At 69.6% G+C, this 456,637-nt stretch carries 436 protein-coding genes, 5 tRNA genes and 1 riboswitch (2 of these 442 only partly in view); of the genes, 295 read left to right on the top strand and 146 right to left on the bottom strand.

Annotated features, from left to right (window positions below; all coding sequences use genetic code 11):
- Together ASD30_RS02775 and ASD30_RS02780 are read left to right on the top strand one after the other, a co-directional pair.
- On the top strand, positions 1-254 hold the end of the coding sequence (locus tag ASD30_RS02775) for a hypothetical protein (RefSeq protein ID WP_156393494.1). Its footprint begins 934 nt before the window's first position; only the last 254 of its 1,188 coding nucleotides appear in the window; the start codon falls outside the window, past its left edge; its stop codon occupies positions 252-254.
- Positions 251-1,513 carry a M48 family metallopeptidase gene (locus ASD30_RS02780; protein WP_235532483.1) on the top strand — a complete coding sequence of 421 codons (1,263 nt, stop codon included), beginning with the start codon at positions 251-253 and terminating at the stop codon, positions 1,511-1,513. Before ASD30_RS02775 ends, ASD30_RS02780 begins: the two co-directional genes overlap by 4 nt.
- 76 nt (positions 1,514-1,589) lie before the next feature.
- On the opposite strand, the gene ASD30_RS02785 is transcribed toward ASD30_RS02780, so the two are convergent.
- Positions 1,590-3,377 carry an AMP-dependent synthetase/ligase gene (locus ASD30_RS02785; protein WP_056676610.1) on the bottom strand — a complete coding sequence of 596 codons (1,788 nt, stop codon included), beginning with the start codon at positions 3,375-3,377 and terminating at the stop codon, positions 1,590-1,592.
- A gap of 123 nt (positions 3,378-3,500) precedes the next feature.
- Here ASD30_RS02785 and ASD30_RS02790 point away from each other — a divergent pair, with 123 nt between their 5' ends.
- From ASD30_RS02790 to ASD30_RS02810, 5 genes are read left to right on the top strand one after another with little or no spacing between them, the layout of a single operon-like run.
- Entirely contained in the window at positions 3,501-3,938 is a 438-nt protein-coding gene (locus tag ASD30_RS02790; protein ID WP_056676613.1) for an SRPBCC family protein, read from the top strand.
- Between the two features lie 16 nt (positions 3,939-3,954).
- A complete protein-coding gene (locus ASD30_RS02795; protein WP_056676616.1) occupies positions 3,955-5,124 on the top strand; it encodes an ArsA family ATPase in 1,170 nt (389 codons plus the stop codon).
- Positions 5,121-5,534 carry a hypothetical protein gene (locus ASD30_RS02800; protein WP_056676619.1) on the top strand — a complete coding sequence of 138 codons (414 nt, stop codon included), beginning with the start codon at positions 5,121-5,123 and terminating at the stop codon, positions 5,532-5,534. The genes ASD30_RS02795 and ASD30_RS02800 overlap by 4 nt, the downstream gene beginning before the upstream one ends.
- A 4-nt stretch (positions 5,535-5,538) precedes the next feature.
- Positions 5,539-6,480, top strand: coding sequence for an ROK family glucokinase (locus ASD30_RS02805; protein ID WP_056676621.1), 942 nt, complete (start codon positions 5,539-5,541; stop codon positions 6,478-6,480).
- Between the two features lie 4 nt (positions 6,481-6,484).
- Positions 6,485-7,429, top strand: coding sequence for an ROK family protein (locus ASD30_RS02810; RefSeq protein ID WP_056676624.1), 945 nt, complete (start codon positions 6,485-6,487; stop codon positions 7,427-7,429).
- Positions 7,430-7,515: 86 nt separating this feature from the next.
- Here ASD30_RS02810 and ASD30_RS02815 read toward each other — a convergent pair whose 3' ends face one another.
- Both ASD30_RS02815 and ASD30_RS02820 read right to left on the bottom strand, forming a co-directional pair.
- A complete protein-coding gene (locus ASD30_RS02815; RefSeq protein WP_056676627.1) occupies positions 7,516-7,989 on the bottom strand; it encodes a hypothetical protein in 474 nt (157 codons plus the stop codon).
- Positions 7,990-8,023: 34 nt separating this feature from the next.
- On the bottom strand, positions 8,024-8,818 hold the full coding sequence (locus ASD30_RS02820) for an alpha/beta hydrolase (protein WP_235532484.1): 795 nt from the start codon (positions 8,816-8,818) through the stop codon (positions 8,024-8,026).
- A 126-nt stretch (positions 8,819-8,944) separates the two neighbouring features.
- On the opposite strand from ASD30_RS02820, the gene ASD30_RS02825 reads away from it, so the two are divergent.
- Genes ASD30_RS02825 through ASD30_RS02845 form a run of 5 tightly spaced genes read left to right on the top strand, consistent with a single transcriptional unit; the run spans position 8,945 to position 12,592 of the window.
- Positions 8,945-9,709 (top strand): lysophospholipid acyltransferase family protein, encoded by a 765-nt coding sequence (locus ASD30_RS02825; protein ID WP_056676631.1) that lies wholly within the window; start codon positions 8,945-8,947, stop codon positions 9,707-9,709.
- A gap of 14 nt (positions 9,710-9,723) precedes the next feature.
- Positions 9,724-10,887 (top strand): MacS family sensor histidine kinase, encoded by a 1,164-nt coding sequence (gene macS, locus ASD30_RS02830; protein ID WP_268788285.1) that lies wholly within the window; start codon positions 9,724-9,726, stop codon positions 10,885-10,887.
- The gene (locus tag ASD30_RS02835) at positions 10,884-11,408 is read left to right on the top strand and encodes a flavin reductase family protein (RefSeq protein ID WP_056676638.1); all 525 of its coding nucleotides are present in this window, start codon (positions 10,884-10,886) and stop codon (positions 11,406-11,408) included. The genes macS and ASD30_RS02835 overlap by 4 nt, the downstream gene beginning before the upstream one ends.
- A gap of 21 nt (positions 11,409-11,429) precedes the next feature.
- Positions 11,430-12,092 carry a response regulator gene (locus ASD30_RS02840; protein WP_200949977.1) on the top strand — a complete coding sequence of 221 codons (663 nt, stop codon included), beginning with the start codon at positions 11,430-11,432 and terminating at the stop codon, positions 12,090-12,092.
- Positions 12,089-12,592 carry a GNAT family N-acetyltransferase gene (locus ASD30_RS02845; protein WP_056676642.1) on the top strand — a complete coding sequence of 168 codons (504 nt, stop codon included), beginning with the start codon at positions 12,089-12,091 and terminating at the stop codon, positions 12,590-12,592. The genes ASD30_RS02840 and ASD30_RS02845 overlap by 4 nt, the downstream gene beginning before the upstream one ends.
- Before the next feature lie 16 nt (positions 12,593-12,608).
- Here the strand turns inward: ASD30_RS02845 and ASD30_RS02850 are convergent, their stop codons facing one another.
- Complete coding sequence (locus tag ASD30_RS02850; RefSeq protein ID WP_162250908.1) at positions 12,609-13,826, bottom strand: oxygenase MpaB family protein; 1,218 nt, start codon at positions 13,824-13,826, stop codon at positions 12,609-12,611.
- Positions 13,827-13,957: 131 nt separating this feature from the next.
- Between ASD30_RS02850 and ASD30_RS02855 the strand changes: the two genes are divergently transcribed.
- Positions 13,958-14,521 carry a TetR/AcrR family transcriptional regulator gene (locus ASD30_RS02855; protein WP_056676648.1) on the top strand — a complete coding sequence of 188 codons (564 nt, stop codon included), beginning with the start codon at positions 13,958-13,960 and terminating at the stop codon, positions 14,519-14,521.
- A 46-nt stretch (positions 14,522-14,567) separates the two neighbouring features.
- Positions 14,568-15,458, top strand: a complete 891-nt coding sequence (locus ASD30_RS02860) for a hypothetical protein (protein ID WP_056676650.1) — start codon at positions 14,568-14,570, stop codon at positions 15,456-15,458.
- Positions 15,459-15,491: 33 nt separating this feature from the next.
- Here the strand turns inward: ASD30_RS02860 and ASD30_RS02865 are convergent, their stop codons facing one another.
- Complete coding sequence (locus tag ASD30_RS02865; RefSeq protein ID WP_056679174.1) at positions 15,492-16,964, bottom strand: FGGY family carbohydrate kinase; 1,473 nt, start codon at positions 16,962-16,964, stop codon at positions 15,492-15,494.
- A gap of 49 nt (positions 16,965-17,013) precedes the next feature.
- Positions 17,014-17,838, bottom strand: coding sequence for a DUF1028 domain-containing protein (locus ASD30_RS02870; RefSeq protein ID WP_056676653.1), 825 nt, complete (start codon positions 17,836-17,838; stop codon positions 17,014-17,016).
- A gap of 58 nt (positions 17,839-17,896) precedes the next feature.
- Here ASD30_RS02870 and ASD30_RS02875 point away from each other — a divergent pair, with 58 nt between their 5' ends.
- The 7 genes from ASD30_RS02875 (at position 17,897) to ASD30_RS02905 (ending at position 25,399) form a co-directional block, all read left to right on the top strand.
- Positions 17,897-18,559, top strand: coding sequence for a hypothetical protein (locus ASD30_RS02875; protein ID WP_056676656.1), 663 nt, complete (start codon positions 17,897-17,899; stop codon positions 18,557-18,559).
- A gap of 24 nt (positions 18,560-18,583) precedes the next feature.
- Positions 18,584-19,609 (top strand): 6-phosphofructokinase, encoded by a 1,026-nt coding sequence (locus tag ASD30_RS02880; protein WP_056676659.1) that lies wholly within the window; start codon positions 18,584-18,586, stop codon positions 19,607-19,609.
- An 83-nt stretch (positions 19,610-19,692) separates the two neighbouring features.
- Positions 19,693-20,214, top strand: a complete 522-nt coding sequence (locus tag ASD30_RS02885; RefSeq protein ID WP_056676663.1) for a SigE family RNA polymerase sigma factor — start codon at positions 19,693-19,695, stop codon at positions 20,212-20,214.
- Positions 20,211-21,212 carry a hypothetical protein gene (locus ASD30_RS02890; protein ID WP_056676666.1) on the top strand — a complete coding sequence of 334 codons (1,002 nt, stop codon included), beginning with the start codon at positions 20,211-20,213 and terminating at the stop codon, positions 21,210-21,212. Before ASD30_RS02885 ends, ASD30_RS02890 begins: the two co-directional genes overlap by 4 nt.
- 204 nt (positions 21,213-21,416) lie before the next feature.
- Complete coding sequence (locus ASD30_RS02895) at positions 21,417-22,856, top strand: APC family permease (protein ID WP_082563640.1); 1,440 nt, start codon at positions 21,417-21,419, stop codon at positions 22,854-22,856.
- Between the two features lie 47 nt (positions 22,857-22,903).
- Entirely contained in the window at positions 22,904-24,235 is a 1,332-nt protein-coding gene (locus ASD30_RS02900) for a class II 3-deoxy-7-phosphoheptulonate synthase (RefSeq protein ID WP_056676673.1), read from the top strand.
- Positions 24,236-24,397: 162 nt separating this feature from the next.
- Entirely contained in the window at positions 24,398-25,399 is a 1,002-nt protein-coding gene (locus tag ASD30_RS02905; RefSeq protein ID WP_056676676.1) for a threonine aldolase family protein, read from the top strand.
- A gap of 130 nt (positions 25,400-25,529) precedes the next feature.
- Here the strand turns inward: ASD30_RS02905 and ASD30_RS27025 are convergent, their stop codons facing one another.
- The 9 genes from ASD30_RS27025 to ASD30_RS02950 all read right to left on the bottom strand — a co-directional run bounded on the left by ASD30_RS27025 (position 25,530) and on the right by ASD30_RS02950 (position 36,282).
- Positions 25,530-27,449 carry a hypothetical protein gene (locus tag ASD30_RS27025; protein WP_200951063.1) on the bottom strand — a complete coding sequence of 640 codons (1,920 nt, stop codon included), beginning with the start codon at positions 27,447-27,449 and terminating at the stop codon, positions 25,530-25,532.
- Between the two features lie 143 nt (positions 27,450-27,592).
- A complete protein-coding gene (locus ASD30_RS02915; RefSeq protein ID WP_156388621.1) occupies positions 27,593-28,690 on the bottom strand; it encodes a zinc ribbon domain-containing protein in 1,098 nt (365 codons plus the stop codon).
- A 48-nt stretch (positions 28,691-28,738) separates the two neighbouring features.
- The gene (locus ASD30_RS02920; protein ID WP_056676687.1) at positions 28,739-29,560 is read right to left on the bottom strand and encodes a siderophore-interacting protein; all 822 of its coding nucleotides are present in this window, start codon (positions 29,558-29,560) and stop codon (positions 28,739-28,741) included.
- 101 nt (positions 29,561-29,661) lie between these two features.
- A complete protein-coding gene (gene aroF, locus ASD30_RS02925; protein WP_056676690.1) occupies positions 29,662-30,705 on the bottom strand; it encodes a 3-deoxy-7-phosphoheptulonate synthase in 1,044 nt (347 codons plus the stop codon).
- Between the two features lie 42 nt (positions 30,706-30,747).
- Complete coding sequence (locus ASD30_RS02930) at positions 30,748-31,245, bottom strand: SRPBCC family protein (protein ID WP_056676693.1); 498 nt, start codon at positions 31,243-31,245, stop codon at positions 30,748-30,750.
- A gap of 139 nt (positions 31,246-31,384) precedes the next feature.
- Positions 31,385-32,281 carry a DMT family transporter gene (locus ASD30_RS02935; protein ID WP_235532485.1) on the bottom strand — a complete coding sequence of 299 codons (897 nt, stop codon included), beginning with the start codon at positions 32,279-32,281 and terminating at the stop codon, positions 31,385-31,387.
- On the bottom strand, positions 32,278-33,180 hold the full coding sequence (locus ASD30_RS02940) for a deoxyribonuclease IV (protein ID WP_056676695.1): 903 nt from the start codon (positions 33,178-33,180) through the stop codon (positions 32,278-32,280). Before ASD30_RS02940 ends, ASD30_RS02935 begins: the two co-directional genes overlap by 4 nt.
- 76 nt (positions 33,181-33,256) lie before the next feature.
- Positions 33,257-35,311 carry a Stk1 family PASTA domain-containing Ser/Thr kinase gene (pknB, locus tag ASD30_RS02945; protein ID WP_056676698.1) on the bottom strand — a complete coding sequence of 685 codons (2,055 nt, stop codon included), beginning with the start codon at positions 35,309-35,311 and terminating at the stop codon, positions 33,257-33,259.
- 104 nt (positions 35,312-35,415) lie between these two features.
- On the bottom strand, positions 35,416-36,282 hold the full coding sequence (locus ASD30_RS02950; protein ID WP_056676702.1) for a lytic transglycosylase domain-containing protein: 867 nt from the start codon (positions 36,280-36,282) through the stop codon (positions 35,416-35,418).
- Between the two features lie 184 nt (positions 36,283-36,466).
- On the opposite strand from ASD30_RS02950, the gene ASD30_RS02955 reads away from it, so the two are divergent.
- Genes ASD30_RS02955 through ASD30_RS02965 form a run of 3 tightly spaced genes read left to right on the top strand, consistent with a single transcriptional unit; the run spans position 36,467 to position 37,789 of the window.
- A complete protein-coding gene (locus ASD30_RS02955) occupies positions 36,467-36,838 on the top strand; it encodes an Rv2175c family DNA-binding protein (protein ID WP_056676705.1) in 372 nt (123 codons plus the stop codon).
- Positions 36,839-36,849: 11 nt separating this feature from the next.
- Positions 36,850-37,356: a ribonuclease domain-containing protein gene (locus tag ASD30_RS25895; protein ID WP_235532487.1), complete on the top strand. Its 507-nt coding sequence runs from the start codon at positions 36,850-36,852 to the stop codon at positions 37,354-37,356.
- Between the two features lie 13 nt (positions 37,357-37,369).
- Positions 37,370-37,789, top strand: coding sequence for a barstar family protein (locus tag ASD30_RS02965; RefSeq protein WP_082563516.1), 420 nt, complete (start codon positions 37,370-37,372; stop codon positions 37,787-37,789).
- A gap of 119 nt (positions 37,790-37,908) precedes the next feature.
- Here the strand turns inward: ASD30_RS02965 and ASD30_RS02970 are convergent, their stop codons facing one another.
- Positions 37,909-38,982 carry a polyprenyl synthetase family protein gene (locus tag ASD30_RS02970; protein ID WP_056676711.1) on the bottom strand — a complete coding sequence of 358 codons (1,074 nt, stop codon included), beginning with the start codon at positions 38,980-38,982 and terminating at the stop codon, positions 37,909-37,911.
- A 76-nt stretch (positions 38,983-39,058) separates the two neighbouring features.
- Here ASD30_RS02970 and metF point away from each other — a divergent pair, with 76 nt between their 5' ends.
- Together metF and ASD30_RS02980 are read left to right on the top strand one after the other, a co-directional pair.
- Positions 39,059-39,949: a methylenetetrahydrofolate reductase [NAD(P)H] gene (metF, locus tag ASD30_RS02975; protein ID WP_056676714.1), complete on the top strand. Its 891-nt coding sequence runs from the start codon at positions 39,059-39,061 to the stop codon at positions 39,947-39,949.
- 54 nt (positions 39,950-40,003) lie between these two features.
- Positions 40,004-40,609 (top strand): SIMPL domain-containing protein, encoded by a 606-nt coding sequence (locus ASD30_RS02980; RefSeq protein WP_056676717.1) that lies wholly within the window; start codon positions 40,004-40,006, stop codon positions 40,607-40,609.
- Between the two features lie 106 nt (positions 40,610-40,715).
- On the opposite strand, the gene ASD30_RS02985 is transcribed toward ASD30_RS02980, so the two are convergent.
- The 6 genes from ASD30_RS02985 to ASD30_RS03010 form a co-directional block, all read right to left on the bottom strand.
- Positions 40,716-42,017 carry a phytoene desaturase family protein gene (locus ASD30_RS02985; protein WP_056676719.1) on the bottom strand — a complete coding sequence of 434 codons (1,302 nt, stop codon included), beginning with the start codon at positions 42,015-42,017 and terminating at the stop codon, positions 40,716-40,718.
- Positions 42,018-42,218: 201 nt separating this feature from the next.
- Positions 42,219-42,749, bottom strand: coding sequence for a hypothetical protein (locus ASD30_RS02990; RefSeq protein WP_056676722.1), 531 nt, complete (start codon positions 42,747-42,749; stop codon positions 42,219-42,221).
- Between the two features lie 99 nt (positions 42,750-42,848).
- Positions 42,849-43,439 (bottom strand): DUF4126 domain-containing protein, encoded by a 591-nt coding sequence (locus ASD30_RS02995; protein ID WP_056676725.1) that lies wholly within the window; start codon positions 43,437-43,439, stop codon positions 42,849-42,851.
- A gap of 102 nt (positions 43,440-43,541) precedes the next feature.
- Positions 43,542-44,447, bottom strand: coding sequence for a hypothetical protein (locus tag ASD30_RS03000; RefSeq protein ID WP_056676727.1), 906 nt, complete (start codon positions 44,445-44,447; stop codon positions 43,542-43,544).
- Positions 44,444-44,938 carry a SigE family RNA polymerase sigma factor gene (locus ASD30_RS03005; RefSeq protein ID WP_056676731.1) on the bottom strand — a complete coding sequence of 165 codons (495 nt, stop codon included), beginning with the start codon at positions 44,936-44,938 and terminating at the stop codon, positions 44,444-44,446. Before ASD30_RS03005 ends, ASD30_RS03000 begins: the two co-directional genes overlap by 4 nt.
- 85 nt (positions 44,939-45,023) lie before the next feature.
- Complete coding sequence (locus ASD30_RS03010) at positions 45,024-46,454, bottom strand: short-chain fatty acid transporter (protein ID WP_056676732.1); 1,431 nt, start codon at positions 46,452-46,454, stop codon at positions 45,024-45,026.
- Positions 46,455-46,695: 241 nt separating this feature from the next.
- On the opposite strand from ASD30_RS03010, the gene ASD30_RS03015 reads away from it, so the two are divergent.
- Positions 46,696-47,943: a hypothetical protein gene (locus ASD30_RS03015; protein ID WP_056676735.1), complete on the top strand. Its 1,248-nt coding sequence runs from the start codon at positions 46,696-46,698 to the stop codon at positions 47,941-47,943.
- A gap of 59 nt (positions 47,944-48,002) precedes the next feature.
- Here the strand turns inward: ASD30_RS03015 and ASD30_RS03020 are convergent, their stop codons facing one another.
- From ASD30_RS03020 to ASD30_RS03030, 3 genes are read right to left on the bottom strand one after another with little or no spacing between them, the layout of a single operon-like run.
- Entirely contained in the window at positions 48,003-48,362 is a 360-nt protein-coding gene (locus ASD30_RS03020; RefSeq protein WP_056676738.1) for an ArsC/Spx/MgsR family protein, read from the bottom strand.
- A 2-nt stretch (positions 48,363-48,364) separates the two neighbouring features.
- Positions 48,365-48,829, bottom strand: coding sequence for a YbaK/EbsC family protein (locus tag ASD30_RS03025; protein ID WP_056679180.1), 465 nt, complete (start codon positions 48,827-48,829; stop codon positions 48,365-48,367).
- Between the two features lie 14 nt (positions 48,830-48,843).
- Positions 48,844-49,641, bottom strand: a complete 798-nt coding sequence (locus ASD30_RS03030) for a hypothetical protein (RefSeq protein ID WP_056676739.1) — start codon at positions 49,639-49,641, stop codon at positions 48,844-48,846.
- Between the two features lie 107 nt (positions 49,642-49,748).
- On the opposite strand from ASD30_RS03030, the gene ASD30_RS03035 reads away from it, so the two are divergent.
- Positions 49,749-50,078: a HEAT repeat domain-containing protein gene (locus tag ASD30_RS03035; protein ID WP_200951064.1), complete on the top strand. Its 330-nt coding sequence runs from the start codon at positions 49,749-49,751 to the stop codon at positions 50,076-50,078.
- 322 nt (positions 50,079-50,400) lie between these two features.
- Here the strand turns inward: ASD30_RS03035 and ASD30_RS03040 are convergent, their stop codons facing one another.
- A complete protein-coding gene (locus tag ASD30_RS03040; protein WP_156393495.1) occupies positions 50,401-50,748 on the bottom strand; it encodes a hypothetical protein in 348 nt (115 codons plus the stop codon).
- 210 nt (positions 50,749-50,958) lie between these two features.
- Complete coding sequence (locus tag ASD30_RS03045) at positions 50,959-51,501, bottom strand: TetR/AcrR family transcriptional regulator (RefSeq protein WP_056676747.1); 543 nt, start codon at positions 51,499-51,501, stop codon at positions 50,959-50,961.
- 68 nt (positions 51,502-51,569) lie between these two features.
- On the opposite strand from ASD30_RS03045, the gene ASD30_RS03050 reads away from it, so the two are divergent.
- A complete protein-coding gene (locus ASD30_RS03050) occupies positions 51,570-52,511 on the top strand; it encodes an alpha/beta hydrolase (protein ID WP_056676751.1) in 942 nt (313 codons plus the stop codon).
- 82 nt (positions 52,512-52,593) lie between these two features.
- On the opposite strand, the gene ASD30_RS03055 is transcribed toward ASD30_RS03050, so the two are convergent.
- The 3 genes from ASD30_RS03055 to ASD30_RS03070 all read right to left on the bottom strand — a co-directional run bounded on the left by ASD30_RS03055 (position 52,594) and on the right by ASD30_RS03070 (position 55,965).
- Positions 52,594-52,869 carry a hypothetical protein gene (locus tag ASD30_RS03055; protein ID WP_200951065.1) on the bottom strand — a complete coding sequence of 92 codons (276 nt, stop codon included), beginning with the start codon at positions 52,867-52,869 and terminating at the stop codon, positions 52,594-52,596.
- Positions 52,870-53,583: 714 nt separating this feature from the next.
- Positions 53,584-55,026: an AAA family ATPase gene (locus tag ASD30_RS03060; RefSeq protein WP_162250909.1), complete on the bottom strand. Its 1,443-nt coding sequence runs from the start codon at positions 55,024-55,026 to the stop codon at positions 53,584-53,586.
- A 195-nt stretch (positions 55,027-55,221) separates the two neighbouring features.
- Entirely contained in the window at positions 55,222-55,965 is a 744-nt protein-coding gene (locus tag ASD30_RS03070; RefSeq protein WP_156393496.1) for a hypothetical protein, read from the bottom strand.
- A 612-nt stretch (positions 55,966-56,577) separates the two neighbouring features.
- On the opposite strand from ASD30_RS03070, the gene ASD30_RS03075 reads away from it, so the two are divergent.
- From ASD30_RS03075 to ASD30_RS03100, 6 genes are all read left to right on the top strand, one after another.
- Positions 56,578-56,931, top strand: coding sequence for a DUF6504 family protein (locus tag ASD30_RS03075; protein ID WP_082563518.1), 354 nt, complete (start codon positions 56,578-56,580; stop codon positions 56,929-56,931).
- Positions 56,932-56,943: 12 nt separating this feature from the next.
- A complete protein-coding gene (locus tag ASD30_RS03080; protein WP_056676763.1) occupies positions 56,944-57,435 on the top strand; it encodes an SAV_6107 family HEPN domain-containing protein in 492 nt (163 codons plus the stop codon).
- Complete coding sequence (locus ASD30_RS03085) at positions 57,428-61,327, top strand: DNA polymerase III subunit alpha (RefSeq protein WP_056676766.1); 3,900 nt, start codon at positions 57,428-57,430, stop codon at positions 61,325-61,327. Before ASD30_RS03080 ends, ASD30_RS03085 begins: the two co-directional genes overlap by 8 nt.
- An 82-nt stretch (positions 61,328-61,409) precedes the next feature.
- Entirely contained in the window at positions 61,410-62,120 is a 711-nt protein-coding gene (locus tag ASD30_RS03090) for a methyltransferase domain-containing protein (RefSeq protein WP_056676770.1), read from the top strand.
- 69 nt (positions 62,121-62,189) lie between these two features.
- Positions 62,190-63,389 (top strand): DNA polymerase IV, encoded by a 1,200-nt coding sequence (gene dinB, locus ASD30_RS03095; RefSeq protein ID WP_056679189.1) that lies wholly within the window; start codon positions 62,190-62,192, stop codon positions 63,387-63,389.
- A 96-nt stretch (positions 63,390-63,485) separates the two neighbouring features.
- Positions 63,486-63,923 carry a DUF3040 domain-containing protein gene (locus tag ASD30_RS03100; protein WP_056676773.1) on the top strand — a complete coding sequence of 146 codons (438 nt, stop codon included), beginning with the start codon at positions 63,486-63,488 and terminating at the stop codon, positions 63,921-63,923.
- Positions 63,924-64,335: 412 nt separating this feature from the next.
- Here the strand turns inward: ASD30_RS03100 and ASD30_RS03105 are convergent, their stop codons facing one another.
- From ASD30_RS03105 to ASD30_RS03115, 3 genes are read right to left on the bottom strand one after another with little or no spacing between them, the layout of a single operon-like run.
- Positions 64,336-66,711 (bottom strand): transglutaminase family protein, encoded by a 2,376-nt coding sequence (locus tag ASD30_RS03105; protein ID WP_056676777.1) that lies wholly within the window; start codon positions 66,709-66,711, stop codon positions 64,336-64,338.
- Entirely contained in the window at positions 66,708-68,039 is a 1,332-nt protein-coding gene (locus ASD30_RS03110; protein ID WP_082563519.1) for a DUF58 domain-containing protein, read from the bottom strand. The genes ASD30_RS03105 and ASD30_RS03110 overlap by 4 nt, the downstream gene beginning before the upstream one ends.
- Positions 68,040-68,061: 22 nt before the next feature.
- Positions 68,062-69,021: an AAA family ATPase gene (locus ASD30_RS03115; protein WP_056676780.1), complete on the bottom strand. Its 960-nt coding sequence runs from the start codon at positions 69,019-69,021 to the stop codon at positions 68,062-68,064.
- 405 nt (positions 69,022-69,426) lie between these two features.
- Between ASD30_RS03115 and mraZ the strand changes: the two genes are divergently transcribed.
- The 27 genes from mraZ to ASD30_RS03250 all read left to right on the top strand — a co-directional run bounded on the left by mraZ (position 69,427) and on the right by ASD30_RS03250 (position 98,912).
- Complete coding sequence (gene mraZ / locus ASD30_RS03120; RefSeq protein WP_056676783.1) at positions 69,427-69,855, top strand: division/cell wall cluster transcriptional repressor MraZ; 429 nt, start codon at positions 69,427-69,429, stop codon at positions 69,853-69,855.
- A 205-nt stretch (positions 69,856-70,060) separates the two neighbouring features.
- A complete protein-coding gene (locus tag ASD30_RS26365) occupies positions 70,061-70,207 on the top strand; it encodes a hypothetical protein (protein WP_156388623.1) in 147 nt (48 codons plus the stop codon).
- A 12-nt stretch (positions 70,208-70,219) separates the two neighbouring features.
- Positions 70,220-71,182 carry a 16S rRNA (cytosine(1402)-N(4))-methyltransferase RsmH gene (gene rsmH / locus ASD30_RS03125; RefSeq protein ID WP_056676787.1) on the top strand — a complete coding sequence of 321 codons (963 nt, stop codon included), beginning with the start codon at positions 70,220-70,222 and terminating at the stop codon, positions 71,180-71,182.
- Complete coding sequence (locus ASD30_RS03130; RefSeq protein WP_056676789.1) at positions 71,179-71,760, top strand: hypothetical protein; 582 nt, start codon at positions 71,179-71,181, stop codon at positions 71,758-71,760. The genes rsmH and ASD30_RS03130 overlap by 4 nt, the downstream gene beginning before the upstream one ends.
- Positions 71,757-73,520, top strand: coding sequence for a peptidoglycan D,D-transpeptidase FtsI family protein (locus ASD30_RS03135; RefSeq protein WP_235532488.1), 1,764 nt, complete (start codon positions 71,757-71,759; stop codon positions 73,518-73,520). Before ASD30_RS03130 ends, ASD30_RS03135 begins: the two co-directional genes overlap by 4 nt.
- A 121-nt stretch (positions 73,521-73,641) precedes the next feature.
- Positions 73,642-75,081: a UDP-N-acetylmuramoyl-L-alanyl-D-glutamate--2,6-diaminopimelate ligase gene (locus tag ASD30_RS03140; RefSeq protein WP_327152720.1), complete on the top strand. Its 1,440-nt coding sequence runs from the start codon at positions 73,642-73,644 to the stop codon at positions 75,079-75,081.
- On the top strand, positions 75,078-76,535 hold the full coding sequence (locus ASD30_RS03145; RefSeq protein ID WP_082563520.1) for a UDP-N-acetylmuramoyl-tripeptide--D-alanyl-D-alanine ligase: 1,458 nt from the start codon (positions 75,078-75,080) through the stop codon (positions 76,533-76,535). Before ASD30_RS03140 ends, ASD30_RS03145 begins: the two co-directional genes overlap by 4 nt.
- On the top strand, positions 76,532-77,644 hold the full coding sequence (gene mraY, locus ASD30_RS03150; protein ID WP_056676794.1) for a phospho-N-acetylmuramoyl-pentapeptide-transferase: 1,113 nt from the start codon (positions 76,532-76,534) through the stop codon (positions 77,642-77,644). The genes ASD30_RS03145 and mraY overlap by 4 nt, the downstream gene beginning before the upstream one ends.
- Complete coding sequence (gene murD, locus ASD30_RS03155) at positions 77,626-79,104, top strand: UDP-N-acetylmuramoyl-L-alanine--D-glutamate ligase (RefSeq protein ID WP_056676797.1); 1,479 nt, start codon at positions 77,626-77,628, stop codon at positions 79,102-79,104. The genes mraY and murD overlap by 19 nt, the downstream gene beginning before the upstream one ends.
- Positions 79,101-80,429 carry a putative lipid II flippase FtsW gene (ftsW, locus tag ASD30_RS03160; protein ID WP_082563521.1) on the top strand — a complete coding sequence of 443 codons (1,329 nt, stop codon included), beginning with the start codon at positions 79,101-79,103 and terminating at the stop codon, positions 80,427-80,429. The genes murD and ftsW overlap by 4 nt, the downstream gene beginning before the upstream one ends.
- Positions 80,429-81,499 carry an undecaprenyldiphospho-muramoylpentapeptide beta-N-acetylglucosaminyltransferase gene (murG, locus tag ASD30_RS03165; protein ID WP_056676799.1) on the top strand — a complete coding sequence of 357 codons (1,071 nt, stop codon included), beginning with the start codon at positions 80,429-80,431 and terminating at the stop codon, positions 81,497-81,499. The genes ftsW and murG overlap by 1 nt, the downstream gene beginning before the upstream one ends.
- A complete protein-coding gene (gene murC, locus ASD30_RS03170) occupies positions 81,496-82,926 on the top strand; it encodes a UDP-N-acetylmuramate--L-alanine ligase (RefSeq protein ID WP_056676802.1) in 1,431 nt (476 codons plus the stop codon). Before murG ends, murC begins: the two co-directional genes overlap by 4 nt.
- Positions 82,919-83,662, top strand: a complete 744-nt coding sequence (locus ASD30_RS03175) for a cell division protein FtsQ/DivIB (protein ID WP_235530036.1) — start codon at positions 82,919-82,921, stop codon at positions 83,660-83,662. The genes murC and ASD30_RS03175 overlap by 8 nt, the downstream gene beginning before the upstream one ends.
- A gap of 323 nt (positions 83,663-83,985) precedes the next feature.
- Positions 83,986-85,269, top strand: a complete 1,284-nt coding sequence (gene ftsZ / locus ASD30_RS03180; protein ID WP_056676805.1) for a cell division protein FtsZ — start codon at positions 83,986-83,988, stop codon at positions 85,267-85,269.
- Positions 85,266-86,024, top strand: coding sequence for a polyphenol oxidase family protein (locus ASD30_RS03185; protein ID WP_235530037.1), 759 nt, complete (start codon positions 85,266-85,268; stop codon positions 86,022-86,024). Before ftsZ ends, ASD30_RS03185 begins: the two co-directional genes overlap by 4 nt.
- The gene (locus ASD30_RS03190) at positions 86,021-86,728 is read left to right on the top strand and encodes a YggS family pyridoxal phosphate-dependent enzyme (RefSeq protein WP_056676810.1); all 708 of its coding nucleotides are present in this window, start codon (positions 86,021-86,023) and stop codon (positions 86,726-86,728) included. The genes ASD30_RS03185 and ASD30_RS03190 overlap by 4 nt, the downstream gene beginning before the upstream one ends.
- A gap of 55 nt (positions 86,729-86,783) precedes the next feature.
- On the top strand, positions 86,784-87,263 hold the full coding sequence (locus tag ASD30_RS03195; protein ID WP_056676813.1) for a cell division protein SepF: 480 nt from the start codon (positions 86,784-86,786) through the stop codon (positions 87,261-87,263).
- Positions 87,264-87,321: 58 nt separating this feature from the next.
- A complete protein-coding gene (locus tag ASD30_RS03200) occupies positions 87,322-87,618 on the top strand; it encodes a YggT family protein (RefSeq protein WP_056676816.1) in 297 nt (98 codons plus the stop codon).
- Between the two features lie 108 nt (positions 87,619-87,726).
- Positions 87,727-88,491: a DivIVA domain-containing protein gene (locus ASD30_RS03205; protein ID WP_200949990.1), complete on the top strand. Its 765-nt coding sequence runs from the start codon at positions 87,727-87,729 to the stop codon at positions 88,489-88,491.
- Between the two features lie 218 nt (positions 88,492-88,709).
- On the top strand, positions 88,710-89,723 hold the full coding sequence (locus tag ASD30_RS25900) for a TraR/DksA family transcriptional regulator (protein ID WP_082563522.1): 1,014 nt from the start codon (positions 88,710-88,712) through the stop codon (positions 89,721-89,723).
- Positions 89,696-90,250 (top strand): signal peptidase II, encoded by a 555-nt coding sequence (locus ASD30_RS03220; RefSeq protein ID WP_056676822.1) that lies wholly within the window; start codon positions 89,696-89,698, stop codon positions 90,248-90,250. Before ASD30_RS25900 ends, ASD30_RS03220 begins: the two co-directional genes overlap by 28 nt.
- Complete coding sequence (locus tag ASD30_RS03225; protein ID WP_056676825.1) at positions 90,243-91,172, top strand: RluA family pseudouridine synthase; 930 nt, start codon at positions 90,243-90,245, stop codon at positions 91,170-91,172. Before ASD30_RS03220 ends, ASD30_RS03225 begins: the two co-directional genes overlap by 8 nt.
- A 61-nt stretch (positions 91,173-91,233) precedes the next feature.
- The gene (locus ASD30_RS03230; protein WP_082563644.1) at positions 91,234-91,998 is read left to right on the top strand and encodes an SAM-dependent methyltransferase; all 765 of its coding nucleotides are present in this window, start codon (positions 91,234-91,236) and stop codon (positions 91,996-91,998) included.
- 75 nt (positions 91,999-92,073) lie between these two features.
- Positions 92,074-92,790 carry a GNAT family N-acetyltransferase gene (locus ASD30_RS27395; protein ID WP_056676831.1) on the top strand — a complete coding sequence of 239 codons (717 nt, stop codon included), beginning with the start codon at positions 92,074-92,076 and terminating at the stop codon, positions 92,788-92,790.
- A gap of 194 nt (positions 92,791-92,984) precedes the next feature.
- Complete coding sequence (gene dnaE / locus ASD30_RS03240) at positions 92,985-96,536, top strand: DNA polymerase III subunit alpha (protein ID WP_056676834.1); 3,552 nt, start codon at positions 92,985-92,987, stop codon at positions 96,534-96,536.
- Positions 96,526-97,029 carry a hypothetical protein gene (locus ASD30_RS03245; protein ID WP_056676837.1) on the top strand — a complete coding sequence of 168 codons (504 nt, stop codon included), beginning with the start codon at positions 96,526-96,528 and terminating at the stop codon, positions 97,027-97,029. Before dnaE ends, ASD30_RS03245 begins: the two co-directional genes overlap by 11 nt.
- Before the next feature lie 50 nt (positions 97,030-97,079).
- A complete protein-coding gene (locus tag ASD30_RS03250; protein WP_056676840.1) occupies positions 97,080-98,912 on the top strand; it encodes a DUF3352 domain-containing protein in 1,833 nt (610 codons plus the stop codon).
- A 121-nt stretch (positions 98,913-99,033) separates the two neighbouring features.
- On the opposite strand, the gene ybaK is transcribed toward ASD30_RS03250, so the two are convergent.
- Positions 99,034-99,522 (bottom strand): Cys-tRNA(Pro) deacylase, encoded by a 489-nt coding sequence (ybaK, locus tag ASD30_RS03255; RefSeq protein WP_056676842.1) that lies wholly within the window; start codon positions 99,520-99,522, stop codon positions 99,034-99,036.
- Between the two features lie 13 nt (positions 99,523-99,535).
- Positions 99,536-100,213: an LON peptidase substrate-binding domain-containing protein gene (locus ASD30_RS03260; RefSeq protein ID WP_056676845.1), complete on the bottom strand. Its 678-nt coding sequence runs from the start codon at positions 100,211-100,213 to the stop codon at positions 99,536-99,538.
- Between the two features lie 59 nt (positions 100,214-100,272).
- Between ASD30_RS03260 and ASD30_RS03265 the strand changes: the two genes are divergently transcribed.
- From ASD30_RS03265 to hisH, 5 genes are read left to right on the top strand one after another with little or no spacing between them, the layout of a single operon-like run.
- Positions 100,273-102,132 (top strand): endonuclease/exonuclease/phosphatase family protein, encoded by a 1,860-nt coding sequence (locus ASD30_RS03265; protein ID WP_162250910.1) that lies wholly within the window; start codon positions 100,273-100,275, stop codon positions 102,130-102,132.
- 60 nt (positions 102,133-102,192) lie between these two features.
- Positions 102,193-103,515, top strand: coding sequence for a histidinol dehydrogenase (gene hisD / locus ASD30_RS03270; RefSeq protein ID WP_056676851.1), 1,323 nt, complete (start codon positions 102,193-102,195; stop codon positions 103,513-103,515).
- A gap of 5 nt (positions 103,516-103,520) precedes the next feature.
- Positions 103,521-104,657, top strand: a complete 1,137-nt coding sequence (locus ASD30_RS03275; RefSeq protein ID WP_056676855.1) for a histidinol-phosphate transaminase — start codon at positions 103,521-103,523, stop codon at positions 104,655-104,657.
- Complete coding sequence (gene hisB / locus ASD30_RS03280) at positions 104,654-105,265, top strand: imidazoleglycerol-phosphate dehydratase HisB (protein WP_056676858.1); 612 nt, start codon at positions 104,654-104,656, stop codon at positions 105,263-105,265. Before ASD30_RS03275 ends, hisB begins: the two co-directional genes overlap by 4 nt.
- Positions 105,266-105,268: 3 nt before the next feature.
- A complete protein-coding gene (gene hisH / locus ASD30_RS03285; RefSeq protein ID WP_056676861.1) occupies positions 105,269-105,913 on the top strand; it encodes an imidazole glycerol phosphate synthase subunit HisH in 645 nt (214 codons plus the stop codon).
- On the opposite strand, the gene ASD30_RS03290 is transcribed toward hisH, so the two are convergent.
- The gene (locus ASD30_RS03290; RefSeq protein WP_056676865.1) at positions 105,905-106,924 is read right to left on the bottom strand and encodes an Lrp/AsnC family transcriptional regulator; all 1,020 of its coding nucleotides are present in this window, start codon (positions 106,922-106,924) and stop codon (positions 105,905-105,907) included. The genes hisH and ASD30_RS03290 overlap by 9 nt on opposite strands.
- A gap of 112 nt (positions 106,925-107,036) precedes the next feature.
- Between ASD30_RS03290 and ASD30_RS03295 the strand changes: the two genes are divergently transcribed.
- Genes ASD30_RS03295 through hisF form a run of 4 tightly spaced genes read left to right on the top strand, consistent with a single transcriptional unit; the run spans position 107,037 to position 111,097 of the window.
- Positions 107,037-108,260, top strand: coding sequence for a M20 metallopeptidase family protein (locus ASD30_RS03295; protein ID WP_056676867.1), 1,224 nt, complete (start codon positions 107,037-107,039; stop codon positions 108,258-108,260).
- 17 nt (positions 108,261-108,277) lie between these two features.
- A complete protein-coding gene (locus ASD30_RS03300) occupies positions 108,278-109,594 on the top strand; it encodes an MFS transporter (RefSeq protein WP_082563524.1) in 1,317 nt (438 codons plus the stop codon).
- A 10-nt stretch (positions 109,595-109,604) separates the two neighbouring features.
- Positions 109,605-110,339, top strand: coding sequence for a bifunctional 1-(5-phosphoribosyl)-5-((5-phosphoribosylamino)methylideneamino)imidazole-4-carboxamide isomerase/phosphoribosylanthranilate isomerase PriA (priA, locus tag ASD30_RS03305; protein WP_056676871.1), 735 nt, complete (start codon positions 109,605-109,607; stop codon positions 110,337-110,339).
- On the top strand, positions 110,336-111,097 hold the full coding sequence (hisF, locus tag ASD30_RS03310; protein WP_056676874.1) for an imidazole glycerol phosphate synthase subunit HisF: 762 nt from the start codon (positions 110,336-110,338) through the stop codon (positions 111,095-111,097). The genes priA and hisF overlap by 4 nt, the downstream gene beginning before the upstream one ends.
- Before the next feature lie 35 nt (positions 111,098-111,132).
- Here hisF and ASD30_RS03315 read toward each other — a convergent pair whose 3' ends face one another.
- On the bottom strand, positions 111,133-111,759 hold the full coding sequence (locus ASD30_RS03315) for a TIGR03085 family metal-binding protein (protein ID WP_056676876.1): 627 nt from the start codon (positions 111,757-111,759) through the stop codon (positions 111,133-111,135).
- 151 nt (positions 111,760-111,910) lie between these two features.
- On the opposite strand from ASD30_RS03315, the gene ASD30_RS03320 reads away from it, so the two are divergent.
- From ASD30_RS03320 to pyk, 15 genes are all read left to right on the top strand, one after another.
- A complete protein-coding gene (locus ASD30_RS03320; protein ID WP_056679212.1) occupies positions 111,911-113,665 on the top strand; it encodes an ABC transporter ATP-binding protein in 1,755 nt (584 codons plus the stop codon).
- Positions 113,662-115,458, top strand: coding sequence for an ABC transporter ATP-binding protein (locus ASD30_RS03325; RefSeq protein WP_056676879.1), 1,797 nt, complete (start codon positions 113,662-113,664; stop codon positions 115,456-115,458). The genes ASD30_RS03320 and ASD30_RS03325 overlap by 4 nt, the downstream gene beginning before the upstream one ends.
- A 100-nt stretch (positions 115,459-115,558) precedes the next feature.
- Positions 115,559-115,909, top strand: a complete 351-nt coding sequence (gene hisI / locus ASD30_RS03330; RefSeq protein WP_156388625.1) for a phosphoribosyl-AMP cyclohydrolase — start codon at positions 115,559-115,561, stop codon at positions 115,907-115,909.
- Positions 115,902-116,552 carry a Trp biosynthesis-associated membrane protein gene (locus tag ASD30_RS03335; RefSeq protein WP_056676885.1) on the top strand — a complete coding sequence of 217 codons (651 nt, stop codon included), beginning with the start codon at positions 115,902-115,904 and terminating at the stop codon, positions 116,550-116,552. Before hisI ends, ASD30_RS03335 begins: the two co-directional genes overlap by 8 nt.
- A gap of 49 nt (positions 116,553-116,601) precedes the next feature.
- Complete coding sequence (locus tag ASD30_RS03340; RefSeq protein WP_056676888.1) at positions 116,602-116,799, top strand: HGxxPAAW family protein; 198 nt, start codon at positions 116,602-116,604, stop codon at positions 116,797-116,799.
- Entirely contained in the window at positions 116,783-117,214 is a 432-nt protein-coding gene (locus ASD30_RS03345; RefSeq protein WP_056676890.1) for a DUF2752 domain-containing protein, read from the top strand. Before ASD30_RS03340 ends, ASD30_RS03345 begins: the two co-directional genes overlap by 17 nt.
- Positions 117,215-117,333: 119 nt before the next feature.
- Positions 117,334-118,122, top strand: a complete 789-nt coding sequence (trpC, locus tag ASD30_RS03350; protein ID WP_056676894.1) for an indole-3-glycerol phosphate synthase TrpC — start codon at positions 117,334-117,336, stop codon at positions 118,120-118,122.
- Positions 118,119-119,360, top strand: coding sequence for a tryptophan synthase subunit beta (trpB, locus tag ASD30_RS03355; protein ID WP_056676897.1), 1,242 nt, complete (start codon positions 118,119-118,121; stop codon positions 119,358-119,360). The genes trpC and trpB overlap by 4 nt, the downstream gene beginning before the upstream one ends.
- Positions 119,357-120,154, top strand: coding sequence for a tryptophan synthase subunit alpha (gene trpA / locus ASD30_RS03360; protein ID WP_056676899.1), 798 nt, complete (start codon positions 119,357-119,359; stop codon positions 120,152-120,154). The genes trpB and trpA overlap by 4 nt, the downstream gene beginning before the upstream one ends.
- Positions 120,147-120,761, top strand: coding sequence for an SCO family protein (locus tag ASD30_RS03365; protein ID WP_082563525.1), 615 nt, complete (start codon positions 120,147-120,149; stop codon positions 120,759-120,761). Before trpA ends, ASD30_RS03365 begins: the two co-directional genes overlap by 8 nt.
- Complete coding sequence (gene lgt, locus ASD30_RS03370; protein ID WP_082563526.1) at positions 120,758-121,876, top strand: prolipoprotein diacylglyceryl transferase; 1,119 nt, start codon at positions 120,758-120,760, stop codon at positions 121,874-121,876. The genes ASD30_RS03365 and lgt overlap by 4 nt, the downstream gene beginning before the upstream one ends.
- Positions 121,877-121,924: 48 nt before the next feature.
- Positions 121,925-122,647 carry a VIT1/CCC1 transporter family protein gene (locus ASD30_RS03375; protein WP_056676902.1) on the top strand — a complete coding sequence of 241 codons (723 nt, stop codon included), beginning with the start codon at positions 121,925-121,927 and terminating at the stop codon, positions 122,645-122,647.
- A gap of 211 nt (positions 122,648-122,858) precedes the next feature.
- Entirely contained in the window at positions 122,859-127,382 is a 4,524-nt protein-coding gene (gltB, locus tag ASD30_RS03380; protein ID WP_442938211.1) for a glutamate synthase large subunit, read from the top strand.
- A 113-nt stretch (positions 127,383-127,495) separates the two neighbouring features.
- On the top strand, positions 127,496-128,974 hold the full coding sequence (locus ASD30_RS03385) for a glutamate synthase subunit beta (RefSeq protein ID WP_056676910.1): 1,479 nt from the start codon (positions 127,496-127,498) through the stop codon (positions 128,972-128,974).
- 171 nt (positions 128,975-129,145) lie between these two features.
- Entirely contained in the window at positions 129,146-130,594 is a 1,449-nt protein-coding gene (gene pyk, locus ASD30_RS03390; protein WP_056676913.1) for a pyruvate kinase, read from the top strand.
- 180 nt (positions 130,595-130,774) lie between these two features.
- Here the strand turns inward: pyk and ASD30_RS03395 are convergent, their stop codons facing one another.
- Both ASD30_RS03395 and ASD30_RS03400 read right to left on the bottom strand, forming a co-directional pair.
- Positions 130,775-131,554 (bottom strand): hypothetical protein, encoded by a 780-nt coding sequence (locus ASD30_RS03395; protein ID WP_056676915.1) that lies wholly within the window; start codon positions 131,552-131,554, stop codon positions 130,775-130,777.
- 55 nt (positions 131,555-131,609) lie between these two features.
- Positions 131,610-131,683 (bottom strand) — tRNA-Leu (locus ASD30_RS03400).
- Positions 131,684-131,955: 272 nt separating this feature from the next.
- Here ASD30_RS03400 and ASD30_RS03405 point away from each other — a divergent pair.
- Together ASD30_RS03405 and ASD30_RS03410 are read left to right on the top strand one after the other, a co-directional pair.
- Complete coding sequence (locus ASD30_RS03405; RefSeq protein ID WP_268788274.1) at positions 131,956-132,564, top strand: ANTAR domain-containing response regulator; 609 nt, start codon at positions 131,956-131,958, stop codon at positions 132,562-132,564.
- Positions 132,565-132,743: 179 nt separating this feature from the next.
- Positions 132,744-133,976: an ABC transporter substrate-binding protein gene (locus ASD30_RS03410; protein WP_235532490.1), complete on the top strand. Its 1,233-nt coding sequence runs from the start codon at positions 132,744-132,746 to the stop codon at positions 133,974-133,976.
- Between the two features lie 109 nt (positions 133,977-134,085).
- On the opposite strand, the gene ASD30_RS03415 is transcribed toward ASD30_RS03410, so the two are convergent.
- The 5 genes from ASD30_RS03415 to ASD30_RS03435 form a co-directional block, all read right to left on the bottom strand.
- Complete coding sequence (locus ASD30_RS03415; RefSeq protein WP_056676922.1) at positions 134,086-134,859, bottom strand: ABC transporter ATP-binding protein; 774 nt, start codon at positions 134,857-134,859, stop codon at positions 134,086-134,088.
- Complete coding sequence (locus ASD30_RS03420) at positions 134,852-135,811, bottom strand: ABC transporter ATP-binding protein (protein WP_056676925.1); 960 nt, start codon at positions 135,809-135,811, stop codon at positions 134,852-134,854. The genes ASD30_RS03415 and ASD30_RS03420 overlap by 8 nt, the downstream gene beginning before the upstream one ends.
- On the bottom strand, positions 135,801-136,799 hold the full coding sequence (locus tag ASD30_RS03425; RefSeq protein WP_056676928.1) for a branched-chain amino acid ABC transporter permease: 999 nt from the start codon (positions 136,797-136,799) through the stop codon (positions 135,801-135,803). The genes ASD30_RS03420 and ASD30_RS03425 overlap by 11 nt, the downstream gene beginning before the upstream one ends.
- Before the next feature lie 11 nt (positions 136,800-136,810).
- The gene (locus ASD30_RS03430; protein WP_056676931.1) at positions 136,811-138,223 is read right to left on the bottom strand and encodes a branched-chain amino acid ABC transporter permease; all 1,413 of its coding nucleotides are present in this window, start codon (positions 138,221-138,223) and stop codon (positions 136,811-136,813) included.
- Positions 138,224-138,391: 168 nt separating this feature from the next.
- Entirely contained in the window at positions 138,392-139,147 is a 756-nt protein-coding gene (locus ASD30_RS03435; RefSeq protein WP_056676934.1) for a DUF554 domain-containing protein, read from the bottom strand.
- 80 nt (positions 139,148-139,227) lie between these two features.
- On the opposite strand from ASD30_RS03435, the gene ASD30_RS03440 reads away from it, so the two are divergent.
- Positions 139,228-139,800 (top strand): GNAT family N-acetyltransferase, encoded by a 573-nt coding sequence (locus ASD30_RS03440; RefSeq protein WP_056676936.1) that lies wholly within the window; start codon positions 139,228-139,230, stop codon positions 139,798-139,800.
- Positions 139,801-139,806: 6 nt separating this feature from the next.
- On the opposite strand, the gene ASD30_RS03445 is transcribed toward ASD30_RS03440, so the two are convergent.
- The gene (locus tag ASD30_RS03445; protein WP_056676938.1) at positions 139,807-140,256 is read right to left on the bottom strand and encodes a hotdog fold thioesterase; all 450 of its coding nucleotides are present in this window, start codon (positions 140,254-140,256) and stop codon (positions 139,807-139,809) included.
- 54 nt (positions 140,257-140,310) lie between these two features.
- On the opposite strand from ASD30_RS03445, the gene polA reads away from it, so the two are divergent.
- Positions 140,311-143,016 carry a DNA polymerase I gene (gene polA, locus ASD30_RS03450; protein ID WP_056676940.1) on the top strand — a complete coding sequence of 902 codons (2,706 nt, stop codon included), beginning with the start codon at positions 140,311-140,313 and terminating at the stop codon, positions 143,014-143,016.
- 58 nt (positions 143,017-143,074) lie between these two features.
- Here polA and ASD30_RS03455 read toward each other — a convergent pair whose 3' ends face one another.
- Entirely contained in the window at positions 143,075-144,319 is a 1,245-nt protein-coding gene (locus ASD30_RS03455; protein WP_056676943.1) for a lipopolysaccharide biosynthesis protein, read from the bottom strand.
- 80 nt (positions 144,320-144,399) lie between these two features.
- Here ASD30_RS03455 and ASD30_RS03460 point away from each other — a divergent pair, with 80 nt between their 5' ends.
- From ASD30_RS03460 to ASD30_RS03475, 5 genes are read left to right on the top strand one after another with little or no spacing between them, the layout of a single operon-like run.
- Positions 144,400-148,455: an alpha-(1->3)-arabinofuranosyltransferase domain-containing protein gene (locus ASD30_RS03460; RefSeq protein WP_056676946.1), complete on the top strand. Its 4,056-nt coding sequence runs from the start codon at positions 144,400-144,402 to the stop codon at positions 148,453-148,455.
- Positions 148,445-150,214 (top strand): hypothetical protein, encoded by a 1,770-nt coding sequence (locus ASD30_RS03465; protein ID WP_056676949.1) that lies wholly within the window; start codon positions 148,445-148,447, stop codon positions 150,212-150,214. Before ASD30_RS03460 ends, ASD30_RS03465 begins: the two co-directional genes overlap by 11 nt.
- Positions 150,211-150,342, top strand: a complete 132-nt coding sequence (locus ASD30_RS27740) for a hypothetical protein (protein ID WP_268788275.1) — start codon at positions 150,211-150,213, stop codon at positions 150,340-150,342. Before ASD30_RS03465 ends, ASD30_RS27740 begins: the two co-directional genes overlap by 4 nt.
- A 54-nt stretch (positions 150,343-150,396) precedes the next feature.
- Positions 150,397-151,212, top strand: a complete 816-nt coding sequence (locus tag ASD30_RS03470) for a glycosyltransferase (protein WP_056676953.1) — start codon at positions 150,397-150,399, stop codon at positions 151,210-151,212.
- A gap of 1 nt (position 151,213) precedes the next feature.
- Positions 151,214-152,473 carry a glycosyltransferase family 4 protein gene (locus ASD30_RS03475; protein ID WP_056676956.1) on the top strand — a complete coding sequence of 420 codons (1,260 nt, stop codon included), beginning with the start codon at positions 151,214-151,216 and terminating at the stop codon, positions 152,471-152,473.
- Here ASD30_RS03475 and ASD30_RS03480 read toward each other — a convergent pair.
- The gene (locus tag ASD30_RS03480; protein WP_156393497.1) at positions 152,403-153,185 is read right to left on the bottom strand and encodes a class I SAM-dependent methyltransferase; all 783 of its coding nucleotides are present in this window, start codon (positions 153,183-153,185) and stop codon (positions 152,403-152,405) included. The two genes, ASD30_RS03475 and ASD30_RS03480, sit on opposite strands and share 71 nt — an antisense overlap.
- A 150-nt stretch (positions 153,186-153,335) precedes the next feature.
- Between ASD30_RS03480 and ASD30_RS03485 the strand changes: the two genes are divergently transcribed.
- Positions 153,336-154,253: a DUF3068 domain-containing protein gene (locus ASD30_RS03485; RefSeq protein WP_056676963.1), complete on the top strand. Its 918-nt coding sequence runs from the start codon at positions 153,336-153,338 to the stop codon at positions 154,251-154,253.
- Positions 154,254-154,328: 75 nt separating this feature from the next.
- On the opposite strand, the gene ASD30_RS03490 is transcribed toward ASD30_RS03485, so the two are convergent.
- The gene (locus tag ASD30_RS03490) at positions 154,329-155,057 is read right to left on the bottom strand and encodes a class I SAM-dependent methyltransferase (RefSeq protein ID WP_056676966.1); all 729 of its coding nucleotides are present in this window, start codon (positions 155,055-155,057) and stop codon (positions 154,329-154,331) included.
- An 83-nt stretch (positions 155,058-155,140) separates the two neighbouring features.
- Here ASD30_RS03490 and ASD30_RS03495 point away from each other — a divergent pair, with 83 nt between their 5' ends.
- The 3 genes from ASD30_RS03495 to ASD30_RS03505 are packed head-to-tail and all read left to right on the top strand — an operon-like array spanning position 155,141 to position 159,589.
- On the top strand, positions 155,141-156,130 hold the full coding sequence (locus ASD30_RS03495) for an AAA family ATPase (RefSeq protein ID WP_056676969.1): 990 nt from the start codon (positions 155,141-155,143) through the stop codon (positions 156,128-156,130).
- 10 nt (positions 156,131-156,140) lie between these two features.
- Positions 156,141-157,343: a DUF58 domain-containing protein gene (locus tag ASD30_RS03500; protein WP_056676971.1), complete on the top strand. Its 1,203-nt coding sequence runs from the start codon at positions 156,141-156,143 to the stop codon at positions 157,341-157,343.
- A complete protein-coding gene (locus ASD30_RS03505; RefSeq protein ID WP_056676974.1) occupies positions 157,340-159,589 on the top strand; it encodes a DUF3488 and transglutaminase-like domain-containing protein in 2,250 nt (749 codons plus the stop codon). The genes ASD30_RS03500 and ASD30_RS03505 overlap by 4 nt, the downstream gene beginning before the upstream one ends.
- Positions 159,590-159,602: 13 nt before the next feature.
- Here ASD30_RS03505 and ASD30_RS03510 read toward each other — a convergent pair whose 3' ends face one another.
- Entirely contained in the window at positions 159,603-160,664 is a 1,062-nt protein-coding gene (locus tag ASD30_RS03510; RefSeq protein WP_156393498.1) for a hypothetical protein, read from the bottom strand.
- 23 nt (positions 160,665-160,687) lie between these two features.
- On the opposite strand from ASD30_RS03510, the gene ASD30_RS03515 reads away from it, so the two are divergent.
- A complete protein-coding gene (locus ASD30_RS03515; protein WP_056676980.1) occupies positions 160,688-161,533 on the top strand; it encodes a hypothetical protein in 846 nt (281 codons plus the stop codon).
- Here ASD30_RS03515 and ASD30_RS03520 read toward each other — a convergent pair.
- Positions 161,484-162,326, bottom strand: a complete 843-nt coding sequence (locus ASD30_RS03520) for a class I SAM-dependent methyltransferase (RefSeq protein ID WP_056676982.1) — start codon at positions 162,324-162,326, stop codon at positions 161,484-161,486. The genes ASD30_RS03515 and ASD30_RS03520 overlap by 50 nt on opposite strands.
- A gap of 67 nt (positions 162,327-162,393) precedes the next feature.
- A complete protein-coding gene (locus ASD30_RS03525) occupies positions 162,394-165,297 on the bottom strand; it encodes a hypothetical protein (protein ID WP_056676985.1) in 2,904 nt (967 codons plus the stop codon).
- Positions 165,298-165,686: 389 nt separating this feature from the next.
- Here ASD30_RS03525 and rpsA point away from each other — a divergent pair, with 389 nt between their 5' ends.
- Complete coding sequence (gene rpsA, locus ASD30_RS03530) at positions 165,687-167,168, top strand: 30S ribosomal protein S1 (RefSeq protein WP_056676987.1); 1,482 nt, start codon at positions 165,687-165,689, stop codon at positions 167,166-167,168.
- 99 nt (positions 167,169-167,267) lie between these two features.
- On the opposite strand, the gene ASD30_RS26375 is transcribed toward rpsA, so the two are convergent.
- Positions 167,268-167,426, bottom strand: coding sequence for a hypothetical protein (locus ASD30_RS26375; RefSeq protein ID WP_156388632.1), 159 nt, complete (start codon positions 167,424-167,426; stop codon positions 167,268-167,270).
- Positions 167,427-167,519: 93 nt separating this feature from the next.
- Between ASD30_RS26375 and ASD30_RS03535 the strand changes: the two genes are divergently transcribed.
- Complete coding sequence (locus tag ASD30_RS03535; RefSeq protein ID WP_056676992.1) at positions 167,520-168,485, top strand: GlxA family transcriptional regulator; 966 nt, start codon at positions 167,520-167,522, stop codon at positions 168,483-168,485.
- Between the two features lie 95 nt (positions 168,486-168,580).
- On the opposite strand, the gene ASD30_RS03540 is transcribed toward ASD30_RS03535, so the two are convergent.
- Entirely contained in the window at positions 168,581-169,852 is a 1,272-nt protein-coding gene (locus ASD30_RS03540) for a class I adenylate-forming enzyme family protein (RefSeq protein WP_056676995.1), read from the bottom strand.
- Positions 169,853-170,303: 451 nt separating this feature from the next.
- Here ASD30_RS03540 and ASD30_RS03545 point away from each other — a divergent pair, with 451 nt between their 5' ends.
- Positions 170,304-171,782, top strand: a complete 1,479-nt coding sequence (locus ASD30_RS03545) for a GDSL-type esterase/lipase family protein (protein WP_162250911.1) — start codon at positions 170,304-170,306, stop codon at positions 171,780-171,782.
- A 33-nt stretch (positions 171,783-171,815) separates the two neighbouring features.
- Here the strand turns inward: ASD30_RS03545 and ASD30_RS03550 are convergent, their stop codons facing one another.
- Positions 171,816-173,657, bottom strand: coding sequence for an ABC transporter ATP-binding protein (locus ASD30_RS03550; RefSeq protein ID WP_056677001.1), 1,842 nt, complete (start codon positions 173,655-173,657; stop codon positions 171,816-171,818).
- A gap of 83 nt (positions 173,658-173,740) precedes the next feature.
- Between ASD30_RS03550 and ASD30_RS03555 the strand changes: the two genes are divergently transcribed.
- Together ASD30_RS03555 and coaE are read left to right on the top strand one after the other, a co-directional pair.
- On the top strand, positions 173,741-174,154 hold the full coding sequence (locus ASD30_RS03555) for a MarR family winged helix-turn-helix transcriptional regulator (RefSeq protein ID WP_056677003.1): 414 nt from the start codon (positions 173,741-173,743) through the stop codon (positions 174,152-174,154).
- 30 nt (positions 174,155-174,184) lie between these two features.
- On the top strand, positions 174,185-174,778 hold the full coding sequence (gene coaE, locus ASD30_RS03560) for a dephospho-CoA kinase (RefSeq protein WP_056677006.1): 594 nt from the start codon (positions 174,185-174,187) through the stop codon (positions 174,776-174,778).
- Between the two features lie 27 nt (positions 174,779-174,805).
- On the opposite strand, the gene ASD30_RS03565 is transcribed toward coaE, so the two are convergent.
- The 3 genes from ASD30_RS03565 to ASD30_RS03575 all read right to left on the bottom strand — a co-directional run bounded on the left by ASD30_RS03565 (position 174,806) and on the right by ASD30_RS03575 (position 179,587).
- The gene (locus ASD30_RS03565) at positions 174,806-175,753 is read right to left on the bottom strand and encodes a sigma-70 family RNA polymerase sigma factor (RefSeq protein WP_056677009.1); all 948 of its coding nucleotides are present in this window, start codon (positions 175,751-175,753) and stop codon (positions 174,806-174,808) included.
- A 169-nt stretch (positions 175,754-175,922) separates the two neighbouring features.
- Complete coding sequence (locus tag ASD30_RS03570; RefSeq protein ID WP_056677011.1) at positions 175,923-178,082, bottom strand: S9 family peptidase; 2,160 nt, start codon at positions 178,080-178,082, stop codon at positions 175,923-175,925.
- A 200-nt stretch (positions 178,083-178,282) separates the two neighbouring features.
- Positions 178,283-179,587: a DNA polymerase IV gene (locus tag ASD30_RS03575; protein ID WP_056677013.1), complete on the bottom strand. Its 1,305-nt coding sequence runs from the start codon at positions 179,585-179,587 to the stop codon at positions 178,283-178,285.
- Positions 179,588-179,721: 134 nt separating this feature from the next.
- Between ASD30_RS03575 and ASD30_RS03580 the strand changes: the two genes are divergently transcribed.
- Both ASD30_RS03580 and ASD30_RS03585 read left to right on the top strand, forming a co-directional pair.
- A complete protein-coding gene (locus tag ASD30_RS03580) occupies positions 179,722-180,708 on the top strand; it encodes a DUF4192 domain-containing protein (RefSeq protein ID WP_056677016.1) in 987 nt (328 codons plus the stop codon).
- A gap of 76 nt (positions 180,709-180,784) precedes the next feature.
- Entirely contained in the window at positions 180,785-182,254 is a 1,470-nt protein-coding gene (locus ASD30_RS03585; protein WP_056677019.1) for a glutamate-cysteine ligase family protein, read from the top strand.
- 16 nt (positions 182,255-182,270) lie between these two features.
- Here the strand turns inward: ASD30_RS03585 and ASD30_RS03590 are convergent, their stop codons facing one another.
- A complete protein-coding gene (locus ASD30_RS03590; protein ID WP_056677022.1) occupies positions 182,271-182,690 on the bottom strand; it encodes a hypothetical protein in 420 nt (139 codons plus the stop codon).
- A 72-nt stretch (positions 182,691-182,762) separates the two neighbouring features.
- Here ASD30_RS03590 and ASD30_RS03595 point away from each other — a divergent pair, with 72 nt between their 5' ends.
- The 5 genes from ASD30_RS03595 (at position 182,763) to ASD30_RS03615 (ending at position 186,518) form a co-directional block, all read left to right on the top strand.
- On the top strand, positions 182,763-183,326 hold the full coding sequence (locus ASD30_RS03595; protein ID WP_056677025.1) for an HhH-GPD-type base excision DNA repair protein: 564 nt from the start codon (positions 182,763-182,765) through the stop codon (positions 183,324-183,326).
- 290 nt (positions 183,327-183,616) lie between these two features.
- Positions 183,617-184,954, top strand: coding sequence for an RNA polymerase sigma factor (locus tag ASD30_RS03600; protein ID WP_442938227.1), 1,338 nt, complete (start codon positions 183,617-183,619; stop codon positions 184,952-184,954).
- A gap of 145 nt (positions 184,955-185,099) precedes the next feature.
- Positions 185,100-185,549, top strand: a complete 450-nt coding sequence (locus tag ASD30_RS03605; protein ID WP_162250912.1) for an SRPBCC domain-containing protein — start codon at positions 185,100-185,102, stop codon at positions 185,547-185,549.
- A complete protein-coding gene (locus tag ASD30_RS03610) occupies positions 185,546-185,857 on the top strand; it encodes an ArsR/SmtB family transcription factor (protein ID WP_056677030.1) in 312 nt (103 codons plus the stop codon). Before ASD30_RS03605 ends, ASD30_RS03610 begins: the two co-directional genes overlap by 4 nt.
- A gap of 106 nt (positions 185,858-185,963) precedes the next feature.
- The gene (locus ASD30_RS03615) at positions 185,964-186,518 is read left to right on the top strand and encodes a hypothetical protein (protein ID WP_056677033.1); all 555 of its coding nucleotides are present in this window, start codon (positions 185,964-185,966) and stop codon (positions 186,516-186,518) included.
- A gap of 21 nt (positions 186,519-186,539) precedes the next feature.
- Here the strand turns inward: ASD30_RS03615 and ASD30_RS03620 are convergent, their stop codons facing one another.
- The 3 genes from ASD30_RS03620 to ASD30_RS03630 form a co-directional block, all read right to left on the bottom strand.
- The gene (locus ASD30_RS03620) at positions 186,540-187,388 is read right to left on the bottom strand and encodes an EamA family transporter (protein WP_056677035.1); all 849 of its coding nucleotides are present in this window, start codon (positions 187,386-187,388) and stop codon (positions 186,540-186,542) included.
- On the bottom strand, positions 187,385-187,861 hold the full coding sequence (locus ASD30_RS03625) for a DUF456 domain-containing protein (RefSeq protein WP_200951066.1): 477 nt from the start codon (positions 187,859-187,861) through the stop codon (positions 187,385-187,387). Before ASD30_RS03625 ends, ASD30_RS03620 begins: the two co-directional genes overlap by 4 nt.
- 83 nt (positions 187,862-187,944) lie before the next feature.
- Complete coding sequence (locus ASD30_RS03630) at positions 187,945-188,169, bottom strand: DUF7455 domain-containing protein (RefSeq protein WP_056677040.1); 225 nt, start codon at positions 188,167-188,169, stop codon at positions 187,945-187,947.
- 430 nt (positions 188,170-188,599) lie between these two features.
- Between ASD30_RS03630 and ASD30_RS03635 the strand changes: the two genes are divergently transcribed.
- Positions 188,600-190,627 (top strand): DNA gyrase/topoisomerase IV subunit B, encoded by a 2,028-nt coding sequence (locus ASD30_RS03635; protein WP_414858572.1) that lies wholly within the window; start codon positions 188,600-188,602, stop codon positions 190,625-190,627.
- A gap of 216 nt (positions 190,628-190,843) precedes the next feature.
- On the opposite strand, the gene ASD30_RS03640 is transcribed toward ASD30_RS03635, so the two are convergent.
- The 4 genes from ASD30_RS03640 to ASD30_RS03655 form a co-directional block, all read right to left on the bottom strand.
- The gene (locus tag ASD30_RS03640; protein WP_056677044.1) at positions 190,844-191,338 is read right to left on the bottom strand and encodes a beta-class carbonic anhydrase; all 495 of its coding nucleotides are present in this window, start codon (positions 191,336-191,338) and stop codon (positions 190,844-190,846) included.
- A gap of 143 nt (positions 191,339-191,481) precedes the next feature.
- On the bottom strand, positions 191,482-193,245 hold the full coding sequence (locus ASD30_RS03645; protein ID WP_235532491.1) for an MFS transporter: 1,764 nt from the start codon (positions 193,243-193,245) through the stop codon (positions 191,482-191,484).
- Positions 193,246-193,249: 4 nt separating this feature from the next.
- Complete coding sequence (locus ASD30_RS03650) at positions 193,250-193,960, bottom strand: LppX_LprAFG lipoprotein (RefSeq protein ID WP_056677047.1); 711 nt, start codon at positions 193,958-193,960, stop codon at positions 193,250-193,252.
- A 4-nt stretch (positions 193,961-193,964) separates the two neighbouring features.
- Positions 193,965-196,439: a DNA gyrase/topoisomerase IV subunit A gene (locus ASD30_RS03655; RefSeq protein ID WP_056679229.1), complete on the bottom strand. Its 2,475-nt coding sequence runs from the start codon at positions 196,437-196,439 to the stop codon at positions 193,965-193,967.
- A 91-nt stretch (positions 196,440-196,530) separates the two neighbouring features.
- On the opposite strand from ASD30_RS03655, the gene ASD30_RS03660 reads away from it, so the two are divergent.
- From ASD30_RS03660 to ASD30_RS03670, 3 genes are all read left to right on the top strand, one after another.
- A complete protein-coding gene (locus ASD30_RS03660; protein WP_056677050.1) occupies positions 196,531-199,233 on the top strand; it encodes a bifunctional acetate--CoA ligase family protein/GNAT family N-acetyltransferase in 2,703 nt (900 codons plus the stop codon).
- Positions 199,234-199,321: 88 nt separating this feature from the next.
- Complete coding sequence (locus ASD30_RS03665; RefSeq protein ID WP_056677051.1) at positions 199,322-199,921, top strand: DUF5998 family protein; 600 nt, start codon at positions 199,322-199,324, stop codon at positions 199,919-199,921.
- Entirely contained in the window at positions 199,918-201,036 is a 1,119-nt protein-coding gene (locus tag ASD30_RS03670; RefSeq protein WP_056677054.1) for an alkaline phosphatase family protein, read from the top strand. The genes ASD30_RS03665 and ASD30_RS03670 overlap by 4 nt, the downstream gene beginning before the upstream one ends.
- Positions 201,037-201,165: 129 nt before the next feature.
- On the opposite strand, the gene ASD30_RS03675 is transcribed toward ASD30_RS03670, so the two are convergent.
- Positions 201,166-201,834 carry a thymidine kinase gene (locus ASD30_RS03675; protein WP_056677056.1) on the bottom strand — a complete coding sequence of 223 codons (669 nt, stop codon included), beginning with the start codon at positions 201,832-201,834 and terminating at the stop codon, positions 201,166-201,168.
- A gap of 76 nt (positions 201,835-201,910) precedes the next feature.
- Here ASD30_RS03675 and ASD30_RS03680 point away from each other — a divergent pair, with 76 nt between their 5' ends.
- On the top strand, positions 201,911-202,720 hold the full coding sequence (locus ASD30_RS03680) for a sulfurtransferase (protein WP_056677060.1): 810 nt from the start codon (positions 201,911-201,913) through the stop codon (positions 202,718-202,720).
- Between the two features lie 6 nt (positions 202,721-202,726).
- Here the strand turns inward: ASD30_RS03680 and ASD30_RS03685 are convergent, their stop codons facing one another.
- Together ASD30_RS03685 and sepH are read right to left on the bottom strand one after the other, a co-directional pair.
- Positions 202,727-204,730, bottom strand: a complete 2,004-nt coding sequence (locus ASD30_RS03685) for an SDR family oxidoreductase (RefSeq protein WP_056677063.1) — start codon at positions 204,728-204,730, stop codon at positions 202,727-202,729.
- A 76-nt stretch (positions 204,731-204,806) separates the two neighbouring features.
- Positions 204,807-205,856 (bottom strand): septation protein SepH, encoded by a 1,050-nt coding sequence (sepH, locus tag ASD30_RS03690; RefSeq protein ID WP_056677065.1) that lies wholly within the window; start codon positions 205,854-205,856, stop codon positions 204,807-204,809.
- Between the two features lie 178 nt (positions 205,857-206,034).
- Between sepH and ASD30_RS03695 the strand changes: the two genes are divergently transcribed.
- Positions 206,035-206,661, top strand: a complete 627-nt coding sequence (locus tag ASD30_RS03695) for a trimeric intracellular cation channel family protein (protein WP_056677069.1) — start codon at positions 206,035-206,037, stop codon at positions 206,659-206,661.
- 119 nt (positions 206,662-206,780) lie between these two features.
- On the opposite strand, the gene ASD30_RS03700 is transcribed toward ASD30_RS03695, so the two are convergent.
- Positions 206,781-208,085, bottom strand: coding sequence for a D-arabinono-1,4-lactone oxidase (locus ASD30_RS03700; RefSeq protein ID WP_056677072.1), 1,305 nt, complete (start codon positions 208,083-208,085; stop codon positions 206,781-206,783).
- Complete coding sequence (locus tag ASD30_RS03705) at positions 208,082-209,269, bottom strand: MFS transporter (protein ID WP_056677074.1); 1,188 nt, start codon at positions 209,267-209,269, stop codon at positions 208,082-208,084. Before ASD30_RS03705 ends, ASD30_RS03700 begins: the two co-directional genes overlap by 4 nt.
- A gap of 141 nt (positions 209,270-209,410) precedes the next feature.
- Between ASD30_RS03705 and ASD30_RS03710 the strand changes: the two genes are divergently transcribed.
- A complete protein-coding gene (locus tag ASD30_RS03710) occupies positions 209,411-211,225 on the top strand; it encodes a Xaa-Pro dipeptidyl-peptidase (RefSeq protein ID WP_056677077.1) in 1,815 nt (604 codons plus the stop codon).
- A gap of 54 nt (positions 211,226-211,279) precedes the next feature.
- On the opposite strand, the gene ASD30_RS03715 is transcribed toward ASD30_RS03710, so the two are convergent.
- Both ASD30_RS03715 and ASD30_RS03720 read right to left on the bottom strand, forming a co-directional pair.
- Positions 211,280-212,164, bottom strand: coding sequence for a hypothetical protein (locus tag ASD30_RS03715; RefSeq protein ID WP_056677081.1), 885 nt, complete (start codon positions 212,162-212,164; stop codon positions 211,280-211,282).
- Between the two features lie 215 nt (positions 212,165-212,379).
- Positions 212,380-212,775 carry a hypothetical protein gene (locus ASD30_RS03720; protein WP_156393499.1) on the bottom strand — a complete coding sequence of 132 codons (396 nt, stop codon included), beginning with the start codon at positions 212,773-212,775 and terminating at the stop codon, positions 212,380-212,382.
- A gap of 76 nt (positions 212,776-212,851) precedes the next feature.
- Here ASD30_RS03720 and ASD30_RS03725 point away from each other — a divergent pair, with 76 nt between their 5' ends.
- The 5 genes from ASD30_RS03725 (at position 212,852) to ASD30_RS03745 (ending at position 218,325) form a co-directional block, all read left to right on the top strand.
- Positions 212,852-213,358: a helix-turn-helix domain-containing protein gene (locus ASD30_RS03725; RefSeq protein WP_056677084.1), complete on the top strand. Its 507-nt coding sequence runs from the start codon at positions 212,852-212,854 to the stop codon at positions 213,356-213,358.
- 121 nt (positions 213,359-213,479) lie between these two features.
- Positions 213,480-215,858: a M4 family metallopeptidase gene (locus tag ASD30_RS25905; protein ID WP_082563532.1), complete on the top strand. Its 2,379-nt coding sequence runs from the start codon at positions 213,480-213,482 to the stop codon at positions 215,856-215,858.
- A gap of 161 nt (positions 215,859-216,019) precedes the next feature.
- A complete protein-coding gene (locus tag ASD30_RS03735; RefSeq protein ID WP_056679232.1) occupies positions 216,020-217,105 on the top strand; it encodes a ferrochelatase in 1,086 nt (361 codons plus the stop codon).
- Positions 217,102-217,896: an inositol monophosphatase family protein gene (locus ASD30_RS03740; RefSeq protein ID WP_156393500.1), complete on the top strand. Its 795-nt coding sequence runs from the start codon at positions 217,102-217,104 to the stop codon at positions 217,894-217,896. The genes ASD30_RS03735 and ASD30_RS03740 overlap by 4 nt, the downstream gene beginning before the upstream one ends.
- 138 nt (positions 217,897-218,034) lie before the next feature.
- Entirely contained in the window at positions 218,035-218,325 is a 291-nt protein-coding gene (locus ASD30_RS03745) for a DUF4193 domain-containing protein (protein WP_056677086.1), read from the top strand.
- A gap of 74 nt (positions 218,326-218,399) precedes the next feature.
- On the opposite strand, the gene ASD30_RS03750 is transcribed toward ASD30_RS03745, so the two are convergent.
- Entirely contained in the window at positions 218,400-218,744 is a 345-nt protein-coding gene (locus ASD30_RS03750; protein ID WP_056677090.1) for a DUF4235 domain-containing protein, read from the bottom strand.
- A 228-nt stretch (positions 218,745-218,972) separates the two neighbouring features.
- Positions 218,973-219,422, bottom strand: coding sequence for a DUF3093 domain-containing protein (locus tag ASD30_RS03755; protein WP_235530044.1), 450 nt, complete (start codon positions 219,420-219,422; stop codon positions 218,973-218,975).
- A gap of 52 nt (positions 219,423-219,474) precedes the next feature.
- Between ASD30_RS03755 and dut the strand changes: the two genes are divergently transcribed.
- Genes dut through ASD30_RS03775 form a run of 4 tightly spaced genes read left to right on the top strand, consistent with a single transcriptional unit; the run spans position 219,475 to position 221,787 of the window.
- Positions 219,475-219,954 (top strand): dUTP diphosphatase, encoded by a 480-nt coding sequence (gene dut / locus ASD30_RS03760; RefSeq protein WP_056677094.1) that lies wholly within the window; start codon positions 219,475-219,477, stop codon positions 219,952-219,954.
- Positions 219,951-220,664 (top strand): DUF3710 domain-containing protein, encoded by a 714-nt coding sequence (locus tag ASD30_RS03765; RefSeq protein ID WP_056677096.1) that lies wholly within the window; start codon positions 219,951-219,953, stop codon positions 220,662-220,664. Before dut ends, ASD30_RS03765 begins: the two co-directional genes overlap by 4 nt.
- Positions 220,665-220,681: 17 nt before the next feature.
- Positions 220,682-221,053: an OB-fold nucleic acid binding domain-containing protein gene (locus ASD30_RS03770; protein WP_056677098.1), complete on the top strand. Its 372-nt coding sequence runs from the start codon at positions 220,682-220,684 to the stop codon at positions 221,051-221,053.
- Positions 221,050-221,787, top strand: a complete 738-nt coding sequence (locus ASD30_RS03775; RefSeq protein ID WP_056677100.1) for a DUF3159 domain-containing protein — start codon at positions 221,050-221,052, stop codon at positions 221,785-221,787. The genes ASD30_RS03770 and ASD30_RS03775 overlap by 4 nt, the downstream gene beginning before the upstream one ends.
- A 115-nt stretch (positions 221,788-221,902) precedes the next feature.
- Here ASD30_RS03775 and ASD30_RS03780 read toward each other — a convergent pair whose 3' ends face one another.
- Both ASD30_RS03780 and ASD30_RS03785 read right to left on the bottom strand, forming a co-directional pair.
- A complete protein-coding gene (locus ASD30_RS03780; protein WP_056677102.1) occupies positions 221,903-222,568 on the bottom strand; it encodes a potassium channel family protein in 666 nt (221 codons plus the stop codon).
- Complete coding sequence (locus ASD30_RS03785; RefSeq protein ID WP_056677104.1) at positions 222,568-223,233, bottom strand: potassium channel family protein; 666 nt, start codon at positions 223,231-223,233, stop codon at positions 222,568-222,570. The genes ASD30_RS03780 and ASD30_RS03785 overlap by 1 nt, the downstream gene beginning before the upstream one ends.
- Before the next feature lie 80 nt (positions 223,234-223,313).
- On the opposite strand from ASD30_RS03785, the gene ASD30_RS03790 reads away from it, so the two are divergent.
- The 3 genes from ASD30_RS03790 to ASD30_RS03800 all read left to right on the top strand — a co-directional run bounded on the left by ASD30_RS03790 (position 223,314) and on the right by ASD30_RS03800 (position 229,517).
- On the top strand, positions 223,314-225,377 hold the full coding sequence (locus ASD30_RS03790) for an APC family permease (RefSeq protein WP_442938213.1): 2,064 nt from the start codon (positions 223,314-223,316) through the stop codon (positions 225,375-225,377).
- Between the two features lie 2 nt (positions 225,378-225,379).
- On the top strand, positions 225,380-226,534 hold the full coding sequence (locus ASD30_RS03795) for a class I SAM-dependent RNA methyltransferase (protein WP_056677108.1): 1,155 nt from the start codon (positions 225,380-225,382) through the stop codon (positions 226,532-226,534).
- A 166-nt stretch (positions 226,535-226,700) separates the two neighbouring features.
- On the top strand, positions 226,701-229,517 hold the full coding sequence (locus ASD30_RS03800; RefSeq protein WP_056677110.1) for an aconitate hydratase: 2,817 nt from the start codon (positions 226,701-226,703) through the stop codon (positions 229,515-229,517).
- Between the two features lie 76 nt (positions 229,518-229,593).
- Here the strand turns inward: ASD30_RS03800 and ASD30_RS03805 are convergent, their stop codons facing one another.
- From ASD30_RS03805 to ASD30_RS03825, 5 genes are all read right to left on the bottom strand, one after another.
- A complete protein-coding gene (locus tag ASD30_RS03805; RefSeq protein WP_056677112.1) occupies positions 229,594-229,899 on the bottom strand; it encodes a hypothetical protein in 306 nt (101 codons plus the stop codon).
- 70 nt (positions 229,900-229,969) lie between these two features.
- A complete protein-coding gene (locus ASD30_RS03810; RefSeq protein ID WP_056677113.1) occupies positions 229,970-231,004 on the bottom strand; it encodes an S-adenosylmethionine:tRNA ribosyltransferase-isomerase in 1,035 nt (344 codons plus the stop codon).
- Positions 231,001-231,687, bottom strand: a complete 687-nt coding sequence (locus tag ASD30_RS03815; RefSeq protein ID WP_056679238.1) for an SDR family oxidoreductase — start codon at positions 231,685-231,687, stop codon at positions 231,001-231,003. The genes ASD30_RS03810 and ASD30_RS03815 overlap by 4 nt, the downstream gene beginning before the upstream one ends.
- Before the next feature lie 57 nt (positions 231,688-231,744).
- Positions 231,745-232,704: a hypothetical protein gene (locus tag ASD30_RS03820; RefSeq protein WP_056677115.1), complete on the bottom strand. Its 960-nt coding sequence runs from the start codon at positions 232,702-232,704 to the stop codon at positions 231,745-231,747.
- A complete protein-coding gene (locus tag ASD30_RS03825; RefSeq protein WP_056677117.1) occupies positions 232,701-232,937 on the bottom strand; it encodes a hypothetical protein in 237 nt (78 codons plus the stop codon). The genes ASD30_RS03820 and ASD30_RS03825 overlap by 4 nt, the downstream gene beginning before the upstream one ends.
- A gap of 105 nt (positions 232,938-233,042) precedes the next feature.
- On the opposite strand from ASD30_RS03825, the gene ASD30_RS03830 reads away from it, so the two are divergent.
- The 6 genes from ASD30_RS03830 (at position 233,043) to ASD30_RS03855 (ending at position 236,519) form a co-directional block, all read left to right on the top strand.
- Complete coding sequence (locus tag ASD30_RS03830; RefSeq protein WP_200951067.1) at positions 233,043-233,639, top strand: GNAT family N-acetyltransferase; 597 nt, start codon at positions 233,043-233,045, stop codon at positions 233,637-233,639.
- 9 nt (positions 233,640-233,648) lie between these two features.
- Positions 233,649-233,954 carry a thiamine-binding protein gene (locus tag ASD30_RS03835; protein WP_056677119.1) on the top strand — a complete coding sequence of 102 codons (306 nt, stop codon included), beginning with the start codon at positions 233,649-233,651 and terminating at the stop codon, positions 233,952-233,954.
- Complete coding sequence (locus ASD30_RS03840; protein WP_056677120.1) at positions 233,954-234,574, top strand: DUF3105 domain-containing protein; 621 nt, start codon at positions 233,954-233,956, stop codon at positions 234,572-234,574. Before ASD30_RS03835 ends, ASD30_RS03840 begins: the two co-directional genes overlap by 1 nt.
- 76 nt (positions 234,575-234,650) lie before the next feature.
- Entirely contained in the window at positions 234,651-235,022 is a 372-nt protein-coding gene (locus ASD30_RS03845) for a hypothetical protein (protein WP_056677122.1), read from the top strand.
- Between the two features lie 47 nt (positions 235,023-235,069).
- Positions 235,070-235,516 carry an NUDIX domain-containing protein gene (locus tag ASD30_RS03850; RefSeq protein ID WP_056677123.1) on the top strand — a complete coding sequence of 149 codons (447 nt, stop codon included), beginning with the start codon at positions 235,070-235,072 and terminating at the stop codon, positions 235,514-235,516.
- Between the two features lie 67 nt (positions 235,517-235,583).
- The gene (locus ASD30_RS03855) at positions 235,584-236,519 is read left to right on the top strand and encodes an SMP-30/gluconolactonase/LRE family protein (protein WP_056677126.1); all 936 of its coding nucleotides are present in this window, start codon (positions 235,584-235,586) and stop codon (positions 236,517-236,519) included.
- Between the two features lie 30 nt (positions 236,520-236,549).
- Here the strand turns inward: ASD30_RS03855 and ASD30_RS03860 are convergent, their stop codons facing one another.
- Positions 236,550-237,635 carry a hypothetical protein gene (locus ASD30_RS03860; protein WP_056677129.1) on the bottom strand — a complete coding sequence of 362 codons (1,086 nt, stop codon included), beginning with the start codon at positions 237,633-237,635 and terminating at the stop codon, positions 236,550-236,552.
- A gap of 182 nt (positions 237,636-237,817) precedes the next feature.
- Here ASD30_RS03860 and dxs point away from each other — a divergent pair, with 182 nt between their 5' ends.
- Genes dxs through ASD30_RS03875 form a run of 3 tightly spaced genes read left to right on the top strand, consistent with a single transcriptional unit; the run spans position 237,818 to position 242,531 of the window.
- Positions 237,818-239,722: a 1-deoxy-D-xylulose-5-phosphate synthase gene (gene dxs, locus ASD30_RS03865; protein ID WP_056677131.1), complete on the top strand. Its 1,905-nt coding sequence runs from the start codon at positions 237,818-237,820 to the stop codon at positions 239,720-239,722.
- The gene (locus tag ASD30_RS03870) at positions 239,703-240,974 is read left to right on the top strand and encodes a hypothetical protein (RefSeq protein WP_056677132.1); all 1,272 of its coding nucleotides are present in this window, start codon (positions 239,703-239,705) and stop codon (positions 240,972-240,974) included. Before dxs ends, ASD30_RS03870 begins: the two co-directional genes overlap by 20 nt.
- A gap of 54 nt (positions 240,975-241,028) precedes the next feature.
- Entirely contained in the window at positions 241,029-242,531 is a 1,503-nt protein-coding gene (locus ASD30_RS03875; RefSeq protein ID WP_056677134.1) for an amino acid permease, read from the top strand.
- Between the two features lie 77 nt (positions 242,532-242,608).
- On the opposite strand, the gene ASD30_RS03880 is transcribed toward ASD30_RS03875, so the two are convergent.
- From ASD30_RS03880 to ASD30_RS03890, 3 genes are all read right to left on the bottom strand, one after another.
- Positions 242,609-243,304, bottom strand: a complete 696-nt coding sequence (locus ASD30_RS03880) for a L,D-transpeptidase family protein (protein ID WP_056677136.1) — start codon at positions 243,302-243,304, stop codon at positions 242,609-242,611.
- A gap of 88 nt (positions 243,305-243,392) precedes the next feature.
- Complete coding sequence (locus ASD30_RS03885; RefSeq protein ID WP_056677139.1) at positions 243,393-244,547, bottom strand: hypothetical protein; 1,155 nt, start codon at positions 244,545-244,547, stop codon at positions 243,393-243,395.
- Positions 244,544-245,071 carry a SigE family RNA polymerase sigma factor gene (locus ASD30_RS03890; RefSeq protein WP_056677141.1) on the bottom strand — a complete coding sequence of 176 codons (528 nt, stop codon included), beginning with the start codon at positions 245,069-245,071 and terminating at the stop codon, positions 244,544-244,546. Before ASD30_RS03890 ends, ASD30_RS03885 begins: the two co-directional genes overlap by 4 nt.
- A 222-nt stretch (positions 245,072-245,293) precedes the next feature.
- Here ASD30_RS03890 and ASD30_RS03895 point away from each other — a divergent pair, with 222 nt between their 5' ends.
- The 3 genes from ASD30_RS03895 to ASD30_RS03905 all read left to right on the top strand — a co-directional run bounded on the left by ASD30_RS03895 (position 245,294) and on the right by ASD30_RS03905 (position 248,449).
- Complete coding sequence (locus tag ASD30_RS03895; protein ID WP_235530046.1) at positions 245,294-246,205, top strand: PAC2 family protein; 912 nt, start codon at positions 245,294-245,296, stop codon at positions 246,203-246,205.
- A gap of 13 nt (positions 246,206-246,218) precedes the next feature.
- A complete protein-coding gene (locus tag ASD30_RS03900; RefSeq protein ID WP_056677143.1) occupies positions 246,219-247,088 on the top strand; it encodes an acyl-CoA thioesterase in 870 nt (289 codons plus the stop codon).
- A gap of 134 nt (positions 247,089-247,222) precedes the next feature.
- Positions 247,223-248,449 carry a peptidoglycan DD-metalloendopeptidase family protein gene (locus ASD30_RS03905; protein WP_056677145.1) on the top strand — a complete coding sequence of 409 codons (1,227 nt, stop codon included), beginning with the start codon at positions 247,223-247,225 and terminating at the stop codon, positions 248,447-248,449.
- Positions 248,450-248,503: 54 nt separating this feature from the next.
- Here ASD30_RS03905 and ASD30_RS03910 read toward each other — a convergent pair whose 3' ends face one another.
- Both ASD30_RS03910 and ASD30_RS03915 read right to left on the bottom strand, forming a co-directional pair.
- Complete coding sequence (locus tag ASD30_RS03910) at positions 248,504-249,385, bottom strand: MaoC family dehydratase (RefSeq protein ID WP_056677149.1); 882 nt, start codon at positions 249,383-249,385, stop codon at positions 248,504-248,506.
- A 1-nt stretch (position 249,386) separates the two neighbouring features.
- Positions 249,387-250,715, bottom strand: coding sequence for a 3-oxoacyl-ACP reductase (locus tag ASD30_RS03915; RefSeq protein WP_056677151.1), 1,329 nt, complete (start codon positions 250,713-250,715; stop codon positions 249,387-249,389).
- A 179-nt stretch (positions 250,716-250,894) separates the two neighbouring features.
- Here ASD30_RS03915 and ASD30_RS03920 point away from each other — a divergent pair, with 179 nt between their 5' ends.
- Entirely contained in the window at positions 250,895-252,178 is a 1,284-nt protein-coding gene (locus ASD30_RS03920) for an acetyl-CoA C-acetyltransferase (RefSeq protein WP_056677153.1), read from the top strand.
- Between the two features lie 134 nt (positions 252,179-252,312).
- Here ASD30_RS03920 and ASD30_RS03925 read toward each other — a convergent pair whose 3' ends face one another.
- Positions 252,313-253,008: a TetR/AcrR family transcriptional regulator gene (locus ASD30_RS03925; RefSeq protein ID WP_056677157.1), complete on the bottom strand. Its 696-nt coding sequence runs from the start codon at positions 253,006-253,008 to the stop codon at positions 252,313-252,315.
- 113 nt (positions 253,009-253,121) lie between these two features.
- Between ASD30_RS03925 and ASD30_RS03930 the strand changes: the two genes are divergently transcribed.
- The 9 genes from ASD30_RS03930 (at position 253,122) to ASD30_RS03970 (ending at position 261,997) form a co-directional block, all read left to right on the top strand.
- Complete coding sequence (locus ASD30_RS03930) at positions 253,122-254,027, top strand: DNA-3-methyladenine glycosylase family protein (RefSeq protein WP_056677159.1); 906 nt, start codon at positions 253,122-253,124, stop codon at positions 254,025-254,027.
- 135 nt (positions 254,028-254,162) lie between these two features.
- Positions 254,163-254,984, top strand: coding sequence for an MlaE family ABC transporter permease (locus ASD30_RS03935; RefSeq protein WP_235532493.1), 822 nt, complete (start codon positions 254,163-254,165; stop codon positions 254,982-254,984).
- A 10-nt stretch (positions 254,985-254,994) separates the two neighbouring features.
- Entirely contained in the window at positions 254,995-255,801 is an 807-nt protein-coding gene (locus tag ASD30_RS03940; RefSeq protein WP_082563535.1) for an ABC transporter permease, read from the top strand.
- Positions 255,801-256,826: an MCE family protein gene (locus ASD30_RS03945; RefSeq protein ID WP_056677162.1), complete on the top strand. Its 1,026-nt coding sequence runs from the start codon at positions 255,801-255,803 to the stop codon at positions 256,824-256,826. Before ASD30_RS03940 ends, ASD30_RS03945 begins: the two co-directional genes overlap by 1 nt.
- A gap of 12 nt (positions 256,827-256,838) precedes the next feature.
- Positions 256,839-257,846: an MlaD family protein gene (locus ASD30_RS03950; protein WP_056677164.1), complete on the top strand. Its 1,008-nt coding sequence runs from the start codon at positions 256,839-256,841 to the stop codon at positions 257,844-257,846.
- Complete coding sequence (locus tag ASD30_RS03955; RefSeq protein WP_056677166.1) at positions 257,843-258,820, top strand: MCE family protein; 978 nt, start codon at positions 257,843-257,845, stop codon at positions 258,818-258,820. Before ASD30_RS03950 ends, ASD30_RS03955 begins: the two co-directional genes overlap by 4 nt.
- On the top strand, positions 258,820-259,893 hold the full coding sequence (locus ASD30_RS03960; protein ID WP_056677169.1) for an MCE family protein: 1,074 nt from the start codon (positions 258,820-258,822) through the stop codon (positions 259,891-259,893). The genes ASD30_RS03955 and ASD30_RS03960 overlap by 1 nt, the downstream gene beginning before the upstream one ends.
- Positions 259,890-260,894: an MCE family protein gene (locus ASD30_RS03965; RefSeq protein WP_056677171.1), complete on the top strand. Its 1,005-nt coding sequence runs from the start codon at positions 259,890-259,892 to the stop codon at positions 260,892-260,894. The genes ASD30_RS03960 and ASD30_RS03965 overlap by 4 nt, the downstream gene beginning before the upstream one ends.
- Positions 260,891-261,997 (top strand): MlaD family protein, encoded by a 1,107-nt coding sequence (locus ASD30_RS03970; RefSeq protein ID WP_056677174.1) that lies wholly within the window; start codon positions 260,891-260,893, stop codon positions 261,995-261,997. The genes ASD30_RS03965 and ASD30_RS03970 overlap by 4 nt, the downstream gene beginning before the upstream one ends.
- A gap of 29 nt (positions 261,998-262,026) precedes the next feature.
- On the opposite strand, the gene ASD30_RS03975 is transcribed toward ASD30_RS03970, so the two are convergent.
- Genes ASD30_RS03975 through ASD30_RS03985 form a run of 3 tightly spaced genes read right to left on the bottom strand, consistent with a single transcriptional unit; the run spans position 262,027 to position 264,798 of the window.
- Positions 262,027-262,572, bottom strand: coding sequence for a carboxymuconolactone decarboxylase family protein (locus tag ASD30_RS03975; RefSeq protein WP_056677177.1), 546 nt, complete (start codon positions 262,570-262,572; stop codon positions 262,027-262,029).
- A 49-nt stretch (positions 262,573-262,621) separates the two neighbouring features.
- On the bottom strand, positions 262,622-263,518 hold the full coding sequence (locus ASD30_RS03980) for an SDR family oxidoreductase (protein ID WP_056677180.1): 897 nt from the start codon (positions 263,516-263,518) through the stop codon (positions 262,622-262,624).
- Between the two features lie 20 nt (positions 263,519-263,538).
- Positions 263,539-264,798, bottom strand: coding sequence for a phospholipase D-like domain-containing protein (locus tag ASD30_RS03985; protein ID WP_056677183.1), 1,260 nt, complete (start codon positions 264,796-264,798; stop codon positions 263,539-263,541).
- 106 nt (positions 264,799-264,904) lie between these two features.
- Here ASD30_RS03985 and uvrB point away from each other — a divergent pair, with 106 nt between their 5' ends.
- From uvrB to ASD30_RS04000, 3 genes are read left to right on the top strand one after another with little or no spacing between them, the layout of a single operon-like run.
- Positions 264,905-267,013 carry an excinuclease ABC subunit UvrB gene (gene uvrB / locus ASD30_RS03990; protein ID WP_056677185.1) on the top strand — a complete coding sequence of 703 codons (2,109 nt, stop codon included), beginning with the start codon at positions 264,905-264,907 and terminating at the stop codon, positions 267,011-267,013.
- Positions 267,014-267,071: 58 nt separating this feature from the next.
- A complete protein-coding gene (locus ASD30_RS03995; protein ID WP_056677187.1) occupies positions 267,072-267,440 on the top strand; it encodes an MmcQ/YjbR family DNA-binding protein in 369 nt (122 codons plus the stop codon).
- Positions 267,440-267,814 (top strand): DivIVA domain-containing protein, encoded by a 375-nt coding sequence (locus ASD30_RS04000; RefSeq protein ID WP_056677189.1) that lies wholly within the window; start codon positions 267,440-267,442, stop codon positions 267,812-267,814. Before ASD30_RS03995 ends, ASD30_RS04000 begins: the two co-directional genes overlap by 1 nt.
- A 24-nt stretch (positions 267,815-267,838) precedes the next feature.
- Here the strand turns inward: ASD30_RS04000 and ASD30_RS04005 are convergent, their stop codons facing one another.
- Positions 267,839-268,402 carry a DUF1707 SHOCT-like domain-containing protein gene (locus ASD30_RS04005; protein ID WP_056677192.1) on the bottom strand — a complete coding sequence of 188 codons (564 nt, stop codon included), beginning with the start codon at positions 268,400-268,402 and terminating at the stop codon, positions 267,839-267,841.
- 178 nt (positions 268,403-268,580) lie between these two features.
- Between ASD30_RS04005 and ASD30_RS04010 the strand changes: the two genes are divergently transcribed.
- From ASD30_RS04010 to ASD30_RS04080, 15 genes are all read left to right on the top strand, one after another.
- Entirely contained in the window at positions 268,581-269,354 is a 774-nt protein-coding gene (locus ASD30_RS04010) for an MlaE family ABC transporter permease (protein WP_156393501.1), read from the top strand.
- Positions 269,354-270,193, top strand: a complete 840-nt coding sequence (locus tag ASD30_RS04015) for an MlaE family ABC transporter permease (protein WP_056677195.1) — start codon at positions 269,354-269,356, stop codon at positions 270,191-270,193. Before ASD30_RS04010 ends, ASD30_RS04015 begins: the two co-directional genes overlap by 1 nt.
- Before the next feature lie 4 nt (positions 270,194-270,197).
- Complete coding sequence (locus ASD30_RS04020) at positions 270,198-271,547, top strand: MCE family protein (RefSeq protein ID WP_056677198.1); 1,350 nt, start codon at positions 270,198-270,200, stop codon at positions 271,545-271,547.
- Entirely contained in the window at positions 271,544-272,611 is a 1,068-nt protein-coding gene (locus tag ASD30_RS04025) for an MCE family protein (protein ID WP_056677200.1), read from the top strand. Before ASD30_RS04020 ends, ASD30_RS04025 begins: the two co-directional genes overlap by 4 nt.
- Entirely contained in the window at positions 272,611-273,594 is a 984-nt protein-coding gene (locus ASD30_RS04030; protein WP_056677205.1) for an MCE family protein, read from the top strand. The genes ASD30_RS04025 and ASD30_RS04030 overlap by 1 nt, the downstream gene beginning before the upstream one ends.
- A 1-nt stretch (position 273,595) precedes the next feature.
- Positions 273,596-274,786, top strand: coding sequence for an MCE family protein (locus ASD30_RS04035; RefSeq protein WP_056677206.1), 1,191 nt, complete (start codon positions 273,596-273,598; stop codon positions 274,784-274,786).
- Complete coding sequence (locus ASD30_RS04040; RefSeq protein WP_235530048.1) at positions 274,783-276,144, top strand: MCE family protein; 1,362 nt, start codon at positions 274,783-274,785, stop codon at positions 276,142-276,144. Before ASD30_RS04035 ends, ASD30_RS04040 begins: the two co-directional genes overlap by 4 nt.
- Positions 276,141-277,415, top strand: a complete 1,275-nt coding sequence (locus ASD30_RS04045) for an MlaD family protein (RefSeq protein WP_056677210.1) — start codon at positions 276,141-276,143, stop codon at positions 277,413-277,415. The genes ASD30_RS04040 and ASD30_RS04045 overlap by 4 nt, the downstream gene beginning before the upstream one ends.
- Positions 277,412-277,993 (top strand): hypothetical protein, encoded by a 582-nt coding sequence (locus tag ASD30_RS04050; protein ID WP_156393502.1) that lies wholly within the window; start codon positions 277,412-277,414, stop codon positions 277,991-277,993. Before ASD30_RS04045 ends, ASD30_RS04050 begins: the two co-directional genes overlap by 4 nt.
- Positions 277,994-278,100: 107 nt before the next feature.
- On the top strand, positions 278,101-278,841 hold the full coding sequence (locus ASD30_RS04055) for a hypothetical protein (protein ID WP_056677214.1): 741 nt from the start codon (positions 278,101-278,103) through the stop codon (positions 278,839-278,841).
- 133 nt (positions 278,842-278,974) lie between these two features.
- A complete protein-coding gene (locus tag ASD30_RS04060) occupies positions 278,975-279,967 on the top strand; it encodes an NAD(P)/FAD-dependent oxidoreductase (protein ID WP_056677215.1) in 993 nt (330 codons plus the stop codon).
- The gene (locus ASD30_RS04065; protein WP_056677217.1) at positions 279,967-280,461 is read left to right on the top strand and encodes a pyridoxamine 5'-phosphate oxidase family protein; all 495 of its coding nucleotides are present in this window, start codon (positions 279,967-279,969) and stop codon (positions 280,459-280,461) included. Before ASD30_RS04060 ends, ASD30_RS04065 begins: the two co-directional genes overlap by 1 nt.
- Positions 280,462-280,465: 4 nt before the next feature.
- Positions 280,466-280,660, top strand: coding sequence for a ferredoxin (locus tag ASD30_RS04070; protein ID WP_056677220.1), 195 nt, complete (start codon positions 280,466-280,468; stop codon positions 280,658-280,660).
- Between the two features lie 4 nt (positions 280,661-280,664).
- Positions 280,665-281,567: a 3-oxoacyl-ACP reductase gene (locus tag ASD30_RS04075; RefSeq protein ID WP_056677223.1), complete on the top strand. Its 903-nt coding sequence runs from the start codon at positions 280,665-280,667 to the stop codon at positions 281,565-281,567.
- 65 nt (positions 281,568-281,632) lie between these two features.
- Entirely contained in the window at positions 281,633-282,388 is a 756-nt protein-coding gene (locus ASD30_RS04080; protein ID WP_056677224.1) for an SDR family NAD(P)-dependent oxidoreductase, read from the top strand.
- A gap of 117 nt (positions 282,389-282,505) precedes the next feature.
- Here the strand turns inward: ASD30_RS04080 and kstR are convergent, their stop codons facing one another.
- Entirely contained in the window at positions 282,506-283,111 is a 606-nt protein-coding gene (gene kstR, locus ASD30_RS04085) for a cholesterol catabolism transcriptional regulator KstR (RefSeq protein WP_056677228.1), read from the bottom strand.
- A 210-nt stretch (positions 283,112-283,321) separates the two neighbouring features.
- On the opposite strand from kstR, the gene ASD30_RS04090 reads away from it, so the two are divergent.
- Genes ASD30_RS04090 through ASD30_RS04100 form a run of 3 tightly spaced genes read left to right on the top strand, consistent with a single transcriptional unit; the run spans position 283,322 to position 286,398 of the window.
- Positions 283,322-284,575, top strand: coding sequence for a glycosyltransferase family 4 protein (locus ASD30_RS04090; RefSeq protein ID WP_056677230.1), 1,254 nt, complete (start codon positions 283,322-283,324; stop codon positions 284,573-284,575).
- Complete coding sequence (locus ASD30_RS04095) at positions 284,562-285,320, top strand: class I SAM-dependent methyltransferase (RefSeq protein ID WP_056679251.1); 759 nt, start codon at positions 284,562-284,564, stop codon at positions 285,318-285,320. The genes ASD30_RS04090 and ASD30_RS04095 overlap by 14 nt, the downstream gene beginning before the upstream one ends.
- Entirely contained in the window at positions 285,310-286,398 is a 1,089-nt protein-coding gene (locus ASD30_RS04100; RefSeq protein ID WP_056677233.1) for a prenyltransferase, read from the top strand. Before ASD30_RS04095 ends, ASD30_RS04100 begins: the two co-directional genes overlap by 11 nt.
- Here ASD30_RS04100 and ASD30_RS04105 read toward each other — a convergent pair.
- Positions 286,382-287,053, bottom strand: coding sequence for a class I SAM-dependent methyltransferase (locus tag ASD30_RS04105; protein WP_235532494.1), 672 nt, complete (start codon positions 287,051-287,053; stop codon positions 286,382-286,384). The two genes, ASD30_RS04100 and ASD30_RS04105, sit on opposite strands and share 17 nt — an antisense overlap.
- A 93-nt stretch (positions 287,054-287,146) precedes the next feature.
- On the opposite strand from ASD30_RS04105, the gene ASD30_RS04110 reads away from it, so the two are divergent.
- A complete protein-coding gene (locus tag ASD30_RS04110) occupies positions 287,147-289,273 on the top strand; it encodes an acyl-CoA dehydrogenase (RefSeq protein WP_056677238.1) in 2,127 nt (708 codons plus the stop codon).
- Between the two features lie 12 nt (positions 289,274-289,285).
- On the opposite strand, the gene ASD30_RS04115 is transcribed toward ASD30_RS04110, so the two are convergent.
- The 3 genes from ASD30_RS04115 to ASD30_RS04125 form a co-directional block, all read right to left on the bottom strand.
- The gene (locus ASD30_RS04115) at positions 289,286-289,900 is read right to left on the bottom strand and encodes a hypothetical protein (RefSeq protein ID WP_056677241.1); all 615 of its coding nucleotides are present in this window, start codon (positions 289,898-289,900) and stop codon (positions 289,286-289,288) included.
- A gap of 83 nt (positions 289,901-289,983) precedes the next feature.
- Entirely contained in the window at positions 289,984-290,601 is a 618-nt protein-coding gene (locus ASD30_RS04120; RefSeq protein WP_056677244.1) for a hypothetical protein, read from the bottom strand.
- Positions 290,602-290,671: 70 nt separating this feature from the next.
- Entirely contained in the window at positions 290,672-291,952 is a 1,281-nt protein-coding gene (locus tag ASD30_RS04125; protein ID WP_082563536.1) for an alpha/beta hydrolase, read from the bottom strand.
- Between the two features lie 86 nt (positions 291,953-292,038).
- On the opposite strand from ASD30_RS04125, the gene ASD30_RS04130 reads away from it, so the two are divergent.
- Complete coding sequence (locus ASD30_RS04130) at positions 292,039-293,430, top strand: WS/DGAT/MGAT family O-acyltransferase (RefSeq protein WP_056677247.1); 1,392 nt, start codon at positions 292,039-292,041, stop codon at positions 293,428-293,430.
- A gap of 98 nt (positions 293,431-293,528) precedes the next feature.
- Here the strand turns inward: ASD30_RS04130 and ASD30_RS04135 are convergent, their stop codons facing one another.
- Positions 293,529-294,431, bottom strand: a complete 903-nt coding sequence (locus ASD30_RS04135; RefSeq protein ID WP_056677250.1) for an alpha/beta fold hydrolase — start codon at positions 294,429-294,431, stop codon at positions 293,529-293,531.
- Between the two features lie 571 nt (positions 294,432-295,002).
- Positions 295,003-296,784, bottom strand: coding sequence for a glycoside hydrolase family 15 protein (locus ASD30_RS04140; protein ID WP_056677253.1), 1,782 nt, complete (start codon positions 296,782-296,784; stop codon positions 295,003-295,005).
- A gap of 18 nt (positions 296,785-296,802) precedes the next feature.
- Here ASD30_RS04140 and ASD30_RS04145 point away from each other — a divergent pair, with 18 nt between their 5' ends.
- Both ASD30_RS04145 and ASD30_RS04150 read left to right on the top strand, forming a co-directional pair.
- A complete protein-coding gene (locus ASD30_RS04145; RefSeq protein ID WP_056677256.1) occupies positions 296,803-297,291 on the top strand; it encodes a CinA family protein in 489 nt (162 codons plus the stop codon).
- A gap of 64 nt (positions 297,292-297,355) precedes the next feature.
- Complete coding sequence (locus tag ASD30_RS04150; protein ID WP_056677259.1) at positions 297,356-297,664, top strand: helix-turn-helix domain-containing protein; 309 nt, start codon at positions 297,356-297,358, stop codon at positions 297,662-297,664.
- 4 nt (positions 297,665-297,668) lie between these two features.
- Here ASD30_RS04150 and ASD30_RS04155 read toward each other — a convergent pair whose 3' ends face one another.
- The 5 genes from ASD30_RS04155 to ASD30_RS04175 all read right to left on the bottom strand — a co-directional run bounded on the left by ASD30_RS04155 (position 297,669) and on the right by ASD30_RS04175 (position 306,258).
- The gene (locus ASD30_RS04155; RefSeq protein WP_056677264.1) at positions 297,669-298,448 is read right to left on the bottom strand and encodes a DNA-formamidopyrimidine glycosylase family protein; all 780 of its coding nucleotides are present in this window, start codon (positions 298,446-298,448) and stop codon (positions 297,669-297,671) included.
- The gene (locus tag ASD30_RS04160) at positions 298,441-303,006 is read right to left on the bottom strand and encodes an ATP-dependent helicase (protein ID WP_056677267.1); all 4,566 of its coding nucleotides are present in this window, start codon (positions 303,004-303,006) and stop codon (positions 298,441-298,443) included. Before ASD30_RS04160 ends, ASD30_RS04155 begins: the two co-directional genes overlap by 8 nt.
- Positions 303,007-303,125: 119 nt before the next feature.
- Positions 303,126-304,631 carry an amidohydrolase gene (locus tag ASD30_RS04165; protein ID WP_056677271.1) on the bottom strand — a complete coding sequence of 502 codons (1,506 nt, stop codon included), beginning with the start codon at positions 304,629-304,631 and terminating at the stop codon, positions 303,126-303,128.
- A 65-nt stretch (positions 304,632-304,696) separates the two neighbouring features.
- Positions 304,697-305,743: a hypothetical protein gene (locus tag ASD30_RS04170; RefSeq protein WP_056677274.1), complete on the bottom strand. Its 1,047-nt coding sequence runs from the start codon at positions 305,741-305,743 to the stop codon at positions 304,697-304,699.
- Positions 305,740-306,258 (bottom strand): SigE family RNA polymerase sigma factor, encoded by a 519-nt coding sequence (locus tag ASD30_RS04175; protein ID WP_056677277.1) that lies wholly within the window; start codon positions 306,256-306,258, stop codon positions 305,740-305,742. Before ASD30_RS04175 ends, ASD30_RS04170 begins: the two co-directional genes overlap by 4 nt.
- 156 nt (positions 306,259-306,414) lie before the next feature.
- Between ASD30_RS04175 and ASD30_RS04180 the strand changes: the two genes are divergently transcribed.
- Positions 306,415-306,729, top strand: coding sequence for a hypothetical protein (locus ASD30_RS04180; protein ID WP_056677282.1), 315 nt, complete (start codon positions 306,415-306,417; stop codon positions 306,727-306,729).
- A 12-nt stretch (positions 306,730-306,741) separates the two neighbouring features.
- On the opposite strand, the gene ASD30_RS04185 is transcribed toward ASD30_RS04180, so the two are convergent.
- Positions 306,742-307,251 (bottom strand): GNAT family N-acetyltransferase, encoded by a 510-nt coding sequence (locus tag ASD30_RS04185; protein WP_056677285.1) that lies wholly within the window; start codon positions 307,249-307,251, stop codon positions 306,742-306,744.
- A 41-nt stretch (positions 307,252-307,292) separates the two neighbouring features.
- Between ASD30_RS04185 and ASD30_RS26380 the strand changes: the two genes are divergently transcribed.
- The 4 genes from ASD30_RS26380 to ASD30_RS04210 all read left to right on the top strand — a co-directional run bounded on the left by ASD30_RS26380 (position 307,293) and on the right by ASD30_RS04210 (position 310,712).
- A complete protein-coding gene (locus ASD30_RS26380) occupies positions 307,293-308,438 on the top strand; it encodes a class I SAM-dependent methyltransferase (protein ID WP_156393504.1) in 1,146 nt (381 codons plus the stop codon).
- A complete protein-coding gene (locus ASD30_RS04200; RefSeq protein WP_056677288.1) occupies positions 308,435-308,629 on the top strand; it encodes a DUF3046 domain-containing protein in 195 nt (64 codons plus the stop codon). The genes ASD30_RS26380 and ASD30_RS04200 overlap by 4 nt, the downstream gene beginning before the upstream one ends.
- Before the next feature lie 188 nt (positions 308,630-308,817).
- Positions 308,818-309,852, top strand: coding sequence for a recombinase RecA (gene recA, locus ASD30_RS04205; protein WP_056677294.1), 1,035 nt, complete (start codon positions 308,818-308,820; stop codon positions 309,850-309,852).
- Positions 309,852-310,712 (top strand): regulatory protein RecX, encoded by an 861-nt coding sequence (locus ASD30_RS04210; protein ID WP_082563538.1) that lies wholly within the window; start codon positions 309,852-309,854, stop codon positions 310,710-310,712. The genes recA and ASD30_RS04210 overlap by 1 nt, the downstream gene beginning before the upstream one ends.
- A gap of 1 nt (position 310,713) precedes the next feature.
- Here ASD30_RS04210 and ASD30_RS04215 read toward each other — a convergent pair whose 3' ends face one another.
- Entirely contained in the window at positions 310,714-311,514 is an 801-nt protein-coding gene (locus ASD30_RS04215; protein WP_082563539.1) for a C1 family peptidase, read from the bottom strand.
- A 59-nt stretch (positions 311,515-311,573) separates the two neighbouring features.
- On the opposite strand from ASD30_RS04215, the gene ASD30_RS04220 reads away from it, so the two are divergent.
- The 4 genes from ASD30_RS04220 to ASD30_RS04235 all read left to right on the top strand — a co-directional run bounded on the left by ASD30_RS04220 (position 311,574) and on the right by ASD30_RS04235 (position 314,464).
- Positions 311,574-312,284: a GNAT family N-acetyltransferase gene (locus ASD30_RS04220; protein WP_056677296.1), complete on the top strand. Its 711-nt coding sequence runs from the start codon at positions 311,574-311,576 to the stop codon at positions 312,282-312,284.
- Positions 312,285-312,468: 184 nt separating this feature from the next.
- Complete coding sequence (locus tag ASD30_RS04225) at positions 312,469-313,326, top strand: PPK2 family polyphosphate kinase (protein ID WP_056677299.1); 858 nt, start codon at positions 312,469-312,471, stop codon at positions 313,324-313,326.
- Complete coding sequence (locus tag ASD30_RS04230) at positions 313,323-314,087, top strand: HipA family kinase (RefSeq protein ID WP_056677302.1); 765 nt, start codon at positions 313,323-313,325, stop codon at positions 314,085-314,087. Before ASD30_RS04225 ends, ASD30_RS04230 begins: the two co-directional genes overlap by 4 nt.
- A complete protein-coding gene (locus ASD30_RS04235) occupies positions 314,084-314,464 on the top strand; it encodes a DUF3037 domain-containing protein (protein ID WP_056679264.1) in 381 nt (126 codons plus the stop codon). The genes ASD30_RS04230 and ASD30_RS04235 overlap by 4 nt, the downstream gene beginning before the upstream one ends.
- 98 nt (positions 314,465-314,562) lie before the next feature.
- Here ASD30_RS04235 and ASD30_RS04240 read toward each other — a convergent pair whose 3' ends face one another.
- From ASD30_RS04240 to ASD30_RS04250, 3 genes are all read right to left on the bottom strand, one after another.
- Complete coding sequence (locus tag ASD30_RS04240) at positions 314,563-315,306, bottom strand: sirohydrochlorin chelatase (RefSeq protein ID WP_056677305.1); 744 nt, start codon at positions 315,304-315,306, stop codon at positions 314,563-314,565.
- A gap of 78 nt (positions 315,307-315,384) precedes the next feature.
- Entirely contained in the window at positions 315,385-316,131 is a 747-nt protein-coding gene (locus ASD30_RS04245) for a phosphoadenylyl-sulfate reductase (protein WP_056677308.1), read from the bottom strand.
- A 173-nt stretch (positions 316,132-316,304) separates the two neighbouring features.
- A complete protein-coding gene (locus ASD30_RS04250) occupies positions 316,305-318,008 on the bottom strand; it encodes a nitrite/sulfite reductase (RefSeq protein WP_056677310.1) in 1,704 nt (567 codons plus the stop codon).
- Between the two features lie 425 nt (positions 318,009-318,433).
- Between ASD30_RS04250 and ASD30_RS04255 the strand changes: the two genes are divergently transcribed.
- Both ASD30_RS04255 and ASD30_RS04260 read left to right on the top strand, forming a co-directional pair.
- A complete protein-coding gene (locus ASD30_RS04255) occupies positions 318,434-319,876 on the top strand; it encodes a glycine hydroxymethyltransferase (protein ID WP_056677313.1) in 1,443 nt (480 codons plus the stop codon).
- A 188-nt stretch (positions 319,877-320,064) separates the two neighbouring features.
- Positions 320,065-320,370: a GIY-YIG nuclease family protein gene (locus tag ASD30_RS04260; RefSeq protein WP_056677316.1), complete on the top strand. Its 306-nt coding sequence runs from the start codon at positions 320,065-320,067 to the stop codon at positions 320,368-320,370.
- A 102-nt stretch (positions 320,371-320,472) separates the two neighbouring features.
- On the opposite strand, the gene ASD30_RS04265 is transcribed toward ASD30_RS04260, so the two are convergent.
- The 3 genes from ASD30_RS04265 to ASD30_RS04275 form a co-directional block, all read right to left on the bottom strand.
- Positions 320,473-321,153 (bottom strand): response regulator, encoded by a 681-nt coding sequence (locus ASD30_RS04265; RefSeq protein WP_056677319.1) that lies wholly within the window; start codon positions 321,151-321,153, stop codon positions 320,473-320,475.
- Positions 321,150-322,742 (bottom strand): sensor histidine kinase, encoded by a 1,593-nt coding sequence (locus ASD30_RS04270; protein WP_056677322.1) that lies wholly within the window; start codon positions 322,740-322,742, stop codon positions 321,150-321,152. The genes ASD30_RS04265 and ASD30_RS04270 overlap by 4 nt, the downstream gene beginning before the upstream one ends.
- A 91-nt stretch (positions 322,743-322,833) precedes the next feature.
- Positions 322,834-323,397 carry a hypothetical protein gene (locus ASD30_RS04275; protein ID WP_056677324.1) on the bottom strand — a complete coding sequence of 188 codons (564 nt, stop codon included), beginning with the start codon at positions 323,395-323,397 and terminating at the stop codon, positions 322,834-322,836.
- Between the two features lie 168 nt (positions 323,398-323,565).
- On the opposite strand from ASD30_RS04275, the gene ASD30_RS04280 reads away from it, so the two are divergent.
- A complete protein-coding gene (locus ASD30_RS04280; protein ID WP_056677327.1) occupies positions 323,566-324,975 on the top strand; it encodes a cation:dicarboxylate symporter family transporter in 1,410 nt (469 codons plus the stop codon).
- Between the two features lie 90 nt (positions 324,976-325,065).
- Here ASD30_RS04280 and ASD30_RS04285 read toward each other — a convergent pair whose 3' ends face one another.
- The 3 genes from ASD30_RS04285 to ASD30_RS04295 all read right to left on the bottom strand — a co-directional run bounded on the left by ASD30_RS04285 (position 325,066) and on the right by ASD30_RS04295 (position 327,534).
- A complete protein-coding gene (locus ASD30_RS04285) occupies positions 325,066-325,416 on the bottom strand; it encodes a YciI family protein (RefSeq protein WP_056677331.1) in 351 nt (116 codons plus the stop codon).
- Positions 325,417-325,510: 94 nt separating this feature from the next.
- Positions 325,511-325,903: a hypothetical protein gene (locus ASD30_RS04290; protein WP_056677334.1), complete on the bottom strand. Its 393-nt coding sequence runs from the start codon at positions 325,901-325,903 to the stop codon at positions 325,511-325,513.
- Positions 325,900-327,534, bottom strand: coding sequence for an acyl-CoA dehydrogenase family protein (locus ASD30_RS04295; protein WP_056677336.1), 1,635 nt, complete (start codon positions 327,532-327,534; stop codon positions 325,900-325,902). The genes ASD30_RS04290 and ASD30_RS04295 overlap by 4 nt, the downstream gene beginning before the upstream one ends.
- A 17-nt stretch (positions 327,535-327,551) precedes the next feature.
- On the opposite strand from ASD30_RS04295, the gene ASD30_RS04300 reads away from it, so the two are divergent.
- Both ASD30_RS04300 and ASD30_RS04305 read left to right on the top strand, forming a co-directional pair.
- Positions 327,552-328,646 carry a YihY/virulence factor BrkB family protein gene (locus ASD30_RS04300; RefSeq protein ID WP_235532495.1) on the top strand — a complete coding sequence of 365 codons (1,095 nt, stop codon included), beginning with the start codon at positions 327,552-327,554 and terminating at the stop codon, positions 328,644-328,646.
- Positions 328,647-328,737: 91 nt separating this feature from the next.
- Positions 328,738-329,832: a potassium channel family protein gene (locus ASD30_RS04305; protein WP_056679267.1), complete on the top strand. Its 1,095-nt coding sequence runs from the start codon at positions 328,738-328,740 to the stop codon at positions 329,830-329,832.
- 33 nt (positions 329,833-329,865) lie between these two features.
- Here ASD30_RS04305 and ASD30_RS04310 read toward each other — a convergent pair whose 3' ends face one another.
- A complete protein-coding gene (locus ASD30_RS04310) occupies positions 329,866-330,732 on the bottom strand; it encodes an SDR family oxidoreductase (protein ID WP_056677338.1) in 867 nt (288 codons plus the stop codon).
- 96 nt (positions 330,733-330,828) lie between these two features.
- Between ASD30_RS04310 and ASD30_RS04315 the strand changes: the two genes are divergently transcribed.
- Positions 330,829-331,206, top strand: a complete 378-nt coding sequence (locus ASD30_RS04315; protein ID WP_235530051.1) for a winged helix-turn-helix transcriptional regulator — start codon at positions 330,829-330,831, stop codon at positions 331,204-331,206.
- Between the two features lie 24 nt (positions 331,207-331,230).
- Here the strand turns inward: ASD30_RS04315 and ASD30_RS04320 are convergent, their stop codons facing one another.
- Entirely contained in the window at positions 331,231-332,178 is a 948-nt protein-coding gene (locus tag ASD30_RS04320; RefSeq protein WP_056677345.1) for an acyl-ACP desaturase, read from the bottom strand.
- 152 nt (positions 332,179-332,330) lie between these two features.
- Between ASD30_RS04320 and ASD30_RS04325 the strand changes: the two genes are divergently transcribed.
- Together ASD30_RS04325 and ASD30_RS04330 are read left to right on the top strand one after the other, a co-directional pair.
- Positions 332,331-332,762 carry a VOC family protein gene (locus ASD30_RS04325; RefSeq protein ID WP_056677347.1) on the top strand — a complete coding sequence of 144 codons (432 nt, stop codon included), beginning with the start codon at positions 332,331-332,333 and terminating at the stop codon, positions 332,760-332,762.
- 4 nt (positions 332,763-332,766) lie between these two features.
- Positions 332,767-333,381 (top strand): helix-turn-helix domain-containing protein, encoded by a 615-nt coding sequence (locus ASD30_RS04330; RefSeq protein WP_056677350.1) that lies wholly within the window; start codon positions 332,767-332,769, stop codon positions 333,379-333,381.
- A gap of 160 nt (positions 333,382-333,541) precedes the next feature.
- On the opposite strand, the gene ASD30_RS04335 is transcribed toward ASD30_RS04330, so the two are convergent.
- The 4 genes from ASD30_RS04335 to ASD30_RS04350 all read right to left on the bottom strand — a co-directional run bounded on the left by ASD30_RS04335 (position 333,542) and on the right by ASD30_RS04350 (position 334,989).
- Positions 333,542-334,519, bottom strand: a complete 978-nt coding sequence (locus tag ASD30_RS04335) for a hypothetical protein (RefSeq protein ID WP_056677353.1) — start codon at positions 334,517-334,519, stop codon at positions 333,542-333,544.
- Between the two features lie 192 nt (positions 334,520-334,711).
- Positions 334,712-334,783: transfer RNA gene (locus ASD30_RS04340), tRNA-Val, on the bottom strand.
- Between the two features lie 42 nt (positions 334,784-334,825).
- Positions 334,826-334,896, bottom strand: a tRNA-Cys gene (locus tag ASD30_RS04345).
- Positions 334,897-334,916: 20 nt separating this feature from the next.
- Positions 334,917-334,989, bottom strand: a tRNA-Gly gene (locus ASD30_RS04350).
- Positions 334,990-335,117: 128 nt separating this feature from the next.
- Between ASD30_RS04350 and ASD30_RS04355 the strand changes: the two genes are divergently transcribed.
- A complete protein-coding gene (locus ASD30_RS04355; RefSeq protein WP_056677358.1) occupies positions 335,118-335,939 on the top strand; it encodes an aminotransferase class IV in 822 nt (273 codons plus the stop codon).
- Positions 335,940-335,954: 15 nt separating this feature from the next.
- Here the strand turns inward: ASD30_RS04355 and ASD30_RS04360 are convergent, their stop codons facing one another.
- Positions 335,955-336,386 carry an SsgA family sporulation/cell division regulator gene (locus ASD30_RS04360; protein ID WP_162250913.1) on the bottom strand — a complete coding sequence of 144 codons (432 nt, stop codon included), beginning with the start codon at positions 336,384-336,386 and terminating at the stop codon, positions 335,955-335,957.
- Between the two features lie 151 nt (positions 336,387-336,537).
- On the opposite strand from ASD30_RS04360, the gene ASD30_RS04365 reads away from it, so the two are divergent.
- Positions 336,538-336,612, top strand: a tRNA-Val gene (locus tag ASD30_RS04365).
- A gap of 211 nt (positions 336,613-336,823) precedes the next feature.
- Here ASD30_RS04365 and ASD30_RS04370 read toward each other — a convergent pair.
- Entirely contained in the window at positions 336,824-337,396 is a 573-nt protein-coding gene (locus ASD30_RS04370) for a dihydrofolate reductase family protein (RefSeq protein ID WP_056677360.1), read from the bottom strand.
- A 29-nt stretch (positions 337,397-337,425) separates the two neighbouring features.
- Positions 337,426-339,381: a sulfatase family protein gene (locus ASD30_RS04375; protein WP_056677363.1), complete on the bottom strand. Its 1,956-nt coding sequence runs from the start codon at positions 339,379-339,381 to the stop codon at positions 337,426-337,428.
- 224 nt (positions 339,382-339,605) lie between these two features.
- Here ASD30_RS04375 and thrS point away from each other — a divergent pair, with 224 nt between their 5' ends.
- The 3 genes from thrS to ASD30_RS04390 are packed head-to-tail and all read left to right on the top strand — an operon-like array spanning position 339,606 to position 342,901.
- Complete coding sequence (gene thrS / locus ASD30_RS04380) at positions 339,606-341,597, top strand: threonine--tRNA ligase (protein WP_056677366.1); 1,992 nt, start codon at positions 339,606-339,608, stop codon at positions 341,595-341,597.
- A 12-nt stretch (positions 341,598-341,609) separates the two neighbouring features.
- Entirely contained in the window at positions 341,610-342,143 is a 534-nt protein-coding gene (locus ASD30_RS04385) for an HIT family protein (protein ID WP_056677369.1), read from the top strand.
- Positions 342,140-342,901: an inositol monophosphatase family protein gene (locus tag ASD30_RS04390; protein ID WP_056677372.1), complete on the top strand. Its 762-nt coding sequence runs from the start codon at positions 342,140-342,142 to the stop codon at positions 342,899-342,901. The genes ASD30_RS04385 and ASD30_RS04390 overlap by 4 nt, the downstream gene beginning before the upstream one ends.
- A 10-nt stretch (positions 342,902-342,911) precedes the next feature.
- Here ASD30_RS04390 and ASD30_RS04395 read toward each other — a convergent pair whose 3' ends face one another.
- The 4 genes from ASD30_RS04395 to ASD30_RS27745 all read right to left on the bottom strand — a co-directional run bounded on the left by ASD30_RS04395 (position 342,912) and on the right by ASD30_RS27745 (position 345,709).
- Positions 342,912-343,697, bottom strand: a complete 786-nt coding sequence (locus ASD30_RS04395) for a maleylpyruvate isomerase family mycothiol-dependent enzyme (RefSeq protein ID WP_200951068.1) — start codon at positions 343,695-343,697, stop codon at positions 342,912-342,914.
- A complete protein-coding gene (locus tag ASD30_RS04400; RefSeq protein ID WP_056677374.1) occupies positions 343,694-344,326 on the bottom strand; it encodes a TetR/AcrR family transcriptional regulator in 633 nt (210 codons plus the stop codon). The genes ASD30_RS04395 and ASD30_RS04400 overlap by 4 nt, the downstream gene beginning before the upstream one ends.
- 106 nt (positions 344,327-344,432) lie before the next feature.
- On the bottom strand, positions 344,433-345,581 hold the full coding sequence (locus ASD30_RS04405) for a N(5)-(carboxyethyl)ornithine synthase (RefSeq protein ID WP_056677377.1): 1,149 nt from the start codon (positions 345,579-345,581) through the stop codon (positions 344,433-344,435).
- Entirely contained in the window at positions 345,578-345,709 is a 132-nt protein-coding gene (locus tag ASD30_RS27745) for a hypothetical protein (RefSeq protein WP_268788277.1), read from the bottom strand. The genes ASD30_RS04405 and ASD30_RS27745 overlap by 4 nt, the downstream gene beginning before the upstream one ends.
- A gap of 94 nt (positions 345,710-345,803) precedes the next feature.
- Here ASD30_RS27745 and pgsA point away from each other — a divergent pair, with 94 nt between their 5' ends.
- The 8 genes from pgsA to ASD30_RS04445 all read left to right on the top strand — a co-directional run bounded on the left by pgsA (position 345,804) and on the right by ASD30_RS04445 (position 351,532).
- On the top strand, positions 345,804-346,421 hold the full coding sequence (pgsA, locus tag ASD30_RS04410) for a phosphatidylinositol phosphate synthase (RefSeq protein ID WP_056677381.1): 618 nt from the start codon (positions 345,804-345,806) through the stop codon (positions 346,419-346,421).
- A gap of 92 nt (positions 346,422-346,513) precedes the next feature.
- Positions 346,514-347,443 (top strand): pyridoxal 5'-phosphate synthase lyase subunit PdxS, encoded by a 930-nt coding sequence (gene pdxS / locus ASD30_RS04415; protein ID WP_056677384.1) that lies wholly within the window; start codon positions 346,514-346,516, stop codon positions 347,441-347,443.
- Between the two features lie 16 nt (positions 347,444-347,459).
- A complete protein-coding gene (locus ASD30_RS04420; protein ID WP_156393505.1) occupies positions 347,460-348,020 on the top strand; it encodes a DUF6891 domain-containing protein in 561 nt (186 codons plus the stop codon).
- Positions 348,021-348,150: 130 nt separating this feature from the next.
- Positions 348,151-348,705 carry an alternate-type signal peptide domain-containing protein gene (locus ASD30_RS04425; RefSeq protein WP_056677388.1) on the top strand — a complete coding sequence of 185 codons (555 nt, stop codon included), beginning with the start codon at positions 348,151-348,153 and terminating at the stop codon, positions 348,703-348,705.
- Complete coding sequence (locus ASD30_RS04430) at positions 348,705-349,238, top strand: signal peptidase I (protein WP_056677390.1); 534 nt, start codon at positions 348,705-348,707, stop codon at positions 349,236-349,238. Before ASD30_RS04425 ends, ASD30_RS04430 begins: the two co-directional genes overlap by 1 nt.
- A 44-nt stretch (positions 349,239-349,282) precedes the next feature.
- The gene (locus ASD30_RS04435; RefSeq protein ID WP_156393506.1) at positions 349,283-349,885 is read left to right on the top strand and encodes a hypothetical protein; all 603 of its coding nucleotides are present in this window, start codon (positions 349,283-349,285) and stop codon (positions 349,883-349,885) included.
- A 55-nt stretch (positions 349,886-349,940) separates the two neighbouring features.
- The gene (locus ASD30_RS04440) at positions 349,941-350,504 is read left to right on the top strand and encodes a SipW-dependent-type signal peptide-containing protein (protein ID WP_162250914.1); all 564 of its coding nucleotides are present in this window, start codon (positions 349,941-349,943) and stop codon (positions 350,502-350,504) included.
- Positions 350,501-351,532 (top strand): signal peptidase I, encoded by a 1,032-nt coding sequence (locus ASD30_RS04445; RefSeq protein WP_082563544.1) that lies wholly within the window; start codon positions 350,501-350,503, stop codon positions 351,530-351,532. Before ASD30_RS04440 ends, ASD30_RS04445 begins: the two co-directional genes overlap by 4 nt.
- Before the next feature lie 15 nt (positions 351,533-351,547).
- On the opposite strand, the gene ASD30_RS04450 is transcribed toward ASD30_RS04445, so the two are convergent.
- Genes ASD30_RS04450 through ASD30_RS04460 form a run of 3 tightly spaced genes read right to left on the bottom strand, consistent with a single transcriptional unit; the run spans position 351,548 to position 353,914 of the window.
- On the bottom strand, positions 351,548-352,558 hold the full coding sequence (locus ASD30_RS04450) for a nitronate monooxygenase (protein WP_200951069.1): 1,011 nt from the start codon (positions 352,556-352,558) through the stop codon (positions 351,548-351,550).
- The gene (locus ASD30_RS04455) at positions 352,555-353,127 is read right to left on the bottom strand and encodes an AAA family ATPase (protein ID WP_056677400.1); all 573 of its coding nucleotides are present in this window, start codon (positions 353,125-353,127) and stop codon (positions 352,555-352,557) included. Before ASD30_RS04455 ends, ASD30_RS04450 begins: the two co-directional genes overlap by 4 nt.
- Before the next feature lie 49 nt (positions 353,128-353,176).
- Positions 353,177-353,914 carry an SDR family NAD(P)-dependent oxidoreductase gene (locus ASD30_RS04460; RefSeq protein ID WP_056677403.1) on the bottom strand — a complete coding sequence of 246 codons (738 nt, stop codon included), beginning with the start codon at positions 353,912-353,914 and terminating at the stop codon, positions 353,177-353,179.
- A gap of 111 nt (positions 353,915-354,025) precedes the next feature.
- On the opposite strand from ASD30_RS04460, the gene ASD30_RS04465 reads away from it, so the two are divergent.
- The 12 genes from ASD30_RS04465 to ASD30_RS04520 all read left to right on the top strand — a co-directional run bounded on the left by ASD30_RS04465 (position 354,026) and on the right by ASD30_RS04520 (position 365,229).
- On the top strand, positions 354,026-354,874 hold the full coding sequence (locus ASD30_RS04465; RefSeq protein ID WP_056677406.1) for a helix-turn-helix transcriptional regulator: 849 nt from the start codon (positions 354,026-354,028) through the stop codon (positions 354,872-354,874).
- Between the two features lie 25 nt (positions 354,875-354,899).
- Positions 354,900-355,505: a pyridoxal 5'-phosphate synthase glutaminase subunit PdxT gene (gene pdxT / locus ASD30_RS04470; protein WP_056677409.1), complete on the top strand. Its 606-nt coding sequence runs from the start codon at positions 354,900-354,902 to the stop codon at positions 355,503-355,505.
- 21 nt (positions 355,506-355,526) lie between these two features.
- On the top strand, positions 355,527-356,300 hold the full coding sequence (locus ASD30_RS04475; protein ID WP_056677412.1) for a YebC/PmpR family DNA-binding transcriptional regulator: 774 nt from the start codon (positions 355,527-355,529) through the stop codon (positions 356,298-356,300).
- A gap of 4 nt (positions 356,301-356,304) precedes the next feature.
- Positions 356,305-357,438: a sialidase family protein gene (locus ASD30_RS04480; protein WP_156393507.1), complete on the top strand. Its 1,134-nt coding sequence runs from the start codon at positions 356,305-356,307 to the stop codon at positions 357,436-357,438.
- A gap of 92 nt (positions 357,439-357,530) precedes the next feature.
- Entirely contained in the window at positions 357,531-358,052 is a 522-nt protein-coding gene (ruvC, locus tag ASD30_RS04485) for a crossover junction endodeoxyribonuclease RuvC (protein ID WP_056677418.1), read from the top strand.
- Between the two features lie 13 nt (positions 358,053-358,065).
- Complete coding sequence (ruvA, locus tag ASD30_RS04490; protein WP_056677421.1) at positions 358,066-358,671, top strand: Holliday junction branch migration protein RuvA; 606 nt, start codon at positions 358,066-358,068, stop codon at positions 358,669-358,671.
- A 2-nt stretch (positions 358,672-358,673) separates the two neighbouring features.
- On the top strand, positions 358,674-359,735 hold the full coding sequence (gene ruvB, locus ASD30_RS04495) for a Holliday junction branch migration DNA helicase RuvB (RefSeq protein WP_056677424.1): 1,062 nt from the start codon (positions 358,674-358,676) through the stop codon (positions 359,733-359,735).
- 62 nt (positions 359,736-359,797) lie between these two features.
- Positions 359,798-360,196 (top strand): preprotein translocase subunit YajC, encoded by a 399-nt coding sequence (gene yajC, locus ASD30_RS04500; protein WP_056677427.1) that lies wholly within the window; start codon positions 359,798-359,800, stop codon positions 360,194-360,196.
- Positions 360,197-360,199: 3 nt separating this feature from the next.
- The gene (locus ASD30_RS04505; protein ID WP_056677429.1) at positions 360,200-360,751 is read left to right on the top strand and encodes an adenine phosphoribosyltransferase; all 552 of its coding nucleotides are present in this window, start codon (positions 360,200-360,202) and stop codon (positions 360,749-360,751) included.
- 34 nt (positions 360,752-360,785) lie between these two features.
- Positions 360,786-362,219, top strand: a complete 1,434-nt coding sequence (locus ASD30_RS04510) for a glyceraldehyde-3-phosphate dehydrogenase (RefSeq protein WP_082563546.1) — start codon at positions 360,786-360,788, stop codon at positions 362,217-362,219.
- Between the two features lie 113 nt (positions 362,220-362,332).
- Positions 362,333-364,564, top strand: a complete 2,232-nt coding sequence (locus tag ASD30_RS04515) for a RelA/SpoT family protein (RefSeq protein WP_056679283.1) — start codon at positions 362,333-362,335, stop codon at positions 364,562-364,564.
- Positions 364,561-365,229, top strand: coding sequence for a DUF998 domain-containing protein (locus ASD30_RS04520; RefSeq protein WP_056677432.1), 669 nt, complete (start codon positions 364,561-364,563; stop codon positions 365,227-365,229). The genes ASD30_RS04515 and ASD30_RS04520 overlap by 4 nt, the downstream gene beginning before the upstream one ends.
- A gap of 58 nt (positions 365,230-365,287) precedes the next feature.
- Here the strand turns inward: ASD30_RS04520 and ASD30_RS04525 are convergent, their stop codons facing one another.
- On the bottom strand, positions 365,288-366,526 hold the full coding sequence (locus ASD30_RS04525) for a DUF349 domain-containing protein (RefSeq protein ID WP_056677435.1): 1,239 nt from the start codon (positions 366,524-366,526) through the stop codon (positions 365,288-365,290).
- A gap of 113 nt (positions 366,527-366,639) precedes the next feature.
- On the opposite strand from ASD30_RS04525, the gene ASD30_RS04530 reads away from it, so the two are divergent.
- The 16 genes from ASD30_RS04530 (at position 366,640) to ASD30_RS04605 (ending at position 384,804) form a co-directional block, all read left to right on the top strand.
- On the top strand, positions 366,640-367,341 hold the full coding sequence (locus tag ASD30_RS04530) for an MBL fold metallo-hydrolase (RefSeq protein ID WP_056677440.1): 702 nt from the start codon (positions 366,640-366,642) through the stop codon (positions 367,339-367,341).
- Complete coding sequence (gene hisS, locus ASD30_RS04535; RefSeq protein ID WP_056677443.1) at positions 367,338-368,702, top strand: histidine--tRNA ligase; 1,365 nt, start codon at positions 367,338-367,340, stop codon at positions 368,700-368,702. The genes ASD30_RS04530 and hisS overlap by 4 nt, the downstream gene beginning before the upstream one ends.
- A 92-nt stretch (positions 368,703-368,794) precedes the next feature.
- Complete coding sequence (aspS, locus tag ASD30_RS04540) at positions 368,795-370,588, top strand: aspartate--tRNA ligase (RefSeq protein ID WP_056677445.1); 1,794 nt, start codon at positions 368,795-368,797, stop codon at positions 370,586-370,588.
- Positions 370,589-370,764: 176 nt separating this feature from the next.
- Positions 370,765-371,769, top strand: a complete 1,005-nt coding sequence (locus ASD30_RS04545; protein WP_056677447.1) for an ABC transporter permease — start codon at positions 370,765-370,767, stop codon at positions 371,767-371,769.
- A gap of 62 nt (positions 371,770-371,831) precedes the next feature.
- A complete protein-coding gene (locus ASD30_RS04550) occupies positions 371,832-373,616 on the top strand; it encodes an ABC transporter substrate-binding protein (RefSeq protein WP_082563548.1) in 1,785 nt (594 codons plus the stop codon).
- A gap of 110 nt (positions 373,617-373,726) precedes the next feature.
- The gene (locus ASD30_RS04555; RefSeq protein WP_056677452.1) at positions 373,727-374,734 is read left to right on the top strand and encodes an ABC transporter permease; all 1,008 of its coding nucleotides are present in this window, start codon (positions 373,727-373,729) and stop codon (positions 374,732-374,734) included.
- Positions 374,731-375,798, top strand: coding sequence for an ABC transporter ATP-binding protein (locus tag ASD30_RS04560; RefSeq protein ID WP_056677454.1), 1,068 nt, complete (start codon positions 374,731-374,733; stop codon positions 375,796-375,798). Before ASD30_RS04555 ends, ASD30_RS04560 begins: the two co-directional genes overlap by 4 nt.
- A complete protein-coding gene (locus ASD30_RS04565; RefSeq protein WP_082563549.1) occupies positions 375,795-377,036 on the top strand; it encodes an ABC transporter ATP-binding protein in 1,242 nt (413 codons plus the stop codon). The genes ASD30_RS04560 and ASD30_RS04565 overlap by 4 nt, the downstream gene beginning before the upstream one ends.
- 24 nt (positions 377,037-377,060) lie before the next feature.
- On the top strand, positions 377,061-378,452 hold the full coding sequence (locus ASD30_RS04570) for a replication-associated recombination protein A (RefSeq protein ID WP_056677458.1): 1,392 nt from the start codon (positions 377,061-377,063) through the stop codon (positions 378,450-378,452).
- Positions 378,453-378,463: 11 nt separating this feature from the next.
- Positions 378,464-378,961: a hypothetical protein gene (locus ASD30_RS04575; protein ID WP_056677461.1), complete on the top strand. Its 498-nt coding sequence runs from the start codon at positions 378,464-378,466 to the stop codon at positions 378,959-378,961.
- Positions 378,962-378,974: 13 nt separating this feature from the next.
- Complete coding sequence (locus ASD30_RS04580) at positions 378,975-379,286, top strand: DUF6167 family protein (protein WP_056677464.1); 312 nt, start codon at positions 378,975-378,977, stop codon at positions 379,284-379,286.
- Positions 379,286-381,961: an alanine--tRNA ligase gene (gene alaS, locus ASD30_RS04585; protein WP_056677467.1), complete on the top strand. Its 2,676-nt coding sequence runs from the start codon at positions 379,286-379,288 to the stop codon at positions 381,959-381,961. Before ASD30_RS04580 ends, alaS begins: the two co-directional genes overlap by 1 nt.
- On the top strand, positions 381,961-382,440 hold the full coding sequence (ruvX, locus tag ASD30_RS04590) for a Holliday junction resolvase RuvX (protein ID WP_056677470.1): 480 nt from the start codon (positions 381,961-381,963) through the stop codon (positions 382,438-382,440). Before alaS ends, ruvX begins: the two co-directional genes overlap by 1 nt.
- On the top strand, positions 382,437-383,663 hold the full coding sequence (mltG, locus tag ASD30_RS04595) for an endolytic transglycosylase MltG (protein WP_235532496.1): 1,227 nt from the start codon (positions 382,437-382,439) through the stop codon (positions 383,661-383,663). Before ruvX ends, mltG begins: the two co-directional genes overlap by 4 nt.
- Complete coding sequence (locus ASD30_RS04600) at positions 383,663-384,508, top strand: shikimate dehydrogenase (RefSeq protein ID WP_056677473.1); 846 nt, start codon at positions 383,663-383,665, stop codon at positions 384,506-384,508. The genes mltG and ASD30_RS04600 overlap by 1 nt, the downstream gene beginning before the upstream one ends.
- Positions 384,505-384,804, top strand: coding sequence for a hypothetical protein (locus ASD30_RS04605; protein WP_056677475.1), 300 nt, complete (start codon positions 384,505-384,507; stop codon positions 384,802-384,804). The genes ASD30_RS04600 and ASD30_RS04605 overlap by 4 nt, the downstream gene beginning before the upstream one ends.
- Before the next feature lie 26 nt (positions 384,805-384,830).
- On the opposite strand, the gene ASD30_RS04610 is transcribed toward ASD30_RS04605, so the two are convergent.
- Positions 384,831-385,844: a MerR family transcriptional regulator gene (locus tag ASD30_RS04610; RefSeq protein WP_162250915.1), complete on the bottom strand. Its 1,014-nt coding sequence runs from the start codon at positions 385,842-385,844 to the stop codon at positions 384,831-384,833.
- Positions 385,845-385,867: 23 nt separating this feature from the next.
- Positions 385,868-386,155 (bottom strand): hypothetical protein, encoded by a 288-nt coding sequence (locus tag ASD30_RS25910; RefSeq protein WP_082563550.1) that lies wholly within the window; start codon positions 386,153-386,155, stop codon positions 385,868-385,870.
- 309 nt (positions 386,156-386,464) lie between these two features.
- On the opposite strand from ASD30_RS25910, the gene ASD30_RS27750 reads away from it, so the two are divergent.
- The 8 genes from ASD30_RS27750 (at position 386,465) to ASD30_RS04650 (ending at position 392,853) form a co-directional block, all read left to right on the top strand.
- Positions 386,465-387,001: a DUF222 domain-containing protein gene (locus ASD30_RS27750; RefSeq protein ID WP_200951070.1), complete on the top strand. Its 537-nt coding sequence runs from the start codon at positions 386,465-386,467 to the stop codon at positions 386,999-387,001.
- A gap of 13 nt (positions 387,002-387,014) precedes the next feature.
- Positions 387,015-387,866 carry an HNH endonuclease gene (locus ASD30_RS27050; RefSeq protein ID WP_056677483.1) on the top strand — a complete coding sequence of 284 codons (852 nt, stop codon included), beginning with the start codon at positions 387,015-387,017 and terminating at the stop codon, positions 387,864-387,866.
- 76 nt (positions 387,867-387,942) lie between these two features.
- Positions 387,943-388,713: a prepilin peptidase gene (locus ASD30_RS04625; RefSeq protein WP_056677486.1), complete on the top strand. Its 771-nt coding sequence runs from the start codon at positions 387,943-387,945 to the stop codon at positions 388,711-388,713.
- Between the two features lie 34 nt (positions 388,714-388,747).
- Positions 388,748-389,926 (top strand): chorismate synthase, encoded by a 1,179-nt coding sequence (aroC, locus tag ASD30_RS04630; protein WP_200951072.1) that lies wholly within the window; start codon positions 388,748-388,750, stop codon positions 389,924-389,926.
- Complete coding sequence (locus tag ASD30_RS04635) at positions 389,923-390,471, top strand: shikimate kinase (protein WP_414858574.1); 549 nt, start codon at positions 389,923-389,925, stop codon at positions 390,469-390,471. Before aroC ends, ASD30_RS04635 begins: the two co-directional genes overlap by 4 nt.
- The gene (gene aroB / locus ASD30_RS04640) at positions 390,468-391,571 is read left to right on the top strand and encodes a 3-dehydroquinate synthase (protein WP_056677489.1); all 1,104 of its coding nucleotides are present in this window, start codon (positions 390,468-390,470) and stop codon (positions 391,569-391,571) included. The genes ASD30_RS04635 and aroB overlap by 4 nt, the downstream gene beginning before the upstream one ends.
- Positions 391,568-391,999 (top strand): type II 3-dehydroquinate dehydratase, encoded by a 432-nt coding sequence (locus tag ASD30_RS04645; protein WP_056677492.1) that lies wholly within the window; start codon positions 391,568-391,570, stop codon positions 391,997-391,999. Before aroB ends, ASD30_RS04645 begins: the two co-directional genes overlap by 4 nt.
- A gap of 68 nt (positions 392,000-392,067) precedes the next feature.
- Complete coding sequence (locus ASD30_RS04650) at positions 392,068-392,853, top strand: SIMPL domain-containing protein (protein ID WP_056677495.1); 786 nt, start codon at positions 392,068-392,070, stop codon at positions 392,851-392,853.
- Positions 392,854-392,874: 21 nt separating this feature from the next.
- Here ASD30_RS04650 and ASD30_RS04655 read toward each other — a convergent pair whose 3' ends face one another.
- The gene (locus ASD30_RS04655) at positions 392,875-394,380 is read right to left on the bottom strand and encodes an amino acid permease (protein WP_082563551.1); all 1,506 of its coding nucleotides are present in this window, start codon (positions 394,378-394,380) and stop codon (positions 392,875-392,877) included.
- A gap of 253 nt (positions 394,381-394,633) precedes the next feature.
- On the opposite strand from ASD30_RS04655, the gene efp reads away from it, so the two are divergent.
- The 5 genes from efp to ASD30_RS04680 all read left to right on the top strand — a co-directional run bounded on the left by efp (position 394,634) and on the right by ASD30_RS04680 (position 398,892).
- The gene (gene efp, locus ASD30_RS04660; RefSeq protein ID WP_056677498.1) at positions 394,634-395,197 is read left to right on the top strand and encodes an elongation factor P; all 564 of its coding nucleotides are present in this window, start codon (positions 394,634-394,636) and stop codon (positions 395,195-395,197) included.
- Positions 395,194-395,592, top strand: a complete 399-nt coding sequence (gene nusB / locus ASD30_RS04665; RefSeq protein ID WP_056677500.1) for a transcription antitermination factor NusB — start codon at positions 395,194-395,196, stop codon at positions 395,590-395,592. Before efp ends, nusB begins: the two co-directional genes overlap by 4 nt.
- A gap of 94 nt (positions 395,593-395,686) precedes the next feature.
- Complete coding sequence (locus ASD30_RS04670; protein WP_056677502.1) at positions 395,687-396,346, top strand: DUF4956 domain-containing protein; 660 nt, start codon at positions 395,687-395,689, stop codon at positions 396,344-396,346.
- Complete coding sequence (locus ASD30_RS04675; RefSeq protein ID WP_056677505.1) at positions 396,343-397,116, top strand: polyphosphate polymerase domain-containing protein; 774 nt, start codon at positions 396,343-396,345, stop codon at positions 397,114-397,116. Before ASD30_RS04670 ends, ASD30_RS04675 begins: the two co-directional genes overlap by 4 nt.
- 30 nt (positions 397,117-397,146) lie before the next feature.
- On the top strand, positions 397,147-398,892 hold the full coding sequence (locus ASD30_RS04680; protein ID WP_156388643.1) for a TIGR03767 family metallophosphoesterase: 1,746 nt from the start codon (positions 397,147-397,149) through the stop codon (positions 398,890-398,892).
- 17 nt (positions 398,893-398,909) lie between these two features.
- Here the strand turns inward: ASD30_RS04680 and ASD30_RS04685 are convergent, their stop codons facing one another.
- Positions 398,910-399,620, bottom strand: coding sequence for an acetoacetate decarboxylase family protein (locus ASD30_RS04685; RefSeq protein WP_162250916.1), 711 nt, complete (start codon positions 399,618-399,620; stop codon positions 398,910-398,912).
- Between the two features lie 28 nt (positions 399,621-399,648).
- On the opposite strand from ASD30_RS04685, the gene ASD30_RS04690 reads away from it, so the two are divergent.
- From ASD30_RS04690 to ASD30_RS04795, 22 genes are all read left to right on the top strand, one after another.
- Positions 399,649-401,016, top strand: coding sequence for a dihydrolipoyl dehydrogenase family protein (locus tag ASD30_RS04690; RefSeq protein WP_156388644.1), 1,368 nt, complete (start codon positions 399,649-399,651; stop codon positions 401,014-401,016).
- A gap of 45 nt (positions 401,017-401,061) precedes the next feature.
- Entirely contained in the window at positions 401,062-401,892 is an 831-nt protein-coding gene (locus ASD30_RS04695) for a DUF1206 domain-containing protein (RefSeq protein WP_056677514.1), read from the top strand.
- A gap of 118 nt (positions 401,893-402,010) precedes the next feature.
- Complete coding sequence (gene pyrR / locus ASD30_RS04700; protein ID WP_056677516.1) at positions 402,011-402,592, top strand: bifunctional pyr operon transcriptional regulator/uracil phosphoribosyltransferase PyrR; 582 nt, start codon at positions 402,011-402,013, stop codon at positions 402,590-402,592.
- A complete protein-coding gene (locus tag ASD30_RS04705) occupies positions 402,589-403,518 on the top strand; it encodes an aspartate carbamoyltransferase catalytic subunit (RefSeq protein WP_056677519.1) in 930 nt (309 codons plus the stop codon). The genes pyrR and ASD30_RS04705 overlap by 4 nt, the downstream gene beginning before the upstream one ends.
- Entirely contained in the window at positions 403,515-404,822 is a 1,308-nt protein-coding gene (locus ASD30_RS04710) for a dihydroorotase (protein WP_056677522.1), read from the top strand. The genes ASD30_RS04705 and ASD30_RS04710 overlap by 4 nt, the downstream gene beginning before the upstream one ends.
- Positions 404,819-405,937, top strand: coding sequence for a glutamine-hydrolyzing carbamoyl-phosphate synthase small subunit (gene carA, locus ASD30_RS04715; RefSeq protein ID WP_056677524.1), 1,119 nt, complete (start codon positions 404,819-404,821; stop codon positions 405,935-405,937). The genes ASD30_RS04710 and carA overlap by 4 nt, the downstream gene beginning before the upstream one ends.
- Position 405,938: 1 nt before the next feature.
- The gene (gene carB, locus ASD30_RS04720; protein WP_056677527.1) at positions 405,939-409,271 is read left to right on the top strand and encodes a carbamoyl-phosphate synthase large subunit; all 3,333 of its coding nucleotides are present in this window, start codon (positions 405,939-405,941) and stop codon (positions 409,269-409,271) included.
- Complete coding sequence (locus ASD30_RS04725; RefSeq protein WP_056677530.1) at positions 409,268-410,338, top strand: quinone-dependent dihydroorotate dehydrogenase; 1,071 nt, start codon at positions 409,268-409,270, stop codon at positions 410,336-410,338. The genes carB and ASD30_RS04725 overlap by 4 nt, the downstream gene beginning before the upstream one ends.
- Positions 410,338-411,165 carry an iron-sulfur cluster-binding protein gene (locus tag ASD30_RS04730; RefSeq protein ID WP_082563649.1) on the top strand — a complete coding sequence of 276 codons (828 nt, stop codon included), beginning with the start codon at positions 410,338-410,340 and terminating at the stop codon, positions 411,163-411,165. Before ASD30_RS04725 ends, ASD30_RS04730 begins: the two co-directional genes overlap by 1 nt.
- Positions 411,162-411,986, top strand: coding sequence for a nitronate monooxygenase (locus tag ASD30_RS04735; protein WP_056677537.1), 825 nt, complete (start codon positions 411,162-411,164; stop codon positions 411,984-411,986). Before ASD30_RS04730 ends, ASD30_RS04735 begins: the two co-directional genes overlap by 4 nt.
- Positions 411,983-412,816: an orotidine-5'-phosphate decarboxylase gene (pyrF, locus tag ASD30_RS04740; protein ID WP_056677540.1), complete on the top strand. Its 834-nt coding sequence runs from the start codon at positions 411,983-411,985 to the stop codon at positions 412,814-412,816. The genes ASD30_RS04735 and pyrF overlap by 4 nt, the downstream gene beginning before the upstream one ends.
- Complete coding sequence (locus ASD30_RS04745) at positions 412,816-413,259, top strand: hypothetical protein (protein WP_056677543.1); 444 nt, start codon at positions 412,816-412,818, stop codon at positions 413,257-413,259. Before pyrF ends, ASD30_RS04745 begins: the two co-directional genes overlap by 1 nt.
- Positions 413,260-413,354: 95 nt before the next feature.
- On the top strand, positions 413,355-413,675 hold the full coding sequence (gene mihF / locus ASD30_RS04750) for an integration host factor, actinobacterial type (protein ID WP_056677546.1): 321 nt from the start codon (positions 413,355-413,357) through the stop codon (positions 413,673-413,675).
- 4 nt (positions 413,676-413,679) lie between these two features.
- Positions 413,680-414,255, top strand: coding sequence for a guanylate kinase (gene gmk, locus ASD30_RS04755; protein ID WP_056677549.1), 576 nt, complete (start codon positions 413,680-413,682; stop codon positions 414,253-414,255).
- Between the two features lie 53 nt (positions 414,256-414,308).
- Complete coding sequence (gene rpoZ, locus ASD30_RS04760) at positions 414,309-414,635, top strand: DNA-directed RNA polymerase subunit omega (RefSeq protein WP_056679305.1); 327 nt, start codon at positions 414,309-414,311, stop codon at positions 414,633-414,635.
- Positions 414,636-414,650: 15 nt separating this feature from the next.
- On the top strand, positions 414,651-415,907 hold the full coding sequence (coaBC, locus tag ASD30_RS04765; RefSeq protein ID WP_056677553.1) for a bifunctional phosphopantothenoylcysteine decarboxylase/phosphopantothenate--cysteine ligase CoaBC: 1,257 nt from the start codon (positions 414,651-414,653) through the stop codon (positions 415,905-415,907).
- Between the two features lie 96 nt (positions 415,908-416,003).
- On the top strand, positions 416,004-417,206 hold the full coding sequence (metK, locus tag ASD30_RS04770) for a methionine adenosyltransferase (protein WP_056677555.1): 1,203 nt from the start codon (positions 416,004-416,006) through the stop codon (positions 417,204-417,206).
- Between the two features lie 181 nt (positions 417,207-417,387).
- The gene (locus ASD30_RS04775) at positions 417,388-419,448 is read left to right on the top strand and encodes a primosomal protein N' (RefSeq protein ID WP_056677558.1); all 2,061 of its coding nucleotides are present in this window, start codon (positions 417,388-417,390) and stop codon (positions 419,446-419,448) included.
- Between the two features lie 80 nt (positions 419,449-419,528).
- Complete coding sequence (def, locus tag ASD30_RS04780) at positions 419,529-420,074, top strand: peptide deformylase (protein ID WP_056677561.1); 546 nt, start codon at positions 419,529-419,531, stop codon at positions 420,072-420,074.
- Entirely contained in the window at positions 420,074-421,006 is a 933-nt protein-coding gene (gene fmt / locus ASD30_RS04785; RefSeq protein WP_056677565.1) for a methionyl-tRNA formyltransferase, read from the top strand. Before def ends, fmt begins: the two co-directional genes overlap by 1 nt.
- Positions 421,007-421,026: 20 nt before the next feature.
- A complete protein-coding gene (locus tag ASD30_RS04790) occupies positions 421,027-421,455 on the top strand; it encodes an MmcQ/YjbR family DNA-binding protein (protein WP_056677568.1) in 429 nt (142 codons plus the stop codon).
- Complete coding sequence (locus ASD30_RS04795) at positions 421,448-422,893, top strand: RsmB/NOP family class I SAM-dependent RNA methyltransferase (RefSeq protein WP_056677571.1); 1,446 nt, start codon at positions 421,448-421,450, stop codon at positions 422,891-422,893. The genes ASD30_RS04790 and ASD30_RS04795 overlap by 8 nt, the downstream gene beginning before the upstream one ends.
- A gap of 51 nt (positions 422,894-422,944) precedes the next feature.
- On the opposite strand, the gene ASD30_RS04800 is transcribed toward ASD30_RS04795, so the two are convergent.
- Together ASD30_RS04800 and ASD30_RS04805 are read right to left on the bottom strand one after the other, a co-directional pair.
- Positions 422,945-423,838 (bottom strand): hypothetical protein, encoded by an 894-nt coding sequence (locus tag ASD30_RS04800; protein ID WP_056677574.1) that lies wholly within the window; start codon positions 423,836-423,838, stop codon positions 422,945-422,947.
- Positions 423,822-424,334 (bottom strand): SigE family RNA polymerase sigma factor, encoded by a 513-nt coding sequence (locus ASD30_RS04805; RefSeq protein WP_056677577.1) that lies wholly within the window; start codon positions 424,332-424,334, stop codon positions 423,822-423,824. Before ASD30_RS04805 ends, ASD30_RS04800 begins: the two co-directional genes overlap by 17 nt.
- A 93-nt stretch (positions 424,335-424,427) precedes the next feature.
- Between ASD30_RS04805 and ligD the strand changes: the two genes are divergently transcribed.
- The gene (ligD, locus tag ASD30_RS04810) at positions 424,428-425,390 is read left to right on the top strand and encodes a non-homologous end-joining DNA ligase (RefSeq protein ID WP_056677580.1); all 963 of its coding nucleotides are present in this window, start codon (positions 424,428-424,430) and stop codon (positions 425,388-425,390) included.
- 1 nt (position 425,391) lies between these two features.
- Here ligD and ASD30_RS04815 read toward each other — a convergent pair whose 3' ends face one another.
- The 3 genes from ASD30_RS04815 to ASD30_RS04825 form a co-directional block, all read right to left on the bottom strand.
- A complete protein-coding gene (locus ASD30_RS04815) occupies positions 425,392-426,909 on the bottom strand; it encodes an ATP-dependent DNA ligase (protein ID WP_056677584.1) in 1,518 nt (505 codons plus the stop codon).
- Positions 426,910-426,963: 54 nt separating this feature from the next.
- The gene (locus ASD30_RS04820; protein ID WP_056677587.1) at positions 426,964-427,536 is read right to left on the bottom strand and encodes a DUF4232 domain-containing protein; all 573 of its coding nucleotides are present in this window, start codon (positions 427,534-427,536) and stop codon (positions 426,964-426,966) included.
- A gap of 70 nt (positions 427,537-427,606) precedes the next feature.
- Positions 427,607-428,281, bottom strand: a complete 675-nt coding sequence (locus ASD30_RS04825; protein ID WP_235532497.1) for a helix-turn-helix transcriptional regulator — start codon at positions 428,279-428,281, stop codon at positions 427,607-427,609.
- A 93-nt stretch (positions 428,282-428,374) separates the two neighbouring features.
- On the opposite strand from ASD30_RS04825, the gene ASD30_RS04830 reads away from it, so the two are divergent.
- Genes ASD30_RS04830 through ASD30_RS04840 form a run of 3 tightly spaced genes read left to right on the top strand, consistent with a single transcriptional unit; the run spans position 428,375 to position 430,550 of the window.
- The gene (locus ASD30_RS04830; protein ID WP_056677590.1) at positions 428,375-428,800 is read left to right on the top strand and encodes a DoxX family membrane protein; all 426 of its coding nucleotides are present in this window, start codon (positions 428,375-428,377) and stop codon (positions 428,798-428,800) included.
- Positions 428,797-429,405 carry a GTP cyclohydrolase I gene (gene folE, locus ASD30_RS04835; RefSeq protein WP_056677594.1) on the top strand — a complete coding sequence of 203 codons (609 nt, stop codon included), beginning with the start codon at positions 428,797-428,799 and terminating at the stop codon, positions 429,403-429,405. The genes ASD30_RS04830 and folE overlap by 4 nt, the downstream gene beginning before the upstream one ends.
- Positions 429,402-430,550 (top strand): NAD(P)/FAD-dependent oxidoreductase, encoded by a 1,149-nt coding sequence (locus ASD30_RS04840; RefSeq protein WP_056677596.1) that lies wholly within the window; start codon positions 429,402-429,404, stop codon positions 430,548-430,550. Before folE ends, ASD30_RS04840 begins: the two co-directional genes overlap by 4 nt.
- An 8-nt stretch (positions 430,551-430,558) precedes the next feature.
- Here the strand turns inward: ASD30_RS04840 and ASD30_RS04845 are convergent, their stop codons facing one another.
- Entirely contained in the window at positions 430,559-431,821 is a 1,263-nt protein-coding gene (locus ASD30_RS04845; RefSeq protein ID WP_056677598.1) for an SLC13 family permease, read from the bottom strand.
- 37 nt (positions 431,822-431,858) lie between these two features.
- On the opposite strand from ASD30_RS04845, the gene ASD30_RS04850 reads away from it, so the two are divergent.
- The 18 genes from ASD30_RS04850 (at position 431,859) to ASD30_RS04935 (ending at position 450,537) form a co-directional block, all read left to right on the top strand.
- Complete coding sequence (locus tag ASD30_RS04850; RefSeq protein ID WP_056677601.1) at positions 431,859-432,614, top strand: helical backbone metal receptor; 756 nt, start codon at positions 431,859-431,861, stop codon at positions 432,612-432,614.
- A 100-nt stretch (positions 432,615-432,714) separates the two neighbouring features.
- Entirely contained in the window at positions 432,715-435,969 is a 3,255-nt protein-coding gene (gene icmF, locus ASD30_RS04855) for a fused isobutyryl-CoA mutase/GTPase IcmF (RefSeq protein WP_056677604.1), read from the top strand.
- A gap of 47 nt (positions 435,970-436,016) precedes the next feature.
- On the top strand, positions 436,017-436,493 hold the full coding sequence (locus ASD30_RS04860) for a hypothetical protein (RefSeq protein WP_056677607.1): 477 nt from the start codon (positions 436,017-436,019) through the stop codon (positions 436,491-436,493).
- Between the two features lie 3 nt (positions 436,494-436,496).
- Positions 436,497-436,880, top strand: coding sequence for a hypothetical protein (locus ASD30_RS04865; protein ID WP_056677609.1), 384 nt, complete (start codon positions 436,497-436,499; stop codon positions 436,878-436,880).
- A 139-nt stretch (positions 436,881-437,019) separates the two neighbouring features.
- Entirely contained in the window at positions 437,020-438,375 is a 1,356-nt protein-coding gene (locus ASD30_RS04870; protein WP_056677612.1) for a hemolysin family protein, read from the top strand.
- Positions 438,368-439,429, top strand: coding sequence for a hemolysin family protein (locus ASD30_RS04875; RefSeq protein ID WP_056677616.1), 1,062 nt, complete (start codon positions 438,368-438,370; stop codon positions 439,427-439,429). The genes ASD30_RS04870 and ASD30_RS04875 overlap by 8 nt, the downstream gene beginning before the upstream one ends.
- Before the next feature lie 92 nt (positions 439,430-439,521).
- A complete protein-coding gene (locus tag ASD30_RS04880; RefSeq protein ID WP_235530117.1) occupies positions 439,522-440,067 on the top strand; it encodes a CDP-alcohol phosphatidyltransferase family protein in 546 nt (181 codons plus the stop codon).
- A complete protein-coding gene (locus tag ASD30_RS04885) occupies positions 440,060-440,944 on the top strand; it encodes a DUF881 domain-containing protein (protein ID WP_056677624.1) in 885 nt (294 codons plus the stop codon). The genes ASD30_RS04880 and ASD30_RS04885 overlap by 8 nt, the downstream gene beginning before the upstream one ends.
- Positions 440,941-441,273 carry a small basic family protein gene (locus ASD30_RS04890; protein WP_056677626.1) on the top strand — a complete coding sequence of 111 codons (333 nt, stop codon included), beginning with the start codon at positions 440,941-440,943 and terminating at the stop codon, positions 441,271-441,273. The genes ASD30_RS04885 and ASD30_RS04890 overlap by 4 nt, the downstream gene beginning before the upstream one ends.
- Positions 441,266-442,129: a DUF881 domain-containing protein gene (locus tag ASD30_RS04895; protein WP_235532498.1), complete on the top strand. Its 864-nt coding sequence runs from the start codon at positions 441,266-441,268 to the stop codon at positions 442,127-442,129. The genes ASD30_RS04890 and ASD30_RS04895 overlap by 8 nt, the downstream gene beginning before the upstream one ends.
- An 81-nt stretch (positions 442,130-442,210) precedes the next feature.
- On the top strand, positions 442,211-442,597 hold the full coding sequence (gcvH, locus tag ASD30_RS04900) for a glycine cleavage system protein GcvH (RefSeq protein WP_056677629.1): 387 nt from the start codon (positions 442,211-442,213) through the stop codon (positions 442,595-442,597).
- A 68-nt stretch (positions 442,598-442,665) separates the two neighbouring features.
- Positions 442,666-443,190: an FHA domain-containing protein gene (locus ASD30_RS04905; RefSeq protein WP_056677631.1), complete on the top strand. Its 525-nt coding sequence runs from the start codon at positions 442,666-442,668 to the stop codon at positions 443,188-443,190.
- 36 nt (positions 443,191-443,226) lie between these two features.
- Positions 443,227-443,919 carry a transcriptional regulator FtsR gene (gene ftsR, locus ASD30_RS04910; protein WP_056677634.1) on the top strand — a complete coding sequence of 231 codons (693 nt, stop codon included), beginning with the start codon at positions 443,227-443,229 and terminating at the stop codon, positions 443,917-443,919.
- Positions 443,920-443,976: 57 nt separating this feature from the next.
- Positions 443,977-444,459 carry a bifunctional nuclease family protein gene (locus ASD30_RS04915; RefSeq protein WP_056677637.1) on the top strand — a complete coding sequence of 161 codons (483 nt, stop codon included), beginning with the start codon at positions 443,977-443,979 and terminating at the stop codon, positions 444,457-444,459.
- A 261-nt stretch (positions 444,460-444,720) separates the two neighbouring features.
- Complete coding sequence (locus ASD30_RS04920; protein ID WP_056677640.1) at positions 444,721-445,266, top strand: MerR family transcriptional regulator; 546 nt, start codon at positions 444,721-444,723, stop codon at positions 445,264-445,266.
- 140 nt (positions 445,267-445,406) lie between these two features.
- Positions 445,407-445,513: riboswitch (glycine riboswitch) on the top strand.
- 94 nt (positions 445,514-445,607) lie between these two features.
- On the top strand, positions 445,608-448,484 hold the full coding sequence (gene gcvP / locus ASD30_RS04925) for an aminomethyl-transferring glycine dehydrogenase (protein ID WP_056677643.1): 2,877 nt from the start codon (positions 445,608-445,610) through the stop codon (positions 448,482-448,484).
- Positions 448,481-449,818: a serine hydrolase domain-containing protein gene (locus ASD30_RS04930; protein WP_056677646.1), complete on the top strand. Its 1,338-nt coding sequence runs from the start codon at positions 448,481-448,483 to the stop codon at positions 449,816-449,818. Before gcvP ends, ASD30_RS04930 begins: the two co-directional genes overlap by 4 nt.
- A 62-nt stretch (positions 449,819-449,880) precedes the next feature.
- A complete protein-coding gene (locus ASD30_RS04935; RefSeq protein WP_056677649.1) occupies positions 449,881-450,537 on the top strand; it encodes a GNAT family N-acetyltransferase in 657 nt (218 codons plus the stop codon).
- A 21-nt stretch (positions 450,538-450,558) separates the two neighbouring features.
- On the opposite strand, the gene ASD30_RS04940 is transcribed toward ASD30_RS04935, so the two are convergent.
- Complete coding sequence (locus tag ASD30_RS04940; RefSeq protein ID WP_056677653.1) at positions 450,559-451,980, bottom strand: HNH endonuclease; 1,422 nt, start codon at positions 451,978-451,980, stop codon at positions 450,559-450,561.
- A 108-nt stretch (positions 451,981-452,088) separates the two neighbouring features.
- Positions 452,089-452,637: an AAA family ATPase gene (locus ASD30_RS04945; protein ID WP_082563552.1), complete on the bottom strand. Its 549-nt coding sequence runs from the start codon at positions 452,635-452,637 to the stop codon at positions 452,089-452,091.
- Positions 452,638-452,717: 80 nt separating this feature from the next.
- Between ASD30_RS04945 and ASD30_RS04950 the strand changes: the two genes are divergently transcribed.
- Entirely contained in the window at positions 452,718-453,458 is a 741-nt protein-coding gene (locus ASD30_RS04950; protein ID WP_082563553.1) for a class I SAM-dependent methyltransferase, read from the top strand.
- Positions 453,455-454,027, top strand: a complete 573-nt coding sequence (locus tag ASD30_RS04955; RefSeq protein WP_056677661.1) for a TOPRIM nucleotidyl transferase/hydrolase domain-containing protein — start codon at positions 453,455-453,457, stop codon at positions 454,025-454,027. Before ASD30_RS04950 ends, ASD30_RS04955 begins: the two co-directional genes overlap by 4 nt.
- On the opposite strand, the gene ASD30_RS04960 is transcribed toward ASD30_RS04955, so the two are convergent.
- Positions 454,024-454,908, bottom strand: coding sequence for a MaoC/PaaZ C-terminal domain-containing protein (locus ASD30_RS04960; RefSeq protein ID WP_056677664.1), 885 nt, complete (start codon positions 454,906-454,908; stop codon positions 454,024-454,026). The genes ASD30_RS04955 and ASD30_RS04960 overlap by 4 nt on opposite strands.
- A 47-nt stretch (positions 454,909-454,955) precedes the next feature.
- A protein-coding gene (kstD, locus tag ASD30_RS04965) for a 3-oxosteroid 1-dehydrogenase (RefSeq protein ID WP_056677666.1) crosses the window boundary here: on the bottom strand, positions 454,956-456,637 show its 3' portion. 4 nt of this gene lie beyond the right edge of the window; only the last 1,682 of its 1,686 coding nucleotides appear in the window; its start codon lies off the right edge, out of view; its stop codon occupies positions 454,956-454,958.

Below are 456,637 nucleotides of genomic sequence, written 5' to 3' on the forward strand. Positions count from 1 at the left end.
ACGGGGCACCCCGGCACCTGCCGGCGGGCAACGAGTTCGACACGCACACCACCCACCTCGGAGCGTCGTACGAGGCCGCGTGGCTGGCCTGTCGGCTGCTGGCGCAGACTGGTTCCGAGCAGGACCTGCTGAGGCTGTACGACGAGGTGTCGGACGGCGCACCGGTGGGTGCTGCACTCCAGCAGGTCTACGGATTCGGCGAGAAGGAACTGGTGCAACGGTGGCGCAGGGAGCTCGAGAGACTGGCACGGTGATCGCGGGGGAGCAGCGGACCAGCCTCGTGACCCGTCGGCAACTGTGGGTGCTGACCGTGGGCGGAGCGTTGCTCTTCGTGCTGGTCGCGGCCGTGCTCGTGCCGTGGCAGCCGGTCCCGGGAGGCGCTCCCGATCCCGTTCCGGCCACCGACGTGCTCACGAGGGCACAGCTGGAGCGCGGTGAGGAGTTCGCGCGCCTGTCGCGCATCCTGAGCTGGTCGTCGCTCGCCGTCTCGCTCGTGGTCTCGTGCGTGCTCGGCTTCACCCGGCTCGGCACCCGGCTCCTGGGCCGTCGGTCCTGGCCGTGGCCGGTCACGGTCGTCGGGCTCACCGCTGCCGTGCTCGTCATCGGACGGCTGGCGACGCTGCCCTTCGCGGTGGCCCTGCGCGACCACCGTGTGGACTACGGGCTCACCACGCAGGGGCTGGGCGGCTGGGCGCTCGACCAGGTCAAGGGGCTCGGCCTCGCGATCGTGTTCACCTCGATCGCCCTGCTCGTGCTCTTCGGCTGCGTCCGGCGCTGGCGCACCTGGTGGCCCGCCGTCGTGGCCGGCATCTACGTCGTCCTCCTCCTGGGCGGTTCGTTCCTCTACCCCGTGGTGGTCGAGCCTGTGTTCAACGACTTCTCGTCGATGCCCGACGGGCCCATGCGCCAGGAGATCCTGGCCCTGGCCGACCAGGAGGGTGTCGCGGTCGACGACGTGCTGGTCGCCGACGCCTCGCGTCGTACGACGACCCTGAACGCCTATGTCTCCGGCTTCGGCGGCACCCGGCGCGTGGTGGTCTACGACAACCTGGTCGACCACCAGCCCGACGAGCAGGTGCTCTCGGTGGTGGCCCACGAGCTCGCCCACGCCAAGCACGACGACGTGCTGGTCGGCACCGCGCTCGGTGCCTTCGGCGCACTGGTCGGGGTGGGCCTGCTCGGACTGATCATGGGCCGACCGGGCCTTCGCCGACGGGCCGGCATCGAGGGACTGGCCGACCCCCGCGCCGTGGCGACCGTGCTGGCGCTGCTGGCGTTGGCGACCTTCTTCGTCAGCCCGGTCGAGAACACGATCAGTCGCAGGATCGAGATGCGCGCCGACGTGGACGCACTCGCGGTCACCCCGGCCTCGGCCATGGTGGACCTGCAACGCGAGCTGTGCCTGGGCGCGGTGTGCGACCCGACGCCACCGGCGTGGTCGCAGTTCTGGTTCGGCAGCCACCCCACGGCCCTGGAGCGCGTCGCGGTGGCCCGCAAGATCGGCAAGAAGTGACCCGCCTGAAATGACCCGCCTGAAATGAACGCGGTGCCCCCGACCTGTCGGCCGGAGGCACCGCGAAGGGTGTGGATCAGTGGCCGTAGAGCGCGGCCACGTCGGCGCGGTGCTCGCGCATGACGACGTTGCGCTTCAGCTTGAGCGACGGCGTGAGCTGGCCGTCCTCCTCGGTCCAGTCCATCGGCAGGATGGTGAACTTGCGGATCGACTCGGCCTTGGAGACGGCGTTGTTGGCGTCGTCGACCGCTGACTGAACTGCGGCGCGGAGGTCCTCGTCGTCGACCAGGTCGGCGATCGACCCGCTCTTGCCGTTCTCGAGCGCCCAGTGCGGGAAGGACTCCGGGTCGATGGTGACCAGCGCGCCGATGAAGGGCTCCCCGTCGCCGACCACGATGCACTGGCTGATCAGGGCGTGGGCGCGCAGGCGGTCCTCGAGCACGGCCGGGGCGACGTTCTTGCCGCCGGCGGTCACCAGGATCTCCTTCTTGCGGCCGGTGATGCGGACGAAGCCCTCGTCGTCGAGCTCTCCCACGTCACCGGTGTGGAACCAGCCGTCGGTCAGCGCCTCGGAGGTGGCCTGCTCGTTGTCCCAGTAACCGGCGAAGACCTGGCCGCCCTTGAAGAGCAGCTCGCCGTCGTCGGCGATGCGGGCGGACGTGCCACCGAGCGGGCGTCCCACGGTGCCGACCTTCTGGGCGTCGGGCAGGTTCACGGTCAGCGCCGCCGTGGTCTCGGTCAGGCCGTAGCCCTCGAGGATCACCAGGCCGATGCCGCGGTAGAAGTGGCCCAGGCGCTCACCGAGTGGTGCGCCACCGGAGACGGCGTACAGGCATTCGCCGCCGAGGGCGTTGCGGAGCTTGCCGTAGACGAGCCGGTCGAAGAGTGCGTGCTGGGCGCGGATCCGGAGGGGCACCCGACCGCCGTCCTGCGCGCGGGACCAGGCGATCGCCGTGTCGGCGGCACGCTGGAAGATCTTGCCCTTGCCGTCGGCCGACGCCTTCTGCGACGCGGTGTTGAAGACCTTCTCGAACACGCGGGGCACGGCGAGGATGAACGTCGGCTTGAACACGCCGAGGTCGTCCACGAGGTTCTTGATGTCGGCCGAGTGGCCCATGCGGACCCGTGCCTTGACGCAACCGACCTGGATGATCCGGGCGAACACGTGGGCCAGCGGCAGGAACAGCAGCGTCGAGCCGTTCTCGTCCTTGAAGAGCCGGTCGAGCTCGTGCACCGCGGAACCCAGCTCGAACATGAAGTTGCCGTGGGTGAGCATGCAGCCCTTGGGGCGGCCGGTCGTCCCGGACGTGTAGATCAGGGTGGCCAGGTCGAGGGGCGTGGTCGCGCTCCGGCGCTTTTCCAGGGTCTCGTCGTCGATGTCGGCGCCCAGGCTGGTGAGTACGTCGACGGCGTTGTCGTCGATCGTCCACACGTGGTTGAGCTCGGGCAGGTTGCCGCGCAGGGCGGAGACCTTGGCCAGGTGGTCGGCGCCCTCGGCGATGACGGCCTTGGTGCCGGAGTTCTCCAGGATCCAGGCGATCTGGTCGGCGGAGGAGGTCTCGTAGATCGGCACGGTCGCGGCACCGGCGAACCAGATGGCGTAGTCGAGGAGGGTCCACTCGTAGCGGGTCTTGGAGAGGATCGCGACGCGGTCGCCGGCCTCGATGCCGGCGGCGATGAGTCCCTTGGCCACACCGGTGACCTCGGTGTGGAACTGGGCGGCGGTGACGTCGACCCAACCGTCGCCGGTCCGGCGACTGAACACGACCGAGTCGGCGTGGTCACGCGCATTGGTGACGACGTCGTCGGTCACGTTGCCAGTCGCGGGAATCTCCACGGTCAACGGCGTGGCGAACTCTCGCATGCCGGCCTCCTTCTGCACTGCATGGGAACGGTGTACGCCCGCACGTTACCGGCCATCCACGTACCGCGGGTATCCGGTAGGCTCGCGTGACTCGACACCGCCCATCTCCAAGGGGAAACACCGATGGCCGAACAGACCACGTCCTCCATCGTCATCGACGCCGAGGCGGCGTCCGTGATGGAGGTGATCGCCGACTTCCCGGCGTACCCCGCGTGGGCGAAGGGTGTGAAGACCGCCGACGTGCTCGGCACCTTCGACGACGGGCGTGCCACGCAGGTCTTCTTCGAGCTCGACGTCTCGCCGATCAAGGACGAGTACACCCTGGCCTACACCTGGCACGGCGACCGTGAGGTCACCTGGACCCTGGTCGAGGGCAAGATGCTGCGCGCGCTCGACGGCGCCTACGTCCTGCGGCCCCTCGGCGCCGGCTCCACCGAGGTGACCTACCGCCTGTCCCTCGACGTCTCGATCCCGTTGATCGGCATGCTCAAGCGCAAGGGCGAGAAGATCCTCATCGACACCGCGCTCAAGGGACTCAAGAAGCACGTCGAGTCCCTGTGACCGGTCCCGCCTGACCGTGCGCATCCTCCTCTTCACCGGCAAGGGCGGCGTCGGCAAGTCCACCGTCGCAGCCGGTACGTCGGCACTCGCTGCCGCCCGTGGCCTGCGCACCCTCGTGCTGTCAACCGACGCGGCGCACTCGCTGGCCGATGCCTTCGGCATGCCCGTCGGCGCCGAGCCGACCGAGGTGGCCGAGAACCTCTTCGTGCAGCAGGTCGACGCCCAGCGACGGTTCGAGCAGTCGTGGGCCGACATCCAGGGCTACCTGCTCTCGGTGCTCGACGTGGTCGGTGTCGACCCGGTCGCGGCCGAGGAGCTCACCGTCATCCCCGGCGCCGAGGAGGTGCTGGCCCTCCTCGAGCTGCGCCTGCACGCCCTCTCGGGCACGTGGGACGTCATCGTCGTCGACTGTGCGCCGACCGCGGAGACCCTGCGACTGCTCGCCCTGCCGGAGGCGCTCGGGTGGTACATGCAGCGGGTCTTCCCGTTCGAGCGCAAGGTGGTCAAGGCGCTCAAGCCGGTGCTGACCCGCGCGGCCGGCGTACCCATGCCCGGCGACTCCGTCTTCGACGCCGTCGAGCGGCTGCACGCCGAGCTCGACGAGGTGCGCGAACTGCTCTCCGGCCCCGACTCGAGCGTGCGGCTGGTGATGACGCCCGAGACCGTGGTGCTCGCCGAGGCCCGCCGCTCCTTCACGACGCTGTCCCTGTTCGGCTACCGCGTCGACGGCGTCGTCGCGAACCGGGTCTTCCCCGTCGGTGAGGGCGACGCGTGGCGGGCCGGCTGGGTGGAGGCCCAGGCCAAGGTGCTCACCGAGGTCGACCAGTCGTTCCCTGGACTGCCGATCTGGCGGTCGGTCTACCGCACCGGCGAGCCGGTCGGCGTCGAGGCCCTGCGCGGCCTGGCCGACGAGGTGTACGCCGGCACGGACCCGCTGGCACCACCCACCGGCAACGGGCCGATGAAGGTCACCCGCACCGAGACCGGCGCCGTCCTCGAGCTGGCACTGCCCAACGTCGAGAAGGCCGACGTCGATCTCGCGCGGCATGGCGACGAACTCGTGGTGACCGTGGGGTCGTATCGTCGTCTTCTCTCGCTGCCCGCCGGGTTGGCCCGGCACCAGGTCAGCGGCGCCAAGGTCAGCGAGGGCGCACTGCACGTCCGATTCGAGGAGAGAACAACGTGACCGACGGGGACGACACCCGCCCAGGGAGCACACCCGGACCGGACGACGTCGGTTCGGTCGCCGACGAGGCGGCCAAGCTGTTCGGTGCCCTGTCCGGTTGGGCCCGCACCCACGGCGCCGACCTCGGCGCCGGCGTCGGCGACCTCGCGGGCGCCGCGGCCCATGCCGCCCATGATGTGAACGAGCACCTCGCCACCGGCGCTGCCGAGTGCACCTACTGCCCGATCTGCCGGGCGGTCCACGTGGTGCGCGAGCTGAGCCCTGAGGTGAAGAACCACCTGGCCGTCGCGGGCGCGTCGTTGATGCACGCCGCGGCAGCGTTGATGGCCAGTGCGGTGCCCGACGACGCGAAGAAGCGTGACGACGGAGTCGAACACATCGACCTCGACGCGGACTGGCCGGAGGACTGAACACATGAGCCTGACCATCGGTGTGGACGTGGGTGGAACGAAGATCGCAGGCGGCCTGGTCGACGAGTCGGGTCAGGTGCTCGAGCAGGCCAAGGTCGAGTCACCGGCCCAGGACGCGGCGGCGATCGTCGAGTCCATCGCCGAGATGGTGTCCACCCTGCGCGCCGATCGCGATGTCGTGGGTGTGGGCATCTCGGCGGCCGGTTTCATCGACGCGGCCCGGGCGACGGTCTACTTCGCCCCGAACCTGGCCTGGCGTGACGAGGACCTGAAGGGGCGCCTCGAGGAGTCGTGCGGGCTCACCGTGGTCGTCGAGAACGACGGCAACTCCGCCGCATGGGGTGAGTTCACCTACGGTGCCGCGGTCGACGCCGACGACCTGCTGATGGTCGCGGTCGGCACCGGTGTCGGCGGCGGGATCGTGGTCGACGGCCAGCTCTACCGTGGCGGTTTCGGCATCGCCGGCGAGATCGGCCACATCCGCATCGAACGTGAGGGCCGCCAGTGCGGTTGCGGCCAGCGAGGCTGCCTGGAGCAGTACGGCTCGGGCACGTCCCTGGAGACCCAGGCCCGGGCGGCCGCCACGAAGGACGCGCGGGCCGCGTCCGCCGTACTCGAGCTGGCCGGCGGCGACGTGGAGGCCATCGAGGGCCCGATGATCACCGAGGCCGCCAAGGCCGGCGACGCATTCGCGATCGCCCGCCTTGCCGAGCTCGGCGGCTGGCTGGGTGAGGGTGCCGCGCAGCTCGCGGCAGTCATCGACCCCGGCGTGATCGTGCTCGGCGGAGGAGTGGCCGAGGCCGGCGACCTCGTGCTCGAGCCGATGCGCACGACGTACGAAGCGCAGCTGACCGGCAGCGGTCACCGCCCGGTCGCCGAGCTGCGGCTGGCCACCCTGGGCAACACGGCCGGCCTGATCGGCGCCGCCGACCTGGCTCGACGCTGACCCGATGAGCGGCGTCTGGGTCGGCATCGACATCGGGGGCACGAAGGTGCTCGCCGGCGTGGTGGACGCCGAGGGTCGCGTGGTGCGCACGTCGCGGCGCGCCACCCCGGGGCGTCGCGTCGAGGCCGACCAGGTCGAGGCGGCCCTGACCCGTGCGCTGCACGACGTCTCCGGCGACGACGAGGTGTTGGGCGTCGGCCTGGCCGCCGCCGGGTTCGTGGACGCGACCGGCGAGCGCGTGATGTTCGCCCCGCACCTGCCCTGGGTCGACGCACCGGTCCGGGCGATGCTCGAGGAGCGCTGGCAGGTGCCGGTCGCCCTCGAGAACGACGCCACCGCGGCCGCCCACGCCGAGGCGACGTACGGCGCTGCCCGCGACGTCGACGACGCGATCGTGGTGACGATGGGCACGGGCATCGGCGGTGGGGTTGTCCTCGGTCGCCGGCTGCATCGTGGCTGGAACGGCATGGCCGGCGAGTTCGGGCACATGCAGGTGGTGCCCGACGGTGCCGACTGCGAGTGCGGCGGGCGAGGCTGCTGGGAGCAGTACTCCAGCGGCAACGCGCTGGTCCGGTTCGCCCGGGAGCGGCTGGGCAGCGGCCCCTCGATCCTCGAGGACCTGTGCGGCGGGAACCCGGCCGCGATGAACGGCCCGATGGTCACGCAGGCCGCCGAGGAAGGTGACCTCCTCGCCCACGAGGCCTTCGGTCATGTCGGGGACTGGCTCGGTGTCGGGTTGGCCAACCTGGTGGCCGCCTTCGACCCCGCGCGACTCGTGATCGGCGGGGGACTCTCCGCGGCGGGCGACCGGCTCCTCGAACCGGCCCGCACCGCGCTGCTGCGCTCACTGGTGGGTGCGGGTCACCGACGCATTCCGCCGCTGGTGGCCGCGCAGCTCGGCCCCGAGGCCGGGCTCGTCGGTGCCGCCGACCTTGCCCGCCACCGCTGACCTGTCGCTGGTTCGGATCGACCTGTCGTGAGTTGGCGTGCGTGCGAAGAACTGGCGACGGGTCGGCAAGAACTGGCGACGGGTCGCTAGACGCGGGAGCCGTCGTCCCACGGGTCGCGGGGGTCGTCGGGCATGGTGTGCACGAGGTAGAGGAAGCCGCCGACGAACCAGCCCACAAGCAGCAGGGCGAGCAGCCCGCGGAACGGGTGGCCGAGCACGAGGGCGACCAACGCGATCACCGGGGCCAGGAAGACGCCGAGCCAGCCCAGCAACCGGGGTGGCTCGGGCAGGGGGATGCGCTCCGGCGGGGGCGGGACGTAGCGGCCCTCGTCGTTCCAGGAGCGCAGCTCCAGAGGTTCCTCGGGCTCGGGCACGGGGAGGGGAACGGCAAAGAGCTGGGGCTCGGGCTCCACCGTGTCGGAGGGCGGGCCGGACTCGGGCGCCTCGGCGACGTCCTCGGTCTGGAGGCGGCGCTCGGCCTCGGGCAGCTCGCCGTCGTCCGGAGCCGTGTCGTAGTTGTCGACGATCTCCCTCCAGAGAGCGTCCTCGTCCCGTTCCACGCTGCCCAGCCTACGAGGCACCTGGAGAAGGTGCTCAGACCGAGTCCGCACCCTCGGTGGCGCTGACGCCGCGGATGAACTCCAGGGACTCCTCGAAGATCGTCCGGGCATCGTTGTCGAGGGTGGCCACGTGATAGCTGTCGGGCAGGAGGCGCTCCTCGAAGCTGGTCGAGGACACGCCCGAGCGGACCACCTGGACCGACGACGGGTCCACGACGTGGTCCTCCGCCGAGCGGAAGAAGCGGATCGGTGCGGTGACCCGCGACAGGTCTGCACGCAGCGGCTTCCAGGCCCGCACCATCGAGTGCAGCGCGTTGAGCGGAGTGCGGTCGTAGCCGACTTCGTCACCGCCCGGCTTCTTGATGTCGTTGCCGATGCCGGGCATCGACCTCACGAACCGGCGTACGACGGGCACCGCGACCAGCTGCTTGTTGGTGGAGGCCACCGCCGCGTTCACGAGCAGGACGCCGGCCACGTCGTCGGGCCGGTCCGCCGCAAGGCGAAGGACCAGCGCGCCGCCCATCGAGAGTCCGCCGACGACGACCACGTCGTTCTCGCGGACCAGCTTGTCGAAGGACTTGGAGACCTCGGCGTACCAGTCGTCCCAGGTGGTGAGGTTCATGTCCTGCCACGTGGTGCCGTGGCCGGGAAGGCGAGGCACCTCGACGGCGTACCCGTGGTCGGCCAGGAACTGCCCCCAGGGACGCATCGACGCGGGGGAGCCGGTGAACCCGTGGCTGAGGAGGACGCCGACCCGCAGGTCCGGAGTGCTGGTGGCCTCGGGGCGGGCGGACGTGGACAGGGGAGCGACGCGGTCATCGGTGGGCACACCGGGATTGTGCCCCATTCCGGGGCCGACGGGTGGCTCCCCGGACAAATCAAAAGGGGGCTACTCTTCGACGTGGCCGCTGATCACGTGGTGGCCGCGAGGACGTCGACGAGGAGGGACAGCCGGGTGTTCTACTGGTTCCTGAAGTTCATCGCCATCGGGCCGTTGCTCCGGGTCATCTTCCGGCCGCAGGCCGAGGGCCTCGAGAACGTCCCCGAGACGGGACCGGGCATCCTCGCCAGCAACCACCTGTCGTACGCCGACTGGCTCTTCATGCCCTTGACGCTGCCGCGCCGGGTCTCGTTCGTGGCCAAGGCGGAGTACTTCACCAGCCCCGGCCTCAAGGGCTTCTTCCAGAAGCACTTCTTCCGCGGTTCCGGCCAGATCCCGATCGACCGCTCGGGCGCCAACGCCGCCGAGGGTGCCCTGCTCTCGGCCAAGGCCGTCCTCGGCCGCGGAGAGCTCTTCGGCATCTACCCCGAGGGAACCCGCTCCCACGACGGCAAGCTCTACCGCGGCAAGACGGGCGTCGCCCGGCTGGCCCTCGAGACCGGTGTGCCGGTGATCCCGGTGGCGGTCGTCGGCACCGACGTCGTGGCTCCGCCCGGCAAGAAGTTCGGCAAGGTGACCCGCCCGATCGTGCGCTTCGGCAAGCCGCTGGACTTCTCGCGCTACGAGGGCCTCGAGAACGACCGCTACATCCTGCGCTCGATCACCGACGAGATCATGTACGAGATCATGAACCTCTCCGGCCAGGAGTACGTCGACATGTACGCCACGCGCGCGAAGGAAGAGTCCAAGCGACTCGAGAAGGAAGCCGCCGCCGCGAAGGACGCGGGCGACAAGGGCACTGGCGACAAGGGCACCGGCGCGTCGAAGCAGGCGTCCTGAGCCACGCGGGGGCCCTGCCGTCCGGACGCGACGCCGGACCGCGCGACGCTGCCCTCGCGGTCGAGAACCGCATGTTCCGGGCACTGGCCGTGCTGCGCGTCGTCCTCATCGCCAACACGGTCGGGCTGACCGTCTTCCGCTTCGACAACTTCACCCATCGCGGCCTCGGGCTCACCGTGGTTGCGGTGATGGTGCTCTGGACGGCTGTCGCGATCTGGGCGTACGACGACCAGCGTCGGCGGGTCCCCGCGTTGCTGGTGGCCGACCTCGCGATCGCGTTCGGTGCGCTGGTGTCCACACCCCTGGTCAAGGGCGACGGCTTCAACGCGACCGTCCCCGGATTCTGGATCGCCGGAGCCCTGATGGCATGGGCGATCCACTGGCGGTGGGCCGGCGCGCTGGTCGCCGCGACGGTGCTGTCCGCGACCGACCTGCTGATCCGGCCGAACATCACCCAGACCAACTACGGGCACGTGTTCCTGCTGATGATCGCCGGCCCGATCGTGGGCTACATGTGCGGTTCCCTCCAGCGGATGGCCGCCGAGCGTGACCGTGCCGAGCGCGCCGCGGCGATCGCCGAGGAACGCGCCCGCCTGGCTCGCGCCGTGCACGACGGGGTGCTGCAGGTCCTGGCGTTGACCCAGCGCAAGGCCCCCGAGCTCGGCGGTGAGGGTGCCGAGCTCGGCCGGTTGGCGGGGGAGCAGGAGCAGGCGCTGCGGTCACTGATCCGCCAGCAGGACACGTTGCAGACCCCGGAGTCGGCGGTCGCCGATCTCGGCGGCGTGCTCGAACGCCTGGGCAACCGCAAGCCACCGGTGGTCAGCGTGGTCACGCCCGGCGTGGCCGTCGACCTGCCCCAGCCGGAGGTCGCGGAGATCACCGCCGCCGTGGGCGCCTGCCTCGACAACGTCGCGGTCCACGTCGGCGAGGACGCCCGGGCCTGGGTGCTGCTCGAGGACCTCGGCGACCGCATCGTGGTCAGCGTGCGCGACGAGGGGCCGGGCATCCCCGAGGGTCGGCTCGAGGCGGCGGACGCCGACGGCAGGCTCGGGGTCTCCGAGTCGATCCGGGGCCGGATCCGTGACCTGGGCGGCACGGCCGAGCTCTTCTCCACGCCGGGGACCGGCACCGAGTGGGAGTTCACGATCCCGCGACTACCCCTAGGCTCTTCGTCGTGACCATCCACCGTGAGCACCCGTTCCTGGAACCACCCGGGGAGCGTGACCCGATCCGTCGACTCCGCGGTCGTCTCGGCGGGCAGGTGACGCTGTGGACCAGCGGCTCCCCGTCGGAACGCGCCGGCCTGACCGTCTCGTCGTTGATGGTCGCCGCGGGCCAGCCCGGACGGGTCCTGGGCCTGATCGACCCGGACTCCGACCTGATGGACCTGCTGGCGGACTCAGGCACGGCGGCGGTGTCGCTGCTGCACTACCGGCACCACACCCTGGCCGACATCTTCGCCGGGACCGTCCCCGCACCCGGCGGCCAGTTCACGCAGCTCGACGAGGGCGTCACCTGGACGGACACCGAGTGGGGGCCGGTGCTGTCGACGGTCACCACGTGGGTCGGCGTTCACGTCGAGTCGGTCACCGAGGTCGGTTGGTCGAACCTGGTGACGGCCACCGTCGAGCACGCCGTGATCGGTGACGACGGCGAGCCACTCGTGCACCGCCGCGGCCGCTACCAGCACGCACACTAGGGTTCGAGCGACACGAGGAGGATGCGGATGAGCGGGGACGAGCCGATCCGGGTGATGGTGGTCGACGACCACCCGATGTGGCGTGATGCCGTCGAACGCGACCTGGCAGCAGCAGGGCTGAACGTGGTCGCGGTCGCCGCCAACGGGTCCGAGGCATTGGCCCGCTTCCCGGCAGCCCGCCCGCAGGTGCTCGTGCTCGACCTGCAGATCCCCGCGCCCAACGGCGTCGAGGTGACCGCCGAGGTGGTGCGCCAGGACCCGTCCACGCGGGTGCTGATCCTCTCCGCGTCCGGCGAGCAGAGCGACGTGCTCGATGCCGTCAAGGCAGGCGCCACCGGCTACCTGGTGAAGTCGGCCTCGCGCGAGGAGCTGCTCGACGCCGTACGCCGGGTGGCCCTGGGCGACACCGTCTTCACACCGGGACTCGCCGGCCTGGTGCTGGGGGAGTACCGCCGGCTCCTCGACGCACCCACTGACGACGGCACCCCGAAGCTCACCGACCGCGAGACCGAGGTGCTCCGGCTGGTGGCCAAGGGAATGTCCTACAAGCAGATCGCCGAGCGGCTCGTGCTCTCGCACCGCACCGTGCAGAACCACGTGCAGAACACCCTCCGCAAGCTCCAGCTGCACAACCGGGTCGAGTTGACCCGCTACGCCATCGAGCAGGGTCTCGACGAGGAATGACCCAGGCGTCCACTTGGCGCCGTGCGGCTCCTGACGAGGTGCTGGCGCTGATGGAGCTGGAGCGCGACGCCAACCTGGCCGCCCTCGGCCACGTCTTCCCCGGCCCGTTCCCCGAGGACGACGTGATGGCGCGGTGGGCCATCGTGCTCGACGACCCGACCGTCCGGGTCGAGGTGGTCGACGGCCCCGGTCGGCTGCGCGCCGTCACGGCGTACGACGACAGCTCGTTGCGGCACCTCTTCGTGCACCCCGACTCCTGGGGCGAGGGTCTGGGGCGGGAGGGTGCCGTGCGGGCGATGGCGGCCGGTGGGCTCGGGATCCACCTCTGGGTCCTCTCCGCCAACCGGCGCGCCCGGAGGCTCTACGAACACCTCGGCTGGACGCCGACCGGGCAACAGCAGGAGTCGGTGTGGCCGCCGCATCCGACGGAGCTGGAGTATGAGCTCGGGCGTCAAGGTGGAACATCACAGTCACCCCATGACCGGGATGTTCCACGTTGAAGCTCGACCAGCGACCTCAGGGAGTGCGGGCAGGATGAGGTCGGCCGGTGGCGGGGGAGTCGTCGACGAGGTCGTGCCGGACGCCGTAGCGGGAACGCAGCCGGACCTCCTGCTTGTCGCGATAGCGCTCACCCATGCGGGTGCGCATCGGCAGGGTGCCGGGGATCTTGTCGATGACCAGATTGATCATGAGGAACAGCGCGCCGACCAGCCGGATCAACGGGGTGAGTCTCGTCGCCGGCACGCCGAGCTCCGTGGCGATGTCGTTGCCGAGGAAGATGCGCTCGAGGCCGTGCACGACCGGCGGTGCGACGTCGTACAGCCGGCGTGGCAGGAGCTCCTCGATCTCGGGCACGAGGAAGTCCTCGTTGATCGCGGCCACGAGCCGGACGCAGTAGTCGTCGACCGGTGGCCGGGTCAGCAGATAGAGGTCCTCGAGCACCCCCTGCTCGGCCGCGTCGGTGGGCAGCAGCGACGCGTCGATGCCGAGCAGGTGACCGACGTAGCGCCACGTGTCGTAGTAGGCGTCGACCTCGCGGGGAAGGTACGCCGCACCGATGGCGCGCATGCCGCGCAACGGGATCAGGCAGAACTCGATCAACGTGTAGGCCAGATAGGCCTGGCAGATCGGCACGCCCCACGCAGCCGTGTCCCAGTCGGGCGAGGCGAGCAGCTGGCGGCGCACCAACGCGTGGATGATGCGGACCCGCACGGTCAGCTCGAAGCCCGGCTGGTCGCGCTCGAGGCCGTGGTCGGCGTTGATCGCCAGGAGCCACGAGCCGACCTCGATGGTGCGCATGCCCGCGTTCTCGACGTACCGACCGGTGAGCTCGAGTGGACGCGATGCGGCGGAGTTGGCGTAGCCACTGACCAGCGACGCGGCGCCGAGCACGATGCCGGCCTGCCGGGTGTAGCGGGCCAGGTGGCGTGAGTCGCGGTTGATCTTCGCCAGGTCGACCCAGCCCGGGCGGGCGTCCAGCTGCGCGAACAATGCCCGCAGCGAGTCGGGTGCGTCCTCGACCGCATCGACACCGTCGCGGCAGGCCTGCCGGAGCATGCGCATGCCGCGGCCGTGGCCGATGGTCGCGAAGTCGGCGACGAACGCATCGGCCAAGGGGTCGCCCTGCCACATGCCGTCGAAGTACGTCGTGGCGCGGTCACCGAACCGGCGCAACGCCTCGTCGCGGTTGCGCAGGCTGGACGGGGTCTTTCCGTCGACGGGTGTGGCTGCCATGCTCAACAGCATAAAAGTGGGAAAGTCTCACGTTCTATTCACTTTTTTCGGCGCGCTCCGGCAGGCCGCGAAAGGGCTCCGTCATGGCTCAACGACAGCGAATCAGGCCCACGCAGCAGCGGGCCGTCCGGATGCGAAGAGACCTCCTCGACGCGACTGTTCAACTTCTGGAGGAGGTCGGCTCCGAACGCCTGACCACCTCGGCCATCGTCGAGCGCGCCCACGTCAGCAGCGGAACGTTCTACCGCTACTTCGACGACAAGGCCGGAATCCTCGAGGTGCTGCGCCAGGAGGCCGTCACCGAGATCGCCGCAGACCTGATGGCCGGCGTCGCCCGTGCGCTCGACCAGGACCTCCGCGAGGCCGTGCGTGAGGTGGTTGCCACGTTGACCGACGCGTTCGAGCGACACGCGCCGGTGATCCTGGCGATGGTGGACGCAGTTCCCTCGGGAACGCAGTCCAACGTGATGCCCGAGATCGAGGCCGGGTTGGTGAATCTGGCGCGGGTCATCCCGATGCGCCACCTTCCCGGGGTGTCTCCGGAGCGCCTGGAGGCCCTGGTGTTCGTGACGATGGGTGTCACCCAGGCGTCCTGCCTGCGCATTGCGCTGCAGAGGCCCACCGGCAGCTCACGCGAGGAGCTGATCGACATCGCCACCGACATGCTCACCGCAGGGTTGCGGGGCACGGCGTGAGTGATGCCCGAATGGTCCGCCCGTCCGGCATCACTAGGATCAAGGCGTGACCACGCTCCTCGAGGCAGCCGACACCCTCTACGGATTGCCGCTTCCCGAGTTCACTCCCGCGCGCGACGCGCTGGCCAAGGAGCTGCGCGCCACCGACCGTCCGCTCGCCGACCTGGTCAAGGCACTGAAGAAGCCGTCCACGTCGGCGTGGGTGGTCAACCTGCTGGTTCGCCGCGACCCCGACCAGGTCGACCAGGTGCTGGTGGTGGGGGCCGCCCTGCGCGAGGCGCAGGCCTCGCTCGACGCGAGTGAGCTGCGCGCGCTCACGCGGCAGCGCCGCCAGCTGACCTCCGCGATCACCCAGCAGGCAAGGGCATTGGCCGTCGAGCACGGCCAGAAGGTCACCGGTTCGGTGGCCGACCAGGTGGAGGCCACGCTCACTGCGGCCATGGTCGACGAGGCCGCCGGCGCTGCGGTGCGCACGGGGCTGCTGGTCAACGCCATGACCTCCACGGGCATCGAGGCCGTCGACGCGGCGGCGTACGTCGCCGTGCCCGACGCCGCCGGTTTCGCGCCGAGCCAGATCGAGGCTCCGGCGTCGCACCCGCCGGAGCTGCACATCGTGCCCGACCCGGACGAGCAGGCGAAGCGGCTGGACTCGGCACGGCAGCAGCTCGCCGAGGCCGAGCGTGAGGCAGACGCCGCGAACGAGGCACTGACCGCGGCCGCCGACGAGGTGGCCGAGCTCGAGGCGCGCAGCCTCCAGATGCAGGCCGAGATCGACGAGCTTCGTCGCCGGCTCGCCGAGCACGAGGAGGAGCAGGACCAGATCGACGACCAGCTGGGCGATGCGCAGCAGGTGGTGGAGTCGGCGCGCGACGACGTACGCGAGGCCGACCTGGCCCGGCAGCGTGCGGCCGCGAAGGTCGAACGTCTCGAACGCTGAGGCGGGTTCGAGACACTCGCTCCTCGACCACTGTCAGGCGTCGGCCCAGTTCCTCGACCGGTTGACCGCGTCGATCCACTTCGCGTGGGCGGCGTCTGCCTTCTCGCGTACGCCGTCGGTGGGGGAGAAGCTGCGGTCGAGCAGCCAGGTCTCGCGCAGGTCGTCGGTGCTCTCCCAGACGCCGGTGCCGAGCCCGGCCAGGAAGGCCGCCCCCAGGGCAGTGGTGTCGACGATCTTCGGGCGCTCGACCGGTAGGCCGATCTGGTCGGCCTGCACCTGGCAGAGAAGGTCGTTGGCCGAGGCGCCGCCGTCGACCTTGAGTGAGGCCAGCGACGGCATGGTCTCGAGCACGTCGCGCACCTCGAAGGCGATCGCCTCGAGGGTGGCCCGCACGATGTGGCCGCGCGTGGTGCCGCGGGTCAGGCCGATGATGAGGCCGCGGGCCAGTGGGTCCCAGTGAGGTGCCCCGAGCCCGGTCAGAGCCGGCACGAACACGACACCCTCGGAGTCGGGCACGCTCGCCGCGATGGCCGCGGTCTCCGCGGCCGTGCCGACGATCTGGAGTCCGTCGCGCAACCACTGCACGGCCGCGCCGGTCACGAAGATCGCCCCCTCGAGGGCGTAGGTGAGCTCCCCGGACGGCGCGCGCCAGGCCGCCGTGGTCAAGAGCCCCGCGTCGCTGCGGACCAGCTCGGTGCCGGTGTTGGTGAGGATGAACGAACCGGTGCCGTAGGTGCACTTCGAGTCGCCGGGATCGAAGCAGGTCTGGCCGAACAGGGCCGACTGCTGGTCCCCGGCGATGCCGGCGATCGGCAGCGAGAGCCCGCAGAACGTCTTGGGATCGGTCACCGCGACTTCGCCCCAGTTGGGCACGAGGTCGGGCAGCGCCTCACGGGGCACTCCGAACAGCTGGCACAGCTCGTCTGACCAGTCGCCGGTGGTCAGGTCGAAGAGCAGGGTGCGTGACGCGTTCGAGACGTCGGTGACGTGCCAGGTGCCGCGCGTCATGCGGGCGATCAGGTAGGAGTCGACGGTGCCGATCGCGTAGCGCCCCGAGGTGACCAGGGCCCAGGTGTTCGGCTCGTTCTCGGCGAGCCACATCAACTTGGTGCCGGAGAAGTAGGGGTCGAGGCGCAGCCCGGTCAGCTCGGTGACCCGCTCCTCGTGGCCGGCGTCGCGCAACCGCGTGCAGATGTCGGCCGTACGCCGGTCCTGCCAGACGATCGCGCGCCGCGGAGAGCCGAGGGTCTCGCGGTCCCACAGCATGATCGTCTCGCGCTGGTTGGTGATGCCGATGCCGCTGAGCTCTCCGTCGTAGCCCGCGATCGCCGTGCGTGTGGCCTCGAGGGTGGCCTGCCAGATCTCCTCGGGCACGTGCTCCACCCAACCGGGACGGGGGAAGTGCTGACCGAACTCCTGGTAGCCGCGGGAGGCGATGGTGCCCTCGGGCGTGACCACGAGTGCGGTGACACCGGTGGTGCCCGCATCGATGGCGAGGATGCTCATGCGGGGTCCCCGTTCGAAGCGGAACGCAGTGAGCATTCGGATGGGGTGTTCATGCGGGGTCCTCGGTGGCACGCAGGATGGCCAGCACCCGCTGGTCTATCCACGACCCACTGGGCGCCACGCGCATCTCGTAGTTCTCGGTGCCGGCCCACTCGAGAAGGTCGTCGTGGCCCAGAGCCCGCACCAGTGCAGTGATCTCGGCATCGAGCTCGGGCGTGACCTCCACCTTGTCCTCCTCGCTGGTCGCGGTGAGGAAGAGGTCGTTCAGCTCGAGCAGGCGGGCCAGCTCGGTGACCGGAGCGGTGTGGTCGTCCACGCGAAGGTCGACCGCGACGTCGTCGTGGCCGCCGTACCCGGCCTCCTCGCGCACGACGAGCAGGGCCGCCGACTGCCGGCCGCGGCGGTCGCCGCCGGCCTCGTCCCCGGCGCGCAGGGCGGCGAGCAGCCGGTCCGCGAAGGGCCGGTCTGTGCCCGCCAGCCAGGCAGCCTCGATCGCCTCGACCACCTCGGGCCCGGTGAGGATGTTGCCCTGGATCGCGTAGCCCTCGCCGGTCAGCCCGCCGGCCCAGTCGAAGCAGGCCGGTCCGGTGTGGGAGGCCGCGCCGCCGTCGACGTCGACGATGCCGACCTGGCGGTGGTCGCGGTCGGGGTCCTCCTCGAGCAGTCGCTGGAGGGCGACCGAGGCGGTGGCGCCCTCGTCGAGATGGGCCAGGGCCAGGCCCTTGTAGGAGACGTTGGCGTTGGCCTGGGTGGCGATGGCTCCGATGCCCGCGACGGCCGCCGGTACGGCGTTGCCCACGGCGAGGAACTTCGACGCCACGGCGACTCCCCACGACTCGCCGTCGTCGGACCGGGCCACGATCGAGAAGGTCATGGACCAGACCCTAGCCGCGTCGAGGGTTGGGACGTCGCGGTCGGGAGAGAATGCCGGCATGTTGAACGACCTGTCGACCTTCACCCGCGCCACCATCTTCGGACAGCTGGTGCCGCTCGGCATGCTGTGGGGCGCCATTGCGGGCATGGACTCCTCGGACCCCGACGTGAACCGGTTGGTGGTCATCGCCGGCGTCAGCCTCCTGTGGATGGTCGGGTGGGGCGTGTTCGTGGCGTGGGTGCCGGGTCGTGCCGCCCGTCGACTCCACGCCGAGGTCGAGCGCGGGAGTCGCGAGATCATCTCCGGTACGACCACCGCACCGATCGCCCCGGCGCGTGTCGTGCGCGAACGCCGTTGGAAGAAGAACCCCCCGCTGGCCCTCGGTGCCGAGGAAGGGCGAGGCGCTGCGGCGTACAGCGTCGCGTTCACCGTGCTCCCACCGGACGGTCCGCCGCGACGCGTGGCCACGCTGAGCCCGGTCTCGCTGTCGAAGGGCACCTCCGCACTCGTGGCACTGCACCCCGACCTGCGCGAGGTCGGCGTACTCGACATGCGGGTGACGAACGCACAGGTGGAGACGTCGGCCCGGGACCCGCGCTGGCGCACCGATCGACTGCCCACGGACCGCACGGTGGTCGGTGGCTACCTGATGCTGGTAGTGGCGCTCGTGGCCGGGATCGCCGCGGGGTTCGCGATCGGCTGGTTGCTCTGGTTGATCTGACCGAACGATGCAAGGGTGGGGGACATGCGAGTCGGAGTGCTCACCGGTGGTGGCGACTGTCCAGGCCTGAACGCGGTGATCCGGGCCGTCGTGCGCAAGGGCATCACGGTTCACGGGTTCGACTTCGTCGGCTACCGCGACGGATGGAAGGGCCCGCTCGAGGGACACACGATGCCGCTCGGCATCGAGCAGTGCCGCGGGATCCTGCCGCGCGGCGGCACGATCCTGGGCTCCTCGCGGACGAACCCGTTCGCGATCGAGGGCGGTGTCGAACGGATCCGTGAGAACCTCGCCCGTGACGGGATCGACGCCCTGGTGGCGATCGGCGGAGAGGACACCCTCGGCGTGGCCACGCAGTTGGCCGGCTTGGGCGTCGACGTGGTCGGCGTGCCCAAGACGATCGACAACGACCTCTCCGGCACCGACTTCACGTTCGGCTTCGACACCGCGGTCAACATCGCCACCGAGGCCATCGACCGGCTGCACACCACCGCGGAGTCACACCACCGCGTGCTGGTGGTCGAGGTGATGGGACGTCATGCCGGCTGGATCGCGCTGCACTCCGGGTTGGCCGGTGGCGCCAGCATCGTGCTGATCCCCGAGCAGCCCTACGACATCGCCGAGGTCTGCCGGTTGGTGGAGCGCCGGTTCGAGAGCGAGTACGCACCGATCATCGTGGTCTCCGAGGGAGCCACGCCACGTGAGGGCGATGCGTCGCTGCAGGAGGCCGACCTCGATGCGTTCGGGCACGTGCGTCTCGGTGGCATCGGCGACCGACTGGCCCGCCAGATCGAGGAGCGCACCGGCAAGGAGGCGCGTTCCGTGGTGCTGGGCCACATCCAACGCGGTGGCACACCGACCGCCTTCGACCGCTGGTTGGCCACCAGGCTGGGCCTGCAGGCCGCAGACGCCGTGGCGGAGGGTGACTTCGGCACGATGATGGCGCTGCGTGGCACCAGGATCGTGCGCATCCCGTTGGCCGAGGCGACCGGCGAGCTCAAGCTGGTCAGCCCCGAGGAGTACGCCGAGGCGCAGGTCTTCTTCGGCTGAGCCGATCTTTCCTGGCCCCGCACAGAACCCCACAGCCTCCGGATCCGTAATCAGGGGTGACGACAGGGAAGAAGGGGGACCGGATGCGCGGGTCTGACCAGGACCATGAGTTCGACGAGTTCGCGGTGGCGGCGTGGCCGCGACTGCGCTGGGCGGCGTACCTGCTGACCAGTGACCACCACCTCGCCGAGGACCTTGCACAGACTGCTCTGGTGCGCACCTACTCCTCATGGCGCAAGGTGCGCCACGAGGACGCGATGGCCTACACCCGCAGGGTGCTGGTGAACCTCAACATCGACCGCCTGCGACGGCGGCGGGTGCACGAGGTCGGCGACGAGCATCTCGGTGACCGACCGGAGCCCGAGACCGGTGACCCGCTCGGCGACCGCGACGAGCTGGTGCGGTTGCTGGCGACCCTCACCGAGAAGGAACGTCGGGTGCTCCTGCTCCGGCACTACTTCGACCTGTCCGAGGCGGCTGCGGCTGCCGAGCTCGGCATCGCACCCGGCACGGTCAAGAGCACGTTGTCGCGTGCCCTGGCCAAGCTCCGTGCGACCGCCACGGAAGCAACGACGGACACCATCACCACGGGGAGAAACCGATGACCAACGAGATCGAACACCTGGAACAGGGACTGGCGACGCCGCGGAGTGAACTGCTCGGCCGCCCCGACCTCGACACCATCCACGCACTGGGGCGACGACGTCGCACCGGGCGCCGCCTTGCCGTCGGGCTCGGGGGCGCACTCGCGGTCGCCGTACTCACCGCCGCCGCGGTGAACGGCATGCCCGGCGCCGACCAGGACCGGCCTGCCGACGACCAGGTCGCCAACGATGCACAGGCCGACCAGCTGCGCCCGATCGCCCAGCGCGCGCTGGACGAGATCCCCGGCGCGGTGCAGGTCTCCCCGAGCCAGGTCGTGGTGCCGGGTCCCGGCACGGCACCTGGCCCGGGCGAGGAACAGGCGCTCGGACCGGAGCGCTTCGTGGGCGACCCGATCACGATGGGCAGCCACTACTACACGGGTGTGACCAGGTACGCCGCTGACTCGTTCCCCGACTGGCTCTATCGGGGCGTCGAGGAGATCGAGCAGGGCGAGCTCGCCGGCGAGGACGGAAGCTACCCGGTCGGATCCACCGAGATGGGCATCCTGGTCGACGGCGGCAGCGTCGAGCTCGCCTGCATGCGGGCCTGGGACTGGAACGCCGACAAGCCGGTCGACGGTCCCTGCGACCCCGCCCTGATCGCCGACGACGGCGCCCACCGCTACTACATGTGGGGCATGGGCACGGACGACTTCCTGAAGCCCGGCTCGCAGCTGGAGATGTTCAGCTCCGACAACTACTCCACCGGCAGCCCGACGACGCTGTGGGTCGGTGGCGCGGACGGCACCGACGTGGCGCGGGTCGAGTACGTCGCGACCGACGGCACCCGCACCGATGCACAGGTCTCGTCCGATGCGCTGGTCCCGGGAGAGACGATGTTCTGGGCCGACATCACCGGCACCCTGGCCAAGGTGGTCACCTACGACGCCGCAGGCAAGGTCATCGAGGACCACCCGATCCGGCCCTGCGACAGTCCGACCGACTGCGAGGTCCGCTGACCCTGCACAGCAACGGCGCCGTCCATCCCTGACGGGAGGGCGGCGCCGTTCTGCGTGCGACCGGGCGGCGGAACGACGTACCCCGGGAAGGGCGAGGGTTGTTGCCAAAGTTGCACCGTCGGGCCAGAGTGAACAGGGTCAGATCGAGGTCGCCTTGCCGACCGCGGCTCGTCCGGAGTCGTGAACCCGCCAGTGGAGGTCTTCATGAGTACGACGCCCGACGAAATGTCCGAGGTCTCACCCGGTGACGAGGCCACGGAGCTCCACCGGGCGATCGGACCCAGGCTCCTGCTGCTCTTCATCGTCGGAGACATCCTCGGCACCGGTGTCTACGCGCTGACCGGCGACGTCGCCGGCCAGGTCGGTGGCGCCGCCTGGGCGCCGTTCCTGGCCGCCTTCATCGTCGCCACGATCACCGCCTTCTCCTACCTCGAGCTGGTCACGAAGTACCCCCAGGCTGCCGGAGCCGCGCTCTACACGCACAAGGCGTTCGGCATCCACTTCATCACCTTCATCGTGGCCTTCACGGTGATGTGCTCCGGCATCACGTCGGCATCCACCGCGGCCAACGCGTTCGCAGGGTTCCTCAGCGACGGGTTCGAGCTCGGCTACGAAGCCGGCAGCACGCCGATCCTGCTGATCGCCCTCGGCTTCATGGTCCTGATCGCCGCGGTCAACTTCCGCGGGGTCAGCGAGAGCGTGATGACCAATGTGGTGCTCACGATGGTCGAGGTCTCCGGCCTGCTGCTGATCATCTTCGTCGGGTTGTACGCCGTCACGCAGGGTGATGCCGACTTCTCACGTACCGTCGTGTTCGAGTCACCCGAGGACAAGTCGATGTTCATCACCATCTCGACCGGCACCGCGTTGGCGTTCTTCGCGATGGTCGGCTTCGAGGACTCGGTGAACATGGCCGAGGAGTGCAAGAACCCGGAGCGTGACTTCCCGAAGATGATGCTCACCGGGCTCGGCATCACCGGGCTGATCTACGTGCTGGTCGCGATCACCGCGGTGGCACTGGTCCCCGTCGGCGACCTGACCAACGCAGACAAGGGCAGCGCCCTCACCCAGGTCGTCGCCGCGGGCGCGCCCGACGTCCCGTTCGACCGGATCTTCCCGTTCATCGGCATGTTCGCGGTCGCCAACTCGGCACTGATCAACATGCTGATGGCCAGCCGACTGCTCTACGGCATGGCCAACCAGGGCGTCCTGCCCAAGCCGCTCGGACGCGTGCACAAGGTCCGCCGCACGCCGTACGTCTCGATCCTCTTCACCACCTTGATCGCGCTCGGCCTGATCACCTACGTGGTGATCGAGAGCGGCAGTGAGGCCGGGGCGAACACCGTGTCGCTGCTGGGCGGCACGACCGCCCTCCTGTTGCTCGCGGTCTTCACCGTGGTCAACATCGCGCTGATCGTGCTGCGCAAGGACGTGGTCGATCGCCCCCATTTCCGCACTCCGACGGTGATGCCCTACATCGGTGCGATCACGTGTGCCTATCTCGTCGGGCCGTGGGCGCGCACCGAGAAGCAGATGGACCAGTACCAGATCGCCGCGATCCTGATCGGGCTCGGTGTCGTGCTCTGGGCACTCACGTGGGCCGTCACCCGCAGGGGCAAGGAAGTCGAGTTCACGGGGGAGTAGTCCGGAGCGGATGCGGTCGAGGGTCACCCACGTCGTAGTCTTGAACCGTGATTCCCGACCTCGCCGCCCTGCACGCCCAGGGTGCCGCCCAGCAGCCGACGTACCCCGACTCCGAAGCGGTCGACGCCGCTGTCGCGCGGCTGCGTCACTTCCCGCCGTTGGTCTTCGCCGGCGAGTGCGACGAGTTGAAGACCAAGCTGGCCGCGGTCAGCCGGGGCGAGGCGTTCCTGCTCCAGGGCGGTGACTGCGCGGAGACGTTCGCCGGGGTCACGGCCGACAACGTGAAGAACAAGCTGCGGGTGCTCCTGCAGATGGCGGTGGTGCTCACCTACGCGGGCTCAGTGCCCGTGGTGAAGCTCGGTCGCCTCGCCGGTCAGTACGCCAAGCCGCGCTCCTCGGACACGGAGACCCGCGGTGACGTGACCTTGCCGGCGTACCGCGGCGACGCGGTGAACGGCTTCGACTTCACCCCCGAGGCCCGTACGCCGGACCCGCAGCGGCTCGTCGACGTCTACAACGCCTCGGCCGCCACGCTGAACCTGATCCGTGCCTTCGTCAACGGTGGGTACGCCGACCTGCGGCAGGTGCACACCTGGAACAACGACTTCGTCCGCGAGTCGCCCCACGCCCAGCGCTACGAGCTGATGGCCGGCGAGATCGAGCGCGCGCTGACGTTCATGAAGGCGATCGGCGCCGACCCCGACGAGTTCCACCGGGTCGACTTCCACTCCAGCCACGAAGCGTTGGTGCTGGAGTACGAACACGCGATGACCCGTATCGACTCGCGCACCGAGCTGCCCTACGACGTGTCGAGTCACTTCGTGTGGATCGGCGAGCGCACCCGCCAGCTCGACGGCGCCCACGTCGAGCTGCTGAGCCGCATCCAGAACCCGATCGGCGTCAAGCTCGGGCCCACCTCGACCGCGGATGACGCGCTGGCCCTGGCCGCCAAGCTCAACCCCACCAACGAGGCCGGCCGACTCACGTTCATCACCCGCTTCGGCGCCGGCAAGATCCGTGACGGACTGCCCAGCCTGGTCGAGAAGGTCACCGCTGCCGGCGTCAACGTGGCCTGGGTCTGCGACCCGATGCACGGCAACACCTTCGAGGCGTCCTCTGGCTACAAGACCCGCGCCTTCGACGATGTCATCGAGGAGGTGCAGGGATTCTTCGACGTCCACCGCTCCCTCGGCACCTGGCCCGGCGGCGTCCACGTCGAGCTCACGGGTGACGACGTGACCGAGTGCGTCGGCGGTGGCGAGGAGCTTGCCGAGATCGACCTCGGCAACCGCTACGAGTCGGTGTGCGACCCGCGCCTGAACCGGGTGCAGTCGCTCGAGCTGTCCTTCCTCGTCGCCGAGATGCTGCGCAAGGCCTGACTTCCGCTCGCCGGGCCGCCGGGGAGCCTGCTCGGGAACCCGGGGCGGGACGTCCTGCGTCGGGGTTGCCCCGGCGACCGGTGTGCAGGACGTTGTTCGGGACGTCCTGCGTCGGGGTTGCCCTGGCGACCGGTACGCAGGACGTTGCGGCAGGATGGCCGCATGAGTGACGTCGTCGACCTGCGCAGTGACACCCTGACCCGCCCCACGGCGGCGATGCGGGCGGCGATGGCCGACGCCGAGGTGGGCGACGACGTGTACGGCGAGGACCCCACCGTGCGTGAGCTGGAGGAACGGGTCGCCGACCTCTTCGGTCATGAGGCGGCGCTCTTCACCCCCACCGGGTCGATGGCCAACGTGCTCGCCGTACGCACTGTCGCCGGTGTCGGGCAGGAGGTGCTGTGCGACGCACGGGCCCACATCGCCCGCGCCGAGCTCGGTGCCCACGCGGCGTACACCGGCATCACGATGCGCACCTGGAGCCACCCGCTCGGAGGCGTCGACCTGCCCGCGATCAAGGAGCTCTTCGCACCCGACATGGGTCCGTTCTTCGTGCCCACTGCCGCGATCGCCGTCGAGAACACCCACAACTTCGCCGGCGGCACGGTCGTGCCGATCGAGGACCTGCAGGCGCTTCGGGCGTACGCCGACTCGGTCGACGTCCGCATCCACCTCGACGGCGCCCGGATCTGGAACGCGCACGTCGCGACCGGTGTCCCACTGCGCGACTACGGGCAGGTCGCCGACGTGCTGGCCGTCTGTCTCTCCAAGGGACTGGGCGCGCCGGTCGGGTCGCTGGTGGTGGGCAACGCCGCGGCGATCGAGGAGAGCCGGGTGTGGCGCAAGCGCATGGGAGGCGGCATGCGCCAGGTCGGCATCCTGGCCGCGGCCGGTATCCACGCGCTGGACCACCACGTCGAGCGACTGGCCGAGGACCACGACAACGCCAGGTTGCTCGCCGAGGCGCTCGGCGTCGACCCGGCCACCGTGCACACCAACATCGTGGTGGTCGACCGTGAAGACGCCGCGGCGTTCGTGGCCGCAGCGGGGGAGTCCGGTGTACGCATCTCGGCAGTCGGGCCCACGGCCGTGCGCCTGGTCACCCATCTCGACGTGAGCCGCCAGGACGCCGAGCGCGCAGCACTCGTGCTCACACGACTCTGAACATCGACAAGAATGCGATTCACAGGCACCAGGTGACTGCAGATCGCATCCTTGTGCGCGATCAAGCGTGAAACGACGACAGCCGTCGATCCGGAATCCGGACCGACGGCTGTCGGAGTGCAATGCAGACCTACTGCTGGGGCGGCTGCCAGCCACCCTGCGGGTTCTGCGGCGGCTGCTGGCCGTACGGCGGCTGCTGCTGACCCCACTGGTCCTGCTGAGGGGGCTGCCCCTGCGGAGGCTGGCCCTGAGGAGGCTGGCCCTGAGGAGGCTGCGGCTGGCTCCACTGCTGCTGACCGGGCTGGCCGTACTGCTGCGGAGGCGGCTGGGTGCCCCACTGCTGCTGGCCCGGCTGCTGACCGGGTTGGCTCTGGAAGTTCGACGCCTTCGCCTTCAGCGCGTTGACGTCGAGCTTGCCCGTCACCACGAGGATCACGGCTGCCGCCACCAGGGAGAAGACCATGAAGAGCAACAGGGTGGTGCCGCCGGAGAGCCCGCCGGCGATCGTGTAGTTCTCGCTGTCGAACTCGCTGGTCACGTGAACGTTCGAGAGGCGGACGAGCAGCGGAACGACGATCAGCATCGAACCGATGTAGACGCCCACGTTGTAGAGCGGGTTGGCGGTTCCGGTCGAGCGCTTGATGACCATCCACACCGCGGCGGCGAGGGCCGGGATGCCGACCAGAAGCGCGACCCAGAAGATGGCGCCGTGGTCGCCGGCGAAGTCGCCGACCCAGGCGGGAGCGCCGCCGGCGTCGTCGATGGCTTCCTCGAGCTGGTCGGCGATGTCGTCGTCGCTGGACGAGGAATGGAAGCCGAGCTTCGACAGTGAGCCGAGGCCGATCATGTGCAGGCCGATGCCGGGCAGGTTGCCGAGCAGGCCCATTGCGGGCGCGAACCCGCGGGCATCCTTCTCGCCGGCGATGATCGCCACCATGTAGAGGAGCCCGGCCGGGATGGTGGCCAGGATCAGGGTGGTGAAGCCGATGATCGGCGCGGCCACGAAGTCGTGCACCTTGGCCAGCACCTTGTCGCCCAACCAGTCGCGGCGGACCAGGCAGGTCAGGGCCAGGACCAGCGCGAGGATGATCAGCGGCAGAAAGATCGACCCGCCGATGGACAACGTGAACTTGCCGTTCGCGAGGCCCACGGGCGCGCCGAGGAAGTCGAAGTCCTCGCTCTCGCCGCCGGAGCTCTCGTAGCCCTTGAGCTTGGGCTCCCAGATCTTCATCACGATGGCCAGCACCGTGCTGAAGACGGCAAGGATCAGCGCCGCACGAACGGCGTCGATCAGGGCTTCCTTCACGCTGGTGTAGTTGGCCGTCGAACGGCGGAAGAGATAGACCGCCGCACCCAGGGCGAGGAGCGTGGCGAGCAAGGGGTACTGGCCCAATGACGTGGTGGCGTCGCCGTCGTCCTGGATCAGGTCGGCGCCGAACGTGGCACCGGTCAGCAGGAAGGTGGCGCCAATGGCGCTGGCCACATCGAGCTTGTCGGCAGTCGTGAACGCCAGGATCAGGGAGATCACGAACGCGACGCCAAGGGCCGCACCGGCCACCATGGCCATGCCGGCCCAGTTGCCGACGAGCAGCTTGCTGAAGTCGAAGTTCACACCGTTGCCGCCACCCTGGGGGCCGCCGTACTGCGGCTGACCCCACTGCTGCCCGGGCTGCTGACCCTGGGGAGCACCGTACTGCGGCTGCTGCGGGGCGCCGTACTGCTGGCCCTGGGGTGCGCCGTACTGCGGCTGCTGTGGGGCGCCGTACTGCTGCTGGCCCTGGGGTGCGCCGTACTGCGGCTGCTGTGGGGCGCCGTACTGCTGGCCCTGAGGGGCGGGCGGCTGCTGAGGCTGGCTCCACTGCTGCTGCTGGGGCTGCTGGGGCGGCGGCTGCTGAGCCGGGAACTGTGCGGTCGGCTCCTGGCCCCTGATCTGGGTCTGGCCCTCGTCAGGGGTGGGCGCCTCAGCGGCCGGTGCGAGGGTTGCCCCACACGCACCGCAGAAGGGCTGGCCCACCGTCGTCGCCGTACCGCATTGCGGGCACTGGCTCATGGTGATGACTCCGATCGTTGTGTCTCTCGCGACAACTGTTCAGTGACAGCACCCTAATGGTCCCCGGGTGCGGGCGCGCGCAGGCGCTGTCGTCGCGTCCGCGATACCCGGATCCGCGGGATTCAAACAACCAGGAGCAGGAGTCAGTCGGTGCTGCCCCGCAGCACGACCTCGCTGATCGCCGTGACGTCCCACAGCGGCGGACCCTTGTGGCCGCTCACGGACACGATGCGCATGCGGATCGTGCCGGTGACGGCGTCGTCGATGCGCATCACCTGCATGTCCGTGGTGTCGCGCAGCGTCTGCTCGACGGTGGTGCCGTCGTCGAAGAGCCACTCCACCTTGGTGATCTTGCGGTTGCGGTCGTACCAGTTGGCGCCGGGGTCCAACTTGGCGTAGCCGTTGATCATGCCGACCTCCTTGATCGTCGCCTCCTCGGGCAACGAGAAGGTGACGGTTCGGCCGGAGGCGTCCCCGGCGATGCGGTACGCCGTGGTGGGCGAGCCGTCGAACATGTTCGTCAGGGGGTAGGCGACCCGTTTGCCATTGACGTCGGTGCCGGGACGGCGCGGCTTGGGGCCGGAGGCGGTCGCTCCGGCGCCGAGGTCGACCGCGTCGGCGTCCTCGGGCGGCGGAATCGTCGGGGAGGGGTCCGTGCTCTCGGGAGCCGAGGGGGAACCGCCGTCAGTGGCGGCCTGCGACGAGTCGTCGTTGCCGCTCGTGTCGGTCGAGTCGTCGCCGCGGGTGCCGAGCCAGACACCGATGCCGGCCGCGATCACCATGGCCAGCAACAGCGGCACCATCCAGACCAACGGTGAGCGTTTGCGGCGGTCGGTCCCGGAGCGGTGGCTGCCACCCGCGTCGGCAGGCTCGGCGGGCGGTTGCCAGTCAGGAGCGAACGTCTGGTCGGTGTACGCCCGGTCGGCGAAGGGCTGCACCGCTGGGGTCTCGTCGTCGCGGATCCGGGTGGCGTTCTGCTCGGGCGAACGCGTCGGCACCTCGTCGGCGAACAGCGGCGGGGGAGACGGGGCCTGCGGAGGAGGCGGAGGCGTCGAGTACAACGGGAAGCGCGAGCCGGTCGCGGCATCGGGTTGTACGGCGGGCAGGCGCACCGACGTCTTCTCTGCAGGGGACTCGTCGCCGTGTCCGCCGGCCGCCGGTGACGGGGCGACAGGCGCGCCACAATTCGTGCAGAAGCGGCCCGGGCCGAGGCCCGCGCCGCAGTTCTTGCAGAAATTCATGTCTCTCCCTCGGACTGTCGCGCCGAGAATCCTAACCGAGGACGCCGCTCAGGCCTCTTGTCGGGCCAACTCGGACTTCCACTCGCGGAAGCCCTCCTCGGTGCGACCGCGGCGCCAGTAGCCGGAGATCGAGACGTCTGCCCTGGGAATTCCGCGCTCGTTGAGGAGCAGCGGGCGGAGGCCGTGCATGACGGCGGCGGCCTCTCCGTGCACGAAGGCCTGCACCGTCCCGGGCAGCCATTCGAGGTCGCGGACCGCCTCGACCAGGGGTGCCGCCGTGCCGGCACGCTCGTCGGGTACGTCGTGGGACGGCGCGCCACGGAGCACCCACGTCACCTCGACGTTCTCACCCTCACCGAGCTCGATGACGTCGTCCTCGGCGGCGACCTCGACCAGGACCCGGGCCACGGCGTCGGGCGCCAGCGCGTCGAGCGCTGCCGCCACGGCCGGCAGGCCGGCCTCGTCGGCGACCAGCAGGTGCCAGTCGACGTCGGCCCGGGGTGCGTAACCGCCCCCCGGTCCGTTGGCGAGCAGCTCATCGCCCGCGGATGCTGCGGCTGCCCACGGACCGGCCACACCCTCGGTGCCGTGCACGACGAAGTCGATGGACAGCGTTCCGGCCGGTACGTCGAGGGTGCGGACCGTGTAAGTGCGGACGACGGGCTGGTCCTCGGCCGGCATCGACCGGACCACCTGCATGTCGAAGGGTTCGGGGTAGACGACGCCGGGCTTGCGGAAGACCAGCTTCACGTAGCGGTCGGTGTCGGTGCTCTCGGCGAAGTTGGCCAGGTCGCCGGTGAAGTGGACCCGCACCAGGTGCGGGGTCAGCTGCTCGGAGGTGGTGACGGTGAGCAGGGTGGGGGCTGGCAAGGGATCTCCTGGGGCGAGCGTGCGACGCCTCGACGTGACCGGGTCACGGGACGTGGGGACACCCTCGTTCTATCCGACCGGGCGAAATCCGTCGGGCAGCGTCAGCGAATCATCGTGCCGGCGTCGACCCGGCCGACGACCTTCGGCAGCTTGCGCACGGCCTGGGCCAGCTCGCGCAGGTCGTTGCCCAGCAGGGCCTGCGGACCGTCACAGAGCGCGACCTCGGGTTTCGGGTGGACGTCGACGATCACGCCGTCGGCGCCGACCGCGATGCCGGCCCGGGCGAGGGGTACGACGAGGTCCTTGCGCCCGGCGGCGTGGGACGGGTCGATGATGATCGGCAGGTGACTGGTGGCCTGCACCACCGGGACGGCGGAGATGTCGAGGGTGTTGCGGGTCGACGGCTCGAACGTCCGGATGCCGCGCTCGCACAGCACGATGTCGAGGTTGCCGCGCTGGGCGACGTACTCGGCGGCCATCAGCCACTCCTCGATGGTCGCGTTCATGCCGCGCTTGAGGAGCACCGGCTTGCCGGCCTCGCCGACCGCCTGGAGGAGTCCGAAGTTCGCGGCGTTGCGGGTGCCGATCTGCAGCATGTCGGCGTACTCCGCGACCACGGGGACATCGCGGGCGTCGACCACCTCGGTCACCACCGGCATGCCGGTCGCTTCTCGCACACCGGCGAGGATCTCGAGGCCGGCCACGCCCAGGCCCTGGAAGGCGTACGGCGAGGTGCGCGGCTTGAACGCACCGCCCCGCAGGATCGTGGCGCCGGCGGACTGGGCCATGCGGGCCGCCTCGACGGTCTGCTCGGCGGACTCGACGGCGCAGGGGCCGGCCAGGAACGTGAACGAGTCGGGGCCGATCGGGACACGCCTGCCCTCGGGGCCCACCCAGACGGTCGAGCGTTCGGCGTGGTGCTGCCGGCTGACCAGCTTGTAGGGGTCGGAGATGCGGTGCACGTCGGCGACACCCCGGAGGGTGCGCAGGTTGAGGTGGTGGAACGACTCGATGTCGCCGACCAGGCCGATGATGGTGCGCACGACACCCTTGGACACGAAGGCCTCGCCACCGACGCCTTCGACCCGCGAGACGACCCGCGCGATGTCTTCGTCGGTGGCGTCGGGGGACATGACGACAACCATGAACTGAGACTAGTGGCGGGCCCCGGTGCCGTCAGGGAGTATTCAGGATGCGGAACCGAGTCGTGACCTGCCGCCGATGCGCTGCTCGGCCTCGGCCTTGATGTCCTCCAGGTCGTGGGTGAGCATCCGCCGGGTCGCGTCGAAGCTGAAGCCGCCCCAGATGTTCCACATCAGGGACTCGGCCCGGTTGCGCTCGCCGATGTCGATGTTGGCGGTCAGCAGCAGCTTGGTGCGCTCGCCGGTGTGCGACTGCAGCGAATAGGCGGTGCGGATCCGGTCGTGGCCCAGCCTCGTCTCGTGGATCGTGCGGTGTGGCGCCTCGGCCACGGTGACCTCCAGCTCCTCTACGCCGTGGTGGCCGAACATCGTCCGCTTCTCGCGCCACGTGGTGCCAGCGGCGTACGGGCCGTCGCTGGTCAGTTCGACCGAGTCGACGCTGCGGAGGATGTGGTCGGCGTGGACCAGGTCGGTGAGCACTTGCCACACCGTGTCCGGATCGGCCTCGACCTCCGTGTTCAGGTGGATCACGTGTCCAGTCATGATGACCTCCTCGTGACTCCCATGGTCCTCTTCGGGCACCGGGCTGTCGAGGCCGCGACGACCCTGCCGGCCCCTGCAGCCACCGAACAGTCAGCAGGTTCTGGGGCACCGAAACGTGCGGACTGTTCGGTAACGGGGGTCAGACGGCGATGTGGGTGACCTCGGCCTCGATCTTGCGGCGCGGCATCAGCTCCACCACCAGCATCGCCGCGAAGACCAGCAGCCCGCCGGAGAGAAGTCGCGCGGTGAGGTGCTCGCCGCCGGCCAGCACCGCGAAGACCGCGGCAAAGACCGGCTCCATGCTCATGATGATCGCGCTGCGCGTGGGAGGCAGGTGGGCCTGCGCCCAGGTCTGGCCGGCCATCGCGAAGGCGCCCGCGCCGAGCGCCATGTAGACGATGCTGAGCCAGTCACGGCCGTTGTCCGGCAGGGTGATCCCGTTCGGCACCGCGCCGAGGAAGCAGACCACCGAGATCACCGCGAGCTGCACGATCGCCATGCCCATCGCCTCGTCGGCGTTCGACCAGGCACCGAGCCCCACGATGTGCAGCGCGTAGATCAGGGCCGCGATCAACGTGATGCCCTCGCCGTACCCGAAGGCGAGCCCGCCGGGCTGCAGGGTCAGCAGGGCGATGCCGCCGATCGCCATCGCGACCGCCACCCAGGTCAGCTTCCCGATGCGGGTGCGAAGCAGTACGGCGGCCAGCAACGGCGTGCACACGACGTACAGCCCGGTGATGAAGCCGGAGACCGACGCGGCGGTGTGGGCCAGCCCGACGGTCTGCAGCACCTGTGCGCCGGCATAGAGCACACCGAGGACGACGGCCTGCCGGCGTGACTGCGCGGAGAGGCGGCCGAGCGCCTTGGGGAAGATCAGCAACAGTGCGACCGTGGCGATCGGGAAGCGCACCGCCAGGAAGTCGAGGGCACTGATCCGCTCCGAGAGGTCCTTGATCAGGAAGAACGTCGAGCCCCACATGGCCGTCATCGCCAGCAGGACGACGGTGGCCAGCCGGGCGGTTCGGGTCTCGTTCACGCCCCGTCCCCGGCGCGGGCCTGCTCGCGCAGCTTCTTGAGCAGGTCTGCGTCGGGGTTGCCCGGGTCGCGGGAGCCGGGGGTCTCCAGGATGAACGGCACGCCGGAGGTGGCGGGGTGCGCGAACAGGTCGCGGAAGGAGTCCTCGCCGATGTGTCCGGCGCCGATGTTCTGGTGGCGGTCCTTGAAGGCTCCGCGCACGTCCATGGAGTCGTTGGCGTGGATCAGGCGGAGTCGGCCGGGCCCACCGATCTCGACGATGCGGTCGACGGTGGCCGCCGTACCACCCTCTTCGTCGAGCGGTGCCCCGGCCGCGAAGACGTGGCAGGTGTCGAGGCAGATGCCGGCCTTGGGGTGGAAGTCGAGTGCGGCGAGGTAGGGCTGGAGGTCCTCGACGCCGGCACACAGGGAGCGGCCCTGGCCGGCGGTCGGCTCCAGCAGCAGCCACGGGGCGTCGTCGTCCTCGATCGCCTCGAGCAGCGGGAGCAGGCCCTCGCGGACCTGGCGCATCGCCGCGTCGTACTTGTCGCTGCTCTCGGTCGGGTCGACGAACGAACCTGTGTGCACCACGACGCCCTCGGCGCCGATCTCGGCGGCCCGCTTCAGGTTGTGGGCCACGGTGGCCACCGACTTCTCGTACGTCGCGGACGTCGGCGAGCCGAGGTTCACCAGGTAGGGAGCGTGGATGAACGAGCGCGTGCCGCTCTCGGCGCATGCCTCCCGGAACGCCTTGTCCTGTGCCGGATTGCCGGCGCTGGCGGCCCAACCCCGCGGGTTGCCGACGAAGACCTGGAGCGTCTCGTAGCCGAGCTCACGGGCATCGGTCAGGGCTCCCGCGGCGAGGCCCTTGCCGACCGCGACATGGGAACCGACGGGATTGCGAAGCGCGGCGTCAGACATGCGGCCAAGGCTATCCGTGGGCCCACCACGCTGGTTGAGGAGGTTGCGCAGCAACCGTCTCGAAACCACCAGGGCGTCAGACGATGGTGATGGTGACCGTGCTGCCCCTGGGGACCATCTCGCCGCGGCCGGGCGAGGTGCTCAGCACGTAGCCCAGGCCGATGTAGTTCTCGTGGTGCTCGACGTTGACCTTGAACCCGGCGTCCTCGAGGGTGTCGCGGGCCGCGTCCTGGCCCATGCCGACCACGCGAGGGACCTCGATCAGCTCGGGTCCCTTGGAGACCTTCAGCTCGACCGTGTCGTCCTTGAAGAGCTCGCCGGTGCCGGGGCTCTGCGAGATGACGTTGCCCTCGGGCACGTCGTCATCGAACTCCTCGGACCGGTCGACCTTCAGGTCCCTCTTCGAGAACCAGGCCTCGGCCTTGTCGGCGTCCTTGCCGGTCCAGTCGATCAGCTTGATCGGCCGCGGTCCCTGGCTGAGGTAGATGTCGACGGTTGCGCCGGGCTTCTGGGAGGTTCCCGGCTTCGGGTTGCTGCTGATCGCCTGGCCCGCGGGGATGGTCGGGTGGTAGCGCGGGATCGACCGGCCGAACTCGAGATGCGCGTCCTGGATCGCCGCCTGGGCGTCGTCCTCGGACCTGCCGCGCACCTTCGGGACGTCGTACCGCTCCTTGCCCAGCGACAGCACGACCGTGACCGTGCCGTCGTCGAGCACCCGGTCGCCGGGGCCGGGGTCGGTGCTGATCACCGCGCCCTTGGCGACGCTCTCGGAGTATTCGGGGTCGCCCTCGGCGTACTCCAGGCCAGCCTTCTCGATCTTCTGCTGAGCCTCGGCGGCGGTGAGCTCGAGCACCCCGGGCGCCGTCGTGTAGCGGGCGACGCCGAACCAGTACGCGCCTCCGCCGATGACCAGTGCGGCGACCAGGGCGAGCACCAGCAGCAGTGGACCGCGTCGCCGGCGCGGTCGGTCTCCGTCGTCATCCCGCTCGCCCTCGTTCCACGGCGGTACGCCGGACGGGTCGGCCGGTCGTGCGATGGGGGGCTGGCCGCCGGCTTGAGCGGCCATCACCTCGTCGCGGTCGATGTGGCTGGTCATCGGGAACTGCTCGACGGCTTGCGCCGGCCGGATCTGGGTGTCGGTGGCGCTCGGACCGGCCTGCTCCAGCGGGTCCTGGGCGGTGTCCTCGCGGAACTGGTCCTCCTCGAGCGCGCGCGCCGACGGAGGTGCGAGGTCGGCGACCAGCTCCGGGTCGTCGACGACGCCCTCGGCCAGCGCCTGGGCCACCCGGTGCACCTGGTGCAGCAGCACCCGGGCGTCCGCTGGCCGGTGCGAGCGATCGCGTGCGGTGGCGCGGGCCACCAGCGCGTCGACGTACGCCGGGATGCCGGGCACGCTGCGCGACGGTGGAGGGACGTCCTCGTGCACGTGCTTGTAGGCGACCTGGATCGGCGACTCGCCCTCGTGCGGCTTGCGGCCGGTGAGCAGCTCGTAGAGCACGACCCCGGCTGCGTAGACGTCGGCGCGGGTGTCGGCCCGGCCGTCGACGACGAGCTCGGGGGCGAGGTAGGAGACGGTCCCGATCAGCACCCCGCCGGTCGCCGTGTGCTGCGTGTCGGCGCTGATCGCCTTGGCCAGGCCGAAGTCGGCGACCTTCACCCGGCCGTCGTCGGAGATCAGCACGTTCTCGGGCTTGATGTCGCGGTGGATCAGCTGCGCCTGGTGCGCGGCGCTGAGTGCGGAGAGCACCGGCTCGATCAGCGCAAGCGCCTTGCGCGGAGCCATCGGCGCTTCCTTGCGGATCACGTCTCGCAGGGTGTGGCCCGGGACGTACTCCATGGCCAGGTAGATCGTGCCGTGGTCGCGGCCCTGGTCGTAGACGCCGACGACGTGGGGGTGCGAGAGCTTGGCGGCGTGCCTGGCCTCGCGGACGAACCGTGCCGCGAAGTCCTCGTCGTCGCCCATGCCGGGGTGCATCACCTTCAGCGCGACGGTGCGGTCGAGGCGGTCGTCGTGGGCCTCGTAGACCGAGGCCATGCCGCCGCTGGCGATGCGCGGCCCGACGCGGTAGCGGTTGTCGAGGAGTCGCCCGATCAACGGGTCGCTGAGGTCCCGTTCGTTGCGTGGCTCCACTGCTCGACCTCCGTGCACGGCTGGATGGGGAAGGATCCGCCGCACCCAATCCTACGGAACCCGGCGTGATCCGCCCCGCCACCGCTCATTCCGGCGTGGCGATGTCAGGGGTTGCCGGACTTCTCGAGGCGTCGCTGGATGGCCTGCACGTTGTCGACGTACGCCTTGGTCTCGCCGTACAGCCCGTGCTCGCGGACCGCTCCGAGGCCCTGGTAGTAGGCCCCGACCTGCTGCCGCCGGGTCTTCGTCATGTCGTCGAGAAGGTCGAGCAGGAGTACGCCGGCCAGCACGTTGTCGTGGGTGTGGCGCAGCTTGAGCGGGCGCCCGGCGTAGAGCGACATCCACTCGCCGGTGTCGGGGAGGACCTGCATGGCGCCGATCGCGTCCGCGCTCGAGACGTGGTGCATCTGCCAGCCCGACTCCTGCCAGGAGACGGCCAGCGCGAGGTGCGGGTCGACGCCGTGGTTGCGGGCGGTGCGCTCGATGATGTCGCGCACCTTCGCGCGGCTGGGATGCGCGGGCCTCGCGGTGCTCTTCCGGGGAGTGGCCCTGGCGGGCTTCCCGGCCTTCTTCGCGTGCTTCGTCTCGTGGGTGCCGGAGGTGGACTTGCCCGCCTTGGGCCGCTCGCCCTTGGGCAGGGCAGCGAGTACGACGGGGATCCGGATGCGGTCACCGACCTGCAGTGCGGCGGAGGGTCCGAGGTCGTTGAGCGAGATCAGCTCGGCGGTCCAGGCGTGGTACTTCACCGCGAGCTCGGTGGCGGTGTCGCCGGAGCGCACCGTGTGGCTCACGACCTTGCGGCCGGCCGGAAGGTCGTCGTCGGCCAGCGCGGGGGCGGCGGTCGCGACGAGTCCGGCGGTGACGGCTCCGGCGGTCAGGCGGCAGAGCCAGCGCAGGGGATGACGGGAGGTGCGGACGGGGGAACGGAACGTGGGTCGCAGGCGACTTCGGGCGGGGGTGGGGAAGGTCATGACGACTGGTCCCTTCGTCGAGCTGCCCGGTGCCCGGAGCTCCGAGTGCCCCGTGGGTGGCGGTCGGGCAGCCACACGACGGTAACCGCAGGTATCCAAGTTACTCAAGTGACAGGTGTGACTGGTGGGTCGAAATCGCGGAAGGGATTTCCGTCAACCCACCCGGGATGGAAGAGTTGGCGGAATGAACGACGCCGCCGCTTCCGGACCTGAGCTGGACACCCTCGTCGACGCCTGGCTGGACTGGTCGGAGACCGCCACAGCCCTCGGTGTCAGCGTCAACAAGGTCCGCACGATGATCCGCGAGCACGAGCTCGCCGCCGCCGTACCCACGCCGGGTGCCGGCCAGCAGGTGCCCGCCGCCTTCGTGCAGGAGGGCGAGGTCGTCAAGGGCCTGCCCGGCCTGCTCACGATGTTCCACGACGGCGGCTGGGACGACCGCGAGTGCATCGAGTGGATCTACACCGACGCAGACCTGCCCGGGCGCCCGATCGACGCCCTTCGTGAGAACCGCGGCTCCGAGGTCAAGCGCCGCGCCCAGGCCATCGCCCTCTGAGAGGTAGACCCGTGCGGCTGAGCAGGTCCCAACGGCAGATTCTCAGCCTGATCGCGTTCGTCGTGGTCGCCGGGCTGTGGTGGTGGTCGCAGCAGGGTTCGAGCGACACCGACAACGACGGCGGTACGACGACCGGCCGCGACTCCCAGACGTCGAGCTCGCCGCGCAGCACCCCGCGGGCCGACAGCAGCGGGGCCGACAACGGCTCGGGCACCTCGTCGGAGGTTGACCCCGAGTCGGGCCTGCACTGGATCAGCGCGAGCGACCTGCCCGCCGAGGCGCAGCAGACGCTGGACCTGATCGACGACGGCGGTCCCTACCCCTACGACCGTGACGGTGTCGTGTTCGAGAACCGCGAACGGATCCTGCCGCAGCAGCAACAGGGCTACTACCACGAGTACACCGTGCCGACGCCCGGTGAGGACGACCGCGGCGCCAGGCGCATCGTCACCGGTGACGACGACGAGTTCTTCTGGACCGCCGACCACTACGACTCGTTCGAGAGGATCGACCGATGAGCGGACTGCACTCATGAGTGGCTTGGCAGGAATTCTCGCCGGTCACCACGCGACCGGGGTGTTCACCTGGCACGCGGGCTTCGAGGTCGACGACGTCAGGCACGCGGTCGAGCACGCCGGCTGGCAGTTCGGGCACGTCGACGGCTGGGTCGCCACCACGAAGGCCGAGGTGCTCATCGCGCTGGGGGAGTCCCTGGCCTTCCCCGACTACTACGGCCGCAATTTCGACGCGCTGGCCGACTGCCTGGCCGATCTCGACCGCGACGTGGTGTTGCTCTGGGACGGCTGGAGCACCCTGGCCCGCGCGGACTCCACGGCCTTCGACATCACGCTCGACGTACTCACCGAACGTGCGCAGGCGCCTGGGAAGTTCGTCGTCCTGCTGCGCGGCGACGGCCCCGAGCTGCCGGCAGACATCGCGTCGCTCGACTAGCTCTCGCGGTGTCCCTCTGCTGGTTGAGCAGGGCGTTCTGCGCCCGGTGTCTCTCGGTGGTTGGGGAGGGCGTTCTGCGCCCGTCTCGAAACCATCGTGCGCCGATCGCCTCGCGGCGACTAGTGCGCGCGCTGCGTGACCGCCGACGACAGGTCACGCAGGGCGGCCTTCGCCTCGTCGAGCAGGTCGGCCTTCTCGAGCGCCTCGAGTGAGAGGCGCGACAGCTCGTCGATCATCGCCTCGACCTGCTGGTCGGCGCCGGACTCGATGATCAGCGCGCGCAGGTCCTCGACCTGGGCGGGCGAGAGCGCCGTGCCCAAGGCCTCGTCGAGTACGGCGGCGCGTTCGGCAGGCACCCCGTCGAGAGCCAGGGCGACGAGAACGGTGCGCTTCCCCTCGACCAGGTCGTCGCCCGCAGGCTTGCCGGTGACCTCGGGGTCACCGAAGACGCCGAGCTGGTCGTCGCGCAGCTGGAACGCCTCACCGAGCGGGAGGCCGAAGCCGGTCAGCTCGGAGAGCACGTCGTCAGAACCACCGGCCAGCGCCGCACCGACGTGCAGCGGGCGCTCGATGGAGTATTTCGCCGACTTGTAGCGCAACACCGTCATGGCCGTGTCGACGTCGGCGCGGCCGCGGGCCTGCACCGAGACGTCGAGGAACTGGCCGGCCACGACCTCGGAGCGGCAGATGTCGAAGACGTCGAGGGCGGGGGAGACCTTCTCGAGCGGCAGTCCGCAGCGCCGCAACAGCTCGTCGGCCCAGGTCAGCAGCAGGTCGCCGAGCAGGATCGCGGCGGCAGCGCCGTACTGCTCGGGGTCGCCGGTCCAACCGGCCCTGCCGTGCTCGGCCTCGAAGGCCCGGTGCGTGGCTGGGCGTCCGCGGCGGGTGTCGGAGGCGTCCATGAAGTCGTCGTGCACGAGCGCGCTGGCGTGCAGCAGTTCGAGCGCGGCGCAGGCACGCAGCAGTGAGCGTTCCTCGTCGGCGTTCGGCGTGGCCACCGCGCGGTAGCCCCAGTAGCAGAACGCGGCGCGGAACCGCTTGCCTCCGGCGACCGCGAGGCGGGCCTCGGCAAGCAGCCGCGCGGCATCGTCGCCGAGGGGCGCCAGTCGGATCGCCTGTTCGGCGAGGAAGTCGTCGATCACGGCCTGGAGGCCGGCCCTGAAGGCCGCAGGGTCGAGGGGATCCGCAGTCACGCCATGAGACTAGTCATCGGGTTCTGCTGGGTGGACGGCGGCCACCCAGCGCACAGGTGGAACCTAGACTTCCGCCATGGACCAGCAATCGCCGCGTGGCATCGGGCAACTCATCCGTGAGGGTGAGCGGTCGTTCTCGTTCGAGTTCTTCCCGCCGAAGGACGAAGCCGGCGAAGCGCAACTGTGGCAGGCGATCCGCGAGCTCGAGCCCTACCGGCCGACCTTCGTGTCGGTGACGTACGGCGCCGGCGGTACGACGCGCGACACCACCGTGGCGATCACCGCACGCATTGCCCGCGAGACCTCGATGGTCCCGATGGCCCACCTCACCTGCGTCGGCCACACCGTCGACGAGATCCGCGAGGTGCTGAAGTCGCTGACCGAGAGCGGAGTGCGCAACGTGCTCGCGCTGCGCGGCGACCCGCCGGGCGGCCCCGGCACCGCGTGGGAGGCCACCGAAGGCGGCGTCAACTACGCCTCCGAGCTGATCGGCGTGATCAAGGAGATCGCCGACGTGAGCGTCGGTGTCGCGGCGTTCCCCGAGGGTCACGTCGACGCGGCCAGCCTCGATGACGACGTGGCGGTGCTGCGCGCCAAGCAGGACGCCGGTGCCGAGTTCGCGGTCACCGAGATGGTGTTGCGCGCGGCCGACTACTTCGGGCTCGTCGAGCGGGCCCGGGCCACCGGCGTGGAGATCCCGATCATCCCCGGTGTCATGCCGATCCTGAACATCAACTCGATGCGACGCATGGTCGAGCTCTCCCGTCGAGAGCTGCCGACCGAGGTCGTCGACCGTTTGCGCCCCTTCGAGGAGGACCCGGCCGGGCTGCGTGCCGAGGGCATCCGCATCGCCACCGAGCTGTGCGAGGCGATGCTCGACGGAGGCGCCCCGGGGCTGCACTTCTACACGCTCAACCGCTCCAAGGCGACCCGCGAGATCTTCGAAGGCCTGCGCATCACCGTCTGAGCAGCCTGCAGCGTCTCGAAGCCGCGCATCACCAGCGGCCAGTACTGTCGTCGCATGGATCGCACAGTCACCGTCACCGGGCAGGGCACCGCCACCGCCGTGCCCGACAGCGCCGTGGTCCGCGTGGCGATTGCGCAACGTGCAGGCACGGTCGCGGCGGCGTTCCGAGCCGTGGCCGACGGGGTGGCCGTGGTGACCGCACGTGCTGCGGACTTCACCGAGCAGCGCCGCATCGCCTCGCGTGACCTCAACGTCTGGCCGGCCCACGACAACGAGGGACGCCAGTCCGGGTTCGAGGCCCGCCACGCGCTCGAGATCGGGTGCGCCGACCTCGAGTCCGCGAGCGCCCTGCTCGAGGCGCTGGTCGAGGCCGCAGGTGACCGCCTCCTGGTCGAGGGCGTCTCGCTCGAGGTCGCCGACCAGGCGGCGGCCGTGACCGCGGCCCGCGAGCTGGCGTACGCCGACGCGGTGGCACGGGCGACTCACGTAGCCGAGCTGGTCGGTGCCCGTCTCGGGCCGGTCGTGTCCGTGACCGAAGGCGGTGGCTTCCCGGGCCCGGTGGCCGGACTGCGCGCCGCCAAGGCCGACCTGGCGTTCGCGCCGGGGGAGGCCTCGATCGGCGTCACCCTCCAGGTCTCCTGGCAGCTCGAACTCGACTGACGTCCTGCGTTCTGGTCGCCGGGGCCGCCGCACCGCAGGACGTCCCGCACAATGTCCTGCGTTCTGGTCGCCGGGGGTGCCGCACCGCAGGACGTCCCGCACGAGGTCAGGCCGGTCCGACCTCCTGGGCGACCAGGGCGGCGGAGAGCCCGACGAACGGTATGCCCGCACCAGGGTTGGCGTGCGCGCCCGCGGCGTACACCCCGGGCACCGGCGTGGTGGTGGAGAGACGTTCCTTCAAGGTGCCGCGGCCCTGCCAGAGCACGCCCATCGGCGACCCGCCCCACTGTTCCACCTGGGTGCGCGGTGAGCGGTCGACCCGCACCTCGACGTACGGCCGCAGGTTGATGCCCTTGCGCACCAGCCCGAGCACGATGTCCTCGGCGAGGAGTCCGCGTCCGAAGAGCGTCACCGCCTTGCCGCCGTCGGGGGCGGTGCCGCCGGTGCGCACGACGATCATCGGGTCGCCGTGGAAGACGGACTCGGGCGGCAGGTCCGGCACGTCGCCGGTGAGCCCGAGGTGGCACACGACCGGCGGGATGGCCGGCATGGTGCGGCGTACCCGCTCGGCCATTGTGGGCAGGCGACGCGGGTCGGAGGCGCAGACCACCACGTCGGCGTCGATCTCGCCGGCGCTCGTGGACACCGCGACCGCGCGTCCCTCGCGCACGACGATGTCGGTGACCGCGGTGTCGAGCAGCACGGTCACCTTGCGGGTGGCGAGGCGTTGGGCGAGTACGCCGGACAGGCGGCCGAGTCCGCCGTCGATCGTCCAGGCGCCGAACCGCTGCTCGACGTACGACACCATGCCCATCCAGGCCGGCACGTCGCGGGCGTCGTGGCCCTCGAAGACGAAGGGGTGCGCGGCGAGCAGACGGAGCCGGTCGTCCTTGAACGACTTCTTCAACCGCTTGGCCAGCATGTCGCGGGTGAAGATGCGCGACGTGGTCTCCTTGGCGGCGATCTCGGGGATCCACGGCCGCTCGAGGAAGTCGCGGCGGATCATCTCCCAGTCGTCGGCGAACCCCTCGACGTACGCAGCCCACTGGTCGCCGAGGCCGGCCCCGAGACCATCGAGGGCCTCGATCTGCGCGGCCCGCGAACTGCCGGGGAGTGCGACGGTGGTGTCGTCCTCGAAGTGGTGGGTCCGGATGATCGGCTGCTGCACGAGGTCGACCTCGCGCTCGAGCGGGCGGCCGGTCTTGCGGAACAGGTCGCGTACGACGGCCGGCAGCAAGGTTGCCGACGGGCCTGCGTCCCAGGTGAAGCCGTCCTTCTCGACGACGCCCATCGCGCCCCCGAGCTGCGACATCTGCTCCACGAGGGTCACCTCGTGACCGAGCTTGGCCAGCCGAGCGGCCGAGGCCATGCCTGCGAAGCCTCCACCGATCACCACGACGCGCGCCATGTGCCGACCCTAGACGAGACATTCCAAGGGGACGTGCCGGGCTCACGGTGCCCCGCATCCCGACCGGCGGCGTTGTCCTCGACTCGACAGGACTCCGTCCCGCCTTCGCTCATCCGCCTTGCCGGATCGGGCGCGGATGCCCCGCGAGCTGATCCGGCACCCCTTGGAACATCTCGTCCAGTGGTGGAGGCGTCGCGACCCTCAGGCAGTCGGTCCCTGGGTGCGCACGTCGGCGACCTTCGCCATGGCGCCGCGCAGCTCCTCGAGCCAGTCCTGCTCGTGCTGCCCGACCAGGCGGACGCACCAGGCCAGGGCGTCGGCGCGTGAGCGGGCCACGCCGGAGTCGACGAGGGTGTCGAGGACCAGGCGCTGGGGCTGCCGCAACCGGGTCATCACCGGGACCGCGACGTGGGTCCACAGCTCCTCGTGCTCGCCGACGCGGACGCCCCACGCGACCTTGCGCTCGAAGCGGTGCTCGGCCTCGCGGGCAATCTTCATCCGTGCCTTGCGGGTGTCCTCGCGGAACCCGGCGGCTCGGCCGGCGCGCGCCTCGGCGGCCTCGGCCTCCGAAGGTGCGTCGTCGCCGGACGTGGTCTCGATGTCGGGGATCGTGAGAACGACCGTGATCTCCTCGCGGTCGATCGTGGTGCGGGCAGGCTCGGCCTGCCACTCGTCGGGGAGGCGGCCGGCGAACCAGCCGCGGACCCGCTCCCTGTTCTCGTCTGTAATCATGTAATCAAGATTACAACCGTGCGCCAAGGGCGTGGCCGATCGGTTTCGCGGCGGAGTGCGGTCGTGCTGGCGCGCAATGAGGATGTCGAGCAGAACCGGTCAGGCGTACGCCGGCGGCCGGGGCTCCCGACCCTTCCAGCGTCGCCAGAACTTCCGGATCAGCCTGGCCACGAAGTAGAGCATCACCAGTCCCAGCACGAGGAACACTGCGGCGATGATCGCGGCGGCTTCGGGGTTCTCGATCGCGAACCACACCACGCCCAGCACCGCGAAGTCCTCTCCGACGCTGGCGGCGATGTTGGTGACCGGCTCGGGGGAGGAGTTGATCGCCATCCGGCCGCCCATCTTCACCAGGTGCGAGGCCAGGGCGCTGCCGCCACCGACGACGGCCGCGACCGCACCGTTGAGGGAGTCGGCCTCGCCGGCGACCAGGACGCCGAGCACGGCGCCGACGGTCGGCCGGATGCCGGTCGAGATGGTGTCCCAGGTGGAGTCGATGAGCGGGATCTTGTCGGCCACGAACTCCATCGCATACATGAATCCGGCGATGCCGAGCACTTCCCAGCGACCCAGCACATGGGGGATCCCGTCGGCCCCGAGTCGCTCCGAGATGCCGAGCACCAGCACCACCAGGTAGCTGTTGATGCCACTGGCCCAGCCATTCGAGAACACCAGCGCGAGTGATTCCACGAGACGGACTCTAGTGGCCCCGGAGCCTGACGCCGGGTATTCGCGCCCGTACTCCGGGGTGGCACGCGCGGCCACTCGGACGTACGGGCGTCGAGTCGGGAACTACGGCCCCTCGACTGCGTCGGCCTGCGCCATGCACCCGGCCTGGTCCACGCCGTTCGACGTGCCGGTGATCGGGAGGGACCACACGCAGCCGTCCTTGTCGGTGGGCGGCGCGGGGATGTCGAGCTCCGGGTCAGTGACCAGCGAGGTGAGGTCGTCGATCGGCGCGTTCCAGTCGGCCGCCTCGACGGAGGATGCCTTGACGACCTCGGTGGCCGTCACCACCAGCGTCTCGGAGCGGACGTCCTCGACCATGTGCGAGAACCACAGCTTGTCGGGGTCGAAGGTCGCGAGCTTCTTGTTCGGCACGACCGCCCACCCGTCGCCGATCCGTCGCAGGGCCATCGTCTGGCTGATCACCGTGCGCCCGTCGACGTCGAACGTCTCGCAGGCGACGGAGTAGTCACTGGCGAGCTCGGCCTGGCAGTAGGTGTCGCGGTCGCCCTCGGCCTCACTGCGCGCGTGCAGCAGGCTGATCCGGAACTCGCGGCCGGCCATGGTGTAGTCGACGGTCATCTGGGAGGCCTTGTCCCAGAACTTCTCCGGCAGCGCGGTGCCCTGGCTGTCGGTGACGCTGCGCACGCCGTCCGGCAGGCCGGGCGTCGTCTTCGCGAACACGACCCGGGCGTGCTCGTCGATGATGCGCGGCATCTGGCTCGCGTCGTAGTCCGGGCTGCCGGCGACCACCTTGTTGCCGGAGGACCCGTTGCCCGAGTCGATCAGCTGCGGCACGGTCACCGCGCCGATCGTGGCCAGGGCAGCGGCACAGACGCCGCCGGTGATCGCCCGGCGGCGACGGAGAGTACGGCGACCGCGGGTGATCGTGTCGTCGGGAGTGAGCTGGAACGGCGGCTCGTCGCTGTTGACATGGTCGCGGACGAGGGTGTGGAGGTCGTGCTCGGTCATCGGAGCTCCTCGGTCAGGGCGAGTTCGGGAAGGTGGGCGCGCAACGTCTCCAGTGCCCGGGAGGTCTGTGACTTCACGGTTCCCTCGGCAACGCCGAGGGCCTGCGCCACATCGGCGACCGACAGGTCGTCGAGGAAGCGCAGCGCGATGATCGCCCGCTGGCGGTCGGGCAGCAGCCCGAGCGCGTGGCCCACGTCGAGCGGCGTCGAGTGGTCGTCCGAAGCCTTCTCGGGCAACTGGTCGACGACCGACTCGGGCTTGCGCCGCCGCAGGTGCGACAGGCACTCGTTGACGACAGCCTTGCGGGCATAGGCGTCGCGGGTCTCGGGGCGGATCCGCGACCATGCGGCGTACACGTTGACCAGCGCGAGCTGGGTGACGTCCTCGGCGGTGTGCCAGTCGCGCACGACGAGGTACGCCGTACGACGCAACGCGGGACCGCGCGCGATGAAGTAGTCGGTGAACTCGCGTTCCCGGCGGTCACGACGCATGGGGTGCCTTCCGGTGTGGAGAGGTTGACACCCTGACTACGTCACGAGCGGCCGACGAGGTTCGCATGAGGGGCCGAGAATATTCCTAGGGGGCCACCGGTGGCACGAACTCGAACGTCATGCCGAGGAGCCAGAGCAGCAACAGCACCACGGGCAGGTGGAAGAGGAACTGGAGGAACGTGAACCCCACCAGGTCCCGAGCACGCAGGCCGAGCACCGCGAGCAGTGGGAGCATGAAGAACGGGTTGACCAGGTTGGGGAGTGCCTCGGCGGCGTTGTAGATCTGCACCGTCCAGCCGAGGTTCATGTGCACGTCGGTCGCCGACTGCATGACGTACGGCGCCTCCACGAGCCACTTGCCGCCGCCCGACGGGACCAGGAGTCCTAGCAGCGCGGTGTAGAGCGCGATCACCACGGCGAACGCCCCGCCACCGCCGATGTCGGTGAAGAGCTCGGCGAGGTGGCCCGAGACCGAGACGCCGCCGAACCCCTCGGCACGGGTGAGCACGGCAGCCATCGCGGCGTACAACGGGAACTGCACGAGCACGCCGGCCGTGGAGGGGACGGCCTTCATGGTCGCGTCGAGGAACTTGCGTGGCGTGCCCTGGAGGACGAGGCCGAGCACCAGGAAGACCATGAGGTAGCGGTTGAGGCTGCTGACCACCGTGAGCACGGGCAGGTCGACGAACTGGAGCACCAGCCAGCCCAGCGTCAGCAGGCCGATCAGGATCGGCAGGATGCGGGAGTGCTCGAGCCACTCGCCGGGGCGGGTGCGGGCCTCGGTCTCGGCCACCGTGTCGTCGAGGTCGACGCCCATCTCCTCGGCGGTCCTGATGGCCTGGCCCTGGGGCGCGGAGAACCACGAGACGGCGACCGTGAGTGCGATGAGGACGGCGGCCAGGGTGAGCGACTGCCAGGTGAGGATGGTCGCGCCGAAGTCGAGCACGCCGGTGATCTCCAGCAGCTCGGGCGGCAGGGACTCGGGCGTTGCCTGCAGCTGCGCCGCCGAGGACGAGAGGCCCAGGGCCCAGACCGCGCCCAGTCCCATGTACGCGGCGGCGCCGAGTGCGCGGTAGTCGACGCGCAGGTCGGTACGCCGTGCGATGGCGCGGGCGAGCAGTCCGCCGAAGACCATGCTCAGTCCCCAGTTCAGCATCGAGACCAGGCAGGCGAGCAGCGCCACGAAGGCGACCGCCCCGCGTGCCGTCCTGGGCACGGTGGCGATTCGTTCGATCAGCCGGGCGACGGGCGGCGAGGACGCCACGATGTAGCCGGTGAGCACGACCATCGCCATCTGGAGTGTGAACGCGGTCAGGTCCCAGAATCCGTCACCGAACGTGCGGGCCACGTTTGCGGGGCTGGCACCGTTGATCATCGCAGCGGCGCAGATGATCACGACCCCGGCGAGGGCGAAGACGTAGGCGTCGGGGAACCACTTCTCCGTCCACGCGGCGCTTCTCTGGGCGAACCGGGCCAGGCCCTTTTCCTGGGCGGGTGCAGCGGGTGACGTGCTCATGAGGGGAGCCTCCTGGGTCGGGGACGACCCTGAGGCTAGTGGAGCCTGTCCCTGCCGCGGCCGGCAGGCAAGGGCCTGGTTCGAGACGGTGGCCGACACCTGCCAGTGCCGAACCACGCCAGCGGGAACTCCTTCCGGAGCGGGTGCGCTGGCACCCAAACTCCTCGGCAGTACGACGGTTCGATCCGGATCACCTCCGACTCCCGGGCATGCGGCCGTCTCGACACACATGGGGAGAAGCATGAAGAAGCGCCTTGCGGTCACCGCCTCGTTGGCGGCGTCGCTCTGCCTGGTCCTGACGGCCAGCCCGCAGGCCGTCGCCGACGACAAGGACGAGATTCCGCAGTCCACGTTGGTCTCCGCGCCGGACTCGATCGCAGAAGGCGTCACCCTCGGCGAGGCCAGGGCCGCCGTCAAGGGTGACGCGGTGAGGGAGGCGCGGCTCGAGAAGCTGATCGCCACGCTGCCGGCCGACTGGCAGAAGCACCGCAGCAGCGCCCTGCGCCACCTGGGCCTCGACGCCACGCAGTGGACCGACGCGATCTCCGGGGTGATCAACCCCGACGACTACGAGTGCACCGAGAGCCCGTTCAACCAGTGGGTGTCGGCCGAGGTCGGGAAGATCGGCCAGGGCGACCTGATGGTGCTCAGCCTGTTCGGCGTGCTCGACTTCCCGACGTACGACGCGCTGATCTACGAGACCGACGCGACCAAGCAGTACTTCGGCACCCACGGTGAGTACAACAAGGTGCTGCCGCGCGACTTCGGCACGCTGCAGGACTTCTGGGACATCAAGTCGTTCGACATCCAGCTGCTGGCGATGCACGGCGAGATGTTGAAGGACCGTGCCCGCGTGGCCCGCGCGGCCACCCTGCTGCTCGGCGTAGAGGGCGACGAGGCCCTGGAGTTCGCCGACCTGGTCATGGAGATCCTCAGTGCCAATCCCGTCCTCGACAGCGGCGAGCACCCGATCTTCACCCTCAACGCGTTCGCCTTCACCGCCGAGGGCGACCCCGACCCGGTGGTCGACGGCGTGCCCGACAAGATCGTGATGGGCGACGGCGTGCTCACCGCGCTGCACGAGATCGGGATGTCGCAGGTCAGTGGCCGCTCGGTGCTGTCGCACGAGTTCGGCCACCATGTGCAGTACGAGAAGGGCCTCTTCGAGTCCGACCTCACCGGCCCGGAGGCCACCCGGCGTACCGAGCTGATGGCCGACTCGTTCGGCAGCTTCTCGACCTCGCACGAGCGCGGCCTCGCGTTCAGCCACAAGAAGTACCTGGAGGCGCAGCGCGCGTCGTACGAAGTGGGCGACTGCAGCTTCGACTCCGACGGTCACCACGGGACGCCGAACCAGCGCATGCGTGCGGCGAAGTGGGGCTACGAGAAGGTGCAGGCCCTGACCAACCCGATCCGCATCACGCCTTCGGCGAAGCTGGCCAAGCAGTTCGACCGCTTCCTGCCCACCCTGGTCTCACCGGACGCCTGACCCCCGTCGTCCGGTGACGGGTGTGGGTTCGGCCTGCAGGCCGGACCCACACCCCTTCTCTAGTTCTTCAGCACCCGGGCAAGCGTCTCGTCGTCGCGCGCGACCACGGCGGTGCCGTCGTCCAGCGTGATGATCGGGCGCTGGATCAGCTTGGGGTGCGCGGCCAGCGCGGCCACCCAGTCGCCGCGGTGTGCGTCGTCCTTCGGCACGTTCTTGAGCTCGAGCTCCTTGGCGATCGGCTCGTTCATGCGGGCGATGTGCCACGGCTCGAGGCCCAGCTTGGTCAGCACGTCCTCGATCTCGGCGACGGTCGGCGGGTCGTCGAGGTAGCGACGCTGGGTGTATTCACTGCCGGCCTCGTCGAGCGCGCCCACCGCCGTACGGCACTTCGAGCAGGCCGGGTTGATCCAGATCTCCACTGTCACTCCACCTCGATCTCGGTTGCGCCGGTCATCGTGACCAGCTCGTCGTACGTCGTGCTGAACACCGCCGCCGGGTGGCCCGCGGCGGCCCACACCACGTCGTACTTGCGAAGCCAGGGGTCGATGTACGTCGGCACCGGCGCGGGGTGGGCGATGGGGGAGACCCCGCCGATCACCTGCCCCGTGTGGTGCCTGACGAAGTCGGGCTTGGCGCGCTTGAGTGGACCGGTGGTCGCCTCGACCTTGGTCGTGTCGACCCGGTGGGCGCCGCTGGTCAGGATCAGCACCGGGCTGCCCTCGGAGTTGAACAGCAGGCTGTTCGCGATCGCGCCGACCTCGCAGCCGAGCGCCTCGGCGGCCAGAGCCGCGGTGTGCACCGAGTCGGGGAGTACGACGATCTCGCCGGTGCCGCCCTTCTCGGCCAGGACCGCGCGGAACTTCTCGATGGAGGGGTGTTCTGCCATGTCGGAGACCCTACTCAGCGGGCGGGCAGCGCCCGGCACAGTGTCCGGGGGAACGACGGCACGGAGGCGACGTCGGCGCAGCCAGCTGCGGTGCCCGTCGCGACGGCGTTCCAGCGTTCCCCGGTGAAGTGGGCGAAGAACCGGGTGTGCGTGCCCTTCCCGACGCAGCCCGCGGGAGGAGTGGAGCCGTCGACGGACTGGCATCCCGTCATGACGGCGTCGACCTCGGCCACCATCCAGCTGCCCTCGCACGCGAGTACGTCGACCTGCTGTTCGGGCGGGATCTCGACTCCCTGCAGCAGGGTGCCTGTCCACGCGGGGTCGCAACGGTCGTTCGGTGGGTAGCAGCCGACCTGGTCGTCGCAACGCACGTACGACGGCCCGTTGCCCGGTTTCCATTCGACGGAGTTGTCGGTGACCAGCGTGCGGCCGTCCAGCTCCGGGATGTCGACCGACAGCTCATGGGGCTGCATCTTCGGGCAGGCATGGGCGTCGTAGTCGAGTGTCGCGGCGAGCGACTGGAACGTCGCGGTCAGGAAGACCGCGTGCTTCTCGGCCTCGACGGTCGCCTTCGGGTGCCGGGCACATCCCGGTGCCCCGGCAGGCAGGTCGAGGGTGACCGTGACCCTTCCGGGCCCGCTCTGCGTGAGGGCTGTGATGTCGGCTGCGTAGGTCACCGGACCGGAGGGTCGGTCGGTCATCCCCGTAGGGCCACCGGTCGCCGGGTCATCGGCATCGGTCGCGGTGCCACAGGCGACGAGGACGGGAACCAACAGGGCCGAGGCGAGCAGCCCGAGGCGGGACAGGGTCATGGTCGAAGAGCCTAGGTAGTCCCGAGGGTCGGGCGCATGAGTCGACGTACTCACCTGTTGCGCGACTGTCGGTGTCAGCCGTCGGCATCGCACTTAGACTCCGCTTCGTGGTCAACGACTTCACACGTGGCTTGGCGATGATGCGCAAGCGTCCCGCACAAGTGCGGGAGGACGGATTCGGGTTGGTCAGGCGCGTCGCCGCCGATCACGTGGCGGAACTCAGCGGCGCCTACGCCGCCGAGAGCGACCACGGCTTGCGCTGCTGGCTCCTGGAGTTGCTCGGTGACGCCCGCTCACCCGAGGCGCTCTCCGTGTTCGCGGGCGCGCTGACCAGCCCAGACGAGTCCATCCGGTACTGGAGCGAGAAGGGCCTGGAGAAGTTGGATACCAAGGAGGCTCGGCGGTTGCTCTGGGAGCACCGGCATCGCCACGCGTAGTACACGGCTACAGCCGCGATCCGTGGGCAAGTGCCTCGACAGAAGTGAAACGACGGCTCTGTGGACGAGGCCAAGGACACTGCCAAGAGTCGAGAGCATCAGATCGAGATTGTTCAGGGCAGCAGACGACCAAGGATCTCCGCTCGCAGGCGTCCGCTCATGCCGATGAGAGAGCGCCAGCGTCTTACCGCAGAGGGTCACCGAGCCGCCGCCGCGGAGCCGTGACTCAGCTCCCGGGAGCACTCGATCGCCGCCATTGAGTCATCGCTGGCGGTCAGAGGCACACCGCGACGCCGGCGAGGTGGCTGGTGGAAGCTAGCCCTCAACTAATCAGCGGGAGAATGTGGTCCCTGATGAGCGTCCTCGACGCAGGTGTGTCGGACACCCTGGTCAAGGTCTGGCGGTACGACGACGGAAGCGTGACGGGCGCTGATCGAAGGTCACGCACCCAATCCACACCGACCCGGTGGCCGTCAGTTGAAGGCTCGGTCACGACACCGATGGCTTTGACGAGCATGGTGCGGAAGTCGTTGTTCATCTGCTTCGCGACGAGCACGTCGCCGTGCTCCATGAGGTCGAGGTTCGGGGCCTGCTTCTGGTAGCTCGGGTCCGACTCCATGTTGTGCCAGCCCAAGACCCACTCGCCCGCTTCGATCCAGTCGGCGAGCATCTCCCGTGCTCCGTCGCCGTGCCAACCACCGTGAATCGTCCCCACCATGAAGTAGTTGGTCATGCGGGCATCACCTCGACAGTCTCACCGGTCTCTGTGCGGAGTCGATGCTACCGGCCGGAATCGGGCGTACGCGTAGCCTCGCGAACGTCCGCAACTGCCGCATTTCGCGCTGTCTTGCCGATGAGCGAGCGGCGGACTAGAGGCCAGCTAAAGCGCCGCGAGTCGCTGGGTGAGGGAGTGGCACAGGTCCGCGGTCGCGCTGGCGTCGAGGTCGTGGGTGACGGCTCCTTCGATGGCGAAGGTGACGACCGCTACCTCGGCAAGGCGTCGAGTTTCCGAGAGCTCGATGGTCAGCTGGTCCTCGAAGAGGGCTTCCATCTTCCTATGGAACCTGGAGTGCCACTCCGCGATCCGCGGCGACCGTGCCACGCGGGCGTGCACGGTGGCAACCAGGTGACGCACTGGCCGCAGGTTGTCGACGAGCCACGCGAACTGTTCCGCCAGGGGTTGCTCGGCCACGGTTGTGTGCTGCTCGAGGAGCAGGTCCAGGTACAGGTCGGCGACAGCAACGAACAGCTCATCCTTCTCGCCGAAGTACCAATAGAGGGTGTTCGGCGTGAGTCCGGCCGCGGCGGCGATCTTGCCCATCGACGCGCCGTCATAGCCCTCGGAGACGAACAACGAACTCGCCGCGGCGACGATCTCGTCGCGCTTGGCTTCTTTGGTCTGGTCGTGGCGGATACGTGGCACACCTCATCTTGACAGCCATTCAAGAGCGCCGGCAATATCTCTTGTATGCCAATCAAGAGGAGGCTGTCATGAGTGACCGTCGAGAGCTGTTCTTCCCGTCCGGCGAAGATCGGTGCCACGCATGGCTGTACGTACCCGAGGGTGCGACTGAGGCGACCCCAGCACCCGTCCTGGTGATGGGACACGGTCTGGGAGCCATCAAGGAGATGCGCCTGGCCGCGTTCGCCGAGCGCTTCCAGGCCGAGGGGTACGCGTGCCTGGTGTTCGACTACCGCCACTTCGGGCAGAGCGGTGGCGAACCACGGGAACTGCTGAGCATCCCCCGGCAGCGGGAGGACTGGCGGTCTGCGGTGGCGTTCGCGCGCACCCTGCCCGAGGTCGACCCCGACTCCGTGGTGGCCTGGGGAACCTCGTTCGGTGGCGGACACGCCATCGTCACCGCCGCCGCCGACCCCTCCATCGCGGCGTCGATCTCCCAATGCCCCTTCACCGACGGGTTCGCGGCATTGATGAAGATCCCGCCGAAAGTGGCTGCTCGTCTGACCGGCGCAGCGGTCCGCGACCTGTTCGCAACGGCGATCGGACGCGAACCCGTGCGGGTGCCGGTCGCCGCCCGCGCCGGCGAAGTCGGCCTGATGAGCGCAAACGACGTCTCCGAAGGAGTGTTGGAACTGCTCGAAGCCTCCGGCCTCACCGAAGCCGAGTACAGGTCCCAGGTCCCGGCCCGCATCGGGCTCGCCGTGCCACTCGACAGACCCGGACGGCGAGCCAAGGACCTCACCAAGCCAGCACTCTTCTGCGTCTGCGACGGCGACACCGTCGCCCCGGCACCGGCCACACTGCGGCACGCCGCCAACGCACCCAGGGGAGAGGTCCGCCGCTACGACGCCGGACACTTCGACATCTACATCGGCGACGACTTTGACCGCGTCATTGCAGACCAGATCGCGTTCCTGCGGCAGCACGTGCCGTCGCGTCTCAACACGTCAACCCCCGGTAACGACGCCTAGGAGCGCGGGCCGGCTAGCTCCTCCAAAAGAAGCGACCGCACATGCCGCTGATGGTGCACGGGCCTTCCGATCAGCGGGCGGCTTAGCCGCTGCGCAGAACCTGGTAGATCGACTCGGATGACGGGCCAGGGCGAGGAACGTCGTTCCACCGAATTTCAAGCGCCTTCATGGCAATTGCAGCCTTGACCTCGGCAACGTCCACGTCGTCCTGGAAGAACGCGATCGACAGGCCGTTTCCAGTCGCCTCGTCGACCAAGTGGTAGGCGTTCAGTACTCCTGGGACGGTCTTGGCCGCGTCGATCACCCACTGGCGATCATCGTCTGGCATGGGCTCCCAGACTGCGATTCGTGCGAACACGGGTTTCACCTCCGTTGATCTCTGGGACATCAGCATGCCGCGATCACCAAGGCGAGGTCTTGCGTTCTGCCAGATGCGCCCGAGTCTGCCGCGGACAGGGCGCACCCTGTCGATGTGCGGTCGCCTGCTCACCCCTGCGGCTGCCGAAGGCAATCAGCTTCTCCGGCACCTCGGCGCCGAAGCACTGGGTGGATTCCACAACGTCGTGTAGGAACTGCAACCGCTGCTCGTGTTTACCGCAGGTCAGTTGCCTCCAATAGGGACAGAGACCCATAGCGAGTAGAAGACGACAGTTGTGGTCGCTACTCCGAAGGCTCCCGCGATCAAACTCGAACCCAGGAGGCTGTTGTGTTGATGGGTTCTCCAACCTAGGAATGCCATTGCCAGCGCGATACCGAGTTCCAGCAATGTGAGACCGCCGGGTCCGGCGACACCAAAAAAAGGAGTTCGCCAAGGGAGGGCAGTAGCAATCAGGCAGATGCCAAACGCCAGCCCATTGGCAGCGAAGCCTGCGGCTCTCTTCACAGTGCACTTAGTAGGCGACGTGAAGCCAAGACATGTCCCCGGATCCTTCAGATGAGTATCCCGAGTGTGAGGCTTCGATCGAGCGGTTGTCTGGCGAACGGCAAATTGTCATCCGGTGGAGGCCAAGGTCCCGTGTCGCGCCCAACGGTGCTCATCATTCTTGAGGGCAGGATCGGTGACAACGCACTGTTACGTCTCCTCGTTCCGGTACCCCAGCACAGCGCGTGTCATCTGGTTACGGGTGTCCAGGAGTTCGTCCAGCGCAGTATCGAGGTCGTCGGCGGTCACCTTGAGAGCATTCTCGATCGACTCGTCACGGTCGGCCGCCACGACCGCCGAGCGTCGGAGGAGTTCCTTCAGGAAGGATGCGGTCACGCCATCGGTCCGATCAAGGACGGCGTCGACGCGACTCAGATCCACGTCAAGGGTGCTGCGGTACAACTCAACGAGTCGGCGACGCGACTCGCGGTCGGGCACCTCGATGTGAACCGCCTGATCGACACGACCGGGCCGGGATGCCAGAGCGGGCTCAAGGAGGTCGGCGCGATTGGTGGTGAGCAGGAAGACGACGTCGGCGTCTTCGTCGAGGCCGTCCATCTCGTTGAGCAAGGTGAAGAGCAGCGGGGTCTCCCCGCCGTAGCGGCTGCGCTCTTCAGCGATGAGGTCGACGTCCTCGATCACGATCATCGACGGTTGCAAGGCTCGCGCCACCGAGCATGCCTCGCGGATTCCGTGGAGGGACTCGCCGGTGAGCTCAACCACGGTGGTGTCGACCAGTTCGCTGACCAGGTAGCGGACCGAGTGTGTCTTGCCGACCCCCGGAGGTCCATAGAGCAGCAATCCGCGCTTGAGGTGTTGCCCGGCCGCGCGTAACCGTGCGCTGTTGCGTGCGACTCCTACGACTTGACGTCGCAAGTCCTCGAAGGTCTCCGCAGGCAGGATGAGTTCGTCGGACGACATCGTGGGTCGTTCCTGGAACCGCAAGAGTGAGTCGCGCTCCCCGAACATGCTGTGACCGAAGGAGACCACGTGGCCGCGGTACACGTTGTGCTTCAGTGCCAGGTCACGCAAGCGGTGTCCTAGCTGCTCACCGAGGGTTGGGGCAGTCGAGATGATCTCGACGGTCACCTCCATCGAACCGTCCTCAGGGTCCGGGCCCCGGAGAAGCAGTGCGGTCCGTTCCCCGCCGTCCTCGAACAGCACCACAGCGATGCTCAGGCACTCGCGTGTCTGCCCGGCGGGTCCACTGGGGAGGCTCATGCGTGTGACGTTTCCCGGGCGTGGACCGTGTCGTCCGAAGCCGTCGCTGTCACTCAGCAGATCCGCGAGGCCAAACGGTCCGCGGTGCCGATGATCGGCGACTCCGACGACGGTGGCGGCGTCTCCGTGCTCTTCCAGGACTACGTCCAGGGCGCCCTGCACATTGACATGCTCATACGCAGGCCATCTCTCGCGGGTGATGGGCAGGTTCTCGGTGGGGACCTCGAGATGGTCAGCGATCACAGACCGGAAGGTGGGCTGGTCGAAAGCGCGGGCCTGTGCCACGAAGCGGCGTACGAAGTAACGCCCAACGCGAGCGACGTCGGAGAACTGAGGTCCTTGACCGTCACCACCTGGCGCGACGTCGGACATCACGGAGACATGCATCACCGGAGCGTAGACCGAGGTCGAGGGCATTGACCTTCGAATGCAGGAAGAGCGTCACCACAAACTGCGCACATCATGCCGTGATCCGCGCGCGGCGGCGGGCAGCATGCCGACCCACCCGCAGGGTCCGACTCGTCGCGCTTCCACATGTCGCCTCGTGAGTAGCAGCAAGTTGCGCTGCTAGCGGCTCTTCACAACGAAGTGCTCGACCACGATGGTGCGTTGCTTCACGTAGGCCTCACGTCTGAGGTCATCGAGGGTTCGGATGCCGCCCAAGAACTCTTCGTACCCTTGGTCAGTGGCCGGAAATGCGATCGTTTCGTCAGGATGCACCTCGCCGAGCGCAGTTTCGTTGGCGGCCAGCCGGAACGACTCGGGGTTGGATGCCACGCTTCCCTGGCTATCGAGAATGACGAGAGCATCGTCCATTGCCTTGAGGCCCTGGATGTAGTCAGCCGGGTCGGCGTCTGGTGAGATCGTGATGATGAACCGAACCTCGTCCCGGTCGCGCACTGCTGACCCCCATGCCTCGGCCTCGGCCACGGTTGCCGTGAGTTCACGCCAGTCCGCATCCTCCGCGTCGACGTCGACTCGCTCATCGGCCGGAGCTTCCTCGTCGCCGTTCATGGCGTGACGGCCTGCTGCAGTGACCTGGACGTCAACGACGGAGCCCCGAACGATCCCGTCGGCCACAGGTACGGGATCCGCCCCGTCAATGACGATCTCCTGGCCGGGCAGGTAGTCGGTGAGGTCCTCGGCGTAGATGAGGGACTCAGTGCCCTCGCTGGCGCCGGCCATCGAATCTAAGAGGGCGGTGGTCGCGTCTTCGTCTGTCAGTTCAGGCTTGGAGTCGCTGGCACAGCCGGCGGTCCAGGTGAGAGCACAGCCCGCCAGCGTGGTGGCGACGAGTGCTTTCCTGCGCATGGTGTCCCCTTGGATATGGGGTTGAGGCCGGGGGTGGAGCTGGGGATGAGACGTGGCCAGGTCGCCGTCGGTTCCCCGGGCCATCAGCACACCCGCTGACGTGAGCGCGAACGTGGTCTGAGTAGGTGCCCGAAGCCAGTGGATACGTCGCAAGCATGCACCCAAATGTTGCCGGTCCCACGTGAGCCTTGCAGCAGTTCACTTTCTCGTGGCGGCAATGGCATGGCTCTGGGCGTGGCTCGACGCATCGGCGTCGTGAAGCCGCCGGCCGGGGAGCGGGCGGACGCGGGCCTTCCGACGGCGAAATCTCGTGAGTTCAGGTCGGTCTGAGCCGACTGTCGGTGGTCAGTCGTAGGTTCGATCCAGGCCGCTCGACGCGGGTCTCCGGAAACCAGTTCCACACGGTTTCGGACAGAGGTTGACGCGTTGTCGGGGGCCGGGTGTACCTTTGACTTGTTCGAACAAATGTTCGATCAAGCCCGGCGGAGGCGACCTCGACCCCCGCCTTCGCCGGGATCACACAGCGGCACCAGGGGTCGAGAACGAGGGGTCGAGAAGCACACATCAGCAGGGGTCGAAACCGTCACGAAAGCTCTGGGGAAGGAGCAGGACATGCGTCGGTACGACGACCCCGTGGAAGTCCGTAGGGGAATGGTGGGACAGGCCGGCCGCCAGGTGGAGGCTCCCGAGCAGTTCCTCTGGCGAGGCAAGTTGTGGAAGGTGCGCGACGTCGTCGCGCACTGGGTGGAGACCGGGCCGTGGTGGCAGTCGGCCGGCGTCCGCGCCGTCATCGGCAGCGACGACGACGGTGCCGAGGGAGACCTGGCCACTCTCGGGGCCGACCTGCTCGCCGAGCGTGAGATGTGGCGGGTCGAGGCCGGCAACGGCATGACCGGCGGGGGAGTCTTCGACCTCGCCTTCTCATGGGCCGACGGCAACTGGCAGCTTCTCGGCTGCGCGGACTGAAGGAGCGACGACATGAATCCCTACTGCCTCCCCGCCACCACCCACTCCTACCTCGAGCGGGCCGCCGAGTCCCTGCGTGAAGCGATCACCGCGACCGAGGTGCCCACCCGCTATGCCTGTGCGCACGTCGCGGCGTTGCGGGCGGCCGCCGCGCTGATCGCGGCCAAGGCTGTGCCGACACCGACGACCAGCCGCCGCCGTGCCCAGAAGAACGCCTGGGTGCTGCTCACCGAGGTGGCCCCCGAGCTCGGCGAATGGGCGGCGTTCTTCGCCGCCGGTGCCTCCAAGCGGGCCGCTGCCGAAGCCGGTTCGACCCGGGCCGTCACTGAGCGCGAGGCCGACGACCTGGTCCGCGAGTCCGACCGGTTCCTGGCCGTCATCGAGCAGTCGCTGGGCCTCTCCCCGCACGTCCCGGTCGAGCGCCAGCTGCCCTGGCGTGCCGGAAACGCGCATTCGATGGAGCGTGCCGGCACCCTGGACGAGCGAGCTGGGAGAAGTGCCTGACCCGTTCGTCCATCTCCACGTGGCCTCCGGCTACTCGCTCCAGTACGGCGCAAGCCATCCCCACGTGCTGGTCGAGCGCGCCGTCGAACAGGAGATGGACACGCTCGCGTTGACCGATCGCGACGGCACCTACGGCGCCGTCCGGTTCGTGAAGGCCTGCCAGCGGGCGGGCGTCCGTCCGGTGCTGGGAGTGGACCTGGCGTATGCGGCTTCATGGTCGCCTGGTTTCGAGATGGTTCCTGAGGGGGTCGCGCAGCACCCTTCTCGACCAGCGGGTTCGTCACGGACGCCGGTGCGGGGCGGGGCGTTCCGCGAGCAGGGGCTGCCCCGGGCGGTGTTCCTGGCCTCGGGCAAGGCTGGGTGGGGGGCGATCTGCCGGCTCATCTCGGCCACCCATCTGGCCGGCGAACGCGGCCGACCGGTGACCACGCCCGAGCTGATCGCCGAGCACCTCGGCGACGACGTACTGGTGCTGCTCGGACCGTCCTCGACCCTCGGCGATGCGGCCACCCTGCGTCGTGACGACCACGCCCGCGACGTACTCAACCGCTGGCGCGAGATCGTCCCGGCCGGCAACCTCCTCGTCGAGGTCACCTCCCACCGGCTGCCCAGCCACGGTCCGGGCTCCTCGGCCCACGCTGCCCGCATGGCCGGGGTGGCGCGGGCTGCCGGGCTGCCGGTGCTGCTGACCAACGCGGTCCGGTACGCCGACCGGCTCGACGCGCCGACCGTCGACGTGCTCGATGCCGCCCGCACCCTGGTGCCCCTGGGCTCGGCCGGGCTGTCCCGCATCGGACCGGGCGGGTTCCGCGGCAACGCCGAGGGCTTCCTCAAGTCCGGCAAGCAGATGCACGACGTGGCCGACGAGATCTGCCGGCATGCCGGACTGGGTGATCGGGAGGCTCGCGACCTGCTGGCCCGCACCCGGCAGACGGCGGACCGGTGCGTGCTCGACCCGAAGCGGGATCTCGGTCTGGGTGAGGTGCACTTCCCGGAGTTCGAGGTCGTCGGGTCGGGGTCTCGATACGGTCGCAGAGCGACCTACTCGACCAACGAGAGGGAGCGCTCCTCGACCGCCGAAAGGCAGCGCTCCTCGGCTGGCGAAAGGCAGCGGTCCTCGACTGCCGAGATCGCCGACGCGGAGCTGCGGGCGCGGTGCGAGTCCGCGATCGGACGGCGATATGGGAACGCACCACGGCAGCGCATCTGGAAGCGGCTCGACGACGAGCTCGAGATGATCCGCGAGCTCGGCTACGCGTCGTACTTCCTCACCGTCGGCGACGTGGTCGACCTGATCCGCGAGATGGAGGTGCGGGTGGCGGCGCGCGGCTCGGGCGCCGGCAGCTTGGTCAACTACCTGCTCGGCGTCTCCGGTGTCGACCCGATCCGCCACGGCCTGCTGATGGAGCGGTTCCTCTCGCCGCTGCGCCAGGACCTTCCCGACATCGACGTCGACGTGGAGTCGGCGCGACGGCTCGAGGTCTACGACGCGATCCTCGACAAGTACGGCGGCGAGCGGTGTGTGGCGGTCTCGATGATGGACACCTACCGGGTGCGCCATGCGGTGCGCGATGTCGGGGCGGCGCTCGGCATGCCGCCCGGCGAGACCGACGCGATCGCCAAGGCCTTCCCGCACATCCGGGCCAGGGACGCCCGCATGGCGCTGAAGGACCTGCCCGAGCTGCGGGCCAGCGGGTTGGGGGAGGAGCGCCTCGACCTGATGTTCCGACTGGTCGAACGACTCGACGGCCTGCCCCGCCACATCGCGATGCACCCGTGCGGCGTACTCCTCTCCGACGCGACCCTGCTCGACCGCACGCCGGTGGAGGCCAGCTGGTCGGGCTACCCGATGAGCCAGTTCGACAAGGACGACGTCGAAGACCTCGGCCTGCTCAAGCTCGACGTGCTCGGCATCCGCATGCAGTCGGCGATGGCGCACGCCCTCACCGAGATCAAGCGGGTCGACGACGTCGAGATCGACCTCGACAACGAGGCGGAGGTGCCCTTCGACGACGACCAGACCTTCGAGATGATCAGCGAGTCCAAGACGCTGGGGGTCTTCCAGATCGAGTCGCCCGGGCAACGCGAGCTGGTCGGCAAGTCCGGCATCGAGTCCTTCTCCGACATCATCACCGACATCTCGCTGTTCCGCCCCGGGCCGGTCAAGAGCGACATGATCACGCCCTACCTCAATGCCAAGCAGGGCTGGAAGATGCCGTCGTACCTCCACGACGACCTCAAGCCGATCCTGTCCCAGACTCATGGGGTGGTGGTCTTCCACGAGCAGGTCATCGAGATCATCGCGCAGTTCGCCGGGGTGACCCGGGCCGAGGCCGATGAGAAGCGGCGGGCGCTCGGCGACACCGAGGGCATGGCCGAGACGAGGCTCTGGTTCTTCCCGCGGTGCCTGGGGCTGGGCTACACCACCCGGGTCGCCGAGCAGATCTGGAAGATCCTCGAGGCCTTCGCGTCGTTCGGCTTCTGCAAGGCCCACGCGGCGGCGTTCGCGCTGCCGACCTACCAGTCGGCCTGGCTCAAGGCGCACTGGCCGGCGCACTTCCTCTCCGGCGTGCTCACCCACGACCCCGGCATGTATCCCAAGCGGCTGATCCTCGATGACGCCCGCCAGTTCGGCATCACCGTGCTCGGCCTCGACGTCAACCGCAGTGAGAAGGCGTACGTCGTCGAGAAGCTCGACGACGGCTACGGCATCCGGCTCGCACTCGCGGAGGTGAAGGGCATCAACGAGGGCGAGGTCGAGCGCATCATCGCCGCCCGGGGCGGCCAGGGTGGTGAGCTGCCGGTGCCCTACCAGTCGCTGACCGACTTCTGGCACCGCGCCCACGTCTCCCGGCCGGTCTGTGAGCGGCTGGTGCTGGCCGGCGGCTTCGACGACCTCTACGGCATCGGGTCACCCCTCGTCGTACGCCGCCGCGGCACGGTGACCCGTCGTGACCTGTTGCTCCAGGTCGCCGAGCTCGACCGGATCGCCCGGTCGGTGGCCCGTTCGTCGACCCGCGGCCGGGGCCTGTCCTCGAAGGGGCTGAGGCCCGCGGCGCGCACACCCGCGCAGGAGCGGGCCGACCAGGCCGCCGAACGCAGCAGCAGCGACCCGCTGGTCAGGGAGGAGGCTCCGGCCGTCGAGCGCCACGCGCTGGCCTCGGCCGGGGTGTGGGCCAAGGCGGCCGCCCAGTCGAGGGCGACGAAGAGCCCGCGGCCGGTCACCAGCGTCCAGCTCACCCTCGAGCTGGGCGACGAGCCGGGAGAAGAGGCCAGCGGCTTGCCGGAGATGAACGTCGAGGAGCGCATGAAGGCCGAGCTCGAGATCCTCGGCCTCGACGTCAGCGCCCACGTCGTCGACGACTACGCCGCCTTCCTCGACGAGCTCGGTGTGGTCCGCAGCAAGGACCTGCTGTCCCAGCGCAGCCGGTCCGAGCTGCTGGTCGCAGGGGTCAAGGTGGCCACCCAGACGCCGCCGATCCGCTCCGGCCGCCGGGTCATCTTCCTGACCCTCGACGACTCCACCGGCCCGGTCGACGCCACCTTCTTCGAGGACGCCCAGGGCCCCTACGCGGCCACGGTCTTCCACTCCTGGCTGCTGGTCGTGCGCGGCGAGCTGCGACGTACCGGCCGGCGCGGGGTCTCGGTCCGCGCCACCGGTTGCTGGGAGCTCCCCGAGCTGTACGCCGAGTGGCGGGCCGGAGGCGTCGAGGCAGTGCGCGAGACGATGGCGCAGGTGCCCGGCGGGTTCGAGAGCACCGGCCCCAAGCGGGTCCTCGTGCACACCAGCGGGTTCCGGATGTCGCCGTACTCCGACATCAAGCCGGCCGGCGAGCAGACCCGCGACGTGGCCCGCAAGCTGTGGCACCGCAGCCCCGGGAGTGCCGGATGAGAACCTCCGTCGCCAAGACACGCCAACCAGTGCAGGGCTTCCGGCCCCGACCACCAGGACCCCGACCACTAGTCTGGGAGCCATGTCTGCCAGTGAACGCCGAGGCGCCACCCGCACAGCTGTCGTCTGGGAGTCCCTGCGCGACGTACTCGCCACCCCTGGCGACGTGCTCGACATCGGGGGCGGCACCGGCGGCTTCGCGGTGCGCGTCGCCGAGCTCGGCCACCGCGTCTCCGTGGTCGACCCCAGCCCCGACGCCCTCGCCGCGCTCAGCAGGCGGGCCCAGGAGTTCGGCGTCGCCGACCGGGTCACCGGCCAGCAGGGCGAGCTCTCCGGGCTGCTCGACGTGGTCGGCGAGGCCAGTGCCGACGTGGTGCTGTGCCACGGCGTCCTCGAGATCGTCGACGACCCGGCCGCCGCACTCGCCACACTGGCCCGGGTGCTCCGCCCCGGTGGCACCCTCAGCCTCCTGGTCGCCCAGCGCCATGCGGCCGTGGTGGCCCGGGCGATGGCCGGCCACTTCGCCCAGGCCCGCGCCGTGCTGGCCGGCGACTCCACCGGCAAGGCCGGGCACCGGTTCACCAGTGACGAGCTCACCGCGCTGCTCGACGGTGCCGGCTTCGCGACCCGCTCGATCCACGGCATCCGGGTCTTCGCCGACCTGGTCCCGGGGTCGCTGCTCGACCTCGAACCCGGTGCCACCCAGGCGCTGCTCGAGCTCGAGCAGGATGTCGCCACCCGCCCCGAGTACCTCCCGCTGGCCACCCAGGTGCACGTGCTCGCCACGCACTGACTCGAGTCGAGTGCTCAGGTGGTCACCAGAGCGACCATCTGAGCACTCGACCCAGGGAGCGTGGTCGCGATGAGCGACCGCACCGATCTCTCCGCCGGCTGCCACCTGCTGCACGTCGACATGGACGCGTTCTACGCCTCCGTGATGATCCGCGACCGCCCCGACCTGACCGACGTACCCGTCATCGTCGGCGGCGGCCACCGCGGCGTCGTGCTCTCGGCCAACTACCCGGCCCGGGTGCACGGGGTCCGCTCGGCGATGCCGATGACCAGGGCCCGGCGCGCCTGCCCGCAGGCGGTGGTGATCAGCCCCGACTACGACGCGTTCAGCACGGTGTCGTCCTCGGTGATGGAGACGTTCCGCCGGATCACCCCGCTGGTCGAGGCGATGTCGCTGGACGAGGCCTTCCTCGACGTCAGTGGCGCCACCCGGCGACTGGGCTCACCACTGCGGATCGCGGAGATGCTCCGAGCCCGGGTGTACGACGAACAACGCATCACGTGCTCGGTCGGCATCGCCGGCTCGGTGTCGGTGGCCAAGCTGGCCAGCCGGCGCGCCAAGCCCGACGGCGTGGTGGTGGTGCCCGACGACCAGGTCACCACCTTCCTGCACCCGCTCGACGTCGGAGAGCTGTGGGGCGTGGGGGAGAAGACCTCCGAGATGCTCCATCGGCTCGGCCTGAACACCGTTGGCGACCTGGCCCACACTCCGTTGCGCACCCTGCAGCGCGCGGTCGGCACCGGCCTGGGCAGCCAGCTGCACGACCTGGCCTGGGGGAGCGATCGGCGGGCGATCACCCCGCGCCGGCACACCGACGATCCCGACAAGAGCATGGGAGCCGACGAGACGTTCGGTCGCGACACCGACGACCGCGAGCTGATCCTGCGCGAGGTGCTGCGGCTCTCGGCCAAGGTCGCCGGCCGCATGCGCACCGCCAGGGTGGCCGGTCGCACCATCACCCTGCGGGTGCGCTTCGCCGACTTCACCACGATCACCCGGTCGAAGACGCTGCCCGAGGCGACCGACGTCACCCAGGAGATCCACCGCACCGCGACACGGTTGTACGACGCCCTCGGCCTGCAACGTGCCCGGGTGCGGTTGGTCGGCGTACGCGTCGAGGGGTTGGTGCCGCGGCAGAGCGTCCACCGACAGCTGGTGCTGGGGGAGCGGGAGCACGGCTGGGCCGAGGCCGACCGGGCCGTGGACCGGGCCGCGTTGCGCTTCGGATCTGCCGTGGTGCGCCCCGCCAGCCTGATCGGAGGCGCATGAAGAATGAACAATTTTGCCCTCCGGGTACCACCTTTGCGCTGCGCTGCCTAGACTTGGTGCAAAGACCACAGGTCCGTTGCGATCAAGGGAGGAAACGTGCCGCTCTCGGAAGAGGAACTTCGTCTGCTCGAGCAGATGGAGCGCGCCCTTGTCGAGGAGGACCCCAAGTTCGCCTCGACGCTGCGCGGCACCTCGTTCAGGCGTGCGGCGCGACGCCGCGCGATCCTCGCGGGTGTCGTCTTCGCGGTCGGAATCGCCGTGCTGATGTCCGGTGCGATCTTCCAGATGATCCCGGTCGGCGTGCTCGGCTTCGTGATCATGCTGGTCTCGGCCACCTACGGCCTGACCACCCTGCGCGGTCGTGCCGCCCCCGCCTCCGGTGAGGGCGACGTGAAGGAGACCCGCCACGGGTTCGGTGTCGTCGACGGCGGCAGGGTGCACCGGCCGAAGGCTCGTCGTGGTCGTTCCTCGGCTCCGTTCATGGAGCGTCTCGAGGAGCGGTGGCGTCACCGCCGCGACAACGGCGGCCTCTGACCCGTCGCAACTCCGATCGACCCGTCGTGAGAACGTGTCGACGTACGCCCCGAACCTCCAGCGGTTCTTCACCGGCGACCTGCCCTGAGCGCGGCAACCCGGCGGACCGTTCAACATGCAGTTCGCGCCAGGGCGCGCGTCCGTGAGCGTGCGTCGTACGACGGACTGACCGAACTGCATGTTGAACGGTCCGTTCGCCGCGGGGGCGACAGTGTGAAGAACTCGCGAGGGGTGGGTTCGCGCCGACCCGTCGCGAACTCGCTGGAGGACGCCAGCGGGTGCACCTCGGGTCAGAACTGGCGACGGGTCACCATGAACTGGCGACAGGTCACCATGAACTGGCGACGGGTCGCCACGAACTGGCGACGGGTCGCGATGAACTGGCGACGGGTCACCATGAACTGGCGACGGGTCAGGACATCTGGTCGATGGGACCGGTGCGGTGCCGGCGTCCGGCTGCGGCGCGAGCCGAGGCGCTCGACGGGGCCGGGGAGAGCAGCGACGCCGGCAGCCAGTCCGCGCGCCAGCGAGCGCGCTGGGTGACCCCGCCACGCAGGGCGCCGATGCAGTGGTCGAGGTGCGAGCGGGCCTCGTCGACATCCATCAGCGTCGGCGTGGCCGCATAACGGGACTGCTCCAGGGCGGCCACCAGAGCGGTCAGCGACCGCATCGCAGCCGGGTTGGTCTCCGGACCGGTCGGCGGAATCACTTCGCTCGCAGAGCTGACCTCGGCACCGAAGAACTCGGCGATCTCGCGCCCGGTCGCCCGTGGGGAGCGGCCCGACGGCCAGGCACGGCCGACATCGACGACCACGTCACGCAACTCGACCCACGCCACCTCGGCCGGGTCGCCGCCCGCGTGCCAGCGACGGGTGGCACGGGTCCGGCGCAGCATGCGCGGGGCCAGCGCGAGCCCGATCAACAGCAGCAGCCCGCCCCCACCCCAGAGGAACGGGACGACGGAGAGGCCGGTGTCCTTGTCGCCGTCGGACTTCTTGTCCTCCTGCTGCGGGGCGGTCGACGGCTGGTTCCCGGAGGGCCGGCGCGTCGGTGCGGAGGAGCTGGTCTGGTTGCTCGGGTCGTTGTCGGGGTTCTCGCGGTCGATCCGGTCGTTGGTGTACGACGGTACGGAGCCGATGTGGGACGACGGGGTCGGCTCGAACTTCACCCAGCCTGCGTCCTCGAAGTAGAGCTCGGGCCAGGCGTGCAGGTCCTTGGAGCTGAATTCGTACTCGCCCGATGACAACTCGTCGGCCTGGAAGAACCCGACGGCCACCCTCGCCGGAATGTCCACGGACCGCGCCATCACCGCCATCGCGGAGGCGAACTGCTCGCAGTAGCCCACCTTGTCCTGGAGAAACTCCACCAACGCGTCGTTCCCGTTGCCCGGGTCGGGTGTCGTGGAGTAGCGGAAGTCCCCGCCGCGGAAGTAGCGCTGGATCGCCTGCGCCTTCTCGAAGTCTGTGTCGAAGTCCTTGGTGAGGTCGTGGGCCAGCTGCGTGACCTCGTCCGGGATCTGGGGAAGGGCCGTGAAACGGGTCTGGATGCTGGACGGCGGAGCCCCCGCGTCGGCGAGCTCCTGCCCGCTGAAGTCGGGGATCAACTCGGTCAGGGAGTAGTTGAGGCCTCGGGTGTCCTGGTCCTCGTCGGCGGTGTAGAAGTCGAGGATCTCCGCGTCGTAGCGCCATTCCGAGCCGGCCTCGATCGAGGCGACGTACATCGGCGTCGGCAGCCACCACGACTTGAGGTTGTCGGAGATGGAGATCTTCCAGTCGCGGGTCCGCGTCGGATAGACGTTGCTGAGCCCAATCGGGTACGGCATCTCGCCCGTGGCACCCTGGTCGCCCTCGAGGTCGCGGTTGCCGGGCGTCCAGGCCTGGCCGGTGAACGTGGTCAGCACCGACGTGCGGAGGTATTCCGGCGCCGGACCGGGGGAGTCGACCCGGACCAGGGGTACGTCCGCGCCCTGCACGAGGTCGCGCTTCAGGTCGGTCATCGGGTTGGTGATGCGGACCTCGCGGTCGCCGTCGCCGCCGGGACCGTCACCACCGATGAGGTTCAGGTCGAGCGTCGGGATCAGCAACGGCACGAACAGGGCCAGCGCGGTGGCACTCGCACCCAGTGCGACGGGGTGCCGGCGGGCATCGCGTCCGCCGAACACCGACATGCGTTCGGCGTCGACCGGCGCACCGAACTGTCGACCCCAACGCGAGATGCGGCCGCCCTCCTGGAGGGCGAGCATCATCAGGAAGCCGGTGACGGTGAGCACGAAGACCAGCCAGTTGACCGACTTGTCGAGAATGCTGACCGGCAACGTGTAGATGATCAGCAGCGGCAGTCCGGCGACGGGAACGCGGGCCAGGGTCACCGCGCACAGGTCGACCAGGACATGACAGACGAGTCCGCCGAGGACCAGGACCGGCCCCACCTCACGCACGTGCGTGGGCACCGGGGCGGCGTACTGGCGCATCGCCTCCAACGAGTCGGCGAAGGCCTGCGCGGCGGCGGTCACGGATCCTCCGGTGGGGATCACCGACGTGCCGTAGACCGCATTCGCGAAGAGGAGTACGCCGAGCAGCTGGGCAGCCACCACGACGATGATCGGGAACCGCACCCACCGGGTGAGCACACCGATCGCACTGATGAACGGGATGCCGAAGAAGAGCGCCGGCAGGTAGGACGTGGAGGCCTGCACGAACCCGCCCCAGGACCACAGGGCGAACCACGACGTGACGGCGGTGGCCATCACGAGTGGCAGTGAGACAGCGGCGTGCGCGCGCCCGGTCATGACTCGGCCCCGCGGGTGAAGCCGGTGAGTCCGGTCAGCGGACGGGCGGAGGGGTGGCTCTCCAGCGGGATGTCGGCGCCGGTGATGGCGCGGCGGCCGAGCTCCTGCCAGAGGGTCGGCAGTCGGTCGGTGGGTCCGCAGGAGACCGCGCGCCAGCCGAGCGCGTTGAGCCAGTCGGCGGTGGCGGCGGTGCTCTTGCCGACGGTGGAGCGCGGGGCCCGACCCCACGCGTCGACGTCGAGGGCGATCGCCATCGGCGAGGAGCCGTGCAGCCTCATGCGGCGCAGCACGGCCTGGTCGTGGTCGTCGAGACCACCGAGCACGCCGACCAGCAGGCTGGAGTGGGTGGAGTCGCCGAGCCAGTCGGTGGCGAGGTGCGAACGCTGGGTCGGCGCGATCACGGCCAGCGCCTCGAGGAGGGGACCGGTGTTCTGCGCGGAGCCGCGGTCGTGCCAGGCCGTGTTCGGGTCCTCGCCCTCGGCGGTGACCAGGCGGACGGTGAACCCGCGCTGCGTCAGGTGCACGGCGATCGATGCCGCCGCGGAGACCGCAGCCTCGAGTGACGAGGCGACCCCCTGCCCCCGATGGGCGGTCAGCCGGTTGTCGATGAAGACCGTGGCCCGCGACTGCCAGGGCTGTTCCTCGCGACGCACCATCAGCTCGCCGACCCGGGCACTGCTGCGCCAGTGGACCCGGCGCAGGTCGTCGCCGCGGCGGTACTCGCGGACGGTGACGTCCTCGGCGCTGCCGGTGGCGAACGCGCGCGGCCGGTTGTCGCCGGAGCCGGTCCAGGCCCCGGACAGTGGAATCGTCGGCAGCGCGACGGTGCGCGGGGTGACGGTCACCGGCACCGTGGACTGGAAGGCCCGGCCCAGCTCGACCAGGCCGAAGGGGTCACTGACGCGGACCGTCATCGGGCCGATCTCGAACCTGCCGCGCACGTCGGAGCGCACCTGGTAGGTCACCCGACGGTGCACGTCGTGGCGGATCCCGTCGACCACGAACCGTGGCCGGGTGCCGAGCACGAACGGCACCTGGTCCTCGAGGAGCAGCAGGCCGGTCCGCGTGCGGCCCTGGTTGTTGAGCTCGAGGCTGACCTGTGCCGGCTGTCCGGCGGCGACCAGTTGGGGACCGACCGTGCGCACCAGCGACAGCTGGTAGCGACTGCGGCCGATCAGGAAGGCCGCGATCAGCGGCAGGGCCACCAGGAGCACGCCGACCCTGGTCAGGGCCCCCTGTCCGAGCAGTATCGCGCAGACCACGGCTGTCGTGCCCGCGGCCAGGAACGCCCTGCCCCGACTGGTGAGTCCTGCGAGTCCCGTGCGCATCGTGTGGTCTGCTTCGCTCTCGTCAGGCCGTCGGAACCGGTACTGCGGCGACCAGCGAGTCGAGGATGGCGCCGGTCGTGCGGCTGCTCATCGCGGCCTCGACGCTGGGCAGCAGGCGGTGCGCGAGCACCGGCCGGGCCATTGCGTGGACGTCGTCGGGCAGCACGTAGTTGCGTCCGTGCACCGCGGCGTACGCCTTGGCCGCACGGATCAGGTGGAGGGACGCGCGCGGCGAGGCCCCGAGGTTGAGGTCGGGGGTGTTGCGGGTGGCCGTGGTCAGTGCCACCGCGTAGCGCAGCACGGCGTCGGCGCAGTGGATGCCGTTGACGATGCCGATCATCTTGCGGATCTCGCTGGCGTCGGTGACCGGCTCGAGGTCGTCGAGCGGGTTGCGGCTGGTGTGGGAGGCGAGCATCGCGATCTCGGCTGCGTGCACCGGGTAGCCCATGGAGATGCGGGCCATGAACCGGTCGCGCTGCGCCTCGGGGAGCGCGTAGGTGCCCTCCATCTCGATCGGGTTCTGGGTGGCGATCACCATGAACGGCGACTCGAGCTGCCAGGTGTTCCCGTCGACGGTGACCTGGTGCTCCTCCATGCACTCCAGGAGCGCGGACTGCGTCTTGGGGGAGGCCCGGTTGATCTCGTCGCCGACCACGATGTTGGCGAAGATGCCGCCGGGCCGGAACTCGAACTCCCGCGTGTCCTGGTTGAAGATGCTGACCCCGGTCACGTCGGAGGGCAGCAGGTCCGGGGTGAACTGGATGCGGCGCACCGTCGAGTCGATCGACCGGGCCAGCGCCTTGCTCAACATCGTCTTGCCGACACCCGGGATGTCCTCGATCAGGAGGTGGCCCTCGGCAAGCAGCACCGTCACCGCCGTGGTGACCACCTCGGTCTTGCCCTCGATGACCGCGTCGATGTTGTCGCGCACCTTCGCTGCCACCCGCGCGACGTTCTCGACGTCACCTGTTTCCGCCGCCACCGCGTGCCTCCACGTCCCTGTTCGCGGGCGCTCCCGAACCGGCGCCCCGTTCCCCGACCAGTCAAGCGTATGTCTGGTTGTCCATACCTCAGACGACGCGGGATCGGGATCGGTTCGTGACCTGCGCGGTTTTTCTCCACCTTTTCCTCCACTTCGCTCCACCACCGCGCGCCGATCTGCTCCACCGGCGCACCACCGAAGTCGGCTCCCGAGTCGAAAAGTGGCGCTGACCTGCGCAAACGAGATGGCCACCGGTTTCCCGTCGTACGACGACCGCCCGGCCGCCTGGTCGCCGTACGGCCCAAATCGGTGGGAGAAACGCGCGGGGAATGGTTGACGGTGGATGAGAGTGGAGTAATGTGGGGCGAAGTGGAGGACAGTAGGACCTGACAGGGGAGGTGCCGGATGTTTTTCGGCACCTACACGCCCAAGCTCGACGACAAGGGCCGCCTGTTCCTCCCGGCAAAGTTCAGGGACGACCTGGCCGAGGGGCTTGTCGTCACGCGGGGGCAGGAGCGCTGCCTCACCGTGTGGTCGATGGAGGACTTCAGCCGACTGACCGACCGGCTCCGCGAGGCGCCGGTCACCAACAAGGGCACTCGTGACTACGTCCGCATGCTGTTCGCGGCGGCGTCACAGGAGGTTCCTGACAAGCAGGGCCGGATCGGCATTCCGTCGGTGCTGAGGGATTACGCCTCCCTCCGCAAGGACGTGATGGTGATCGGGGCGATGAACCGGATCGAGATCTGGGACCCCGCCTCGTGGCAGGAGTACTCCGAGGAGCAGGAGCAGAAGTTCTCCGAGCTCAGCGACGAAGTGTTCCCCGGCATCTGAGCCAGCAGCACCGGCACGACGACGAACTCAACAGCTGGATCGCAGGACGAGGTCTCGAGCCCGCTCCCTGACTGTCATCTGGGGTCACTTCCCCGATTCCAGACGACAACTTCCCCCTTCGAGGGGAGCGGGCAGGGACCTGGCCCTGCGATCCAGCACCCGCAGCACCAGCACCACACGCAATCAATGAGCCAGGGGTCGAACCATGAGCATGAGTGTCAGCGGCACGCCGCACGCGACACCTCGGGTGCGCGACCGGGCCCGCGACGTGGTCGCGTTGATGGCCTTCTCCGCCGGGGTCTCGGTGACCCTGACCGTCGCGCTCCTACTCCTGATGTCACTCGGTCGGTAGGCCAGGGATTCCATGACCAGCCCCCGCCACGTCCCGGTCCTCCTGGATCGGGTCGTCGCTCTGATGTCGCCTTCCCTCGATCGGCCCGGCGCCACGTTCATCGACGCCACCCTCGGCCTCGGCGGACACAGCGAGGCCGTGCTCGAGGCCTGCCCGCAGGCCCGGTTGCTCGGCATCGACCGCGACCCCAACGCCCTGGCCATGGCCGGTGAGCGACTCGCGCCGTACGGCGACCGGGTGACGCTCGTGCACGCCGTGTACGACGAGATCCCGCGGGTGCTCGACGAGCAGGGACTGGACCATGTCGACGCGGTGCTCTTCGACCTCGGGGTCTCCTCGATGCAGCTCGACGTCCGGGAGCGCGGCTTCGCCTACGCCCAGGACGCGCCGCTCGACATGCGGATGAACGACACCGAGGGCCCCACCGCCGCAGACGTGCTCAACACCTACCCGGTGGAGGAGTTGACCCGCATCCTGCGCGACTACGGCGAGGAGAAGTTCGCCCGCCGGATCGCCCAGCACATCGTGCGCGAGCGCGAGAAGGAGCCGTTCACGACCTCGGCCCGACTCGTCGAGCTGCTGTACACCGCGATTCCGGCACCTGCCCGGCGGACCGGCGGACACCCCGCGAAGCGCACCTTCCAGGGCCTGCGCATCGAGGTCAACGACGAGCTGAACGTGCTGCGCCGTGCCATTCCGGCCGCGATCGACGCGGTGGGAGTGGGCGGTCGCGTGGTCGTCGAGGCCTACCACTCGCTGGAGGACCGGCTGGTCAAGCACGCGTTCACGGCGGCCACCAGCACCGACGTACCGCCGGACATGCCGTTCGTCCCCGCCGGCCACGAGCCCACCTTCCGGACCGTCACCCGCGGCGCCGAGAAGGCCCGTGAGCCCGAGCTCTCCGACAACCCGCGGGCCGCATCGGTCCGCCTTCGTGCCATAGAACGACTTCGAGACACAGGAGCCTCCTCATGAGCAGCCCTCTTCCCCAGAGCCGGGTTCGTGTCCAACGCATTGCCGAGGCCGCGGTCGAGCGCGCCCGTCTCAGCGTCGTACCCCGGCTGCGCACCCGCACCCCGCGGGTGCCGTTCGTCACCCTGGTCAGCCTCCTGCTGGTGGCCGGCGTGGTGGGGCTCCTGATGTTCAACACCAACATGCAGCAGAACTCGTTCGCCGCCACCGACCTCGAGCAGCAGGCCAGCGAGCTCACCGCCCGCGAGCAGGGACTCCAGATGGAGCTGGAGGAGCTGCGCGCGCCCCAGCGCCTGGCCGAGGAGGCCCAGCGCTACGGCATGGTGCCGGCGATGAATCCCGCGTTCATCAAGCTGCAGGACGGCAAGGTGATCGGCAACCCGATCCCGGCCTCGGCCGCCGACGCGTACGACGTGCGCCCGCCCGAGGCCCGCAAGCCGAAGGCGCTCGACCCCGATCCGGTGATCATCAAGGTGAAGCGGAAGACCGCGGCGGAGCGGCGTGCCGAGGCAAAGCGGAACAACGGCTCGGGTAGGAATGACTCGTCGACCACCAGCCAGGGAGACGGGAGCACCCGTTGAGCCTTCGACCCCAGACCACACGGGCACCGGCCCGCGGGTCCGCCCTGTTCCGGCTGCGGTTCGGCTTCGTGGTGATCGCGATGGTGCTCTCCGCGTTCGGTGCCCGGCTGCTCCAGCTCCAGGGCATCGACCCGCACGCGTACGCCGCGATGGCCGCACGCGAGGGTGTCCAGACCGTCGACCTGCCCGCCGCGCGCGGTGCCATCGTCGACCGCAACGGGGTCGAGCTGGCCAGCACGGTCGACGGGTTGCGGATCATCGCCGACCCGCAGATGACCGAGGAGAACGCCGGACCGATCGCGTCCTACCTCTCCCAAGAGCTCGGCATCGACTACTTCGCGACGCTGGGCAGGCTCCGCAAGGACGACACCCGCTACCAGTACATCGCCCGGCGGGTGCCCTCCACCAAGGCCCGCCGGGTCGTCGACGCGCTCGAGGAGAAGGGCTACAAGGGACTCACCACCGAGCGTGACCCGATGCGCGACTATCCGGCCGACGACATCGCCGCGAACCTCATCGGGTTCCTCGGCGAGGACGAGGCCCTGGCCGGTTTCGAGCGCACCTTCGACAAGCAGCTCTCCGGCGTCGACGGCGAGACCACCTACGAGGTGGGTGGCGGCAACCGCATCCCGCTCGGCACCAACAACACGGTCAAGCCGGTCGACGGGCAGGACCTCCAGCTCACCATCGAGCGCGACGTGCAGTTCTTCACCCAGCGGGTGCTGCGTGAGGCGGTCCGCGGCGCCAAGGCCGACTCGGGCACCGCGATCGCGATGAACGTCGAGACCGGCGAGATCCTCGCCGACGCCGACTACCCGTCGTACAACGCGAACGAGCCGCTGGAGTCGCCGAAGCGCAACCTCGGCTCACGGGCCACCAGCGACCCCTACGAGCCCGGTTCGGTGGAGAAGGTGCTCACCTTCGCCTCACTGATCGACGCCGGCAAGATCACCCCGCGCACGCCGATCACCGTGCCCCCGGTCCTCGAGAGCCAGGGCGCGCCGATCCACGACCACTGGGACCACGAGACGATCCACCTGACCGCCGCCGGCGCACTGTCGAAGTCCTCCAACATCGGCACCGCCCTGTCCGCGCGCCAGTTCACCCCGGAGCAGCTGCACGCCTACCTGACCGCGTTCGGCCTCGGCCAGCGCACGAACATCGGGGTGCGTGGCGAGAGCGGCGGCCGGCTCCCCGACCCCTCCACGTGGGGGCAGCTCGGCCAGGACAACATCGCGTTCGGCCAGGGCCTGAGCGTGAACGCCGTCCAGATGGCGGCGGCGGTCAACACCATCGCCAACGGCGGCATCCACGTCGACCCCAACATCATCAAGGGCTCGGCGGTCACCGACGACGGTACGAAGGTCGGCACCTCCACCTCGACCACCCGCCGCGTCGTCAGCGAGGACGCCGCACGGCAGACCTCCGAGATGATGGAGCTGGTCACCGACCCGGTGGACGGCATCGCGCCGACCAGCGCCATCACCGGCTACCGGGTGGCCGGCAAGACCGGAACCGCCCAGCGCGTCGGCAAGGAGTGCGCCTGCTACGACGGCACTTTCACCGTCTCGTTCGGCGGGTTCGCCCCCGCCGACGCCCCGCGCTTCACCGTCTACGTCGTCATCCAGAACCCGCGCAACGGCCAGGGCGGTGGCGCGGCCGCCGGCCCGGTGTTCCGCAAGGTGATGACCTACCTGCTGCGCAAGTACGGCGTCGCACCCACCGGCACCAGCCCCACCACACTCCCGGTCGAGTGGTGACCTGCGACGGTGACGTCGCGGAGGGCCGGCCAGCGCTGCGCGATAGCCTCGCGCCGTGGTGAGCGACAAGGAACTGAGGGCGACGCGGCCCGCTGAACCGCGACAGACCCCGCTGTCGGAGGTGGCCGGCTGGCTCGGCGTCGAGGCGACCGATCAGTCCGCGGTCACCGGCATCTCCCTGAGCTCCCACCGGGTCCTGCCCGGCGACCTCTACGCGGCCCTCCCCGGTGCGCGCGTCCACGGGGCGTCGTACGCCGCCGACGCGGTGGCGGCGGGTGCCGTGGCGGTGCTGACCGACGAGGCAGGGGGAGCGCTCCTGGCCGACCTCGACATCCCGGTGCTGATCGTCGACGAGCCGCGGGCCCGCCTCGGTCGGCTGGCCGCCCGCCTGCACGACGAGCCCGCCCGGAGCATGCGGATGATCGCGGTCACCGGCACCCAGGGCAAGACCACCACCACGCGCCTCGCCGAGGTGGCGCTGCAGGGCGCGGGCGTGCACGCGGCGGTGATCGGCACCGTCGGCACGCGCGTCGACGGTGACGAGATCAAGACCTCGTTGACCACGCCGGAGGCGCCCGACCTGCACGGCCTGTTCGCGATGATGCGCGAACGCGGGGTCGAGGCCTGCGCGATGGAGGTCTCCAGCCACGCCCTCGTGATGGGGCGGGTCGACGGCGTCGTGTTCGACGTCGCGGTCTTCACGAACCTGGGTCGCGACCACCTCGACTTCCACCACGACGTGGAGAGCTACTTCGCCGCCAAGGCGTCGCTGTTCACGCCCGAACGTGCCCGCCTCGGCCTGGTCAACCTCGACGACGAGCACGGCCGACGCCTGCTCGCCGAGGCAACCATCCCGATGCGCTCGTTCAGCCTCGTCGACCCGAAGGCCGACTGGCGGGCCGTCGACATCGACCTGGCCCCCGACGGCTCCTCGTTCACGGTGGTCGGCCCGGGCGACCTACGTGTCCGCACGTCGGTGCCGATCCCCGGCGACTTCAACGTCGCCAACGCGCTCGCCGCGATCGCGGCCACCGCCGAGGTCGGGTACGACGTCACCACGGTCGCCGGCGCGATGGCCCGGGGGAGCGGCGTGCCGGGACGGCTCGAGCAGGTGGCGGTGCCCCACGGCTACAGCGTGGTCGTCGACTACGCGCACAAACCGGACGCCGTCGAGGCCGCACTGCGCACCCTGCGGCCACTGACGGACGGGCAGCTGATCATCGTGATCGGGGCCGGCGGCGACCGCGACACCGGCAAGCGACCCGTGATGGGCGAGATCGCCGCGCGGCTGGCCGACGTCGTGATCGTCACCGACGACAACCCACGCTCCGAGGATCCCGCGGCGATCCGGTCCGAGGTGCTGGCCGGCACGACAGCAGGCCCTGCCGAGGTGCTCGAGATCGGCAACCGCCGCGAGGCCATTCGCGAGGCACTGGCCCGGGCCCGCTTCGGCGACATCGTGCTGGTCGCCGGCAAGGGCCACGAGACCGGCCAGGAGGTCGACGGAGTGGTGCACCCCTTCGACGACCGCGAGGTCGTCCGCGAAGAGGCCACCCGATGATCGCCCTCACGCTGGCCCAGATCGCCGAAGCCGTCGACGGCGAGGTGGCCGGCGACCCCGCCGTGGTCGTCTCCGCCCCCGCCTTCCTCGACAGTCGGCAGGTCGAGCCCGGCGGACTCTTCGTCGCCGTCGTCGGCGAGCGGGTCGACGGCCACGACTACGCCGCCGGTGCGGTGGCGGCCGGTGCCGCTGCGGTCCTCGGCTCCCGGGCCACAGATGTGCCGACGGTCGTCGTCGCCGACCCGGTGGTCGCCCTGGGTCGGCTGGCCCGGCACGTGCTCGACGCGCTGCCCGGCCTCACCGTGCTCGCGATGACCGGCAGCCAGGGCAAGACCGGCACCAAGGACTACCTGGCCCAGGTGCTCGCCGCGGCCGGACCCACCGTGGCCACCCTCGGCAACCTCAACAACGAGCTCGGGGTGCCGCTGACCGCACTGCGGGCCACCACCGACACCCGGTTCCTGGTCGTCGAGATGGGTGCCCGGGGCATCGGCCACATCACCTACCTCTGCGACGTCGCACCGCCCACGATCGCGGCCGTGCTCAACGTCGGGACCGCCCATGTGGGGGAGTTCGGCTCGCGCGAGGCGATCGCGGTGGCCAAGGGCGAGATCCTCGAAGCGCTGCCCGCCGACGGGGTCGCAGTGATCAACGCCGACGACGAGCTGACCTCCGTGATGGGCCCGCGCACGGCCGCCCGGGTGGTCCGCTTCGGGCTCTCCGGTGCCCCCGACGTCACCTGGCACGACACGACGTACGACGACCTCGACCGCGCGTCCGCCGTACTCGAAATCGCCGGTGAGCGGCATCCGGTCACCCTGCGCCAGACCGGGGAGCACCAGCTCCACAACGCAGCCGCCGCGGCGGCCATGGCCCACGCGGCAGGACTTTCGGCGGTCGACATCGCGACCGGGCTGTCCGCGGCGACCAGCCTGTCGCCGTGGCGCATGGAGCTGCACGAGCTGCCCGACGGACCGGTGGTCGTCAACGACGCCTACAACGCCAACCCGGCCTCGATGCGCGCCGCGATCTCCGCACTGCTGGCCATTGCCGGGCGTCGCGGCGGGCGGAGCATCGCCGTGCTGGGGGAGATGCGCGAGCTCGGAGCCGGTGCCGAGGCCGACCACCGCGACCTCGGGGAGCATGCCGCCCGGGCCGGCGTCGACGTACTGCTCGTGGTCGGTGAGGGTGCCCGGGCCGTGCTCGAGGGAGCGGCGAACGTCACACCCGGCCCCTCCGCGGCGTTGTACGTCGCGGACCGGGCTGCCGCTCTGGCATGGTTGCGCGAGAACATGGTCGCCGACGACGTCGTGCTCGTGAAGGCCTCGCGCGGGGCGGCGCTCGAATGGATCGCGCAGCAGTTGGGCCCTAGAGTCACACGCCGGTCCTCACCGGACCAGCCAGGACAGGACACCGGGCCGGAGCCCGAACACGTGGAGGAGAAGCAGGAATGAGAGCGATCCTGCTCAGTGGAGGGCTCGCGCTGCTGCTGTCCCTGATCGGCACCCGCTACGCGATCAAGGTGCTGTCGTCCAAGGGCTACGGCCAGGAGATCCGCGAGGACGGCCCGACCAGCCACCACACCAAGCGGGGCACCCCGACCATGGGTGGCACCGTCATCATCTTCGCCAGCGTCATGGGCTACGCGTTCGCCAAGCTGGTCACCCAGGACCTGCCCTCGGCCTCCGCGCTGCTGCTGCTGTTCCTCTTCGTCGGGCTCGGCCTGGTCGGCTTCCTCGACGACTTCATCAAGATCTACAAGCAGCGCAACCTGGGCCTGCGCAGCAAGGCGAAGATGATCGGGCAGACCCTGATCGCCCTCGTCTTCGGTGTGCTGGCGCTCTCTCCCTGGCTCGAGGACGACCGCGGACGCACGCCCGCCTCGACGCACATCTCGTTCATCCGCGACACCGGCTTCGTGCTGCCCTCGATCCTCGTGATCCTGCTGATCTGGGTGATCGTGACCGGCACCAGCAACGCGGTCAACCTCGCCGACGGGCTCGACGGCCTGGCCGCGGGGGCGTCCGTGATGGTCTTCGGTGCCTACACGCTGGTCAACATCTGGCAGAACAACCAGTGGTGCGGGCAGAACGACATCACCTACGGCCGCTGCTACGAGGTGCGTGACCCGCTCGACCTGGCCGTCATCGCCGCGGCCATCACCGGCGCCTGCTTCGGGTTCCTCTGGTGGAACGCCTCGCCGGCGCAGATCTTCATGGGCGACACCGGCTCCCTGGCCCTCGGCGGCGCCCTCGCCGGCCTGGCCATCCTGACCCGCACGGAGCTGCTGCTGCTGATCGTCGGTGGGCTCTTCGTGGTGGAGACGCTCTCCGTGATCATCCAGGTGAGCGTCTTCAAGGTCAGCCGCGCCAGCGGCCTGTTCCGCTCGGTGTTCCGGGTCAAGGCCGGTCACCGGGTGTTCCGGATCGCGCCGATCCACCACCACTTCGAGATGATCGGCTGGGAGCAGGTCACCGTCGTGATCCGCTTCTGGATCATCACCGGTCTCTGCGTCGCCACCGGCCTCGGCATCTTCTACGCCGAATGGGTGGCCGGCACGTGAACCTCGACACCCTCGGCCGTCACGACTCCTGGCAGGGGGTCCGCGTGGCCGTCGCCGGGTTCGGCGTCTCCGGTTTCGCGGCCGCCGACAACCTGCTCTTCCTCGGTGCCACCGTGATCGCGATGGACGAGAAGCCCGACGGCAAGGAGGAGAAGGCCGAGCTGTTGCGCAGCCTCGGCGCCGACATCCGCCTGGGTGCGGGCACCACGGCCACCCTGCCCGACGACGTCGACCTGCTGGTCACGTCGCCCGGATGGCGTCCGGACGCCCCACTGCTGGCCCAGGCGGGGGAGCGCGGCGTACCCGTCTGGGGCGAGGTCGAGCTGGCCTGGCGGCTGCGCGACCCCGCCCACGCGGCGCCCTGGCTGGCGGTGACCGGCACCAACGGCAAGACCACGACCGTGCAGATGCTCGACTCGATCCTGAAGGCGGCCGGGCTGCGCAGTGTCGCGGTCGGCAACGTCGGTCTGCCGATCGTGGAAGCCGTCATGGACCCTGAGCCGTACGACGTGTTCGCCGTCGAGCTCTCCAGCTTCCAGCTGCACTACACGTCGTCCATGCGGGCCGAGTCGTCGGTGGTGCTCAACCTCGCCGAGGACCACCTCGACTGGTACGACGGCGACGACCCGATGGCCGACTACGCCGCCGACAAGGGTCGCATCTACGAACACGTGCAGAAGGCCTGCGTCTACAACCTCGCCGACCCGGCCACGGAGGAGCTCGTCCGCGAGGCCGACGTCGAAGAAGGCGCCCGCGCGATCGGGTTCACCCTCGGCATGCCTGGCGTCGGGATGCTCGGGGTGGTCGAGGACATGCTGGTCGACCGGGCCTTCATCGAGCAGCGCGGGAGCAGCGCCGCCGAGCTCTGCACGATCGCCGACCTCGCCTCGCCGGCGCCGCACTTCGTGGCCAACGCCCTCGCCGCCGCGGCCCTGGCCCGGGCGCACGGAGTCTCGCAGACCGCCGTCCGTGACGGGTTGCGCGCCTTCCGGCCAGACGGGCACCGCATCGCCCTGGTCGCCTTCCACGACGAGGTCGAATGGGTCGACGACTCGAAGGCGACCAACCCGCACGCCGCCGAGTCCTCGCTGCAGGCCTATGACCACGTGGTCTGGGTGGCTGGAGGGCTGGCCAAGGGGGCCCGGTTCGAGGACCTCGTGAAGAAGGTGCACCCGCGCCTGCGTGGCGTCGTACTCCTCGGAGCCGACCGCCATGTGATCGCCGACGCCCTTTCGCGACACGCACCGGATGTGCCCGTCATCGAGATCGGTGCCGGGGAGACTGGGGCGCAGGATTCACCCATGGACGAGGTGGTGGCTGCCGCCGTGGGCCTGGCTCAGCCGGGCGACACGGTGCTGCTGGCACCGGGCTGTGCCTCCATGGACATGTTCGCCAACTACGGCGAACGCGGAGACAGGTTTGCAGAGGCGGTTCACCGCCACGTCGCACGACAGGAATGACCGGAGGGGCACAGGTGGCCAGTACGACGACCGAGCGTGAGTCGGCTGTCGGGTCGCCGGCCCGCCAGTCCCGTCGTACGCAGTCCCGTCGTCGTTCCGGCCCGGCCCGGTTCATCGAGGCCCTGGCCGACCGGATCAGCCTCATCCGCGGCGCCCTGGACCGGCCGTTGACGTCCTACTACCTGCTGCTCGGTGCGTCCGCACTGCTGCTCACCATCGGGCTGATCATGGTGATGTCGGCCTCGAGCGTCTACTCCTACCGCGAGAACGGCGACTCCTACGCGGTCGTCAAGCGCCAGCTGATGTGGGTGGTGATCGGGCTGCCGGTGGCGTTCGTCGCCTCCCGCATGCCCCAACGGTTCATCCGCAAGATGGTCTGGCCGGCACTGTTGGGCTCGATGCTGCTGCTGGCGCTGACCCGCACGCCGCTGGGCCTGACCCGCAACGGACAGACCAACTGGCTGGCCGTCGGACCGATCGCGATCCAGCCCTCCGAGATCGCCAAGCTCGCGGTGATCCTCTGGGCCGCGCACGTCTACGCCAACAAGCAGCGCCGGCTCCCCGAGCTGCACCACGTGATGATGCCGGTGGTGCCGGGCATGGGCCTGGTCATCGCCCTGGTCCTGCTCCAGCGCGACCTCGGCACGGCACTGGTGCTGATGGCGATCATGCTGTCCATGTTGTGGGTGGTGGGGGCCCCGGCCCGGCTGTTCGCCCTGGCCATCTCGGTGGTCGGCGTGGGCGCGTTCTACCTGGCCACCACCAACGAGGAGCGCCGCGGCCGGCTGCTCAACTTCGTCGACCCGTTCAAGGAGTACCACGACGCGGGCTGGCAACCGGCCCACGGACTCTATGCGCTGGCCACCGGCGGCTGGTTCGGTCAGGGCATCGGAGCCAGCCAGCAGAAGTGGGGCGACCTGCCCGAGGCGCACACCGACTTCATCTTCGCCGTGCTCGGTGAGGAGCTCGGCCTGGTCGGCACGCTCCTGGTGCTCTCCCTCTTCCTCACCATCGCGTACGCCGCGATCCGGGTGGCCACGCACACCCGCGACCCGTTCGTGCGCTACACGTCCTTCGGCATCACCATCTGGCTGCTCGGCCAGATGATCATCAACGTCGGCATGGTGCTGGCCATGCTGCCGGTCGTCGGCATCCCGCTACCGCTGGTCTCCTATGGTGGTTCCGCACTGCTGCCGTCGCTCGTCGCGCTGGGTCTGCTGATCGGGTTCGCCCGGTCCGAGCCCGACGCTGCCAAGGCGCTGGCGGCACGCAAGCGAAACCGCTCGGCCGGGCTGTCGGCCGGTTCAACTCGTCGAGGAAATTGATGCGCGTCCTTCTCGCCGGCGGAGGTTCTGCCGGCCACACCTCACCCCTGCTCGCAACCGCCGATGCGCTGCGCCGCCTCGACCCGGCCACCGAGGTCACCTGCCTCGGCACCCGTGAGGGCCTCGAGGCCCGGTTGATCCCCGAGGCCGGGCTGCCGCTGGAGTTCGTGCCGCGGGTGCCGCTGCCCCGTCGTCCCGGCAAGGCCCTGCTGCGTACCCCGGGCAAGCTGCGCGCCGCACGCGCCGCGGCCCTCGAGGTGATCGACCGGGTCCGTCCCGACGTCGTGGTCGGGTTCGGCGGCTACGTCTCCGTCCCGGCCTACCTCGCCGCACGCAAGCGGCACGTGCCGATCGTGGTCCACGAGGGCAACGCCCTGCCAGGCATCGCGAACCGTCTCGGTGCCCGTCTCACCATCCACGTGGCCACCTCGTTCCCCGACAGCGAGCTGCGCCACGCGACGTACGTCGGCCTGCCGATCCGGCGGATGATCGCCACCCTCGACCGCCAGGCCCTGCGCGCCGAGGGCCGGGCCACCTTCGGCCTCGACCCCGACCTCCCGACGCTGATGGTGACCGGTGGATCGCAGGGCGCGACCAGCCTGAACGACTCCGTCGCCGCGGCCGCCCCGGCCTTCGCCGCGGCCGGCGTCCAGGTGCTCCACATCGTCGGCCCCAAGCACACGCTCGCCCAGCCGCAGACCTCGACGCCGTACGTCGTGGTCAACTACGTCGACCGCATGGACCTCGCGTACGCCGCCTCCGACGCGGTGCTCTGCCGCTCGGGCAGCAACACCGTCACCGAGGTCTCGGGCGTCGGCCTGCCCGCGATCTACGTCCCGCTGCCGATCGGCAACGGCGAGCAGGCACTCAACGCCCGGCCGGTGGTCGACGCCGGAGGTGGGCTGCTGGTCAGCGACGAGGCACTCACGTCCGAGTGGATCTCGGCCACCGTCCCGGCACTGCTCACCGACCCGGAGCGGCTGGCGCAGATGGGCGCCGCCGCGGCACACGTGATCCCGCTGGACGCCGACGAGAAGCTGGCCCGCATGATCCTGGAGGCCGCGCGATGAAGATCCCGGTTCCCGACGTGCTCCTGCCCGCCGACCAGCTCGGCCGGGTCCACTTCATCGGCATCGGCGGCGCTGCCCTGTCCGGCATCGCCAAGATCATGGCCCAGCGCGGCCTCCACGTCACCGGCAGCGACGACAACGACACCCCCTTCCTCCCTGCCCTGCGCGCACTCGGTGTCACCTGCCACCTCGGGTACGCCGCCGAGCACGTCGGTGACGCCGACACCGTGGTGGTCACCACCGCCGCGCGTGAGGACAACCCCGAGGTGCTCGAGGCGACCCGCCGCGGCCTGCGCATGCTGCCCCGGTCGGCCGGACTGGCGTCCGTGATGGCGGCCAAGCAGGTGCTGGCCGTGGCCGGCACCCACGGCAAGACCACCACCACGTCCCTGCTGACCATGGCCCTGCTCGAGGCCGGCGCCGACCCGACGTACGCCATCGGTGCCGTGCTCGTGCAGACCGGCAGCAACGCCCACGACGGCGCCGGACACCTGTTCGTCGCCGAGGCCGACGAGAGCGACGGTGCGTTCCTGGTCTACCGGCCACGTGCCGGCATCGTCACCAACGTCGAGGCCGACCACCTCGACGTGTGGGGCACCGAGGAGGCCTACCGCGCGGCGTTCGTCGAGTTCGTCAACACCCTCGACACCGACGGATTCCTGGTCTGCTGCGTCGACGACGAAGGAGCCGCGTCCCTCGCCGACCTGGCACGCGACAAGGGCCGCGAGGTGATCGGTGTGGGCGAGTCCGCGGCGGCCGACCTGCGGGCCGTCGACCTCGTCTTCGAGGGCAGCAACTCACGCTTCACCGTCGTGCAGGGTGACGAGACGCTCGGCACCGTCGAGCTCCAGATCCCCGGACGCCACTACGTCCTCGACGCACTGGCCGCGCTGGCCCTGGGCCTGAGGCTCGGGTTTGCCTTCGACGCGCTGGCCACGGGGCTGGCCGGCTTCACCGGGTCGCGCCGCCGCATGGAGCGCAAGGGCGAGGTCGCGGGGGTGCGTGTCTACGACAGCTACGCGCACCACCCCGTCGAGATCGCCGGCGACCTCCAGGCCGCGCGCGCTGTCGCGGGCAAGGGCCGGCTGATCGTCTGCTACCAGCCGCACCTGGTCTCCCGCACCCGCATCTTCGGTACGGCGATGGGGGAGGCCCTCGGCGTCGCCGACGAGGTGGTCGTGCTCGACGTCTACGTGGCCCGCGAGGACCCCGACCCCGACGTCACCGGACGGCTCGTGGCCGACGCGGTCCCGCTGCCGGCCGAGTCGGTGCGCTTCATCCCCGACCGGGTCGACGCGGCGGCCGTGCTCGTCGAGATCGCCCGACCCGGCGACATGGTCCTGACCCTGGGCGCCGGTGACGTCACCGAGGTCGGTCCGCAGGTCCTCGAGCTGCTCGCTCCCCGGGAGGGAAACGGCAGTGCTTGAGTCCTTCCGCAGGGACCTGCCGGAGGAAGAGCTGAGCCGCCGGCGGTTCGCGCGCAGGCAGTGGGCTCGGCGATGGCTCCGGCTGCGCCTCGTGGTGATCTCCGCCGTCCTGGCGCTCGCCCTGGTGGTCGGGGTCTGGCTGGTCTACTTCTCCTCCGTCCTCGCCGTGAAGGGCGTCGACGTCGAGGGCAACAAGCTGCTCACCGAGGAGCAGGTACTGGCCGCTGCCGACGTACGCTCCGGTGAGCCGTTGGCCCGCGCCGACATGGGCGCGATCAAGGACCGGCTCGAGGACCTGCCCGCCGTGGCCTCCGCCGACGTCTCACGCGAGTGGCCCGACCGCATCCTGGTGCGGGTGACCGAGCGGGTCGCGGTGGCCGTGGTCGAGCGCGGGGGCACCTACCGGGGCATCGACGCGACCGGGTTCGCGTTCCGCAGCTACCCGAAGATGCCCGGGAACCTGCCGCGGCTCAAGGTCGACGACGACACCGTCGACGAGGCCGTCGCCGAGGGCGCCAACGTCCTGGCCAGCCTGCCGACGACCATCGCTCGCAAGGTCGACTACGTCGAGCTGCACACCGTCGACCAGATCTCCCTGAAGCTGCGCGACGGCCGCACGATCGTGTGGGGGAGCGCGGAGCAGTCCGAGGACAAGGCGAAGGTGATCGCCATCCTGCTGCGCCAGAAGGCCGACGTGTACGACGTCTCCGTGCCCGGTCAGCCCACCACCCGCTGACCCGGTCTCCCTCCCCGCCCGACACGTCCTTGACGTCTCCGTGGCAACCGGATCCCCACGGAAACCTCAGGGAGTCTCGGAAATTTCTGCGTGTCGGGCGTGTCCAGCGTGAATGTCCGCACTGGTCTGCCTACTGTCTTCGACAACGAGAGGTTGACATAACTATAACCCTCCAGTTCAGGGTTAAGGTTTCAGGTCGACTGATCGGAACTTCCCCAACGAGCACCACCGCCAGTCGCAACCCGGCTGGCACAGCACAGACAGGCCCATCGCTCTCACCCGGAGCGGTCGGGCGACACCGATCAGGGAGAGGCACAGCCGCCGTGGCAGCAGCACAGAACTACCTGGCCATCATCAAGGTCGTGGGTATCGGTGGGGGTGGCGTCAACGCCGTCAACCGGATGATCGAGGTCGGCCTCAAGGGCGTCGAGTTCATCGCGATCAACACCGACGCCCAGGCGCTCCTCATGAGCGACGCCGACGTCAAGCTCGACATCGGCCGCGAGCTCACGCGCGGACTCGGAGCCGGCGCGAACCCCGAGGTCGGGGGCAAGGCCGCCGAGGACCACGCCGACGAGATCGAAGAGGTCATCAAGGGCGCCGACATGGTGTTCGTGACCGCTGGCGAAGGTGGTGGCACCGGCACCGGTGGCGCTCCCGTCGTGGCCCGCATCGCGCGCTCACTGGGCGCGCTGACCATCGGTGTCGTGACCCGGCCGTTCTCCTTCGAGGGCCGCCGTCGCGCCAACTCGGCCGAAGAGGGCATCGCGCAGCTGCGCGAAGAGGTCGACACCCTCATCGTCATCCCCAACGACCGGTTGCTCTCCATCAGCGACCGCAACGTCTCCATGCTCGACGCCTTCAAGCAGGCCGACCAGGTGCTGCTGCAGGGTGTCTCGGGCATCACCGACCTGATCACCACGCCCGGCCTGATCAACCTCGACTTCGCCGACGTGAAGTCCGTGATGGCCAACGCCGGCTCCGCCCTGATGGGCATCGGCTCGGCCCGTGGCGAGGACCGCTCGGTCGCCGCTGCCGAGATGGCGGTGTCGAGCCCGCTGCTCGAGGCCAGCATCGACGGCGCCCACGGCGTGCTGCTCTCGATCGCCGGTGGCTCCGACCTCGGCCTCTTCGAGATCAACGAGGCGGCCGCCCTGGTCGCCGAGTCGGTGCACCCCGAGGCCAACATCATCTTCGGTGCCACCATCGACGACGCCCTCGGTGACGAAGTGCGGGTCACGGTGATCGCGGCCGGCTTCGACGGCGGCATGCCGAAGCGCCGTGACGAGGGCACCGTGCTGCGTCGCCAGGAGCCGCCGCAGCAGACCCAGCAGGAGACCCGCAATGCTGCGCAGGCGCTCGCCAACCAGCGCAACGCGCAGCAGGCTCCCCAGCAGCAGTCCCAGCCGAGTCGTCCGGCGGCCCAGCCGGCCGGACAGCCCGCCCAGCGGGCACCCCAGTCCGGTCAGTCGGCGCAGTCCGGTCAGCCTGCCCAGTCGGGTCAGCCCTCGCAGCCGCAGCAGTCGGCTCCGCAGCGCCCGGCCCAGGCTCCGCGCCAGGTGCAGTTCGACGATGACGATCTGGACGTCCCCGACTTCCTGAAGTGATCGAGACAGCACGCGTGTTCGCCTTCCGCGAGTCACGTGGAGGCGAGGCCGGTGGCGCGTCCATCGACCTCGCCTTCACGGACCGCACGCTCGACCTGTCGTTGCCGGCCGCGGGCGACGACGGAGTGGTGGGTGAGGTCGACGAGGCCGCTGCCACGGCACGTCTGGCCACGCTGGCCGGCGAGTTCGCCCCGGGGGAGCACGGCCTGCGCATCGTCGGGCTCCGGCAGGTGCACGGTGCTGAGGTCGCCGTGCTCGATGCGTCGTACGACGGGCGCGAGCTGGTCGCCGACGCAATCGTGACGACCCAGCCAGGCGTCGCACTCCTGGTCCGTGCCGCTGACTGCGTGCCGGTCCTGCTGGCCGACGAGCGTCACACGGTCGTCGGCGCGGTCCACTCCGGCAGGCCCGGACTCGTGGCGGGAGTGGTTCCAGCGGCGGTGCGCGCCATGCGCGACCTGGGCGCCGGGCCGATCGCCGCCTGGATCGGACCCCACGTCTGCGGGAGCTGCTACGAGGTGCCCGGCACGATGCGCGCCGACGTGGCCGCTGTCGTGCCGGAGTCCTGGGCCGAGACCTCGTGGGGCACCCCCGCGCTCGACATCGGGGCCGGTGTCCGGGCCCAGCTCGTCTCCGAGGGTGTGACGATCGTCGACGCCTCGCGCTGCACGCGCGAGGAGGCCGACCTCTGGTCCTACCGCCGCGACGGCGCGGCAGCCGGCCGACTCGGCGGACTGATCAGGATCCGGCCGTGACGGGGGAGCGGGCCGCCGAGCTCGCCGCGAACCTCGCCGCCGTCAACGAGCGCATCGTCGCAGCGTGTCGCACCGCTGGCCGCGACCCCGGCGAGGTCACGCTCACCGTGGTCACCAAGTTCTTCCCGGCCTCCGACGTCGAGCTGCTGGCCGGTCTCGGGGTCACCGACGTCGGCGAGAACCGCCACCAGGAGGCCGAGCAGAAGGTGGCCGACTGTCGTGCCACCGGTCTCCGCTGGCACTACATCGGCGGCCTCCAGTCCAACAAGGCGGCCGCCGTGGCGGCGTACGCCGACGTGGTGGAGTCGGTCGACAGGGCCAAGCTCGTCGGCGGCCTGGCGCGTGGCGCTGCCACCCGCGGACGAGTCCTCGACGTACTGCTCCAGGTCAGCCTCGACCCACCGGGTGAGGCACAGGGCAGGGCGGGTGTCACCGAGGCGGACCTCGGGCCGTTGGCCGACCAGGTGGCCGCCTCCGACGACCTCAACCTGTGCGGCCTGATGGCCGTGGCGCCCCTGGGTGCCGACCCCGAATCGTCCTTCGCCGAACTTGCCGGGATCGCCGAACGATTCCGCCACCAGCACCCGGAGGCCACGCTCCTGTCCGCGGGGATGAGTGGCGACCTGGAAGCAGCGATTCTCCATGGCGCGACACACGTGCGGATTGGCCGCGCGGTGCTCGGTGAGCGCCCGAAGATCAAGTAATGTCCCATCACAACAGCGCTCCTACAGGAGCGCAGGAGTTCCGGAGGAAACACTCATGAGCGGCGCGATGCGCAAGATCGGTGAGTACCTCGGCCTGCTCGAGGACACCGGCCGGTACCCCGACGAAGAAGGCTACGACGAGTACGCCGACGAACCGACCCGTCCCGCGAGGGAAGAGCCCCGCCCGGCCTCGGTGGCCAGCATTTCCGAGCGCCGCCGCCCGCAGGCGGTTCCCACAGCAGGAGTTGTCGCAGAGTTGTCCCGAATCACCACCCTCCACCCGCGCACCTACAACGAGGCGCGCACCATCGGTGAGAACTTCCGCGACGGCGTGCCGGTGATCATGAACCTCTCCGAGATGGACGACACCGACGCCAAGCGCCTGGTCGACTTCGCTGCAGGCCTGGTGTTTGCCACCCGTGGCACCATCGAGCGCGTGACCAGCAAGGTGTTCCTTCTCTCACCGCCCAACGTCACCGTTGCGGCAGAAGACAAGGAACGCATTGCCGAGGGCGGATTCTTCAACCAGAGCTGACCGGGGCTGGAGCCGACCTCACATCCGTGCCGAACTGACACAGAGCTGACCTGAATACATGCGCACCATCGGCTACATCCTCGAGGCGATCCTCTGGTTCTTCCTCGCCCTTCTGTGGATCCGTTTCGTCTTCGACTGGGTGCAGGTCTTCGCTCGTTCCTGGTCTCCGCGAGGGCCCTTGCTGGTCTTCCTCGAGGTCGTCTACAGCATCACTGATCCGCCCATCAAGGCACTGCGGCGCGTCATTCCACCGCTGCGCCTGGGCAGCGTCGCACTCGATCTCAGTTTCCTTCTGGTGCTCGTGGGCACGTACCTTCTTCTACGTCTGAACCAGATGGTGTTCCTCTCGGGTTGAGGTTCCCCAACGGTTCCGACAGGGCTGCCCGTGCAAATTGGGCGCCTAACTGAACTTGCGCCCCAAGCGCTATTGTTCGACAGACAGACTTTCCGTTGACTAGAACGAATGGGTGAGAGCATGCCGCTGACGCCTGAGGACGTGAGCAACAAGCGCTTTACTCCTGTCCGGCTCCGCGAGGGCTACGACATGGGTGAAGTCGACCAGTTCCTCGACGAGGTGGAGGCAGAGCTCGCTCGCCTCACCAAGGAGAACGACGACCTGCGGTCGAAGCTCTCCGCGGCCCAGTCCGGTGCCCCCGTCGCTGTCGCCGCGCCGCCGGCTCCCGTCGAGGAGAAGAAGCCCGAGCCGAAGCCGGAGCCGACCCCGGTTCCCGCAGCTGCTCCGGTTGCTGCCGCTGCCGCGCCCGAGACGATCCGGGTCGAGACGGTTGCGCAGGCTTCCAACGCCGCTGCGCGACTTCTCGAGATCGCCACGCGCAATGCGGACGAGCTCGTCGAGGACGCCAAGAACGAAGCAGACAAGATCGTCGGCGAGGCACGTACCAAGGCCGAGCGCCTCGAGTCGGAGTCGAAGGTCAAGTCCGACCGTCTCGAGTCCGACGCGCGCAGCCGCTCGCAGATGCTCGACTCCGAGACCGCCGAGCGTCGCCAGCAGATGTTCGGTGACCTGGAGAAGGAGCGCGACAAGCTCAACACCGAGGTGGAGAACCTGCGCTCCTTCGAGCGCGAGTACCGCTCCCGCCTCAAGAGCTACTTCACCCAGCAGCTCGAGTCCCTCGACTCGGCTCCTGAGGGTGGCCAGCCGGCCGGCGACACGCCGGCCCAGGCCCCCAAGCGGCTCCGCTCGATCCTCGGCGAGGACGAGGGCTGAGTCCCCGCTAGCGAAGAACTCTCCAACGGCTGGATCCCTCGGGATCCGGCCGTTGGTGTCTCCATGTGGGCACCGCCGGAAGTTCTTCGAGTGGCCGACAAACTTCCGCCGGTACCCACTGTGCGTGGCAGGTTTGAGTAGTGCTCACCGAGTGGACTACCCTCCGACCACTTGACTGTGGCTCCCACCACATCGGCTAGGCCTGAGGAGGCCCACCCATGGCACGCAGCACGAGAAGGTCGTTGGCAGGATCCGCTGCGGCTGCCGCGAAGAAGGTCATCTCCCGCAAGCCCAAGGGCGCCTCGGCCACCGCTGAGCCCGCCAAGAAGTCCGCGCCGGCCAAGAAGGCTTCCTCCAAGCCCACCGCGAAGAAGGCTCCGGCTGCGAAGAAGGCCGTGAAGGCGCCCGCCAAGAAGGCCGCCGCCAGCAAGGCTCCCGCGGCGAAGAAGGCCGTGAAGGCGCCCGCCAAGAAGGCCGCCGCCAAGAAGAGCGCTCCCGCGGTCAAGGCGCCTGCCAAGAAGGCCCCGGCCAAGAAGAGCGCTGCGAAGAAGACCGCGGCTGCGCATTCTGCTGCGAAGAAGGCGCCGACCAAGAAGACTGCTGCCAAGAAGGCCCCCGCGACGCCGGCACCTGCCAAGAAGGCGCCTGCAAAGAAGGGGCCGGCCAAGAAGACTGCTGCCGCCACCAAGGCGCCTGCCAAGAAGACCACGACCTCGAAGACCACGACCAAGAAGGCGGAGCCCGTGAAGAAGGTGGCTGCAGCCACGTCAACGACTGCGAAGAAGACCGTGCCGGCCCAGAAGCGCCCCGCCAAGAAGGCAGCCGCGGCGAAGGGTCGCTCGGCACTGGCCGTGCGCGACGACGAGACCGCCTGGACCAAGGCCGAGCTCAACGAGGTCCTCACCGACCTCAACGAGCACGCCGACCGTCTGCGCGAGGAGCTGCGCGAGCAGGAGGAGGAGCTGGCCGGCCTGATGAGGGACGCCGGCGACGGTGCCGGCCACGACCAGGCCGACATGGGCGCCACCAGCTTCGAGCGCGACCACGAGCTGACTGTCGTCGCCAACGCCCGCGAGATGCTGGCCCAGATCGAGCGGGCCCTGGGACGCATTGACGACGGCACCTACGGCGTCTGTGAGTCGTGCGGCAACCCCATCGGCAAGATGAGGCTGATGGCCTTCCCGCGTGCGACACTGTGCATGTCATGCAAGCAGCGCGAGGAACGTCGCTGAACACCAGCGATACACCGGTCTCCGGAACAGTCGACCACTCCCGTCGTACCCGCTCCCTGCAGATCTTCTGGGGCGTCGGCCTCATCGGTTTCCTGGCCGATCTGCTCAGCAAGAACTGGGCGCTCGAGTCGCTGGAGGGTCGTGGCCGCGTCGACGTGGTCGGTGACCTCTTCGGCTTCCGGCTGACCCGCAACCCCGGCGCCGCGTTCAGCACCGGTACGGCGTTCACCGAGGCGCTGACCGTCTTCGCGATGCTTGCCGTGTGCGTCGTCGTGTTCCTCTCGTTCCGGGTGCGCAGCACCGGCTGGGCGCTCGGGTTCGGCTTCCTGCTCGCCGGCGTGGGCGGCAACCTGGCCGACCGGCTGACCCGCGACCCCGGCGTCATGCGCGGGCACGTCATCGACTTCCTCGAGCTGCCGCACTGGCCGATCTTCAACGTCGCCGACATCCTGATCAACCTCGCTGCGCTCACCATCATCGTGATGTCCATCCGCGGCCGACGCCTCGACGGAACCACGCATGACTGAGCACCGCACTGTCCTGGTCCCCGAGGGCCTGGCCGGCGAACGCGTCGACACCGCCATCGCGCGCATGTTCGGCGTCTCGCGCACCCGCGCCGCCGAGCTGATCTTCGAGGGCAACGTGCAGGTCGACGGCGGCGAGGTCGGCAAGTCCGATCGGGTCCACCCGGGCGCCATGCTCGACGTGACCTTCCCCCGGCGTGCGGACCCTCTCCAGATCAAGGCCGAGATCGTCGAGGGCATCAAGATCATCCACGACGACGACGCCATCGTGGTGATCGACAAGCCCGTCGGAGTGGCCGTGCACCCGAGCCCCGGCTGGTCGGGCCCGACGGTGGTCGGCCACCTGGCCGGCGCCGGCTACCGGATCGCCACCAGTGGCGCGTCCGAACGCCAGGGCATCGTGCAGCGCCTCGACGTCGGTACGTCGGGGGTCATGGTGATCTGCAAGTCGGAGCACGCCTACTCGGTGCTCAAGAACGCCTTCCGCCGCCGTACGGTCGACAAGACGTACCACGCGCTGGTGCAGGGCCACCCCGATCCACTGACCGGCACCATCGACGCACCCATCGGACGGCACCCGAAGTCCGACTGGAAGTTCGCGGTGATGGCCGACGGCAAGCACAGCGTCACCCACTACGAGCTCCTCGAGGCGCACCGCTTCGCCAGCCTGATGGAGATCCACCTCGAGACCGGCCGCACCCACCAGATCCGGGTGCACATGTCGGCGCTCAAGCACCCCTGCGTCGGCGACATCACCTACGGGGCGGACCCGGTGCTCGCCAAGCGTGTGGGTCTCGAACGCCAGTGGCTGCACGCCGTCAAGCTCGGCTTCGAGCACCCGGAGTCCGGCGACTACGTGACCTACGAGTCCGAGTACCCCGACGACCTGGCCGCCGCGCTCGAGGTCATCCGGGGCGCACACTGAGTCCTCGGGCACGACAAAACCCGGTGACGCACCCGCACGCCGGGTGGCACAGTGCGCGGCGATGACTCTCGAACTCGATGCACCCCACGTTGACCTGACCTTCCTGACCGCCCTCTCGGAGGAGCGAGCCGAGCGCCTGGTGGCCTTCCTCGCCGCCGGCCTCGACGGCACTGTCGCCGACATCGGCTGCGGCTGGGCCGAGCTCCTGCTGCGCACCCTGGAGGCGGCTCCAGGTGCCAACGGCATCGGCGTCGACCTCGACGCCGCCTCGATCGCTCACGGTGTCGAGCTCGCCGCGAAGCGCGGGCTGGCCGACCGCGTCGAGCTGGTGGCCGGCGACGCGAAGAAGGCCCTGCCGCCGCGCGCCGACGCGGTGATCTGCATCGGCGCGAGCCAGATCTGGGGACCGCCTGTCGAGGAAGACCAGCCCCTCGACCACCGATCGGCGCTGCGGGCCCTGCGTGCGCTGCTGGAGCCGGGTGGGCGCGCGGTGTACGGCGAGGGCATCTGGTCCACCACACCCACCGAGGCGGCGATCGCTCCGCTCGCGGGTCGCCTCGACGAGTTCGTGAAGCTGGGCGACCTGCTCGAGATCGCGGTCGAGGAGGGCTTCATGCCCGTGCAGGTCCACGAGGCGAACCAGGACGAGTTCGACGAGTTCGAGTCCGGCTACTCGGCCTGCTACGCCCGCTGGCTGGCCACGCATCCCGCCGACCATCCCGACGCGGCCGGCGTACGCGAGCAGGCGGCGGCCCAGCGCGCGGCGTACTACGGGGGCTACCGGGGCGTCCTCGGGTTGGCCTACCTGGCCCTCGTCGCGGTGTGACCGCCTTCATCAGTGACCAGTTCGACCAGTGACCGTGCTCCGGACCGGCGCTGCCGACCCTGCGAGGATGGACGCATGTCCTCCGAGCTCACCCTGAGGCCGGCGACCGGCGACGACCTGCCCGACATCGCGCAGCTGTACCTCCGGGTGCGCGAGGCAGCGGTGCCGGCCATGCCCCCGATCGTGCACAGTGCCGACTCGGTCGTCGCCTGGGTCACCGGATGGGACCTCTCCGAACGCGACGTGTGGGTGGCCGAGCAGGACGAGCTCCTCGGGTTCAGCACCCTGACCCCCACCTGGCTCGACTCGTTGTACGTCGACCCGGGGACACAGCGCTCCGGCGTCGGCACCGCCCTCCTCGACGTGGCCAAGGGCCTGCGGCCCGACGGGTTCGCGCTGTGGGTCTTCGAGAGCAACGAGCCGGCCCGCGCGTTCTACCGCCGGCACGGCCTGGTGGAGCTGGAGGGCACGGACGGATCGGCGAACGAGGAGCGCTCGCCGGACCTGCGCATGGCCTGGTTGGGCAACGATCCGCTCGACTTCCTGAGGCGCCAAATCGATGAGGTCGACCACGACCTTGGCCTGCTGCTGGCCCGCCGGGCGGCGCTGACCTCCGCCGTCCAGGACCACAAGCCGGTCGGTGGGGCAGCCGGACGCGACCCTGTGCGCGAGCATGCGATCGCCGAGGCCGTGGCCCTTCAGGCGCCCGCACTCGGGGTGGACCGGGTGGCCCGGATCGTGGACTCGATCATCACCGAGTCCCTGGACGCGCACGAGCGATCCCGCGGCTGAGTCCGCGCAATCAGCGACTGTCCGTGCGCCCTGTCAGAATGCCTTCAACGGGTCACGTAGTCTGGCGTCCTTCCCCCGGCCCTCGAACAGATGCTGTGAACAAGCTCTGTGAAGAGGCGCCGTGATCGCCGCCGGGCTGCTGCCTCGGCCCGTTCGACCCTGCCCATTGCTGACTGTTGGGAGACGCTCCACCGATGACGTCCGACTCCTTCGTGCACCTGCACGTGCACACCGAGTACTCCATGCTCGACGGAGCCGCGCGACTCGGTGACATGGCGGAGCGGACCGCCGAGCTCGGTATGCCGGCGATCGCGATGACCGACCACGGCAACGTCTACGGCGCCTACGACTTCTACCGCAAGGCCAAGGCCGCCGGGGTCAAGCCGATCATCGGCATGGAGGCCTATTTCACCCCCAACATCTCGCGCTTCGAGCGCAAGGGCATCAACTTCTACGACGGCGGCTCCGACGACGTCTCGGCGCGCGGTGCCTACACGCACATGACGCTGCTCTCCGAGACCACCGAGGGCATGCACAACCTCTTCCGGCTCTCCACCGGCTCGTGGCGCGACGGGTTCTTCAAGCAGCCGCGCGCCGACCGCGAGCTCCTGCAGCAGCACGGCAAGGGCCTGATCGGCACGACCGGCTGTCCGTCCGGCGAGGTGCAGGTGCACCTGCGCTACGGCAAGTACGACGAGGCCCGCAAGGTCGCCGGGGAGTTCCAGGACATCCTCGGCAAGGAGAACTACTTCCTCGAGCTGATGGACCACGGCCTCTCCATCGAGAACCGCGTCCGCGACGGGCTGCTCAAGCTGGCCAAGGACCTCCAGATCCCGCTGCTGGCCACCAACGACTCCCACTACGTGCGCAAGGAAGACGCGAAGAGCCAGGAGCACCTGCTCTGCATCAACTCCGGGTCCACGATGACCATCCCGGCCGGCGACGGCCCGGGCCAGCGCTTCGCGTTCAGCGGCGACGGCTACTACATCAAGTCCCCGGCCGAGATGCGCGAGCTCTGGGAGGGCAAGTACCAACTCCGTGAGGCCTGCGACAACACCCTGCTGATCGCCGAGCGGTGCAACGTCGAGTTCACCGAGGGCAACGGCACGTTCATGCCGCGCTTCCCCTGCCCGCCCGGAGAGAACGAGGACTCCTGGCTGGTCAAGGAGGTCGAGACCGGCCTGCAGTTCCGCTACCCGAACGGCATCCCCGACGACGTCCGCAAGCAGGCCGAGTTCGAGCTCGGCGTCATCACGCAGATGGGGTTCCCGGGCTACTTCCTCGTCGTCGCCGACTTCATCAACTGGGCCAAGGACAACGGCATCCGGGTCGGTCCGGGCCGTGGCTCGGGTGCCGGCTCGATGGTCGCCTACGCGATGCGCATCACCGACCTCGACCCGCTCAAGCACGGCCTGATCTTCGAGCGCTTCCTCAACCCCGACCGCGTCTCGATGCCCGACTTCGACATCGACTTCGACGAACGTCGTCGCGGTGAGGTGATCAAGTACGTCACCGAGAAGTACGGCGACGACCGGGTCTCCTACATCATCACCTACGGCACCATCAAGGCGAAGCAGGCCGTCAAGGACTCCTCACGCATCCTCGGCTACCCGTTCGCGATGGGCGACCGCATCACCAAGGCCATGCCGGCCGCGGTGATGGGCAAGGACGTCCCGCTCCAGGACATCTTCAAGCCCGACCACAAGCGCTACGGCGAGGGCGGCGAGTTCCGCGCACTCTACGACGGCGACAACGACGTCAAGACGGTCGTCGACACGGCCATCGGCATCGAGGGTCTGAAGCGGCAGTGGGGCGTGCACGCGGCCGGCGTGATCATGTCGAGCGAACCCCTCCTCGACATCATCCCGATGCTCAAGCGCCCCGCCGACGGCGCGATGATCACTCAGTTCGACTACCCGACGTGCGAGGCGCTGGGCCTGATCAAGATGGACTTCCTGGGGTTGCGCAACCTCACGGTCCTCGACGACTGCGTCAAGAACATCAAGGCCAACCGCGACGAGGACGTCGTGCTCGAAGACCTCGAGCTGACCGACCCGGCCACCTACGAGCTGCTCCAGCGTGGCGACACCCTCGGCGTCTTCCAGCTCGACGGCGGGCCGATGCGCGCCCTCCTGCGGTCCATGCGACCCGACACGTTCGAGGACATCTCGGCCGTGGGCGCGCTCTACCGCCCCGGCCCGATGGGTGCCGACTCCCACAACAAGTACGCCCGCCGCAAGACCGGCCGCGAGCCGGTCGAGGCGCTCCACCCCGAGCTGGCCGAGGCCCTCGAGGACGTGCTCGGCGAGACCTACGGCCTGATCGTCTATCAGGAGCAGGTCATGGCGATCGCCCAGAAGCTCGCGGGCTACACGCTGGGCCAGGCCGACATCCTCCGCCGGGCGATGGGCAAGAAGAAGAAGGAGGAGCTGGACAAGCAGTTCGCCGGCTTCTCCGCGGGCATGACCGAGCGCGGCTACAGCCACGGGGCGATCAAGGCCCTGTGGGACACCCTGCTGCCGTTCTCCGACTACGCGTTCAACAAGGCCCACTCGGCGGCGTACGGCGTGGTCTCCTACTACACCGCGTTCCTCAAGGCGAACTACCCGGCCGAATACATGGCCGCCCTCCTGACGTCCGTCAAGGACGACAAGGACAAGATGGCGATCTACCTCAACGAGTGCCGGCGGATGAAGATCCAGGTGCTGCCGCCCGACGTCAACGAGTCCGCCTCCAACTTCACCCCGGTCGGCAACGACATCCGCTTCGGCCTGACCGCCGTCCGCAACGTCGGCAACAACGTGGTCGACGGCATCGTGGCGGGCCGCGAGGAGAAGGGCCGCTACACCGACTTCAACGACTTCATGGAGAAGGTCCCGGCGCTGGTCTGCAACAAGCGGGTCATCGAGTCGCTGGTCAAGGCCGGCGCGTTCGACGAGATGAAGCACAAGCGGCGCGCGCTGGTCGCGATCCACGAGACCGCCGTCGACCAGTACGTCGACATCAAGCGCAACGAGGCGATCGGGCAGGACTCCCTCTTCGGGGGCCTCGACGACGACGCCGGCGGCGGGTTCGGCATCTCGGTGACGATCCCCGACATCGACGACTGGGACAAGATGACGCTGCTCAGCCACGAGCGGGACATGCTGGGCCTCTACGTCTCCGACCACCCGCTGCTCGGCCTCGAGCACGTGCTCTCCCAGGGCACCGACTGCACGATCGGCCAGCTGATGCTCGACGAGGAGCGTCAGGACGGGTCGCCGATCACGGTGTCCGGCCTGATCACCTCGGTGCAGCGCAAGATCACCAAGCGTGGCGACACCTGGGCGATGGTCACCCTGGAGGACCTCGACGGCGCCATCGACGTGCTGCTCTTCCCGAGCTCCTACCAGCTCGCCTCGACGTACCTCACCGAAGACGCGATCATCACCGTCAAGGGGCGACTGTCGCGGCAGAAGGACCAGCCCGAGATCCACGGTCAGGAGGTCACGCTCCCCGACCTGAGCGACGGCCCCAGCGGGCCCGTGGTGATCAGCCTGCCGGCGACCCGCTGCACCGCACCCGTGGTCGAGCAGCTCAAGGAGGTGCTGGCCACCCACCCCGGCATGTCCGAGGTGCAGCTCAAGCTGCTGGCGCGGGCCTCGACGACCGTGATGCGGCTCGACGACCGGTTGCGGGTCACTCCCAACTCCGCGTTGTTCGCCGACCTCAAGCAGCTCCTCGGGCCGGGTTGCCTTGGCCAGTGAGCGCAAGGCCCTGATCCGGGACGCCCTGGTGATCGTGGCCGTCTTCGTCGTCGCCGGCGCCGTCGGCGGCTGGTTCTGGCACCACCTGTGGGCGCCGGCCCCCAAGGGCTTCGCGCTCGAGGGTGTCCCGCACTTCGAGGACGACGCCGACTTCCGCGGCACCGGCCTCTATGTCGCGATCGCCGCGGGCCTCGGCCTGGTCATCGGGATCGTGGTCAGCTTCGTCTTCGAGCGCGACGAGCTGGTCACCCTCGGCTCTGTGGTCGTGGGCGCGCTGCTGGGCGGCGTGGTGCTGCTGGCGGTCGGCCAGGCCCTCGGTCCCGACTCCGCCATCGAGGCCGCGAAGCACACCAAGGACTGGGATCCGGTGACCGGTGACCTGCACGCCTCGTGGCTGCCGGTGCTGGTGTCCTGCCCGGGTGGTGCGCTGCTCGGCACGGTGGTCGTCCTGACTTGTTTCAATCGCAGGCGTGAAACGGAACCAAGCGGGTAGGGTCACCGTCTGATTCGACGTGATGCCAGACGAGAAGATGGGGGAGTCACGTGACTTCTGAGTTTCCCACCGGTGGGCGACCGGACCCGAGCCAGGACCCGTACGGCCAGCCGGGCTTCGGCGGCCAGCAGCCAGTGCCGTCCTACGGCCAGGGCCAGCCGCCGTACGCCGGTCAGCCCGGCCCCTATCCGTCGAACCAGCCCTACGGCCAGCAGCCCCCGCAGCAGGGGGCCGGCCCGGTCTACGAGCAGATGAGCACCGGCTCGGGCGCACCCGTGCCGCCGGGACCGCCGTCCGGCAAGCGCGGGCGCAAGGGCCTGGTGATCGGCCTGGTCGCCGGTGCCGCCGTCCTCGCCGGGGGCGGGGTCTGGGCCTGGCAGGCGTTCATGTCGCAGGGCCCGCAGCCGGCCGAGGCGCTCCCCGACGACACGCTGGCCTACATCTCCGTCGACCTCGACCCCTCGGGCGAGCAGAAGATCGAGGCGCTCAAGGCGCTGCGCAAGTTCCCCGCGTTCAAGGAGAACGTCGGCCTCGACACCGATGACGACGTACGCAAGAAGATCTTCGAGGAGATCCAGAACTCCGGTGCCTGCAAGGAGCTCGACTACAAGGACGACATCGAGCCGTGGCTCGGTGACCGGGCCGCCCTGGCGGTCGTCGACCAGGGTCACGAATACCCCGACCCGGTGTTCGTGGTGCAGGTCAAGGACCAGGACGAGGCCGAGGACGGCCTGAACAAGCTGGTCAACTGCGGCAACGAGATGACCGGTGAGAGCGAGGACATCGGCGGCTACGCCTTCAACGGCGACTGGGTGATCCTGGCCGAGACCGAGAAGATCGCCGAGAAGGTCGTCTCCGACGCCAAGGACGCCAGCCTCGACGAGGACGGCGACTACAAGAAGTGGACCAAGGCCGCCGGCGACCCCGGTGTGATGAACTTCTACGCCTCCGCCGAGGGCGGTGACGCGCTGGCCGAGCACGCCGACGAGCTCTTCGGGGCCGGTGAGGCCATGGCTTCCTCCGACGGCACCGGGACTGACGAGGCGCTGCCCGACGCGGTGTCCACGGAGGCCACCGACGAGCTCACCGCCGCTCTCAAGGACTTCGAGGGTGGCGCCGGCACCGTGCGCTTCGACGACGGCAACCTCGAGGTCGAGTTCGCCACCGGCCAGCTGAACACCTCGACCAGCAAGATGATCAGCGGCGACCGCGGCGACGACACGCTCTCCACCCTGCCGGCCAGCACGGCGGTGGCACTCGGTGCCGGGTTCGAGGACGGCTGGGGCGACGTACTCCTCGAGCAGCTCAAGCCGCTCATCGAGAGCGAGTCCGGCATGTCGTACGACGAAGCCATCGCCGACCTCGAGTCCGAGACCGGCCTGAGTGTGCCCGACGACGTCGAGGTCCTGCTCGGCGAGTCATTCGTGGTGGCCCTCGACAGCAACTTCGATGCGAACCAGGTCGAGAGCATGGGCCCCGAGGGGCTCCCCGTCGCGGTGAAGGTCAAGGGTGACGCCGACAAGATCGAGGCGGTCCTGGACAAGATCCGTGCCCAGCTCGGCACCGATTCCGACGTGATCAGCTCCACCGCCAAGGACGGCTACGTCGTGGTCGGCCCGAGCCAGGACTACATCGACAAGGTGTCCGAAGAGGGCGACCTCGGTGACGACAAGACCTTCAAGTCCGTTGTGCCGCACGCCGAGGACGCCTCGGCGATCCTCTATGCCAACTTCGACGCCGGAGACTGGCTCACCGAGGCGCTCGAGGCCGCGGGGGCGCCGCACGAGGTGCTCGAGAACGCGGAGCCGCTCGAGGCCTTCGGCTTCAGCTCCTGGACCGACGGCGACGAGGTGCACACCCTGCTCACCGTCACCACCGAGTGACCCCACCAACCTGCAGTTCTTGATGCGCGAACCGCGTGCTCTTGATGCGCGAACCGGCAATTCTTGATTTCCGCACCGCAAGGATTGCCGGTTCGGCGCGCAAGAACTGCAGGCTCGTGGGTCAGCGGGCGATGGGCGCCACGCTGGCCGGGACCACCCGGACCAGGTCGGCGGGCGTCAGCTCGAGGTCGAGGCCACGCCGGCCACCGGACACGAAGACGGTCTCGTGGGCCAGGGCCGACTCGTCGATGACGGTGGTGTGGGGGCGCTTCTGGCCGACGGGAGAGATGCCACCGACCACGTAGCCGGTGGCCCGCTCGGCCACTGCCTGGTCGGCCATCGCCGCCTTGCCGGCGCCGACCGCGCGGGCCAGCGCCTTGAGGTCGAGCTGCGCGGTCACCGGGACGATGCCGACGACCAGCACCCCGTCGGCGGTGGCCAGCAGCGTCTTGAAGACTCGTTCGGGCGGTACGCCGAGTGCCTCCGCGGCCTCGAGTCCGTAGCTGGCCGCGCGGGGGTCGTGGGTGTAGGGGTGCACCGTGAACGCGATGCCGGCGGCGGTCAGGGCCACCGTGGCCGGCGTACCACCGGCTGTTTTCCTCTTCGCCATCGTCAGCGGGCGCTCAGTTCGGTGACCAGCCGGTGCGCGCCACCTCGGTGGCGGGCAGGGAGGGGAGGGCGATCATGGCGGAGATCTCCTCGCGCATCAGGTCGATGAGCATCGCCAGCCGCAGCGTCGTCGGCTCGGCCTCGAGCAGCAGCTGGCGATCGCGGAGGGTGAGCAGGCAGGTGCCGGCCAGGCTCCAGGAGAGGTACGCCGGGTCGCGCGGCAGGTCGCCGGTGAGGACGTCCTCGCCGCGGATCTGCGACAGCACCCCGCGGTAGTCCTCGAACGTGTTGCGGGCCAGCTCGGTGATCGTGTGGTTGGCGTCCTCGTGGTCGTCGTCGGGCTCGTCGAGGAGCGCGACATGGCCGGCCAGGAACTCGCCGCCGGTCTCGAGGGACTCCAGCCGGAGTCGCCCGCGGCCGACCGCGACGATGTCGAAGGTGCCGTCCTTGTGGGACTGGACCTCGGTCAGCTGCAGCACGCAACCGATGCGGTGAAGGGACTGGCCGCCGCGATCGCCGACCTCGTAGCCCTCCCGGATCGCCACCGACCCGAACAGCCGCTCCTTCGGGTCGTCGATGCGCAGCAGCTCGTGGACCAGTGCGCGGTAGCGGTCCTCGAAGACCCGCAACGGCACCGAGAGGCCCGGGAACAGCACCGTGTTCAGCGGGAACAGCGGCATCGTCGCGGTCATTCCTTCACACTATCGGCTTGCTCCGGATGCGGGCAGGATGTCCTCGACGAGGAGGTCGGATGAGACGAGTGCTGTGCGTGGCGGTCGGCGTCTGGCTGCTCGTCGACGTGCTCCGGGTGTGGACACCGTCATTGATCACGATCTTCGGGCAGGCCGCCTCGACGCCGGCCGAGCTGATGGGTGCGTTCGCCCTGGCCGTGGTCGTGGCCGGGTGCCTCCCGCTGCTCGTGGTCCGGTTCACGGCTGTGCCCGAGCCCACCATGGCCGCAATCATGCTGGTCTGTGTCCTCCTCAGCCGGGTGGCCCTGCAGGTCGTCGGCGGCGGTCAGCCCCAGCTGTGGTGCGCGTCGATCGGCGTTGCCTGCGCGGTTGCCTGGTGCTGCCTGGCCACCCGGGTCCTCGGCGACGCGGTCGTCGAGGGGTACGCCGCCGGGCTGGCGTTGGCCGCGGCCACGCACGCCGCCCTCGGCTCCTGGGGTGCGGTGTGGCGTGACGACGTCTGGGGGTGGGGCCTGTTGCTCGTGCAGGTGGTCCTCGTCGTGGGGGTCCTGCCGGGGCAGCCGGAGCCGCGGTCCGCCCCGCGCATGCTTGCCTTCGCCCTGCTGCCGACGTACCTCCTGGCCGGCACGTGGGCCGCGAACCCGGCACGAGCGTCATCGACCGATCAGGGCTGGGGGCCGGTGCTGGTCGTGGTGGGCGCAGTGGCCGCGCTCGTGCTCGTTCGCCTCGATCGACCCCCGCGTGGGCTCACGCTGGGTGCCGGCGTCGTCCTGACCGGTGCGACGGCGGCGGTGATGATGCCCGACGCGTCTTCGTTGTGGACGCTGCCTGCGTTCGTGCTCGGGATGCCCGCCCTGGTCGTGGTGCTGGGCGCGCTGGCGGAGTCGCCGCCTGCTGGCAGTGAGGTTGCACCGGTGTTCACCGCGGCCGGCGGAGCGGTGCTGTGGGTTGCCCTGTTCTTCGCCTACTACGCCGGCTACGACCTCGGCTACCGGGCCGATCTGCTGCTCGTCCTGCTGGCGGCTGCGCTGGCTGCGGCCGCGGTGCGCGTCACGCTGCGTTCGCAGGGGCCCGCACCCGGGCCCGGCTTCCGGCTCGCTGTCGGTCGCACCGGGGGAGTGCTGGTGGCCATCGGTCTCGTCGCCGTACTCGCCGCGGGTCTGGGGCCGCGCGCGACCGTGTCGCAGGTCGAGGCGACCAGCGACGACCACGAGGGGCTGCGCGTCGTGGCGTGGAACCTTCGGATGGGCTACGGCATGGACGGCACCTTCGAACCACGCAAGGTGGCCGAGCTGATCGCCGACCTGCACCCCGACGTCGTGCTGCTCAGCGAGATCGACCGCGCCTGGCTGCTCAACGGCGGGCAGGACCAGCTGGCGATCCTGGCCCGCCTGCTCGGCATGGACGCGTACTTCGGCCCGGCAGCCGACCCGGTGTGGGGCGACGCAGTGCTCACCGACCTGCCGGTGTCCGGTGTGGACGCGCACCCGCTGCCGTCGTACGACGCGGTGACGGGCGCGCAGGCCCTGGCGGTCACGGTGACCCTCGACGGGCTGGCGTACGACGTGATCTCCACGCACGTGCAGCCGCACGACAGCGACGGTGACGGGTCCCTGGAGCAGGCCCGTGACATCGCCCGGTTCGCCGTCGAGCGTGCGAAGGCCGGGAACCCGGTGATCGTGGCGGGCGACTTCAACCTGCAGCCAGGCGACCCGTCGTGGCAGGCGCTGCTCGACAGCGGACTGCGCGACGCACTCGGGGAGGAACGTCCGGTGCTGACCTCACCGGCCGATGACCCCGACGAGCAGATCGACCACGTCTTCGCCACCGTCGACCTGGTGGCGGACACTCCACGTGCCGTGCCGTCGGAACTCTCCGACCACCTGCCGGTCACGGTGACGCTCCGCCCCGCCGGGTGAACGGTGTCGCCCACCGAAACCGGTTCGGTGGGAACCAGCGTGACAACTAGACTTGGCCGCATGATCCGCCGTATCGACCTCCGTGGCCGCACCGAGCCCGTCGACTACCGGACCGCAGTTCCGCGGGCCGAGTTCGACGTGGAGGCCGCGCTGCATGTGGTCCGGCCGATCTGCGACGACGTCCGCGACCGTGGTGTCGCAGCGATCACCGACTACTCGCTCAAGTTCGACGGCGTCGAGCAGACCGACATCGTCGTGCCGCCCGAGGCGCTCTCCGAGGCGCTGGCGGCGCTCGACCCGGCGATCCGGGCCGGGCTCGAGGAGTCGATCCGCCGGCTGCGGCTCACTTGCGAGGCCGAGCTCGAGCACGACGTCGTGACCGAGCTGGGCAACGGCGCCACGGTCACCCACCGCATGGTGCCGGTGCAGCGCGTCGGCCTCTACGTGCCCGGCGGTCTCGCGCCCCTGGTCTCGTCGGTGATCATGAACGTCGTTCCCGCCCAGGTGGCCGGGGTCGCGTCGATCGCCCTGACCTCCTCACCCCAGAAGGACCACGGCGGACTGCCGCACCCGACGATCCTCGCCGCGTGCGCGCTGCTCGGCATCGACGAGGTGTACGCCGTCGGCGGTGCCCAGGCGATCGCCATGTTCGCCCACGGCGCCGGTCCGTGCCGCAGGGTCGACCTGGTGACCGGGCCGGGCAACATCTACACGGTCTCCGCCAAGCGGCTCCTCAAGGGCATCGTCGGCATCGACGCCGAGGCCGGCCCCACCGAGATCGCCGTACTCGCCGACGACACCGCCGAGGCGTCGTTCGTCGCGGCCGACCTGATCAGCCAGGCGGAGCACGATCCGCTGGCCGCAGCGGTGCTGGTCACCCCGTCCGAGCGACTGGCCGACGACGTGCTCGCTGAGCTCGACAAGCAGGTCTCGGTCACGCGCCACGTCGAGCGGATCCGCACCTCGCTGGCCGGACAGCAGTCCGGCATCGTGCTGGTCGACGACCTCGAGCAGGGCCTCGAGGTGGTCAACGCCTACGCGGCCGAGCACCTCGAGATCCAGACCGCTGACGCGGCCGCGCTGGCGGCCCGTGTCTTCAACGCCGGTGCGATCTTCGTCGGGTCCTACGCACCCGTCTCGCTGGGCGACTACTGCGCGGGGTCCAACCACGTGCTGCCTACGGCGGGCTGTGCCTGCCACTCCTCGGGCCTGTCCGTGCGCGCGTTCCTCAAGGCGGTGCACGTCGTCGACTACTCGCGCGACGCGCTGGCCGAGGTGGCTGACCACGTGGTCACCCTCGCCTCGGCCGAAGACCTCCCGGGCCACGGTGCCGCCGTGAGCGTGCGCTTCGCCACGGACCCCACGCGCGACCAGGACGCGTGAGACGGATGAGCGCCAGAGAGTCCGCGAGCGCGCCGTCACTGTGGCCGCCGCTGCGCGAGGAGCTGCGCGGCATCGAGCCGTACGGCGCACCACAGCTCGACGTCCCGGTCCAGCTCAACGTCAATGAGAACCCCTACGGTCCCTCGCCGGAGGCCGTGGCCGACATCGCATCGTCGGTCGCAGCCGCTGCCTCGACGCTGAACCGCTACCCCGACCGGGAGTTCACCGAGCTGCGTACGGCGCTCGCGGCGTACCTCAACACCGACGGTGGGCAGGGCGTCACACCCGACCAGGTGTGGGCGGCCAACGGGTCCAACGAGGTGATGCTCCAGCTCCTGCAGGCCTTCGGTGGTCCGGGGCGTACGGCGCTGAGCTTCGCCCCGACGTACTCCATGTATCCGGAGTATGCCCGCGACGCCATGACCGGCTGGGTGGTCGGGCGCCGCGAGACCGACTTCTCCCTCGACCTCGACGCCGCGCGTGACCTGGTGCTGGAGCACCGGCCCCATGTCGTACTCCTGCCGTCGCCGAACAACCCGACCGGTACGGCGTTGCCGCCCGAGGCGGTCTCGCTCCTGTGTGAGGCGGCGGCCAATGATGAGCACTGTGGCGTCGTGGTCGTCGACGAGGCGTACGGCGAGTTCCGTCGCGCGGGCACCCCGAGTGCCCTGGAGCTGCTGCCCGAGCACCGCAACCTGGTCGTGTCGCGCACGATGAGCAAGGCGTTCGCGTTGGCCGGTGCCCGGCTGGGCTACTTCGCCGCCGCGCCGGAGATCTGCGACGCGGTGCGGGTGGTGCGCCTGCCGTACCACCTCTCCGCGGTCACCCAGGCGACCGCGCTGGCCGCCCTGCGCCACGCACCCGAGCTGCTCGGACGCGTCGACGAGCTGCGTCGTGAACGCGACGAGACCGTAGGCTGGCTCCGCGAGCAGGGCCTCGAGGTGGCTGAGAGCGACGCGAACTTCGCGTTGTTCGGCACCTTCGACGACCGGCACGCGGTGTGGCAGGCGCTGCTCGAGAAGGGCGTGCTGATCCGCGAGACGGGCCCCGACGGCTGGTTGCGGGTCTCGATCGGCACCGCAGACGAGATGACGGTTTTCAAGAACGCACTGACCGAGGTCATGAAGGAGATCCAGGGATGAGCAGGACCGCACGGATCGACCGTGAGACCAAGGAGTCCAAGATCCACGTCGAGCTCGACCTCGACGGATCGGGCAAGAGCCAGGTCTCCACGGGCATCGGCTTCTACGACCACATGCTCACCGCGTTCGCGCGGCACTCCCTGGTCGACCTCGTCGTGCACGCCAGCGGAGACACGCACATCGACTCCCACCACACCGTCGAGGACACCGCGATCGTGCTCGGCCAGGCGATCCGTGAGGCTCTCGGCGACAAGGCCGGCATCCGCCGCTTCGGCGACGCCACGGTGCCCCTCGACGAGGCGCTGGTGCAGGCGGTCGTCGACGTGTCGGGCCGGCCCTACTGCGTGCACACCGGCGAGCCCGAGGGCCAGGAGCACGTGATGCTGGGCAACCCGTCCGGCAACTTCTACCTCGGCTCGCTGACCCGTCACGTGTTCGAGTCCCTGTCGTTCCACGCGCACATCGCCCTGCACGTGCGCGTCCTGGCCGGCCGCGAACCCCACCACATCGTCGAGACCCAGTTCAAGGCGTTCGCCCGCGCGTTCCGCGACGCGATCGCTCTCGACCCGCGCGAGTCCGGGGTCCCGTCGACCAAGGGCACTCTCTGATCCATGAAGAATGTCGTCGTCCTTGACTACGGGTCAGGGAACCTCCGGTCGGCGGTGCGTGCGCTCGAGCGCGCCGGTGCCTCCGTCACGCTGACCGCCGATCGCACGGCTGCCCAGGACGCCGACGGGCTCCTGGTTCCCGGTGTCGGTGCGTACGCCGCGTGCATGGCCGGACTGCGTGCGGTCAAGGGCCATGAGGTGATCGGCCGACGCCTGTCGGGAGGACGCCCGGTGCTCGGCATCTGCGTCGGCATGCAGATCCTGTTCTCCCGCGGTGTCGAGCACGGTGTCGAGACCGAAGGCTGTGACGAGTGGCCCGGTGTCGTGGAGCGGCTGCAGGCTCCCGTCGTACCGCACATGGGTTGGAACACCGTCGACGTCCCCGAGGACTCGGAGCTGTTTGCCGGGGTCGAGGACCAGCGCTTCTACTTCGTGCACTCCTACGGCGTCCGTGACTGGACGCTGGTCACGAACAACCGCACGCGCGCCCCCAAGGTGACCTGGGCGGAGACTGGTTCGATCTCTGGTGGCGGCGACCGGTTCGTCGCCGCCGTGGAGAACGGCCCGTTGAGCGCCACCCAGTTCCATCCGGAGAAGTCCGGCGACGCCGGCGCGCAGCTGCTGCGCAACTGGGTGCAGTCACTCTGAACTGAGGGCGCTCGGTACGACGACCTCGCCCGTTGCCCGGCCGTTCTCGCCCACCAGCCAACCCATGCGCTTGAGAGTGCGGAGGTTGACCACGCTCTCCACGACGTTCAGCCACGGCAGCTTCTCGCTCACGAGTCGCTCCACGCGCAGGAGATCCGTCAGCGAGCGGGTCCACACGGTGATCAGCATGTTGGTCTCGCCGGTCGTCGTCACGCACAGTCGTAGCTCGGGCAAGGTGGCCAGCGCCGCCAGCGTGCGGTCCCATTCGGTCGTCGGCACGCGCGCCAGCCAGTCGCAGTGGATCGGCCAGTACGACGTCTCGCGGGCCACCTCGCATCGGAAGGACAGAGCGCCGGACGCGATCACTTTGGCAAGTTGGCGACGTACTGTCGCGGGGTTGCGACCGGTGACTCTGGCCAACTCGGCCGCAGTTGCCCTCCCGTCCTTCGCCAACTCCTCGACGAGTGGCCCCGAGCCGGCCGGCAACGGAGTGACGGTGGTCGGACGGGTGGCCCGACCGATCTTCTCCAGCGCCGTGCGCTGGCCCGGAGCGAGCGCGTCGAGCCGCCAGTCGTTGCCCTGACGGTGGACTCCCGTCGCGAGACGGGTGCGTTGGCGTTGGACTCCGGGTCGGTGCGCCAGCTCGTCGAGCAGGAAATGCGTCAGTGACGGCAGATCGGGCGTCATCACGGTCACGACGAAGTCGCGACCGCGTGCCGACTGGTCGATCGTGACCGCGCGGGGATCGCGGCAGAGCCAGGCCAGGACCTCGTCCGTCGCGCCCGGTTCGCAGTCGACCTCGACGAAGCCGAGCCCGACGGTCTCCCCACGCGCCGACGGGTGCGCCGTCACCCAGGCGAGGCCCCGCGATCGGAGTCGGTCCCAGCGCTGAGCGAGTGTGGTCGCCGTCGTCCCGAGCACACCCGCGACCTCGGTCCACGTGGCTCGTGGCGCGATCTGGAGAGCGTGGATGAGGACGAGGTCGGATTCCTCGAGGACGGGCTCTTGCACGGAATCTCTCAAGTCTCAGGCAAATCTGCACGATTCCTTGAGAAATCATGCATCGGATGGCCATCTTTGCACACTGGTGAGCGCCAAGAGACCCCCATCACATGGAGTCCGGATGAACCTGCTCGACGACGCCCGTGGGCTCGCGCCTGACCTGCGCCAGTTGCGTCACGACCTCCACCGCGAGCCCGAGGTCGGTCTCGACCTGCCACGCACGCAGGAGCGCGTTCTCGGTGCACTCGCCGGCCTGCCGCTCGAGGTCAGCACCGGAACGGACACCACCTCGGTCACTGCGGTGCTCCGCGGGACGGCTGACGTCGCGACGCCCGACGAGCGCCCAGTGGTTCTCCTGCGTGCCGACATGGACGGCCTGCCGGTGCAGGAGCGCACCGGCCTCGACTACGCCTCGCGGGTCGACGGCGTCATGCACGCCTGCGGCCACGACCTGCACACCTCGATGCTGGTCGGGGCAGCCCGGCTCCTCTCCGCACACCGCGAACGTCTTGTGGGCGACGTCGTCCTGATGTTCCAGCCGGGGGAGGAGGGCTGGGACGGCGCGAGCGTGATGATCAGCGAGGGCGTGATGGAGGCCGCCGGCCGACCCGTCGACGCAGCGTACGGCCTGCACGTCTTCTCCTCGGTCCGGCAGCACGCCGAGTTCGTCACCCGCCGCGGCACCATGCTGGCAGCCTCGGATGCCCTGCACGTCACCGTGCACGGCGCGGGTGGCCACGGCTCGACGCCGCACCTCGCCAAGGACCCGGTGACCGCGGTGGCGGAGATGGTCACGGCCCTGCAGACCATGGTCACCCGGCAGTTCGACGTGTTCGACCCGGTCGTGGTCACGGTCGGCAGCCTGCACGCCGGCACCCGTCGCAACGTCATCCCTGACACCGCGACGTTCGAGGCGACGGTGCGCACGTTCTCGGCCGAGGCACGCGACAAGGTCGCGGCTGCGGCTCCTCGCCTCCTGCGCGGCATCGCCGCCGCACACGGAGTGGACGTGATGGTCGACTACACCGCGGAGTATCCGCTGACCGTCAACGACGTCGACGAGACCGACTTCGCCGCCCACACCATCGCTGAGCTCTTCGGCGGTGAGCGGCACGCGGACCTGGTCCATCCGTTCAACGGCTCCGAGGACTTCTCCAGGGTCCTGGACCTGGTCCCCGGAAGCTTCGTGGGCCTGGGCGCCGTACCGGTCGGCGTCGACCCCGCCACCGCGCCCTTCAACCACAGCCCCTACGCGGAGTACGACGATGCCGTGCTCGCCGACGGCACCGCCCTGTACGCCGAGCTGGCGCAGCGCCGCCTTGCCCTCCCCGCCACCCACAACTGAGCCCGACGGAGATCGACATGACCGCACTTGCTGAGAAGCCGACGCCTGGCACGATCGCGGAAGCGCCCACCCCGCCCACCCCGCCGACGCAGAGCCGGAGGAAGACTCTCTTCGGCACGGGCGTGGGCAATGCCCTGGAGTGGTTCGACTGGGGCGTGTTCGCGATCTTCACGCCGTTCTTCGCGACCCAGTTCTTCGACCCGGGCGACCCGGTCTCGGCGTTCCTGGCGACCTTGATCGTGTTCGCCGTCGGGTTCGCCGCGCGCCCCATCGGCGGGCTGCTCTTCGGCTACCTGGCCGACCGACGTGGCCGCAAGTTCTCGATGTCGGTCACCGTGGGTGCCGCCGCCGCGGGCTCTCTGGTCATTGCGTGCTCACCGACCTTCGAGTCCGTGGGCGTGCTCGCCTCGGTGGTGCTGGTGCTGGCCCGCCTCGTGCAGGGTCTCGCCCACGGTGGTGAGATGCCTTCGGCCCAGACCTACCTGTCCGAGTGCGCACCTGCGGAGCGCCGCGGTCTGTGGGCCAGTCTCATCTACGTCTCGGGGACGTTGGGCAACGTGATCGCGGTGATCGTCGGCGCGGTGCTGGTCGGCGTACTCGACAACTCCCAGATGGTGGCCTGGGGTTGGCGGATCCCGTTCGCGATCGGCGGACTTTTCGGCCTGTACGCACTGGTGATGCGCAGCAGCATGCACGAGTCCGACGTGTTCGAGACGACGGAGCGGGTGCGCATCTGGCCCGAGATCATCCGTCATCGCCGTCAGGCACTGCAGGTGATCGGTCTGACCGTCGGCCTCACCGTCACCTTCTACGTCTGGGGAATCGCGGCGCCCGCGCACGCCATCCATGACCTCGGCGTCGACCCGGCCCACGCGTTGTGGGCAGGCGTGGTGGCGAACGTGGTCTTCATCGCCTCGCTGCCCCTGTGGGGAATCCTGTCCGACCGCATTGGGCGGAAGCCGGTGCTGCTCTTCTCCGCTGTGTCGCTGGCTCTCGCGGCCTTCCCGGTCAGTGCCTTCCTCGGTGACAGTGCAGTCCGGCTCGCTGTCGCGATGTCGGTCACGCTCGTGCTGCTCGGCGGCAGTGCGGCGATCCTGCCTGCCGTGTTCGCGGAGATGTTCCCGACGAACATCCGCACGGTCGGGGTCGGCATCCCGTATTCCGTCGCCGTTGCACTGTTCGGTGGCACCGCGCCGTACCTCCAGTCCTGGTTCGGAACCCACTACGGTGCGAGCGCGTTCACGACGTACGTCGTCGTACTCCTCGGCGTCAGCGTGGCCGTGATCTGCACCGTCCCCGAGACGCGTGCGAAGGACCTCGCCGAGTCGGATTAGGGTTTGCGCCATGAGCGACTACCTCGAACTCCTGCCCGCCGTGGACGTCAAGGGCGGCCAGGCCGTCCAGCTCGTGCAAGGCGTCGACGGTTCGGAGAAGCGATTCGGCGACCCGGTCGAGGCCGCCCTTCGCTGGCAGAGCGCGGGCGCCGAGTGGATCCACCTCGTCGACCTCGACGCCGCGTTCGGGCACGGACACAACCGCGACCTGCTCGCCACGATCGTGGGCACGCTCGACATCGACGTGGAGATGAGCGGCGGGATGCGCGACGACGAGTCGCTCAAGGCGGCGATGGACGCCGGTTGCCGCCGGGTCAACATCGGCACCGCCGCGCTCGAGAGCCCCGAGTGGTGTGCCAAGGCGATTGCCGAGTACGGCGACCGCGTGGCCATCGGCCTCGACGTACGCGGCACCACCCTCGCGGCGCGCGGCTGGACTCGTGAGGGCGGTGACCTGTACGAGACCCTCGCCCGTCTCGACGCCGAGGGCTGCGCCCGCTACGTCGTCACCGACGTCAACAAGGACGGCATGCTCCAGGGCCCCAACCTCGACCTGCTCCGCGACGTCTGTGCGCGGACCGACAAGCCCGTTGTCGCGTCCGGTGGCGTGACCACCATCGACGACATCCGGGCACTGATGGAGCTCGTCCCCCTCGGCGTCGAGGGCGCCATCGCCGGCACCGCGCTCTATGAGGGCCGCTTCACCATCGAGGAAGCCCTCGCCCTCACCAAGGGCGCCTCGTGACCCTCGCCGTACGCGTCATCCCGTGTCTGGACGTCGATGCCGGGCGCGTGGTCAAGGGCATCAACTTCAAGGAGCTGCGTGACGCCGGAGATCCGGTGGAGCTGGCCCGCACCTACGACGCCGAAGGCGCCGACGAGCTGACCTTCCTCGACATCTCCGCCTCCTTCGAGGGGCGTGCGACCACGATGGAGATCGTGTCGCGCACCGCCGAGGAGGTCTTCATCCCGCTCACGGTGGGCGGGGGAGTCTCGAGCGTCGAGGACGTCGACCGCCTGCTGAGGGCCGGCGCGGACAAGGTCGCGATGAACACCGCGGCGATCAACCGTCCCGAGCTGATCGCGGAGGTGGCCGACCGGTTCGGCAACCAGGTGCTGGTGCTCTCGGTCGACGCCCGCCGGGCCCCGAAGACCGACTCCGGCTTCGAGGTCACCACGCACGGCGGCCGCACGTCGGCCGGGCTCGACGCGATCGAGTGGGCGGCCCGCGCGACCGACCTCGGCGCCGGCGAGATCCTCCTCAACGCGATGGACGCCGACGGCACCCAGGACGGCTTCGACCTCGAGCTGATCCGGGCCGTACGCCGCGAAGTCAGCATCCCGGTGATCGCCTCGGGCGGCGCCGGGTCCGTCGACCACTTCGCGCCTGCCGTCGACGCGGGCGCTGACGCCGTACTGGCTGCCACGGTCTTCCACTTCGGCACCCTGCGCATCTCCGACGTGAAGAACGCGCTCGCGGAGACCGGCCACCCCGTGCGCTGAGCGACCCGTGGGCGAGCCGGCGCGCGCACCCGCAGTCAGAGTCCGAGCGACGCCGAGCGGAAACGGCGTACCCGCTCCTCGGGCCCGCCGACCTCCACACCGCTGACCTCGGAACGGCCGAACAGCAACATCAACACCTCAGACGGCTGGCCCACGACCAGCACCGGGTCGCTGCCGTGCCGCAGCGTGGCCTCCCTGCCGGTGAGTTCGTCGCGCACCAGGACCGGCACTCCGGCCGGCCTGACCAGCCCACGTCCGGTGGTGGTCACCACCCGCCACAGGCTGTGCTGCTCGGCGGCGGACATCTCGCGGGGCACCCAGGACGGCTGTGCACGGCGGATGTCCTCGTGGTGCACGAAGTACTCCGCGGTGTTGAACAGCCGGTCCACGGCGGGCAGGGCGGCCCACGTGAGGCGTGGTCGACGCAGGTCCTCCACCAAGTCCGTGAAGTCACGGCGGCCGACGCGTTCGGTTGCGCGGTCGATCAGCCCGGAGAGCGCCGGAACCAGGATGCCGGGGGAGGCGAGGGTGCGCTCCCGCACGATCATGTGGACGACGAGGTCCTTGACGGTCCAGTCACCGGAGAGCGTGGGGGCCTCGGCACCCACCTCGAGCGCAAGGTCGCAGAGACGGTTGCGTTCGGCGTGGGCCAGGGTGCTCATGTCGCGAGCGTACGGCGTACGGCGCGACCTGGAATCGGTCAGCCGGATTTGTGCATGGTGGGAATGTCGGTGCCCCGTCCTAGTGTTGGCCTCGCTGTCAGGTGGAGAGATTCGAGGAGACGTGAGCCGAGTGGGTGCCCCGCGGTCGACGATGCGTGAGGGCTTCGCAGTCCTCGGTGTGGCGATCCGGCGAGAGCCGTGGATCTTCACCGTCTCCACCTTGGGCAGCGTGCTCTTCGGCGCGCTCACGGTGGCCGACGCCTGGGTCCTCGGCTGGTCGACCGAGCACGCGGTGATCCCCGCCTTCGAGAACGGCGAGATCGGCGCCGGCGTCCTCTGGGCGGTCTTCGGCCTGTTCGTCGGTGTGGCGATCCTGCGCGCGGTCGGCATCGTCGCGCGACGCCTGGGCGCCGGCATCATGCAATACCGCATGCAGGCGCACTCCCGCCGTGAGGTCACCCGCCAATACCTCGACCTGCCGATGGAGTGGCACCAGCGCCACCCCACCGGCCAGCTGCTCTCGAACGCCAACTCCGACGTCGAGGCGGCGTGGTTCCCCATCGCGCCGCTCCCCATGGCGGTCGGCACCGTGGCGATGATGGTGATCGCCATCGTGCAGATGCTGCTCGCCGACGTCGTCCTGGCCCTGGTCGGGCTGCTGGTCTTCCCGGTCGTGGTGGTCGCCAACGTGGTCTACCAACGCACCTCGTCCCCCCTGATGACGCGCGCCCAGCAGTTGCGCGCCGAGGTCAGCGAGATCGCGCACGAGTCCTTCGACGGGGCGATGGTGGTCAAGACGCTGGGCCGAGAGGGCGAGGAGACCGAGCGGTTCGCCGAACGCGTCCACGAGCTGCGCGACGTGCTGATCAAGGCCGGCCGCATCCGCGCGATGTTCGACCCGACCATCTCCGCCCTGCCCAACATCGGGGTGCTCGTGGTGCTCGGCACGGGTGTGGCCCGGGTGCTCGACGGGTCCACTGACGCCGGTGCCGTGGTGACCGTCGCCTACCTGCTGACCATCGTCTCGTTCCCGATCCGCTCGATCGGCTGGCTGCTCGGGGAGTTCCCGCGCAGCGTGGTCGGCTACGAACGGGTCCAGGCCGTGCTCGACGCACGCGGCGACATGGCCTACGGCGCCGCCACGGTCGAGGCGGCCGGTGCCGGCGCCGACCTTCAGGTCGAGCGCCTCGCCTACGCCTACGACGAGGAGCAGCCGGTGCTGCGCGACGTCACGTTCGGCGTCGCCCCGGGTCGTACGACGGCACTGGTCGGCGCGACCGCGTCCGGCAAGAGCACCCTGACCAACCTGATCACCCGGCTGGTCGACCCCGACGAGGGAGCTGTGCGCATCGACGGCACCGACCTGCGCGACCTCGACCGGGGCGAGCTGGCACGGGTCCTGTCCGTCGTCCCGCAGACCGCGTTCATGTTCGACGACACGGTGCGCGGCAACATCACCCTCGGCGGCGACTTCACCGACGACGAGGTCTGGGACTCCCTGCGCACCGCCCAGGCCGACGGGTTCGTGGCCGGCCTGCCCCATGGGCTCGACACCGAGCTGGGGGAGCGGGGCACGTCGCTCTCCGGCGGCCAACGGCAACGCGTCTCACTGGCCCGGGCCCTGATCCGCAGGCCACGGCTCCTCGTCCTCGACGACGCGACGTCCGCCGTCGACCCCGAGGTCGAGGCCCGCATCCTCGGCGGACTGCGACAGAACGGCTCCGACACCACGCTCGTGGTGGTGGCCTACCGCAAGGCCACCATCGGCCTGGCCGACGAGGTGCTCCACCTCGCCGACGGCCGCATCGCGGGGCGCGGCACCCACGAGGAGCTGCTCGAGCGGAGCCCCGACTACGCCACGCTCGTCAACGCCTACGAGCAGCAGGCAGCAGGTGAGACGGCATGAGCACCACGACCAGCGTCGACAGCGGCGACGAGATCAAGGCCCTCGCGACGATCCGCCGCGGCATGCAGCTCTCGCCCGAGCTCAGCAAGGGACTCGGCGTCACCCTGTTGCTGGCGGTGCTCTCCACGGTCGGCCAGGTGGTCATCCCGATCGTCGTCCAGCAGACCCTCGACCGCGGGCTCAACGGACCCGACGGGCCCGACACCGGCTTCATGCTCCGCATGGGCCTGATCGCCGCCGGTGCGATCGTCCTGACCAGCGGGGCGTCCTATCTCATGACCGCCCGCCTGTTCCGGGCCGCGGAGAGCGGCCTTGCCACGCTGCGGATCAAGGCGTTCCGCCACGTCCACGACTTGCCGCTGCTCACCCAGAACACCGAGCGCCGCGGCGCCCTCGTCTCGCGGGTGACCAGCGACGTCGACCAGGTCAGCCAGTTCCTGGTCTTCGGTGGGGTGATGATGATCGTCAGCCTCGGGCAGATCCTCGTCGCGACCGTGATCATGGTCTTCTACTCGTGGCAGCTGGCCCTCGTGGTCTGGATCTGCTTCGCCCCGCTGATGATGTCGCTGCGGTTCTTCCAGCAGCGCCTCTCCGCGGCGTACGGCGTGGTCCGCCAGCAGGTCGGCATCATGCTCTCGGCCGTCTCCGAGCCCGTGGTCGGGGCCGCCGTGGTCAAGGCGTACGCCGTCGAGGCCCGCACCCAGCAGCGCATCGACACCGCGATCCGGGCCAACCAGGACGCCGCCACCAAGGCCCAGGGCTTCACCGCGTTCTCGTTCTCGCTCGGCGGCCTGTCGGGCGGGCTGGCCAACGCCGGGGTGATCATCATCGGCATCTGGCTCGGCTTCGCCGGCGACATCACCGCGGGTGAGGTCGTGGCCTTCGCGTTCCTGGTCACGCTGTTCGTCTCACCCGTGCAGATGGGCACCCAGATCCTCACCGACGCCCAGAACGCCATCGCCGGGTGGCGCCGGGTGATCGGCATCCTCGACACCCCGGCCGACCTGGTCGACCCCGGAGAGTCGGGCGAGGTGCTGCCGCGCGGCCCGATCGACGTCGCGCTGGTCAACGTCAGCTTTGCCTACCCGAGCGGGCCGACCGTGCTCCACGACGTCTCGATGCACATCGAGGCCGGGACCCGCGTCGCCATCGTGGGCGAGACCGGATCGGGCAAGTCGACCTTCGCCAAGCTGCTGACCCGGTTGATGGACCCCGCGTCCGGCGAGATCCGGCTCGACGGCCTCGACGTCCGCAACATCCGCCAGGACTCCCTGCGACGATCGGTGGTGCTGGTTCCCCAGGAGGGCTTCCTCTTCGACGACACGTTGCGGGCCAACGCGCTCTACGGGCGGCTCGACGCCAGCGACGACCTGGTCCTCGCGTCCGCCGCCGAGCTCGGCCTGGCCGACTGGGTCGACGGCCTGCCGCACGGCCTCGACACCCGGGTCGGGCAGCGCGGGGAGTCGCTGTCGGCAGGGGAGCGGCAGCTCGTGGCACTGCTCCGGGCGCACCTGGTCGACCCCGACCTGCTGGTGCTCGACGAGGCAACCAGCGCGGTCGACCCGCAGCTCGAGATGCGCATCGGTCGGGCCCTCGAACGCCTCATGCAGGGCCGCACGTCGGTCACCATCGCGCACCGCATGAGCACCGCCGAGAACGCCGACGAGGTCGTGGTCGTCGACCGCGGACGCATCGTGCAGCGCGGGCCACACGCGAGCCTGCTCGAGGACCCCGACAGCGTGTACGCCGGCCTCCACGCCTCGTGGGTGGCCCAGCAGGGCAGCACTGCCTGACCCCTGCTGTCCGGAGGGCGCGTGGACTGTCGCCGTCCGCCGTGTCCGGTGGGCGCCGCGCCGACGATCCCCGACCGCACGGCCGATAGGCTGGTTCCTTGTGACCACCCTCGACCCCGACATCGCCGCCAGGCTCAAGCGCACCGCAGACGGGCTGGTCCCTGCCGTGGTGCAGCAGCACGACACGGGCGAGGTGCTGATGCTGGGCTGGATGGACGACGAGGCCCTGGCCCGCACCCTGACCACCGGGCGCGCGACCTACTGGAGCCGCTCGCGCGAGGAGTACTGGATCAAGGGCGACACCTCGGGCCACGTGCAGTGGGTCAAGGACGTCCGGCTCGACTGTGACGGCGACACGCTGCTGGTCAAGGTCGACCAGGTCGGGGCAGCCTGCCACACCGGTGACCGCACGTGCTTCGACGCCGACCGGCTGGGACCCACCGATGTCTGACCCCACGGAGCCCACGGAGCCTGCCGGCGCCGTCGAGCCCACGGAGCCCACCGAACGCAAGCCCCGGTCCACGTTCGGGCCGGTGCTGTTGCTCGGCCTGGTCGGCGCCGCGCTGGCCGCGGTCGGTGGGGCCAAGGCGTGGTACGCCGTCCCGGATGCCGCGGACACCATCGACGCGCCGGTGGCCACCACCGACCAGTTCGCCCTCGACATGCCGCTGGCCGGCGCGTTGGGGCTGGTGCTCCTCGCCTGTTGGGGCGTGCTGCTGGTCACCCGTGGGTGGGTCCGCCGCGCGGTCGCCGTACTCGGCCTGGTCAGCTCCCTCGGACTGGTGGCCACCTTCATCCAGGGCTGGCGCACCCTGCCCGACGACCTCGCCGACAAGCTCACCGAGACCGGCACGGGCCAGTCGGCCGGCAGTCTCGACGCCGGCTTCACCGGCTGGTTCTGGGCGGCCGGTGTCGGCATCGTCATCTCGGTCGTGGCCACCCTGCTCGCCGTACGCCTGGTGCCGTCGTGGCCGGCCATGGGAAGCCGGTACGACGCGCCCACGGGCGCCCAGTCGGGCCCGGTCGACGTCGAGCGGGCCAACGACGGCGAGCTCTGGAAGGCCATCGACGAGGGCCACGACCCGACCCTCTGACCGACTGAATAGACTGTCGCCAGATTTCACCGCGCACTAGGAGCCACGCATGTCTGACAACCACGGCAACACCCCCGCAGCATGGACCGCGGTGATCATCGGCCTGGTGGCCTTCGTCATCGCCGGTGTCGGTCTCATGCTCAGCCCGATCAGCATGCTCGTCTTCTGGATCGGCATGGCGTTCCTTCCCCTCGCGCTGGTGGTCTTCGTGGTGATGACGAAGATGGGCCTTGGCGACGCTCACTGAGACCCGCCCGTCCCGAGGGACGCGCCTGCGGCCACCGCTCCTGCTGGGTGCGGGGCTCGGCGCCGCGACCCTGGCGCTGCACCTGCGTGACCCGCACGCCAGCGGATCCTGGGGCCTGTGCCCGTTCAACTTCATCACCGGGCTGCAGTGCCCGGGCTGTGGCGGCCTGCGCGCGGTCAACGACCTGACGAACTTCGACCTCGTCGGCGCACTCTCGAGCAACCTGGTCGTGGTGCTGGGCATCCCGCTGGCCGTCCTGCTCTGGCTGCGCTGGGTCCGCGACGCATGGGTCGGGGCTCCCGTCACCGGACCGTCGCAGGGGCTCTCCACTCCCGTCGTGGCGGTGCTCCTGGGCACGGTGCTGGTGTTCGGCGTGCTGCGCAACCTGCCCTTCGGGGCGTGGCTGGCTCCCTGAGCCTGATTCACCGCTCGGCCCCTTCGCCGTCCGGGCCCGGTTCCACCGCCGAGAGGCGCCTCGGGGACCTGACCACGAGGGTGACAAACTGACTCCGTCCCAACCTGGAGGTGTGCTGCATGTCCGTGCTCGACGACATCGTCGCGGGTGTCCGGATCGACCTTGCCGAACGCGAGGAACGCGTCCCCTTCGCCGAGGTCGAGGCGCTGGCCGCCTCCGCGGTGCCGGCACGCGACCCGATGCCGCACTTCCGGGCCGAGGGCATGAGCGTCATCTCCGAGGTGAAGCGCAAGAGCCCGAGCAAGGGCGACCTCGCCGACATCCCCGACCCCGCGGTGCTGGCCTCGGCCTACGCGCGCGGGGGAGCGGCCGCGATCAGCGTGCTCACCGAGCAGCGTCGGTTCAACGGCAGCCTGGACGACCTGCGCGCCGTACGCGCCGCGGTCGACACGCCGCTGCTGCGCAAGGACTTCATCGTCACCAGCTACCAGCTGCACGAGGCCCGCGCGGCCGGCGCCGACCTTGCGCTGCTCATCGTCGCCGCCCTGCCGCAGCCCGAGCTCGAGCGGTTGTACGCCGAGGCGCGCGCCCTCGGCCTGACCGTGCTGGTCGAGGTGCACGACGAGGAGGAGACCCGGCGCGCGGTCGACCTCGGTGCCGACCTGATCGGTGTCAACGCGCGCAACCTCAAGACCCTGGCGGTCGACAACGACACGTTCGGCCGCCTGTCCGCACTGATCCCCGACGACAGGGTGAAGGTGGCCGAGTCCGGCATCACCGGCACCGCCGACGTCGAACGCTTCGCGGCCGAAGGCGCCCGCGTCGTACTCGTGGGAGAGGCCCTGGTCAGGGACGGCGACCCGGAAGGTGCCGTGCGGGCGATGACAGCGATTGGGAGACAGGCATGAGTGAGCTCAGGTTCGGCGCGGACGAACGCGGTTTCTTCGGCAACTTCGGCGGGCGGTTCATGCCCGAGGCGCTGGTCGCCGCGCTCGACGAGCTGACCGTCGCCTGGCAGGAGGCCATGGCCGACCCGGAGTTCACCGACGCGTTCGAGAAGATCCTGCGCGAGTACGCCGGCACCCCGAGCCTGCTCTACGAAGCCGAGCGACTCTCCAAGCAGGTCGGTGCCCGCATCCTGCTCAAGCGCGAGGACCTCAACCACACGGGTGCGCACAAGATCCGCAACGTGCTCGGCCAGGCGATGCTGACCAAGCGGATGGGCAAGACCCGGGTGATCGCGGAGACCGGCGCCGGCCAGCACGGCGTGGCCAGCGCCACCGCCGCGGCCTACTTCGGCCTCGACTGCACCGTCTACATGGGTGCCGTCGACACGAAGCGCCAGGCGCTCAACGTGGCCCGCATGCAGCTCCTCGGCGCCAAGGTGATCCCGGTCGACTCCGGCTCGGCGACGCTGAAGGACGCGATCAACGAGGCCCTGCGCGACTGGGTGGCCAGCGTCGACCACACGGCGTACCTCTTCGGCACCGCCGCCGGACCGCACCCGTTCCCGAGCATGGTGCGCGACTTCTGCCGCGGCATCGGCGACGAGGCGCGCCAGCAGTGCCTCGACCAGTACGGCGTGCTGCCGGACGCGATCGCGGCCTGCGTCGGCGGCGGGTCGAACGCGATCGGCCTGTTCACGGCCTTCCTCGAGGACGACGACGTCGCGATCTACGGCTTCGAGGCCGGCGGCGACGGTGTCGAGACGGGCCGTCATGCGGCCACGATCGGCGCGGGGGAGAGCGGCGTGCTGCACGGCGCCCGCACCTACGTGCTCCAGGACGAGGACGGCCAGACCATCGAGTCCCACTCGATCTCCGCCGGGCTCGACTACCCGGGCGTCGGACCGGAGCACTCCCACCTGTCCGAGATCGGTCGCGCGACCTACCTGCCGGTGACCGATGCCGAGGCGATGGACGCGATGGCCCTGTTGAGCCGCACCGAGGGCATCATCCCGGCCGTCGAGTCGGCCCACGCCCTGGCCGGGGCGTTGAAGATCGCCGAGCAGCTGGCCGCCGAGAAGGGCCCCGACGCCACCATCCTGGTCAACCTCTCCGGACGCGGCGACAAGGACATGGGCACCGCCATCGACTGGTTCGGCCTGGGCGGCACCGAGGGCGAGACCGAGGGAGACGACAAGTGAGTGCCAAGAGCGCCTTCGAGAAGGCCCGGTCCGAGAACCGCGCCGCCCTGGTCGGCTACCTGCCCGCCGGCTTCCCGGACGTCGACGGCGCCATCGAGGCGATTCGCACGATGGTCGAGGCCGGGGTCGACGTGGTCGAGATCGGCCTGCCCTACAGCGACCCCGTGATGGACGGCCCGACCATCCAGGCCGCCGCCCAGCAGGCGCTCGACGGAGGCGTCCGCACCCGCGACGTGCTGCGTACGGTGGAGGCGGTGGCCGCCACCGGCGTGCCGACGCTCGTGATGACCTACTGGAACCCCGTCGAGCGCTACGGAGTGGAGAAGTTCGCCGCCGACCTGGCCTCGGCCGGTGGCGCCGGGCTGATCACCCCCGACCTCACGCCCGACTCGGGCGAGGAGTGGATCGCGGCCGCCGACCGGCACGACCTCGACAAGGTCTTCCTCGTCGCGCCGTCCTCGACCGACGAGCGGATCGCGATGACCACGGCCGCCTCGCGCGGGTTCGTCTACGCCACTGCGGTGATGGGCGTCACCGGCGCCCGGTCGACGACCAGCGACCTGGCCGGGCCCCTGGTGGCGCGCACGAAGAGCACGACCGACCTGCCCGTCGGTGTTGGCCTGGGCGTCTCCAACGGCGACCAGGCCGCCGAGGTGGCGTCGTACGCCGACGGTGTCATCGTCGGCTCCGCGTTCGTCCGCACGCTGCTCGACGCCGGCGCCGACCGGAAGGCCGGGCTTGCCGCCCTGGCCGCGCTGACCCGCGACCTGGCCGACGGCGTACGACGTGGGTAGGGGGTCTTTCGCCGCTGTGGCACTCTCCGCGGCGTTGGTGCTGAGCGGGTGCGCCAGCGGCGAGCAACCCGTCGGCGAGGAGGGCTTCCACGGCACCGCGCTGAAGGACAGGTACGCCGCACCGGTCGCCGCCCTGACCGACACCGACGGGGCCGACTTCTCGCTCGCGGAGCAGACCGAGAAGCCCGTGACCCTGGTCTTCTTCGGCTACACCAATTGCCCCGACATCTGCCAGATGGTGATGTCGAACGTCGCCTCCTCGCTGACCCGGCTCGACGACGACCAGCGTGACGACGTGCAGGTGGTGTTCGTGACCACCGACCCGGCGCGCGACGACGAGAAAGCGCTGCGCACCTACCTCGACCGCTTCAGCGACGACTTCGTCGGCCTGACCGGCGAGCTGTCGACCATCGCGGAGCTTGCCAAGTCGTTCGGCGTGTTCATGCAGCGTGAGAAGAAGCTGCCCTCCGGCGGGTACGACGTCACCCACGACACGCACGTGTTCTCGATCGACTCCCACGACGAGGTCCCGGTGATCTGGAACCAGGACACCTCAGCCACGGACCTCGCCGACGACCTCACGAAACTGCTGAAGGCGGATTCATGATCCTGCAGACCATCCCCAGCCCCTCCGAGGGCGTCTGGGAGCTCGGACCGTTCCCGATCCGGGCCTACGCGCTGTGCATCATCGTCGGTGTCATCGCGGCGATCTGGATCGGCGAGAAGCGGTGGGTGGCCCGCGGCGGCAAGCCCGGCCAGATGTCCGACATCGCGCTCTGGGCGATCCCGTTCGGCCTCGTGGGCGCCCGGCTCTACCACGTGATCACCGACTACCACCTCTACTTCGGCGAGGACAAGAACCCGGTCACCGCGCTCTACGTGTGGCGCGGCGGGCTGGGCATCTGGGGCGCCATCGCGCTCGGTGCGGTCGGCGCGATGATCGGCGCCCGCGTGATGGGCATCAAGATCCTCCCCGTGATGGACGCCCTGGCACCCGGCGTCATCGTCGCGCAAGCCTTCGGCAGGTGGGGCAACTGGTTCAACCAGGAGCTCTACGGCCGACCCACCGACCTGCCGTGGGGCCTGGAGATCGACCGTGACCACCGGCTCGCCGGGCACCTCGAGGACGCGACGTACCACCCGACGTTCCTCTACGAGTGCATCTGGAACCTCGGCATCTTCGGTCTGCTGATCTGGGCCGACGCGAAGTTCAAGCTCGGCTTCGGCCGCGTGATGGCGCTCTACGTCGCCGGCTACACGCTGGGCCGTGGATGGATCGAGACAATGCGCATCGACGACGTGCAGATGGACGACGTCTTCGGGCTCCGCCTGAACGTCTGGACCTCGATCGTCCTGTTCGTGGCCGCCGTGGCGTACTTCATCTGGTCGAGCAGGCGTCACCCGGGTCGCGAGGAGAGCGTCTTCCGTGACCCGCAGGACGACGACGCGGCCGCGACGGGCGAAGCAGCCGCGACGGGCGACGCAGCCGCGACGGGCGACGCAGCCGCGACGGGCGACGCAGCCGCGGTGTCCGACTCGGCTGTGCTCGACAAGCAGGACGCGGACGGCGAGGTGGCCGTGGACGGTGCCGACCCGGATCCCGGAGCAGACGAGCCCGCCGGCACCGAGTCGGCGGAGGAGGAGCCGGCGGATGACGCCGCCGAGACCGACGAGGCCGAGGACGCCGACGGGACCAGGGCCGGCTCCGACACCGACAGGTGAGCCTGTCCTTCGGTGCATTCGGGCATCGCACTCACTAGGTTCAGTTCCATGAGCACGACCCACGAGACCCCTGAGATCGAGCACGACCACGGTGACGTCAACGGCGGCTGGCTGCGTCCGGCCGTCTTCGGTGCCATGGACGGCCTGGTCTCCAACGCCGCGCTGATCGCCGGCGTCGCCGGTGGAACACGGGGAGCCCCGGACACCTCGGCCGTCGTACTCGCCGGTCTGGCGGGCCTCGCCGCAGGCGCCTTCTCGATGGCGGCGGGGGAGTACGCCTCGGTCGCCAGCCAGGCCGAGGCGGCCGAGTTCGAGGTGGAGAAGGAACGCAAGGAGATCATCGCCAACCCGGAGGGCGAGACCGCCGAGCTGGCCGAGATGCTCACCGACCGGGGCCTTGACGCAGACCTCGCCGCCGAGGTCGCCGCCCAGGTGCACCGCGACCTCGACAGCGCGGTCGCCGTGCACTCCATGCAGGAGTTCGGGATCGACCCCGACGAGCTGGCCAGGCCGGGTGTCGCCGCGGTCTCGTCGTTCGTGTCGTTCTCGCTCGGGGCGTTCGTCCCCGTCCTGCCCTACCTGCTCGGCGTCGAGATCCTGTGGCCGTCGATGGTGCTCACCCTGCTCGCCCTGTTCGGGTGTGGAGCCGTGGTGACCCGGCTGACGAACCGGGCCTGGTGGTACGGCGGCGGACGCCAGGTGGTGCTCGGTGCCGCGGCGTTCGCGATCACGTATCTGGTCGGCATCGCGGTCGGCCAGGGGGTCGGCTGAGCCCACCCGACGAGGGTTGCCACAGCCTGAGACGGACGTCACGAACGTGTCCGGCGACGGGTTCTGGCTCGTGGGGCAGCCGATTTGGGTGTTAGTCTGGGCGCTCCGCGAGGGCCAGTGTCGTCCCCTGCCGTAAATCAGTTTTTCTTGCACTGACCAGTTCGCCTTCCCGCTCAGCCGGGTCGGCGCAGATGACGACGGGAGAATGCCCATGCACGCATTCCCGCCGCCTCAGGGGTTGTACGACGGAACCAGCGAGCACGACGCTTGCGGTGTCGCGTTCGTGGCAACCCTGACGGGCGTGGCCAGCCATGACATCGTTTCGAAGGCGCTGACTGCCCTCCGCAACCTCGAACACCGCGGTGCCGCGGGTGCCGAGCCGAACTCCGGTGACGGCGCCGGCATCCTGATGCAGGTCCCCGACGCGTTCCTCCGTGAGGTCGTCGACTTCGACCTCCCGGTCGCCGGGTCGTACGCCGTGGGCACCGCCTTCCTTCCCGGTGATGCCGAGAACGTCGCCAAGACCCGGCAGCTGATCGAGCAGATCGCCGCCGAAGAGGGCCTCGCCGTCCTCGGCTGGCGCGAGGTGCCGACCAACGACGCACCTCTCGGCACCACCGCCCGCGACTGCATGCCCGCCTTCGTGCAACTGTTCGTCGCCGGCAAGGGCTCCCGCATCGCCGGCATGGCCCTCGAGCGCCTGGCCTTCTGCCTGCGCAAGCGCGCCGAGCGCGAGACCGACGTCTACTTCCCGTCGCTCTCCTCGCGCACCATCGCCTACAAGGGCATGTTGACCACCGACCAGCTCGACCAGGTCTTCCCCGACCTCGTCGACGAGCGGGTGGCCTCGGCCGTCGCGGTCGTGCACTCGCGGTTCTCGACGAACACGTTCCCGAGCTGGCCGCTCTCGCACCCGTTCCGCTTCATCGCGCACAACGGCGAGATCAACACGGTCATGGGCAACCGCAACTGGATGCGCGCCCGCGAGGCCCTGCTGTCCTCCGACCTGATCCCCGGCGACCTCGAGCGGCTCTACCCGATCGTGACCCAGGGTGCCTCCGACTCCGCGTCCTTCGACGAGGTGCTCGAACTCCTGCACATGGGTGGCCGGACGCTGCCGCACTCGGTCCTGATGATGATCCCCGAGGCGTGGGAGAACCACACCGAGATGGACGACAAGCGTCGTTCCTTCTACGAGTTCCACTCCGCGATGATGGAGCCGTGGGACGGCCCCGCCTGTGTCGTGTTCACCGACGGCCGCCAGGTCGGCGCGGTCCTGGACCGCAACGGGCTGCGCCCGTCGCGCTACTGGGTCACCGACGACGGTCTCGTGGTGCTCGCCTCCGAGGTCGGCGTACTCGACCTGGACCCGGCCACGATCGTCCGCAAGGGCCGCCTGCAGCCCGGCAAGATGTTCCTCGTCGACACCGACGAGCACCGCATCATCGAGGACGAGGAGATCAAGTCCGAGCTGGCCGCGGAGCACCCGTACGACGAGTGGTTGCACGCCGGGCTGATCCACCTCAACGACGTGCCGCAGCGTGAGCACATCGTGCACACCCACGCGTCGGTGACGCGTCGCCAGCAGATCTTCGGCTACACCGAGGAGGAGCTGCGCGTCCTGCTCACCCCGATGGCCAACACGGGGGCCGAGCCGATCGGCTCGATGGGCACCGACACGCCCATCGCCGCCTTGTCGGAGAAGCCGCGCCTGCTGTTCGACTACTTCGCACAGCTCTTCGCCCAGGTCACCAACCCGCCGCTCGACGCGATCCGGGAAGAGCTGGTGACCTCGCTCAACGGCACCATCGGGCCCGAGTCCAACCTGCTCGAGCCGACCCCGGCCTCGTGCCGCCAGGTCGTGCTGCCGTTCCCGGTGATCGACAACGACGACCTGGCCAAGATCCGTCACATCAACCGTGACGGTGACATGCCCGGCTTCATCACCCACGTCTCGCGAGGCCTCTACGAGGTCGAGGGCGGCGGCGCGGCGATGGCCACGCGGATCGACGAGATCTGCCAGGAGGTCTCCGACGCGATCGCCGACGGCGCCCGCATCATCGTGCTCTCCGACCGGCACTCCACCGCCGAGCTGGCGCCGATCCCGTCGCTGCTGCTCACCGGTGCGGTGCACCACCACCTGGTCCGCGAGAAGACCCGCACCCAGGTCGGCCTGCTCATCGAGGCCGGCGACGTGCGCGAGACGCACCACGTGGCGCTGCTCGTCGGGTACGGCGCGGCCGCGGTCAACCCGTACCTCGCGATGGAGTCCGTCGAGGACCTCGCGCGTGAGGGCTACTACGTCAAGATCGAGCCCCAGGTCGCGGTCAAGAACCTCGTCAAGTCGCTCGGCAAGGGCGTCCTGAAGGTGATGAGCAAGATGGGTGTCTCGACCGTTGCGTCGTACACCGGTGCCCAGATCTTCGAGGCCGTCGGACTCTCGCAGAGCGTCGTCGACAAGTACTTCACCGGCACCACCTCCAAGCTGGGCGGCATCGAGCTCGACGTGATCGCCGAGGAGGTGGCCCGCCGCCACGCCACGGCGTACCCGCGCGGCGGTATCGCGCCGGCCCACCGTGAGCTCAACATCGGTGGCGAGTACCAATGGCGTCGGGAGGGCGAGCCGCACCTGTTCGACCCGGAGACCGTCTTCCGCCTCCAGCACGCCACGCGTGCCGGCCGGTACGACGTGTTCAAGCAGTACACCGAGCGGGTCAACGAGCAGTCCGAGCGGCTGATGACGCTGCGCGGCCTGTTCAAGTTCAAGGAGGGCGAGCGGGAGCCGATCTCGATCGACGAGGTCGAGCCGGTCTCCGAGATCGTCAAGCGCTTCTCCACCGGTGCCATGTCCTACGGCTCCATCAGCATGGAGGCCCACGAGACACTCGCCATCGCGATGAACCGGCTGGGCGGCAAGTCCAACACCGGTGAGGGCGGCGAGGACCCGGAGCGCCTCTACGACCCGGAGCGTCGCTCGTCGATCAAGCAGGTCGCCTCGGGACGCTTCGGCGTGACGAGCGAGTACCTCACGAACTCCGACGACATCCAGATCAAGATGGCGCAGGGTGCCAAGCCCGGTGAGGGTGGCCAGCTGCCCGGTCACAAGGTCTACCCGTGGGTGGCCAAGACCCGGCACAGCACGCCCGGCGTGGGCCTGATCTCCCCGCCGCCGCACCACGACATCTACTCCATCGAGGACCTCGCCCAGCTGATCCACGACCTGAAGAACGCCAATCCGGCGGCCCGGGTCCACGTGAAGCTGGTCGCCGAGATGGGCGTCGGCACCGTCGCTGCCGGTGTGTCGAAGGCGCACGCGGACGTCGTACTCATCTCCGGCCACGACGGCGGAACCGGTGCTTCTCCGCTGACCTCGCTCAAGCACGCCGGCGGACCCTGGGAGCTCGGCCTCGCCGAGACCCAGCAGACGCTGCTGCTCAACGGACTGCGTGACCGTATCGTCGTGCAGACCGACGGCCAGCTGAAGACCGGTCGCGACGTCGTGATCGCCGCCCTCCTGGGCGCCGAGGAGTTCGGCTTCGCCACCGCTCCGCTGGTGGTCTCGGGCTGCATCATGATGCGGGTCTGCCACCTCGACACCTGCCCCGTGGGCGTCGCGACGCAGAACCCGGTGCTCCGCGAGCGCTACTCCGGCAAGGCCGAGTACGTCGTGAACTTCTTCGAGTACATCGCCGAGGAGGTCCGCGAGATCCTCGCCGAGCTCGGTTTCCGCACCCTCGACGAGGCCGTCGGCCACGTCGAGAGCCTCGACACCGAGAAGGCCGTGAACCACTGGAAGGCGGCCGGTCTCGACCTGTCGCCGGTGCTGCACCTGCCGGAGCTGCCCGAAGGGGCGGCCCGACGCAACACCACCGGTCAGGACCACGGACTCGACAAGGCGCTCGACAACGAGCTGGTCCGCATCGCGGCTCCGGCGCTCGAGAACGGCGAGCCCGTGCGCGCCCAGGTTCAGGTGCGCAACGTCAACCGCACCGTCGGCACGATCCTCGGCCACGAGGTGACCAAGCGCTACCGCGGCGAGGGCCTGCCCGACGGCACGATCGACATCACCTTCACCGGTTCGGCCGGGCAGTCGTTCGGTGCCTTCGTGCCGCGCGGTGTCACGCTGCGCCTCGAGGGCGACGCCAACGACTACGTCGGCAAGGGCCTCTCGGGCGGTCGCATCGTGGTCCGTCCGGACCGCAACGCCACGTTCGACGCGTCCCAGCAGATCATTGCCGGCAACACCATCGGGTACGGCGCCACGTCGGGGGAGATCTTCCTCCGTGGGCAGGCCGGCGAGCGCTTCTGCGTGCGCAACTCGGGTGTCTCGGCCGTGGTCGAGGGCGTGGGCGACCACGGCTGCGAGTACATGACCGGCGGCAAGGTCGTCGTACTCGGCCAGACCGGGCGCAACTTCGCGGCCGGCATGTCCGGGGGCTACGCGTTCGTGCTCGACCTCGACGAGGGCCGGGTCAACCCCGAGCTCGTCGAGCTCAGCGAGGTCAAGGGCAAGGCCGCCGACGAACTCAAGGAACTGGTCACCAAGCACCTCGAGGAGACCGAGTCCTCGGTCGCCGGCGACCTGCTGGCCGACTGGGACAGCGCCCTGTCCCGATTCACCCAGGTCATGCCGAGCGACTTCAAGCGAGTCCTCGAAGCGCGCGAGGAAGCGCTCGAAGAGGGCCTCGACGAAGACCAGGCAGCGGCCCGCATCATGGAGGTGCTTCATGGCTGACCGCAAGCCTCGGAACGGTTCGTACAGCGGTGCGGTCGTCACGCGCATCATGGAGCAGGCTCTGCCACCTGTGGCTGATCGCATCCCCGGAACTCACCAGGAAGGGGCCAATCATGGCTGACCCCAAGGGCTTTCTGAAGGACGGCCGCGAGGTCGCGACCCGTCGTCCCGTCGACGAGCGGGTCAAGGACTGGAACGAGGTCTACCCCGACGGCGTCGGCCGCGCCCTGCTTCCGATCATCACCAAGCAGGCCGGCCGTTGCATGGACTGCGGCATCCCGTTCTGCCACCAGGGCTGCCCGCTGGGCAACATCATCCCGGAGTGGAACGACCTGGTCTGGCGTGACGACTGGGAAGGCGCGATCGACCGTCTCCACGCGACCAACAACTTCCCGGAGTTCACCGGTCGGTTGTGCCCGGCGCCGTGTGAGACCGCCTGCGTCCTGGGCATCAACCAGGACCCGGTGACGATCAAGAACGTCGAGGTCTCGATCATCGACAAGGCGTGGGAGTCCGGCTTCGTCCGGCCCCAGCCGCCCGAGTGGCTCTCCGGCAAGACCGTGGCCGTGATCGGCTCCGGTCCGGCCGGTCTGGCCGCCGCCCAGCAGCTGACCCGGGCCGGTCACACCGTCGCGGTCTACGAGCGCGCGGACAAGATCGGTGGGCTGCTGCGCTACGGCATCCCCGAGTTCAAGATGGAGAAGAAGCACCTCGACAAGCGGCTCGAGCAGATGCGTCGCGAGGGCACGGTGTTCCGCGCCGGTGTCGACGTGGGTGCGGAGATCACTGCCGACGAGCTGCGCGGTCGGTACGACGCGGTGGTCATCGCCGTGGGTTCGACCAAGGCCCGTGACCTGCCGGTGCCCGGACGCGAGTTCGGTGGCATCCACCAGGCCATGGAGTTCCTGCCCCAGTCGAACCGGGCCTCGCTCGGCGAGCCTGCGACATCGGATGGCTCGGACCAGATCCGCGCCGACGGCAAGAACGTCGTGATCATCGGCGGTGGCGACACCGGTGCCGACTGCCTCGGCACGTCGATCCGCCACGGTGCTGCCTCGATCACCCAGCTCGAGATCCTGCCGCAGCCGCCCGAGGCACGGCCGAGCAACCAGCCGTGGCCGACGTACCCCATGACCTTCAAGGTCTCCTCGGCCCACGAGGAGGGCGGCGACCGCGTGTACGCCGTCTCCACCAAGGAGTTCCTCGGTGACGACGACGGCAACGTCAGGGCCCTGGTCCTGGTCGACGTGGTCTTCGAGGGCGGCAAGCTGACCGAGATCGAGGGGACCGAGCGGGAGATCCCCGCCGAGCTCGTGCTCTTCGCGATGGGCTTCGTCGGACCCGAGCAGGACGGCCTGATCGACCAGCTCGGTGTCGAGCTCGACGAGCGCGGCAACGTGGCCCGGGACAACAAGTACGCCTCCTCGGTCGAGGGTGTCTTCGTGGCCGGTGACGCCGGTCGCGGGCAGTCGCTGATCGTGTGGGCGATCGCCGAGGGCCGTGCCGCGGCCGCCGGCGTCGATGAGTTCCTCACCGGATCGACGACCCTGCCGGCGCCGATCCCGCCGACGGCCCGTCCGCTCGTCGTCTGACCCGTCGCCAGTTCTGACCGACCCGTCGTGAGTTCTCGAAACTCACGACGGGTCGGTCATTTCCTGGCGTGGTCGGATGCAGCCTTCGACGGCCTCGGGTGTGCACTGCCTGATCGTCCGGTGTGAACGAGCCGTTGCTCCCACGTTCACGCCGACCGGTAGGTTTGGTTCGTGCGTAGAGCAAAGATCGTGTGCACCCTCGGGCCCGCCACGTCGTCCCCCGAGTCCATCCGCCAACTCGTCGACGCCGGCATGGACGTGGCCCGGCTCAACATGAGCCACGGCACCCACGAGGACCACCGTCGCAGCTACGAGCTCGTCCGCAAGGCCTCCGACGAGAGCGGGCACGGCGTCGGCATCTTTGCTGATCTCCAGGGCCCCAAGATCCGCCTCGGCCTGATCCCGAACGGTCCGGTCAAGCTGAAGAAGGGCCAGGCCTGGGCAATCACCACGCGCGAGGTCCCGGGCAACAACGAGATCGCGTCCACGACGTACGCCGGACTGCCCGGTGACGTGTCGGCCGGCGACCCGATCCTGATCGACGACGGCAAGGTGCGGTTGAAGGTCGTGTCGGTCGAGGGCGACACGGTCAACACCGAGGTGGTCGTCGGCGGCAAGGTCAGCGACCACAAGGGCATCAACCTGCCCGGCGTCGCGGTGTCGGTGCCGGCACTGTCGACCAAGGACATCGAGGACCTCCGGTTCGCGCTGTCCCTCAGCGTCGACTTCATCGCGCTGTCGTTCGTCCGCAACGCGAAGGACGTCGAGGACGTTCGCGAGGTGATGCGGGAGGTCGGCGTGCTCGTGCCGGTGATCGCCAAGATCGAGAAGCCGCAGGCGATCGACAACCTCGACGAGATCGTGAAGGCCTTCGACGGGCTGATGGTGGCGCGTGGCGACCTCGGCGTCGAGTGCCCGCTCGAGGACGTGCCGTTCCTGCAGAAGCGGGTCATCGACAAGGCCCGTCGCAACGCCAAGCCGGTGATCGTGGCGACCCAGATGCTGGAGTCGATGATCTCGGCTCCGGCGCCGACCCGGGCGGAGGCGTCCGACGTCGCCAACGCCGTGCTCGACGGCACCGACGCGGTGATGCTCTCCGGTGAGACGAGCGTGGGGGAGTACCCCATCATCACGGTCCAGACCATGGAGCGGATCCTCGGTTCGGCGGAGGACCATGGCCTCAAGCACATGACCGCGATCGACTGGAACCCCAAGACCCGCGGTGGCGTCATCGCGAAGGCCGCCGCCGAGGTGGGGGAGCGGGTCGGGGCGAAGTACCTCGTCGCGTTCACCCAGAGCGGTGACTCCGCCCGTCGTCTGGCGCGCTACCGCGGGCACATCCCGATCCTGGCGTTCACCCCCGAGGCCAAGGTGCGCTCCCAACTGTCGATGACATGGGGTGTGGAGACGTTCAAGACCGCCGCGGTCGAGCACACCGACGAGATGGTGCGCCAGGTCGACGAGGCCTTGCTGTCGATCGGCCGGGTCAAGGAAGGCGACCTCGTCGTGATCATCGCCGGTTCGCCTCCCGGCATCCCCGGCTCGACGAACGCCTTGCGGATCCACCGCATCGGCGATGCCATCAACGAGGTGGCCCCGGCGTACAAGCGCACGCGCTGACCACGGTCGGCCCGCGCACGACCCGGATCATGCACGTGCATGATCCGGGTCGCTTCTGCGCGAAAATCGGTGTCACAACTCGACACCTGCACGATCGTGGTCGCTCGTGGAGCACCCCGAGGAGATGATGGGCCAGGTCAACATGATGGCGCCGGCGTACCAGCGCAAGCGCTGACCAGTTCAACACTTCAGCCCGATCGCTTCGTCAAGGGCGGCGACTGCGTCACGTCGTGACACCGAGAGATGAAACTTTCCTGACCGCCTCCACGGGATGTCGAGTCGGTCGAGGGCCGCGCCACACAGGGCGTGGATGTCGTCTGAGCGATTGCTGAACTCCCACCGGGGGTAGTCATAACGCTTCTTCACTCCTGCGACGATCTTCGAGGCCCAGTTCTTGGACCGACAACCGTCGGAGTGGAACAGGCCGCGCAGGAAGTCGGCCGGGTGGGTGTCCACGATCTCCTGCTGCCACGACTCGAGGGTGATGGAACGTTCATGCTTGCGGCCGGGTCCGTGCTGCGGGAACAGGCACAGCCAGTGCTTCCACCCCATCGCCGTGATGAGACAGCCTGGTCTTTCCCTGGTGTGCGGGCGTCCGCCTGGCTTCACTCGCCGCATGAGGTCGAGAAGACGAGCGTTTGCCTGGGTGTATTTCAGGTCGTTGAAAATGGCTAAGGTCCAGACGCCGCGGCGGGCGAGGATGAGGTGACCATCGCCCAGGTACCACCCGAGAAGTTCCGCGTAGGCAACTTCATCGAGGACTTCTGATCCGCACCTGGGGCACGGAGCGATGGTGTGGCCCTGGCCGCGCGGAAGTCCTCGCCTCTGGTAGAGCCGCCGCCAGCGGCGGATGGTCTTGATCGCAACGCCGTGGAGCAGCGCGTTCTCGGCGTCGCCCATGCCCGCATCTGAGGCGCGCAAGGCGCTCTCGACGGTCTCGATGGGGCGGACGTGAACCATACGTCCAGCATGGAGTTGACCACCGACAGCGAGGACGCCGAGTCAACGAATTGTGTGCCCCGGGTGGGATTCGAACCCACACTGTATCGGTTTTGAGCCGATCTTCTCTGCCGGTTGGAATACCGGGGCCTAAGCGTGCACAGGTTACCCGACGGAGACGCGGGCGTTCCGGCGGGCCGCCACTCGTGACCAGTCTGATTTCGACGTGGCGCGGCCGAGCGCCCGAGTGGGCACCACCGGAGGTTCGTCGTGTGTCCCGCACCCTGTGCACGCACCTCGCGGCGTTGTCGGAGACTCGACGGGGCTCCGCCCCGCCTTCGCTCCTCCGCCTTGCGATGCACGCACCCAGAGCACGGGCCACCCCCAACGAACCTCCGGCGATACCCACTAGTCTTGACGCCGTGACCGAACAGCCCAGCGCCAGCCCCGCCCGCCGCGTCGTCATCGCCGAGGACGAAGCGCTGATCCGCATGGACCTCGCCGAGATGCTGGGTGAGGAGGGGTACGACGTCGTCGGTCAGGCCGCCGACGGCGAGCAGGCCGTGGCCCTGGCCGAGCAGCTGCGCCCCGACCTGGTGATCCTCGACGTGAAGATGCCCAAGCTCGACGGCATCTCCGCCGCCCAGCGCATCGCCGAGCAGCGCATCGCGCCGTGCCTGATGCTGACCGCCTTCTCCCAGCGCGACCTGGTCGAACGGGCCCGTGACGCCGGTGCGATGGCCTACCTGGTCAAGCCGTTCTCCCGCAACGACCTGGTGCCGGCCATCGAGATGGCGGTGAGCCGGTTCACCGAGCTGGCGGCGCTGGAGTCCGAGGTCGCCGACCTGACCGAGCGCCTCGAGACCCGCAAGTCGGTCGAGCGCGCCAAGGGCGTGCTGCAGAAGGAGCTCGGACTCAGCGAGCCCGACGCCTTCCGGTGGATCCAGAAGACCGCGATGGACCTCCGGCTCTCGATGAAGCAGGTCTCCGACGGCGTGGTCGAGCACGGGCCGGGCTCGAGCTCCTTGTAACGACCGGTGTCGCGCAGGTCACAACTTGGCAACGAGGTTGCGTGCTTGGTCGCCACTGTCCTGTTTGGCGCTAATTTCGTTACAGATTCGGCGGCGGTGTGCCGTCGGCGCCACAAAGATGAACCGGAGGCTTCATGAAGCGCCCCACACAATTCGCGCGTCTCGCTGTACTTGCTCTCGTGGGCTCGCTGGCACTGGCTGGCTGTGGCAGCGACGACAGCGGCGATGACAAGACCGCCAGCGACGACAAGTCCTCGACTGGTGCCAAGAAGGGCGACGGGACGCTCACCATCGGCACCCTGCTGCCGCAGACCGGCGACCTCGCGTTCCTCGGCCCGCCGGAGTTCGCCGGCGTGCAGCTCGCAGTCGACGACATCAACGCCGCTGGCGGGGTCAACGGCAAGAAGGTCGTCCAGTCCAAGGCCGACTCGGGCGACGGCACACCCGACATCGCGGGCGCAGAGGTCGACAAGCTGCTCGCTGCCAAGTCCGACGTCATCGTCGGTGCGGCTGCCTCCGGTGTCTCGGTCAGCGTCATCGACAAGATCACCGGCAGTGACGTGGTGCAGTTCTCGCCCGCGAACACCGCGGCCGGATTCGACACCTACGACGACAACGGGCTCTACTTCCGCACCGCGCCCTCCGACATCCTCCAGGGCGAGATCCTGGCGAACCGCATCGTCGAGGACGACCACAGCAACGTCGCGATCATGGGTCGTCAGGACTTCTACGGTGAGGGCCTCTCGAAGCGCGTCGAAGAGGTGCTGAAGGAGAAGGGCGCCACGGTCAGCGACTTCACGCTCTACTCTGCTGACGCGCAGAACTTCACCGCCGAGGTGAACAAGGTCGCCGCATCGAAGCCCGACGCGATCGTCCTGGTGTCGTTCAACGAGACCTCGAAGATCATTCCCCAGCTGATCGCCAAGGGGTACGGTCCCAAGGACGTCCAGATCTACTTCGTGGACGGCAACCTGTCCGACAGCTACAAGGGGTTCGACCTCACCGGTGTGATCGGCACGTCGCCGGCACCCGCGTCCCCGAACGCTGAACTGATCAAGCGGCTCAAGCAGCAGCCCGGTGTCTCCGACACACTGACCTACGGCGCCGAGTCCTACGACGCCGTGATCATCAGTGCGCTGGCCGCGGTTGCCGGCAAGGACGACTCCGGTACGACGATCGGCGCGAACATCGTCGACGTCACCCGCGAGGGCACCAAGTGCACCGAGTTCAAGGAGTGTGCCGACCTGCTGGCCAAGGGTGAGGACATCGACTACGACGGCAAGTCCGGCGCGGCCGACATGACCGACTCGGGCTCGCTGGTTGCCGGCTCCTACGGCATCTACGAGTACAAGAAGGGCAACAAGTACGACGAGATCGACAACGTCTCCGGCGTCGTGCCGCAGTCGAACTGATCCGTCACAGCACCAAGCACAAGAGGGGCCCGGCCGATTCGGCCGGGCCCCTCTTGTGTGCTCGCGGTGCGCGAACGGAATGTACGGCGTACGTGACCGTGAGGTCAGGTCAGTGCTTGGCCAGGGTGCCCAGGTAGAGCTCGATGACCTTGGGGTCGTTGGCCAGGGCCTGGCCGGTGCCGGTGTAGGCGTTGCGGCCCTGGTCGAGCACGTAGGCCCGGTCGCAGATCTGCAGGCACCGCGCGGCGTTCTGCTCGACCATGACCACGGAGACGCCCGCTCGGTTGATCCGCCGGGTCTGCACGAAGACCTCGTCCTGCATCACGGGGGAGAGGCCGGCCGACGGCTCGTCGAGCAGCAGCACCGACGGCTCCATCATGAGTGCTCGGCCCATGGCCACCATCTGGCGCTCACCGCCCGACAGTGAGCCGGCGCGCTGGGCCCGGCGGTCCAGCAGTGCCGGGAAGAGCTCGCCGACGAACTCGAACCGCTTCTTGAACGACTTCGGACGCTGGAAGGACCCCATCTCGAGGTTCTCCTGGATGGTCAGCGACGGGAAGACGTTGTTGGTCTGGGGGACGAACCCGATGCCGGCCGTGACCAGCTTGTCGGCCCTCTCGTTGGTGACGTCCACGTTGTTCAGGATCACCGTGCCGGTCGAGACCTTCACGAGACCGAACAGGGCCTTGAGCAGGGTCGACTTGCCGGCACCGTTGGGGCCGATGATCCCGACGAGCTCGCCCTTGTGGCAGTAGAGGTCGGCGCCGTTGAGGATGTTCACGCCGGGCAGGTAGCCGGCGATCAGGTCGTCGGCGCGCAGCACCGCACCGTCGGCCGCATCCAGGTGCTGGCTGCGTTCGGGTGTCAGGGCGTCGTCAGTCATTCTGCTCCTCCTCGATTTCCGCCTCGGCCGCGGCGAGGATCTTCTCCTCCTCCTCGAACGTCAGCGCCACGTCGTGGTGCGCACCCAGATAGGCGTCGATCACGCGTTGGTCGGCCATCACCGAGTCGGGGGGGCCCTCGGCCACGATCCGGCCCTGGGCCATCACGATGACCCAGTCGGAGATGTCACGGACCATGTCCATGTCGTGTTCGACGAACAGGACCGTGCGGCCCTCGTCGCGCAGTGACTTCACGTGGCCCAGCAACGACTGCTTGAGGGCGGGGTTGACCCCGGCCATCGGCTCGTCGAGCATGACCAGCTCGGGTTCGGTCATCAGCGCCCGCGCCATCTCCAGCAGCTTGCGCTGGCCGCCGGAGAGTGAGCCTGCGAAGTCCTGGACCTTCTTGTCGAGGAGGAACCGGGCGAGCAGGTTGTGCGCACGCTCGGTGTTCGCGGCCTCCTGGCCGGCCCATCGAGGCTGGAACATGGCGGAGAGCAGACTCTCGCCGCGCTGCCCCGTGGCGCCGAGGCGCATGTTCTCGAGCACGGTGAGCCGGGCCAGCACCTTCGTCAGCTGGAAGGTCCGGACCATGCCCATGCGGGCCACCTTGTAGGCGGGCACCCGGTTCAGCTTCTTGTCGTTGAACCACCACTCACCCTCGTCAGGCCGGTCGAAGCCGGTGAGCAGGTTGAAGAAAGTGGTTTTCCCGGCACCGTTCGGGCCGATCAGGGCGGTGATGACTCCACGCTGCACCTCGACGTGGTCGACGTCCACGGCGCGGAGGCCACCGAACTGGCGCACGATGCCGTCGGCACGCAGGATCGGGTCCGGCTTGGCCGCCCCCGGCTCGGTCTTGACGTCGGCCAGGGCTGCACGCGCAGCCTTGGAGCGGGCCAGGCCTTCCTCGTTGGCAGCCTCGATGTTGGTGGGCAGGCTGGTCTCAGCGGGCATCGATGGCCAACTCCCTTCGGTCGCCGAAGATCCCTTGTGGTCGGAAGATCATCAGCAGCATCAGTCCCAGGCCCAGGAAGATGAAGCGCATCAGGCTGGCCTGGGTGGAGTCCATGATGCTGGCGGGGATCAGCGGATCGGTGCCGCTGGTCGCCTGGCTGAAGAAGATGCCGAGTGCCGAGATCAGGAACCAGAAGATGATCGATCCGACGACCGGACCGAGCACGCGGGCGGCTCCGCCGATGAGCAGCACGGTGTAGGCGAAGAAGGTCACGTCGGTCGCGAAGAACGAGGGACCGATCGAGGCAGACCGCAGCGCGGTCATGAAGCCGGCGAGCGCGCCGAAGAGGCCGCCGATGATCAGCGCCTGCATCTTGTAGGAGGTCACGTTCTTGCCGAGGGAGCGTACGGCGTCCTCGTCCTCACGGATCGACTTCAGCACGCGGCCCCAGGGGCTGCGCATCAGCAGCCACACCACCACGCAGCTGAGCGCCACGAGCAGCCAGCCGACGGTCATCACCCAGAAGTCGAAGGCGCTCCACGTGACCACGCCTGGGATGCCCTTGGTGCCGCTGAAGGGGTTCGCATCGCGGAACGGCTGGATGAAGCCCGTGAGGCCGTCCTGGCCGCCGAACTTGTCGGAGAACTTGGCAGCACCGATCGTCTGTCGAACGATCTCGGCCGCGGCGATCGTGACGATGGCAAGGTAGTCCGCCCGGAGTCGCAGGGTGGGCAGGCCGAGAAGCAGCGCCAGGATGACTGTGAGGACCAGCCCGACCAGGGTGCCGAGCCAGAGGCTCAGCCCCCATTCGGTGGCCACGAAGACCATGCCGTAGCCGGCGACCATCATGAAACCGGCCTGGCCGAAGTTGAGCAGCCCGGTGTAGCCGAAGTGCACGTTGAGTCCGATTGCGGCCAGCGCGTAGATCACCGCGGTGGGCCCGAGGGCCTGCTGCAGGGACAGCGTCAGAAGATTGTGAAAGTCCATGTCTTCCCTCCTCAGCCGACTCGCTCGGCGCGGCCCAGGAGTCCCTGTGGCCGGATCAACAGGACAACGATCAGTACGAGAAGCGCACCGACGTACTTGAACTCGGCCGGGATGAACAGCGTGGTGAGCTCGGTGAACAGCCCGATCACGAACGCGCCGACGATGGCTCCCCAGATCGTGCCCAGCCCGCCCAGCACCGTGGCGGCGAACACCAGGAGCAGGAGCTTGAACCCGATCTGATAGTCGAAGCCCTGGGTGACGCCGAGGAGAGCACCGGCCATGCCGGCCAGCGCCGCTCCGCCGATCCACACGATGCTGATCACGCGCTCGACGTTGATGCCGGTCGCGGAGGAGAGTGCCGGGTTGTCGGCGACCGCACGGGTCGCCTTGCCGAGCCGGGTGTAGCGCAGGAGGCTCGTGGTCAGGATCAGGACGCCCATGCCGACGACGAAGACAACCACGTCACGGCTGGTGACGGTGAGCGATCCGAACTCCCAGGGCTCGATGGCGGCGTACTGGGAGTAGTTGCGGGCCTGGGCGCCGGCGAAGTACTGGTAGACGTTGCGCAGGAAGATCGAGAGGCCGATGCTCACGATCATCATCGCGACAAGGCTGCTGCCGCGTCGGCGAAGAGGTCGCCACAGCCCGGCGTCATTGACCCAGCCGAAGAGCCCCGACACGAGGAACGCGGCCAGCACGCCCACAATGATCGTGACGTTGGCACCCCCCACGCGTATCTCGCCGTCGAGGTTGTCGACCGCGAAAGCGACCAGCGCACCGAACGTGATCAGCTCGCCGTGGGCGAAGTTCGTCAGGCCCGTCGTGCCGAAGATCATCGAGAGGCCGAGGGAGGCCATCGCCAGGAGCACCGAGAAGACCAGGCCGGTGATGGTCAGCTGGATGGCCTGGATCAGCTTGCCCTCGGCGCCGGGCCCGGCCGCCCCGACCGGGAAGATCACCGGTTGGTCGGTGTCGGTGTTGATGGCGATCTTGAGGTCGGTCTTCTCGGGCTCGGTGTCCTCGGGGAGTGTCGCCTTGTCGACGCTGACCGCGTAGGTCTTGCCGAGGTAGCTGATCGGTTCACCGGGGAGATCGATCACGAAGCTGCCGTCCGGCCCGGAGACACTGCGGCCGATCTCGTTCCCGGAGGCGTCCTTGACGAGAACGGTGACGTCGGGGACCGGGACGCGTGGGCTCTCGCGCCGGTCGCAGATCAGGCCGTAGATCGACAGGGTCTCGTCGTCCGGCGGCTTCGTCAGCTGACAGCCCGTCTCCGCGTTGTCCGATGCGACCGGGGGTGCGTCCGACGCGGCGGTGTCGTCCGCGGACGGGCTCGCCGACGCGCCGGAGAGTCCCGTGCCCAGGAGCAGCATGAACAACATGGGAAGGATGAGCAGCGACACTCGCAGCAGTCGCACGTGCATGGGGCTCCTGTCGGCGTGGCCGAGATGGGGGTCAAATGATCTGCGGGGACTATAGCGTGACCCGGGTCACACTCTGAACGGATCGCTGAGTCACAGTAGACCGGTTCGTGACGGCTCCGGCACCCTCCTGAGGCAACGACCTTGCAACGAATCCGCATCGATCACCGGTCAGGCCACGGCATGGACGACCGTGACGAGGAGCGGAGCCACCAAGAGCGCCGGCAGCAGGTCGGCCACGGCGACCTCGCGGATCCTCAGCAGGCGCAGCGCCACGCCGACGAGGAGCAGGCCGCCGGCCGCAGTGATCGCGGCCAGGTGCGGTTCGGGCAGTACGTCGCCGAGCGCCACCCCGAGTCCGGTCAGTGAGCCCTGCACGACGACCACGGTGAGCACGCTCGCCGCCACACCCCACCCGAACGCAGCCGCGAACGCGATGGCGGCGAATCCGTCGAGGGCGGACTTGAGCAGCAGCTGGTCGGCGCCGTTGCCCAGGCCGTCGTTGAGAGCTCCGAGGATGGTCAGCGGCCCGGTGCAGAAGATCAGGGACGCGGTCACGAACCCCTCGATGAAGCGGTGCCGCTCCGCGGTGGACCCGCTGCCCTGCAGACGCCGCTGCAGGTAGCCGCCGAGGCCTTCGACGCGCTGCTCCAGCTTGAGCAGCGACCCGATGATCCCACCGACCAGCAGGGAGCCGAGGACGATCAGCAGAGGTGCGCCCTTGCCGGTGTGGTCGGCGAGGGCGGGGGAGAAGGCCGCGCGTGCGCTGTCGGCGGCGATGAGGAGCGTGACCAGGCCGAGGGCGTCGGTGACCAGGTCGCGGGTGCGTTCGGGCAGACGGTTGCCGAGCAGCACGCCGATGCCCGCCCCGAGGAGGACGGCAAGGACGTTCACGACGGTGCCCGCGCCCGGGCCGAATCCGGTCAAGTGGGGACTCCTATGACAATGATGGGTTGCTGAGCGTAGTCTCCAGACGTTCGGGGTGTTGGGGTGAGGAAGGCAGGACCATGAGTCGATCGCAGGTAGTGCTGCGTGACGCCACGACGGCGGACGCCCACGATCTCGTCGGGCTGTGGGCGGATCTGATGCGGCGACCCTCCGTGGGAACCGCCACGGATGACATGGTCGCCATCATCGAGGCCGCGACCGCCAGTGACGACGACCGTGTCGTCGTCGCGGAGTGCGACGGAGCGGTGGCCGGCGCGATCTACCTGCGCCTGAGCGTGCTGTCGCCGATCAATCTCGAGCCGGTCGTGCAGGCGATCTCGCCCCACGTGCACCCCAGTTTCCGGCGTCGCGGCGTCGGCCGTGCGCTCATGGAGTCCGCGGTCCAGTACGCCGAGGAACGCGGCATCGGCCACGTTGCCGGCGCGTCACTGAGCAACTCGCGCGACGCACACCGCTTCCTCGCCCGCATGGCGCTGGCCCCCCAGGCAGTGTTGCGCGTGGCGCCGACCCACGTCGTACGCGCGAAGCTGACGGTCCGCCGCCCGGCGGCCAATGCCGTCGGCCACCGCCAGCCGCTGGGACAGGTGCTGGCCCAGCGCAGGTCGCTGCGCCGCCAGCGCGAGTCCGTCTGAGGGTCGTCAGACCCGGTCAGCCGGGATCAGCGCGCAGGTGATCCGCGAGGTGCAGACCCGCTTGCCTGCCTCGTTGGAGATGACGATCTCGAAGGCGGCCATGCTCCGGCCCTGATGGATGGGCGTGGCCACTCCGGTCACCACTCCGGAGGTCACGGCTCGGTGATGCGTGGCGTTGATGTCGACGCCCACGGCGACCTTGTCGGGCCAGGCGTGGATCGCCGAGCCGATGGAGCCGAGGGTCTCGGCGAGGACGACGGAAGCGCCGCCGTGCAGCAGTCCGTAGGGCTGGGTGTTGCCGGCGACAGGCATGGTCGCGACGATGCGGTCCTCGGAGATCTCCTTGATCTCGATGCCCATCGTCTCGTTGAGCTTGCCCATGCCCTGGGGCATGGCAGCCACGAACTCCTCGATGCTGAGATCGGCCAGGGACTTCGGTGCGGTCGCGTCGCTCATGCGGCCATTGTGCCCATGGGCCCGACCGTCCCCGCCACTGGATAGAGTCGACGCGTGTCCGAGACTGCTGCCTCCAGCCCTGCCCGTCCCCGTCTGCTCCTGCTCGACGGTCACTCGCTCGCCTACCGGGCGTTCTTCGCGCTCCCGGTCGAGAACTTCTCGACCGCCACGGGCCAGCACACCAACGCGGTCTACGGGTTCACCTCGATGTTGGTCAACGTGCTGCGCGACGAGCAGCCGACCCACGTGGCGGTCGCGTTCGACAAGTCCCGACAGACGTTCCGCCTCGCGGAGTACGCCGAGTACAAGGCCAAGCGCAACAAGACTCCCGACGAGTTCCGGAGCCAGCTGCCCCTGATCCAGCGGGTGCTCGACAGCCTGCGGATCATCCACATGGAGCTCGACGGCTTCGAGGCCGACGACATCATCGCCACGCTGACCACGCAGGCCCTGGCCGAGGGCATGGAGGTCCTGATCCTCACCGGCGACCGTGACTCGATCCAGCTGGTCACCGACGACTCGACGGTGCTCTACCCGATGCGCGGCGTCAGCGACCTGGCCCGGCTCACGCCCGCCTACGTCGAGGAGAAGTACGGCGTACCGCCGCAGCGCTACCCGGAGTTGGCGGCGATCGTGGGCGAGACCTCCGACAACCTGCCCGGTGTGCCGGGCGTCGGCCCGGGCTTCGCCGCCCGCTGGATCAACGAGTACGACGGCCTCGACAACGTGATCGCACGGGCAGACGAGATCACCGGTAAGAAGGGGGAGGCGCTGCGCGCGCACCTCGGCGACGTGATCCGCAACCGCCACCTCAACGCGCTGGTGCGCGACCTGACCCTCCCGGTGCGGCCGGGCGAGATGGCGCGTCAGGGCTGGGACCGCACGACCGGGCTCGAGCTGCTCGACGAGCTCGAGTTCCGGGGCGAGCTGCGCACCCGACTCATCGACACGATCGACCCCGAGACCGAGCAGGAGGTCTCCGAAGAGGGCTTCGAGCTCGAGGGTGAACGGCTCGCGCCGGGCAGCGTGGCCGCGTGGCTCGAGGAGCATGCCGGCGGTGCGGAGCGGGTCGGGGTCTCGGTCCAGGGCAGCTGGCGGGCCGGCACCGGTGACGTCGTGTCGGTCGCATTGGCCACCGCCTCAGGGCGGGCGGCCTGGGTCGACGCCACGGAGGTTGCTCCCGACGACGACGCGGCGCTCGCCGCATGGTTCGCCGACGAGTCGCGGGCGAAGGTGCTCCACGACGCGAAGGGCCCCGCGCTCGCCCTCGCCGCACGCGGGTGGGAGCTGCGCGGGCTGGCCGTCGACACCGCGCTGGCTGCCTACCTCGTGCAACCCGACCAGCGCTCCTACGACCTGGCCGACCTGACCCTGCGTTACCTCAAGCGCGAGCTGCGGCAGGACACCGGCGACGCCGACCAGCTGAGCTTCGACACGATCGACGACGGCGGTGCGAGTGACGTCGCGATGCTGACCGCCCGCGCGATCCTCGACCTGGCCGACGCGCTCGACACGTCCGTCGAGGAGCACGGTGGCACCGCCCTTCTCGCCGACGTCGAGCTGCCGCTGGTCCGCACCCTCGCCCGCATGGAGCAGACCGGCATCGCCGTCGACACCGACTACCTCGAGGGCCTGGAGTCCGACTTCGGTGACCAGGTCAGGGCCGCCGCCGACGACGCCTACGAGGTGATCGGCAAGGAGATCAACCTGGGCTCGCCCAAGCAGCTGCAGGTGGTCCTCTTCGACGAGCTCGACATGCCGAAGACCAAGCGCACCAAGACCGGCTACACCACCGACGCCGACGCGCTGCAGTCGCTCTACGAGAAGACCGAGCATCCGTTCCTCCAGCACCTGCTGCGTCACCGCGACGTGATCCGGCTGCGCCAGACCGTCGAGGGCCTGCTGAAGACCGTGGCCGGAGACGGCCGCATCCACACCACCTACAACCAGATCATCGCGGCGACCGGGCGGCTCTCGAGCACCGACCCGAACCTCCAGAACATCCCGATCCGCACCGAGGCCGGCCGCCGCATCCGCGAGGCCTTCGTCGTCGGCGACGGGTTCGAGTGCCTGATGACCGCCGACTACAGCCAGATCGAGATGCGCATCATGGCCGACCTGTCCGGCGACGAGCAGCTGATCGAGGCGTTCCGTTCCGGTCGTGACTTCCACTCGATCACCGCGGCCAAGGTGTTCGAGCTGCCCGCCGACGAGGTCGGGGTCGAGCAACGGGCCAAGATCAAGGCGATGAACTACGGGCTCGCCTACGGGCTCTCCGCGTTCGGACTCTCCCAGCAGCTGCGCATCACGCCGGGTGAGGCGCAGGGCCTGATGGACGAGTACTTCGAGACCTTCGGCGGCATCCGCGACTATCTCGGTGGTCTGCGCGACGAGGCCCGCGGATCCGGGTTCACCGAGACGATCATGGGCCGCCGCCGCTACCTGCCGGACCTCAACAGCGACAACCGGATGCGGCGGGAGGCCGCGGAGCGGATGGCCCTGAACGCCCCGATCCAGGGCTCGGCGGCCGACATCATCAAGGTGGCGATGCTCAACGTCGACACCGCCATCGCCGACGCCGGCCTGGCCTCACGCATGCTGCTCCAGGTGCACGACGAACTCGTCTTCGAGGTGGCCACGGGGGAGAAGGACGCGCTCGAGGAGCTCGTACGCCGCGAGATGGGCTCGGCCGCCGACCTGGCCGTCCCGCTCGACGTCTCCGTCGGTACGGGCCGCAGCTGGCACGAAGCCGCGCACTGACCGGGCGGGCCACAGCCGGGTCGGCCGCGCTGGCCGCGATCGAGCCGGCCGCGCGAGCTCAGACCTGCGCGGGCTCCTCGACCGGGGTGCGCACCAGGTAGAGGCTGAGCGCGAAGAGCACGGTGAGCAGCACGGCGTCCGTGGCGACCACGACCGCCAGCAGGCCCTCGAGGCTGCTGACCGCGGTCATGCCGAGGCCGACGAGGACCGCGAGCGCGGCCCAGACCAGGTAGATCGAACGCTGCCCCTGGCGGGCCAGCACCGAGTAGACCAGCAGCTGAAGCATCGAGAGTGCCGTGCCGAGGATGGCGAACAGCCAGAGCTTCGACTGGATCTCCGAGTAGTCGTCGCCACCGACGAAGACCATCGCCAGCCCGGACAGGACGACCGAGCCGATGATGGCGACCGCGCCGATGAGCGCGACCAGCGAGAGGCTGCGGGTCAGGGCGCGTCGTCGTTCGCTGGCCGAGGCCATTGCAGGGAAGGCGAGCACCACCACGAACTGCGGCAGGAACAGCACCGCCTTGGTGAGGATCAGCCCGCCGGCGTAGAGACCGGCGTCGTGGGAGTCGAGCACGTTGCGGGCCACGATCACGTCGGCGTTGGAGAGCGCGAAGAACGCGAACAGGGCCTGGGAGTTGTGGATCGCCTCGCGGGCCATCGGGCGAGCCGCGTGCCGGTCGCTCTGCTCGCCCGGGTGGCGCACCTTGCGCAGCGCGAACCAGCCGACCACGACGGGGGCGAACTGGCCGATGACCACGGCCAGCATTGCGTTCAGCTCCGTCGGCTCCCAGGCGACCAGGGCCAGGCCGATCAGCAGGCGGGGCACACCGTTGGCGACGTACACCAGGGCCAGCGGCAGCCAGCGGCGCTCTCCCTGGAGGATGCCGGCCTGGCCGCCCATCACGGTCATCGGCACGGCGGAGACCCCCACCAGTGCGGAGACCAAGAGGTTGTCGAGCCGGAGCACGTAGTTGATGACCGGCGTGAGCACGAGCAGGAGGAGGCCGAGCAGTAGCGCGGCACGATAGGTGACCCGCATGATCGTGTGCTCGATCTGGCCGACGTGGCCGGGATCGGCGGAGATGCGACGGGCCGCGGTGGCCTGAAGCCCGAGCTGCAGCACGCCGAAGACCAGCAGGGTGGCCATCAGGCTCGCGAGTGCGCCGTACGGCTGGGGCCCGAGCAGTCGCGCGGCGACCATCGTGAAGCCGTACGTCGCGACATTCATGATGCCGATGGCGACCGCGATCGAACTGCCACCGACCACCCATGCCGGCAGGCGCTCCCTCAACTTCACCACGTCGCGGAGTCTGTCACATGCCGACAACGCGACCGATTCGTGTCGGGAGGAGCCCCGCCATCGGATACCGTCGTGCCGCCATGAGATTCCGCCCCCTGCACCCCACCACCTGGGCATCGCTGGCGGTGTACCTGGTGTTGCTCGGCGCGGGGATGCTCGAGCAGTTCGGCAAGATCACCAACGACACCAAGACGCCGTTGATCGAGGCGCCGGGGAAGTTCCTGGCCGGGGCGACCACCCTGTGGAACCCCCAGATGACCATGGGGGAGCTGCAGAACCAGGCCTACGGCTACCTGTTCCCGCAGGGCCCGTTCTTCCTGGGGTTCGACCTCATGGGCGTTCCGCCGTGGATCACCGAGCGGCTGTGGTCGCTGCTGATCATCGTGGCCGCGGCCGAGGGAGCCCGGCGGGTGGCACGCGCCATCGGTCTCGACCCCTGGCCGGCCTGGATCGCGGGCATGGCCTTCGCGCTCAACGCGCGTCTGCTCGGCCAGGTGGCCACCCGGAGTGCGGAGATCCTGCCCACTGCAGTGCTGCCGTGGGTCCTGCTGCCAATCGTCATGGCGATCACGGGCAGCCTCGGGCATCGCAGGGCCGCGCTCTTCTCCGTGGCCGCGTTCATGTTCGCCGGCTCGGTCAACGGGACCGCGACGGCCGCCGGGCTGCCTCTCGTCCTCATCGTGCTCGTGTTCGGCGTGCGCGCCGGCCGCGTCCCGCTCTCGACCGTGTGGTGGTGGCTGGGCCTGCTGGTCACCACCAGCTGGTGGTGGGCCTCGTCGCTGCTCAGCCTCAACGCGTACTCCCCGCCCTTCTTCGACTACGTCGAAGACGCCCGTACCACCACGACCACCACGGGCTACGAACCGGCTCTTCGCGGTGCGGACAACTGGGTCGGCTATCTCTACCAGGGCAACAAGCCCAACTGGCCTGCCGGATATGAGTACGCCTTCGACCCCCTGCTGGTGGTCGTTTCGGGCCTGATCGCGGCCATCGGCGTCGTCGGCCTGGTGCGCCTGCGCAGTCGTTGGCGGAACCCGTTCCTCCTGTCCCTCGGCCTGGGAATGGTCTGTCTGACGGCCGCCCACCTCTCTCCGCAGCAGAGCCCGTTGGCCCCCCTCCTCGTCGACCTGCTGGACGGCGTCCTCGCCCTGCTGAGGAATGTCAGCAAGGCTGACCCCCTTGTTCGCCTGCCGCTCGCGATCGGTGTGGGCGCCTTCGCGAGTGAGCTGTTGGCCCGTCGGCAGTCGGCCCTGCGCGCTTCGACACCGGGGCCACGAGCGCTGGTCTCACTCCGGCGGTCCTACGCCGGGGTGGTGGTGCTCGGCATTGCGGTGTTGTTCATGGCGCAGCCGGCACTGGCACTCAACCTGCGTACGCCCGGCTGGTCGGAGACTCCCCGCTACTGGCACCAGACGGCCGACTTCCTGGAGAAGGAGCCGGGCGACGGACGGGCGTGGATCGTCCCTGGCACAGGGTTCGGCGTCCAGACCTGGGGGTGGACGCAGGACGAGCCCATGCAGTCGGTCGCGACCACGCCCTGGGTGACCAGGTCACAGGTGCCGCTCGCGCTGCCCCAGACGATCCGGATCCAGAGCCGGTTGGAGGAGCTCCTCGAGAGCGGCACCGGTTCTGCCTACCTGGGAACGATGCTCAGCAGGTTGGGTATCGACCACGTCGTGGTCCGCCATGACCTCGATCCGGTCGTCGCCGAGGCCACGTCGTCGAGCCTGGTGGCGATCGCGCTGGCTCGCTCGCGTGGGCTCGAGCGGGTCGCCCAGTTCGGCGCCCTCGACTACGGGCCAGGCGTGGAGATCTATCGGGTGACCACACCCGTGGCGCCCGAGGTCTCCCTCGTCCCGGAACGGAATGTGGTGACTGTGGCGGGCGCGAGCCCGGATGCGATCAACGCGGTGGGTGCCGGGCTGGTCCGCGACGGCGAGATCGCCATCGTGCGCGGCGACAACGGCTGGGACGCGCCCGCCGACGTGGTGGGCGACGAGTACCGCCTCAGGGAACGCAACTTCGGACGTGTGCACGACGCCGAGGGAGCCGTGAAGGCTCTCGACGAACCGCAACGACTGGATCGCCGGGTCAGCAACTACCCCGCGAACGAGGGTTCGCGCCCGGTCGTCGCCCGCTTCGACGGGTTGGACTACGTCGACGCCTCCTCGTCCCAGGCCTGGGGCGTCGACCTCGGACGGGCGTTGCCCGAGAACGCGCCGTACGCCGCGGTCGACGGCGACGACGCAACGGCATGGCGTTCCGGCAACTTCCGTGACGTGCTGAAGCAGTGGCTCGAGGTCCGCTACTCGAAGGTGAGGGTGCTCGAGGACGTCCAGGTGACGACCCCCGTCAACGACGGGCGGGGAGTCGACGTCTCTCGCTGGCGGGTCACGGCCGGCAAGAAGTCGATCACGATCGACGTCAACCCGTTCACGGGGGTGGCGTCGGGCAACCTCGGGGGTGTGCGCAGTGACCGGCTCCGTGTCGAGGTGGACAAGGTGTTCGGCAAGGAGCACACGGGATTCGTGTCCATCAGCGAGGTGCTTGCTGCCGGGCTCCCGGCGAGTCGCACCCTGGTGGTGCCCGAGTCTGTCCAGAAGCCCGACGTGGACTACCTGTTCACGGCCCGGTCCGAGACCCGCTCCTGCATCACGACGCTGCTCGCCCCTGACTGCGACCCGAACCGGTTCCGTCGCTCCGAGGAGAGCAGCGGGATCGATCGCACCTTCAGCGTCCCCACGACCGGGACCTGGTCGCTGACCGGCGTGGCCGCCGCCCGGCCGAGTCCGGCCACGGTCGGTCTCCTGGATGCGTGGTACCTGCCCGCGACGGTCCGTGGAAGCTCGACCTTCGACTCCGACCCCGCGGTGTCCGCGCGGTTCGCCTATGACACCTCCGGTGCCACGAGCTGGATGGCGGACCGGCGAGACACCGCGCCGACCCTGACGTTCACGTGGAAGCGGCCGCAGACCATCCGGCGCATCGCCGTCTCGCCGCCGGCCGGACCGGCCATCGCGCCCACGCGGGCAGTGCTGAGGGCGGGTCGCGAGGAACGCGTCGTCGACCTCACCCAGTTCGGCTACTTCAAGCCGTTGCACACCAGTCAGCTCTCCATCACCTTCACCAACCCGCGACGCGACGGTTCCCCAATCGGCCTGGCGGAGATCGCGCTCGACCCGGCGAAGGTGGGCGTGCCCTACCGCGGGGCCGACCCGACGGGAGCGATCTGTGGCTTCGGACCGCCGGTCTTCGTGGACGGCGTGGAGCACAAGACCAAGGTGACGGGCCTGATGGGTGACGTCTCGTCGTCCGGGCCCATGGGCATCGCCTTGTGCGGCAAGGACATCGCGCTCTCGGCCGGCGAGCACCGGATCCAGGTGAAGTCGACCGCACAGTTCCAGCCCGTGCTGCTGCGCATGATCGGCGGCAAGGAACCGAGCGATCCGAGGCCGGCGACGCGGACCATGAAGCTGACCCGTGACGACGACACCCACCAGACCGTGGCGGTGGGTCCGGGAGAGGCGTCGATCCTCGCCACCACCCGCAACTTCAACCGCGGGTGGAAGGCCACCCTCGACGGCCGTGAGCTCGATGTGCAGATGGTGGACGGCTGGGCCCAGGGTTGGCGGATCCCCGAGGGTGGGGCCGGCCGCGTCGAGATCACCTACGCGCCGGAACGCCGCTACGTGGCCGTCCTGTTCGGCGGCCTCGGCTACTCCGCCCTCGTCCTGCTGCTCGCGGTGATCCTGGTCTTCCGCACGCGGTTGCGGCCGTACGCCGCCCTGGAGGCGGCCAGCACGCCCGCCCCGAGGCGGCAGGGCCGACTTCGATCGGCCCTGGCCACCAGGCCCGGACGCGTGGTGCTCGGGGTGGTCGGCATCGCGCTCGCCTGGGTCCTCGGAGGGCTGCCTGCGCTGGCCGCTGCCGTGGTGCTCGGCGTCGCCGTGCTCACACGGACCGGGCGTTGGGCACTTCCGGTCGCCGCCGTCGCGCTGGCGGCCGGAAGCCTGGTCGCGGCGTGGCAGCTCCGTGACGGTCCGCTGATGGTGCGCGGTGCCGCGAACGTGGTCACTGGATTCGGGTTCGTGCTGGCCATGGGCGCCGCGCTGCCCGGGGTTCGCGATGACGGCTGAGACGAGTCACCCCGAAGGCCTGCGCCCGGTCGACCTGATCGGTGCGGCCGTGCTGGCGGTCGCGATGCTCGGCCCGGTGTTGTTCCACCGCGGCTATGCGCTGCGGGGCGACATGATCTTCACACCGGACCAACCTTGGAAGGACGCCTGGCTCGGACTGGACGGAGCGGTTCCGCGCTTCGTGCCCGGGGACGCGATCGTCTGGCTGTTGAGTCAGATGGTGTCGGGGGACCTCGTTCAGAAGATGGTGCTGGTGGGGGCGTTGCTCGCCGGGGCACTGGGCATCGCGCGTCTGGTGGGCAACCTGTCGGGAGTGGCGAGGTTCGCGGCGATGCTGGTCTACCTCTGGAACCCATGGGTCTTCGAGCGGCTCTCCATCGGCCAGTGGCCCATGGTCGTCGGGTACCTGCTGCTGCCGTGGCTCCTCCTTGCCTCCCTGCAACTGACCGGGTCTCCTGGCCCGACTCGCCGTGACGGGGCCGTCTTCTTCGTGCTGATGGGCCTGTCGGCCGCCTGTGCCCCGGCCGCCGGACTCCTGGCGTGCGCGCTCAGCGGGGTGGTCCTGGTCGTAGGAGGTGCACGGAGCACGGTGTTCCTCGGCTGGGCGGCCACCGGGCTGCTGGTCAACCTTCCCTGGATCGTTCCTTCGCTCGTGGCCACCGAGTCCCTGACCGCCACGGACGGACAGTTCACCGCCTTCGCAGCGAAGGGGGAGTCGCCCCTCGGCACCCTGGCCAGCGTGCTCACCCTCGGGGGGATCTGGAAGACCTCCGTCGTTCCCCAGGAACGCACGGTCCCTGTGGTCGTGCTGCTCTCCCTGGCCCTCACGCTGGTCGCAGTGTGGTCGACCTGGCGCAGCCGTCACACCTCGCCGGTCCTGGTGCGCTCGCTCCTCGTGGTCGGTGCGGCGGCAGTGCTCGTCGCCGCACTCCCGTCAGTCGGCCCGGTGGCCGACGCCCTCGACACGGCCGGACTGCACCTTCCGTCACTGGGTCTGTTGCGGGACTCGCAGCGCTACCTCGGACCTGCCGCGTTGGTGATCGCGTTCGGGCTCGCCCATGCGGTGCACGCCCTGCGTGTGCGCGCCGTCCCGGGGAGGGAGGCCTTCGTCATCGCCGCGGGCGCGTTGGCCATGGTGCCCGTGGCGGCCCTGCCCAGCATGGCGTGGGGTCTCTCCGGTGATCTCGAACCGGTGCGGTATCCGCAGGAGTGGACGGAGGTGGCCGAGAGTTGGCCGGCCGCCGACCCCGACGACGGTGCCGTGGTCGTGCTGCCGTGGCACGGTGGCTATCGCGGCTTCGAGTGGAACGCCCTGCGCGCGATGCTCGATCCGGCCCCGCGATTCTTCCCCGGCGAGGTGCTGATCGACGACCGCCATTTCCTGGGGTCGGCCGTGCTGGACAGTGAGGACGACCGACTGGCCGGGGTGGCCGCTGCCCTGGAATCGCCAGACCCTGCAGGCGAACTGCGTGCACTCGGCGTGAGATGGGTGCTGGTGGAGAAGCACAACGGTCACCCGATGGTTCCTCGTGGCAACGTCGTGCACGACGGCGAGTGGCTGCGTCTGGTGGATCTGGGCGCCCCGCCCGCGAGCGATGGGCGCCGCAGCGTGGAGGGGCCAGGCTCGGCTCGCAGGACCGTCGTGATCGCCGCCGTCACACTCGCCGCGGCAAGCTGGTTCGCCGCGATCTGCGTGATTCTCGGATCCGGCATGTATCGTGTCCGCCACAAGAGGGAAATGGTTCGGGAGGAACTGTGAACATCATCATCTCTGCACTTGTCGGTGCAGGCCTTGCTGCGGCATCCATTGTGGGTGGCGTCAGCGCATACAACTCCGGCTCGGAGCCGGTTCCGCAGAGCCAGTTGTTCAACTACGCCAACGCCTGAACCCTCCGCTGAGCCCAGCTCAGTGCATGTACGAGGGGGAGGGACCGTCGGCTCATGCAACTGATCATTCCGGCCTACAACGAAGAGGCCAGGCTCCCCGGAACCATCGCCGCACTGCGCGCCCACACACTGGGTGCACGGGAATCGGTGTCTCCGGTGGAAGTCATCGTTGTGGACAACGCCAGCAGTGACGACACTGCCGGCGTTGCCCGCCGACTCGACTCACCCGCAATGCGGGTGCGGGTCATCCACTGCGACATCCGCGGCAAGGGTGCCGCCGTGCGCGCCGGCATGCAGGCCACCACGGCCAGCGTCGTCGGCTTCATGGACGCCGACTGCGCCACGGACCTGGTCGCCCTCGAGGCAGCCATGCGCCACCTCGACGCGGGCGCTGACGTGGCCATCGGGTCGCGTGCGGTGGCGGGGTCCGAGACCATGGAACGACACAGCAAGGTGCGCTCGCACGGCGCCGCGCTCTATCGTCGGTTGACGAACAAGATCGCTCCCGGCATCGCGGACACCCAGTGCGGATTCAAGCTCCTGCGGGGCGACGTGGCCAGGTCGGCGTTCGAGAGCCTGCGCACCAAGGGCTTCGCCTTCGACGTGGAGCTGCTGGCCAGGCTGCAGGGCGCGGGCGCACGCATCGTCGAGTTCCCGGTGACTTGGATCGACATGCCCGGATCAACCTTCGTGCCTGCCCGGCACGGCGTGATCTCGTTCGTGGAGCTGGCCCTGATCGCCGGCTACGTCCGCCCGATCGAGCGTCGCTTCGGCCGCGTGGTGTCGCTCGAGAAGGCCCCGCAGGTCTTCGCGTCGAGCACTTCCGTACTCTCATCGGGTGCTGCCCTTCCGACGATCACCGAGGCGTGACTTGGCGGAACGCGTCTCGCCGGCGTCGCGAGGTGCATCGGACGGCGAGCCCGGCCAGCAGCTTCTCGGGCTGAGCGCGACGGTCATCAACTGGCGCGACCTCGGCCACGGACTGGCGGGTGGTTCCGAGCGCTACGCCTGGGAGTTCGCTCGTGCGTTGCACGACGGCGGTGCCGACGTCGAGTTCCTCACCGCACGCGATCACCACCAGCGCAGCCGCGAGACGATCGACGACATGGAAGTACGCCGCGGTGGTGGCCAGTTCACCTTCTACGCGGTGGTCTGGCTACGCCTGCTGTGGCAGCGCATCCGCGGTCGCTCCCCGGACATCGTCTTCGATGCGGAGAACGGCATCCCGGTGTTCTCGCCCGTCCTGCTGCCACGGCGTACGGCTGTGGTGCTGGTGATGCATCACGTGCACCAGGAGCAGTTCCTCACCTACTTCCCGCGTCCGTTGGCCCATCTCGGGCGATGGCTCGAGCGATGGCTGATGCCGCGGGTCTACCGCAATGTGAAGACCGTTGCCGTCTCTGACTCCACGGTCCGCGAGATGCGTGCCCAGCTCCACTGGCGTCGTGACGTGGAAATCCTCGCCAACGGTGCCGACGTGCCGTCCCTCGAGCAACGCGCGCAGCTGGTCGACCGGTCCGAACCAGGTCGCGTCGCAGTCCTCGGACGCCTGGCCACCCACAAGCGCATCGATCTCGTCATCCGGGCCGTCGCGCAACTGCGCCACCTGCACCCTGAGCTGCGTCAGGTCCTGCGACTCGACGTCGTCGGCAAGGGCCCGGTGCTCGACGAACTCACGGCGGTCGTCGACGATCTCGGCCTGCGCGACGTGGTGACCCTGCACGGCTTCCTCGACGAGGGCGTGAAGCACGACGTCATCGCCAGGTCGCGGCTGCACGTGTGTGCCTCCGACGCCGAGGGGTGGGGGCAGGTGGTGATCGAGGCCGCGGGGCTCGGTGTCCCCACGCTGGCACGAGACGTGGCAGGACTGCGTGACTCCGTTCGGGACGGTGTCACCGGGTGGCTCGTCGAGAACCCCGTCAGCGTGCCCACGACACCTGCGCAGGAGCAGGCCGTGGTCGACGTACTCGCGGCCGGCTTGGTCGAGGCGCTCGCGGCATTGGACGACCCCCAGCGTCGGGCATCGATGGCAGACGCCGCGCACGAGTGGGCCCTGGGTTTCACCTGGGCCGGAATGCGCTCCCGTGTCCGTCAGATCGTGGTCGAAGATCTGGCGAACCGCCGCGGTTGAGGACGACGAAGGCGCGGTGGCCATCGGGCCCCGGTTCGGCGAACAGGTCGGCGCGACGTCGCCGGCGGAACCACGTCCCCGCGGTCCTGGCCAGGGCCCTGGGATCCTTGCCGTACCGGGCGCGCATCGCGTCGATCAGGACCTCGTCCCACATCGCCCGGTCTCGTGACCAGCTGGTCTCCACATGCCCGTCAGGGTCGAGGTCGCGCAGTTCGGCGGTCACCTGATCTGTGTCCGGCAGTCCCAGTTCCACGTGCTCGTCGAGGAAGTCAAGGCTCACGTCGTACTCGCGCTTGATCGTGTCGCGCATGTGCCGCTCGGCCTGCATTGCCGCGGGCGAGCCGTGGGGGAAGCACAGGACGACCCGGTCCCGGGCGATCCTGACCAGCTCTGCGAGGTGCGCGTGGCGCGCTTCGGCCGGCACGTGCTCGAGCACGTCACAAGACGTGACGACACCGAATGCCCTGTCAGGGAAGGGAAGCGGGTGATCCGCGGCGACGATCACGTCGGCCGGCTGCTCGATGTTCACCGACACCACGGGGACGCGGGTCAGCGCCTGCATCTGTCGACCGCGCCCACCGACGTCGGCGATCCGGTCGGTGGTTCCCGCCAGGTCGAGCACCGTGGCGATGCGGATCCACTGATCCGGTTGCCAGGCCACTCGCGGGAGTTCCGGCCGACGGCGGAGCAGCGACGTCGGCGAGTGGGGCACAACGCCGAGTCTACCGAGTGTTGAGGATCACTCCACGGAGGTTACTTGCTGTTAATGTTCTCCAGACTCGCGCCTTGGGAGACGCGGGCACAGCTTGAAACAATTCTTGAGGGAGTCACACACATGCGTCGATTTGCTGGACCCATCTTGGTGGGGATCGGAGCATTCCTGCTCCTCGGAGCCCTGCTGGTGAAGTTCTATGCCTATCCGAAGCTCGCCATTGCGCCGGTCGACCAGAACAGCGTGACGGAGCTCGAGGCGAAGGACGCCACCATCTTCGACATCGGCTCCCTCGAGGAGATCCAGACCGATCTCGCGATCAAGGCCACGACGCGCGGTGACGAGAAGGCCACCGAGAAGGCTGGCGGTGACACCCGGGTCTGGGCCGGCACCACCACGATCCGCAAGGACGACGGCGACATCGTGAGCCAGAGCGCCGAGAAGGTTGCCTTCGACGGCGTGAGCGCCGAGGCCAAGAACTGCTGTGGCGCCTTCGATGAGTCGACCGCGGGTGAGCGCGAGACGGTCAAGCGCTCCGGCCTGGTCTTCAAGTTCCCGTTCGACACCGAGAAGAAGACCTACAAGGTCTGGGACGACTCGACCCAGACGGCGGTCGACGCGAAGTTCGTCAAGGAGCACGAGATCAAGGGCCTGAAGGTCTACCAGTTCAAGCAGGAGGTGCCGCGCACGATGACCGGCACCCGCGACGTGCCGGGCGACGTGGTCGACGAGACCGGCGCCACCGTCACCGCCGACGAGTACTACCAGAACACCCGAACCTTCGAGATCGAGCCCGTCACCGGTGCGGTCGTGAACCGCATCGAGGAGCAGCTGGTCACGTTGGCCATCGACGGCGAGGACCGCGCGACCCTCACCGACGCGACCGTCCAGTACACCGACAAGCAGGTCAAGGAAGGCGTCGACGACTACAGCTCGAAGGCGACGCTGTTGAGCGGCGTGCACGGACTGTACCCGTTGCTGATGGCGATCCTCGGCCTGCTCGCGGTCGGTGCCGGGGTCCTGCTCCACACCCGTGGTGCGGCCGGCAGTCGCAAGGTCGAGGACTGACGCACCAGGTCCCACCCAGCACGAGCACGAGGGGCTCCCGCCATCAGGCGGGAGCCCCTCGTCGTGCATCAGCGGTCAGTCGCGACGAGTGGCGGCACCGGGCTTGAAGGCACGCAGGACCAGGGAGATGCCGCGATGGCCGTGCACGCCCAGGCGCGCCTCGACCGCCAGCACAGCCTTGAGGCCGAGATTCACGACCGGGTTGACCTCGTCCATCTCGGAGGTCGCTGACTCGGCGCGCGCGGGTCGGCTGCGTCGCACCAGGGCGACGGGTCGGAGCAGGACGTTCCAGGAACGCAGCGAGTGGATCTCGAAGCCGGCGCCCGCGACGACCGCGGAGAGGGTCTCGCGTTCGTAGCGACGCAGGTGGCCGAGAGCCACGTCGTGCCCGCTCCACAGGTCCATCCCGGAAGGTACGGCGACCAGGAGGCGGCCGCCCGGACGGAGCACGCGGAAGGCCTCGGCGGCAACGGCCGCGTCGTCGTCGATGTGCTCCCAGGCATCGGTCGAGATCACGAGGTCGAAGGACTCGTCGGGAAAGGGCAGGGCACGCGCGTCTCCCCGGACCACCTTGAGGGCACGTGACGCGCTCAGACTGGCCGCGGCGGGTGAGTACTCCAGTCCGATCGCGTCCCAGCCCAGATCGCGCAACACCGCCGTGTTGCCGCCCGAACCGGCGCCGACGTCCAACGCTCGACCCGGTGTGACACCGTGCATCAGTCGCCGCAGCATGGCTCGACGGCTGGCGTACCACCAGTGTCGTTGTTCCAACACCGCGGACTTGCGGATCTCTTCCTCGTCCACGCGGCCTCCCTCAGTCCAACGGTGAGGTTAGTGCAGGCCGGTTCGGCAGCGCTGCAGCGGCCTCACAGCCTACGATGCACGGCATGACATCCGACCTGTCGCTGAGCCACGTTGACGCCACCTGGTTCGCAGAGCAGGTGGAGGCGATGACCGCCAACATCGAGAAGGCTGTCCTCGGCAAGCGGCATGTGGTGCGCCTGGCCCTGACCTGCATGATCTCGGGTGGGCACCTGCTGCTCGAGGACTTCCCGGGCACCGGCAAGACGATGTTGGCGCGGGCGTTGGCGAACACCATCGAGAGCAGCCACGCACGCATCCAGTTCACCCCCGACCTGTTGCCCTCCGACGTCACCGGGGTCACCGTCTATGACCAGCATCGCGGCACTTTCGAGTTCCACCGTGGCCCGATCTTCCACCATCTGGTCCTGGCCGACGAGATCAACCGTGCGTCGCCGAAGACCCAGTCGGCGCTCCTCGAGGTGATGGAGGAGGGGCACGTCACCGTCGACGGTGTCACGCACCCCGTTCCCACCCCGTTCATGGTGATCGCCACCCAGAACCCCATCGAGCAGGCAGGCACCTATCGCCTGCCCGAGGCACAGCTCGACCGCTTCCTGATGAAGACGTCCGTGGGCTACCCGGACGCCGCCTCGACCGAGGAGCTCCTGATGAACTCGGCGGTCCGTGACCGCGCCTCGTTGATCCGCCCGGTCACCACCGGAGCCACCATCACCCGCCTCGCACAGCTGGCCGACACCGTGTACGTCGACCGGGCCGTCGTGCGCTACGTGCGCGAGATCGCGGAGGCCTCACGTGACGCCGAGCACGTCAAGCTCGGGTTGTCCGCCCGTGGCTGCCTGGCCTTCATCCGGGTCGCGAAGACCTGGGCGGCGGCCGAGGGGCGGAGTCATGTGATCCCGCACGACATCAGGCTCCTGGCCGAGCCGGTGCTCTGCCACCGGGTGCTGTTGGGGGCCGAGGCGGCCTTCGCCGGCATCAGCGTCGCGGAGGTCGTCGACGAGCTGATGGGCTCGGTGCGACCTCCCGAGGACCGTTCGTTCGTGTCGGCCTGAGCCCGCGACGTTGACTCCACGAGACATCGCGGCCCGGGCCACCAAGCTGCTGGTGGCGACCTGGCGGTTGTTCACCCGCGAGGGACGCGCCGTCGTCGTCCTCGCACTCGGCAGCATGTGGCTGGGCAACCGCTACCACTGGAACGAGATGCTGGTGATGGGCCTGGTGTGCCTGCTGGCGCTGGCCGTCGGTCTGGTGACCGTCCTGTGGCCGCGCCGTGCACGGGCCGACCTCACGCTCCACCCGGCCAAGGTGGTCGTGGGCAGTCCGGTGGAGGTTCAGCTCTCACTCCATGCGAAGTACCTGCCCCTGGTCCATCCCGTCATCGAGGTGCCGCTGGGCAGGGGCAGCACCATGACCCGCCTCGGCCTGGTCGCTCCGGGCCGGTCCGCGACCGAAGACCTCGCCGTTCCCACCGATCGTCGTGGCGTGCACCGGGTCGGGCCGGTGACCCACCTGGCTGGTGACGTGCTGGGACTCTTCCGCCGTCGGCGGGTCTGCTCGGATCCCAAGGACCTGTTCGTCCGGCCTGTCACCATCGCCCTGCCCACGCTGACCCCCGGTGTGGTGGTCGACCTCGAGGGCGTTCCCTCCGACCAGCTTTCGGCGTCCGACCTGGCCTTCCACGCGTTGCGCGAGTACGTGCCCGGCGACGACCTGCGCCACGTGCACTGGCGTTCGTCGGCGAAGCAGTCCGCGTCCGGTTCGTCGTTGCTGGTCCGGCAGTACCAGGAGACCCGGCGCTCGCACGCCACGGTGATCGTCGACTCCGACGAGCAGTCCTACGACACCCGGGCCGACTTCGAGCTCGCCGTCTCGGTCGGCGCCTCACTCGCCCTCAGGGCGGCGTACGACGACTTCGAGGTGGCCTTCGCGTGTGGGGACACCTACACGGTCACGACACGCGGCGAACAGCTCCTTGACGCGTCGTGTCACTTCGCGCCCCGGGCCGAGGAGCTGGACCTGCCGCACCGAGTACTGAAGGTGGCGAACGCGGCAGGGGGCACCAGCTTCGTCGCAGTGGTGAGCGGCGGGCGGCGGGATGCCGCACCCCTGTCGACAGCGCTGTCGGCCTTCCCCCACGACGCCCACCGGCTGGTGCTGATGACGTCGGCCGGTGCCGACTCCCGCATCCAGGTGCGCGGCGACCTCCGAGCCGCCGTGCTGGGAGACCTCAAGCACCTGCCGGCCCTGTTGTGGAGACTGCGGTGAAGACCACCGTCGAGACGCAGGCGGGCCCCGCCAGCCACGTGCGCGACGTCGTCGTCGTGGCGATCCTGCTCGTGCTTGCACTGTGGGGTCTCGACGACTCGTTCGCCACCAGGGAGTACCTCGTCGTCGGTGGCGTGGCCGGGGGGTCCGCGCTCGTCACCGCGGCCATGGTCGCCGGGAACGGCAAGGGCACGGAGGTGTTCCTCCTGATTGCCCCGGTGGTCTACGTCCTTGTCGGGTCCATGGTCGCGATGCGAGGCGACCAACCGATCGGCCTGCCGACGCCGGACGCCGTCGCGGGCCTGCTGGCCGGCACGATCACCGCCCCCGGTGACTTCCTGACCACCATCCCACCGGTTGACGCCGGCGGGGGAGTGATGGTGTTGCCCTTCGCGATCGGCTGCGTCTCCGCCGGCGCGTCGGGGTGGATGGCCCTGCGTACCCGTCGAGCCGTCGCACCGTTGACTCCGATGCTGGGGGCGCTGGTGCTCAGCATCCTGCTCGGGACCGCGGACCCCGGCCGGCTCGAGTTGCGAAGCATCGCGTTCGCCGGGGTGGCGCTCTGGTGGATCTCCGTGCGGGCCACCCGCTCCGAAGGCATCGAGAACGGCCACCGCGGCCAGGTCGTGCGGGCGGCCGTGACCTCTCTCCTGGTCGGCGCCATCGCGGTCGGCCTGGCGGCGTTGGGCCTGACGAACCAGGGCACGGATCGCGCGGCCGACACGGAGCCCGAGCGCTCTGTGCTGCGCGGCCACGTCGGCTCCGGAACAGACGTGAGTGGCGCTGACAACCCGCTCGCCGACTTCCGTCGCTACAACCCGCGGCCGGCCGTGCTCGGCCAGGACGTCTTCGCCGAGACCCTGCTCCGGGTGAAGGGCCTGCCTGCGGGGACGCGCCTGCGGTTCGTCACGCTGGACGAGTACGACGGCAGCACCTGGTCGGCCGGGAACCGCACGGTCCCGGGGGCCGACGACGCGTTGTTCCAGCGGATCGGCTCCGAGATCGATCCGCAGCGACGCGGCAAGGAGGTGACCGTCAACGTCGAGGTGACCAAGGCCTACGGCAGCAACTGGCTGCCGCTCGCAGGTGAGCTCACGTCGTTGTCCTTCGACTACTCCGACGGGCAGGCCCAACGCGAGGACGTGCGCTACAACCTGGCCACCGATGCGGCCTACGTCAGCGGCGGTGTCGGAGCCCGCGACGACTACACGTTCACCGCTGTCCTCCCGAGGGACACCCTGCGTCCGAACGCACGCGCGTTCGAGGTCGACGGGCCACTGCAGCCCAGGGGCGAGTTCCTGGACCTCTTCCTGTTCGCCTGGTTCAAGTCGGACATGTCGCCGATGGAGCGGGTCAGGTCGGTGGCCCGCTACCTCCACAAGAACGGTCGCTACTCCGACGGGGTGCTGCCTTCGGAACGCCGGTACGCCGCGGGCCACGACCAGCAGCGGTTGGGGTTCGACTTCGTGGCAGCAGACCAGATCGTCGGCAACGACGAGCAGTACGCCGCCGCGATGGCGCTCTTGGCCAACCGGTTGATGGTTCCGGCGCGGGTCGTGGTCGGTGCGGTGGTACCCAAGGGTGGTCGGGTCGAGGGCAAGGACGTCCGGGCCTGGGTCGAGGTGCGGGTGGCCGATGGCAGCTGGCGGACCCTGGACACCTCGACGTTCATGTCGCGCAAGCCGCCCAAACGCACTGATGAAGAGGTGGAACGGCCCACCGAGCACCTGATCGAGGAGGGGGAGAACCCCGATCTGGAGGAGCCGGGAGAGGGGACGACGACGGGCCAGGGGCGCGGAAAGTCCGATGGCGCGACCACAGAGCCCCCCGACGGGGACCTGAGGAGCACTCTTTCGTTCTTCCTGCCGCTGCTGGGCCTGGTGCCGTGGACGATTCCGCTGGCCAAGTGGGTGCGTCGCCGGCGGCGCCGGGCGACAGGTCGTGGCGCGTGGTCCTCGCCCTGGGTGGGTGGTTGGCGCGAGGTGGTCGACACCGCACGCGATCTCGGCACGACCGTGCCCGCCACGATGACGCGGGTGATGCAGGCCGAGCATCTCGGCGAGGGCCAGTCACTCGCCCGGGACGCGGACTCCGCCATCTATGCACGCGCCCCTCACCCCGAGCTCGATCCCGACCGGTTCTGGGAGGGCGTCGATGACGTCAGGTCCGCCCTGCGTCACGCTGCCCCACGGCTGCGGCGTCTGTTCGCTCCGTTCAACCCGGCGTCCTTGCGAGGCAGGAGGTGAGCGGGGCGGTTCGTCACGGCTCGGTGAGCTCCGTGGAGCCAGGCAGGGACTCCACCAGCAAGCGCAGGAGCTCGGACAACGCCTCCTCGCCGTGACGGCGTGCGCGCCCTCGTGCCGACAGGGTGGTGGTGCCCGCGTGGGTGACTGCACCGATGGAGATCCCCGTGCCGCCGCCTGTGACGGGGTGGAAGGTGAATCCCGCGACGTCCGCCGCCGTGACGGTGCCCAGATGTGACACGAGCAGGGTGGAACCCAGTCGCGGAGCGAGGATCCTGGTGGCCAGCCGGGCCGCCGATCCGCCGCCCGCGGAGTCGCGGCCGGTGGCGGTGACCGACTCGGTGGGCTGGGAGCGCAGCGCAGCCCCGACCTCCACGGGGCCGAGACGTTCCGTGTTGCGTAACCTCAGGAGGGCGCTGTTGTCCTGCAGGGTGGCCTCGGCGCCGCCGGTGCGGGAGGCACCGACTGCCACGGCGGTGTGTCGTGGGGCGCGTCGCCGCCCCCTGCGAAGCGAGAACAGCTCCGCCGCACGCGTGCCGGCGACCACCAGGTCCGTCGTACCGACCCGTCCCGGCACCCGGACCTCGACGAAGCTGTCCCACGGCTCGTCCCTGCTGCCTGATGCGGGGATGCGCGCAGGTGGCGTGAGGGCGACTTCGGCAAGGCGTCGCAGCTGCGCAACGCGTGCACCGACCGCCTCGGCCCTGTCGCCGACTCCTCGCGCCGAGCTCGTCGCTGCCCGGCCGGTCAGCCTCGAGAAGGCCGCCAGGAGGCCGAGCCCGTCGAGGTAGTGATGGTGGGCGCTGATCACGATGGTGTGTGCGTCGTGCCCCACCGTCACCGGTGCGTCCTCGGTGAGGGCCAGGCGCCGCCTCAGGTCGGCGATCTCGCCCACGATCGGAGCAGTGCCCGGGACCCCGCCGAGCTCGAGATTGAGGTCTCGGAGCCTCTGGGGGAGGTCCTGGGGGACGTGGGCGCCGAGGTCGGCGGTGAGCACGATGTTCCACACGAGCCCGGACTCCGCCGACCAGGCAGCGTCTGGTTCGGGCGCGCTGTGCGGAACTCGATGCCGGGTCACGCCCGAGAGCCTAGACTCCGGTCGTGTTCACCGTTGGCGGCAGAGTCCGCTCCAAGGCACGTGCGGCGCTGAAGTCGTACGCCATCTTCCGGCCCATGCAGATCGATGCGCGTCTCGAGGCCATGCGGAGACTGGTCGAACGGGCAGATCCCGCGCTGTTCGAGCTCCGGGACCTGACCCGTCACGAGGCGCGGGTGTTCTCCCAGAACGGTGAGGACGGGGTGATCTCCGAGATCCTGAACCGGCTGGGTACGACGAACCGATGGTTCGTCGAGTTCGGTGTGCAGGGCGGTCATGAAGGCAACTGTGTCCTGCTGGCGGACGTGTTCGGGTGGAACGGCCTGTTCATCGACGGTGATCCGGCGGACTTCGAGTGCTTGAGCCGGAAGTACGCCGGCAACGGCCGGGTCCGCACCGTCCACACGATGGTGACCGCCGCGAACATCGACCGCTGCTTCATCGGTGCCGGAGTGCCCGAGGAGATCGACGTGCTCTCGATCGACATTGACGGCAACGATGTCCATGTGTGGCGTCAGCTGGCGGCCACCTCGCCCCGACTCGTCGTCATCGAGTACAACTCCGGGATCCCCGCGGGCGGTGCGCTCGCGCAACCACACGATCCCGCGCGCTCCTGGGACGGCTCCGGCGCCTTCGGCGCCTCACTGGAGGCGCTCGACGTGGTGGCGGCGGAGAAGGGCTACCGACTGGCCCACACGGACCTCACCGGCAACAACGCCTTCTACGTCAGGGCCGACCTCTGGGACCGGCTCGGGGTCGACGAGGCGCCGCGACGGTCGCAGAACTTCGGACTGACCGGGGTCACCCAGCCGCCGAGTGAACCGCCGGGGGGCTGGGCGTCGCTGGGTTGAGGACCGCCACGAAGATCGCCGTACCGGGAGTGAGCAGGCCGCGGGTGCGGGACCATCCGCCCCAGGTGCGGTCGTGGTCGGCGGGCCACTCCGGCTCCTCGAACCGGATCAGGGCCATGCCCTCGGCAGCGAGCAGGGCGACCCAGTCGCCGATCGTGCGGTGGTGCTCTACGTAGTTGACCATGCCGGTCTCGTCGTCCACCTCGACGTACGGCGTGCGGTCCCAGTAGGACTGGTTGGCCACAAGGCCTTCTTCGCCCGGATCGTCCTGGAACATCCAGCGCGTCGGGTGGGTGACCGAGAAGACGAACCGGCCACCGGGGCGCAGGACGCGGGCGGTCTCCGCGACTGCGGCCGCACCGTCGGCGACGAACTGCAACGCGCCGAACGAACAGAAAACGACGTCGAAGGAGCGGTCGGCGAACGGGAGCTGGGTCGCGGTTCCGCAGACCTGCGGCACGGTCACACCGGTCTCGGCGTCGATCCGCCGCGAGTGCTGGAGCTGGCGCAGCGAGAGGTCCAGGCCAACCGCGCGGCCGCCTTGGCTGTTCACCCAGCGCGAGCACTGCCCGGCGCCCGATCCCAGCTCCAGTACGTCGCGCCCGCGGACGTCGCCGAGCAGTTTGAGGTCGGCCTCGGACTGGCCCTCGGGTCCCCAGACGAAGCCGGCGTCACCGAGGAAGGAACCGTGCGTGGCCTGGTACTCGTCGGCGTACCGATCCCAGTCGCGACGGTTGGCGCGGCGGGAGTCGTCCTCGCCCACCGGAACCCTGAGGGCGCGCACGCTGTTCATGCAAGGACAGTAAATGACGAAGGGGCACCGGGTTTCACCCGGCGCCCCTTCGGCCTCCCTCAGGAGATCAGCGTCCCAGCGGACGACCCGGCGACGACCGGACGTTGCTCGGGTCGCTGTGGGCTGCGATCTCGCGCCCGTCGGTGTTGCCGCCGCGGTCGGTGTCGTAGTTGACCGGACTGGACTTGTGACTGTTGAACCGCTTGTTCCTCGAGCCCGTGCGCTCCGCGTTGTCCTGGACGCCGTCGGCGTCGGTGTCCTTCTTGCGCGGGTCGCTGCGGACCGTGCCGATCGTGTAGGTCCTGATCGGGCCCGTCTTCGACACGATCACCTTCTGCCTGATCACGTAGCCGCGGACCTCGACGCCGTCCCTGATGCCGTCGGCGTCGGTGTCGACCCTGAGCGGGTTGGTCCTGACCACGCCGATCCGGCGGACGTTCTTGCGACCCAGCTGCACCTTCTGCGTCATGTTGATGCCGAGGACCTCCTGGCCGTCGGTCAGGGAGTCACGGTCGGTGTCCTTGACCTTCGGGTTGGTGCGAGTGGTCTTGACCTCGCGGCCGTCCAGCAAACGGTCGTTGTCGGTGTCGCTGTCGTTCGGGTTGGTCGTCGAGGTGACCTCGGCGCTGTCACTGAGCCCGTCGTTGTCCGTGTCGGCCTTCAGCGGGTTGGTCGCGGCGCCGTTGAACGGGTTGCCGTCACCGGTGACCTCGTCACCGTCCTTGATGGTGTCGCCGTCGGTGTCGGGATCGGCCGGGTCGGTGCCGTGGGTGGCTTCCTCGTCGTTGTCGAGACCGTCGAGGTCCGGGTCGTCGTCGCCGGGAGTGGAGACGGGCTCGGTGCCGGCGGCCACCTCGTCGCCGTCATTGGTGCCGCCGCCGTCGGTGTCGGCCTCGTTGGGGTCGGTCCCGTGGTCGTCGACCTCGGCGCCGTCCTGGAGCCCGTCGCCGTCGGTGTCGGGATTGGCCGGGTCGGTGCCCAGGTCGTCCTCGCGGCCGTCGGTCAGGCCGTCGTCGTCACTGTCGAGGAGGTCGTCGGAGCCGACCAAGGGGTCGGTGTCGTCGGTGTTGACCTCCTCGCCGTCCGTGCGACCACCGTCGTCGGTGTCGTCGTCGTTCGGGTTGGTGGTGTGGGTGTTCTCTTCGGCGTCGGTGAGGCCGTCGCCGTCGGTGTCGGCCTCGAGGGGGTTGGTGGGGGTGGCGTCGAAGTCGTTGCTGGTGCCGTCGTGCTCGGCGCCGTCCTGGAGGCCGTCGCCGTCGGTGTCGGCGACGTCGGGGTCGGTGCCGAGGTCGGTCTCCTCGTCGTTGGTGAGGCCGTCGGCGTCCGGGTCGTCGTCGCCGGGAGTGGAGACGGGCTCCGTGCCGGCGGCCACCTCGTCGCCGTCATTGGTCCCGCCGTCGTCGGTGTCCGCGTCGTGGGGGTCGGTGCTGTTGGTGTTCTCTTCGGCGTCGGTGAGGCCGTCGTTGTCGGTGTCGGCCTCGAGGGGGTTGGTCGGGGTGGCGTCGAAGTCGTTGCTGGTGCCGTTCACCTCGGCGCCGTCCTGCAGGGTGTCGCCGTCAGTGTCGGGGTTGCCCGGGTCGGTGCCGGCGTCCGCCTCCTCGCCGTTGGTGAGTCCGTCGCCGTCGGGGTCGGCGGTGAGGTCGTCGGCTCCGACCTTGGGATCGGTGCCGTCGGTGTCGACCTCCGTGCCGTCGTTGACGCCGCCGTCGTCGGTGTCGGCGTCGTTCGGGTTGGTGGTGGCCGTGTTCTCCTCGGCGTCGGTGAGGCCGTCGTTGTCGGTGTCGGCCTCGAGGGGGTTGGTGGGGGTGGCGTCGAAGTCGTTGCTGGTGCCGTTCACCTCGGCGCCGTCCTGCAGGGTGTCACCGTCAGTGTCGGGGTTCTGGGGGTCGGTACCGAGGTCGGTCTCCTCGGCATTGGTGAGTCCGTCGCCGTCGGGGTCGGCATTGGGATCGACCGGGCATTCGACGCCGCCCGCTGGTGCGGTGGCCTTGACGTGCAGCGGCACCAGGCTGAGGTCGACGTTGGCAGCATCGGGCAGGCCCGGCAGGGCGCCGAGGACCTTGAGCTGGACACGGAGCAGGGACTGCAGGTTGGCCTCACCGGTGGCACCCGCGGACTGATCGGTCGGGCTGAAGCCGGTGATGGTCAGGTCCACCAACGCTTCGAGCGCGATCGGCAGGTCGATCTGGACGGGGCTGCCGTTGAGCGGGATCGGGATCTCGGCGGCGCCGACGTGGACCACGACTGTGGCGGGGTCCGCGAACCCAGCAGTTCCGGTGGTGCCGTCGGACGACGCCTCCACCTTCACGGGTGAGGTCACCTCGACCTGGACCTGGTTGCCCAGCAGTTGGATGTCGCCCACTGTGGCCTCGACGGTGGAGGTCACGTCGGAGGCTCCGTCGGCATCCGTGTCGGTGAGCGCGGTCGTGGAACGGACGCTCGACGCGCCCACGTTCACGAGATTGCCCAGTCCGGCGACGCCCAGGACGGTCAGCGAGGCGAGATCGGTCTTCGCGTCGGAGACCACCCGCTGGGCACCGGACGCCGGAGGGCACGTGTTCGCGTCGACGTAGTTGGCCTCGGTGTCCCCGGTGATCACTCCGACGTTGGCGACGGGGGAGAGGTTGAGAGGAAGCAGGCTCTCGGCCGGCGGGTTCATGGGCGCCGGGGAGGTGCTGGTCTGGTCGTCGACCGTGATCGGGAAGCCTGCGACGGAGACCTCGGCGTTCTTGGAGACGCCGCTGGCAGTGCCGGCGGTGCTGTCAGCCGTCGCCTGTGCGTGGCCGACGACCAGCCCGGCCAGGTTTCCACCGAGCAGGTTCGCGGACAGCGAGGCCACGTCGGCGTGCGCCTGGGCGTCGTACGGCGCGGGCAGTGGATCGGCCTGCGCAGGCTGTTGGAGGAGCATGACGGAGTAGAGCGAGGCGGTGGTGAGTGACAACGCGGCAGCTGTGCGTGCGCGATATCCCATGGAGGAGCTCCTGTACCCGGGGCAGATGAGGACGATGAAGGGGAGACGAATGGGAAGGACTGGTGCCTGAGCACCCGGCGCGATCGTAGGGTCGCACCGGCGCCGGCGTCCCCGGAATTGGGTAAATGACCCAAGTGGGCTATGCGGCCGGTGTCAGTTGTGCATGGGCGGGTGGGTGCCCCAGTTGGACGGGGCGACCTCCGGGCACGTAATCTTTAGGTTGCGCCTCAGGTCTGCCTGCGTCCCGGACGGAGTGGATCCTCGCTCGCTATCAGTCCGACGTACGTCCCGAACTTCCAGGGGCGGTCGCCGGCCGTGCTGAATCGGTAGTGAAACCGGCCTGTCGCGTGCCCGCACGACCTTCATCCATCCAAGGAATCACTTCCCTTATGACGAGCACCATCTCCACTCTTCCCGATTACGACGCGCCCCAGGTTGCGGTCAACGACATCGGTTCTGAAGAGGACTTCCTCGCGGCAATCGACGCGACCATCAAGTACTTCAACGACGGAGACATCGTCGCCGGCACCATCGTCAAGGTGGACCGCGACGAGGTCCTGCTCGACATCGGCTACAAGACCGAGGGTGTCATCCCCTCCCGCGAGCTTTCCATCAAGCACGATGTCGACCCGTCCGAGGTCGTCGCCGTCGGTGATGAGGTCGAGGCCCTGGTCCTCCAGAAGGAGGACAAGGAAGGCCGCCTGATCCTGTCCAAGAAGCGCGCCCAGTACGAGCGCGCCTGGGGCACCATCGAGCAGGTCAAGGAAGAGGACGGCGTCGTCGAGGGCACCGTCATCGAGGTCGTCAAGGGCGGCCTCATCCTCGACATCGGCCTGCGCGGCTTCCTGCCCGCGTCGCTCGTCGAGATGCGTCGCGTCCGCGACCTGCAGCCGTACGTCGGCCAGACGCTCGAGGCGAAGATCATCGAGCTCGACAAGAACCGCAACAACGTGGTCCTGTCGCGTCGTGCGTGGCTCGAGCAGACCCAGTCCGAGGTTCGCCAGGGCTTCCTGACCCAGCTCCAGAAGGGCCAGATCCGCAAGGGCGTCGTCTCCTCGATCGTCAACTTCGGTGCCTTCGTGGACCTCGGCGGCGTCGACGGTCTCGTCCACGTCTCCGAGCTGTCCTGGAAGCACATCGACCACCCGTCCGAGGTCGTCACGGTCGGCGACGAGGTCACCGTCGAGGTGCTCGACGTCGACATGGACCGCGAGCGCGTCTCGCTGTCGCTCAAGGCGACGCAGGAAGACCCGTGGCAGCACTTCGCCCGGACCCACCAGATCGGCCAGATCGTGCCCGGCAAGGTCACCAAGCTGGTTCCGTTCGGTTCGTTCGTGCGCGTCGAAGAGGGCATCGAGGGCCTGGTCCACATCTCCGAGCTGGCCGAGCGCCACGTGGAGATCCCGGAGCAGGTCGTCCAGGTCAACGACGACGTCATGGTCAAGATCATCGACATCGACCTCGAGCGTCGTCGCATCTCGCTGTCCCTCAAGCAGGCCAACGAGACCGCCACGGCCAGCGAGGCCGAGGAGTTCGACCCGACGCTCTACGGCATGACCGCGTCGTACGACGAGCAGGGCAACTACATCTACCCCGACGGCTTCGACCCCGAGACGGGCGAGTGGCTCGAGGGCTTCGACGAGCAGCGCGCGGCATGGGAAGAGCAGTACGCCAAGGCGCACGCCCGCTGGGAGGCCCACGTCAAGCAGCAGGCCGACGCGAAGGTTGCCGAGGCCGAGGCTGGCGAGGCCACCTCGTACTCCAGCGGTGGCACCGAGTCCGCTGCTCCCGAGGCCGAGACCGGCGGTTCGCTGGCTTCCGACGAGGCGCTCCAGGCGCTTCGCGAGAAGCTCACCGGTGGGGGCGCCTGACCCGCAGGCACAGCGCCAGCACACACAGCACGCACGAAGGGCCCGGACATCAACTGATGTCCGGGCCCTTCGGGCATTTTCGTTGGGAGGGTGGTGGGCTCACACGCGGGCGCCTTGCTCGAAGACGTCGCTGGGGTGACTGCGGGGCAGGCCCGAGGAGGACCGACTGCCGTAGCCGTCGTTGCGGATGTAGGCCGTGAGGTAGGCGACGTACGCCGCAGCGGCCAGGACCAGGAGGACTGTCAGGAAGAGGTTCATGGCAGTAAGTCTGTCTTGCCTGAGATCCTGCCACGAGTGGCAGTAAAGACATTCGACATTGATTTTCTGCCAACATGGGTGCATGCTCGTCCCATGCGCAAGGTGGCGGTCGTCGTACAGGACGGAGCCGAGCCGTTCGGGCTCGGCGCGATGTGTGAGGTGTGGGCCGAGCCCTACCACCCCGAGGACGACAACCCGGTCTTCGACTTCGTGGTCGTCACTCCACGGCCGGGCCGGGTCGCCGGTGCGTCCGGCTACGACCTGCACGTCGAGCACGGCCTCGACGAGGCGGAGGACGCCGACCTGATCTGTGTGGCCCCCAAGCGCGACTTCCTCGACCCGTCGCCCGAGGTGGCGGACCTCTTGGCCCGCGCCCACGCCCGCGGCGCCTTCGTGTTCGCGCACTGCACCGGTGCCTTCGTGCTGGGCGAGGCCGGTCTGCTCGACGGCCGCAGGTGTACGACGCACTGGCGCCACGTGGACGAGTTCACCCGGGCCTTCCCCGAGGCGAAGGTCGACCCCGACGTGCTCTACGTGCAGGACGGCACGATCGTCACCGGTGCCGGATCGGCCGCCGGCCTCGACGCCGCGCTCCACCTGATGCGCCAGCAGTTCGGCGCGAAGGTCGCCGCCACCGCTGCCCGCCGCATGGTCGTCCCGCCGCACCGTGACGGCGGACAGGCCCAGTTCATCGCGAGGGCCGTGCCCGACTGCGCCGCCGAGACGCTGGGTCCGCTGCTGACCTGGATCCTGGAGAACCTCGCGGAGGACCTCAGTGTCGATGCCCTGGCCGCACGCAACCACATGTCGCCGCGCACGTTCGCCCGACGGTTCCGCGACGAGACCGGCACCACGCCTCACGCGTGGGTCACCGCGCAACGCGTGGTCGCGGCCGAGGAGCTGCTCGAGCTCACCGACCACCCGGTCGACTGGATCGCGTCGGAGGTGGGCTTCGGCAATGCGGCCACGTTGCGTCACCACTTCACCCGGTCGCGCGGGGTGAACCCGCAGCGCTACCGCCGGCTGTTCAGCTCGCGCCAGGACGAGGCCACGGCCTAGCACCAACCCGCAATTGTTGCGTCGCGAACCTGCAAGTCTTGATGGCCGAACCGGCAGTTCTTGATGTCGGACCGCAACGACTGCAGGCTCGAGCATCAAGGACTGCTGGTTCGTGAGAGTTCCTGGCGACGCACCTTGCCGGTGAGCGTGCGGGGGAGCTCCGGCACGAAACGGTAGTCCTTCGGTCGCTTGGGTGGTGCGAGACGCTGCCTGGCGAAGGCGTCGAGGTCGGCCGCGGTCGCCGTACCCACCACGGCGGCGACCACCCTCTGCCCCCACTGGTCGTCGGGCACTCCGAAGACGGCGATGTCGTCGACGCCCTCGAGCTCGCGCAGCGTGTTCTCGACCTCGGTCGGGTAGACGTTCACGCCGCCGGTGATGACGAGGTCCTCGCGACGCCCGTCGAGATAGAGGTAGCCCTCGTCGTCGAGGCGCCCCAGGTCCCCGACGGAGAACGCCGGGCCCTCGGGAGTCTCGCGCCAGGCCTGCGCCGTCTTCTCAGGTGAGGCGAAGTAGGTGAACCGTGCGTGGGCGGGTACGACGCACCAGATCTGGCCGTCGTCATCGACGCTCAGGGTGCGTCCCGGCCGGGCCCGCCCTACGGTGCCGGGGTGCTCGAGCCACTCCTCGCTGCGACAGGCGGTGAACTGGCCCTCCGTGGAGCCGTAGAACTCCCAGGTGGAGCCCGGAGGGAAGATCTCGATGAGCCGGTGCTTGACGGCCGGCGGGCAGGGCGCACCTGCGTGGGCGACCATCCGGAAGCTGCTCAGGTCGGGCACTCCGACGCGGTCCCAGTGGGCGAAGAGCCGCTGGAGGTGGGCAGGGACGCAGAACATCGTGGTCGGCCGCTCGTCGTCGATCGCCTGCGTGATGCGCTCGGGATCGAAGGGGCCCGGGACGACGATCCGGCCGCCGGCCAGGAGCGTTCCCATCGCGAAGCGCAGGGGTGCCGAGTGGTAGAGCGGGCTCAGCACGAGGTTCACGTCGTCGGCCGCGAACCCCCACAGGTCGCGCTCCTCGGCGAGCAGCGCGGCGGCCGCGTCGTCGGCGAGCAGTCCGCTGTGGACGCCCTTCGGCGTGCCGGTGGTGCCGCTGGTGACGTGCATCGGCCGAGCCCGGGGGAGCGCCCGCCGGGTCTCCGCGGGGAGCTGGGCCAGCAGGCGGGCCACCTGTGCCTCGTCATCGACCACGAGATGGGGCCGTACGTCGGCGAGGATCCTCTCGCGTTCAGCAGCGGTGAGTCGCGGGTCGAGGGGCACCGGGAAGACGCCGGTGGCCAACAGTCCCATCACCAGGTCGACGTACGCCGGTGAGCCGGGAACGAGCAGGGCGACCCGGGACCCCTCGTGCAGTTCGGCCTCGTCCATTCCCCCATCATCGCGGTTCCGGACCAAGGGTTCCGTTCTGGCCCGGACCCCGGGATGCCTCCGGCGACTCCCGACCCGTTGTGCCCGTACCGGCGAACGGGCACAACGGCCCGATTCCGGTCAATGTGGCGCTGAAAGCGTCCGTTGTGCCCGTTCGTCGGTACGGCCCTGGCCGTGGTGAGCGCCCTCCGGGTTCAGGCGGCCAGCGGTCATCCCGCCGCGGACCAGGCTGTGCGCGATCCGGGAACCCTCGTGACGCGCTTCATCGTCGCGGGGCCAATGCTCCTGTTCGGGCCCGAAACCCGGATGCTGCGTCTAATCTCAGCGGATGCTCGTGTTGCTCCGGTCATGCCTCGTGTTGCTGCTGATGGGACCCGGCCTGTTCCTCTCAGGAGCGTCTCCCGCAGCCTCTTCACCGAGTGACGAGGCGGAGCCCACGAGGATCCTCATCGTGGGTGACTCCGTCACGCACGGATCCTCCGGCGACTGGACCTGGCGCTATCGACTGTGGCAGCAGCTCGTTGCTTCCGGCGCGACGATCGACTTCGTGGGACCCCGCGACGACCTCCATGGACTCGGGCCCCACGGCGAAGGGTCACAGGACTACATGGACCCCGACTTCGACCGTGACCATGCGTCATTGTGGGGGCTGTCGTACGCCTTCCCCGACACGCCCATCGACCAACTGGTGGAGGCCTACCGCCCTGACGTGGTGGTCGTCATGCTCGGGGTCAACGACCTGACCTGGCTCCAGATCCCTCCCGCGGGCGTGGACCAGTTGGCGCGTGACTTCATCGCGAAGGTGCGGGCGGCCGACTCGTCGATCAGCTTGGTGGTCTCGCGGGTTCCCCAGCACTGGGTCCCGGGCGCCGTGGAGTACAACGCGATGCTCAGCGACACCGCAGCCGAACTGACGACCGAGGTGTCGCCGATCCGGGTCGCCGATGCGGACAAGGGCTTCGAGTTTCGACAGCACACCTGGGATCCGGGGCATCCGAACGCAGCGGGGGAGTACGTCCTTGCGGCGGCCGTCGAGGACGCCCTGTCAGGGCTCGGTGTCGGCTCCCCGTTCTCGCGGCCCTTCCCGGACGTCCCACTGGGGCCACGGGGAGCGCCGCCGCTGAGTGGATCGGCGGCGGACGGCTCGGTCGCACTGAGTTGGACGCTGAGCCCCCGGGCCACCAGCCAGATCGTCGAGGGGCGTGACCGGACCAACGGGACGCCGTGGCGGCAATGGGCGGAGGTCGCCGATGCCACCTCGTGGCACGGGCCAGCGGCCAACGGGCATCGGTATGAGTTCCGGCTGCGACCGGTCAAAGGCTACTGGGCGGCGGAGCCCGACATCCGGTCCAACGTCGTCACCGTGACGCCGCGACCGGCAGCGCCGGGCAGCCTGACGGTCTCCCTGTCACCGTTCGGACAGGCCTCGCTCGCGTGGACGGCAGTGTCGCGTGCCGACGCCTATCAGGTGCGTTTCCGGAAGGTGGGTGCAGTGACCTGGTCGATGCGCCCGCGCGTGACGACGCGTCGTGCAACGCTGAGCGGGCTCAGGAGCGGGGCCAGATATGAGTTCTCGGTGCGGGCCTGGCGCGACGGGATCGCCAGCACGTACCGGGCTCGAGGGCCGCTCACCACTCCGCTGCCCAGGCCGGTGCACGCGGTGCAAGCGACCTCGCCGCGTCGCGACGTCGTGGCGGTGTCAATGCGTCGGGTGCCGGAGGCGACCCGGTATCGGATCAGTGCGGCGGCCGCGCGCAACTGCCGCTCCGCGCCGACGGACTCGGCCTTCCGCATCGCACGCAGGGTGTCCACCACCTCGGCCGTGTTGACCTCTGCCGCCAGCCACCTGTGGGTCCGCGTCGTCGCGGAGCGCGGCGGCGTCGCGGGCAGGTTGGCTGCCGATTCCGCGGCGTGCGTCCGCGTGAGATGAGCCGGCACGCGCTCGGCTGAGCGGACCTGTGGATCAGGCTGCCAGCGGCTCCGCGGTCAGCCCGCCGCGGACCAGGGCGGCGTAGCGGCCACCCGCGACGAGCAGCTCGTCGTGCGTGCCGAGCTCGACCACACGACCCTTGTCGAGGACGGCGATCTGGTCGGCGTTGCGCACCGTGGAGAGGCGGTGCGCGATCGTGATCGTGGTGCGACCGATGCTGACCTCGTCGAGCGCGCCCTGGATGGCGCGTTCCGTCTCGTTGTCGAGGGCGCTGGTGGCCTCGTCGAGCACGAGGATGCGGGGGTCGCGCAGGAGCGTGCGGGCGATGGCCAGGCGCTGCTTCTCACCACCGGAGAACCGGTGGCCCCGGGCGCCGACCACGGTGTCGTAGCCCTGGGGGAGCGCGGCGATCACGTGGTGGATGCGCGCGGCCCGGCAGGCCTCCTCGATCTGCGTGTCGGTGGCGTCGGGCCGCGCGTGGAGCAGGTTGTCCTTGACCGATGCGTGCAGGAGATAGGTCTCCTGGGTGACCACGCCGACCAGTTCGGCCAGGTCGGTGAGTCGCAGGTCCCGGAGGTCGGTGCCGTCGATGCGCACGCGACCCGACGTCGGGTCGTGCAGCCGTGCCACGAGTGAGGCCAGGGTGCTCTTGCCGCTCCCGGTCTCGCCGACGAGCGCCAGCGTTGTGCCAGCGGGCACCGCCAGGTCGATGCCCTCGAGGACGGGCGCTCCGTCGTCGTACGCGAACGTGATGGCGTCGAAGGTGACGTCGCCGCGCGCCGCCTCACGCCGTACGTCGGCCGGAGCGGCCGGGTCGTCGATCTCGACGGGGAGGTCCTGGTACTCGAAGATGCGGCTGAAGAGCGCGAGCGAGGCGGTGATGTCGACGCCGACGTTGAGCAGCGCCATCAACGGCCGGAACAACGTGCCCTGCAGGGCGGTGAACGCGACCAGGGTGCCGATGGTCATGCCGCCCGACGTGGCCGGGAGCCCGGCGGCCAGGTAGATCACGGCCGGGATGGTCGCGAAGATGATGTTCATCGTGGCCATCCGCCAGCGGCCCGCGAGCCGGGAGCGGATCTCAAGGCCGACCAGGTCGTGGGAGGTCTCCTCGAAGCGGCGCGTCATCGCGGGTGCGGCGCCCAGGGTCTTGCTGAGCAGCACGCCGCTGACCGAGAGGCTCTCCTCGACCTGCACGTGCATGTCGGCCAGGCGGCGCTGGCGCTCCGCGGTGATGGTGTGGCGCATGCGGGCCACCTGGCGGGTCAGCCAGACGGCTGGCGGGAGGACCACCAGCGAGAGCAGGGCAAGTCGCCAGCTGAGTGCGGCCATCGCGACCGCCGTGCCGATCACGACCGTGACGTTGGCCGCGATCGAGGTGGCGGTCGAGGTGACCACCGACTGCATGCCGCTGATGTCGTGGGTCAGGCGTGATTGCACCTCTCCGCCGCGGGTGCGGGTGAAGAAGCCGACGGACTGGCGTTGCAGGTGGGCGAACAGGTCGGTGCGCAGTCGGTGCATGACCTGCTGTCCGACGGCGGTCGACATCCAGGTCTGCACGACGCCGATCGCGGCGCTGGCCACCGCCACGGCGACCATGCCGCCGACGCACCAGAGCAGCAGTCGAACGTCCTGGCGGGGGAGTGCAGCGTCGATGACGTGCCTGACCAGGAACGGCTGGGCCAGGCCGATCACGGAACTGGAGACGATGAGGGCGATGATGACGCCCAGGCGCGCGCGGTACGGCGTGAACAGCCGCGTGATGCGGCGCAGGGAGACAGGGGACTCGGCGAGCTGGCGACGGTCGGCCGGGTCGGGACGGGTCGAGCGGCCGCCCTTGGGGCCACCTCCGTCGGTGAGTGTGGGGGTATCCATGTGACCACCCCTTCCTTTGGTCAGTTCATATGCTGAGGTTACCTCACTATGAGCATGCCCGTCCAATCCGGTAGGGTGCGCGCATGGGTGACAACACCGGCGACCTTCTCCAGTCGACCGCGCGCTCGCTGCGCCGGCGGTTCAGCGCGGGGCTCTCCGAATGGGACCTCGCGCCGGGCCAGGCCCGGGCGCTCCGACTCATCCGCGACCTCGAGGCGCCCCGGCTGTCCGTGCTGGCCGAGCACCTGCGCATCGCCCCGCGCTCGGCCACCGAGGTGGTCGACGCCCTCGAGCGCCGGGGCCTGGTGCTGCGCTGCGCCGACCCCCACGACCGTCGGGCCACGTGCGTGACGGTCACGGACACCGGCAGCGAGACGTGTGGCCTGATCGACGACGTCCGGGCCCGTGCTGCCCGTGAGTTCCTGTCGGTGCTGCCCGCGGCGGACCGCAAGGAGCTCGACCGCCTGCTGCGCCGGCTGCTCGAGGCCAACGACTAGCAGTCGCCGGCAACGGTTAGGGTTCCGGGCATGAGGGTTGGACTGACCGGGGGAGTCGCCTCGGGGAAGAGCACCGTGTCGGCGATCCTTGCCGAGCTCGGTGCGGTGATCATCGATGCCGACGCGCTGGCGCGCGAGGTCGTCGAGCAGGGTACGCCGGGGCTCGCGGCCGTGGTCGCCGAGTTCGGGGACGGCCTGCTGACCCCGCAGGGCGACCTGGACCGGCCCGCGATGGGCCGTCTGGTGTTCGGCGACGAGGCCGCCCGCAAGCGGTTGGAGGCGATCGTGCACCCGCTGGTCTTCGAGCGCATCGTCGAGCTGGAGTCCGCGGCCGGGCCCGACGACGTCGTGGTGCACGACATCCCGCTGCTCGCCGAGAGTGGTCGTGCCGACACGTTCGACGCCGTGATCGTGGTGCACGCGCCCGCCGACGTACAGGTCGAGCGCATGGTGCGTGACCGCGGCTGGACGGAGGAGGAAGCCAAGTCACGCATCGCCGCCCAGGTCGACGCCGAGGAGCGCCTCGCGATCGCCACCCACGTCATCGACAACACCGGGACGCACGAAGACCTCCGCCATCGGGTGGCAGAGGTCCTCGCGGAGTGTGTCTCCGCAGTCGACTGAGCGGAGCTTGTCGGGGCTAGGACAGCGTCACGCGGCCAGGTCGGGGTCGGCGAAGGTGCGCAGCTTCTGCAGCGCCTCCCGCTCGAGCTGGCGCACCCGCTCGGCGGAGATGCCGTGCTTGGCACCGATGTCGGCCAGCTTGTGCTGGCGACCGTCGACCAGGCCGTAGCGCGAGCGGATGATGTCGGCGGCGCGCTCGTCGAGCTGGCCCACGAGTCGGTTGAGACGGTCGCGGCTCTCGGTGTCGAGCACCTCGAGATCGGGGCTCGGCGTGGTCTCCTGGGCCATCAGGTCGCCCAGCGAGGTGTCGCCGTCCTCGTCGACAGGTGTGTCGAGACTGACGTGGTCACGCCCCCAGCGCAGGAGGTCGATGACCCGGTCGAGGTCCATGCCGAGCTCGAGGGCGATCTCCTGCGGCTCCGGGTCGCGGCCGAGCTGGCGCTCGAGGGTGCGACGGGCACTGCCCACCTGGTTGAGCTCCTCGACGACGTGCACGGGCAGGCGTACGACGCGGGCCTGCTGGGCGATGCCACGCGTGATCGCCTGGCGCACCCACCAAGTGGCGTAGGTGGAGAACTTGTAGCCCTTCGCGTAGTCGAACTTCTCGACGGCGCGGATCAGGCCGGTGTTGCCCTCCTGGATCAGGTCGAGCATCGGCATCTGTGCCCGGCCGTACTTGCGGGCGATCGACACGACCAGGCGCAGGTTGGCGTTGATGAACGTCTGGACGGCCTTGCGGCCCTCCTCGGCGATCCATTCGAGCTCTTCCTCGGTGGCACTCTTGGGGGCGCCACCCTTGCGGCGGCCGATGCGGCCCTCCGCGAGGAGGCTCTCGGCCATCAGGCCGGCTTCGATCGTCTTGGAGAGTTCCACTTCGGTGGCTGCGTCGAGCAGCGGATTGCGGGCAATCTCGTCGAGGTAGAGCCCGACGCTGTCGCGACCCTCGATCTCGCGCATCGCGGTCCTGCTGGCCATATGAACCCCTCCTTGTTCGGTGGGGCCGTTGGGAGACCGCCCCACACATCTGATCCAACAAACCTCGACCGGGGGAGATTCCCGCCGGGGCGGACCGTTCGTGGTTACACATGGATAGACGCGTGGCGAGTTCCGAAAGTTGCCGTCTGAGCCACTTCTCAGGGACTTCTCAGGGGCCCTCAGGGAAATCCGCCGAGGGACCGGTACCCGTCTCGGCCAGGTTCATCCGGTCCAGGATCCAGGCGAGGGAGAACGCGCGGTCGGTCCACGACTTGTAGCGCCCGGAGACTCCGCCGTGGCCGGCCGACATCTCGGTGCGCAACAGGAAGTCCCGGCGGCCGGTGGCGGTGGCGCGCAGGCGGGCCACCCACTTGGCCGCCTCCACGTAGAGCACCCGGGTGTCGTTGAGGGAGGTCTCGGCCAGGATCGGCGGGTAGTCGACCGCGGCCACGTTGTCGTACGGCGAGTAGCCGCGCATGTAGTCGTAGACCGCCGGGTCAGCCTCCGGGTTGCCCCACTCCTCGTACTCCACGACGGTCAACGGGAGGGTCGAGTCGAGCATCGAGGTGAGGGCGTCCACGAACGGCACCTGGGCGACGAGCCCGGCGAAGAGCTCGGGGGCCTGGTTGGCCACGGCGCCGATCAGCAGGCCGCCGGCGCTGCCGCCCTCGGCGACGAGACGGTCGGGGCTGGTCCAGCCGTCGTCGATGAGGTGCCGGGCACAGGCGATGAAGTCGGAGAAGGTGTTCTGCTTGTGCATCAGCTTGCCGTCGTCGTACCAGTGGCGGCCCATCTCGCCGCCACCGCGCACGTGGGCGATCGCGAAGCCGGCGCCGCGGTCGAGCATCGAGAGCCGGGCGATCGAGAAGTAGGGGTCGATGGACATCTCGTAGGCGCCGTACCCGTAGAGCAGCACCGGCACCGAGCCGTCGCGGGGCGCGCCGGCGGGCACGACCAGCGAGATCGGCACGCGTACGCCGTCCGGGGCGGTGGCCCACACCCGGTGCTCCTCGTAGTGGGCGGCGTCGTAGCCGCCGAGCACCGGGGCCTGCTTGAGCAGGGTCAGCTCGCGGGTGCGCACGTCGTAGTTGTGGATCGCCGCGGGCTTGGCCATCGTCGTGTAGCCGAGGCGTACGACGGGTTGGTGGAACTCCGGGTTTCCTCCGGAGCCGATCGTGTAGACGGCGTCCTCGAAGCGCACCCGGTAGTCGTCGGAGATGCCACCCGCGTCGAGCTCCAGGATGCGCAGCTGGGTGAGTCCCTCGCTGCGCTGGTGCACCACGAGGTGGCCGGCGAACGCGTCGACGTCCTCGACCCGGACCGCCTCGTCGTGGGCGATCAAGGGCTCCCAGCCGGCCTTCGGGGTCGGCGTGACCGGGGCGCGCCCGATCTCGAAGTTGGGGCCGTTCGCGTTGTGCAGGACCAGGAAGACGTCATTGCCACCGATGACGGCGTGCTCGAGCCCGTAGTCGACGCCGTCCTCGCGCTCGGCGTACACCGCGAAGTCGGCGTCGGGGTCGGCGGTGTCGAGCACGCGGTACTCGGCCGTGGTCTTGGCCCCCGAGGCGATCATCAGGAAGCGGTCGGAGCGCGACCGGCCGATGCCGACCCAGAAACGCGGGTCCGTCTCGTGGAAGACCAGCTCGTCGTCGGCCTGGGGCGTGCCGAGGGTGTGCTTCCAGATCTTGTCGGCGCGCCAGCTCTCGTCGACGGTCGTGTAGAAGAACGCGGTGCCGTCGGGGTGCCACGTGGCGCCGCCGAGGGTGCCGGTGATCTCGTCCTCGAGGAGCTCGCGGGTGGCCAGGTCGAGGACCCGGACGGTGTAGCGCTCGTCGCCGACCACGTCGACCGCGTAGGCGAGGAGCTTCTCGTCGTTGGTCACCGACGACCCGCCGAGGGAGAAGAACTCGTGGCCGGCGGCCAGCTCGTTCAGGTCGAGCAGCACCTCTTCACCGGGCAGGGCCGGCTGGTCCGCGGCGGCGTGCTCGGCCGGGCGCGGCGGGGTCCAGTCGTCGGGGTCGGAGACGGCGATGCGGCACGAGGCGCCGTACTCCTTGCCCTCGAAGGAACGTGAGTAGTACCAGTGACCGCGCATCCGGGCCGGCACCGACAGGTCGGTCTCGAGGGTGCGGGCCTTGATCTCGTCGAAGATCGACCGTCGCAGGTCGACCAGGTGGGCGGTGCGGTCCTCGGTCCAGGCGTTCTCGGCCTCGAGGTGGGCGATGACCTCGGGGTTGTCCTTCTCGCGCAGCCACTCGTAGTCGTCGACCACGGTGTGGCCGTGGACGGTGTGCTCGGAGGGGACGCGTGCGGCGACAGGCGGTTGCATGCCCCGGACTCTAGTTCCGGTGGCCCAACACGAGATATTCCGCGGGACGTGCCGGGCTCACGGTGCCCCGCATCCCGACCGGCGGCGTTGTCCTCGACTCGACGGGACTCCGTCCCGCCTTCGCTCGTCCGCCTTGCCGGATCGCGCGCGGATGCACCGCGAGCTGATCCGGCATCCCGCGGAACATCTCGTGCAGGCACTCACTCGGGATCGGGGACGAACCGCGCCAGCGCCGGGTCGTCCACCTTGAAGCTGCGCACCGGACCGGGACCGGTCTCCGCGGTCTCGAAGCGCACCGTCACCACGCCCTTGCCCGAGCCCCACACCCAGCCGGCCCCGAACTCGTCGTGCGTGACGTCGCTGCCGGGCGCCCAGGCGCGTTGCCGGGCGGTCGGTACGTCGGGCGCCGGCTCGGGCTCCACGTCCTCGGGTTCGGGACCGAAGAGGTCGTCCTGCACCCAGTCGGCCAGGCCGGAGACACCGACACCGAGCAGGCGGACCCCGCCCGAGACGTCGAGGTCGACCAGGAGCGAGCGTGCCACCCGGCCGATGACCTGGGCGCTGTCGGTGGGGGAGGCGAGGGTGTTCGAGCGGCTCAGCGTCGTGAAGTCGTGCAGGCGCACCTTGATGGTGACGGTGCGTCCCGACATGCCTTCCTTGCGCAGTCGGTCGGCCACGTTGGCGGCCTGGCGGGTGAGCAGGCCGTCCATCAGCCGTCGATCGGTCAGGTCGTCCTCGTAGGTGCCTTCGACACTGACCGACTTGGTCTCGCGCACCGGTTCCACGGCCCGGTCGTCCATGGCCCGGGCGAGCCGCCACAGGCCGACCCCGTGGGCCTTGCCGACCAACCGCACCAGCTCGTCCTCGTTGATCCTCTCCAGCTCCGCGACCGTGTGCACGCCCGCACGTCGCAGCCGCTCGGCGGTGGCCGGGCCCACCCCGGGGATCACGCTCACGTTCATCGGCCGCAGCAGCTCCTGCTCGGTGCCGGGCGGCACCACGAAGAGCCCGTCGGGCTTGTCGAGGTCGCTGGCCACCTTGGCGATGAACTTCGACGAGCCGATGCCGACGCTCGCGGTCAGGCCGCCCGAGGCCTCACGCACCCGCTCGCGGAGCTCCTCGCCGAACGCGGTCACCGCCTCGACGTCGTACGTCGTGAGGTCGCTGGCGGCGAGATCGACGAACGCCTCGTCGATGGAGAGGGGCTCGACCAGGGGAGAGGCCTCGCGCAGCACCGCCATGATGCGCGCGGAGGTCTCGCGGTAGGCGTGGAACCGGCCGGAGAGGTACGCCGCGTGCGGGCACTTCGCCCGGGCCTCGCGGGTCGACATGGCCGACCTCACGCCGAAGGCCCGGGCCTCGTAGGACGCGGCGGCGACCACACCTCGCCCGCCGGTGCCTCCCACCACGACGGGCTTGCCGCGCAGGGACGGCTTGTCACGCTGCTCCACGGAGGCGAAGAACGCGTCGAGGTCGATGTGCAGCACCGATGCCTGCGCCCTCATGCCTCCCACTCCATGACCGGAAACCTACCGCCGGTGCGCCGCTAACCGTGCACGTGGAATTTGGTGTCGGCGTATTCCACAGGGGCATCCTCGGGGGCCGGACAGCGTCCCCGGAGCGGCGCAGCCTTGACCGCATGAAACCACCCACCACAGCCCCGACGACCCTGACCGCCCGCACCCCCGAGGACCTCCTCGCGTTGGTGCCCTACGTGCTGGGCTTCCGGCCCGAGCAGTCGATGGTGATGCTCACCTTCGGCGCAGACCAGCCGACGTTCCACGCCCGGGTCGACCTGCCCGACGCGCCCGACGACCTGGCCGACATGGTGGCCTGCCTGCTCGACCCGGTGCGGCGGCACCGGGTGCCCCGCGCGGTGCTGATCGCCTACGGCGACGATCCGGGCCCGAGTGCCGAGGCGTTGCACGCACTCGGTGCCGCCCTGGTGGCCGAGGGGGTCGACGTCGTCGAGATGCTGCGCGTCTCCGGGAACCGCTGGTACCCCATGCTGGGCGGCGCCGACGACCTGGCCGACGGCATCGTCTACGACGAGAGGAGCCATCCCTTCGCGGCGCAGGCCGTGCTCGACGGGCGGGTCACCCACGACTCGCGTGACGACCTGGTCGACTCACTGGTCGGCACCGACCTGGTGGCCATCGAGGCCGTGGAGTCCGCGATCCTCGAGGCCGCAGTCCGGCGCGGCAGGTTCGACCCGGTGGCCGAGGCCCGATGGGTGCAGCAGGTGGTGGTCACCCACATCGAGGACGAGACGCCCCTGACCGCCGCGGAGGCCGGCCGACTCGTGGTGGCCTGCCAGGACCGCGACCTGCGCGACGTGGCGTGGGGTCTGATGTCCCGCGAGACGGCCGCCGCACACGTCGACCTGTGGCGCGACCTGGTGCGCCGCACCCGCGACGACCTCCAGCTCGTGCCCGCCGCCCTGCTGGCCTTCGCGGCGTGGCTGACCGGCAGTGGCGCGCTGGCCTGGTGCGCCCTCGACCGTGCTGCCCTGATCGACCCCGACTACGGCATGGTGCGGTTGCTCGGACAGGCACTCGAGCAGGCCCTTCCGCCGGCCGCCTGGGAGCCGGTCAACGCGCTGCCCGCCCTCCTGGACGGCGCCTGACCCCTTGGGCGACTGCCGGCTCAAACCGGCCCGCCAACCACCACACGACGTCGGCCAAACCCATTACGCTGCCTGAATGGGCGAAGAAGTGGTGGCACAGGAGTTCTCCCGGGCCGATCGCACGCGCCACCGCGAGAAGGTGCGGCAGTGCCTCGACGTGTTCGCGCGGATGCTGCGCGAGGCGCGGTTCGACACCGACGACCCGATGACCGGGCTCGAGATCGAGCTGAACCTCGTCGACGAGTCCGGTGACCCGGCGCTGAAGAACGCCGAGGTGCTGGCACAGATCGCCGACGCCGACTTCCAGACCGAGCTGGGCCAGTTCAACGTCGAGATCAACGTGCCGCCACGCCACCTGCGCGACGGTGGCCTCACGGCGTACGAGCAGAACCTGCGGGTCAGCCTCAACGACGCCGAGTCGAAGGCGGCGGCGGTGGGCGCCCACATGGTGATGATCGGAATCCTGCCGACCCTCTCCGAGGGCCACATGAGCCCCTCGTCGTTGAGCAGCAACCCGCGCTACCAGCTGCTCAGCGACCAGATCCTCGCCGCCCGCGGCGAGGACATCGTGATCGACATCAACGGAGTCGAGCGCCTCAAGGCCACCGCCGACTCGATCGTCCCCGAGGCGGCCTGCACCAGCACCCAGGTGCACGTGCAGACCACGCCCGACGAGTTCGCGGCCTACTGGAACGCGTCGCAGGCAATCGCGGCGATGCAGCTCGCGGTCGGCGCCAACTCGCCGTACCTCCTCGGCAAGGAGCTGTGGCGTGAGACCCGGATCCCGTTGTTCGAGCAGGCCACCGACACGCGCAGCGAGGAGCTGAAGGCGCAGGGCGTGCGGCCCCGGGTGTGGTTCGGCGAGCGCTGGGTCACCTCGGTCTTCGACCTCTTCGAGGAGAACGTCCGCTACTTCCCGGCACTCCTGCCCGTCACCGAGGACGAGGACCCGCTGGCCGTCCTCGAGGCCGGCGGCGTCCCCGAGCTGGCCGAGCTGCGGTTGCACAACGGCACGATCTACCGCTGGAACCGGCCGGTCTACGACATCGCCGGGGGAGTGCCCCACCTGCGGGTCGAGAACCGGGTGCTCGCCGCGGGCCCCACTGTGGTGGACACGATGGCCAATGTCGCCTTCTACTTCGGGCTGGTGCGCAGCCTGGCCCACGCCGAGCGTCCGCTGTGGTCGCAGATGTCCTTCAGCGCGGCGGAGGAGAACTTCCACGCGGCCGCCCGCCAGGGCATCGAGGCGCAGGTCTACTGGCCGGGGGTCGGGCAGGTGTCGGCGTCCGAGCTGGTGCTGCGCCGGCTCCTGCCGCTGGCCCGCGAGGGACTGGCCGACTGGGGTGCCTCGACCGAGGAGTCCGACCGGCTGCTCGGCATCATCGAGCAGCGCTGCCTGATCGGCACCAACGGCTCGGAGTGGTTCGCGCAGCGCTGTGCCCGCCACGGCGCGTCGATGGACCGGGCCGACGCCCTGCGTCACACGCTGGTCGACTACCGCGAGCTGATGCACAGCAACGAGCCCGTGCACACCTGGGAGGCGTGAGCCCGTCGGCGTCGCCTCAGACGGCGCCGCGCACCCGCAGGCGGGTCCACGTTGCCCGGTCGTCGCCGAGCGGTTCGAACCACCCGGCCTTGGTGACCACGACGATGCAACGCGGCTCGATGCCGGCCTCGGCACTGACTCGGTCGAGCACCGGTGCCCACGCCAGGTCGAGGTCATGCGGCTCGGGAACCCCCACACGGGTGAGCCACCACGCGGGCCGGTCATGGTCGAGGAGGGCCCGGCTCAGCAGCGCCGACGCGATCTCGGCCCGGAGTCCGGCGTCGGGGGCGGGGGAGTCGTCCTCCAGTGGCCAGTGCACCGCGGGACCGGTGAGGGCGCCGACGTGCAGCACCGGTGGGAAGACCCGACGCCGGTTCGACCGACGGAACTGGTGCACCGTCAGGCGCAGGTCGGCGCGGGTCTCGGTGTCGGCCATGTGCCCACCCTGCCGCATCGACGGGCTCCACCGACACCGTCCTCCACAACCGGGCGGTGGCAAGATGGGCACATGGCGATCCACATCACCGGTGATCCGGCGGCCGACAAGGTCCTGACCGACGACCCGTTCGCACTCGTGTGCGGCATGCTCCTCGACCAGCAGTACCCGATGGAGCACGCCTTCATGGGCCCGGCCAAGGTGCTCGACCGGTTCGGCAGTCTCGACGTCGTCCGCATCGCCGAGGCCGACCCGCAGGAGTTCGCTGACATGTGCGCCACCACGCCGGCGGTGCACCGGTTCCCGGGCTCCATGGCCACCCGCATCCAGGCGCTTGCCGCGCTGGTCGTCGAGAAGTACGACGGCCGCACGGAACGGCTCTGGGAGGAAGCCGCCGACGGCTCGGACCTGTTCAAGCGGATCCAGGAGCTCCCGGGGTTCGGCAAGCAGAAGGCCCAGATCCTCGTCGCGTTGCTGGCCAAGCAGCTCGACGTACGACCGGACGGGTGGGAGGCGGCCGCGGGCGACTACGCCCTGCCCGGGCGACGCTCGGTCGCCGACGTGGTCGACCCGCAGAGCCTGCAGGAAGTCCGCGACTACAAGAAGCAGAAGAAGGCGCAGGCGAAGGTCCAGTGAAACGATTCCCGGGTGCCCGATGCGGGGGTCGAGGCTTGGTTTGCTGGGTCGCCGTGGCAGAATACGAGAGCGGCTCTTGACGTTACCGGGCTTTGCCGCGCCCCAATTGCTGTTTTCGAGAGGTGTTCGTGTCTTCGAGCTCGCGCAAGTTGCTCCCCGCTGAGGTTTTGGCTCACCCCGAGATCGTCGGCCTGCTGGAGCAGGCAGCCCCCACTGGAACCCTCAGTCCGGAGGCGGTCCGACGAGCCAGTGAGGCAGCCGCGATCGAGCCTCGTCACCTGCGCGCGCTGATGGTTCACCTGGGCAGCCAGGGCATCACCGTCGCGCTCAACGCCGACGACCACGCGAAGGCCGTGGCGGCCAGTGCGCCCCGCAAGAGCACCACCACCTCCAAGACTGCTGCCAAGCCGGCTCCGGCGAAGAAGGCTGCGGCCGAGGCGCCGGCCGCCAAGACCGCTGCCAAGAAGGCCCCCGCCAAGAAGGCTGCGGCCAAGAAGGACGACGCTGCGGTGGTCGAGGTCGAGCTGCCGGCCAAGGCTGTGGTCGGCCCCGACGGCAAGAAGATCCTCCCCGACATCCCCGACGAGCAGTTCGAGAAGGACGTCAAGGTCGACCCGACCATCAAGGAGGACGAGGAAGAGGCCACGGCCACGTCCTCGTTCGTGGTCTCGGCCGCCGATGACACCGACGAGCCTGCCCAGCAGGTCATGGTGGCCGGCGCCACCGCCGACCCGGTCAAGGACTACCTCAAGCAGATCGGCAAGGTCCCGCTGCTCAACGCCGAGATGGAGGTCGAGCTCGCCAAGCGCATCGAGGCCGGCCTGTTCTCCGAGGAGAAGATGGCCAAGGGCGGCAAGATCACGCCGAAGATCCTCGAGGAGCTCGAGTGGATCTCCGACGACGGTCGCCGCGCCAAGAACCACCTCCTCGAGGCCAACCTCCGCCTCGTCGTCTCGCTGGCCAAGCGCTACACCGGTCGCGGCATGCTCTTCCTCGACCTGATCCAGGAGGGCAACCTCGGTCTGATCCGTGCGGTCGAGAAGTTCGACTACACCAAGGGCTACAAGTTCTCGACGTACGCCACCTGGTGGATCCGCCAGGCGATCACCCGCGCCATGGCCGACCAGGCCCGCACCATCCGCATCCCCGTGCACATGGTCGAGGTCATCAACAAGCTGGCCCGCGTGCAGCGCCAGATGCTCCAGGACCTGGGGCGCGAGCCCACGCCCGAGGAGCTGGCCAAGGAACTCGACATGACCCCCGAGAAGGTCATCGAGGTCCAGAAGTACGGCCGCGAGCCGATCTCGCTGCACACGCCCCTGGGTGAGGACGGTGACTCCGAGTTCGGTGACCTCATCGAGGACTCCGAGGCGATCGTGCCGGCCGACGCGGTCAGCTTCACGCTGCTCCAGGAGCAGCTCCACGCCGTGCTCGACACCCTCTCCGAGCGTGAGGCGGGCGTGGTCAGCATGCGCTTCGGCCTCACCGACGGCCAGCCGAAGACCCTCGACGAGATCGGCAAGGTCTACGGCGTGACCCGCGAGCGGATCCGCCAGATCGAGTCCAAGACCATGTCGAAGCTGCGTCACCCGAGCCGGTCCCAGGTGCTGCGCGACTACCTCGACTGAACGATCAGCGCGCACAGCCCCCGTCGTACGACGGGGGCTGTCGCCATTTCCGGCCATGGCAAGTGCAAGTCGCTGGTTGCACATATCCAGATGAAGTGCAATGATCGAGTTGCACATTCCAGCCAATGACCCGAAGGAGACAGTCATGACCCAGACCGACCAGGAGCTCGACCGGATCGAGCGCAGCATCGACATCGATGCCACCGCCGAGAAGGTGTGGACCCTTCTCGAGCAGCCGGGGTGGTGGATCAATGAAGGCGAGATCGACCCTGAGCCCGACGTACGGCGCGAGGGCGACGCCGACGTCGTGGTGCACCCGAAGTACGGCGAGTTCCGGCTGCTCACCTTGGCCTCCGAGCCGCCCCGTCACCTTGTCGTCACGTGGCTCGATGGTGACGCCTCGGCGGGCACGCGCGTGGAGTTCACCGTCGCGGACCGTGCCGGGGGAGGCATCACGCTCACGGTGGTCGAGTCCGGGTTCGCGGGTCTCGGCAAGGCCCGCGCCGACGTGGTCAAGCACGTCGAGGAGAACACCTCCGGGTGGGAGGCCGAGCTCGACCTGGCGCGGCGCCACGTGACCGGGGCGAGCGCGTGAGCCAGGCGCTGGCGCCGGTGTTCGCGGCCCTCGGTGACGACACCCGCTGGGCGCTGCTGGCACGGCTGGGTGAGGCGCCCGCGTCGGCGTCCGCACTGGCCAGGGAGTTCCCGATCTCGCGCCAGGCCATCGTCAAGCACCTCGACGTGCTCCGGGCTGCCGGGCTGGTCGAGTCCGAGCAACAGGGCCGTGAGCTGGTGCATCGCGCGCTGGGCGGTCGGCTGAGCGACGTGGCCCGCGAGCTCGAACGCATCGGACAGACATGGGATGCCCGACTGACCCGCATCAAGAAGCTGGCCGAGGGCTGAATCACCTTCCCGGACCGACAACCATTTCGCCGCGACGTGCATCTGAGGGTGTGACAGGACCTCCTCACCCTCCGAGGAGTTCGCACCACGACAGAAGGAGCACATCATGACGAGGTCCACTCACCGCATCGCCGGGCTGGTCGCATCAGCCGCACTCGCCGCCGTCGCACTCGCCCCGGCGGCCGCGCACGCGGATTCGACCACCGTGCGCGACGGGGCCGACGCCACTGCGTCCCTCTCCGACATCTACCGGGTGACCGCGAACCACGGGTACGCCCGGCTGGCGGTGACCACGACGTTCGCCGACCTGCGGCGCCGCAGCACCGGGGGTTCGTCGAGCGCCGCGATCTACATCGACACCAGACCGGCCCGCACCGGACCGGAGTACGCGCTGTTCACCGGTCTGCAGGAGGGCACCGACTACCAGCTGCTGCGCATGCGCGACTGGAAGCCGTTCGGCGACCCGCTGTCCTGTGACCACACGCTCGCCCTCAACTACCGCACCGACGTGGCCCGCTTCAGTGTGGCCCGTTCGTGCATCGGTTCGCCGGCGTTGGTGCGGGTGGGAATGCGCATGGTCGACTACTACGACGGGTCCCACGTGATCCGCGACTGGATGACCGGCCAGCGGCGCTACACCACCTGGTTGGCCCGCGGCTGACGCCAGACCCGTCCACTCGGATCAGGACGCGCCGGCGACCAGGGCGACGGCCACCACGCACAGTGCGAGGCCGACGCCCTGGCTCCGGTGGATGTGCTCGCGCAGCACGGTGGCCGCGAGCAGGATGGTGAACGCCGGGTAGAGCGAGGCGAGGATGGCGGCCACCGTCAGGTCGCCGTGATGGGTGGCCAGCAGGAAAGCGATGGTCGCTGCCGCACCGAGCACCCCGCTGACGGCTCCGACGAGGGCCATGGGCTCCCGCGGCACCCAGGGCCGGCCCACCGTGGTAGCCACCACTGCCACCATCGCGCAGGCCACGACCTGGTTGACCGTGAGGGGCAGCAGGCCCGCCTCGTCGGGGATCTGGGCCAGGGCGGCGAACAGGGAGCCGAACCCCAGCCCGGCCAGGGCTCCGTCGAGCACGGCGGTCAGATTGCGTTCGGCCGGCTGCACGCCCATCTTCGCGACCGGCTCGCGGGCCACCAGCCAGATGCCGGGCAGTGCGGCAGCGATCCCGAGCCACACCAGGGCGTTGGGCCGTTCGCCGGTGGCGAGGCCGACCACGACCGGGACCAGGGCCGCTCCGACTCCGGAGATCGGCGCGACCACACCCATGCGGCCGCCCGAGAGACCGCGATAGAGGAAGGCCGTCCCGAACCCGTTGCCGATCCCGCCGACCGCACCCCAGAGGAAGTGGACGGTGGCGGGCTCACCGCCGAGCACCAGGCCCAGGCCGAGGGTCAACAGGCCGCCGGTCACCGACGCGACGAACGCGACCGCCCAGGGCGACGTACGGCGTGAGGTCAGTCCGCCGACGAAGTCCGACAAGCCATAGCTGAACGCCCCGAGGAGGGCGAGCAGGCTGGTCACGTGAGGATCACGCCGACCGCGAAGGCGAGGGCGGCGAGGAGGCCTGCGGCCAGCTCGATCAGGATCGAGAGTCCGGCTGCCTTCAGCGCCGTCACGGTCGTACGGCGGGCAGCGGACTCACCCACGCGTCGTACCTCGGCGGCGTACACCCCGAGGACGAAGCCGATCACGAGGCCGAGCACGGGGATCACGAAGAACCCGACGATGCCGGCCACGGCGCCGACCATCAGGGTGGAGTTCGGCACCCCGGCCTGCTTCATGTGCTTCCCGGGAACCGAGAACTTCACGATGGTGCCTGCCGCGAGCACGACCGTGGCCACGGCGAAGACCACCCACGCGGTCGTGTCGCCGACGCTGACGGCCCACGCCAGGAGTGCGGCCAGGATCAGCAGGGTGCCGGGCAGGACGGGCACGAGGATGCCGGCGAGTCCGATGGCGATGGCCAGGGCGGCCAGGATGTCGACGAGCGTCACGGCGTCACCTTCCCACATGTGATCTCCCGGAACGACGAACGACCCCGACCGCAGGCGGTCAGGGTCGTTCGTCTCTGGTGAAGTCAGTCGGAGGAAGCCGTGGGCTTGTCCTCGAGCTTGTGCGTCTCGTCGATGACGTTGACGGCCACTTCGCGCAGCTTCTCGCTGTGCTCACGCGCGTGGTGAGCACAGAACAGGAGCTCGAGCCCGGAGGAGAGCTCGACGCGAAGGTAGGCCTGGGCGCCGCAACGGTCGCAACGGTCAAGCGCCGTCAGTGCGGCGGAACTGGGGGCAACTGCTGTAGTCACTTCGGCCTCTCTCTCTATCGTTGTCCGGTTCAACGAGCCAGGGAGTCAATTGATTCCCGGCCCACCGTGTCACCTGACACAGTCATCCAACCATGGTGCCCGTCTACCCGGTGTCGTGGTTTCCCACACACTGGACTTGCCTTCTTCTGGTGAAACGATCGAACCCTGACAGTGTGACGCGACAGGGGCACTTCCCGTTGCGTCTTCGCCACGGAAACCCCTGATCGTGTCGCATTCGTGACCGGGTCCACGCCTCAAACATAGGCCGGGGGCGGGTGAAAGCCGGGCAGCCCGACGATTTGGGACACCTCGTGGCGTCTCACAGGCGTGGCAGTGCGTGTCGCGGAGTCGCTCGGGATAGATTCGGGGGAGTAGGACGAGCGACTAGGAACCTGTCATCGACAACACGTACAACGCAGCACACCTGTTGGTGCTGGAGGGACTCGAGGCGGTCCGCAAGCGGCCCGGCATGTACATCGGCTCCACCGACACCCGCGGGCTGATGCACTGCGTCTGGGAGATCATCGACAACGGCGTGGACGAGGCGCTGGCCGGAGTGGCCCAGCGCATCGAGGTCACCCTCCACCCCGACGGCTCCGTCGAGGTGTACGACGACGGCCGCGGCATCCCCACCGACAAGGAGCCCAAGACCGGCCTCCCCGGTGTCGAGGTGGTGGCCACCAAGCTCCATGCCGGCGGCAAGTTCGGCGGCGGCTCGTACGTCGCCACCGGCGGCCTGCACGGCGTCGGGCTCTCGGTGGTGAACGCGCTCTCCTCACGCATGGACATCGACGTCGACCGGGCGCCGTCCGCCCAGGGCATCTCGTTCCAGCGCGGCATCCCGGGCGTGTTCGACGGTGACTCGCCGACCGCGAAGTTCGAGCCGAAGTCCGGCCTGAGCCGCAAGGGAAAGCGGGTGGCCAAGGGCAAGACCGGCACCCGCATCCAGTTCTGGCCCGACCGTCAGATCTTCACCAAGGACGCCGGCTACGTCTACGACGACCTGATCACGCGCGCCCGGCAGACGTCATTCATCGTGCCCGGACTCGAGCTGGTGATCCGCGACCAGCGCGGCCCCGACCCGGTCGAGGAGAAGTTCCGTCACGACGGTGGCATCGCCGAGTACGCCGAGTTCCTCGCCGAGGGCGACCCGGTGACCGACGTGTTGCGCCTCCAGGGCAGCGACACCTTCACCGAGACCGTGCCGATGCTCGACGCCGCGGGTCACATGACCCCGCAGGAGGTCGAGCGTGAGCTGGGCGTCGACGTGGCCCTGCGGTGGGGCATGGGCTACGACACGACCCTGCGCTCCTACGTGAACGTGATCGCCACTCCCAAGGGCGGCACCCACGTCAGTGGCTTCGAGCAGGCCATCACCAAGACCTTCAACGACGTCATGCGCGCCTCCAAGGCACTCAAGGTCAACGACGCCGACGTGATCAAGGACGACGTGCTCGAGGGCATGACCGCCGTGGTCACCGTGCGGCTGGCCGAGCCCCAGTTCGAGGGCCAGACCAAGGAGATCCTCGGCACCTCGGCCGCGCGCACCGTCGTACGCAAGGTGGTCGCCGCGGAGCTGAAGAACTTCCTGACCTCGACCAAGCGGGCCGAGAAGGCGCAGGCCAAGCTGGTCATGGAGAAGGTCGTCGGTGCCTCCAAGACGCGCATCGCGGCCCGTCAGCACAAGGAGACCCAGCGCCGCAAGAACGCGCTCGAGTCGTCGGCACTGCCGGCCAAGCTGGCCGACTGCCGCTCCAGCGACGTCGACCGCAGCGAGCTCTTCATCGTCGAGGGGGACTCCGCGCTCGGCACGGCCAAGCTGGCCCGCAACTCGGAGTTCCAGGCCCTGCTGCCGATTCGCGGCAAGATCCTCAACGTCCAGAAGGCCTCGGTCGGCGACATGCTGAAGAACGCCGAGTGCGCGTCGATCATCCAGGTGGTGGGCGCCGGCTCGGGCCGCACGTTCGACATCGACGCCACGCGCTACGGCAAGATCATCTTCATGGCCGACGCCGACTCCGACGGCGCCCACATCCGCACCCTGCTGGCCACGTTGTTCTTCAAGTACATGCCCGACCTGGTCATGCAGGGCCGGGTCTACTCCGCCGTGCCCCCGCTGCACCGCATCGAGATCACCCGGCCCAAGAAGGGTATGGACAAATACGTCTACACCTATTCCGACGCCGAGCTGCAGCGCAAGCTCGCCGAGCTCAAGCGCAAGAACGTCCCCTGGAAGGATCCGGTCCAGCGTTACAAGGGGCTCGGAGAGATGGACGCCGACCAGCTGGCCGAGACGACCATGGACCCCCGCCACCGCACCCTGCGCCGGATCACCGTCGACGACGCCGACGCGGCCGCCAAGGTGTTCGAGCTGCTGATGGGCTCCGAGGTCGCACCGCGCAAGGAGTTCATCGTGCAAGGCGCCTACGACGTCGACGTGGAGTCGCTCGACGCCTGACCGAGCGCGGCACGGTCACGCGGCGTGGCGCCAGGTGCGGCTCCGCCCACGGTCCCTCGGACCGTGGAACATGCAGTTCGGCCTGCGCCGGCGATGCCTGAGCGTCAACGCGCGGCTGGGATCTTGAACTGCATGTCGGACGGTCCGCTGTCGGCGTACGCGCGCCGTCGGTGCAGGCGCTGTCGGCGTACGCCGGGGCTCACCGACAGCGGCCGGTCAGAACTTCTGCTCGAGCAGGCCGGTGTCGACGTCGTAGATGAACCCGCCGACCTTGACCGTGTCCGGGATCAGCGGGTGCGCGGTGAGGGCGCGGATGTCCGCGGCCAGACTGGCGACCTGGTCCTCGACGACGTGGAAGTACTGCCAGGAGGCGTCCTGGCCGGCCGACTTGCTGATCGCCTCGCGGAGCTCCTGCTCGCTCTTGCTGGCCATCGCGCACCGGGTGTGCGGGACCACCAGGATGCGGTCGACGTTGAGCAGGTGGACGCCGAGGACGAGTGCCTCGAGGGCGGCCTCGGTGATGCGGCCACCGGGGTTGCGGAAGATCTTCGCGTCGCCGGCCTTGAGGCCGAGCATGTTGAGCGGATCGATGCGCGAGTCCATGCAGGTCACGATGGCGACGCCGGCATGGGCGACACCGTCGAAGCCACCCAGCTGGAAGTCATCGGCGAAGGAACGGTTGGCAGTCAACAGGTCATCGAAATCGCTCACGTTTTTCAACCTAGCGGAGCCGGCACGGTCGTCGTACGCAGGGTCGCAAATGTGGGACGAAGGTCACGGTTGGTGCATCAAGAATCCACGGCTCGCGGCGCAAGAATCCACGGTTCGCGCATCAAGAACTGCAGGCTCGTGGGTCAGCCGGCGGCGCGGAGGAGCTCACGGGTGTCCATGCCGCGGGTCTGGGCCCCGCGAAACAGCCACAGGGCGAGTACGGCGGCCGCCAGTGCGCACCCCGCGGCGCCGAAGAAGACCGTGTGCTCCTGCGCGAGGGCTGCCTGGGTGCCGCAGTAGCCGGTCTTGCCCGGGTGGTCGTCGAGGCAGTCGAGGTTGGCCTGGTAGAACCAGCGGACGCCGATCGTGGTCAGCGCCGAGATGCCGACCAGCATGCCGATCATGCGGGCCACCACGACCAGGGCCGACGCAACTCCGTGCACCGCATCGGCGGTGCTGGCCAGGAGCGCCGCGTTGACCGGGGCGAGGGCCAGCCCGAAGCCGAACCCGGCCAGCACCAGCGCCACGTTCGCCGTCGGGTGCTCGAGCGCGTTCTCGTCCCAGCGGGTCATCAGCAGGAATCCCGCAGCGGCGGCGACCATGCCGACCGCGGTGACCAGCCCGGCCGACCAGCGGCGGGTCAGGTAGCCGCCGATCACCGCGCCCACGGGCAGCGCGACCAGGAACCGCACCAGCACGAGGGCGGAGAGCAGTTGTGAGTCACGGTAGATCGTGGTGCGCGCGAAGATCGGGATGTCGATCAGTGCCGCGATCAGGGCCGAGCCGATGAAGAAGCTGACCAGCAGCGAGCCCCAGGCGGGCCGGTCGGTGATCGCGCCGCGCGGGATCAGCGGGCGTTCGGCACGGCGCAGGTGCATCAGGAAGGCGACCGTGGCGAGCGCCGCACCGAGGAGGTACCACGGGCCCTGCTCGGAGAAGACCTGCACCTCGGGGTCGGCGGTGGCGAAGGCGAGGATCACGCCGCCGAGTGCCACGGCCAGGAGCAGGGCACCCACCAGGTCGGCCTCGACGAGGTGGCGCAGCCAGGCGCGTACGTCGACCAGTGGCCGGCGCGCGAACAGGCAGCGCAGCAGCAGCACGAGTCCGGCACCCATGGCGACCACGCCGATCGGGGTCAGCCAGCGCCCGTCGCCCGTGTAGGGGATGAACAGCTGCCCCCACGTCAGGTCGCGTTGGAGCTCGCCGGGCCGGGTCATCGCGATCGCCGCGGCGACGGTGGCCACGACGGCCGCCAGCAACCCGATCAGGTCGGGCAGCCCCCGGGGTCGTGGCGTCGACTCCGGATGGTGCCCGCCGGCAACCGCCCGGATGGCCAGGGCGAGCACGACGCCGACGGCCAGGTTGATCGCGAAGATGTACTGCCACGGTGCGAACGCCAGGACGAGCGCGCCGAACAACGGACCGAGGACGCTGCCGAGCTCCTGGACGCCGGAGACGATGCCGAGGGGAAGCCCGCGGCGCTCGGCGGGGTAGATGTCGGCGACCAGGGCAAGGGTGGCCGGCACCAGCCCGCCACCGCCGACGCCCTGGAGGAACCGGCCGGTGACCATGCTGGGCAGGTCGTAGGCCAGTGCGGTGATCAGGGACCCGACCGCGAAGACGGCCAGCGACATCACCAGCACCGGAACCCGGCCGCGGAGGTCGGCAATCCGGCCGATCAGCGGCAGCATCGCGACGTACCCGAGCAGGAACCCGGAGATGATCGGGGCCGCGCGCTGCAGCTCGGAGATCGGGATCTTCGCGGTGCCCATCATCTCGGGCAGGGCGAGGACCACGACGTACGTGTCGGCGGCCGCGAACGCGACCGCGACGGAGGCGAAGACGAGCAGGAGCAGGCCCCTGCGCGCCGTCGTGCCGTCAGGGGCCTCTCGCGGGTCGCCGCCCACGGCGTCAGGGAGCCTTGACGTCGGACTCGTCGTACTTGCCGTAGTCGGTCAGCTTGATCGTGTAGGACATCGAGTCCACGTCGGGGTAGAACTGGCCGGTGATGTCGACCTGGCGCAGCTCGCCGTCCGAGTTGATCTGGTAGGTCACGTCGAAGGTGCCCTCGGCGCTCGGGATGATGCGGGTGACCTGGTCGCCCTCGAGCGTGCCGGTGTACTCGGTGAGCACCTCGCTGTTGTCGTCGCCGCCACGGACGTCGTCGCCCTGCTCGAGGTCGCCGGTCTCGACCAGCAGGTCGGAGACGCCGCCCTCCTCGGCCATCAGCACCGCCGGGTCGGGGGCGCCGTAGTCGGCAGGGTCGACCTCGGAGAACCCGGCGCCCAGGATGTCCATCCAGACCTTGCCGTCGAGCGCGACCACGTCGACCGGCACGGTCAGGCCGCTGCGCGAGGCGGTGAACTTGCCGTCGAAGCCGGCCGGGTGCACACCGATGCCCTCGCCGTCCTTGAGGCCGGACACGCCGTCGGGCAGGCCCTTCGAGGTCAGCGCGAGCTTCACCCCGGAGGTCTCGTCGAGGGTCTTCTTCGCCAGGGCGAGTGCCTCGTCGGGTTTGTTGCCCTTGCTGATCGGGTCGTCCTTGTCGTCGCCCGCACAGCCGGTCAGGGCGAGCGCGGCCGCGAGGACGATCGAAGTCAGGGCGTGTCGCTTCGTCAACATGGGCTCAGCCTTCCACAGGGGTCACGGGGTCAAACCGGGAGGCAACCGGGCCGGCGGCGGCCGCGATCGGCTGCGAAGCAGGTACGCCGGAGCCGTCGCGGCGGCCGGTCGCCTCGGGGAGGTCGATCGGAGAGCCGCTGGCGGCGGCGGCGCGGGCCGGAGTCGGTCCGGCCCAGGCGAAGACCAGGGTGTCCTCGCCCTTGAGGAAGCGGTGGCAGCGCACGCCGCCGGTGCCACGTCCCTTGGCGGGGTACTCCTCGAACGACGTCACCTTGACCGAGCCGGACTCGGTGCCGGGCAACGCGGTGCTGGACCCCGACGAGGTGACCACGACGGCGTCGCCGGTGACCGCGCCGAACCACACCGCCTGCTGGCCGATCGCCAGGCGTACGCCGGCCACGCCACCACCGGATCGGCCCTGGGGGCGCACCAGGTCGGCGGCGAAGTGCAGCAGCTGGCCGTCGGTCGTGATGAAGCAGAGCTCGGCCTCGGCGTCGCCCAGCTCGAGTGCGCCGACCACCTCGTCGTCGTCCTTGAGCGCGATGACCTCCCAGTCGTCCTTGTTCGGGACGTCGGGGTTGACCCGCTTGACCACGCCGTTGCGGGTGCCCAGTGCCAGGCCGAGGCCCTCACCGGACAGCGAGGTCAGGCCGAGGACGCGCTCGCCCGACTCGAGCGAGACGAACTCGCTCAGCGGCAGCCCGCCGCTGAGGTGCGGGTCGTTGGCGGTCGGAGGCAGGGTGGGCAGCTCGAGCACCCCGAGGCGCACGACGCGACCCCGGTTGGTGAGCACGCCGACGTCGCCGCGGGCCGTGCTGCGCACGGCGGAGACGATCACGTCGTGCTTGGCGCGTCCGCCGCCGGTTCCGGGCGCGTCGTCGCCGTTGGTGCGGGCCAGCAGCCCGGTGGAGGAGAGGAAGACCAGGCACGGGTCGTCGGCCACCTCGAGAGGCGTGGCGGTCGCCTTGGCGGCCACACCGGAGGACTCGAGGAGGACCGTGCGGCGCGGGGTGCCGTAGGTCTTGGCGACGTCGGCCAGCTCGTCGGAGACCACCTTCCGCAGCAGCTTCTCGTCGGCCAGGATCGCGTCGAGCTCCTCGATGGTGCGACGCAGCTCCTCCTGCTCCTTCTCGAGCTCGAGCCTGCTGAACTTCGTGAGCCGGCGCAGCGGCATGTCGAGGATGTAGTCGGCCTGGATCTCGGAGAGGTCGAAGATGTCGATCAGGCGTTCCTTCGCGGCACCCGCGTTGTCGGAACCGCGGATCACCTGGATCACCTCGTCGATGTCGAGGATCGCGATCAGCAGCCCGTCGACCAGGTGCAGCCGGTCGGCCGCCTTGCCGCGGCGGAAGACCGTGCGACGGCGTACGACGTCGAAGCGGTGGCCGAGGAAGACCTCGAGCAGCTCCTTGAGCCCGAGCGTGCGGGGCTGGCCCTCGACCAGGGCGACGGTGTTGATGCCGAAGGAGTCCTCGAGCGGGGTCTGCCGGTAGAGCTGCTCGAGCAGTGCCTCGGGGTGGAAGCCGTTCTTCACCTCGATGACCAGCTGCAGGCCCTTCTCACGGTCGGTGAGGTCCTTGATGTCGGAGATGCCCTGGAGCTTCTTGGTCTGCACGAGCGTCTTGATCCGCTCGATGATCTTCTCGGTGCCCACGCCGTACGGCAGCTCGGTGACCACGATGCCCTTGCGGCGGGCGGTGACGTTCTCGACCCGAGCGGTGGCCCGCATCTTGAACACCCCGCGGCCGGTCTCGTAGGCGTCGCGGATGCCGTCGAGCCCGACGATCTTGCCGCCCGTGGGCAGGTCGGGGCCGGGGATGAACCGCATCAGGTCGTCGACGGTCGCCGCAGGATGGGTGATCAGGTGGCGCAGCGCCTGCACGACCTCGATCAGGTTGTGCGGAGCGATGTTGGTGGCCATGCCGACCGCGATGCCCGTCGTGCCGTTGACGATCAGGTTCGGGATCGCCGCGGGGAGCACCGACGGCTCCAGCTCGCGGGAGTCGTAGTTGGGCTTGAAGTCGACGGTGTCCTCGTCGATCGAGGTGGTCATCGCGACCGCTGCCGGTGCCATGCGGGCCTCGGTGTAGCGCATGGCGGCGGGGGAGTCGTCGGGAGAGCCGAAGTTGCCGTGCCCGTCGATGAACGGCACCCGCATCGACCACGGTTGCGCCATCCGCACCATCGCGTCGTAGATCGCCGAGTCGCCGTGCGGGTGGAGGCGACCCATCACCTCACCGACGACGCGGGCGCTCTTGACGTGGCCCCGGTCGGGACGCAGGCCCATGTCGTGCATCGTGTAGAGGATGCGGCGCTGCACCGGCTTGAGCCCGTCGCGCGCGTCGGGCAGTGCGCGGGAGTAGATCACCGAGTAGGCGTACTCGAGGAACGACGCACGCATCTCGTCGCCGACGTCGATGTCGAGGATGTGCTCCTCGAAGTCGTCGGGCAGGGGTGGTTGCGTCGTACGTCGTGCCATGGCGGCCATTCTTCACGGTCGCCCTTGCGGAATCGCACTGGCCACGCCGCCTGCGTGCTACAACCCTTCCCGGACAGGCTAGATTTCAGCCGTGACCGTCTCCGGAACCGCCGCACCGAAGCCGCCCAGGCACTGGGCCGCCGATGTCCTGCTCCTGGACGGCAGCACGGCGCACATCCGGCCGATCTATCCGTCCGACGCCGAGCTGCTCGTGGAGTTCTACGCGCGGGTCTCCGACGAGTCGAAGTACTACCGCTTCTTCTCGCCGATGCCGAACCTGTCCGAGAAGGACGTCGCCCGCTTCACCAACGTCGACTACGTACGCCGCAACGCCCTGGTCATGATGCTGGCCGACAAGATGATCGCCGTCGGCCGCTTCGACGTGATCGAGCCGGGCGAGGCCGAGGTCGCCTTCCTCGTCGAGGACCAGCACCACGGCCGCGGCATCGCGCAGGTCCTGCTCGAGCACCTGGCGCAGGCCGGTCGCGAGCTCGGGGTCGAGCGCTTCGTGGCCGAGGTGCTGCCCGACAACCGGCGCATGATCAGCACCTTCAAGGACGCCGGCTACCACGTGGTCGGCGGCTTCGAGGACGGCGTGATGAGCCTCGAGTTCCCCATCGACCCGAGCCCCACGGCGATCGGGGTGATGGAGAACCGCGAGCACCGCGCCGAGTCCGCCTCGATCGAGAAGTTCTTCAACGCCCGTTCCGTCGCGGTCGTCGGAGCCAGTCGCCGCCAGACCACCATCGGCCAGGCGCTGGTCCGCAACCTGATCACCGGCGACTTCACCGGCGTGGTCTACGCGGTCAACCCCACCTCCGAGGCGGTCTCGGGGCTGCCGGCGTACTCCTCGGTCACCGAGATCCCCGGCCCGGTGGACGTCGCGATCGTCGCCGTACCGGCCACGTCCGTGCAGGACGTCGTCCTCGACTGCGCCGCCAAGGGCGTGCACGGCCTGATCGTGATCTCGTCCGGGTTCGCCGAGACCGGTGACGAGGGCCGCCGTCGGCAGCGCAAGCTGGTCGGGCTGGCCCGCTCCTACGGGCTGCGGCTGATCGGGCCGAACTGCCTCGGCGTGATCAACACCGACCCCGAGATCTCGCTCAACGCCTCATTGTCGGGCCTGATGCCGCCGCGCGGTCGTGCCGGGTTCTTCTGCCAGTCGGGCGCGCTCGGCTCCGCGATCCTGGAGAAGGTCTACAACCGTGGCCTCGGGCTCTCGACGTTCGTCAGCGCGGGAAACCGTGCCGACGTCTCGGGCAACGACCTCCTGCAGTACTGGGAGGAGGACGACTCCACCGAGGTCGTGCTGCTCTACCTGGAGTCGATCGGAAACCCGCGCAAGTTCTCCCGTATCTGCCGTCGCGTCTCGCGCCGCAAGCCGATCGTGGCGGTGCGGTCCGGGCGCACCACCCAGGGCGTCCCGATGGGCCACTCCGTGCGCACGATCGCGGCGCCGCAGCAGTCGGTCGACGCGATGTTCCGCCAGGCCGGCATCATGCAGGTCGACACCCTCGAGGAGATGTTCGACGTCGCCCAGCTGCTGGCCCACCAGCCGCTGCCGGTCGGACGCCGGGTGGCCGTGGTCGGCAACTCCGACGCACTCGGCCTGCTGGCCACCGACGCCGCGGCCTCGGTCGGCCTGGTGGTGAGCAAGTCCGTGGCGCTGGGTGCCGAGGCCACCGCCGAGGACTTCGAGGACGCCCTCGACGCGGCCATCGACGACCCCGACGTCGACTCGGTCGTGGCGGTCTACATCCCGCCGCTCAACGTCAGCGGCGAGGAGGTCGCCAACGTGCTGGCCGCCGTCGGCGAGCAGTCCGACAAGCCCCTGGTGTCGACCTTCCTCGGCGCCGAAGGCGTGCCCGAGCTGCTGCGCGTGCCCGACGTCGCCGGCTCGACCGCCGGCCGCGGATCGGTGCCGTCCTACCCGGCCGTCGAGTCCGCGGTGCGGGCCCTGGCCCACGTCGTCGAGTACGCCGTGTGGCTGCGCACGCCCCAGGGCGAGGACGACCACGTGCCCGACGTCGAGACGCTGACCGCCAAGAAGCTGGTCAACTCGGTGCTGATGAAGAGCCCCGAGGGCCGCAACCTCGAGTTCCCCGAACTGCGCGACCTGCTCGCCGCCTACAACATCGAGCTCTGGGAGCCGCGACCCGTGGGCACCGTCGACGAGGCGGTCGCGGCCGGCGTCGACCTGGGCTGGGAGGTCGTGCTGAAGGCGACCGCGGAGCACCTGCGCAACCGACCCGACCTGGCGCACGTGCGGCGCGGGATCGACGACGAGACCGAGATGCGTGAGGCCTGGCGTGAGCTCGGCGAGGTGATCAGCGACCCGTCGACGGCCGAGTTCGTCGTGCAGAAGGCGGCTCCGCCGGGTGTGCCGGTCGGGATCGCCGCGGTCGAGGACCCGCTCTTCGGCCCGGTCATCTCCTTCGGCATCACCGGGCCGCTGACCGAGCTCGTGGGCGACAAGGCCTACCGCATCCCGCCGCTGAACCTGCACGACGCCCGCGCGATGACCCGCGAGATCAAGAGCTCTCCGATGCTGTTCGGCTACCGCGGCAGCGAGGTCGTCGACGTCGACCGGATCGAGGAGCTGATCCTGCTGGTGGCTCGGCTGAAGAACGACTTCCCGCAGCTGCGGTCCATCGACCTGTCCCTGGTGCTGGCCGGACGCAGCAGCGCCACCGTGCTCTCCGCAGAGGCGCGCGTGGAGCCGATGGCCGACCTGCGTTCTGACTGGTTCGTACGCCGACTCAGCGCGCAGGTCGAGGACACCATCCCCGACTGAGCCCCGATCCGGCGAGCCCCTGCCCCGATTTCCACATCGGTGCCGGATCGAGTGCGCGTGCGCTCCGGCACCGTGACAGACTCAGACCATGCGCAACCGTGGACTGACCGACCCCTCCGACACGTTCGCCGCGTTGAGGGCCGCGATCGACCGCACCGGTTACTACCCCGAAGTGGTCGCCGACGGGGTCAACGCGGCCGTCGCCGGGGAGCAGGTGGTCTCCTTCTACGTGCACCACGAGCCGACGATCGAGCGCGACGAGGTGCGCCGCCACATCACGGTCGTCGTCCTCACCCCGAGCCGGCTGATCCTGGCCCACACCGACGAGCACGCCGGTGACGACCTGCTCCCGCAGCCCTACACGTCGACCTCCACCGAGGCCATCGCGCTGTCGTCGGTCCGCTCCGTCGTGGTCACCCGCATGGTCGCGAACCCCACGTCGGGGCCGCAGCCGGCCGCCGAGGCCGTGGTGACCGTGGGCTGGGGCGGCGTCGGGCGCATCGACCTCGAGCCGGCCGGGTGCGCCGACCCCGACTGCGAGGCCGATCACGGCTACACCGGGTTGCTCGCCTCCGACGACTTCTCCCTGCGCGTCTCGGCCGCCGCCGAGGGACATGACGCGGTGACCTCCCTGCTGGCCTTCGCCGCCGAACTGTCGGCGGCGACGCACGCCTCGCCTGCGTCGTGACCTCCGGGTTCGTCGAGCCCGCGTACTCCCGGCGCTCGCTGGGCGACGTGGTTCCGGCGGTCGCCCGCGCGTTGGGCACGCCCCTCGACGGTGACGGTCCCAGCGACCTCGAGCTCCCCGACGCCGCCGGCTACGTGGTGTTCCTGATCGACGGGCTCGGCCAGCGTCTCCTCGAGCGCTACGCCCACGCGGCGCCGTACCTCGCCGAGCTCGCGGGCACCCCGGGCACCGCCGGCGTCCCGTCGACGACGGCCACCTCACTGACCTCGCTCGGCACCGGTCTCACGCCGGGTCAGCACGGACTGGTCGGCTTCACCGCGCGGGTCCCCGGCACCGACAAGCTGCTCAACCACCTCTTCTGGGACCAGGACGTCGACCCGGTCGAGTGGCAACCGCACCCGACGGCGTTCGCCCGGCTGGCCGCGTCCGGCGTACACGTCGCGTCGGTGAACAAGCGGGCCTTCGACGGTTCGGGCCTGACCCGCGCCGCGCACCGCGGCGCGGAATACCTGGGCGCCGACAAGGCGGGGGAGCGGATCGCGGCCGTCGTCGGTGCCTCCGGTCGGGCGCCCTCGCTGACCTACGTGTACGACGGCGACCTCGACTGGACCGGTCACAAGCACGGCGTGGCCTCGACCGCGTGGCTCCAGCAGCTCGCCATGATCGATGCCGAGGCCGAGCACATGCGCGAGTCGCTGCCCGACTCCGTGCGCTTGCTGGTGGTCGCCGACCACGGCATGGTCGACAGCCCGATGTCCGCACGGGTCGACGTCGACGAACACCTCGAGCTCCGTGACGGCCTGGCCCTGATGGGAGGCGAGGCGCGGTTCCGGCACCTCTACTGCCGGCCCGGCGCGGTCGACGACCTCGTGGCGACGTGGCAGGGCGTGCTGGGCGACCGTGCCGACGTGCTGACCCGCGACGAGGTGATCGCCAAGGGCTGGTTCGGCTCCGTCGAGTCACAGGTGCGCAGCCGGCTCGGCGACGTGATGGTGGCCTGCCGCGGCGACGCGGCCGTGGTCTCCACCCGCGACTTCGCCTACGAGAACACCCTGGTCGGCCTGCACGGTTCGCTGACCCCCGACGAGATGACCATCCCCATCATCATCGACTGAATTCCCCGCTCGTTGGCCGGGGTCGTCCGCTGCAGGTTTCCCCGGTGCACCGGGGAAACCTGCACCTACCACGACATATTTGCCGTGGGGAGCAACTGTTTCCCCGGTGCACCGGGGATTCCTACGCGCTCAGCCGAAGGGGAGGGGGTCGGGGGCGAGCGAGACGGCCTTGGCGCGGGCGGCGGTGAGCTTGCGTCGGTGGTGCTGGCGGCAGAGCACCTCGTAGGCCACGTCGGCCCCGGGTCCACCAGTGTCGGTGGAGTCGACCGCCTCGACGTCGCCCACGACCACGACGTCGCCCTCGGTGACCATCGCGCCGTTCTCGGTACGGGCGTTGTGGGTGGCGCGCTTGCCGCACCAGCACAGCGCCTCGACCTGCAGCACGTTCATCCGGTCGGCCAGCTCGACCAGTCGGGCGCTGCCGGGGAAGAGACGGGACCGGAAGTCGGTGAGGATGCCGAAGGCGAACACGTCGATCTGGAGCTCGTCGGCGACCTTGGCGAGCTGTTCGATCTGCTCGGGGGAGTAGAACTGTGCCTCGTCGCAGATCAGGTAGTCGATCCGGCCGCCCTGCGTGAGCGTGTCGACGACGTACTTCCAGAAGCTGAACTCCGGGGTGACCTCGAGCGCCTCGTGGGTGAGCCCCAGTCGGGAGGAGAGCAATGCCTCGCCCGAGCGGTCGTGCGTGGTGAAGATCCGGCCGATCCGACCCCTGGCCGCGTGGTTGTGGTTCGTCTGGAGCGCCAAGGTGCTCTTGCCCGAGTCCATGGTCCCGGTGAAGAAGTGAAGTTCAGCCACGGGGCGCAATGATGCCACGCGGGACGGACGCCGTCCCGGTGGGCATGCCGACCGGGGAACCGGCAGGATGGACGCCATGACCGGCCCCCTGATCACCGCCTCCGAACTGCAGGCACGCATGCCTGAGGTCACGCTGCTCGACGTCCGCCACCGCCTCGGCGATCCGACCGGACGAGAGCAGCACCAGGCCGGGCACGTCCCCGGTGCGGCGTACGTCGACCTCGACCTCGACCTGGCCGCTCCGCCCGGCGAGGGCGGTCGGCACCCGCTGCCGGAACCGGACGTGTTCGTCGAGGCGATGCGCCGGGCCGGGGTGCGCAACGACCGTCCCGTCGTGGTCTACGACGACTGGTCCGGCCACGCGGCGGCGCGCGCCTGGTGGCTGCTGCGGCACTACGGACACCCCGACGTACGTCTGCTCGACGGCGCCTGGCCGGCCTGGGTGGCCGCCGGCGGTGCGGTCGGGACCGGACCGGTCAGGCCGGTCCCCGGTGACTTCGCCGGTACGCCGGACGCGATGCCGGTCGTCGACGCGGACGAGGTGCCGGCGGTCTCCGTGCTGGTCGATGCCCGTGCCCCCGAGCGCTTCCGGGGCGAGGTGGAACCGATCGACCCGGTGGCGGGTCACATCCCGGGCGCGGTCAACGTGCCGACCGAGCGCAACCTCGACGACCACGGTCACTTCCGCGACCCCCATGAGCTCCGTGAGGTCTACGCCGAGGTCGGTGCGGTTCCTGGTGCCGAGGTGGCGGCGTACTGCGGGTCGGGCGTGACCGCGGCCCACGACGTACTGGCCCTCGAGCTGGCCGGCGTGCGAGCTGCTCTCTACCCCGGCTCGTGGAGCGGCTGGATCACCGACCCCGAGCGGCCGGTCGAGACCGGCTGACCACTCCTACCAGTGGATGCCCTTGAACAGGCGGGCCAGCATGACCTGCTCGCTCTCGCGCTTGCCACCCTCGGCGTCGGTGCCGCGGGCGGCCGCCGAGTCGGGGAACACGTGGTAGGCCATGTTCAGCAACCGGAACGACGCCTTCGGGGCGACGGTGTGCGCCACCGCCCCGGCGTTGCCGAGCATGGTGTTCAGCTCATGCGGCTTCTCGACGAGCGCCTTGATCACCACGTCGGCGGCCTGGGCGGGTGAGATGGTCGGGAACTTGTCGTAGAGCTTGGTCGGCGCGATCATCGGCGTCTTCACCAGGGGCATGTGGATGCTGGTGAACGTGATGCCGTCCCCGACGACCTCGGAGGACACCACGTTGCTCCAGGCGTCGAGCGCGGCCTTCGACGCGACGTACGCGGAGAACCGCGGCGGGCTGGTCTGCACGCCGATGGAGCTGATGTTGACGATGTGGGAGCTCTTCTGCTCGCGCATCGTCGGGAACAGGCCCATGATCAGCCGGATCGCACCGAAGTAGTTGAGCTGCATGGTGCGTTCGAAGTCGTGGAACCGGTCGTGGCTCAGCTTGATCGAGCGGCGGATCGAGCGCCCGGCGTTGTTGACCAGGAAGTCGACCGACGGCAGCTGGCTGCTCAGGCGTTCGCACAGGTCGTCGATGGCCTCGAGGTCGGAGAGGTCGCACGGGAAGACGTGGGCGGTGCCACCGCGCATCTCGATGGTGATCTTGAGGTCCTCGAGCTTCTCCTTGCCACGGGCCACCAGCACCGGGATGCCGCCGGCCTGGGCCACCTTGAGCGCGGTGACCTGCCCGATGCCGGAGGAGGCGCCCGTGATCACGACGTGCTTGCCCTCCAGTGCCTTGCGGATGTCGGCGTCGCGGGCGGTGGTCTGGTCGAGGTTCTCCTCCCAGTAGTTCCACAGCAGTCGCGAGTAGGACTCGAGCGTCGGCACCGAGATGCCCGACCCGGCCAGGGCCTGCTCGGTGCGACGGGAGTCGAAGGTCGCCTCGAAGGAGCTGTGCGCGAGCACCTCCGCGGGAATGCCCAGGCGGCCCACGGTCTGGTTGAGCATGGCCTGGACCGGAGCGCTGCGGATCGCGGAGTTGGCCAGGTTGAGCGGGCGCAGCGACCGGGGCAGGGCACCGAGTGGGCGCGAGGTCACCGACCGGCCGATCGGCTGGGCGAACTGGGGCGCACCGGCTGCGGAGCAGAAGGTGTTGATCATCTCGACGACCGGCTGCGGCTCGGGGTTGACCAGGTGGAAGGCCTCCCGGTCGTGCCCCGGGACGTGGGCCAGGTGGTCCATCGCCTTGGCGACGTAGTCCACCGGCACGACGTTGGTGTCGCCGAGGTCGACGCCCAGCATGGGAATCCACGACGGCATCACGTCGCGCAGCCGCTTCATCAACGGGAAGAAGTAGTAGGGCCCGTCGATCTTGTCCATCGCGCCGGTCTCGGAGTGGCCGACCACGATCGCGGGACGGTAGACCCGCCAGGGGACGCTCGACTCCCGGACCAGCTTCTCGGACTCGAACTTCGTGCGGTGGTACGGCGAGGGCAGCGCCTGGCCCTCGTCGAACATGGTCTCGTCGAACGTGCCGTGGTAGCTGCCGGCGGCCGCGACTGACGAGACCTGGTGGAAGCAGCCGACCCCCAGGGTCTCGGCGAGGGTGAGGGCATAGCGGGTGCCGTCGACGTTCATCGCGTCGTTGGTCGCGTCGTCGGCGGTCATGTCGTAGATCGCGGCGAGGTGCACGAAGTGCTCGACCTTGCCGGTGTTTGCCGTGATCCACTCGGGGTCGACGCCCAGGTCGGGCGAGGCGAGGTCACCGATCACCGGTATGACCCGATCGCTGCCCCAACGGCTGATCAGTCGCTGGAGTCGGGGGAGCGAGCTCTCCCGGCACAGCACGAAGATCTCACCCTCGCGGTTGTCGAGCAGCTCCTGGACGAAGAATCGACCGATGAACCCGGTGGACCCGGTCACGAAATACGACATGGCGGGAGACTAGTCCCGAAATCCCCCACAGGGACATGGTCCGGACCGAGATGTGGCGAATGTTACTCAGAGGTAACTATTCGGACTTGCCGCCGCCGAACATGATCTCGTCCCAGCTCGGCACCGAGGCCCGGCCCTTCTTGCGGGGCTTGCGTGGCGCTGGCTGCTCGGCCTCCGCCTCCCGTGCTGCAGACTCCTCGGAGCCGGGCTCCGCGGTCTCCACCGGCTCGGTGTGCCTGGTGTGGGCAGCGTGGGCAGCCGGCTCGTCGGCCAGCGGCTCCGGCGTCGGGGAGAGGCTGGGTTCCTCGCGGTCATCGACGTCGACCTGCGCCTCGGGCTCGGCGTCGGGCTCTGGCGCAGCCTCGACGTCACGGACCTGCTGGGCGGTCTCGGTCAGGTCAACGGTGGACTCGTCGGGGTCGACCGCGGTGGCCTCGTTGGCCAGCTCGATCGCGTCGTCGCCGAGGGGCAGCTCTTCCTCGGGTACGGCGGACAGCCGGCGCTTCCGGGCCTGTTGCAGGTCGTCACGGCGGGCGGCCTTGGGTGCCGCGGAGGTGGGCTCGCCGACCAGCCAGCGTGCGTCGTCGTTCTCCGCGACGACATAGTTGCCGGGGGCGTCGAAGGTGAACTGGGCGGTGCCCTTGCGCTTGCCGGCGGTGTAGGTGCCGGTGAGGGTCCAGCGGCCGTCCTCGCGGCGCCAGGAGTCCCAGTCGACGACCTCGGTCGAGAGGCCCATCGGGCTGAGCTGGGCGGCCACGGCCTGGCCCAGGGTGCGGGCGCCCTGGTCGCCGGCCTTGCGTCGTACGGACGCACGCTGGGCACGCTCGGCGACGTGGGCGCGTTCGGCGAGCACCGGGTTGGCGAACGGCAGGATCTTCTCGACAGTGGTGTGCGCTGCCTGGGCAACCGACTCAGGCGACTCCCCGGCGCGGATGCGGGCCTGGATGTCGCGGGGGCGGAGCGTGCTTTCCATCTGAATCTCCAACTGGCCGAGTCGTGCGTGCTCGCCGCGCAGGGCGGCCCGGAGGTTGTTGTCGATGACGAGGGAGTATTCCTCGCCCGAGTCGCTGACCAGCAGCAGGCGCTTCTTGTCCCCGCTCAATCCTGCGAGCGTGAGCTGCACCATTGCTGATCCTTGTCGTCTCGTCCCGTTCGTCTCCGGTGTCGCGCCGAGCCTACGCCAGCGGCGTGGCGCCGGGTCGCAGCGCAGGCGGCGCGCCCTGTGATCCGTCGCCGGGAAGCGCCATGAAGAGCGCTCGCGGATGGGGCAATGCCTGCGGCCGCGAACCCTCTAAACTCCGCTCATGTCCTCCATGCCGTTGCTGGTCACCTTCGACCTGATCGGCATCTTCGTCTTCGCGATCTCGGGAGCCCTGGTCGCCGTACGCAAGCAGCTCGACCTGTTCGGCGTGCTCGTGCTGGCCGGCACGACGGGGCTCGGCGGCGGCTTCCTGCGTGACGTCCTGATCGACGCGACCCCACCGGCGGCACTGGCCGACTGGCGTTACCTGACCGTGCCGGTGGCCGCCGGGCTGATCACGTTCGTGCAGCACCCGGCGCTGGGCCGCATGGAGCCCTACGTCAACGTCTTCGACGCCTTCGGCCTGTCGCTGTTCTGCGTGACGGGCACGATCAAGGCCATGGAGCACGGCCTCGGACCGGCGCCGGCGGCCCTGATGGGCATGGTCACCGGCATCGGCGGCGGCATGGCCCGCGACGTGCTCGCCGGTCGCGTGCCGGTCGTCTTCCGGGGCGAGCTCTACGCCACGCCCGCCCTGGCCGGGGCGGCGGTGGCGGCCGTGCTCCACCAGTACGACCAGCCGATCTGGCTGGTGGCATCGACGGGCGGCCTGCTCTGCCTGGTCTGGCGGCTGGTCGCGCTGCGACGCAACTGGCAGGCCCCGATGCCGCGCGGTTCAGCGAGCGTCTGAATGGGTCGCCGCGTCCGTCGTACGGCGGCACTTGTGCGGTGGTGTCGACGGTTCACCCGCGTCACGACGCGTGTGGAGCGACCGTAACCCCGCGTTACTCGCGGCGGGCGGGGCGAGTCTCAGTCGCCGAGGACGCGACGCAGGTAGGTGTTGGTGAAGAGCCGGTCGGGGTCGAGCCGGTCGCGCAGGTCGAGGAACTCCTGCCAGCGCGGGTACGCCGGCGCCAGGTCGTCCGCCGTACGCGTGTGCACCTTGCCCCAGTGCGGCCGCCCGTCGTGGGCGCGCAGGATCTCCTCGACGCCGCCGAAGTACGCCGTGTGGTCGGTACGGCGGTTGACGTGGAAGGCGAGATAGATCGAGTCGCGGCCCGACGACGTGCCGAGGGTGAGGTCGTCGGACGGTGTCATCCGCACCTCGACCGGGAAGCTGATCCGCCAGTCGGAGGCGTCGATCAGCCGACGCACCTCCCTCAGCGCGGCCAGTCCGGTCTCGCGGGGGAGGGCGTACTCCATCTCGCGGAACACCACGCGGCGCGGTGAGGTGAAGACGCGGTGCGGGACGTCGCTGTAGGTGCGTTCCGACAGGAGTCGTCCGGAGAGCTCGTTGAGCCGGGGCACCAGGCCCGGCGCCCGGTTGCCGAGGGCGTTCACCCCGGCGAAGGCGGTGTTGGACAGGAAGTCGTCGTCGAGCCAGGCCCGGAAGCGGGACAGCGGCTCGGCCTCGTCGGGCTCGAGGTCGAGGCGGTTGTTGACCTTGACCTGCATGCGGTCGGTGTGCGGGAACCAGTACATGTCGCAGTGGTGGTTGGCGTCGACGAACTCGTCGTACCGAGCCAGCGCCTCGTCCCACAGCATCGGCTGCTCATGGGCCTCGAGCACACCGAGCGGCTCGACGTCGAAGGTCAGCGAGGTGAGCACGCCGAGTGCGCCCAGGCCCAGCCGGGCAGCAGCGAACACGTCGGGGTTCTCGTCACGGGAGGCGCGCACGAGCGTGCCGTCGCCGACCACCATCTCGAGGCCGGAGACTTGCGCCGACAACGACGCCTTGGTGCCACCGGTGCCGTGCGTGCCGGTGCTGGTGGCGCCGGCCAGGGTCTGCTCGGCGATGTCGCCCATGTTGTGCAACGACAGTCCGAGGCGGGCCAGCTCGTCGTTCAACACGTGCAGGGGCGTGCCGGCGAGGGCGGTGACCGTCATCGCGTCACGGTCGACGGCGAGGATCCCGCTCAACGCGGCGGGACTCAGCTTGACGCCCTCGGGTGCGGCGATGCCCGTGAAGCTGTGGCCGGTGCCGACCATCTTCACCGTGGTGCCGCGCTCGGCGGCGTCGGTCACCGCCGCTGCCACCTCGGCCACCGAGGCCGGTGTCACGACGTCCGTGGGGTCGGAGGACTCCAGGCCTGACCAGTTGCGCCATTGCGTCATGGCGAGGAGGTTACTGGTGCCCGCGCACTCCACGCCGCCGCGGCACCGAGCAGACCGGCCGCGGCCGGGACCACGTACGCCGGCGAGGCGCCGTGCGCGTCGATCAGCAGGCCGGCGAGTGCCGCGCCGGGCGCGACCCCGACGCCGAGGCCGGTGTGCAGGATCGCCATTCCCTCCGTGAGGCGACTGGACGGAACGGCGCGTTCGGTGGCCGAGAGGGTGGCGATCAGGGTCGGTGCGATCGCCATGCCGCCGAGCAGCAGGAAGCCGCCCATCACGGCCATCGACCCGACGAAGGCCAGCGGCACCATCGTGAGCCCGAGCGCGAGCACGCCCCAGCGGGCCCGGGCGTCCGGGGGAGTGCGCCAGTTGACCGCGCCGCTGGCCAGCCCGGCGACCAGGCTGCCCAGTGCCCACAACCCGAGCAGGGGTCCGGCCCACTGCTTCGCGCCGTGTTCGTCGGAGAACGCCACGGTGATCACCTCGACGGAGCCGAAGACGACGCCCAGGGCCACGCACACGACGGCCAGCGGGATCACGGTGCGCCAGGGCATCGGCGGCCGGTCGCCACTGCTCGCGTGGTGTGCCCGCGACGGTGGCTGGGTACGGCGTTGTGCGGCCAGGGCCAGGGTGCCGGCCAGGCCGCACGTCATCGCGGTGACCAGTCCGGCCACCGGGTCCCAGGCCGTGGCCAGGAACGTCACGGCGGTGGGTCCGGTGACGAAGAGTGCCTCGTCGACCACACCCTCGAGTGCGTAGGCGGTCTGCACCGAGCGGCCGTCGGGGAGCACGTGCGACCACCGGGCCCGGACGCAGGCGCCGACCTGCGGGAGCGCACCCCCGGCGACCACGGCCAGGGCGTGCACGACCAATCGGCTCGCGTCGGCCTCGACCGCCCAGATCATCAGGGACAGGGCGACGGTGAAGAGTGTCTGCGCCACCGGCAGCACGACGTGCTGGCCGAAGCGATCGACGAGGCGCCCCTGCAGGATCGCGAAGACCGCGTTGGAGAAGAGGTACGCCGAGGCGACCGTACCGGCCAACCCGTAGGAGCCCGTGCTCGCCGAGATGAGCAGCACGATGCCGAGGCTGCCCATCGAGATCGGGAGCCTGCCGACGAACCCGCTCAGGCTGAACTGCCAGGCGCCGGGGGTGGCCAGCACGCGGCGGTAGGAGGACAGCACCGGTTGGTCCTTCGGGCTCACGGGGGTGGGACGTCACTGCGCAGCCTGTCAGACGAGGTGCCCTTGCGGCTCCCGGTTTTTCAGCTCTAGCCTGCGGAAGGCCGTGTGATCCACGCCATCTCTCTCGGGACAGGACCCACCATGCAACGCCAGACGTTCTCCCTCCTGGCCGGCGGCACCGCCGTCGCCCTCGCCCTCGCCGTCACGGCAGGGCCCCAACCCACGGCCGGTGCCGTCGACGACGGTGTGCAGCACCCGGTCTTCGTCGACGGCCAGGCGCAGCCGGTCTACACCGACTCCGCGAGCTGGATCCGCGAGGAAGGGTGGGCGATCGCCGACGTCGACTCGGACGGCGACGGCGCCCCGGACCGCATCCACTTCGACATCACGAGGCCGGCCGAGACCGAGGAGGGCGTCAAGCTCCCGGTGCTGATGGAGGCGAGCCCCTACTACGCAGGCGGCAACGACGTGGTCAACCACGACGTCCACCACGAGCTGTGGGAGCCGGGCAAGCCCGGCCGGCCTGACCGGGACTGGGTACGTCGCTCCGACGTCGGGCCCTCGATCATCAGCAACAGCATGGTCAACACCTGGGTCCCTCGCGGCTTCGCGGTCATGCACGTCGAGTCCGTCGGCACCGGCGAGTCCGAGGGCTGCCCCACGATCGGCGGCCCCGAGGAGACTGCCGCGGTCAAGGCCGTCATCGACTGGGTGGGCGGCCGGGCCCGCGCCGTCGACGCCGACGGCGCACCGCTGCGCGCCGACTGGACGACGACGCAGGTCGGCATGATGGGCACCTCGTACAACGGCACGCTGCCCAACGCGGTCGCGAGCACCGGCGTACCCAACCTCAAGGCGATCGTGCCGGTCTCGGCCATCGACAACTGGTACGACTACTACCGCGCCGACGGTGCCGTGGTCGCTCCCGGTGGCTACCAGGGCGAGGACGAGGACGTCCTCTTCGACTACGTCTACACCCGTGCCGACCGCGAGATCTGCAAGCCCGTGCGGGCGCAGATCGCCCGCGACCAGGACCGCACGACCGGCGACCACAGCTCGTTCTGGAGCAAGCGCAACTACCTGAAGGACGCCCGCAAGGTGCGCGCCGCCGTGTTCGTCGTGCACGGGTTGCAGGACAACAACGTCAAGACCCGGCAGGCCGCCGAGTGGTACGCCGCGGTGTCGCGCCGCGTGCCGCACCGGATCTACTGGCATCAGGGCGGTCATGGGGGAGCGGCACCGGCCACCGACCTCAACAAGTGGTTCACCCACTTCCTCTTCGACGTCGACAACGATGCCGAGACCGCGCCCCACGCGATCATCGAGCGTGAGGACGGCAACGACGTGACGTACGCCGACTGGCCGGTGCCCGGATCTGGCGACGTCGTGCTGCGTGGCTCGGCACCAGGTGACGACGCCACCGGCGACCTGTCGACCGTGCGCGGCCACGGGCGCTCGTCGTACGCCACGTTCTCCGACATCCCGACCCAGACCGTCGAGGACCTCGTCGAGTCCGGGTCGAGTGAGCACGGCCTGGTCTTCACCAGTGCACCGCTCACCGGCTCGCTGCACCTGAGCGGCACGCCCACGGCCGAACTGCGGTTCAGCCTCGGGCAGGGCGCCGCCAACGTGACCGTGGGTGTCGTCGACATCGCTCCCGACGGCAGTGTCGCGCGGGTCATCTCCGAGGGGTGGCGCGACCCGCAGAACCGGCGGCGCATCGACCGGACCCTGAGGGTCAGGCCCGGCCAGGCCTATGCGATGGACGTGACGCTGCAGGCCAACGACTACGTCTTCGCGCCGGGGCACCGTGTCGGTGTCGTGGTCATGCAGTCCGAGCTGGACTACACGATCCTGCCGCCGGCGGGCAACGAGCTGACCCTCGACATGTCGCGGACCACGTTCGGGCTGCCGTTCGTCGGCGGGCCGGAGGCGTTCCTCGACGCCACGCGCTGAGGGTGGTTCGGCTGGTGGCGTCACCCGGCGTCACCGGCGCCACAAGCCGGGGCGTCACTCCCCGGGGTTGAACCCGCAGATGCCGCCGTTGACGCTGTAGATCCACAGGCGGGCCGATGCGTCGGGGTGGTAGTCGCCGACCGCGCCACTGAACGGCGGCTGGCCACCGGGGTTGTCCTGGCAGGTGGCCTGCTCGGTCTCGGCGGGGGCGCCGCCGGTCTCGATGACGCGTCCTTCGCGGGTGACCACCCAGAATCCGCCGGACCGTCGGTCGGAGACGATGCCGACCACCCGGTCGTCGGCGGCCACGCGGCTGCGCACGGACCCGTGGTCGGTGGCGCCGTTGAGGGGCACCACCTGGCCGGCCGCCGTGACGACCCAGCCGCCACCGGACCCGTCGGCGGTGAAGGCCACGATGGGCGCGTCGACGACCGTGTCCTCTGCCGGACCCATGTCGGCGGCGTCGCCGAAGCCGAAGACCTCGCCGTTGCGGGTCACGATCCAGTAGCCCTCACCGGACTCGGTCACCTCGACGGCGACCACACCTGCGGTGGGGTAGATGTCGCCGTAGAACTCGGCGTCGGCGCCGACCGTGGTGATCCGGCCGTAGCTGGTCACGGCGTACATGCTGTGCCCGGGCGCGGAGACCACGTCGACGAAGGTGTCGGCCTCGATGCCGGGGATCCGCTCGTTCGTGCCGCGGCCGTAGGCGCCGTGGTAAAGCAGGGCTCCGTCGGCGCAGGCGACGTACGCCATCGGATGCTCGACCGAGGGGGCCGCGGACATGTCGGGCGCGACGGCGACCTGGCCGCCGTTTGTCTCGCACGGATCGTCGGCCCAGGCGAGGCTGGCGACGGAGGGCGGGGAGCTGATGACACAGAGTGCTGCCGTGGTGACGGCGACGGAGACGAGCGGCGTGATGAGCCGGGACGCGCGCATGCTGGAAACCCCTTGAAGTCCAAATGGTGGGACGGGCGGTGCCCGAAGGATCACCCTTGACGGACGGCTCGGGCTACGCCTCCACGGTGGCCGATCGTGGCCACGGCCATGATTGGCCATGTCGTTGACCGAGTCCAACACAGACGCACGGTCGGGGCTCCCGGTGCGCTCGACAACGCCGGGGGGAACCCGCAAAGGTGTTCCTCGTGCCCGACTCAGCCCACGACCTCGCGATCAGCCTCTACCGACTTGCCCGACAGAACGGCGACTGGTCCGACGACCGCATGACCGAGACGCTGGGCGTGACGCCCGAGGCCCTGGCGGCCGCGCGCGAGGAGCTGGTGCAGCTCGGCCTGGTGCGAGGCACCGCCGGTGAACGCTGGACCGTCGTCGACCCGATGCGCGCCGCCGAGCAGGTGCTCCAGGACCACGGCCGCTCGGTGGCCGACTGGTCGGAGACGGCGAGCCGGCTGGCCGCCGACATCGAGTCGATGGCCGCGCTGCTGCCCGCGCTGCGTGTGGTGGTCGACGACGACGCGATGAACACCGTCCTCGAGGGCAACGAGACCGCGCGTGCCTTCCTGGCCGAGCTCGGCGACTCGTTGCAGCACCAGCTCCTCACCGCGCACTCGGGGGGGCGCCCTGCCCCAGGAGGCGATCGACGCGGCCCTGCCCCAGGACCTCGCGGTGCTCGAGCGTGGGGTCGAGGTGCGCACGATCTACCTCACCAGCGCGGTGCGCAGCCTGCCGACCCTTCGCTACCTCGAGCAGCTGACCGAGGCCGGTGCCCAGGTGCGGATCCGCGACACCCTGCCCTTCCGCATGGTGCTGGCCGACGGCGTGACCGCGGTGTGCTCGATGAAGTGGGCCGAGGGGCGTTCCGGTGCGGTCGTCGTACGCGGCAGTGCCTACGTGCAGCTGCTCACCCGCATGTTCGAGTTCTGCTGGGCCGAGGCGACGCCGATGGAGGCCACGATCGGCCGGCCGGTCCGCACGAACGGGCCAGACCTCGACGACGAGCAGCGGCTGATGCTGCGACTCTTCGCCGACGGGCTCACCGACCAGGCCATCGCCCGCCAGCTCGGCGTCGCGCCACGCACCTTCACCCGCAAGACCCGCCTGCTCTTCGAGCAGCTCGGCATCGAGTCACGCTTCCAGGCCGGCGTGCAGGCCGTACGCCGAGGCCTCGTCTGACCCTCCCTCGACACTGACTGATCGCGGCCATGGCGCTTCTCGGCCAGCCGGAGATCGTTCCCCTCGTGGTGGGTGCCGCCACAAGATGTCGTGCACCACACCCCATCCGAAGGGAACAAATATGGTCGTGTCCGCATCCTCCATCCGCAAGGTGGCGATGACGACGACGCTCTCCGTGGTCGCGGCGCTCAGCCTGTCGAGCCTCGCGATCGCAGGGGCCAGCGCCTCGTCCTCGTCGGACCAGAAGGCCGATCCCACGCCGCGTGCCATGGCTGCCAGCGGCGCCAGCCAGTTCGTCAAGGGAGCACCCGCAGCGCTGCACGCGGGAGCGTCGGACAAGTTCGACGCCGGCACCGTGATCCGGTCCGGCAAGACGCAGTACGTCCCCTACGAGCGCACCTACAAGGGGCTGCCGGTCGTCGGCGGCGACTTCGTCGTGATGACCGACCTCCAGGGCAACGTGCAGGGCACGTCCGTCGCGCAGGACCGCAAGATCTCGAGCCTTGCGGTACAGCCGAAGGTCAGCTCCAGCTCCGCCCTCGACACCGCCAAGGCCCGACTCTCGAAGGTCGCCTCCGACTCGGCGCCGACCCTGGTCGTGCACGCACTGGGCAGGACGCCCCGCCTCGCGTGGTCGACCACCGTGGCCGGCACGAAGTCGGGTGCACCCTCGCGACAGACGGTGTACGTCGACGCGCTGACCGGAAAGTTCATCGACAGCACCGAGCACGTCGTCGCAGGTGAGGGCACGGGCGCCTACAACGGCCCGTCGCCGCTCGCGTTGGACACGTCCGGCTCCGACGGAGCCTTCGAGATGACCGACCCCGCGGTCACTGACCTCGCCTGCCAGGACGCAGCGACGGAGAAGACCTTCACCGGTCCCGACGACGCCTGGGGTGACGGCGACGCCACCAACAAGGAGACCGGCTGCGTCGACGCGCTCTTCGCGGCGCAGACCCAGAACAAGATGCTCGAGGAGTGGCTCGGCCGCGACGGCATGGACGGCGAGGGCGGCTTCCTGCCGATCCGCGTCGGCCTCGACGACCTCAACGCCTACTACGACGGCACCCAGGTGCAGATCGGGCACAACCAGGCAGGGGACTGGATCTCCTCCATCGACGTCATGGCGCACGAGCTCGGCCACGGCATCGACGACCACACGCCCGGTGGCATCTCCGGAAACGGCACGCAGGAGTTCATCGGTGACGTCTTCGGCGCACTGACCGAGGCCTACGCAGCGCAGCCGGAGGAGTTCGACGAGCCGGACTTCCTGGTCGGCGAGGAGATCGACCTCGTCGGGTCGGGCCCGATCCGCAACATGTACGACCCGTCGCAGGTCAGCGGTGACCCGAACTGCTACACCGACGACATCCCCAACGGTGAGGTGCACGCAACCGCCGGACCGGGCAACCACTGGTTCTACCTGCTGTCGCAGGGCAACAAGCCCGCCGAGGGTCCGGAGAGCCCGACCTGCAACGACTCCGACGTGAGCGGGATCGGCATCGAGAAGGCCGGCAAGATCGTCTACAACGCGATGCTGCTGAAGACCTCGGACAGCTCGTACCTGAAGTACCGCACCTGGACGCTGACCGCGGCGAAGAACCTCTACCCGGACAGCTGCACCGAGTTCGACGCGGTCAAGGCGGCGTGGGACGCGGTCGACGTACCGGCCCAGTCCGACGAGCCCACCTGTGAGGGTGGCGGTGACACGGACCCGACGGATCCCACCGACCCGACGGATCCGACTGACCCGCCGGCCGAGGGCGTCGACTTCACCGGCATCGCCGCGCTCGACAACTGCTCGGCCTCGGTGGTCCGCTTCGACGACTCGGAGCCGACGGACAAGGCCCTGGGCCTGACCAACGGCCACTGCTACGAGGGCGGCATGCCCGAGGCCGGCGAGGTCATCGTCGACCAGCCGTCGAACCGCACCTTCACGCTGCTCGACACGGAGGGCAACGAGGCCGGTGACGTCAGCGCGACCGACGTCCTCTACTCCACGATGACCAAGACCGACGTGTCGCTCTACCGGCTGGACAAGACCTACCAGGAGCTGGCCGACGAGTTCGACGGCTTCACGCCGCTCACCCTGGCCAAGGAGTCGCCGGCCGACGGCACGCCGATCGCGGTCGTCTCCGGCTACTGGCAGAAGGTCTACGACTGCTCGGTGGACTCCACCATCCCGCAGCTCAAGGAAGCGGACTGGACCATGGAGGACTCCGTGAAGTACCGCCAGCCCGGCTGCGAGACGATCGGCGGCACCTCCGGGTCGCCGGTGGTCGACACCGAGACCCACGAGGTCGTCGCTGCCAACAACACCGGCAACGAGGACGGCGAGAAGTGCACGATGAACAACCCGTGCGAGGTTGACGAGGAGGGCAACGTCACCGTCGAGAAGGGCGCTGCCTACGCACAGCAGACCTCGTGGTTCTACACCTGCCTGGCCGACGACAACTCGCTCGACCTGGCGAGGGAGGGTTGCCTGCTGCCGGCGGGCTGACGCCAACCGTGGATTGTTGCGCCCCGAGCCGTGGATCCTTGATGCAGCGACGTCAAGGATCCACGGCTCGGACGTCAATGATCCGCGGTTCGCGCATCAAGAACGCACGGTTCGCGCGGTCGGTCGGGGCGGGTGTGCAGGTGGTTCCTAGGATGGTCTGCATGCACTCCGATCCCGGTCCGTACGACGCGTTGCTGCTGGTCTCCTTCGGCGGACCCGAGAAGCCAGAGGACGTCGTGCCCTTCCTCGAGAACGTGACCCGGGGCCGCGGCATCCCGCGCGAGCGCCTGGTCGAGGTGGGCGAGCACTACTTCGGGTTCGGCGGCCGCTCGCCGATCAACGACCAGAACCGCGAGCTGCTGGCCGCCATCCGTGAAGACTTCGCCGGGGCCGGCCTCGACCTCCCGGTCTACTGGGGGAACCGCAACTGGGACCCCTACCTGACCGACGCACTCGCACAGATGGCCGCCGACGGCATCACCCGGGCCGCCTGCCTGGTCACCTCAGCCTACTCGTCGTACAGCGGCTGTCGCCAATACCGCGAGAACCTGGCCGAGGCCAGTGCCGCGGTCGAGGGCGCGCCGCGACTCGACCGGTTGCGCCACTACTTCAATCACCCGGGCTTCCTCACCTCGATGGTCGACAGCACCCTGGCCGCATTGGCCGAGCTGCGCGACACCGAGCGCGAGGATGCCCACCTGGTCTTCGTCACGCACTCCATCCCGATCGCCATGGACGACGCCAGCGGACCCCAGGGCGGGGCGTACGTCGCCCAGCACCGCAGCGTCATGCAGGAGATCGTCGAGAGGGTGCGCCTGGAGACGGGCCATCGCCACGCCCACGAGCTGGTCTATTGCTCGCGCTCCGGCGCTCCGCACGTCCCGTGGCTGGAGCCCGACGTCAACGACCATCTCGCGCGTCTGGCGGCCAAGGGGTCGGTGCCCGTGGTGGTGGTGCCGATCGGGTTCGTCTCCGACCACATGGAGGTCGTCTACGACCTCGACACCGAGGCGGCCGCGACCGCCGAGAAGCTCGGGCTCAGCTTCGTGCGCGCCGCCACCGCCGGGATCGACCCGCGGTTCGTGGCGATGGTCCGTGACCTCCTGCTCGAGCGCGCGGCCGCCGAGCGCGGGGAGGACGTCATCCGTGCCGCGGAGGGCAGCCTCCCGGCGTGCTGGGACGTCTGCGCGGCCGGTTGCTGCGCCAACGCCCGCGGGCCCGTGCCCGCCCTCGGCGGCCTCGATTGAACACCGACCTGCTGAACCTGGCCCGTGAGGTGGCCGGCGAAGCGGCCGCGTTCGTCGCCTCGCAGCGGGCCGGTGGGGTCTCGGTCGCCGCCACCAAGTCGAGCGCCGTCGACGTGGTCACCCAGGTCGACCGCGACTGCGAGGCGCTGGTCCGCGAGCGGCTGCTGGCCGCGCGGCCGGGGGACGCGTTCCTCGGCGAGGAGGGCGGCGGAGCCGGCGGTGAGACCGGGGTCCGGTGGATCGTCGACCCGATCGACGGCACGGTGAACTTCCTCTACGGCCTCCCGCAGTACGCCGTCTCGATCGCCGCCGAGCAGGACGGCCGGGTGGTGGCCGGTGTCGTGGTCAACGCCGCCACCGGTGAGGAGTGCTTCGCCTCCCTCGGGGGCGGGGCCTGGCGTGACGGCGTACGCCTCCGGGTGCGTGGCCCGGCGCCGCTGGCCGAGCGCCTGGTGCTGACCGGTTTCAACTACCAGGCCGGGACCCGGAGGGTGCAGGCCGCGGCGGTCGCGAAGCTGCTGCCCCTGGTGCGCGACATCCGACGCATGGGTTCCTGTGCCCTCGACCTCTGCCACGTGGCCTCCGGATCCGCCGATGCGTACGTCGAGGAAGGTGTCGCCGAGTGGGACTACGCCGCGGGCGCACTGATCGCCCGTGAGGCCGGTGCCCGGACCGAGGTGACGGTCGGTCGGGACGGCAAGGAGGCCCTCCTGTGTGCCCCTGCGCACGGCTTCGAGGAGTTCCGGGAGGCCGTGGTTTCGTGCGGGTTCCTGGCCCTCGATCGGGAATAGGTGGACCCCGGTGATCGTTGCAGCCGAGACATCGTGTGGAATGCGCGTGCATGTTCCCGGTTGATGGTGCACAATCTGGCGCCGGGACTCGCGCGAACAGACGACGACGCGACCGCAGTTGATTGACTGGAGAAGTTGATGGCGACCGATTACGACGCACCCCGCAAGAACGAAGAAGACCAGGGCGAACAGAGCATTGAAGAGCTCAAGGCCCGACGCCACGACAAGAACTCCGGCAAGGTCGACGAGGACGAGGCCGAGGCGGCAGAGTCCTTCGAGCTGCCCGGAGCAGACCTGTCCCACGAAGAGCTGGCCGTCGAGGTCAAGCCCCGTCAGGATGACGAGTTCACCTGCATGAGCTGTTTCCTCGTGCATCACCGCAGCCAGCTGGCCGATGCCAAGAAGCTGATCTGCAAGGACTGCGCGTAGGCGACAGCCCCGACACACGAAGAGCCGCAACCCCGACGCGGGGTTGCGGCTCTTGTCGTTGGCCGGAGGACCGGTCAGTCGTTGATGCCTGACGCCAGGACGTCGCCCGCGTCGGAGCTGCGCGAGGACGACGCCTTGCCGTCGGCCTCGAGGCCGGGCGGCAGGTGGCCGGTCGACTTGGTGAAGTAGTTCGCGGCCTTGCGGGTGGCCAGCATCTTGACGATGGCGACCGCCGTACCGCTCACGGCCGCCCACATCACGGCCTCCCACAGGTCCACGTCGGGGTCCGCCGGATTGGCCGGGGGAGTCTTTCCCGTCGCTGCCTTCCAGCCGCCGTTGAGCGCCTTCTTGGCGATCGCCGCGCTACCGAGCGCGGCGCCGAGGGAGAGTGCCGACCATGCCTTGGAGCCGGATGCCATCAGATCCTCCTGGGGGTTGGAATGCGTCCTCACCCTAGACGAGATGCCTGGAGGGGACCTGCCGGGCTCACGGTGCCCCGCATTCCGACCGGCGGCGTTGTCCTCGACTCGACGGGACTCCGTCCCGCCTTCGCTCGTCCGCCTTGCCGGATCGGGCGCGGATGCCCCGCGAGCTGATCCGGCACCCCTTGGAGCATCTCGTCTGGACGAGATGCCTGGAGCAAAGGCCTACGGTGTCGTGACCGCGGCCAGCGCGGCGACCAGTCGGTCGGGGTGACGCGTGCAGACCAGCCAGTACGGCGTGGGGTCCGAGGGGTCGGTGATCTCGATCCGCACGGAACGCTTCAGGTAGGGCCGCAACAGCAGGTAGGCGCGGGCATCGGCGTCCACGCCGGCCACGCGTCTGGTCCCCTCGGCGTCGAGCGCCTCGGCCGCACCGACGTACGAGAGGTCGATCCGGGCTCGCCCGGCGCGCAGCTGGCCGTCGCCGACGACGATGCGCGCGGCGCCGTACATCAGCAGGCACGTGGCCATGAGCGCCAGCGCCCCCAAGCTGATCAGGGCGGCCGCCAGGATGGAGGGGATCGCCACCGCGATCGCGAACCAGAGGGTCGCCACGAGCATGGTTCCCTGCACCCACCAGCGCAGCGACACGGTGAGCTGTTCGACGTACTGCACGAGGACCAGCCTTTCATCCCGGTGCCCATGACACGCAGGTAGGGTCGGTCACATGTCAGTTGCACCGGTCCCGGTCCGCATCATGCGTCTCGACCAGGACCTTCCCTTACCGTCCTACGCCCACGACGGCGACGCCGGCGCCGACCTGATGACCACCGTCGAGGTGACCCTGGCGCCGGGGGAGCGGGCGATGGTCCCGACCGGGATCGCGCTCGCCCTGCCCGACGGGTACGTCGGACTGGTCCATCCCCGTTCCGGTCTCGCGGCGCGCCACGGCCTGTCGGTCGTGAACGCCCCCGGCACCATCGACGCGGGCTATCGAGGCGAGATCAAGGTGATGCTGATCAATCTCGACCCCCACGAGGCCGTCACGCTGCACCGTGGCGACCGCATCGCCCAGCTGGTGCTGCAGCGCTTCGAGCGCGCCGACTTCATCGAGTCGGAGACGCTCGATGACACGGCGCGTGGAGCGGGGGGCTACGGTTCCACGGGTGGTTTCGCCACCGCAGACGCACAGAGGAGTGCCCAGTGAAGTTCGGACGCAAGTCCCGCACGACCGAGGAGTCGCCCGCAGCCGAGGAGAAGGCTGCGGAGTCGGGCACCGAGGTCGGAGCGGACGTCGACGAGAAGTCTGACGCGACCGCTGACGAGAACGCGGACGCCACGGCCGACGCGGAGACCCCTGACCCGGCGGGCGCGCCGCGTGACATCAGTGAGGTCGACGTCGAGAACGACGGGGTCGACCGCATTGACCTCGGCGGCATGCTGGTCGCCCCCGCGGAGGGCCTCGAGCTCCGGCTCCAGGTCGAGGAGGCCTCGGGCGAGGTCCAGAGCGTGCTGATCGCCGGGCCCACCGGCGCCGTCGAGGTGCGGGCCTTCGCGGCTCCGCGCAACGGCGACCTGTGGACCGACGTACGCCGCCAGATCGCCTCCGAGACCGCGCGTCAGGGCGGCACCGCCACCGAGCAGGAGGGCCCGCACGGCACCGAGCTGGTGTGCCGGCGCAGCGTCCGCGCGTCCGACGGCACCACCAGCCAGCAGCCCTCGCGGGTCGTGGGCTTCAACGGGCCCCGCTGGTTCCTCCGCGCAACGTATCTCGGCACCCCGGCGGTCAACGGCCAGCTGGCGGGCGCGTGGGAGGCCGCCGTGGCCTCGCTCGTCGTACGCCGCGGTGACGGGCCGATGGCTCCGGGTGACCAACTGCCGATCGTGGTGCCTCCGCAGGCACGCCGGGTCGGTTGAGTCAGTAGCCTGTTCCCATGGCCGAAGGCAAGGAGCGCAGCCGACTCCGGCGCGCGATCAGCAGCTGGGCGAACAGCACGGACCAGCACGCCCGTGACCTGCGTGAGAGCGTCGCCACGTCCGGCCTGACCACGATCGAGAACGCGCCGGACCGCGAGCGGATCCGGCTCACCGGCACCCTGCGCACGGTCACCCTGCGACCCCGTGGCGGAGTCCCCGCCCTCGAGGCCGAGCTGTACGACGGCACCGGCGTGATCACGCTCGTCTGGCTGGGCCGTCGCCGGATCACCGGCATCGACCCCGGCCGATCCGTCACCGTCGAGGGTCGCATCGGACTCCAGGAGCGCACCCGCGTCATGTACAACCCGCGATACGAACTGGCGCCGTGAACGACAGCGAGCCCGCAGCGCCGGAGGGCCAGGCCTCCCGGCCCACGACCGAGACCGTCGAGGCGCTGGTGCGCAGGCAGCTGTCGACCGCCCTCGGTGGCCGACGCGGCATGGTCGAGGCCGCCGTGCCCACGATCCTGTTCACGGCCGTGTTCCTCTCCACGAAGAACCTCCAGCTCGCGCTGGGGGTGAGTGTCGGTGCGGCACTGGTCGCGCTGGTGGTGCGCCTGGTGCAGCGCTCCTCGATCCAGTTCGTGGTCAATGCCCTGGTCGGGATCGGCATCGGCGCCCTCTTCGCGTTGCGTGCGGCGCGGGCCGGCGGCGACGCGAATGACCAGGCGCTGGCCTACTTCCTGCCGGGCCTGCTCTACAACGCCGGCTACGCCGTCGTGCTCTCCCTGTCGTGCCTGACCCGCTGGCCCCTGATGGGGTTCATGGTCGGCAGCGTGACCGGTGATCCGACGGCCTGGCGCCAGGACCCCCAGATCGTCAAGCTCTGCAGCCGCCTCACCTGGGTGCTCGTCGCGCCGTGCATCCTGCGCGTCGTCGTCCAGTCGCCGTTCTACCTGGCCGGACGCAGCGGGTCGATGGACAAGGACGCCGCGATCGCGGCCCTCGGCATCGCCAAGATCGCGATGGGCTGGCCGCTCCAGCTGGCCGCCCTGGCGCTGATGGTGTGGCTGCTGGCCCGCAACGCGACGCCGATGCGGGAGCCCCAGCCCGACCCGTCGTGAGTTTCGCTCGACCCGTCGTGAGTTTCGCTCGACCCGTCGTGAGTTTCGCTCGACCCGTCGTGAGTTTTTCTACGCGCCTTGAACTGGCGACGGGTCGCCTTGAACTGGCGACGGGTCACTCGGGGCGGGGGACCAGCATCCGCTCGAGCCGCTCCTCGACCTCCGCGGAGACCACGAACAGCAGCTCGTCACCGGCCTCGAGCGGCTGCTCGGCGTCGGGCGTGTAGACCTGACCGTCGCGCAGGATCGAGACGAGGGCACAGTTCTCGGGCCACGGGATGAGGCCGGTCGGCTCGCCGACGTACGGCGACTCCTCGGGCAGGGTCATCTCGACGAGGTTGGCGTTGCCCCGGCGGAAGGTGAACAGGCGCACGAGGTCGCCCACCGACACGGCTTCCTCGACGAGGGCCGACATGATGCGCGGGGTCGACACGTTGACGTCGACGCCCCACGCCTCGGTGAACAGCCACTCGTTGTTGGGGTGGTTGACCCGGCCGACGGTGCGGGGGACCCCGAACTCGGTCTTGGCCAGCAGCGAGGTGACCAGGTTGGCCTTGTCGTCACCGGTCGCCGCGATCACCACGTCGCAGTGCTGTAGGCGGGCCTCCTCGAGCGAGCTCAGCTCACACGAGTCGGCGAGCAGCCACTCGGCGTCGGGGACGCTCTCGGGCTTGATCGATCCGGCGTTCTTGTCGATCAACAGCACCTCGTGGCCGTTGTCGATGAGCTCCCGGGCGATGGAGCGGCCGACTGCGCCGGCTCCGGCGATGGCAACACGCATCAGTTCTTGTCCTCCGGGCCGGATTCGATCACGGTGTACGCCGCGGCGGCGTTCTCCTCGCGGATCACCACGTGGAGGAGGTCGCCCTCCTGGAGAACGGTGTCCTTGTTGGGCAGCATGCCCTCGCCGAGCCGGTCGATCCAGGCGATCCGGACCCGCGCCTGCTCCTGCAGGTCGATGGTGCGGTGGCCGATCCAGGGCTCGCTGACCGGCAGCTGGTCGACGCGGATCGTCCCCGACGGGTCGCGGAAGTCGGGCTCGGCGCCGGCCGGGAGGATGCGTCGCAGCACCTGGTCGGCGGTCCACTTCACGGTGGCGACCGTGGTGATGCCGAGGCGCTGGTAGACCTCGGCGCGGCCGGGGTCGTAGATGCGGGCGACGACCTGCTGGATGCCGAAGCTCTCACGGGCCACACGCGCGGCGATGATGTTGGAGTTGTCACCACTGGAGACCGCGGCGAACGCGTCGGCCCGGGCGATGCCGGCCTTCGCAAGCACTGCCTGGTCGAAGCCGTAGCCGGTGACCTTGTCGCCGTTGAACGATGGTCCGAGGCGTCGGAACGCATCGGGGTTGTTGTCGATGATGGACACGGTGTGGTTGCGGTCCTCGAGGCTGCGGGCAAGCGTGGAGCCCACCCGGCCACAACCCATGATCACGACATGCACAGCGCAGACGCTACCGCAGCGAGGGCCGCGTGGTGCGGCGGTGCGTCATGTGGCCCCGGATGGGGCTAGCCTGTTCGCTCGTGGGTGTCGGTGACGTTTCCAAACGGATCCTGCTGGGCCGCAAGCTCCGCAGCTCGCAGTTGGGTGAGACCCTGCTGCCCAAGCGTGTTGCCCTGCCCGTGTTCGCCAGCGACGCGTTGTCGTCGGTGGCCTACGCGCCGGACGAGATCTTCATCATGCTCTCGCTGGCCGGCGCCACGGCGTACACGTGGTCATGGAAGATCGGGCTGGCCGTCGCCCTGGTGATGATCGCCGTGGTCGCGTCGTACCGGCAGACCGTGCACGCCTACCCCAGTGGTGGCGGCGACTACGAGGTCGCCACCGAGAACCTCGGCCGCAACGCCGGGGTGACCGTCGCGGCCGCGCTGCTGGTCGACTACGTGCTCACCGTGGCGGTGTCGATCTCCTCCGGCGCGCAGTACGCCGCCTCGGCGTTCCCTGTGCTGTCGGGCCACGAGGCCACGGCGGCCGTGGTGCTCGTCGTGATCCTCACCGCCCTGAACCTGCGCGGCATCCGCGAGTCGGGCACGTTGTTCGCGATCCCGACGTACGCCTTCATGCTGGCCATCCTCGGCATGTGTGCCTACGGCCTGCTCCGCTTCGTCATCGGCGACCTCCCGCAGGTGGAGAGCGCCGACCTGCGGATCACCGAGTCCTCGGGCTACGAGGGTCAGCTGACCACGGTGGCGCTGGTGTTCCTGCTGGCTCGGGCGTTCTCCTCCGGTTGTGCGGCGCTGACCGGTGTCGAGGCGATCTCCAACGGCGTGCCCGCGTTCCGCAGGCCGAAGTCGCAGAACGCGGCGACGACGCTGCTGTTGCTGGGCATGATCGCGATCACGATGATGCTCAGCGTGATCCTGCTGGCCCGCGAGATGGGGCTGAAGTACGTCGACCCCCACGACCTCGACCGGCTCTCCACCGCCGACGGCAAGGCCCTGCCGGCCGACTACGACCAGCACACCGTGATCGCCCAGATCGCCCGCGCCGTCTTCGACAACTTCTCACCGGGCTTCTACTTCGTGGTGACGATGACCGGCATCGTGCTGGTGCTCGCCGCCAACACGGCCTTCAACGGCTTCCCGGTGCTGGGCTCGATCCTCGCCCGCGACGGGCTCGCCCCCCGGGCCCTCGGCTCCCGCGGCGACCGGCTGGCGTACAGCAACGGCATCGTGTTCCTGGCCGTCGTGGCGATGATCCTGATCTGGGCCTTCGACGCCCAGGTGACCCGGCTGATCCAGCTCTACATCGTGGGCGTCTTCGTGTCGTTCACCCTGAGCCAGCTCGGCATGATCCGGCACTGGACCCGCCACCTGTTGACCGAGACCGACGCCGCCGCGCGGCGCAAGATGCAGCAGTCGCGGATCATCAACACCATCGGCCTGGCGATGACCGGCGCCGTGCTCGTCGTCGTGCTGATCACCAAGTTCCTGCAGGGTGCCTGGATCACGATCCTGGCGATGATCGTCTTCTTCATCCTGATGAAGGCGATCCGCAAGCACTACGACCTGGTCGAGGAGGAGCTCGCCGCCGACGACCAGGACAAGATCCTGCCGACCCGGGTGCACGCGATCGTGCTGGCCTCGAAGCTGCACAAGCCGACCCTGCGGGCGCTGGCCTTCGCCAAGGCGACCCGGCCCAACGTCCTCGAGGCGGTCTACGTCGGCACCGACACCAAGGCGACCGACAAGCTCCTCGCCGAGTGGGACGAGCGCGGCATCGACGTACCCCTGAAGGTGCTCTACTCGCCGTACCGCGAGCTCGTGAAGCCGATCGTCGACTACGCCATCGAGATCCGGCGGGCCAACCCGCGCGGCGTCGTGGCCGTCTACATCCCCGAGTACGTCGTGGGCCGTTGGTGGGAGCAGCTGCTGCACAACCAGACGGCCCTGCGCCTCAAGGGTCGCCTGCTCTTCACGCCCGGCGTGATGGTGACGTCGGTGCCCTACCAGCTCCGCTCCTCGGTGGTGGCCCTCGAGCGTGAGCAGCGTGACCTGACCCGCACCAGGGCCGGCGACGTACGCCGGGGCGCGATCGGGTCCACGACGCGCAACCCGCGCGGCCCCCACAACGACCGACAGGACTAGCCATGTCTCCCCGCAACACACGAGCACGACAAGCCAAGGGCGCCTCGCACGTCGGTGAGCGGCACGAGGTGACCGTCGGGCCGATCGCCCACGGCGGCCACTGCGTCGCCCGCATCCCTGTCGCCGGGAGCACCGAGGGGGAGACCCGCGTCGTCTTCGTCCGCCACGCGTTGCCCGACGAGGTGGTGACCGTCGAGATCACCGAGGGCACCGAGGGCGACCGGTTCTGGCGCGGGGACGCCGTCTCCGTCGCGACGCCGTCCCCGAAGCGTGTGACACCACCGTGCCCCGTCGCCGGCCCGGGACTGTGCGGCGGCTGCGACTTCCAGCACGTCACGCCCGGTGAGCAGCGTGCGCTGAAGGCGCGGGTCGTGCAGGAGCAGTTCCGCCGGCTGGCCCACATGGAGGTCGACGTCGTCGTGGAGCAGGTGCCCGGCGACAAGGCCGGCCTGGAGTGGCGCACCCGCGTCGAGTACGCCGCCACGCCCGACGGACACAGGGGCATGCGCAAGCACCGTTCCCACGGCGTCGTGCCGATCGAGACCTGCCTGATCGCCGCGCCCGGTGCGATCGACACGAGCGTCTCGGGCAGCGCGCCCGTGATCGAGTCCGTGCACGGGCGCGAGTTCGCGGTGGCCGCCGACGGGTTCTGGCAGGTTCACCCCGGGGCTCCCGAGAAGCTGGTCGACACCGTCCTCGACTACCTCGACCCGCAGCCCGGCGAGAAGGCGCTCGACCTCTACTCCGGCGTCGGGCTGTTCGCCCGGTTCCTCGCAGAGCGGGTGGGGGAGGGCGGCCGGGTCGTCGCCATCGAGGGCAACAAGCAGGCCTGCGGCCACGCGCGCGACAACCTCGCCGAGCACCGCAAGGCCGTCGTCGGGGTCGGCACGGTCGACCGCGTGCTGGCCACGACGTACGACGAGCCGTTCGACGTCGTAGTCCTCGACCCGCCGCGTGAGGGCGCGCGTCGCAAGGTGGTCCTCCAGATCGTCGATAGGGCCCCGCGTGCGGTCGCCTATGTCGCCTGCGACCCGGCCTCCTTGGCCCGTGACGCCGCGACGTTCGTCGAGGCCGGCTACCGCCTGGAGAAGCTGCGCGCCTTCGACCTGTTCCCGATGACGCACCACGTGGAGTGCGTCGCGCTGTTCGTCCGCTGAGTGGGCGTTTCTGTTGGATCTTCCGCTTGACGTCATGTATCTTGACATCAAGAGACATTGCATTCGGCCTCGACGTCGTGGTTAGGCAACCCTTTCTTCCCAGGGGGTTGCGCACGGCGGCAAGATGGGCGCGAGTGAACCAAAGACTTCTGAGGAGATGTGGCTGATGGCCAGTCAGGACAGCTTCGGTGCCAAGAGCACCCTGGACGTGGACGGGAAGTCCTACGAGATCTTCCGCCTCGACGCGGTCACCGGTGACGGCCTGGACGTGGACTCGCTCCCGTTCAGCCTCAAGGTGCTGCTCGAGAACCTGCTTCGCACCGAGGACGGCGCGGACATCACTGCCGACGACATCAAGGCGCTCGCCGGCTGGGACGCGGACGCCGACCCGTCCAAGGAGATCCAGTTCACGCCGGCGCGCGTGATCATGCAGGACTTCACCGGCGTTCCCTGCGTCGTCGACCTCGCCACCATGCGTGAGGCGATGGCCGACCTCGGCGGAGACCCGTCGAAGATCAACCCGCTCGCGCCGGCCGAGATGGTCATCGACCACTCCGTCATCGCCGACGTCTTCGGCACCCCCGGTGCGTTCGAGAAGAACGTCGAGATCGAGTACGAGCGCAACCGCGAGCGCTACCAGTTCCTGCGCTGGGGCCAGGGCGCCTTCGACGACTTCAAGGTCGTCCCCCCGGGCACCGGCATCGTCCACCAGGTCAACATCGAGCACCTCGCCCGCGTCGCGTTCACGCGTGAGGTCGACGGCGTGCTGCAGGCCTACCCCGACACCTGCGTCGGCACCGACTCCCACACCACCATGGTCAACGGCATCGGCGTCGTCGGCTGGGGCGTCGGCGGCATCGAGGCCGAGGCGGCCATGCTCGGCCAGCCCGTCTCCATGCTGATCCCGCGCGTGGTCGGCTTCAAGCTCTCCGGCGAGCTGCCCGAGGGCACCACCGCCACCGACCTGGTGCTCACCATCACCGAGATGCTGCGCAAGCACGGCGTCGTCGGCAAGTTCGTGGAGTTCTACGGCGAGGGCGTCTCGGCGTTGCCGCTGGCCAACCGCGCCACGATCGGCAACATGAGCCCCGAGTTCGGCTCCACGATCGCGGTCTTCCCGATCGACGAGGAGACCGTCAACTACCTGCGCCTCACCGGCCGCACCGAGGAGCAGCTCGCGCTCGTCGAGGCCTACGCCAAGGAGCAGGGCCTCTGGCACGACCCGTCGGCCGAGCCGCGCTTCTCCGAGCGGCTCGAGCTCGACGTGTCGACGGTCGTCCCGTCGATCGCCGGCCCGAAGCGGCCCCAGGACCGCATCCAGGTCACCGACGCCAAGCAGTCGTTCCGTGCGTCGCTCGCCGACTACGTCGACGAGGACGAGAAGGGGTACGACGAGGCCTCGGCCGAGTCCTTCCCGGCCTCGGACGCGCCGGCGTACCACGGCACCAACGGCTCGGAGGCTCCCAGCAACCACCTCTCGGCCGCACCGAGGGACGGTGGCCGCCCGAGCGACCCGATCGACGTCACGCTGGCCGACGGCACGAAGTTCACCCTCGACCACGGTGCGGTCACCATTGCCGCCATCACGTCGTGCACGAACACGTCCAACCCGTCGGTGATGATCGGCGCGGCGCTGCTGGCCAAGAAGGCCGTCGAGAAGGGCCTGCAGCGCAAGCCGTGGGTCAAGACGACGCTGGCCCCCGGCTCGAAGGTGGTCTCCGACTACTACGAGAAGGCCGGCCTGACGCCGTACCTCGACAAGCTCGGTTTCAACCTCGTCGGCTACGGCTGCACCACCTGCATCGGCAACTCCGGTCCGCTGATCCCCGAGGTCTCCGCCGCGGTCAACGAGAACGACCTCTCGGTCGTCTCGGTGCTCTCGGGCAACCGCAACTTCGAGGGCCGGATCAACCCGGACATCAAGATGAACTACCTGGCGTCCCCGCCGCTGGTCGTGGCCTACGCCCTGGCCGGCTCGATGGACGTCGACCTGTTCACCGACCCCCTCGGCCAGGACGCCGACGGCAACGACGTGTTCCTCAAGGACATCTGGCCCTCGCCGTCCGAGGTCGAGGAGACCATCGCCAGTGCCCTGACCGCTGACATGTTCGACAGCTACGACGACGTGTTCGCCGGTGACGAGCGGTGGCGCTCGCTGCCCACCCCCGAGGGCAAGACCTTCGCGTGGGGCGAGGACAGCACCTACGTCCGCAAGGCGCCGTACTTCGACGGCATGCCCGACGAGCCGACCCCGGTCACCGACATCGAGGGTGCCCGCGTGCTGCTCAAGCTGGGCGACTCGGTCACCACCGACCACATCAGTCCGGCCGGTGCGATCAAGAAGGACTCGCCCGCGGGCAAGTACCTCGCCGAGCACGGCGTCGAGTCGCGTGACTTCAACTCCTACGGCTCGCGCCGAGGCAACCACGAGGTCATGATCCGCGGCACCTTCGCCAACATCCGCCTGCGCAACCAGATGGCCCCGGGCACCGAGGGTGGCTTCACCCGCGACCTGCTCGCCGACGGCACGCCGGTCACCACGGTGTTCGAGGCGTCGGAGAAGTACATCGCGGCAGGGGTCCCGCTGGTCGTCCTGGCCGGCAAGGAGTACGGCTCCGGCTCGTCGCGTGACTGGGCGGCCAAGGGCACCTCGCTGCTCGGTGTGAAGGCGGTCATCGCCGAGTCCTACGAGCGGATCCACCGCTCGAACCTGATCGGCATGGGCGTCATCCCGCTGCAGTACCCCGAGGGCCAGAACGCCGAGTCCCTGGGCCTGACCGGTGACGAGACGTTCGCGATCTCCGGCATCACCGCGCTCAACGACGGCAGCACGCCGAAGACCGTCAAGGTCAAGGCCGCCAAGGAAGACGGGCAGAGTGTCGAGTTCGACGCGGTGGTCCGCATCGACACCCCCGGTGAGGCGAACTACTACCGCAACGGCGGCATCATGCAGTACGTCCTGCGGAACCTGCTCAAGGCCTGATCTCTGACCCATCGACTCGTCGTGAGTTCGCCCCTACCGGGAAGAACTCACGACGGGTCGCTGCATTTGCTGTCGCTCAGGTCTTGCGCTGCATGCGGTGCGCGGCCTCGAGGGCGCGACGCAGTGCCTCGTCGTTTCCGTGCGCCAACGAGGCCTGCACCTTGTGGTGCGCCTCCATCGCGGGCGGCACGCCGAACGTCTCCGGGTGCGCGGCGGTCAGCTCCTCGCGCAATGCCGGCGCGCACCGGATGGTCAGGGTGGTCCGGTCCTCGAGTCGAGCCACGAGCCGGTTGTCGACGTACCACGCCGGTCGTGCCGCGGTGCCCTTGCGGCGGCACCGCGGCAGCGACTCGACGAACTCGGCGACGTCGTCGGCATCCATGTGGCCGACCGTACGCCGGGGAGGGGCTCCGTCGCTTGGCCGCATTTGCTCACCCGACGAGTGGCCGCCCTCAGGGGAGCAGCAGCATCACGTCGCCGAACTCGTGCCAGAGATAGCGGGGTGCGCCGGGAGCGGTGATCGCGGCGTAGCCCGCGTCGACGAGGGGTCGGCCGGCGACCGCCTCGAGCAGGTCGAGGTGGCTGGCCTCGGGCTCGTGCAACCCGCTGAGCAGTCCGTCGACCACGCGGGCAGGTCGCTGCGGCCCGAGCACGAGGTCGGTCCAGCCGTCGGTGGGCACCACCCGACCCGACGAACCCGCGGTCTCGAGCGCCCGGACGACGGTCGTGCCCACCGCGACGACGCGGCGCCCGACCGAGCGGGTGCTGTTCACCAGTCGCGCGGTCGCCTCGGGCACCACGAACCGCTCCGGCTGGGGCGGCTCGTGGGTCTCCTGGCTCGACACCCCGGTGTGCAGGACGATCGGCGCCACCGCGACTCCATGGGCCATCAGGCGCACCAGGAGGTCCGCGGTCAGAGGTCGACCCGCGCTCGGCATCTCGGCGCTCCCAGGCTGCTCGGCGTACGAGTTCTGCAGCATCGACAGCGGCCACGCGCCCTCGACGTAGGGGTAGCGGATCGGCCGACCCTGCTCCCACAGGTAGTCCACCCGGCCCACCGTGGGCGTGGGCACGGCGCGCCACAGACGCGACTGACCGTCGGGATGGGGTGCCACCAGCTGCAGCCGGATCCCGCCGGGCAGCTTCAACGTCTCGCCCGCGCAGACCAGATCGGGTCCGGACTGGTCCGGGCGTCGCACCTCGACCACCCACGTCCCGTCGTCGAGCTCGGTGGAGACGTGCAGCACGGCCTCATGCCCGCGACGCCGGAAGTCGACCGCGGCCGGGAGGGTGGCACTCGTGTTGACGACGAGGAGGTCGCCGGGGTGCAGCAGGTCCGGGAGGGCCCCGGCCTTCAGGTGTCGTACGCCGTCACGGGTGACCTCCGCCAGCCGTACGGCGTCGCGGGCCAGGCCACGCAGCTCCGGAGGTACGGCGGCCTCGTGGCTGCTCGGCACGTGGAAACGCTCGGTGGGCTGCGCGCTCATGCCGGCACCTCCACGGCGAGCTGGTGGCGGCCGCTGGGTGCATCCCCGAGGACCAGGCTCACCAGCCGCGGTGCCACGGAGTCGGGCAGGGGCCGGTCACTGATGTCCTCGCCGGGGAACGCCGCCTGGTGCATGGCGGTGCGCATGTCTCCGGGATCGACCGCCAGCACGCGCAGGTCAGGTTCCTCGGCGGCCAGGATCCGGCTCGCGTGCTCGAGCCCGGCCTTCGCGCTGCCGTAGCCGCCCCAGCCCTCGTAGGCCTCGACGGCGGCGTCGGAGGTGATGTTCACGACCGTTCCACGGCGGGCGCGCAGGGTGGGGAGAAGCGCCCGGGTCAGGGCCAACGGTGCGACGAGGTTGACCTCCAGGATGCGGGAGAACGTGGCCTCCTCGAGGTCGGCGAACCGGGGGAGCGGGCTGGTGCCGAGGGTGCTGGCGTTGTTGACCAGCAGGTCGAGTCCACCGGCCGCCTCGACTGCCTCGACGAGGGAGGTGCGGTGGCGCGGGTCCGCCACGTCACCGGCCACGGCGACGTGTCCCGTGCCGGCCAGGGAGTGCGTGGCGGCCTCGAGTGCGGCGGCGTGCCGGGCGTCGAGGACCAGGGTCCAACCCTGTTCCGAGAGTTCCCGGGCCAGGGCGTGACCCAAGCCGAGTGAGGCTCCGGTGATGAGTGCGACAGGCATGGTGCTCGTGGTCTCCTTGATCGAGTTGATCGGACTCCACAAGCCTGCAAGTTGAAGTTAACTTGAAGTCAAGGCCTTGCCTGCTGCCTTCCGGTGGTCGGCGTCGAGAAGCGTCGCCAGTCGGTCGACGAGGGCACCCAGCTCGAGCTCGTGGGCCACCTCGACCATGCGCGGAAGCATGCCCGGGGTGAGGGTCGCGGAACAGTTGGCCAGCGCCGCCAGTGCTGCGTCGTCCAGGCCGGCGAGTGCGGGGAGCGCTGCGGGCCAGGCGTCGTAGGAGTGCAGCGACGTGGCGAAGGCGTCGAGGCCGGCCTGGTCCAGGGCGGTGATCAGCGGGACCAGGCGGGCGCGGCTGGTCGGGGAGACCGACGCGATCAGGGTCACCGCGTCGTCGTACAGGCCGTCCTCGTCGGCGGCGCGGATTGCGTCGACCAGGCGTTGGTCGTCGATGCGACGGACCAGCTCGTCGAGGGCGATCGGGTCCTCGGCGAACAGGGCCACCTGCAGCAGGTCGCGCCCGGTCGCCGAGGCGATCACCTTCAGCGCGGTGTCGGGCTCGATCACCGACACGAACCGGCCCAGCGCGACATACTCCTTGCGCTCGACCAGGAGTCGGCCCACCTCGACGATGAGATCGGCCTCGATGCGGCTCAGGATCGGCTCGGCCCGCACAGGGTCCAGCGCGGTGCTCAGGTCCGCGAGGTAGGTGGTCTTCAGGCTGCCGGCCAGCTTGACTGCAAGGGCGGGGTCCATGACCGCGGCGACGCGGGCGCCGAGCAACGGTGAGAGCGCCATCTGCGCGATGCGGGCGCTGAGCTGGGGTGGCACCATCGAGGCCAGCTTGGCGATCCGGCGGAACCGCGGCTCGTGCTGCGCGAAGATCGCCTCGCCCAGCGACTGTCGAACGGTGCGGATGTCATCCGCCGGGACGGGCGCCAGGATCGCGAGATCCGTGTCCGGTACGTCGAGTGCGTGCGCGAGCTTGATGATCTCCACGCGGTTGGCCAGCGATGTCATGCGTCGTCCTCCGGGAACAGCAGTGCCTTCGCCCGGCCACGCAGGGGACGTGGGACCGCGCCGAGGGTGGCCCGCAGGCCGGACTCGACCGCCTCGTGCTCGGCCGTGAAGGCAGCCGCCACCAGGGAATCCAGGTGCGTCACGTCCGCCTGGTTGCATACGCTGAGGCCGGCAATTCGTTCCGCGCTGATGCCGAGACGTTCGGCCAGTGCGGAGACATCGGTCGGTGCCATCGAGGTCCTCTCCTTCGCTGACGAGCCCGCTCACGGTACTCGTTGCGCGGACCGGAGTGCGGTAGGACGACCGTTGGCCGGCCTGGAGTCCCCTGGGAGAGACGCGTGGAGCAGATCGAGATCCGACCGGTGCAGCAGGCCGACCGCGACGCCGTACGCCGGGTGGCGGCGGCCGCCTTCGGTGACGAGGGGCCGCTGATCGCGGAGCTGATCGACCTGCTGCACGCCACCGGCAGGGTCGAGCACGAGCTGGTCGCCGAACGCGGAGGCGCTGTGGTGGGCCATGTGCTGCTGAGTCGCGGCTGGGTCGACGCCCCCGAGCGACTGGCCCCGGTGCTCGTGCTCGGCCCGCTGTCGGTCGACCCGACCGCGCAGCGTGCCGGCGTCGGCAGCGCTCTCGTGCACGCGGCATTGGCGCAGGCGCAGGCCGCGGGGGAAGCGGCTGTCTTCCTCGAGGGCGATCCGGGCTACTACGGCCGCCGCGGCTTCGAACCGGCCGGTGAGGCCGGCTTCGAGCGACCGTCCACGCGCATCCCGGAGCCTGCCTTTCAGGTGGTGACCCTGGCCGCCTTCGAGCCGTGGATGAGCGGACGGTTGGTCTACTGCGACGCCTTCTGGGAGCTCGACTGTGTCGGGCTCCGAGGGGAGCGCCTGGCCGACGTCGAGGCGGCACTGGGGATTGGCAGCCCGACGGACGGGTAGGTTGACGCCATGATCGTGGCGTTCAGCATTTCCCCGACGACCGGCGACGAGACGGGTGGCGTGGCCGAGGCCGTCGCCGCCGCCGTTCGCGTGGTCCGCGAGTCCGGCCTGCCCAACGAGACCAATGCGATGTTCACCAACATCGAGGGGGAGTGGGACGAGGTGATGGCCGTGGTCAAGCGGGCCGTAGACGTCGTTGCCGAGGTGTCCCCGCGGGTCGGGCTGGTCCTCAAGGCCGACATTCGTCCCGGGTACGACGGCCAGCTCACCGCCAAGGTGGAGCGGGTCGAGCGGGCCCTGGCCGAGGGCCAGTGATGGCTGCCCGCCTGCTGCTGGCCGCGATCGTGGCCGTCCTGGTGGTCTTCGGCGCCGTCGCGGTCCCGCTGGTCGTGGCCGACGACTCCTCCGCGTCCGGTGACGACCTCGCCGGGGTGATGGGACCGCCGAACGGCGTCCACGACGAGGACTTCGAGGAGGAGTCCGCGAACCTCTCCGCGGTGAAGACGTTCAAGGCCGAGGGGCTGATCCACGAGACCGGCGAGATCGACTACGACGAGTCGCCGCCGATCGGTGGCCCCCACGACCAGGTCTGGCTCGAGTGCGGGGTCTACGACCGGGAGGTGCGTGAGGAGAACGCCGTGCACGCGCTCGAGCACGGCACGGTCTGGATCACCTACACGTCCGACCTCTCCGACGACGAGGTCGGCCAGCTCGAGGACGCGCTGCCTGACGAGGGCATCCTGTCGCCGTACGACGAGCAGGAGGCGGCCGTGGTGGTGACCGTCTGGAACGCCCAGCTGGCCCTCGACGGGGTCGACGACCCGCGGCTGGCCCTCTTCCTCGGGCAGTACGGCGACGGCAGCACGTCGCCCGAGCCGATGGCGAGCTGCCACGGCGGCGTCGAGAAGTTCGAGGACGACGGCACCGGCGCCTGATCGACGTGACGCAACCGACCTGCACAACCATCCCGACTCGTTCGAACATGTGATCGAACAGGCGTAGTCTGGTCGCATGGCCGCACACGTTCCACCACCGGGTTGGCCGACCCGGGTCCGGCCGCCCGATGCCCCACTCTGGGAGCGCAGCGCGGAGAACTGGCTGCTCGACATCTCCCCGCCCGAATACCGCGGCTACCCGACGTTGCGTCGCCACATCGTCGTGCTCGCCCGCTTCGCCGTACTCCATGTCGCGGGAGCGCAGCTGGCCTGCGACAGGGGGCTGAGTGAGGCCCGTGCCGAGCTCCGCGACGTCGCTGACGTCGACGTCGTCGAGGCCGCCATCGAGACCTGGCACCGCGAGTCCGCGCGACTGATGCGCCTGCGCCGCGAGGTGGCGCTCGTGGAGGACGCCCTGCGGGGCAGGCGGTTCGTGGCCCGCCTGTGACCGATCGCTGCGATGTCGGGTCCACACCGGCCAGTAGCCTCGCCTGCATGACTGAGTTCTCGAGCGTCCTGTTGGTCGATGCCCGCGGCTGGATCCTGATGCAGGAGCGCGACGAGCATCCGGTGATCGACCCGGAGTGCTGGGGCTTCCCGGGCGGGGGCATGGAGGGCGACGAGGAGCCTCTCGCCGGCGCGCTGCGGGAGTTCGACGAGGAGACCGGCGTCCAGCTCGGCGCCGCCGACATCGCGCTCTGGCGTGACGTCGAGGTGTTCCACTCCGCGACCGCCAGCGACGACGTCATGCACCTGTTCGTCGGCGCCACCACGCTGACCGACGACGACATCACCTGCGCCGAGGGCCGCCGCATCGTCTTCGTAGACCCCGACCGCGTGCCGGAGCTTCCCCTCACCGCGGCCACGTCCCTGTCCCTGCCCGACTTCCTGGCCTCACCCGACCATGCGCGTCTGGCCGCCGCGGCGAAGGAGCCCGCATGAGCACCCCAACGAGTTCTTCGACTCCTCCGCTGCGCTCCTCCGTCGAACAACTCGCCGGGGACCCCGCATGAGCACCCCAACGAGCATCACCGTGATCCAGGTTCCAGGCCCGGGCGCCGAGGACGCCGTCGTCGGCACCACCGGTCCGGACGAGGGAGCCGTGTTCACCGGCACCGAGGACGGCATGATCTTCCGGATCTCCCATGACGGCAGGCAGATCACCCGCGTCGCCGACACCGGCGGACGTCCCCTGGGCATCGAGCTGCTGCCCGACGGTCGGCTGCTGGTCTGCGACGCCCACGCCGGCCTGTTGCGGGTCGACCCACGCACCGGCGGGCTCGAGACCCTGGCCGACTCGGTCGAGGGGCTCCCGTTCGTCTTCTGCAACAACGCGGCGGTCGCGACCGACGGCGACATCTGGTTCTCCGACAGCTCGACGCTCTTCGGCGTCGAACGGTGGAAGGACGACTTCGTCCAGGACACCCGCACCGGCCGGCTGCTGCGACTCTCCGCGGACGGTGCGCTCGAGGTGGTGCTCGACGGCCTCGCCTTCGCCAACGGCGTCGCCCTGGCCGGCGACGGGTCGTTCGTCGCGGTCGCGGAGACCGGCGCGCGCACCGTCGTACGCCACTGGCTGACGGGGGAGCGGGCCGGGCAGCGCGACTTCCTGGTGCAGGACCTGCCCGGCTACCCCGACAACATCGCCCGAGGCAGCGACGGCCTGATCTGGGTCACCATCGCCTCGCCGACGGACCCTCTGGTCGAGCGACTGCAGGCCGGACCGATGATGCTGCGTCGCGCGGCGACCAGACTGCCCGAGGCGCTGCAGCCCAAGCCGAAGCGCACCGTGCGGGTGCAGGCGTACGACGACAGCGGAGCGCTGGTGCACGACGTGGACGTGGAGACGCCGGACTTCCACATGGTCACCGGGGTCCGCGAGCACGACGGCCGGGTCTGGCTGGGCAGCCTGCACGAGCCCGCGGTGGCGTTCGTCGACCTCTGACCGGACGCGGGGCCCGGCCCGACCTGAGGCTCAGCCGGAACAGGCTCCCGGGCCGGAACCCTGGGCGGCCATCTGGACCGCCGTTGCGGCCCCGTTCTCGTAGTCACCCTCGACGACCACGACGCTCCCGTCGGCGGAGACCGAGTCGAGATCGAAGTAGTCCGTGTTCGGCCGCAGGCTGAACGGATCCGTGCCGTGCTCCAGCCAGTCCTTGCGGGCGTCCGCGTCGTCCTCCGCGTCCTCGCCCGAGCCGAAGACCAGGGCGGAGACCGCGGTTGCGTCGTCGCCGTCCGCCACGACGAAGATGCCGGTGGCCTCGGGGTGACCCAGCCCGTCCGTCCCGGACTCCCTGGCGGCCTGCTCCAACTGCTCGGGGGGCAGGTTGCGACCGAGCCCGGGGCCGCACCGGACCCCGTCACCGACCGAGATCTCGGCGAACTCCGGGGAGTCGGCCTGGTCGAGCAGGTCAGCGACGTCGTCGCTGTCGGAGAGCGAGTCGGCGTCACCGTCGATCACCTCGATGAACTCCTCGGGGCTGCCCGTGGCGACCATCAGGTGCTCGTCCTCGAGCAAGGTCACGTCGCGCAGGTCCTGCGGGTAGCGCCCGCCGATCATGCCCGTCGCGGTGTCCACGACGGCCATGTCGGCGGTGTAGCGGGGGTGTCCGGAGACCTCGTCCTTGTCGTAGCCGGCGTCCTCGAGGTCGTCACCGAGGTCGCCGAAGTCGACGTCGTCGTCGAGTCGGTAGACGTTCCCGTAGCCGTCGTCGTTGTTGCGCCCGACGACGTACCAGTCGACGTCGAACTCGTTGATCGCGGCGTCCTTCATCGGGACGAGGTACCGGGACAGGGGTGTCGCAGCCGCGCTGTCCCTGGTCGCCTCGAAGTAGCGGTCGAGGTCCTTCTCCGACGCGTCGTGCCCGATGTCGTCGACACCCGCCCGCTCCGCGAACCCGTCCCGGTCGACGTACGTGAGGTTGGTCGTGTCCGCGGGCAGCACCTCGAGGGCCGCGTCGACACCACCTGAGCCGGTGAGCAGCACGACTGCCAGCACGCCGCCACCCACGACGGCGAGTCCGGTGCCGCCGGCGATCAGGCCCAGGGTGTGCTTCTGCATGGTTCCTCCGAGAGTCCGCGGGCGTCGGTGGGGTCGGTGGGTCATGGGCGCCGACCCCGGCCGGGTCAAACTACCCGAGTCCGACCGACTCACACCTGGGACGGCACACGACTAGACTCGTTGGGGCACCCCGGTCAACCGGGTGCCGCGCCCACATCGCCGACAGACGTAAGGACCCCCGCATGGGATACCTGGAGTCGATCACGACCCCGAGTGACCTGCGTGCCCTCACTCCCGAACAGCTCGAGCAGCTGGCCTCGGAGATCCGGGACACGCTCGTCGGCGTCTGCTCCCGCACCGGGGGCCACCTCGGCCCCAACCTCGGTGTGGTCGAGCTGACCATGGCGATCCACCGGGTCTTCGAGTCCCCGCGCGACCGCATCGTCTTCGACACCGGGCACCAGACCTACGTGCACAAGCTGCTGACCGGTCGTCACCCGCGGTTCGACACCCTGCGCCAGGAGGGTGGCCTCTCGGGCTACCCCAGCCAGTCCGAGTCCGACCACGACATCGTCGAGAACTCCCATGCCTCCACGGCCCTCTCGTACGCCGACGGGTTGGCCAAGGCCTACGCGATCCGCGGCGACAACCGTCACGTGGTCGCCGTGATCGGTGACGGCGCCCTGACCGGAGGCATGGCCTGGGAGGCGCTGAACAACATCGCGATCGCCAGGAGCAGTCGTCTGGTGATCGTGGTCAACGACAACGAGCGTTCCTACACACCCACCATCGGCGGGCTGGCCACCGCGCTGACCTCGCTGCGCACCAACCCCCGCTACGAGGCCGTGCTCGACCAGGTCAAGCGCCGACTCACCGCGGTCCCCGGCGTCGGCCCCGCGGCGTACGACGCCCTGCACGCGATCAAGAAGGGGATGAAGGACGCCCTCGCCCCGCAGGGCCTCTTCGAGGACCTCGGCCTGAAGTACGTCGGCCCGGTCGACGGCCACGACCTCACGGCAATGGAACAGGCACTGAGCCAGGCCAAGCGCTTCGGCGGACCGGTCATCGTCCATGCCCTGACCCGCAAGGGCTACGGCTACGACGCGGCGGAGCAGCACGAGGCCGACCAGTTCCACTCACCCGGCCCCTTCGACATCGAGTCCGGCGAGGAGCGCCCCAAGGGCCGCATCTGGACCGACGTGTTCGCCGACGAGATCGTCGAGATCGGCGCGCGCCACAAGGAGGTCGTCGCGATCACGGCGGCGATGATGCACCCGGTCGGGCTGCACCACTTCGCCGACCGCTTCCCCGAGCGCACCTTCGACGTCGGCATCGCGGAGCAGCACGCCGCGACCTCTGCTGCGGGCCTGGCCATGGGCGGCCTGCACCCGGTGGTGGCGCTCTACGCGACCTTCCTCAACCGGGCCTTCGACCAGGTGCTGATGGACGTCGCGCTGCACAAGTGCGGCGTGACGTTCGTGCTCGACCGCTCCGGTGTCACCGGCGACGACGGCGCCAGCCACAACGGCATGTGGGACATGTCGATCCTGCAGGTGGTGCCCGGCCTGCGCCTGGCCGCACCGCGTGACGCTGCCAGGCTTCGCGACCTGCTGAACGAGGCGATCGAGGTCACCGATGCACCCACCGTGGTGCGGTTCCCGAAGGGCCCGCCACCCGATGACATCCCCGCCGTGGGCAGGGCCGGCGGGGCCGACATCCTGATCCGCAACGGCACCAGGGACGTCTTGATCGTCGCCGTCGGCTCCATGTGCGCGACGGCCGTCGAGGTTGCGGATCGCCTTGTGGCACAGGGGATCGGCGTCACCGTCGTCGACCCACGCTGGGTCAAGCCGGTCGATCCGGCGATCGTCGAGCTGGCCCGGGAGCACCGGCTCGTCGTCAGCGTGGAGGACAACGGTGTGGTGGGCGGATGCGGTGCGGTGTTGCTGCAGACGCTCAACGACGCCGGTGTGGAGACCCCGTTCCGGCTGCGCGGCATCCCGCAGGAGTTCCTCGACCATGCGAAGCGCACCGCGATCCTCGAACGCATAGGCCTCACTCCACAGGCGTTGGCCCTCGGGATCGTCGAAGACATCACCGCGGTCACTCATGGCAGGGCATTGGTCGATGCGGACCGGAGTCTCTAGCGCGTTCCGGGAGGGAATCGCGCAGATCATCACGGTGGTCGTCCTGTTCGCGGGACTGGCCGCATGTTCCTCGGGAGGGGACGAACCGGAGCCGGGCGGAGCGACCGAGCAGGTCGCCGACCAGGTCACCCAGATCAAGCAGCTGCTGCACCGTCGCGCTGCCGCAGTCGACGCCGGCGACCGTTCGGCGTTCCTGGCCGACGTCGACCCGGGGCGCAAGGCGTTCCAGCGCACGCAGTCCCGCTACTTCGACAACCTGCGGGAGCTGCCGCTCGAGCGCTTCGCCTACGCGCTGCCGGCCGGCGGCGTCACGAACGCGTCCGGGGGCAGGCTCCGGGCAACCGTCGCCCTGAGCATCGAGCTCGAGGGGTTCGACGCGGTGCCGGTCGAGACACCGGCGCACTACTCGTTCCGGCACACCGACGACGGGCGCCTCGTGCTCACCGCCGTCCGCGATCGTGCCTGGGAGAAGCAGAACAACGTCGACCCGGCGCCCTGGGACCTCGGCCGGATCGAAGTGGAGTCGACACCCCACGTGCTCGGGATCTTCGACCCGGACAGCGTCGACGCGGCCTACCAGATCATGGACTCGGTCGAGGACGGCATCGCGGTGGTCGACCAGGAGGTCCCGTTGAAGTGGTCCGGCAAGGTCGTGGTCTACGCCCTCTCCGACATCGACGTGCTCCGCGAGCTCGACAACCTGCCCGGCGGCGATCCGGACCGTCTCGACGGTGTCGCCTTCCCCGTGCGCGCCGGCCCGGGATCGCGCAAGCTGGCCGGCACGCGGTTCATGCTGCATCCGCGCATGATCTACCGCAACGACGCCACCCGTGACCGGCTGATCCGGCACGAGCTGACGCACGTGGCCATCGGGCGACGCGACGACTCGGTGCCGACCTGGCTCTCCGAGGGGATCGCCGAATACGTCTCGGTGCAACCGATCGCCACCTATGACCGGATGATCTCGCGTGAGGCAGTCGACGCGGCTGGCCGCGGCCTGGAAGCCCTGCCCACCGACGCCACCTTCAACGGTGCTGAGTCCGGGGCCAACTACGGAATCGCGTGGTACGCCTGCGAGTACATCGCGGCGACGTACGGCGAGGAGGCGCTGTGGCGACTCTTCGACGCGATGCGCCACGGCAACGGCACCGCCGAGGCCGGCCAGGACGCCGTGCTCCGCTCCGTGCTCGGCATCGACTCCCACGAGTTGGCCAGGGGAGCCGGCCAGAAGATCGTCAGCACGTTCGGCTGACCCGCTGCGGCTGTCAAAATCGACGTGACGCCCGTCACCGCATAGTTTGTCCGCATGAACGTCTTCCGTACCAAGTCCGTCGAGCAGTCGATCGCCGAAACAGACGAACCCGAGCACCGGCTCAAGAAGAATCTCGGTGCCCTTGACCTCGTGGTTTTCGGTGTCGGCGTCATCATCGGCGCGGGCATCTTCGTCTACACGGGGCAGGTGGCCGCCTCGAACGCCGGCCCGGCGATCGCGCTCTCGTTCCTGATCGCAGGTGTCGCCTGCGCGCTCGCCGCGCTCTGCTACGCCGAGTTCGCCTCGACCGTGCCGGTCGCCGGCAGCGCCTACACGTTCTCCTACGCCACGCTGGGGGAGCTGGTCGCCTGGATCATCGGCTGGGACCTCGTGCTGGAGTTCACGGTCGGGGCCTCCGCGCTGGCGGTCGGCTTCTCGGGCTACCTCCAGAACGTCCTGTCCGACACCCCGTTCGCGATCCCGGAGCAGATCGCCAGCGCCGACGCCGGCGTGGTCAACCTGCCCGCCGTGGTCATCTCGCTGCTGGTGGCCTGGGTGCTGATCATGGGCATCAAGCTGTCCAGCCGGATCAACCAGGTGGTTGTGGCGATCAAGCTGGTCGTGGTGGCCGCGGTGATCATCGTCGGCATCGGCTTCATCAAGGTCTCGAACTACACGCCGTTCATCCCGGCGTCCCAGGACCCCGGTGACAGCAAGGGCGGCTTCATGGACCTGCCGCTGGTGACCAGCGTGTTCAACCTCGAGCCAGCCGTCTTCGGGGTGGCCGGCATGATCGCCGGTGCCTCGATCGTGTTCTTCGCCTTCATCGGCTTCGACGTCGTGGCCACCACCGCGGAGGAGACCAAGAACCCGCAGCGCGACGTGCCGATCGGCATCCTCGGCTCGCTCGCCATCGTGACCGGTCTCTACATCGCGGTCAGCCTGGTGATCACCGGCATGCAGCCCTACACCGAGATCGACCCGAAGGACGCCGCACCCCTCGCGACCGCCTTCGACGCGGTCGACATGTCGTGGATGGGCGACCTGATCGCGATCGGTGCCTGCATCGGCCTCACCGTCGTCGTGCTGATCCTGATGCTGGGCCAGACCCGGGTCGCGTTCGCGATGGCCCGCGACGGGCTGCTGCCCCAGGGACTGGCCAAGGTGCACCCGACCTACGGCACGCCGTACCGCGTCACGATGATCACCGGCGTCCTGGTGGCCGGCATGTCCGGCTTCGTCTCCTTCGAGACGCTGGGCCACCTGGTCAGCATCGGCACACTGTTCGCGTTCATCCTGGTCAGCATCGGTGTCGTCGTGCTCCGTCGCCAGCGGCCCGACCTGCCGCGTGCCTTCCGCACGCCGGCCGTGACTGTCGTGGCCACCCTGGCCGTGCTGCTCTGCCTCTACCTGATGCTCAACCTGACCGGCGGCACGTGGGTCCGGTTCGGGGTCTGGATGCTGATCGGCCTGGTCGTCTACTTCGCGTACGGCGCCCGCAACAGCCGTGTCGCGAAGGGCGAGACGGCGCCGGTCCCGGCACCTGAGAACCTCTGAGACCGGATCCAGTCCGAGACCCACGAACGCGCCCCGGCCCGCACACCTGCGGACCGGGGCGCGTCGTGCGTCAGGGGTCAGACCACGCGCACCGGTGTACGGCCGGCAGCGGTGAAGTCCCAGACCTTGAACGACATCGCCCGGCTGAGCCGGATGCAGCCGTGCGAGGCCGCCATGTTGGTGCCGAGCAGCCAGTCGGCGTGGATCTGCGCGCCGCTCGACATCGACCGGGGGATCTGGTGGAAGCCGAAGCCACACGGCGCGAACCGGACGAAGTTGTCGAGCCAGACCGAGCCGCTCCGGTTCAACCGGACGCGGGCCGCGCGCCCGCAGTAGGAGCCGGTGCCGTAGGAGCCGCGGGCCAGCTCACCCGCGTTGTCGATCATGCCGCCCTGGGCGATGGTGCGGCCGGCCGGACCGACCAGCCAGACCCAGTTCTGCGCCTGGCTGATCACGATGCGGCGCCCCGTGCCCGAGCGTGCGGGAACCGGTCGTACGTCGCACCGTCGGGCACTGTCGGCGTACAGCCGGGTCCTGGTGGCCGGGTTCAGGGTGCCGGTCTGGGCCAGGCCGTGCCGCGACTGGAAACGGACCACTGCTGACTTCGTCCAGCTGCCGGCGTTGCCGTCCACGGGGCCGGCGTTGCAGCCGAGCGAGTTGAGCTGGCGTTGGGCGCGCTCCGTGGCGGTCAGGGCAGCGCCGCTGGAGGCGGGCGTCGGACCGACGAAGCCGGCCAGGACAACGAGTGCCAGTACGGCGAAGAGCTGCTTCATGTGCGTACTCCCGGAGACGTCGAAGGGGTGCCCGGTGGAAGTCCGGACACCCCTTGTGACGCTCGATCAGGGCAAAAGGTTGCGTGGATCAGTCGCCGATGTTCTCGCCGACCGGCAGCTCGACCTTCGAGAAGTCCAGGCCGGGCTGCACGACGTCGCAGGTGCGGGCGGCGGCGTCGCACCGCAGCAGGTCGGTCGGCATGGGCGGGGCCGCCTTTCCGGTGCCGTCGCCCTGCGGCAGCTCCTTGATCCCGAACGCCATGTAGGAGGAGTCGTCGATCCAGGCATAACCGGTGAAGAACGCGTAGTCGCCCTTGGCCGGCGGCGTGAGATCGGCGCCCGTGCCGACCTCGATGAGGGTGAAGTCGTCGGAGCTGTCCGCGCTGTTCTCGCTCATCACGAAGCGCTTGTCGGGGGAGAGGTCGCCACCGTCGACGGCCAGGGCCGGCTCACGCTCCGTCACCTCTTCGCTGGCAACGGTCGGACCACGCTCCGCCTCGGCGTCGAACGTGTGCAGCACCAGGCCCTGCTCGACGTCGTCGATCCGGTCCCTGATCCCCGGGTCGGCGAGAAGGGTCTCCGGGGTCCGCGTGCCGAGATCCAGGCGCACGAGGCCGTTGCTGTCTCGCAGGTAGGCGCCGTCGCCGTCCAGCGCGAACAGCTCGGCCTGGCTCCCGGAGTCCTCGCCAGCTGAATCAGGTGTCACACCGTCGCTGTACTCGACCTTCTCGTCGCCGGCCTGGTCCATGAAGCTGAACCGCGCCGGCTGCCCCGGTTGGCTTTCGATCCAGCCGGCCCATGAGCCGTCGGCGACGAGCTGCCGGCCGTATTCGGGGGTGCCCTCGCCGACCTGCTCGGTCCTGCCGTCCCGGGTGGACCAGACCTTGCCGTCCGGGTCGGTGCTCACGAACCCCGCCGTGGTCACGACGAACGAGTGGACCGGGTGTCCCACGTCGACGGTGGCGTCACCGACGTGGATCACCGAGCCCTGCGCCCACGTGGATGGGGCAGACTCGGTGACCGCGACGTTGGTGTCCCGCGAGTCGTCCGGCGAGCCGCCGCCCAGGAGCTGCGGCACGCCGAGCCCCACCGCGAGCACGACGGCCACACCCGCGCCCGCCGCGCCGAAGCGACGACTCCGGAGACGCCGCCGACCGGCCCCGGTGATCGCGTCGATGTCGGGGGAGAAGGGCTCGAGCTCGTCGGCCTGTCGGGTCATCATGGTCTTCAGTTCTTCCGTCATCGGGTCATCACCGCTTCCTCGGGCGACACCAGCTCGATGTCGTTGCCCAGTCGTTCCCGTAGCTTGCGGAGCCCGGCGGACACCTGGCTCTTGACCGTGCCGATCGCACACGACATCGCCTCGGCGGTCTGTGCCTCGGTGAGGTCCTCGTAGTAGCGCAGCACGAGTGCGGCGCGTTGCCGTGGCGGCAAGGCCTGCACCTCCTGCCAGATCGCCAACCGGTCGGTGATCGCGTGGGAGTCGCCGTCGTCGCGCCGGTCGTGCAACACGTCGGTGGGTCTCTCGTTGTTCCAGCCCTTGCGCCGGAACCAGGTGATCGCCGTGGTGGTGATCGCCTTGCGGGTGTACGCCTCGGCACGCGACGTGTCGCGCAGGCGCGGCCACGCGACGTACGTCTTGGTGAGCGCCTCCTGAACCAGGTCCTGGGCCAGCTGGGAGTCACCGACCATCAGGTAGGCCGCCCGGTGGAGGGCCGCGCCGCGCGACTGCGCGAACTCGGCGAACGCCTTGTCTCGCTTGCTCACGAGGGTCCTTTCGTCATGTGCCGGCCCGGTGCTGGTGTCCGGCACACCCTTACAGACGAGGCGGGCCGCGAGAATGGTTCGGCACGCTTCTCGTCAGATTCGGCGACCGGACTCGTGGCGTGACGTGTGGCACTGGGCACGTGCGGATCGGGGAACACATGACCCGCATGAGAGGTTGCGGCACTAGGCTCCGTGAAGACCGCTGATGTGGGAAGGAAAACCGTGAATTTCGTACACGTTGTGGACGAGGTGCCCGATCTCGAACCCGGCGTCCGCCTGCCCATGCTGCTGGCCCTCCACGGATTCCTCGACGCCGGCAACGGAAGTGTGGTCGCCTCCGACCACCTGGGCAGCCACTCGTCCGGCCCTGTGGTGGCGACGTTCGACGTGGACGTGTTCCACGACTACCGGGCCCGCCGTCCGGCGGTCACGTTCGTGCGCGACCACTACGAGGACTACGACGCCCCGCGGCTGGTGGTCCGGCTGATGCGCGACGCCGTCGACCAGCCCTACCTGCTGCTCAGCGGTCCCGAGCCCGACACCCGGTGGGAGGGGTTCGCCGAGGCGGTGCGTGTGGTGGTCGAGCGGTTCGACGTCGACCTGGTCGTCGCGATGGGGTCGGTGCCGATGGCCGCGCCGCACTCGCGCCCGCTCGCGATCACCCAGCACGCCAACCGCACCGAGCTGATGATGCGGCGCAACCCGTGGCTCGGCGAGATCCGGGTCCCGGCCTCGGCCCAGGCGCTGCTGGAGCTGCGCCTCGCAGAGCACGGCCACGACATGACCGGGTACGTCGCGCACGTGCCGCACTACCTCGCGCAGTTCGACTACCCGTTGGCCGCCCAGCGGCTCCTGGAAGGCGTGGAGGAGTCGACGGGCCTCTCCTTCGACCTTGACGCGCTCAAGGTGGCGGCCGAGGAGAAGGCCAGTGAGATCACGACCTACCTCGAGGAGAACCCCGAGGTGGCGGAGATCGTGGCCGGCCTGGAGCAGCAGTACGACGCGTTCGCTCGTTCCGAGGAGGCCGGGCAGAGCCTGCTGGCCGAGGACGGAGAGCTCCCGAGCGGAGACGAGATCGGCGCGCAGTTCGAACAGTTCCTCGCGGGCCTCGAGGGCCCCGAACCCACCAACTGACCCAGGAGCGCCGGTGCCCAGATCCGCGGAGGAGCTCAGTGAGCTCCTCGACATCGAGACCATCGACGTCAACCTGTTCCGCGGGCGTCAGCCCGAGACCGAGCTGCAGCGTGTCTTCGGCGGCCAGGTTGCGGCCCAGGCGTTGATCGCCGGTGCCCGCACCGTGCCGGAGGGCTTCAGCGCCCACTCGCTGCACTCCTACTTCCTGCGCCCCGGCGACACCGCCGTTCCGATCGTCTATGACGTCGAGAACCTCCGCGATGGCCGTTCGTTCGCCACGCGACGTGTGGTCGGTCGCCAGCACGGGCGCCCGATCTACCTCATGTCGGTCAATTTCCAGGTCGAGGAGGAGGGGCTCGAGCACCAGGACGCCATGCCCGACGTGCCTGGTCCCGAACACGGCCGCCGACTGGCAGAGATGTTCACGACGCAGGGGGTCGGCCACCGCGAGGAGTGGGAGCGCGAGTGGGCTGCCATCGACGTGCGCTACATCGGCAACACCAGGGTCGGCGGAGTCGTCGACGACGCCAGCCGGCCGGCGCGCGCGCAGCTGTGGGTCCGCATCGGGGGAGAACTCTCCGACGACCCGCTCGTGCACCGGGCCGCGTTCACCTACGCCAGCGACATGACCCTGATCGGGGCGGCCCTGATCCCGCACGACAAGTACGTCAGCTCGCCGGGCATGCAGATCGCCTCCCTCGACCACACGATCTGGTTCCACCGGCCGTTCCGGGCTGACGAGTGGTGGCTCTACGACCAGCACTCGCCGTCGGCCTCGGGAGGCCGCGGGCTGGCACTGGCCCGGGTGTTCACCGAGTCCGGTGAGCTGGTGGCGACGGTCGCCCAGGAGGGCCTGATCCGCTACCGCGGCGAGCCCCAATAGCATTACAACGATGTAGTTCGAGACAGACACGCCGTACGCCGGTTATCTTTGAGCGCTCCTGTGGCTGGGGACACCTGATGTTGCTCTTGTGATCTCTGTGACCAGCCACGCTCACTTCGCGGAAGGTCACCGAAATGCATCTGCCCGGGATGGCGACGGCTGTCAGGACGACGGCGGTCGGTGGCCTGTTCGCCGCGGCCCTGGTGATGGTGCCCGGTGGCGCGACCTCCGCCGTGGCCGCCACCGACTACGAGATGCCCTTCCCGTGCGGTCAGGTGTGGAAGGGCACCACGCGTGCCAACCACAGCCCCAGCAGCAAGGCCATCGACTGGAACCGGGTCGACGACGTCGGGGATCCCGTGGTGGCGAGTGCCCCGGGCGTGGTCACGACCGCCGACACGGTCGACAACAGCGGCTACGGCCGTTATGTCGTCATCGACCACGGCAACGGCACGGACTCGCTCTACGCGCACATGCAGACCGTCGCGGTGAAGGTCGGCCAGCGGGTCGACCAGGGCATGCAGATCGGCACCGTCGGCTCGACGGGCAACTCCACCGGACCCCACCTGCACTTCGAGGAGCGCACGTCGCGCACCGTCGTGGCGCCGTACCTGCACGGCGTCAAGTTCGTGTTCGGGAGCTCCCCGACCTCGGCGAACTGTGTCGACGTCCCGGTGGCCGCGAAGTGGCTGAGCCGGCGTACGGCGGCCCTGAGTGTCTACCGCCGCAACACCGTCGCCGAGTACCGCATCCGCAGGCCCGACGGAAGCACGCTGGTCAAGCGACTCGGCACCTCCACCGACGAGCCCGTGGTCGGCGACTGGGAGGGCAACGGCGTCGCGAACCCGGGCGTGTGGTCGCCCGCGACGCGCACCTTCAGCCTCCAGATCGGCACCAGGCGCACCTCGATCGTCTACGGCGCGACCACGGACAAGCCGGTCGCCGGCGACTGGGACGGCGACGGAGCCTGGGAGGTCGGCCTGCGCCGACCGTCGACCTCGACGTTCCTCATGCGCTCCGCGACGGGCGTGACCAGGAGTGTGCGCCTGGGCGACGCGAACGACCTGCCGGTGATCGGCGACTGGGACGGTGACGGCGCGAGCGACCTCGGCGTCTACGACCAGACCACGTCCACGTTCACGTTGCGCAAGGTCGACGAGGAGGGCACGGTCTGGCTCGGGACGATCCGGTTCGGTTCGCCCGGAGACCTGCCGGTGGCGGGGGACTGGGACGGCGACGGTCGCACGGACCTGGGCGTCTGGACGCCGACCACCGCGACCTTCACCCAACGCTTCGCCACCAGCGCCACGACGGCGAAGGCGCGTTCACTGACCACGGTGCGGTTCGGCAACCGACGCTGAGCAACGCAAGAGGGGACGGAGCCGCCATGCGGTTCCGTCCCCTCTCCTCGTGCTTCAGAGTGCGGTGGTGCGCCCCAGGAGGTGGGGCGCGCCGGACTTGGCGCTGTTGACCGCGAAGTCGAGCCCGTGATCGTTGGGCCGGGCGCCGAAGGTCACGGTGCCGGGCAGGAAGATCGGCTTCTTGAAGCCGACCTCGATCTGCACGGCCGACGGCAGCTTGTTCTCGATCGCGGCGATCGCCCGCGCCTTGGTCCACATGCCGTGGGCGATGTGCCGCGGGAAGCCGAAGGCCTTGGCGGTCAGCGGGTAGAGGTGGATCGGGTTGCTGTCACCCGACACCGCGGCGTAGCGGCGGCCCAGGTCGCCGCCGAGCCGCCAGGTGGCCGCACCGCCGGTGACCGGGGCGAACTCCGTGCCCCTCTCGCCGTTCTCCTTGTCGCCCTTGCCGATGCGGAGGTACGTCGAGGTGCTCTCCCACACGGTCTCGCCGTCGGCCTCGACGGTGACGTTCATGTCGAAGACCCGGCCCTTGCTGTGGGTGCGGAGGTTCTCGGCCTTCGCCACCGCCGACACGGTCTCGCCGATGGCCACCGGCCGGTGGGAGAGGATGCGGTTCTCGAGGTGCACGGTGCCGATCGCGGGGAACGGGAACGCCTGGTCGGTCATGATCGCCATGTGCAGCGGGAACGCGACCATGTGCAGGTAGGGCACCGGCACGGTGTCCTTGGTGGGGAAGCCACAGACCGCTGCGTACGCCGAGACCTGGTCGCGCTCGATCAGCACGTCCTCGCGGCGTACGGCGAGATCGGGCAGGTCGCGCCCGGTCTTCTTGACGCCGGGGAGCTGGTTGACCACGGGCAGGGTCGGCAGCGCCGCCTTGAGCAGGCCGGCCACGCCGCCGCCTGAGCCGCTGAGCGTGCGCACTTCGGTGGCCATGTCAGGCACCGAGCATCATCTGGCCGCAGACCCGGACCACGTTGCCGTTGACGGCGGTGGAGGCGGGGTTGGCGTACCAGGCGATGGTCTCGGCCACGTCGACCGGCAGGCCGCCCTGGCTCATGGCGTTGAGCCGCTGGCCCACCTCGCGGGTGGCGAAGGGCACCGCCGCGGTCATCGCGGTGATGATGAAGCCCGGAGCCACCGCGTTGATGGTGATGCCGTCCTTGAGCTCACCGGCGAGGGAGTCCACGAAGCCGATCACGCCGGCCTTGGAGGCGGCGTAGTTGGTCTGGCCCACGTTGCCGGCGATGCCGGCGATCGACGCGACGCCGATGATGCGGCCGTTCTTGTTGATCGCGCCGGCCTCGAGCAGGGCGCGGGTGATCAGCTCGGGAGCAGTCAGGTTCACCGCGATGACCGACGACCAGCGGTCCTCGGCCATGTTCGCGAGCTTCTTGTCGCGGGTGATGCCGGCGTTGTGCACGACGACGTCGACGCCGCCGTGGTTCTCCTTCACGTAGTGCGCGATGCGCTGCGGCGCGTCGGTGTGCGTGATGTCGAGGGTCAGGCTGTCGCCGTTGAGCTCCTTCATCACGGCCTGCAGCTCGCTGGCCGCCTGGGGAACGTCGATGCCGAGCACGGTGGCGCCGTCGCGGTGCAGCACGCGGGCGATCTGCTCGCCGATGCCGCGGCTGGCGCCGGTGACGATCGCGATCTTGCCGGCCAGCGGGCGCTCCCAGTCGCTGATGGCGACGGCCTTCTTCTCACCCTGCGTGCCGATGCGCACGACCTGGCCCGAGACGTACGCCGACTTGGGGGAGAGCAGGAACGCCAGGGTGGAGTCGATGGCCTTCTCGGCGCCCGGGGCGACGTAGACCAGCTGGGCGGTCGAGCCCTTGCCGGCCTCCTTGCCGAGCGAGCGGGTGAAGCCCTCGAGGGCGCGCTGGGCGACCTTCTCCCCACCCTCGACCAGCTCGGGGGCGGTGCCGAGGACGACCAGGCGGGCGCACGGCGCGAGGCTGCGCATCAGGGGCGTGAAGAACTGCTGCAGTGCGATCAGGTCGGCCGAGGACTTCAGGCCGGTGGCGTCGAAGACCAGGCCCTTGTACTTCTGGCCGTCGGCCGACTCCGCGGTGTTCGAGATGCCGAGGCGGTCGAGCGCCTCGGTCAGCGCCAGCCGGCCGGCGCCGCCGACGACGACGGTGCCGTCGACCAGGGGAGCACCCTCGGTCCAGCGGTCGAGCTCGACCGGGTTGGGCAGGCCGAGGTTCTTGACCAGCAGCTTCCCGATGGCGGACTTGGTGAAGGACTGGTAGCGGTCGCTCATGGGTGGTGTTGTCCTTGTCGACGTTGGGGTCGGGGCGGCCCGCGGAAGGGCCTGATGTCATTCTATGTAACTAGAGGTGTAACTCGGAGTCCACTTTTCGTGATCTCCGACTCAATGCTTTCCCTCCGGAGCCGGCAAAGGCAAGGATGAAGGCACCCGAACCAAACCAGGAGAGACACATGCAGGCCAAGACCCGCCGCGTGGCCATCATCGGTGGCAATCGCATCCCCTTCGCCCGCTCCAACACGGTCTACGCCGAGGCCTCCAACCAGGAGATGCTGACGGCGGCCGTCGACGGCCTGGTCGAGCGCTTCGGCCTCGAGGGCGAGCAGCTCGGCATGGTCGTCGGTGGCGCCGTGATCAAGCACTCGCGCGACTTCAACCTCGTGCGCGAGGTGGTGCTCGGCTCCAAGCTCAGCGCCCGTACGCCGGCCGTCGACATGCAGATCGCCTGCGGCACCGGCCTCCAGGCCGTGATCACCGTGGCGAACCTGATCGCCCTGGGCCAGATCGACTCCGCCATCGCCGGCGGCTCGGACACCACGTCCGACGCCCCGATCGCGATCAGCGAGAAGCTGCGCAAGAAGCTGATCCAGGTCAACCAGCAGCGCGACACCAAGGACAAGCTCAAGAAGCTGCTCGCGATCCGTCCCGGCGACATCGGCATCCTGCCGCCGGCCAACATCGAGCCGCGCACGGGCCTGTCGATGGGCGACCACCAGGCGATCACCGCCCTCGAGTGGGGCGTCACCCGCGAGGCCCAGGACGAGCTGGCCGCCGCCTCGCACCAGAACCTCGCCCGGGCCTGGGACGAAGGCTTCATGGACGACCTGGTCACCCCGTTCCGCGGTGTCGAGCGCGACAACCACATGCGCCCCGACTCGACGGTCGAGAAGCTGGCCAAGCTCAAGCCGGTGTTCGGCAAGGGCGAGGCCGCCACGATGACCGCCGGCAACTCGACCCCGCTCAGCGACGGCGCCTCCGCCGTGCTCCTGGCCTCGGAGGACTGGGCCAAGGAGCACGACCTCCCCGTGCTGGCCTACATCACCGCCTACGAGACCTCGGCGGTCGACTACGTCGGCGGCGACGAGGGCCTGCTGATGGCGCCGGCGTACGCCGTCTCCGACATGCTCGAGCGCGAGGGCCTGACCCTCCAGGACTTCGACTACTACGAGATCCACGAGGCCTTCGCGGCCCAGGTGCTCTCGACGCTGAAGGCCTGGGAGGACCCGGTGTTCTGCAAGGAGCGCCTCGGTCGCGACAAGCCCCTCGGTGCCATCGACCGCAGCAAGCTCAACGTCAACGGCTCCTCGCTGGCGGCGGCGCACCCGTTCGCCGCGACCGGCGGACGCATCGTGCCGGTGCTCGCGAAGCTGCTCGCGCAGAAGGGCTCGGGTCGCGGCCTGATCTCGATCTGCGCCGCGGGCGGCCAGGGCGTCGTGGCGATCCTCGAGCGCCCCTGATCGCACCACTCGTCACGCGCAACGGGCGCCGACCTCCTCGGAGGTCGGCGACCCGTCGTTTGTTCGAGGTGACCCGTCGTTTGTTCGGAGGGCCGACCCGAACTGGCGACAGGTCGACCGGAACCGGCGACGGGTCAGCGAGTGGGGCAGCCGGCCAGTGCCAGGCTGGTGTCGACGAGGTACTGGCGCACCTGCACGACCGAGATCGGCGCGATGGTGGGGATGCCGGGGGCCAGTTCCTTGATCAGCATGCCCACGCGGGCCAGCTGGAGGGCGCCGAAGCCGGTCGCGTACATGTGGTTGGCCAGCAGGCTGGTGTCCTCGACCGCGAAGGTGCCCTCGGCGACGCCCTCGTCGAGGGTCGAGCTGAGCATGGCCAGGCACGCCGCGATGCCGCGCCCGAGCCGGAACAGGGCCGACTCGCTGATCTCGTCGAGGAGCTCGGGGCCGGGGCGGCGCATCAGCGCCTGCGCGCAGTCGACGAACGCGGGGTACTCGATGCCGTAGTCGACGAACGCCTCGACCAGGGCCACGAGGCGGTCACGCGGGGTGCCGCCGGCGTCCATCACCGCCTGCATCCGGTCACGCAGCTCGTCGAGGTAGCCGACCAGGGTCAGCGCGAAGAGCTCCTCCTTGCCGGAGAAGTGGCGGTAGAGGATGGCCCGGTTGGTGCCGACGGTCTTGGCGATCTCGTCGATGTGCACGTCGCGGACGCCGCGCTCGTCGAACAGCGCTCGGGTGGCGGCCAGGATCTCCGCCTCGCGACGGCGCCGTCGGGTTGCCGCCGCCGTACGTCGTGGCTCGGCCTGCTTGGTCTTTCCGTCGCTCATGGGATGAGTCTAGACGTAGGTGTAACTCCCTGTCGCACACTCTGTTGACGGATGTCTCGTTTCGTCGGTCGGCGTACGCCGTCGGTGTCGGGACCGCGCGATACGTTGAGCCCGTGCAGCAACGTCTCTGGCGGCCCGACTGGCCGTGCCCGGTCGGGCAGATCCTCGGTGCCAACCGGCGCGGCCCGGGCGATCCGACGTACCGCGTCGACGACGACGGCTCGCACTGGCGCGGCATCCGTACGCCGGAAGGTGTCGGCGCGCTCCGCGTCGTCACACGTGCCGCGGCCGGTGAGGTCGAGGCCACGGCGTGGGGGCCCGGCGCCGGCTGGCTCCTGGAGCGCCTGCCCGCGATGCTCGGCGCCGACGACGACTGGACCGGCTTCGAGGCACGCCATCCCGTCGTGGAGCAAGCGTGGCGCAACCACCCGCACTGGCGCATCGGCCGCACGGGACTGGTGCTCGAGGCGTTGGTGCCGGCCGTCATCGAGCAGAAGGTCACCGGCCAGGAGGCCTTCCTCGGGTTCCGGCGACTCGTGCGGCGGTACGGCGAGCGTGCGCCCGGCCCGCACCCCGACCTCTGGGTGCAGCCCGACGCGGCAACCCTGACCACCGTGCCGTCGTGGGAGTGGCTGGCCATGCGTATCGACGGTGCCCGGTCCCGCACTCTCGTCGGCGCCGCGCGTGTGGCGGGCTCCCTGGAGCGCACCACTGGGGTCGACCATCCCGAGGCCGACCGTCGCCTGCGGTCGTTGCCGGGGGTCGGCGTCTGGACCAGTGCGGAGACCCGGGTGCGCGCGCACGGCGACCCCGACGCGGTGAGCTTCGGCGACTACCACGTGGCCAAGGACGTCGGCTGGGCCCTGACCGGTCAGCCCGTCGACGACACGGGGCTCGCCGAGATCCTTCAGAACTGGCCCGGGCATCGCTACCGTGTGCAGGCACTTCTCGGGCTCGACGCGATCCGTCGACCGCGACGTGGACCGCGAATGGCGCCTCGCACCCATTTACCTGGATAGCCATGCTGTCAAGTAGTGAGACTCAAGTAGACCTCGTGTCCACCTTGGCGTAACTTCGTGGCCGCACCACGCGTTTGGTTCAACAACGGTGACTTCAGAGAGCGGGAATCCATGGCTTCGCAGGCGGGTGGCTGGGTGGCTGGCACATTGCCGGCACGAATCGCCAGTGACCTGGGTGGTCGAATCCGCAAGGGGATCGAGACCGCCGGAGCGATGATCGTGCTCGCCATCGAGGCGTCGGTCAGCGCCGCCGTGGACATCGTCAGCCGGAAGTTCTCGTGGTCGGAGTTCCTCCTCCAGGCCTGGTTCATGGCCAGGGTGTCGGTGCTGCCGACCATCCTGGTGGCGATCCCGTTCGGCATCATCGTCTCGATCCAGGTCGGCGGCGTCGCGGCCCAGATCGGCGCCCAGTCGTTCAGTGGCGCGGTCAACGGCATCGGCGTGCTCCGCCAAGGCGCACCCCTGGTCACCTCGATCATGATCGCCGGCGCGGTCGGTGCCGCGATCACCTCCGACCTCGGTGCCCGCACGATCCGCGAAGAGGTCGACGCGCTCAAGGTCATGGGCATCAACCCGGTGCAGCGCCTCGTCGCGCCCCGCGTCGTGGCCGCACTCGTGGTCGCCTTCTTCCTCAACATCATCGTCGCCTCGACCTCGATCATCACCGGCTACATCCTCAACGTCGGCGGTGGTCAGGTCAGCTCGGGCACCTACATCGCCGCGTTCGTCTCCTTCGCGCAACCGACCGACCTCTTCCTCGCCAGCTTCAAGGCCCTCATCTTCGGGTTCATCGCCACGATCGTGGCCTGTCACAAGGGGCTCACCGCCAGTGGCGGCGCCAAGGGCGTGGCCGATGCGGTGAACGAGGCCGTCGTCATCAGCGTCATCTCACTGGCCGTGGTCAACGTCGCGCTGACCCAGGCCTACGTCATGTTGGCCCCGGCCAGGATCGCGTGAGGCGGGCACGATGACCGGAGTGCAAAGCGCCCTCGCGCGGTTCAGCGACTTCATCTGGTTCACCTGGACGACGTTCAGGGGAACCCGCTTCACGCTCCAGCGCTACTACAAGGAAGTGCTCCGCCAGCTCGCCGACATCAGCTGGGGCTCCGGCGCCCTGCTCGTCGGCGGCGGCACCGTCGGCGTGATGATCCTGCTGTCGCTCTCCGCGGGCACCTCGCTCGGCATCGAGGGCTTCAACGGCCTCGAGATCATGGGTCTGGCGCCGCTCACCGGGTTCGTCAGCGCCGGCGTCAACACGCGCGAGCTCGCACCGCTGGTAGCCGCCCTCGCCCTCGGGGGCCAGGTGGGCTGCCGCTTCACCGCCCAGATCGGTTCGATGCGCATCTCCGAGGAGATCGACGCCCTCGAGGTCATGGCCGTGGAGCCGATGCGCTACCTGGTCACCACCCGGGTGCTGGCCTGCATGTTCGCGATCCTGCCGCTCTACCTGATCGGCCTGCTCGGTGCGTACGCCGCCTCGGAGGCCTCCGTCGTCCTGATCTTCAACCAGTCGCGCGGCACCTACGAGCACTACTTCTTCTCGTTCATCGACGGACGTGACGTCTTCCTCTCCATCGTCAAGATCGTCATCTTCGCCACCCTGGTCGCGCTGATCCACTGCTGGTTCGGCTTCCGGGCCAGCGCGGGACCACAGGGTGTCGGTGAGGCGACCGGTCGGGCCATCCGCTGCAGCATCGTCGTCGTGGTGCTGGTCGACATGCTCTTGACGCTGGTGTTCTGGGGATCTGATCCCGGCTTCAGGGTGGCGGGCTGATGAGCGCCCCGGCATCCGTGCGTACCCAGGCCCTGCGCGGCGGTATCTTCCTCGTCGTACTCGCCGTCGCGGTGGGCCTGCTCCTGGCCAACGCATTCGGCAAGTTCGACGAGACCGTGCCGGCCACTGCCCAGCTCGACACCGCCGGCGGCGCCCTCGAGATCGGCGCCGAGGTCAAGCTCGACGGCATCGTGGTCGGCAAGGTCGATGCGATCGAGCCCGCACCCAGGGGTGTCGAGGTCAGCATGCAGTTCGACCCCGAGCAGGCCAAGAAGGTGCCGGGCAACGCCACCGTCCGGGTGCTCCCCGTCAGCATCTTCGGTGCGGCGTACGTCGAGCTGCTGCGGCCCACCGCACCCAGGGGTGTCGTCACCGCCAACGCCGCGCTGAAGCAGGACGCCTCGGCCGAGACGATCGAGCTGGGCGACCTCCTCGAGGAGACCCAGGCACTCGTCGACGCCCTCGGCCCGGCCGAGCTGGCCACCATGCTCGAGACCTTCGCCTCCACGCTCGACGGCAAGGGCGACAACATCGGCACCATGATCGAGACCGCGAACCGTGCCGTGTCACGTATCGAGCCCTACATGCCGCTGATCCGCCAGGACATCCGGTTGGCCACCGTGGTGATGTCGACGTTCTCGCGCATCACACCGAACCTCTTCACGGCGCTCGACGGCGTGATGGCCGCCGGTCAGACCCTGGTCGACATGGAGAAGGAGTTCCAGTCAGTGCTTGCCGGACTGACCGACGTCAGCACGACCGTCGACCACGTTGTGACCAACAACCGGGAAGCGTTGCAGACCGGCCTGCCGTACCTCCGCCGTACCCTCCACGCCCTCTACCTCGGGCGCGGCGACATCCCGGCGCTCTTCGCGGCGGTGATCGCCCTGGCCGACAACGGTGGCAAGGCCTTCTCCTACGGCCCGTTCATGCGCATCGACGCCAACCTCCGCCTCGCTCCCGAGGACGGCTACGGCCCCGGTGACTGCCCGACCTACGCCGGCCTCCGTGGCCGGGGCTGCTGAGGAGGGCCCGCGATGAAGACGATTGCCATCAAGTTCGGCCTCTTCGGCCTCGTGTCGATCCTGCTGTTCGTCGGGCTCTACAACACGATGACGAACAAGGTCAACGGCGACTCCAAGACCCTCTACGCCGCGTTCACGAACGTCAGCGGGCTGCGGGCCGGTGACGACGTACGCATCTCCGGGGTCAAGGTCGGCCGCGTCGAGAACGTGACGGTCAAGGACAACACGCTCGCCAAGGTCGAGTTCACCGTGCAGGACAGCCAGAAGGTCAGCGACACCACGCGCGTGGTCATGCGCTACCAGAACCTGCTCGGGCAGAAGTACCTCGCCCTGACACCCGGTGCACAGCCCGGCACGCCCTTGAAGGACGGCGACGAGATCGGGCTCAACCGCACCCGTCCCGGCTTCGACCTCACCGCGCTGCTCAACGGCTTCGAACCGCTCTTCAACGTGCTCTCGCCCAAGGACCTGAACACCCTGGCCTCCAACATCGTCTCGGTGTTGCAGGGGGAGTCCGGCAGCGTCGAGTCGCTCATGGCCGAGACCGGCGAGCTCACCTCGTTCCTGGCCGACAAGGACCAGGTCTTCGGCGAGGTCGTGGAGAACCTCACGCCGGTGGTCGACAACCTGGCCGCGAACTCCGACCAGTTCGACACCGCCCTGGTCGAGCTGCGCAAGCTGGTGACCGAGCTCAACAAGGGCAGTGGCAACTTCTTCGGGGCCCTCGACAACATCGGCACCAACCTCGACTCGACGACCGACCTGGTCAACGACCTGCGGCCGACGATCGAGGCCGACATCCGTTCACTTCGGCGCCTGGGCGCCACCATCACGAGGGGCACGCCGGTCATCGAGAACGCCTTCGACGCCCTGCCCCAGCTGGTCGGCGCCTTCGTGCGCTCGCAGTCCTACGGCGCCAACCTGCAGGTCTACAACTGCAAGTTCGGCATCAAGCTGCTGGGTGAGAACACGACCTGGATCGGTGGCCAGAACGGCCCGTTCTCGGAGGCCTGCCGATGAACTTCGCGAAGACACCCGAGAGCTACCGCAGGATCGGCCTGATGGGCGCGGGGGTCCTGGCGATCCTCGCCGCCCTGATCATGGCGACCACGATCTTCCCGTTCGGCGCGAACACCTACACCGCCGAGCTCGAGCACACCGCCGGCCTGCGCGTCGGTGAAGAGGTCCAGGTGGCCGGAGTCGGCGTCGGTGAGATCCGCAAGATCGAGCTCGACGGGCAACACGTCCAGATCGAGTTCACCGTCGACAAGGACATCGAGCTCGGAAAGGCGACCACCGCCGAGGTGAAGGTGGCCACCCTGCTCGGCACCCACTTCCTGCTGCTGTCACCGTCCGGCAAGGGCGAGCTCTCCCACGAGCACATCCCGCTGTCCCAGACCCACGTGCCGTTCAACCTCCAGGACGTCATCAACCAGACCGGCGACCTCTCCCAGAAGCTGGACGTCGACACCATCCGGACGGCGCTCAACACGGTGGCCAGGACGATGGACCAGTCGAGCGAGGAGTTCCTGCCTGCGCTGCGCGGCATCTCCGACCTCTCCGAGATGTTCGCCAACCGCTCCGACGACCTCGGCACGCTGCTCGAGTCGACGAGCACGTTCAGCGAGCAGCTGGCCAACAGCAGTGACGACATCACGGTGCTGATGAAGCAGGCCAACGTGCTGCTGACCGAGCTGGTCTCCAGGCGGCAGGCGATCCACAACCTGCTCGTCGACCTCCGGGCGATCGGCACGCAGCTGAGCAGCCTGATGAAGGAGAACCGCGACGAGATCGGGCCGATGCTCGACAACCTGAACAACACCATCCAGCTGCTCACCAGGAACCACGAGAAGCTGGGCCAGGTCGCCGACCTGCTGGGACCGACGGCGCGCTACTTCGCCAACAGCACCGGCTCGGGGTCCTGGCTCGACCAGTACATGCCCGGTGCCACGCCGGACACCATCCGGTGCCGCATCGAAGGGAAGTGCAACTGATGCAGGCATCTCTCGGACGCTCCCTGCGGCTGCTGGCCATGCTGCTCGCCCTCACGGTGGGGCTCACCGGCTGTGGACCTTTCGGCAAGGACAAGACCACGATCACGGTCCAGCTCACCAACAGCGCGGGGCTCTTCGTCGGCAACGACGTGGGCGTCCTCGGCGTCCCGGTCGGAGAGGTCACCAAGATCGAGCCCCACGGTGACCGGGTCGACGTCACCCTCGAGCTCGACCCCGACGTCAAGATCCCGGCCGACGCGGGCGCCGTCATCGTTTCAAGGTCGATGGCCACCGACCGGTACGTCGAGCTCACCCCGGCGTACAAGTCCGGACCGGTGATGAAGACCGGCGCCACCATCGACCAGGAGCAGACCCGCACCCCCGTCGAGTGGGACGAGCTGCTCGACTCCATCGACGTCCTGGCGGAGGGCCTGAACGGCAAGGGCAAGAACGCCAAGCCGCTCAAGCGGCTGCTCGACAAGACGGCCAACACCCTCGACGGCAACGGCAAGCAGATCCGCCGCACGATCACCAACCTGGTCAACGGCACCGGGGCCTTCGCCGAGCACAGCGACGCCTTCGCCACCACTTTGGGCAACCTCGACACCCTCACGGCGGCGATCGCCAAGAACGACAAGGTGGCCCGCCGCTTCATCAACAACGTCTCGGCCGGCACCAACCTCGTCCGCGACGAGCGGATCAACCTGCAGACCGCGGTCGACAGCCTCAGCGAGACGATCAGCCTGCTCGCCGTCTTCGTCAAGCACCACAAGGGCGACATGCGCACGGCGGTGCTGAACATCGAGGACCTCTCGCAGCGCATCCTCAAGCACAAGGGCTCCCTCAGCGAGCTGCTCGAGGTCATGCCGGTGGCGATGGAGAACCTCGGCCGCGCGATCAACGACCAGAAGCGGCTCGACATCCGGCTTCCCGTCGAGCTGCTGCTCCCGGGCACCGAGGTCGTGCACGCACTCTGTGGCCTGATCCCGGGTCCGCTGTGCGAGGCCCTGTCCGGTGCCCAGGACCTGGGTTCCGTGATCGACATCCTGCTCGGCGGGGGGAGGAAGCCATGACCGGCCTGCTGCGAATCCTCGGACTGCTGGTCGCCACGCTGCTGGTCAGCACCGGGTGCTCCGCACTGAACGCGGAGAACATCCCCGTCGGCACCGGCGTCGAGGATCCCTACGATGTCACGGTGTCGTTCCCCGATGCGCTCAACCTTGCCAACGGTGCTGCGGTCAAGATCGACGGTGCCACCGTGGGACGGGTCGAGGAGGTCGCCACGGCCGACTTCCAGGCCCGGGTCACGCTGAACATGGATGGCAAGACCAAGCTGCCCCGCGACACCACCTTCCGCTTGCGCCCGACCACCGCCCTCGGTGAGCTCTTCGTCGAGGTGATCCGGGGCAAGAGCCGAACGCTGCTCACCGACGGGGCCAAGGTCGGCATCGACCAGACCCGCTCGGCGCCGACCGTCGAGGACGGCCTGGCCGCCGCGTCGCTCCTGATCAACGGCGGCAGCCTGAGTCAGATCAAGACGATCATCAACGAGGTCAACACCGCGCTCGACGGCCGCACCGGCACCGTGCGCGACTTCATCAACAACACCGAGTCGCTGGTCGGCACGCTCAACGACAGCAAGGCCGACATCGACCTGTTCCTCAATGCCCTGGCCCGTACGTCGAAGCTGCTGAACGCGCGAGAGGACCAGATCAACCGGGCGATCAAGCTGGCCGGACCGGTGGCGAAGGTGGTCCGCCGCAACAGCGGCAAGATCACCGCGCTGCTCCAGGAGCTCGAGGGGATGAGCAAGAACGTCGACGGCCTGGTCACCGCCACCAAGGGCGACATCAGTGTCTCCGCGGCCGAGCTCGGCCCCATTCTCGACACCCTGCAGGACAACAAGGCGCAGGCGAAGTCGATGCTGGTCAAGGCCACCAACCTCGCCGCCCTGATCGACCGGGCCGTGCCGACCGAGTACCTCAACCTCTCCCTCGAGCTGCGGCTCAGCACCGGCTTCGGCATGCCTCTCCCGGGTGCCCGCACGGCCACGACGCAGGAGGCCACCCCGTGAAGAACAAGGCTGCTGCCAAGGCGTCCCTCGGCAAGCTGATCTTCGGTGCCGCCGTGCTGGCCGGCGTGCTCGTGGCCTGCCTCGTGCTCCTGTTCGCGTGGATCCTCCAGGCGCCGATCGGCAAGCAGAAGGCAGAGATCACGGTCACCATGCCGCGCACCGGCGGCCTGTTCGAGGGATCCTCCGCGAGCTACCGCGGAGTCGAGGTCGGCGAGGTCAAGAAGATCGAGCTCGACGGCTCCGGGGTGAAGGTCACCGTCGACCTCAAGTCCGGTGTCGAGATCCCCGCAGACGTCGTGGCCAAGGTGCGTTCGCTCTCACCCGTGGGGGAGCAGTACATCGACTTCCGGCCGAACAGGACCGGCGGTCCCTACCTCGCCGACGGCGACCGGGTCTCCGCGACCGCCGATGACCTTCCGGTGTCGCTGGCGAAGATGGTCAGCGGACTGCAGGCCGCGATGCGCCAGGTCGACCCCGACAAGGTCCGCACCGTGCTCCGAGAGGTCAACACCGCCTTCGCAGGCAGTGGTGACGACCTGCGGAAGCTGCTCGCGAACACCGAGACCCTGCTCGACACGGTCGACACGACGTGGCCCACCGCCGAACGCGTGCTGACCCAGGGGCGCACGACGCTGAAGATCTTCGCCGACAACCGGCAGCTCCTGGTCGACTGGGCGGCCTCGGCGGCCACGGTCGGCACCTGGTTCGTGCAGTGGAACCCCGACGTGCGCGCGATCCTGTCGCGGATGCCGGGCGACCTGGCCGACGTGATGGTGCTGATCGACGGCGTCGACCACCGCCTGCCCGGCCTGTTGAAGAACGTCAACCCGCTGACCAAGTTCCTCGCCCTGCGTGGACCCCATCTGCAGGCGACGCTGTCGATGACGCCGTACGGCCTCGGGCGCTTCGCCAGTGTCATGTACAACGGCTACATGAACGTGACGGCGAGCCTCCAGAAGACGCAGCCCTACTGCAACTACGGCACCGATCGTGGCAGTCCCACGGAGGGCACCGGTGGGCGCGACCTCTACCTGAACGGGCACTGCACCGGGTCTGCTCCGTGGCGTGGCGCCAACCACGCGCCCGCACCGTTGACCCGCTGACCTCTCCTACGACGCGAACTGGCGACAGGTCAGCGGGTGCGGCGGCGGTCGGGTTGCACGCGCAGGGCCTGCAGGGTGGTGGCCAGCATCCGGTAGTGGCCGACCAGCATGAGCAGCTCGACCGACGTGCGCTCGTCGAGGTGCTCGCGCACCCGGTGCCAGGTGGCGTCCGACAGGTCGGCGTCGCGCAGCAGCTCGTCGGTCGCGTCGAGCAGCATCGTGTCGCGCGCGGACCAGTCGTGCTCCGCGCGTCCGGCCAGGCCCTCGATCTCCGGCGTGGTGAGACCGGCCTTGCGGCCCAGGCCCTCGTGCTGCGCCCACTCGTAGTCGGAGTGCGCGGTCGCGGCCACGCGCAGGATCACCAGCTCGGTCTCGCGGCGGGCCAGGCGTCCGCCGGGCATCAGGCGCCCGGCGAAGTGCAGCCAGCCCCAGAAGAGCCGCCGGTTGCGGCCCAGGGTGAGGAACACCGCCGGCGGTTCGGTGCCCGAGACCCGGCCGGCCAGCCGCGAGAACGCCCAGATGGCGGGTCCGACCTCGCGCACGCCGCCCGGGCCGAGGCGAGGTGTGGGGCTCACGCGGGGTCCCTGGGCTTGCCGCAGCGCAGCGAGGATTTGTCTGGGGTGCTCATGTGGCGTCCGAACGGCGGGCCCGACCCACTGCGGGCAGGGCCCGGTTGGCGCCGTGGTTCATCACCCGCATCGCGACGACGTACGCCGGGGAGCAGTGTCGCTGCAGCGCGTGGATCAGCCGGATGTCGTTCGAGGTGTAGACCCAGTACTTGTTGCGGCGTACGCCGTCGAGGATCGCCGCCGCGGCCTGGTCGGGTGTGGCGGCGCGCTTGCGGAACCGGGAGTGCAGCTTCTCGAAGGCGGGGGAGGAATGGTCGACCCCGGCGATCTCGACGGTCTGGGTCAACGGCGTCGCCACCCCGCCGGGGCAGACCAGGCTGACCCCGATGCGGTGCCGGCGCAGGTCGAAGCGGAGCACCTCGGACACGCCGCGGAGGCCGAACTTGCTGGCCGAGTACGCCGCGTGCCAGGGCATGCCGATGATGCCGGCGGCGGAGGAGACGTTGACCAGGTGGCCCGGCCTCCCGGCCTCGATCATCGGAGGGACGAGCGACTCGATGACGTGGATGGGCCCCATCAGGTTGATGTCGACCAGCTTGCGCCACTGCTCGTGCTCGAGGGACTGGACGGTGCCCCACGACGAGATGCCCGCGACGTTCATCACGACGTCCATCGCGCCGTGCTCCTCGGTCAAGCGGGCTGCCAGCGCCTTGACCGCCGGGTAGTCGCTGATGTCGGCCGCCTCGACGAACGGGACCGAACCTCCGCCGGCCCGGATCTCCGCGGCCGTTGCCTCGAGCAACTCGGCGTTGCGATCGGTGAGGAACACCGAGGCGCCCTCGGCGGCTGCGAGGACGGCGCAGGAACGACCGATCCCGCTCGCCGCCCCGGTGATGAAGACCTTCCGGCCGGACAGGTCCGTGAAGGGCGGTCTGAAAGGGTTGCGGAACATGTGTCTCCTGGTCGTGGGGGTCAGAGCAGGGGCCGTAGCGGCGCCAGCACCGCCTCGGTGAAGCGACGGTAGATGTCACGGGACTCCCACTCGTCGCGGGTCAGCTCGGCACTGTTGGACAGGTCGACCTCGTAGATCTGCTCCATCGCGTGGGCCATGCCGGGGTCGATGATCTCGACGTTGATCTCGTAGTTGCCCTGCATGCTGAGCCGGTCGATGTTGGCCGTGCCGATGGTGGACCAGCTGCCGTCGATGGTGGCCGTCTTGGCGTGCACCATGGCGTCCTTGAACCGGAAGATGCGCACCCCGGCGGCGATCAGCTGGCCGAAGTAGCCGCGCGAGATCCAGTCGGCCACGATGTGGTTGGACTTGGCCGGCACCAGCAGGCGTACGTCGACGCCGCGGCGGGCCGCGTCGGCCAACGCGTCGACGAAGTCCTGGTCGGGGATGAAGTAGGCGTGGGTCAGCCAGATGTTGCCGGTTGCCCGGTTGATCGCCTCGAGGTACATCGAGCGGATCGGGAACATCCACAGCCGGGGCACGTTGCGCTGGAAGCGGATGCGCGGCTCCCACTGCGAGGCGGTCTCGAGCAGCAGCGGCCGCTCGCTGGCGCGGAAGCGCTTGCGGCGGTAGAGGTTCCAGAAGTCGGCGAAGGCGCGCTTGAGGTCCCAGACACCGGGGCCGGTGATCCGGCAGTGCGTGTCGCGCCACTCCGTGGCGTAGGGGGTGCCGATGTTGTAGCCGCCGACGAACCCGACCTCGTCGTCGACCACCAGGATCTTGCGGTGGTCACGGCCGTAGTGGCGCAGGTCGAAGAACCGCAGCCCGGCGTTGTAGACCGGGAAGCGGAGCACCTTCAGGCTCGGGCTGAACTTCTTGAACGTCGGCTTGACCACGATGTTGGCAAACGCGTCGTAGATGATGTGCACGTCGACGCCACGGTCGGCGGCATCGGTCAGCGCCTGCTTGAACCGCTCGCCGACCTCGTCGCCCTTCCAGATGTAGGTCTCGAAGAGGATCTGCCGCTTGGCCCCGGCGATCGCGGCCAGCATGTCGTCGTACAGGTCCTGGCCGAAGGTGTACGTCGTGACGGTGCCGTCGCCGACCTCGACGGTCTCGGGGGTCGTGGTCGGGAACGGCTTGGGCTTCTTGTTGCGTCGGCGGTAGGAGTCGACCAGCGTCAGCCCGATGGCCAGCAGCACCTGGACGCCGAAGAACGACAGCAGGGTGCGCCGGACGAGGGTGAGGAGCCGGGCCCGGCTGCTGTCTGTTCGGGGCACGGCGTCAATCTAGTGGACATCACCGACACGAGGAGGCAGGGCCCGCTGACCGGGTGCCACTCGTTCTCCGCTGGCGTTGTCGGTGGCGCCGTCTAGGCTTGCCGTCATGCGACCAGTGACCGATCTCGAGCGCCGGGTGGCCCCGTTCGAAGTGATCTCCGACTACCAGCCGGCGGGTGACCAGCCGGCGGCGATCAAGGAGATCTCCGCCCGGGTGCGCGACGGCGTCGACGACATCGTGCTGCTCGGCGCCACCGGCACCGGCAAGACCGCGACCGTGGCGTGGGTGGCCGAGGAGCTCCAGCGACCCCTGCTCGTGCTCCAGCCCAACAAGACCCTGGCCGCCCAGTTCGCCAACGAGCTGCGCGGCCTGTTCCCCAACAACGCCGTCGAGTACTTCGTCAGCTACTACGACTACTACCAGCCCGAGGCCTACGTCCCGCAGACCGACACCTACATCGAGAAGGACTCCTCGATCAACGAGGAGGTCGAGCGACTGCGCCACTCGGCGACGAACTCGCTGCTGACCCGTCGTGACGTGATCGTGGTGTCGACGGTCTCCTGCATCTACGGTCTCGGCACCCCGCAGGAGTACGTCGACCGCATGCTGAGGCTGCGCGTGGGGGAGGAGCACGACCGCGACTCGATCCTGCGCCAGCTGGTCTCGATCCAGTACACCCGCAACGACCTGGCCTTCACCCGCGGTACGTTCCGGGTGCGCGGCGACACCCTCGAGATCTTCCCGGTCTACGAGGAGCACGCGGTCCGGGTGGAGTTCTTCGGCGACGAGATCGAGCGGCTGATGACGCTGCACCCGGTGACCGGTGAGGTGATCACCGACGACCAGGAGCTGTACGTCTTCCCGGCCACCCACTACGTGGCCGGCCCCGAGCGCATGGAGCGGGCGATCAACGGCATCGAGGCCGAGCTCGAGGAGCAGCTGGCCACCTTCGAGCGCCAGGGCAAGCTGCTCGAGGCGCAGCGGCTGCGCATGCGCACTACGTACGACGTGGAGATGATGCGGCAGGTCGGGTCGTGCTCCGGCATCGAGAACTACTCGATGCACATCGACGGCCGCGCCCGTGGCACGGCCCCCAACTGCCTGCTCGACTACTTCCCCGAGGACTTCATGCTCGTGGTCGACGAGTCCCATGTGGCGGTGCCCCAGATCGGCGGCATGTACGAAGGCGACATGTCGCGCAAGCGCAACCTGGTCGAGCACGGCTTCCGGCTGCCCAGCGCGATGGACAACCGCCCGCTGAAGTGGGAGGAGTTCCTCGAGCGCATCGGCCAGACCATCTATCTCTCCGCCACCCCGGGCAACTACGAGCTCGACAAGGTGCAGGGTGACGTGGTCGAGCAGATCATCCGCCCGACCGGCCTGATCGACCCCGAGGTGATCGTCAAGCCGACCAAGGGCCAGATCGACGACCTGATCCACGAGATCCGCGAGCGCACGGAGAAGAACGAGCGGGTCCTGGTCACGACGCTGACCAAGAAGATGTCCGAGGACCTCACCGACTACCTGCTCGACGCGGGCATCCGCACCCGCTACCTGCACAGCGAGGTCGACACCCTGCGTCGCATCGAGCTGCTCCGCGAGCTGCGTCTCGGCGAGTACGACGTCCTCGTCGGCATCAACCTGCTGCGCGAGGGCCTCGACCTGCCCGAGGTGTCGCTGGTGGCGATCCTCGACGCCGACAAGGAGGGCTTCCTGCGCTCCGACAAGTCGCTGATCCAGACCATCGGTCGCGCGGCCCGCAACGTGTCCGGCCAGGTGTTCATGTACGCCGACAAGATCACCGACTCCATGGAGCGGGCGATCGACGAGACCAACCGGCGCCGCGCCAAGCAGGTCGCCTACAACACCGAGCGCGGGCTCGACCCCCAGCCGCTGCGCAAGAAGATCGCCGACATCACCGACATGCTGGCCCGTGAGGACGAGTCGACCGAGGAGCTGCTCAAGACCTGGCAGCACATGGACCCGAAGCAGAAGAAGGCGCCGGTCCCGGCGCTGTCCAGGCTGCACGGCGACCAGCGCACCCCCGATGCGGCGGGACTGCCCAGTGCCGAGCTGGCCGAGCTGATCCAGGAGCTGACCGACCAGATGCACAACGCCGCGGCCGAGCTGCAGTTCGAGGTCGCGGCCCGGCTGCGTGACGAGATCTCCGGGCTCAAGAAGGAGCTGCGCCAGATGATCGAGGCGACGCGATGAATGCCTGGCACGCGCGCTGGCGGCGTTCTCGTCGCTCGCAGGCCGAATCGGTGGCCGGATGAATGTCGCGCAGATGCAGGCGTTCGCGCTGTCGCTCCCCGGAGCGTGGCCCGACAACCCGTGGGGCCACGAGCACCCCGTGATCAAGGTGGGCCCGGGGGAGCGCGGCAAGATCTTCGCGTTCCTCGGCGAGACCGGTGTCGGGGTGAAGTGCGGTCCCGACCGCGACGTCGCCGACGAGTGGCTCCAGCGCTACCCCGACGACGCCTCCGTGATGCGTTACATCGGCCGCTCCGGCTGGAACGACCTCGCCTTCGGCGGCGCGATCCCCGACGACGAGCTGCGTGCGGCCGTCGAGGAGTCGTGGTCCACCGTGGTCTCGAAGTTGCCCAAGAAGCTCCGGCCCGACGCGCAGGGGACCACCTGATGGCCGACCACGAAGCGTTGATCGAGCGCATCAACTCGGTGATCTTCACGCCGGTCCGCGCCCAGGTAGGCTACGAGATGGGCCACGTCGACGACTTCCTCGACGGCCTCGTCGTGGCCCTGCGCCAAGGCCGTCCCGTGGAGGCACTGGTCGACATGGTCCGCTTCTCGACGGTCCGCTTCCGCGAGGGGTACGCCATCCGGGAGGTCGACGAGTTCCTCGCCAGTGTGGTGGCGGAGTCGAAGGGCGTCCCGGCCCAGGAGACACCGTCGATGCACGAAGACGCGGCCCCCGCCGCTGAGCCCACCCCCCTTGAGGTGCCCGGCGTGATCGAGGAGCAGCACGGCCTGTTCAAACGGCTCTTCCGCCGCTGAGCGACGGAGGCACCGGAACGCGGCTCACTCGGGCTCGGCGGGCGGGTCGAGCTCGCGCGGCGCCTGCTCATCGCGCTTCTCCAGCGCCTTGCGCTCCTTCTTCTCGAGGCGTCGGCGTTCCCGCTCGACCATCTCGTCCCTCATGAAGACCACTCGGCCCAGGTTCAGCCCGGTGCCGAGCATCACGAAGAGCGGCCACGGGAAGTTGGGGTGGAAGCCGTCGCCGCCGAAGCTGGTGGCGGCCCAGATCACCCAGCAGATCAACGACGCGGAGAGGAACGTCCACAGGGCGTCCTTGCGGTCCTTGCGCCAGGCCAGGACGGCTCGTTGGTCGTGGTTGACCAGCGCCGCCGGGGTGGTCGCCGTGACCGGAACCAGGTCGCCGATCAGTGCGGGAAGCTCGCCGAGCGTCCGTGAGCCGAGCACCCGGTCGGTGCGCTCGTCGAGCTCGGTGCGGTCCAGTCGCCCGTCGCCGTACGCCTGTTCCAGCACCCGGCGTACGACGTCGCGGTCGCGATCGGCCGCACGCAGGGCACGGTTGTCCGCGTCGCGCGGATCGTGCTCGAACTCGTCCCAGATCGCAGGCATGGACCAAGACTAGGCCCCGCCCGACGCCGGTCGGAGGCGTCACCAAAATCGGCCCGGCTCGTTACTCGGAGGTACACATCCGCGCGTCGGCATTGCCGATAATGAGAACACGTTCTAGTATTGCGGCTTCGTCACCAGTGCGTTCGCGCAGGCGGCACCGGACCAGGGAGGTAACAGAGTGGGGTTCTCCGCTGTGTCCGTGGTCCGTGGCCCCGGCGAGATCACGGCGATGGTCGTGCAGGTGACCAAGCGGATCTTCACCAGGCCGTTCCAGTTCCGCGAGTTCATCGAGCAGGCCTGGTTCATCACCAGCGTCACCCTGATGCCCACGATCCTCGTCTCGATCCCGTTCGGCGCGGTGATCTCGCTCCAGGTCGGCAACCTGACCGGCCAGCTGGGCGCGCAGTCCTTCGCCGGTGCCACGGCGGTGCTGGCGGTGGTCCGCGAGGCGGCACCGATCGCGGCGGCCCTGATCATCGCCGGAGCCGCGGGGTCGGCGATCTGCTCCGACATGGGCGCCCGCAAGATCCGCGAGGAGATCGACGGCATGGAGGTGCTCGGCATCGACCCGCTCGAGCGCCTGGTGGCTCCCCGGGTGTGCGCCACCGTCTTCGTGGCCCTGATGATCAACGGGCTGGTGATCTCCGCCGGCATCGGTGGCGGCTACTTCTTCACCGTCATCATCCAGGGCGGTTCGGCAGGTGCGTTCCTGTCGTCGTTCACCGCACTGGCCTCGCTGCCCGACCTCTACATCGCGATGATCAAGGCCGCCGTGTTCGGCTGGCTGGCCGCTGTGGTGGGCGCCTACAAGGGCCTCAACGCCGGCGGCGGCCCCAGCGGCGTCGGCCGGGCGGTCAACGAGTCGGTGATCATCGCCTTCATGCTGCTGTTCTTCATGAACGCGATCATCACCGCGATCTACTTCCAAGTCGTCCCACCGCCGGGGTTGTGATGGCGACTCTCACCTCGCTCGGTACCTCGTTCGTCAAGGGCCGCCGCGACACCCTCGAGGCGTACGGCGACCAGTTCCTGTTCTACGTGAAGGCACTGAGCTGGACGCCCCGCGCCGTACGCCGCTATCGCCGCGAGATCTGGAACACCCTGGCCGAGGTCACGTTCGGGGCGGGCGGCCTGACCATGATCGCGGGCACCGTCGGGGTGATCGCGTTCCTGGCCTTCTTCGCCGGCACGGAAGTCGGCATCCAGGGCTACGCCTCCCTGAGCCAGATCGGCGTCGCCAAGTTCAGCGCGTTCATCTCCGCGTACTTCAACACCCGCGAGGTGGCCCCCCTGGTCTCCTCGATCGCGCTGGCCGCGACCGTCGGGTGCGGCTACACCGCGCGACTGGGTGCCATGCGCATCTCGGAGGAGATCGACGCTCTCGAGGTGATGGGCGTGCCGTCGCTGCCGTTCCTGGTCACCACCCGCATGATCGCGGCCTTCATCGCGGTGATCCCGCTCTACATCGTGGCGCTCTCGGCGTCCTACCTCTCGCCGCGGCTGATCACGACGCTGATGTACGGCCAGTCGGCGGGCACCTACGACCACTACTTCCTGCAGTTCCTGCCGCCGATCGACATGCTCTGGTCGTTCTTCAAGCTGCTGTTCCTGGCGATCTCGGTGATCCTGATCCACTGCTACTACGGCTACACCGCCTCGGGCGGCCCCGCCGGTGTGGGTACGGCGGTCGGCCGCGCGATCCGCACCTCGATCGTCTGGATCGTGGTGGCCGACTTCTTCCTCAGCTTCGCGATCTGGGGTTCGACGACCACGGTCAGGATCACGGGGTAGTCGCGTGCTTCTGGTCAACCTGCACCACGGCAACGCCGCAGAACACCGGCGGTTGCTGTTCTTCGGCATCGTCTTCCTGACCCTGCTGGCCACCTTCATCGGCACCTCGATCGCGGTCTACCAGAAGGTCTTCGAACCGGTCACCATGGTCACGATCAAGGCCGACCGGGCCGGGCTGCAGCTCGCGAAGTTCGGGGACGTGCGGGTCCACGGCGTGCTCGTCGGACAGGTCCGCGGCATCGACCAGGACGGCAAGCAGGCCTCGATCAAGGTCGGCCTCAAGCCCGACGCGGCCAAGAACATCCCGTCCAACGTCTCCGTGGAGATCCTGCCGACGACGCTGTTCGGCCAGAAGTACATCTCGTTCGTCGACCCCGAGTCCCCGTCAGGGAAGTCACTCGCGGACGGCGACGTGATCCCCTCCGACCGGGTCGAGACCAACGTCGAGCTCAGCCGCATCCTGGCCGACCTGTTCCCGCTGCTCCGCTCGGTGCGCCCGGCAGACCTGAACGCGACGCTGAACGCACTGGCCACCGCACTTGCCGGCCGGGGCGAGGAGATCGGCGAGACGATGGACAAGCTGGGCTCCTACCTCGGCGCCATCGAGAGCCACCTGCCCACGCTGCGCAAGGACCTGATCCTTCTCGGCGAGGTCGCGGAGACCTACTCCATCGCGGCGCCCGACCTGATCGACGTGCTGCGCAACGCGACGGTGACCAGCCAGACCGTGCTGGACAACAAGGAGAACCTCGGCACCTTCTTCGCCGACGTCACCGGGCTGGCCGGCACGACCACGCGCATCCTCCGGGAGAACGAGACCGACCTGATCCGGATGGGCGAGGTCACCGAGCCGCTGCTCAACCTGCTCGCGGTCTACTCCCCGGAGTTCCCCTGCCTGCTGCGCGGTCTCGACAGGTACGACGACTACCTCGGAGACATGTTCGCCGGCGACCGGGTCAAGCAGTACGTCGAGCTCGGTGCCACCCAGTACGCCGGGTACACCAGCGCCGACCGGCCGCAGTACGGCGAGGTCGGCCACGGGCCGTGGTGCGCGGGACTGCCCAACCCGCAGGTGCCCTACCCGCCCGTGCCCGCCCTCAAGGACGGTGACGACCGCACGCTCGACGACTCACCGACCGCGTTCCTCCAGGACCCGAGCCGGTTGCTCGACCTGCTCGGCATCAGTGCCACCAGCCGGCGCAACGTGACGATGGGCGAGGTGGGCACCGCCGCCGACCAGAAGATCACCAGCTCGCTGCTGGCCGCCCGCTCGGGCAGTCCGGCCGACTCCTACGGCTCGATGCCCTCGCTGCTCTACGGTCCGCTGATGCGCGGGGCGGAGGTGTCCTCATGAGCCGCAACTCGGTCACCATCGCGGCCGGCATCAAGCTCGGCATCTTCACCGTGGTCAGCATCCTGGTCACCGGCCTGCTGGCCGCGATCATGGGCAACATCGGCTTCGGTGCGGGGAAGACGTACCAGGCCGAGTTCACCAGTGCGTCGATGCTCGAGAAGGGTGACGACGTACGCATTGCCGGGGTGTCGGTCGGCGAGGTCAAGGACGTCGAGCACCACGACCGCAACCACGCGCTGGTGACCTTCCGGGTCAAGGCCGACGTGCCGATGACCACCTCGACCCGCGCCGAGATCAGGTTCAAGAACCTGGTCGGCGACCGCTACCTCGCCATCGAGGAGGGCAAGGACGGCGACGCCCCGAAGCTCGACGAGGACTCCACGATCCCGCTCTCGCGGACCAGTCCGGCGCTCGACCTGACCGTGCTGTTCAACGGGTTCCAGCCGCTGTTCACCGCGCTGAACCCGACCCAGGTCAACGACCTGTCGCTCAACCTCGTGCGCGTGCTGCAGGGTGAGGGCGGCACCGTGCAGAGCCTGTTGGCCAACACTGCGTCGCTGACCAACAGCCTCGCCGACCGCGACAAGCTGATCGGTGAGGTCATCACGAACCTCAGCCAGACCGCAGACACCGTCAACAACCGCTCCGAGCAGTTCACCGAGCTGATCGTCGAGCTGAAGGGCTGGATGACCGACCTGGCGAAGGACCGCAAGACGATCGGCAGCTCCCTGGACAACATCTCCGACCTCACCGAGGTGGTGGCCGGGCTGCTCAAGGACTCGCGGCCCTGGTTGAAGGCCGACGTGGTCGAGCTCCGCAAGCTCGCGGAGCTGCTCACCCGCCCGGAGAGCGAGAAGGTGCTCGGAGAGCTGCTCGACCGACTGCCCGAGTCGATGACCGACCAGACCCGCACCGGGACCTACGGCTCCTGGTACAACTACTACCTCTGCGCCGCCTCCGTGCGGATCCAGCTGCCGGTGCTCAGTGACGTACCGGGCCTGGCCAAGCTCCAGGAGCAGCTCGGCAACTTCAAGATCAAGTCCAACGCGGCCAGGTGTCAGTGATGCGCGGCTACAGCGAGCACCAGATCCTGCGTCTGGGGGCGATCACCCTCGTCGTCGCCCTGCTGATCGTGGCGGCGGCGTTCAACCTCTCCAAGTTCCCCGGGTTCGGCGGCGACAGCTTCCAGGCCGAGTTCAAGGACGCCAGCGGCCTGCGCAAGGGCAACATGGTCCAGGTCGGCGGCATTCGGGCCGGCCGCGTCCAGGACATCGAGCTCAAGGGCGACAAGGTGCTGGTCACCTTCGAGGTCGACCACGGGGTCGAGTTCGGCAGGGAGAGCCGGGCCTCGGTGCAGGTGCTGAACCTGCTGGGGGAGAAGTACCTCGAGCTCACGCCGGCCGGTCCGGGGCAGCTCGACACCGACGACGTCATCCCGGTCTCCCGCACCAAGGCCGCCTACGACATCGTCGGGGTGCTGGGCGACCTCACCGACACCACCGCGCGCATCGACATCCCGCAGCTCAAGCAGGCCCTGAACACGGTGGGCTCGACGATCGAGTCCTCGGGCCCGGAGCTGCAGGCCGCCTTCACCGGCATCTCACGGCTCTCGCAGTCGGTCGCCGGCCGGGATGCCGAGCTGCAGACCCTCCTCGAGGGCTCGGCGTCGGTCAGCGAGATCCTCGACGACCGCCGCAACGACGTCGTCAAGCTGGTCAAGAACGCCGACCTCGTCTTCAAGGAGCTGCGCAGTCGCAAGGCCGCCGTGCACCGCCTGCTGGTCAACGCCAGGGTGCTGGCCCGTGAGCTGCGCGGCGTCGTGGTCGACAACCAGTCGGAGATCGGACCGGCCCTCAAGGAGGTCGACGACCTGCTGAACTTCCTGACCTCCAAGGAGAAGGAGCTCAAGAACACCCTCGCCGCCTACGGCCCGTATGCCGACATCCTCGGCAACATCATCGGCACCGGACCCTGGTTCGACGCCTACGTGGTCAACCTGGCCGGCCTGGCCACCGGTGAGTTCAGCCAGGTAGGGACGGTGAACTGACATGACCCGTTACCTCAACCCGCGCCTGCTCGCCGTGGTGGTCGCCGTACTCCTGCTGGCCGGCACCTTCATGGCGATCCGCGGCGACGAGGAGACCAAGACGGTCACCGCCCACTTCCCACGGGCGGTCAGCATCTTCAAGGACACTGACGTCCGCGTGCTCGGGGTGACGGTCGGCAAGGTCACCGACGTGGTGCCCGAGGGCAACTCGGTGCGCGTCGAGATGCAGTACGACGCCAGCGTGAAGCTGCCCGACGACGCCAAGGCCGTGATCGTCACGCCGACCCTGGTGGCCGACCGGTTCGTGCAGCTCACCCCGGCGTACACCTCGGGGGCGGTGATGGCCGACGCCGCCGACATCGCCTTGCCCGACACCGGGGTCCCGGTCGAGCTCGACCGGATCTACGCCGGGCTGCGCGACCTGACGACCGCGTTGGGGCCGAACGGCGCGAACAAGGACGGCACGCTCAACCACCTGCTCAAGGTCGCGGACAAGAACCTCAAGGGCAAGGGCAGGCTCGGCAACCAGATGATCAACGACCTGGCCGCGGCGGCGACCACGTTCGGCAACGGCAGCGGTGACCTGTTCAAGACCGTGGAGAACCTGGCGAACTTCACCGAGACCCTGGCCGCCAACGACGAGTACGTCGTCGCGTTCATGAAGGACCTCGCCGGCGTGTCCGCCGACCTGGCCGACGAACGCCAGGAGCTGCAGCAGGCCCTGGCATCGGTGGCCGGTGCGGTCGGCACGGTCGAGAAGTTCATCAAGCGCAACCGGAAGGCGATCGGCACCGACGTGCGCAAGCTGACCCGGGTGGCAAAGAACATCGCCTCCGAGAAGGACGCGATCGACCTCGCGCTGACCGCCGGCCCCGTGGGCATCGGGAACCTCGTCCGCGCCTACGACCAGAAGTCCGGATCGATCGGCTCCCGCTTCGGGTTCCAGCAGAACGTGGCCGACTCCGACGGCTTCCTCTGCGCGGTGATCCAGCAGTCCGAGCTGCCCAAGGCCAGCAAGGACCTCGCCTGCACGCTCTTCAAGACGCTGCTCGAGCCAGTCGTCTCGCAGGCCAACCAGAGCCTCCCGAGCCGCGGCACCGGAACCAAGGGCGCGAGCCCCGACCAGCAGGTCGCCGACCAGTACGCCGGCGACACCTCGACCACGCTCTCCGACCTGACGGGGGCCCGATGATGACCCGGCTCCTGCGTGGACGCATCCTGCTGGCGGTGGTGCTGGCGCTCCTCGTGCTGGTCGCCGGCTGCAAGTTCGACGGCGCCTACGACCTGCCGCTGCCGGGCTCCGGTGTCGACGAGGACAAGTCGTTCGAGGTCACCGCCGAGTTCGACGACGTGCTCAACGTCGTACCGCGTTCGCCAGTGATGGTCGACGACGTCCCGGTCGGGGAGATCACCGACGTGGAGCGGGTCGGGTGGCACGCCAAGGTGACGATGCGCATCCGCGACAACGTCGAGCTGCCCGCCAACGCGGTCGCGATGATCCGGCAGACCAGCCTGCTCGGCGAGAAGTACGTCGCCCTCGAGCCGGACCCGGTCAAGCCCCCGGTCGGCCGACTCGGCGACAAGGACAACATCGCGCGGGCCGACACCGGTCGCAACCCGGAGGTCGAGGAAGTGCTCGGCGCGCTCTCGTTCCTGCTCAGCGGCGGCGGCGTGGCGCAGCTCGGCACGATCACCACCGAGCTCAACAACGTGATGAACGGTCGCACCGACCGCCTCAAGACCCTGCTCTCCAGCCTGGACTCGGTGGTCGGCACGATCGACGACCAGAAGGCCGACATCATCCGGGCCATGGAGTCGCTCAATGGCCTGGCCACCACGCTGAACGACGAACGCGCGGTGATCGGCGACGCCCTCGACGTGATGGGCCCGGCGGTCAAGGTGCTGGCCGCGCAGCACGACGAGCTGGTGCAGATGCTGGTCGGCCTCGACGACCTCGGCAAGGTCGGCACCCGGGTCATCGGCGCCACCAAGGGCAACCTCGTCGCCTCGCTGAAGTCGCTCAAGCCGATCCTGTCGAAGCTCAACGAGGCCGGGAAGTCGTTGCCGGCCGGGCTCTCGCTGATGCTGAGCTTCCCGTTCCCCGACGAGGCCCAGGACATCGTCAAGGGCGACTACGGCAACACCGAGATCCGGCTCGACATCAACCTCGAGAACTACCTCACCGACGCTCCGATCGTCTCTCTGCCCGACCCCGGGCAGCTGGTGAAGGACCTCCAGAAGTGCCTCGCCAGCGGCAACCTGGGCGGCAAGGACTGCGCCAAGTTCCTCACCAACCTCGACCTCTTCCGCGAGCTCCGGGCCGCCTGCAAGCTGCCCGCCAACCGGGCCAAGGACGTCTGCAAGATCGTGGCGGTGCTGCCCGGCGGTGGGATTCCCAGCCTCTCCGACCTGACCGACCTCCTCGGCCTGCCGGGTCTGCCCGACCTTCCGGCGTTGTCCGGGATCCCGGGGCTCCCCGGCCTGCGCGACGCGGCGACCAGCCCGCAGGAGTCACGCGCGCCGGACATCTACGGGACGGGGCTCTCATGACCCACGGTGTGAAGGTGCGCCTGATCGCCTTCTGCATCCTCAGTGCAGTCGGCATCGTCTACGTCACCGCGAACTACCTCGGCTTCGTCGACAAGGTGCTGGGGCGAGGCATCACTGTGCACGCCACGCTGCCCGACTCCGGCGGCCTGTTCGTCGGGAGCGAGGTGACCTACCGCGGCGCCAAGGTCGGCAAGGTCTCCGGCATGCACGTCACCGGAGAGGGCCTCGAGCTCGACCTCGCCCTCGAGGACGGCACGAAGATCCCGGAGGACTCGGCGTTCTACGTGCACAACCTCTCGGCCGTGGGGGAGCAGTACCTCGACTTCCTGCCCGAGGACAACGACGGCCCGTACGCCGGAAACGGGTACACGTTCGACGGTGACGCCGACTCGCTGCCGGTCGGTGAGGACGAGGTCCTGGTGGCGTTGAACGCTTTCGTGGGCTCCGTCGACAAGGAGAGCCTCTCGTCGGTGGTCAAGGAGCTCGGCATCCTCTTCAAGGACACCGCGCCGGCGCTGCAGCAGCTTCTCGACGGTGGCACGAAGTTCATCGACGAGGCGGCCCTGCACACCGACGACACGATCCGCCTTCTCGACCAAGGCTTGACCGTGTTGCGCACCCAGAAGGGGCAGAGCGAGAACATCAAGGCGTTCAGCCGCGACCTGGCCGCGTTGACCGACTCGTTGCGGGGCAGCGACAAGGACCTCCGCACGATCCTCCAGGTCGCACCCGGGGCCGTCCGCGAGGTCGACGCGCTGCTCAAGGAGCTCGAGCCGACCCTTCCCGTCCTGCTGGCCAATCTCGTCACGACCAACCAGGTCGCGGTCAACCACCTGGCCGGCCTCGAGCAGCTGCTCGTCTCGTTCCCCCTGGCCGTGGCGGGCGGCTTCACCGGTACGCCGGGCGACGGTTGGGGACACGTCAACATCCAGCTCGCGCAGAATCCCGGCCCCTGTCGTGGCGCCGGCTACATGCCCGCCGACCAGTGGCGCCAGGGCAATGACCTGACCGACACCGCGATCTACCCGGCGCGGTGCCTGGAGCCCGGGAAGTCGGTGCAGCGCAGTCCCATGTACTCGCCCGAGCGCGGCGCCGGCACGAACTCGAGCGGCCGCGCCTACCGTGGCGCCTACGACCCGATCACCGGGCTGACCGACGGGGCCGTCGACAAGGACGGCAATCCCGTGTCCGTACATTCACCGAAGAATCTCTCGATCCTCGGTGACGACTCCTGGAAGTGGCTCCTCGTGGGGCCGGTGGCACAGCAATGAACCCAGACCAAGTGAACCCGGTCAACCAGTCCCTCGCCCGGACGCTGCGTGTCAACGTCGCGCTCTATGTGGCCGTGCTGCTCGTCGCGTTCGGCGCCGTACTCGCCGGGGTCTTCCTGGTGTGGCCCGAGGTGCAGGCCGACGACGGCCCCGGTGCGCAGAACGTCGCTTCGCAGCCGACCAAGGAGGACGTGCCCGAGGTCGTCTACCACGACGTGCTCACCGCGGCCCGCGCCGAGGCGCTCGCGTTCGTGAACCTCGACTACCGCGACATCAGCACGTCCACCGAGGCCGTCCTGAAGGGCGCCACCGGCGGGTTCGCCGACCAGTACGAGGCGTCCGAGAAGGGGTTGCGCACGCTGATGAAGCGCAACAGGTCGGTCATGGAGGGCGAGGTGCTCTCGGCCGGCGTGGTGGCCGCCTCCGAGTTCACCGCACGGGTCCTGGTGGCCACCAACGGCACGGTGCGCAACAAGAGCACCGGTGGCAAGAAGGTGGAGCGCAACCTGCGGTTGCAACTCGACATGACCAAGTCCGAGGGCCGCTGGCTCGTCAACGACCTGCAGTTCGTGGGGTGACCGGGATGCCCGAGAAGAGCTCTCCACGTCGTCCCGTTGGCGGCTCCCGCGTTCCCGCCTCCGCGCCGCGCCGGGTCGCCGGGCGCTCCGCCCGTCCGGGAACGGACGTGCCCGAGCAGACCGTCCCGACGCCGCTCGTGGGGCCGGATGCGTCCGACGTCGCCGACGCCCCGATCCGGACCGCCGAGTCGCCCGCCGAGTCGCCCGTCGGGTCGCCGGTCGCGGCTGTCCGGACGGACGAGACCGACCGGACCGACGTACCCCAGCGGCAGCCGGGAGTGCTGAGCAGCCGCGGCACCACGAAGGTGCTGGCCGGTGTGCTGGCCGTCCTGCTCCTGGTCGGCCTGGGCGAGGTCGTGACCTGGGCCGTGGCCCGCGGCGACTCCGGGGACTCCGGCAGCAGCGCGGCCGTGCTCGACTTCGGTGAGCCGTACACGGTGACCAAGGAGCCGGTGAAGGTGCCGATGGCCGACTGGCGCGACGCCACCGACTCGGCGGTCAAGTCGGTCACCGAGATCCTCAACGTGTCCTGGAAGGACTACGACCAGAACCTCGACGACGCGTCGAAGTACATCACCGACCGGTTCGCGAAGGAGTACTCCGCGACCACCAAGGACACCCGTGACCTGTTCCTCAAGAGCAAGGCGGAGTACGACTTCGCGGTCGTCGGTGCCTCGGTCGTGGAGGCGCAGCCCGACGAGGTGGCCAGCCTGCTGTTCCTCAACCAGTTCGTCTACAAGGGCGAGGGCAAGCAGCGCACCGGTCCCGAGATCTACCCGGTCCGGGTGATGGTGCGCATGGTGCGCACCGACTCCGGCTGGAAGATCGACGAGCTGCACGCACTCTGATCCGGGACATTCGTCCCGCGTGCTGGACTTTGCGGAACAGCCCGGCTAACTTGGGCAAAACTAGAACACGTTCCACCAAGTTGCTCAGGCGAGGCGCTTGAGTCCCGTGCGTCCGGAGGGGAAGGATCAGGCCATGTCGCCCTCAGAACCTGCCCCCGAACACCTCGAGACCGACCTGATCATCGTCGGTGCCGGACCCACCGGTCTGTTCAGTGCCTACTACGCCGGGTTCCGGGGCATGCGGGTCGCGGTGATCGACTCGCTGCCCGAGCTCGGTGGCCAGATCACCGCGATGTACCCGGAGAAGGCGATCCTCGACGTGGCCGGCTTCCCGACCGTCAAGGGACGTGAGCTGGTCGCGGGTCTCGTGGAGCAGGCCAACACCGCCAGCCCGTCGTACCTCCTGGGCCGTACGGCGACGTCGCTGGACTCGACCGACGACGACGTGACGATCGGGTTGGCAGACGGCAGCACCGTGCGCGGCCGCGCCGTCCTGATCACCGCCGGCATCGGCAAGTTCAGTCCGCGTCCGCTGCCCGCCGCCGATGGGTGGCAGGGACGTGGCGTCGAGTTCTTCGTGCCCAGCTTCGAGCCGTACGCCGGCAAGGACGTGATCATCGTCGGCGGAGGAGACAGTGCGTTCGACTGGGCGATCCACCTCGAGCCGATGGCCCGTTCGGTGACGCTGGTCCACCGCCGCGACGCCTTCCGTGCCCACGAGCGCACGGTGCAGAAGGTCCGCGACTCGTCGGTCGAGATCGTGACCCGGGCCGAGGTTTCCGAACTGCGCGGTGACCCCGACCTGGCGGAGGCCGTCATCACCGTCGACGGCGAGAAGTCGATGCGGCCCGTGCAGGCCGTCGTCGCCGCCCTCGGCTTCGTGGCCGACCTCGGACCCATGAAGGAGTGGGGCCTCGAGCTCGAGAAGCGCCACGTCGTCGTCGACCCGTCGATGCGCACGAACCTGCCGCGGGTCTTCGCCGCCGGTGACATCACCGAGTACCCCGGCAAGGTCCGGCTCATCGCGGTCGGCTTCGGCGAGGCGGCCACGGCGGTCAACAACGCCGCCGTCGTGATCGACCCCGCGGCCCACGTGTTCCCCGGCCACTCGAGTGAAGGAAGCTGATGTCCGGACGTGACGCCGTACGCCTCGATGACGCGGAGCTCGACGCGTTCCTGCGCGACAACGTCAAGGTGCAGGTGGCCACCGTCGGTACCGACGGCACCGCCCACCTGACCACGCTGTTCTACGTCGTGCTCGATGACGGCCGCCTCGCGTTCTGGACCTACGGCCGCTCGCAGAAGATCCGCAACCTCGAGCGCGACCCGCGGATCACCTGCCTCGTCGAGGACGGCACCGACTACTTCGAGCTGCGCGGTGCCTCCCTCAAGGGAGTCGCGGAGCTGGTCCTTGACCCCGACCGCATCTTCGCGATCGGCAGCGCCGTGGCCACCCGCATGGTCGGTGCGGCCTCGTTCGAGCAGCTCGGCGACGTCGGCGCTGCCGAAGTACGCCGCCAGGCGGCCAAGCGGGTCGCCGTCATCGTCACGCCCGAGCGGGTCAGCTCCTGGGACCACCGCAAGATGCTCGAGCCGCAGTCAGCACCCACGGAAGGATGATCAGATGAAGATCAAGGTCGACTTCGACCTGTGTGAGTCGAACGCCCTGTGCGAGGCGCTCGCCCCCGACGTCTTCGAGCTCGACGACGACGACTACCTGGAGGTCAAGCAGGAGGACGTCACCGACGAGAACCGCGACGGCGTGCAGCGGGCGGTCGCCGCCTGCCCGCGCTCGGCCATCTCGATCGTGGAGGACTGAGTCGGTGTCGCAGGATCTCGACCTCGACGGCCGGGTGGCCGTCGTCACCGGTGCCGGTGCCGGACTAGGGCGCGCGGAGGCCCTTGCCCTGGCGCGTGCAGGTGCGCGCGTCGTACTCAACGACCTCCCCGGTGCCGCCGACGAGGCAGCCGAGGAGATCCGTTCGATCGGTGGCTCGGCCGTCGTCGCTGCCGGAGACGTGGGGGAGCGCAGCACCGCCGACCTGATGGTGGCCACCGCCCTCGGTGAGTTCGGCAGCCTCGACGTGGTCGTCAACAACGCCGGCATCACCCGCGACCGCATGCTGTTCAACCTCGGCGACGACGAGTGGGACCTCGTCATCCGGGTGCACCTGCGCGGGCACTTCCTGCTGACCCGCAACGCCGCCGCCCACTGGCGTGCGGTCTCCAAGGAGACCGGTGCGCTGGTCTACGGCCGCATCGTGAACACCGCCTCCGAGGCGTTCCTCTCCGGCTCGCCCGGCCAGGCCAACTACGCCGCGGCCAAGGCCGGCATCAGTGCGCTGACCCTCTCGGCGGCCCGGGGCCTGGCGAAGATGGGCGTGCGCGCCAACGCGATCTGCCCACGGGCCCGCACCGCGATGACCGAGGCGGTCTTCGGCGAGGACGAGTCCGGCAAGGACGTCGACCCCTACTCGCCCGAGCACGTGGCCCCACTGGTGGCCTACCTGGCCTCCCCGGACGCCGACGCGATCAACGGCCAGATGTTCGTCGTGTACGGCGGCATGGTCGCGCTGCTCGCCCCACCTGTGGTCGAGCAGCGCTTCGACGCCAGCGGCTCCACCTGGGACCTCGACGACCTCTCCAAGCAGCTCGGCGGCTACTTCAGCGACCGTGACCCGTCCCTCAGCTTCTCTGCCGACTCGGTGATGAAGCTGACCGTCTGACCGCTCGTCATCCACGTGCCGGCGTCGTCCGGCCACTCAACCGTTCCCGTTCGAGAGGACTCACCATGGGCCGACTGGCCGGCAAGATCGCGATCGTCACCGGCGGCGCTCAAGGACAGGGCGCGGCCATCGCGCGGGCCTTCGTCGCAGAAGGAGCGCAGGTCGTCATCGCCGACATCGCCGAGGAGGCGGGGGAGAAGCTCGCCGCCGAGCTGGGGGAGGCCGCCCGCTTCCAGCGGCACGACGTCAGCGACGAGGCCTCCTGGACGTCGGTCGTGGAGTTCACCGCCGCCACGTTCGGCGACGTCAACGTGCTGGTCAACAACGCGGGCATCCTGCGGTTCGGCGAGATCCACAAGATGGACCTCGACGAGTTCGACCTGGTCGTCCGCATCAACCAACGCGGCACGTTCCTCGGCATGCGCGCCGTCGTACCCACGATGCGCAGGAACAAGCAGGGGTCGATCGTGAACGCCTCGTCGGTCGAGGGGCTCGCGGGCATGGGCAGCCTGGCGGCGTACACCGGCACGAAGTTCGCGATCCGCGGGATGACCAAGGCGGCGGCGCTCGAGCTCGGCAGCCGCGGCATCCGGGTCAACTCCGTGCACCCCGGCATGATCGACACCGGCATGACGCGCGAGCACGGTGGCGACGCGGCCATGGAGTACGGCGCCAGCAAGGTGCCGATGCGACGCGTGGGAACCCCGGAGGACATCGCCCCGCTCTACGTCTACCTGGCCAGCGACGAGAGCGGCTACGTCACCGGCGCCGAGATCGCCGTCGACGGCGGCGTCACCGCCACCCACGCCTTCGGCGGCTGAATTCTCGATACTCCCTGACGTTTCGGTCCTCAGGAGGGCCGAAACGTCAGGGAGTATCCCGATTCTGGGGCCGAAACGTCAGGGAGTATCCCGAGGGGGCGTGAGCGAGGGATCGGCTCAGCGCAGGAGGAGGCGGACGGCGACGGACATGGAGGTCTCCACGTCGGTGGCCGAGGAGCGGCCGGTGACCCAGCCGACGAGCGAGGAGAGCCAGACGTCGCCGATGACCCGGGCGATCGCGATCTCCTCCTCGGTGGGCTCGGCGTCGCCGGTGCGGGTGCCCATCGCCTCGGTCAGCACCGAGGTGAGCATCATGCCGACGTGGTGGATCTCGGTCGAGACGCTGGCGTCGGCGAACATGAACGCGCGGGTGAGGGCCTCGGTGAGGTTGGGGTCCTTCTGGAGGATCTTGGTGGTCCGGCCGAGCACGTAGTTGACCCGCTGCTCGGCGGTGTCTCCCGGGATCGGCTTGCCGGACATCGCGGCCTGGGAGCGCTCGAACTCGCGGCCCAGGGCGGAGACCAGCAGGTGGATCTTGGAGGGGAAGTAGCGGTAGAGCGTGCCGAGCGCGACGTCGGCCTGGTCGGCCACGGCGCGCATCTGTACGGCGTCGAAGCCGCCGCGGGAGGCCAACGCGATCGTGGCGTCGAGGATGCGCTTGCGGCGCTCCCTCTGGGCGGCCGAACCGAGCTCTTCCTGGCTGAGGGAGTTCAGGGCATTCATTGCTTTCCTCTCTCATCAGGGATACTCGTGTGACGCAACCCACGGGTAACTTGGGGGATCGGCGCCGCGTTCTTGAAACGAAACCGCATTCTACGGCGTTGGACTCTCCGCATACGCTACTGCCTCGTGGGCCATAATAGGAACACGTTCCACTTCTCGTGTCGTCGACGCGTGACGGGATCCGGGCCGAACAGGAAGAAGGTGACAGTGATGCGCGTGGCACTGCTGTCCTATCGGAGCAAGCCCCACTGTGGGGGTCAGGGCGTCTACATCCGTCACCTGAGCCGCGAGCTGGTCGCGCTGGGTCACGAGGTCGAGGTCTTCTCCGGCCAGCCGTACCCCGAGCTCGACGAGGGCGTGAGGCTGACCAAGGTGCCCAGCCTCGACCTCTACCGCGAGCCCGACCCGTTCCGGGTCCCGAAGCTGAAGGAGTTCCGCGACCTGGTCGACGTCGAGGAGTTTCTCACGATGTGCACGGCCGGGTTCCCCGAGCCGAAGACCTTCAGCAAGCGCGTCGCCAGGATCATCAAGGCCCGCCGTGCCGACTTCGACGTCGTGCACGACAACCAGGTGCTCGGCCACGGCATGGTCGACATCATGGACGCCGGCATCCCGCTGGTCACCACGTTGCACCACCCGATCACCTTCGACCGCCGCGTCGACCTCGCCGCCGCCCCCAACTGGCGCAAGCGGCTGACCCTGCGCCGTTGGTACGGCTTCCTGCGCATGCAGGGCAAGGTGGCCCGCCGCGCGGTCAAGGTGCTCACCCCGTCCGAGTCCTCGGCCCGCGACATCGTGGCCGACTTCGGTGTCGACCCGTCGAGGATCCAGGTGATCCCGCTCGGGGCCGACGACGTGTTCTCCCCGCCGACCAAGCCCCGCGTGCCCGGGCGCATCGTCGCGATGGCCAGTGCCGACGCGCCGATCAAGGGCGTGCACACGCTCCTCGAGGCGTTCGCCAAGCTGCGCACCGAGCGCGACCTCGAGCTGCTCATGGTCACCAAGCCCGAGGCGGGCGGCCGCACCGAGAAGCTCATCGAGAAGCTCGCGATCGGCGATGCGGTCCGCTTCGTCAACGGCATCTCGGACGCCGAGCTGGTCGAGGTGATGGGCTCCGCCGAGCTGGCCGTCGTGCCGTCCCTCTACGAAGGCTTCTCCCTCCCGACCGCCGAGCTGATGGCCTGCGAGACACCGCTGGTGGTCAGCCGGGCCGGCGCCATCCCCGAGGTGGTCGGACCCGACGGGCTCTGCGCCGACCTGGTCGAACCGGGCAACGTCGAGGAGCTGCGCGAGGCCATCGCCGCGCTGCTCGACGACCCCGAGCGCCGGGCCCGCATGGGCCGGGCCGGCCGCGAGCGGGTCCTGCAGACGTTCAGCTGGCGAGCAGTTGCTGCGGCCACCGCGGCGGCGTACGACGAAGTGATCGAGAACCACCACGCAAGGGGAACCAATGCTGACCGTTGACTTCGACCGACTGGGCCTCCGGCCCGGTGAGCGCGTGCTCGACATGGGCGCCGGGGCCGGACGCCACGCCTTCGAGATGTACCGCCGCGGTGCCGACGTGGTCGCCTTCGACCGCGACGCCGACGAGCTGTCGAACGTGCTCGACCTCTTCGGTGCGATGAAGGAGGCCGGCGAGGTGCCCGACGGTGCCGAGGCCGACATCAAGGAGGGCGACGCGCTCGCCCTGCCGTTCGCCGACGGCGAGTTCGACCGCATCGTCGCCGCCGAGATCCTCGAGCACATCACGGCCGACGTCGAGGCGATCAGGGAGCTGATCCGGGTGCTGCGCCCCGGTGGCACCCTCGCCGTCTCGGTGCCGCGCTGGCTGCCCGAGGTGATCAACTGGAAGCTCTCCTCGGACTACCACAACGCCGAGGGCGGTCACATCCGCATCTACACCGACCACGAGCTGATCGACAAGGTCACCAAGGGCGGGCGCGACAACGACGGAACCCCGGGCGACGCGATGATCTTCGAGGGCAAGGGCTACGCCCACGGCCTGCACTCGCCGTACTGGTGGATCAAGTGCGCGGTCGGCGTGAACAACGACCAGCACCCGCTCGTGAAGGCCTACCACCAGGTGCTGGTGTGGGACATCATGAAGACCCCGCGTTGGAGCACCGTCACCCGGCTCGCCGAGAAGGCGCTCAACCCGGTGATCGGCAAGAGCATGGTCCTCTACTTCCGCAAGCCGGATGCGGCCTGAGACGCCCTCGCTCCCCGGCATCCTGACCGCCGCCGAGGTCGCCCGCACGGCGGCCTCGATCGCGGCCATGCAGGAGCCCGACGGAGCGATCCCGTGGACGGTCGGAGAGCACGTCGACGTGTGGAACCACGTCGAGGGCGCGATGGCGATGCTGGTCGGTGGTGAGGTCGAGGCGGCCGAGCGCGCCTACGAGTGGTGCCTGCGGACCCAGCGCCCCGACGGCTCGTGGCCGATGAAGATCGTGGCCGGCGAGGTCGAGGACGCCAGCAGCGAGACCAACATGTCCGCCTACCTCGCGGTCGGCGTCTGGCACCACTGGCTGGTGCGTCGCGACGTGAGGTTCGTACGACGACACTGGCCGGTCGTGCAACGCGCGCTGGACTACGTGGTCTCGATGCAGCTGCCCTTCGGTGGCATCGCCTGGTCGCAGGAGTGGGCCGACGGTCGACCCGCGAAGGTGAACGCCGAGGGCCTGCTGGCCGGCTCCTCGAGCATCTACCAGGCGCTGCGCGCCGGGGTCGCCCTCTCGGAGCTGATGGACGAGCCGCAGCCGGAGTGGGAGCTGGCCGGCGGACGCCTCGGCCACGCGCTGCGCCGTCACCGCGACGACTTCCTCGACAAGTCCGAGTTCTCCATGGACTGGTACTACCCGGTGCTGGGTGGTGCGGTCCGCGGGGACGACGGCGTCGACCTGGTCAACTCGCGTTGGGAGACCTTCGTGGAGCCGGGCCTCGGCATCCGCTGCGTCTCGAAGAACCCGTGGGTGACCGGCGCCGAGACCTGCGAGCTGGTGATGGCCCTCGACGCGCTGGGCGACCGCGACCGGGCCCTGCAGCTGCTGGCCGACATGCAGCACCTGCGCTCCGACGACGGCAAGTACTGGACCGGCTACGTGTTCCCCGACGACGTGAACTGGCCGGCCGAGCACACGACGTACACCGCCGCGGCGGTGATCCTCGCGGTCGACGCCCTCGGGCACGGCACCGGTGGGTCCGACATCATGCGCGGCACCACGCTGGCGGCGCACTTCGACGAGATGGCCCTCGAGTGCGGCTGCGAGCTCAGCCGACGCTCGTGACGTCGCCTGCCTGACCGCTGACACGTTCGAGGACCCGCATGGAGCCGAGGGCGTCGTCCTCGGCGAAGGCTCCACTCGCCAGCGCGCGCTGGAAGACGTGGTACGGCGCCTGGCCGCCGTCGGCCGGGTCGGCGAAGACGTCGTGGATCACCAGTTTGCCGCCGGGCTGGACCCAGTGCGCCCAGCCGGTGTAGTCGTTCTGGGCATGCTCCTCGGCGTGGCCGCCGTCGATGAAGAGCATCGACAGGGGAGTGCGCCAGTGCTGGCTGACGGTCGTGGACCTGCCGATCACGGCCACGACCTGATCCTCGAGTCCGGCGCGGGCGATCGCCTTGCGGAAGAACGGCAGGGTGTCCATCAGGCCGAACTCGTCGTCGACGACCTCGGTGTCGTGGTGCTCCCACCCGGCCTGGTTCTCCTCCGAGCCGCGGTGGTGGTCGACGGTGAACAGCACGCCACCGACCTCGCGCGCGGCGGCGCCGATGTAGATCGCCGACTTGCCGCAGTAGGTGCCGACCTCCAGGGCCGGGCCGGTGGGCAGCTGCTCGCGCGCGACGCGGTGCAGCAGGAGCCCTTCGTCCTCGGGCATGAAGCCCTTGGCGGCGCGGGCATGGTCGAGAAGTTCGGACGGCATCACGCCGGACAGCCTATTCATGGCAATATTGGAACACGTTCTAGTCGGTTGAGTGCTGAGATGGTCGCTCGGGCAACCACCTCAGCACTCAACCGCGACGAAGAAGGAGTGACTGTGTCCCTCGGTATCAGCGACGAGCACCGCGAGCTCGGCGACTCCCTGCGCAAGTGGGCCGGCTCGCTCGGTGCCATCGACGAAGTGCGTGCCGCGGAACACGACGCGTCCGCCGCCTTCGGCCAGACCTGGGCGGCACTCGTCGAGATGGGCGTCCCGGCGATCGGCGTACCCGAGGGTGCCGGCGGTGGCGGGGGTTCCGTGCTCGACGTGGCGGTGGCGCTCGAGGCCTGCGCCCACCGGATGCTCCCGGGGCCCTTGCTGGGTACGGCGGTCGCGGCGGCGCTGCTCGGCGAGACGTCGGACGTCGCCGGTGCCCTGGCCCGTGGCGAGATGTCCGTGGGTCTCGGACTCGTGCCGTCCCTCACGGTCGACGATCGGACGGTGTCCGGGCACGTCGACGTCGTCTGGGACGCCCCGTCGGTCACGCACCTCCTGCTCGGTGCCTCAGGTGATCGCTGGTTCGTCGTACCGTCGACGCTGGCCGAGGTGACTCCCTCCATCGGACCGGACCTGTCCCGCCGCTTCGGCTCCGTCGACCTCGTCGCAGTGCCGCTCTCCGAAGTCGTCGAGGTGCCCACGATCGATGCCGCGCTGCTGCGCCGTACGGCGGTCACGCTCGCTGCCGCGGAGGCCGCCGGCGTCTCCCGGTGGTGCCTCGACACGGCGGTGGAGTACGCCGGTGTGCGTGAGCAGTTCGGTGCGAAGATCGGCTCGTTCCAGGCGATCAAGCAGCTGTGCGCCGGCATGCTCGAGACCGCCGAGGCCGTCACCGCGGTCGCCTGGGACGCCGCCTCGATCGCGTTCGGCGACGACGACCAGTGGGCCTTCGCGGCCGACGTGGCCGGCACGATCGCCTTCGACGGCGCGGTGCAGGTCGCTCAGGACTGCATCCAGGTGCTCGGCGGTATCGGCTTCACCTTCGAGCACGACGCCCACTTCTACCTGCGCCGCGCAACCACGCTGCGCGCGCTGTTGGGCGACTCCGACACCTTCGCGGCGTCCCTCACCGACGCTGCCGAGAACGGCGTACGACGCTCGGTCCGGCTCGACTTCGAGGGCGAGGGCGAGGACGAGCCGGTGCGCGAGCGGATCCGCCCGCAGGTCGAGCAGCTGGCCACCCTGGACGATGACGCGCAGCGCCGGGCCCTGGTCGAGTCGGGCCTGTTCATGCCGCACTGGCCGACGCCCTGGGGGCAGGACGCGTCACCGCTGGAGCAGCTCGTGATCGACCAGGAGCTTGCGGCAGCGGGCGTCGCACGGGCCGACCTCAAGATCGGCGGCTGGGCGGTGCCGACGATCCTCGCGCACGGCAGCGAGGCCCAGCGCGAGCAGTTCGTGCGACCCACGCTGCGCGGCGAGATCGTCTGGTGCCAGCTGTTCAGTGAGCCCGGCGCGGGCTCCGACCTGGCCTCGCTGCGCACCCGCGCGGTCAAGGTCGAGGGAGGCTGGCGGCTCACCGGCCAGAAGGTCTGGACCTCGCTCGCCCAGGACGCGCACTGGGCGATCTGCCTGGCCCGGACGAACCCGGAGGCCCCACAGCACAAGGGAATCACGTACTTCCTGCTGGACATGTCCAGCACCGGCATCGACGTACGACCCCTGCGTGAGCTGACCGGCGACGCGCTCTTCAACGAGGTCTTCCTCGACGACGTCTTCGTGCCCGACGACTGCGTTGTAGGCGAGGTCGACAACGGGTGGCGGCTGGCGCGCACCACGTTGGCCAACGAGCGTGTGGCGATGGCCGGCACCAAGCTCGACCTGAGTGTCGAGCGATCGGTTGCGCTGGCCGGGGGAGTCGGGGCCGCGCAGCGAGCCCGCATCGGACATGCCGTCGCACTCGCCACGGTCTGCTCACTACTCGGCGTGCGTACGACGCTGCGCTCGCTGGCCGGTGCCGGACCGGGTGCGGAGTCGAGCGTGGCCAAGCTGCTCACCGTGCGCAACCGTCAGGACGCGTCCGAGCTGGTCGTCGACCTGCTCGGGGACCGGGTCGTGCTCGGCGGGGAAGAGGTCGACGCGGCCGTGCACGAGATGCTGCTGACTCGCTGCCTCTCGATCGCCGGAGGCACCACGCAGATCCTGCGCAACGTGGCGGCCGAGCGGATCCTCGGCCTGCCACGCTGACTCGGGTTGGACTCAGCCGCGGTGCACCCGGGCGCCGTACGCCGGACCGGCGTCGCGGTACTCTCCGGCGCGCCCGGCATCGTCGACGAACATGCGGTCGAAGTCAGCGGGGCTCCGGAAGGTGCCGATCCCGGCACGCACCCAACGCGGGTTGCTGAGGCAGGAGCGTGGCACTCGCAGGCGCAGGGTGTTGGCCCGGTAGTCGATGGCAGTCCGCAGGCCGCTGCACTTCACGACTTTGCTGGCGCCTGTGGTCATCTCCACGTCTCCCTGGAGGCTGGACGAGGCGAAGACGAACACCGTGATGTCGCGGCGGATCCTCTCGTTGGTGATCAGCGAGATGAAGTGCCCCTGCATTTCATCTCGCGGCCTCAGGTCGACGTACCTGACGGTGACGAACACGTTGTCACGGCGGTGGTCGACCACAGTCGCGGTGATGTCGCCCGCCGTCGTGTTCGGGGTCGGCGTCTGTGTGTCCTTGCCGCTCTCGTCGGAGTAGTCGACCCGGATGACGTCGCCGCGGGCATCGCGGTGGACCACCTTCTCGGCGTGAGCGCTCGACATGGTGCCGGCAGTGAGACAGACGGTGGTGGCAAGGGCGAGGGCCGCCCCGATGATCTTGTGCACGTGTTCCTCTCGCGGGCCCTGTTGCCCCGCGAACAGGCTAGGAGAGAAACGCCGCCGCTGGAGGTGGAACGGACCAGATCGCCTCAGCCGCGATGGATGCGCGGGCCGTGGACCGGTCCGGCATTGCGGACCCGTCCGTTGAGGTTGGCGTCGTCGACGAAGGCGCGGCTCCAGTCCCGGCCGGTGTGGAAGGTGTAGATTCCCGCGCGCACCCAACGGGGGTTGCTCAGGCAGGATCGCGGCACCCGGATTCGGACGGTGTTGGCGCGGTAGTCGATCCGGCCGCGCAGGCCGATGCACGTCACACGCCTGCCGGCTTGGGTGACCAACTTGACCTCGCCCTGGCGGCTGGTCGAGGGACTGACGTGCAGCACGACGGTGCGTCCGAGCCTCTCGTTCGTGACCAGTGAGAAGAGGTAGCCGTGAAGGAGGTCGAGATGGCTGTCGAGCTCGGCATGCCTGACCGTGACGAAGACGTTGTCGCGTCGATGGTCGACCACGGTGCTGGTGATGTCACTCGACTTCACGGTCGGGACTGGCGTCTCTGTCTCCGTTTCGGTCTCAAAGGAGTAGTCCTGTCGGATGACGTCGCCGCGGGCGTCCCGGTGCACGACCTTCTCCGCGTGAGCGGCAGCCGCAGTGCTGGCGGTGAGACAGACGGTGGTGGCAAGGGCGAGGGCCGCCCCGATGATCTTGTGCACGTGTTCCTCTCGTGGGCCCGTTGCCCGCGGACAGGCTAGGAGAGAACCACGTGCGGCACAGGCGAATCGACTAGTTCGCCTCGGCCTCGGCGTTGTCGATGATCACGTCGGCGTCGACCTCGGACACGTCGAGGCCCTGGCGGTAGCCGTTCCAGTGCCAGTGCAGGTAGCGGTCGATCGCCTTGACCACGTGCCCGGCGCGCACGGACTTGAAGATGTCGTAGGCGTGCTGGGCGAACGGCAGCTCGGCGTACACCACGGAGTTGTCGGCGACCTCGCGCAGCCTGGCCACGAAGAGCCGGGCCTGCTCGACCGGGACGAGAGTGTCGTTGGTGCCGTGCAGCACGAAGAAGTCGGGGGCGTCCGGGCGGATCTGCAGGATCGGCGAGGCGGCCTCGAAGGCCTCCGGCTCGTCCTTCCAACGCTTCTGCAGGATGCGCGGCGCGAGGAACCGGTCACGCATCAGGATCATCGACTTCAGGCCGGTGGCGCCAGCGAAGTCGTAGACGCCGTAGTGGGGGATCGCCACCGAGACGCTGGTGTCGGCGTCCTCGAAGCCCGGCTGGAACTCCTTGACGTCGGGGGTGAGGGCGGCCAGCGCGGCGAGGTGTCCGCCGGCCGAGCCGCCGGTGATGGCGAGGTAGTCGGGGTCGCCGCCGTACGCCGCGATGTTCTCCCGGATCCAGGCAATCGCCTTCTTGACGTCGATGATGTGCGCCGGGAAGGGATTGCGTGGTGCGAGGCGGTAGTTGATGGCCACGCAGATCCAGCCCTTGGCTGCGAGGTGGGTCATCAGGGGGAGACCCTGTTCGCGCTTGTCGCCGATCGTCCAGCCGCCGCCGTGCACCTGCAGCAGGACCGGGGCGTCGGTCAGGTCCTGGTCCTTGGCGCGGTAGATGTCGAGCTGTCCGCGACGGCCCGCGTCGGTGTAGGCGATGTTGCGCAGCACCTCGATGTCGGGGGTGACGATCTTGAACGGGTTGACCAGTGAGCGCCAGTTGGTCGCGAGCTCGGCCGGCGAGGGTGCTGCGTCGAGACGCTCCACGTAGTCGACGCCGATGCCCTCGGTCAGCGCCTCCTCGACGCCGTCCTTGACCTTGCCCGCCGTACGGATGAGGTGACCGAGTCCCACCGCGCTGGCCGCTGCAAGCGCCAGGCCGGCCTTGCTGCGCCGCTTCGGCCCCAGGTGGGTGACCGTGTCCGCGGCGGTCAGGGCCAGCAGGTGTGGCGCCAGCTCGTTGGTCATCCAGCCGGCGAAGAACGACGGGATGCCCGCGCGCAGTCCCGGAATCGGCCGGATCGCGTTGGCGGTCAGGGCTGCGGTGAGGATCTGACGACGTAGGTAGGCCACGCCCGGATGCTAGCCCGCCCGCGGTTGGGGGGAACGACCCGTCCAGAATTAGAACACGTTCTCATTTGCCCGGTAGGATGCCGCCCATGGATCGACTCAGTGGGCTGGATGCGAGCTTCCTCTACCTGGAGACTCCCGAGCAGTTGATGCACGTCTGCGGGCTGATCGTGCTCGACCCCGCGACGATCCCCGGCGGCTACTCCTACGCCGGTCTGCGCGACACGTTGCGCGACCGGGTGATCGACGTACCCGAGTTCACCCGGCGGCTGCGACGCGTGCCCCTCGACCTCGACCACCCGGTCTGGGTGGCCGACGACCACTTCGACATCGACCACCACCTGCACCGGCTCACCCTCCCGGCGCCCGGTGGGTACGACGAGCTCGTCGAGCTGTGCGGGCACCTCGCCGGCCAGACCATGAACCGCAGCCGCCCGTTGTGGGAGATGTGGGTCATCGAGGGGTACGGCGACCGGGTCGTGGTGTTCTCCAAGATGCACCACGCCACCGTCGACGGCGCCTCGGGCTCCAACCTGATCTCGCACCTGTGCAGCCTCGAGCCCGACCAGCCGCCGCCGGCGCAGGAACGCCCCGTCCCGCCGCCGCGCAGCCCGGGTGGGCTGGAGCTCTTCGGGCGCGGCGTGCTCAACAACGCGACCAAGCCGTTCGCGATCACCCGGCTCCTCCAACCCTCCGCGCAGTTGGTCTCCCGGACGGTCGCCCGTGCTCGTGAGGGCACCGCGATGGCCGCGCCCTTCACGGCACCGCGCACCTCGTTCAACGGCACCATCACCGGCCACCGAACCATCGGGTTCGCCGACCTCGACCTGGCCGAGGTCAAGGCGGTCAAGGAGGCCACCGGCACGACCGTGAACGACGTCGTGCTGACTCTGGCAGGCGGGGCGCTGCGCGGCTACCTCGAGGGGCGCGGTGAGCTGCCGGACTCGTCGCTGCTGGCCAGCGTCCCGGTCTCGGTGCGGGGCAGGAGTCGGCGGGCCACCGGGGCCAACAAGGTCTCCGCGCTCTTCGCGCGTCTCGGCACCGACCTGGAGGATCCTCTCGAACGCCTCGAGATGATGGCCACCAGCAACCGTCACGCCAAGGACCACCACCAGGCGATCAGCGCCGACGCGCTCCAGGACTGGGCCGAGTTCGCCGCCCCGCGCACCTTCGGCCTGGCCGTGCGGGCGTACGCCGGACTGCGCCTGGCGGAGAAGCATCCCGTCGTGCACAACCTGGTGATCTCGAACGTGCCCGGGCCGCCGATCCCGCTCTACTTCATGGGTGCCCGCATCGACGCACTCTATCCGCTGGGCCCGGTCTTCCACGGAGCCGGCGTCAACATCACGGTCATGTCGAACAACGGCCGCCTCCACGTCGGCGTGATCGCCTGCTCGGAGTCGATGAAGGACGTCGACGCGCTGGTCTCGCTGTTTCCTGCCGAGCTCGAGAGGTTGCAAGCCGCCCTCGACCCGTCGTGAATTCGGGTCGACCCGTCGCCAGTTCGGATCGACCCGTCGTGAACTCTTCTTCCCGCCCCGAACTCACGACGGGTCGGCGAGAACTCACGACGGGTCGATCAGTGGGTGAAGTCGCGGGCGCGTGCGGCGGTCGTCGTACACGCTTCGAGCAGGCCTGGCACGAACGACTCGGCCTCGAGCACGCAGGCCGCGTGACCGGCCTCGATCTCGTGGATCGTGGCGCCCTTGATGCGCCGGGCCAGGTCGACCTGCCGATCGGCAGGGATCACCTTGTCGTGCCGCGTCACCACCACCGCGGTCGGCACGTCGATGCGGCCCAGCCACGGACGCGAATGGTGCCGGCCCAGAGCGGCCACGGCCTGGCCGACCGCCCAAGGGCTGGTGGAGGTGAACTCGGCAAGTGCCCAGTCATGGATGTCGGTCCGGCCGAGATCGAGGGCACGACCCGCGGCGCGCGCCGCAGCTGAGCCGATCCTCGAGCGGGAGACACCGCGCAGCCCGGACATGGTCAGACCCATCGACTCGTGGAATGCGCGCTCTGCCACTGTCGACCGGAAGCGATCGGTGCTCGCGCAGAGCACCAGCCCGTCGACCCGACCGGGGTGTTGTCGCCACATCCGCTGGGCCACGATCGAGCCCATCGAGAAACCGGCGAACACGGCGCGCTCCATGCCGAGCACGTCGAGCAGTGCGGCGACGTCGTCCGCACAGTCGCGCAGCGAGAACTCCTCGGACTGGATGCCGCGGCCGTGCCAGCGCAGGTCGAGGGTGACCACACGGAACCTCTCCGCCAGCGCCGGGATGGAGGGATACCAGGTGAGCAGGCCGGTCGTCCCGACGGCATGCAGCAGGACGATCGTGGGCGAGTGGGGGTGCGGTCCCGGGGTGTCGGTGACGAACGTGGAGCCGCGACCGGGCAGCTCGACCATGCGGCCCTCGGGAACCGGGGCCCATGGCAGGTGGACCAGACTGCGCAGCAACCGGCCAGCGGTGGTGAACATGCGAGCTCTCCCGTCCTGGACTGGAACAGGTTACAGTTTTGCGTCGGAGGGTGCGTGGAGGCCACGCCCGCTCTTCCGCCGGCTGAGAGACGAGCGCCAGCGGGCACTGCCCTTTCGGTGGTTGAGGAGCGAGCGCCAGCGAGCGTCTCGAAACCACCCCAGAAAGTACTTCGAGATAGCTTCTCCGGGTCCTTGACCACCGAAGCCAAGGCCTCCGACTGGCGGGCCGAACGACGCAAACGCCTCGCTCACCGGTTGTGGTCCTCACCCGGTTCCTGAACCCTTCCGTGGTGGCTGACGGCTCCCGATCCTCGTCTCGGGGACCAGTAGCCACCAACGAAGCATTCACCGGCGCCAGTGTGGTTTCGAGACGGCGCTGGCGCGCCTCCTCAACCATCGAGGGAACGCGGGGCGTCCTCAACCACCGAGAGGGCGTTCAGCGGTAGCCGAGGGCTTCGCGCGGGGCTCACCACGACGCGGGGCTACCGCTGAAGGAGCGCCCGGGCACGGAATCGGGGTTTCTGACAGCCGCAGCAGACGTCGTCAACCACCGAAGAGCAGGCCGCCCGTTTCAGCCGCCGGCGGATCGGGCGAGGCGGAAGGCGGCCTGCACCAGGGTGAGATGGCTGAACGCCTGCGGGAAGTTGCCGGCCATCCGGTGGTTGCCCGCGTCGTACTCCTCCGACAGGAGGCCCACGTCGTTGGCCAGGCCGGCCAGCTTGTCGAAGAGCGCGTGGGCATCGTCGAGCCGTCCCGCCGCGGTGTACGCCGAGACGAGCCAGAACGAGCACGCCAGGAACGGGTGCTCGTCGCCGGAGAGACCGTCGACGCCCGACTGTGTGCGGTAGCGCAGCAGCAGGCCGTCGCGCATGAGGTCCTGCTCGATCGCCTCGATGGTGCCCAGCATCCGCGGGTCGTCGCCCTCGATGAACCCGACCAGCGGCAGCACCAGGAGCGACGCGTCGACCTCGGTGGTGTCGAAGTGCTGGGTGAAGCTGTTGCGCTCGGTGTTGAACCCGCGGGTCATCACCTCCTCGCGCACGGCGTCACGGATCCGCCGCCATTCGTCGACCGGGGCCGGCACGTCGTACTGCTCGACGGCACGGATGCCGCGGTCGAACGCCGCCCACACCATCACCCGCGAATGTGTGAAGTGGCGCAGCGGCCCACGGATCTCCCACAGTCCGTTGTCCGGCTCCTGCCAGTCGGTAGCGAGGGCGTCGACCAGTGCCCGTTGGAGCGCCCACGAGTCCTGGTTGAACGGAAGCCCGGCCTGGCGGGCCAGGTCGAGCGCGACCATGACCTCGCCGAGCACGTCGGTCTGGCGCTGGTCGACGGCGCCGTTGCCGATGCGGACCGGACGCGAGTCGGCGTACCCGGGAAGGTGGTCGAGCTCGCGCTCGGGCAGCTGTCGGGCCCCGTCGACGGTGTACATGATCTGGAGGTCCTCTGGGTCACCGGCCACGGCGCGGAGCAACCAGTCGCGCCACAGGTTCGCCTCGTCGGTGTAGCCGGCGGTCACCAGCGCCTCCAGGGTCAGCGAGGCGTCGCGCAACCAGCAGAACCGGTAGTCCCAGTTGCGCTCGCCGCCGAAGTCCTCGGGCAGTGACGTGGTCGGGGCCGCGACGATGCCGCCTGTGTGCTCGTGGGTGAGCAGGCGGAGGGTGACGAGTGAACGCAACACCAGCTCGCGGTGGGGGATGTCCGCGCGGCAGCGCGCGGCCCACGACGCGCTCTCCTCGATGGTCTCCTGGATGCGGGCAGGCTCGATGATCGAGGTCGGCAGGTCGGTCCAGGACGGGACCCACGTCGTCGACCAGGTCAGCTCGTCACCCTCGTCGACGTCGAACTCGTCGGCGTGTCGATGGTCGACCGCACGCGGGAGCCGCGGCCCGCGCAGCACCAGCTTGTCGGGGCCGGCGATGGCGACGATCACGGGGTCGTCCCCGAGGTGCGTCCGGTGCACCCACGGTCGCACCTTCCCGTAGTCGGTGCGCACCACCCACTCGTGGCGCATCCGCACGCTGCCACGCACGCCGGTGATGCGGCGTACGACGTCCGCGCGGCGGTCACCGATCGGCATCACGTCCAGCATCGTGACCACGCCCGACTCGGTGGTGAACGTGGTCTCCAGGGCGGCCGAGTGGCCGACGTACTCCCGGCTCGTCTCGTAGGGATCGACCGGTTCGAACTGCCAGTGACCGTGCTCCTCAGTGCCGAGCAGCGCCGCGAAGCAGGCCGAGGAGTCGAAACGGGGCAGGCACAACCAGTCGATCGAGCCGTTGCGGCCGACCAGGGCCGCCGTGTGCCGATCGCCGAGCAGGGCGTAGTCCTCAATCGGTTGCGAAGCCATGCATGTCAAGGTAGCGGCATGACAGCAGCGGATCCGGTCGCGGCGGCCCGTGTGGCGCTGGCCCTCCTCGACGCGCGCAGCGAGACCCTGGCCACCGCCGAGTCGCTGACCGGCGGGCTCGTCGGCGGCACGCTCACCGCGATCCCGGGCTCGTCGAGCGTGTACGTCGGCGGCGTCGTGTCCTACGCGACCCGGGTCAAGGCGGACGTGCTCGGTGTGCCGCAGCAGGTCATCGACGACGAGGGCGTGGTCTCACGGGCCTGCGCGCTGGCGATGGCACACGGCGTACGTCGGGTGCTCGGTGCCGACTGGGGTGTCGCGACCACCGGTGTGGCCGGTCCGGACGCCCAGGACGGGATCCCCGCGGGCACGGTCTGGGTGGCGGTCAGCGGCCCCGACGGCGACCTCGCCGAACGACTGGAGCTGACCGGCGGCCGTGAGACGGTGCGCCGCGTGACCTGCCTGAGGGCCCTCGAGCTGGTGGCCGAATTTCAGCCCTCGGCGTAGTCGGGGCGCGGAAGAAAAGGTGAACGGGTAGCGTTGTGCCCATCAACGGAGAGAGGACAGACCCATGGTGCTGTTTCGTCGGCTGCTCGGCGAGGTGCTGCGTTCGCAGCGCATGCGACGTGGACTGACCCTGCGCGAGGTCTCCGCGGAGGCCCGGGTGAGCCTCGGCTACATCTCCGAGATCGAACGTGGCCAGAAGGAAGCGTCCTCGGAGCTGCTCGCCTCGTTGTGCAACGCCCTCGACGTGCCGCTCTCCGATGTGCTCAGCGACGTGAGTGACGCCGTGGCCCGTGAGGAGCGCGCCCTCGAGATCGCCACCACCCCGATTCCGGTCGTGCGCCGCACTGGCGACGTGGTCGCCTCCGCGGCCTGACCCCTCACCTCTGGCAGGACGGGCACCAGAAGCTCGGGCGCTCTTGCCCGGCCGGCCCCAACATGCCGGTCTGCACGGTCGTGCCGCAGCGCTGGCACGGTTGCTCGGCGCGGCCGTAGACCCAGTGCTGGTGCCCGTGCCGCGTGTTGCCGGTGGTGGTCTGCGTGCGACGTCCCTTGTTGGCCTCGAGCATTGCCTTGGCGCGCCCGACCAGGCGTTCCAGGTTGTCGACCTGACGAACCGGGGTGCCGGGCAGCACACCGGAGAGGAAGCACAGCTCGTTCTCGTAGAGGTTGCCGATGCCGGCCAGGTTGCGTTGGTCGAGCAGCGCCTCGCCGATCGGACGGTCCCTGTCCCTGCGGAGCCGGCGTACGGCCTCGTCGGGGTTCCAGTCGTCGCCGAGCAGGTCGGGGCCGAGGTGTCCGACGGCGTCGACCTCGCGGTCGCGGGTGAGCAGCTCGAGGATGCCGAGCGAGAAGCCGACCGCGATCCAGCGCGGTGTGCGCAGCACCACCCGGGCCTGGTCGACCGGCCGTTGCCAGCGGGTCTCGGCCCGGTAGAGGTGCCAGGCACCCTCCATGCGCAGGTGCGAGTGCAGGGTGTGGTCGTCGCCGATGCGGGTGAGCAGGTGCTTGCCGCGGGAGATCGTTCCGTTGACCAGCTTCCCGGTGAGGTCGACCTCTGCCAGTTGGGGGACCCGGAAGTCGCTCAGGGTGATGCGGGCACCGGTGAGTGCCTTGTCGAGTGCCTGGGCGGTTCGCCAGACGGTGTCGCCCTCAGGCACGGATTCTCAACCCTCTCGGTGTGGTCACGAAACCCGCTTCGGCCAGGGCGGCACGCAACGGTGATCCGGCGTCGCCCCGCCCGAGGAGGGGTGCACCGTCGGCCTTCTCGACCGTCAGCCGACCCAGTGTGCCCCGGCGTACGGCGTCTCCCAGTGCGGCACACGCCGGGCCGAGCAGGTCGGGCGAGTCGCTGAAGGTGAGCAGGGTGCGTCCACCGCGCTCGACGTAGAGGGTCAGTGCGCCGTCGACGAGCACGACCATGGCGCCGGCCTTGCGGCCGGGTCGGTGGCCAGCAGCCCCCTTCTCCGAGCGCTCGCCGTCGGTGGAGACCACCGGCCAGGGCAGGGCTGCGCCGAACGGGTTGGCCGGGTCGGTGGCCGCCAGGGCCACCGCGGTCGGCTTCTGTCCGGTGGGCAGCTCGACGTGGGTACGGAGCCGGTCGACGGCGCCGGCGGCCCCGAACTGTGCAGCGCCGAGGCCGGCCACGAAGTAGCCGCGTCGGCAGCGCCCCGACTCCTCGAACGCGGAGAGCACCTTGTAGACCCCGGCGAAGCCGCCGGGCACGCGCTCGCTCATCACCGCGCCCCGGGTGACCACGCCGTGTCGTTCGAGCAGGGCCTCCGCGGTCGCGTGGGCACGACGGGTGGGGTCGGTGTCGATGGCCGGCAGCAGTGCCCAGCGGCCGGCGGTCTCGGGCGGGCCGGTGCGCGAGGGCATGGCTGCGCGGCCTCGCGCGGGGGCGACCCGGGCGCGGGGCGGCGTACGGCGACTGCGGTGGGCGGAGGTGCCCGACCGGGTGAGCGCACGTAGTGGCGCGAGGGTGTCGTTGGTCAGGTGGCCTGCCCACACGAGGTCCCAGAGCGCGGCGTTGAGCTCGGCGTCGTTCGTCGAGTCGACGGCCTGGCCGAGCTGCCGGAAGAAGTAGGCGCCGCCGGGTGCCAACGCCTCGAGCACCGCGCGATGGAGGTCGCCGAGGTCGGCCGCGGCGGGCTCGGGCAAGGTCAGGGGAGCCTGGTCGGCGAGGTGCACCGCGACCCAGCCGTCGCTGCCGGGGAGTGCCCCATGGCCGGACCACACCACCTCACCAGCCGCGGTGAGCTCGTCGAGCATCGCCGGCTCGTAGTCGCTGACCCGAGCCGCCAGGACGAGGGGTTCGAGCGCCGAGGCGGGCACCGGGCAACCGGCCAGCTGGTCGACCGCGGCGAGCACCCCGTCGACGCCGCGCAGTGCACCGCGGGCGCGGCCGGTGACGTGCTGCCACGGCGGCAGGAAGCGGCCCAGCGCCTCGGGGTCGACCGGCTCGACCTCCTTGCGCAGGCGAGCAAGCGAGCGACGTCGGAGACGGCGCAGGACCTCGGCGTCGCACCACTCGTCGCCGCTGCCGGCGGGCCGGAACTCGCCCTCTAGCACCCGGCCCGACGCAGCCAGGCGGAGCAGCGTCTGCCGGGCCACGGCGACACCGAGACCGAGTCGCGTGGCGACCTCGGCGGTCGTGAAGGGACCGTGGCTGCGGGCGAAGCGGCCGACCAGGTCACCCAGCGGGTCGTCGACCGGTTCGGTGAAGGCGTCGGGCGTGCCCTGCGGGACCGGCACACCGAGTCCGTCACGCAGGCGGGCGATGTCTTCGACGGCACACCAGCGCTCGTCGCCGCCCATGCGCACCACGGCCACCCGGCGTACGTCGGCGAGGCCGGTCAGCCATGCGGCGGCATCGGCGCCCTCGACACTCCGCTCGGCGACCTCGGCTGTCGACAGGGGCCCGAGCAGCCGGAGCAGGTCGGCCACTCCCTCGGCATCGCGCGCCCGGCGATCGGGCGCGAGGCGCTGCAGCTCGGCCTCGACCTCGAGCAGCACCTCGGGGTCGAGCAGCTCGCGCAGCTCGGCGCGACCCAGCAGCTCGGCCAGCAGTCCCTGGTCGAGGCTGAGCGCCGCGGCCCGGCGTTCGGCGATGGGGGAGTCGCCCTCGTAGACGAACTGGGCGACGTAGCCGAACAGCAGGCTGCGGGCGTAGGGAGACGGCTGCTGCGTCGCGACGTCGACGACCCGCACCTCACGACGATCGACCCGGCCCATGAGCGCGACGAGGCCCGGCAGGTCGTAGACGTCCTGGAGCACCTCGCGCACGGCCTCGAGGACGATCGGGAACGAGGGGTACTTCGACGCGACCTCGAGCAGCTGCGCCGAGCGCTGCCGTTGCTGCCACAACGGCGAGCGCCGACCCGGGTCGCGGCGCGGCAGGAGGAGTGCCCGGGCCGCGCACTCACGGAACCGGCTGGCGAAGAGTGCCGACCCACCGACCTCGCCCGTGACCAGGTCGTCGATCTCGTCGGCCTCGAACACCACGACCTCACCGCCGGGCGGCTCGGCGTCGGTGTCGGGGATGCGCAGCACGATGCCGTCGTCGCTGGCCACAGCGGACGCCTCCACGCCGTACCTCTCGCGCAGGCGGGTGTTGATCGCCAGCGCCCACGGGGCATGCACCGGCGTGCCGTAGGGGGAGTGCACCACCAGCCGCCAGTCGCCGAGCTCGTCGCGGAACCGCTCGACCACGATGGTGCGATCACTGGGCAGCACGTTGGTGGCCTCGCGCTGCTCGGCGAGATAGGTGACCAGGTTGTCGGCGGCCCAGTCGTCGAGCCCCAGCTCACGGGCGTGTGCCCCGGCCTTCACGGCGTCGAGGGACGACAGCTCACGGGTGAAGGCACCGACCGCCTCGCCGAGCTCGGCGGGCCGGCCGAGGGTGTCGCCCTTCCAGAACGGCAGCCGCCCCGGCACCCCGGGCGCCGGTGTGACCAGCACCCGGTCGTGGGTGATGTCCTCGATGCGCCAGCTGGTCGCGCCGAGTGCGAACACGTCGCCGACGCGTGACTCGTAGACCATCTCCTCGTCGAGCTCGCCGACCCGGTTCGCCTTCTCTCCCACCAGGAAGACGCCGAACAGGCCGCGGTCGGGGATGGTTCCGCCGCTGGTGACGGCCAGGCGTTGGGCGCCGGGACGGCCGGTCAGCTGGCCGGTCACCCTGTCCCACACGATGCGCGGCCGCAGCTCGGCGAACTCGTCGCTCGGGTAGCGCCCGCTGAGCAGGTCGAGTGTGGCGTCGTAGGCGCTGCGCGGCAGCTTGCTGAACGACGCGCTGCGACAGACCAGGGCGTAGAGCTCGTCGACGTTCCACGCGTCGAGTGCGGTCGCCGAGACGACGTGCTGGGCGAGCACGTCGAGGGGGTTGGCGGGGATGCGCAGGGACTCGATCGCTCCGCTGCGCATGCGTTGTACGGCGACCGCGGTCTGCGCCAGGTCTCCACGGTGCTTGGGGAACAGCACGCCTCGGGACACCTCGCCGACCTGGTGCCCGGCCCGGCCCACGCGCTGCAGGGCGCTGGCCACACTGGGCGGCGACTCGATCTGGATGACCAGGTCGACCGCGCCCATGTCGATGCCGAGCTCGAGGCTGCTGGTGGCCACGACGGCGGGGAGCCGGCCGCGCTTGAGGTCGTCTTCGATGATGCCGCGTTGTTCCTTGGAGACCGACCCGTGGTGGGCCTTCGCGATGAGGGGGGCGGCACCTTCGCTGGCGCCGGACTGGGCCATGATCTGGGCTGGCGGCTTGCCGTCGCCGGCCACCACCTGGCCGGCCCGCTCGGCGGCGATCTCGTTGAGGCGGGCGGTGAGGCGCTCGGCCAGACGGCGCGAGTTGGCGAACACGATCGTCGAGCGGTGTTGCTCGATCAGGTCGACCACGCGCTCCTCGACGTGCGGCCAGATCGAGGCGTTGCGCGGTGCGGCGGAGGCCGGACCCTCGAACTGCTCGTCGAGTGGCTGGCCGATCTCGGCCATGTCCTCGACCGGGACCACGACGCGGAGGTCCCACGCCTTCGACGACGGTGGCGCGACGATCTCGACCGGTGCGGTGCCGCCGAGGAAGCGGGCCACCTCGTCGAGGGGTCGCACCGTCGCGGAGAGGCCGATGCGTTGGGCGGGCCGGTCGAGGAGCGCGTCGAGCCGCTCGAGCGAGAGCGCCAGGTGGGCGCCGCGCTTGGTGCCGGCCACGGCATGCACCTCGTCGACGATGACGGTCTCGACGCCGCGCAACGACTCGCGGGCCTGCGAGGTGAGCATCAGGAACAGCGACTCCGGTGTCGTGATCATGATGTCGGGCGGGGTGGTCTGGAAGCGCCTGCGGTCGGCCGGGCTGGTGTCACCCGAGCGCAGGCCGATGGTCACGTCACGGGCGGTTTCGCCGAGCCGGTCGGCGGTGTGCCGGATGCCGGCCAGGGGTGCGCGCAGGTTGCGCTCGACGTCGACCGCGAGGGCCTTCAGCGGGGAGACGTAGAGGACCCGGCAGCGGCGCAGCTTGTCGGCCGGCGGTGGAGTGGTGACCAGTCGGTCGATGGACCACAGGAACGCCGAGAGCGTCTTGCCCGAGCCGGTCGGTGCGACCACGAGGGAGTGGCGCCCGGCACCGATCGCCTGCCAGGCGCCGACCTGTGCGGGGGTCGGCTCGGCGAAGGCGGCCTCGAACCAGGCACGCGTCGGTGCACTGAACTCCTCGAGGGCCATTCAGCCATCTTCCCCCATGCCACCGACAACCGCCCGAGTAACGCGGGGTTACGGTCGCTCCACACGTGTTGTGACACGGGTGAACCGACCACGGCACCGCACAAGTGCGGCCGAAGCTCTCAGTCGAGCAGGGGAGCGGTGAGGCGTCCGCCGACGTACGTCGCGGCGACCGACATCGAGCGAAGGTGGGCGCCGATCGCCGAGCTGTCACCGACGTCCGCCAGCGGGTCGGCGTCGAGCAGCACCAGGTCGCCGGGGTGTCCGGTCGCGACCGTGCCCCAGCCGTCGGTCGATGCGGCCAGTGCCTCACGCGCGGTCAGCGCCTGTGACGCGTTCCACGGCTCCCGTTCGTCGCCGCTGCGGTGGACCGCGGCCGACATCGCCAGCCACGGGTCGAGCGGAGCCACCGGCGCATCGGAGCCGAGGTGCAGTCGGGTGCCCGCGTCGTACATCCAGCGCAGCGCGAAGCAGCGGTCGAGACGGTCGGCCCAGCAGTGCTCGGACACGTCGCGGTCGTCGAGCAGGTGGGCCGGTTGCACGCTGGCCCGGAGGCCCGACGCCGCGAGGACTGGGACGTCGACCGGGTCGAGCAGCTGGGCGTGCTCGATCGACCCGCGCGCGCCGGTGGCACCGAAGCCGAGCAGCGCCTCGTGCACCGCGGCGTCACCGATCGCGTGCACCGCCACCTCGAGCCCGCCGGCGTGGGCACGGCGCATCAGCTCGTGCATCTCCTCGACGCTTTGGTTGGCGTAGCCGAACGGGTGGATCAGGTCCTCACCGTTCGTGTAGGGCATGCAGCACCACGCCGTACGAGTGTTCAGGGAGCCGTCGGAGATGATCTTCAGCGGGCCCATCACGCCCATGCTCGTGCCCGGCAGCGGGTCGCCGCTGCGCAGGCCGGCCGAGAGTACGGCGTCCAGGCCGGAGGCGTACGTCGCCATGCGGATGCGCAGCAGGTCGGCACCCTCGGCCCAGCGTTGGGCCCACTCCTCTGCGCCGCCGCTGAACTCGAAGTCGACGACGCCGACGACTCCGCGTGCGGCGGCCTCGGCCTCGACGGTGCGGTAGGCGGCGGGCGTGGCCTCCTGACCCACCACCTCCTCGAGCCGTCCGTAGGCCTCGAACCACTCCGACTCACGGACCACGTCGTGGCGGGCGGGCAGGCCCAGTGCGCGCAGGGCCGCCGAGTTGAGCCACGCGTGGTGCGCGTCGCCGCTGATCAGCACGATGGGCGTGGTCTCCGAGACCGCGTCGAGCTCGGCGACCGTGGGCTTGCGCGGCCAGGTGGCCGAGCGGTGCCCGAACCCGACAAGGGGCTTGTCGGGCCACACGGACAGGCGTTCCTGCACGAAGAACGTGACCTCCTCGGGCGACCGCGCGGTCGACAGGTCGAGGCGGCCACTGGTCATCGCCACCTGGCCGAGGTGCACGTGGTGGTCCCACAGGCCCGGCACGATCCAGCGTCCGTCGGCGTCGTGCACACGGGCGTCGTCGACATCGGGCAGGTCGGCGCCCACCCGTCGTACGACGCCGTCCTCGACGTGTACGTCGATCGGGTCAGCGGGAGGAGCCTCACCGACGCCGAGCGGCACCGGGAAGACGTTGCGGATCAGCAGCGGTTCCATGCGCCGACACTAGGTGAGTCGACTCCCGAAATCTCATCGGGTCACGCGTCGTGTGGGGCGACTCACTACATGGAGGAGCCCTGCCCGAGCACGTTGCCGTGCGCATCGAGGACGCGGTAGTCCGCGTCGACCAGCCCGCCCGAGCCGGGGTCCTTGAGCACGAAGGCGTAGTTGCCGTCGTTGACCGGGACGGAGAACGTGGCGCCGGTGGCCAGGGTGACCTCGATCGAGCGGGCGTCGCGCGGCATCACTCCGGCAGCCGTGTAGTAGCTGGCGTTCTCCTTGGTCAGCGACTTGTTGTCGGGTCCGGACGTCGTCCCGGAGAAGGCGACCTGGTAGCTGCGCGGCAGTGCCCCGCCGGCCTCGGTGATGGCCGCGTCCGAGGTGAGCGGGGTGAGGGTGCAGGTCCAGTGCTCGCCGTCCTTGACGAGCAGGGCCGACATGATCAGGCCGGCGTCGTCGACGGCAGCCACAGTGGCTCCCCGGAGGTCGGGAGTGAGGGCGGGTGAGGGAGCCTCGACGACTTGTCCCGACTCCGGGTCGAACGACGAAGGCGGGAGGAACATCTCACTGCACACCTCGGCGATGCGCGCGGGCTGGTCCGCCGCGGGGTCCAGGTCGGCGAACGTGACCGGCTTGTTCTCGGAGCCCTGCTCCGGGATGGCGCACAGCACCGGGTTTCCGGAGTGCAGGGCGTTCAGCGCGACTATGTCTCCGACGGCGTAGTCACGCTCATGGGACACCATCCAGTCCTTGGCAGTGAGCTTCCGGGTGTCGGGATACATCGGGTAGTCGTCGTACTTGGCCAGTTGTGGCAGGCAGCGCCGGATGATCTCGTCGTGGGCGAGCGGCTTCTCCTCGGCCTGCACTGCGGAGTGGGGCAACTTGTCGCCGGCGGTCGGCACCGGCTCGCCGTCGGGAAGGGCGGCCCGCACACCGAGGGAGGTGCCGACCACGGCCGCCGCGGTGACCAGTGCTGCGCCGGCGATGCGGGTGCGGTGCCGGCTGCGGCCGGCACGGGCGCGACCGAGCAGGTCGTCGAGGTCGGTCTTCAGTGGCTGGCCGGTGTCGTCGGCGGCCTGCCGGAGCCTGTCGTGGAGTTGATCGTTCATCGTCTGGGTCCTGTCTCGACGTCATCCGTCGCGAGGAGCGGCCGCAGCGCACGCAGGGCGTCGGAGGTCTGGCTCTTCACCGTTCCCTCGGAGCACCCCAGTGCGGCAGCCGTCTCCGCGACGGACAACTGGTGGTAGTAGCGCAGGACGACGCACGCGCGCCGTCTCGGGGTGAGCTCGGACAGGGCCCGCACCATCGCGTCGCGTTCGACGATGCCGCCGTCGGGGGCAGGGATGCCCGCGACGTGGTGGTCGTCGATGTCGACCGACCGCTCCCGGCGCACGGGGCGCCGGGAGTCGTCGATGAGGATGCGGATCGTGGTGCGCCGTGCGTAGGCGAGCAGGCCTTCCCGCCTCTCGACACGGTGCCACGAGCGATAGACCCGGATCAGGGCCTCCTGTGCGGCGTCCTCGGCCCTGTGCCAGTCGGAGCACATGAGGTACGCCGTACGCCGGAGGTCGGCGAGTGACGCCACGGCGAAGGCCGTGAACTCCTCGTCGTACGCCCTGGCCATCCAGATCTCCTTGCAACTGTCGTCGTCACCCTTGAGACGAGGCCCGTGGCGATTCGGTTGGTCACCCGCGGGAAACGTGGGTCTGTCGCGGGTCGATCCGTGACTGACTCCATGGTCCATCCTGCCGGTCTGGGGTGCCTCGGTAGCGTGGGCGGCATGAAGCTTCCCGCCGCTGATCGTGTCCCCACCGCACCCCTGGCCGCACTGGGCCTGCTGGGCGGCTACCTCGTCGCCCGGGAGATCGGCGTACGCCCGCTCGGTGGTGCCGTGCTGGGTGGCGCGGGGCTTCTCGCCGGGCGCAGCTGGTTGGCCAAGGGCGGCCCGGCCACGACGGCCGCTCTCTCGGCGATCTACCTCGGCGGCTTCGGGGCCTCGCACCCGCTGGCGAAGAAGGTCGGCGCCTGGCCGGCCGTGATCGGTGCCGCCGCCGTGTCGGCCGGCGCCTCACACGTGCTGTCCGACCGACGCTGAGCGGCAGCCTGGTCAGGGCAGGTTGACCAACATCCGTTGGTACCACGCGACGTCGATCCACTGCTCGAACTTCCAGCCCACCTCGCGCAGCTGCCCGGTCTTCTCGAAGCCGCACGCGACGTGCAGTGCCTCGCTCGCCGGGTTCGGCAGGGCGACCAGGGCCACCGCGGTGTGCACCCCGGAGACCGCCATGGTCTCGAGCAGGGCGGGGTAGAGCATGCGGCCGACGCCCTTGCCGCGCACGGACTCGTCGAGGTAGATCGAGGTCTCGCGGGTGGTGTCGTACGCCGGGCGGGGTCGGTAGGACGCCGAGTAGGCGTAGCCCACGACGCTGTCGTCCCGGTCGACGGCCACGAGCAGGTGGTCGCCGGGGTGGTCGCCGTCGAGGCGGGCCCGCCAGTAGTCAAGGTCGGGTGGTTCCATGTCGAACGTCGCGTGAGAGGTGTCGACCGCGTGGGAGTAGATCGCCGCGATGTCGTGCAGATCGCGCTCTCGTGCGGACCGTGTGGAGTACTCACCCATCCGCCCATGATCGCAGGTGGGCCGTGCGACAGAATGGCCGCGTGGCGATCGAACCCGACATCAAGGACTGGACCTGGGTCCTCGACGAGGCCTGCCCGGAGTGCGGTTTCGACAGTGCAGGCGTCGACGTGGAGTCCCTGGGTGCCTCCGTGCGCACCAACGCCGAGGGCTGGCGGGTCGTGCTCGCCGACGATGCTTCAGCGCTGTCGCGACGGCCGTCCGAGACGGTCTGGTCTCCCTTGGAGTACGCCTGCCACGTGCGCGACGTGCACCTCGTCTTCGGTGAGCGACTCCGCTCCATGCTCGGCGAGGACGACCCGCTCTTCGCCAACTGGGACCAGGACGAGGCCGCCGTGGACAGCGACTACCTCGCCCAGGACCCGACGCGGGTCTCTCGCGAACTGGTCGCAGCGGCCGATGCGGTCGCCGCGACGTACGACGCGGTCGCGGGGGAGAAGTGGGACCGCACCGGACGCCGCAGCAACGGCTCGTTCTTCACGGTCGCCTCGATCGGTCGCTACCACCTGCACGACGTCGTCCATCACCTCCACGACGTCGGGCACGACGCGCGGCTGGCCACGGTCGCGGCGTACGACGCGCATGCGGCTGCCTACGCGTCGGCCTCGGCGGCGATGCCCGACAACGTGGCCGACGAGATCGCCTGGTTCTCCGATGCTGTCGCCTCGGCCACCGGAGCCGGCGGACGGGTGCTCGAGATCGGCACCGGCGGTGGACGCGACGCACTGGCCCTGGAAGCCGCCGGAGTTCGCGTGCGCCGCACCGACGTCTCGTCGCGCTTCGTCGACCTGTTGCGCGACGCCGGGCACGAGGCCGAGCGGATCGACCCGCTCGTCGACGACCTGGCCGACCACGTGACCGGCCTGCCGTACGACGGGGTGTGGGCCCACGCCAGCCTGCTGCACGTCGCGCGCGACCACTTGTTCCAGGTCGTACGCCGACTCGCGGAGGCCACCCGCGTCGGCGGCACCCTGCACGTCGCGCTGAAGGAGGGCGACGGAGAGGCCTGGTCGACGCACGGCACCATCGAGGCACCGCGTCACTTCGTGTTCTGGCGGGAGGCGCCTCTGCGTTCCGTGCTGGAGGACGCCGGCTGGCGCGTCGACGAGGTGCGCCACGAGGACGGTGGCGGCCAGCCCTGGCTCATCGTGAGGGGGCACCGGCGATGAGGCACACGGAGTTCTGGAGCCGCATGGAGCGGGCGCTGGGCAGCGGTTACGCGCGCTCGTGGGCCGAGCAGCACGTGATCGGCGAGCTGGGTTCGCGCACCGTGGTCGAGGCGTTGTCGGCGGGGGAGTCGCCCAAACAGGTCTGGGAAGCGGTCTGGCGCACGCTCGACCTGCCGTTGCGCGACAAGTGAAAAGCTCCGATCACCTGTTCGATTCCCCGCCTGCGTGTCGCGCTTGATCGAACGTCTGTTCGGGCTAGTGTGAACGTCGTCGGCCGGGGTTCTCCACAGCCCTGCAGGTGGTCGGCACCCATTGTCGGTGGCCCGGTCTAACGTCCGGGACAACACATCGACCACAGACTCGACAAGGACGGACCATCATGGCTGGAGACCGCGACAAGGCGCTCGACGCAGCACTCGCCAACATTGAGAAGAGCTTCGGCAAGGGCTCGGTGATGCGCCTCGGCGACGAGACCCGCGCACCCCTCGAAGTCATCCCGACCGGGTCGATCGCGCTCGACGTCGCGCTGGGCCTCGGTGGCCTCCCACGCGGCCGGGTCGTCGAGATCTACGGCCCCGAGTCCTCCGGCAAGACCACGGTCGCCCTGCACGCGGTGGCCAGCGCCCAGGCGGGTGGCGGCATCGTGGCGTTCATCGACGCAGAGCACGCGCTCGACCCCGAATACGCCAAGAACCTCGGCGTCGACACCGACGCGCTGCTGGTCTCCCAGCCCGACTCCGGTGAGCAGGCGCTCGAGATCGCCGACATGCTGATCCGTTCCGGCGCGCTCGACCTGATCGTGATCGACTCGGTGGCCGCGCTCGTGCCGCGGGCCGAGATCGAGGGCGAGATGGGCGACAGCCACGTCGGCCTCCAGGCCCGCCTCATGAGCCAGGCGCTGCGCAAGATGACCGGTGCGTTGAACAACTCCAACACGACCGCGATCTTCATCAACCAGCTCCGCGAGAAGATCGGCGTCATGTTCGGCTCGCCAGAGACCACCACCGGTGGCCGGGCGCTGAAGTTCTACTCCTCCGTGCGCCTCGACGTACGCCGCATCGAGACGCTCAAGGACGGCACCGACATGGTCGGAAACCGCACCCGCGTCAAGGTCGTCAAGAACAAGGTCGCCCCGCCGTTCAAGCAGGCAGAGTTCGACATCATGTACGGCAAGGGCATCAGCCGCGAGGGTGGCCTGATCGACGTCGGCGTCGAGGCCGGCCTGGTCCGCAAGGCCGGCGCCTGGTACACCTACGAGGGCGACCAGCTCGGCCAGGGCAAGGAGAACGCCCGCACCTTCCTCAAGGACAACCCCGACCTGGCCAACGAGCTGGAGAAGAAGATCCTCGAGACGCTGGGTGTCGGTCCGAAGGTCGACGAGCCCGTTGCGGAGCCGACCAACATCGACTTCTGATGGTCGGTCCCGGCCCTTCGAGCGCGGGGCCGCCGCCCGAGTGGGCGGTGGCGCCCGAGGGCGAGCGGGCTCTCGAGCCGGATCGCCAGGAGCAGCCCGCCTGGCAGGGTGACGTGGGCGACGGGGTCGAGGCGTGGCTGCGCGCCGTGGCCGCCGGCGAGATCACCGCGTCCCCGGACGCGGAACCGCCCGGCGGCACGGAACGGCCCGGCGGAGCCGAGCGGCACCGAGGTGCGGGGCGGCCGCGGGGCACCAAGCGGTCCCGCCGTGCCGGGCAGTCGAACGGTCAGGAGCAGACCGCGAGTGGACTGGCCCCCGATGACGACGGGTCGGGCGACGAGGCAGACCACGAGGCGGTGGCCCGCAAGATCCTGCTCGACCAGCTCACCGGGCAGGCTCGCAGCCGCAAGGAGCTCGCCGACCGTCTGGCGAAGAAGAACGTCCCCGACGAGATCGCCGGCGCGCTCCTCGACCGCTTCGAGGAGGTCGGCCTGATCGACGACGAGGCCTTCGCCCGCTCCTGGATCGCCTCGCGCCAGCCAGGCAAGGGGTTGGCCCGTCGTGCCCTGGCCCAGGAGCTGCGCCGCAAGGGCATCGACGACCTCGTCGCCCGGGAGGCCCTCGACGAGATCGACCCCGACGACGAGGACGACGCGGCCCGGCGCCTGGTCCGCAAGAAACTGCGCACCATGCAGGGCCTCGATCGGGTCAAGGCGACCCGGCGGCTGGTCGGCATGCTGGCCCGCAAGGGCTACCCGCCGGGCATGGCGTTCTCCGTCGTCCGCGACGAGCTCGCCGCCGCCGACCAGGTCGACGTCGACGATGACGACCCGGTCGGTGAAACTCCCCGCGACTGGTGAGTCAGATCGAGACCCCGTACGCCTCGTCGTAGAAGGCCGCACGAATGTAGGCCGGCTTGAGGTAGGCGAAGCCGTCGTCACCCCACGAGGTGCCCCAGCTGTTGCGGGCGATGAAGCGGCCGTCGCTGCGGTAGCCCACGATCGCGATCGCGTGGCCGCCGCGCACGGTGTTCGGCTTGAACGTGTCCACCTTGCCGTTCGTGGCGGTGGCGTTGTCCCACGACTCGTCGACCAGGAAGGCGGCCAGGATCGGTCCCTGCTCGGCCAGCCAGGTCTTCCAGTGGGTCAGGTTCAGCCGCAGGTTGTAGTACGCCGAGATCTTGCGGCGGGCGCAGCTGGCGTAGAAGACGTTCTCGCGTCCGGGGAACATCGTCGCGCCGAGGTGGAAGGGCAGGTCCTTCTCGCGGGCCACACCCTGCTTGCGGGCCACGTCCAGGGCGGCCTTGAGCGACGTACCGGCCTCCTCGATGAAGCTCTGCGGCCGTGTCGTGAACTCGTCGGTCTCCTTGGAGGCCATCCACACGTGCCGTGCCGAGAGCTGCAGCGTCTTGGTGGCCTTCCTGGCCTTGACGAGGTGCCAGCGGGCGACGCCGTCGGCGGTGGCCCATCCGACGCAGGACCCTGTTGACTCCTGGTCGTGGATGCCCCACCAGGACTCACGAAGGTCGATGCTGGCGGGCAGGGCGGCGGGGGCGCCGAGGGCTCCGGCGTCGCGGGAGTCGTCGAAGTTCCAGTCCGCGGTCGTGCCGGTCGAGGGCAGCACGTTGCAGACGAAGTGATCGGTGTCGGGGTTGGTGGTCATACCGCAGAGGAGGACGGCCGCGCTCGGCCTGATACCGACTGATGGCCTAGCCTCGGGGCATGCCCGAGACCGTGCACGTCGTCGTGCAGTACGGCGGCCGTGACCTGGCCGGCGTGATCCGAGGTGACGAGTCGTGGTCGGCCGCGGCGAAACGGCTGGCGGCCACGATGAGCGGAGAGCCGGCGGCACTGGACCTCTCCGGCACCGACAAGCGTTTCGTCGTCGATCCCGACCTCCGGGTGGGGCTGCGGTCGATGACTCGCGGAGACCTTCCCGACGTGGCCCGCTGGCGCGCCGCGGACCACGTGAACCGCTGGTGGTCCGACGACGGTTCGCCGGATCTTGCGACCGTGACCGAGAAGTATGGCCCGCACATCGACGGCACCACTCCCACCCGGATGTGGGTGGTCGAGGCCAACGGCCGCTCGGTCGGCTTCGTGCAGGACTACCGTCTCTCCGACTATCCCGACTTCGCGCTGCTCACCCCCGATCCGGAGGCGATCGGCGTGGACTACGCGATCGGCGAGGAGGCCTGGGTCGGCAAGGGCCTCGGATCGCGGATGCTCTGGGCATGGCTGCTGCGCACCCGGCACCGGTTCCCCGACGCGGCAACCTTCTTCGCGGCGCCCGACCACCGCAACCTGGCGTCGCTGCGCGTCCTGGAGAAGGTCGGCTTCACCCAGGGCACCTGGTTCGACGAGCCGCAGTCCGACGGGTCCAGTGCCACGGTGGTCGGGTGCACCCTCGACGTACGGCGGGTCCTGGGCTAGCGCCGTGGGTCCGAAGTCGTTGTGCGCTTGGCGCACCCCGGGCACGCACCTCGCTGCGTTGTCAGAGACTTGACGGCCTGGCGGCCGCCTTCGCTCCTCCGCCTTGCGATGCACGCCCCCGGAGCACGACAACCATCACAGGACCTCGGACCCACGGCGCCAGCGACTCGTTAGTCTCTTCCCCATGGCCACGACCGAGTCCTTCCACGACCTCCTCCGGGTGCCTGCGGGTGCCGTCGACCTGGGTGACATCGACCCGCACGGCAAGCCCGGGTTCGATGACGACAAGGCGGCCGGCGAGGCCGCACTCGCGGAGCTCGGCCCGGAGCTGGCCGAGCTCCAGGAGCAGTTGTTCGCCGAGCGCACCACCGACAGCAAGCGGCGGATCCTGCTGGTGCTGCAGGGCATGGACACCTCCGGCAAGGGCGGTGTGCTGCGCCACGCCGTCGGCCTGGCCGACCCGCAGGGAGTCCGGATCACCTCGTTCAAGGCGCCCACCGAGGAGGAGCTCGAGCACGACTTCCTCTGGCGGATCCGCAACGCGGTCCCGTCTCCGGGCTACATCGGGGTCTTCGACCGCTCCCACTACGAGGACGTGCTGATCGGCCGGGTCCGCGAGCTGGTCAAGCCTGCGGAGATCGAGAAGCGCTACGACGCGATCAACGCCTTCGAGCAGAAGCTGGCCGACGACGGCGTCACGCTCGTCAAGTGCATGCTGCACATCTCCGCCGACGAGCAGAAGGAACGCCTGCTGGCCAGGCTCGACGACCCGACGAAGTACTGGAAGTTCAACCCGGGCGACATCGACGAACGAGCCCAGTGGCCGGCGTACCAGCAGGCCTATGAGACCGCGATCGAGCGCACCAACACCGAGACGGCTCCGTGGCACGTCGTCCCGGCCGACCGCAGGTGGTACCGCAACCTCGCCGTCGCGCGACTGCTGGTGGAGGCGTTGCAGGGACTCGACCTGGCCTGGCCCGCGGCCGACTTCGACATCGAGGAGCAGAAGGCCCGCCTCGAGGACGAAGCCCCGCTGACGTGATCGAGACAGTCCCCGTCACCCGCTATGTCACGCCGCTGCGCGAGGGCGGCTCACTCCCCGGAGTCGTCGAGGCCGGCGACCTGGGCACCTACGTCTGCAAGTTCCGCGGCGCCGGACAGGGCCTTCGCGTCCTGGTCGCCGAGGTCATCGTCGGTGAGCTGGCCCGACGCATCGGCCTGGCCACCCCGCGCCTCGTCGCACTCGACCTGACCGGCGACATCGCCCGCTACGAGGCCGACGAGGAGGTCCAGGACCTCCTCAACGCCAGCCTCGGGCTCAACCTCGGCGTCGACTTCCTGCCCGGCTCCTTCGGGTACGACGGACAGGCCGAGACCGATCCGGCCCTGGCCGCGAAGATCGTCTGGCTCGACGCCTTCACCGCCAACGTCGACCGCAGCTGGCGCAACCCCAACCTCCTGGTCTGGCACGGCGAGCTCTGGGTGATCGACCATGGGGCCGCGTTGTACTTCCACCATGCCTGGGGCGGTGGCGTCACGGACCCGGCCCGGTTCGCGGCGCAGCCGTGGGACCCCTCCGACCATGTCCTGCTCGAGCGTGCAGGTGACCTCGCGAAGGCGGACATCGAGATCAGCAACATCCTCGACGAGTCGGTGCTCGCCGAGGTGGTCGCCGACGTGCCCGACGCCTGGCTCGACCCGGTGCCCGGTGCGGAAGACCCGGCGGCCGTGCGGTCGGCGTACGTCAGGTTCCTGACCGCACGCCTGACCACCCGGCAGTGGCTCCCCGGGGCGACGTCGTGAGCGCGCTCGCCTACCAGTACGTCGTCCTGAGGTGCGTCCCACGCGTGGAGCGCGAGGAGTTCGTCAACGTCGGGGTGGTGGTCTACTGCCAGGCCACCGACTTCCTCGACGTCGCGTGGCGCGTGGACGCCGACCGACTGCTCGCGGTGCATCCCGGACTCGACCTCGACCGGGTGTGCGCCTCGCTCGCCTTCGTCGAGGGCGTGTGCGCGGGCGCCCCTCGCGTGGGTGCGGCGGGCCAGAAGCCGATCGGCACCCGGTTCGGGTTCCTCAAGGCACCACGCAGCACGGTGATCCAGCCGGGGCCGGTGCACGGCGGCATAACCGCGGACCCCGCCCGTCAGCTCGAACGCTTGGTCACCCAGCTCGTCGGCTGACCCGTCGCCAGTTCGTGCCGACCCGTCGTGAGTTTCGATCGACCTGTCGCCAGTTGCAAGTGACCTGTCGCCAGTTCCAGAAACTGGCGACAGGTCGATCAGACGGGGACCAGCTCGACGGCGCCGACGGCGTACCGCGCCAGGATCGTGCGGGCCAGGGTCGGGTGCGCACCGAGCGGGTCGGAGACGGCGACCGCGCCGGCCTCGATCGCCAGCTCGGCGGCCCGGTCGGGCAGGAAGCCCGGTGCCAGGAAGAACGAGGCGACAGCGATGTGCCGGCGTCCCTCGGCCCGGAAGGCGCGCACGGCCTCACCGGTCGCCGGCGGCGTGGCCGAGGCGAACGCGGCCTTGACGGGCAGCTTGTGGTGGGTGCCCCACAGTCGGGCCAGTCGACCGACTGCCTGGTTGGCCAGTGGGTCGCTGGAGCCGGCGGCGGCCAGCACCAGGGCGTCGAGCTCGCGGACCCGGGCCACCTTGAGTGCCTCGCGGAGCCGGATGTCGAGGATCTCGAGGAAGGCGGTCTCGAGACCGAGGATCTCGGTCGCACGGATCTGCAGGCCCTCGTGGCGGGCAACCTGCTCGGCCACGGCGGACGGCACGTCTACCTTGGCATGGAAGGCGTCGCTGAGAAGGAGCGGTACGACGACGATCTCGTCGTACCCGGCCCGGACCAGCTTGTTCACGGCGGTGGCGAAGGACGGCTTGGCGAGCTCGAGGAACGCCGTCTCGATGCGCAGGTCGGGGCGCATCGCTCGGACCTCGTTGACCAGGGCGGTGATCGTCTCGGCCGAGCGGGGGTCGCGGCTTCCGTGAGCAAGGGCAATCAGAGCAGGAGCAGTCATGAGAACTGCCTCCCTTCACGAGCGTTGGTGAACGACGCCGTTGTCGTCTGTGGAACTAAGTGGTGTCGAGCTGACCGTCTACGAGTGGATCCCGCATTCGGTCTTGTTCTGACCGGCCCAGCGGCCGGAGCGTGGGTCCTCGCCGGGTGCGACGCGTGCGGTGCACGGCCAGCAGCCGATCGAGGGGTAGCCGTCGTAGACCAGAGGGTTGACCAGTACGCCGTTCTCGGCGATGTACTGCTCGACCTGCTCGTCACTCCAACGGGCGATGGGGGAGACCTTGACCTTGCCCTTCTTGGCGTCCCAGCCGATGACCGGCGCGATCACGCGGTTGTGGGTCTCCGCGCGGCGCAGCCCGGTCGCCCAGGCGTCGTAGTGCGCGAGTGAGTCCGCGAGGGGCTTGACCTTGCGGATCGCGCAGCACCGGTCGGGGTCGGTCTTGTAGAGGTCCAAGCCGTACTGAGCGTCCTGCTCGGCCACCGTGATGTCCGGCTTGATCGTGACCAGGTTGACGTCCATCGTCGCCTCGACGGCGTCGCGGGTGCCGATGGTCTCGACGAAGTGGTAGCCGGTGTCGAGGAACACGACGTCCACGCCCGGGGCGACCTTGGCGGCCAGGTGGGCGAGTACGGCGTCCCCCATGGACGAGGTCACGCAGAACTTCGAGCCGAACGTGGCCACGGCCCATTCGATGATGTCCTCGGCGGGGGCCAGCTCGAGCTCGGCTCCGACGTGGGACACGATCTCGCGCAGCTCCTCGGGGGAGCGGTCGGCGGTGTGCGAGCCGCGGTAGGCAGCGGCCGCCGTCGTTGTTGCTGCAGTCATGCGCCACCTCCTGGGGTGGGTCGGATCATTCCGAGCATCTTGACGGTGAAGGCCCGAAGGCATGAGCGGCATTCCCAACCGACCTGCTCGCCCTCGTGGGGCCACAGGTTCTCGTCCCCGCAGTAGGGGCAGTGGAAGGGCTGTGCTCGCTCAGACACGGGCGTTCGCATTCATCAGACTGCCTCGAGTGCCTTCTCGCCGCGCAGCACCTCGTCGTCAGCGCGCTGCACCCAGTGGGCGAACAGCTCACCCTCCTCGCGCTGGGCGAGGTAGGCGCTGACCACGTTGGTGACGTAGTCGTCGAGACCCTTGGAGGTGACCTTGTGGGCACGGAGCTTCTTGCCGAGCGCGTTGATCAGGCCGATGCCACCACCGAGGTGCACCTGGAAGCCCTCGACCTGGTTGCCGTCCTCGTCCAGGACGAGCTGTCCCTTGAGGCCGATGTCGGCGATCTGGGTGCGGGCGCAGGCGTTCGGGCAGCCGTTGACGTTGATCGAGATCGGGGTGTCCAGGCCGGGGAAGCGACGCTCGAGCTCGGCGACCAGGTCGATCGAGCGCTGCTTGGTGTCGACGATCGCCAGCTTGCAGAACTCGATGCCGGTGCAGGCCATCGTCGAGCGGCGCCAGTGTGAGGGCCGCGCCGAGAGGCCGATGGTCTCGAGCTCGTCGGCGAAGGCCTCGACCTTGTCGCCGTCGACGCCGATCACCACGATCTTCTGGTACGCCGTGAGTCGGGCACCTGCCGCGCCGTACTTCTCGACGAGCTCACCCAGGCGGGTCAGCACGGTGCCGTCGATCCGGCCGACGGTGGGCGTGATGCCCACGTAGAACTTGCCGTCCTTCTGCTCGTGGATGCCGATGTGGTCGCCGTTCGCGGTGGCGAACTCGGGTGAGGTGCCGTCGACGAGCTTGCGCTCGAGGTACTCGTTCTCGAGGACCTCGCGGAACTTCTCCACGCCCCAGTCGGCGACCAGGAACTTCAGTCGGGCCTTCGAGCGCAGTCGGCGGTAGCCGTAGTCGCGGAAGATCGAGACGACGCCCTCCCAGGCATCGGCCACCTCGTCGAGCGGGATCCACACGCCGAGCTTCTTGGCCAGCATCGGGTTGGTGGACAGGCCGCCGCCGACCCAGAGGTCGAAGCCGGGGCCGTGCTCGGGGTGGTCGACACCGACGAACGAGACGTCGTTGATCTCCGGCGCCGCATCGAGCGTGGGGTGGCCGGAGATGGAGGTCTTGAACTTGCGCGGCAGGTTGGAGTACTCCGGGTTGCCGATGTAGCGGCGACGGATCTCGGCCAGTGCTGGCGTGCCGTCGATGATCTCGTCCTTGGCGACGCCGGCGACGGGGGAGCCGAGGAACCCGCGCGGGCAGTCGCCGCACGCCTCGAGGGTGTCCAGGCCGACCGTGGAGAGGCGCTCCCAGATCTCGGGGACGCTCTTGATGTCGATCCAGTGGTACTGGATGTTCTGGCGGTCGGTGACGTCGGCGGTGTTGCGGGCGAAGTCGGTGGAGATGCCGCCCAGCACCCGCAGCGCCTCCGCGGAGAGCAGGTTGCCGTCGCTGCGCACACGCATCATGAAGAACTTGTCGTCGAGCTCTTCCTCTTCGAGCGCGGCGGTCTTGCCGCCGTCCAGGCCCGGGGCGCGCTGCGTGTAGAGGCCCATCCAGCGGAAGCGGCCGCGCAGGTCGGCCGGGTCGATCGACTCGAAGCCGCGCTTGGAGTAGATGTTCCGGATGCGTGCCTCGACGTTGAGCGGGTTGTCGTCCTTCTTGGACTGCTCGTTCTTGTTGAGCGGCTCGAGGTAGCCGAGGGCCCACTGGCCTTCTCCGCGCTTGGGGCGGGGGCGGGGCGTGCGTGCTGCGGGAGCGTCGTTCATCGGATTCCTTCGGCGCTAAATCTTGACGCGCGATGCGAGGCTCCGACGCTGCGACATTGAAACGTCGGGTTGGCCTTCGACCGGCGCCCGTGGACTTGTCTGTCTGGGCGCCCGCTGCTCAGTGGTGGCTGGGCGGCGGGAGGGTCAGGACGGCCAACACATCATGCTGCTGATGCGCCCGAAGTCCACGTGGCGGCGGGCCACGAGGTGCTTGGACGTCTCAGCGCTGATCATGGGTAGGAGTCTCACCCTGCGGACGGCCTTCCCACAACCGTGAATCTCATGGTGTGGACCCGAGGTCCAAATAATGGGACGGTTCATCGGCATTTCCGCCTCCGGCCGCACGGCGACGTGGGGCAGGTCACGTTGTCCGGCGCCGCCGGCCGGGGATGGGGTGTTCCCGGGGAGTCACTAGTGTGTGCCCCATGACCGACCTGTCTGCCACGACCAGTTCCGCCTACAAGCAGGCCCTCGAGGTGATCGCCTCCGTGGAGCCGCGCATCGCGGAGGCCACCCGCCAGGAGCTGGCCGACCAGCGTTCCTCGCTCAAGTTGATCGCCAGCGAGAACTACGCGTCGCCGGCCGTGCTGCTCACCATGGGCACCTGGTTCAGCGACAAGTACGCCGAGGGCACCGTCGGTCACCGGTTCTACGCGGCCTGCCAGAACGTCGACACGGTCGAGTCCCTGGCTGCCGAGCACGCACGCGAGCTGTTCGGGGCGCCGTACGCCTATGTGCAACCGCACTCCGGCATCGACGCCAACCTGGTTGCGTTCTGGTCGATCCTGGCGCACCGCATCGAGTCCCCGGCGCTGGAGAAGTACGGCGTCAAGGGAGTCAACGACCTGTCCGAGGCTGACTGGGAGTCGCTGCGCCACGAGTTCGGCAACCAGCGCCTGCTCGGCATGTCCCTCGACTCGGGTGGCCACCTCACCCACGGCTTCCGGCCCAACATCAGCGGCAAGATGTTCCACCAGCAGCAGTACGGCACCGACCCGGAGACCGGGCTGCTCGACTACGACGTCGTGCGCGCGAAGGCCAAGGAGTTCAAGCCGCTGGTGCTGGTCGCCGGCTACTCGGCGTACCCGCGCCGGGTGAACTTCGCCAAGATGCGCGAGATCGCCGACGAGGTCGGCGCGACTCTCATGGTCGACATGGCCCACTTCGCCGGTCTGGTCGCCGGCAAGGTGTTCACCGGCGAGGAGAACCCGGTGCCCTACGCGCACATCACGACCACGACGACGCACAAGTCGCTGCGCGGCCCGCGCGGTGGCCTCGTGCTCGCGCAGGAGGAGTACGCCTCCTCGGTCGACCGCGGTTGCCCGATGGTCCTCGGCGGTCCGCTCTCGCACGTGATGGCGGCCAAGGCCGTCGCCCTGGCCGAGGCGCGTCGGCCCGAGTTCGCGACGTACGCCCAGAACATCGCCGACAACGCCAAGTCGCTGGCCGAGGGGTTCATGACCCGCGACGCCAAGCTCGTCACCGACGGCACCGACAACCACATCGTGCTGCTCGACGTGGCGAAGTACGGCCTCACCGGCCGTCAGGCCGAGTCGGCCCTGCTCGACGCCGGCGTGGTGACCAACCGCAACTCGGTGCCCAACGACCCGAACGGCGCCTGGTACACCACCGGCATCCGCTTCGGTACGCCGGCGCTCACCACGCGCGGCTTCGGCCACGACGAGTTCGACAAGGTGGCCGAGCTGGTCGTCGACGTGCTCACCAACACCGAGGCCGGCACGAACAAGGCCGGGGCGCCGTCGAAGGCGACGTACCAGCTCGCCGACGGCGTGGCCGACCGCACCAAGGCAGCCTCGGCCGAGATGCTCGACAAGCACCCGCTCTACCCCGGCCTCGACCTGGCCTGACCCCGAATTCCGCTGGTTGAGGAGGTCGCCCTGGCGACCGTCTCGAAACCCGGCGCCGGATGGTCCGGCCGGGCGGGGCGTTCCGCTGGTTGAGGAGGTCGCCCTGGCGACCGTCTCGAAACCAGCCGTTGTCCACAGGACTGAGTTTGGCTCTTGAACGGCCGTCGAGTCGGCGGCCAGGATCTGGCATGCCTTGGACCTACATTCTCGAGTGCGCTGATGGGGCGTTCTACGTCGGCAGCACCGTCGATCTCGAGCGGCGACTGAGCGAACATGACGAGGGGCTGGGTGCTGCTTTCACGCGCCGGCGTAGACCCGTGCGCCTCGTCTGGTCTGCCGAGTTCTCCAGGGTCGATGAGGCGTATGCGCTCGAGAAGCGCATTCAGGGTTGGGGACGACGCAAGAGGATCGCGCTGATTGAAGGGCGTGTTGAGGAGTTGAGAGGCTTGTCGAGTCGGAGCTGGGCGGCAAGGCGTGCGAGAGATGGTGGGTAGCTGGTTTCGAGACGGTCGCGAGAGCGACCTCCTCAACCAGCGGGAGCGGGCGACACCTTCAACCAGCGGGAGTAGGCGACCTCCTCAACCAGCGGACCCGGATCAGCGCCAGCGGTACTCGACCTCGGGGCGACCGCTGCCGCCGTACCGCGGGGCCCGGTCGACCAGTCCGGTGTCGGCCAGGTGCTCGAGGTAGCGGCGGGCGGTGACCCTCGAGGAACCAGTTGCCGCGGCCACCTCGCTGGCCGACATCGCCGTGCCTGATCCGCGCAGGGCGTCGGTCACGTGCTGCAGCGACTCCGCGCTCATGCCCTTGGGGAGGGCGGCCGACGAACCTTTGGTGCGCAGGGTCCCGAGCATCTGGTCGACCTGGTCCTGGGCGACCTCGTCGCTGCCGCCGGTGAACTGGCTGCGATAGGTGGCGTACTGCTCGAGCTTGCCGCGGAACGTGGCGAAGGTGAACGGCTTGAGCAGGTAGAGGACCACGCCCTGTGCCACCGCGTGGCGTACGACGTCCGCGTCGCGCGCCGACGTCACCGCAATCACGTCGCACAGGTGGCCCGCTGCCCTGAGCCGTTGGAGCAGTCCCAGGCCGTGGCCGTCGGGCAGGTGCATGTCGAGCAGGATCAGGTCGACGTGTCGGTCCCCGCCGAGGTGGCGCATCGCCTCGCCGGCCGAGCGGGCCACCCCGGCGACCTCGAAACCGTCGATGCGGTCGAGGTACTCACTGTGTGCCTCGGCGGCCAGGGCCTCGTCCTCGACGATGAGGACCCGGACTGTCATGACGTGCCTCCCAGGGTGACGACGAACGCCGCCCCGCCCAGGGTCGACGGGCCGATCTCGACGCTGCCCCCGTGCCGGCGGGCAGCCTGGCCGACCAGGGCGAGACCGACGCCATGCCCGCCTTCGGCGTCCGAGGTGGCCTTCGTGGTCCAGCCCCTTTCGAGGACGTGGCGCGCGTCGTCGTCGCTGAGGCCGGGACCGCTGTCCTCGACGATGATCTTGAGCTGGGCACCCGATCCGCCGACCGTCACCGCGACGCGACGCGCGTCCCGGCCGGCCACGGCGTCGAGGGCGTTGTCGATCAGGTTGCCCAGGATCGTGACCAGGTCCCGGGCGGGTACGTCGACCGCCCCCGGCGGCACCTCCCCGTCGACCGACAGACTGATGCCGCGCTCGGCCGCCTCGGAGGTCTTGCCCAGCAGCAGCGCCGCGACGACGGGCTCGCCCACGGCGCTGACCACCCGGTCGGTGAGCATCTGGGCGAGCTGGAGCTCCTCGGTGGCGAAGTCGACCGCCTCCGCGGGTCGCCCCATCTCGATCAGGGAGACCACGGTGTGCAGGCGGTTCGACGCCTCGTGGGTCTGCGCCCGCAGGGTGTCGGTCAACCCGCGCACCACGTCGAGCTCACCCGTGACGGCCTGCAGGTCGGTGTGGTCGCGCAGGGTCACCACGGCACCCACGTCGCGATCGGCCCACGTCGCCGGCGCGGAGCTGACCACCAGCACATGGTCGCCGGCGACGTAGATGTCGTCGGACTCGGCCGTGTCTCCGACCGCGGCGGCCACGAGGCCGGGAGGGAGACCCAGCTCGTGGACCGACCGGCCCACCACGTCCTCGGGGAGACTGAGCAGCCGCCGGGCCTCGTCGTTGGCGAGCTGCACGATGCCCTCGCTGTCCAGCAACAGGAGTCCCTCACGGACCGCGTGCAGCACCGCGCTGTAGTACTCGTACATCCGGGTCATCTCCCGCTCGCCCATGCCGTGCGTCTGCCTCCGGAGTCGTCGGCTGACCAGCCAGGCGCCGAGCACTCCCACGCCGAGTACGACGGCCGCGCAGATGCCGACAAGCAGGAGGTCCTGGCGCAGCTGGTCGTCGACGCGGTCGACGGTGATGCCGACCGAGACCAGGGCCACGACCTGGTTGCCGTCGAGGACCGGGACCACCGAGCGGACCGAAGGCCCGAGCGTTCCTCTGTACTCCTGCGTGAACGTGCCGCCCTCGGGCGCATCGCCGAGGTCACCCACGAACGGCTTGCCGATCCGATCCGGCTCGGGATGGGTGAACCGGGTGCGGTCGAGGTCCATCACGACGACGAAGTCGACGCCGGTGTCGACCCGCACGCGTTCGGCGTACGGCTGGAGCCGGACGGACGGGTCCGTCGACGCCAGGGCACTCAACGTGGTGGGGGAGTCGGCAACGGTCCGGGCCACGGCGACGGCACGGTCGGCGGCGTCGGCGCGCACATCACGCCTGGCGTCGTACGCCGCCAGGGCAACCGCCGCGACCACCAGGGCCAGGACGACCAGCACCTGCAGTTGCAGCATCTGACGTGCGACCGAACCTTCCCGGAGGCCGCGAATGCTGGGCATGGGCGCATTGTGCCGCACTCTCTGCTGATCGGCAGTCGGGAACAGGCCCGTTCGAGGGTCTCCGTCGGGCGCGCGGACACGTACGCGTGGGTCAGGGCAGCTTGAAGACGAGGAGGTTGAAGTCGTCGCAGGGGACGCCGCCGCCGAACTGGACCGCCAGCTTGTCGTTGATGCTGGTGAAGCTCGTCGTCAGGTTGCCGCACGAGTGGGCCACCACGGGCACGAATCTCGTGCGGTCGAAGGGCTGGGAGAGGGTCACGAGGTACCAGCCGTTCGACGCCCACCACGTCACCGCGGGGATCCCGAATGCGTGCTGGACGCTCGGGGTGAGTGCGCCGGTGACGTGGGCGCCGGCGACAGGCGTCGACCAGGAGGGCGCGAAGGCCGAGGCGTCCTTGCCGTCGATCCGATCCGCATTGAGGTTGGTCACCCGGCCAGTGCCGTTGACGATCATCGGAGCGCTGCCCCGGGTCCGGGTGGTGAGCCGCAGCACCGGGCCCGTCGTGGTTCGGGCGACCACGGTCTGTCGGTCCGCCGTGTTGACCTTGCCGAGGACCAGGCTTCTGCCGGTGGCGGCGAAGGTTGTGTAGTCAGCGCACGTGAGCAGGACGACGGCGATGAGGAGAGCGGTCAGGGTGACCTTGAAGCGGCGCATGGCAGGTCCTCCTTTCGCAAAATGGTCAGTGTCCCTGACTAAAAATAGTCAGGGACACTGACGAAAAAGTCAAGCAGTGAACTCAACGAACACAACAGTGACGGGCGTCACAGGACCGCAGAGCATGGCTGCACGGGGAAATCGACCCGGACCCACTCTGGAGGACACATGAGCACCATCACCGAGAACCAGGGGACGCCGCCCGGCGTCTCCCGGCGCAAGGACCGGACGCACTACCTCTACCTGGCGGTGATCGCCGCGGTCGGCCTCGGGATCACCGTGGGCATGGTCGCGCCCGATCTCGCGGTGGAGTTCAAGCCGCTCGGCACCGCCTTCGTCGGCCTGATCAAGATGATGATCCAGCCCGTGATCTTCTGCACGATCGTCCTCGGCGTCGGTTCGGTGCGCAGCGCCGCCAAGGTCGGCAAGGTCGGCGGACTGGCGCTCGCGTACTTCACCGTGATGTCCACGGTCGCGCTGGGCATCGGGATGCTGGTCGGCAACGTCCTCCACCCGGGATCCGGCCTCCACCTCGACGCCAGCAGCGCCGGCGCCGGTCAGGAGCAGGCGGCGGGCGCGCACGGCAGCACCACCGACTTCCTGGTCGGGATCATCCCCGACTCGATGCTGTCGTCGCTGACCTCCGGCGAGGTGCTCCAGACCCTGCTCATCGCGCTCATGGTCGGCTTCGCCCTCCAGGCCATGGGCCGGAGCGGTGAGCCGGTGCTCCGCGGGGTCGGTCACCTGCAGCGCTTGGTCTTCCGGGTCCTCTCGATGATCATGTGGGCGGCTCCCATCGGTGCCTTCGGTGCCATCGCCGCAGTCGTCGGCGAGACCGGAGCGGGCGCCCTCAAGAGCCTGGCCGTCCTGATGATCGGCTTCTACGTCACCTGCGCGCTCTTCGTCTTCGTCGTGCTCGGCACGCTGCTCAAGGTCACCACCGGCATCAACATCTTCTCCCTGCTGCGCTACCTGGCCCGGGAGTTCCTCCTGATCGTGTCGACCTCCTCGTCGGAGTCCGCCCTGCCGCGGCTCATCGCGAAGATGGAGCACGCCGGTGTCGACAAGCCGACCGTCGGCGTCGTCGTACCGACCGGCTACTCGTTCAACCTCGACGGCACGGCGATCTACCTGACGATGGCGTCTCTCTTCATCGCCAGCGCGCTGGGGGACCCGCTGTCGATCGGCGAGCAGGTCTCGTTGCTTCTGTTCATGATGATCGCCTCGAAGGGCGCGGCCGGCGTCACGGGTGCCGGCATGGCCACCCTGGCCGGCGGGCTCAGCTCGCACCGGCCGGAGCTGCTCGACGGAGTCGGCCTGATCGTCGGCATCGACCGGTTCATGTCCGAGGCCCGCGCGGTCACGAACTTCGCCGGCAACGCCGTGGCCACGGTGCTCGTCGGTTCATGGACCGGGGGCCTCGACAGGGCGCGGATGGACCGGGTGCTGGCCGGCCAGGAGCCGTTCGACGAGACCACGATGGTCGACGACCACGAGACCGCGGAGCCGCAGGCGCCCGCCGAGCAGGCCTCGGACGTCCAGGTGCCCGCCGTACGCCGCGAGACCGCCGACGTCTAGCCAGGACGGGCGATTACGCGGACGGGCTCGACGCTCGGGGGAGACCCCGGGCGTCGAGCCCGTCGGTGCGTCAGGCCGTCGGTCGTGGACTCACTCGGCCAGCTTGCGGAACTCGATCAGCTCGCCCCGGGCCGAGAACTCCTCGCACGCCTTGCGCAGACCGGCCTCGTCGTCGGTCTCGACAAGGTAGAAGCCCACGATCTGCTCCGCCGACTCGGTGAACGGTCCGGCGGTGACCAACGCGCCACCCGCGCCGTCGGGGCGCATCGAGGTGGCCTGGGCAGAGGGCTCGAGGGGATGGCCGAGCACCAAGGTGTGGCCGCCCTCGGCCAGGTCCTTGTGGAACTGGCCGTGCGAGGCCATGCCCTTCTCGTGCACCTCGGGCGGCAGGTTGGCCCACTCCGCCTCGGGAGCGGGCAGCAGGATCAGGTAGCGGCTCATGGTGTTTCCTTCCGAGTGGGTGCGGGCCGCGGTGGCGACCTCATCACCCTGACGGACGACGACCTTGGAAATCGACAGGCCACTCCGGGGAGTTTCAGTCGGAGCCGATGCCGACGCGGTTCGGCAGCCAGCGGCCGAGGTCGAAGTCCCAGAGCAGCAGGCAGGCGAAGGAGACCGTCATCAACGCCGCGATCGCCAGGACCGCGGCCCGGGTTCCGCGATTCGGCTCCGAGTGCCGTGCCAGGAAGAGGACGGCCCACGCGACCACGGCCACGAAGCCGTAGAGCCACAGACCCTGGGCCCGATCACTGAGGCGGGCACTGTCCATCGCATTGAGGCTGGCGCCGGCGAAGGTGCCGAAGCCGAGGAAGTGGAGCAGCACCGGGCCGACGTGCCGGGGCGCGCGTCGGGCGAGGAGCACACCGCCGATGCCGACGGCGAGCCCTGCTCCGGCAATGGCGAGGTGTGCCTCGGTCGACAGGCTCAAGGGAGCGTGGGAGTCGAGCGGTCGACGATGGCGCGCAGGTCGCCACCGGGCAGCGTGCCGAACGTGCCGTTGTACGTCGTGCCGAGGCGCGACGCGCAGAACGCATCGGCGACCTCCGGAGGAGCGAAGCGCACCAGCAGCGATCCCTGAAGGCAGGCGGCCATCTGGCCGGCCAGGCGCCGGGCGGAGACCTCGAGCGAGCCCGAATCTCCCAGCAGGGAAAGGGTGTTGGCCACCGCTGCGTCGAGGCGCGGGTCGGCGCCGTGGGCCAGCCCCACCTCGGTGATCCACGCGTTGAGCGCTTCGGGTTCCTTCGCCAGGGCACGCAGGACGTCGAGCACGTTGACGTTGCCCGAGCCCTCCCAGATCGAGTTCAGCGGCGACTCGCGGAACAGCAGTGGCATGCCCGACTCCTCGACGTACCCGTTGCCGCCCAGGCACTCGAGCGCCTCGGCCACCATGAACGGCGTCCGCTTGCAGACCCAGAACTTCGCCAGCGGCAACGCGATGCGACGCAGTGCCGCCTCGTGCGGGTCGTTGGGTTGGTCGACGGCCGCGGCGAGACGAATCGCCAGTGCTGTTGCGGCCTCCGACTCCACGGCGAGATCGGCGATGACGTTCTGCATGAGCGGTTTGTCGACGAGCAGGGAGCCGAAGGCCGACCGGTGCGACACGTGCCATGCGGCCTCTGCCAGCGAGCGGCGCATCAGCGACGCCGATCCGATCACGCAGTCGAGTCGGGTGGCGGCCACCATCTCGATGATCGTGCGCACCCCGCGGCCCTCGTCGCCGAGCCGCTGGGCCCACGTGCCGTTGAACTCCAGCTCGGACGACGCGTTCGACCGGTTGCCGAGCTTGTCCTTGAGACGCACGACGTCGAGTCGGTTGCGGGTGCCGTCCTCCAGCACCCGAGGTACGACGAAGCAGGTCACGCCACCGGCCGTCTGTGCGAGCACCAGGAACATGTCGTTCATCGGCGCCGAGGTGAACCACTTGTGGCCGTGCAGGGTGTACTCGCCCTCGACCGACGTGGGCCGCGCTTCGGTCACGTTGGCGCGGACGTCGGAGCCGCCCTGCTTCTCGGTCATACCCATGCCGGCCAGGGCGCCCTTCTTGGACGACGGGGCCCGGACACCGGGGTCGTACGTCGTCGAGGCGAGCAGGGGCGACCACGCCTTGGCGATCGACTCGTCGGCGCGCAGGGCGGGGATGGAGGCGTAGGTCATCGAGATCGGGCAGCCGTGGCCCGGTTCGGTCTGCGACCACGCGAAGAAGCCGGCGGCCCGGCGTACGTGGGCGTGGGGCGCATCGGACTCCCAGGGCGCCGCGGCGAGGGCGTGGCCGACCGCGCGCTCCATCAGCCAGTGCCACGACGGGTGGAACTCCACCTCGTCGATCCGGTTGCCGTAGCGGTCGTACGGCGTCAGCTCGGGGTGGAACCTGTTGGCCAGCATGCCGTGCTCCCGGGCCTCCTCGGAGCCGGCCTCGGCACCGAGGTCGAGCAGGTCGCCGACGACCGAGGCGTCCGCGTGGCGGGTGACCGCGTCGGTGAGTGCCGTGTCGGACGCCACCACGTTGTGACCGGAAAGTGGTGGTGCCTGGTTCGTCGTTGCGCGAATGTCGGTGCCCATGTCGATACCGTAGGCCCATGTCCGCCACGATCAAGCAGGACGGGCTCACGCGTCGCCTGGCCCGGCTGTTCTGGCGACTGGTCGTGACGACGGTGTCGACCTGCATGCGCTATCGCGTGACCGGACTGGCCGCCGAGGCCGCGTTCTTCGCCGTCCTTTCCATGCCGCCGCTGATCTTCGCGCTGGCCGGCTCGATCGGCTACGTGGGGGAGAACTTCACCGACGCACAGGTCGAAGACGTGCGGCAGGCGGTGATCGATCTCTCCAGCCGGGCCCTGACCGACAGTGCGGTCAACAACATCATCGTCAAGACCTTCGACGACGTGCTGGCGGGCGGACGCTTCGACGTCATCTCGATCGGATTCATCCTGGCCCTGTGGTCGGGCTCCCGGGCGTTGAACGTCTTCGTCGACACCATCACGATCATGCACGGACTCGGCGGGCACCGCGGGATCGTCAAGACCCGGGCGCTCTCGTTCGGCCTCTACGTGCTCGGACTGGTCACGGGCGTGATCACGATCCCACTCGTGGTGGCCGGGCCGCAGTTGGTCGGTCACTGGCTGCCCGAGCGCCTGGGCTTCCTGGCCGATCTCTACTGGCCGATCGTGATCGTGCTGTGCATCTGCTTCCTCGCGACCCTCTACCACGTGTCCGTCCCGGTGCGGACGGCCTGGCGCTACAACCTGCCGGGCGCCACGTTCAGCCTGGTCAGCTGGGTCTTCGGCTCCTACCTGCTCCGTTGGGTCCTCACTGTGACCGCCGCCGACTCCAAGTCCGTCTACGGACCACTCGCCGCGCCCATCGCCGTACTCCTGTGGCTCTACCTGGTCTCGATCGCCGTGCTGATCGGGGCCGCGCTGAACGCGGCGTGTGACGCGGTCTTCCCACAGAACTCCACGCAGCGGGCCCGCACCGAGCTGATGAAGCGGATCAATGCCGTGCTCCCGTCGCGCCTCACTGAGCGCTACACCTCGCCCAAGGACGAGCGCCCGGCGAAGCCCGACCAGGAGGGGCCGGCGAAGCCCAAGGACGAACGCCCGGCGAAGGCCACGCCCGAACGCCAGGCGAAGCGCCCTGTCGAGCGCCCCGTGGAGGGCACGCCGCCGCAATGAGGCCTCCGAGCCGTGTCACACTGACGCCCGTGTCCACACGATTCGACGGCGTCCCCGGGGTGGCTGCCGCGCCCTCGAGCGGGGTGTGGTGATGCAGCACGACGAGCAGACGGTCCAACGAGTGCTCCAGGGCGTCGCGCTCCCGGCCCGTGCCCGCTCCCCGTGGTGGGAGCTGGGCCGGCGTCTCCTACTGGCCTTCGGGATCCTCGCCGGCACCGTGCTCCTGGTGTGGCTCGACCGCAAGGGATACCGCGACGCCAACGACCCGACGGGCGCCGTGGACCTGGTCGATGCGATCTACTACACGACCGTCACACTGAGCACGACCGGGTACGGCGACATCACGCCGGTGGAGACGTCAGCACGACTGGTGAACGCCTTCGTGATCACGCCGGCACGCATCGCGTTCCTGGTGCTCCTGATCGGTACGACGCTCGAGGTGCTCGCTGCCCAGGGCCGAGAGATGTTCCGGGTTGCCCGGTGGAGGAAGAAGATGCAGGATCACGTCGTCGTCATCGGCTACGGCACCAAGGGCCGCAGTGCCGCCAACACGTTGGTCCAGAACGGCAGGGACCCCGAGACGATCGTGGTGGTCGACCCCAGGTCGAGCGCGCGCGACGAGGCCAATGCCGACGGCCTGGCCGTGCTCGCCGGCGATGCCACCCGCCGTGACGTGCTGCGTCGCGCCGGTGTGGGCCGGGCCAGCCAGGTGATCATCACGACCGACCACGACGCCAACACGATGATGGCGACCCTCACCGTGCGCCAGATCAACCCCGACGCCTACATCGTGGCCGCGGTCCGCGAGCAGGACAACGTGCCCCTGGTCCGCCAGAGTGGTGCCGACGCCGTGGTCACCTCCAGCGAGGCCGTGGGTCGCCTGCTGGGCCTATCGTCGATGTCGCCGACGCTGGGGGAGGTCATGGAGGACCTGATGACCTACGGCGCCGGCCTCGAGGTCGCCGAGCGCGACCTCCTGGTCAAAGAGGTCGGCAAGCAGCCGCAGTCGCTTCCCGACCAGGTCATCGCGGTGGTCCGCGACGAGCAGGTCTACCGCTACTTCGACCCGGTGGTGACCCAGCTGGCGCGCGGCGACCGGCTGATCGTCGTACGCCCGGCCAAGGAGCAGCCGTGGGCGCCGCGTCCCGGCACCCACGACGAGGACACCGCCGACGAGGACGACTGAGCCTCGAGGCTGAGTCGTCCTCGCCGGCCGGTCTCAGACCGTCGCGGCGACGCCCGCACGCAGTCCGTCGACCAGGGGCGTGGTCGGGTGGCCGATCAGCGCGCTCAGCTCGCCGTTCGTGACCCCGAGCAGCCCGTCGCGGGTGTTGCCGTCGAGGGCGACCACGAAGCCGGCCGTGCCCTCGTCGAGGCCGGCGGCGACCAGCAGCCGCTGGTGCTCGTCGGGCGTGACCGACTGGAGGGCGACCTCGCGACCGGTCGCCTGTCCGATCGCGTCTGCCAGCTCCTGCTGGTCCCACGAGGTGTCACCCGACAGCTCGAAGGTCCGGCCGGCCGTGCTGTCGTCGAGCAGGACCACCGCGGCCGCCTCGGCGTAGTCGCTGCGGCTGGCGCTGGAGATGCGGCCCTCGCCGGCGCTGGTGAGGAGTACGCCGGTCTGGCGGGCCTGCTCGGCGGCCTGGAGGTAGTTCTCGGTGTACCAACCGTTGCGCAGGATGGTGGCCGGCAGTCCGGAGGCGGCGATGAGCTCCTCGGTGGCCTTGTGCTCCGGGGCCAGGACGAGCGCCGTGTCGTCGGCCTTCGGCGCGCTCGTGTAGACGAGGCGCTTGACGCCCGCTGCCTTGGCGGCGTCGATCACGTTGCCGTGCTGTACGACGCGCTGGCCCAGCTCGTTGCCCGAGATGAGCAGCACGGTGTCGTCGCGGGAGAACAGGTCGGCCAGGCTCGCGGGATCGCTGAGGTCGATCGACCGGGTGTGGACACCCCGGGCCGCGAGGGCGGCGAGCCTGTCGGCATTGCGTCCGGCGGCAACGATGTCGTGGGGCGCGGCGCCGCGGTCGAGCAGCGCGTCGACGGTGAGTGTGCCGAGCTGGCCCGTGGCGCCGATGACGATGTAGGACATGGGGTTCCTTTCGGTGGATGCTTTCACCGACTGGAACGAGCGACCGGTCGCCATACTTCCCAATCCACAGTACGCACTTTGGAGTAAGGTACTGACGTGAAAGTTAGCGAGTCGCCGTTGAGGGACATCCCGGGCCTGGAGGGCGGAGTCTTCCAGGCCCAGTGTCCGAGCCGCACCCTCCTCGATCACGTCACGAGCAAGTGGGGCGTGCTGGTGCTCCTGTCGCTGGGCACCGACACCCTGCGCTGGAGCGAGCTGCGCCGTTGCATCGAGGGGATCAGCGAGAAGATGCTCGCCCAGACGCTGAAGACCCTGGAGGCCGACGGGCTGGTCCGCCGGGTCGCGCAGCCGGTCGTGCCCCCACATGTCGAGTACAACCTGACCGAGGCCGGCCGGGAGGTCCACGGGCACCTGCTGCCCCTGATGCGCTGGGTCGGCACCAACGCCGACCGGATCATCTCTGCGCGGACCTGAGCACGAGGCCCGGGCACTGCGCGATCAGGTGACCTGCGGTGCCGACGTACGGGCTGCCTTCTTGGCGGCTGCCTCGGCTCGGCGCTCCACGAACCTGGCCGCCTCGGCGTCCAGGGCGGCGACCGCGGCCGCGAGCTCCTCGCGCGCCTTCTCGCCGTCGGCGTCGAGGCCCTCGAGATCCCAGACGCCCCACTGTCGCAGCAGCGGAGTGACGATGTCGTCGTGGTGGATCCGCAGGTCGTAGATCCCGGCCTTGGCCATCGCCACCGCCTTGCGCGAGAAGCCGGGGATGATGTTGCCGGGCATCTGGAAGCCGACGACCTCCTCGGTGATCGCGCGCATCGTCTGGCTCGGCGTGAGCTGGAGGGCTGCGCTGACGATGTTGCGGTAGAAGATCATGTGCAGGTTCTCGTCCTTGGCGACCCGGGAGAGCAGCTTCTCGGCGACCGGCTCCTCGGTGTAGCGCCCGGTGTTGCGGTGCGAGACCCGGGTTGCGAGCTCCTGGAAGGACACGTAGGCGCAGACGTTGAGCAACGGCTTGTCGACGGAGTCGTAGCCGACCTCCATGGTCTCCATCCGGGCCCGCTCGAGCTCGACCGGATCGACACCGCGAGTGACGAGGAGGTAGTCGCGGATGCAGAAGGCGTGGCGACCCTCCTCGGCGGTCCAGCGGTTGACCCAGGTGCCCCAGGCGCTCTCGCGACCGAAGGCCCGGTCGATCTCGCGGTGGTAGCTCGGCAGGTTGTCCTCGGTCAGCAGGTTGACCTCGAGCGCCGTACGAGCGATGGGGGACAGTCGTGACTGCGCGAGCTCCCACGGCTCGCCACCGAGGTCGGCGAAGTCGCGGCCGAGGCTCCAGGGCACGTACTCGTGCGGCATCCACTCGTCTGCCGTGGCCAGGTGTCGGTTGAGGTTGTCCTCGACCGTCGATTCGAGTTCTGCGAGCAGGTGGGCACTTTCGAGAGCAGCCATGAACCATGCCTACACCCGCTGTGGTTCGGTGACCAGAGGCCCCGGGGCGATGTCGTGCGGGGACTCGCCGGCCGGAGCCGGCAGGGAGCCGGGGAGCACCCAGGCGGCGCATGCGCATTGAAAGTGTCACGTGTGAGCAGTATCGTGCGCACATGACTTCCACGACGCTTCCGCCCTTCCATCTCGCGCTCCCGGTCCACGACATCGACGCGGCTCGCCGCTTCTACGGGGAGGTGCTCGGCTTCGATCGAGGGCGCTCGGCCGAGCGATGGACCGACTGGAACGTGGCCGGCCACCAGGTCGTCACGCACCAGGTCGACGAGCACGTCAACGCCGTGGCCGGCACCAATCTTGTCGACGGCCACCAGGTGCCCGTCCCGCACTTCGGGCTGGTCCTGGCTGTCGACGCGTTCCGCGAGCTGGCTGACCGACTCACAGCAGCGGACACCGACTTCGTCATCGAGCCCTACGTGCGGTTCGAGGGGGAGCCCGGAGAGCAGTGGACGATGTTCTTCCTCGACCCGTCCGGAAACGCGCTGGAGTTCAAGGCGTTCCGCGACATCGACCAGCTGTTCGCGGAGTAGACGCATGGAGCACTCCGGGGGTGCGACCGATGCCGCACACCTCACCGATCACGGAGCGCTCGACGACGACCTGCTGGGTCGACTCGGCGGCAGGGTCCGGGAGCTGCGCACAGGGAAGTCGATGACGGTCCAGCAGCTCGCCGAGCGATCCGGGATCAGTCGCCGGCTGATGACCCAGATCGAGCTGGGCCAGGCGAACCCCAGCCTCGTGACCGTGACCAGGATCGCGCGTCAGCTCGGCACTGACTTCGCCGCCCTCGTTGCTGCCCACGAGCCCGAGCAGCCGATCACGGTGCATGGTGGCGACGCGCACGTCCTGGTGTGGACCGGTGAGCCGGGCAGTGCCGCGCACCTGCTCGAGTCAGCCGACGAGCGAGCGGTCGACCTGTGGCGCTGGAGATTGGTGCCCGGGGACAGCTACCGCGGCCACGCCGACCCCGCGCGTTCGCAGGAGCTGTTCTACGTGTTCGAAGGAGAGCTGACAGTCACCGTCGACGGCCAGCGGGTGGCCATCAGTGCGGGGGAGTCGGCGCTGCTGCGCAGCGATCGTCCCTACTCCTACGAGAACTCCGCGAAGACGCCTGTGGAGTTCGTGCGGTCCGTCCTGCTGTCCACCTGAACCCTTCAGGACAACGCTTTCGAATGGCGACTACGTCGCCGCGCGCCGCCTGGGTGACGAGTACCGAAGGCGGAATCCGAGGTCACTGGAACTGTCTCCGTCTTCGCCTCATCTCAATTCCTCATCCCGTCCTCTCCTGGGTCATGGACTCCCCGTGTGGTCAGATCGCTCGTGCCAGGTCGAAGGTGAACCAGTCCGCGTCGACGAAGAAGTGGGCAACGCTGCCGCGACAGACGAGCGTGCCGGGAGGCATCCGACGGCCGTCAGGCATCCCGATTTCGCTCTTCTTGAGACGACTCAGGTTGTCCAGGTTCCCGAGCAGAAGCGATCCGCCGAACTTGTAGTCGCCCATCAGCGCCACCTTCTCACCGGCAATAAGCAGCGCGCGCGGGCCACTGACGTCAGTCGTCGCGCGAGCGGTGGCCTGGTCGGAGGCGATCTCCAGGATCGGGAAATCCGTGTAGGGGCAAGCCCAGACTCGATCGGAATCGACGTTGAGCGCATAACAGTCGGCGAGCCAGTAGTCGTCGATCGCCTCGTACTCCCACAGCTTCTCGAACATGGGTGACCATCGGACTATGCCCGCCGATCCCAGGGGCTCGGGTCCGGGGCTGCCCCAGCCGAAGTTGCCGAAGATCCCTTCGTCGAAGTAGCCGACCCAGATCCCCCCGCTGTCGTCAACGAGCATGTGCTCGATTCCGTCGCCCAGCGTGCCCTCGTGCACGACTGCGCCGTCGTGCCCGACGATCAGGGCGTTGCGCTCTGGTCCTTCAGGACGCCACGCACACCTTGCGCCAACGACGAGGAAGTCTTCGTTGGGCAGCTCCTGTATGAGCGGATGGGCAATCGGCAGCTCCTCCAGGACCACAGCGTGCGCGGGTGCCATGGAGGCAGAGCGGTACGCGCACAGGGCCACCTGGGGCCGAGACGACGTGCGAGTCTCGGGGAAGCTGGCAGAGCCAAGGCTTTCGAAGTGCGCCTCGATATCGCTCCGGGCAGTGGCATCCGCCCAGAGAGCGACGGGACCCGATGGTCCGGCGCTCACGGTGATTAGCTCGTCGAAGCCAGGAGGTGATTGGAGCGCCCCGACGTGCTCGAACCGATGCTCGGCACGCTTGCGCTTTTGGAAGATCGCCATGACTCGAACCGTAGTGACAGAAGTCCCGATCGGCGCGCCGATTTCGGTGGCCGCGTCGCTACTCCGCAGGACGACTGGATCGAAAGTGCGGCCACTGCGGCTGGCGAGGAACGGCCGAGCCCGACCGCGCCAGGTATGCTCCCAGAATTGGAAAGAGGCCCTCGAGAGGGCCTCTGACCTGCTGTTTCTCTGTGGGCGATACTGGGTTTGAACCAGTGACCTCTTCCGTGTCAGGGAAGCGCGCTACCGCTGCGCCAATCGCCCGTGATGTCCCAAGATCCCACATTCCGGCAGATCGGGCTATCGAGGTGGAGACGGGATTTGAACCCGTGTAGACGGATTTGCAGTCCGTTGCCTCGCCTCTCGGCCACTCCACCGTGGAGGCAGAAACTCTCCGAGCGGACAACGAGACTCGAACTCGCGACCTCAACCTTGGCAAGGTTGCGCTCTACCAACTGAGCTATGTCCGCTTGCGACCTCCGGCTGACCGGCGGTGCGAAGAGAACATTAGCCGAGACCCCCAGACACGCAAAATCGGGGTCCGGAACTGCGTGTTGCCGGTCTGTCGGGTCGCCGTACGCCCCGATAGATTGCAGTCATGCGCGTATGGATCAACGGCAATCTGCTCACCGACCCGCAGGCTCCGGCGGTGACCGTGTCCGACCACGGCTTCACGGTCGGCGACGGAGTCTTCGAGGCGATCAAGGTCATGGACGGTCAGGCGTTCGCGCTGACGCGGCATGTCGAGCGCCTGGCCCGCAGTGCCAAGGGCCTCGGCCTGCCGCCGGTCGACCTCGACCAGGTGCGGGGCGCGGTCGCCGAGGCGCTCGAGGGTCAGGACCTGCCGTTGGGGCGGATCCGGATCACCTATACCGGGGGAGTCGCGCCGCTCGGGTCCGGGCGTGGCGACGCGCCCGCGACGCTGGTCGTCGTGGCGGCGTCGATGGACCCCTACCCACCGACGACGTCGCTGGTGACGGTGCCGTGGCCGCGCAACGAGCGCGGGGCGCTGGCCGGGCTGAAGACCACGTCGTACGCCGAGAACGTCGTCGCGCTGGCCCACGCGGCCGAGAAGGGGGCGACCGAGGCGCTGTTTGGCAATCTCGCCGGCAACATCTGTGAGGGCACCGGCAGCAACCTCTTCTACGTCGTCGACGGCGAGCTGCGGACGCCGACCCTGGCCAGCGGCTGCCTCGCCGGCGTCACCCGGGCGCTCGTGCTCGAGTGGTACGGCGGTCGCGAGGTCGACGAGCCGCTGTCCGTGTTGGAGGGGGCCAGTGAGATGTTCCTGGTCTCGACGACCCGTGACGTGCAGGGCGTGCACCGGCTCGACGGACGTGACTACCCGGCGCCCGGTCCGGTCACCAAGGAGGTCGCCGAGGTGTGGGCTCGCCAGGAGGTCGCTCAGCTCGACCCGTGAGTCAGTTCAGTCTGCTCAGACGGCGAGCAGCTGGTCGATCAGCTCGTCGACGTCGATGCGGGTGCTCTCGGTGCCGACCGGCACGCGGGCCAGGGTCCGGTTCACGAACTTCGTGATCTCGGTCGTCGGCGCCTGCACGAGCAGCTCGCCGTCGGGGGAGCAGAGCTCGATGATGACGACCGCCCGACCGTTGGCGTCGAGGCACGGCCAGACGTGCACGTCGCCCTCACCGGTCGGATCGGTCAGGCCGCGGGTCAGGAGGTCGCGGGCGAAGGTCCACACGACCTCGCAGATCTCGGTGCGGAACGTCGCGGTGACGGCGTAGGGGTCGGCCGCGTCGTACCCGAGGGTCGCTTCGAGGACGACGGTCTCGCCGTCGGCGTCGACACAACGCATGGTGATCTCCTGCGTCACGGTGTCGGCTGAGCGGCTTCGGTCGAAGTGCATCTCGGGTCCTCCCTGGAACTGGGGTGTCAGGGATGAAACGCACAGCCGCGAAAATCATGACGCGTGTCAAGATGAAATCTGGGTCACATTCCGAACGGGGGTGGATTCCGTGATGCCCGGGACCATGCGCTAGTGTTTCCGGCGCACCTGCGGGCGATTGGCGCAGTGGTAGCGCGCTTCGTTCACACCGAAGAGGTCACTGGTTCGAACCCAGTATCGCCCACCACCGCAGAGGTAGCGCGGCTCTGCCGTTTGCACCGAAGAGGTCACTGGTTCGAACCCAGTATCGCCCACCACGTTCTTGCAGGTCAGAGGCCGGTTTCCCCACGGGAAGCCGGTCTCTGTCGTGCTGCGTTCCGGGTGACCTGTCGTGATTGCCCGGAGCTCGGCCGAACTGGCGACAGGTCGATCGAAACTGGCGACGGGTCGATTGGAACTCACGACGGGTCGCGACTGACGTCGAAGGTGATGCGGACACGCTGGCCCTCGGCGTACGCCGACCGCAGCCGGACCCGCGACGACGTGATCCGGCGGGGGAGCAGCGGGGCGCCGGAGCCGAGGAACACCGGCGTCAGGTTGAGGATGATCTCGTCGAGGAGCCGGGCGTCGTCGAACTGCCCGACCAGGTCGCCGCCGCCCACGACCCAGAGGTTGCGGCCGTCGGAGGCCGCCACCATGTCGTCGTACGACGACTCGACCGGGCCGGAGACGAAGCGGATGTCGACGCCGGGGATCGGTGGCAGCTCCCGGTGCGTGAACACCCAGCACGGGCGCTCGTCGTAGAAGGACTTCCACTTCGCCGGGTCGGCCAGGATCTGGTCGTGCTCGAGGACCCACTCGTAGGTCGTCGACCCCATCGCCATGACGCCGACGCCGGCGATGAACTCGTCCCAGCCGCCGGCGTCGGCGTCCTCGTCGTGCGGGACCTCGAAGAGCCAGTCCAGCGAGTTGTCGGCGTCGGCGATGAACCCGTCGGCGCTCGTTGCGGTGTAGTACTGCGTCCGGGCCATGGCCCGACGCTACGCCCCGTGAGTGGGGCTCAGCGCAGGTTGCGCGGCAGCAGGAACTCGCACTCGGGCCCGACGCAGGTGCGGGCCCGCACGAGGATCTTGTGGAACTCGGCGAGGAGCGACTCCTGCTTCGGGTCGAGGGCCAGGTTCTTGTACTCGTTGGGGTCGCTGCGGACGTCGTACAGCTCCTGGCGGATGTTGGACTTCGGGTCGCCCGGCTCGGCCTGCCACTCGGTGTAGAGGTACTGCCCGGTCCGGATGCCGGTGACCTTGCCCAGCATCATCTCGGCGGTGCGGGCTCCGACCGGCTGCTTCGCGGCCAGGGCGTCGCGGACCGCGTTGGTCGGCGTGGTCTCGGTGAGGACGACCCGGCTCCAGGAGTCGCCGCTCGTCTCGTCGCCCAGGCGGACCACGTCGAGCATGCTGCGACCGTCGACGGCCGGGCCGACCTTTGCGTCGCCGAGGTCGGAGAACGTCGAGGCGTAGTCGATCGAGAGGAACGGGTCGGTGCGCACCTCGCCCTTGGGGATGCCCGGCCCGCGCATCAGCAGCGGCACCCGCAGGGACGGCTCGTAGGGGAGCACCTTGCCGGTGGGGATGCCCTGCTCGCCGAGGAAGTAGCCGTTGTCGCTGGTGAAGACGACCACGGTGTTGTCGAGCTTGCCGGTCTTCTTCAGGTTGGCGATCATCCGCTTCACGGCGCCGTCGACGACGTACAACGACTCGGCGCGCTGGCGGGTGAGCTGGAGGACCTGCTTCATCTTGTCCTTGGACGGGTGGCCCTGGAGCCGCTTCGGCTTGTCGGCCTGGCGGTCGGGGTCCTTCCAAGTCGCACCGGGTGCCTTCTTGATGATGTCGTCGAAGGCACCGCGCATGCGCTTGGGCCGGGCCGGCGTCTTGACGTCCGGCGGGTCGTCGGACTCGTGCGGACCGCCGTGGTGGGGTGCGGTGAACGAGACGTAGTGGAAGAACGGGTCGTCAGCGGCTGCGGACTCCGAGACCATCTCGTTGGTCATGTCGGCGTACGCGTTGGTCTGGTACTTGCCCTTGAGCGAGATGTAGCCGTCACCGTTGTTGTTGAGCGTGGTGTCCCAGTAGCGGTAGGTACCGCCGTCGTCGGGGTCCGAGGGGGAGAGGCCGCCGTCGATGGATCCGTTCCAGAGCGCCCAGCCCTGGGGCACGTACTGCGTGGACGTGCCCGTGGTCCTGCCCGGCTCGGGCTGGCTGCCGTAGCCGTTGAGGTACTTGCCGAGGTACGTCGTGCGGTAGCCGGCGGCCGTCAGCCACACCGGGAAGGTCTCCGCGTCGTCGAACGACGGGAAGCCCCACGGCGGGTCATGGGACCAGACGCCGTGGTTGTGCGGGTACTGGCCCGACATCACCGAGGCGCGGGCAGGGCAGCACAACGGGAAGCTGGCGAACGCGTTGGTGAAGTTGACGCCCTGCTTGCCGATCAGCTTCTGCACGTTGGGCATGTAGCGCAGGTCGTCGGCGCGCATGTCGTCGACCATGATCATCAGGACGTTCGGCTTCGCGGTCTCGGCCGCCGTGGCGCGCACCGGACCGGCACCGTCGACGGCCACCGAGACCTTGAGGTCCGCCGACTTCTTGACACACGTGCGGTCGAAGTCGAGGCGGGTCAGCATCGAGGTGGGCTCGGCCACCACATGCGGGGCGCAGCCGCCGAGTGGGATCCGGCCCCGCCGCAGCTCCGTGGTCCTGCCGTTGACCGTCACGGAGAGCTGGTCGGTCCACGGCTTCGTCGCCGTACGCACCGAGACGCTGACCGTCGGGCCCGAGTTGTCGACGTAGACCCGCGTCTTGCGGGGCTCGTCCTTGCCGGAGTCGTACGGCGACTGCGGCAGGACCACCTCGGTCTTCTTCACCGGCCCGTCGTCGTTGACCCTGTCGTAGACGACATATCCACCGCAGGCCACCAGGGCCACGGCGAGTCCGACCAGCAACGCGCGCTTGCTCTTCTGCATCAAGTCCTCAGTCCGCGGGATACGCCCGCACAAGTTCGCCCGAGCACATGCCGATGGTAGGCGTCCGTGGAAAGACGGAACGGCTGACCCACCGACCCGTGGACAGTCGCGCGGGTGCGCCGTCGGCGGGACGGAAACCCGAGGGCGCCACGGCTGGCCGGGCCGATACGATCGCCCTGTCGCCGGACCGGCGACACCACCGCACGCCCCACCAAGGAGAACCAGTGTCCGACATCCACGTCGTCCTCGCCCACGCCGACGCGCGCGAGGAGCAGACCGTGACGACGGGCACCCGGGCCTGGGAGCTGTTCAAGGACGACCCGACCGTGATCGCGGCCCGGGTCGGCGACGCCCTCAAGGACCTCGCCCACGAACTGGGTGACGGTGATGTCGTCGAGGGCGTGGCCATCGACAGCGCCGACGGCCGCGACATCCTGCGCCACTCCACCGCGCACGTGCTGGCCCAGGCCGTCCAGGACCTCTTCCCCGACGCCAAGCTCGGCATCGGGCCGCCGATCGAGAACGGCTTCTACTACGACTTCGACGTCGAGACCCCGTTCCACCCCGAGGACCTCGTCAAGATCGAGTCGCGGATGCGCAAGATCATCAAGGAGGGCCAGAAGTTCTCCCGCCGTCCGATCCCGGACGCCGAGGCGATCAACGAGCTCCAGGACGAGCCCTACAAGATCGAGCTGATCGGCCTCAAGGGCGGCGGCAAGGCCGAGGATGCGGCCGAAGGGGCGAGCGTCGAGGTCGGCGAGGGCGAGCTGACCATCTACGACAACCTGAACCGCAACGGCGAGACGGTCTGGAAGGACCTCTGCCGTGGCCCGCACCTGCCCACCACCAAGCGCATCCCGGCGTTCAAGCTGATGCGCAGTGCGGCGGCGTACTGGCGCGGCGACGAGAAGAACAAGCAGCTCCAGCGCATCTACGGCACCGCCTGGGAGACCAAGGAGGCCCTCGAGGAGCACCTCCACCGCATCGAGGAGGCCGAGCGCCGCGACCACCGCAAGCTCGGCCGCGAACTGGACCTGTTCAGCTTCCCCGACGAGATCGGGTCGGGCCTGCCGGTCTTCCACCCCAAGGGCGGCGTGATCAAGCGCGCCATGGAGGACTACGTCCGCGAGCGGCACATCGAGGAGGGCTTCGACTACGTCGGTACGCCGCACATCGCCAAGGAGGAGCTGTTCCACACCTCCGGGCACCTGCCCTACTACGGCGAGGGCATGTACCCGCCCCTCGACGTCGACGGCATGGACTACCGCCTCAAGGCGATGAACTGCCCGATGCACAACCTGATCTACCGCTCGCGGCAGCGTTCCTACCGTGAGCTGCCGCTGCGCCTGTTCGAGTTCGGCCACGTCTACCGGCACGAGAAGTCCGGCGTGATCCACGGCCTGACCCGCGTGCGCGGCTTCGCGCAGGACGACTCGCACTCGTACGTGACCCCCGAGCAGGCGCCCGACGAGGTGGCGCACCTGCTGAACTTCATGTTGTCGCTCCTCCGCGACTTCGGGATCGACGACTTCTACCTGGAGCTGTCGACCCGAGACGCGTCGAAGGACAAGTTCATCGGCTCCGACGAGGACTGGGCGATCGCCACCAAGGTCCTCGAGGAGGTGGCCACGGCCACCGGCCTGGAGCTGGTTCCCGACCCCGGCGGCGCGGCGTACTACGGCCCGAAGATCTCCGTGCAGGCGCGCGACGCGATCGGCCGCACCTGGCAGATGGGCACCGTCCAGTACGACTTCAACCAGCCGTCGGCCGACCGGTTCAACCTCGAGTACGTCGCCGCCGACGGCACGCGTCAGCAGCCGGTGATGATCCACTCGGCCAAGTTCGGCTCGATCGAGCGGTTCATGGGCGTGCTGGTCGAGCACTACGCCGGCGCGTTCCCGCCCTGGCTCGCGCCGGTGCAGGTGCAGGGCATCCCGATCGCGGAGCGCCACAACGACTATCTCCTCGAGGTGGCCCGCACCATGAAGGCGCAGGGACTGCGCGCCGAGGTCGACCTGTCCGACGACCGGATGCAGAAGAAGATCCGCAACGCGCAGCTGCAGAAGGTGCCGTTCATGATGATTGCCGGCGACGCCGACGTGGAGGCCGGTGCGGTGTCGTTCCGCTACCGCGACGGCCGCCAGGACAACGGGGTGCCGTTGGCCGAGGCGATCGCCCGGGTGGCCGCCGCCGTCGAGTCACGCGAACAGGTCTGAGGGGGCGCCGCGGTGGCGTCGGAAGGGTTCCACCAGCAGGGGCCGGGGGAGCAGGACGGCCTGGAACGGATCTGGACCCCCCACCGGATGGCCTACGTCCGCACGGCGACGGAGGGTGACGGCTGCCCGTTCTGCTCGATCCCGGGACTGTCCGACGAGGAGTCCCTGGTGGTCGCCCGGGGTGAGCAGGCGTACGCCGTCCTCAATCTGCATCCCTACAACCCGGGTCACCTGATGGTGGTTCCCTACCGGCACGTGGCCGGGCTCGAGGAGCTGACCGAACCGGAGTCCTCCGAGCTGATGGCCCTCACCCAGCGGGCCATCCGGGTGATCAGGGGCGTCAGCAACCCGCACGCCTTCAACGTCGGGCTCAACCTGGGCGGCCCGGCCGGCGGTTCCTTGGCCGACCACCTGCACCAGCACGTCGTACCCCGCTGGTCGGGCGACTCCAACTTCATCACCGTCGTCGGTGGCACCAAGACCCTTCCGCAGCTCCTCCAGGACACCCGACGTCTGCTGGCCGAGGCGTGGGCCAGAGCCGAATGACGGTCCCGGACGCGGAACTCGCCGGCCGGCTCGTGCGTGAGGCCGGGCAACTGGCCGCGCGCATGCGGTCCGACGGTCTCGGCTCGCAGCAGAAGACGAACGTGGCCGACATCGTCACGGCCGCCGACCACGCCGCCGAGGCCCTGATCGTCCGCGCCCTTCGTGAGGCCCGCCCCGACGACTCGATCGTGGGGGAGGAGGGCACCGACCACGTCGGTACGTCCGGTCGCACGTGGGTGATCGACCCTGTGGACGGCACCTACAACTTCTTCCGCGGCATGGACTGGTGGTGCTCCGCCGTGGCCTTGACGGACCGCGACGACGTGCTGCTCGGCGCGGTCCACCACCCGGCGCGTGACGAGGTGTACGTCGGCGGGCCGGACCTCCCGTCGACTCGCAACGGGGAGCTGCTTCCCCGGATCGAGGACAGGCCGCTGGCGGAGTCGTGCGCCTCGACGTACCTGCATCCCCCGTTCTACGCCGGCGAGGTCGGCGCCGCCTTCACGCGGGCGGTCGACGGCGCCGCGACGCTGCGGATGCTCGGCTCCGGGACGATGGACCACCTGGCCGTGGCCAGGGGGCAGATGGACGTGCTCTTCCAGCACTCGGTGCCGGAATGGGACTGGTTGCCCGGCTCTGCGATCGTGCGGGGTGTGGGCGGCGCCGCCCGCCGTACGACGGCAGCAGGAGTGGTCTGGTCCGTGGCCGGGGTGCCCACTGCCGTCGACGAGGTGTGCGCGGCTCTCGACGCGGGTTGACCTGTCGGGATCAGAACGGGACCGACGTGGTCAGGAGCCCCGTGCCGATGGCCCTGCCTGAGAGGATGCGGCAGAACTCGACGGCATCCATCGCGATCGTGTCGGTGCCGGAACGCAGCTCGTCGGACGTCCACTGACCCCCCGCTGGGCCGGTGAGTTCGAGGTGGTAGGCCTGCCCGTGCCGTTCTGCCCACTCGCGCACCACGTCGTCGACGATCACACCGTCATGCTCGGGCGTGAGCTCGAGTGCGTGGCCGGTGGCCCGGGCCAGGTCGATCCGGTGCATCCACGGGTCGCGGGTGAGGATGGTGCCCATCAGGTAGCCCACCGTCCAGTACTCGGGGTGGCCGTCGACCTGCTCCGGCTCGGGCAGCTTCATGCGGCCTCCGGCGATGGCCAGCAGTCGGCGGCCCCGGACGGCCCTGCGGCCGATCCTCTCGGCCTCTGCGACGAGCTCGGCCGGACCGCGGTCGGCGCGCTCGTCGACCTGGACCTGGGTCAGGGAGTCGATCATCTGGCCACCGCGCGTGGCGTGCACCTTCTTGGCAGCCTTCTGCTGACGGGCGACTTCCATCGGGCTGGTGACCATGCTCGCCATCCCGAGAAGGTGCGAGGCGAGTTGTCGCACATCCCATTCGGCGCAGTCCGTGCGCAGGCTCCAGTCGTCGGGCCGCAGCTCGGCGAGCATTGCGGACATGCGGTCGTACTCGGTGGCGGCCAGCTGCATCGCCGTGTGACGGGGCAGCTGTGAGCGCCGTGGGGCGCGTGTGGGGGCAAGGGGGGCCGCGTGGTTCATGGGGCGGACTTTCTCGAGGGAGGAGCGGGATCTTCGGCGGGAAGGCCGACGGCATCGGCCCACATGTCGATCGCGCGGTCGAGGAGCCCGGCGTACCTGTCGCCACCGGGGTCGTTGGCGTGGTGCTGGTTGATCAGACCACCGATCAGGGCGATCAGGATCGCGAAGTCGTCCTCCGAGGTGACTCCGAGCTCGCGGACGTTTGCGGCCGCGCGCTCGAGAACGCGTACGGCGGGGGCGTAGGACTCAGGGCTCGGTTCGAACCCCGGGATGACCCGCTGGTTCATCAACTGGTGGCGCGGGAGGTCGTCGACGGCGAAGTCGAAGAAATGGCGCCCGTACTGCTTGGCGGCGGCGCGGGGGTGCTCGGGCAGCGCGTCTTCCAAGGCCAGCACCGACGACTCGTACTCGCTCCATGCCTGACCGAACATGGCGTCGTAGATCGCGTTCTTCGAGGCGAAGTGGGAGTAGAGCGACGGTGCTCGCATCCCGACGCGAGCAGCGACGTCGCGCAGGGTCAGCTCGGCGAGACCCGACTCGCGGGCGATCGCCCATGCGGCTTCGACGATCTCGCGCCGCGTCGCCTCGCGACGTTCGGCGTTCCTATCGCGGTTAGGCGCATCTAACATAGTTAGGAGAGTGCGCCGGGATCGCCTCCGTGTCAAGGGGCGGGCCGACCCCGGATGCCACGTTGGCTGCGGGCCCGCCTCGAGCCCGCAGCCACCGCTGGTCCACTCAGCTGATGAGGACTCCTGCATCGGTGCGGCCCTGGAACGCCAGGATCGCCGGGTTCACGATCTGCCCGTCCTGGATCTCGATCGACCGCCGGATGGTCTCGTCGGCGGCCCAGGCCTCGGGTCCGGCCAGGACCGTGGGCACGAACGGCAGCAGCGCCTCACTGTTCTCCCATGTGGCCGAGCTCCAGAGGTACGACGGGGTGTGGTCGACCGCGTAGTAGCCGATGTGGTTGCCCACGTTGAACATCGGGTCGTCGAAGGTGGTCGGCCTGGCCCAGCTGAAGCCCATCTCCTCGTCGCACGAGACGTCGACGATCAGGCTGCCGGGCCGGAACGCGTCGAGGTCCTCGGTGCGCAGGTAGGTCAGCGGCGCCGCGGTGTCCTGCAGCGTGCAGTTGACGACGATGTCGCTCTCCGCGAGGAACGGCGCCAGCGGCACCTTGCCGGCGTCGGTGAAGACCTGGCTGAGGGCCGGCGCTTCCGGGTCGTGCTCGAAGCGGTGGATGCGCACCGAGTGGATCGGTGACGCCACGGCGGCCACGTCACGGATGGTCAGCACCCGGACGTCGTGGATGCCGCTCGCACTCAGGGCGGTCACCGCGCCACGAGCGGTGGCGCCGAACCCGATCACCACGGCGGTGAGCTTGCGTCCGTAGCTGCCGGTGATGCCGCCCAGCGTCAGGGCGTGGATCACCGAGCAGTAGCCGGCCAGCTCGTTGTTCTTGTGGAAGACGTGCAGGCCGACGGTGCCGTCGCGGGTCCAGTGGTTCATCGCCTCGAACGCGACCAGGGTCAGCTTCCGGTCGATCGCCGCCTGGGTGAGCGCGGTGTCCTGCACGCAGTGCGGCCAGCCCCACAGGACCTGGCCGTCGTGCAGGGCCTCGACGTCTGCCAGCTGCGGCTTCGGGAGAAGGACGACGTCGGAGGTGGCGAGCAGCTCCTCACGCGTGGCGAACCCGGCCACCTGGTCGGCCAACGAGGCGTCGGTGTGGCCGAAGCGTTCGCCGTACCCGTGCTCGAGGGTGATGCGGGCGCGCACCTCCGGGGCGAGGCGCCGGAAGTGCTCGGGGTGGATCGGCAGTCGCCGCTCGTTCTCCTTGGCGGAGGTCGCGACGACACCCAGGCTCAGGGCCTGTGGCGCAGTCACCGTTTCTTTTCGGCGAGCTTGTGCATGTCGGAGGCGGCGGCGGTCTTTGCGTGCTTGTCGGCCCGCTTCTCCTTGATGGACTTTGCGGACTTCTTGGACATTCCTTGCCGTGGCGACTTGTCGGCCATGGTGGCTCCCTGATTGAAAGCCTGGTTGGCTCCGTGCCCTCCACGCTACGCCGACGCTGCAACCCCGCCGGTGGGGCGATACCCTGCACCCGCCATGTTGGAGAGATTTCGCGCGTTCTGGACCAAGTTGCTCAACCCCATTGCGAGGTTGTTCATCAAGCTCGGCATCAGTGCCGACGCGGTGACCTTCGTCGGCACTCTCGGGGTCTGCACCGGCGCCCTGGTGTTCTTCCCCCAGGGCAAGCTGCTGACCGGGGTGCTGTTCATCACCGCGTTCGTCTTCAGCGACCTCATCGACGGCCACATGGCGCGGGTCACCGGGAAGACGAACCGCTTCGGTGCCTTCCTCGACTCGACCCTCGACCGCATCGGGGACGGCGCGATCTTCGGAGGCCTGGTGCTCTACTACGCCGGCCCCGGTGACAGCCGCCTCTACCTGGTGCTCTCCCTGTTGTGCCTGGTGATGGGTTCGGTGACGTCGTACGCCCGGGCCAAGGCCGAGGGCATGGGCTTCCATGCCAAGGTCGGCATCGCGGAGCGCTCCGACCGGCTGGTCTCGATCCTCGTGATGACCGGCTTCAGCGCGATCTTCGACCTGCCCATCCTGATGGAGGTCACCCTCTGGGCGCTGGCCGTGGCCAGCACCGTCACCGTCTTCCAGCGGGTCTGGACCGTCCGCCAGCAGGCGTACGCCGAGGCCGCGAACTCCTGATCCCACCACCGCGGAAGCCGGCCGGTCGACGGGGCCGGCCGTACCACCGGCCCGGGTGAACTGAACGGTGTACAGGCGACTAGGCTGGAGCCATGGCAACTGATTCCCCCGAAACCACCGTCGTCCCCGCGCAGCAGGCGCAGGCGACGGGCACGTCCGGCGTCAAGCGCGGCATGGCCGAGATGCTCAAGGGCGGCGTGATCATGGACGTCGTCAACGCCGAGCAGGCCAAGATCGCCGAGGACGCCGGCGCCGTGGCGGTGATGGCGCTCGAGCGCGTTCCCGCCGACATCCGCGCCCAGGGCGGCGTGTCGCGGATGAGCGACCCCGACATGATCGACTCCATCATTGCCGCCGTCTCGATCCCGGTGATGGCCAAGGCCCGCATCGGTCACTTCGCCGAGGCACAGATCCTGCAGTCCCTCGGTGTCGACTACATCGACGAGTCCGAGGTGCTCACCCCGGCCGACTACGCCAACCACATCGACAAGTGGACCTTCACGGTCCCCTTCGTCTGCGGTGCGACCAACCTCGGTGAGGCGCTGCGCCGCATCACCGAGGGTGCGGCGATGATCCGCTCCAAGGGCGAGGCCGGCACCGGCGACGTCTCCAACGCGGTCACCCACATGCGCACGATCAACGGGGAGATCCGCCGGCTCGGCGCGCTCAGCGCCGACGAGCTCTACGTCGCCGCGAAGGAGCTGCAGGCACCCTACGAGCTGGTCAAGGAGGTTGCCGCCCACGGCAAGCTCCCGGTCGTGCTGTTCACCGCGGGTGGCATCGCCACTCCGGCCGACGCGGCGATGATGATGCAGCTCGGCGCCGAGGGCGTGTTCGTCGGCTCGGGCATCTTCAAGTCCGGCAACCCGGCCCAACGCGCCGAGGCGATCGTCAAGGCCACCACCTTCTACGACGACCCCGACGTGGTCGCCAAGGTCTCCCGCGGTCTCGGCGAGGCGATGGTCGGCATCAACGTCGAGGACATCCCGCAGCCACACCGCCTCGCCGAGCGCGGCTGGTGACCTGCCGCATCACATGGTGACTCGAGGAGCCCGGCGTACGCCCGAGGAGGAGTTGGTCGACTTCGCCCGCCTCCAGGTGCGTGCCGGGCTCCTGTCATCTCCCGACATGCTGGCCGAGGTCGTGCAGGCGATCGACGCAGAGATGCCCGGCACCGACGCGACCATCCTGGCCCGGGCCTGGCTGGCCAAGGCGGGAGCCGACCTGCGCTCGGAGTCGGGCGCCTGGCCCGAGACGACGGACTTCGACCGGCTCCAGGCCGTCTTCGCCGAGTGCGCGTCGCACGGCGTACGCGTTCTGCAGGGCGTGGCCGACCACTGGGCGGCAAAGGCAGAGCTCGAGCGTGACGGAGCGAGCCTGCGCGGCATCTTGTGGTTCACACCCCCCGACGTCTGGCACGCCATCGACGAGGGCATGCTCGAGGTCAACCTCTGGCACGCCTCCACGGCCAACGCGGCACCTGGTGACCACCTGCTCGACGCAGTCCTCTCCTGCTTCTCACGCCACGGACTGACTGCCAGGTTCGACGAGGGCCGCATCGAGGTCACCGCGTTCTGGCAACGCCGCCCCGCCCCATGAATGACTAGGCACCATGGCCCGATATGACTATTTCTGCGAGTCTGGCGTCAGGAGGGGTCTAGACCACCGTTGAGTAGTCGTGACAGGGGACTGTACTTCCCTGCACTACGACTGATGACAGGGAGCAGAAATGAAGAAGTCGACCAAGGGTTCGATCGCCGCGGCGGCTGCGGCAGTGTTGTTGCTCGGTGGGGCCGGTTCGCTGGCCTACTGGAGCGACTCGACCCCGTTGAGCGGCGGTGACATCGATTCCGGGGAGCTCTCGCTGAGCGACGCCACCTGCGACGCAGGATGGGTCTACGGGCCGGGCAATGCCAAGGCCGGCCAGGCCGTGGGCTTGATCGTGCCCGGCGACACGATCGTCAAGGACTGCGAGTTCACCATTGCCGCAGCCGGTGACAACCTCACTGCGACGCTCACGACGCCGGACACCGCCGACGTGACCGTGACCAGCACTCCGGAGCCGACCACGTTGGTGCTCAACGTCGACGCCACCTACGTCGACCAGGACGACGCACCTCTTCCGGTGCAGGTCACCAGTGCGAACGACGGCGACGTCGTGACCGCGACGCTGGCCGTGGAGTTCCCCTTCGGTGACGTGGCCGCGATCAACGCCAACGACACCCAGAACCTCGCGGCGACTCTCGACGCCATCACGGTGACGTTGACCCAGACCGAAGCCTGATGGTCCGGGGCCCACTCGGGTGGGTCGGCCGGGTCCTCTCCTGGCTGGTGATCCTGAGCGTCGTGGTGATCCTGGTGGTGGCGGTTCTCATCCCCAGGCTCGGCGGGGCAACGCCGTACACGATCCTGACGGGTTCGATGAAGCCGGACATGCCGCCGGGAACGCTCGTGGTGGTCAGGCCGGTCGACGAGGACGACGTCCGGGTCGGCTCCGTGATCACCTACCAGCGCGAGTCGGGCAAGGCGACCGTGGTGACGCACCGGGTGGTTGCCAAGGCGTTCAACAGCGTGGGCGAGATCCAGTTCCAGACGCAGGGCGACGCGAACGACACAGCTGACGAGGAGTGGGTCAGACCGGTCCAGGTCAAGGGCGAGAAGTGGTACTCGGTGAGATACCTCGGCTACGTGAACAACATGCTGAACGGAAAGGAGAGGCAGATGGCGGTCTACGCCGTTGCTGCATTCCTTCTCGGGTATGCCGCGTTCATGCTGACCGGTGCCGTGCGCGACCGCCGCAAGGAACGGGCGAGCTGATGATCAGGTCCCTGGTGGTCGTCACGATGTGTCTACTCAGCCTCATGCCTTCGTCGGCTCACGCAGCCGACGAGCTCGGCGTCAGCCGGGACGGCCGAACCTGGGCCGACCATCTCGACGGTTCGCTGTTCGACTCGCGGCTGCTGTGGGTGCCGGGCGACGTGCGCACGGCGGCGTTCTACGTGCGCAACCAGGCAGACGACTCGGGCACGTTGACGATCAGCGTCGAGAGTCGTGACCCCGACAGGCTGCTGCGCGACGACGACCTGCGCATCGAGACCCGCGTGGGGGATCAAGGATGGGTCGCCCTCGAGCAGAGGGACGGGGCCTACCGGTGGGAGCACAGCGCGCTTCCGGCCGGCGACTCCCGCAGGGTGCAGGTGCGGGCCAGCTTCGATCCGGCCTCCGCCAACGACAGCCAGCGTGACCACGTCGGGTTCCGCTTCATGGTGACCCTGGCGGATGCGGATGCCGGCGCAGGGCCTGGTGACGACGGTGGTGACGGCTTGCCGGGCGCAGGGCTGCCGGACACCGGCGCGCCCGCTGTGGGCTGGACGCTCGTGGTGGCAGGGATCGCGATCGGCACGGGGCTGGCGCTGATGAAGCGTGGAAGGCGAGGGGAGACAGGTCATGGCACGGCACGCTGAGGGCAGGAGGTCGAGGACGCGGGGGGCTTCCGGGAACGGCAAGGTGCGGGCGTTGTTGAGCCTGGGGCTCTTGGTGGGGTTCGGGTCGATCGGCACGTACGCCTATTGGAGCGACACCGCCGTGGTCTCCGGGGGACCGATCACCTCGGGCGCGATGGACCTGCAGTTCGACACCACCGGTGCCGTCGGCACGGGAGCGAACTACGCGAAGACGGCAATCACGTGGAGCAACCTCGCTCCCGGGGAGCGCAAGGCCTTCGACCTCAGCGTCAAGAACGTTGGGAACCCGCCGTTCACCTACGTCGCGACCGCGACTCGTGGTGTCTCGCCCACCTGGACGTTCTCCGGAACCCCGATCACGGTGCAGGTGTACTCCGGCACGGCCGTCGCGGACACCACCTACCCGCAGCAGGACACCTGCACGGGCGCGTCGCTGGGCACTGCCCAGGCCGTCGACGCCACCAACAAGTCGGTCATCACCACCGCACAGGAGATCGCCGCGGGCGGCACCCAGGGCCTGTGCATCGTCGTGGGCCTCGACCAGGCGGCAGACAACCTCAACCAGGGGAAGACCGGCTCGATCGCGCTGACCTTCACCGCGAGCCAGAAGACGTCATGAGCGCGCGTACGACGTGGGCCGGCCGGTTGCGTGAGAGTGCGCTGTGGCTCGGCGCCGGCCTGGGAGTGCTCTGCCTCGTGCTGGGTGCACTGGCCCTGGTCCTCGACGTGCGACCGCTGGTCTTCAGGTCCGGGTCGATGTCGCCCGGGATCGAGTCCGGTGCCCTGGCGCTGGCGCGTGACGTACCCGCGTCGGAGCTCGAGGTCGGTGACGTGGTCAGCGTCATGAGTGGCCGCAACGTGCGCATCACCCACCGCATCGTCTCCATCGACCGCACCGAGGACGGCACCGTCCTCCACCTGAAGGGCGACGCCAACGCTGCGCCCGACGCCGAGGCGTATCCCGTCGACTCCGCCTACCGGGTCTTCGCCGACGTGCCGTGGGCCGGTCACGTCGTCAACGCGGCCAGTACGCCGTGGGGCCTGCTGGTGTGCGGCGGGTTCGTGACGTTCCTGCTGGTCTCGGCGTTCGGCCGGGGCCGGCGCGAGAAGGACGACGGCGACAGCGACGGCGCAGGGGACGGGGGCGGTACTCGCATCGGTGGTGTGCGCAAGAAACCGCGGAGATCCGTGCGCAGGGCGACACGAAGGGCCGCGGCTGTGAGCACGACCGGCATGCTCGTCGCCGGGGGAGTCTGCCTGGCCCCGATCAGCACCATGGCGACCTTCTCCGACACGGCCGTCGTGACGGGCGGTTCACTCACCGCGTTGACAGTTCCGGCACCGACAGCACCGGTCTGCACCCCAGGGGTCAACGCCACAGTCTCGTGGACCTCGGCCGGCCCGAACTACAGCTACTACGTGACGGCCACCCGGGTGAGCGATGGAGCCGTCGCCTACTCGGGTTTCCAGACGAGCACCAGCATCACCTTCACCACCGGGTTGCTCGGCAATTTGCTCAGCACCAACTTCGTGGCCCGCATCCGTGCCGTGCCCACCGGGACCAACGCGTGGCTCTCCAGCGGCTCGATCACCTCGAACTTCCGCACGCGCACCCTCGGTCTCGGTACGGACTGCGGTCACTTCTGATGCGCAGAGGGTCCGTCACAGCAGGGCGGAGACGATCTCGGCTGCACTCCGTCGCGTGGCCGCCGCATGTCCCGAGCCGGCCCACAGGGCCATCGCCTGTGGGTCGCCGGCCGACGCGGCCGCCGTACGGATCGGTTTCGTGAGGTGGTGCACGTTCGGGTACGCCGAGGGGGCGTGGCCGTCGTGGGCGCGGACGAAGTCGTTGACCAGCGCCCGCGCGAAACGACCACTGAATGCGCGGGTGACCGTGGCCGAGGTGAAGGCGCCGGACGTCAACGCGTCCTGGTGCGCGGCCGGTGCCTTGCTCTCCTCCGCGGCGAGGAACAGCGTGCCCACGGCGACGGACTCGGCGCCGGCATCGAGGAGTGCGCGCACGGCGGCCGGTCCGTCGACGCCACCGGCCGCGATCACGGGCAGGCCCGACGCATCGACCGCCGCAGCGGTGACCTCGAGGGCGGACATTTCGTTGGGCCGGTCGGAGAGGTGCCACGTGCCGCGGTGACCGCCCGCCTCGCACCCCTGCGCGACCACGAAGTCGGCGCCCAGCCCGGTCGCCTGCTGCGCCTCGTGGGCCGAGGTGACGGTGAACCCGACCGTCGTGCCGACCTCCTGCAACCGGAAGACAGTGGCGGGCGGAACGGGCCCGAACGTGAAGGTGACGACGTCGACCGGGTGGGCGACCAGCCACGCGACCTTGCCCTCGAACGTGTCGTCGTCGAACGACGGGTCGCCCGGTGTGACGCCGTACCTGCCCGCGGTCTCGGCCACCTCGGCCCGGTAGGTGTCCAGGCGGGAGCCGAGCTCCAGCGAGCGGTCGGTCTGCGGCGTGAAGAGGTTGATCGCCACCGGCGCGTCGGTGAGTGAGCGGTATGCCGTCACCTCGTCGGCCATCGCGTCGACCGACAGGTAGCCGGCGGCGAGGAAGCCCAGGCCACCTGCCTCGGACACGGCTGCCGCGAGGGCCGGTGTGCTGGCGCCGGCCATCGGCGCGCTGATGATCGGGTTCGGTCGCTCGAGGAAGCTCACCCGATCGAGGTTAGCCCGAGCAGGTCGATGATCTTCACGGCCGTGTCACTCGGTGACGACCCGACGTTCTCCACGACCGAGTGGGGAAAGTCCAGGGGGAAGTCGCCCTCCGTGTTGAACCGGTGCTTCTTGTGCATCTCCTGGTTGTGCGCGGTCGCCCAGTCCACATCGGTCTTGTACCTCTTGTGGCGCAGGCGGTTCTCGGTGCCCTCGCGGGCGAGGCAGATCTCGAGGGGAGCCACCAGCTCGACGAAGTCGACCCGCTCCCCGGCGTCGACGACCGGCGCGACCAGGTCGGCCACACCGCTGGTGTCCTCGTCGAGGTCCAGCGCCAGGACCAGTGTGAAGATCAGTCCCGGAAGCCCGGCCACCACCGACTCCTCGATGACGTCCGCACGCAGCTGGCGGGTGAGCCGGTTGAACGACGGGGTGCCGAAGTCGAAGACGTCGAGCACCGGCTCGATCGACATGTGGTTGTGGAACAGCTTGTAGCCGGTGCGTCGCGCGAGCTCCTGGCCGACGGTCATCTTGCCGGCGGCCGGGGGACCGAAGAGTACGACGAGGTGCATGGCGCCACGGTGTCAGCAGCCGGTCCGGCGGGCAACGGGATTTACCGGCTCACCAGGGGAGATCGCCCTCCTGCCCGGTGAACGTGCCGGTCGGGCCGTCCGTGCCGATGCTCGCCATCCGTACGACGGGAACTGCCCCCGTCTCGACCGACTGCACACCGTTGTGGCCGTTGAGGTCGGTGGCTGTGTAGCCCGGGTCGACGGCGTTGATCTTCAACCAGGGCAGGGACTTGGCGTACATCGTGGTGATCATGTTCAGTGCGCTCTTCGACGACGGGTAGACCAGGCCATAGAGGGTCGACTCGAGCCGGCCCGAGTCGGTGGTGACGCCGAACGACCCCATGCCGCTGGACACGTTGACGATCCGCGGGTTGGCGGAGTCGCGAAGCAGAGGCAGGAACGCGTGCGTCATCCGGACCGGCCCGAGCACGTTCACGCCGAAGACGGGGATGAAGTCCGTCGGGACGGTCTCACCCGGTGCGGCCATGGCCCCGGCGATGCCGGCGTTGTTGACCAGGACGTCGAGGCCGCCGTCCTCGGTGATCGTGGCCACCGCCGCCTCGACCGACTCGTCGGAGGTGACGTCGAGGACCAGCAGTCGTACGTCCCCGAGCGGTGCGAGCTCGGCGACGGCCTTCGCTCCGAGCTCTTCGTCGCGTGCGCCGAGCCAGACCTGCCAGCCGAGGCCGAGCAGCTGACGCACCGTCTCGAAGCCGATGCCCTTGTTGGCGCCGGTGACCAGCGCCCTTGTCGTGGTGTGTCCAGATGTGTCGTGTTCAGTGGTCATGCGGCAACCGTGCGCGCGACGGCGGACGGGCTCCAGTGCCTGACGAGCCTGGGACGCGCAGTCCTACCTTCACGGGGTGTCTCCCGGACCGTCGTGAGCGAGACTGGTCAGGTGAACCGTCCCGAGATCGCCCGGCTGCTCAGACAGGCGCGTTCGCGGATCAGCCCCGACGACGTGGGCATGCCCTCCGGCGAACGCCGGAGGGTGCCGGGACTGCGACGCGAAGAGGTGGCCGCCCTGGCAGGAGTCAGCGTCGACTACGTCGTACGCCTCGAGCAGGCACGTGGTCCGCACCCGTCGCCCGGGGTGCTCTCCGCGCTGGCCCGGGCGCTTCGGCTTAACGACGACGCCCGGGCAGAGCTGTTCGAGCTGGCCGACGTGCGCCTGCCGCGCACGGACACGATCGACCTGCACGTGCGCCCCAGCATCCAGCGCCTGCTCGACCGGCTCAACGACCTGCCGGTCATCGTGATGAGCGCCAAGGGTGACTTCCTGGCGTGGAACTCCATGGCGTCGGCGCTCCTCGGTGACTGGACCCGGCTGCCCGTGCGAGAGCGCAACATCGTGTGGCAGCGGTTCCTGGGCGAGCAGGGACGCGTCGCCAACACCCCGGAGGAGGCGGCGCAGAGTGCCGCACAGTCGGTGGGCAGCCTGCGCGCCGCCGCCGCGAAGTATCCCCACGACGCCGAGCTGCGCGACCTCATCGACAGGTTGCGTGAGGCCAGTGCCGACTTCCGGCGGCTCTGGACCGAGACCGACGTCGCCCCCTGGCGCAGCCACACCAAGACGATCCGGCATCCGGAGGTCGGCGACCTCACCCTCGAGTGCGACTCCATGGTGCTGCCCGACACCGACCAGTCGGTCATCGTGTATTCGGCCGAGCCCGGGTCGGAGGCGGCCGAGAAGCTCGACCTGTTGCGGGTCATCGGCATGCAGTTCTCGGGTCAGTCGCGAGGCTGACCCGACCCACTCCTACGATGCGCACATGCCTTTCCCCACCATCGGCGTGTTCGCCCTCCAGGGCGACGTGCGCGAGCACCTGCGCATCCTCTCCGACCTCGGCGCCGAGGCGATCGCCGTACGCCGACCGGTGGAGCTCGACCGTTGCGACGGGTTCGTCATCCCCGGCGGCGAGTCGACCACGATGTACAAGCTGGCCCGCACGTTCGACCTGTTCGAGCCGTTGCAGGAGCGGATCCGTGGCGGCATGCCGACCTTCGGCACCTGCGCCGGCATGATCATGCTGGCCGACCGGGTCGAGGGCGGCACCGCCGACCAGGAGACCCTGGGCGGCCTCGACATCACCGTGCGTCGCAACGCGTTCGGTCGCCAGGTCGACTCGTTCGAGGGCCAGCTGGAGTTTGACGGGTTCGCCGACAAGGTGCACGCCGTGTTCATCCGGGCCCCGTGGGTCGAGCAGGTCGGTGAGGACGTCGAGGTCCTTGCCCGCGTCGAGGGCGGTGAGGCAGCGGGTAGGATCGTCGCCGTTCGCGAACGGAACGTGATGGCGACGTCGTTCCATCCTGAAGTGGGCAAGGACGACCGCATCCACCGCTACTTCGTGGATCTCGTCACGACGTCACAGCGCTGAAGCAACGGAAGAGGATCTCGCATGTCCGGCCACTCCAAATGGGCGACCACGAAGCACAAGAAGGCCGCCATCGACGCCAAGCGCGGCAAGCTCTTCGCCAAGCTGATCAAGAACATCGAGATCGCCGCGAAGATGGGTGGCCCCGACCCCTCCGGCAACCCGACCCTCTTCGACGCCATCCAGAAGGCGAAGAAGCAGTCGGTGCCGAACAAGAACATCGACTCCGCGGTCAAGCGCGGCGGCGGGCTCGAGGGTGGCGCGGTCGACTACGAGACCATCATGTACGAGGTCTACGGACCCCAGGGCGTCGCGATCCTGGTGGAGTGCCTCACCGACAACCGCAACCGTGCCGCCATGGAGGTCCGCACCGCGGTCACCCGCAACGGCGGCACGCTGGCCGACCCGGGCTCCGTCTCGCGGCTCTTCGACCGCAAGGGCGTCGTCGTGGTGCCCAAGGTGCAGGAAGCGCGTGAGGTCGGCGAGGACGACGTGCTCGAGGCCACCCTCGACGCCGGTGCCGACGACGTGAACGACCTCGGCGAAGCCTTCCAGGTGCTGTCCGAGGCCGGCGACGTGGTCGGCGTCCGTACGGCGCTCCAGACCGCGAGCCTCGACTACGACTCGGCGGACGTCGAGTTCGTGGCCAGCCTCGAGATCCCGGTCGACAAGGACGCCGCGGTCAAGGTCTTCAAGCTGGTCGACGCCCTGGAGGACCTCGACGACGTGCAGAACGTCTTCAGCAACGTCGACGTCCCCGACTCGGTGCTCGCCGAGCTCGAAGAGTCCGACGACTGATCCCGTGAACCGGGGGAGACCGCTGGCGTGGCTGGCGGCACTGGCATCAGTGGTCGGGCTGCTCGCAGCCTGTGGCAACGAGTCGGACACGGACGCGAACCCGGCCGGGCAGGTCCAGGTCGACCGCGCCGAACCTGACAGCGACCTGCCGGACTCGCCGTTCGGCAGGCTCCTGTCCTGGTCGGCACCCACGGCCGACCGGGTCTGGGCGGTGACCACGGCCGAGAAGACCTGCGCCTCGTGCGCCGCCCTGTGGTCGTACGCGCCCGGGTCGACGCGTGGATGGAAGCGGGTGCACACCTTCGCCGAGCCGGCCGAGGCCGGGCAGGACGACGGATACGGCCCGTTCCCTCCGGTGAGCGCCACGTCGCTGGTGATGGCCCCCGACGGACTCCACGGCTGGTTCCGCTGGGACACCGACGGCATCCTCGCCACCGAGGACGGCGGCCGGTCCTGGCGCCACCTGCCGTCGCCCCAGGACCCCGACGAGCGGGCCACCGGCGAGATAGCGGTCCACGAGGACCACCTCTACCTCGTCTTGCTCGCCCAGTGTGAGAGTGACGAGTGCCCGAACACGGTGTGGCGGACCGGCCTCGACGCGAGCGACTGGACCGAGGTCACACCCGAGGGTTCCGAGGGCATCTTCGAGCTCAGCGCCAGCGACGCCGGCCTGTGGGCCGAGGACGTGGGGACCGGAGCCGTGCACACGACCCGTGACGGTCAGAGCTGGGAGCGGACTCCCACCCGGCGGATCGGCGAGCTGTGCCTGCCGGCCGACGGAACCGCCGACGTGCTGGTCGCCGCATGCCAGACCAGCGACCAGGGCGAGCCCGGTGGGGAGGTCGAGGTGAGTGAGGACCGTGGCCGGACCTGGCGCACGATCCACACCACGCCGCGCAACGTCGAGGCCGTCGTGGCCGGCCCGAAGGGTCACTTCCTCGTGCTCGCCGGCGGTCAGGGAGTGCTCATCTCGGACGGGACGACCTCGAAGGTGCCGTCGACGGGAGGTCTCCACGAGTGGAGTGGCCGCTTCATCGACGAGCAGACGATCTATCTGGGTGGGCCGAGGGGTCTCTTCGCCACCCGCGACGGCGGCCGGACCTGGGACAACCTCATCAGCAAGAAGCGCGTCGGCTGAATCGCACGGCTCGGGGTGTCGCGCCGATCAGGCCGGTGGCCGGTTGCTACGTTGTGTCCGAACAGGTGTTCGGACGACATGAAGGACTCACGATGCGCGTGCTCGGGATTGACCCCGGCCTGACCCGCTGCGGCATGGGCGTGGTCGACGGTGACGTGGGGCGCCCGCTGACCATGGTCGACGTCAACGTGCTGCGCACGTCGTCGTCCGAGCCGGTGCCGATCCGGCTGGTCACGATCGAGAAGGGCATCGACGCCTGGATCGACGAGTACGCACCCGACGCGGTGGCCATCGAGCGGGTCTTCGCCCGCTCCGACGTGAGCACCGTCATGGGTACCGCCCAGGCCAGCGGCATCGCGATGGTCTGCGCGGCCCGACGAGGCATCCCGGTCGCGCTGCACACGCCCAGCGAGGTCAAGGCAGCAGTCTCCGGCAGCGGTCGGGCCGACAAGGCCCAGGTCGGCGCCATGGTCACCCGCATCCTCCGGCTGGCCGCGCCGCCGAAGCCGGCCGATGCGGCTGACGCGCTGGCGCTGGCCATCACCCACATCTGGCGCGGTGGCGCCCAGTCGCGGATCGAGGCCGCGCTGCTCAAGGCAGGCAAGCAACGTTGATCGGGAGAGCTCTGTGATCGCATTCGTCCGTGGCACCGTCGCCGCAGTCACCCTCAACACGGCCGTCGTCGAGGTGGGTGGCGTCGGCCTTCAGGTGATGTGCACGCCCAACACGCTCGCCACCCTGCGCACGGGCGAGCAGGCGACCCTGCCGACCAGCATGGTCGTGAGGGAGGACTCCCTGACCTTGTTCGGCTTCCTCGACGACGACGAGAAGTCGTGCTTCGAGCTGCTCCAGACCGCCAGCGGAGTCGGGCCCAAGCTGGCCCAGGCGATGCTTGCCGTGCTCACCCCCGACGACCTGCGACAGGCGGTCGCGAACGAGGACGTCAAGACGCTGACCAAGGTGCCCGGCATCGGCCAGAAGGGCGCCCAGCGCATCATCCTCGAGCTGCGTGACCGGCTCGGTCCGGCCATCGGTGCGGGGCAGGCCACCCGCACCGGACTCGCCGCCAGCGGTGCCGCCTGGCGTGACCAGGTCCGCGAAGGTCTTGTCGGACTCGGCTGGTCGGCCAAGGAGGCCGACAAGGCCGTCGACTCCGTCGAGCCGGACGCCGGCCCGACCCCTGACGTCGGCGCCCTGCTCCGGGCCGCCCTCCAGACGCTGCGCAAGGCCTGAGCATGGACCAGTTCAGTGCCGCCGAGGAAGCCGAGATCGCCCGGCTCACCTCCGCCGACGCCACCGGCGACGAGCGCGCCATCGAGGCCGCGCTGCGCCCCAAGTCTCTCGACGAGGTGATCGGCCAGCAGCGGGTCCGGGAGCAGCTCGGCCTCGTGCTCGACGCCGCCAAGGCGCGCGGACGCGCCCCCGACCACGTGCTCCTCTCCGGTCCTCCCGGGCTCGGCAAGACCACCCTGGCGATGATCATCGCCGCCGAGATGTCGGTGCCGTTGCGGCTGACCAGCGGCCCGGCGATCACCCACGCCGGCGACCTGGCGGCGATCATCTCGGGGCTCAACGAGGGCGACGTGCTGTTCGTCGACGAGATCCACCGCATGTCGCGCGCCGCCGAAGAGATGCTCTACATGGCCATGGAGGATTTCCGGGTCGACGTCATCATCGGCAAGGGACCGGGCGCGACGGCGATCCCGCTCGAGATCCCACCGTTCACCCTGGTCGGCGCCACCACCCGGGCCGGACTGCTGCCCGGCCCGCTGCGCGACCGGTTCGGCTTCACCGCCCACCTCGAGTTCTACGAGCCCGAAGACCTCGACCTGATCGTGCACCGTTCCGCCGGCCTGCTCGACGTACCCCTCACCGAGGAGGGCTCGGCCGAGATCGCCGGCCGCTCCCGGGGCACGCCGCGCATCGCCAACCGGCTGCTGCGACGGGTCCGCGACTATGCCCAGGTGCGCGCCGACGGGGTGGTCACGATCGACGTGGCGCAGCAGGCCCTCGAGCTCTACGAGGTCGACGCCTCCGGGCTCGACCGGCTCGACCGCGGCGTCCTCGACGTGCTCTGCCGGCGGTTCGGCGGGGGACCGGTGGGGCTCTCGACGCTGGCCGTCGCCGTGGGCGAGGAGCGCGAGACCGTCGAAGAGGTGGCCGAGCCGTTCCTGGTGCGCAACGGCCTGCTGGCCCGCACTCCGCGGGGACGAATCGCCACCCCGGCGGCCTGGCAGCACCTCGGACTCACCCCGCCCACTCAGGGGGTCGTGGACTCGACTCTCTTCGAAGACTGATCGCCGGTTAGACTTCGGGCGATCAAGCCCAGACTGTCAACGCCTCGAGAGGTCGGATCCACTTGAAGGACCTGCTGTCCTTGCTGCCCATCATCGGCATCTTCCTGATCTTCTGGTTGCTGGTGATCCGGCCCGCGTCGCGTCGCCAGAAGGAGATGCAGTCCGTCCAGCGCAGCCTGGAGGTCGGTGACGACGTGATCACCAACAGCGGCATCTTCGGAACCATCCGCTCCATCGACGACGACAAGATCGGGCTCGAGGTCGCGACCGGCGTCGTCCTGACGGTCGCGCGTGCGGCCATCGTCGGCCTGCCCCGCGACGACAACGACGACGCTCCCGTCGTCGGGGACGCCGACGACTCGACGGACGACTCCGCCGTGACGGACGAGGCCGACTCGACCGGCGAGGTCGACTCGACCGGCGAGGCCGAGGAGTCCCGCGCCCCCGAGCAGGAGAAGTAGGCCTTGTCGCACCCCGGCGTCGACGTCGCGGAGGCGTTGACCCGCCTGGTCCGTGACGTCCCCGACTATCCCGAGCCCGGCGTCCTGTTCAAGGACATCACTCCGCTGCTCGCCGACCACGCGGCCTTCACCGCGGTGGTCGAGGCCCTCGCCGACGCCGGCCGCGACGACGACGGCAACGTGGTGGTCGACAAGGTGGTCGGCATGGAGGCGCGCGGGTTCATCCTCGCCGCGCCGGTCGCGCTGGCCCTCGGTGTCGGCTTCGTCCCGGTCCGCAAGGCCGGCAAGCTGCCGCGTGAGACCCACGCCGTCTCCTACGCCCTCGAGTACGCCGAGGCGACGCTCGAGGTGCACGCCGACGCGGTCGCCCCCGGTGAACGCGTCCTGCTCGTCGACGACGTGCTGGCCACCGGAGGCACCGTGGCCGCGACCCGCCAGCTGATCGACCAGTGCGGCGGTGTCTCCCACGCCGTCGCCGTACTCCTGGAACTGACTTTCCTGCCCGGACGCGAGACCATCGGCGACCTGCCGCTGCTCGCGCTGGGGCAGGTCTGAACCGCACCCCCACGAAAGACCGAGGAACGCAGCCGTGACGTCTGACCACTTCGCCACCTGGAAGAGCCGTGAGGCCCTCGCCGAAGAGATGATCCCGATGATCGGGCGCCTCTACCGCGAGCGTGACGTGACCGTGCTGGTGCACAGCCGCTCACTGGTCAACAAGTCGGTGATCAGCATCCTCAAGACGCACCGCTACGTGCGCCAGATCGAGGGCCGCGAGCTCGCGATCGAGGACACCTTCCCGATCCTGAAGGCGCTCACCACGCTCGACCTCGGTCCCTGCCGCGTCGACATCGGCCGGCTCGCCGTCTCGTACGCCGAGGACTCCCAGGGCCTCACCGTCGAGGAGTTCACCGCCAAGGCCGTCGAGGGCGCCACCGGCGAGAACAAGCTGGTCCAGGAGGGCCCGCGTGACGTGGTGCTCTACGGCTTCGGTCGGATCGGTCGCCTGCTGGCCCGCCTGCTGGTCGAGAAGTCCGGTTCGGGCAACGGCCTGCGCCTGCGTGCGGTCGTCGTACGCAAGGGCGGCGAGGACGACCTCAAGAAGCGCGCCTCCCTGCTGCGTCGCGACTCGATCCACGGCCAGTTCAACGGGTCGATCCACATCGACGCCGACAACAACACGATCTGCGCCAACGGCAACACCATCAAGGTGATCTACGCCAACGACCCGACGGAGATCGACTACACCGACTACGGCATCGACAACGCCGTCCTCATCGACAACACCGGCAAGTGGCGCGACCGCGAGGGCCTCTCCAAGCACCTGCGCCCCGGCGTCTCGAAGGTCGTGCTCACCGCGCCCGGCAAGGGCGACGTGAAGAACATCGTCCACGGAGTCAACCACCTGACGCTGCGCGAGGACGACAACATCCTGTCCTGCGCCTCCTGCACCACCAACGCCATCGTGCCGGCGCTCAAGGCGGTCAACGACGAGTACGGCGTCGTGCACGGGCACGTCGAGACCGTGCACTCGTTCACCAACGACCAGAACCTGCTCGACAACTACCACAAGGGCAACCGCCGCGGCCGTTCCGCGCCGCTGAACATGGTGCTCACCGAGACCGGTGCCGCCTCGGCCGTGGCGAAGGCGCTGCCCGAGCTGACCGGTCACATCTCCGGCTCCTCGATCCGCGTCCCCACCCCCGACGTGTCGATGGCGATCCTCAACCTGACGATGGACAAGGAGACGACGCGCGAGGAGATGCTCGAGTACCTCCGCCACACGTCGCTGCACTCCACGATGAAGCGGCAGATCGACTTCGTCGCCTCGCCCGACTCGGTGTCCACCGACTTCGTCGGCTCGCGCGCCGCCTGCATCATCGACGCCAACGCGCTGATCGTGAACGGCAAGCACGTGGTGCTCTACGCCTGGTACGACAACGAGTTCGGCTACAGCTGCCAGGTGGTCCGCGTCGTCCAGCACGTCACCGGCGTCGAGTACCCGCTCTTCCCGCAGGACTGACGAGATCATCGACCATCGGCCTCTAGACTGGTCGAATGACTGAGGAGACGCCCGTCGAGCCTGCCGTGCCGACGCGCGCCTCCGAGCCGATCGGGTCCCAGACCGGGCGCCGCATGCGCGCCCGGCTGGCCCGGATCGGGTCCCGCCCGCCGGTCGGGAACCCCGTCCTCGAGCCCCTGTTCCGCTCGGTCAAGGCCAACCACCCGAAGGCCGACCTGGCCCTCCTCGAGCGCGCCTACCTGATCGCCGAGAAGCAGCACGGCACCCAGATGCGCAAGAGCGGTGACCCCTACATCACCCACCCGCTCGCGGTCACCACGATCCTGGCCGACATCGGCATGACCGAGCCGACCCTGGTCGCTGCGCTCCTGCACGACACCGTCGAGGACACGCCGTACAGCCTCGACGAGCTGCGCTCCGACTTCGGCGACGAGGTCGCCCAGCTGGTCGACGGCGTCACCAAGCTCGACAAGGTGCAGTACGGCGACTCCGCGCAGGCCGAGACGATCCGCAAGATGATCGTGGCGATGTCGCGCGACATCCGGGTGCTCGTGATCAAGCTGGCCGACCGGCTGCACAACATGCGGACCCTGCGCTACGTCAAGCAGGAGACCCAGGAGCGCAAGGCCCGCGAGACGCTCGACATCTACGCGCCCCTGGCCCACCGCCTGGGCATGAACACCATCAAGTGGGAGCTCGAGGACCTCGCGTTCGCCACCCTGCACCCCAAGATCTACGACGAGATCGTGCGCATGGTGGCCGAGCGGGCGCCCTCACGCGACCAGTTCCTCGCCGAGGTGATCGCCGGCGTCGAGGAGGACCTGAAGGAGTCCAAGCTCAGCGCGCGGGTCTCCGGACGCCCGAAGCATTACTACTCGATCTACCAGAAGATGATCGTGGGTGGTCGTGACTTCTCCGACATCTACGACCTGGTGGGCATCCGGGTCCTGGTCGACGACGACCGCGACTGCTACACGGCGCTCGGCGCGATCCACTCGCGATGGAACCCTGTGCTGGGGCGGTTCAAGGACTACATCGCGATGCCGAAGTTCAACATGTACCAGTCACTGCACACCACGGTGATCGGTCCGCAGGGCAAGCCGGTCGAGATCCAGATCCGCACGTTCGCGATGCACCGTCGCGCCGAGTACGGCGTCGCGGCGCACTGGAAGTACAAGGAAGACGGCCGCAACGGCGTCGACACCGATCGTCGTGCCGAGGTCGACGACATGACCTGGGTGCGCCAGCTGCTCGACTGGCAGCACGACGTGGAAGACCCGGGGGAGTTCCTGGAGTCCCTGCGCTTCGAGATCAACCGCACCGAGGTCTACGTCTTCACCCCGCGTGGCGACGTGATCGCCCTTCCCGCAGGGGCCACACCGGTTGACTTCGCGTACGCCGTGCACACCGAGGTCGGGCACCACACCATCGGGGCCCGGGTCAACGGCCGGCTGGTGCCTCTGGAGTCGACGCTCGACAACGGCGACGTGATCGAGGTCTTCACCTCCAAGGCGCCCAACGCGGGTCCGTCGCGCGACTGGCTGAACTTCGTGCGCTCGCCCCGGGCGCGTTCCAAGATCCGCCACTGGTTCACCAAGGAGCGGCGCGAGGAGGCGATCGAGCACGGCAAGGAGCAGATCGCCAAGCTGATGCGCAAGGAGGGGCTGCCGCTCAAGAGGCTGCTCTCCCACGAGTCGCTCATGCTGGTCGCGGGCCAGCTGAAGCTCCCCGACGTGACTGCGCTCTACGCTGCCGTGGGCGAGGGCAATCTCGGTGCGCAGACCGTCGTACGCCGGGTCATCGACCTGCACGGCGGCGACCAGGGCGCTGCAGAGGACCTCGCCGAGGGCGTCACGATCACGGGCCGCCGCGGTCGCAGCCGGCTCACCCACGGGACCGACGCGGGCGTCGTGGTCAAGGGCGCCGACGGCCTCTGGGTGAAGCTGGCCAAGTGCTGCACGCCGGTGCCACCCGACGACATCCTCGGCTTCGTGACCAAGGGCGGGGGAGTCTCGGTGCACCGCTCCGACTGCACGAACGCCGCCAGCCTCAAGGCCCAGCCCGAGCGGCTGGTCGAGGTCATCTGGGAGCCGACCACGAAGTCTACGTACCTGGTCAACATCCAGGTCGAGGCGCTCGACCGGGCCCGCCTGCTCTCCGACATCACGATGGCGCTGTCCGACGTGCACGTGAACATCCTCAGCGCCTCGCTGACCACCACCCGCGACCGCGTCGCGAAGAGCAAGTTCTCCTTCGAGATGGCCGATGCCATGCACCTCGACTCGGTGCTGCGCGCCGTCCGCTCGGTGCCGGGAGTCTTCGACGCCTATCGCATCACCCAGTGAGCCGGGCGCACTCGGGCGCGCCGAACCGGCCCTGGGCGCTCGCCTGCCTCGTCGGCTGCCTCGCCTTCTGGGCGTTCGACGCCCTGGCGGTGCTCCTGTCCGCCGACGACTACTCCGCCCGGCGTGACCTGGTCTCGTCCCTGGCCGGCCGGGGCTCGTCCGTCGGCTGGCTCGGCGAGCTGGCGATCGCGGCGTACGTCGTGGGGCACACCTCGGCGTGCGTGCTGATGCTGCGCGCGTGGCGCACCAAGGTGGCCGGTGCGTTCGTCGGGCAGGGCGCCTTCCTGATGGCCGGCATCCTGCTCTTCCGCGGCAACTGCCCGCAGGGCGAGGCCGGGTGCGGTCGCGGCGCGAACCACGTGGTCGACCTCGGCACCACCTTGCACTCGGTCTTCGGCAACCTCTACCTCTGGACCATGCTGATCGGCCTGCTGGTCGCCTCGGTCTCGGCCATCTGGGAGCACGGCGTGCATCGGCTCACCGCCCTGCTGGCGATCCCCACCTGGCTGCTCTCGACGTACGCCGCCAGCCGCTGGCTCGCGCAGGGCGGGCACTCCGACGGCCTGTGGGAGCGGGTCTGGCTCGGCTCGCACGCGGCCTGGTTCGTGGTCATCGCCGTCGTGGTGCTGGCACGCCGTCGTACAGACGCCCACGCCCCCGCCTGACGTCCTGCGGCCCGGCCGCCGGAGCGACCTCGACGCAGGACGTCGCGCGAGAGGCCAGTCAGCCGGAGAAGTCCTGGGCGGCCTTGCGGGCCATGTCGAGGAACGCCCGCCGTGAGGCGAGGTTCTCCTCGAGGTCCTTGACCAGCTTGTCGTTCCCGTCGGAGCGTGCCTTGTCGAGGTCGGCGGAGATCTCGTCGATCGCGGACTCGAGCTTGCCGATCATGTCGTCGGCGCGCGCCGACTTCTCGGGGTCGGACTTCTTCCACTGCTCGTCCTCGACGCCGCGGATCGCCGTCTCGACCTTGCGGATACGGGCCTCGAGCGGCTTGATCTTGTCGCGGGGCACCTTGCCCGCGGCGTCCCACTTGTCGGCGATGTCGCGGAAGGCGCGCTTGGCGGCCTCGACGTCGGTGACCGGCAGCAGGGCCTCGGCCTCGACGAGCAGGGCCTCCTTGACCTCGGCGTTGGCGGCGAACTCCATGTCGAGCTCGGCGTTGGCGGCGTCGCGGGCACCGAAGAAGGCGTCCTGGGCGCCGCGGAAGCGCTTCCAGAGCGCCTCGTCGACGTCGCGGGGCGCCGGGCCGGCGGCCTTCCAGTCACGCATCAGGTCGCGGAACCTGCCGGCGGTCGGGCCCCACTCGGTGGAGTCGGCCAAGGACTCGGCCTCGGTGGCGAGCTTCTCCTTGACCCCACGGGCGGCGTCACGCTTCTCGTGCTGCTCGGCGAAGTGGGACTTGCGGCGACGGGTGTACGCCGTACGCGCGGACGAGAAGCGGCGCCAGAGGCTGTCGTCGGTGGAGCGGTCGAGGCGGGGGAGTGCCTTCCACTCCTCCAGGAGGTCGCGGAGCCGGTTGGCGCCGTTGCGCCAGTCGTTGGACTCGGCGAGCTTCTCGGCCTCGGCGACGATGGCGTCCTTGCGTTCCTTCGACTCGGCCACCTTGGCCGCACGCTCGGCCTTGCGGGCCTCGCGCTGGGAGGCGATCACCGGGCCCAGGCTGTCGAGCCGGGCGGCGAGGGAGTCGAGGTCACCGACCGCATGTGCGTCGGCCACCTGGGCTCGCACCGTCTTCACCGAGCCCGCGGCCTCGTCGGGCGACATCGCACCCCCGCGCACCCGCTTCTCGAGGAGTTCGACCTCGAAGGCCAGTGCGTCGAACCGGTCGGTGAAGAACTTCAGGGCCTCCTCCGGTGTGCCCTCCGGGTACTGCCCGACGGACCTTTCACCCTCGGACGTACGGACGAATACGGTGCCGTCGTCGGCTACCCGACCCCATGGTGACTCCTGCTGCGCGCTCATGGTCGCCCATCGTAGTCAAAGCTCCGGGGGGCATCGGTAGGCTGACACCCACATTGCCACCGGATCGTGACTCCCGGACGGCTCCTCATCCCCAGCAACGAAGGAATCCTGACGTGTTCATTGCCGGCTTCCCCGCTGGCCAGCTGGCTGCGAACTGCTACTTCGTCGGTGCCGAGGCCGGAGGCGAGTGCGTGATCATCGACCCGGGCCAGGACTCCGCCGAGGGCGTCGACCGACTCGTCGAGGAGCACTCCCTCAAGCCCGCCGCTGTCCTGGTCACCCACGGTCACTTCGACCACATGTGGCAGGCGCAGGTCGTGGCCGACAAGTACGACGCCCCGCTGTGGATCGGCGCCGCGGACCGCCACCTGCTCAAGGACCCGATGGCGGCCATCTCGGGCCAGTCCGCGGCGATGCTGCGTGCCCAGTTCGGCATGAACGACCTGCCCGACTTCCGCGAGCCGGGCAAGGTCCACGAGGCGGTCGAGGGGTCGGTCATCGAGATCGAGGGACTCACCGTCGTGGTCGACCACGCTCCCGGCCACACCCCGGGCACCGTGCTCTACCGCATGGAGTACGCCGGTCCCGAGGACATCTCCCAGGTGATGTTCTCGGGCGACTTCCTCTTCCAAGGGTCGATCGGACGCACCGACCTCGTGGGCGGCGACCACTCCGAGATGCTCGAGAGCCTGCGCAGCAAGGTGTTGCCGCTCGCGGACAACATCGTGGTGCTGCCGGGCCACGGCGAGCAGACCTCCATCGGTCGCGAGCGCGCCACCAACCCCTTCCTCCTCGAGCTGCAGGACGACGCATGAGCCGCACCACTCCCAAGCCGATGAGCGGCTTCCCCGAGTTCCTCCCGGCGCAGCGCGAGGTCGAGCGCCAGGTCATCGACACCCTGTCGCGCACCTTCGAGCTGCACGGGTTCGCCAACGTCGAGACGCGGGCCGTCGAGCCGATGGACCAGCTGCTCCGCAAGGGCGACACCTCCAAGGAGGTCTACGTCCTGCGTCGGCTCAACGAGGAGTCCGACGAGGGACATGCCGGCATCGGCCTGCACTTCGACCTGACCGTGCCGTTCGCGCGCTACGTGCTCGAGAACGCCGGCAAGCTCGAGTTCCCCTTCCGTCGCTACCAGATCCAGAAGGTCTGGCGCGGGGAGCGTCCCCAGGACGGCCGCTTCCGCGAGTTCGTCCAGGCCGACATCGACGTCGTCGGACAGGGCGAGCTGCCGTTCCACCACGACGTCGAGGTGACCCGGGTGATGCTGCAGGCCCTCGGGCGGCTCGCCGACCCGGGCTCCATCGGCCTGCCCGGGTTCACGCTGCAGGTCAACAACCGCAAGCTGATCCAGGGTTTCTACCAGGGGCTCGGCATCACCGACGTCGACGAGGCCATGCGCCTCATCGACAAGCTCGACAAGATGCCGGCCGACGTGATCGGCAAGCTCCTGCGTGACGAGGCCGGCCTGACCGACGAACAGGCCGACCAGTGCCTGGCCCTGGCCGCGATCAGCTCTGACGACGACTCGTTCGTCGGGCAGGTGCGTGCTCTCGGCGTCAGCAACGACCTGCTCGACGAGGGGCTGGCCGAGCTGGCCGAGCTGGTCCGGGCCTGCGCCGGGGTGGCCACCGACCGCGTGCGCATCCGGGCCGAGCTCAAGATCGCCCGCGGTCTCGACTACTACACCGGCACCGTCTTCGAGACCCGTCTCGACGGCTACGAGAACCTCGGCTCGATCTGCTCCGGCGGGCGCTACGACTCGCTGGCCAGTGACGGGCGTACGACGTACCCGGGCGTCGGCATCTCCCTCGGCGTGAGCCGGGTGCTGGTGCCCCTGGTCAACAAGGGCCTCGTGGTCGCCGACCGCTCGGTGCCCAGCGTCGTCCTGGTCGCACTGCCCGACGAAGAGTCGCGCGCGGCGAGCGACGCGATCGCCGACCAGCTGCGCGCCAACGACGTCCCCTGCGAGGTCGCGGCCAGTCCGCAGAAGTTCGGCAAGCAGATCAGGTACGCCGAGCGCCGTGGCATCCCCTACGTCTGGTTCACCGACCGCGAGGGCGGCCACCAGGTCAAGGACATCCGGTCCGGCGACCAGGTGCCGGCGGACCCGTCGACCTGGGTCCCGCCGACAAACGATTTGAAGCCGACGATCGTCCACACCGACAATCAGTAGAGCAACACCCATCAACCACGCGTGGTTCGACGGTCGCAGAACGACCTCCTCGACCACCGGCCAATTTTCAGACAACCCGAGGAGCATCACCCGTGATCCGCACCCATGACGCCGGCGCACTGCGCGCCGAGCACGTCGGCCAGACCGTCACCCTCGCTGGTTGGGTGGCCCGGCGACGCGATCACGGGGGCGTGGCCTTCATCGACCTGCGTGAGGCCAGCGGCGTCGTCCAGGTGGTGATCCGCGACGAAGAGGTGGCGCACAGCCTGCGCAGCGAGTTCTGCCTCAAGGTGACCGGTGAGGTGGTGGCCCGCAAGGAGGGCAACCAGAACCCCAACCTCGCCACCGGCGAGATCGAGGTCGTGGTGAGTGACCTCGAGGTGCTCAGCGCCGCCGCACCCCTGCCGTTCCCGATCGACGACGCCGGCTCCAGCAAGGGCGGCGACGTGGGGGAGGAGGCGCGCCTCAAGCACCGCTACCTCGACCTGCGCCGCAGCGGCCCGGCGGCCGCGCTTCGCCTGCGCAGCAAGGTGAACAAGGCTGCCCGCGACGTCCTCGACAACCACGAGTTCGTCGAGATCGAGACCCCCACGCTGACCCGGTCGACGCCCGAGGGCGCCCGCGACTTCCTGGTGCCGGCCCGCCTCCGTCCGGGCAGCTGGTACGCCCTGCCGCAGAGCCCGCAGCTGTTCAAGCAGCTGCTGATGGTGGCCGGCATGGAGCGCTACTACCAGATCGCCCGCTGCTACCGCGACGAGGACTTCCGCGCCGACCGCCAGCCCGAGTTCACCCAGCTCGACATCGAGATGAGCTTCGTCGACCAGGACGACGTGATCGCCCTGATGGAAGACATCCTCGCCGCGATGTGGGGACTCATCGGCCAGGAGATCCCGCGACCCATCCCGCGCATGACCTACGCCGAGGCGATGGCGAAGTACGGCTCCGACAAGCCCGACCTGCGCATGGGCAACGAGCTGGTGGAGTGCACCGACTACTTCAAGGACACCCCGTTCCGGGTGTTCCAGGCCGACTACGTCGGCGCGGTGGTCATGCCCGGCGGCGCGAGCCAGCCCCGCAAGCAGCTCGACGCCTGGCAGGAGTGGGCCAAGCAGCGCGGCGCCAAGGGCCTTGCCTACCTCCTGATCAAGGAGGACGGCGAGATCACCGGCCCGGTGGCCAAGAACATCTCCGACGCCGAGCGCGAGGGCATCGCCGCCCACGTGGGCGCCAGTCCGGGGGACTGCGTCTTCTTCGCCGCCGGGGCGGCCAAGCCGAGCCGGGCACTGCTCGGCGCGGCGCGTCTCGAGATCGGCCGCCGGTGCGACCTGATCGACGAGGACGCCTTCGCGTTCACCTGGGTGATCGACGCCCCGCTGTTCGAGCCGAGCTCCGACGCCGTCGCCAGTGGTGACGTCGCGGTGGGGGCCGGCGCCTGGACGGCCGTGCACCACGCGTTCACCAGCCCCAAGGACGAGTTCCTCGACACCTTCGACACCGACCCCGGCCCGGCCCTGGCCTACGCCTACGACATCGTGTGCAACGGCAACGAGCTCGGTGGCGGCTCGATCCGAATCCACCGTGGTGACATCCAGAAGCGCGTCTTCAAGGTGATGGGCATCGACGAGGACGAGGCCCAGGAGAAGTTCGGCTTCCTGCTCGACGCGTTCAAGTACGGCGCACCGCCGCACGGCGGAATCGCTGTCGGCATGGACCGCATCGTGGCGCTCCTCGCGGGCACCGACTCGATCCGCGACGTCATCGCGTTCCCGAAGTCCGGCGGCGGTTTCGACCCGCTCACCGAGGCCCCGGCACCCATCACCGCGGAGCAGCGCAAGGAAGCCGGCGTGGACGCCAAGCCCGTGAAGGATGTCCCGGCCGACGCCTGATCGGCGTGAAGCCGTCCGGCCCACGGGCCGGACGGCAGCAGTGGTTCTCGAGACCAGATCGTTACCGCTCAGTGACCACCGTCACCCCCTGAGTCCCTTAAAGTTGCGGACGCGGTGCCACCCGGCGCCGCAGATCCCGACTGGGTGACAGGCGGTTTCGGTGTGAAGGGAACGGTATGACTCTGCCGGTGGCGGAACTCTCCACGGAGAACCCGATTGGCCCGGTGGGCGAAGGTGAACGCAAGAAGATCGCCGGACGTTCCCCCACACGCATTGCGATCGATCGACTGCGCAAGGACCCGATCGCCGTCGTCTGCTTCGCGTTCGTCCTGCTGTTCGTGATCATCGCGGTCTTCGCCGGCACGATCTGCGACCTGCTCGGTGTCTCGACCGAGACCGTGCGGGCCAGCACCCGCATCGACCTCGTCACGCTGATGCCGTTGAAGGGCCCGCCCAACCACGGCTTCGACCCGGAGCACCCCTTCGGCGTCGCTCCCGGTTCGGGCACCGACAACCTCGCCGTCTGGATCGAGGGTTGCCGCACGTCGATGTACCTCGCGTCCGTCTCGGCGATCCTCTCCACGATCATCGGCGTGACCCTGGGCCTGCTGGCCGGATTCCTCGGCGGCATCTTCGACACGGTCATCTCGTTCATGACCGACCTGTTCCTCTGCTTCCCCTTCCTCCTGGCCGCCCTCGCGGTCGCACCGATCATCAACGAGCGCTTCGCCACCGACACGGCGAAGCTCAAGTTCGTCAGCTTCTACGCGCTGGTGGCGATCCTGGTGTTCTTCGGCTGGATGGGCGTGGCCCGACTCGTGCGCGGCGAGGTGCTCTCCCTGCGCGAACGCGAGTTCGTCAAGGCGGCGCGCGTGATCGGTGTGCCCACGCACCGCATCCTCATCCGCGAGATGCTGCCGAACCTGATCGCCCCGATCGTGGTCTCGTTCTCCCTCGGACTGCCGGCGTACGTCTCCGCCGAAGCCGGGCTGTCGTTCCTCGGTATCGGCGTCTTCGGGCGCGAGTCGTGGGGCCGCTCGATCGCGGCAGCCACGAAGTACTGGGAGGAATACCCCCTGTTCCTGCTCGAACCCGTGATCGGGATCGCCGTCCTGGTGGTTGCCCTCAACCTCCTCGGTGACGCGATCCGTGACGCGTTCGACCCGAAGACACGACGCTGAGTCGTGAAGACGTCGGCCACGCCCAAGCGTGCCAACGAAACAAACAGAGAGAGGCTGGACAGATGAAGCGCAATAAGGCGTTGTTCGCCGGCGTGAGCGCGATGACCCTCGTGCTCGGGCTTGCCGCCTGTGGCGGCAGTGACGATGAAGGAGGCAACGATTCCTTCAACGAGGGAGGTACGGCGGCCGGTGGCAAGAACGCCTCGGCAGTCGGCCCCGCTCCTGCTCTCGAGGGCGCCAAGCCCGGTGGCGAGATGACCGTCCTCGCTCCGGACCCGGACGACGGCCCCACCAGCCTTGACCCTGCAGGCCTGTGGTCGGTGACCGACAACGGCATCGCCCAGGACCTCCTGTTCCGGTCGTTGACCACGTTCCGCCAGAACGGCAAGGGCGGCTACGAGCTCGTTCCCGACCTCGCCACCGACCTGGGCACGCCCAGCGAGGACTTCAAGACCTGGACGTTCACGCTCAAGGACGGCATCAAGTGGGAGAACGGCAAGCCCGTCACCGCTGAGGAGGTCGCCTTCGGCATCAAGCGCTCCTTCGACGGCGACACCTTCGCCACCGGCCCCGGCACGTCCTACTCCAAGCCCTTCTTCGAGGGTGGCGAGGACTACAACGGCCCCTACGCCAAGGGTGCCCCGGCTGACTTCCCGGGCGTCGAGGTCGACGGCAACAAGATCGTCCTGCACATGGCCAAGCCGTTCCCCGAGATGGACTTCTACTCCATCTTCCCGGCCATCGGTCCCGTCCCGCTCGACGCGCCGGCCGCCGACTACGGCCTCAAGCCGCTGTCCACCGGCCCGTACAAGATCGAGAAGTACACCCCCAACCAGGAGCTCGTCCTGGTCAAGAACGAGAACTGGGACGCCAAGACTGACCCGGCCCGTCGCCAGCTGCTCGACAAGTACACCTTCAAGTTCGGTGTCGACCCGACGGTCGCCGGCAAGACGGTGCTCAGCGACTCCGGCAAGAACACCGTCGTGACCGCACTCGAGTCGCCGACGTACAGCCAGGCACGCAAGGACGGCAAGGAAGCGCAGACCCCGATCGGTCCGCAGCCCTGCACCAGCTTCGTGATGCCGAACTACACGAAGGTCAAGGAGCTCGAGGTCCGTCAGGCCCTCGCCTACGCCTACGACTACGAGAACGTCTGGGCCGCCGGTGGCGAGATCCCGGGTGTCACCCGCGCCAACGGTGTCAGCAACCCCGACCTCGGCTTCAACCTGCTGCCCCCCGGCATGGTCGGTCGCAAGGTCTGGAACGGCCCCGAGGGCCAGCCGGCCATCACGTTCGACCCGGCCGAGTCGAAGAAGCTCCTCAAGGAAGCCGGCTACGAGCCCGGCCAGTACGAAGTCTCCTTCGTCTACGACGCCACCACCCCGCAGGGTGAGGCCGCCGCCGAGCAGCGCAAGAACGGCTACGAGGAGTCCGGCTTCAAGGTGAAGATGTACCCCTACACCGCCGGCAGCCTCTACGACGTCTGGACCAACCCGGACAGCAAGCTGTACAAGAAGATCAACCTGCTCGGTACGGCCTGGTGCCAGGACTGGCCGTCGTCGGCGACGTTCCTCCCGCCGATCGTCAAGACGGGTGCCGCCTACAACACGGGCGCGTTCTCGGAGAAGGCGATCGACGACCAGATGGACGCCATCAGCGCGATGCCCCAGGACGAGCAGGCAGCGGCATGGGGTGAGCTCGAGCAGAAGGTCATGAACGAGTACCAGCCCGTGATCAACACCGGCTTCTACAACACCATCTACGGCGTCGGAAGCAGCGTTGCTGGCTTCAACAACGACATCTCCGTCGGTGGAGCGCCGGACTACCGCACGATGTCCATCAAGTGAGTGCATTCGCACTGATCTGATCGTGCACTGAAAACGCACAACCCTCCGGGCCGGGCGAGGCACGCCTCGTCCGGCCCGGAGGCCGCGATCACTTCCTGAGAGGCCCCCGCATGTTCTCGTTCCTGGTCAAGCGTCTCCTGTCTGGAGCGATGATCGTGGTTCTTGTCTCGATGATGGTGTTCCTGCTGTTCTTCTACGGTCCGAAGAGCCCTGCCCTGGAGCTGTGCCGTCGCGACACCCACGGTCGATGTGGTGAGACCTCCCCACGGCTCGAGCAGTACGAAGAGCGGCTGGGCTACAACAACCCCGTCTACTCCGAGTACGGCAAGTGGGCCAAGGGACTCGTCCAGGACCGCACCATCTACATCGGTTCGACCGGCTACAAGTGCGAGGCGCCGTGCCTGGGCCTCTCCTACCGCGACCGGACCCTGGTCACCGACCAGCTCAAGGAGAGATTCCCGATCACCCTGAGCCTGGCCGTCGGGGCCTCCTTGCTCTATCTGATGATCGGCGTGCCCATCGGCGTGCTGGCCGCCAGACGAAGAGGCAGCTTCGCCGACAAGGCGCTGGTCTCTTCCACCCTCGTCTTCAGCTCCATCCCGTACTACCTGGTCGCGCTGCTGAGCATGCTGCTGCTGACCTTGAGTACGCACGTGTTCCCGACCGTCGCCTACCACCCGTTCCTCGACAACCCGTTCAAGTGGTTCTCAGGATTCCTGCTCGTGTGGCTGGTGATGGGCCTCTACGGCGCCACCGCCTACACCCGATATTCGCGCGGGTCGATGGTCGAAGTGCTCAACGAGGACTACGTCCGCACCGCGAAGGCCAAGGGGCTCAAGGACCGCGTCGTGGTCATCCGACATGCCCTGCGCTCCGCGCTGGTGCCGGTGGTGACCATCTTCGGCCTCGACGTGGCCTTCCTCCTGTCGGGCACCGTCTTCACCGAGCAGATCTTCGACCTCGACGGCATCGGCAAGTGGGGCCTCGAGGCGACCTACATCAAGGACCTTCCCGTCGTGCAGGCGACGGCACTGGTCCTCGCCGTGGCCGTGGTCATGGCCAACATCATCGTCGACATCGTCTATAGCGTGCTTGACCCGAGAGTGAGGCTTTCATGAGCGGCGACCCGTACCTGGAGGTGACCGACCTGAGTGTCCGGTTCCCGACCAGCGACGGACTCGTGCAGGCAGTCAACGGACTGACCTACAGCGTCGAACTGGGCAAGACCCTCGGCATCGTGGGGGAGTCGGGTTCGGGCAAGTCGGTCTCCAGCATGGCTGTGCTGGGCCTGCACGACCCCAAGGCCGCACGCATCGAGGGCTCGATCAAGGTCGGCGGCACCGAGGTGGTCGGCCTGGCCGAGGACAAGATGCGGAGCCTGCGTGGCAACAGCGTCGCGATGATCTTCCAGGACGCGCTGGCCGCACTGCACCCGTTCTACAAGATCGGCGCGCAGCTCGGTGAGGCCTACCAGGTGCACCACCCCAAGGCCAGCAAGAAGGAGGCCCGCAAGCGCTCGATCGAGATGCTCGAGCGCGTCGGCATCCCGCAGCCGGACCGTCGCGTCGACGACTACCCCCACCAGTTCTCCGGTGGCATGAGGCAGCGCGCCATGATCGCGATGGGCCTGATCAACGACCCCTCGCTGCTGATCGCGGACGAGCCCACCACGGCTCTCGACGTCACGGTGCAGGCGCAGATCCTCGACCTGCTCCAGGACCTCCAGAGGGAGTTCAACTCCGCGATCGTGATCATCACCCACGACCTCGGTGTCGTCGCCGAGATGGCCGACGACGTGCTCGTGATGTACGGCGGCCGCTGTGTCGAGTACGGCGCGTGCAAGGAGATCCTGACCCACCCGGAGATGCCCTACACGTGGGGCCTGCTCTCCAGCGTCCCTGACGTGACCGGTGACCCCAACGCCCGCATGATCCCGATCCCCGGCAACCCGCCGAGCCTGCTCGACCCGCCGCCCGGATGCGCGTTCCACCCGCGTTGCGTGCACAGCTCCAAGGTGCCCGGTGACCTGTGCGCGACGACCCTGCCCGAGCTGACCGTGGGTGCCCGCCAGGGTCACCTGAAGCGGTGCCACCTGGTCGACTCGGAGACCATCTACGCCACCGAGGTCCTTCCCGAAGTGGCCCCCGACCTCGCCATCCACCTCGCTGAGGAGAACCGATGACGCCCGAGCTGCCGGCCGACGACCTCACGCAAAGCCCGGCGGGCACCGTGTCCTTCGAGAGCATCGTCGGACACGCCCACGCGGCCGCCACGCTCGACCCGACCGCCGAGCCTGTGCTGACGATGGACAACGTGCGGATGTACTTCCCGATCCGCAGCTCGCTGATGCGGCGCACGGTCGGGCACGTGCAGGCCGTCGACGGTGTGTCGTTCCAGGTGCCCAAGGGCGGATCCCTCGGCCTGGTGGGTGAGTCGGGCTGCGGCAAGTCGACGACCGGCCAGCTGATCACCCGGCTCTACAAGCCGACCGGTGGCACGATGATGTTCGAGGGCCACGACCTGGCGCAGATGTCCAACCGGCAGATGAAGCCGCTGCGCAAGGACATCCAGATGATCTTCCAGGACCCCTACACGTCGCTGAACCCGCGGCACACGGTCGGCTCGATCATCGGCTCACCGCTCGCGGTGCACAACGTGGTGCCGAAGAAGAAGATCCTCTCCCGGGTCCAGGAGCTCCTCGAGGTCGTGGGCCTCAACCCCGAGCACTACAACCGCTACCCCAACGAGTTCTCCGGTGGCCAGCGCCAGCGTGTCGGCATCGCCCGGGCGCTGGCCCTGCAGCCGAAGCTGATGGTGGCCGACGAGCCGGTCTCCGCGCTCGACGTGTCGATCCAGGCACAGGTGATCAACCTCCTGCAGGACCTGCAGAAGGAATTCGACATCGCGTTCCTGTTCATCGCCCACGACCTGGCCGTCGTACGCCACTTCTGTCCCGAGGTGGCGGTGATGTACCTCGGCAAGATCGTGGAGATCGCCGACCGTGACACGCTCTACTCGCGCTCGCACCACCCCTACACGCAGGCCCTGCTCTCCGCCGTGCCCGACGTGAAGCAGGCGGCCATCGGTGGTCGCCGCGAGCGCATCATGCTCGAGGGTGACGTGCCCAGCCCGATCAACCCGCCCTCGGGTTGCCGGTTCCGCACCCGCTGCCCGTTGGCCCGTGAGATCTGCGCGAAGGTCGAGCCGCCGATGCTGCAGGTCGGTCCGCGGCACAAGGTGGCCTGCCACTTCGCCGGCGAGCTGGGCAACCACCCGCACGACCCGGTGACCGCGCGCATGCTCGGCGTCGACAACGAAGGCAGCCCCGACCCCGGTGCCAGTCCCTCCGACATCGGCAACGAGCCCGGCTTCTCCGACGTGTGGTTCGACCTCAAGGAACGCCGCACCGTCAAGCCGTGACCCCGCGAACGTAGGGTGGCGGGTGTGGATGGTCTGTTCGAGGTCGATGCTCCCGCCGGTACGCCGGCCAGGGCCGGCGCAGGTGCACAGGGCAAGGGATCGCTGACCGGCAACACGCACGCGTCAGCGCCCCTTGCCGTGCGCATGCGCCCGCGCACGCTCGACGAGCTGGTCGGGCAGCAGCAGCTGCGGGCCGAGGGTTCGCCGCTGCGGCAGCTGATCGAGGGTGACCGGTCGATGTCCCTGCTGCTGTGGGGACCGCCCGGCACCGGCAAGACGACGATCGCCTCGATCCTCTCCCAGCAGACCGACCGGCAGTTCGTGGAGGTCTCGGCGGTGGCCGCCGGCGTCAAGGAGGTGCGGGCGGCCATCGACATGGCCCGCTCCGACCTCGTGCGCAGCGGCCGCGAGACCGTCCTCTTCGTCGACGAGGTTCACCGTTTCACCAAGGCCCAGCAGGACGCCCTGCTCCCGGGCGTCGAGAACCGTTGGGTGACCCTGGTCGCCGCGACCACCGAGAACCCCTTCTTCTCGGTGATCTCGCCGCTGCTCTCCCGTTCGCTCCTGCTGCGGCTCGAGTCGTTGACCGACGACGACGTGCGCGAGGTCATGCGGCAGGCCCTGGTCGACGAGCGTGGACTCGCGGGTGAGGTCACGGTCGACGACGACGCCCTGGAGCACCTGGTCCGGTTGGCCGGGGGAGACGCCCGCCGTTCCCTGACCTACCTCGAGGCCGCGGCCGGAGCCGCCGAGGCGAAGGGCTCGACGACGGTCGACCTGGCCGCCGCGGAGACCGCGGTCGACCAGGCCGCGGTCCGCTACGACCGGCAGGGCGACCAGCACTACGACGTCATCTCGGCGTTCATCAAGTCGATCCGTGGCTCCGACGCGGACGCCGCACTGCACTACCTGGCCCGCATGATGGAGGCCGGCGAGGACCCGCGGTTCATCGCCCGCAGGTTGGTGATCCTGGCCAGCGAGGACATCGGCCTCGCCGATCCGACGGCGTTGACCACCGCCGTGGCGGCCGCCCAGGCGGTGCAGCTGATCGGCATGCCCGAGGCGCGCCTCAACCTCGCCCAGGCGGTGATCGCCCTGGCCGTCGCGCCGAAGTCGAACGCGGTGATCAAGGCGATCGACGCGGCCAGTGCCGACGTACGCGCGGGCAAGATCGGCCAGGTGCCACCGCACCTGCGCGACGGCCACTACGCCGGCTCCGAGAAGATCGGCCATGGCCGCGGCGCCCCACAGCCGTACAAGTACTCCCACGACGAGCCGTTCGGGATCGCCGAGCAGCAGTACGCGCCCGACGAGATCGGCGACGCGGCCTATTACCGACCCACCAGCCTGGGTGCCGAAGCGACGATCAAGGAGCGCTGGGAACGTGTGCGCAAGCTGATCCGTGGTGCGCGATAGGGTCGGGCACCATGACCAGTGCCGACCTCCTTCTGCCCGTCGTGCTGGGCGCGGTCGTGCTCGTGCTGCTGGCCTGCCTGGCGCTGGCCGTCCTCGCCTTGCGCCGCGAGCGGGTCGGCGCCCGCGCCGAGCTCGAGGCCACACGAGCCGAGGCCGCCCAGTTGCGTGAGCGCGTCGACGCGCTGGCCCGTTCGGTGCAGCCCCGTCACGCCCCCGACGAGTTCGTGATCACCGCCCTCGGCGACCCCACAGCCTCTGACGAACCCGCTCCCGAACCCCAGCGCATCGAGGGCCGGCTCTTCGCCGACCTCGTCCTGCGCGAGTCGGTGGTCAAGGCGGCCGCACTCACCCATGGCGTACGCCGCGCCCTGGCCCCCGAGTCCCGCAACCGGATCCGCTTCCAGATGAAGCAGGAGATCAAGCGCTCCCGCAAGCAGCGCCGCATCGACATCCGCGACGTACGCCGGGAGATGGCGGCCCGGCAACGCTCGCAAGAAGGCGCAGCATGACCAGGAGGCTCGGATGAGCCGCACGCTGTGGTTCGCGGCCGGTGCCGGGGCGACGGTCTACGCGATGAACCGGGCCCGCCGACTGCGCGAGTCCTTCACCGTCGACGGCCTGCGCGACCGGGCCAGCAGCCTCGCGGTGGGTGTCCGCATGTTCCGCGACGAGGTGGCGCAGGGGCGTCACGACAAGGAAACCGAGTTGCGCGAGCGACTCGGACTGGTCCCTGATGGAACCCCGGCCCTCGGCGCCGGGCCCAGCGCGGCCACCGAACCACCTAGCCTCACTCACCACGAACGCTCGGGCACGAACCAGGAAGGCACGAACTGATGGACACCGCGGAGATCCGACGGCGGTTCTTGACCCACTTCGAGAACGCCGGGCACACGGCCGTGCCGTCGGCCTCGCTCCTGGCCGACGACCCGAACCTGCTCTTCGTCCCCGCAGGCATGGTGCCGTTCAAGCCCTACTTCCTGGGCCAGGAGACGCCGCCGTACGCGACGGCCACCAGCGTGCAGAAGTGCGTGCGCACGCCCGACATCGAAGACGTCGGCAAGACCACCCGCCACGGCACGTTCTTCGAGATGTGCGGCAACTTCTCGTTCGGCGACTACTTCAAGGAGCGGGCCATCGAGCTCGCCTGGGAGCTGGTCACCAAGCCGCAGTCCGAGGGCGGCTGGGGCTTCCCCGAGGACAAGCTCTACCCGAGCGTGTACGTCGACGACGCCGAGGCGGTCGCGCTCTGGAAGAAGATCACCGGCCTGCCCGACGACCGCATCGCGCGGCTCGGCAAGTCCGAGAACTACTGGTCGATGGGCGTGCCCGGCCCCGGTGGCCCGTGCTCGGAGATCCTGATCGACCGCGGTCCGGCGTACGGCGCGGACGGCGACTTCTCCGCCGAGGACCGCTACCTCGAGTTCTGGAACCTGGTCTTCATGCAGGACGAGCTGAGCGCGGTCCGCAGCAAGGAGGACTTCGACATCGCCGGCCCGCTGCCGAAGAAGAACATCGACACCGGCATGGGCCTCGAGCGGGTCGCGTTCATGACCCAGGGCGTCGAGAACATGTACGAGATCGACGTGATGTTCCCGGTCATCGAGCGGGCGATGGAGCTGACCGGCAAGAAGTACGGCGCCAACCACGAGGACGACGTCCGCTTCCGGGTGGTCGCCGACCACGTGCGCAGCTCGATGATGCTGATCGGTGACGGCGTGACGCCCGGCAACGAGGCCCGCGGCTACGTGCTGCGTCGCCTGCTGCGTCGCGCGGTCCGCTCGGTGCGCCTGCTCGGCTACGAGGACCCGGCGCTGCCCGAGCTGATGCCGATCAGCCGCGACAAGATGGGCGAGACCTACACCGAGCTGATCTCCGACTGGGAGCGCATCTCGCGGGTCGCGTACGCCGAGGAGGAGGCGTTCCGCAAGACGCTCCAGTCCGGCACGCAGATCTTCGACCTGGCCGCGACCGACGTGAAGAAGTCCGGCGGCTCGAAGCTGTCGGGTGACCAGGCGTTCGCGCTGCACGACACCTACGGCTTCCCGATCGACCTCACCCTCGAGATGGCGTCCGAAGCCGGGCTCACCGTCGACCACGACGGGTTCCGCAAGCTGATGACCGAGCAGCGCGAGCGGGCCAAGGCCGACGCGCGCTCCAAGAAGGGGCAGCACGCCGACACCGGGGTCTACCGCGGCATCCTCGACGCCAACGGTCCGACCGAGTGGCTGGCCTACGAGACCCTCGAGACCGAGTCGTCCGCTCTGGCCGTGCTCCGGGAAGGACAGCCCGTCCCCGCACTGGGCAACGGCGAGATCGGCGAGATCGTGCTCGACCGCACGCCGTTCTACGCCGAGTCCGGTGGCCAGGCCGCCGACGCCGGCATCATCGAGTTCGACGGTGGACGGCTCGAGGTCGTCGACGTCCAGCGTCCCGTGCGTGGACTGGTGGTGCACCAAGTGCGGGTCATCGACGGTGAGTTCCACCCCGGCTCGCAGCTGCATGCGCAGGTCGACCCCGACTGGCGGCTCGGTGCCCGGCAGGCGCACTCGGGCACCCACGTGGTGCACGCGGCGCTGCGTGAGGTGCTCGGCCCCACGGCGCTGCAGTCCGGTTCCTACAACCGGCCCGGATACCTGCGCCTCGACTTCGGCTGGACGCAGGCCCTGACTCCCGAGCAGTACGCCGACCTCGAGCAGGTCGCGAACAACGCGTTGCGTGCCGACCTCGCCGTCGGCTGGGACTACATGACCCTGCCGGAGGCCAAGGACTGGGGCGCCATCGCGCTCTTCGGCGAGACCTACGACAACACCAAGGTGCGGGTCGTCGAGATCGGCGGCCCCTGGTCGCGCGAGCTCTGCGGTGGCACGCACGTCGACCACTCGTCGCAGATCGGCACGATCGTGCTGACCGGTGAGGCATCGGTCGGCTCCGGCAACCGGCGCATCGAGGCGCTGACCGGCGTCGAGGGCTTCGCCTACCTCGCGCGCGAGCGCGACGTGGTGGCGCAGCTGACCGGGCTGCTCAAGACCCAGCCCGACGACCTGGTCGGGCGCGTCGGAGACCTCGTCGAGCGCCTGCGCACCGCGGAGAAGGAGATCGAGAAGGTCCGGGTCGGCCAGCTGCTGGCTGCCGCGGGAGAGCTCGCCGCCGGGGCCACGGTCGTCGACGGCGTGCACCTCGTGGCGCACCGCGCCGACGGTGCCGGCGGTGGCGACGTACGCACCCTGGCGCTCGACATCCGCGGCCGCCTGCCGCAGGGCCAGCCCGGTGCGGTGGTGGTCATCGGCGCCGCCGAGGGAAAGGTGGCCGCGGTCGCTGCCGTCAACGACGAGGGCCGCGCGCGGGGGCTGAGCGCCAACGCGCTGATCCGTGCGGTCGGTCCGTTGCTCGGTGGCAAGGGCGGTGGCAAGGACGATGTCGCGCAGGGCGGCGGCACGGACGCCACCCGGATCGACGAGGCACTTGCCCTCGTCGAGTCCGAGGTGCACCGGGCCGTCGGTCAGGCGTGATGCGCCACGGCGTACGCCTCGGCCTCGACCCCGGAGACGCCCGCATCGGCGTGGCCCGCAGCGACCCGAGCGGATTCCTGGCGACACCCGTCGAGACGGTGCAGCGTGGCGAGGGCGACCTCGCGCGGTTGCGCCAGATCATCGACGAGGAGAACGCGTTCGAGGTCATCGTCGGCCTGCCCCGTTCGCTCTCGGGTGCCGAGGGGCCGGCCGCGGTCAAGGCACGGGAATTCGCCGGCCACCTGGCGCGGCTGGTTGCCCCGATGCCGGTGAGGCTCTTTGATGAACGCTTGACGACCGTCACCGCGGAGTCGATGCTTCGGGAACGCGGGAAGAAGGGCGCCAAGAGAAGAGCGGTGGTCGACCAGGCCGCCGCAGTCGTGATCCTCCAGCATGCGCTGGACGCGGAGCGTGCTCGGGGGAGCGCGCCGGGAGAAGTGGTCACGGTGCCACCGACAGAGGGGTTGGACCAGCAGTGACCGAGCAGCATGGCGAGCACGAACCTTCCCACGAGGGGATCGACCAGCTCGGGCTGCGGCACGACCCCGACGACGAGGCCGCGCATGACGAGGAGCCCGTACGCCGGGCGCCGGTCTCGCGGCGCGGCAAGCGGCGGCGTGGCCCGTTCGGCTGTCTCGTCGCGCTCGTGGTGGTCGGCCTGATCGCCGCGGGCCTGGCCCTGCTCGGCGTGAAGGGCATCGACTGGGTCAAGGACCAGTTCGGCGAGGGTGAGGACTACTCGGGCCCGGGCGCCGGGGAGGTCTCGATCATCGTCGAGAGCGGAGACACCGCGACCGACATCGGGCGCACCCTCAAGGACGCCGACGTGGTCGCCTCCGTCGAGGCCTTCACGAAGGCCGCCAGCGCACGCGCCGACGAGGCGGCTCGCATCCAGCCCGGTTCCTACACGCTGAAGAAGAAGATGAAGGCGTCCGACGCCCTCACCGTCCTGATCGACCCGAAGAACCGGGTCCAGAACCGGGTGACGATCCCCGAGGGGCTACGCGTCGTCGACATCGTCGCGTTGCTGAGCAAGAACACGGACTTCAACAAGAGGCAGTTCAACCGGGCGCTGGCCAAGCCCGCGGCGCTCGGGCTGCCGGCGTACGCCAAGGGCAACCCGGAGGGCTACCTCTTCCCGGCCACCTACGAGTTCGGCCCGAAGGCGAAGCCGGTCGAGATGCTGCGCGCCATGGTCGACCGCTGGCGACAGGCCGCGGACGACGCCGGCCTCGAGGAGTCGGCCCAGGCCCTGGGCTACACGCCGCACGAGATCATGACGGTCGCCGCGCTGGTCGAGGCCGAGGGGCGTGGCAAGGACATGCCGAAGATTGCCCGGGTCATCTACAACCGTCTCGAGAACCCCGGCACCGCGGGCACCATCGGGCGGCTCGAGATCGATGCCACGGTCAACTACGCACTCGGGCGCAACCTGGGTGTCGGAATCACCACCGAGGACATCGACTCGGTCGCCGGCTCGCCGTACAACACGCGGCGCCAGACGGGTCTGCCGCCGGGGCCGATCGAGGCTCCGGGTGACGACGCGATCCGCGCGGCGCTCGAGCCGGCCGAGGGCGACTGGTACTACTACGTGACGGTCGACCTCAAGACCGGCGAGACGAAGTTCGCGTCGACGTACGACGAGTTCCTGCGCTACAAGGCGGAGTTCCGCGAATACTGCACGACCTCGGACGCCTGTTGATGGGACCGCGTTGTGGGGTCCTCGGGGACCCGATCGCGCACTCGCTCTCGCCGGTGCTGCACCGGGCGGGCTACGCCGCGTGCGGCCTCGACGACTGGTCCTACGACGCCCATCGGGTCGACGAGTCCTCGTTGCCGGAGTTCCTCGCGGGGCTTGACCATTCGTGGCGTGGGCTGTCGCTGACCATGCCGCTCAAGCGCGCGGTGCTGCCACTGGCCGACGAGGTCAGTGACCGGGTGCGGGTGGCGCACGCAGCCAACACACTGGTGTTCCGCGACGGGCGGGCGTCTGCGCACAACACCGACATCCCCGGGGCGATCGCCGCACTCCGCGAGCAGTACGCCGGAGCGGTGTCGCGCGCGACGATCCTGGGCGGGGGAGCCACGGCCACCTCGCTGGGCATGGCGCTGGTCGAGCTGGGTGCCACCCACATCGATGTGCTGGTGCGCTCCGCGGACCGTGCCGCCGAGACCCTCGAGGTGCTGAGCTCGCTGCCCTCGTCCCCGCAGGTGGAGGTGGGGGACCTCGCCACCGCGGCAGTCACGGGTGACGTGGTCGCCTCGACCATCCCGGCCGGGGCCCAGACCGTCGACCTGGTGCGCCGTTGCGGCGACGTACCCGTCGTCTTCGAGGCGTTGTACGACCCGTGGCCGACGCCGCTGGCCAGCGCGGCCGCCGACCGGCCGCTGGTCGGCGGGCTCGACCTGCTCGTGCACCAGGCAGCCCTGCAGTTCGAGATGTTCACCGGGCAGTCGGTGGCGGTCGAGGTCATGCGCACGGCAGGGCTCGCGGCACTGGAGCAGTCAGACCAGATCGGGTTGCCAGAGGAAGCCGTCGAGCCGTGACCGACCGACCTGAGATCGTCTGCATCTGCGGCTCCACCCGGTTCGCGGACGAGATGCGTGCGGCAAACCGTGACCTGACCTTCGCCGGTGTCATCGTCGTCGCGCCAGGTGAGGCTGACGAGTTGGTCACCCCCGAGCAGAAGACCGCGCTGGATGCCCTTCACCTGCGCAAGATCGACCTGGCTGACCGGGTTCTGGTCGTCAACCCGGGCGGGTATGTCGGCGAGTCCACGAGCAGGGAGATCGCCCATGCCCGGGCCACCGGCAAGCCGATCTCGTTCACCGATCCGGTCTGACCACTGCACGTTTCGTGGCCCAGACCTCAGGCTGCACGGCCCAGGTCGACCACGACGATCGTGTGGTTGTCGGGCTCGCCTGCCTCGGCGACGGCCGTCGCGACTGCGTCGGCCACCTCCTGCGGGGTTCCGTCGAGCGTGAGCAGGCGGCCGAGATCGTCGATGTGGGAGTGGACCCCGTCAGTGGTCAGCACGAGCCGGTCGCCCTCGTGAAGGTCGAGCACGATCTCGTCGGCCACCACACCGGGCGCCAACGCCCGGTTGAGCAGGTTGCGGTGCTCGTGTGCGCGGGCCTCGTCCGCGGTCAGCTCACCGGCCTCGATCAGCGCCGCCACGACCGTGTGGTCGTGGGTGACCTGCCGGACCTCCCCATCGCGCACGAGCCAGACCCGGCCATCGCCGATGTGCGTGACCTGCGCGCTCCCACCCGTGAACGCGACGGCGGTGAGCGTCGTACCGGAGGCCGGCAGCTCAGGCAGGGCTGCGCTGACGTCCGGGGCGATCTCGGAGATCGCCCCGGCGAGCCCGCTCTCCGCAAAGGCGGCCAGGGCGGCCGCGGCCACGTCGTCGCGGTCACCGAAGCCGTCGGCGACGGCGATCAGGCCGGTGGTGACGAGGAGCGCGTCCTGCTGTGCGTCGCGTCGCCCCTGGCGGTGACTGGAGCCGTGTTCGGCGTGCAAGGTCCTGGTGGCTGTGGTCATTTCGTGTGCCTCGTTCCTCAACTGATGGACGAGAGTGGTGACGATGCCGCGCCGAGTCGCGGTGTCGGCCTCGATCTGGCGCCAGTACGCCTCGATCTCCCGAGCCGCCGCAGCGCTCGAGCCGTTGACGACGTTCTTGATCCGCGACAGTGGCATCCCCAGGATCCTGAGCGTCGCCACCAGACGGGCCCGTTCGAGCTGCGCCGGAGCGTACCTGCGGTACCCCGAGTGCGGGTCCACCTCGGCCGGACACAGCAGGCCGAGGTCGTCGTACAGCCTCAACGCCTTGGGCGTCAGTCCCGCAGCGCGGGCGAAGTCGCCGATCGTCATGAGCGTCATGGTCACCATCCTCCCGGTGTCGGTCACCGGTGAAACAGAGGTTGGGCCTTCCCGTTGGGGCAAGGTCGAGAGTCGGCTTCGTGATGGCCCTGCCGGATGCCGTGCTGCATGAAGCGGCGCAGGTAGTGGTCGATCCGGATGCCGTCAAGGGCGAGGGGGAGCGCGGCGAACCACGCCATCGTCCGCTCGTCAGGCGTCGTGCTGTGGGTGCCCAGCGGCCCGCGATGGCCGGTTCCCGACGGCCTGATTTCTTGTCCACAGATGTCGAGAATCCCTTGCCAGGGTTGACGAAACTCGATAGACTCGAACACATGTTCGAAGCGTCGGAAGTCACCCCGCCCCAGGAGCCCACCGCGGCCCCTGGAGTGGTGCTGGACGCCTCGACAGTGACCGCCTGGACAGAAGCCTTGCTGAACGTCTCCGAGGCGTCAGTGAGACCTCCGAGGCGATCTTGTCGCTCCCCTGCTCCGGGAGGCCAGCGACTCGGCCCGCGGGCAGCATGCCCAAGGATCCGAAGTCACCCCGCCCCAGAAGGATCCGAAGTCACCCCGCCCCAGGAGCCCACCGCGGCCCCTGGAGTGGTGCTGGACGCCTCGACAGTGACCGCCTGGACAGAAGCCTTGCTGAACGTCTCCGAGGCGGTGAGCGACGACGACGCCCGCATCGACGTCATCGGCGCCCTCGAGACCCTGAAGTCGGCCATCGCCGCCGCGCAGGCCGAACTGTCGGTCGACTTCGACGAGTCGATGCGTGCCAAGGCCGCCGCCTCCGGGGTCGGGAAGCGCCGCCAGGGGTGTGGCATTCTCGAACAACTCGCCGTCGCCCGCCGGGAGTCGCCGTACCGCGGGAAGCGTCACCTCGGCCTCGCCAAGCTCCTGCGCAAGGAGTTGCCGCACACCCGGGCGGCGTTCCGGGCCGGACGGATCACCGAATGGGCCGCCACCCTGCTGGCCAAGGAGACCGCCTGCCTGGAGGTTGATGACCGCGCGAAGGTGGACAAGGAGATCGCCGGCGACCTCGAGACGGTCGCGAAGCTGTCGGAGAGACAGGTCGGTGACCAGGCCCGCAAAATGGCCGCGAAGCTCGACCCCGCCTCGGTGGCCCACCGGCGGGCGAAGGCGGAGAAGGACCGCCGGGTCACCAAATGGGGTCGGTGACCAGGCCCGCAAAATGGCCGCGAAGCTCGACCCCGCCTCGGTGGCCCACCGGCGGGCGAAGGCGGAGAAGGACCGCCGGGTCACCATCCGTCCGGCACCGGACACGATGACCTACCTCACCGGGCACCTCCCGGTCGGACAAGGCGTGCAGGTCTATGCGGCGTTGAAGAAGGCCGCCGACACCCTGATCGCCGGTGGTGACGAACGCTCCCGGGCGCAGATCATGGCCGACACCCTCGTGGAACGTGTCACCGGCAAGACCCAGGCCCCGGCGGTGCCGGTGATGATCAACCTCGTCGTCTCCGACCAGACCCTCCTCGGCACCAGTCACGACCCGGCGAACCTCGACGGGCACGGCACCATCCCCGCCGACCTGGCCCGCCACCTGGTCGCCACCGCACTCGAACACGAAATCCAGACCTGGCTACGCAAGGTCTACGCCTCACCCCACGGCGGCCTCACCGCCATGGACTCGAGGGCCCGGATCGTCCCCCACGGACTCGCCACCCTCATCCGCACCCGCGACGGCGGCATCTGCCGCACCCTGTACTGCGACGCACCCATCAGACACATCGACCACGCCACCGGCATCGCCAACGGCGGGCAGACGGTCGAGGAAGACCTCCAAGGACTGTGCGAGGGCTGCAACTACGCCAAACAAGCACCCGGCTGGACCGCGTCCGGCCACCACCCACCCCACGGGCGACATCAAGTCACCACCACCACACCGACCGGGCACACCTACGTCTCCACCGCACCACCCCTACCCGGCTGGGCCGACCCGCCACGCCATCTGGTTGTCGTCGAACCGCAGGACCCGAGCGACCTGCTCTCGGACTACGAGCTCATCGACGACGCCGCCTGATCTCCGTGTGGCAGGCGCAGTGCAGTTCTCGGTGTCGAGCCTGTCGACACGACGGGAGGCCGTAGGGTGACCAGCCATGGACTGGGCAGCACATCTCGACACGGTGATCGTCTGTGTCGTCCTCGGAGCGATCACCGGATGGTTCGTTCCACGCGTCGTGGCGAGGCTGCCCGAACCCGTCCCGTTCGCCGAGGAAGAAACCGACGGTGAGGCGCACGACGACGCGGGCGGGGAGACCAGGGCCGAGCCCGAGGAACCCAAGCCGTTGTACGCCGACCTGGCTGCTGCACCACACATGGCGACGTGGACCGCGGGCTGGTCCGCGCTCGTCGCCGGCCTCATCGGCGCACGAATCGGGTGGGACTGGCCGCTGCTCTACCTCGTGCCGCTGGTGCCGATCGGCGTCGCGCTGGCGTGGGTCGACCTGCGGACCCGCCTGCTGCCGAAGCTGATCGTCGGACCCACCTACCTGCTGACCGCCGTGCTGCTGCTGGTCTGCGCCCTCGCCCAGGGTGACGCCGACGCGTTGATCCGTGCCGGGATCGGCTGGCTCGTCGCCGGCTTCGTCTACTGGTTCCTGTGGCGGTTCACGCCCGGCATGGGCTACGGCGACGTACGCCTGTCCGGCATCCTCGGCATGGCGCTGGCCTACCTCGGCTGGGCGGAGTTCGCCGTCGGCACCTACGCCGGGTTCGTGATCGGCGTGGTCGGCTGGATCCCGCTGCGAGTGCTGCGGATCACCAGCGACCGCACCTTCCCGTTCGGTCCGTTCATGTTGGTGGGCGCGGTGGTCGGCGTGCTGTGGGGCGCCGACATCGGCGGCTATCTCGCCGACCGGCAGGGCTGACGAGCGCGCGCGGGGCGCGTGAAAGACTGCACCCATGCTGCGTTGGCTCACTGCGGGCGAATCCCACGGCCCGTCCCTTGTCGCGATCCTCGAAGGCCTCCCTGCCCATGTGGAGGTGACCTCGACCGACATCGCCGACGCGTTGGCCCGGCGCCGACTCGGCTACGGCCGCGGCGCCCGCATGAAGTTCGAGCAGGACCAGGTCACCATCATCGGCGGCGTCCGGCACGGCAAGACCCAGGGCGGACCGGTCGCGATCCAGGTCGGCAACACCGAGTGGCCCAAGTGGGAGCAGGTCATGTCGGCCGACCCGGTCGACCCCGAGATCTTGGACAGCCTGGCCCGCAACGCGCCGCTCACCCGGCCGCGTCCCGGCCATGCCGACCTGGCCGGCATGCAGAAGTACGGCTTCGACGAGGCCCGCCCGATCCTCGAGCGCGCCTCCGCCCGCGAGACCGCCGCCCGGGTGGCGCTCGGTCGGGTGGCCAGCAACTTCATCGAGCAGACCATTGGTGCGCGCATCGTCTCCCACGTCGTCGAGCTCGGGGGAGTGGCCGCGCCCTACGGCAGCGTGCCCAGCCCTGAGGACGTCGAACGGCTCGACGCGGACGAGGTGCGCTGCCTCGACCCCGATGCCAGCAAGCAGATGGTTGCGGCGATCGACCAGGCCCACAAGGACGGCGACACCCTCGGCGGCGTCGTCGAGGTGGTCGTCCACGGACTTCCGCCGGGCCTCGGCTCGCACGTGCACTGGGACCGTCGCCTCGACTCGCGCCTGGCCGGTGCCCTGATGGGCATCCAGGCGATCAAGGGTGTCGAGGTCGGTGACGGCTTCGGCCTGGCCGCCGTTCCCGGCTCGCAGGCCCACGACGAGATCGTGCCGTCACCCGAGGGCATCCGGCGTACGTCGGGTCGCTCGGGCGGCACCGAGGGCGGCATGACCACCGGGGAGATCCTGCGGGTCCGGGCGGCGATGAAGCCGATCGCCACGGTGCCGCGGGCCCTCAAGACCATCGACGTTGCCACCGGCGAAGAGGCGGTGGCCCACCACCAGCGCTCCGACGTCTGTGCCGTGCCGGCCGCCGGCATCGTCGCCGAGGCCATGGTCGCGCTGGTCGTGGCCGACGCCGTGATCGAGAAGTTCGGCGGCGACTCGGTCGCCGAGACCGCGCGCAACTGTGCGTCCTACCTCGACGCCATCGCCTTCAAGTGAATCTCGACAAGCTCGATCACCGACCGCAAGCCGATCACCGACCGCGCGTCGTCCTGATCGGCCCGATGGGGTCGGGCAAGACCACGGTGGCCGGCCGGCTGGCCCGGCACTGGGGCGTGTCGTCTCGCGACACCGACCACGACGTCGAGGTCGCCGAGGGCCGGGCCATCTCGGACATCTTCGTGGAGTCGGGAGAGGCGCACTTCCGCGCCCTCGAACGCGCCGCCGTGAAGCGGGCACTCGAGGAGCACGACGGTGTCCTCGCACTGGGCGGAGGCGCCGTCGTCGACGAGCAGACCCGCGCGGCGCTGGCCGGACACACCGTCGTCTTCCTGCGCGTCGGACTGGCCGACGCCGTCAAGCGGGTCGGGCTTGGCACGTCGCGACCGTTGCTGCTCGGCAACGTGCGCAGCCGGATCAAGGCCCTGCTCGACGAGCGCACACCGGTCTACGAGGCCGCCGCGACCTTCGCCGTCGACACGGACGGACGCACCCCCGACGAGATCGCGGACGAGATCGTCACCCGAATCGAGGAACAGTCATGAGTGAGCCCACCGTCCTGCACGTCGGCGGTGCTTCGCCGTACGACGTCGTCATCGGGCACGACCTCATCGACCGCCTGCCCGGCCTGATCGGCGAAGGTGTCGAGCGGGTGGCGCTCCTCTTCCCCGGTGAGCTCGGTGAGCTGGCCGAGCCGGTGCTGCGCGCGCTGGTCGAGGAGTACGACGTGCTCGCGCTCGGCCTGCCCGACGGCGAGAACGCCAAGACCGCCTCGGTCGCCAACGACTGCTGGGAGGCACTGGGGGAGCGCGGCTTCACCCGCTCCGACGCCGTGGTCACGGTGGGAGGTGGCGCGACCACCGACCTGGGTGGCTTCGTGGCCGCCAGCTGGTTGCGCGGCGTCAAGGTCGTGCACGTGCCGACCACGCTGCTCGGCATGGTCGACGCCGCGGTCGGTGGCAAGACCGGCATCAACACCGGCGCCGGGAAGAACCTGGTCGGCGCCTTCCACGAGCCCGCGGGAGTGCTCTGCGACCTGTCGCTCCTGGCCACCCTGCCTGCCCAGGAGCTGCGGGCCGGCCTCGGTGAGGTCATCAAGTGCGGCTTCATCGCCGACCCCGAGATCCTGCGCCTCGTCGAGGACGACCCGGCTGCGGCCCAGGACCCGGCATCGCCGGTGCTGCGTGAGCTGATCACCCGCGCCATCCAGGTGAAGATCGACGTGGTGGTCGCCGACCTCAAGGAGACCGGCGGCGTCGAGGGGCACCCCGGTCGCGAGGCGCTCAACTACGGCCACACCATGGCGCACGCCATCGAGCGGGCCACCGACTACGAGATCCGGCACGGCGAGGCCGTGGCCATCGGCTGCGTCTACGTCGCCGAGCTGGCGCGTCGCGCGGGTGTGCTCGCCGACGATCTCGCCGACCGCCACGCCGCCACGTTCGGCCTGGTCGGACTGCCGACCTCGTGGTCCGGCGCCGGGTTCGACGAGCTGCACGATGCGATGAAGGTCGACAAGAAGTCGCGCGGCTCGCAGCTCCGGTTCGTCGTGCTCGACGAGCTTGCGAAACCGCGCGTCCTCGCCGGTCCGTCGGAGGCCGACCTGCGCGCGGCGTACGACGTGATGACCGGAGGCGTGCAGTGACCCGGGTCCTCGTGCTCAACGGGCCCAACCTGGGCCGGCTCGGCAAGCGCCAGCCCGAGATCTACGGCCACACGACGTACGCCGAGCTGTCGGACCTGTGCGTGCAGTGGGGCACCGAGCTGGGGCTGGACGTCGAGGTGCGCCAGACCAACCACGAGGGCGAGCTGCTCGACTGGCTCAACACCGCCGCTGACGAGGCGACGCCGGTGGTGCTCAACGCGGCCGCTTGGACGCACTACTCGTGGGCGCTCTTCGACGCCTGTGCGCAGCTGACTGCGCCGCTGGTCGAGGTGCACATCTCCGACCCGTCGCAGCGCCCGGAGGAGTTCCGCCACACCTCCGTCGTGACGCCCCATGCGGTGCGGGTCATCGCCGGCCGTGGGATCGACGGCTACCGCGAAGCCCTCGAGCTGCTCGCGCCGAGCTGAGGGAACCGTTCCCGAGCGCTGCTCGTCCAAGGTTCGGCCGTCCGGCCGCGGAGGACGAGGAGAGCACGATGGACAAGTCAGTGACGCTGAGCGTCAAGGGGATCCTGCTTGCAGGCCTGGTGCTGCTCGCACTGGTGACGGCGTACCTGCTCGGCGGGGCCGGCGACTCGCCGGGGACGACCGCGCGCGCCGACGAGGGTGACGGCGCGGCGACGCAACGACAGATGACCATGGTCGGCACGGGCACGGCGACCGCCGTGCCGGACCAGATCTCGTTCACGGTCTCGGTGAGCCACCTCGACCCCGACCTGGAGACGGCGCTGGCCGAGGCGAGCACCACGATGAAGGCGGTGCTCGGCCGGCTCGAGGAACACGGCGTGACCGCGAAGGACATGCAGACCACCGGCCTCTCGATGAACCGGGAGTACGACTACCCGAGCTACGGGAGCCCGGTGTTCAAGGGCTACCGGGTCAACCAGAAGGCGCGGATCCGGGTGCCGGAGCTGAAGGAGGGCGGCAAGGCGATCACCGCGGCCGTCGATGCCGGCGGCAACCGTGTGCGGGTCAGCAACATCGACCTCGAGGTCTCCGACCGGGAGGCCGTGCTGGCCGAGGCCCGCAAGGCCGCCGTCGAGCAGGCCACCGCGAAGGCGGAGGAGTACGCCGACGCGGCCGGGCAGGACCTCGGCGACGTGGTGACCCTCAAGGAGGTGTCCACCAGCACCCCGAGCACCGAGCTGCTGGACATGCAGTCCTACCGGATGGCCGCCAGCGACCTGGCCGCGAAGGTGCCGATCCGGGCCGGCGAGGACGAGCTGGCGGTGCGGGTGCAGGTGGTGTGGCAGCTCGGTTGACGCCTCGACCCGGACGCCGGGTCAGCGCCGGTGGGACCCCTGCAGAGGACGGGGTTCAGTGGCGGCGGCCAGGTGGCTGTGCCGGCGGCCGTACGCCACGTACAGCACCAGGCCGCCGGCCATCCAGATCGCGAAGTTGCGCCAGGTCTCGCCGGTCAGGTTGAGCATCAGCCAGCCGGTGGCGGTCGCGGACAGCACCGGCAGCAGGGGCATCATCGGCACCCGGAACCCACGCTCGAGGTCGGGCTGCGTGCGCCGCAGCACGATCACCGCCAGGGCGCAGAACAGGAACGAGAAGAGGGCGCCGATCACCAGCAGCTGCTCGAGCTGGAAGAGCCCCGGCCACAGCGCGAGCACGGCGGCGATCGAGCCGGCGACCAGGGCAGCGGTGCTGGGGGCCAGGAAGGTCGGGCTGACCCGGCCGAGTGACGGCGGGAGCAGGCCGTCGCGGCCCATCGCGAACAGCACCCGGCTCTGGGCGATCAGCACCACCATGATCACGGTGGTCAGCGCAAGCAGGGCACCGAGGTTGACCACCTGGGCGGCCCATCCCACACCGACCGCCTCGAGAGCATCAGAGACGGGCGCCGGCGAGCCGAGCTCGGCCGAGGGTCGCAGCCCGACCAGGACGACAGCCATCGCCACGTAGAGCAGGGTGACGATCGCCAGCGAGATCATCATGCTGCGGGGGATGCTGCGCCGCGGCTCGTGCGCGTCCTCGGCGGCAGTCGCGATCAGGTCGAAGCCGATGTAGGCGAACACGATCACGCCGGCGGCACTGAACACGCCGACCGCCCCGAACTGCTCGGTGGAACCGACCAGCATCTGCAACACGGTGCGTGGCCCGTCGGTGGCCTCGGCCTCGCGGCCCTGGGGGACGAACGGGGTGTAGTTGCCGGGAGTGACGTACGCCGCGCCGACCGCGATCACGAAGCCGATCACCGCGAGCTTGGCGGCCACGACCCAGGTCAGCACCCGGGCGGAGAGCTTGGTGCCAGTGACCACCAGCAGGCCGATCACGGCGACCGCGACGAACGCCACCCAGTTGGTGCCGGTGTCGGCCGACGCGTGCTCACCCAGCCAGGCGGGGATCTCGAGGCCGAACCCGTCCAGGGTGGCCACGAAGTACGTCGCCCAGAAGCGACCGACCAACGCCGCAGCGACCACGAGCTCCAGGACCAGGGCCCAGCCCACCAGCCACGCCCAGACCTCACCGATGGCGACGTAGCTGAAGGTGTAGACGCTGCCGGCTGCCGGGATGGTCGAGGAGAGCTCGGCGTAGCTGAACGCCGCGAGCAGGCAGACCAGCGAGGCGATGCCGAACGAGATGATCACCGCCGGTCCGGCCGCGGTCGCGGCCTGCTGGCCGGCCAGGCCGAAGATGCCGGCGCCGATCATCACACCGAGGCCGAGCATCACCAGGTGAGCGGTGCCGAAGACCCGGGGGAGACGATGCCGGCCGGCGTCGACGCGATGGATCGCGACCTCAGCGGGCAGCCTGCGGCCCGGGGACGTATGCCGAGTCATACTCACCTCATGGTTCGGGGGTGTCCGCTGTGCGGACAAAGTGCCTCAAGGAGCGCACGCTATCCCTCGGCGGTCCGATTTGTCAGGTCCCGGTGCCGGTGGGATCACGGACGTGGAACCGGAGGTCTGGTCCCGGGAGGACGACGAGATTGGCGGCTACGGGCCGTGGGACGTATAGAATTGGCGGCTGCTGCCCGCTGGCCTCCGGCGCGGGCGACTCCGACACCCCCGACTCGAAGAGGCTCACGCGCGCATGGCAACAACGAACGACCTGAAGAACGGCATGGTTCTCAAGCTCGAGGGCCAGCTCTGGACCGTCGTCGAGTTCCAGCACGTCAAGCCCGGCAAGGGCCCGGCCTTCGTGCGCACCAAGCTCAAGAACGTCGAGTCGGGCAAGAACGTCGACAAGACCTTCAACGCCGGCACCAAGGTCGAGACCGCCAACGTTGACAAGCGCACCATGCAGTACCTCTACAACGACGGCACGTCCTACGTCTTCATGGACACCTCCACCTACGACCAGCTCGAGGTGACCCCCGAGATCGTCGGTGACGCCGCGAACTTCATGCTCGAGAACCAGGAAGCCATCGTGGCGACCAACGAGGGTCGGGTGCTCTTCGTCGAGTTGCCCGCCTCGGTCGAGCTGCTGATCAGCCAGACCGACCCCGGCCTCCAGGGCGACCGTTCCACCGGTGGCACCAAGCCGGCCACCCTCGAGACCGGCCACGAGATCCAGGTCCCGCTGTTCATCAGCTCGGGCGAGAAGGTCAAGGTCGACACCCGCGACTCGTCGTACCTCGGTCGCGTCAAGTCTTGAGCGCCCGCACCAAGGCCCGCAAGCGCGCCCTCGACGTCCTGTTCGCCAGCGAACTGCGCAACGAGGGTCCCGTGATCGCACTCGACCGGTCGATCGCCGACGGCGAGGGACCGACGAACGACTACACCGCCACGCTGGTGCGCGGCGTGGTCGAGCACCAGGAAGAGATCGACGCGCTGCTCTCGGGTGCGGCCGAGGGCTGGACCCTCGACCGGATGCCGGCGGTCGACCGCAACGTCCTGCGCATCGGCACGTGGGAGCTGCTGTACGCCGACGACGTCCCCGACGCCGTGGCGGTCTCCGAGGCGGTCAACCTCGTGCGTGACCTCTCCACCGACGAGTCGCCCGGCTACGTCAACGGAATCCTCGGCACCATCCAGCGCACCAAGGCCTGATCCGCGAAGATGTGAAGGCTCTCACCGGGCCTTCACCTGCGGCTCATGAGCGGCCGTGAACCTGTTCTCCTCACTACTCGGAGGAGAACAGTTCATGAACACCGTCCTGATCCTGGCGTTCGACGTCGCGGCCATCGCCGTCCTGGCACACGGCATCTACTTCCGGCGACACCGTCGCCGGGACATGCTGATCGCCTACACCGCCCTCAACGTCGGTGTGATGGCCGTGGCCATGGTGCTGGCCACCTCGACCGTGGCGGCGGGTCTCGGGCTCGGGCTGTTCGGCGTTCTGTCGATCATCAGACTCCGTTCCTCGGCGTTGACCCAGGAGGAGGTCGGCTACTACTTCGCCTCCCTCGCGCTGGGACTGATCTGCGGGCTGCGCCCCGACCCGGTGTGGGTGGCACCGCTGGTCGGTGCCCTGTTGGTCGCGGTCATGTACGTCGCCGACCACCCGCGGATGCACGTGCACAACCGCCAGCAGGAGCTGACCCTGGACCGCGCCATCACCGACGAACGCGTCCTGGTCGCCCGGCTCGGCGAGCTGCTCGGGGCGGAGATCCAGCGGTTCATCGTCACCGAGACCGACCTGGTGCGTGACGTCACGGTCGTCGACGTCCGCTACCGCGTGCACCCGCAACGCCGACCGCTCGACGCCGGGCGGGACGACCAGCCCGAGCACGACCGCCTCGAGCCGGAGTCGACGCCGTACCCCGCCACGGCCCTGCGCGACCAGCGGCCGGGCGTGCGATGAACCGGGGACCCGCAGCCGTTGCCCAGCGGGTCGGGGTCGGTGCCTTCGCCCCGATCACCCTGGCCGAGGTGGTGGAGGCGGCCTCGCTGCAGACCCGGGTGGACCGGAAGTACCTGATCCCTCCGGACGCCTTCGCGGCCCTGATGCACGGGCTGGTCGGGACCTGTCGCGTGCTGGAGATCGACGGGCTGCGCGACTTCCGCTACGAGTCGGTCTACTTCGACACCGCCGGGCTGGACTCCTACCGCCGTGCGGCCACCGGTCGCCGCCGCAAGTTCAAGGTGCGCACCCGCAGCTATCTCGACTCGGGGGGCACCGTGCTCGAGGTGAAGACCGAGGGCGGCCGGGAGGAGACCGTCAAGGACCGACTGGCCACGACCGCGGCGCAGCGCGACAGCCTCGACCCGGCGGGCCTCGCGTTCGTGGACGCACGCATCGACGTCCCGGCGTGCGGGCTGGGGCCGGTGCTCACGACCACCTACCATCGGGCCACCCTGGTCGACGCGGACGCCGGCTTCCGGATGACGTGCGACGCCGGCCTCCGCCTGAGCGACTGGGCCGGCACCGTGGTCGAGATGACCGACCACGTGCTGGTCGAGACCAAGTCCCTGCGCGGGGCCGGGCCGGCCGACCGGTTGCTGTGGCGGCTCGGGCACCGACCGGTGCCGATCAGCAAGTACTGCGTCGGGATGGCCGCCGTCGACCCGCGGCTGCCGGCCAACCGCTGGAACCGGACGCTGCGGCGCTACTTCGGATGGCGTCCAGCGTGACCTGGGACACGCCGGCTCGTTGAGCGGCTCGTGGAGATCTCCCGTCGTGACCTGCTGAGATCCGGACTGGCCGTGGGTGCGGTCGCCTCCTTGGGCGGTGCCGGCCTCGTCGTCGACCCCGCACGTGCGGCTCCGGGCGTGCCGATCGCGGCGGCCGGTACGACCCTCGAGCGCACCTTGCTGCGCGGTCCGGCCGGTGGTGGCGGGTACCGGCAGGTCGTCCACGGGCCGGGGGAGCCGCACGTCGTGCGCACCGACCTGGGTAGGCCGGCGAGCGTCGGGCGCGACGGTCGGCGCCGGGGACTCCTGGCCTTCGCCCACCTCACCGACCTCCACGTGGTCGACGCCCAGTCGCCGATGCGCCTGGAGTGGCTCGACCGCTTCGACGACCAGGACAAGCCCGGCGACCCGACGACGGGACTGGCCTCCTCGGCGTACCGACCGCAGGAGATGCTCAGCGCCCACGTCGCGGAGTCGATGGTGCGCGCGGTCAACGACGTCGGGGTCGGGCCGGTCACCGGCGCGCCGCTCGCCTTCGCCCTGCAGACCGGCGACAACTCCGACAACGCCCAGCGCAACGAGGTCCGCTGGAACATCGACCTGCTCAGCGGTGGGACCACGGTGACCCCCGACTCCGGCGACCTGACCCGGTGGGAAGGCGTGGCCGACAACGACCGCCTCCACTACGACGTCCACTACTGGCATCCCGACGGCAACCCGCCACTCACCCAGGCCGACCAACCCCGCCGGCTGTACGGCTTCCCGTCGGTCCCCGGCTTGCTCGCCGCAGCGCGAACACCCTTCGTGGCGCAGGGCCTGGGCATCCCGTGGTACTCCGCGTTCGGCAACCACGACGGCCTGGTGCAGGGGAACTTCCCGCCGGGCAGCCTGGGACTCGCCATGAGTGCGGTCGCCACGGGCGGCCTGAAGCTGATCTCACCGCCACTCGGAGTCTCCTTGGCCGACCTGATGCGTCTGCTCGGGCAGGACTACCAGGGCTTCCTGCAGGGCCTGGCCCTGACGCCGTTCGTGCGGGCGGTGACGCCCGACCCGGAACGCCGGATCCTGAACCGGGGCGAGGTCGTGGACGAACACTTCACCACCACCGGCTTCCCGGTGGGCCACGGCTTCACCGAGCAGAACCGGGCCCAGGACACGGCCTACTACGCGTTCGACCAGGGACCGGTGCGCTTCCTGGTGCTCGACACCGTGAACCAGAACGGCTACTCCGACGGCTCCCTCGACCGGCCACAGTTCGACTGGTTGGCGGCCCAGCTGGCCGCCTCGCGGGACCGCCTCGTCGTCATCTCGAGCCATCACACCAGCGACACGATGACCAATCCGCTGGTGGCCGCGGGGGGAGAGGTGACACCTCGGGTTCTCGGGCCCGAGGTCGTCACGCTGTTGCTCGGGCATCCGCAGGTCATCGCATGGATCAACGGCCACACCCACCGCAACCAGGTGTGGGCACGCCGTCAGGAAGGTCTGCCGGGTGCGTTCTGGGAGATCAACACCGCGTCGCACGCCGACTTCCCGCAGCAGTCAAGACTTGTCGAGATCGTCGACAACCTCGACGGATCGCTCTCGATCTTCAGCACGATGCTCGACCACGCCGGCCCGGCGGCGTACGGCAGTCGTCTGCACGACCCGGTCGCGCTGGCCGGGCTGGCCCGTGAGCTCAGCGCCAACGACTGGCAGGAGCGGTCCCAGGACCGTCGTGGCGCCACTGACGCACGCAACGTGGAGCTGCTGATCGAGGCGCCCGCGCTGGCCTGAGGTCGAGCCGGGCGGGGTCACATCGGGCGGGGGACGTCCAGGGAGAAGCGGACGTCGTCCAGCAGCGCGCCGGGGTGACGGCCCGACGGCAGCCACCCGGGCAGCTCGCCGACGGATGACACGTCGGCCTCGACCCTGGACAGCCGCATCCGGCCACGCGCCTTGAGCCGGGTCCCGCGAAGGGAGTGGTCCGGGAACTCCTGGGCCACGCGGGCCCTGCTGACCACAGGGAGCCGCGGCCCCTTCGCGCGGGCCGTGGCCGACACCTGCCAACCGGCGCCAGTGGCGCTCGACGCGGTGAACGGCGTTCCGTCGGCGGGGGCGCCGGAGAAGTCGGCCAGGGTCTTGGGGATCGACCAGTTGGCGCGTCCGCCAACCAGGCTGCTGGGGGAGTCGACCGCCATGAACGGGATGGTCGCCACGAGGCGTCGGCCGAGTCCCCGCCCGAACAGGACAGCGACGGCGCCGAACACCTCGTCGTAGGTGCCGACCGGGGTGTCGGCGTACCGCACGAGTCCGCCGACGACTGCGACAGCCCTACCCCGCTCTCGCACCGAGGCGGGAAGCGCTGCCGTCGCCGCGGGAGTCGCCTTCGACCACCACACGACGGCGGAGGCCCTGACGGACCAGGGAGCCGGTGCGGAATTTCCGGGAAGTGTGCCGACCAGCTCGGGTGGGAGGTCGGTCTCGGGCACGCCGTACACGTCGGTCGGGTCGAAGCTGTCCATGCCGACAGCATGACGCACCACCGGTGCCATGGACATCGCGGCCGTCACCGACTTGAGTGGAGCCATGGACGTCGACGTGATCGTGATCGGACTCGGCCCGGGCGGCGAGTCCGCGGCCACCCAGCTCGCGAAGGCGGGACTCAAGGTGGTCGGCATCGACCGAAGACTGGTCGGCGGTGAGTGCCCCTACTTCGGCTGCATCCCGTCGAAGATGATGATCAGGGCGGCTGACGTGCTCGCCGAGGCCCGGCGGATCCAGGGACTGGCCGGTTCCGCCGACGTACGCCCCGACTGGTCGGTGGTCGCCGACCGGATCCGCGACGAGGCCACCGACGACTGGGACGACCAGGTCGCCGTCGAGCGGCTGGAGGCCGCCGGCGCGGTCTTCGTGAGGGGAGAGGCCCGGATCACCGGACCCGGCCGGGTCGAGGTCGACGGCACGACGTACGTCGCGTCGCACGGCGTGGTGCTCAACACCGGCACCGAACCGGCCGTGCTGCCGATCGACGGGCTCTCCGGGTCGCCGTACTGGACGAACCGCGAAGCGGTGCGGGTCACCGAGCTGCCGGCGTCGATGGCCGTCATCGGTGGTGGCGCCATCGGCGTCGAGCTGACCCAGGCCTTCGCCAGGTTCGGCGTCGAGGTGACCCTGCTCGAGGTGGCCGACCGGATCCTGGCCCCCGAAGAACCCGAAGCGTCGGCGCTGGTCACCCGGGCGCTGGAGGCGGACGGTGTCCACGTGCGCACCGGGGTGCGGATCGACCAGGTGCGCCACGACGGGCGGTTCCACCTCACGGTCGACGGCGACAGCGTCGAGACGGACCAGCTGCTGGTCGCCGCGGGTCGCCGCACCAACCTCGCCGGCATCGGGCTCGACACGCTCGGCCTCGACGAGACCGCGCGCAGCCTGGAGACCGACGAGCGGATGCGGGCCGGCGAGCGGCTCTGGGCGATCGGCGACATCACCGGGAAGGGCGCCTTCACCCACATGTCGATGTACCAGGCCGACGTGGCGGTGCGCGACATCCTCGACCAGGACGGTCCGGCCGCCGACTACCGCGCGGTCTCACGCGTGACGTTCACCGACCCCGAAGTCGGGTCGGTCGGCCTCACCGAGCACCAGGCCCGCGAGCGCCGTGGCGACGTACGCGTCGGTCTCTCCGCCGATCTCGGCACTCGCGGCTGGATCGCCAAGGGCGAGGGCCTGATCAAGCTCGTCGCGGACGGTGACGTGCTCGTGGGTGCCACCGCGGTCGGGCCCAGCGGGGGAGAGGTGCTCTCGATGCTGACCACGGCCGTGCACGCACGGGTCCCGATCGCGACCCTGGCATCGATGCACTACGCCTACCCCACCTTCCACCGCGCGGTCGCCACGGCCGTGCAGGAGCTGGCCTGATCCGTTCGGCTGCACCTCACGCGCCAACACTGGTGTACTTCCTCCATGGGAGATCAGGGCGACGACCTGGGGGAGAAGGCCGACGAGCTCGGTCGGCGTGCCGACAACAGCGACACCGTCGACCACGCGGTGAGGTTCGGGCTGGTGGTCTACGGGCTCGTGTACCTCCTCGTCGCCTGGCTGATCGTCCAGCTGGCACTGGGCGAGCGGCGAGGTTCTGTCTCGACCAAGGGCGCGCTCAAGGAGGTCGCGGAGCAGCCGTTCGGCGACGTCCTGCTCGTGGTGGTCGCCGTGGGCATGGTCGTGCTCGTGCTGTGGCGGCTGCTTGACCTGTTCGTGGGGCACCGCGACGAGGAGGGCGCTGACCTGTGGCGTGGACGCGGCGCAGACCTGCTCAAGTCCGCAATTTACGGATTCCTCGGGTGGAAGGCGTTCGGACTGGCCACGGAGAGCTCGTCGAGTGGAGGCACCAAGGTGCTCACCGCACGGATCATGGACCTGCCGATGGGCCGGGTCCTCGTGGGCGCGATCGGGCTCGCGATCGTCGGCTACGGAGTCGCCAACCTCTGGAAGGGTCTCAGCAACAAGCACCGCGAGCACCTGGCACACGAGGGCCGCAGTGGCAACGCAGGATCGGCGTACCTGCTCCTCGGCAAGGTCGGCTACGTGTCCAAGGGGCTGGTGGTCGGGCTGGTCGGCGCGCTGTTCGTCTACGCGGCGATCACGCACGAGCCGAAGGACTCCAGTGGGGTGGACGGCGCCGTGCGGGAGATCCTGCACCAGCCGTTCGGTACGCCGCTGCTGGTGGCGGTCGGCCTGGGCATCGCGAGCTACGGCCTCTTCGCCCTGGCCCGGGCGCGGCACCTCTCACGATGACGTCGCGCCGACGCTGGACCGGTGCCCGCGGCGTGGTCGATCGGCTGCTAGAGTTCGGGTCGTTCGACATCCTTTAACGAGCCGTCCCGTGAGGCGGAGAAGGAGGTCCGGCAAGCACATGCCTGCCCCGACCCAGCCCGGCGATGACGCCACTCCCGAGGGTCACATCGTGCTCGATGCCCGTGACATCTCCCGGGCGCTGACTCGCATCAGCCACGAGATCCTCGAACGCAACAAGGGCCCCGAAGACCTGGTTCTCCTCGGCCTGCACACCCGCGGCGTCCCGCTGGCCAGGCGGATCGCGGAGCGCATCGAGTCCGTCGAGGGCACGCCGATCGCGGTCGGCTCGCTCGACGTCACTATGTACCGCGACGACCTGCGCTCGCACCCCACCCGCGGACCGCAGAAGACCGTGGTGCCGGCCGGCGGCATCGACGGTCGCACCGTCGTGCTGGTCGACGACGTGCTGTTCTCCGGCCGCACCATCCGCTCGGCCCTCGACGCGGTCAACGACCTGGGCCGCCCCTCGACGGTCCGGCTCGCCGTGCTGGTCGACCGCGGCCACCGTGAGCTGCCGATCCGGGCCGACCACGTCGGCAAGAACCTCCCCAGCGCCCGCAGCGAACGGGTCAGCGTGCGCCTCGACGAGATCGACGGCCACGACGAGGTCCGCATCTCCCAGATCGGAGCCAAGCCGTGAAGCACCTGCTGTCCATCAACGACCTCGACGTCGACGCGATGCGGATGATCTTCGACACCGCCGCCGAGATGCACGACGTGCAGCACCGCGAGGTCAAGAAGCTGCCCGCCCTGCGTGGCCGCACGGTGATCAACCTGTTCTTCGAGGACTCCACCCGCACCCGGTCGAGCTTCGAGATCGCCGGGAAGTGGCTCTCGGCCGACACCATCAACATCACCGGCAAGGGCTCCTCCACGTCGAAGGGCGAGAGCCTGCGCGACACCGTGCTCACCGTCTGCGCGATGGGCGTCGACGCGCTGGTCATGCGCCACCACGCGAGTGGGTCGGCGCAGCAGGTCAGCGAATGGGTCGACGCGGTCGTGATCAACGCCGGTGACGGAACCCACGAGCACCCCACCCAGGCGCTTCTCGACGCCTACGCGCTCGAGCTGAAGCTGGGCAGCCTCGAGGGTCGCCGCATCGCGATCGTCGGAGACCTCACCCACAGCCGGGTCTTCCGCAGCAACGTGCTGGCCCTGACCAAGCTCGGCGCCGACGTCACCGTCGTGGCGCCACCGACCCTGATGCCCAGTGGCATCGACGCCTGGGCGAAGGCGAGCGGCTTCTCGACGTCCTACGACCTCGACGAGGTCCTGCCCGGCGCCGACGCGGTGATGATGCTGCGCGTGCAGCGCGAGCGCATGAACGGCGCGTTCTTCCCGACCGCCCGCGAATACACGGTCCGCTACGGGCTGACCCGTGACCGACTGGCCACCCTCAAGCCGGACACCCCGATCCTGCACCCCGGCCCGATGAACCGCGGCCTCGAGATCGCCGCCGACGCTGCCGACGCCGCCCAGTCGCTGGTTCTCGACCAGGTCTCGGCCGGAGTCGCGGTGCGCATGTCCGTGCTCTACCACCTGCTCGCCGGAGAGGAAACCGCATGAGCACCCACACCAGCCCCGGCGACAAGATCGTCGTCAAGGGCGCGTCCCTGCTCGGGGAGCAGGCGACCGACCTGCTGCTCGAGGACGGCGTGATCCGCGAGATCGGCTCCGTCTCCGAGAAGGGCGCCCGCGTGATCGAGGCCGACGGCCTGGTCGCCCTGCCCGGGCTCGTCGACCTGCACACCCACCTGCGTGAGCCCGGTCGCGAGGACGCCGAGACGATCCGCACCGGCTCCGCTGCCGCTGCGGTCGGCGGCTACACCGCGGTGCTGGCGATGGCCAACACGAGCCCGGTCACCGACACCGCCGAGAACGCCGAGCGGGTCTTCGACCTGGGTCGTGCGGCCGGGCTGGTCGACGTACACCCGGTGGGCGCGGTCACCCGCGGCCTGGCCGGGGAAGAGCTCGCCGAGCTCGGCCTGATGGCCACCAGCCGGGCCCGCGTGCGGGTCTTCTCCGACGACGGCAAGTGCGTCGGCGACGCCCGCGTGATGCGCCGGGCCCTCGAATACGTCAAGGCGTTCGGCGGCGTGATCAGCCAGCACTCCCAGGACTCCTCACTGGCCGGCGCGTCCGCGTGCTGCCACGAGGGCGAGGTCTCCGGCCAGCTCGGCCTGCCCGGCTGGCCCGGCATCGCCGAGGAGGTCATCGTCGCCCGAGACGTGATGCTGGCCCGTCACACCGGCTCACGCGTCCACGTCGCCCATGTGAGTACGGCGGGCAGCGTCGAGGTGATCCGCTGGGCCAGGGCCCAGGGCATCGACGTCACCGCTGAGGTCACGCCGCACCACCTGCTGCTCACCACCGACCTGCTCACCGGCTACGACCCGACGTACAAGGTGAACCCGCCGCTGCGTCCGGTCGAGGACGTCGAGGCGCTGCGTGCCGCCCTGGCCGACGGCACGATCGACGCGGTGGCCACCGACCACGCACCGCACGCCCGCCACGACAAGGAGCACGCCTTCGTCGACGCGGCCTTCGGCATGCTCGGCCTGGAGACCGCGCTCGGCGTGGTCAACACGGTCATGCGCGGCAACGACCTGCTCGACTGGGCCGGCGTGGCCCGCGTCATGTCGGCCAACCCCGCACGCATCGCCGGTCTCGCCGACCAGGGCCAGGCCCTCCAGGTCGGCGCCCCGGCGAACCTCACCCTGATCGACCCCGAGGCCCAGGTCACCGTCGACCGCGACGCCTCCGTCTCCCTCTCCCGCAACAACCCGTGGCACGGCCGCACCCTCACCGGTGCGGTGCACGCCACCCTGTTGCGTGGAGTGCCCACCGTCCTGGAAGGAAAGCTCGTATGACTGAGGCTGTGCTGGTGCTCGAGGACGGCCGGGTCTTCCATGGCGAGGCCTACGGCGCCGAAGGCGAGACGTTCGGCGAGGCGGTGTTCTCCACCGGCATGACCGGCTACCAGGAGACGCTCACTGACCCGTCGTACCACCGCCAGGTGGTCGTGATGACCGCCCCGCACGTCGGCAACACCGGCGTCAACGACGAGGACCCCGAGTCCTCGCGCATCTGGGTGTCGGGCTACGTGGTCCGCGACCCCGCCCGCGTCCCGTCGAACTGGCGCTCGGTGCGCTCGCTCGACGACGCGCTCCGCGACCAGGGCGTCGTCGGCATCTCCGGCATCGACACCCGTGCGCTGACCCGACACCTGCGCGAGCGCGGCGCCATGCGGGTCGGCATCTCCTCGACCGGCGGCAGCGTCGAGGCCCTCCTGGAGAAGGTCCGCGCGTCCGGCGAGATGGCCGGCGCCGAGCTCTCAGGCGAGGTCTCGACCAGCGAGGCGTACGTCGTACCCGCGGTCGGGGACAAGCGGTTCACCGTCGCCGCCCTCGACCTCGGCATCAAGGCGAACACGCCGCGGATGATGGCTGAGCGTGGCATCGAGGTGCACGTGCTGCCGGCGAACTCGAGCATCGACGACGTGCTCGCCGTCAAGCCCGACGGCCTCTTCTTCTCCAACGGCCCCGGCGACCCGGCCGCCACGACCGGTCAGGTCGAGCTGCTCAGGACCGCACTCGAGCGCGGGCTGCCCTACTTCGGCATCTGCTTCGGCAACCAGCTCTTCGGTCGCGCACTCGGCTTCGGCACCTACAAGCTGAAGTACGGCCACCGCGGCATCAACCAGCCGGTGATGGACCGTACGACGAACAAGGTCGAGGTCACCGCGCACAACCACGGGTTCGCTGTCGACGCCCCGCTCGACAGGGCGACCGAGACCGACTTCGGCACCGTCACCGTGAGCCACGTTTGCCTCAACGACGACGTCGTCGAGGGCCTCGAGCTGCGCGACGACACCGGCAACCTGAAGAGCTTCTCGGTGCAGTACCACCCCGAGGCCGCCGCCGGCCCGCACGATGCGGCGTACCTCTTCGACCGGTTCATCGACCTCATGGAAGGGCAGGCCTGAGATGCCGAAGCGCGAAGACATCAAGTCGGTCCTGGTCATCGGCTCCGGGCCGATCATCATCGGCCAGGCCTGCGAGTTCGACTACTCCGGCACCCAGGCCTGCCGGGTGCTCAAGGCCGAGGGCCTGCGGGTGATCCTGGTCAACTCCAACCCGGCCACGATCATGACCGACCCCGAGTTCGCCGACGCGACGTACGTCGAGCCGATCACGGCCGAGTTCGTCGAGAAGGTGATCGCCAAGGAGCGCCCCGACGCGCTGCTGGCCACACTCGGTGGGCAGACGGCCCTCAACTGCGCGGTCGCCCTCGACGCCAACGGCGTCCTCGAGAAGTACGGTGTCGAGCTGATCGGCGCCAGCATCGAGGCCATCGACCGCGGCGAGAACCGCCAGGTGTTCAAGAAGATCGTCGACGAGCTGGGCGGCGAGAGCGCCAAGTCGATCATCTGCCACTCCATGGACGACCTGCTCGCGGCGGCCGACGAGCTCGGCTACCCGATGGTGGTGCGTCCGTCGTTCACGATGGGCGGCACCGGCTCCGGCATGGCCTACAACGAGGCCGACCTGCGCCGCATCGGCGGCTCCGGCCTGGCCGCCAGCCCGACCACCGAGGTGCTCCTCGAGGAGTCGATCCTCGGCTGGAAGGAGTATGAGCTCGAGGTCATGCGCGACACCGCCGACAACGTGGTGATCATCTGCTCGATCGAGAACGTCGACCCGATGGGCGTGCACACGGGTGATTCGATCACCGTCGCGCCGGCGATGACGCTCACCGACCGCGAGTACCAGAAGATGCGCGACCTCGCGATCGGCATCATCCGCGCGGTCGGCGTCGACACCGGCGGCTGCAACATCCAGTACGCCGTCAACCCGGCCGACGGCCGCCTGATCGTCATCGAGATGAACCCTCGGGTCTCGCGTTCCTCCGCACTGGCCTCGAAGGCGACCGGCTTCCCGATCGCGAAGATCGCGGCCAAGGTGGCCATCGGCTACACGCTCGACGAGATCCCCAACGACATCACCAAGGAGACGCCGGCGAGCTTCGAGCCGAGCCTCGACTACGTCGTGGTGAAGGTGCCGCGGTTCGCGTTCGAGAAGTTCCCCGGCGCCGACCCGGTGCTCACCACGCACATGAAGTCGGTGGGGGAGGCGATGGCGATCGGCCGCAACTTCACCGAGGCCCTGCAGAAGGCGCTGCGCTCGCTCGAGAGCAAGGACGCGGTCTTCGACTGGAGCCACCAGTGGGTCGACCTCGACAAGTCCGCGCTGCTCGACGAGATCCGGGTGCCCCACGACGGCCGCCTGCGCAAGGTGATGGACGCGATCCGTGCCGAGGCCACCCCCGAGGAGATCTTCGAGTCCACCAAGATCGACCCCTGGTTCCTCGACCAGCTCGCGCTGATCAACGAGGTGGCCGGCGAGATCGCCGCCGCCGACGGTCTCACGCCGAGCCTGCTGCGCAAGGCCAAGCGGCACGGCTTCTCCGACGCCCAGATCGGCAAGATCCGCAACATGGGTGCCGACGTGGTCCGCGGAGTGCGCCACGCCCTCGGCGTACGCCCGGTGTTCAAGACCGTCGACACCTGTGCCGCCGAGTTCGCCGCCCAGACGCCGTACTACTACTCGTCCTACGACGAGGAGTCCGAGGTGCTCCCGCGCGAGAAGGAAGCGGTGATCATCCTCGGCTCGGGCCCGAACCGCATCGGCCAGGGCATCGAGTTCGACTACTCGTGCGTGCACGCCAGCATGGCGCTGAGCGAGGCCGGCTACGAGACGATCATGGTCAACTGCAACCCCGAGACCGTCTCGACCGACTACGACACCTCCGACCGGCTCTACTTCGAGCCGCTCACCCTCGAGGACGTCCTCGAGATCGTCGACGCCGAGCGCGCCGCCGGCCCGATCGCCGGGGTCATCTGCCAGCTCGGGGGACAGACCCCTCTCGGCCTGGCCCGCGGACTCGAGGAGGCCGGCGTGAAGATCGTCGGCACCTCGCCGGCCGCGATCGACCTGGCCGAGGAGCGGGGCGCGTTCGGCCGGGTCCTGCACGAGGCCGGCCTGCCCGCCCCCAAGCACGGCACGGCGACGACCTTCGGCCAGGCCCGCGAGATCGCCGAGGAGATCGGCTACCCGGTGCTGGTGCGGCCGTCGTACGTCCTGGGCGGCCGCGGCATGGAGATCGTGTACGACGAGGGCGCGCTGGAGTCCTACCTCGAGAAGTACGTCGCCAACGGCCTGATCAACGAGAAGCAGCCGGTGCTGGTGGACCGGTTCCTCGACGACGCGGTCGAGATCGACGTCGACGCGCTGTTCGACGGCGAGGAGCTCTTCCTCGGGGGCGTGATGGAGCACATCGAGGAGGCCGGCATCCACTCCGGTGACTCCTCGTGCGCGCTGCCGCCGATCACCCTGGGCAGCTCGGAGATCGAGCGGATCCGCAAGTCCACCGAGGCGATCGCCCGCGGCGTCGGCGTGCGCGGCCTGCTCAACATCCAGTACGCGATGGCCTCCGACGTGCTCTACGTGCTCGAGGCCAACCCGCGCGCCTCCCGCACGGTGCCGTTCGTCTCCAAGGCGACCGCCACTCCGTTGGCCAAGGCCGCGGCCCGGGTGATGCTCGGTGCCTCGATCGCCGACCTGCGTGCCGAGGGCCTGCTCCCGGCCGGCGACGGCGGCCTGCTGCCCGACGGTTCGCCGATCGCGGTCAAGGAGGCGGTCATGCCGTTCAACCGGTTCCGTACGCCGGAGGGCACCATGGTCGACGCCGTGCTCGGGCCAGAGATGCGCTCGACCGGTGAGGTGATGGGCTTCGACGCCGACTTCGGCACCGCCTTCGCCAAGGCCGAGGCCGCCGCCTACGGATCGCTCCCGCTGCAGGGCAAGGTGTTCGTCTCGGTCGCCAACCGCGACAAGCGGCACATGATCTTCCCGATCAAGCAGCTCGCCGAGATGGGCTTCGAGATCGTCGCCACCGCCGGCACGGCCGAGGTGCTGCGCCGCAACGGCGTCACCTCCACCGTGGCCCGCAAGCACTTCGAGGGCGACGGCCCCGGGGGTGAGCAGACCATCGTCGGACGCATCCACGACGGCGAGATCGCCCTGGTCGTGAACACGCCGCACGGCACCACCAGCGGTGGCTCGCCACGCGTCGACGGCTACGAGATCCGGGCCGCGGCGATCATGACCGACATCCCCTGCATCACCACGATCCAGGGCCTCGGTGCCGCCGTACAAGGCATCCAGGCGATGCAGGCCGGCAGCATCGGCGTCCGGTCGTTGCAGGACTGGGCGAAGCTCCTCACCAGCAACACGAAGAAGGAGGAGCCGACCGCGTGAAGCCCTACGCGCTGCTCTTCGACCACGTGCTGACCCGCACCGATCCGGAGCGGGCCCACCACGCGGCCTTCGCCGCGATCCGGGCGGGTCGTCCGGTGACGGGTGCAGTCCGCCGACGGCTCGTGCCCGACCAGCCGGTGACCGCGTTCGGCCTCACGTTCGCCAACCGGCTGGGGCTGGCCGCCGGCTTCGACAAGAACGCCCTCGGCATCGACGCGCTGGCCGGGCTCGGCTTCGGCCACGTCGAGATCGGCACGGTGACCGGGGAACCGCAGCCGGGCAACCCGAAGCCGCGGCTGTTCCGGCTGCCCGAGGACCGCGCGGTGGTCAACCGCATGGGCTTCAACAACGACGGCGCCGAAGTGGTCGCCCGACGACTCGCGGCTCGGCGCGCAAGAATCCACGGTTCGCGCATCAAGAGTCCACGGTTCGCGCAGGACGGATCGAGAACAGTTCTCGGGGTGAACATCGGGAAGACCAAGGTCGTGCCCGAGGACGACGCGATCGCCGACTACGAGAAGTCCACGCGGCTGCTGGCCCCCGAGGCCGACTACCTCGTCGTCAACGTGAGCTCGCCAAACACCCCCGGCCTGCGCAACCTGCAGGCCGTCGAGAAGCTCGAGCCGCTGCTGGCCGCCGTACGCCGGCAGGCCGACGCGGTCACCGAGCAGCACCTGCCGCTGCTGGTGAAGATCGCACCCGACCTCAGCGACGACGACGTCCTGGCGGTTGCCGACCTCGCCAAGGCACTCGGCCTCGACGGCGTCATCGCCACCAACACGACGATCTCCCGCGACGGACTGCGCAGTCCCCGCGAGAAGGTCGACGCGATCGGTGCCGGCGGGCTCTCCGGACGGCCCCTGGCCGACCGCTCCCTCGACGTGCTGCGCCTGCTCAAGGGCCGCGTGGGCGACGACCTCGACCTGGTCTCCGTCGGCGGCCTCACGACGCCGGACGACGCGCTGGCCCGCCTCGACGCCGGGGCCGCACTGCTGCAGGGCTACACCGCGTTCATCTACGAGGGCCCGCTGTGGCCGCGGCGGGTGCTGCGAGGCCTGGCCGACTGATGAGCAGCGCACGCGATCCGCTCCACGTCAACGGCGAAGTGCTGGTGGTGAAGAAGATCGGTGCCTACCGCCACCTCACCATCGCGGCGTCCGGCATCGCCGAGCGCTACCGCCCGGGCACGTTCGTCGCGGTGTCCATCGGCGACCTCACCCCGCGCACCCACCTCGCCCGCCGCAGCTTCTGGATCACCGGCGTCCGGCCGACCGGCAGCCACGGACCGACCATCGAGCTCGTCGTCGAGCCACGCGGCGTCGGCTCGACCTGGCTCGCCGACCGGCGCCAGGGCGACCACCTCGAGCTGACCGGACCCCTGGGCCGCCCGTTCGCGCTGCCCAAGGAGCCGGTGTCCTGCCTGCTGGTCGGTGAGGGGTACGCCGCCGGCGCGCTCTTCCCGCTGGCCGAGCGGCTCCGGGCGCGTTCGTGCACCGTCACGATGCTGCTCGGCGCACCCGACGAGGTCCACCTGCTCGGCGCACTCGATGCCCGGCGAGCCGCTCGCGCCGTCTCGGTGGTCACCGGTGACGGCTCGGTGGGCCGCCGCGGCGACATCGCCGGCGCCCTGCCCGAGGTGATGGACGGCATCGAGGTGGTCTACGCGACCGGGTCCCACGGGGCCCTCCACGCGGTCGCCGCCGCCGCGGAGCAGCACGGCGCCTGGAGCCAGGTCGCCGTCGAGACGCCCCAGGCCTGTGGCACCGGCCTGTGCCAGGGCTGCCCCCTTCCCGTCGTCGGCGAGGACGGCGTGGCCCGCGTGGTGCGGGCCTGCGCCGAGGGTCCGGTGATCCGGGGAGACCGGGTCCGCTGGGCCGACCTGGGGGTCTCATGAACCTCGGCAGCGTCACCCTGGCCAACCCGGTCATGACCGCCTCGGGGTGCGGTGGCACCGGCCGTGAGCTCGCCGACTTCGACGCGCTCGACGCGGTCGGGGCGTTCGTCACCCGCTCGATCACCCTCGACCCGCGCCCCGGGTCGCTGCCGCCGCGCGTCGTGGAGACACCCTCCGGACTGGTGCACACGATCGGCCTGCAGAACCCCGGCCTCGACCAGTTCCTCACCCGCGAGCTGCCCTGGCTGGCCGCCCGGCGGACCCGCACCTTCGTCTCGGTCGCCGGCTCGACCCTGGGGGAGTACGCCGACCTCGGCCGCCGGCTCGGACGTTCCCCGGGAGTCACCGGCATCGAGGTGAACCTCTCGGAGCCGGGCGACCTCGGCCTGTTCGACACCCGTGAGCCGTTCCAGGCCGCCCGGGTGGTGCAGGCCGTACGCCGCGACCTGCCGCCGGGCCTCCCGGTGATCGCCAAGCTCGCGCCCGACCCGACCCGGATCGTCGAGACCGCGCGGGCGATCGCCGAGGCGGGCGCCGACGCCGTCGTGCTCGGCAACGCCGCCCCGGCCCTGATGCCCGACGGTCGACCCGCGGGGCTGAGCGGCCCGGCGATCCGCCCGCTCGCCCTGCGCTGCGTGCACGACGTCCACGCCGAGCTGCCCGACCTCCCGCTCATCGGCACCGGCGGCATCACGACCGCCGACGACGCCAGGGCCTTCCTCGCCGCCGGTGCGTTCGCCGTACAGATCGGCACCGCACTGCTCCACGACCCGACCACCGCCGCCCGCATCGCGGCCGAACTCCAGGGAGAACCCACATGACCAGCACCAGCTTCGGCGCCCGCTACCGGGCCATGCTCGACACCCGGGGCCCGCTCTGCGTCGGCATCGACCCGCACTCCTCACTACTCCTCGACTGGGGCCTCGACGACGACGTGGCCGGCCTCGAGCGCTTCGCGATGACCGTCGTGGAGGCGGTGGCCGGCGAGGTGGCCGTGGTCAAGCCGCAGTCGGCGTTCTACGAGCGCTTCGGCAGCCGCGGTATCGCCGTCCTCGAGAAGGTGATCAGGGAGAGCCGGGCCGCCGGCACCCTGGTGCTGCTCGACGTGAAGCGCGGCGACATCGGCTCCACGTCGCAGGCCTACGCCGACGCCTACCTCGACCCCTCCTCGCCGCTCTTCTCCGACGCGATCACGGTCAGCCCCTACCTCGGCTTCGGCTCTGTGACGCCGATGATCGAGACCGCGCTGCGCAACGACGCCGGCGTCTTCGTGCTCGCACTCACCTCCAACAAGGAGGCTCCCGAGGTGCAGCACGCCGTCGACGCCGACGGACGCACCGTCGCCGGGGGAGTGCTGGCCAGGCTGCGTGAGCTCAACGCCGGGGCCGACCCGCTCGGCTCGGTCGGTGCCGTGATCGGCGCGACCATCGGCGACACGGGGGAGGACTTCGACTTCAACGGCCCGATCCTCGCGCCCGGTGTCGGCGCCCAGGGCGGCACCGTCGACGACGTACGCCGCATCTTCGGCTCCGCCGCGCGCAACGTGACACCCAGCAGCTCACGACAGCTGCTGCTGCAGGGCCCCGACGCGTCGAGCCTGCGTGACGCCGTACGCCGCACCAACGACGAGTTCCGGGCCCTGGCGGTCTGATGCGTCGCCTGTTGCCTGCGCTCCTCGCCGCCCTGCTGGTGCTGCCCACCGGGTGCGCGCAGAGCAAGGAGGAGGCGCGCGACGCCTACTGCAAGAAGGTGAAGGCCGAGAGCGAGTCGATCACCCGCAAGGTCGACGAGGGCGGCGCCGGTGCGGCCCTCGACCTGCTGCCGACCCTGGAGGGCCTGGCCGAGGAGTCCCCGGACGACCTGAAGGACGAGTGGCAGACCTACCTCAACGCCCTGCGTGGCTGGCGCGACGCACTGGACGACGCCGGGCTGGAACCCGAGGACGTCGCCAAGGGCCTGCCCAAGGGGCTCTCCCGCGAGGAGCGTCAGCGAGTGCTCGGGGCGATCTCGGTGGTGCAGGGTGACGACGTCAAGGCGGCCTCCGAGGGCATCGAGCAACAGGCACTCGACGTGTGCGGCACGTCATTGCTGTGAGGTGACGGGGCACCCCAGCGTTGCCGAGGCACAAGGCCTGTGACTAGATTGACCACCACGTCCGCCACCGCACGATCGATCGAGGATTCCCACCCGTGGCCCTGCCCCCGCTCACACCTGAACAACGCCAGGCTGCCCTGGACAAGGCCGCCGCTTCGCGTCGGGAACGCGCCGAGGTCAAGAACCGGCTGAAGAACTCCGGTGCCTCGATCGTCGACGTCCTCCACGAGGGCCAGTCCAACGAGGTCATCGGCAAGATGAAGGTCGTCGACCTGCTCCAGTCGATGCCGGGCCTGGGCAAGGTTCGCGCGCGTCAGCTGATGGAGCGCCTGAGCATTGCCGAGAGCCGCCGCGTCCGCGGCCTGGGCAGCAAGCAGGTCGCTGCCCTCGAGGCCGAGTTCTCCTCGCGGGGCTGAGGACTTGACGGCACCCCAGTCCAACCGGCTCGTCGTCCTGGCCGGACCCACCGCGGTCGGCAAGGGCACCGTGGCCTCGGTGATCCGCGACGACCACCCCGACGTGTGGATCTCCGTGTCGGTGACCACCCGCCCGGCGCGTCCCGGCGAGGTCGAGGGTGTGCACTACCACTTCGTCTCCGACGAGCGCTTCGACGAGATGGTCGAGCGTGGCGAGCTGCTCGAGTGGGCGGTCGTGCACAAGGCGGCCCGCTACGGCACCCCGCGCGGCCCCGTCGACGAGGCACTGGCGTCCGGCCGGCCGGCCCTGCTCGAGATCGACCTGCAGGGTGCACGCCAGGTCAAGGTGAACATGCCGGAGGCACTCTTCGTCTTCCTGGCCCCGCCCAGCTGGGACGAACTCGTCCGCCGACTGGTCGGCCGCGGCACCGAGGACGAGCGCGAACGCGAGCGCCGCCTCGAGACGGCGCGGGTCGAACTCGCCGCCGAGGCCGAGTTCGACAAGACCATCGTGAACCGCGAAGTTCACGCTGCAGCCAACGAGTTGGTAACCTTGATGAAGGCCCCTCTGCGGGCCTGATGAAATCCAGCCATCGCTGGGTGCAATTCCAACTACTTGTGAGGCGTGTGCACGTGTCTGTCCCCACCGGCGAGGGTGTCACCAACCCTTCCATCGACGATCTGCTCACCAAGACGGACTCGAAGTACAAGCTGGTCCTCTACAGCGCCAAGCGCGCCCGGCAGATCAACGCCTACTACTCCCAGCTCGGCGAGGGCCTGCTTGAGTACGTCGGCCCGCTGGTCGACACCCACGTCCAGGAGAAGCCCCTCTCGATCGCCCTGCGCGAGATCAACGAGGACCTCCTGACCTGCACCGACATCGACCCGGCCGAGCTCGCCGCCGAAGAGGCCGCTGCTGCTGCCGCCGCCGCGGAGCCCGATCTCACTGCGTCCGAGTAACTCCCCGGAGTTCCGATGACGGAATCCTTGCACCACGACGTGGCCGCTTCCGCTGTGCGGGAGCGGCCTCGTGTCGTCCTCGGAGTCAGTGGCGGCATCGCGGCCTACAAGGCATGTGAGCTGCTGCGCCGCTTCACCGAGTCCGGCCACGACGTCACCGTCGTACCCACCGCCGCCGCCCTGGAGTTCGTCGGTGCCCCGACGTGGGCGGCGTTGTCCGGCAAGTCGGTGGCCACCGACGTCTGGACCGGCGTCGAGCAGGTGCCGCACGTCCGCATCGGGCAGTCGGCAGACCTCGTCGTGGTCGCCCCGGCCACCGCCGACCTGATCGCCAAGGCGGCACACGGCCTCGCCGACGACCTGCTCACCAACACGTTGCTCACCGCGCGTTCCCCGATCGTGTTCGCCCCGGCGATGCACACCGAGATGTGGGAGCACCCGGCCACGGTCGCCAACGTCGCCACCCTGCGGTCCCGCGGCATCCTGGTCATCGAGCCGGCCGAGGGCCGGCTCACCGGCAAGGACACCGGCAAGGGGCGCCTCCCCGAGCCCGCCGAGATCTTCGAGTTCTGCACCGACGTGCTGGCGCGCGGCGCCGTACCCGCCGACCTGACCGGCCGGCAGGTCGTCGTGTCCGCCGGCGGCACCCGCGAGTACCTCGACCCCGTGCGCTTCCTGGGCAACCGTTCCTCGGGCCTCCAGGGCTACGCGCTCGCCCGCACGGCCGCCGCCCGGGGCGCGGAGGTGACCCTGGTCGCGGCCAACGTCACGCTGCCCGACCCGGCCGGAGTCAAGGTGGTGCCCGTGTCGACCACGGCCGAGCTGCGCGACGCGGTGGTGAGCGCCACGGCGTCCGCCGACGCCGTCGTGATGGCGGCCGCGCCCGCCGACTTCCGGCCGACCAGCGTCAGCAGCGACAAGATCAAGAAGGCCGCCGACGGCTCTGCGCCGGCCATCGAGCTGGAGCAGAACCCCGACATCCTCAAGGAGATCTCGCACCACCGGACCCGTGAGGCGCAGGTGATCGTCGGCTTCGCTGCCGAGACCGGCGACGACACCGGCACGGTGCGTGAGCTCGCCCTCGCCAAGCTGGCCCGCAAGGGCTGCGACCTGCTGGTGGTCAACGACGTCAGCGGGGGAGCCGTGTTCGGCAGCCCCGACAACGAAGCGGTGATCCTGTCCCGGGAGGGGGAGGCGACCGAGGTCCCGCGCGGCACCAAGGGAGCCCTGGCCCACGCCATCTGGGACCAGGTGGCACGGCGACTGACCTGACCGTCAGGGCAAGATTGCGGTGAGACACGAGCACGTAACTCCACCGCTGGACTATCGTTTTGAGAGCACACCAACAATTCGGGAGTGAGATCCACTGTGGCTGGACGCCTTTTCACGTCGGAGTCGGTGACCGAGGGTCACCCCGACAAGATCGCTGACCAGATCAGCGACACCGTTCTTGACTACCTCATGGAGAACGACGCCGACAAGGAGAACCTCCGCGTCGCCGTCGAGACCCTGTTGACCACGGGCCTCGTCGTCGTCGCCGGTGAGGTGCGCACCAACGCCTACGCTCCGGTCGCCGAGCTGGTCCGCAAGAAGATCCTCGAGATCGGCTACGACCACTCCGACAAGGGCTTCGACGGCACCACCTGTGGCGTCCAGGTCGCGATCGGCGGCCAGTCGGTCGACATCGCCGCCGGTGTCGACGACGGCCACGAGTCGCGGGTCGGCTCCTCGGACGACGACCTCGACAAGCGTGGTGCCGGCGACCAGGGCCTGATGTTCGGCTACGCCAACGACGACACCCCCGAGCTGTTCCCGCTGCCGATCAAGATCGCGCAGACCCTCTCGGAGAAGCTCTCCGAGGTCCGCAAGGACGGCACGCTGCCCTACCTGCGTCCCGACGGCAAGACCCAGGTCACCATCGAGTACGACGCCGACAACCGTCCGGTGCGCATCGACACGGTGGTGCTCTCCACGCAGCACTCCGCCGAGATCGACCACCCCACGCTCGAGGGCGACATCAAGAAGCACGTCATCGACGCGGTGCTCGAGGGCTTCGACATCCCCTCCGACGACTACCGCATGCTGGTCAACCCGACCGGCAAGTTCGTGGTCGGTGGCCCGATGGGTGACGCCGGCCTGACCGGTCGCAAGATCATCGTCGACACCTACGGCGGCATGGCCCGTCACGGTGGCGGCGCGTTCTCCGGCAAGGACCCGTCGAAGGTCGACCGCTCCGCGGCGTACGCCATGCGCTGGGTGGCCAAGAACGTCGTCGCCGCGGGCCTGGCCCGTCAGTGCGAGGCACAGGTCGCCTACGCCATCGGCAAGGCGCACCCGGTGGGTGTCTTCATCGAGACCTTCGGCACCGGCACCGTCCCGGACGAGAAGATCCAGGAAGCCGTGCTCCAGGTCTTCGACCTGCGCCCGGCCGCGATCATCCGCGACCTCGACCTGCTCCGCCCGATCTACGCCAAGACCGCTGCCTACGGCCACTTCGGTCGCGAGCTCCCCGAGTTCACCTGGGAGCGCACCGACCGCGCCGATGCCCTCAAGGCCGCCGTCTCCGGCTGATCCGTTCGTCGCATTCCCCGGTGCACCGGGGAAACCTGCACTCCCCACGCGAGTTTTCGCGTGGGGAGTGCGCGTTTTCTGTGGGGAGTCGGCTCGACCCTCGCCCCGCCCCCGACCCGTGCGCCGACCAACTCCCGGCGTACGACGGGGCCTGTCGGCCGCGACTGGTAGGAATGCCCCGATGACCAAGCCGACGTACGACGACCTCACCGGGCAGCCCGAGCTGTTGCCCGGACTCGTGCGTGCGCGGGCCAAGGGCAAGGCCCCGGCCAAGAAGGCGATCGAGTTCGCCGACGTCGACCCGGTCGCGCAGGTGCTGGTCGACCTGCCGCTGGCCCACCTCGACCGGCCCTTCGACTACGCGGTGCCCTCGGCGATGGCCGACGCCGCCGTGCCCGGTGCCCGGGTGAAGGTCAGGTTCGCCGGACAGGACGTCGACGCGTTCGTCGTGGCCCGGGTGGCCAGCAGCGACCACACCGGCCGGCTCCAGCCCCTGCGTCGCGTGGTCAGCGCGGAGCCGGTGCTCGCCGCGGCGATCGCCGCGCTGAGCGAGCAGGTCGCCCGGAGATACGCGGGCAGTCGCGCCGACGTGCTTCGACTTGCGGTGCCGCCACGGCACGCCACCACCGAGAAGGAGTCGTCGGAGCCGGCACCGGTGCGCCGACCCGAGGGCGCTGCCGAGGCCGGCCTGGCCTGGTCCGCGGACACCCACGGTGCCGGCTTCGTCGAGGCACTGGCCGACGGCCGTTCCCCGCGTGCCGTCTGGTCCGCCGCACCGGGCACCGACTGGCCCACGAGGCTCGCCCACGCGGCTGCTGCGACGTACGCCTCGGGCCGCGGCAGCATCATCTGCGTGCCTGACGGCAAGGACGTCGCCCGGGTCGACGCCGCCCTGACGGCCGTGCTCGGCACCGGTCACCACGTCACGCTCACCGCCGACAGCGGGCCGGCCGCCCGCTACCGCGACTTCCTCTCCGTCTCCCGTGGCGTCCGCCGCATCGTGGTCGGCACCCGGGCAGCGGTCTTCGCGCCGGTCCACGATCTCGGCCTGCTGGTGATCTGGGACGACGGCGACGACCTCTACGCCGAGCCCCGCGCGCCCTACCCGCACACCCGTGAGGTGCTGCTGATGCGCGCTGAGGCCGAGGGTGCCGCGGCCCTGGTCGGCGGGTTCGCCCGCACCGTCGAGGCCGAATACCTCCTCACCACGGGCTGGGCGGCCGAGATCCTGCCGACCCGCCAAGCGCTGCGCGACGGCCTCACGGTCGCGGTCACCGGCGCCACCGACCGTGAGCTCGAGCGCGACCCGATGGCCCGCGCCACCCGCTTCCCGGCGCTCGCGTTCGACACGATCCGCTCCGCCCTGGCCGACGGACCCGTCCTGGTGCAGGCACCGCGGGCCGGCTACGCGGCGTCCCTGGCCTGCGAACGCTGCCGCACCCCGGCCCGCTGCGGCAGCTGCACGGGCCCGCTGCGCCAGGCCAGCAGCGAGCAGGCCGTCGCCTGCGCCTGGTGCGGCACGGTCCACCCCGACTTCGCCTGCACCACCTGCGGTCACCGCGGCCTTCGGGCACCGGTGCGTGGTGACGCGCGTACGGCGGAGGAGCTCGGCCGCACCTTCCCGCGCACGGTGGTGCGCAGCTCCAGCGGAGACCGGGTGCTGAGCCGGGTCGACGCCAAGCCGGCGATCGTGGTCGCCACACCCGGGGCCGAACCGGTCGCCGACGGGGGATACGCCGCCGTGATCCTGCTCGACACCTGGCTCGTGCTGGCCCGCCTCGACCTCCGCACCGCCGAGGAGGCCCTGCGCCGCTGGATGAACGCCGCAGCCCTCGCCGCCCCCGGTGGGAAGGTCGTGGCGGTCGGCGACCCGGCCGAGCCGACCCTCCAGGCACTGGTGCGGTGGGACCCGGGCGGCTTCGCCCGACGCGAGATGGAGGAACGGCGCTCCGCACACCTGCCGCCGGCCAGCCGGATGGCCACGATCACCGGCTCTGCCGGACCCCTCGACGACGCCCTGACCCTCCTGAGCAAGCCCGAGGGCGCCGAGCTGCTGGGTCCGATCGAGGTCCCGGCCGCTCCGGGCCACACGGCTCCCGAGAGTCCGGAGTTCCGGGCCGTGCTGCGGGTGCCGCGCAGTCACGGACCCGCACTCAGTGATTCACTCGGCGAGCTGCAACGGCTCCGCTCGGCCCGCAAGCTCGATGCCGTGAGGGTGCACGTCGACCCGCCGGGCCTCTGACGTCCCCCCCACCGGGGGAATGCCCCCACAGGCCGCAGACGTCTACACTTGCCCGCGCACTCGACCCACCAAGGAGAACCGTGGCCATCCAGCCGATCCGACTCTTCGGTGACCCGATCCTGCGCAGCCGCGCCCTCGAGGTCACCACGTTCGACAAGGAACTGCGCGCTCTCGTCGCGGACCTGACCGACACCATGCTGGAGGCCCCGGGGGCTGGCCTGGCCGCACCGCAGATCGGTGTGGGAGTCCGCGTCTTCACCTGGAACGTCGACGGCGAGCTCGGCCACCTGGTCAACCCGGTGCTCGACCTCTCCGAGGAGACCCAGTTCGGCCCCGAGGGCTGCCTGTCCCTGCCCGAGCTGACCTACGACTGCCGACGCGCGATGTCGGTGGTGGCGTCGGGGTTCAACATGCACGGCGAGCCGGTGAGGATCGAGGGGTCCGAGCTGCTGGCCCGCGCGATCCAGCACGAGACCGACCATCTCGACGGCGTGCTGTTCATCGACAAGCTCGACACCGAGGCCCGCAAGGACGCCATGCGCACGATCCGCGAGTCCGACTGGTTCGGCCTCGAGAAGCCCAAGGTCAAGGTCTCGCCCCACGCCACGAACGGGTTCGGTCTCTGATGCGGGTCGTCTTCGCCGGCACCCCCGAGGTCGCCGTACCCGCGCTCGAGGCGATCGCGGCCAGCCCCCACGAGCTGGTCGGCGTGGTCACCCGCCCCGACGCCCCCTCGGGCCGGGGGCGCAAGCTGGTCGCCTCGCCCGTCGCCCAGCGCGCCGAGGAGCTCGGCATCCCGGTGCTCAAGCCGGAGCACCCCCGCGACCCCGACTTCCAGGAGCAGCTGACGGCCCTCGCACCCGACTGCTGTCCCGTCGTGGCGTACGGCGCACTCCTGCCGCAGTCGGCCCTCGACATCCCCGAGCATGGCTGGATCAACCTGCACTTCTCGCTGCTGCCCGCCTGGCGCGGAGCAGCCCCGGTGCAGCACTCAATCTGGGCCGGCGACGAGATGACCGGTGCCACCACGTTCCGCATCGTCAAGGCGCTCGACGCCGGACCCGTCTTCGGCGTGATGACCGAGACCATCCGGCCCACCGACACCGCCGGCGACCTCCTCGGCCGCCTGGCCCAGGGCGGGGCGGGCCTGCTGGTGGCCACCCTCGACGGCATCGCCGACGGCCAGCTCGAGGCCCGCGAGCAGCCCGACGAGGGCGTCAGCATCGCGCCGAAGATCCTCGTCGACGACGCCGCCGTCGACTGGACCGAGCCCGCCGTACGCGTCGACCGCCGCGTCCGGGCCTGCACGCCCGGCCCGGGTGCCTGGTCGACCCACGACGAGCAGCGGATCAAGATCGGCCCGGTCACCATCGACACCGAACACGAGCCGCTGGCCCCCGGCGTGCTGGCTGTCGGCAAGAACTCCGTGCACGTCGGCACCGGCACCGACCCGGTGAAGCTGGGCGAGGTCAAGGCGTTCGGGAAGAAGCAGATGAACGCGGCCGACTGGGCCCGCGGCGTCCGCCTCGAGCCGGGCACGCGTTTCGGTGACGGGTGAGTGCGACTACCGTCGTTGCCATGACGCGCGGGGCCACACCTGAGGACATCGAGACGATCTGCCTGTCGCTGCCCGAGGTCGAGTTCGGCACGTCGTGGGGCGACCGCCCGACGTACAAGGTGCCCAAGGGCGACAAGGGCAAGGGCTTCGTGCTCCACCGCATGCCGCACAGGACCGCGATCGATCCCGAAACAGGTGAGATGTACGACGACCTGCTGGTGATCCACACCCCGACGCTCGAGGACAAGGAAGCCCTCGTCGCCGACGAACGCCTGCCGTTCTTCACCGTCGACCACTTCAACGGTTTCCGGGCGGTGCTGGTGCAGGAGTCGCGCCTCGGCGAGATCGACCTCGACGAGCTGACCGAGATCATCACCGACGCCTGGGCGTCCAAGGCGCCCAAGCGGCTGGCCAGGGAGTTCTTCGCCGAACGGTCCACGGATGGCTGACCCGCGCCGCGGCGGTGCAGCACGTGGTGCGCGGCGTCCGACCACGAGCTCCGGCGGTCGGCCCCCGGCACCCAATGCCAAGGTCGACCCGCCTCGGGCGGCTGCGTACGACGTGCTGAAGCTGGTCCGACTCGAGGACGCCTACACCAACCTGGTGCTCCCGCACGTCCTGGCCGAGCAGGGCCTGAGTGGCCGCGACGCCGCGTTCGTGACCGAGCTGGTCTCCGGCACGATCCGCCGGCAGGGCACCTACGACGCGATCATCCGCGCCTGCCTCGACCGCCCGAAGGTGGAGGCCAAGGTGCTCGACGCGCTGCGGCTCGGCACCCACCAGCTGCTGTCGATGCGGGTGCCGACCCACGCCGCGATCAGCACCACGGTCGACCTGGTCCGCGCCCGCGTGGGTCAGGGTCCTGCCGGGTTCACCAATGCCGTGCTGCGCCGCGTGACCGAGCACGACCTCGACGAGTGGATCCGCCTGCTCGCACCCGCTGACACCCTCGGCTTCGCGACGATCGCGCACTCGCACCCGCGCTGGGTGGTCGAGCAGCTCGGCCACGCCCTCGCCGCGGGCAAACGGCGCGAGGAGCTCGACGCGCTGCTGGCCGCCGACAACGCGTCACCCAAGGTGACCCTGGTGGCCCGTCCCGGTCTGGTGACCGTCGACGAGCTCACCGAAGCCGGTGGCGAGGCGACCGGGCGTACGCCGTACGCCGTCGCGCTGCCCGGTGGCGACCCCGGAGCCGTCGAAGCCGTGGCGCAGGGCCGCGCCGGCGTCCAGGACGAGGGCTCCCAGGCAGTGGCGCTGGCCTGGGCCGCGGCTCCCATCGAGGGTCGCGACGAACGCTGGCTCGACGCGTGCGCCGGACCGGGTGGCAAGTCCGCCCTGGTGGCCGCGCTGGCCACCGGCCGCGGTGCCCGACTGCTGGCCTCGGAGCGACAGGAGCACCGGGCCGGCCTGGTGCGCCGCGCCACCGCCCGGGTCGGAGCGGGCATGGCCGGCATCGTGGTCGCCGACGGAACCCGACCGGCCTGGGCTCCGGGCACGTTCGACCGGGTGCTGGTCGACGTGCCGTGCTCGGGCCTGGGTGCCCTGCGCCGACGCCCGGAGTCCCGCTGGCGGCGCACGCCGGAAGACGTCGCCGGGCTGGTGCCGCTGCAGCGGGCCTTGCTCGAGCAGGCGGTCATCGCCACGCGCGCAGGGGGAGTCGTCGGCTACGTCACGTGCTCGCCGGTGATGGCCGAGACCCGTGAGGTGGTGGAGCACCTGCTCGCCACCCGCGACGACGTCGAGCTCCTCGACGCCCCCGCGATCCTCGGATCGGTGCCGGGCGTGCACCTCGACGACGTCGCCGGGCCGATGCCGGGGACCGTGCAGCTGTGGCCGCACCGGCACCAGACCGACGCGATGTTCCTGGCCCTGCTGCGTAGGCGTTGATCAGCTCCTCCGGCTGATCAGTTCTTCTGGCTGATCAGTTCTTCTGGCTGATCAGCTCTTCTGGGAGAAGTCGTCGAACGGCGCGAGCGCCTTGCCGGCGTCGGCGTACTGCTCGATGCCCTGGAGGCTCCACCCGTCCTGGGCGACCAGGGTGCGGAGTTGCGCCAGGGTGAGTCCGGGGTCGCCCTCCACCGTGAACACCTGCTGGCCCTTGGCTCCGTCACTGGGCTCGACCGAGTTGCTGGCCCGGATGGTCACCCGGGAGCCGTCGGCCTGCAGCGCGTCGGCGGTGCGGATCACCAGGGTGCTGCCGTCGACCTGCGGGACCTGCTCCTCGAACGTGATCACCGTGCTCCCGCTGGCCGTCACGGTGCGCGTGCATGAGCCGACGTCGTCGGAGTACTTGCCGCTCTGCCGCTGACACGTGAACAGGGTGGGGTCGGGCGCGGTCGGCTGGAACCCGACGAAGACGCGTCCGGCATCGCCGGTGGCGGTGGGCGTGAAGTCGAAGGCGCCGTTCCCCTCAGCCTGGGTCCGGTTCACGTAGGAGAGGATCAGGTGATCGTCCTGCCCGCCGTACGCCTTGGTCGTCCCGGGCACCAGGTCGGACACCTTCGCGACCAGGGCCGCGGTGAGAGTGCGGGTGCGGACCACCGGGCTGACGGTGGGCGACGGCGTGGAGGGTGACGGCGTCGAGGTTGCGCTGGGGGCCGCGGCCACCGCGCCGTTCCCGGATCCACCACCCGGCAGCCCGAGTACCGTCCCGCCGACAGCAAGGACGCTGACACAGGCCGCGGCGGCGAGGCAGGTGCCGACGGTACGACGACGGCGGATTCGGGTGCCGGCCTGCGTGGCCACGTCGACGAGGGTGTCGAGGTCGAGGGAGGCACCGGCGAGCGAGTCGTGCATGCGGGTGCGCAGGTCATGGTCATCGGAGTGCGTCATGGTCTTCCTTCTCGAGGTGGTGGCGGAGCCGGGCGAGGGCCCGACGGGAACGGGAGCGGACGGTGGCCTCGGTCAGCGACAGTTCACCGGCGGTCTGGGTGACGCTGCGGTCCTCCCAGTAGCGGCAGACGAGGATGAGCCGGTCGGCCGGCGACAGGTGGGCAAGAGCAGCCATCAGGTCGAGCCGCTCGTCGGAGCCGGGGGAGTCGACCGGTTCCTCCGGCAGGACGTCGACCGGTCGCTCGGAGTTGCGACGCAGGCGCTTGTGCGACATGAACTCGTTGAACAGTGCGGTGCGGGCATACGCGACCGGGTGGTCGGTGCGCCGTACCCGACGCCAGGATGCGAAGAGTCGGGCGTACGTCGCCTGGGTCAGGTCCTCGGCCAGGTGATGGTCGCCGGTCAGCAGCATCGCCGCACGGTAGAGACGCTGGCCCGTCGCACGGGCGAACTCCTCGAACTCGACGGTCCCGGGGCCCGTCCTGTCTTCCTTCACACCCACTTGACGTGTCGGCCACCCGATCACGTGCCGGTTCGCGCCGAAGTATTTCTGCGACGCCTCGGGGCTGCCGGACGCTACGTTGAGGGCATGGCCTCCTCATCGCCCGCAGTCGAGCTCGAGGTCGACGATCGCCTCGTGCGGGTCAGCAACCCCGAGCGCGTCTACTTCCCGGAGCTCGGCGCGACCAAGCTCGACCTGGTGGAGTACTACCTCGCCGTCGGCCCGGGCATCGTCAACGCCCTCTTCGAACGACCGTGCATGCTGCACCGCTTCCCCAAGGGCCTGGCCGGCGACAAGGTGCACCAGAAGCGGATCCCGCAGGGAGCACCGCCCTGGATCGAGACCGTGCAGCTGCACTTCCCGCGGTGGAACCGGACCGCCGACGAGCTCTGCGTGACCGAGCTGGCCCACGTGATCTGGGCGGTGCAGATGTCCACTGTCGAGTTCCACCCGTGGAACAGTCGCCGCGAGGACACCGAGAAGCCCGACGAGTGGCGCATCGACCTCGATCCCGGTCCGCTGTCGGACTGGCCGCAGGTGCAGCGGGTGGCCGGGGTGGCGCACGAGATCCTCGACGAGCTCGGTGCCACCGGGTTCCCGAAGACCAGCGGCGGGTCCGGCCTGCACGTCTACGTGCGGATCCGTCCCGACCACGGTCACAAGGAGGTACGCCGGGCAGCGTTGGCCTTCGCACGCGAGGTCGAGCGCCGGATGCCCGACGACGTGACCACCACGTGGTGGCGCAAGGACCGCGACCCGCACCACCTCTTCGTCGACTACAACCAGAACGCCCGCGACCACACGATCGCCGCGGCCTACTCCGTGCGCGGTGTGCCGGAGGCCCGCGTCTCGGCCCCGGTGACGTGGGACGAGATCGACGACGTCGAGCCCAACGACTTCACCATCCAGACGATGCCCGCACGTTTCGCGGAGATCGGCGACCTGCACGCCGACATCGACGACCACGTCTTCGACATCGGCGTGTTGCGGGAGTGGGCCGACCGCGACGAGCGTGAGGGCAAGGAGACCCCCGCCGAGCCCGACGCGTGACTCAGAGGAGCCCGCGCACCTGCCCGACCGTGTCGATCTCGCCGACCGGCTTGTCGTCGCGGTAGCGCAACACCCGCGCGAACCGCAGGGCCACACCACCGGGGTAGCGCGACGATCTCTGCACGCCGTCGAAGGCGATCTCCACGACCTGCTCCGGCCGCACGAACACGACGTGTCCCTCGCGGTGCGTCTCGAGCTCGAGGAACCGCTCGGTCTGCCAGGTCAGCATGTCGTCGGTCATCCCCTTGAACGTCTTGCCCAACATCACCAGCTCGCCCGTCTCGGCATCACGCGCACCGAGGTGGATGTTGGACAGCCAGCCGCGTCGCCGCCCGCTGCCCCACTCGACGGCCAGCACGACCAGGTCGAGCGTGTGCCGCGGCTTGACCTTCACCCAACCGGCACCGCGACGGCCGGCGGCGTACGGCGCCTGCGGGTCCTTCACCACGACGCCCTCGTGGCCGGCGGTGAGCCGGTCGGCGAAGAACTGTTCGGCCTCGGTGACGTCGGAGGTCAGCAGGCGGGGGACGACGTGCCTTGGTGCGACCTCCGAGAGCAGCCTCCAGCGCTCGAGCGCCGGCACGTCGACGAGGTCGCGGCCGTCGAGGTGCAGGAGGTCGAAGAAGTACGTCGACAGCGGGATCTCGGTGCGCATGCGATCGGGGTCGGCGCTGCTCATGGTGCGGGAGCCGGTGACCTGGAACGGCTGGGGGCGGCCGTCGGCCTCCGCGATCACCTCGCCGTCGAGCACTGCCGTGTCGGCCGAGAGAGCGGCCACCGCCTCGACCACCTCGGGCAGTCGGTCGGTGACGTCGTCGAGGGTGCGGGTGAACAGGCGCACGGTGCCGTGGTCGAGATGCGCCTGGATGCGGATGCCGTCGAGCTTGGAGTCGAGGGCCACCTCGACACCGTCGGCGAGCGCCGAGGCGATGTCGGGCGCCGACGCGGCCAGCATCGGACGCAGCGGGCGACCGACCTCGAGGAGCACCTCGTCGAGGGCCGCGCTTCCGCCGGTGAGCGCTGCCGCGGCCACCGGTCCGGCGAACCCGGCCAGCATCACCGCCCGGCGCACGGCCAGCTCGTCGACCTCGGCGGCGACCGCGATCGCCTTCAGCATCACGCCGTCACCCGCGCCCTGGCGCATCTCTCCGGTGATCAGCCCGCGCAACCAGGCCTGCTCATCGGCGGTCGCCCGGCCGAAGAGCTCGGCGACCGCAGCGCTGCGCTGGGCCGTCGACCCCTGCCCGGAGAGCACGCCGATCGCGGTCAGGGCGGCGTCGACCTCGGTGACGAGGAGCGACGGCGACTCGGCCGGCTCGGGCAGCTTCGCCATGCCCCGCCAGCCGACTCCGATGCGGCGCTGGGGGAGCACCCCGGCGAGGTAGTCGGTGACCACCTCGACCGGCGCGCCCGACTCCACGGCCTCACGGAGCGTGTCGGACAGGGCGGCCACCTTCTCGTTGCGGGACCGGGTCGCGGCCACCGCCGCCGACGTGGCGATCACTCGTGCGAGCTGCATGCGACCAGCATGCCCGAGTGCGCCGACAGTCGGGACTCTCGGCGCCGGTGGGGCTCAGGGGCGGTGGTACGGCCGCTGCCACAACAGGTGGACAGCTGTGTTGCGGCAGCCGGTCGTGCGGTGCGCGACGAACTGCGAGCGGTAGGCGTTCGGCACGTAGACCCGGAAGCCGTCCACGCGGGCCGGGCGACAGGTCGACTTCGAGTAGTTGCCGGCCCTGACCATCTGCAGTGAGCTGACCAGCCTCTGGCCGGGGCGTACGACGTACTGGCGCACGGCTGCCCGGTTCACCCGGATCGCCGCGTGCCCGATCTGCGTGCCGTCACCGTCCCCGACGTACGAGACGCCGCCGTAGCCGCCGGTACGGCAGGCGTGGCGCGACACGTTGGTGACGCGGATCCAGCCGTAGCTGCTGCCGGCCCCACTGTCGCTGTAGCGATAGTCGACGTGCAGGTCGGCGTTGGTGCAGGCCGGAGTGGTCTGCGACGAGGCGGCCGGGGCCGGTGCGGCCTGGGTGGGCGCGGCCTGGGTGGGCGCGGCCTGGGTGGGCGCGGTCAGCGCGAGACAGGCCGGTGCAAGACAGCAGAGCGCTGCCGCGGCAGCCGCGGCGCGGATCATGATCTTCATGGTGCGGTCCTTCCGTGAGTGAGGGAGAGTCCCTTCACGGGTAGGACGCAATCGATCGCGATCCGGTTCGTCAGCGACGGTGGGACTTCACGCAGCAGAGGCCGTCCTCGGGTTCGAGGCAGGCCTCGACGCCGGTGCAACCGAGGCCGTCGGCCACACCCTGCACGTAGTCACGGTTGAGGCCGCACACGAGCTCGGTGTGCTGCTTGGCCAGGCTGTCGAACGGGCAGTTGGCCAGCGTGACGGTGTCGTCCTCGCGGCGGGCCTCGTAGCCGCGTCCGGACAGGGTCTCGGCAAGTCGGTCGAGTGGGTCCTCGACTCCCGACTCCGCGGACTGGCCGTCGACGCGGCCGTGCTCGGTGGCGGCACTGCTGAGCGCGTCGTCGAGCGACGTGCCGCGCGCCGCCTGCTCGACGGCCGACGCGAGGATGTGCCCGACCAGGTCGTAGTGGCGCTCGGGCAGCGACACCGCGAACTCGCGGGCGCTGCGCTGGTAGAGCTTGCTGGGCCGTCCGGCCCCCGGACCGGTGCGACCCGACAGGCGGCGGAACTCGGTCTCCAGCAGCCCCTCGTCGACCAGTTTGTCCAGGTGGAACTTCGCGGTGTGGGCCGGTACGTCGACCGCGCTCGCGGCCTGCTCCCGGCTGACCGGATCGGCTTGCGTGGCGACGTACTCGTAGAGCGCTCGGCGTACCGGCTCGGCGAGCGCACCGATGCTCGAGGCCTGTCCTGCCAGATCCACCACGATCGCGCCCTTCTAAAGGAGATGATCATTGACCTTACACTCCTGGAAGGTCTAACGTAGAGAAAAGTCTACTTTAGAAAACCGGAGGTCACCATGACCACTCAGCAGTCTCCCGCCCCCACCTCGCAGTGGGCCACGAACTCGCCGGTGGAGCAGGCGTTCTTCCTGCTCCGCACCGTCTTCACCATCGCCCCGATCGTCTTCGGGCTGGACAAGTTCGCCGGTCTCCTCACTGACTGGGAGGACTACCTGGCTCCGTGGATCAACGACCTCGTGCCGGGATCCGCCCACCAGGCCATTCTGGCGGTCGGTGTCATCGAGATCGTCGCTGGCCTCGCGGTCGCCCTCGCGCCGCGGTTCGGTGCCCTGCTCGTCGCGGCCTGGCTGGCCGGCATCATCCTCAACCTGCTCACCATGGGGGAGTACTACGACGTGGCCCTCCGCGACTTCGGCCTCCTGGTCGGCGCCCTCGCCCTGGCCCTCCTTGCCCGCGCCCGGCACTCGGCGACCGGCCGATGACCGCGACCCCACTGCGTCCCCGCATCACGCATGCCCGGGGCGACATCGACCCGAGGGCGGTGGAGGAGTCCTGCGCCCGCTTCCTCACCGCCCTCGGGCTCCCCATCGAGACCCCGGCCATGCTCGACACCCCACGTCGTATGGCCGATGCCTATCTCGAGATGCTGAGGGCCCGCGACTTCGACCTCACGACGTTCCCCAACGAGCAGGGGTACGACGAGCTCGTGCTCGTGCAGGACATCCCGGTCCAGTCCCTGTGCGAGCACCACATGCTTCCCTTCTGGGGTGTGGCACACGTCGGCTACCTGCCCGGTGACCGGATCCTGGGCCTCTCGAAGTTCGCCAGACTCGTTGAGTTCCATGCGCGCAGGGCCCAGACTCAGGAACGACTGACGCAGGAGGTCGCCGACCACCTGCAGCGTGCCCTGTCGCCGAAGGGGGTGGGTGTGGTGATCGAAGCCGAGCACACCTGCATGAGCCTCCGCGGTGCCCGCGTCTCGGGGGCCCGCACCGTGACGTCCGCCCTGTCCGGCAGGTTGCGCGAGGACCCGTCAGGCAGGGCCGAGTTCCTGACCCTGACCAGACCAGCGAGGGAGAAGACATGAAGATCGTGATCGTCGGGGGCGGCCTCGCTGCCGCGAACGCAGCCGCCGAACTGCGAGACCGCGGGCACCTCGGGGAGCTCACCGTCTTCGCCGACGAGGCGCACCTCCCCTACGAACGACCGCCGCTCTCCAAGGGTGTTCTCCTCGGCAAGGACGAACCCGACTCGGCCATCGTCCACACCAAGGAGTGGTACGCCGACCACGAGGTCGACCTGCGTACTGCGACGGCCGTCGACGCGCTCGACCTCGACACCGGCGCCGTCCTGGCAGGGGAGGAGCGGCTGGTGTTCGACCGCCTGCTCCTGGCCACCGGATCCCGGCCCCGTCACCTTGCGATGGCCGACGAGAGCGGTGCGCCGGTGGCCTACCTGCGTACCTTCGAGGACAGCGCCGCCCTCAAGTCGTCGTTCGGTGAGGGCCGCCGCCTCGTCATCATCGGCGGTGGCTGGATCGGGCTCGAGGTCGCCGCCGCCGCTCGCGAGGCCGGCACGGAGGTCACGATCGTCGAGTCGCTCGAGCTGCCCCTGCTTCGAGTCCTCGGCCCCGAGGTGGCCGGGCACTTCGCCGACCTGCACCGCTCCCACGGTGTCGACCTCCGCCTGTCGGCCAGCGTCACGAGCATCGACGCCGACGGCACGGTGCACCTGGCCGACGGCGAGGCGATCGGGTCCGACCTGATCGTGGTCGGCATCGGGGTCGAGCCCGTCGACGACCTGGCCAGGGCCGCGGGCCTCTCGGTCGACAACGGCATCCTGGTCGGCCAGGACCTGCGCAGCTCCGACCCGCGGGTCTTCGCGGCCGGCGACGTCGCCAACCAGTTGCACCCGACGCTGGGCAGGCGGATCCGCGTCGAGCACTGGGACACCGCGATCCACCAGGGCCGGCACGCGGCCCGCGTCCTGCTCGGCGAGGACGTCGACTACGACCGGCTGCCCTACTTCTTCACCGATCAGTACGACCTCGGCATGGAGTACGTCGGCAGCGTCGGCCCCGACGGCTACACGTCCGTGGAGTTCGAGGGCGACCCCGCCTCCGGCACCTACCGCGCCTTCTGGATCCGCGACGGGCTGGTCGTGGCGGGCATGCACGTCAACGACTGGGACGCCACCGACGAGATCCGCGCCGCAGTCGGCAAGCCGCGCTGAGCGAGGCCTCAGGCCAGACCTGTCCCGGCCGCCCAGGCCCAGAGCACCGTGGTGCCCACGAGTACGGCGACCGGCGTCACGACCGCGGCATGGAGGTGGAACAGCCGGGTGTCCACGGACGACCCGTGCCGTCGCAACGTACGCCGCCACAACAGGTTGGCCAACGATCCGGGGTAGGTGAGCCCCGAGCCGACGTCGAGCCCGATCAGTGCCGCCAGCACGGCCACCGGGCCGAGGGGCGCGACCAACGGGACCAGCAGCAACGTCGCGGGCAGGTTGTTGACCAGGTTCGCCAAGGCCGTGGCGAGGACGGCGACCAGCAGCAGGGAGACGAGGCCGTCGCTCGACGGGATGAGGCCGGCCACCGCCTCGCCCAGGAACGAGTCGGTGACCGCGAGGACCACCACGCCCAGGCACAGCACGAAGACCACGAACGGCAGATGTGCAGCATGTACGACGGCGATCGCGCGCGTGGCACGCCGTGAGAGTGCGTGCACGACAAGCACGACTGCAGCGGCGCCGGCCACCCAGAACGGGTCGACGTCGATGGCCGATCCCGCGGCGAAGCCGGCGAGCATCGCGACGACCGTGACCAGCGGAACCAGCGGCATCCGAAGAGGCTCGGCCGGGTCCGGCACCACCCCGGAAGACGAACGGCGCCGCCGGGCCTCCGGGAAGACCAGCAGCACACCGGCGTACTCGACCAGGATCACGACGACCCACACCGGTGCCATCAGCAGCACCCACGTGGTGAACGAGAGGTCCAGGTGGGGGAGTGCCAGCAGGTTCGTCAGGTTCGAGACCGGCAGCAGCAGCGAGGCAGAGTTGGCCAGCCGGACGCACGCGTGCATGCCTGCTCGCTGTGCACCGGTGCCGGTGGCCGCGGCTGCGATGACCGGAGTCAGCAGCACGACGGTCGCGTCCAGGCTGAGGACGGCCGTGACCGCCGACGCCACCACGAACGTCAGCACCACGAGCCTGCGCGGGCTGCCCCGGCCTGCTCGGCGAACTCGCTGGCCCACCGCCGCGAAGAGGCCCTCGGCCGCGCACAGCTCCGCGACCACGAGGATCGCGGCGAGGAACAGCACGACCGGCAACAGGGTCCGGACCTGGTCGCCGACCTCGGCGAACGACACGGCACCGACGGCCAGCACGGCGCCCGCGCAGGCCACCCCCGCGAGCAGCTCGTGGCGACCGCGCGGGTGCAGGAACGCCACCGCCAGCAGGGCGACCAGGCAGGCGACCCCGACGAGGTCCACGACGAACGGCACCGCCGAAGCCTAGACGCCGGCCACTAGTCTCACGTCCATGTCGCCCCTACTCGACGACCTGGACCACGAGGTTCCCCTCCGACAGCACGCGCGGCGTGTGGTCTCGCTGGTCCCGTCACTCACCGAGGCCCTGGCCACGTCGGCACCCGGCGTTCTCGTCGGCGCCACCGACTGGTGCACCCACCCGGGGGACCTGGACGTCGCACGTGTGCGCGGCACCAAGAACCCCAACCTCGATCACATCGCGAAGCTCGAGCCCGACCTGGTGATCGCCAACAAGGAGGAGAACCGCGAGCTCGACGTACGCCGGCTCCGCGAGCGCGGCATCGCTGTGTGGGTGACCGTCACCGAGTCCGTGCCGCAGGCACTCGACAGCATGGAGCGCCTGTTCGCGGAGGCGCTGGCGCTCGACGTGCCGGACTGGCTCGTGGAGGCGCGGCGGCTGTGGGGGCGCGAGGTGCCGGAGGCGGTGGCGACCGCGGCCGTGGCGATCTGGCGTGACCCGTGGATGGTGGTCGGGTCGCACACCTTCACCGGCGACGTGCTGCGCCGCCTCGGCCTGGTCAACGTCTACGACGACCATGAGGACCGCTACCCGTCGGTGACGGTGGCCGACATCGAAGGGCGCACGCCGGACCTCGTGCTCCTGCCCGACGAGCCCTACGTCTTCACCGCCGACGACGGACCCGAGGCCTTCGCCGACGCGACGACCCGACTGGTCAGCGGACGACTGCTCACCTGGTACGGCCCATCGCTGGTGGAGGCGCACACCGAGCTGGGACGACTCTGCTGAGTGCCCTCGTGTGAGCCGTGCCACGGTGGCTTTGCACAATTCCTAGGACGTCCTACTATTTAACTAGGACGTCCAACTATCTCTGTTCTGGAGCCGAAACGTGAGCACTTCGACCGACCTCCACAAGCCCGAACTCCACAAGCCCGTGAACCCGGTTCGGTTCGTCACCGCCTCGAGCCTCTTCGACGGGCACGACGCATCGATCAACATCATGCGGCGGATCCTCCAGAGCCAGGGCGCGGAGGTCATCCACCTCGGCCACAACCGATCGGTCCAGGAGGTCGTCGAGGCCGCGATCGAGGAAGACGTGCAGGGCGTCGCCGTGTCGTCGTACCAGGGCGGCCACGTCGAGTACTTCGAATACCTCGTCGAGTCGCTGCGCGAGCGCGGCGCCGGCCACATCAAGGTCTACGGCGGGGGCGGCGGCGTCATCGTCCCCGAGGAGATCGCCCGCCTGAAGAAGAGCGGCGTCGTCATCTTCTCGCCCGAGGACGGCCAGCGCCTCGGCCTCGTCGGCATGATCAACCAGATGATCCGCGAGTGCGACATCGACCTCTGGAAGGACAGCGCGGTCACCGCCGACGCCGTCATCGCCGGCGACCGCTTCGCCGTGGCCCGTGCGCTGACCGGTGCCGAGCTCGGCGAGCTGCCGGCCGACGTCCTCTCCGCACTGCAGGACGCCGCGAACGCGCGCACCGCACCCGTGCTGGGCATCACCGGCACCGGTGGTTCCGGCAAGTCCAGCCTCACCGACGAGCTCGTACGTCGCTTCCGGGTCGACCAGGAGGACAAGCTGCGGGTCGCCGTGATCGCGGTCGACCCGACCCGTCGGCGCGGCGGTGGCGCCCTGCTCGGTGACCGCATCCGGATGAACTCGCTCGACGGCGAGCGCACGATGTTCCGCTCGCTGGCCACCCGCGGGAGTCACGAGATCCCTGAAGGCCTCGCCGACGTGATCACGGTCGTGAAGGCCGCCGGGTTCGACCTCGTCGTCGTCGAGACCCCCGGCATCGGCCAGGGCGACGCGGGCATCCTGCCCTTCGTCGACACCTCCATGTACGTCATGACGCCCGAGTTCGGTGCCGCCTCCCAGCTCGAGAAGATCGACATGCTCGACTTCGCCGACACCGTCGCGATCAACAAGTTCGAGCGCCGCGGGGCGATGGACGCCCTGCGCGACGTCGGCCGCCAGTTGGTCCGCAACAAGGAGGCGTTCGGCAAGAAGCCGGAGGACATGCCGGTCTTCGGCACCAGTGCCGCCACGTTCAACGACGACGGCGTCACCGCGCTCTACCAGCACCTCCTGGCCTCGCTCGGCGAGCTCGGGCTCCCGGTCGCCGAGGGCGTGCTGCCGCGGGTCGACGTACGCCACTCCTCGGGCATCGCCCAGGTCGTGCCGACCCAACGGGTGCGCTACCTGGCCGAGATCACCGAGACCGTCCGCAAGTACCACGCCGAGACCGAGGACCTCGTCGCCGCAGCGCGCAAGGTGCAGCAGGTCGAGGCCGTCCAGGCAGCGCTGGCCGAAGCGAAGGCCGAGGCGGGCGGTGTGCCCGAACTGCTCGCGAGCGCACGCAAGCAGCTGCCCCACGAGGTCGCCGACCAGATCGAGAACTGGCCCAAGGTCGTGGAGTCCTACTCCGGCGACGAGCAGGTCGTGAAGGTCCGCGACAAGGAGATCCACACGCGCCTGACCAAGGAGTCGCTGTCGGGCAACAAGATCCCGCGGGTCTCGCTGCCGAAGTTCGACGACCACGGTGAGCTGGTGCGCTACTGGCGCAAGGAGAACCTGCCCGGCTACTACCCCTTCACCGCGGGCGTGTTCCCGTTCAAGCGTGACGGGGAGGACCCGGCCCGGATGTTCGCGGGCGAGGGCGACCCGGCCCGCACCAACCGCCGGTTCAAGATCCTCAGCCACGAGGGCGAGGCCACCCGCCTGTCCACCGCGTTCGACTCGGTGACCCTCTACGGTCGCGACCCCGACCTGCGCCCCGACGTCTACGGCAAGGTCGGCACCTCCGGTGTCTCGGTCGCCACCCTCGACGACATGAAGGTGCTGTACGGCGGCTTCGACCTGGTCGCCCCGTCCACCAGCGTCAGCATGACGATCAACGGTCCGGCGCCGACGGTGCTGGCGTTCTTCCTCAACACGGTCATCGACCAGCAGGTCGACGCGTTCCACGAGAAGGAGGGCCGCGCGCCCAACGACGACGAGCGCGCCATGCTCGCGGCGTACGCCCTCGCCAACGTGCGCGGCACCGTGCAGGCCGACATCCTCAAGGAGGACCAGGGCCAGAACACCTGCCTGTTCTCCACCGAGTTCAGCCTGCGCATGATGGCCGACATCCAGGAGTGGTTCATCCAGAACCAGGTCCGCAACTTCTACTCGGTCTCCATCTCCGGCTACCACATCGCCGAGGCCGGGGCGAACCCGATCAGCCAGCTCGCGTTCACGCTGGCCAACGGCTTCACCTACGTCGAGGCCTACCTCGCGCGTGGCATGGACATCGACGACTTCGCGCCGAACCTGTCGTTCTTCTTCTCCAACGGCATGGACCCGGAGTACTCCGTGATCGGCCGTGTCGCCCGACGCATCTGGGCGGTCGCGATGAAGGAGAAGTACGGGGCCAACGAGCGCTCGCAGAAGCTGAAGTACCACGTGCAGACCTCGGGTCGTTCGCTCCACGCGCAGGAGATGGACTTCAACGACATCCGCACCACGCTCCAGGCGCTCATCGCGATCAACGACAACGCCAACTCGCTGCACACCAACGCGTTCGACGAGGCGGTCACCACGCCGAGCGAGGAGTCCGTGCGCCGGGCCCTGGCGATCCAGATGATCATCAACAAGGAGTGGGGCCTCTCGATGAACGAGAACCAGCTCCAGGGCTCCTTCATCATCGACGAGCTCACCGACCTGGTCGAGGCGGCGGTGCTGGCCGAGTTCGACCGGATCAACGAGCGCGGCGGTGTGCTCGGCGCCATGGAGACCGGCTACCAGCGTGGCCGCATCCAGGACGAGTCGATGCTCTACGAACACCGCAAGCACGACGGCTCGCTGCCGATCATCGGCGTCAACACGTTCCGTCGCCCCGAGAGTGCGGGCGAGGAGGACCACACCGTCGAGCTGGCCCGCGCGACCGAGGCGGAGAAGAAGTCGCAGCTCGACCGTGTGCACGCCTTCCAGGACACGCACCGCAGCGAGGCCGACCGGGCCATCGCCCGGTTGAAGGAGGCCGCGATCGGCGGCGAGAACGTCTTCGCCGTGCTGATGGACGCCGCTCGGGTGTGCTCGCTCCAGCAGGTGACCGAGGCGTTCTTCGAGGTGGGCGGCCAGTACCGCCGCAACGTGTGAGGTGCGCCTGAGGTGTGAACAGGGGCGGCGCGGGTGAGAATGCGGGCATGAGCCACAACGTGAGCCCCTCACCCACGCCGCCGAACAACCGCAAGATCGCCTTCGTGCTCGCGGGCATCCTGGTGATCCTGTTCGGCACGGCGGCCGTCGTCTGGGCGGTCAACCGCGGGGGAGCGGAGTCCGTCCAGGACGTCGCGGACGCGGCGGTCGAGGCCGGCGAGGACATCGACGTCGACGCCGGCATCGACCTGCTCTGCGATGCGCCGACCGACGAGCAGCGCGAGAAGGTCGAGGAGTTCGTCGACGCCGGCAAGGACGAGGCCGGCACCGACGACCCGGAGATCCACGTCGAGGCCTCCGACGTCGAGGGCGAGGCCGAGGGCTCCTTCGTGCTGACCATCTGGAGCGACGACGGTGGCCTCGCCGAGGGCTACGGCGTGGTCGAGGTGGAGGTCGAGAAGGACGGCGACAGGTCCTGCATCGCCGACGTCGACATCGACCAGCGCGACGGCCCCCGCCCGTAAGGGATGTCGGGCAGCTTCCGCCTCTCCGCCACGCTGACGATCACCACTTCGGTGATCGCCGGTGCCGGTGTCCTGCGACTCGGTGGCGCACCGGGACACGTGGTCGGCACGCTGCGCGGCCTCGGTGCCGACGGCTACGCGTGGTGGTACGTCGCAGTGCTGCTCACCCCGCTCGTGCTGCTCGCCGCCGCGGTCGGCGTACGACGCACACCGTGGCCTTGGATCACCGCCGTGGTGCTCCATCTGGCCAGCGTGGTGGCGGCAACGGTCCGCGTCGAGCACTGGCTGTCGGCGTGGGCGTGGCCCGCACTGGTCGGCGCCGTGGCAGTGGGCCTCTGGTCGGTGGCCGCAGCCCTGGCCGGGCCACGGGGCACGACCGACGCGTAACGGTTGGCGATCGTGTGGCCGACTTCTGTACGCTGATCCGCGTCCGGCCCCGATTCGAAAGCAGCTGACGCACACCACTCATGGACGGTTCTCAAAGTCCCCAGCTCATTGATCCCGTGCCGAACGGGGGAGAGCCACGATGACTGCCTGGTTGTTGCTCGGCCTTGCCGTGCTCCTCATCCTCGCCTGCGGTGTGTTCGTCGCGGCGGAGTTCGCGTTGGTGACCGTCGACCGCAACGCGGTCGACAAGGCCGCCGCGGCCGGTGACGCCGGCGCGATCGGCGTGCAGAAGGCCCTGCGGTCCCTGTCGACCCAGCTCTCCGGGGCACAGGTCGGCATCACGGTCACGAACCTCGCCATCGGTTTCCTGGCCGAGCCCGCGATCGCCGAGCTGATCCGCGACCCGCTCGGCGCCATGGGGCTGCCCGACGGTGCCGTCCACCCGACGGCGATCGGCTTCGCGTTGGCACTGAGCACGGCGCTGACGATGATCTTCGGAGAGCTGGTCCCCAAGAACCTCGCGATCGCGATGCCCCTCGAGACGGCCCGGGCCACGGCCCGTCTGCAGCGCGGCTTCACGACCGCCATGAAGTACCCGATCCGGGTGCTGAACGGATCGGCGAACGTGCTGGTGCGTCGCCTCGGCATCGAGCCGCAGGAGGAGCTGCGCTCGGCCCGCAGCACCAACGAGCTGGCCTCGTTGATCGCCCGGTCCGCCGACCAGGGCACCCTCGACCCCGACACCGCCGAGCTGATGGAGCGCTCCGTGGAGTTCGGCACGCGCACCGCCGGCGAGATCATGACGCCGCGGGTGCGCACGACCAGTGTCGAGGCCACCGACCGGGCGAGCACGGTGATCGAGCTGGCCCGCGGCACCGGCCACTCCCGCTTCCCGGTGCTCGACGACGCCGACGCCGTGGTCGGCACGGTGCACGTGAAGCACGCCGTGGCCCTGCCGCTGCACGAGCGGGCCACGACCCGCATCAAGCACATCATGGTGAAGCCGATCGTGGTTCCCGACTCCCTCAAGCTCGACCCGCTGCTGGCGCTGCTGCGCCGTGACGGGTTCCAGATGGCCGTCGTCCTCGACGAGTACGGCGGCCAGGCGGGCATCGTGACCCTCGAGGACGTCGTCGAGGAGATCGTCGGCGACATCTCCGACGAGCACGACCGCCTCGGTGCGCGGGTGCGCCAGCGACGCGACGGCACGTGGTCGCTGAGCGGCCTGCTCCGGCCCGACGAGGTCGAGGACGTCACCGGGGTCGACCTGCCCGCCAACGAGGACTACGACACCATCGCCGGCCTCGTGCTGCGCGAGCTCGGCCGCATCCCGGTCGCCGGTGACGTCGCCGAGGTGCCGCTCCCGGTCGAGCTCGACGACGATGACGACGAGCTGCCGCGGAAGATCGCGGTGCTGAAGGTCGAGCACATGGACGGACTGCGGGTCGACCGGATCCGGCTCTCGGTCCGGACCGAGGAGGTGCACGATGGGTGACCTCACCGGAGTCGTGATCGCCGTGGTGCTGCTGGGCTTCAACGCGTTCTTCGTCGGTGCCGAGTTCGCGCTCGTCTCCGCACGGCGCACGCAGATCGAGCCCCGCGCCCAGGCCGGGTCCTCCGTGGCGCGGACCACGCTGCGGGCCATGGAGAACGTCTCCCTGATGATGGCCGGCGCCCAGTTGGGCATCACGATCTGTTCGCTCGGCCTCGGTGCCGTCGGTGAGCCGGCGGTGGCGCACCTGCTCGAGCCCGGTTTCCACGCCCTCCACGTGCCGGAGAACCTGCTCCACCCGGTGTCGTTCGTGGTGGCGATGACCATCGTGGTCTACCTCCACGTCGTCCTCGGAGAGATGGTTCCCAAGAACATCGCGCTGGCCGGACCCGACCGTGCCGCGCTGGTCCTGGGCCCGCCGATGATGGCCATCGTCACCGTGCTGCACCCGATCATCGTGGGCCTCAACTGGATCGCCAACGTCACGCTGCGGCTGCTCCGCGTGGAGCCGAAGGACGAGGTCTCCTCGACCTTCACCCGCGAAGAGGTGGCCGCGCTGGTCGAGGAGTCACGCGGTGAAGGACTGCTCGCCGACGAGGAGTACGACCGGCTGGCCGGCGCCCTCGGGTTCACCGAGCGGTCGATGGAGTCGGTGCTGCTGCCGATGGCCGAGCTCAGCACCCTGCCCCGCGGCTGTACGGCGGCCGACGTGGAGGACCTCTGTGCCGCCACGGGCTACTCCCGCTTCCCGATCTGCGACAGCGAGGGCGAGCCGATCGGCTACCTCCACATCAAGGACGTGCTCGAGACCGACCCGCGTCGGCGTACCCGCGTGATCGACGACAAGTGGATCCACGCCTTCGCGACGGTCCGTCCCGACGACGTCCTGCACGACGCACTCGAGACACTGCAGCGCAAGGGCGCACACATGGCCCGCGTGGTCGACACCGAGGGCCGCACGCTCGGGTTGGCCACCATGGAGGACGTGCTCGAGGAACTCGTCGGCGAGATCCGCGATGCCGCACACCTCGAAGACACCCCCGGCCAGTTAGGGTGACATCCGGCAACCCCACGGCGAGAGATGGTCACGGAGAAGTGCAGGACGAACAGCGCACCTCACGCGTCTGGACGGTGCCCAACATACTGAGCATGGCGCGGCTCCTCGGAGTCCCGCTGTTCCTCTGGCTGGTGCTGGGTCCCGAAGAGGACGAATGGGCGATCGCCGTCCTGATGGTCTCCGGGGTGACCGACTGGCTCGACGGCTACCTGGCCCGCAAGCTCGACCAGCGCTCGACCCTGGGCGAGATCCTCGACCCGGTGGCCGACCGGCTCTACATCCTGGCCGTGGTGATCGGTCTGGCCCTGCGCGACATCATCCCGTGGTGGCTGGCGCTCCTGCTGCCGCTGCGTGACCTCCTGCTCTGGGGACTGGTGCCGTTCCTGCGCACGCGCGGTTACAGCGCGCTGCCCGTGCACTTCCTGGGCAAGGCGGCCACCTTCAACCTGCTCTACGCCTTCCCGTTGATCCTGCTGGGCCACGGTGACAGCACCGTGGCGACGCTGGCCGACGTCTTCGGATGGGCGTTCGCGATCTGGGGGATCGGCCTCTACTGGTGGGCCGGCGTGCTCTACGCCTGGCAGGTGCGCAAGCTGCTGAAGGAGACCGACCGAAGGGCCCCGGTGCCCGATGGCTGAGCGTCGCCCCGCCACCGCACCCGAGCCCGGCAAGACCCTGCCGGAGCACGTCACCCTGCCCCTGCTGAGCCTGATCACCCGGCAGAGCATGGACGGCGACTACCAGCACGTCGCCGAACGCCGCAAGGCCGACGGCGAGGAGCGCGCGGGCCGACGCATCACCCGCAACACCGCCCTGGTGGTCGCCCTGTTCGGCCTGATGATCGTGATCGCCGCCGTACAGACCTCACGGGACGCCGCCGCGACCGAGGAGGGGCGGCAGGAGCTGATCCGGCAGATCAGTCTGGAGCGCTCCGACCTCGGAGACGCCCAGGACACCATCAGCGACCTGCGCGCCACCAACGGCGACCTCAGTGAGCGGGCCGACGACCTCGAACGCCTCGAGGGCAGCGTCACGCGGCGACTGCTCCAGGCCCGCGGGGCCAGTGGGTTCGCACCCGTGCGCGGCCCCGGCGTCCGGATCACCGTCGACAACTCACCCGACGGCACCGACGACGGACGGGTGCGTGACGAAGACCTGGCCATGCTCATCGACGGGCTCTGGGTGGCCGGGGCCGAGGCGATCTCGATCAACGGCCAGCGGTTGACCAGCATCAGCAGCATCCGCAGCGTGGGTGACGCCATCCATGTGCGCACCCAGCCGCTCAAGCCGCCGTACGAGATCCTGGCCGTCGGCGACCCCAACACCTTGCAGGCCCTGTTCGCCGAGTCGCGGCCCGGGCTCCAGTGGATCTCCTTGCGCAACACCTTCGGCTTCGAGTTCGAGATCGAGAACTCGACCTCCGACCTGTCCCTCCCGGCGAGCCGACGGGCGCTCCTGCGTTCCGCACGTGTCGCCGAACCCGAACCACTCAACAAGAAGGAGGCCATTCCGTGATCGCAGCACTCGGACTGCTCGTCGGAATCGTGGCAGGGCTCATCCTCCAGCCCGACGTGCCCCTGTGGCTCGAGCCCTACCTGCCGATCGCGGTGGTGGCCGCCCTGGACGCCGTCTTCGGTGGCCTGCGCGCCTACCTCGACGGCATCTTCGACGACAAGGTGTTCGTCGTGTCGTTCTTCAGCAACGTCGTCATCGCCGCGGCGATCGTGTTCCTCGGCGACAAGCTCGGGGTCGGCGGCCAGCTCTCCACCGGCGTCATCGTGGTCCTGGGCATCCGCATCTTCTCCAACGTCGCGGCGATCAGGCGGCACGTCTTCCATGCCTGAGAAGAAGCCGCCGCCAGGCAAGGGTGGGGCCGACAAGGCCCGTCCCACCAAGCCCGCGCCCGCCAAGCCCGCGCCCGCCAAACCCGCGCCTGACACGGCTGCGCCCGGGACCGCCGCGCCCGACCCGGCCCGACCCGATCCGCGCGAGCGCATCCGGGCCGCGTTCATGGCGCGACCGTCCCGCGGGCAGGTGCTGGTCGCCGTACTCCTGGCCGCGGTCGGCTTCGCCGCGATGACCCAGGTGCAGAACAACGAGCGCGACGACGACTACACCGGGCTGCGCCAGTCCGACCTGATCCGCGTGTTCGACGGCCTGTCGGCGAGCCAGCAGCGCGCGGAGAACGAGATCGACCGGCTCACCGGAATCCGCGACGACCTGCAGGACGAGTCGTCCAGCCGCGAGGCCGCCCTCGACCAGGCCCGCCAGGACACCGAGGTCTACGGCATCCTGGCCGGGACGCTGCCCGCCACCGGCCCCGGCGTACGCATCACGATCACCGACGACGAGGGCAAGGTGGGCTCCGAGATCCTGCTCGACGCCCTCCAGGAGCTGCGGGCCGCAGGTGCCGAGGTGCTCGAGTTCAACGACCGGGTGCGGGTGATCGCGCAGAGCTCCATCGAGGAGACCTCTGCGGGCATCGAGATCGACGGCCAACTGCTCGAGGCTCCGTACGTCATCGACGTGATCGGTGAGCCGACCACCCTCGCGGGCTCACTCGACTTCCCGGACGGCCCGACGGAGGCGGTCGAGGAGAGCGGCGGCACCGTCACGTTCGAGGAGTTGGAGAGCGTCGACATCGAGAGCGTCGTGGATTCCTCGGAGGGGGACTTCGCAGAGCCCCGCGAGGGCCAGTAGCGTTCCACCGAACCCAGCACCACGCACCACCCACCGCAGAGCACCACCCACCCAAGACACCGCGACAGCAGGGAGACCCCCATGTACCCCGAGGACCTGAAGTACAGCAGCGAGCACGAGTGGGTGCGGCAGCCCGGCGAGACCGAAGGGTCGGTGCGCATCGGCATCACGCACTTCGCCCAGGACGCGCTCGGCGACATCGTCTACGCGTCGCTTCCCGAGCTGGGCGAGACCATCGCCGCGGGCACCACGGTGGGCGAGCTGGAGTCGACCAAGTCCGTCAGCGACGTCTACTCGCCGGTGACCGGTGAGGTGGTTGCCCGCAACGAGGCCCTCGACGCCACCCCCGAGCTGGTCAACTCCGACCCGTACGGCGACGGCTGGCTGTTCGAGGTCGCCGTCGGCGACACCGCCGAGATCGACGGGCTCATGGACGCCAAGGCGTACCAGGCCTCACTCGACGGCTGATAGGTTGGAAACCGTCAACCTCGACCAAGTGTTGAGGGTTCGTGGATCGATGACCGGGAGGGTTGTACATGCCGTTCTGCACTAGCTGTGGCAAGCAGAACCCGGAGGACGCACGGTTCTGTGCCCAGTGCGGCCACCGCCTCGTGAGCGAGGAGCCGCAGGACCACGCGGAGAGCCCGGTGGAGTCGACCGCGACCATCACCTTCGGTGCTCCCGAGAAGGCCGAGACCGACGAACGCTCGCTCAACCCGGCGGAGTCCGCCGCGGTCGACGCACTGCCGGTCGGCCACGCCCTCCTGGTGGTCCAGCGCGGACCCAGTGCCGGGTCGCGCTTCCTGCTCGACACCGACCTGGTCAGTGCCGGTCGTCACCCCGAGAGCGAGATCTTCCTCGACGACGTGACGGTGTCGCGTCGCCATGCGGAGTTCCGACGGGTCGACGAGGGCTACTCGGTCTCCGACGTCGGCAGCCTCAACGGCACCTACGTCAACCGTGACCGGATCGACGAGGTGACACTCCAGGACGGCGACGAGGTCCAGATCGGCAAGTACCGCCTCGTGTTCTTCGCCGGCCACGAATCCGTGAACGGCTGACCGATGGCGACGCCAGCTGCTTCACAGCGTCGCCGGATGAACATCGGGGAGGTCCTCTCCCAGTTGAGTGGCGACTTCCCCGGCATCTCCCACTCGAAGATCCGGTTCCTCGAGGACAAGGGCCTCATCGACCCGGAACGCACGTCGGCCGGCTACCGAAAGTTCTCCGCCCACGACGTCGAGCGCCTGCGCTACGTCCTGCGGATGCAGCGCGACCACTACCTGCCGCTCAAGGTCATCGGGGAGCACCTCGACGCCATGGACCGCGGCCTCGAGCCGCCGGCCATCGAGGAGGTCGGGCCGCGGGTGCCGAAGGTGGCACTGGCCAACGACGGGCTGCCGTCCGTGGACTCGTTCCGGGCCAGCTCCGACCTGCGCATCTCGCGCCGCGAGCTGCTCAAGGTGGCCGAGATCGACGAGGACCTCCTCGCCCAGCTGGAGACCTACGGACTCGTCGCCGCCGGCCGCACCGGCCATTTCGACGCCGACGACCTCGTGGTCGCCAAGACCGCCTCAGAGCTCGCCGGCTTCGGATTCGAGCCCCGCCACCTGCGCGCGTTCAAGACCGCTGCCGACCGCGAGGTGGGCCTGGTGGAGCAGGTCATCGCGCCGCTGCGACGCGGTCGTGACGCCTCCGCACAGGCCCGCGCCGAGGAGGCCGTGGCCGAGATCGCAGCGCTCTCGGTGAAGCTGCACGCCACCCTGGTCAAGGCCGGCCTGCAGTCCTGACGGACTGCCACACCGGCTGCGGCGCGCGACCCACCGCAAGGCGAGTAGGGTTGCTGCATGCGTGAAGTGGATGTCATCGGAGTCAGGGTCGAGATGCCGTCGAACCAGCCGATCGTCCTGCTCCGGGAGGCGTCGGGGGAGCGTTACCTCCCGATCTGGATCGGTGCGGTCGAGGCGACGGCGATCGCGTTCGCCCAACAGGGCGTCGTGCCCCCGCGACCGCTGACCCACGACCTGATGAAGACCATCCTCGAAGAGACCGGCAACCCGTTGGCCGAGGTGCGGATCACCGAGATGCAGGGCGGTGTCTTCTACGCGATCCTGGCCTTCGAGTCGGGGCTCGAGGTGAGCGCGCGTCCTTCCGACTCGATCGCGCTGGCGCTGCGCACCGGCACCCGCATCGTCTGCGCCGAGGACGTCCTCGAGGAAGCTGGTCTCGCCGTGCCCGAGGAGCAGGAGGACGAGGTCGAGCGGTTCCGCGAGTTCCTCGACCACGTGACGCCCGAAGACTTCGAGAGCGGCGACCAGAACGAGGGCTGAACCCTCACCCTCAATCTGAGGTTTAGGGTTGCGACACGCGGCCCAGCAGATTGACCACCCTCAGGCGGGGGCCTACCTTGGAGTGTCTTCGTTGTAACTCCACCGTTGTGGTTGACCCCGGCTCGACTGCCTGGTTGATCCTGACGACCTTCCCCCGCCGGGGTTACGCTGAACGAAGTATCTGACCGGAGGGTCGACGTGGCATCAAACGAAACCGGATCGGCGGACAGGCAGTCCGCCGAACACGAGGTGGCAGCCGGCATGGCCGATGAGCAGGGACTGCTCTTCACCGATGACGTCTCGCCGCTGCCCAGTGACCAGGGCTACCGCGGTCCGACGGCGTGCAACGCCGCAGGCATCACCTACCGCCAGCTCGACTACTGGGCCCGCACCGGTCTCGTCGAGCCCACCGTGCGCGGTGCGACCGGCTCCGGCACCCAGCGCCTCTACAGCTTCCGCGACATCCTGATCCTCAAGGTGATCAAGCGCCTCCTCGACGCCGGCATCTCGCTCCAGCAGATCCGCACGGCCGTCCAGCACCTGCGCGAGCGCGGCACCGACGACCTGACCCGCGTCACGCTGATGAGCGACGGCGCCTCGGTCTACGAGTGCACCAGCAACGACGAGGTCATCGACCTGCTCCAGGGCGGCCAGGGTGTCTTCGGCATCGCCATCGGCGGTGTCTGGCGCGAGATCGAAGGCTCGCTCGCCGCACTGCCCAGCGAACGCGCTGCCGACCCCGCCGCCGAGAGCACCAGTGCGGCCGACGAACTCGCCGCCCGCCGCGCGGCACGCAAGATCGGCTGACCCAGCCCGATCCCACACCCTCCGGTCCGGCCCGCCACACTCGATGTGGCGGGCCGGTCTGTGTGTCAGGGGTGCCTGCGTCCGGAGGGTGGCTGCCAAGGCCGGGATCCGTCGCGCCGGTGATAGGTTTGCCGCGCTGACAATCCCGCACGGGAGAGTCTTCTCGGCTGCCGGCTGGTGGTCGTGGAGCGCCGAAGGGGCAACCCCTCCCCGGAACCTCTCAGGCGCCAAGGACCGTGCGGGCTGGCGACTCTGGAGTGGCGCGCGCACCCTGCGCGCGATGACAGAGGGGGAGGTGGGGTGTGCAACCGCATTCCCCCTGCCAGCCACTTGGAGTCCACGTGTCAGACCGCCAGACGCTCGCCGATCTCGACAACGCGCTGCCGTTCACCGAGCGCCACATCGGCCCGCAGGCCGACGAGATCGAGACGATGCTCGCCCGCCTCGGCTACGCCGGCCTCGACGAGCTGATGAGTGCCGCGGTGCCCGGAGGCATCCGCAGCGCCGCTGAGCTCGAGCTGCCGACCGCCGCGACCGAGTCGGCCGTCGCCAAGGAGCTGCGCGAACTGGCGGCCAGCAACCGGCCCGCGGAATCGTTGATCGGGCTGGGTTACCACGGCACCATCACCCCTCCGGTCGTACGCCGCAACGTGCTCGAGGACCCGAGCTGGTACACCGCCTACACGCCGTACCAGCCGGAGATCTCGCAGGGCCGGCTCGAGGCCCTGATCAACTTCCAGACCATGGTCGGTGACCTGACCGGCCTGCCCACCGCGAACTCGTCCCTGCTCGACGAGGGCACCGCGGCCGCCGAGGCGATGACCCTGGTCCGCCGGGCGAACAAGAAGGCAAAGGGCCCGTTCGTCGTCGACGCCGACGCGCTGCCGCAGACCATCGAGGTGGTCCGCACCCGCGCCGAGGCGATGGGCATCGAGGTCGTCGTCGCCGACCTGGCCGAGGGCCTCCCCGAGGGTGACCTGTGCGGCGTGCTCGTGCAGTACCCCGGAGCCTCGGGTCGCGTGCTCGACCCTCGCGCGGTCATCGAGGAGACCCACGCCCGCAACGGCCTGGCCGTCGTGGCTGCCGACCTGCTCGCCCTGACCCTCCTCGAGTCGCCCGGCGAGCTCGGGGCCGACGTGGCCGTCGGCTCCTCCCAGCGCTTCGGGGTGCCGCTGTTCTACGGCGGCCCGCACGCCGGCTTCATGGCGGTCAAGGCCGGGCTCGAGCGCCACCTGCCCGGCCGTCTGGTCGGTGTGTCCGTCGACGCCGAAGGGCGCCCGGCGTACCGCCTGGCCCTCCAGACCCGTGAGCAGCACATCCGCCGCGACAAGGCCACCTCCAACATCTGCACCGCCCAGGTGCTGCTCGCCGTGGCCGCGTCGATGTACGCCGTCTACCACGGTCCCGCCGGCCTCAAGGCGATCGCGACCCGTGCCCACCGCTACGCGACGGTGATCGCGGCCGCGCTGGCCGGCGCAGGCGTGGAGGTCGTGCACTCCGACTTCTTCGACACCCTGACCGTGCGGGTGCCGGGCAGGGCCGCCGAGGTGATCGCCTCCGCACGCGCCCTCGGCCTGCACCTGCGCCACATCGACGACGACCACATCGGCCTGACCACCTCCGAGACCACGACCCGCTCGACGGTCACCAGCGTGCTGAAGGCGTTCGGCGCCCCGGGCGATCTCGACGCGCTCGACCGCGCGACGGACGACGCACTGCCTGCCGGCCTGCTCCGCGAGACCGGCTACCTCGACCACGAGGTGTTCAACACCCACCACAGCGAGACCGCGATGCTGCGCTACCTGCGCAAGCTCTCGGCCCGTGACTACGCGCTCGACCGCGGCATGATCCCGCTGGGCTCGTGCACGATGAAGCTCAACGCGACCACTGAGATGGAGCCGATCAGCCTGCCCGGCTTCGCCGACCTGCACCCGTTCGCCCCGGCCGCAGACGCCGCGGGCTACCAGCGCCTGGTCAACGACCTCGAGGGCTGGCTGGCCGAGGTGACCGGTTACGACCGGGTGTCGATCCAGCCCAACGCCGGCTCGCAGGGCGAGCTGGCCGGACTGCTCGCGATCCGTGGTTTCCACCGCGCCAACGGCCAGGCCGAGCGCGACATCTGCCTGATCCCGTCGTCGGCCCACGGCACCAACGCGGCCTCCGCCGTGATGGCCGGCATGCGCGTCGTGGTCGTCAAGGCCGCCGACGACGGCTCGATCGACCTCGACGACCTGCGCGCCCAGTGCGAGGAGCACTCCGACGACCTCGCCGCGATCATGGTGACCTACCCGTCGACCCACGGCGCCTACGAGGACTCCATCACCGACCTCACCAAGCTCGTGCACGACCACGGCGGCCAGGTGTACGTCGACGGCGCCAACCTCAACGCGCTCCTCGGCTACGCCAAGCCGGGCGAGTTCGGCGGCGACGTGTCGCACCTCAACCTGCACAAGACCTTCTGCATCCCGCACGGCGGTGGCGGTCCCGGGGTCGGCCCGGTCGCCGTGCGTGCGCACCTGGCGCCGTACCTCCCCTCGCACGGGCAGCACCCGGTCGAGGCGATGCGCTCCGGCATCGGCGCGATCAGCGCCGCGCCGTACGGCTCGGCCGGCATCCTGCCGATCTCGTGGGCCTACATCCGGTTGATGGGCGGCGCCGGGCTCACCCGCGCCACCGCGGTGGCGGTCCTCGCGGCCAACTACGTCGCCGCTCGACTCGGCGAGCACTACCCGGTGCTCTACAAGGGCCACGGCGGGCTGGTCGCCCACGAGTGCATCCTCGACCTGCGCGGCCTCACCAAGGACAGCGGCGTCAGTGTCGACGACGTCGCCAAGCGCCTGATCGACTACGGCTTCCACGCGCCGACCATGTCGTTCCCGGTCGCCGGAACCCTGATGGTCGAGCCGACCGAGTCCGAGGACCTCGCCGAGATCGACCGGTTCTGCGACGCGATGATCGCGATCCGCGAGGAGATCGCGCGCGTCGAGGCAGGGGAGTGGACCCCTGAGAACTCGCCGCTTCGTGGTGCCCCGCACACCTCGCGCGCGCTGGTCGCTGACTGGGACCGCGCCTACTCCCGCGAGCAGGCGGTCTTCCCGACCGGCCCCGACCCCGACAAGTACTGGCCGCCGGTGGCCCGCATCGACCAGGCGTACGGCGACCGCAACCTGGTCTGCGCGTGCCCGCCGCCGGAGGCGTTCGCCGAGGTCGCCGAATGAGCCTGCCGGTCCGGCCGGTCGAGGCGGTGACCGCGCGTCGCCTGTTGGCGAAGATCGCGCACGTCCAGGTCAACGGTCGCCTGCCCTCGATCGTGGCAGGCGTCGTCCGTGACGGCGCCCTGGTGTGGTGCGACGGGTACGGCGACGTGCCGGGTGAGCCCGCCGACGTGCAGTACAAGATCGGCTCGATCACCAAGACGCTGACCGCAGTGCTGATCCTGCAGCTCGTCGACGAGGGGTCCCTGTCGCTGGAGGACACCGCTGGCTCGGTGCTGGGCGACGTCGGCTACGGCGACCGCACGATTCGCGGCCTGCTCGCGCACAACTCCGGCATGCAGGCCGAGCCCAACGGCTCGTGGTGGGAGCGCAGCCCCGGGCTCTCGTTCGACGAGCTCGCGGCCGCCAACGCCGACTCCGCGGGCGTCCTCCCGGTCGGGCAGCAGTTCCACTACACGAACCTCGCCTACGGCCTGCTCGGCGAGGTCGTCGCCCGGCTGCGTGGTGACACCTGGTGGTCCAACGTGCAGTCCCGCATCCTCAAGCCGCTCGGCATGACGCGGACGTCGTACCAGGCCGAGGGCGTCCACGCACAGGGCACCAGCATCGATCCCTACTCCGGCGAGGCGACCGACGAGCCGCACCCCGACACCGGTGCGATGGCGCCAGCGGGCCAGCTCTGGAGCACGGTCACCGACCTGGCGACGTACTGCAGCTTCCTGCTCGAGGGTCACCCCGACGTGCTCTCGAAGGAGCGGCTCGAGACGGCCTACATCCCGCAGTCCGGCGCCCTCGCCTCGGGCCTCGCGTCCGGTCACGGCCTGGGCTTCCAGATGCACCGCGGCGGCTCGGGCACCCTGGTCGGCCACACCGGCTCGATGCCCGGCTTCGTGGCGACCTGCTTCGTCGACCGGGTGCGCCGCACCGGCGTGGTCGGCTTCGCCAACGCGATGAGCGGCATGCCCGCGGACTCGCTGGCCACCACACTGCTCGAGGAGCTCGAGGCGAGCGAGCCGACCTTGCCGCAGGCGTGGCGCCCGTCGACCGACGTGCCCGCGGAGGTGCGCGAGGTGCTCGGCGTGTGGCACTGGGGACCCAAGATGTTCGTGTTCCGCTGGGAGCACGACGAGCTGGTGGTCTCCAGGGACGGCGTGGTCGCCTACCGCTATCGCCTGCTCGACGGTTCGTTGGTCGGCACTGCCGGCTACCAGATGGGGGAGACGCTCCGGGTGGTGCGCAACGACGACGGCTCGGTCAACCACCTCGACCTGGCCACGTTCATCTTCACGCGCACGCCGTACGACCCGAACGCGCCGATTCCCGGCGGGCTTCCGTAGTCTCGAACCGGGCCCGGCCATGTCGTTTGCGAACGGGCACGGCCGCCGACAGGGTGGTCGCCATGACCCTCGCCGACCAGTTCCCGCCGTTCGGGCTCCGCATCCACTGTGGTGAACTCGAGCTGGTGCCGATCACGGACGACGTGATCCCCGGCCTGGTGGAGCTCGCGCTCGACGGAATCCATGCCCCCGACGCCATGCCGTTCTACGTGCCGTGGAGCACCGCGCCGCGCGAGGAGCTGGGCCGCAACATGGCGCAGTTCTACTGGCAGGGTCGCGCGACCTTCTCGCCTGCCGCCTGGTCGCTGCACCTGGCGGTGCGCCACTCCGGCGAGCTGGTCGGCTGCCAGGACGTCTCCACGCGCGACTTCGCCGTGACGCGCACGGCTGAGACCGGGTCGTGGCTGGCGTCGAAGCACCAGGGGCACGGCATCGGGACACGCATGCGCCAGACGATCCTCGCCTTCGCGTTCGACGAGCTCGGCGCCACCGAGATGACGTCGGGCGCCTTCACCGACAACCCGGCCTCGCTCGCGGTCAGCCGCAAGGTCGGCTACCGGCCCAACGGTGTCGAGCGCCGGCAACGGCGACCGGGTGAGCTGGCGCAGGTGCAGCGCCTCATCGTCGGCCCCGACGACTTCAGGCGCGGCGAGCCGATCACCGTGACCGGCATCGAGGCGTTCCGCTCGTTCATCGGGCTCGACCAGGCCGACAGGTGAGTGTCTTGACGCCCGGCTTGCTCAGGCTGGCGGCGGCAGGTCGGCGCGCTCGGCATCGGGAGGCAACGCGGGCGGGGCTTTCGAGCGGTAGACGTGTCCGGTGGGCGTGATGAACTCGACCTCGTGACCCCCCGGTCGCGGATCGCTCACCCTGGTGCGCCATTCGGGTGCTTCCTTGGCCAGGTTGTGGCCCTCGCAGAGCCCCTGCCCGTTGACCCGCGTGCTCTCGCCCCCGTCGGCGTGGCGCACAGGGTGGTCGATGTCGTCGATGAGTCGCTCACAGCCCGGCATGCGGCATTCCTGATCGCGATCGCGGATGAAGGCCTTGTCGGCTTCGGTGTGCCGGCGGCGCCTGGGATCGCGGTCGGTGGCGACACCGGTGACCGGGTCGGTGAAGATGCGGCGCAACCACACGGGCGCACCAGGCTGGTTGGCGAGATCGCGCGCCGTCTGCGCGGGCACGGGCATTCCGTCGTTCATGCGGGCCGGGCGATCGGAGAAGCCGAGCAGGGTGTCGGGGGTCATCACGAGACCCACCTCGACGGGCACCAGTTCGGCCGACTTCTGGCCGGTGAGCCGCTCGACGAACAGGTCGGCCATCAGCTGGTTGATCGTGCGCAGGTCGCCGCCGGCCTTGATCGCCTCGGCCGAGGCCTTGAGGTTGGCGTAGACGGAAACGCCCTTGGCCACCGGTAGCAGCCCGGTCACGTAGGTCATCGTGTTCGGGGTCGGGCGGATCGTCACCCTGCGCTGCTGCGCCGACTTCGCGGCGCGGCGCACGGCGGCCTTGGGGTCGAGCTCGTTGCCGAGGGCACGTGCCCGGTCGCCGGCTCGACGCGGTGTGAGGCCGAGGACCTCGGGGCTGAAGACCTCGCCCGTCTTCGTGTCGACGGTCGTGGCGCACAGCGACTGGTCGACAGCGGCGCGGTCCTTGAACTTGAGGATCGCGGTCTCCTTGACCAACAGGGTCGCGACCCACTCGCTGATCTGCCCGCGCGTCAGGAGGTCATGGGTGTGAGGCATCTCGGCCATCGCCTTCGCGAAGCCAAGGTGACGTGAGCCGAGTGACGTGGAGCATCCGCGGGCCAGCGCGACCTGGTCGCCGATGCCCCGGCCGAGGTCGCGTTCGATGCGCTCGGCCTTTGCCTCCAGCCCAGCTGCTCTCGCCTCATCGGCGGCGTCGCGCTGCCGAGACAGTTGCGACTGCTCGAACGCCTGCGTGATGCGGGCCTGGGCCGCGGCGGTGGCGGCCTTCAACCGTTCGAGCAGGGTCAGCTGGTCGACCCGGGCGATGTCGTTGCCGGGGCCGTCGAGCTGCGGGTCTCCGTCGAGTCGGGCGATCGCCTCGATCATGTGGTCGAGCATGGCCGGCGCGGCATGCTCGCTCACCCGCAGGACGCCGGGTGCGACCTGTTCGAGGAGCGGAGCTGCCGTGGTTGTCATGTGATCCAGTCAAGCCGTGCCCACTGACAACGGACCCTGGAAACCAGCCCTTGATCCCGAAATGTGAGACAACTCGAGAAGTATTTTTCAGGTCCCGGGCGCTTGCGCTCAGGAGAGGTCGAGACGTGGAAGCGACGGCCAGCGCTGCGATGCCCAGTGCGACCAGCTCTCGAAGGTCCGCGGTGCGGCAGGTAGCGGCTCGCCTGCCACCTCTGCCGCCGTGGGCGGCGTGAAGGACGCCAGAAACCCGTCGTGATCGTCGGAGCTCATCTCATAGGCCGACGTGGTGTCACGCTGCCAACGGACCTCGGCGCGTGCCCTGCGTTCGGCTTCCCCGACCTCGAGGTGGTGAAGCGAGAACGAGGCTTCGGCGCGCGCGGCGACATCCCGGATGGCGTAACGCTCCTCGATCGACCAGCACCCGAAGTCCAGGATCACAGAGAGTCCGCCGCGAAGTGACTGATGGGCGACCCATATGAACCGGCCCTCGAGCAGGGCGCGCTTCTCGGCCTCGTCGGTGTGACCGAAGAGGGGCACCATCCACTCGTCCGGGGTCAGTCGGAGGGCGCCCGTGTCCGCTTCGATCCTGCGGGCCTGTGCCGTCTTCCCGGCTCCGGGCAGGCCGACCATGAGGTGCAGGACGGGAGGAGAAACCATGTCTCGACCCTTGCGCACGCGAGGCTGCGGGGCCACTCACTTTCCGGGGATCCACCCACGGTCGGTGCAGACTGGCTGTCATGCCCAACCATGTGGACCCACGACGGGCACTGGTGTTCGGCCAGGTCGCCGCGGACTACGCGCGCTTCCGACCGGCCTGTCCGGACGCAGCGGTGGACTGGCTGACGGACGGCGCCTCGGTCGTGGCCGAGCTCGGTGCGGGCACCGGCCAGCTCACCGGGAAGCTGCTGGAGCGGGCCATGACGGTGCACGCGGTGGAGCCCGACGAACGCATGCTCGCCGTGCTCCGCAGGGAGTTCCCCGCTGCGCTGGCACACCACGAGTCCGCCGACAGCATCCCGCTCGCCGACCACAGCGTCGACGCGGTGGTCAGCGCTGACGCCTGGCACTGGTTCCCGGTCGAGGAGACGGTGGCCGAGGTGCGCCGCGTGCTCAGACCGGGCGGATGGCTCGGCCTGGCGTGTAACGTGCCCGCACCCCAATCCACCTGGGAGTTCGAGCTCGCGGGAGTCGACCCGGACAAGAAGGAGTCGTCACCCGCCGACCGCGCGGGCTTCGGTCCGTTCCCTGACGACGAGAGCACGCGTGAGAACTTCCCGTGGGCCTGGCCGGTCGACCCCGAGTCGTTCCGGGGATACCTGGCCACGAACTCCGCACTCATCATGATGGAGCCGGGGGAGCGGCAGGAGAGGCTCGACGCGGCCGAGGTCGTCGTGCGCCACGCCTGCCAGGCCCTCGGTACGACGAGCGTCGCGATGCATCACACGGCCGCCTGCTTCCGCTGGACCCCGGCCCCATGACCAGCACGTCGGAGGCAAGGGCGGTGGTGCTGGTCGAAGGCGACAGTGACCGCAACGCCGTGCTCACGCTGGCCGAGAGGCTGGGACGCGACCTGCTCGCGGAACGGGTCGAGGTGGTGGCCATGGGCGGCGCGACCAACATCGGTCACGCGCTCGAGGAGTACGGCCCCGGCGGGCGGGACCTCGAGCTGCACGGCCTCTACGACGAGGGCGAGGAGCGGTTCTTCCGCCGCGGCCTCGAACGCGTCGGCCTCGGCGCCGACCTGGACCGCGCCCAGTTGGCGGAGCTCGGGTTCCACTGCTGCGTCGTCGACCTGGAGGACGAGCTCGTGCGGGCGCTCGGCGTACCAGCGGTCGAGGCGATCATCGAGTCCGAGGGGGAGGCCCGGTCGTGGGGGCGCTTCCTCTCCCAACCCGACCGGGCCGGACGCCCGATGCAGGACCAGCTTCGGCGCTTCATGGGCACCAGGTCCGGCCGCAAGATCAGGTACGGCGGCCTGCTGGTCGCGGCACTCGATCTCGACCGGGTGCCCGATCCGCTGGCCGACCTGCTGGAGGGTCTTGCCTAGGCCTTCGTCAGCACGCAGTCCGCAAGCACGGGGGAGCCGTCGCGCTGCTCGTGCTCGCTGGCGATCGTGGCACTGACGAGCACGCGATCACCCTCGTCCCAGGCCTGCACACGGATCGTCTCGCCCGGGAACACGATGCCGGCGAAGCGGGCCGCGAAGCCACCCACGCGCGACGCGTCGCCGTCGAGCAGCAGGTCGGTCACCTCGCGCAGCACGATGCCGTAGGAGCACAGGCCGTGCAGGATCGGCGCCGGGAAGCCCGCGCCCTTGGCGAACGCCGGATCGGCGTGCAGAGGGTTGCGGTCGCCGCAGAGGCGGTAGAGAAGCGCCTGCTGGGGCGTGACGGCGTACGACGACTCGGCGTCGGCGTCTCGCGTCGGGAGCTCGACCTTGGTCGACGGACCGCGCTCGCCACCCCAGCCGCCCTCGTTGCGCACGAAGATGCTGGAGCGCACGGTCCAGAGGTGCTCGCCGGACTCGGTGTGGGCCTCGCCCTCCTGCACGATGACGGCGGCTTTGCCCTTGTCCCAGACGTCGGAGATCTTCGTCTTCAGGGTGGCCGAGCCGGAGGCCGGGATCGGCGCGTGCACGACGACCTCCTGCGATCCGTGCAGCACCATCTGGAGGTCGATGTCGCAGCCGGGCAGGTCGAGGGCGGGTGGGTTCGTCTCGTGGAACGTCGGCGCGACGACCCCGAACGACGGCAGCACCTGGAGGTTGTCGTCGTCGAGCGTGTAGCGCAGCGCTCCGGCGTCGGTGTTGTCGCCGGCCCGGGAGCCGGCGCCGATGCCGAGGTGGTAGAGCAGCACGTCTGACTCGTTCCACGAGAACGTGCGGTCGGGGAGGGAGGCGCCGACGGCGACCTGGGTGTCGATGGGCATGGGCAGACCTTCTCAGTGGTGGGCGAGCGAATGGAGCGGGCTCCCGATCACCGGGAAGGGGCGCGGTCGGCGCCGATGGAGTCAGCAATCGCGTTGGCGGCGATCCACCCGAACGTGATCGCGGGGCCGATGGTCGCGCCGGCGCCGGCGTACGTGTGGCCCATCACGGCCGAGGAGACGTTGCCGGTGGCGTAGAGGCCCTCGATCACCGAGCCGTCGGGCCGCAGCGCCCGCGCCTTCGCGTCGGTGACGATGCCGCCCTTGGTGCCGAGGTCGCCGGGCACCATCTTCACCGCGTAGAACGGCCCCTCCTCGATCGCGCCCAGCGACGGGTTGGGCTTGACCCGCGGGTCGCCGTAGTAGCGGTCGTACGCCGAGTCGCCGCGACCGAAGTCGAAGTCCTTGCCGGTCCGCGCATAGCCGTTGAACGTGGCGACCGTGTCAGTGAGGGCATCTGCGGGCACGCTGATCTTCTCGGCCAGCGCCTCCAGAGTGCCTGCCTTCACGATCACGCCCGACTTGAACCATCGGCCCGGGAACGGCTGCCGCGGGCCGAGCCCGGCGAAGAGGTAGCGGTTGCGGTAGCGCTGGTCGATGATCATCCAGCTGGGGAAGTGGTCGATGCCGGTGCGCTCGGCGGAGTCGTACATCGCGTGCACCGCGTCGACGTACGGCGCGGCCTCGTTGCCGAACCGCAGGCCGGCCTGGTTGACGATCATCGAGCCGGGGAGGTTGCGCTCGGCGAGGCAGAACCACGGGCCACTCGGCAGTGGGATGGAGGGCCCCCACCAGGCGTCGTCCATCAACGCCAGCTCGGCGCCGATCTTCTCGCCGGCCAGGATCCCGGCGCCGGTGTTGCCGGCCGCGCCGGTGGTCCAGTCGGAGCCGATCGGCGCACGTTGGTGCTTCTGTCGCATCTCGGCGTTGTGCTCGAACCCGCCGCAGGCGAGGATCACGCCGTGCCGAGCGGTCAGCACCTGCTCGGTGCCGTCGCGGGTGACCACGACGCCGCTCACCCGCCCGTCGCGGACCTCGAGGTCGGTGAGCGGCGTTTCGTACCAGACCGGGATGTCGCGGTCGAGGAGGCCCTTGCGCATGCCGATCATCATCGCCATGCCCATGCCGTACATCCGCTTGCCGAGGGCCATCGTCAGGATGCGGGTCAGGAGGACCTTGATCATGGTGAGCGGTCCGCGAAGGGTGCGCATGCCGAGCGAGATCTTGCGGAAGTCGGCCTGCGTGACCACCATGCCGGCCGGTGCCTTGGTGTAGGACTTCGTGAGCCGGTCGAGCTCGTCGCCGATCACCTTGCCGTCGATCGGCTTCGGCTCGACGCTGCGGCCGCTTGCCTTCCCGCCCGGTGCCTCGGGGTAGTAGTCGCTGTAGTGCGGGACCCAGGTGAAGTCTGCGGCGGAGTTGTTGCGCACGAACTCCAGGGCGGCCGGTCCGTTCTCGACGAACGCGTCGATCCGGTCGCGGGGGACCGAGTCGCCGATGATCGAGTAGAGGTACTCCTTGACCTCGGCCACGGACTGGGTCTGGCCGGCCTTCTTGAGCGCATGGTTGTTGGGGATCCAGACCCCGCCTCCCGACCGGGCCGTGGAGCCGCCGAACCCGTCGGTGCTCTCGATGACCAGGGTGTCCAGGCCACGCTCGTGCGCGGCCAGCGCCGCGGTGAAGCCACCGCCGCCGGTGCCGACGACGATCACGTCGTACTCGGTCTTCTCGC

Origin of the sequence: Nocardioides sp. Root140 (genome assembly GCF_001426745.1) — a bacterium.
Taxonomy (GTDB): domain Bacteria; phylum Actinomycetota; class Actinomycetes; order Propionibacteriales; family Nocardioidaceae; genus Nocardioides.

Bases quoted from the DNA above. Each gene is read 5' to 3' on its own strand.
- ASD30_RS02785 (WP_056676610.1), bottom strand. From the start codon at position 3,377: ATGCGAGAGTTCGCCACGCCGTTGACCGTGGAGATTCCCGCGACTGGC.
- ASD30_RS02790 (WP_056676613.1), top strand. From the start codon at position 3,501: ATGGCCGAACAGACCACGTCCTCCATCGTCATCGACGCCGAGGCGGCG.
- ASD30_RS02805 (WP_056676621.1), top strand. From the start codon at position 5,539: ATGAGCCTGACCATCGGTGTGGACGTGGGTGGAACGAAGATCGCAGGC.
- ASD30_RS02810 (WP_056676624.1), top strand. From the start codon at position 6,485: ATGAGCGGCGTCTGGGTCGGCATCGACATCGGGGGCACGAAGGTGCTC.
- ASD30_RS02840 (WP_200949977.1), top strand. From the start codon at position 11,430: ATGCGGATGAGCGGGGACGAGCCGATCCGGGTGATGGTGGTCGACGAC.
- ASD30_RS02845 (WP_056676642.1), top strand. From the start codon at position 12,089: ATGACCCAGGCGTCCACTTGGCGCCGTGCGGCTCCTGACGAGGTGCTG.
- ASD30_RS02850 (WP_162250908.1), bottom strand. From the start codon at position 13,826: ATGGCAGCCACACCCGTCGACGGAAAGACCCCGTCCAGCCTGCGCAAC.
- ASD30_RS02855 (WP_056676648.1), top strand. From the start codon at position 13,958: ATGCGAAGAGACCTCCTCGACGCGACTGTTCAACTTCTGGAGGAGGTC.
- ASD30_RS02865 (WP_056679174.1), bottom strand. From the start codon at position 16,964: ATGAGCATCCTCGCCATCGATGCGGGCACCACCGGTGTCACCGCACTC.
- ASD30_RS02870 (WP_056676653.1), bottom strand. From the start codon at position 17,838: ATGACCTTCTCGATCGTGGCCCGGTCCGACGACGGCGAGTCGTGGGGA.
- ASD30_RS02875 (WP_056676656.1), top strand. From the start codon at position 17,897: ATGTTGAACGACCTGTCGACCTTCACCCGCGCCACCATCTTCGGACAG.
- ASD30_RS02880 (WP_056676659.1), top strand. From the start codon at position 18,584: ATGCGAGTCGGAGTGCTCACCGGTGGTGGCGACTGTCCAGGCCTGAAC.
- ASD30_RS02885 (WP_056676663.1), top strand. From the start codon at position 19,693: ATGCGCGGGTCTGACCAGGACCATGAGTTCGACGAGTTCGCGGTGGCG.
- ASD30_RS02890 (WP_056676666.1), top strand. From the start codon at position 20,211: ATGACCAACGAGATCGAACACCTGGAACAGGGACTGGCGACGCCGCGG.
- ASD30_RS02895 (WP_082563640.1), top strand. From the start codon at position 21,417: ATGAGTACGACGCCCGACGAAATGTCCGAGGTCTCACCCGGTGACGAG.
- ASD30_RS02905 (WP_056676676.1), top strand. From the start codon at position 24,398: ATGAGTGACGTCGTCGACCTGCGCAGTGACACCCTGACCCGCCCCACG.
- ASD30_RS27025 (WP_200951063.1), bottom strand. From the start codon at position 27,449: ATGAGCCAGTGCCCGCAATGCGGTACGGCGACGACGGTGGGCCAGCCC.
- ASD30_RS02915 (WP_156388621.1), bottom strand. From the start codon at position 28,690: ATGAATTTCTGCAAGAACTGCGGCGCGGGCCTCGGCCCGGGCCGCTTC.
- aroF (WP_056676690.1), bottom strand. From the start codon at position 30,705: ATGGTTGTCGTCATGTCCCCCGACGCCACCGACGAAGACATCGCGCGG.
- ASD30_RS02930 (WP_056676693.1), bottom strand. From the start codon at position 31,245: ATGACTGGACACGTGATCCACCTGAACACGGAGGTCGAGGCCGATCCG.
- ASD30_RS02940 (WP_056676695.1), bottom strand. From the start codon at position 33,180: ATGTCTGACGCCGCGCTTCGCAATCCCGTCGGTTCCCATGTCGCGGTC.
- ASD30_RS02950 (WP_056676702.1), bottom strand. From the start codon at position 36,282: ATGACCTTCCCCACCCCCGCCCGAAGTCGCCTGCGACCCACGTTCCGT.
- ASD30_RS02955 (WP_056676705.1), top strand. From the start codon at position 36,467: ATGAACGACGCCGCCGCTTCCGGACCTGAGCTGGACACCCTCGTCGAC.
- ASD30_RS02965 (WP_082563516.1), top strand. From the start codon at position 37,370: ATGAGTGGCTTGGCAGGAATTCTCGCCGGTCACCACGCGACCGGGGTG.
- metF (WP_056676714.1), top strand. From the start codon at position 39,059: ATGGACCAGCAATCGCCGCGTGGCATCGGGCAACTCATCCGTGAGGGT.
- ASD30_RS02980 (WP_056676717.1), top strand. From the start codon at position 40,004: ATGGATCGCACAGTCACCGTCACCGGGCAGGGCACCGCCACCGCCGTG.
- ASD30_RS02985 (WP_056676719.1), bottom strand. From the start codon at position 42,017: ATGGCGCGCGTCGTGGTGATCGGTGGAGGCTTCGCAGGCATGGCCTCG.
- ASD30_RS02990 (WP_056676722.1), bottom strand. From the start codon at position 42,749: ATGATTACAGACGAGAACAGGGAGCGGGTCCGCGGCTGGTTCGCCGGC.
- ASD30_RS03000 (WP_056676727.1), bottom strand. From the start codon at position 44,447: ATGACCGAGCACGACCTCCACACCCTCGTCCGCGACCATGTCAACAGC.
- ASD30_RS03005 (WP_056676731.1), bottom strand. From the start codon at position 44,938: ATGCGTCGTGACCGCCGGGAACGCGAGTTCACCGACTACTTCATCGCG.
- ASD30_RS03010 (WP_056676732.1), bottom strand. From the start codon at position 46,454: ATGAGCACGTCACCCGCTGCACCCGCCCAGGAAAAGGGCCTGGCCCGG.
- ASD30_RS03015 (WP_056676735.1), top strand. From the start codon at position 46,696: ATGAAGAAGCGCCTTGCGGTCACCGCCTCGTTGGCGGCGTCGCTCTGC.
- ASD30_RS03025 (WP_056679180.1), bottom strand. From the start codon at position 48,829: ATGGCAGAACACCCCTCCATCGAGAAGTTCCGCGCGGTCCTGGCCGAG.
- ASD30_RS03030 (WP_056676739.1), bottom strand. From the start codon at position 49,641: ATGACCCTGTCCCGCCTCGGGCTGCTCGCCTCGGCCCTGTTGGTTCCC.
- ASD30_RS03040 (WP_156393495.1), bottom strand. From the start codon at position 50,748: ATGCTCGCCGACTGGATCGAAGCGGGCGAGTGGGTCTTGGGCTGGCAC.
- ASD30_RS03050 (WP_056676751.1), top strand. From the start codon at position 51,570: ATGAGTGACCGTCGAGAGCTGTTCTTCCCGTCCGGCGAAGATCGGTGC.
- ASD30_RS03060 (WP_162250909.1), bottom strand. From the start codon at position 55,026: ATGTCCGACGTCGCGCCAGGTGGTGACGGTCAAGGACCTCAGTTCTCC.
- ASD30_RS03070 (WP_156393496.1), bottom strand. From the start codon at position 55,965: ATGCGCAGGAAAGCACTCGTCGCCACCACGCTGGCGGGCTGTGCTCTC.
- ASD30_RS03075 (WP_082563518.1), top strand. From the start codon at position 56,578: ATGCGTCGGTACGACGACCCCGTGGAAGTCCGTAGGGGAATGGTGGGA.
- ASD30_RS03080 (WP_056676763.1), top strand. From the start codon at position 56,944: ATGAATCCCTACTGCCTCCCCGCCACCACCCACTCCTACCTCGAGCGG.
- ASD30_RS03090 (WP_056676770.1), top strand. From the start codon at position 61,410: ATGTCTGCCAGTGAACGCCGAGGCGCCACCCGCACAGCTGTCGTCTGG.
- dinB (WP_056679189.1), top strand. From the start codon at position 62,190: ATGAGCGACCGCACCGATCTCTCCGCCGGCTGCCACCTGCTGCACGTC.
- ASD30_RS03105 (WP_056676777.1), bottom strand. From the start codon at position 66,711: ATGACCGGGCGCGCGCACGCCGCTGTCTCACTGCCACTCGTGATGGCC.
- ASD30_RS03110 (WP_082563519.1), bottom strand. From the start codon at position 68,039: ATGCGCACGGGACTCGCAGGACTCACCAGTCGGGGCAGGGCGTTCCTG.
- mraZ (WP_056676783.1), top strand. From the start codon at position 69,427: ATGTTTTTCGGCACCTACACGCCCAAGCTCGACGACAAGGGCCGCCTG.
- ASD30_RS26365 (WP_156388623.1), top strand. From the start codon at position 70,061: ATGAGCATGAGTGTCAGCGGCACGCCGCACGCGACACCTCGGGTGCGC.
- rsmH (WP_056676787.1), top strand. From the start codon at position 70,220: ATGACCAGCCCCCGCCACGTCCCGGTCCTCCTGGATCGGGTCGTCGCT.
- ASD30_RS03130 (WP_056676789.1), top strand. From the start codon at position 71,179: ATGAGCAGCCCTCTTCCCCAGAGCCGGGTTCGTGTCCAACGCATTGCC.
- ASD30_RS03145 (WP_082563520.1), top strand. From the start codon at position 75,078: ATGATCGCCCTCACGCTGGCCCAGATCGCCGAAGCCGTCGACGGCGAG.
- mraY (WP_056676794.1), top strand. From the start codon at position 76,532: ATGAGAGCGATCCTGCTCAGTGGAGGGCTCGCGCTGCTGCTGTCCCTG.
- murD (WP_056676797.1), top strand. From the start codon at position 77,626: ATGGGTGGCCGGCACGTGAACCTCGACACCCTCGGCCGTCACGACTCC.
- ftsW (WP_082563521.1), top strand. From the start codon at position 79,101: ATGACCGGAGGGGCACAGGTGGCCAGTACGACGACCGAGCGTGAGTCG.
- murG (WP_056676799.1), top strand. From the start codon at position 80,429: ATGCGCGTCCTTCTCGCCGGCGGAGGTTCTGCCGGCCACACCTCACCC.
- murC (WP_056676802.1), top strand. From the start codon at position 81,496: ATGAAGATCCCGGTTCCCGACGTGCTCCTGCCCGCCGACCAGCTCGGC.
- ASD30_RS03195 (WP_056676813.1), top strand. From the start codon at position 86,784: ATGAGCGGCGCGATGCGCAAGATCGGTGAGTACCTCGGCCTGCTCGAG.
- ASD30_RS03200 (WP_056676816.1), top strand. From the start codon at position 87,322: ATGCGCACCATCGGCTACATCCTCGAGGCGATCCTCTGGTTCTTCCTC.
- ASD30_RS03205 (WP_200949990.1), top strand. From the start codon at position 87,727: ATGGGTGAGAGCATGCCGCTGACGCCTGAGGACGTGAGCAACAAGCGC.
- ASD30_RS25900 (WP_082563522.1), top strand. From the start codon at position 88,710: ATGGCACGCAGCACGAGAAGGTCGTTGGCAGGATCCGCTGCGGCTGCC.
- ASD30_RS03220 (WP_056676822.1), top strand. From the start codon at position 89,696: ATGCAAGCAGCGCGAGGAACGTCGCTGAACACCAGCGATACACCGGTC.
- ASD30_RS03225 (WP_056676825.1), top strand. From the start codon at position 90,243: ATGACTGAGCACCGCACTGTCCTGGTCCCCGAGGGCCTGGCCGGCGAA.
- ASD30_RS03230 (WP_082563644.1), top strand. From the start codon at position 91,234: ATGACTCTCGAACTCGATGCACCCCACGTTGACCTGACCTTCCTGACC.
- ASD30_RS27395 (WP_056676831.1), top strand. From the start codon at position 92,074: ATGTCCTCCGAGCTCACCCTGAGGCCGGCGACCGGCGACGACCTGCCC.
- dnaE (WP_056676834.1), top strand. From the start codon at position 92,985: ATGACGTCCGACTCCTTCGTGCACCTGCACGTGCACACCGAGTACTCC.
- ybaK (WP_056676842.1), bottom strand. From the start codon at position 99,522: ATGGCGAAGAGGAAAACAGCCGGTGGTACGCCGGCCACGGTGGCCCTG.
- ASD30_RS03260 (WP_056676845.1), bottom strand. From the start codon at position 100,213: ATGACCGCGACGATGCCGCTGTTCCCGCTGAACACGGTGCTGTTCCCG.
- ASD30_RS03265 (WP_162250910.1), top strand. From the start codon at position 100,273: ATGAGACGAGTGCTGTGCGTGGCGGTCGGCGTCTGGCTGCTCGTCGAC.
- hisD (WP_056676851.1), top strand. From the start codon at position 102,193: ATGATCCGCCGTATCGACCTCCGTGGCCGCACCGAGCCCGTCGACTAC.
- ASD30_RS03275 (WP_056676855.1), top strand. From the start codon at position 103,521: ATGAGCGCCAGAGAGTCCGCGAGCGCGCCGTCACTGTGGCCGCCGCTG.
- hisB (WP_056676858.1), top strand. From the start codon at position 104,654: ATGAGCAGGACCGCACGGATCGACCGTGAGACCAAGGAGTCCAAGATC.
- hisH (WP_056676861.1), top strand. From the start codon at position 105,269: ATGAAGAATGTCGTCGTCCTTGACTACGGGTCAGGGAACCTCCGGTCG.
- ASD30_RS03295 (WP_056676867.1), top strand. From the start codon at position 107,037: ATGAACCTGCTCGACGACGCCCGTGGGCTCGCGCCTGACCTGCGCCAG.
- ASD30_RS03300 (WP_082563524.1), top strand. From the start codon at position 108,278: ATGACCGCACTTGCTGAGAAGCCGACGCCTGGCACGATCGCGGAAGCG.
- priA (WP_056676871.1), top strand. From the start codon at position 109,605: ATGAGCGACTACCTCGAACTCCTGCCCGCCGTGGACGTCAAGGGCGGC.
- ASD30_RS03315 (WP_056676876.1), bottom strand. From the start codon at position 111,759: ATGAGCACCCTGGCCCACGCCGAACGCAACCGTCTCTGCGACCTTGCG.
- ASD30_RS03320 (WP_056679212.1), top strand. From the start codon at position 111,911: ATGCGTGAGGGCTTCGCAGTCCTCGGTGTGGCGATCCGGCGAGAGCCG.
- ASD30_RS03325 (WP_056676879.1), top strand. From the start codon at position 113,662: ATGAGCACCACGACCAGCGTCGACAGCGGCGACGAGATCAAGGCCCTC.
- ASD30_RS03335 (WP_056676885.1), top strand. From the start codon at position 115,902: ATGTCTGACCCCACGGAGCCCACGGAGCCTGCCGGCGCCGTCGAGCCC.
- ASD30_RS03340 (WP_056676888.1), top strand. From the start codon at position 116,602: ATGTCTGACAACCACGGCAACACCCCCGCAGCATGGACCGCGGTGATC.
- trpC (WP_056676894.1), top strand. From the start codon at position 117,334: ATGTCCGTGCTCGACGACATCGTCGCGGGTGTCCGGATCGACCTTGCC.
- trpB (WP_056676897.1), top strand. From the start codon at position 118,119: ATGAGTGAGCTCAGGTTCGGCGCGGACGAACGCGGTTTCTTCGGCAAC.
- lgt (WP_082563526.1), top strand. From the start codon at position 120,758: ATGATCCTGCAGACCATCCCCAGCCCCTCCGAGGGCGTCTGGGAGCTC.
- ASD30_RS03375 (WP_056676902.1), top strand. From the start codon at position 121,925: ATGAGCACGACCCACGAGACCCCTGAGATCGAGCACGACCACGGTGAC.
- gltB (WP_442938211.1), top strand. From the start codon at position 122,859: ATGCACGCATTCCCGCCGCCTCAGGGGTTGTACGACGGAACCAGCGAG.
- ASD30_RS03385 (WP_056676910.1), top strand. From the start codon at position 127,496: ATGGCTGACCCCAAGGGCTTTCTGAAGGACGGCCGCGAGGTCGCGACC.
- ASD30_RS03395 (WP_056676915.1), bottom strand. From the start codon at position 131,554: ATGGTTCACGTCCGCCCCATCGAGACCGTCGAGAGCGCCTTGCGCGCC.
- ASD30_RS03415 (WP_056676922.1), bottom strand. From the start codon at position 134,859: ATGACTGACGACGCCCTGACACCCGAACGCAGCCAGCACCTGGATGCG.
- ASD30_RS03420 (WP_056676925.1), bottom strand. From the start codon at position 135,811: ATGCCCGCTGAGACCAGCCTGCCCACCAACATCGAGGCTGCCAACGAG.
- ASD30_RS03425 (WP_056676928.1), bottom strand. From the start codon at position 136,799: ATGGACTTTCACAATCTTCTGACGCTGTCCCTGCAGCAGGCCCTCGGG.
- ASD30_RS03430 (WP_056676931.1), bottom strand. From the start codon at position 138,223: ATGCACGTGCGACTGCTGCGAGTGTCGCTGCTCATCCTTCCCATGTTG.
- ASD30_RS03440 (WP_056676936.1), top strand. From the start codon at position 139,228: ATGAGTCGATCGCAGGTAGTGCTGCGTGACGCCACGACGGCGGACGCC.
- ASD30_RS03445 (WP_056676938.1), bottom strand. From the start codon at position 140,256: ATGAGCGACGCGACCGCACCGAAGTCCCTGGCCGATCTCAGCATCGAG.
- ASD30_RS03460 (WP_056676946.1), top strand. From the start codon at position 144,400: ATGAGATTCCGCCCCCTGCACCCCACCACCTGGGCATCGCTGGCGGTG.
- ASD30_RS03465 (WP_056676949.1), top strand. From the start codon at position 148,445: ATGACGGCTGAGACGAGTCACCCCGAAGGCCTGCGCCCGGTCGACCTG.
- ASD30_RS03470 (WP_056676953.1), top strand. From the start codon at position 150,397: ATGCAACTGATCATTCCGGCCTACAACGAAGAGGCCAGGCTCCCCGGA.
- ASD30_RS03495 (WP_056676969.1), top strand. From the start codon at position 155,141: ATGACATCCGACCTGTCGCTGAGCCACGTTGACGCCACCTGGTTCGCA.
- ASD30_RS03520 (WP_056676982.1), bottom strand. From the start codon at position 162,326: ATGAACAGCGTGCGCGCCCTCAGGGTTCCGGTGGGCGAGGACGACTCC.
- ASD30_RS03525 (WP_056676985.1), bottom strand. From the start codon at position 165,297: ATGGGATATCGCGCACGCACAGCTGCCGCGTTGTCACTCACCACCGCC.
- rpsA (WP_056676987.1), top strand. From the start codon at position 165,687: ATGACGAGCACCATCTCCACTCTTCCCGATTACGACGCGCCCCAGGTT.
- ASD30_RS26375 (WP_156388632.1), bottom strand. From the start codon at position 167,426: ATGAACCTCTTCCTGACAGTCCTCCTGGTCCTGGCCGCTGCGGCGTAC.
- ASD30_RS03535 (WP_056676992.1), top strand. From the start codon at position 167,520: ATGCGCAAGGTGGCGGTCGTCGTACAGGACGGAGCCGAGCCGTTCGGG.
- ASD30_RS03540 (WP_056676995.1), bottom strand. From the start codon at position 169,852: ATGGACGAGGCCGAACTGCACGAGGGGTCCCGGGTCGCCCTGCTCGTT.
- ASD30_RS03550 (WP_056677001.1), bottom strand. From the start codon at position 173,657: ATGGATACCCCCACACTCACCGACGGAGGTGGCCCCAAGGGCGGCCGC.
- ASD30_RS03555 (WP_056677003.1), top strand. From the start codon at position 173,741: ATGGGTGACAACACCGGCGACCTTCTCCAGTCGACCGCGCGCTCGCTG.
- coaE (WP_056677006.1), top strand. From the start codon at position 174,185: ATGAGGGTTGGACTGACCGGGGGAGTCGCCTCGGGGAAGAGCACCGTG.
- ASD30_RS03565 (WP_056677009.1), bottom strand. From the start codon at position 175,753: ATGGCCAGCAGGACCGCGATGCGCGAGATCGAGGGTCGCGACAGCGTC.
- ASD30_RS03570 (WP_056677011.1), bottom strand. From the start codon at position 178,082: ATGCAACCGCCTGTCGCCGCACGCGTCCCCTCCGAGCACACCGTCCAC.
- ASD30_RS03575 (WP_056677013.1), bottom strand. From the start codon at position 179,587: ATGAGGGCGCAGGCATCGGTGCTGCACATCGACCTCGACGCGTTCTTC.
- ASD30_RS03580 (WP_056677016.1), top strand. From the start codon at position 179,722: ATGAAACCACCCACCACAGCCCCGACGACCCTGACCGCCCGCACCCCC.
- ASD30_RS03585 (WP_056677019.1), top strand. From the start codon at position 180,785: ATGGGCGAAGAAGTGGTGGCACAGGAGTTCTCCCGGGCCGATCGCACG.
- ASD30_RS03590 (WP_056677022.1), bottom strand. From the start codon at position 182,690: ATGGCCGACACCGAGACCCGCGCCGACCTGCGCCTGACGGTGCACCAG.
- ASD30_RS03595 (WP_056677025.1), top strand. From the start codon at position 182,763: ATGGCGATCCACATCACCGGTGATCCGGCGGCCGACAAGGTCCTGACC.
- ASD30_RS03600 (WP_442938227.1), top strand. From the start codon at position 183,617: ATGGTTCACCTGGGCAGCCAGGGCATCACCGTCGCGCTCAACGCCGAC.
- ASD30_RS03605 (WP_162250912.1), top strand. From the start codon at position 185,100: ATGACCCAGACCGACCAGGAGCTCGACCGGATCGAGCGCAGCATCGAC.
- ASD30_RS03615 (WP_056677033.1), top strand. From the start codon at position 185,964: ATGACGAGGTCCACTCACCGCATCGCCGGGCTGGTCGCATCAGCCGCA.
- ASD30_RS03650 (WP_056677047.1), bottom strand. From the start codon at position 193,960: ATGTTGACGAAGCGACACGCCCTGACTTCGATCGTCCTCGCGGCCGCG.
- ASD30_RS03655 (WP_056679229.1), bottom strand. From the start codon at position 196,439: ATGGCACGACGTACGACGCAACCACCCCTGCCCGACGACTTCGAGGAG.
- ASD30_RS03665 (WP_056677051.1), top strand. From the start codon at position 199,322: ATGCGCAACCGTGGACTGACCGACCCCTCCGACACGTTCGCCGCGTTG.
- ASD30_RS03680 (WP_056677060.1), top strand. From the start codon at position 201,911: ATGACCGGCCCCCTGATCACCGCCTCCGAACTGCAGGCACGCATGCCT.
- ASD30_RS03685 (WP_056677063.1), bottom strand. From the start codon at position 204,730: ATGTCGTATTTCGTGACCGGGTCCACCGGGTTCATCGGTCGATTCTTC.
- sepH (WP_056677065.1), bottom strand. From the start codon at position 205,856: ATGGTGCAGCTCACGCTCGCAGGATTGAGCGGGGACAAGAAGCGCCTG.
- ASD30_RS03695 (WP_056677069.1), top strand. From the start codon at position 206,035: ATGTCCTCCATGCCGTTGCTGGTCACCTTCGACCTGATCGGCATCTTC.
- ASD30_RS03700 (WP_056677072.1), bottom strand. From the start codon at position 208,085: ATGACGCAATGGCGCAACTGGTCAGGCCTGGAGTCCTCCGACCCCACG.
- ASD30_RS03710 (WP_056677077.1), top strand. From the start codon at position 209,411: ATGCAACGCCAGACGTTCTCCCTCCTGGCCGGCGGCACCGCCGTCGCC.
- ASD30_RS03715 (WP_056677081.1), bottom strand. From the start codon at position 212,164: ATGCGCGCGTCCCGGCTCATCACGCCGCTCGTCTCCGTCGCCGTCACC.
- ASD30_RS25905 (WP_082563532.1), top strand. From the start codon at position 213,480: ATGGTCGTGTCCGCATCCTCCATCCGCAAGGTGGCGATGACGACGACG.
- ASD30_RS03735 (WP_056679232.1), top strand. From the start codon at position 216,020: ATGCACTCCGATCCCGGTCCGTACGACGCGTTGCTGCTGGTCTCCTTC.
- ASD30_RS03745 (WP_056677086.1), top strand. From the start codon at position 218,035: ATGGCGACCGATTACGACGCACCCCGCAAGAACGAAGAAGACCAGGGC.
- ASD30_RS03750 (WP_056677090.1), bottom strand. From the start codon at position 218,744: ATGGCATCCGGCTCCAAGGCATGGTCGGCACTCTCCCTCGGCGCCGCG.
- dut (WP_056677094.1), top strand. From the start codon at position 219,475: ATGTCAGTTGCACCGGTCCCGGTCCGCATCATGCGTCTCGACCAGGAC.
- ASD30_RS03770 (WP_056677098.1), top strand. From the start codon at position 220,682: ATGGCCGAAGGCAAGGAGCGCAGCCGACTCCGGCGCGCGATCAGCAGC.
- ASD30_RS03780 (WP_056677102.1), bottom strand. From the start codon at position 222,568: ATGCGTGTTGCCATCGCCGGAGCCGGCGCAGTCGGCCGCTCCATCGCC.
- ASD30_RS03795 (WP_056677108.1), top strand. From the start codon at position 225,380: ATGTCTCCCCGCAACACACGAGCACGACAAGCCAAGGGCGCCTCGCAC.
- ASD30_RS03800 (WP_056677110.1), top strand. From the start codon at position 226,701: ATGGCCAGTCAGGACAGCTTCGGTGCCAAGAGCACCCTGGACGTGGAC.
- ASD30_RS03805 (WP_056677112.1), bottom strand. From the start codon at position 229,899: ATGGATGCCGACGACGTCGCCGAGTTCGTCGAGTCGCTGCCGCGGTGC.
- ASD30_RS03810 (WP_056677113.1), bottom strand. From the start codon at position 231,004: ATGAGCGCGCAGCCCACCGAGCGTTTCCACGTGCCGAGCAGCCACGAG.
- ASD30_RS03815 (WP_056679238.1), bottom strand. From the start codon at position 231,687: ATGCCTGTCGCACTCATCACCGGAGCCTCACTCGGCTTGGGTCACGCC.
- ASD30_RS03820 (WP_056677115.1), bottom strand. From the start codon at position 232,704: ATGACATCGCTGGCCAACCGCGTGGAGATCATCAAGCTCGCGCACGCA.
- ASD30_RS03825 (WP_056677117.1), bottom strand. From the start codon at position 232,937: ATGGCACCGACCGATGTCTCCGCACTGGCCGAACGTCTCGGCATCAGC.
- ASD30_RS03835 (WP_056677119.1), top strand. From the start codon at position 233,649: ATGATCGTGGCGTTCAGCATTTCCCCGACGACCGGCGACGAGACGGGT.
- ASD30_RS03840 (WP_056677120.1), top strand. From the start codon at position 233,954: ATGGCTGCCCGCCTGCTGCTGGCCGCGATCGTGGCCGTCCTGGTGGTC.
- ASD30_RS03845 (WP_056677122.1), top strand. From the start codon at position 234,651: ATGGCCGCACACGTTCCACCACCGGGTTGGCCGACCCGGGTCCGGCCG.
- ASD30_RS03850 (WP_056677123.1), top strand. From the start codon at position 235,070: ATGACTGAGTTCTCGAGCGTCCTGTTGGTCGATGCCCGCGGCTGGATC.
- ASD30_RS03855 (WP_056677126.1), top strand. From the start codon at position 235,584: ATGAGCACCCCAACGAGCATCACCGTGATCCAGGTTCCAGGCCCGGGC.
- ASD30_RS03860 (WP_056677129.1), bottom strand. From the start codon at position 237,635: ATGCAGAAGCACACCCTGGGCCTGATCGCCGGCGGCACCGGACTCGCC.
- dxs (WP_056677131.1), top strand. From the start codon at position 237,818: ATGGGATACCTGGAGTCGATCACGACCCCGAGTGACCTGCGTGCCCTC.
- ASD30_RS03870 (WP_056677132.1), top strand. From the start codon at position 239,703: ATGCGGACCGGAGTCTCTAGCGCGTTCCGGGAGGGAATCGCGCAGATC.
- ASD30_RS03875 (WP_056677134.1), top strand. From the start codon at position 241,029: ATGAACGTCTTCCGTACCAAGTCCGTCGAGCAGTCGATCGCCGAAACA.
- ASD30_RS03880 (WP_056677136.1), bottom strand. From the start codon at position 243,304: ATGAAGCAGCTCTTCGCCGTACTGGCACTCGTTGTCCTGGCCGGCTTC.
- ASD30_RS03885 (WP_056677139.1), bottom strand. From the start codon at position 244,547: ATGACGGAAGAACTGAAGACCATGATGACCCGACAGGCCGACGAGCTC.
- ASD30_RS03905 (WP_056677145.1), top strand. From the start codon at position 247,223: ATGCATCTGCCCGGGATGGCGACGGCTGTCAGGACGACGGCGGTCGGT.
- ASD30_RS03910 (WP_056677149.1), bottom strand. From the start codon at position 249,385: ATGGCCACCGAAGTGCGCACGCTCAGCGGCTCAGGCGGCGGCGTGGCC.
- ASD30_RS03915 (WP_056677151.1), bottom strand. From the start codon at position 250,715: ATGAGCGACCGCTACCAGTCCTTCACCAAGTCCGCCATCGGGAAGCTG.
- ASD30_RS03920 (WP_056677153.1), top strand. From the start codon at position 250,895: ATGCAGGCCAAGACCCGCCGCGTGGCCATCATCGGTGGCAATCGCATC.
- ASD30_RS03925 (WP_056677157.1), bottom strand. From the start codon at position 253,008: ATGAGCGACGGAAAGACCAAGCAGGCCGAGCCACGACGTACGGCGGCG.
- ASD30_RS03940 (WP_082563535.1), top strand. From the start codon at position 254,995: ATGACCGGAGTGCAAAGCGCCCTCGCGCGGTTCAGCGACTTCATCTGG.
- ASD30_RS03945 (WP_056677162.1), top strand. From the start codon at position 255,801: ATGAGCGCCCCGGCATCCGTGCGTACCCAGGCCCTGCGCGGCGGTATC.
- ASD30_RS03950 (WP_056677164.1), top strand. From the start codon at position 256,839: ATGAAGACGATTGCCATCAAGTTCGGCCTCTTCGGCCTCGTGTCGATC.
- ASD30_RS03955 (WP_056677166.1), top strand. From the start codon at position 257,843: ATGAACTTCGCGAAGACACCCGAGAGCTACCGCAGGATCGGCCTGATG.
- ASD30_RS03960 (WP_056677169.1), top strand. From the start codon at position 258,820: ATGCAGGCATCTCTCGGACGCTCCCTGCGGCTGCTGGCCATGCTGCTC.
- ASD30_RS03965 (WP_056677171.1), top strand. From the start codon at position 259,890: ATGACCGGCCTGCTGCGAATCCTCGGACTGCTGGTCGCCACGCTGCTG.
- ASD30_RS03980 (WP_056677180.1), bottom strand. From the start codon at position 263,518: ATGTTCCGCAACCCTTTCAGACCGCCCTTCACGGACCTGTCCGGCCGG.
- uvrB (WP_056677185.1), top strand. From the start codon at position 264,905: ATGCGACCAGTGACCGATCTCGAGCGCCGGGTGGCCCCGTTCGAAGTG.
- ASD30_RS03995 (WP_056677187.1), top strand. From the start codon at position 267,072: ATGAATGTCGCGCAGATGCAGGCGTTCGCGCTGTCGCTCCCCGGAGCG.
- ASD30_RS04000 (WP_056677189.1), top strand. From the start codon at position 267,440: ATGGCCGACCACGAAGCGTTGATCGAGCGCATCAACTCGGTGATCTTC.
- ASD30_RS04005 (WP_056677192.1), bottom strand. From the start codon at position 268,402: ATGCCTGCGATCTGGGACGAGTTCGAGCACGATCCGCGCGACGCGGAC.
- ASD30_RS04015 (WP_056677195.1), top strand. From the start codon at position 269,354: ATGGCGACTCTCACCTCGCTCGGTACCTCGTTCGTCAAGGGCCGCCGC.
- ASD30_RS04025 (WP_056677200.1), top strand. From the start codon at position 271,544: ATGAGCCGCAACTCGGTCACCATCGCGGCCGGCATCAAGCTCGGCATC.
- ASD30_RS04030 (WP_056677205.1), top strand. From the start codon at position 272,611: ATGCGCGGCTACAGCGAGCACCAGATCCTGCGTCTGGGGGCGATCACC.
- ASD30_RS04035 (WP_056677206.1), top strand. From the start codon at position 273,596: ATGACCCGTTACCTCAACCCGCGCCTGCTCGCCGTGGTGGTCGCCGTA.
- ASD30_RS04040 (WP_235530048.1), top strand. From the start codon at position 274,783: ATGATGACCCGGCTCCTGCGTGGACGCATCCTGCTGGCGGTGGTGCTG.
- ASD30_RS04045 (WP_056677210.1), top strand. From the start codon at position 276,141: ATGACCCACGGTGTGAAGGTGCGCCTGATCGCCTTCTGCATCCTCAGT.
- ASD30_RS04050 (WP_156393502.1), top strand. From the start codon at position 277,412: ATGAACCCAGACCAAGTGAACCCGGTCAACCAGTCCCTCGCCCGGACG.
- ASD30_RS04060 (WP_056677215.1), top strand. From the start codon at position 278,975: ATGTCGCCCTCAGAACCTGCCCCCGAACACCTCGAGACCGACCTGATC.
- ASD30_RS04065 (WP_056677217.1), top strand. From the start codon at position 279,967: ATGTCCGGACGTGACGCCGTACGCCTCGATGACGCGGAGCTCGACGCG.
- ASD30_RS04070 (WP_056677220.1), top strand. From the start codon at position 280,466: ATGAAGATCAAGGTCGACTTCGACCTGTGTGAGTCGAACGCCCTGTGC.
- ASD30_RS04080 (WP_056677224.1), top strand. From the start codon at position 281,633: ATGGGCCGACTGGCCGGCAAGATCGCGATCGTCACCGGCGGCGCTCAA.
- kstR (WP_056677228.1), bottom strand. From the start codon at position 283,111: ATGAATGCCCTGAACTCCCTCAGCCAGGAAGAGCTCGGTTCGGCCGCC.
- ASD30_RS04090 (WP_056677230.1), top strand. From the start codon at position 283,322: ATGCGCGTGGCACTGCTGTCCTATCGGAGCAAGCCCCACTGTGGGGGT.
- ASD30_RS04095 (WP_056679251.1), top strand. From the start codon at position 284,562: ATGCTGACCGTTGACTTCGACCGACTGGGCCTCCGGCCCGGTGAGCGC.
- ASD30_RS04100 (WP_056677233.1), top strand. From the start codon at position 285,310: ATGCGGCCTGAGACGCCCTCGCTCCCCGGCATCCTGACCGCCGCCGAG.
- ASD30_RS04105 (WP_235532494.1), bottom strand. From the start codon at position 287,053: ATGAATAGGCTGTCCGGCGTGATGCCGTCCGAACTTCTCGACCATGCC.
- ASD30_RS04130 (WP_056677247.1), top strand. From the start codon at position 292,039: ATGGATCGACTCAGTGGGCTGGATGCGAGCTTCCTCTACCTGGAGACT.
- ASD30_RS04135 (WP_056677250.1), bottom strand. From the start codon at position 294,431: ATGTTCACCACCGCTGGCCGGTTGCTGCGCAGTCTGGTCCACCTGCCA.
- ASD30_RS04140 (WP_056677253.1), bottom strand. From the start codon at position 296,784: ATGGCTTCGCAACCGATTGAGGACTACGCCCTGCTCGGCGATCGGCAC.
- ASD30_RS04145 (WP_056677256.1), top strand. From the start codon at position 296,803: ATGACAGCAGCGGATCCGGTCGCGGCGGCCCGTGTGGCGCTGGCCCTC.
- ASD30_RS04150 (WP_056677259.1), top strand. From the start codon at position 297,356: ATGGTGCTGTTTCGTCGGCTGCTCGGCGAGGTGCTGCGTTCGCAGCGC.
- ASD30_RS04160 (WP_056677267.1), bottom strand. From the start codon at position 303,006: ATGGCCCTCGAGGAGTTCAGTGCACCGACGCGTGCCTGGTTCGAGGCC.
- ASD30_RS04165 (WP_056677271.1), bottom strand. From the start codon at position 304,631: ATGGAACCGCTGCTGATCCGCAACGTCTTCCCGGTGCCGCTCGGCGTC.
- ASD30_RS04170 (WP_056677274.1), bottom strand. From the start codon at position 305,743: ATGAACGATCAACTCCACGACAGGCTCCGGCAGGCCGCCGACGACACC.
- ASD30_RS04175 (WP_056677277.1), bottom strand. From the start codon at position 306,258: ATGGCCAGGGCGTACGACGAGGAGTTCACGGCCTTCGCCGTGGCGTCA.
- ASD30_RS04180 (WP_056677282.1), top strand. From the start codon at position 306,415: ATGAAGCTTCCCGCCGCTGATCGTGTCCCCACCGCACCCCTGGCCGCA.
- ASD30_RS04185 (WP_056677285.1), bottom strand. From the start codon at position 307,251: ATGGGTGAGTACTCCACACGGTCCGCACGAGAGCGCGATCTGCACGAC.
- ASD30_RS04200 (WP_056677288.1), top strand. From the start codon at position 308,435: ATGAGGCACACGGAGTTCTGGAGCCGCATGGAGCGGGCGCTGGGCAGC.
- recA (WP_056677294.1), top strand. From the start codon at position 308,818: ATGGCTGGAGACCGCGACAAGGCGCTCGACGCAGCACTCGCCAACATT.
- ASD30_RS04210 (WP_082563538.1), top strand. From the start codon at position 309,852: ATGGTCGGTCCCGGCCCTTCGAGCGCGGGGCCGCCGCCCGAGTGGGCG.
- ASD30_RS04215 (WP_082563539.1), bottom strand. From the start codon at position 311,514: ATGACCACCAACCCCGACACCGATCACTTCGTCTGCAACGTGCTGCCC.
- ASD30_RS04220 (WP_056677296.1), top strand. From the start codon at position 311,574: ATGCCCGAGACCGTGCACGTCGTCGTGCAGTACGGCGGCCGTGACCTG.
- ASD30_RS04225 (WP_056677299.1), top strand. From the start codon at position 312,469: ATGGCCACGACCGAGTCCTTCCACGACCTCCTCCGGGTGCCTGCGGGT.
- ASD30_RS04240 (WP_056677305.1), bottom strand. From the start codon at position 315,306: ATGACTGCTCCTGCTCTGATTGCCCTTGCTCACGGAAGCCGCGACCCC.
- ASD30_RS04245 (WP_056677308.1), bottom strand. From the start codon at position 316,131: ATGACTGCAGCAACAACGACGGCGGCCGCTGCCTACCGCGGCTCGCAC.
- ASD30_RS04250 (WP_056677310.1), bottom strand. From the start codon at position 318,008: ATGAACGACGCTCCCGCAGCACGCACGCCCCGCCCCCGCCCCAAGCGC.
- ASD30_RS04255 (WP_056677313.1), top strand. From the start codon at position 318,434: ATGACCGACCTGTCTGCCACGACCAGTTCCGCCTACAAGCAGGCCCTC.
- ASD30_RS04260 (WP_056677316.1), top strand. From the start codon at position 320,065: ATGCCTTGGACCTACATTCTCGAGTGCGCTGATGGGGCGTTCTACGTC.
- ASD30_RS04265 (WP_056677319.1), bottom strand. From the start codon at position 321,153: ATGACAGTCCGGGTCCTCATCGTCGAGGACGAGGCCCTGGCCGCCGAG.
- ASD30_RS04270 (WP_056677322.1), bottom strand. From the start codon at position 322,742: ATGCCCAGCATTCGCGGCCTCCGGGAAGGTTCGGTCGCACGTCAGATG.
- ASD30_RS04275 (WP_056677324.1), bottom strand. From the start codon at position 323,397: ATGCGCCGCTTCAAGGTCACCCTGACCGCTCTCCTCATCGCCGTCGTC.
- ASD30_RS04280 (WP_056677327.1), top strand. From the start codon at position 323,566: ATGAGCACCATCACCGAGAACCAGGGGACGCCGCCCGGCGTCTCCCGG.
- ASD30_RS04285 (WP_056677331.1), bottom strand. From the start codon at position 325,416: ATGAGCCGCTACCTGATCCTGCTGCCCGCTCCCGAGGCGGAGTGGGCC.
- ASD30_RS04295 (WP_056677336.1), bottom strand. From the start codon at position 327,534: ATGGGCACCGACATTCGCGCAACGACGAACCAGGCACCACCACTTTCC.
- ASD30_RS04300 (WP_235532495.1), top strand. From the start codon at position 327,552: ATGTCCGCCACGATCAAGCAGGACGGGCTCACGCGTCGCCTGGCCCGG.
- ASD30_RS04305 (WP_056679267.1), top strand. From the start codon at position 328,738: ATGCAGCACGACGAGCAGACGGTCCAACGAGTGCTCCAGGGCGTCGCG.
- ASD30_RS04310 (WP_056677338.1), bottom strand. From the start codon at position 330,732: ATGTCCTACATCGTCATCGGCGCCACGGGCCAGCTCGGCACACTCACC.
- ASD30_RS04320 (WP_056677345.1), bottom strand. From the start codon at position 332,178: ATGGCTGCTCTCGAAAGTGCCCACCTGCTCGCAGAACTCGAATCGACG.
- ASD30_RS04325 (WP_056677347.1), top strand. From the start codon at position 332,331: ATGACTTCCACGACGCTTCCGCCCTTCCATCTCGCGCTCCCGGTCCAC.
- ASD30_RS04330 (WP_056677350.1), top strand. From the start codon at position 332,767: ATGGAGCACTCCGGGGGTGCGACCGATGCCGCACACCTCACCGATCAC.
- ASD30_RS04335 (WP_056677353.1), bottom strand. From the start codon at position 334,519: ATGGCGATCTTCCAAAAGCGCAAGCGTGCCGAGCATCGGTTCGAGCAC.
- ASD30_RS04355 (WP_056677358.1), top strand. From the start codon at position 335,118: ATGCGCGTATGGATCAACGGCAATCTGCTCACCGACCCGCAGGCTCCG.
- ASD30_RS04360 (WP_162250913.1), bottom strand. From the start codon at position 336,386: ATGCACTTCGACCGAAGCCGCTCAGCCGACACCGTGACGCAGGAGATC.
- ASD30_RS04370 (WP_056677360.1), bottom strand. From the start codon at position 337,396: ATGGCCCGGACGCAGTACTACACCGCAACGAGCGCCGACGGGTTCATC.
- ASD30_RS04375 (WP_056677363.1), bottom strand. From the start codon at position 339,381: ATGCAGAAGAGCAAGCGCGCGTTGCTGGTCGGACTCGCCGTGGCCCTG.
- ASD30_RS04390 (WP_056677372.1), top strand. From the start codon at position 342,140: ATGACGGTCCCGGACGCGGAACTCGCCGGCCGGCTCGTGCGTGAGGCC.
- ASD30_RS04395 (WP_200951068.1), bottom strand. From the start codon at position 343,697: ATGAACCACGCGGCCCCCCTTGCCCCCACACGCGCCCCACGGCGCTCA.
- ASD30_RS04400 (WP_056677374.1), bottom strand. From the start codon at position 344,326: ATGTTAGATGCGCCTAACCGCGATAGGAACGCCGAACGTCGCGAGGCG.
- ASD30_RS27745 (WP_268788277.1), bottom strand. From the start codon at position 345,709: ATGGCCGACAAGTCGCCACGGCAAGGAATGTCCAAGAAGTCCGCAAAG.
- pgsA (WP_056677381.1), top strand. From the start codon at position 345,804: ATGTTGGAGAGATTTCGCGCGTTCTGGACCAAGTTGCTCAACCCCATT.
- pdxS (WP_056677384.1), top strand. From the start codon at position 346,514: ATGGCAACTGATTCCCCCGAAACCACCGTCGTCCCCGCGCAGCAGGCG.
- ASD30_RS04425 (WP_056677388.1), top strand. From the start codon at position 348,151: ATGAAGAAGTCGACCAAGGGTTCGATCGCCGCGGCGGCTGCGGCAGTG.
- ASD30_RS04430 (WP_056677390.1), top strand. From the start codon at position 348,705: ATGGTCCGGGGCCCACTCGGGTGGGTCGGCCGGGTCCTCTCCTGGCTG.
- ASD30_RS04435 (WP_156393506.1), top strand. From the start codon at position 349,283: ATGCCTTCGTCGGCTCACGCAGCCGACGAGCTCGGCGTCAGCCGGGAC.
- ASD30_RS04445 (WP_082563544.1), top strand. From the start codon at position 350,501: ATGAGCGCGCGTACGACGTGGGCCGGCCGGTTGCGTGAGAGTGCGCTG.
- ASD30_RS04455 (WP_056677400.1), bottom strand. From the start codon at position 353,127: ATGCACCTCGTCGTACTCTTCGGTCCCCCGGCCGCCGGCAAGATGACC.
- ASD30_RS04460 (WP_056677403.1), bottom strand. From the start codon at position 353,914: ATGACCACTGAACACGACACATCTGGACACACCACGACAAGGGCGCTG.
- pdxT (WP_056677409.1), top strand. From the start codon at position 354,900: ATGCCTTTCCCCACCATCGGCGTGTTCGCCCTCCAGGGCGACGTGCGC.
- ASD30_RS04475 (WP_056677412.1), top strand. From the start codon at position 355,527: ATGTCCGGCCACTCCAAATGGGCGACCACGAAGCACAAGAAGGCCGCC.
- ruvC (WP_056677418.1), top strand. From the start codon at position 357,531: ATGCGCGTGCTCGGGATTGACCCCGGCCTGACCCGCTGCGGCATGGGC.
- ruvB (WP_056677424.1), top strand. From the start codon at position 358,674: ATGGACCAGTTCAGTGCCGCCGAGGAAGCCGAGATCGCCCGGCTCACC.
- ASD30_RS04515 (WP_056679283.1), top strand. From the start codon at position 362,333: ATGCGCGCCCGGCTGGCCCGGATCGGGTCCCGCCCGCCGGTCGGGAAC.
- ASD30_RS04525 (WP_056677435.1), bottom strand. From the start codon at position 366,526: ATGAGCGCGCAGCAGGAGTCACCATGGGGTCGGGTAGCCGACGACGGC.
- hisS (WP_056677443.1), top strand. From the start codon at position 367,338: ATGAGCCGCACCACTCCCAAGCCGATGAGCGGCTTCCCCGAGTTCCTC.
- ASD30_RS04545 (WP_056677447.1), top strand. From the start codon at position 370,765: ATGACTCTGCCGGTGGCGGAACTCTCCACGGAGAACCCGATTGGCCCG.
- ASD30_RS04550 (WP_082563548.1), top strand. From the start codon at position 371,832: ATGAAGCGCAATAAGGCGTTGTTCGCCGGCGTGAGCGCGATGACCCTC.
- ASD30_RS04555 (WP_056677452.1), top strand. From the start codon at position 373,727: ATGTTCTCGTTCCTGGTCAAGCGTCTCCTGTCTGGAGCGATGATCGTG.
- ASD30_RS04560 (WP_056677454.1), top strand. From the start codon at position 374,731: ATGAGCGGCGACCCGTACCTGGAGGTGACCGACCTGAGTGTCCGGTTC.
- ASD30_RS04565 (WP_082563549.1), top strand. From the start codon at position 375,795: ATGACGCCCGAGCTGCCGGCCGACGACCTCACGCAAAGCCCGGCGGGC.
- ASD30_RS04575 (WP_056677461.1), top strand. From the start codon at position 378,464: ATGACCAGTGCCGACCTCCTTCTGCCCGTCGTGCTGGGCGCGGTCGTG.
- ASD30_RS04580 (WP_056677464.1), top strand. From the start codon at position 378,975: ATGAGCCGCACGCTGTGGTTCGCGGCCGGTGCCGGGGCGACGGTCTAC.
- alaS (WP_056677467.1), top strand. From the start codon at position 379,286: ATGGACACCGCGGAGATCCGACGGCGGTTCTTGACCCACTTCGAGAAC.
- ruvX (WP_056677470.1), top strand. From the start codon at position 381,961: ATGCGCCACGGCGTACGCCTCGGCCTCGACCCCGGAGACGCCCGCATC.
- ASD30_RS04600 (WP_056677473.1), top strand. From the start codon at position 383,663: ATGGGACCGCGTTGTGGGGTCCTCGGGGACCCGATCGCGCACTCGCTC.
- ASD30_RS04610 (WP_162250915.1), bottom strand. From the start codon at position 385,844: ATGACGCTCATGACGATCGGCGACTTCGCCCGCGCTGCGGGACTGACG.
- ASD30_RS27050 (WP_056677483.1), top strand. From the start codon at position 387,015: ATGGCCGCGAAGCTCGACCCCGCCTCGGTGGCCCACCGGCGGGCGAAG.
- ASD30_RS04625 (WP_056677486.1), top strand. From the start codon at position 387,943: ATGGACTGGGCAGCACATCTCGACACGGTGATCGTCTGTGTCGTCCTC.
- aroC (WP_200951072.1), top strand. From the start codon at position 388,748: ATGCTGCGTTGGCTCACTGCGGGCGAATCCCACGGCCCGTCCCTTGTC.
- aroB (WP_056677489.1), top strand. From the start codon at position 390,468: ATGAGTGAGCCCACCGTCCTGCACGTCGGCGGTGCTTCGCCGTACGAC.
- ASD30_RS04650 (WP_056677495.1), top strand. From the start codon at position 392,068: ATGGACAAGTCAGTGACGCTGAGCGTCAAGGGGATCCTGCTTGCAGGC.
- ASD30_RS04655 (WP_082563551.1), bottom strand. From the start codon at position 394,380: ATGACTCGGCATACGTCCCCGGGCCGCAGGCTGCCCGCTGAGGTCGCG.
- efp (WP_056677498.1), top strand. From the start codon at position 394,634: ATGGCAACAACGAACGACCTGAAGAACGGCATGGTTCTCAAGCTCGAG.
- ASD30_RS04670 (WP_056677502.1), top strand. From the start codon at position 395,687: ATGAACACCGTCCTGATCCTGGCGTTCGACGTCGCGGCCATCGCCGTC.
- ASD30_RS04675 (WP_056677505.1), top strand. From the start codon at position 396,343: ATGAACCGGGGACCCGCAGCCGTTGCCCAGCGGGTCGGGGTCGGTGCC.
- ASD30_RS04685 (WP_162250916.1), bottom strand. From the start codon at position 399,620: ATGGACAGCTTCGACCCGACCGACGTGTACGGCGTGCCCGAGACCGAC.
- ASD30_RS04690 (WP_156388644.1), top strand. From the start codon at position 399,649: ATGGACATCGCGGCCGTCACCGACTTGAGTGGAGCCATGGACGTCGAC.
- ASD30_RS04695 (WP_056677514.1), top strand. From the start codon at position 401,062: ATGGGAGATCAGGGCGACGACCTGGGGGAGAAGGCCGACGAGCTCGGT.
- pyrR (WP_056677516.1), top strand. From the start codon at position 402,011: ATGCCTGCCCCGACCCAGCCCGGCGATGACGCCACTCCCGAGGGTCAC.
- ASD30_RS04710 (WP_056677522.1), top strand. From the start codon at position 403,515: ATGAGCACCCACACCAGCCCCGGCGACAAGATCGTCGTCAAGGGCGCG.
- carA (WP_056677524.1), top strand. From the start codon at position 404,819: ATGACTGAGGCTGTGCTGGTGCTCGAGGACGGCCGGGTCTTCCATGGC.
- carB (WP_056677527.1), top strand. From the start codon at position 405,939: ATGCCGAAGCGCGAAGACATCAAGTCGGTCCTGGTCATCGGCTCCGGG.
- ASD30_RS04730 (WP_082563649.1), top strand. From the start codon at position 410,338: ATGAGCAGCGCACGCGATCCGCTCCACGTCAACGGCGAAGTGCTGGTG.
- ASD30_RS04735 (WP_056677537.1), top strand. From the start codon at position 411,162: ATGAACCTCGGCAGCGTCACCCTGGCCAACCCGGTCATGACCGCCTCG.
- pyrF (WP_056677540.1), top strand. From the start codon at position 411,983: ATGACCAGCACCAGCTTCGGCGCCCGCTACCGGGCCATGCTCGACACC.
- ASD30_RS04745 (WP_056677543.1), top strand. From the start codon at position 412,816: ATGCGTCGCCTGTTGCCTGCGCTCCTCGCCGCCCTGCTGGTGCTGCCC.
- coaBC (WP_056677553.1), top strand. From the start codon at position 414,651: ATGACGGAATCCTTGCACCACGACGTGGCCGCTTCCGCTGTGCGGGAG.
- ASD30_RS04775 (WP_056677558.1), top strand. From the start codon at position 417,388: ATGACCAAGCCGACGTACGACGACCTCACCGGGCAGCCCGAGCTGTTG.
- fmt (WP_056677565.1), top strand. From the start codon at position 420,074: ATGCGGGTCGTCTTCGCCGGCACCCCCGAGGTCGCCGTACCCGCGCTC.
- ASD30_RS04790 (WP_056677568.1), top strand. From the start codon at position 421,027: ATGACGCGCGGGGCCACACCTGAGGACATCGAGACGATCTGCCTGTCG.
- ASD30_RS04795 (WP_056677571.1), top strand. From the start codon at position 421,448: ATGGCTGACCCGCGCCGCGGCGGTGCAGCACGTGGTGCGCGGCGTCCG.
- ASD30_RS04800 (WP_056677574.1), bottom strand. From the start codon at position 423,838: ATGACGCACTCCGATGACCATGACCTGCGCACCCGCATGCACGACTCG.
- ligD (WP_056677580.1), top strand. From the start codon at position 424,428: ATGGCCTCCTCATCGCCCGCAGTCGAGCTCGAGGTCGACGATCGCCTC.
- ASD30_RS04815 (WP_056677584.1), bottom strand. From the start codon at position 426,909: ATGCAGCTCGCACGAGTGATCGCCACGTCGGCGGCGGTGGCCGCGACC.
- ASD30_RS04820 (WP_056677587.1), bottom strand. From the start codon at position 427,536: ATGAAGATCATGATCCGCGCCGCGGCTGCCGCGGCAGCGCTCTGCTGT.
- ASD30_RS04830 (WP_056677590.1), top strand. From the start codon at position 428,375: ATGACCACTCAGCAGTCTCCCGCCCCCACCTCGCAGTGGGCCACGAAC.
- folE (WP_056677594.1), top strand. From the start codon at position 428,797: ATGACCGCGACCCCACTGCGTCCCCGCATCACGCATGCCCGGGGCGAC.
- ASD30_RS04840 (WP_056677596.1), top strand. From the start codon at position 429,402: ATGAAGATCGTGATCGTCGGGGGCGGCCTCGCTGCCGCGAACGCAGCC.
- ASD30_RS04850 (WP_056677601.1), top strand. From the start codon at position 431,859: ATGTCGCCCCTACTCGACGACCTGGACCACGAGGTTCCCCTCCGACAG.
- ASD30_RS04860 (WP_056677607.1), top strand. From the start codon at position 436,017: ATGAGCCACAACGTGAGCCCCTCACCCACGCCGCCGAACAACCGCAAG.
- ASD30_RS04865 (WP_056677609.1), top strand. From the start codon at position 436,497: ATGTCGGGCAGCTTCCGCCTCTCCGCCACGCTGACGATCACCACTTCG.
- ASD30_RS04870 (WP_056677612.1), top strand. From the start codon at position 437,020: ATGACTGCCTGGTTGTTGCTCGGCCTTGCCGTGCTCCTCATCCTCGCC.
- ASD30_RS04875 (WP_056677616.1), top strand. From the start codon at position 438,368: ATGGGTGACCTCACCGGAGTCGTGATCGCCGTGGTGCTGCTGGGCTTC.
- ASD30_RS04880 (WP_235530117.1), top strand. From the start codon at position 439,522: ATGGCGCGGCTCCTCGGAGTCCCGCTGTTCCTCTGGCTGGTGCTGGGT.
- ASD30_RS04885 (WP_056677624.1), top strand. From the start codon at position 440,060: ATGGCTGAGCGTCGCCCCGCCACCGCACCCGAGCCCGGCAAGACCCTG.
- ASD30_RS04895 (WP_235532498.1), top strand. From the start codon at position 441,266: ATGCCTGAGAAGAAGCCGCCGCCAGGCAAGGGTGGGGCCGACAAGGCC.
- gcvH (WP_056677629.1), top strand. From the start codon at position 442,211: ATGTACCCCGAGGACCTGAAGTACAGCAGCGAGCACGAGTGGGTGCGG.
- ASD30_RS04905 (WP_056677631.1), top strand. From the start codon at position 442,666: ATGCCGTTCTGCACTAGCTGTGGCAAGCAGAACCCGGAGGACGCACGG.
- ftsR (WP_056677634.1), top strand. From the start codon at position 443,227: ATGAACATCGGGGAGGTCCTCTCCCAGTTGAGTGGCGACTTCCCCGGC.
- ASD30_RS04915 (WP_056677637.1), top strand. From the start codon at position 443,977: ATGCGTGAAGTGGATGTCATCGGAGTCAGGGTCGAGATGCCGTCGAAC.
- ASD30_RS04920 (WP_056677640.1), top strand. From the start codon at position 444,721: ATGGCCGATGAGCAGGGACTGCTCTTCACCGATGACGTCTCGCCGCTG.
- ASD30_RS04930 (WP_056677646.1), top strand. From the start codon at position 448,481: ATGAGCCTGCCGGTCCGGCCGGTCGAGGCGGTGACCGCGCGTCGCCTG.
- ASD30_RS04935 (WP_056677649.1), top strand. From the start codon at position 449,881: ATGACCCTCGCCGACCAGTTCCCGCCGTTCGGGCTCCGCATCCACTGT.
- ASD30_RS04940 (WP_056677653.1), bottom strand. From the start codon at position 451,980: ATGACAACCACGGCAGCTCCGCTCCTCGAACAGGTCGCACCCGGCGTC.
- ASD30_RS04945 (WP_082563552.1), bottom strand. From the start codon at position 452,637: ATGGTTTCTCCTCCCGTCCTGCACCTCATGGTCGGCCTGCCCGGAGCC.
- ASD30_RS04950 (WP_082563553.1), top strand. From the start codon at position 452,718: ATGCCCAACCATGTGGACCCACGACGGGCACTGGTGTTCGGCCAGGTC.
- ASD30_RS04955 (WP_056677661.1), top strand. From the start codon at position 453,455: ATGACCAGCACGTCGGAGGCAAGGGCGGTGGTGCTGGTCGAAGGCGAC.
- ASD30_RS04960 (WP_056677664.1), bottom strand. From the start codon at position 454,908: ATGCCCATCGACACCCAGGTCGCCGTCGGCGCCTCCCTCCCCGACCGC.